We start from the raw sequence: 461,373 nt of genomic DNA, 5'->3' as shown, positions 1-461,373 counted from the left end.
AGAGGTTTATTAGTAACTAGGTCACTTCACTAAAAACACTAACTAATCGCTTTCCTCTAATGAAAACCTCACAACTTCGTTATTTACTAGCTCTACTATTTCTAATGATAGAATGTTTCCTGAACTTGAAAAATTAACTTCTCGAATAACATCTTCTGCTTTACTAATCTCGAATACTTTATTAGGAGCGATATTAACGCCTTTGGAAAAATCATATTCGTATACAGCTTTCCCTGTTGAATGATAAAGTTTATTTTGGTTTGTTGATAAAGAGTGTTTATAGGCTGATTTTTTTACTTTAAAGCCTTTTGTTTGTTCCCCAGTTGATAAGTCGAAAAATATCAACATATCTAAACTATTCAAAAAACGAGTTTGTTATTTTGTAACTGACCAAACCACACTGCATTTTTTACTGGTAACAATATACTATTAGAATTACTTCTATTAAAAATATAAGAGCTGCTGTTTGCACTAGGTTCATCCTGCACAATATAACCAATATTTTTATCTAGTAAATAATTAACCGAGATCAAATCACCTTTGGGGGTAATAACATCCTTAACGGATAACTCTTCATACTTGAGTATTTCTATTTTCTTTTCATCAACGCCAAAAGCTTCTTGGGAATCAGAAGATATTTTAAAGTCCTTATATCTTAAATTTACCTTTTTAGACGTGAGCTTACCGTCTTTGAATACTGTATTTAATTTAACAGATTCCCCATCACTACTTAAAAAAACAACATTTTCTCCAACTGTATTTGCAAAGCCACTTTCTAGCTTTGATACACGCTCAAAGTTTTCAGAAGTTAAATCGAACCTGTAAATATTATGAGAAAAAGGGTAAGTAAGCCCTAAAATATTTTTATTATCAATTGGGTAGGTTGATGAGTAAACACTTTCACTATCCACTTTTGTTTTACTTTCTAGACGGTTATTTTTTAATGAGTATTGGTAAAGAATCTCTTCAATATTGTCAAACCATAGCAGTGAATCTGTCTCATTGTTGTAGTTAATTGACCATATTCTATTCTTAGTCTCATAAAGCTTTATTTGGGCACCACCTTCTAAATCCGTCATGTATAATTGACTGGAATTAAATTGGTGTCTTTCAAAAATAATTTTTTTTGGTTTTTTATAAAATATAAAAGTTTATCACCATACGAATTTAAGTTTGGTGAACTTATTTGAAACTCCTCACCTGTACTTAGGTTTCTATTAACAAGGACCGATAATTCAGAGCGATTTCTGTAACCATATTTAGAATATATATAAGAGTTGTTACCTAAACTTACAACATTCATTAGGTTTGATGGCTCACAATCAAATAAAAACTTACTATCAGCATTACTTGTTAAACCGACTTCCCACAGCTCACATTTACCTTCGCTTTCTAGACTATAAATTGCACGCTCACTATCAATAGACCAACCTGCAGGGAATATATTAGCATTAACTTCTGAGATTATTCTCTCTTGACCGGTATGTAAATTTTTGATTAAAAGCGATGAGTATAGTTGTTCTTTTTCAAGGAGTGTAAGTGCAACAGTTGAACTGTCTGGAGAAAGTACCATTCGGCTATATACGCCTTGTCGCCAAGATAGAACTTCCTCTTTAAATTTTTTATTAACAACATTTAAGTTTTTTGTTTCAACCTTGGGAGCCGTATTTTTTTGGCCAACTTTGCCTGGATCTAATACGTTTAAAACAATGTAAAAACCAATAAAAACGACCAAAGTGAATATAGCCAATAACTCAATTGATATTTTTTGTTTTTTATTAGGTGTTTCTTTTAATGCATTAACTTGGCTGAAAGACGAATTACCTTCTTCATAATATATAATCTCTGGCTCTAAAAAGAAGCTATACCCTTTTCTATAATGTGTTTTTACCACTAGGCCGCGTTGCATATCTGATTTCAGTACTTTTCTAAGCTCTGAAATAGCTCGGTTAATGGCGTTATCGTCGACATAGTGCTGACACCATACGTCATCAATTAAATCTTGACGTGTGATAATCGACTCTTTATTAAGAATAAGGTAGCTAAGAATTTTGAACAGCAACGGTTCTAACTCCCTCTCAATTACACCATCATTAATAGTTTGCCGTCTGGGATTTAAACGCCAGGCTCCAAACTTAATTTCTGCTATTGATTCTGAGAAAGTTGACGGTTTCATTGGTAGGTCACTACGTCCTTATAGCTAATAATTCGATGTAAATTTAATTATTAAAATTGTTTAGATTATCAGTAAGGCCTGATAGAGTCATCTATACGAGTACAAAAAAGCCCACTTAAAGTGGGCTTTTCAAAACCGGATAGGCTTACTTGTGACGTAATTGCTGAATTACGCGTAACTGAGCAACTGCTTCTGCCAGTCGCGTAGCCGCTTGTTGATAATCAAACTCAACAGCTGACGAATTCGCCATATGTTCTTCAGCTTCACGTTTAGCTTTTTGTACAGAATCTTCATCTAAATCTTCACCACGAACCGCAGTATCTGCAAGAATCGTGATGTGATTTGGTTGAACTTCTAATGTACCGCCAGCAACATATATCACATCTTCGTGACCAAATTGCTTAACTAAACGTACCATACCAGGTTTAAGGGCAGTTAGTAATGGAGCATGGCCTAGGTTTACACCCAGCTCGCCTTCACTACCAGATACTTGAATCGATTCAACAAGACCAGAGAACAAACTCTGCTCAGCGCTTACTACGTCAAGATGTACAGTCATAGCTGTCATACTACCCTCCTAGTTACATGCCTTTGGCTTTTTCTTGAGCTTCTTCGATAGAGCCAACCATGTAGAACGCTTGCTCTGGCATATCATCAAATTCACCGTTTAAGATGCCTTTAAAGCCAGCAATTGTATCTTTTAGTGATACGTATTTACCAGACGCGCCTGTAAACACCTCTGCCACGAAGAATGGCTGAGATAGGAAACGTTGGATTTTACGTGCACGAGATACAAGTTGCTTATCTTCGTCAGAAAGCTCGTCCATACCTAGGATTGCAATGATGTCTTTAAGTTCTTTGTAACGCTGAAGAACTGTTTGAACGCCACGTGCTGTATCGTAGTGCTCTTGACCAATTACTTGTGGGTCAAGTTGACGCGAAGATGAATCAAGTGGGTCTACCGCTGGGTAGATACCAAGTGATGCGATATCACGTGAAAGTACTACTGTTGCGTCTAAGTGAGCAAAGGTCGTTGCTGGAGATGGATCCGTTAAATCATCCGCAGGTACGTATACCGCTTGGATTGATGTAATTGAACCAGTCTTAGTTGAAGCGATACGCTCTTGAAGCACACCCATTTCTTCAGCAAGTGTAGGCTGGTAACCTACCGCTGATGGCATACGACCAAGTAGTGCAGATACTTCTGTACCAGCAAGTGTATAACGGTAGATATTATCTACGAAGAAAAGTACATCGCGACCTTCATCACGGAACTTTTCAGCCATAGTAAGACCTGTTAACGCTACGCGTAAACGGTTACCTGGAGGCTCGTTCATCTGACCGTATACAAGCGATACTTTATCAAGTACGTTTGAATCGTTCATCTCATGGTAGAAATCGTTACCCTCACGTGTACGCTCACCAACACCTGCGAATACTGAGTAGCCGCTGTGCTCGATTGCGATGTTACGGATAAGTTCCATCATGTTTACAGTTTTACCAACACCGGCACCACCGAATAAACCAACTTTACCACCTTTAGCAAACGGACATACAAGGTCGATAACCTTAATACCAGTTTCTAAAAGTTCAACTGAACTTGATTGCTCTTCGTATGAAGGCGCTGCACGGTGAATAGACATACGGTCTTCTTCGCCGATTGGACCCGCTTCATCAATTGGCTCACCAAGTACGTTCATGATACGACCAAGCGTTGCTTTACCAACTGGAACTTGAATCGATTCACCTGTATTCATAACTAAAGCACTACGACGTAAACCATCAGTAGTACCCATAGCGATAGTACGCACTACACCGCCACCTAGCTGCTGTTGAACTTCTAGAGTCAAACCAGCTAAATCGCCATCTGTTACTCTTAGTGCGTGGTATACCGCTGGCACGCTATCTTGTGGAAATTCAATATCCACAACGGCGCCGATAATTTGGACGACCTTACCTAAACTCATGTCTATTCCTCTCGTTAATCTTTACCTGAAGCATTAAACTGCTGCTGAGCCAGAACAAATCTCACTAATTTCTTGTGTGATTGCTGCTTGGCGAGCCTTGTTATAAACAAGCTGTAGCTCGTCCATAAGGTCACCTGCGTTATCAGTTGCAGCTTTCATTGCAACCATACGAGCAGCCTGTTCTGAGGCAGCATTTTCTACCACACCTTGGTATGCTTGAGACTCAATAAAGCGTACTAACAAAGACTCTAAAATAGCCTCTGGGTTTGGCTCGTATAAGTAATCCCATGTGTGAGCAGATACTTCTTCTTCAGCTTTTGGCAAAGGGAGTAACTGATTCTATAATTGGCTCTTGCTTCATGGTATTAACGAATTTGTTATATACCAAGAATAAACGGTCTATTTTGCCTTCAGAAAATGCATCAAGCATAACTTTTACAGGACCAATAACGTCTTGTACTGAAGGTTTATCTCCTAGGCCCGCTTTTTTAGCGAGTAGTTGACCACCAAAACGTTGAAAGAAGCCAGCTGCCTTACTACCTAAAGTAGCAAATTCAGCATCAACACCTTTCTCTTTCCACGCTTTAACATCAAGTGCAACTTTCTTAAACTCGTTTGAGTTTAGACCGCCACACAGACCACGGTCTGTAGAGATAACAATATAACCAACTCGTTTTACTTCACGATCTTTTAAGAACGGGTGAGTAAAATCAAGATTTGCTTGAGCAACACGACCAATTACTTCACGTAATTTATTAGCGTATGGACGGCTTGAAGCAACGCGTTCTTGCGCCCTTTTCATTTTAGACGCAGCAACCATTTCCATTGCGCTAGTGATCTTTTGAGTGTTTTTAATACTCCCGATCTTGCTTTTAATCTCTTTTCCGCTGGCCATGACTCTCTCTCCGAATCAAGGTGTGCTTTAGTTTCCTAAAGCGCACCATTAATAACTAAATTACCAAGTTTGCGTAGACTTGAACTTCGTAAGAAGTTCTTTAAGCTGCGCTTCGATCTCGGCATTCAAGTTACCAGTTTCATTGATTTGAGCCACAAGCTCTGCGTATGTGCTAGTTGCATAAGAAAGTAAAGCTGCTTCAAAGTCACCGATTTTCGCGATTTCGATGTCTTGAAGGAAGCCTTTTTCAGCGGCAAATAACGACAAAGACATTTCAGCAACAGACATTGGCGCGTACTGTTTCTGCTTCATTAGCTCTGTTACACGCTCACCATGCTCAAGTTGAGCACGAGTAGCATCATCAAGGTCAGACGCGAACTGCGAGAACGCAGCTAATTCACGGTACTGAGCTAGGGCTAGACGGATACCGCCACCTAGTTTCTTAACGATTTTAGTTTGTGCAGCACCACCAACACGCGATACCGAGATACCAGCATTTACTGCCGGACGGATACCTGAGTTGAATAAGTCAGTTTCTAAGAAGATCTGACCATCGGTGATAGAGATAACGTTAGTCGGTACGAACGCAGAAACGTCGCCGCCTTGAGTTTCAATGATTGGCAATGCCGTCAATGAACCAGTTTTACCTTTCACTTCACCATTAGTGAACTTTTCAACGTAATCTGCGTTTACACGCGATGCACGCTCTAAAAGACGAGAGTGAAGGTAGAATACGTCACCTGGGTATGCTTCACGGCCTGGTGGACGCTTAAGTAGTAATGAAATTTGACGGTAAGCAACTGCTTGCTTAGACAAATCATCATATACGATTAATGCGTTTTCACCACGGTCACGGAAGTATTCACCCATAGTACAGCCCGCGAACGGTGCTAAGTACTGAAGTGCCGCAGATTCAGAAGCAGATGCAACAACTACGATAGTATTTGCTAGTGCACCATGCTCTTCTAATTTACGAACTACGTTTGCAATAGTAGATGCTTTTTGACCAATCGCAACGTACACACACTTAACGCCTGTGTCTTTTTGATTGATGATTGCATCGATTGCTAGTGCAGTTTTACCTGTTTGACGGTCACCGATGATAAGTTCACGTTGACCACGACCAACTGGAATCATCGCATCGATAGATTTATAACCAGTTTGAACTGGCTCATCTACTGACTTACGCTCGATTACACCTGGTGCAATTTTTTCTACAGGTTCAAACCCGTCGTTATCTAAAGCGCCTTTACCATCGATTGGAGCACCTAGTGTGTTTACAACACGACCAAGTAGACCAGGACCAACAGGAACTTCTAAAATACGACCAGTTGTATATACTTTTACGCCTTCAGTAAGGTCAGCGTACGGACCCATTACTACTGCACCAATTGAGTCGCGCTCAAGGTTTAGTGCGATAGCATAACGGCTGCCAGGAAGCTCAATCATTTCACCTTGCATACAGTCAGCAAGACCGTGGATGCGGATGATACCGTCAGTAACAGATACAATAGTACCTTCGTTACGAGCTTCACTTACAACTTCGAACTTCTCAATACGTTGTTTGATCAGATCTGAAATTTCAGTGGAATTAAGTTGCATGCTCTTTTTCCCAATTACGATTGTAGTGTTGTAGCTAAGCGGCTTAATTTACCGCGAATAGTACCGTCGATTACAGTGTCGCCAGACCTAATAATAAGCCCACCAACCACTGACGCGTCTTCACTACAATTCAGCTTAACTTTGCGTGCGAAACGTTTTTCAAGTGCCGCTACCAATGACTCTTGTTGCGCAGCAACAAGAGGAGTTGCAGAAATCACATCTACTTCGATTTCTTTATCGTATTGTGCTTTAAATTCAGCAAATAACTGTGCAACTTCAGGTAGAGCTGTCAAACGTCCATTTTCAGCCATCACCTTAACTAGGTTCTGACCTTGTTCGTTGAGCTGCTCAGCACAAAGTTGAATAAATAATTCAGCTTGTGCAGTAGCTGTAGGCATACCAGCTAAAGCGGATGATGCTTGTTCATTGCTGGCTACGTGGCCTGCAAAGAACAACATATCATTCCAGCTTTCTAGAGTGCCTTTCTCAACGGCAAGTTCAAAAGCCGCTTTAGCGTATGGGCGAGCGATAGTAGTCAAATTAGACATGCTCATACCCTCCTAATTACAGCTCAGCGACAAGTTTTTCAACGATGTCACTATGTGCGGCTTGATTAATTTCACGCTCTAAAATACGTTCTGCACCAATCACTGCCAGTGTTGCTACTTGCTTACGTAGCTCTTCTGTTATGCGATTACGTTCAGACTCAACTTCAGAGTGCCCTTGAGCAATGATACTTTCACGCTCTTGCTGACCACGAAGTGTTTCTTCGTCAACAATTAGCACTGCACGCTTTTTAGCTTGATCAATGATATCAGCCGCTTGAGCTTTTGCATCTTTAAGCTGTTCAGCAGCTTTCTTTTGCGCAAGTTCTAAGTCTTTTTCGGCTCTATCAGAGGCAGCTAAACCATCTTCGATTTTTTTCTGGCGAGCTTCAATTGCACCGTTTAGTGGTGGCCATACATATTTCATACAAAATAATACGAACACCGTAAACGCAATCAATTCACCGATAAGAGTGGCGTTTAAATTCACAACCGCTCCTCCTTAAATAGTAAGCTGTTCAAAAAATAAAATTAAAGTACGAACAACAATACCATAGCGATACCAACACCAATCATTGCTACAGCATCGATTAGACCAGCAAGAATAAACATCTTAACTTGTAGCGATGGTGCAAGCTCAGGTTGACGCGCACATGCTTCAAGGAATTTACCGCCCATGTTACCAAAACCGATTGCTGTGCCGATTGCACCAAAGCCGATTAGTAAAGCTACTGCGATATACTTAAGACCTAATACTAGTTCCATTTTTTTCTCCAAAGTTTCAATTGTAAATTAAAGTTAAATATTAAAGGTTATAAAAATTAGTGATTATCTGAGCTTGCCATACTTAGGTATACGATTGTTAGCATCATAAATACGAATGCTTGCAATACAATTACTAAGATGTGGAATACAGCCCAAACAAAATGCAATGGTAATTGCATAAATCCGATAGCGCCGATCAAGATGAAAATCAATTCACCTGCATATAAGTTACCAAACAAACGTAGCGCTAATGAAAACGGTTTAGAAACCAGCGCAATCAGTTCAAGTAATAAGTTAAACGGGATTAAAAGGATTTGTAGTGCAGTATTATTTGAACTAAACGGGTGAAGTGTTAGTTCTTTAATAAAACCACCGATGCCTTTTATTTTAATTGAGTAGCCTATCATTAAAATAAATACGCCAAGCGCTAGCGCCGCAGTCATATTAATGTCAGTCGTTGGTACAATTTTCATGTACACATCGTGTGAATCCATACCAAACGCAGTTTCACCAACAAAACCAGCTAATGCAGGTAAAAAGTCAACCGGTATTAAATCCATTAAGTTCATTAAAAATATCCAAACGAATATTGTTAATGCTAATGGTGCAATAAGCTTGCTTTTACCATGGAAAGTATCACGTACGTTGTCACCAACAAACTCTACTACCATTTCAATGAAACATTGAAATTTTCCAGGTACACCTAGTGTTGATTTTTTAGCGGCACTACGAAAGATCCATAAAAATATAAGACCTAAACCGATAGACCATGCGAGGGTATCTATATGCCATGTCCAGAATCCACTGTCCGTACATGCTTTATTGAAGGCGAGACCTGTATCGGTCGAGCACATCTTAGCATTGGTCAAATGGTGCTGGATATGGCCAGATAGAGTAACTTCTTCTGCTGCCATGTTATATCCCAAAAGTTAATGTTTAAAAAAACGGGTGCGAACAATCCAGTAAAGAGCGCCAGTATATAAGTACTAAAAAAGGGTAATAAAATTACCGGAAAATGCTTCAGTACTAGCGCAAACAATACAATTGTTAGCATAAATTTTAATCCGTTGCCGCGTTTCAACGAGGCATACGCTTGATTTGCTCGACTTGCACCCATATACCTAAATGCATAAAGTGCAAATACAAAGTGCGGAAGTACTGCGACAAATCCACCAGCGAGTGATGAAAGCGAAGCATTGGCTCCCGAACTAAAAAAATAATTACAGCAGCAACTAATGCTACAACACCCTGAAGGCAAATTAACTTTAATACGGCAAGTCTATATGGACTCGCTAACTTATCAGTCACGTTTAGTTAACCTTTATTGCGTTCTAATTGTTAGGGTGTGAAAACTGGCGAAATTATACTTAATCCTGCCAGTTTTGCAACTTGAGTAGACGGTTTGTAACACGAAATAGCTACAAATGTCTCTTTTTAGACATGTAGAAAACTAATGGTGGGTATTGTCTTGATTAATGCGATTTAAAATGCCGTCAAGTTCGTCCAAATTAGTATAAGAAATAACAAGCTTACCTTTGCCTTTTTTATTGTAATTTATTTCAACTTTGGCACCTAGGTTTTCAGCAAGTTGTTGTTCTAATTGCTTAACATCTGGATCTTTTTCGGTTATTTCTTTAGCTGGCACTGGTTCTAAAATTGAGCGAACTAATTTTTCGGTTTCTCGAACTGTTAGTGCTTTAGCGACAGCTAAACGAGCAGCATCTGACTGCGCTTCGCCTTCAAGGGCTAACAGGCAACGAGCATGGCCCATTTCAATATCGCCATGCTCTAACAAAATCTTCACATCGTTATTTAAGTTATTTAAACGCAGTAAATTAGTTACAGTCGTACGTGATTTACCTACCGCATCAGCTACTTGTTGATGTGTTAATTCAAATTCTATTAGTAAACGATTAAGTGCAACCGCTTCTTCCATGGCATTTAAATCTTCACGCTGAATATTTTCTATCAGCGCAATCGCAACGGCAGCTTCATCGGGTACATCTTTAATAATACAAGGTACTGTTTCAAGCTTAGCTATTTGCGCTGCGCGCCAACGACGCTCACCGGCGATAATTTCAAAGCTATTATGTGCAATAGGGCGCACAACAATAGGTTGAATAATACCTTGTGAGCGAATAGAACTAGCAAGCTCTTCTAGCGCCTCTTCAGACATGTCTTTACGAGGTTGGTATTTACCAGAGTGTAAAAACTCTATTGGAAGTTTTTGTAATTCACTGTTATTTGGCCCAGCTGCATTTTTTACAGCTTCAGTCACGTTTGATGTGTCTTGTTCCTTGCTTGCGCTCGGTGCAGGCTTTGACGAACTTAAAAGTGCATCGAGTCCTCGGCCTAAACCTCGTTTTTTAGCAGACATGTTATTTTTTTACCTCAAAGTTAGGCGACAACGGACGCTGTTTTTTCTTTTCTGCGTAACATTTCACCAGCGAGTGCTAAATACGCTTTAGCGCCACTTGATGCCCGGTCATAATACATAGCTGGAGCACCAAAACTAGGTGCTTCGGCTAAGCGAACATTACGTGGGATCACCGTACGGTATACTTTATCGCCAAAATGTTGTTTTAATTGTTCTGATACATCATTTGCCAAACGGTTACGCGGGTCATACATAGTACGAAGTATGCCTTCAATTTGTAAACTCGGATTCACTAATCTAGCAAGCTGCGTAATCGTATCCATTAATGCGGTTAACCCTTCAAGTGCATAATACTCACACTGCATTGGTACCAAAATAGAATCAGCCGCAGCCATAGCATTAACAGTTAACATATTTAAAGAAGGCGGACAGTCTATAAAAATAAATTCGTACTGGTCCTGAATTTTTTCAAGCGCGTTACGTAAACGCACCTCACGGGCAAATAATTCCATGAGTTTAACTTCTGCAGCGGTTACATCACCGTTTGCAGCAATCATATGGTATTCGCCAGACGTTTCTTTGATGATAACGTCTTCTATAGGTTTATCTTCAATAAGTAAGTCGTAAATAGTTGGCACATCGCCGTACTTATCTACGCCACTCCCCATAGTCGCATTACCTTGCGGATCGAGATCAATTAACAGCACTTTACGTTTCGTTGCAGCCATAGACGCAGCGAGATTAACAGCGGTTGTAGTTTTACCCACTCCACCTTTTTGATTTGCTAATGCGATGACTTTTGCCACAGTATCTCTGATCCCTAGTCTTTAGAAAGAATAATTAAATGTCGTTGTGCATCTAACTTAGGCACTTCTAATGCAATTTTTTGCTCAAACTTGACGCCTGCAGGTAATGACTCTAGCTCTTCGCTAGGGAACACGCCTTTAAGTGCTATAAATTTACCCGAATGATCAATTAAGTGCGAACACCAGTCAACCATATCTTGTAATGAAGCAAATGCGCGACTGAGTACGCCGTCTAATTTAACACTTGGTTGATATTCTTCAACTCTAGACTGCACAGGGGTTACATTATCAAGACCTAGTTCATGTTTAACATGCATTAAAAATCGCACACGTTTACCTAAACTATCTAATAGCACAAAATGTGTATTTGGTAATGCAATTGCCAACACGATACCCGGTAAGCCAGGGCCTGTACCTACATCAATATAATGATGCCCGGGTAAATGAGGCGCAACAACTAAACTGTCCATAATATGCTTAATCATCATTTCTTCAGGTAAACGTACTGAAGTTAAGTTATAAGCTTTATTCCACTTATTTAATAACTCAACGTAACGGACTAGCTGTTGCTGTTGTTTTTCTGTTAGCGCAATATCAGTTTGCGCTAACAATGTAGTTAATTGTTGCTGTAACACTATGTACCCTTATCGTTACGCAGATTTGCGTAATAAGCCTTGCTTCTTCAGATACACCAATAATAGCGAAATCGCCGCAGGGGTGATACCAGAAATACGCGATGCTTGACCAATAGTGTCAGGACGTGACTCAATAAGCTTAGCAACTACCTCATTTGATAAACCAGATACGGTTTTGTAATCAAACTCTTTTGGTAAAATTGTTTGCTCATGACGAAGCTGTTTATTGATTTCATCTTGTTGGCGCGCAATATAACCTGCGTACTTAGTATGGATCTCAACTTGCTCGAGTGCTGCTTTATTTGTGAATTCAGATCCCAATCCGTCAATAGCCATCAGATCGTTGTAACGTATCTCCGGACGGCGAAGTAATTCTTCCAAGCTTGCTTCACGCGTAAGCGGGGTTTTAAGTAATGCGTTTACTTGATCTACAACGGCATGATCTTTGTGGATCCATGTATCTTTAATGCGTTGTTTCTCTTTTTCGATTACTTCCATTTTTTCGTTAAATGCCTGCCAGCGTTCGTCATTAACCAAACCAAGCTCACGGCCTTTTTCAGTTAAACGAATATCAGCATTATCTTCACGAAGTAATAAACGATATTCAGCACGGCTGGTAAACATACGGTAGGGTTCTTTTGTACCCAGTGTTGCTAAGTCATCGATTAATACACCAACATAAGCTTCATCACGACGTGGTGTCCAAGAATCTTTGCCTTGCACTTTTAGCGCAGCATTCATACCTGCAATTAAGCCTTGTGCACCTGCTTCTTCATAGCCGGTAGTACCGTTAATTTGACCCGCGAAAAATAAGCCTTCAATAAATTTAGTTTCTAAAGACTGTTTTAAATCACGTGGATCAAAGTAGTCATATTCTATTGCATAACCTGGTCGACAAATATGTGCATTTTCAAAACCAGAAATAGATTGCACAATCTCAAGTTGTACATCAAACGGTAAACTAGTCGAAATACCATTTGGATATAATTCGTATGATGTTAAACCTTCAGGCTCAACAAATATTTGATGTTTATCTTTATCTGCAAAACGAACAATTTTATCTTCAATTGAAGGGCAGTAGCGAGGACCAATACCTTCAATAACACCTGAGTACATAGGTGAGCGATGTAGGTTTTTACGAATAACATCATGTGTTTTTTCGTTTGTGTAAGTGATGTAACACGGTATCTGTTGTAGGTGATCTGATTGTTTACCCATAAACGAAAACACAGGTGTTGGTGTATCACCAGGCTGTGCTTCCATTTTTGTAAAATCAACAGTACGTGCATCAATACGTGGCGGTGTACCTGTTTTTAAACGATCAACTCTAAATGGATGTTCACGTAAGCGATCAGCTAAAGCGATTGAAGGAGGATCGCCTGCACGGCCGCCTTTGTAATTTTCTAACCCTATATGGATTAAGCCACCTAAAAAAGTACCCACGGTTAAAACAACACTTGGTGCACTAAAACGCAAACCCATTTGAGTTACTACGCCAGTAACACGATCGTTTTCAACAATAAGATCATCACACGATTGTTGAAAAATTTTAAGATTATCTTGATTTTGCAATGTTGTTTGAATAGCCGCTTTGTACAAGGCGCGATCTGCTTGTGCTCGAGTTGCACGAACAGCAGGTCCTTTTGAAGAATTTAGTGTACGAAATTGGATCCCGCCTTTATCAATGGCCTGTGCCATTGCACCACCAAGCGCGTCAATTTCTTTTACCAAATGACCTTTGCCTATCCCACCAATCGCTGGGTTACAAGACATTTGACCAAGGGTATCCATATTGTGAGTCAGTAGCAGGGTATTCATCCCCATACGGGCAGCTGCTAATGCGGCTTCAGTGCCAGCATGTCCACCACCTACTACGATAACGTCAAAATTTTCGTGAAAAATCATTAATGGGATCCTACTTAAATCAAACCGGTAAACTTCAAAAGGGAGCGTATTCTACCTAGAAATTGGCAGAAGATAAATGATTAAACAGTGGGCAAGATCTAAGTATGTGATCTCTAATAATATAAAGGATCTTTTAAAGAGATCTTTTATTACTATTACTACTACTGATCGACTTTTCTGTTGATAAGGTTTAGATCTTCATTAAAAACATCAAATTAGATCAGATCTAAAGGTGTTAATATGATCGGATCATCCCGCAAATAAGCTCTGACCAAAAAGGCACTTTATGCACAGGGCTGAATCAGTTAGATCTTATCCCATGGATAAGCATGCTTTAAAAAGCAGTTTATTCAATCTTTATCCACAAAATCTATTAAATTATTAGTAAATTGTGGGTAACTTTATATGTAACTTTTTACTTGATCTCTCTATTTTAAGCCTGTTTTGGTTATCCAAGAGTCTAACCATGCTAATGCGGTGTCCTCTGGTAGTGCTTCATCGAGAATATTAAGCTCTAAGCGTTCTGCTACTTTTATAGCGCCTTTTTGAGCTAATAAGGCATCTATATTACGTCCAGCCTGGTTGTAAGTGTCATAACTGGTATCACCTAAAGCGATTACTGAGTATTTTAATTGAGATAAATCATTAGCTTGAGTCACATCTTCAACAAAGCTAATAAAGTTTTCAGGGTAATCACCTGCGCCATAAGTAGATGTGCAAATTAACCAAATGGTATTTTGCTGATCAATATCGCTAAATTCAGGTTGATCATGTAGTTGTGTAGTAATACCAAGGTTATTTAGCGCGTCGCTTAGTTGCTCTGCAACATACTCGGCTGATCCCATTTGGCTGCCAACAATAAGATTTACTGAACTCATGAATATTAGTGATCACATTTGTTTTAATTGCTGACTATGATAACTGAGTGAGGGTAACAGTAAAGTTAAGAGTGCCATTTTGTATAACTATTTTTGCAGTAATTTTACACTCATTCAAAAGCGCTTCTTTAAGTTGTTGATAATATAGGATTTAACAAATTATCTTTAAATGTAATCTTCTGATCAAGTTGTTGATAACAGTGGGGAAAGCTCTGTTTAAATAGGCTTGTTAGGTTGTTTTATATCCGCTAAGTTATTGATATTTCTAATCAGTAAAAAGTTGAAATAGTAATTTATATATTAAAAGTAGATGTTGATCATAATGTGGATATAAAGCCTGTTGATAACCTCAAGTTTAGATCTAAAATAAATTTTTAAAATGATCTAATAAAGCAGATCTAATGAAATTAATTAAAAATAAGCTCATAAACGGATAAATATTAATAAATAGTGAGGTTTTTTCAGCTTATTTACCTGTTTTTGGTATTTGTTTGAGCTGAAAATTAGGTATTGTGGATAAGTGATCTCGGTATTTTTAATTTTATGCGAATTTAGAGCTGCTATTTTTTTTAATTTTGCTGGTTGAGTTAGCAGATCAAAACTTTTTAATACTTAACAGTTGAGTTATTTTATTTAAAAATCACAATGATTATCAAATTATATGTTATCAAAAGTAAGTTTTTTAGAATAATAATCAGTGTTTTTTAGCTCTTTAATTGAGCAAAAAGCATCATTCTTTGCGTGTATGAGGTGTGTTTTAGTGCATTTTTGTGGGCTAAAGTAAGTATAAGAAAGCCATTTATAACTAATTTTTGTATGAAGTATAACGCTTTAAAAGTGTGTTATTGTTTGAAAAATGTATCGGTTTTGTATTAATAATAGGGGTAATTTACGCTATTAATGTCGCTAAAGAGTATATTCCACATTGTTTAATCTACGTAATCAGACCTCTCTTAGCACGTAACAAAGGTAGCTTTGAATATGATTTATCGACTGTAACTCTCAGGAATTAGACGTATAAATAGCATATTTTAAAGCCTAATTTTTTATATGAAAAAGAGCACCTGAGTGCTCTTTATAATAAGAATATGCTTGTAATAAGGTGTTTATTTACCAATACAAAACGAGCTAAATATCTTTCCTAGTAAATCGTCAGAGGTAAATTCACCGGTTATTTCATTCAAATATTGCTGTGTTAAACGTAATTCTTCAGCCAGTATTTCACCGGCAATGTGCATTTCTAATTGTGTTTTACCGGTATCTAAATGATGGGCCGCACTTTCCAGTGCATCCAAATGACGACGGCGCGCCATAAAGCCACCTTCAGTTGCACCTTGAAAGCCTATACAGGCTTTTAAATGCTCGCGAACAAGTTCAATACCGTCAGCATTTTTGGCACTTAAGCTGATGACCGGGTATTGTTGCTCTTGCTCCATTCCTACTATATCACCCGATAAATCGGCCTTATTTCTGATGACTGTCACGCCCATACCTTCTGGTAATTTTGCCATAAATTCAGGCCAAATTTTATGCGGGTCAGTATCTGTAGTATCGGTGCCATCAAGCATAAATAAAACGCGATCGGCTTGGTTTATTTCATCCCATGCACGCTCAATGCCTATTTGTTCTACGCGATCGGGGCTTTCGCGCAGGCCTGCGGTATCTATAATATGCAGTGGCATACCATCTATATGTATATGCTCTCGTAGTACGTCGCGAGTGGTACCGGCTATTTCTGTTACGATTGCGGCTTCACGACCAGCTAGAGCGTTGAGTAGGCTTGATTTACCCGCATTTGGGCGACCAGCAATAACAACACGCATACCTTCGCGCATTATGCTGCCTTGCTTGGCTTGATTAGTTACAGTATTGAGCTGATTTATAATGGCATCTAAATCACCTGACACTTTACCGTCAGATAAAAAATCAATTTCTTCATCAGGAAAGTCTATTGCCGCTTCTACATACATACGTAAGTGAATTACTTTTTCTACGAGTGTTTCTATGTGCTTAGAAAATTCACCTTGCAGCGACTGTAGGGCGCTTTTAGCTGCTTGTTCGCTGGTGGCATTAATTAAGTCGGCGATGGCTTCTGCTTGTGTTAAATCAAGCTTGTCGTTCATAAATGCACGTTCAGAAAACTCACCTGGCTTTGCTAAGCGAACGCCCTCGATTTTACTAATTTCTTTAAGTAACATATCCAGTACTACAGGGCCGCCGTGGCCTTGTAGCTCAAGCACATCTTCGCCTGTAAATGAGTTAGGACCTGCAAAGTAAATGGCAATACCTTGATCAAGTTGCTCGCCAGCTAGGCTTTTAAATGGCACGTAATCGGCGTAGCGAACTTTAGGAATTTTACCTACCACTTTTTCGGCAACGCTTTTAGCAAGGCTGCCTGAAACGCGAATTATACCAACGCCACCACGTCCGGGAGCGGTTGCTTGTGCTGCAATTGTATCTTGATTGATCATGCTATTAATTTGCCAACGATGAGTAACTTTATGGCGGTATTGTAACCTATGAAATAAACACTCGCGAATACTCTGGTGAAAAACAGGCAATAAAAAAAGCGACCTAAGTCGCCTTTATATAAGTAATATACCCAAACCATCTCGATGTGGCTTGGGTATAGGCAATTAGCCTCTTACTTTAATTCCTTTCTTTTCCATGCCACGGTAGATGATTAACATCTGGACAATAGAAATAAGGTTAGACACTAACCAGTAAAGAACTAAACCCGATGGGAACCATAAGAAAAATACAGAGAAGATAACCGGCATAAAGGTCATCATTTTTTGCTGCATTGGATCAGTAACCGTCATAGGTTGTAGCTTTTGCGTCACAAACATACTCGCACCAAATAATATAGGTAATACGTAGTATGGGTCTTTCGCAGAAAGGTCAGTTAACCAAAAAATGAATTCAGCGTGGCGAAGTTCAGTTGACTCTAAGAATACGTAGAACAAGGCTAAGAAAATTGGCATTTGTAGCAAAATAGGGAAACAGCCACCCATTGGGTTAACTTTTTCTTTTTTGTACATTTCCATAGTTGCTTGGCCGAACTTTTGACGGTCGTCACCAAACTTTTCTTTAAGAGCTGCCATTTTAGGCTGTAGGGCACGCATTTTTGCCATTGAAGTGTATTGCGCTTTAGTAAGTGGGTACATTAACGATTTAACGATAATAGTGATGGCAATAATTGCTACACCCCAGTTACCTAAAATGCTATGTAGCCATTTTAGCAATACAAATAAAGGTTGCGAAATAAACCATAACCAACCGTAATCTACAGTTAAGTCTAGGTCTGGGTGAATCGCTTCAAGAATATCCGATTCTTTCGGGCCCATGTAATAAATAGCAGTTAGTGTTTGCTCACTACCAGCTTGAATATTAACAGCTTCATCTTTAGCACCAATAATAGCGGCATTACTTTTTGTAATTAAGCTATAAATTGTATTTGATTGATCCTGCATTGGAACCCAAGCACTTACAAAGTAATGTTGAATAAAGGCAACATAACCACCTTGGGTGTTTTTGTTTAGGTTTTTATCAGCCATATCTGAAAAACTATACTTTTCGTATGGTTCTTCGTCAGTACCGTATGCAGCACCTAAATAGTTTTGATCAACCATGCTGCCTTTTTCTTGTACTGTGCGCTTAATTTGCGTGTATAGCTGTACTTGAAGCGGTGCGCTGGTGGTGTTGTTAATTTTGTATTCTAAGCCTACGTCATACTGACCTTTTTTGAATACATACGTTTTAGTAAAACTAACACCATTACGATCTGTAAACTGAAGTGGAACGCGAAGCTCATCACCCGTTAAGGTATATGACTTTTGTTCGGTATTGTAAGTAGGGCGACCGTTAGCTGATGCGTCAGGGCCATTTAAGCCAATTAAGCCACTTTGTGAAAAGTATTGTTTGCCATCAAACTCACCAAGCAACATAAAAGGAGTGTTACTTCCTTTGGTGTCTTCGTATTGAAGAAGGTCTGCTTCAACAATGTCACCGCCTTTGGTGTCAATTTTAACTTTAAAAACGTCAGTTGTGATTTCAATAACTGAACGTTTAGCTAAAGTTGCTGAAGTAGGTAATTCTGAATCTGACGATGAAGGAATATAATCATCCGACTCTGGTGAATTTGCTTTTAGTGTTTGTGTTGTGGCACTTGGATCGACTTTAGGCTTGTTGTAATCATTGTCCCATTCTTGGAACAATAAAAACGACACTAGCATTAGGCCAATTAATAAAAACGTGCGTTGCGATTCCATAACAGCTCTTATTTCTCGTGTTGGTGGTTAATATGGGTTAATTTTTCAGGGACGGGGTCGTCTCCGCCTGAATGTAAAGGATGGCATTTTAATATGCGTTTCAAAGCTAACCAACTACCTTTTACCGATCCATGCAATTTAATTGCTTGAATAGCATAACTAGAACAGGTTGGATTAAAACGACAATGCGGACCTAACAGCGGGCTAATCCACTTTTGATAACCGCGGATAAATAACACTAAACAAAAAGTTGGTAAAGCAACAAGTGGTTTAAGTAACCTCATGATGTTTATGCCCCTACTTAAGTTTAGTGAGATAGATATCATGTATTTAAAGACTCAATTAGAAATTTTAAATGCATGATTAAAAGGTGAGCTAAAGATACATTAATTAACCCTGCAATTCTATTGCAATTAGGTTTGTTTATTAGATTTAGCTGATTTGTTTGGGCGTTTCTTAAAAGGTGGCGGTTTAGGTGCACCTGGTTTACAGCGTTCGTTAATTTTTCGCCATAATTTAGTAAGTTGTTTGGTTATTTCTTCATTAGACTGCTCATCAATACCATTTTTAACCATAAGCACAATATCAATATTATCGATGCTGTGTTGATTTAAACGAAAACTTTCGCGAGCGAGACGTTTAATACGGTTTCGTTGGCATGCCTTTTTTACACGTTTTTTAGCAACAGTAAGCCCTAACCTAGGTTTATCTTGGTTATTTGGTTTAGCTAATAGAGTAAAGAAAGGAGTTGCAGCCCGAGCGGGTTCATTAAATATGCGAGAGTAATGCGAGGGAGTTAACAGACGTAACTCCCTGCCAAAGCTAAAGTCTTCCACTTATAAATTAAGCAGAAAGAACTTTGCGGCCTTTAGCGCGGCGACGTGCTAATACTTTACGGCCATTTACAGTTGCCATGCGAGCACGGAAGCCGTGTGCACGTTTGCGTTTTAAAACGCTAGGTTGAAAAGTTCTTTTCATAACAATCTCATCCGATCGGTTAAAGTTAAAACATCCTATACAGGTCGCGATCCTGGCATAGGTGCCATTGCGAGCGCGAGATATTATAGATGAAGTGACTCAAAGTCAATCATAATTACAGCCTATACTAAGTGTTAGTTACTCTATTCATGGTGATCGAGAATTATGATCCACTAGGATCATCATAAATAAGAAGTTTTCCACAGCCCCTGTATAAAAAGTGAATAAAAGCAGGGGAAAAGTAAAATGGATCGTAAAATTGGTTCGCGATCTTAGTGTTATTTTGTTATGATCTGTCATCAGGCTTTGAAATAAAAGCTTATTTAAATCAGTCTGTTAATGTTTTTATACAGCGATATCAACAATTTTATAAAAATCAATCTTTTACTTGTGGATAAAGTGTCTTCATAATACGCGGCCTTGGGCCACTTATTTGGCTATTTTGACGCAATAAATGCATGATTTTTAATCATTAATGATGTGCGGGAATAAAAATTATATCTCTGGGAGTTTAACTGTGTATCTGTCGGTTTGGCAAAGTTGTTTATATGTATTGCAAGATGAATTGCCTTCGCAGCAGTTCAGTATGTGGGTAAGACCACTTCAAGCAGAAAGTACCGAAGATACCTTGACGATTTATGCACCTAATCGCTTTGTGCTTGATTGGGTGAGAGAAAAGTACCTCAATAGAATTAACGAACTATTAGTAGAAATTTGTGGTGTTGAAGCACCAGAGCTGCGTTTTGATGTAGGAAGTAAACCTTTATTAAACGCTCAAGCTGCACCGGTTGCAGAAACACAATCTGCGCCAAGCGCACACGCTTCAACAAAACAGCAACCTCGTGAGCAAAAGCCGGTGGTTGAGCCTGCACCTAAATCAGGTTACAAATCTAATATTAAAGAGAACTATACCTTTGATAGCTTTGTTGAAGGTAAATCAAACCAATTAGCAAAAGCTGCGGCCACACAGGTTGCCGACAATCCTGGTTCTGCTTTTAACCCTGTATTTATATACGGTGGTACTGGTTTAGGTAAAACTCACTTATTACATGCAGTAGGCAATGGCATTATGGCAAATAAGCCAGACGCTAAAATTGTTTATATGCATTCAGAACGCTTTGTTCAAGACATGGTAAAAGCACTACAAAATAACGCAATTGAAGAGTTCAAACGTTATTATCGCAGTGTTGATGCATTAATGATTGATGACATTCAATTTTTTGCTAACAAAGAGCGCTCCCAAGAAGAGTTCTTCCATACCTTTAATGCATTGCTTGAAGGTAACCAACAAATTATTTTAACCTCTGACCGTTATCCTAAAGAGATTGAAGGCGTTGAAGACCGCCTTAAATCACGTTTTGGTTGGGGTTTAACTATCGCGATTGAGCCACCAGAGCTTGAAACACGCGTTGCTATTTTGATGAAAAAAGCACAGCAAAGTAAAATTAATTTACCACACGAAGTTGCTTTTTTTATTGCTAAAAAGTTACGCTCAAATGTGCGTGAATTAGAAGGTGCACTTAACCGTGTAATCGCCAATGCTAACTTTACCGGTCGTCCAATTTCGATCGATTTTGTAAAAGAAGCACTGCGCGATTTACTTGCTTTGCAAGACAAACTGGTTACGATTGATAATATTCAGCGCACCGTAGCAGAGTACTATCGAATTCGTGTATCAGATCTGTTGTCTAAGCGCCGCAGTCGCTCTATAGCAAGGCCTCGCCAAGTTGCTATGGCATTATCTAAAGAATTAACTAATCACAGCTTACCTGAGATTGGTGACGCATTTGGTGGACGCGATCATACGACCGTATTGCACGCATGTCGTAAGATAAAATCACTACGTGACGAAAGCCACGAAATTAAAGAAGATTATCAAAACTTAATAAGAACATTGTCATCTTAGGGCTGACTTTATTATGCAAATAACAATATCAAGACAACAATTTTTAAAGCCATTGGTGCAAGTGTCAGGTGCAATAGAGCGCAAACACACACTACCAATTTTATCTAACGTTTTGTTAGTGGTAGAAAACGGACAACTTTCAATGACAGGTACAGACCTTGAAATTGAATTAGTTTCTGGCGTATTTGTAGGTGACGATATTGCCGATACAAAACTAACGTTACCCGCTAAAAAGTTACTCGATATTTGTAAAAGTCTACCAGACGGTTCAGACATTACTTTAAGCTTGCAAGAGCATCAATTACTTTTAACCAGTGGTAAAAGCCGTTTTTCATTAACGACATTATCTGCTGATGATTTTCCTAATCTAGAAGAGTGGGACGGAGAGGTTGAATTTCAACTAACTCGTTTAGAGCTTCGTAAGTTACTCGAAAGCACGCATTTTTCGATGGCGAATCAAGACGTACGTTATTATTTAAATGGTATGTCGTTTGAAGTAGATAATACTGATATAAAAACAGTCGCAACAGATGGCCACCGTTTAGCGATTGCGCAAAAACAGCTAACGCAATCGCTTAATACTCAGCGTCAATTAATAATACCTCGTAAAGGTGTGCAAGAAATAATGCGCCTTATGGTCGCTGATGACGAGTTAGTAACAATTCAGTTTGGCGCTAATCATATCCGTATTATCGATTTAGAGTTTACATTTACAAGTAAGCTAGTTGATGGACGTTTTCCAGATTACCGTCGTGTATTACCGCGTGGTGGCGACAAAGTTATTACAGCTAACCGTGAATGGTTACGTAGTGCATTTCAGCGTGTGTCTATTTTATCTAATGAAAAGTTTCGTGGTGTACGCTTAAACTTATCAAACGGTTTATTAAAAATTACGGCTAATAATCCAGAGCAAGAACAAGCGGAAGAGGTTGTTGAAGTAAGTTACCAAGGCGCGGATCTAGAAATAGGCTTTAACGTGTCTTACGTATTAGATGTACTAAACACATTAAAAACAGAAGACGTACTATTTACATTAGCCGACTCAAACAGCAGTGCATTAATTGAAGGTGCAGGCGATGAAGAAGCAATGTACGTTGTTATGCCTATGCGTTTATAAGACTATAAATACACAATGAGCTTAAGTCATTTGAGCCTCAAATATTTTCGTAATATTGAGGCGCTGACGCTAGAACCAGTTAACGGCGTTAATATAATATATGGTGAAAATGGCAGCGGAAAAACCAGCCTTTTAGAGGCTATTTATTACCTTTCTCACGGCAAATCTTTTCGTACTCCAAAACACAAAAGTATTATCGCGCATCAGCAAGATCAGTTTGTAATTCACGGGCGCAAAACAATACACGACTTATCTATTCCAATTGGTATTAGTAAAACCCAAACGGGTGAAACTAATTTAAAAATTCAAGGTAAGGCGAGCCGTAAAATATCAGAACTTGCTCAACTTATGCCGGTACAAATTATTACACCAGAGAGCTATTCTTTATTTTTTGGCGGGCCAAAAGAGCGCAGAAAGTTTTTAGATTTAGGTTTGTTCCACGTGGAACATGAGTTCTTTTTTTGTGGCAATCGTTTAATAAAGTACTTAAACAGCGTAATGCATTGTTAAAAACTAAGCCAAAGAATTATTTTGACCAAATTAAGTTTTGGGACAAAGAATTTGTTAGACTGGCTGAAGAAATAAATAAATTAAGATTGGCGTATATAAGTAGGTTTAAGCAGCAGTTTTTTGATAAAATGTGTGCAGAATTAACGCTTGTACGCGATTTAGAAATGACCTTTAATGCAGGTTGGAAAGAGACTGAATCTCTTGCAGATGCGTTAGAGCAAAACTTTGAGCGAGATGCTCGCCAAGGGTTTACAAGTAAAGGGCCTCATAAGGCCGACTTTAGTTTTAGTGTCGCTGGCAACAGTGTGGAGAATACATTCTCACGCGGTCAATTGAAGTTATTACTATATGCGTTAAAAGTTACGCAAAATAGCTTAATTGAGTCAGAGACAGATAAGCAATCTATATTGCTAATAGATGATCTACCTTCAGAGTTAGGCGAAGATACAAAAGAGAAAGTGGGACAATTACTTGCTCACTGCAGTTCTCAAATTTTTATCTCTTCAATTTTATCTGAAAGTATTTCTGCTGTGGTGGAACCCATGCAACGAGAACTACAAATGTTCCACGTGAAACATGGCAACCTAATAACAAGATAAGTGGGATTAACCATGTCTGAGAATTATGACTCGTCGAGTATTAAAGTACTTAAAGGATTAGACGCAGTAAGAAAGCGTCCTGGAATGTATATTGGGGACACCGATGATGGCACAGGCTTACACCACATGGTGTTTGAGGTCGTTGATAACTCTATCGATGAAGCCCTAGCAGGTCATTGTGATGATATTTATGTAACTATTCACTTAGACGGTTCTGTCTCAGTACGAGATAACGGCCGTGGTATCCCAACTTCTATCCATGAAGAAGAAGGCGTATCAGCAGCCGAAGTTATTATGACGGTACTTCATGCTGGTGGTAAGTTTGATGATAACTCTTATAAAGTATCGGGTGGCTTACACGGTGTTGGTGTTTCTGTTGTAAATGCACTTTCAGAAAAACTAAAACTTACCGTTCGCCGTGAAGGTAAACTACACGAGCAGTTTTACACTATGGGCGTTCCCGATGCACCTTTAGCTGTTATTGGTGACTCAGAAACGACTGGTACAGAACTGCGTTTTTGGCCAAGTGGTGAAACATTCACAAATTTAGATTTTCATTACGAAATTTTAGCTAAGCGTTTACGCGAGCTTTCATTCCTAAATTCAGGTGTGAGCATCATTTTAAATGATGAACGTGAAGAAAATAAATCTGACCACTTTAAATACGAAGGCGGTATTCAAGCTTTCGTAGAATACTTAAACCGTAATAAAACACCTATACATAAAGGTGTATTCCATTTTACTCATGAACGTGAAGAAGATGGTATTAGCGTTGAAGTATCAATGCAGTGGAATGATGCATACCAAGAAAACATTTACTGTTTTACAAATAATATTCCACAACGTGATGGTGGTACTCATTTAGCCGGTTTTAGATCTGCGCTAACACGTACGCTTAACAACTACATGGAAAAAGAAGGCTTTAACAAAAAAGCTAAAACAACCAGTAATGCGACCGGTGATGATGCCCGCGAAGGTTTAACGGCTGTTGTTAGTGTTAAAGTTCCTGATCCTAAGTTCTCATCGCAAACAAAAGATAAGCTCGTTTCAAGCGAAGTTAAATCTGCGGTTGAGCAAGCAATGGCTGAAAAGTTCACTGAGTTTTTATTAGAAAACCCAGTAGATGCCAAAATTGTTGTTGGTAAAATCATTGATGCATCTCGTGCACGTGAAGCGGCGCGTAAAGCCCGTGAAATGACACGACGTAAAGGTGCAATGGACTTAGCTGGCTTGCCGGGTAAGCTAGCTGATTGCCAAGAAAAAGACCCAGCCCAATCTGAACTATATATAGTGGAAGGGGACTCTGCTGGCGGATCAGCCAAGCAGGGACGTAACCGTAAAAACCAAGCTATTCTTCCGCTTAAGGGTAAAATCTTAAACGTAGAAAAAGCACGTTTTGACAAGATGTTATCTTCGCAAGAAGTGGCAACGCTAATTACTGCATTAGGGTGTGGTATTGGACGTGACGAATATAACCCTGAAAAATTACGTTACCATCGTATCATTATCATGACCGATGCGGACGTGGATGGTTCTCACATTCGTACGTTACTACTAACATTCTTCTATCGTCAAATGCCTGAAATTGTAGAACGCGGCTATATTTATATTGCTCAGCCACCACTTTACAAAGTGAAAAAGGGTAAGCAAGAGCGTTATATTAAAGATGATCCAGCATTAGTTGAATACTTAACATCGCTTGCGCTTAATAATGCGGCTTTATATACAAGTGCAGATGCGTCGGCGCTTGAAGGTGAAGCACTAGAGACAATAGTTCATGATTACCAAAACACAGTTAAAGTAATCGAACGCTTAAAACGTAAATACCCAAGTACGGTAATGGAGCGTTTAATTTATCAAAGCGAACTGAAAAAAGAAGACCTTTCAGATGAAGCTAAAGTAATTGAGTGGACTAAAGAGCTAGTAGACGACCTAATAGCACGAGATGAAGATGCGACTATTTTTAATGCTGCAACAGAGCATGATACAGAGCGTAATTTATATTATCCGGTTGTGAATATTCGTCAGCATGGTGTTGATAAATCGCATGTGTTGAGCTATGACTTTATTACCTCACGCGATTACCAACGTATTGCTGTGACTGGTGTTAACATCGCAAATATCATTACAGAAGGCGCTTATATTCAACGTGGAGAGAAAACACTTCCTGTTGATAACTTTGTGGATGCTTTAGAATGGTTGATCGCAGAATCTAAACGTGGTCTATATATTCAGCGTTATAAAGGATTGGGCGAAATGAACCCAAGCCAGCTTTGGGAAACCACAATGGATCCTAGTGCTCGTCGTATGTTACAAGTGACGATCGAAGATGCCGTAGGCGCGGATCAATTATTTGCTACCTTAATGGGTGACCAAGTAGAGCCTCGTCGTGAGTTTATTGAAACTAACGCATTGCGCGTAGTTAACTTAGACGTATAAAAAGAATATTTACACCAAAAAAGGAGCCTGATGGCTCCTTTTTTATTTTCTTCAATTACACAAACTGCTTAAAACCTGAGTGTACACACGGTATACTAAAGGTAATTTTCACGCTACTTCTTAGATAGTAAAAAGCCAAATATGCAAAAATATGACGTAAAAACCTTTCAAGGTTTGATCCTGGCTTTACAGGATTATTGGGCGCAGCAAGGCTGTGTCATTATTCAACCACTTGATATGGAAGTGGGCGCCGGGACATTTCACCCGCAAACATTTTTAAAGTCTATTGGTCCAGAACCAATGTCGAGCGCGTACGTTCAACCGTGTCGTCGTCCTACGGATGGCCGCTACGGTGAAAACCCAAATCGCTTGCAACACTATTACCAATTTCAGGTGGTTTTAAAGCCATCACCAGATAACATCCAAGAGCTTTATTTAGGCTCTTTAGCGGCTATGGGTATCGATACACTAACTCACGAAGTTCGCTTTGTAGAAGACAACTGGGAATCACCTACGTTAGGTGCGTGGGGCCTAGGTTGGGAAATTTGGTTAAACGGCATGGAAGTAACGCAGTTTACCTACTTTCAACAAGTTGGCGGTATTGAGTGTTCACCTGTAACGGGTGAGATCACTTACGGCCTAGAGCGTTTAGCAATGTACATTCAAGGCGTAGATAGTATTTACGACTTAGTATGGGCTGACGGTCCACTAGGGCGCGTAACCTACGGCGACGTGTTCCATCAAAATGAAGTAGAGCAGTCTACTTACAACTTTGAACATGCAAACGTAGAAGACTTATTTGCACAGTTTGATAAATGTGAAGCAGAGAGCCAAAAGTTAATTGAAGCAAACTTACCACTACCTGCTTACGAGCAAGTAATGAAAGCATCGCATGCATTTAACTTACTAGACGCACGCCACGCAATTTCGGTAACCGAACGTCAACGTTATATTTTACGCGTTCGTGCGTTATCAAAAGCGTGTGCACAAAGTTACTATGACAAACGCGAAGCGCTTGGTTTCCCGCTGTGTAAGGATAAGTAAGTATGTCAGCACAAAATTTATTAGTAGAAATTGGCACAGAAGAGTTGCCACCAAAAGCACTGCGTAAATTAGCAGAAGCCTTTGCTGCAAACTTAACTGCAGAGCTTGAAACACTAGAGTTAGCACATCAAGGCGTAAGCTGGTATGCATCGCCTCGTCGTTTAGGTTTACAAGTAAAAGTGCTTGAAGCTAAGCAACAAGACAAAGAAGTTGAAAAACGCGGTCCAGCAACTAAAGCCGCATTTGACGGTGACGGTAACCCAACAAAAGCAGCAATAGGTTGGGCACGTGGTTGTGGTATTGAAGTAAAAGATGCACAAACACTCGAAACAGACAAAGGAGCATGGTTATTGCACATTGCTAAAGTAGCAGGGCAAGAAACTAAAACGCTAATGACAGGTGCAATTACTAAAGCATTGGCTAAACTACCGATTCCTAAACCAATGCGTTGGGGCGCGAATAAAACACAATTTATTCGACCAGTGCACACAGTAACTATCTTGTTTGGTGATGAGTTACTTGAAGGCGAAATTCTTGGTAAGAAAATAACTAACCAGCTTCAGGGTCATCGCTTTCACCACCCAGAAAAAATTAGCATAAACCATGCGGACGACGTTTTTGACGTACTTAAATCTGCTTACGTTATTGCTGATTACGAACAACGTAAAGCGCAAATTCGTGCACAAATAGAAGAGGCTGCAAGCGCAGTTAACGCTGTTGTTGCAATGGATGAAGATTTACTAGAAGAAGTAACATCACTTGTAGAGTGGCCAGTGACTTTAACGGCAACATTTGAAGAAGCATTTTTAGATGTACCGGCCGAAGCGTTAATTTACACCATGAAAGACGATCAAAAATACTTCCCGTTATTAGATCAAAACGGCAAACTTTTAAATAAGTTTTTGTTTGTATCTAACATCGAAAGTAAAGATCCAAGTGTGGTTATTTCTGGTAACGAAAAAGTAGTGCGCCCGCGTTTAGCCGATGCACAGTTCTTCTTTGAAACAGATAAAAAGAAAACCCTAGAAAGCCGATTAGAGTCGCTTGATAGCGTATTGTTCCAAAAGCAACTTGGTACGCTTAAAGATAAGTCTGAGCGTATTAGTGAGCTTGCAGGTTATATTACTGAGCAATTAGGTGCTGATAAAGACCTAGCGCAGCGTGCAGGCTTATTAAGTAAAACTGACCTAATGACTGAAATGGTAATGGAATTTACCGACGTACAAGGTGTAATGGGAATGCATTACGCTCGCCACGATGGTGAAGCCGAAGATGTAGCCGTAGCGCAAAACGAGCAGTACATGCCACGCTTTGCAGGAGATAACTTACCAACAAACTTAATTAGCTGCGCAGTAGCGATTGCTGATAAGTTTGACACGCTGGTGGGTATTTTTGGTATAGGCCAAGCACCTAAAGGTGACAAAGACCCATTTGCTCTTCGTCGTGCTGCTATAGGTGCACTGCGTATAATGGTAGAAAAAGAACTACCACTTGATATTTTAGACCTAGTCGCTAAATCGCAAACATTGTTTGGCGACAAGTTAACTAACTTAAATGTATCAACTGACGTATTTGAATTTATGCTAGGGCGCTTCCGTGCTTGGTATCAAGACGAAGGTATTGAAGTAGACGTAATTCAAGCAGTGCTTGCACGTCGTCCGACTAAACCTGTTGATTTTGATCGCCGGGTTAAAGCCGTAAGCCACTTCCGTACATTAGACGCAGCAGAAGCGCTTGCAGCAGCTAATAAGCGTGTAGGTAATATTTTGGCTAAAAACGACATTACCAGCCAAGGTAGTGTTGATGAGAGCTTATTAAGCGACGACGCTGAAAAAGTATTGGCATCACAAGTAGCAAAATTTGCCACTGACCTTGCACCACTTTACGCAGATGGAAACTACCAAGAAGCATTAAGCCAATTGGCAGGTATTCGTGAAAGTGTTGATAACTTTTTTGACAACGTAATGGTTATGGCCGACGATGAAGCTGTTAAGCAAAATCGTCTTGCGCTTTTAAGCCAGCTAAGCGGATTGTTTTTAGGTATTGCAGATATTTCTGTTTTACAAAAATAACACCGATTAGCAATTTTAAAAGCCAGCGTTTTGCTGGCTTTTTAGTTTTCACTGTATGCAAAGGAAACCCCATTGATGATTTCTATGAAACGAATTTTAACCTTAGCAATTGCTGGTTTACTCACTGCCTGTACAAGCCAAATTTCGATTAACGATGTATTACCACAGCAAGAGCTTGACCGCACAATTTACTTACGTGGCGACTTTACATTGTGGGATGCAGAACCCCAGTATCAGTTTGCGCCAGTTGGTCCTGCGCTTTATCAAGCACAAGTTAAATTTTCGACGCCTGGTAAAGTGTACGAATTTAAAATAGCTGATGCCGATTTTAGTGAAGGCTACAACTGTGGTTACAGCGACGCACGACCAGCAGGACAAAAGCTAACACTCGGCCAGCCAGCTATCGCAGACTGTAATACTATTTATAATTACTTTAGTTACACACCAGCAATAAAAGGCACGTACATAGTAAGTATTGATTACAGTGACTACGACAAGCCACAAGTGACGATAACGAAGAAGTAGATCAAAGATAAATTATAAGTTTAGCCTTTCATTTATAAGTTTCTAAGTGTAGTTAGTTTATTCATCTGTTAAAGTCTCTATAAAATATTAGTTCTAATTCGGAATTCGCTTTAGGTGTATATTCATACTTTGGTTAAGTTGGTAAGTTATGTCAGATTCAACTAATAATCACTTAGGTAAAGTGGTTGTTAAAGGGTTCAAATCAATAAAAAATTTTGAGCTAGAAATCAAACCGATCAATATATTGATTGGTGCGAATGGTTCAGGTAAATCAAATTTTATTTCCTTGTTTACTTTCTTGAGACACTTATCAGAAGGTAAACTACAAAATTATGTTCAAAAACATGGATCAGCAAGTGCTTTTTTCATTTTGGGCCAAAGAAAACTAATGAAATAAGCATTGATATTGACGTTGGATATAATGGCTATCATGCAACATTTGGACACGGTATTAATGACGATACATTAATATTTAATACGGAATATTGTTCGATAAGAAGCTCTTCTAAAAGTTTTTCTATTCAAGGTACTAAAGGAGAAAGTGGCTTAGCACATAGCATAAAAGCTGATAGTCATCATGTGAAGAAATATACAAAATTATATCTAAATGATTGTCGTGTTTATCACTTTCACGACACTAGTGATACTGCAGGGTTCAAACAAGCCTGTGACCTTGATGCTGTAGACTATTTATATACAGATGCAAGCAATATTGCTGCATTTTTATATTATCTAAAGCATTCAACTTTAGAAGAATATAGTAATGCATATTTAGACATAGTTGAGGCTATACAAAATATAGCACCATATTTTCATGATTTTTATTTGGAACCACGGGGGAGCGATAATTCAAAGCGCATCTTATTAAAATGGTTACATAAACAAAATGACGAACCATTTTCAGCAAATCAGTTATCAGATGGAACAATACGATTTATTTGTATGGCTACTTTATTCTTACAGCCTGAAACGCTAAGACCAAAAACTATTATCTTAGATGAACCTGAGCTTGGGTTACACCCTGCGGCATTAGATGAGTTAGCAGAAATAGTAAAAGTAACGTCAAAGGATAATCAAGTTATCTGTTCAACGCAGTCGGTAACTTTTGCGAATAAGTTTAACCCTGATGACTTCATTGTAGTCGATCAAAATGAAGGTAAATCTGAATTTAAGAGAGTTTCTACAGATGAGTTATCAGAATGGCTAGATGATTTTTCAATGGGAGATATTTGGTCTAAAAATCTTATCGGGGGCCGTCCAGAATGGTAAGAATAGGAATTTCAGTTGAAGGGCAAACAGAAGAGATATTCGTTAAAAAAGTTTTAGCACCTTATCTAGCTCAAAAAAACTTGTTTATGACCCCAATATGTATGCAAGGTGATGTAAATATAGATAAGGTACGTAGCGAACTGAAAAAAATAGCTAATAATTTTGATTATGTAACTACTTTTTATGATTTCTATGGATTTAAAAATAAAGTAGCAGGCGAAACTAAGCACTCATTAGAAATGCGTATTTTGAATGCTGTAGGCGAAAATATTAGAGGTCGATTGATACCTTTTGTGCAAATGTATGAGTTTGAAGGTATATTATTTTCATGCCCAAAAAGTTTTGCATTAATAATGAGACAAGCAAACCTTAAAGAGTGGGCAGATGGTTTATTACAGGAGTTTAGGGGTGATCCTGAAAAGATAAATAATTCGCCGCAGACTGCACCATCAAAAAGAATTATGTCTGTTGTTCGGTACAGAAAAACAACACATGGCCCTCGTATAGCTGAGGCTATTGGAGTAGAAACAATACGAAATAAATGTTCGGGTTTTAATGAGTGGCTTCATAAAATAGAGAAAATTAACGATAAGTAGTCATAAAATAATTTAAAGCCCTTTCTTCACCACATATCTATACGGTGCTTCTTCTGCATCTTTAGCCACCAGCGTGTGATCCATAAACGTACAAAAGCTCGGAATGTCGCGAGTGGTTGATGGGTCATCAGCGGTTATTAATAACGTTTCACCATCGTTCATTTTGCGAATAGCAGCACGTACCATCATTACTGGCTCTGGGCAGCGAAGGCCTATGGCATCTAATTGGTGATCGGGATTATCAAAGCTCATAATAAATTGGCCTGTTTAATTAAAGTGATTGCTGTGTACGCGAGTGCTTAGGTATAGCAATTAGTAAGTTTGGCAGTTTAACGCAATTTTAAGCGTAATTTAACTATTTTACTTATCTTAATATGCCCATTTCATTTGAAACATTATTACTGCAAAATACGTTATTTAATAATACGCCCGATCACATAATTACGCTGTTACATGCTTGTTTGATAATGGGACGTTTTTATAAATTGAAGCTAATAAAAAAGGCGAACTGAATAAAATCAGTTCGCCTTTTTAATCACCAAGATGGTTTTACATGTTTAAACTAATTAGTCTTGAACACGTTCAAATACAGTTGCAATGCCTTGGCCTAAACCAATACACATAGTTGCTAAACCGTATCGTACATTTTTGTCTTCCATTAAGTGAATAAGCGATGTGCTAATACGCGAACCCGAACAACCCAGTGGGTGACCAAGTGCGATTGCGCCGCCATTTAAATTCACTTTTTCGTCAACAACATCCATTAACCCTAAATCTTTCATTACAGGTAATGATTGTGCTGCAAAGGCTTCGTTAAGTTCTACTACGCCTAGGTCATCAATTGTAATACCGGCTTGTGCAAGTGCTTTTTTACTTGCTGGTACTGGGCCGTAACCCATAATTGATGGGTCGCAACCAGCGACTGCCATTGCTTTAATGCGCGCACGAATTGGTAAACCAAGTTCTTTTGCTTTCTCTTCGCTCATTACTAACATTGCAGATGCGCCGTCAGAAAGTGCTGAAGAAGTACCGGCTGTTACCGTACCCGATGCAGGATTAAATACAGGGCGAAGCTTTGATAGGCCTTCTACAGTTGTTTCTGGGCGAATTACTTCGTCGTCTTCAACTAAGATAAGCGAACCATCTGCTGCGTGACCTTCCATTGCTAAAATTTCGCGACGGAAACGGCCTTCAACAGTTGCAGCTTGTGCACGTTGATGTGAACGGTAAGCAAATTCATCTTGTTGCTCACGGCTAATGCCATGAAGCGTAGCAAGGTATTCTGCTGTTAAGCCCATAGAGCCAGACGCTTGTGCAATTGATGTTGCTAAGCCTGGGTGAAAGTCGTTGCCGTGAGTCATAGGTACGTGACCCATGTGCTCAACACCACCAATTAGGTAAGTGTCGCCAGCGCCTGTCATTATTGCGCGTGCTGCGTCATGCAATGCTTGCATAGAAGAGCCACATAAACGGTTAACCGTAACAGCAGGAACGCTGTGCGGAATACCGGCAAGCAATGATGCGTTACGTGCTACGTTAAAGCCTTGCTCTAATGTTTGCTGTACACAACCCCAATAAATATCGTCAATTGATGCTGGATCAACTGCAGGGTTGCGATCTAGTAAGCCTTTCATTAAATGTGCGCTTAGGTCTTCTGCACGTTTATGTTTGAATACACCACTTTTAGAGCGACCCATTGGTGTGCGGATACAATCTACAATTACTGGATTATTCATGATATTAACCTTCCACCTTATAGAAAACACGACCTTCTTCGGCCCACTTGCGAGTTTGCTCAGATACTTGGTAAATAGCACCTAGGTGAGCGTATTTGTCTGCTGCTGCAACAAAGTTAGCTAAACCAGTTTGATCTAAGTAACGGAACGCGCCGCCTCTAAATGGAGGGAAACCAACACCGTAAACTAATGCCATATCTGCTTCTTGCGGCGAGGCAATAATGCCTTCTTGCAAACACAGTAGCACTTCGTTGATCATTGGAATCATACAACGGTCGATGATTTCTTGTTTATCAAATTCTTTTGGTGCGTCTGTAATTGGGCTTAGTAGCTCAACTGCTGTCTCGTCATGAGACTTTTTAAGACGACCGCGACGATCTGTTTCGTATTTGTAAAAACCGGCTTTGTTCTTTTGACCAAAACGTTTTTCGTTGGCAAAAATAGTCACAGGGTCTTTATCCGCACGCGCCATACGCTCAGAGAAACCGTCAGCCATTACGCCAGTACAATGGAACGCTGTATCAATACCTACAACATCAAGTAGGTAAGCCGGACCCATAGGCCAGCCAAATACGTTTTCCATTACTTTATCTACTTTTGCAAAGTTAGCGCCTTCAACCACTAATTTGCTAAAACCTGCAAAGTAAGGGAATAAAACACGGTTTACAAAAAAGCCTGGGCAATCGTTAACAACAATTGGTGATTTACCTAATTTAAGCGCGTAATCAACTACTGCATTAATTGTTTTATCTGAGGTTTTTGCACCACGGATAATTTCTACTAATGGCATTTTTGGCACTGGATTGAAAAAGTGCATACCACAGAAATTTTCTGGCTTATCTAGCGCTTGTGCTAGTAAATCAATACAAATAGTTGATGTGTTTGAAGTAAGTACAGTGCCTTCTGGCATGGTCTTTTCAAGATCAGCGAGTACTGCTTGCTTAACTTTAGGGTTTTCTACTACGGCTTCAACAATAATGTTGGCACTTTGTAGGTCTGACGCGTTAAGTGTTGGCTTAATTTTGCTAAGTGTTGCCAACATTTTTTCCATTGGCATGTGTCCACGCTTAACTTTTGCACCTAATAACTTAGACGCTTCACCCATACCTAAATCAAGCGCATCTTGTTGGATGTCTTTCATTATAATAGGTGTACCTTTATAAGCAGACTGGTATGCAATACCGCCACCCATAATACCAGCACCTAATACAGCGGCTTGCTTAATTTCTACATCGCTGTGCTTAGCAAATTTACGTGCTTTGCCTTTAATGTATTGGTCAGCTAGAAATATACCTGTTTGTGCAGCTGCTTCTGGTGTACGTGCTAATTTAGCAAAGTTGGCATTTTCGATTGCCATTGCTTCATCGCGAGTACAGTTTGCCGCTGCTTTAATAGTACGTACAGCCATAACCGGTGCAGGATAGTGGCCTTTGGTTTTACCCATTACCATACCTTCTGCCATAGCGAAGCTCATGCCTTGCTCAACACGGTTTAATTTAAGTGGCTGTAGTTTTACGTTGCGTTTTGCTTGCCAATCTAACTTGCCAGCAATTGCCAGTTCAAGTGTTGATACACTTGACTCTAAAAGTTTGTCAGCACTAACTACTGCGTCAAACGCACCTACTTTAAGTGCATCTGCTGCGCGGTTTTCTGCGCCTGAGGTAATCCACATCATCGCGTTATCGGCGCCAATGATACGTGGTAAGCGCACTGTGCCACCAAACCCTGGCATTATGCCAAGTTTAACTTCAGGTAGGCCCATTTTAGCTGTTTCGCTTGCCACACGATAATCGGTAGCAAGTGCCCACTCACAACCACCGCCAAGTGCCATACCGTTTATAGCGCTTAGAGTTGGGAATGGTAAATCTTCAATTGCATCAAAAACGTCGGTTGCGTTTTTGATCCACACTACTAATTCTTCTTCAGGTTTAGTAAATGTAGGTAAAAATTCGAAGATATCGGCACCAATAATAAAGTGCTCTTTATCACTGGTAAAAATCATGCCTTTGATATCAGTATTGGCGGCTAATTCTTTTAATGCTGCTGCGCAATCTGAAAGAGTTTTTTGAGATAATGTGTTTACAGAACCTGCAACACAAAACTTAAACTCGGCGATGTTTTCCTTTAGGAAGCTAACTTCAAAGGAATCGCTTTTATATAACATTATTATTCTCCCTAGTTGACGAACTAAGACTGGTACGATGAGTTTGCATTTCAATCAGTGTGCTTGCTTTAAATTAAAAATGCAACGAAAAATTTAACCCGGTTACAATCGACTGGTTAAAATATAGCTGGTTTGGTGCTAAGGTGGTTGAAAAGTTTTTATTCACTACTTTAATTTTTTATTAAAGGACATTATGAAAAAATATTTATTAAGCATTGCGGCAGCTGCATTCATTTTCCCTCTTCATTCTGCCGAGGCAAGTATTGATAACGATGCATTTTTAGATGCTGAAAAAAAAGTCCGTCATGGAAGTTATCAAGATTTTAAACAAGCGGTTAGTAACCTTAACCATCCGTTAAAGCCGTATGTTGAAAAAACGTATTGGCAACGACATCCTAATATTAAATACCAGTCAGAAATAGAAAACTATTTAACTATTTATCAGCATACGCCCCTTGAATGGCCGGTGCGTAAAGCATGGTTAGCGTATTTAAAAAAGAAAAATAAAAAAGCGGCATATATTAATAATTACCGTGAAACATCAAATACAGAGCTTACGTGCACTTATTTGGATTTTCAGCTTGATTTAGGTGCACCTGAAAAAGCAATACTAAATCAAGTAACCGACCTATGGACTGTCGGAAAGTCGCAACCGCAAGAGTGCGACGAGCTTTTTCAGTGTGGCGTAAAAAAGGTTACATGGATAAAGAAACTGTTTGGCAGCGAATTACGCTTGCAGCCGAAGGTGGCAAGCAAAGTTTATTACCTTACTTAAAAACGTTATTACCTAAAAATGAGCGCTACTTGGCTGATTTATATCTAAAGGTGCGTCGAGACCCTAGTGCTTCTGCTGGTTTATATCGATACAAAAAAATCAGCTAAAGAAGGGCAAATAGCAATTTATGGTGTTAAGCGTTTGGTTTGGCGCGATAAAGCACTCGCTTTAAAAGCATGGGAAAAGATAGAAAAAATATTTAAGTACAGCGACGAAGAAAAAGCGGATGTCTATTACACCTTTGCGTTGTCACTTGCTTCAAGTGGGCATAAGCAAGCGAGTTTTTGGCTAAATAAAGTGCCAAAAGAGCGACTAGACAGCAAGCTTATTCAATGGCAATTGGGCAATATGCTCAAAATCCAAGATTGGGAGGGGATTGCTGCATTTTTTACAGGGAAAGAAAATTTAAGCCTCGGCCAGCAATATTGGTTAGCTTATAGCTATGCTAAACGTGGCGAGCAGCAAAAAGCAGACGATATTTGGAAAAAAGTAGCGACTAATCGTGATTATTATGGTTTTTTAGCTGCCGCACGCTTGGGGTTGCCAGTTGATTTAAATAATGAGCCTTTAATAGTTGATAAGGTACTGGTAGATAACGTTAGTAATGCACCAGGCTTTAAACGAGCAAAAGCGCTTTATGATCTTGAGCGCTTCACGTCGGCTCGCCGTGAGTGGAATTATTTAACTAATACCTCTAGTGATGAAGAAAAGCTAGCTGCATCACAACTATCTACAGATTTAGGCTGGTACGACAGTACTATTTTTACTTTAGCAAAAATTAAAGCGTGGGATAACGTAGAGCAACGTTTTCCGTTTGCGTTTCAAGATGTATTTGAACGCTACAGTAAACGCAGCAAAATAGATGTGGCCTGGAGTATTGCTATTGCAAGGCGTGAAAGCTCTTTTGCCCCTGATGCACGCTCTCACGCTAATGCACGTGGTTTAATGCAATTATTGCCAAGTACGGCCAAATATGTAAATAAAGGCAGTGTGTCGAGTAATCGATTATATCAGCCTAAAACAAATATTAGGTTAGGTACCAGTTATCTACAGTATTTAAAAAAGAAGAACCATGGCAACGAAATACTAGCAACGGCTTCATATAATGCAGGGTATCACCGTGTTAAACGCTGGCTACCTGATGAAGCTATTCCGGCTGAATTATGGGTGGAGCTTATTCCGTATCGTGAAACCCGTGATTATGTAAAAAATGTGTTTGCGTATCGTCAGGTTTACCATACTAGAATGGGCCGAGAAGGAAATGTTCTCGCGCCATTGCTTCAAATGAAAATGGGCGGTTAGTAAATATAAGTTTAAAGTGGGGGTATTTACATGCTAGATCCCCCTTTTTTGAGCGCTTTGCGGATAATACCAATTTTATTAAAACATGATCATTCTAGCGCATTAAATAACTCAATAACTACGTTAAAAATTATTTATATAGAACAACTATGTATCATAATTTTAGCCTTGTTATTAAGCTATTTTCTTATCGCTATAATAGATCATTAATTTAATGCAATTGGTATAAGTGGTAGACTCAGAGCAAGTTAAATTTAACAGATGGATTAACAATGGATAAATTAGCCGTTTTATACGCCGAACATATTGCAACACTGCAACAGCGTACTCGTACAATTTGTAATAGCGAAGGGTTAGAAGGATTAGTAATTCATTCAGGCCAAGCTAAGCGCCAGTTTTTAGATGATATGTATTATCCATTTAAAGTTAATCCACAGTTTAAAGCATGGTTACCGGTTATTGATAATCCTCATTGCTGGATTGTGGTAAATGGCTGCGACAAGCCAAAACTCATATTTTATCGTCCAGTAGATTTTTGGCATAAAGTGCCTGATGAGCCACGCGACTTTTGGGCCGAGTACTTTGATATAGAGCTACTACTTCAGCCTGATCAAGTAGAAAAGTTATTACCATACGATAAAGCTAAATATGCTTACATGGGTGAATACATTGAAGTAGCGCAAGCCCTTGGTTTTAGTATTATGAACCCTGAGCCTGTACTTAACTATTTTCATTACCACCGCGCTTATAAAACGCAGTACGAACTTGAATGTTTACGCAACGCTAACCGCATTGCAGTAGGTGGGCATAAAGCTGCACGCGATACATTCTTTAATGGTGGTAGCGAGTTCGATATTCAGCAAGCGTATTTAATGGCGACACGTCAAAGCGAAAATGAAATGCCGTACGGTAACATTGTTGCGCTTAACGAAAACTGCGCTATTTTGCATTACACGCACTTTGATCCAAAAGCGCCACACACTCATAACTCATTTTTAATTGATGCCGGTGCAAACTTTAATGGTTATGCCGCTGATATTACTCGTACGTATGATTTTAAAAAGCAAGGTGAGTTTGCTGAGCTTGTACAAGCGATGACAGTTCAACAAATCGAGTTAGGTAAAGGTTTAAAGCCGGGTATGCTTTATGGTGATTTACACGTTGAATGCCATAACCGTATCGCACAAATACTCAGTGACTTTAAAATTGTTAACCTACCCGCGACAGAAATTGTTGAGCGTAAAATTACCTCTACTTTCTTCCCGCATGGACTAGGGCATCACCTTGGTTTACAAGTGCATGATATGGGCGGTTTTATGAGTGACGAAAAGGGCACACATCAACCATCGCCTGAAGGGCATCCGTTCTTGCGTTGTACTCGCCTGATTGAAAAAAACCAAGTGTTTACTATTGAGCCTGGTTTATACTTTATTGATTCACTGCTTGGTGATTTAGCGCAAACCGATAATAAGCAGTTTATTAACTGGGAAAAGGTAGAGTCATTTAAACCATTTGGCGGCATTCGTATTGAAGATAACATTATTGTTCACGAAGATAGCTTAGAAAATATGACACGAGATTTAGCGCTCGATTAATTCTAGTTAACACCAATTAGTTTATACACGTTAAAATACGTACATTATTTAAAGGGGCCTTTTGGCCCCTTTTTACAAGTTTAAAATATGTCTGAATATAAATACCCTGCTGCTGACGTTTTTCATCAAGAAGAAATTAAAAAAAGTACGTTTATAGTCCACATTGCACACACCCCCGATTTAAATTCAGCTAAAGCATTTATTAAAAGCATTGAAGAAAAGTATAGCGATGCGCGTCATAACTGTTGGGCACATGTGGCAGGCAACCCCGGTGGCAGCCATGTTTATGGTTTTTCGGACGATGGTGAACCAAATGGCACTGCAGGAAAGCCTATGTTAAATGTGCTGGTGGGTTCAGGCCTTGGCGAAATCACAGCTGTCGTCACACGTTACTTTGGCGGCATAAAATTAGGCACTGGCGGACTAGTACGTGCTTATGGTGGCTCACTAAACAATGCGTTAGTGAAATTGCAAACAGTGCTTAAAGTTCCCAGTGTTGAAATTACAGGGAGTAGCGAGTACAGCATGCAAGGCGCGATTGAGCAGTTATTAAAAACAAAGTATCAAGTGCTTAATATTGATAAGCAATTTACTGCTAATATTGAATGGGTGATTACAATAGATAGCCGCGAAGCGCAGCAAGCAATCAAAGATATTTTTGATTTAAGTCACGGCGCAGTTGAGTTAACGATTAAAGAGTAATAACCTACACAAATTGCATGTAATGCATATTCACTCTATTTAATTTGGTTGATACTACTCAACCTGAATTTACTAATAATAAAAGCGATAAGCTAAATGCAATTTCGTACCATCATAAAAATTCTTGGCCAACTCGTTGCGCTGTTTAGTATTACCATGGTGCCCCTAGCACTGGTGTCTTTAATATATAAAGACGGTGGTGGTGTTCCTTTTGTTTTAGCATTTATCTTTAGTGTTGTTATTGGCATGATGGCTTATTACCCAAACCGTCATGAAAATGGTGACTTAAAAGCACGTGAAGGCTTTTTAATTGTTGTTTTGTTTTGGTTGGTACTTGGGGCATTTGCATCGTTACCGCTTATATTTTTACAAGAACCGAATTTATCGCTCGCTGATGCGGTATTTGAAGCATTTTCTGGCTTAACAACCACAGGCGCTACAGTGCTTACCGGTATTGAGTATTTACCCAAATCGGTGTTGTTTTATCGCCAGCAACTCCAGTGGTTTGGCGGTATGGGTATAATCGTACTCGCCGTCGCTATACTGCCTATGTTAGGCGTGGGTGGTATGCAGTTGTACCGCGCTGAAATTCCAGGCCCGGTAAAAGATTCAAAAATGACTCCACGGATTGCTGATACAGCTAAGCATCTTTGGTACATTTATGTGTCGCTTACGTTGACATGTATGCTCGCTTATTGGGCGGCAGGAATGAGCTGGTTTGATGCTATCTGCCATGCATTTTCTACAGTGGCGATAGGCGGCTTTTCTACTTATGACGCATCGATAGGTCACTTTGATAGCCCTGTCATTAACTTTATTTGTGTATTCTTTTTAATTATTGCTGCAATTAATTTTTCGCTACATTATGCCGCTGTATCGAGCCGAAACGTAAGAGTTTATTTACGTGACCCTGAATTTAAAGTTTTCCTATGCATTCAGCTTGCACTTGTAGTTATTTGTTTTACGGTGCTTTCGTCAAATGAAATATATGCTAATGGCGACGAAACCCTTGATCAGGCTTTATTCCAAGCAGTATCAATGAGTACAACGGCAGGCTTTGCTACTGATAACTTTTCAACATGGCCTTTGTTTTTACCTATTTTACTTATATTTTCGAGCTTTATTGGTGGCTGTGCAGGCTCTACCGGTGGTGGTATGAAGGTCGTTCGCGTATTTTTACTTTATTTGCAGGGCGTGCGTGAGCTTAATCGTTTGGTGCATCCTCGTGCTATATATTCAATTAAGTTGGGTCGAAAGGCGTTGCCAGATAAAGTAGTAGAAGCTGTGTGGGGCTTTTTCTCTGCTTATGCGCTGGTGTTTATTATTATTATGCTAGCGCTTATGGGCACGGGTATGGATAACATAACGGCGTTCTCTGCCACTGCTGCTTGTTTAAATAATTTAGGTCCAGGTTTGGGTGATGTAGCATCGCATTATGGCGCGATAACTGATGGCGCTAAATGGTTGCTTACTATTGCGATGGTGTTTGGCCGGTTAGAAATATTTACTTTACTTGTGTTATTTACGCCAACGTTTTGGCGTGGATAAAGCTAACTGTTTTATTTAAAAAATACATTACAAGGGAGAGAATATGCCAATAAGCAATCTTAATAATATAATTATTGGCAGCTTGGTCGACCTAGAAATTTTAACGCCTACCAGTAGTAAACGCATTAAGACTGAGATGGTGGGATTACTTGATGATAAATTTATCATTTTAAATTATCCAAGCTCAAAACGCTTACCTGCGGCAAGTGATTATTTACGTGACGGTATAACCGTTGTCGTGAGGGCTTTAATAGAAGGCAGCGGTGGGAAAGTAATTGCGTTTCGTCAGAAAATTATGTCTATTTCTTCTCATCCGGCTCGGCTTATTTTTATAAACTTTCCTGAGCAGGTTCAGTTATTTAGTTTGCGTTCGCAAACGCGTATCCCTACTTTATTACCTGCAAAGCTAAAACTAAGTGACGACAGAGTACTCGAAGGTGTTATTAAAGATATCTCATTAACGGGAGTTATGTTTGATGTTAGAAGTAATAAAGAGCTTGAAAGTATAAAAGATATGCAATGTACTATTATGCTAGATAGCAGTGCGCAAAATTTTGAAGGCGAAGTGTGTAGCGTTAAAGAGCATGATGCGGGGATCAGATGTGGTATTAAACTATTAGCCAGTGAAGATGAAATGAATACCTTTATGAAAGAGCACTTTATTGATCCCTCCATGCTCGAATTCGAAGTCGGTTAAAAGAGATTTCGCTATTTTGCAACAAAATAGCGATTGCCTGCTTTATAGATGAAAATTATTTGGTTATTATTTTTAATAATTAAATAAATAGTATAAAACAGTAACTTAAAATAATAAAAGATTACCGTAATCTAATTTCATGTAATAAACCCAACCCAAATAAAGCTAAATTTTTGCTTTAAACCTCATCTAAAATATCTAAATTCATAATTTGTGGTTTTTTAATCTAAATTAACCTCTTGTTTTTATGGTCTATTTTGTTTTTTCATATCGCTGTGTTGCTAAAAAGCAACAGGAAAGCACTTGAAATTTATCCATATCACGATTTTATACTGTTAACCACATGAAAAATAACAGCTTTTAAAAGTTGGCACCTAAGTTGTAATAGTCATGGTGTACTGAACTTAAGCGTGATTTAAAGTAAGACACCTTAATCGCACACACATAAATTTGAAGGATACATATTATGAAACGCATTAATAAAGCACTAGCACTTATTGCATTAGCATCTTCTTCAGCCGCTTTTGCTGCAACAGACTTTGATACACTTGATGTAGACGGCAGTGGCACAATTAGTCAAGCAGAAGCATCAGTAGATGCAAAGTTAATGAGCATGTTCTCAGAACTTGATACTGACCAAAATGGTGAGTTATCAAAAGAAGAATTTTCAGAAGCTTAATTAACAAGTATTTATCCTGAGTTGCCACAGACAACCTAAGTAGGCAAGGAGCTTACGAAAGAGGGTAACAAGGAAGTGAAAAATTACGTTTAAGCTAAACGAAGCAACTTTTTTGATAGAACATTGAAGGATTAAACTATGAAACATTTAAATAAAGCACTGGCACTTATAGCTATAGCGTCTTCTTCAGTTGTATTTGCAGCATCAGACTTTAATAGCCTTGATATAGATGGTAGCGGCACAATTAGCCCAAGTGAAGCGGCAGTCGACACCGATTTAATGGCTGAATTTATCGAGCTAGATACCGACGGTAGCGGTGAGCTTTCTAAAGAAGAGTTCGCTAATTACTAGTTAACCAGAGTTCAGGTTAATTAATCTTTTTCAGATTAAACATTTTTCACAGTCAGGGATCTTTGAAAAGGACTTCCTCTTTATTATTTAGGAAATTATTATGAAAACATTAAACACAACACTGGCCGTCATCATTTTAACATCGTCGTCAGCTGCGTATGCCGCCGTTGATTTTGCCTCTTTTGATATCGATAGTGACGGGGTTATCACCAAGCAAGAAGCGCAAGTTAACGCGCAGTTAGTGAAATTATTTGATGACTTAGACACTGACGGGAATGGTGAGCTTTCTAAAGAAGAGTTTGCAAAAGTACAGTAACTCTAAAATGATAATTAACACGCGATTATCAACGATTAAAGCCGCCTTCGCCAGCGGCTTTTTATACGTCATAAGACTACAAAAATATAGCACTTACCTGAAATAGTTTTTCTACTACATTAATGTGTTTTTTATCGATTAAAAACATAATAACGTGATCGCCTGACATAATAATGGTGTCGTCATGAGCAATGAGTACGTCGTCATTTCGTACAATTGCCCCAATCGTTGTACCTGCAGGAAGTTTTATATCTGCAATAGCACGGCCAACCACCTTTGATGTATTCTCATCACCATGGGCTACCGCTTCAATCGCCTCTGCTGCACCTTTGCGTAATGAGTAGACGTTAACAATGTCGCCACGACGTACATGTGTTAGTAATGCCGAAATGGTGGCTTGTTGAGGAGATATGGCAATGTCTATTTCTCCCCCTTGTACTAAATCAACGTAAGCACCACGCTGAATAAGTACCATTGTTTTTTGTGCGCCCATACGTTTTGCAAGCATGGCTGACATAATATTTGCTTCATCGTCATTGGTTACGGCAATAAATACATCAACTTGATCAATATGCTCTTCTGAGAGTAATTCTTGATCTGATGCGTCACCACAAAATACAACTGTGTTATCTAGCATTTCTGAGAGTTGCTCAGCACGCTCTTTGCTACGCTCAATTAATTTAACAGTGTGGTTTTTTTCAAGTGAGCGGGCAAGGCCCGCGCCAATGTTACCGCCACCCGCAATCATAATTTTTTTGTAAGAACGTTCAAGTTTTTGTAGTTCGTTCATTACTGCGCGTATATGTTTTGTAGCGGCAATAAAAAATACTTCGTCATCGGCTTCAATGACCGTTGTACCTAGTGGTTTGATTGCTTTACCTTGGCGGTAAATAGCGGCAACACGGGTTTCTACATTAGGGATGTGTTCTTTAAGTGCAGACAATGCATAACCGACGAGTAAACCGCCATAATAGGCTTTCACTGCAACTAACGAGAGCATGCCATCGGCAAACTGCAATACCTGTAATGCGCCAGGGTAGTCGATTAAGCGACGAATGTACTTGGTCACGAGTGCTTCTGGGGCAATGTAATGATCGATTGGCAAGTCGTCGTTCTGAAAAAGTTTCTCGCGGTATTTTAAATATTGCTCTGAGCGAATACGGGCAATTTTAGTGGGCGTTTTAAAAATACTGTACGCCACTTGGCATGCAACCATGTTTACTTCATCTGAACTGGTTACTGCAATAACCATATCGGCGTCTTCAGCTCCAGCTTGACGTAATACATCAGGATGCGCACTGTGTCCTACTACACCTTGTAAGTCGTACTTATCTTGAAGTTCACGTAATCGGTTACCATCTATATCAACGACTGTAATTTCATTCTGTTCGCCTACTAAATTCTCAGCGAGTGTTGCGCCTACTTGGCCAGCACCGAGTATGATTATTTTCATTATTTACCCGTGTTATAAGTAGCAATTAAGAGCCATTTTTAAATTATAAAAATGGCTAATTTACAGTTCATTAATTTTAGATTTTTTTAACTAGCTTAGCGTAATAAAATCCATCGCTTTCGCCTGGTAGTAGCTGTAACCCTGGCATTGTAACGGTGTCTTTGTCATGCAGAGGAATGTGCTCTGCATCGTCATTATTAGCTAAAAACTTAGCTACTTGTTGCTGATTTTCTTGTGGAAGAACCGAACATGTAGCGTATACCAATGTACCACCTGGTTTTAAAAGTGGCCAAATACTATTGAGTATATCACCTTGTAACTTAGCTAAATCTTCGATGTCTGATGCGCGACGTAACCATTTTATGTCAGGGTGGCGGCGAATTACACCAGTGGCCGAACAAGGCACATCAAGCAAAATACGATCAAATAATTTTTCGTCCCACCAAGTATGTGGTTGCGAGGCATCACCACATTGCAAGTCTGCACCTAAGCCAATACGGGTAAGGTTTTGCTTAACACGTTCAAGTCGAGTTGAGTCGCTATCGAGTGCAAGTACGTCTGCGTCAGCAAGTTCTAATATGTGACAGGTTTTTCCGCCAGGTGCTGCACAGGCATCTAAAATAGTGTCATCTGCTTTAGGCTCTAAAAAGCGTGCTGCAAGTTGTGCTGCGGCATCTTGTACTGAACATGCACCTGTATCAAACTCTGGTAAGGAAAATACATCGCGTGGTTTAGCGAGCTTAATACCGTCTATAAAGTCAGGATTTAAGGTATGTTCAATATCGTTCGCCGTTAGCATATCGCTGTATTCTTGCGTGCTATATTGTGCTTGATTCACACGTAACCACATAGGTGCTTGTTGTTGGTTTTCTGCAAGTATGTCTTCCCAACTATCTGGGTAGGCCTCTTTTACTTGTTTGATAAACCAATTAGGGTGGTTGTATAAACACACAGGGATAAGCTTCGCTTTTTCTTCAAGCTCAATTTGCTGGCGTTGAAAACTACGTAATATAGCGTTAATAAGCCCTTTTAAACCTAAAGCACGTAATTGAGCAAGTGCATTTACAGTTTCAGATATTGCTGCGTGCGGCGGTACACGCATGTGTTGTAGTTGATAAATACCTACATATAATAAAAATTGAAATATTCTGCGTTTACCTTTTAGTGGATCTTCCACTAAATGTTGGCAGTAGTTTTCAAGGCTAGGTAAGTAGCGTAAAACGCCATAACAAATTTGTTGTAGTAGCGCTTTGTCTTTTGGTGGTAAGCCTTGGCTAGCAAATGGCAGTTCTTGATTAAGCGAAGCGCCTTTATCAACTACGTTATATAAAGTTTCAGCGGCAAGCGCTCGTACGTTTTGAACATTACTCATTGTTTTCGCCTAATACTGTGCCAGGGGTAACCCAGTCACTACGACCATTTAAAAAGTCGTTAATTGCCATTGGTTTTTTACCTTGCGGTTGTAATTGCGTAATACATAAAGCATGTTCACCACACGCCACTACTACGCCATTTTTGTCGCTTGATAAAATTTGCCCAGGATTACCTGATTGCGAGGTAACCTGCGCTTGATAAATCTTTACTGTTTGCCCACTCATTTGAGTAAAGCACACAGGCCATGGGTTAAAAGAGCGAATGTTTCGCTCAATTTGCAGCGCACTCATGGACCAGTCTATATTAGCTTCCTCTTTAGAAAGCTTTTTAGCGTAGTTAGCAAGTTCATCGTTTTGAGGTTCAGGCGTGATCTCACCATTAGCTAATTTATTAATGGTTTCAATTAACGCATCTGGACCTAGCTCAGCAAGCTTGGTATATAAACTAGCGCTAGTTTCTGTCGTGCTAATAGGGCAGCGGCTTATATGTAGCATATCGCCGGTATCTAGCCCTTCATCCATTTGCATTATTGTTACGCCGGTTTGTTCATCACCAGCCCAAATTGCGCGTTGAATAGGTGCAGCACCGCGCCAGCGCGGTAATATAGAACCATGCACATTTAAACAACCTAAACGTGGAGCTTCTAAAATAGCTTTAGGTAAAATTAAGCCATACGCTACAACAATCATAATGTCGGCATTTAATCTTGTTAGCTCTGCTAGTGCTTCATCATTTTTTAATGACTGTGGCTGAAAAACCGGTAAGTTGTGCTCAAGCGCTAGCGCTTTTACTTCACTGGCTTTTAATTTTTTACCACGACCGGCAGGGCGGTCTGGCTGGCTATATACCCCCACTATTTGATGTTCGCTTTGTATTAGCGCTTGTAAATGACGTGCGGCAAAATCCGGCGTACCGGCAAATATAATGCGTAATGGTTGAGTCACTGAGTTTTCCTAAGGTGCTTATTACTGTTCTGCAAACTTGGCTTCTTTTTCAAGCTTTTTACGAATACGTTGGCGCTTTAATGGAGATAAGTAATCAATGAATAGCTTACCTTGAAGGTGATCTAGTTCGTGTTGAATACAAATGGCCAGCAGTTCGTCTGCATCTAGTACAAATTCTTCGCCGTTTTCGTTAAGTGCAGAGACTGTTACTGTTTCTGCGCGGTCAACTTTTGCATACGAGTTAGGTACTGATAAACAGCCTTCTTCGCTAATAGTTGAGCCATCTTTTTTGATGATTTGTGGATTAATTAATACCAGTGGCTCATCACGCTCTTCTGATACGTCAATAACAACAATTCGTTGATGGATATCTACTTGTGTAGCAGCAAGCCCTATACCATTTTCATCATACATAGTTTCCAGCATATCTTTAACAATTTGGCGTACTGTATCGTCAACTTGAGCAACTTCTTTTGCTATTGTACGTAAACGTTCATCTGGAAACCTTAAAACTTCTAACCTAGCCATAGTTACCTTTTTCACTTGTGCTTAATTTAGGGTATTGTATGCTCTTATTTTAGCCATTCACGTTCACCTTTAACAGGTTTTGGGCAATAATAATGAAAAAACAATACAAGGAAGCTCAATGAGATCCCCGTTAGTTGCAATCATGCTTGCATTAAGTGCTGCTTTTCCGGCAGTTGCAGATGTGTTGGAAATAAAAAAAGACGCGCCAAAACAGTATGTTGTAAAAAAAGGAGACACGCTCTGGGATATCTCTGGTATTTATTTAAATAAACCTTGGCTATGGCCAGAATTATGGCAAATGAATCCTCAAATAAACAACCCAAATCTTATTTACCCAGGGGATGCGCTAACATTAGTTTACGATGCAGACGGAAAACCTCGTTTAGTGATAAATAAAGCATACAGAAAGCTTTCTCCGCAGGGGCGTATTACCCCTAAAGGTAAAAATGCAGTTACAACATTGCCACTTGAACTAATTAAACCTTACTTGACGTATGAGCAAGCAATTAATAGCGACGAAATAGATAATAAGCCATATGTTTTGGGCGCAAATCAAAATACTAAAACACAGACACTGGGCCATATTTTATATATAAATGGCGATTTAAAATTAAATCAGGCTTACGCCATTTACCATAAAGGCGAACCTTATGTTGATCCTAAAACAAATACTGCACTAGCTAATAAAGCAAGCTTTGTTGGGGTGGTACGTGTATTTAGGCGAGGGGATATCAACAGCGGCGTGCCAGCTTCAGTAAGGGTTGAGTCGGTTAAGCGTGAAATTAAACAAGGCGATTTTTTATTACCGCTAATGCAGGGACAAATGTTGCCAGCATACTTTAATATGCACCGACCTAAACAACCTGTTGAAGGTGCGGTCATTGCTTCTGCTAATCACAGTAGGGAATTCAGCACGATGGACATTGTGGTGCTAAACTTAGGTTCAGAACAACAAGTAGAACCAGGCCACATATTAGATATTGAACGTCAATCACCAGGTGTAATTGATGGACGGCGAGGGCCTCGTTATCCTGAAGACTCCAGTAGCTTTGAAAAACTGGTATCAGACACCAGTGAGTTTTTAGGCTTAGAAGCAGACGAAAACAGTACCGTTTGGACTATGCCTAAAGAAAAAGTTGGCGAGCTAATTGTCTTTAAAGTGTATGACAAAGTAAGTTATGCGTTAATAACTAAAAACCAGCACCCAATTCGCATTGGAGATATTGCAGTTATTCATTAAGAAGTAGCGAGTCGGTGCTCTAGGAGAGAGCATGGATCAGTCATCTGGCAAGCTAGCCCACTGGCTTGCCTTTTATATGTGTAAAGGGTTGGGTATAAAAACCCTTTTAGCACTATCTACAAACTATTCCCTTGGGTCGTTATTCGACTTACCTCATGACAAGCTTTTACAGCTAGGATTAACCGCTAATCAAGCGAGTAATTTACTCAACACTAATTGGCAACAAATCAGCCATTATGAGCAATTAATTGCGCAGCAGGGCATTACCGTAGTCTGTATTTTTGATGCGCTTTATCCAGAAGATCTCCGGCAGATTGCCAGTGCCCCTTTATTACTATTTTGTAGGGGTGATGTCTCGTTACTATCTACCCCACAAATTGCAATTGTAGGGAGTCGTAATGCCACACCTACTGGGCTTGAAATAGCATCAGAATTTGCATACGAGTTAACTTTGGCGGGGATTACAGTTACCTCAGGTATGGCGCGGGGAATAGATGGAGCAGCACATAAGGGCTCTCTTGCTGGTACGGGTAAAACCATAGCTGTGCTTGGTACTGGGGTTGATATTTACTATCCTAAACGCCATAAACTATTAACAGACCAAGTGTTAGAAAGCGGCCTGCTGGTGAGTGAGTTTTTACCAGGAACAGCTGCTCATGCTCATAACTTTCCGCGCCGTAATCGTATTATTTCTGGGTTATCGTTGGGAGTGCTCATTGTTGAGGCTGAAATCAAAAGCGGTTCGTTAATTACAGTACGTTATGCGCTTGAACAAAATAAAGAGGTATTTGCAGTACCAGGTTCTATTAAAAACCCGCTAGCACAGGCAAGTCACTTTTTAATAAAGCAAGGCGCTAAGTTAGTAGAAAACGTGGCTGACATTCTTGATGAGGTGAGTTTTACTTACGACAATAGCGTATGTAATAAAGAACAGCCAATTCAGGCAAATTCTCAATGTGAGGTTTTAAATAGTATTGGCTTTGAAGTAACCAGTGTAGACGACATTGTGCGTCGCGCTCGGTGGCCAATAGACAAAGTACTCGCTAGATTGCTCGATTTAGAATTAGACGATCAGATTGAGCGCGTCCTAGATGGTTATATTAAGTTAAGCGCAGGAAGGTAATATGTTTGATATTCTTTTATATCTTTTTGAAAATTACATTCATAGCGAAGCAGATATATTTGCAGAGCAAAATGAGTTAACCGATGAGCTACTGCGCGCGGGTTTTAATAAGCCTGAGATATTTAAAGCACTCGATTGGTTAGAGCAACTCGCCGATTTACAACACAGCGACGAGTCTCCTTATCTTATTGATAATCCTAAAGATGCAGTTCGTATATTTACCGATAGCGAATGCCAAAGGCTCAGTGCTGAGTGTCGTGGCTTTTTAATTTTTATTGAGCAAATAGGCGTAATTAACAATGTAACTCGTGAGATGGTAATGGACTGTTTAGCCTCTCTCGATAAACCAACTATAAGCCTAGAAGACTTAAAGTGGATTGTACTTATGATCTTGTTTAACGTTCCAGGCTCTGAAGAGGCATATGAGCAAATGGAAGATTTGATTTTTGATGAACCCAGCGAACTTCTTCATTAGAGATAATTATCTTAATTGTACTCAAATTACTTAAAAGGATAAGCACGGCATTGCTTGTATCTTTAAGTGGTTTGGGTATATTAGGCGAAAATTCACCAACCTATTAGGATCACCATGAGTAAAATCGACCATTCGCTTTTCTCGGCGAACAAGCACGCCCTCGAAAAAGAATACGAGATATGCCCACAGTGTGGTTCAGAGTTAGTGATCCGCAATAGTAAATCAGGCCCTTTTTTAGGATGCGCAAGTTATCCCAAATGCGACTTTATTAGGCCGCTGGCACATCACGACAGTAACGAAATCAAAATATTAGAAGATTCAGCATGTCCTGAGTGTAGCAAACCGCTGGTGGTTAAAAATGGCCGCTACGGTATGTTTATTGGGTGTACGGGATATCCAGAGTGTCATTACATTGCTAACGAAAATGAAGAAAAGCAAAGCGAAGATACTTTGCCTAGTTGCCCTAAATGCAAAAAAGGTCATTTAGTCGCGCGCAGTAATAAGTTTGGTAAAGTATTTTATTCTTGTGATTGCTATCCAAGTTGTAAATACACGCTTAATAATAAACCGGTCGAACACCCGTGTCCTGAATGTGGCTGGCCCATCGTCATAGAGAGAAATATGGCAAACGGCACATTACTGCAATGCCCACAAAAAAGTTGCATGCATAAGCTCGCCCCAACTGAATAACGTTTAATTATATCTGGAGACTACTTTGTCAGACCTTTCAAATACGCCCACTGCAATAACGTGCTTAACGCAAGGCGAAGTTATTTTATACCCAACAGAAGCTGTATATGGTTTAGGTTGTGATCCAGATAATCAACAAGCCGTTGAGGCACTATTAGCTATTAAGCAACGCCCGGTTGAAAAAGGGCTTATTTTAATTGCTGATAACTACGGACAATTATTAAAATACGTAAATGATGCAAAAATACCTATGGATAAACGCGCTGATATATTTTCGAGTTGGCCTGCTGCAATTACGTGGGTTATGCCTGCATCTAGAAATACACCCAAGTGGTTAACTGGGCAGTTTGATACTATCGCAGTAAGAGTAACTAACCATCCAACAGTAAAACGTTTATGCCAAGAGTTTGGCAAACCGCTTGTATCAACGAGTGCAAACTTAACAGGGCAAGAAACGGTCATTAGTATTGAGCAAGCTAAAGCACAATTTGCAGAACAAGTTGGCTTTTACGTTGATGAGCCATTAGGTGGCAATACTCAACCAAGCACGATAAAAGACGCCATGACTGGCAAAATATTTAGAGGTTAATATGCAAAGCGAATTATTAGATCAAGTAAAAGCATACTTTATGGCTTTGCAAGACACTATTTGCCAAGGTTTGGAGGCTGCAGATGGCAGTGCTAAATTTATAGAAGATAACTGGCAACGAGCAGAGGGCGGTGGTGGCCGCACACGTGTAACCACTAATGGCACAGTGATAGAGCAAGGTGGGGTAAATTACTCACATGTATTTGGCGCTTCAATGCCAGGTTCGGCAACAGCACATAGGCCAGAGCTTGCAGGACGCAGCTTTCATGCATGTGGTGTGTCGTTAGTTATTCACCCTAAAAACCCTCATGTACCAACAAGTCATGCCAATGTGCGCTTTTTTATTGCTGAAAAAGAAGGCGAAGAGCCAATATGGTGGTTTGGTGGTGGGTTTGATCTCACTCCTTTCTATCCAGTATTAGAAGACGTACAGCATTGGCATCAAGTTGCTCATGATATTTGTGCACCATTTGGTAGTGAAGTTTATCCAAAATACAAAACATGGTGCGACGAGTATTTTTATTTAAAGCACAGAGACGAGACGCGCGGAGTCGGCGGTTTATTTTTTGACGACTTAAACGAACTTGGTTTTGAAAAGAGCTTTGCGTTTATGCAATCGGTTGGTAATGGCTTTTTAGGTGCCTATTTACCTATTATTGAACGCCGTAAAAATGATGAATACACAGAGCAACAACGTGATTTTCAGCTTTATCGTCGCGGACGCTACGTTGAGTTTAATCTAGTGTGGGATAGAGGTACGTTGTTTGGGCTACAAAGTGGCGGGCGCACTGAGTCTATATTAATGTCTATGCCACCACTTGCACGCTGGGAATATAATTATAAACCAGAACCAAGTAGCCCAGAAGCTAACCTATATCAGTATTACTTACGCCCGCAAGAGTGGTTAACTAGCCAGTCTAATGAATTAATCGCCAGAGAATGGCAATTATAAAAATTACACAGTAATCAAAAGGCGCTAATTAGCGCCTTTTTGTATTGTGGCTAAATACAAATTTAATGCTGATTGATCATGTGCGTTGCTAGTTGAGAGAATGATTGCTTTAAGCCTTCACGTAACAACGGATTGTCTATTTCTATATCCAGCGTTTTATTCATGCAGTACATCCACTGATCGCGCAATGCTTTATCTACAGTAAAAGGCATATGTCTTTTACGTAGCATTGGCTGGCCATGTTTTTCAGTAAATAGGTTTGGCCCGCCTAACCAACCAGATAAAAATTCAAAAAATACTTGGCGAATTCGATCTAATGGCAGAGGATGCATATCATATAACGGTTTAGCGTATTCATCTGACTCCATTATGTCGTAGAATCGATTGGAGATAGCACGCGCCCCTTTCTCTCCACCTATTATTTCATACGGTGTTTTTTCAGGAGTAGGATCCTGTTGCTCAGGAGCTGGCTTAGATTTAGAAAAAAGTCGTTTAATCATATTACTTATCATCGTTAATAGGCAGTATATAGCTGCAAAGAGGTTGCTTTAAAATGGACAAATATGCGGTTTTTGGAAATCCAATTAAACATTCAAAATCCCCCGCGATACATAAACAATTTGCTGTATCACTGGGTGAGCAAATCGACTATCGCGCAATATTAGCACCTATCGATAACTTTGAAAAAACAGTATTGTCTTTTTTTGAGCAAGGTGGTGTGGGTGCTAACGTTACAATGCCATTTAAAGAGCAAGCCTATGCAATGGCCGATGAGCTTACGCCATTAGCTAAAATTGTAGGGGCTGTTAATACATTAAAAAAACGAGATGATGGCACATTACTCGGAGATAACACCGATGGTGTGGGCTTTGTAAATGATTTACTTGCTAATAAAGTAGCCATAACTGATAAACGTATTTTAATTATTGGCGCGGGCGGTGCAGCTCGAGGCGTTATTTTACCTTTGCTAGAGCATAACCCTCAGGAAATAATAATCGTTAATCGCACAGCACAAAAAGCCAAAGAACTCGCAAAACTGTTTATTCAATATGGAGCTGTATCTGGTTTTGGTTTTGATGATTTACCAGTAAGCGATTACTCACTAATTATAAACTCTACCTCTAGCAGTATGAATAACGAACTTCCAGCTCTTGATGAAAAACACATAACTAACTGTGAAGTCGCTTATGACATGTTTTATTCACTGCAAAATACCATTTTTATGAATTGGATTGCACAGCATAATATTAACGCTAAGCTTTTAGATGGCAGCGGTATGTTAGTTGGTCAAGCTGCTCAAGCATATTATGTATGGCGTAATAAAATGCCAGAAATACTTCCCGTAGTGGATGCGCTCAAACAAGGAACGCTTAAATGAATCAGGCAATACAGTTTATAGATAGGCTCGAATTTAGAGAGCCCGATCATCAGCTAGTTTTTTTGCACAAGTTAGTGGCATGCTGGTGGAATGTATAATAGAAGTAAATACACTTAAATTAACAGACGAAAGTCACGCAACAGAATATTTTGAACAGTATCGTTTTGATTATGAAGAACGTGCCGAGGAGCTTATCGAAGAAGAAAGCTATAACTCGGCAGGCCAAATTGAAGTAAGTTTATTAACTTAAATTAGCTATTTCAGCTAAGTATTCATCTTTAAGTGACACATAGTTATCGGCAGATATTTTTAAAAAGGCAAGTTCTTGCTCTGTAAGAGGGCGGGCTTGCTTAGCCGGACTTCCTACATATAAGTAACCAGACTCTAAACGTTTGTTTGGTGGTACTAAAGAGCCGCCACCTATAATTACATCGTCTTCAACAACCACGTTATCCATAATAATAGCGCCCATACCTACTAGTATACGGTTTCCTAATACACATCCGTGCAGCATTACCTTATGACCAACAGTTACATCGTCACCTATAATAAGTGGATAACCATCAGGGTTGCTTTTAGTTGCACGAGATAAATGCAATACACTGCCATCTTGTATATTGGAGCGCTTACCAATACGTATATAGTTAACATCACCACGTGCAGCTACTAACGGCCACACACTACTATTATCATCTAAAGTAATATCACCAACCAAAACTGAAGACTCATCAATATAAACAGACGAATTAAACGAAGGTGTTATACCTTTATAAGAACGGATTGCCATATTTAGTACCTTTTAGATAATAGTTATTAGCTTTGAGTGTATCAGCAAGGTGGTTTTTGTACCATACAGTGCACTGTTTGGTTACAAAACTATCAGTTTCAGGGTGTTTAGTTCAGATACTGACCGAACAGCATCTTTTTTTACTTTTTCTTTAAAAAAGTACTTGCGTAAAAATCTGTTCTCCCTATAATGCGACCCCACTGAGACGGGAAACGCTGAAGCATAGCGAGGCACGAACTACTCAGAGAGTTAAATAAAACTTCGGTTTTAAATCTTCTAAAAAGAAAGTTTAAAACAAAGTATTGACTCGAAAAATAAAGGGTGTATTATTCTCATCCCTTGAGACGCTAAAGCGACTCAAAACGTTCTTTAACAATATAAAGCAATCATCTGTGTGGGCACTCGTACAGATTGAGTTCTAACAGCCAAGCTACTTCGTTCTTTATTGAGCAAGTAACGAGGCAAAAAAATTAGAGTCTCAATTGAAAACTGAGTGACCAACAGAATAGTTATTTCGGTAATTATTCGGCACAGTCAATTCAATATCGAAAGATATTAAAAAATTCAGAATTCATTGAGCTGTCGAAAGACATAAAACTTTTTAATTGAAGAGTTTGATCATGGCTCAGATTGAACGCTGGCGGCAGGCCTAACACATGCAAGTCGAGCGGTAACAGAGAGTAGCTTGCTACTTTGCTGACGAGCGGCGGACGGGTGAGTAATGCTTGGGAACATGCCTTGAGGTGGGGGACAACAGTTGGAAACGACTGCTAATACCGCATAATGTCTACGGACCAAAGGGGGCTTCGGCTCTCGCCTTTAGATTGGCCCAAGTGGGATTAGCTAGTTGGTGAGGTAATGGCTCACCAAGGCGACGATCCCTAGCTGGTTTGAGAGGATGATCAGCCACACTGGGACTGAGACACGGCCCAGACTCCTACGGGAGGCAGCAGTGGGGAATATTGCACAATGGGCGCAAGCCTGATGCAGCCATGCCGCGTGTGTGAAGAAGGCCTTCGGGTTGTAAAGCACTTTCAGTCAGGAGGAAAGGTTAGTAGTTAATACCTGCTAGCTGTGACGTTACTGACAGAAGAAGCACCGGCTAACTCCGTGCCAGCAGCCGCGGTAATACGGAGGGTGCGAGCGTTAATCGGAATTACTGGGCGTAAAGCGTACGCAGGCGGTTTGTTAAGCGAGATGTGAAAGCCCCGGGCTCAACCTGGGAACTGCATTTCGAACTGGCAAACTAGAGTGTGATAGAGGGTGGTAGAATTTCAGGTGTAGCGGTGAAATGCGTAGAGATCTGAAGGAATACCGATGGCGAAGGCAGCCACCTGGGTCAACACTGACGCTCATGTACGAAAGCGTGGGGAGCAAACGGGATTAGATACCCCGGTAGTCCACGCCGTAAACGATGTCTACTAGAAGCTCGGAGCCTCGGTTCTGTTTTTCAAAGCTAACGCATTAAGTAGACCGCCTGGGGAGTACGGCCGCAAGGTTAAAACTCAAATGAATTGACGGGGGCCCGCACAAGCGGTGGAGCATGTGGTTTAATTCGATGCAACGCGAAGAACCTTACCTACACTTGACATACAGAGAACTTACCAGAGATGGTTTGGTGCCTTCGGGAACTCTGATACAGGTGCTGCATGGCTGTCGTCAGCTCGTGTTGTGAGATGTTGGGTTAAGTCCCGCAACGAGCGCAACCCCTATCCTTAGTTGCTAGCAGGTAATGCTGAGAACTCTAAGGAGACTGCCGGTGATAAACCGGAGGAAGGTGGGGACGACGTCAAGTCATCATGGCCCTTACGTGTAGGGCTACACACGTGCTACAATGGCGCATACAGAGTGCTGCGAACCTGCGAAGGTAAGCGAATCACTTAAAGTGCGTCGTAGTCCGGATTGGAGTCTGCAACTCGACTCCATGAAGTCGGAATCGCTAGTAATCGCGTATCAGAATGACGCGGTGAATACGTTCCCGGGCCTTGTACACACCGCCCGTCACACCATGGGAGTGGGTTGCTCCAGAAGTAGATAGTCTAACCCTCGGGAGGACGTTTACCACGGAGTGATTCATGACTGGGGTGAAGTCGTAACAAGGTAGCCCTAGGGGAACCTGGGGCTGGATCACCTCCTTATACGATTTAGAACTTATTTGTTCGTAGTGTCCACACAGATGATTGTTATTGTAAAGAGAACAACACTTATTGTTTTGGGTCTGTAGCTCAGCTGGTTAGAGCGCACCCCTGATAAGGGTGAGGTCGGTAGTTCAAATCTACTCAGACCCACCACTTCTTGTCTAATCAAGAAGATGGTTAAAACAGTAAGTACCAGCATATGTGGGGCTATAGCTCAGCTGGGAGAGCGCCTGCCTTGCACGCAGGAGGTCAGCAGTTCGATCCTGCTTAGCTCCACCACTTTTACTTCTTAAAAATAAATATTCTTTATCGGGCCATTAACCGCCTGAGAATAGAGTGTGTTTAATTTTGAGAGGTTTTTGTATCTCTTGCTCTTTAAAAATTTGGAAAAGCTGATAATAGAATTCTGATAGATACAGTGTATTTATCAAGAGTTTTCAAAAGTAAAAAAACAATGGTAGCAGTACCATTCAGTGCCATTTAATTAACGTTTTACGTTGATTGATTGGTATCTACTTTAGTATTCAATATTGACTTCTGGCGAAGTTAAACTGTCACAAAACAAAGACCCGTTTGGGTTGTATGGTTAAGTGACTAAGCGTACACGGTGGATGCCTTGGCAGTTGGAGGCGATGAAGGACGTATTAACTTGCGATAAGCCTAGTCAAGCTAGTAAAAAGCGCTTGAGACTAGGATTTCCGAATGGGGAAACCCACCTGCTTGCAGGTATCGTTAACTGAATACATAGGTTAACGAGGCGAACGCGGAGAACTGAAACATCTAAGTACCCGTAGGAAAAGAAATCAACCGAGATTCCGAAAGTAGCGGCGAGCGAAATCGGAACAGCCCTTAAGCTTATTATGTGTTAATGGAAGGCTCTGGAAAGTGCCACGATACAGGGTGATAGTCCCGTACATGAAAAGACATTTTAAGTGAAATCGAGTAGGTCGGAGCACGTGAAACTTTGACTGAATATAGGTGGACCATCATCTAAGGCTAAATACTCCCAACTGACCGATAGTGAACCAGTACCGTGAGGGAAAGGCGAAAAGAACCCCTGTGAGGGGAGTGAAATAGAACCTGAAACCGTGTACGTACAAGCAGTAGGAGCCCACTTGTTGGGTGACTGCGTACCTTTTGTATAATGGGTCAGCGACTTATATTTTGTAGCGAGGTTAACCGAATAGGGTAGCCGTAGGGAAACCGAGTCTTAACTGGGCGAATAGTTGCAAGGTATAGACCCGAAACCCGGTGATCTAGCCATGGGCAGGTTGAAGGTTGAGTAACATCAACTGGAGGACCGAACCCACTAACGTTGAAAAGTTAGGGGATGACCTGTGGCTAGGAGTGAAAGGCTAATCAAACCGGGAGATAGCTGGTTCTCCCCGAAATCTATTTAGGTAGAGCCTCGGACGAATACTTACGGGGGTAGAGCACTGTTAAGGCTAGGGGGTCATCCCGACTTACCAACCCTTTGCAAACTCCGAATACCGTAAAGTAATATCCGGGAGACACACGGCGGGTGCTAACGTCCGTCGTGAAGAGGGAAACAACCCAGACCGCCAGCTAAGGTCCCAAAGTCATAGTTAAGTGGGAAACGATGTGGAAAGGCCCAGACAGCCAGGAGGTTGGCTTAGAAGCAGCCATCCTTTAAAGAAAGCGTAATAGCTCACTGGTCGAGTCGGTCTGCGCGGAAGATGTAACGGGGCTAAACTATGCACCGAAGCTGCGGATTCAGAATTTATTCTGAGTGGTAGGGGAGCGTTCTGTAAGCGGTTGAAGGTGTACCGGGAGGTATGCTGGACGTATCAGAAGTGCGAATGCTGACATGAGTAACGATAATGGGAGTGAAAAACTCCCACGCCGGAAGACCAAGGGTTCCTATCCCATGTTAATCAGGGTAGGGTAAGTCGACCCCTAAGGCGAGGCCGAAAGGCGTAGTCGATGGGAAACAGATTAATATTTCTGTACTCGATATAATTGCGATGGGGGGACGGAGCAGGCTAAGCAAGCATAGCGTTGGTAGTCTATGTGAAAGTGAGTAGGGCGTTTGTTTAGGTAAATCCGGACGAACACTAAACCTGAGACACGAGACGAGTCACTACGGTGATGAAGTTGCTGATGCCATACTTCCAGGAAAAGCCTCTAAGCTTCAGATTATATGGAATCGTACCCCAAACCGACACAGGTGGTCAGGTAGAGAATACTAAGGCGCTTGAGAGAACTCGGGTGAAGGAACTAGGCAAAATCGTACCGTAACTTCGGGAGAAGGTACGCTCCTATCTGTGATGAGACTTGCTCTCTAAGCGGACGGGAGCCGCAGTGACCAGGTGGCTGGGACTGTTTATTAAAAACACAGCACTGTGCAAAATCGCAAGATGACGTATACGGTGTGACACCTGCCCGGTGCCGGAAGGTTAATTGATGGGGTTATCCTTAGGGAGAAGCTCTTGATCGAAGCCCCGGTAAACGGCGGCCGTAACTATAACGGTCCTAAGGTAGCGAAATTCCTTGTCGGGTAAGTTCCGACCTGCACGAATGGTGTAACCATGGCCACGCTGTCTCCACCCGAGACTCAGTGAAATTGAAATCGCAGTGAAGATGCTGTGTACCCGCGGCTAGACGGAAAGACCCCGTGAACCTTTACTACAGCTTGGCACTGAACATTGAACCTACATGTGTAGGATAGGTGGGAGACTTTGAAGATGAGACGCTAGTTTTGTTGGAGTCAACCTTGAAATACCACCCTTGTAGTTTTGATGTTCTAACGTTGGCCCCTGAATCGGGGTTACGGACAGTGCCTGGTGGGTAGTTTGACTGGGGCGGTCTCCTCCTAAAGAGTAACGGAGGAGCACGAAGGTTGGCTAAGTACGGTCGGACATCGTACGGTTAGTGTAATGGTAGAAGCCAGCTTAACTGCGAGACAGACACGTCGAGCAGGTACGAAAGTAGGTCATAGTGATCCGGTGGTTCTGAATGGAAGGGCCATCGCTCAACGGATAAAAGGTACTCCGGGGATAACAGGCTGATACCGCCCAAGAGTTCATATCGACGGCGGTGTTTGGCACCTCGATGTCGGCTCATCACATCCTGGGGCTGAAGTCGGTCCCAAGGGTATGGCTGTTCGCCATTTAAAGTGGTACGCGAGCTGGGTTTAGAACGTCGTGAGACAGTTCGGTCCCTATCTGCCGTGGGCGTTTGAGAATTGAGAGGGGTTGCTCCTAGTACGAGAGGACCGGAGTGAACGAACCGCTGGTGTTCGGGTTGTCATGCCAATGGCATTGCCCGGTAGCTACGTTCGGAACTGATAAGCGCTGAAAGCATCTAAGCGCGAAGCAGGCCTCGAGATGAGTTCTCACTAGACTTTTAAAGTCTCTGAAGGGCCGTTGAAGACTACAACGTTGATAGGCAAGATGTGGAAGTGGTGTGAGCCATTAAGCTAACTTGTACTAATTACCCGTGAGGCTTAACCATACAACGCCAAACGCGTTTTATGTGATAGTGAAACACGCGAAGAAGTTAATATGACTAAAGTAGATATTACTTAAAAAGACTTAAAAAATATTATCAGATATTTTCCAAATTCAAGAGGTGACTCTTAGCGCGTAGCGTTAACATTGAGGCACCTTGCGCAAAGAAAATGAGAGCACTACGTGCTTGTCATTAATTCTTTGCACCATATTTGCTTGGTGACAATAGCGTTTTGGACCCACCTGATCCCATGCCGAACTCAGTAGTGAAACGAAACAGCGCCGATGATAGTGTAGCATTTGCTATGTGAAAGTAGGACATTACCAGGCTTCAAATTAAAGAAACCCGTTGCAGCAATGTGACGGGTTTTTTGCTATCTGGGATTTAGTAAATAGCCAAGAGTCCATGCCGAACTCAGTAGTGAAGTCAAAGCTTCGACCGATGATAGTGTAGCATTTGTTATGTGACTTTCTACCGCTGTGGGCACTAAGACATTACCAGGCTTCAAATTGTAGAGAGCCCGACTAGAAATAGTCGGGCTTTTTTACGTCTGCAGAAAATTGAAATATAAGGGAATAGCGAACATTACTCACTCGAGGTCCTGCAGTCACAACTTATGTATTGTGTGGGGCAAGTATGTAGAGCATTAAATGTGTTTTGCTCAAATGTTGCAGTTTTGAATGTATGTATTTTAAAAATGGATAAACCGAATCACTTAATAAATTATATTGGTATGATTGATAAATAATCAAACCATTTTTTGAAGTGCATATTCTCTCCTGCTTTGATCACCCAATTGCATTAACTTTGATCGCTTATTCTCATTAAGCTTTGATCACTAAAATCACTTGTAAATGATCACTTTTATGCTCTTAATGATTTTGCCGTTCAAAGCTTAATACCACTCGTAACCGAGTTCACGTTTTATCATTTTTGTAGGTGTGTTAAACCGTTATCTGAATCGTTTGATGAGGATAACAACAATGACAACAAGACCTATATCTATGAGTAAATTACATTCCATTTTACGGCTGAAGTACTCAGCACAATTATCCCATCGAGAGATTGCCAGAAGTTTAAATATTTCACCTGGTACTGTGGCTAATTACCTTAAAAAGGCCAATGAGTTAGGCTTAAATCAATGGCCAATACCTGAGGATAAACAGCAAAATACATTTTTCAACACCAAACTCAAGCGCTTCTCAACGCGTAAAAAAAGACACCCAACGCCTGACTGGTTAAATATCAATAAAGACTTAAAACAACATAAACACCTAACATTACAGCTCGTGTTTGATGAGTTACTTGAAAAAATGGGTGAGTCTTATTACAGCTACAGTCACTTCTGCCGAGCTTATAAACAATGGTTAGGTACGCAACGACTCTCAATGCGTCAGCAGCATAAAGGGGGTGAAAAGCTGTTTGTGGATTATTGTGGTCCCACAATTACCATTACTTGTCCGACGACACAGGAAAAACGCACTGCTCAGATATTCGTTGCTGTGCTAGGTGCATCAAATTATACCTATGCTGAAGCAACGTATAGTCAGCAACTTGAAGATTGGGTAATGAGTCATGCGCGTTGCTTTGAATTTTTAGGCGGCGTTCCTGACGTTGTTATTCCCGACAATCTCAGAAGTGCTGTCAGTAAAACCTGTCGCTACGAGCCTGATTTAAATCCGACGTACTACCAGTTAGCCGAGTACTTTAACGTTGCTGTCATTCCGGCTAGACCTTATAAACCCAAAGATAAATCGAAGGCTGAAGTGGGCGTACAAATTGTTGAGCGTTGGATCATGGCACGCTTACGTAACCAAACCTTCCACAGCTTAGCGCAACTCAATCATGAAATAGCAAAGCTACTGGATATGATGAACAATAAGGTGATGAAGCAATATCAACAATCACGTAAACAGCTATTTGATATGGTGGATAAAAACGCATTAAAGCCATTGCCTGAAAAGCCCTATCAATATACACAAATCAAAACAGTGCGTGTGCATATTGATTACCATGTTGAAATAGAAAAACATTACTACAGCGTGCCTTATCTGTGGGTTAAAAAACAATTACGCGCACACATATCCAATCAACTCGTGCAGCTTTATTATGACGGTACTTTAATAGCACAGCATCCACGCTCAAACCGTTTAGGCGGACATACGACACAGACACATCATATGCCAAAGGCGCATCAAAAACAGCATGAGCAGTCACCGATAAATTTACGCTCATGGGCATTGAGTATCGGTGATTATACTCATCAAGTCGTTGAATTATTGCTTAATAGCAAACGTCATCCAGAGCAAGCTTATCGCACTTGTTTAGGGGTGTTAAGTTTAGCTAAAACGTATTCAAAGGAACGCCTCGAGCGAGCATGCTACCGAGCAATTTGCATGAATACGACCACACTCAGATCTATTAAGCAAATGCTGCAAAAAGGGTTAGACCAACAACCATTACCCACACTCCAAACAGAGCCAGAAAAGCCAATTACACATAGCAACATACGTGGCACAGATTACTACCATTAAGGAATGCAAACATGATAGAAACAATTAATCAGCAACTTCAACTGCTCAAGTTATCGGGTATAAAGCAAGCACTCAAGCAGCAGCTTGAACAGCCAAACCTATATCAAGAACAAAGCTTTATAGAGCGCGTCAGTTTATTGCTAACGCATGAAATTGATACGCGTGACCAAAGAAAAATAGAGCGACTAGTGCGACAAGCAAAATTCCGCGTACCGGGTCAGTTAAATCAACTCATTTACTCGCCGAAGCGCAATCTAGATAAAGCACAAATACGTAGCCTCAGCCAAAGCACCTGGCTGAGTTTACATCAGAATATATTAATTACAGGCGCCACAGGCTGTGGCAAAACCTACCTCGCGTGTGCCTTGGGTCACGAGCACTGTTTACAAGGGAAAAGTGTCTTCTATATTCGATTAAAAGAATTACTTGAAAGTCTATTTCTAGCACAGGCCGATGGCAGTTATCGAAAATTATTGGGTAAACTCATTAAATACGACTTACTTATTTTAGACGATTGGGGGCTAGAGCCACTCAGTGCTCAGCAACGAAGTGACTTACTTGAATTAATCGATGCTAGATATGGTTATAAATCACACATCATCATTAGTCAGTTACCACAGGAAAATTGGCACCAAATGATCGGTGAATCAACGCATGCTGATGCTATTTTAGATAGGCTGATTCATGGTGCAATTAAGTTGAATTTAAAAGGAGAATCGATACGAAAACAGTTAAATGAATTGACTGATGATGATCAGTTAAGTTAATTTAAAAATGGCTCTACAAAATGATAAATCAAGCGATCAAAGCTGATGAGAATCGGTGATCAAAGTAATGAGAATACGCATTGAAGGGTATATGGGCTGATAAAATCATCAGCCCATATATTTAATAATCAGCCAAGTAGTTAGCTATTAGATAAGAATACAGTAAGTTTTTTACCTATTTTTAAATGGTCACTTGAAAGGTTATTCCATTGTTTTAGTTTATTAATACTGACTTTGTAATACTTAGCTATTTTCCATAAGCTTTCGCCTGATTTAACTTTATGCTCGATTTCTTGGGAGTATCAGCTTTTTCCCTGCGCGAATACGATTGCTTTTTAGATTGTTAAAGGCCTTTAACTGATTAACTGTTATTGCATGGCGTTTAGCTATGACACTGAGGCTGTCGCCAGATTGAATGGTGTAGTGTTGCCATTGACTGTAATCACTACTTTTTTGATTTGCGAGCATTGCTTTAAACTCTATTTGCTCATCGGCAAGAACAACGATATGAGGCGCATCAATAACTGCTGGAAAGCGGATTACACCGTAATTTAATGATTCGAGTTGTTGCCACTTCTCTTTGTTATCTATGATTACGGATCCCGAAACTGGTATTACCGCAATGGTATTTTTGTTTGCTATCGCAGGAAATACCATTTTTTGGCTTTTGAGTAGTTGGGCTGCAGCAAGTAACTTAGGGACATATTGACTTGTTTGTTTAGGTAGTTTCAAGCTGAAGAAATCGGTTGGCTTACCCTGCCTTTTATTGTTTTTAATTGATCTTAAAACGCGGCCTTCACCTAAATTATAAGCCGCAATAGCATGATACCAATCGCCATCGAAACGTTTGTATAAATACTCCATAAAATCCAATGCTGCACGGGTACTGTCGATCACGTCTTGTCTACCGTCATACCAAGGTGAAATTTTTACTTTAAAATACTTAGCAATAGAGGGCGTTAACTGCCATAGACCAGACGCATGTTTATGAGAATAGGCGCTTGCATCAAAATCGCTTTCAATAAGTGGCATTAATGCCAGCTCTATTGGTAAATCTCGTTTTTCTATTTCAGTCACTATATGATAAAGATAGGGTGTAGCGCGGCGGCTTATTTCATCCATATAATTAGGGTGAGATAAGTACCAAGCAATGCGCTTGTTCACATCGGGGTGGTTTGAATTAGCAAAACTTAGCTGTGCGCGAATACGTTGCCAAACATCGTCCAGTTCTTTAGGATTTAAAGGCGCGATTTGTTCAATTGCTTTACTTTGTTGATTAATAACAGGCTTAGCTTTAATAATTGTTTTAGGGGCTGGTTGCTCTGGTGTTGTCTCACAGCCAGATAAAATAAAAATCAGTGGCAAAATGCCGATATATCGATTTAAAAACACGTAAAAAACTACTCCGTAATATAAATGCAGTTAACCAAAAGGCGGTTAGCTTAACATAGGAAATGTTATAAACAGCGCTATAATCACCCGTTTAAACTATTTTACAGGTGAGTATTTTAGATGGTATGTATTGTTAAACTCAGTTAAATTAATAGGGTTACAATAATTTATCGATTTAGTATTGGCCAAACGGGCTTGTTTTTTAGGGATGATGGATGCGTTTAATCTTACTTTTTTATTTTTATCGACTTTGCTGAACGTAAATATTGTCGCAGCCACACAAGTCACACCTCCTGTAACTAAAGCTCCTTCGTTGCCTACTACGCAAAATAACCATGATTTGGTATACCAGCAATTATTTAGTATGCACAGCCAACTTGCTAGTTTGGATGAAAAACTACAGCAACAAAAAACACTCGGTAATGATATTAAAACCCTAGAAGCGGCGCAGCAAGCGCTAACAATTCAACTATCTAGATTCCAATCTCAACTTGACGCGCAAAAGAATCTACAAGCTAATAAATTTACTGGTTTTGATGGGCGAATTGGTGATTTAAAAGACTCAATAAATTGGTGGTTTTCTATATTAACGATTTTTCTGGCATTGTGACATGGTCAACTAAATTCAGTCACCCTAGTTAAGAAACCATATCTAATGTTTCGATTCGTTCTTCAAAGTTATTTGGGCTTTGATAATTTAAGTACGAATGTAAGCGACGACTGTTGTACCACATACAGATGTAATTCATTACATCCTGTTGAGCCTCATAACGCGTTGGGTAGTTTTTCCAATGCACGCGCTCTTGCTTCAAACTACCGAAGAAGCTTTCTGCAACAGCATTATCCCAGCAACAGCCTTTCTTACTCATGCTACCAATGAAGTCATTTGACTTGAGCAATTTACGATATTGGTGGCTTGCATATTGAACCCCTTGATCTGAATGGATAATTAACCCTGTTTTGGGCTGGCGTTGCCACATCGCCATAGTCAGTGCGTCACAGACAAGCTGCGCTTTCATTCGTGAGCCCATGCTCCAACCAACGACTTTGCGCGAATATAAATCAATCACTACCGCCAGATACAACCAACCTTCTGCAGTCCAAACATAAGTGATATCTTGTACCCAGGCTTGATCAGCTGCTTCAACGTTGAAGTTTTGCTCAAGTACATTGGGATAAATAGGCTTATTATGCTCACTATTCGTTGTCACTTTGTATCTCTTTTTATAACGCACCCAGACATTTGCCTCTTTCATTAGCTGTGCTGTTTTGTGACGACTCACCGGAAAACCGAGTGCATTTAAGACTTTCTGAATACGCCTTTCACCGTAAGTATTATCACTGAAGTGCGCTATGTCCTTGACACAATCAATCATTTCTTGATGTGTTGGATCCTCTGATTTAGTTGAGAATCGCTTTTGATAACTATAGTAATTGTTACTTTTTACACCCAGTATTCGGCACATTGTCGCCACAGGCCAGGTCTTCTTGTATTGGGTTATGAACGAATATTTCACTTCGTTTCTTTGGCAAAGAAGACCGTCGCTTTTTTTAATATTTCACGCTCCATTTCTAGGCGTTTCACTTGCGCTTTTAGCTCTCTGATCTCTTCTTGCTCAGGGGTTAAATTACCGTTCCCTCTAAAAGCATGCCCATCATCATTTTCAGCTTCTTTTATCCAGCGACCAAGCATGTTGGGATTTACCCCTAAATTTCTAGAGGCTTCTGCTTGTGAGTAGTTTTGCTCAACAACTAATGCGATAGCATCAAGTTTAAATTCTTTGGAATACTTTTTACGTTTTGTCATTATCGATCTCCAGTTAAGTTGATTATCTCTTAACTGGGGTAGTCGAATCCATTAAACCACGTCATTGGGCGGTTTACTTATTTATAAGCTAAGTAGAAAAGAAGCAGAAAATGTAGCGCATCAACAGATGGAAGGCTTTATTAGCAGTAATGCGGATGAAATTTTAGCCAATGCGCAAGTTTCTTTGGAAAAGCAATTAGGTGAGGCTAATACATCTGTTGAAGACTTGAAGAAATACATCGATGAAGCTCATCAGATTATCGAAGAAAAGAAAAAAGAAGTGGAAGCTGCAGCAGAGGATGTACAAAAATCTATCGCAGAGAAAAAAGAGCCAAACCCTGAGTCATTAAGAATATTAGAAAATAGCACGAAGAAAATAAGCAAAGAGCATACAACTGCGCGTGAATATTTAAACCTAGCAAATGTTGGTTATGGGAAAAAGAACTACAAAGAGACTCTAAAATATCTAAATTTAGCTATTAAAACCTTGAAAGATAGTGAAAAACAAACTCGATTTCATGCACAGCTGTTATGGAATATAGCTATTGCCCATTCTATGTTGCAAGATGTAAATGCTGAACTTAAAGCTTATGATGAGTTAATAGAGAACTTTAAAAGTATACATAATGAAGAGAGTTGGGGTTTTGTTGCAAGAGCGATGTTAAACCAAGGTGTCGCTTATGCTAAGCAAGAAAAGTTTGAAGACGCACTCAACAGCTACTCAACTTTGATTGAGCAGTTTAAAGGCTCGTCGAATGAAGAGATTCAAATTCAGGTGGCGATGGCTATGCTCAACCAAGGTAATACTTATGATCAGCAAGAAAAGTTTGAAGAAGAGTTTAATAGCTACACTCGTGTAATTGAGCAGTTTAAAGACTCGTCGATTGAAGAGATTCAAGTGCTCATTGCAAAAGCTATGGTTAATCAGATTTCTATTTATAGTAGGCAAAAGGACTTTTCTACTGCTAAAAACATTCATTCTACGTTGATTCAACAATTTAACAGCTCAGAAAAAAGTGAGATTAAAATCCAAATAGGCTATTCGTTGGCAAATATTGCTGAACTAGCTTTACTATTTGAAACACCGGAACAGGTGCTTTGCCGTGTTACAGAAGTTGAAGAGTTCATAACTGACCAGCAGATTTTAGCTGTGATGCAGTTTATTCGCTTTTTACTTAACGATAAAACGATTGAAGAGGTTTTTGCTGCCTTAGCCGCAATCCCAGCGGAAATGAAATTAAAGTGGAGCTTTAGAGAGATTAAAGATTACCTAGCTAATTTTGAAGGTCAAAAGCGGCAACAGGTTCAAGCTATTGTGAGCTTTTTTGAGCAACATAAAGATATTGAAAAGTTAAGAATTGAGTTAGGGTTAAAAAGTTAGTTTTTGATTTTAATATCTTAATTTGTCGCCATAAATGACGACCTACATGTAGGGCGTGCTTTAACGCGTAAAGAAGCTTGCAGTAGGGTTGCTACTTTGTGTTGACGCCATAAATGACGACCTACAGTGGACGTGCTTTAGCGCGTAAAGAAGTTTGCTGTAGGGTTGCTACTTTGTGTTGACGCCATAAATGACGACCTACACGTAGGACGTGCTTTAGCGCGTAAAGAAGTTTGCTGCAGGGTTGCTACTTTGTATTGTCGCCATAAATGACGACCTACACGTAGGACGTGCTTTAGCGCGTAAAGTAGTTTGCTGTAGGGTTGCTACTTTGTATTTTCATCATAAATGACGACCTACAGCAGGCATCCTTGGGATAACTGAGCTACCTTTTTAAATGAAACTTTGTTTAGAAGAGGGAATTTTGGATGAGTTGGAGTGATTTAAAAAAAGGGCGAGTATCAATTCAGACTGGCGAATATTTTATTACTATCACATGCCAGAATAGGCGGAACATATTTAGTGACTATGAGCTTGCCAATACTTTTTGCAAATGTATTGCTGATAATGAATTTAGCCACCAGTGCCGCTGGTTAACATGGGTTCTTATGCCTGATCACTTTCATGGTTTATTACAGCTTAAAGGGGCTAAGTTAGGCAATGTTGTTGGTCATTTAAAAGGGTTATCATCTTGGCGAGTAAATAAGGTTCGTGGATTTCGTCAAAACGTGTGGCAGCCTGCGTATTATGATCATGCTTTACGAGAAGAAGAAAATAGAATTGAAATAGCAAGGTACATTGCAGCGAACCCTTTAAGGCGTAGCATAGTCAACAAGCTTGGTGATTACCCTTTTTGGAATTCAGTATATTTGTAGGTATTTGTCGCCATAAATGACGACCTACAGTGGACGTGCTTTAGCGCGTAAAGCAATTTGCTGTAAGGTTGCTACTCTGTGTTGTCGCCATAAATGACGACCTACAGTGGACGTGCTTTCGCGCGTAAAGAAGTTTGCTGTAGGGTTGCTACTTTAGTTGTTGCTGTGAACGACGATCTACTGATTACTCACCCAAACACACACCTAAAACATGCCCCTTGTGGTTTTTGTACATAAACCAAATCACCGCCGTGGTTGAGCATAATTTGCCGCGACAAGCTCAAACCAATACCCGAGCCTTGTTGTTTGGTAGTAAAAAAGGGCACGAATACCATATCGATAACATGTTCAGCAATACCAGGTCCGTTATCGCTGACTTCAATGTAAAGCTGTTGTGCGTGATTTTGCGCGAGGGTGAGTTGAATCGTTGGTGCTTTATTAGGATTTTTCGCGTTATGTTGGTGGTTTGTGGCGAGTACTTCAAGTGCATTTTTTACTAAGTTAACCAGTACTTGTTCTATTTGGCTGTTGTCGAGCATCACTAATTGTTGGGTATTAATATTAAGCTCAAAAGTAGTGCCTTGGCTAAGTGCTTGCTGCTGATGTAATGCAACTATTTGTGTGAGCACACTAGCTAAATTATAAGGCGCTAATTTAGGTGTAGGTAAGCTACTTACTTGACGAAAGCGTGCTATAAAATCACCTAAATGCTCAGTGCGAGACGCAAGTGTAGTGAGTGCGAGTTGTAAGTCTTGCTTATCTTCAAGCTCATCAAAGCACAGCGTTTGCGGTAATAAAGAGGTGCACGTGTTAGCGAGTGATGAAAGTGGCGTTATAGAATTCGCTATTTCGTGAGTTAGCACTTTAGTTAAGCGCTTATAGGCCTGCTGCTCTTTTAACTGCAATTGGTCGTGAATTGACTGTATGCTGACAACGCGGCGAACTTTACCTTGAATTTCGGCGATACTGAGTGCAATTGATAATGTATCTTGTTGTTCACCTGTTTGCCAATGCAGGGTATTACGTACGTTTCGATCTGCTTTTAAAAGAAGATCACCCACAGCGCCTAATTCACTCAAGTGCTTAACGTTTTTACCTAAAAGCTTACTTACAGCGGGGTTTGATTCAATCACTTGGCCACTGTTATCAGACACCAATACAGCCAAATCGACATGAATGAGTAATGCTTGTAAAAACTGAGCTTGTTGCTCGGCATTAAAGCGTGCGGTTTGCATTTGCTCTTTTACTTGATCGAACTGCTGGCGCATTGGGTGATACTGGCTAAGACCCAGCGTACTATCGCCATTAGCGAGTGCGCGAATAACTATTTCAGCTTGTTTTTGTTGGCGAGTAAATAGTGTGAAAATATGGGCGCTCAAGGCAATACTAACCAAGACGACTAACAATAATGTTGCCGAGAAACCTTTATTAATAAGTAAGTAGCACAGTAATGCACTGCAGCTGCTTAATGCGACTAGGTTAAACCCGAGGGAAAAGTAAGGTCGCATGTTTATAATCCATACTTTTCAAGGCGGCGATACATAGCACCGCGCGTTAAACCAAGCGCTTTGGCAGCGTGGCTCACATTACCTTGGTGGTGAGTAAGGGCTGCACGAACAGTGCGTTGTTCAAGTGCCTCTAAATCAAAAGTATCGTATGCATTATTATTTTCGATTGGGTTATTAGTGCTGTTAACGTTACTTGTAGTATTACCAACCACTGAACTCACATCAAGATTTTCGCCTTCACTTAATATTACCGCGCGCTCTATTGAGTGGGCTAGCTCACGCACATTACCCGGCCATGAGTATTGGCAAAGTGATGTCATATCATCTGCTGCAATGGTTAAGTCACGTTTGTATTTTTGTGAAAAATGATTTAGGTAATAATCTACTAGTAATGGAATGTCGTCACTACGCTCACGTAAGGGAGGTAATCTGATTTCAACAGTATTAATACGATACAGTAAGTCTTGACGAAAGCGACCTTCAACGACGGCTTGCTCAAGATTATCGTTAGTGGCACAAATGAGGCGAATATCAATATCAATTGTTTTACTACCGCCGATCGGAGTTACTTGGCGGTTTTGCAATGCGGCGAGTAACTTAGCTTGATGTTCAAGAGGTAAGTTACCTAACTCATCTAAAAATAAACTGCCGCCTTGGGCAAGTTCAAATTTACCAATTCGATCAGCTTTAGCGTCAGTAAACGCGCCTTTTTTATGGCCGAATAACTCACTTTCAAATAGGTTTTGCGCCACTGCGCCCATATCTAAGCTCAAAAAGGTGTGTTCGCTGCGCATACTTGCTTGATGAATTGCGTGAGCGGTGAGCTCTTTACCTGTGCCACTTTCGCCAGTGATTAATATATTTGCGTCGGTTTGCGCGGCTTTTTCAATGGTATTAAATACTTGCTGCATTGCTGCGCTTTGCCCTAAAAACTCAAATGATGGCGTGTTTAATGCCTGATTAAGTCCCTGCTTTTGGCGAGTAAGTTTACCAACTCGTTGTTTGTCTTTTGCGTGCGAGAATGCAGCAGCAACCGCGCCAAGTAATTGCTCATTTTGCCAAGGTTTAGCAATGAAATCAGACGCACCTGCTTTAATGGCATCCACCGCAAGCTGAATATCACTGTAAGCGGTCATCAGTAGCACCACAATATTAGCGTCTTGCTCAATGATTTTTTTGAGCCAATAAAACCCTTCTTTGCCGCTAATCGAATCTTGGCTAAAGTTCATATCCAATAAAATCACGTCAATGGGCTGATCGCTTTCTCGTTGCTTGCTAATAATGCTAGCAATATCAAAGGGATTATCAGTAGTTTTGACGCTTTGATAGTGTTGCTTTAATAGCAAGCGTGCTGCAATGAGAATATCGGGATTGTCGTCAACAATTAAAATTGAGCCTGTGTGTTTCATGGTTTTTATTTTTATAGAGTTTTATTTAGCCTAAAACAAAAAAGGAACAGTGTCCATAAATGGACGCTTATTAAAATAAAAAGTGTTCTATAAACGGACACTTATTAAAATAAAAAGTGTTCTATAAACGGACACTTAAAGTATCTATCTGTATAAGGTGTTATTCAAGCTGTTGTAATTAAAGAATAATTAAAGTTGGCATACGCTTTGTAATAGCAATAGGTAATTAGTTAAATTAAACCTGTATTAAGGCGGCAACATGGATAAGAAAATAGAGCGCTCATTTACTCAAAAGTATTTTAAAAAATTCATCTTTGCAACGATGGCCTTAGGTGTTGCGGCGGCTGCGTATGGCTTTACGCAAACTAGCGATACAGGTCGTAGCCAACATGTTGAGCGCAGTAGTCTCACCGTTAGCACAGTTAAACAAGGTGCATTTAAAGATGCCTTAAGCTTACGCGGTCAAGTGGTGCCAAAAACCAGTATTTATCTTGATACTATCGCCGGTGGCCAAGTTGAGGAGCGTTTGGTAGAGCAAGGCGAATTTGTAGAAGCAGGCCAGCCCTTGGTGCGCTTGAGTAATACTAACTTGCAACTTGATGTTATGGGCCGTGAGGCTCAAGTAACAGAGCAGCTTAATTTTTTACGTAATACGCAAATGACTATGGAAACTAGCCGCTTAAATTTACGCCGCGACTTATTAGAAATAGAGTTAAAGATTACGCATTTAACACGCCGTTTAAAACAAACTAAACCATTAGTTAAAAGTGGGGTGTTGGCGCAAGATAAATTAGCAGAGCTTGAGGAAGATTTAAGTTATTACCATGCTCGCAAAGAGCTAACGCTTGAGCGTCAAAAGCAAGAAAAGTCAATACGTGAAGTGCAAGTCGCACAGCTTTCAGATAGCGCTAAAATGCTCGAGAAAAACCTTCAATTTGCTCGTCGAAACCTCGATAACTTATTAGTAAAAGCACCGGTATCAGGTTATTTAAGTGAGCTTGATGTAGAAATTGGCGAATCAAAAAGCAGCGGCGCACGCCTCGGACAAATCGATATTCCTAACGAGTATAAATTAGTGGTACGTCTTGATGAGTTTTATTTAAATCAAGTTCAGCGCGATATGGCCGTGATGATTGAACTTGATGATGACGCTATTACCGCCAAAGTGAGCAAAATTGATAGCCGCGTACAGCAGTCTCAATTTCAAATCGAAGTGGATTTACCAAGTAACATTAAAAGTATTAAGCGTGGCCAAAGCATCGACCTTGAGTTGATGCTTGGCAACAACAAAAACAATGCCTTATTGCTTAATCGAGGCGCATTTTTCACAAACTCGGGTGGTAATTGGGTTTACGTAATTGAGCAAGGTAGTGATAAAGCACTGCGCCGTGATATTCGTTTAGGTAAAAAAATCAACATTATTTTGAAGTGCTTGAAGGACTAAAAGCAGGAGATCAAGTGATCACCTCAAGCTACAGCAACTTCGAAAAAGCACAACAACTACAATTTTAAGGATAACAATAATGATTAAACTAACTAATTTAAGCCGTGTATTTCGTACTCAAGATGTTGAAACAGCTGCACTAAGCAATATTACTCTAACCGTAAAAGAAGGTGATTTTTTAGCAATTATGGGCCCATCTGGCTGTGGTAAATCAACCTTATTATCTATTTTAGGCATGTTAGATTCGCCAACGAGTGGAAGCTTTGAGTTTGCAGGTACTGACATTGCAGGTTATAGCGAAAAACAATTAGCAGAGTTACGTAAAGCCTCGATTGGTTTTGTATTTCAGAGCTTTAACTTAATTGATGAATTGACAGTTTATCAAAATGTAGAGCTGCCTTTACAATATCAAAAAATTTCAAAAAGTGAGCGTAAAGAACGTGTTGAAACCATTTTAAAGCGAGTGGGTATTGATCATCGAGGCGATCATTTACCGCAACAGTTATCGGGTGGTCAGCAGCAGCGAGTGGCAGTAGCGCGAGCTTTGGTGATTAACCCTAAGCTAATTTTAGCCGATGAACCAACGGGTAATTTAGACTCAAAAAATGGTGATGAAGTAATGGCAATGCTCCGCGAATTAAATAAAGAAGGCACCACGGTAATTATGGTTACGCACTCTGATAAAGAGGGTAATTATGCAGATCGCTTAGTACGCCTACTTGATGGCCAAGTGATGCTTGATAAAGCAAATAACGTACAACAAACGGTGGAGGTTGCATAGCATGTTTGTAAGTTACTTTATTACAGCGCTGCGTTCGTTCAAACAGCAAAAACAACATTTTATTTTAAATGTATTAGGTTTAAGTATTGGCTTAGCTTCAGCTATTTTAGTGGCGTTGTTCGCACAAAATGAGCTGTCTTACGATAGTCAGCAGCCACATGCTGAACGTGTTTACCGCGTAGGCCAAGACTTCTCGAAGTTGGGCTTATTTGTGATCCCAATCTTCAATTATTCACAAGGAGCGAAGGCAGTCGAGTATAGCCAAGTGGAAGAAGTCTTTGGTTTGACTATGGTGTCGATGACTAGAGAGGCGATGGTTGACGTACAGTATCGCGATCAGGGTTTTAAGCTCAGCGATTTATATGGAGCAACTCCAAATATTGAGAATTTTATCAATATGAACACATTGGCTGGCGATTTAAAAAATGCTATGAGTACACCTGGTAGCCTAGCATTGAGTGAGTCTGAAGCACTGCGTATTTTTGGTTCTGTGAATGTTATTGGTAATACGCTACAGCACGAACAAGGGCAATATACTGTACGGGCGGTGTTTGCGGATTTACCAAGCAATACTCACTTTGCATTTAAAAACCTAGTGTATGTAAAACATGACCCGAGCAACCTTATGATGAATAGTAGCTACGTTTATATGCGTTTAGCGCCACAGGCCGATCCAATCGCACTTGCGGATACACTTTCTAAACAATACTTTAATGGGCAAATGGCGGGGCAAATTGCCATTGAATTTCACCCACTATTAGACTTACATTTAATAGCCAAATCACCATTTGAAATGAAAGCGGGTGGCGCAAAGCAAGTCGTGATGATTTGTGTGGGTTTGAGTGTGTTGCTTATTTTAATTGCGGGCTTTAACTTTATCAATATGACGGTGGCGCAGTCCACAAGGCGTGCTAAAGAAGTTGGGGTGCGCAAAGCACTTGGCGCAAGTAAAGGGCAGTTAGTAACGCAATTTTTAGCTGAGTCTATGTTGGTTGCGTTATTGTCGATGATTACTGCATGTGTATTAGTAGAGCTGTTATTACCGAGCTTTAATCAGTTAGTCGATCGTGAGCTAGTCGTAATTTATTTTTCAGCCTTTGGTTTGGGTATTATGAGCGTGGTGATTGCTGTAGGCATACTTGCCGGTTTGTACCCTGCATTGTTTATCTCATCATTTAGCGCTAAACGAGTATTAAGTGGCGATTTACAACGAGGCAGTACAGCTACTTGGGTGCGTAAAAGTTTATTAACCCTACAAGCTTCACTGGCAATAGGCCTGATCATTGCCTCGATTACGTTATTAAACCAATTATCTCACTTACAAAGTCTTCCTTTAGGCTATCAAACACAGCAACGCTTAGTGGTTTCAGAGTTGCCAGTGCAATCGGTATTTACGCAGCAGCCTAGCGCACTCATTAATCGCTTGACGGCTATTGATGGCGTAGAGCAAGCAACGATTATTGATACCCGTTTAACCGTTTCAATTAATAATACATTACAGCCAACTTGGCCCAATGGAGAATCATCAGGTGGAATAACCCCTGTGATAGGTTCTGGTTTTGATGTCGTAAAAGGGCTAGGTCTTACGCTCATTGCTGGTAGAGACTTTAGCCGTGAGTTTTCCTCAGACTGGGCGACGCGAGCAAACGAGGTTACAACGGTGGGTACAATTATTACAGAAACCGTTGCCAAGCAGGCTGGTTATAGCAATGTGGCTGATATTGTTGGACAAACAATTAAAGACACAGGGCGTAATGTGGATATGCGGGTTGTCGGTGTTGTAAAAGATGTAAAAATTGGTAATGCACAAGATGCAAATTCTAACATTATGTTTTTATGTGGCTTTAACTATTTAGCACCGGTATCTGAAGTGATTTTAACAGTTAATTTGCAAAAGCTCCCAGCTATAAAGCAAGAAGTGATCGCAGCCTTGGCTGAGGTGTCTAATATTTATGAGCCAAAAATAAACCTACTAGCTGAAAACTATAAAGCGGTTTTAAAAGCTGATGAGCGTGTTTCTCTTGTGGTACTTATTTTTACGGGCCTTGCGGTATTCTTAACCTGCTTGGGTACATTTGGTTTAGCTTCATTTGCCACAATTCGTCGCCAAAAAGAAGTGGCGGTACGCAAAGTACTTGGCGCATCACGTATTAGTATTATGAACCTACTGGCAAAAGAGTTTTTAATTTTAGTATTGGTGAGTGTAGCCATTGCATACCCAATAACCTATTGGCTGGTGGGCGATTGGCTCGCTAATTTTAATGAGCGTGTTGATCAAGCGCTGTGGGTTTATTTAATTGCAGCCCTTAGTGTTGCAGTAATTACTTGGCTCACGGTTGCAAGCCTTGCTTTTAAAGCTGCAAGCACACGGCCATCGCTTACTTTACGTTATGAGTAAATAAAGCTCCGTGAATTAAAAAAGGGTTAGTGAATACACTAACCCTTTTTTATCATAAAGTTTATTGATACGAAATGTAATACCCAGGTACATGTGCTTGGGTATACAAATGCCCGTCAATGTATGAATCTTGTATTAAAGTTCCAATATTTGCAGCGTTAATACGCATACGAGCCACCATTTCATGGACTGCTTCAGCTGTAAAAACGTCTTCGACAGGAGGGTCGCCAACAAAATTAGTAAACCACGGAAACCAGCTATTATCATTGCCACTTACGCTTTGGTCGGGGTGGTAGATACCGGCCTGCCAGCGATCAAATTTCAGACTTTCTAAACTAAATAGGCCAAAGTTTGCTTGCGTCATACATGCATCAGCGGCTTGGTATTCAGGGTAGCCAGAACTGGCAGCAAACTGATTGCACACATTGTGTGGAAGGTTGCTGGTATTTGCTGCAGAATATTCTACAGCTCTAAACATAACAGGACGAGAAGAGCTACCTGCGGGGAAAATAATATTTGCCGCAACAGGAGAATTCCAACGTTCATTATACATCGCAATTGATAGGCCTAAGTCCTCTTTGTTTATTGCAACGTTATTTTCATGTGTCCATGAGCCGCCAGGATCAACAGGAGTGCCGCTGTTATCGAATATTGTTCCATGTTGGTTTGCCTCCAGTTGGTTAAGTAGGTTTGGCGTTGTATTGTCGACAACCGTTACTGGGATCATGCTACTAGCTGCACTAGGTGTATAATTTGTAGTTGGGTTGTTCAATGCTTTCCAACATAATAAGCCATAACCATAGCCGTCATTTATCATCGGGCAGTTTGCCATATTTGCAGATGATTGGTTGCTTTGATAAGTGTGATTAACCGATGCAGCTGCGGCTTCACCTGTACCTACTAATACTCCCCACGATTGAAGTGTTATTTGTGCATACGGTAGTTCACTTTCTGGTAAATAGAGTGTGGTGCTAGATATTAAGTTAAGCGCTAAATCGAACTCATAGAGCACTACGGGGCGCATTCTATTTTGCTTTTTCTTAGGGTACTGGGCTATCACGGTTTGCTTTGAAGGTGGGGTTAGGTACTTATCACTCACTTGTGCTAATAAATAAATCTGATTTTTTGATATATAGCTGCTTATAAATTTGTTTACGTTCCAAGTTGATAGCTCGCGAGACTTTATAATTTTTGCATTATTATCAGTCAGCTGTAGAGTACTATCTTGTTGCAAAAGCCATGTATTTTCACTCAAACCAATTACTTTAGTATGTTCAAAATTATATTGATTTTGTTGATCATGACTCAGTGTATTTATGATGGCATTACTATTTACTTGGTAGCTAGAAAATGATGTTTCTTCATTGTGATACTGATGTAAAGGCGCCGAATATTGACCAAATAAAGCGGTTAATTCAATTCTAATAGTGTTATCTAATTCTTTAACAACCCACTGATCTTGCGCCTGCTGGTGGAAAGTTATTGGAGTGTATTGACCCTCCTTATCTACACTGTATGCCTGCCATGTTGTTTCACACTTTGATATGCATAACTTAGACGAGCGAACAAGGGCATGTTGTTCCTGTGAGATTAGAGAATCTTGTTCGTCTTCAAATTTGAACCGTAATGGTGTGCCTTTTTCAGTGAGCTCGAAAGAAAAAAGAATACGCCGTTGGTTACCGCTAACATGCAATGTATTGTGATTACTCTGGCCTAATCTGAGTTTGGAATAGGTATTTGATGTGTGTACTTTATCTGCTTTACCTAAAAAAGCTGAGCCATTATTTTGTTTATGGCTTTGCTCTCCTTCTTGGAGTTCTAAAAATTGTAAACGTTGAATACACGCTTCTTCTTTACAAGTTTGTAGCTGTATTTTACGTTGCTGATATGTAAAATTAAACCAAGGCGTTTGAGCTAAATAGCTTTCTTGGTTTGCATAAAATAGTACTGGTAGAGTACTTGTATCGAATTGTTTTGCTATTGCTGCACAATGCATACTTGCTGTTATTGTAAGTGCAGTGATAAAAAATGTAAGTAGTTTTTTCATGATGGTTCCTTTGCTTTAAACATACAAAAGAGGGTAGGAAACACCTACCCTTTATAAGTTTGATCGCAGTGCTTAATATACAACCCCTTGCTGCTGAATAGCATTAACACCTTGATTTAGCTGAATAGATAGCCAGCCTTCTACATCACTACGAAGAGATGCGGTGTTATCAGGACCTGACTGGCTGGCATAAAACCATAAACCGGTAGGCATAGGTGCGGTAACATTTGGGCCACAAGTAAAGTGATTAGCGGCATACATTACAGCGCCAGAGCTACCAAACTCAAAATGACTATCAGAATAACCGCCATAACCTCGTGCTTTAACATGGGCTTCTGAGTCCAGCGTGAAGTGGTAAACTTCGTTAGGTTGCAACAAAAATGGACTTACGTCAGATGAATCAAATCGAGCTCGCATTGTCGAATTTACGCTCGCTTCGTTACCTGAACGGGTAATTATGCCTGCAATATTAGTAATTAAATCACTGGCAAGTTGTGCATCGAGTAAGCTACCCGCATTGTCATTCACTATTGCAGCAGTAATACCTAAAGCTGCTTTTATAGTGCCCAGCACCGAGTTAATATCCCATCCAGTGTTAAAGCTCATTGCTGCACCACCGGCTTTATTAAACAATACAATCTCAGGGGCAGAACCAGGTAAATCAACGGCAAACTTTGCGCCATCGGCAGAGTGTGCATTAGTGGCTTTTGACCAAATTTGTTTTGCGGTCCCTTTTACATGGAAACGCGAGGCATAAGTGCCTCTAACTTCTAAGTTTCCTGAACATGAATTACTTTGATTACAATCAAAACCCGCTTTATCGGCACACAGCATTTTTACCGAAAACTCAGTAGAGTTATGACTTATTGTGTTGTCGTAGCCATAGGCTTTGTGTTTTGACCAACGCTCACCATCTCCTGAATGAAATGCGCCGTAAGCAGTACTGGTAAAGTTAAGTCCGTGTTTAGACATTCCTTTATTGTCGCTAGACGTATCAGTTGAGGCTGATGGGGTTGAAGGGTAATTTGTTACCACAGTACCAGAGCCTGTATTTGGCACTACCATTTGGCAGGCACAGGCTGACTTTGGACCACCCTTTGCATCTTTATTTAATAACTCTTTAATTTCATTATAAGTAGTTGGATCCATTTCCTTGTTATAGCTTAAAACAGAGAGCCCTTTTTTCTTAGGAGCTGCGTAATTTTCAAACCACGCTTCAAATAATCGTGGATTGTTTATTTCGACAAACTCAGCTAACGAAACCATTTTTTGCATTGTTAACCATTGCTTAAAAAGAGCCGGCTTATATTGTATAAGGTAGCGTGCAAGGTAATAGCTATCCTCTGGTGAGTGGTCAGCAAGCACCGTAGACCATAAATCAAGCGCATTTACGTCTATCTCTTTTATTTGGCTTAAGATTTCTTCGGCCCGATAAGTTGCTGTTAGTTTTTCAATATAATGATTGAGTACCGCTTCTTCGTCGTTTTCAGCCATAAAATCAAGCAAAGAAAGCGAGTCAGTAGACCACGCTGAAATAGTCTGCCAAGTTTGTTTGCTAACTTGAGCAGGTGCCATTGCACCATAATCATTTTCTAAAGCGGTAGTACGGTGGTTGGTATTTTCAACAGTACCTGCAAATGCAGTGGTACTTATGATTGCCATATATACAAGAGAACCTAAAGCAAGTGGTGTCATTAATGTACGTTTCATTTTTATTCCTCCATAAATAATAAATAAGCACAAATAATGTGCCCTTTTATATTGCTTGTTTATTTTCATCACGAAAGGAATTAGCAGGGTCAGCAGGGGACGAGTTGGGTAAAAGTGAGAAAAGCAAGGGGATGTAAACATGTTGGATATTGTTTTTTGAATTGAATAAATATATATATCTTTAAATACAAAAGCTTAAAAATAAATTTACCCGTTTTTACCCAATTGCCCCATGATTTTAAGTGTGATTTACCTCTCTTTGATGCACACTTTTTGAGTTGATTTTGTATTTAATAGATATGTAAATACAGTCTCAACAACAGGATCAAGTAAATAAATGGAGGTAAATATAATGAAATATACAATTTTAATATCAAGTCTGTTACTAACAACCTTTGCACATGCTCATAGTGCAAAAATGCTGCAAGAAGAACTGCAAGCTAATGCGCAAAACTGCCCTAAAAAGCAAACAACGTTCCTCGCTTCAATGAAAATATCGACAGGAACGTTTTCATTTTTAAAAAGTGATACAAGTAGTGGGTGTACGGAAAAAAGGCTTTCTGCATCAGGTCGAGAAAGCCCGATGTTAGATTGTGGTCAGTTTGATGATTGGCGTTTAGCTTACGATATGGGAAACAATATGTGTGAGTCGTTACACTCAAATATGATGCGTTTTGACAATACATTAAACCCAGATATGCAAATATTTACTCGCTTTGAAGGTCCTTATGAATTTAAAGGGGACGAACATCATCAAAAATTTAAAGCCAACATGGGCGTTACATTAGCGTGTTATGTCTGTGATACAGCAAAATAGCTAAACCGTAGCACGAGGTGATATAAGTGATACCTTGTGCTTTTTAATTCTGATTCAGGTTAAATAACCTGAACTCTGGATAATAAATCTATCTCTAGCAGCTATTTTCAGCACTAACCGCGTTGAATTTACTTGCAATAGGCCAGCTATTGACGCGTAAATTCGCCTTGTTTTCACTTAAAATTTCTGGCTAGAGAAAATAAATTTAAATATCACCATGATTCAATATGTTAGTAAATCTCTTAACCAGAGTTCAGGTTAAATAGTGAGGTGAGGCTTTAGCAAGTACTTCAAGCTTTTGTACTTGTTGTTTTAGTTTATGTAAATCATCATGCTCTTCATTGCAGTGGTTAATAACATAATGTGCGGTTTTTATTATATTACGCCAGCGAGGTTTTTTAGGCAGTGTTTTAATCGCTAAATAACGCTCTAATGTACGCACCCGCAGCCGACCATCATCAATGTTTACTTTCCACATTTTACTTTCTTCTGCAAGCTCAATTCTTGTTTTTGAGCTTGTTTGTTCCCAAATACTCAGCGATAGCGTCATAACTTCTACAATTAATTGGCGAGTGTCTTGCTCTGTGTCGGTAGCTTCGTTGGGGGCGGCGTTATTCACTGTATTTGGAGGTTTGCTTATTTGTGCTAAATATTTATAGCTGAGCAACACTCCTGCCATAAAGGCACTAAATACCGCGAATACATTATAAAGAGTGAAATAATTATGCTGTTGCTTATTTGGGAGAATATCGGCTTGCTTCAAGCGTAGCTGGTATAGATTGGCCGTATCTGTTCGATTTTGGCGTAACATTGTATTGTAATCTTCAAGCGTACTTAGCGCATCACGGTATTGTTTTGATTGCTGTTGTGACTGAGCGAGTGCGATGTAAAATAACTCTGTTAGTTGGCTGTTTTGATTGTGGTTTTCGGCTAACCCTTGTTTTAATAACACTTGTGCTTCAGTGTCATTACCTTCTAGTTGTTTTAGTTTTGCCTCTATTAATAGCGCCCGTTGGTCGACTTTGTCATTTTGAATAAGGCTACGGGTACGTTTTTGTGTTGCTAGCCATTTATGTGCCTCATTAAGTTTATTTTGAGCTAAAGCGATTTCAGCGAGTAGTAAGTAGGCGCGTGAAGCTTGAGTATGCGCACCACTATTATTTAACTGCGTGAGCGTTGAATTTATAAGATTTATAGCTTTATCAAACTGTAACTTTTTAAAAAACACCTCAGCTAAGCTTATCAGCGTATGGTTTGCCTTTGTTTGATTGCCAAGTTGTGTATGTAGTAAATGTGCTTGTCGAAATGACACGATAGCATCATCTAATTGATTAATATCTCGCGATATATTACCTAAATTATTTAAAGTAACAGCTTGGCGTTTTAAGTCGTTTAATTGCTTAGCAATGTCGTAACTGTTTAAAAATAAAGTTAAAGCGGTGTCTAAATCCCCAAGCGCTTGATATACATTAGCAAGATCATTCGATGTTTGACCTTCATAACTTAAGTTTTTTAACTGCGTAGCAAGCTTTTGTGTTTTATGAAAATAAGTAAGAGATTGAATATAACCTCTTTGTCTGTATGCATTAATACCGAGTTGTCGCGTTACATGATATTGCTGTGAAATACTTAAACTTTGGCTAAGTAGTTGCTCAAGCTCTGAATTTGCTAAGGCTAAATCACCAGCTTGCCTATACAGTACAGCTAATTCTAATTTAGCCTCAAATGATGCTGTTGAGTGTGGCTTGAGTTTACTGATTTTTTGCTTGCAGGTTAAAATGTTACTCGTTATATCAACCGATTTATCCTGCTCACAAACACTTGCCGATACCGGATAAGAAAAAAGTAAAAATATAATAAAAACAATATTTAGAAACATCACTAAGTACGAGTTGCATTTTTGTTAAACTAAAAATAACACAGTATTAACTTTTCGTCATAAAGATTGTATGACTATTAAATGTTACGTATTTTTTGTGCTGGATTTCCTGCAACCACGGTATTAGCGGTTACGTCTTTGGTGACCACCGAGCCGGCACCAATCACGCTATTATCATTAATTTTTACACCACCCAAAATAATAGCTCCGGCGCCAATCCATACGTTATTACCTATGGAGATTGGGGTCGCAAAGTTTTCTTTCTGTAGTCTTTGTTTGGGCTCAACTGCATGAGATACCGCTAATAGCTGTACATTAGGGCCAATTAAGCAGTCACTGCCAATCGTTATTACACCTTCATCAATTGGTGCATCTAATACAGTGCAATTAATGTTTATAAAAGTACGATCACCAATAGTAATTTGATTGCCGTAATCGCAGTGAAATCCAGCTTCAATTATAACGCCCTCACCACATTCCAAAAATAACTCTCTAATACGTTTTAAGTTGCCTTTGCTCGGACTTTTATTGAATAGGCGGCAGGTGTCGCCAGTTTGTTTGCGCAGCGCTAAATATTCTTTGTTTAAACTAGTAAATACTTGCATGTGGTTTCTTTTAAAATAAAGCTTATGGCATTCTACCTTTATTATTATTTGATTAAAGCTGCTTTAATTTCATTCATTCACTTGTCATTTAACTTGTTTCGTTTAAAATCTATTAACTTTCGAAACGAAACTTAATTTATGACTAAACGAAACACACAGCAACGTCGTCACAATATCTTGGTTCAAGTTAATGAGCTAGGTGAAGTCGTGGTTGAAAAGTTAGCACAGCAGTTTCAAACCTCCGAAGTAACCATTCGAAAAGATTTAACCGCGCTTGAAAAAAGTGGTTTATTGCTGCGCCGTTACGGTGGTGCTATTGCACTGCCTAAAGAGATTGTTAGCGATGAAGTAGATTCAAAGCGCAAAGTAGCGATAGCTAAAGCTGCAGCTGCCCTCATAAAAGATCATAACCGAATTATTATAGATAGCGGACGTACTACAGCCGCAATGATCCCTGAGCTTGCAAATAAACGCGGGTTAGTTGTTATGACCAATGCCATTAAAGTCGCGAGTCGTTTACTATCACTTGAAAACGAGCCGACACTTTTGATGACCGGTGGAACATGGGACCCGCATTCTGAGTCGTTTCAGGGGCAAGTTGCCGAAAATGTATTATGCTCTTACGACTTCGATCAGCTATTTATTGGTGCTGATGGCATAGATGTAAAACGTGGCACAACCACTTTTAATGAGCTGGTGGGTTTGAGCCAAGTTATGGCAAAAGCGGCACGTGAAGTAATCGTAATGGTTGAATCAGATAAGATTGGCCGAAAAATACCAAATTTAGAATTACCGTGGAAAATAGTAACCACATTAATAACCGACAACGGCTTAGCTGACGATAAACGCAAAGCAATTGAGGCGTGTGGTGTAAAACTAATTTGCGCAGAGATTATACAATAGCTACTTAGTAGCAAGTATTTAAAAAATTAATGGAGACACTATGTGTGGAATAGTTGGGGCAGTTGCAGAACGTCCAGTAAATAAAATTTTAGTTGAAGGCCTTAAACGCCTTGAATACCGTGGTTACGATTCAGCAGGCGTAGCCTTGCTTGATGGCAATACACTTAATACGGTAAAAGCAGTCGGTAAAGTAGTTAACGTAGAAGCAGCGCTAGAAAAAGCAGGTGTTAGCGGTCATACAGGTATTGCACACACTCGCTGGGCAACACACGGTAGCGTAACAGAAGCCAATGCACATCCACATGTTTCAAATAGCCAGCTTGCACTTGTCCACAATGGTATTATTGAAAACCATGCAAGCTTACGTGCTGCGCTTAAAGGTGACGGCTATGAATTTTTATCAGACACCGATACCGAAGTTATGGTGCATTTAATTCATCAATTACGCCAACAACACACTACATTGTTAGCCTCTGTTCAAGCTGCTGTAAAACAGTTTGAAGGCGCTTTTGGTACCGTTGTATTTGATAAAGACAACGACAACGAAATTATTGTAGCGCGCTCAGGTAGCCCACTTGTTATTGGTTTAGGCCTTGGTGAAAACTTTATTGCCTCTGACCAACTTGCATTATTACCTGTTACTCGCAGCTTCATCTTTTTAGAAGAAGGCGACGTAGCACGTATTACACGTGACACGGTAGAAATTTTTGATGCAGACGGTAACGCCGTTGAGCGTGAAGTGATTGAATCAAACATTACGCAAGATGCATCAGGCAAAGGCGATTACCGCCATTACATGCTAAAAGAAATTTACGAGCAGCCACTTGCTGTACGTAACACGCTTGAAGGGCGTTTAAACGACGATCGCGTAGCAATTGATGCGTTTGGCGAAAGCGCTCAGCAAATATTTAAAGACGTAAAACATGTGCAAATTATTGCCTGTGGTACGTCTTACCATTCAGGTATGGTTGCACGTTACTGGCTTGAGCAGTTTGCGGGTGTTAGCTGTAATGTAGAAATAGCTTCTGAATTTAGATACCGCCAGTCGTTTGTACATGAAAATAGCTTACTAGTTACTATTTCTCAATCGGGTGAAACAGCCGATACGCTAGCTGCATTACGCCTAGCTAAAGAGCAAGGTTACATGGCCTCAATGACCATTTGTAACGTACCTGGCTCATCGCTTGTACGCGAATCAGACCTTGCCTTTATGACTAAAGCGGGCGCTGAAATTGGCGTTGCTTCAACAAAAGCGTTTACTACGCAATTAGTTGGTTTGTTAATGCTTACTGCGTCTATCGCGCAAGAAAAAGGCCTTGATCAAAGCGCAATTGTAAATGCAATTAAAGTACTCCCCGCTAAGCTTGAAGAAACATTATTGCTTGCTGATGGCATTGCAGATCTTGCAGAAGAGTTTGCCGACAAGCACCATTCATTATTTTTAGGTCGTGGCTCGCAATACCCAATTGCAATGGAAGGTGCGCTTAAGCTAAAAGAAATTTCGTACATTCATGCGGAAGCTTACGCCGCTGGCGAGCTAAAACATGGGCCACTTGCACTTATTGATGCCGACATGCCTATTATTGTTGTAGCACCAAACAATGAGCTATTAGAAAAGCTTAAATCAAATGTAGAAGAAGTACGCGCACGTGGCGGCATTATTTACGTATTCGCAGATAAAGATTCACACTTTGAGTCAGACGACACAATGCGTGTAATCAACGTAAACCACACTGACGACATTATTGCGCCAATTGTTTACACCTTGCCATTGCAGTTACTGTCGTACTACGTAGCGGTAATTAAAGGCACTGACGTTGACCAACCACGTAACTTAGCTAAATCGGTTACGGTTGAGTAAAATCAATGAGTTGGTGATTACCCGTTAAAGATAAAAAGGCGCTCAATGCGCCTTTTTAATATGTGCGCTCACTTAAGTTATAAGCAAAGTAGCCATAGGCAATTACTAACATCAAACCTAAAAATGATATGTGCATTATACGAGCTAAAATTAAGTCTATAGGCCGCGCGTGTCGCAAAATCGCTTCATCATTAACTATCGTAGCTTTTACTGACTTTTGCCGTCTAATAACTTTGCCATACATGCTTACTCTTATGCCTATTCCTTTGTCCCAAAGCGGCTCATGTACCCCTTCTTCGCGCAATTTTCTCTCAATGTGTTTCATTGTAATGCGAGTGAAGCATAAGGTTGAAATAAGATAGCTCATTATTATTGGTAAAGAGATAAATAAAAATATTTTTTCAGGCATTACATACATAATTTAAAACCAGTCAATGCTTGAGCTTAAATCATATAATTCGCCAGAAATAAACTTACCAACTTCATCACCCGCTTTACCGACCATGAATCCAGCCCCGAGGCCGGCTCCAATTAAGATAACCCAACCAACTGGCCCCATGGCAATTGCTATACCTACACCAGCTGTAACTGTTGCACTTCCGGCGCCAATGCCTGCGGCTGTCCCTAAACCAAGCCCTGTTGTTTCAACAATGGCACGTCGCTGCCAATCTTTACCTGCTTTGTAATCTTTATAAACGCTATCAGCTCGAAGACCAGCATCAACAGCAATGATAAACTTTCCTGCAAAATTAGAATTTTGTTCTAGTCTACGTAAGTGCTGTATGTTAGCTAAAGAAGTTAATTTGAGGGGAGTAGAAGTTCTTGCGCTTCTTGCTGTATCAATGCCTCGCTGTGCACTAGACCATATATTACCTTTCGCAGATGCTTTCACCTGGCCTTTGAATTTGACCATTTCCCTTTTAAATACAGTATTAAGCTCTAGGTGAGCTTGCTTAGCTCTGTTACCTAGCTTGATTAGTTCTAACTTAGGTTGCTTGTTTTGCGATGCTTTTCTTATTTCAATTAAGCTAGTTTGGTATTTTAGAATTGCTTTTCCAAATGAGCTCAATCTTACTTGGCTTGACTCTAGGGAAGTAAATGCCGCACCAGTAGCGGCAATAGCGTCAAAATTTCTACCTGAAAATTTTAGTTCTGTCAGTTTTCTTACTTTGTCCACGTATGGGGAGATTTCTGCGTCATATAGTGCGGCAATAGCCAAGGCATCTTCATCACCGAAGCTGTTTACTATAGTGCTGACATTTCTTTTTGTATGCTGAGGCCAAGACACAGTACTGTCAAGTGCGCAAGCTATGTCAGGACGAGAACGCCTAAAGTCGCTCATATCCCCAGACTGTGGGGATCTTAAAATAAAGGGGGTTCCTTGAGGTATAAAATTACCTATAATATGAGGGTTATCTTCTCTAAATCGCTTTAGTTGCTCTAAATCACTGGTGTTAAATGGTAGGCTTGCTCTGCTTTTTGTATTAAAGCATAAATCAAATTGAGACATGATATTTCCTTGTATCTAAAACTTATCCATCAGATTACAAAAAATAACACACTTGAAATATTGAAATCAAGAGTACAGTGTGTTTAAGCTATTTTCGTAATGATTGATCTATTTGAAAAATAGTATTAATACAAAGCAATATCCAGGGGATAATCGTTGAATAAAACAAGGTTCATTTTATTAAAACCACTAATCTCTACTTAATAAGCGCTAAATACGCTAAAATTGCAGGCTAATTTTTTAGCAATGAGCCCGTAATAAATATGACCTCAGCCACAAGCCCTAGCACTTTTTCCGAACTTGGCCTTATTCCAGAGCTATTAGCTCGATTAACCGATTTGGAATATACCCAGCCTACATCTATTCAAGCTAAGGCTATACCTAGTGTGCTTGCGGGCAATGACCTAATTGCAGGGGCAAATACGGGCTCGGGTAAAACAGCAACGTTTGCATTGCCTATGCTACAAAAGCTATTTTTAGAGCAAGGCGCTAAAAAAGCAGCGAGCAAAGGCAACTTTGTAACGGGACTTATTTTAGTACCGACGCGTGAGCTTGCTACGCAAGTGGCCGATAGTGTTAAGTCGTATTCTGCTAACTTTAATGGCGCAATTAAAACGGTGGCCGTGTTTGGTGGTGTGTCGGTTAATACACAAATGCAGGCACTGCGTGGTGGTGCTGATATTATTGTGGCAACACCAGGGCGCTTACTCGATTTAATCTCAAGCAATGCCATTAAGCTCGATAATGTAACTACGCTTGTGCTTGATGAAGCCGACCGTATGCTAAGCCTTGGCTTTACCGAAGAGCTGGCTAATTTATTGGCTCTTATGCCTGCTAAAAAACAAACAATGTTGTTTTCAGCGACCTTTCCTGAGCAAGTAACACAATTAACGCAAGAGCTGCTAAATAATCCTGTTGAAATACAAGTACAAAACAAAGAAGAGAGCACACTTGTTCAACGCGTGTTTAGTGTTAATAAAGGCGAAAAAACCACGGTTTTAGCGCATTTAATTAAAACTCACAAATGGCGCCAAGCACTGATTTTTGTCAACGCCAAAAAAGATTGTGAGCACTTAGCCAGCAAACTTGAAAAACGTGGTGTTAATGCACAAGTTTTCCATGGCGATAAAGGCCAAAGTGAGCGAACTCGTGTAATAGAAAAATTTAAAGCGGGCGAAATCGAAGTACTTATCGCAACCGATATTGCTGCACGTGGTTTGGATATTGAAAAGCTGCCAGTGGTAATAAACTTTAATCTACCACGCAGTCCTGCTGATTACATGCACCGTATTGGTCGAAGCGGCCGTGCTGGTGAAGTAGGCTTAGCGCTTTCATTGGTTGATTATGAAGATTTGCATCACTTTAAAATAATCGAGAAGAAAAACAAACTACGCTTAGAGCGTGAACAGGTTACAGGCTTTGCTGTAAACCAAGCTAACCTTGATGCTGCACAGGCGCTTAAAAATGAAAAGCCAATGGCAAAACCAGAAGGCACAGGCAAGAAAAAGAAAAAAATAAAGCCGATGATATAGATGATGTATGGAGCGGCTGGAGAGGGCGCAATTAATAGACACAAAAAAGCCGACATACGTCGGCTTTTTTATTGGGAAGTTAAAAACATGTTTAAAGTTAAATTACATGTTATTTAGTTGTTTAACCATCGCTTGGGCTACTTCTCGTGAAGATTGATAATTGGTACCGGTAATAATTCGACCTTCAACTTCAATAAATGATTGGTTTCGTTGCCCATAATTGAATATTCCACCGCGTTGTTTAATAAGGCTTTCTATCGAAAAGGGAAATTGTTGGTAATAAGCTGCGTCTGTTTTTTCAAAGGCGGTTGGATAGCCTGTAATTTTACGCCCTGCAACTAAGTACTCGCCACTAGCCAGTTTGAGATTAACTATACCAGCGGTGCCATGGCACACAGCGGAAATTATCCCTTTATTTTGTTCATAAACATGCATAGAAATTGCTTGAATGTCTTTGTTCTCAGTGACCTGATACATCGCATTACCGCCACCAACATAGTGAACAGCTAAATACTTTTCAGGGTCGACTTGTTCAGGTGCTAATGTGTACGCTAACTTGTACATAAAGTCTTGATTATAAATGTATTGGCGATGTGTTTTATCTGAAGTATTAATATAGGCAAGTGGTAAGGTACCCCTTTGCTACTTACAACATCAACCTGATACCCTGCATTTATGAACACGTCATAAGCTTCTACTAATTCAGAAAAGCTAGTGCCTGTAGCTAGGGCTGAGTCGCCATGAAAGTCGGCACTCGATACTATAAATAACACACGTTTATCCATCGCAGCTAAAAACTGTTCTGATTGCGTAATATCCAGTTGGCTGGCTGTTTTACTAACAATTTTCCAGCCGTCAGAAAAGCGTTTTAGTAAGAACTGATCGATGTATTGTTTTACGGGTGAGGCGGTCGTTATTTTTGCACGAGCCGTGGCTATATCGTTATCAACTGTTATTGAAAGAATGGCACCTGTTCGCGTTACTTTTTTTGTTTTAAACCAGCTTGCAAATTCCTTTGCCGTAACTTGCCAAAATGGTTTATTAGGGTGGCTCAGAATTAGGCTTGCTTTAGGGTGAAATGCTGAGGTTATTAAGTTTGGATCTGCGTTGCTGGTGCCGTCTATGTATTTTTGAATGACTACATGCACAGCTTGCTGTTGCTCTGAGTTATTGGCTAAGGTTGAAAACTGAGTGATTGCCAGTAGTAATATAAAAAATTTAATGATTGTTTTCACAGTTATAAGCTCTTAATTTAATGTGGCTTTAAATTTAAGCTAAATATAATTAAAACAATGAATTAGTTTATATTTTAGGAGTCTCAAATTATAAATTGAGAGTTCTAAACTTATTTGGAGTCAACCCAGTTTGTTGTTTAAACGCATTATAAAATGTGGATGGTGCGCTAAAACCGCTTTGCTCTGCAATATCATCAATACTGGTGTTTGGGTGTTCAAGCAATAGCCCTTTTGCACATGCCACGCGCAAACTATTGACGTATTGTTTAAAGTTCATTTGATAGTGCTTATTGAGCAGTTGCGATAAAACAGTATGCGATGTTGATAACCGCTTAGCCAAGCGAGGCAAAGTTAACTGTGGATCGATATATAGCTGATCTTTAGCCATCAACTGATTTAGCAAAATAGAGTAGTGTTCTGCCTGTTCTTTAGACAATTTATTATTGGCATATTTATCTATTTTATTCGATGAAGGCGAAGGTGGTTTTAACAGTATTATTGACGATAAATATAAGACGACCGAAAAGCTGATCGCCCCCATAATATAAGAGGTATATGAGGCAGTAAAATACGCCAGCCAAATTAAACTACACCCTACGATAGTTATAAATGTTTGCTCAGAAAGAAGCTGCTTCCAATTACCGGCTACCTCTTTAAAACGAGAATAGTAGAGGTAGCTTGCGATTATAAGGCAGACAAACCATACATAGCTTGAACCTCGATACAGCCAATATTGCCATAATTCAAGATTTTCATTGTAGGGGTAAATCATCCCGATAGTAAAAACAACTCCGACCAGACAAATAAATAGTCGACTAGGGAAGTTATTTACAGTGACTGATTTTGATTTCGTATAGGTGTAGACAACTAAGCAGGGACCAAGTAGGCAGCATGCGGTCAGCCCTATTTGTAAAATACTTTTATCGAGTGTGGGTATAAAATAAAAAGCGACTGACTTAGCAATACGAACACTGATTAGTAACAGTAGGACAGCTAACCATGTGTCTGACGGTTGTTTATTTTTACGAACAAATAGCCATAGTGCTAATATAACGCCATTAAATGCGCCTAATGAAGAAAAGAAAAACAATAGGTATGAATAAGCTTTCATAAAAAGTTAAGTCCATTAATTTGTGTTAACTATCCCAAATTAACCTTTAAATCGCAAATCTATTGGTACGCTTAATTCTTGGAGTCATAAAGCGCTTTATTAAATAAGTAAAAATACCGAACAATTTACAGTATTGTTCGGTATTAGCGTCTCATACTATAGGCGTTCTATCAGCATTCACGATGTTATGTACGCTCATAAACCTAGTGTTCGTGAGCGTGCTCTTCTTCTTGTGCTATACCTAACCAAGTGATAGCAGCAGGTGGGAAGGTTAGTTCTAGTTCACCTTCCACTTCTAGGTCTTCTAAGTGCACTTGTACAACGTGCTGAGCAATAGGGTCGGCTACATAAGCGAAATGACCGTTTTGTGCTACTGTCATACTAAACTTCATACCCTCAGGCATGGTTGTTACGTCTTGTTCAGTGATATCAACTTGACCTGCTAGTTCCCAGTGCGTGTGACCGCCGTGCGCATGTGCTTCAAGTACGTTTAAAAAGCCTAAACTGTCTAGTATTAAAAAGTGCTCGCCATTGGCTGAAAACGAATATGATACCGCACTTGCGCCATCGGCTAGTTGCCATTCTAGCGCTTCCATTTCAGCGTCGCTTGGGTTGATACTTAACAGCACAGCAGCGCCGCCGCCATGACCCGAAGCTATGCCAAAAATTGTGTCGTTGTTTTTGTGGCCGTACAAAGTACCAATACGTTGAGCGCCTACGGCGTTTATATTTACAACTTTTTTAGCGTTGTATACATCACCTTGCTGGTGAGCAATCAATACACCATCGCCACAACCAAATACAACATAATCGTGATTTTGTGCTGCGCCGTGTAAATCGGGGCAGGTTACTTCTAACGTTTGCTCTAGTTCGTAATTACCATCGTGAAGATGATATACACCCACTTGATCGGGAAGTACTTTGGCATTAGATGTGCTACTTGCATCGTCTCGACGAATGGTTGAGAGTAAATGTTCACCGCGAGGCTCAGCTACACCATGCATGTTAATATCATAGTTAATGCCAGTAAGTGTGGCTGTTGCATTGGTAATATCGTTATCGGTTAATACTTCAACCGAAGCAGAAGCGCCTGAATCTGCATCGCCATCGTAAAATATTGCTAATTGTCCGTCGTGAGTTATTAAGTGTGTAGGGCGGCTGCCGCTTGTAAGCTCGTAACTACTAAACACCGGGCTTTGCTCGTAATCATGTAAATGAGCGCCGTGATCTTCGCGCCACATACCGCCGTCTATAAACCCTAGGTAATCTTGAGTACGATTAGCAATAACAGCATAACGAAAGTCAGGTGATGCAGATAACGTGTTTGAGTCATCGTTTAATACAAACGTATCAAGTAGTGCGTTATCGTCTAAATCAAAAAAGCTCGCTTCGTTGCTGTCACCTGCCAGAACAGCAAGCCTGCCAAATGAGCTTATGGTATAGCCGTCGTCATGCTCGTCATCACTTTCATGCTCGTCATCTACCACAGCAATAGGATCTTTTTCTACAATGTTGGTTTCTGCATCGCCACAGGCGGTAATTAATGTGCTGCTTATTGCAAGTGCTATCAATTTTAGTTTGAATAATTTGGTCATATTAGTTTCCCTTTATTTAAAATTCTTTTTAGAAGTAACCGCGAATACCAAGTGAGAAACTTCGTCCTGGGCGTGGCGCTATCTCTTTTAAAAATGAGCTATGCACGCGTGCTTCTGTATCTGTTAGGTTTGTACCTTTTAAATACAGAGATAGGTCTTGATTAAGTATCGATAGGTCGTAACTCACACTGGCGTCAATTAGGGTGTAACCGTCTGTTGCGGTTTCTTCAGGAGCCGTGCGATCTTGATCTTGGTAGCGAGTTACATGAATATGCGCACTTAATTTTTCGCTGTTGTAGCTTAGCTCGCTGCCAAAACGTAGTGGAGGTGTACGCGGCAGGTCGCCGCCGTCTTTTAAACGTGCACGTACATAATCTGAAAATAAATCTAACTTGAACTCATCTGTTAATTGCCACGCAATTTGCGCTTCAAACCCGTGTAAAATTACATCATCTGTTTTAAATAAATAAACGGGTAGCTCTTCTGAGTGCTCGTCCTCGTCGCCATGATTGTGCTCATCTTCATCATGGTTGTGGCCACTGTCGGCGTATAAGCCGGTATTTATTTGGTAGTAATAGTTGTCTACTTGGTTATAAAAGGCGTTAAATATAAAGCCAATATCACCTTGGGTTTTACGAAAGGTTAAATCAATATTATTGGCAGTTTCTAGGTCTATTGTTTGCTCAGACAAACCTAAATGGCCATCTTCATCTAAATCAAATAAGGCGCCAACTTCATAAGTTGCGGTGCCAATATGTGGCCCAAACGACAATAATTCAGACGCAGAAGGTGCGCGCTCTGAGCGCGATACCGAAAGCCCTAAGTTATAGTTAGGTGTAAAGTCCCATACTACACCGGCCGACAAACTGACTGGCGTAAATTCATGCTCTGCATCAAATACGCGAGTAAAATTGGTTTCTTCTTCGTGATTATGATCGTCATGTTCATCACTTTCATTATGTGCATGAGCATTAATACTTGGCAGTAATACATTGCTTGCGTTAAGTTCTACGCGCTCTATTCGGCCACCTAATTGCACTAAAAAGTCGCCAAAGTGCCTTTCTTCCATTAACGCTACAGCAAAGCTTTCGGTCTCTGATGGCGGTGTAAAAGCTTCTTCACCTTGCGCCTCTACATCACTATTTTTATAGTGAAAACTAAAGCCGCCATTCCACTCGCTAAATTGGTTATGTAGTAGGTCTATGCGTAATTCGTTTGTTTCGTTTTTAAAGGTAGTGCCAACAGCGCCACCCTCAATTTCAGCGTGTTCGTAGTCGGTATGGCCAGCGCGCAGATTTACCTTGTTTAGCCACTTATTATTTAGATTGAATTCACCTAGTAATTGCACTTTGGTTTGCTCTAAATCGGCAAATACGCTTTCCTCGTCACTATGCTCACTTTCATCACCATGAGAATGACCAGGAATACCGTATTGGCGATTAAATTGCTCTACTGCTAAGCCAATAAATCCGTTATCCATTAAATAGCTAGCGCCAACAGTAAAACCGTCAGACTCTTCATTACTGTTTTCAACAGTGTAATCACCACTATGGCTTTCACCATCGCTATCTATATCGGCAGCTACAGGCACCTCGTAGTCGTTGGCCTCACGCCAAAATGCATCGGCATAAAATGCAAAAGAGTCTGTACCTGTGGTGGCATTAAACGAGGCTACTTTTTGATTATCGACTGAGTTGTGCTCTACGTTCCATTCGCCGCGTGTTGTGCTGTCGGTTGGTACGCGATTATCAACTATATTTACAACGCCCCCAATAGCGCCACTTCCGTAAAATAAGGTCGCAGGACCGCGTAATACTTCAATTTGTTGTGCGGTAGAAGCCTCTGATGCTACCGAGTGATCGGGGCCAACGCGCGACACATCACTTACATCAAGGCCATTTTGAGTTATAAGTACACGGGGGCCACTTAGTCCACGAATGATTGGTGTACTCGCCACCTTGCCATGAAAATTGGTATTTACACCGGGGAGTTTTTCAAGGGTGTCACCTAGTGTAGCGGCTTGATCGCGCCTTAATTGTTCGCCTGATAAAACGCTGACTGGTGAGGCTGACTCCATAGCCGACATATGAATTGGTGTTGCCTCAATGTCTATTACTTCAATAGGTGAGCGCTGAAGCGTAAACGATACAGAGCGTGTTTCATCTGTGTCTATAGTAATATCACGATGTAAATGCGCATAACCTGGCGCAACGATGTGAAGCTCTTTGAGTCCATTGTTTAGTTTGGCTATTACAAAGTGACCGTTTTTATCGGTGGTGACTTTTATGTCTGAGCCTTCAAGTTCTATTACAGCATTACTTATAGCGCTGCCTTGTGTATTTACCACTGTGCCTTGAATGGTTTTTGCAAGCACACTCGCGGGCAATAAAGCGGCTATTAAAAGAGCTAACTGTGATCTTTTTTCATTCTACCTTACTCTTGGTATGTTATATTGTATCAATTGTGCTTCAAATGTTATAATGTATCAAGTGTAATTAACGATTGTTATTTAAATGCTCATGCAAAAGTAAATATTTATTTGTAGACATTGATTAGTAGAGGAAAAAATGAAATCGAGTCAAAGTGTAATAGATCGTCTAGCAATAGGGCTTTCGTTAATGTGTACAGTGCATTGTTTTGCAACGCCAATTATTTTAGTACTTCTACCTAGTTTGGCAGCACTACAACTAGATAACGAACAGTTTCATATATGGATATTAATGGCTGTGCTACCCACAAGTTTACTTGCGTTAAGCTTAGGCTGTAAAAAACATAAACAGTTTAGTTATATGGCTTTTGGGATTGTGGGGTTGTGCTTAATGTTACTTGCTATTTTTATAGGGCATGAAGGTGCAGAAAAGGCGCTAACTTTAACTGGCTCAGCTTTTATAGCTGTAGCACATTGGTTTAACTACCGCCAGTGTCTTAAAAAAGAAGATGAGGATTGTCCGTGCTCAGGTAATTAATCTTATCAAATAGTTTAATGCCTATATTATGGTGGTATAGCTCTCATCGACTAAATGAATATTGATTTATATTAAAGACTCAGCTTTAAAAGGCGAGTTTTATACCAATCAGCAATAATACTTGATTAATTTGAGGGCTTAAACCTGATGCTAACTGTGTTAAAAGTTTCTGATATACGACTGCATGGATGCAGGAGATAGAGCAATGCAGGAGCAATTAGTGATAACAACTAAATAACGAAATTTTTGCTTTGTAATCGACACGATTTTCTTAACTAAAAATAGCTCACTTAATTAAGCAGATTGGTATTAAATTTAAAAACACTATAAAAACACACAAAAAAAGCGACTACCTAATAAGGTGTCGCTTTTTTAGTAAGCATTATTAGCTTACTTGTAAAAGGCTTCAACAGTGCCTTTTCTTGTAAGTAAAAGTGGTTGCCCGCGACGATCAAGCCCTTTTGGAGATGCAAATTTTATCCAACCTTCGCTGATGCAGTATTCTTCAACATCAAAACGCTCTTTGCCGTTGAACGTGATACCAATATCGTGTTCAAAAACGTCTTCCACATGATGTGGGCTGCGTGGATTAATAGAAAGGCGATCTGGTAAAGCAGGTTTTGCGGTAGTGTCGTTCATGGTCATATTCTATATTGAATGAAGTATGCGCTATTGTAGGCAATACAAAGCTTTCGCTCAAGAGAGATAGTCGTAAATGTGTTTAAAAATGTACTAATTAATGAGTTGTGTATACAAATGAGATTGAGCTTGGAAAATATTTACAGAGGAGGATTTTGAAGATATTTGACTAAAAAATGATAAAGGTAAAAATATTAATGGGTTATCTCTAACCCACTAAATTGTTTAGCAATTAGATGCAAACAATGTTTTCGGCTTGTGGGCCTTTTTGACCTTGTGTAACAGTAAACTGTACACGTTGGCCTTCAGCTAAAGTTTTAAAACCGTCGCCAGAGATTGCGCTAAAATGTGCAAAAACGTCTGCGCCAGATTCTTGCTCGATAAAACCAAAACCTTTTGCTTCGTTAAACCATTTTACTGAACCAGTAGTTGTATTAGACATAATATGTATCCTAAAAAATTAATATAAGTGTGCCTGAAAAGAGGCGATTGAGCCGGAAAAAATAGTTAACTTGAGGATATCGTGTAGGATTATTACTAAAACAACTCGGTACTAACAAATAAAACAGAACTTCTTTCAAACTAGTATTCAAAATGGGTTATTGCTAACCCATTTAACGAAAGCAATTAGATGCTAACGATGTTTTCAGCTTGTGGGCCTTTTTGACCTTGAGTAACAGTAAACTGTACACGTTGGCCTTCAGCTAAAGTTTTGAAACCGTCGCCAGAGATTGCGCTGAAATGAGCGAAAACGTCAGGACCAGATTCTTGCTCGATGAAACCAAAACCTTTTGCTTCATTGAAAAATTTAACTGTACCAGTTGTAGTATTAGACATAATAGTATCCTAAGAATTAATAAAAGTGCGCCTTAAATTAAGGCAATTTAACAGGAAGAAAACATACATTTAACTGAGGATAACGCGAAGGATTATTACTAATATCAACGTGGTACTTACAAATAAATAGGGTTTTCTATCAACCCGATGCGAAGCAGGATAACAGTAAGTTAAGCCGTATACCAAGCTTTATTGTGATTTTATTTTAGAAGTACTAATTTTTTATCTGTTAATTATTAGCCAGTTTACTAACGCCTATGCAGATTTGTTTTTTAAAATTAAATTAAAGCTTTTTAAATCAGTTTGTTATGTTCTATGTGGTGTTCTTTGAAGTGAATTAAATAGAAACCTCAAGTGCTTAAAACGTCTATCACTTATCTGTTTAATTTTTATATGGATCTTAGATTATTTAATTGACTGGCTCTAAATTGCAAATTTAGGTGCTAATAATGTAATCCAAAGTGTTTCAGTAATTATTTTAATAATCGATTCTATGCCCACTTTGATGAGTTTTACCTCTTTTTATATTTATGGAGGCAAGCGTAATTAAAAAATAACAAAAGGTTATTGGCGTTTTTAATCACTATATAAAAGGTGAAAAGTAACTACTTGTTATACGGGCGATACTCAGTTCTATCAACATAGGCGAGTGTAACTCAGTCGCTTTAAGCCAGAGTTATAGCATTTAACATGCTGCGTTTTTTATGTCTTTTTTTGTAAAATATTAGTCACTTTTTGTTCACCAAAATTACCTTTTTTAGTCATATCTTTTTTCTATAGTGCAGCGGTTACTCATTTGAGATTTTTAACTTCAAGCAAAAAATAACCACTAAACAATGGGAATTATGAATGAAAATTAAAAAAGTCGCTGCGGCAATCGCTCTAACGTTTGCGTTTAGCGCAGTGAGCCATGCAGATGTACTACCGCAAAGCCAAAAAGACAGCAGCTGGTATAGTGCTGCGCAAACTAAACTAACAACAAAAACAGCACAAGCGCAGGCTACACAAGCCACTAAAGCTAAAAATGTCATTTTATTTGTGGGCGATGGCATGGGTATTTCTACTCTTACCGCAGCGCGCATTTTGCAAGGGCAGCGTAATAACCAATCTGGCGAAGAAGGTTATTTAAGCTTTGAAGAGTTCCCATACTCTGCACAAGTTAAAACGTATAACGTAGATGCCCAAACTCCCGACTCAGCAGGCACGATGACGGCAATGATTTCGGGTGTTAAAACCGATGTTGGCGTAATTGGTGTAGATGAAGATATTGAACGCGGCGTGTGTTCAACAGTGGCAGGTAATGAATTACTTACAGCTACAGAGCTTGCTGAAATTAAAGGCCTTGCAACAGGCGTTATTTCTACAGCACGTATTACTCATGCAACCCCTGCTGCAACGTATGCTAAATCGGCTGACCGTAACTGGGAAGACGTATCCGATATGCCAGAAGATGCCGTAACGGGTGGCTGTGAAGACATTGCATCGCAACTGGTTAACTTCGAAAAAACCTAGAAGCACGATTTGTAGGGACCGACGTAGACGGCCTTGATTTTGTAATGGGTGGCGGTCGTCGTCACTTTTTACCAAAAGACGAAACAGCTAACTCAACAGATGCAGTAAGTGCTATAGAAGGCGACCGTACTGACGAGCGCAACCTAGTGACTGAGTGGCAAACACAATACCCAGATGCTACGTACGTGATGGATCAAACAGGCTTTGATGCAATAGCGGATGACGCCACTAAAGTATTTGGTTTATTTAACGAATCCCACATGCAATACGAAGCTGACCGCGCAAACGATGTAGCGGGCGAGCCTTCACTTACCGATATGACCACTAAAGCAATTGAAGTGCTTGGTAAAAACGATAATGGATTTTTCTTAACGGTTGAGTCGGGTCGAATTGACCACGCGCACCATGCGGGTAATGCGTACAACGCGCTTAACGACACCATTGAGTTTGCTAAAGCCGTGCAAGCTGCGGTAGATAACACCAACCCAGAAGAAACCCTTATTTTAGTAACCGCCGATCACAGCCATGTATTTACTATTGCAGGCTACCCTAAGCGTGGTAATCCAATTTTAGGTCAAGTAGTTGCAGTAGGTGCAACAACACCAAGCCTAGCCGCCGACGATATGCCGTACACCACAGTCGGTTACGCAAATGGCTTAGGTTTTAGAAATTTAGGCGACGAGACAAATGCTGATGCAAGTTACACAAGTGCTGCTGTTGCAGGGCGTGTTGAGCTAAATGGCGTTGATACAACAACCCCAGGTTTTCACCAAGAAGCAACCGTACCAATGGGCTCAGAAACACACGCAGGTGAAGACATATCTTTACATGCTAAAGGTCCTGGTGCTCAGCTAGCGCAAGGTGTAATTGAACAAAACGTTGTATTTCATCTAATTAATCAAGCTCTTGAATTAACTCAGCAATAATGGCGGCTAACATGAACAAATTAACGGTACTTTCTTTGGCAGTAATGGTCGCGCTAGCTGGTTGCTCGAGTGACGATAACAAAAATGAAAATAATATTATCGCAGTAGATAATACTATTGCAGTGGGCTCTGAGCAGTGCATTAATGGCGGTGTAGAGACGCAAGTAGGCGCAGATACCAATAATAACGACGTGCTAGATAGCAACGAAGTTAACTCAACTAATTTAGTGTGTAATGCACCCGCAACGTCGCTAACAAGCGAGCAGTTAGCCTCGCTCACTAGTAATACTTGGTTTAGTGAAGCACAAACAAAATTAGGTGCTGCACAAACAGCCAGTAGCAACATTGTTACTGAATCAGGCAAAGCTAAAAACGTAATTTTATTTGTGGGCGATGGTATGGGTATTTCTACCATAACCGCAGCACGTATTTTAGCGGGTCAGTTAGAGGGCGAAATGGGTGAAGATCACCAGTTAAGCTTTGAAACTATGCCTTTTTCAGGCTTTGTAAAAACATACAACGTAGATGCGCAAACGCCAGATTCGGCAGGCACTATGACCGCAATGGCATCGGGTGTTAAAACCGACGCAGGCGTTATTGGTATAGATGAAGCGGTTGAACGTGGTAATTGTGCATCAGGCAAAGGGCACGAACTTGTTACCTCGTTAGAGCTTGCTGAAATTGCAGGCAAAGCAACAGGGATTATTTCTACAGCGCGTATTACTCACGCAACACCAGCTGCAACGTATGCTAAATCGGCAGAGCGTAACTGGGAAGATATCTCCGATATGCCAGAAAGTGCCGCGACGTGTGAAGACATTGCATCGCAACTAGTTAACTTTGAAGCCAACTTAGAAGCACGCTTTAGTGGTGTTGATGTAGACGGTATTGACGTAGTAATGGGCGGCGGTCGTCGTCACTTTTTACCAAAAGATGCCGCGTTTAATTCAACCGATGCAGTAAGTGCTGTTGAAGGGGATCGAACCGATAACCGCGACTTAACCGCAGAGTGGAAAACGCAATATCCAAATGGTACTTACGTAATGGATCAAACCGGTTTTGATGCAATAAGTGACGACGCCACTAAAGTGTTTGGCTTATTTAATGAGTCCCACATGCAGTACGAAGCTGACCGTGCAAACGATGTAGCAGGTGAGCCTTCGCTTTCACAAATGACCGAAAAAGCAATAAACGTACTTGATAACAACGAGCAAGGTTTTTCTTAACGGTTGAGTCGGGTCGAATTGACCACGCGCATCATGCGGGTAACGCTTATAACGCGTTAAACGACACTATTGAGCTTGCTAAAGCCGTTAAAGTGGCGATGGAAAACACCAACCCAGAAGAAACATTAATAGTTGTAACTGCCGATCACAGCCATGTATTTACCATTGCCGGTTACCCTAAACGCGGTAACCCAATTTTAGGTAAAGTGGTTGCAGTCGGCGCTACTGAGCCAAGCTTAGCTGCCGACGATATGCCTTATACAACGGTTGGTTACACAAATGGTGGTGGCTTTAGAAACCTAGGTAGCGAGACCAATGCCGATGCAGGTTACGCGTTTGCACCGGTTACAGGGCGTGTTGATTTAACTGATGTTGATACAACCACACCGGGCTTTCATCAAGAAGCACTGGTACCAATGGGCTCAGAAACACATGCCGGTGAAGACGTAGGCGTTTATGCAATGGGACCTGGTGCACACTTGGTAACAGGCACAAACGAGCAAAGCTTTTTATTCCATGTAATGGACTTTGCCGCTGACTTTGTAAAAGCTGCCGATGCAAAAGTAGCGCAATAAATACCGACTAGTTATAAATTTAGTTAAATATATCTAAATAAAGAAACCCGTACATTGTGCGGGTTTTTTGTCATTAAACTGACATTTTTAGTGGTTATGTTATTGCCATAAACTTGAAATATAAATAAGAGATAGCTCAATGAAAAAAGCGTTATTACTAATTTCCACGCTTGTAAGTACAAGTAGCTTAGCCTCGCAGTGCGATATCAACCCAAATATATTAAAAGCAAATTACAGTGTAACCAATACAGTCACTCATTCTGTAAAAAGTACCGCAGCGGCGAATAACAAGCCTGTCACCCAGTCGCTCAACCTTTGGCGAAACCAGCAACAAGTTGCCCATGAAAATGATGTAATGACCGAGCTTTGGCAGCACTTAGCCAATAATCAAATACGACCAATACGTTACTTTAACGCCCAGCAACGCGGTATTGAATATCAACCATCTGAGGTGCGCGGCGTACAAAATTGGAGTGCTAAAACTCAGCTGGTGGATAACCACCTAATCGAAAAAATGACCCTAGTAAGCACAAAAGGCACAGGCTGCGATGAAGTAAAAAACTATACCTTGAGCGAAAATGGCAACGACTTTACCCTCGCCTTTTTTACGCATTCAAAATTAGTTAAAACATTTAGTATTAGTAATAAAAAAAGCCAAACAACGACCTTACTTAGCCTTAATAATGTAAGCACTGATGAGCCATTAATTACCGCTCAATTTGCACAGTGGGATCGCTTTCAAACCACCGACTACGCCGACATTGGCGATAACGAAGGCGACCCATTTTTAGCTAAAATGATAAACCTTGGTTTTATTGAGCACAGCGCAACAGGTTTTTATAACCAGCAGGGCGAGGCTATTCAAGGCGGGCATCACCACTAGGTGTCACCGTTTTTAAATGTAGTAGCTCATAGCTGAAAATGGCAGGTGGTTATGAGCTACAAGTAGATTAATTTAAGCCATTCCTGCCCAAGTAATACTGCAAACACTTTCCCATTTTATAAAACACACCATCAGCTATATAATATTTATAGTTGGTATTAACTTACACTATTTGATATTAATAGAAGTTCACACTACAGGGGCGTTTTGATGTGAAAGTAATGAAATGTCCTTTGATTAAATTATTAGTTGTCATAAGGAAATTTCGTGGAAATATTAGGGATTAAAGTCGATGCTATTGTTCGTCTTATAAGGGAGGTCGTGGTAACTATATTTATCGGCTTAGTAGTATATAAAATGCTAGATGTAGATTTAGCGTTTGATTTTACAAAATTATCAGCGACGGATTTAGTCGCATTGATTTTAGCTATTTTTTCGGTAGGACTCTCAGCTGCTTTCTATTTCGCAGCGACAGGTAGTAGCGCAAAATTCTACGATAATATGCATAAATTCACAAAGGATACTTCTGTCATTTTAGGGCAATTGACTGAGCGCTTAGACTCCGTAGACAAGGGGCAGTCAGAAGTGAAAAGTCGGTTTGATCAATTATATAGCGGAAATAATGATGCCGAAATAAAAGAAAAGGCAAAACAAAAAGAAGACTCTGTGAATAAAAGTCGAGACGATTTAAAAAGTACGTTAGATGAGTGGTTTAAAAAACTCCCAATAGAACAAGTAGAAAAAGATGATTTCAAACGCCAACTTGAAGAAAAAGAAAGACAACTTAGTACTTCATTAGAGCAATTATCTGAGTTTAAATCAGCACAAAAATCTAACCTTATGGATCGTGTTAAAAATCATACTCGAATGCAATTTAGAAAGTTATTAAAGCAAGAAAATGTACCATTTGAAATAATAATGAAAAAAATACTTGAGCGATCTTCGCAATCAAAATACATGAATGATCTATCGGATTTGGGTTTTATTGATAACCCTTCTGCAAGTTCGATTAAAGATGTTACCGATGAGGGCTTTATGTTTTTCAGTAATATTTATGAAAACCTCATCTAATAAGTACATCGATCCCATATTATTCGTCTAACAGTTGGCTGGGTTTATTGCCCGCTGATTTTAGCCAACTGTCATTCGAAATCTATTCGGGGAATACATCATTTACTAACAATACAAACCGAATTATCTGACATTACTCCAAATGAGCATCATCAGGCTTTTTAGGTTTACTCGCTACTTCTGTTAAGCCGTCTTCGCAGTCGCCGCTATCGCAGGTATTTAAATCGCTTTGTGCTTGTTTATCTTGTTGCAGCACTTGCTTTAAATCTTCCATGCGTTGGCGCACGGCTACGCCGTAGCTGGCGTCGTCGCCCCACAGCTCGGCAAGTTGCACAACTGCAGCGCGATCGTGGTCTCTAAATAGTTTTCCGGCGCGATCGGCATCTTGCTTAGTGTTACCTAGTAACTCCAGAGCTTCTACGGCAAGGTTAATAGCTGAGTCGACTGTTTCGCGGTTAAACGCATCTACTTTTAAATTAAGTAACTGATACGCATGGCGGCGGTCGATTGCGCGAGCAACTATTTTAAGTTGCGGGTAGTTTTTATGCGCGAGCTTAATTATCTCAATGGTTTTATCGGGGTTATCAATTGCAATTACCAGCATTTGCGCGGTGTGCGCGCCTGCGGCTTCAAGGAGTTCTTGGCGTGCGGCATCACCATAAAATACGGTATTGCCAAAACGACGTAGTAATTCTATTTGGCTAGGGCTGTGATCAAGTACAGTAATTTCGTAGCCTTGCGCGTGCAGTAAACGCCCCATAATTTGCCCAAAACGTCCGTAGCCCGCAATAATTACGTGCTTAGCGGTGCTAATTTGCTCTGGCTTATCAAACTCAGGCAAAGCACAGCTGCTGCGTTTTTGTATTTGCTCATAAACCATAAGTAATAACGGCGCTATTAGCATTGATACCGCCACAACTAAGGTAACAAGGCTGGTTTGCTCGGGCGTTAAAATACTTAAGGTAGTTGTTACGCTTAACAGTACAAAGGCAAATTCACCGCCTTGGGCAAGCGCTAGGGCAAATAATAACTGCTGTTTGCTGTTAATTTTAAAGGTAACGGCAAGGGCAAATAAAATGCAGGCTTTAACTACTATGAGTAAAACTACTAAGGCAATAACGGTACTAAACTCGTTAAATAGCAGTTCAAAGTTAATTGATGCGCCAACAGTTATAAAAAACAACCCTAACAGTAAGCCTTTAAAGGGTTCTATATCAGCTTCTAATTCGTGTCTAAATTCACTCTCGGCAAGTACAACGCCCGCTAAAAAAGTTCCCAATGCAGGCGATAAACCAATACTTTGCATAACCAGTGCAATAGCGACCACTAAAAACAGTGCAAAAATAGTAAATATTTCACGCATGTGCGTTTGGGCAATGTATCTAAATAACGGGGCCGATACATATTTACCGCCGGCAATAATAGCGGCAATAACCGCGACCGATACACATACTTGTTGCCATACAGGCCAGCTTGCAATAATCGAATCGCTGATTTCTTTTGAGCTAGTTTGCGGGGCAAATGCAAGCAGTGGCAATAGGGCTAAAATAGGAATAATTGCGATGTCTTGAAACAGCAATACCGAAAAAGCGTTTTGTCCGGCTTCTTGCTTTAGCCAGCCTTTTTCTTCAAGGCTTTGCAGTACAATAGCGGTAGAGGAGAGCGCCAGCATTAAACCAATGGCGAGTGCGGTTTGCCAATGCATGGCAAAAAACCAATAACAAAATGCAAAAATAGCCGCTGCCGATAGCACAACCTGTAAGCCGCCAAGCCCTAAAATAGAGTGGCGTAATGTCCACAAACGCGAAGGTTGTAGTTCAAGACCAACTAAAAACAGCATCATTACTACGCCAAATTCAGCGAAGTGCATTACATCGGTTTGATCGCCCACAACACCCAGCGCATAAGGGCCAATGAGTATTCCGGCAATTAAATAACCTAATACTGAGCCAAGTCCGACTCGTTTAGCAATAGGCACAGCGACTATGGCTGCTGCTAAGTAAATTAAAGCAATTTCTAACACGCGTTTATCCTAATAACATCAAGGCTTTTAGAATGGCTTAGCTGCTTATAAAATACAATGGATTATATGGCTCAAAGTTGCTTATTTATCAGTAGTTATAACACTAATGGTTATAACTACTGGGCTAAAAATAGCACTTTATGTTGAAGGGCTTATTTGGGGGCTAAATATTACAAATACTTATAATTGCTGAGCTCGGTTGGCCTGAATCAGAATGGTAAATAGTAATGTTTGAGCTGATTGTATTTTCAACGTTTGTTTCAATTACTGTTACTTCAAACTCTGCTGATGCAGGTAGGTCGATATCTAATTCGCTATCGAGGTAACTACTTCCGCTTTTTTGTAAAGTAAGTGGTTTTGTTTGATCAAAGCTAAATTGAAAGCTATCTGACGCTAAAAGTGTATCTACCATGTTAAAGCGTAGGTTAACGGTGTCGGGGCCTGAAAACTCAGCACACACAAATACTGAAACCTCAACAGCTTGTAAAACGGGCATGCTATTTTGGCCTATATCCACAGTAAAGTTGCTTTGCGTAATTGCTACGGAGTTGTATTCCCCAGCTGCAAGCCTTTGATCTGAAGTTGTTATCGTTATTTTTTCGCCTTGCGCTAAATTAACCTCTTCATCAAAAAAGCCATTTGTGTTGGTGCTGTACTGCTGTCCATTAATTGTTAGCTGTGCATTGCTTATAGCCGCTTTTTGCACATTAGTGAGTTGCCCTTTAATACGACCGGTAAGTTGTGCAGAGTTAGTTACTGTAATTGAAAATTGCACACTTTTTGAAAAGCCATCAGCATCAGTTGCTACAACGGTTAGCGTGTAACTACCTGTCATATCTGCGATAAATTCGGTAATACTTTGGTTTGTATTGCTTAAGCTGGTGCTCGAGCCTGAAGGGGCTGATAGTGTCCAAGCGTAATCGAGAGTGGTTCCCTCTGGGTCGTAACTTTGGCTTACATCAAATTTAACCGTATTGCCCACTATATCGTAGCGTGATTGCTCCCCGTGAAGCTAATTACTGGCAGTGCATTTTGTATTACATCAATTGTTAGGGTTTTTGTGTCAGAGAACTGCACGCCATCGTTAGTGCGTAACGAAATAACAACTTGCCCCTCTACTGATGCGCTAAACGTTGGTTTTGATATTGTATTACTGCTAAGCGTTGCTTGGCCTTGCGACGAAATGATTTCCCATTGGTAACTTAGTGGCTGGCCCTCTGGATCGTAACTATTTGAGGCATCAAGTAAAACTTGTTCATCAACTGTTATGGAGGTTGCATAAGTTACCAAAGTAATAGGCTTTTTATTGCTACTGGCATGCAGTACTGAGGTTGCTTGGTTTGAGCTTAATTGCCCATCAGATAAAGTAAGCACTACAACGTAAGCGCCTTCTTTATCGGCAATAATAGAGGGCATTGCTGATGTACTGTTGGTCAGTTGTGATGCACTATTTACAGGCTTGGCTTGTAACTGCCAGTTATAACTCAGCGTATCTCCGTCGGGGTCGCTGCATTGTTGGCACTGCAAAGTGGTTGATTCGTTTAACGTAATATCACGTTCGGATTCAAGTGTTGCAACTGGGGCTTTATTACTTGTGGTAACAGTTAAAGTAACGGATGCGGTATCACTTTCGCTTTGCTGATCGGTAACAGTGAGTGAAAGCGTGTAATCTCCAACTGTTGACGCTGAAAACCCAGCGGTATGATTTTTCATGTTTGAAAGAGCTGGCGTGCTGCCCTGGGGTTTTGATGTAATTGCCCACGCATAACTAAGCGTATCGTTTTTATCGGGATCAGTACTTTGGTTACCATAAAGTGTAACAACTTCATTTGGGGCAATTGTTTTATTTTCTACGTTTATAACCGCTTGTGGTGATGAATTAGAATTAAGCGATTCACTTTTTATGAGTACGACAGTGCTTGCTGTATCACCTTGTGAATCAGTAACGGTAAGCTCAACTTTAAACTCGCCTATTTCGTCGGCAACAAACTGGCTTTTTACTTGAGTCGCATTTTCAAGCGTTGCATTACTTGCTACAGGCTTGGTAATAAACTGCCATTTGTATTGATTAATGGCGCCGCTGGTTGTGCTACTTTGCGCGCCATTTAAAAGGACAACATCACCTTGCTTAACGGTTTGTGTGCTACCTGCGTTAGCAATTAGTTGGGTATTTGCAGTAACGGTGAATTGTTTTTGTGCCGGTGTGCTTGAAAGCTTGCCGTCATTCACGGTTAATACTAATTGGTACTCTTGTGCTTCAGATACTGAAAACTCAACGGTACTTTCATTATTAACCGTAATCGGTATTTCTACTTGTTCGTTTTTGCTGGTTAATTGCCATTGATAGGTGAGTGCATCGCCATCGGGGTCGCTACTTTGTGCTGCGCTAAACACGAGGGTGGTATTTACTTTAAACTTCGATTGCTCGGTGGTAATAACCGCAACAGGCTTTGTGTTAGTGCTGAGCGGTTTAGTTACTGTTTTGGAGTCTGAACCACCAGAGCCACATGCAACAAGCGTGAATAGAGTCGTGATTAGAATTAAGAGTTTCCATTTCATAGTATTAATATCCTTTTAATAAAGTCGAATACTAATATGTACCGAAATTAGCTATAAAGCAAAAAAATAAATCAAAATAGGTACTTTTTATATTATTTTAGGAAATAGTTAACGTGAAGCAGTGCTGCTTTTAAATAACTTATACTTTGAGAGGAGTGCTTTATGCCCAGATTGATAGGGCATAAAGTATATTAAATGGCAGTTGAATAACGCTTAAATAAAGTTAGTCAGCTACTTTTACTGAACCGCTAATATTATCGATACTTACATCGCCCGAGCCCGACTCAGTGATAGTCAGCCCCTTTGCATGATTAACGCGAATATCACCCGAACCATCTTCAATTGTTACGCTTGAACCAATATGCTCAATAAGCAGGTCGCCAGAGTTATCATCAACATTAACAGCACCGCTAATATGGCTTATTACTATATCACCCGATCCATCTTCAACGTTTAGCGAACCGTTTATGTTGCTCACGTGCATTTCGCCAGACCCATCGTCAATAGTTGCATTGCCGCTTACGTTGTTAATGTGAATACTGCCAGATCCATCGGTTAATTCTAAATTACCTGCGATGTTTTCAAAGTTTACTTCACCTGATCCATCGTCAACAGTTAGGTTTTTAGCACCGCTTATTGTTAAATTTCCTGAGCCGTCTTTTACATCAATATTGCTTTGCATAGCACTTATAAAAATGTCGCCAGAGCCATCATCAATATCTAAATTTAGATTACTTGGCACAGTAACCACTAAATTAATACTTGGAGATTGACCACTGTAAAAGCTAATGCCATTACGGCTTTTATTTTGGGCAACAAGCTTTGCCTGTTTACCGTCTTGCTCGAGCGTTAGCTCGTATTCGTCTTCAATGTCGGCTGTGTAAATAGTGGCATCAACACTGATGCTGGTGGCCGTTTTTGAGCCTTTTATTTCAAGGCTACCTGCGCCGCTTAACACATTTAAATATTCAAGATTATTGCTTGGCAGTGATAGCTGTTGAGTTTGCTTTACTGAGGCAACGCTTGGCGATATATGAAATACACAGCCACTTAATAATAAAATTCCGCCAATAAGTGAAAGTGGTTTTGTAATGCTAGATACAGTTGATGAGCTCATGTTTAGTCCTTTGGTATTTATTGTTTGTATTTATATAAACAATATAGAGCAAAAATGAGGCCGAAATGTAAGCTGTTGTTTTATATAGGGTGGTGGTTTTTTATGAAAGTTGAAATACTAATAAGTGGTTAAAATAACTAATTATTAATATAAAAGGATGCGTGATGCATCCTTTTATAATTGCTCTGCTTTTATTAGTAAACTAATTAAAAGCTGTAAGTAATATTACCGTATAAAAAGCGTCCGTCTAATCCGTAAGGTGCATACGGTGTGTACGGGAATATTTGGCCAAAGTCAGAGTAACCAATGTTATCCACGGTTGCTTGTGGGTATTGATCGAACAAGTTGTTTGCACCAACGGCAAATTTCCAATATTCGTCTGGACGGTATGCCACTTCTAAGTCGGTGATCCATTTAGGGTCTAGGTATTCATCGCGATCAGCTGTAGTTGATATATCAGCGACTTCACCATAACGTGTGGCACGAAGCGTTGTTTGCCATTCGTTAAAGTTCCACACTGCTGATAAGTTCCATTTGCTATCTGGCGTGCCCTCTTCAAAGCGGCCTACTTCACGACGTGCAAACACTACGTAGTCGTCACCTAGTGAGTTTAGTTCGCTTGGGTTGTCGTTTACGTGTGTTACTTCGGTATCGTTAAAGTTAGCTGCTACGTTTAAACGTAAATCACCTAAGTTGTCTAAATCTAGATTATAAGTGGCAACTATATCTACACCTTGCGTGCGTGAGTCGATAGCGTTGGTAAAGTAGCGTACGCTTTCGGTATTTAGCTCACCGGCATTTTGTAGTATTTCTACTACGGCATCGCCCTCTAAGTTTTCAGACAATACAATACGGTCATCAATATCAATGCGGTACGCATCTACGGTTAAGCTAAAGCTGCCTTGCGTGTACATAAAGCCCGCAGTAACGTTTACTGACTCTTCAGCATCTAACGGCTGAGCACCGAGTGCTTGCGCTGCGGCTGAATCGGTTGGGAATAGACCAACTTCAAATGGTTGGTTGTTCTCAAGTACAGTAGAGATTTGGCGGTACGAGCTTTGCGCTAAAGATGGTGCACGGAAACCTGTGCTAATTGCACCGCGCAGCGATAGGTTTTCAGTAATGCTGTAACGCGAAGCAAGCTTAGAAGTAAATGTGTCACCAAAGTCGCTGTAATCTTCATAACGACCCGCTAAAACTACGTTCCATTTTTCTGTTAAGTAGGTATCAAACTCAACAAATAAAGCGATGTTATGACGGCTTTCGTCAGTCGCACTTTCTGGTCCAAAACCAGCAAGTACTTGCGCGCCACCGGCTGCAATTGGGTTACCATCGCTATCAAGTGCGGTGATGTAAGACGCTTCTTCGCCTTCTTCAATTTTGTAGCTTTCGTGGCGGTATTCAGTACCTACGGTAAAAAATACGTCATCAGGTAAGCCTAAATCAAGTGTGGTATTGGCCGTTGCGTTTACTAAAAACTGATCGTAAACCAATGCACCGTTGTCAAATTCGTTTGGGCTGTCGGCACCTAGTGATGTGTTAATACTATTTATAACACCGAAACCAAAGTCGTTACGGCCGTAGTTGGTACTTACATCCCATGTCCAGTCGTTAGTTTCGCCTTTTAAGCCCAGCGCAAATGAGTAGTCTTGTACGTCTGTTTCAATTTGCGGCAAAAAGCCATCTGGGTACACTTCTAAAACGTTACGGCTGTCTTTTGCACGGCGGTAAAAACCACCTGAATTACCTTCACGCTTTGAGTAGCTACCAAATGAATAAAGGTTTAAGCCGTTATCTAAATCGTAACCCATGTTGTAAAACAACGCGTAATCTTCAAGGTCGGCTTTACCAAAGCGGTGGTTGTAACGATCGATAGTAAATTCGCGTGGGTCTAGGCTGCCATCATCAAGGCGGCTGTATTGTTCGCGAGGGTCAAAGCCTGAGCGTTGAGTTGAGTCGTTATCACGGTATTCAATTGATACGTTTACAAAGCCGTTATCAGATAACGCAAAACCAGAGTTTGCGCTAACAGTGCGTGTTGCACCGTCGTTTACTTCGCGGTCGCCACCGGTATTAAACGCTAAGTCGCCGTTTGCATCTGCGTAGGTGCTTTCTAGCTGAGGTACGCCAGCCATTTGAGTATCGTATTTACCGTACGTTACGCTTACGCTACCGCCTTCTGAGGCATCTTTAAGTACAATGTTAATTACCCCAGCAATTGCATCAGAACCGTACTGTGCGGCTGCGCCATCACGTAGTACTTCAACACGCTTAATGGCTGATGTTGGAATCATGTTCAAATCAACAGCGGTAGAGCCTCGGCCAACAACACCTGCTAAGTTTAATAGCGCACCGGCATGGCGGCGCTTACCGTTTATAAGTACTAATGTGTGATCGGGTGCTAATCCACGTAAAACAGCTGGTTTTGCATGGTCAGTACCATCACCCATAGTGGCACTTGGGTAGTTAAAGCTAGGTACTTGGTTTGCTAGTATTTGGCTTATTTCTAGCTGACCCGTACTTTGCATATCACCGCTGGTAATAATATCTACAGGTACTGAGCTTTCGGCAATACTGCGTAAGCTTCTGCGAGTACCTGTTACTGAAATCACTTCAATGCTCTTTTCGGCCTGAACATCTTGTTCTGCAGCAAATACAGAAGAATAGGGTGCACTAAGTGCAGAAGAAATGGCCAGGCTAAGTGCTACTTTTTTGGCTGATAATGGCTTTAACATGATGTTGATTCCCTTGAGGGCTGCTGACTATTGATTTTAAAAAGGAGCGCATCATATAGAAGCGACTATCCTAGTGCAAAGATAAAAACTATCTAAGATATTCTAAGTTGTTAACAAGTAAGGTCACTGTCTACGCGCGATATAGGCGTTTGGATCGTTGTAGTTGCAATCTTGTGTCGAATGGTTGCGAATTCAAGGGGATTTTAGATAAAAGTTAGTAAGACGTAAAAAGGCCAAGCAAATGCTTGGCCTTTCAATTTTTAAATTTAGTAATTTAAATTATTCAGGGGCAACTTCAAGCGTTGTAAATAATGCATAACGTCCTGCATCTACGCCTTCTTCATTTACGGTAACCTTGTTAGAGGTTTCGATTAGGTATAAGCCTGGCTCTTTCCACGTAATTGTAAACATACCGTCTTTATCGGTCGTTACTTTTACTTCGCCACGCTCGTTACGGTAGCGTGTGTCGCCTTTTAAAATACTTACTTCAACGCCTTCACCAGCAGATTTACCATCTTGTAGTAACTGAAAACGTGCTTGTTCACCTACAAATAAATCGTTTGGGTGCGTTGGACCGCTAAGCTCTAAGCCTAAACCTAGCTGTGCAGGTTTTGAGGTGCCATTTCGGCTTACAAATGTATCTACTGTTGAAACAACCTTCGTTGTCGTTACATCTTTTGCATTGCTAGGTAACTCAGCTTCTGTTTTTTTACCAAATACGCGCTTGCGCTTACCTTCTTCGTTTTTATAGAAGGTCATGTACATTGGCTTTTGGGTCATTGCAATGTGGTAAGTGCCTTGCTCTGTTAAGCTTACCGCAGCTGAGCTTTTACGCTTTAAGTAATAAGCACGAATGGTGTCGCTTACTGGCTCACCATTAGGCGCAAGTGCCATTAATAATGTGTCGTCGTACTCGGCGCCTTTTTCTTTAGGTTTAAAGGCTTTGTCTGGTGCAAACATTTCGTTAGAGATACTAGCGTCAATCATTACGTAATGCGCTTTATCGCCTGATAAAGATGTATGCGAAGGTAGTAACCAACGTCCGTGTGCACTTGCTGAAGTTGACACTAAAGCAGATAAGCTCAATGCGCCGATTAATGCCGTTTTTAATAAATTAATTTTCATTGTATTTCCTTAAATTCAAATGATTAAGTAGCAGCTACTTAGTGCTTACAGTGACGAAGCTTTTAGAAAACTCGTTTTTACCATCAATTGTTAGTTTGCCTGATTTAGTTAAATCGAGCTCAACGCGGGTGTAGTCTCTGCCGCCTTCTTCGCGTACCACTTCAATATTTAGTAAGTATTTACCTGGTTTTACTGGGTTACCGTCTAAATCATTACCTTGCCAATTTATGGTGTAAGTACCTGCGCGTTTTGTTGCGCCGCTAATGCCGTCAAAGTTGGCATCGCTTTTACCAGCTTTACGCCACCATTGGCGTAAGTCTTTAAACCATTCTGCTTTTTGCACCCAAAGTGCAAGCGTTGTAACGTGTTTGCGCTCTGGTGTTTCAAGCCAAACTGCAACGTATGGGCGGTGATACGGTTGTACTTCTAAGTCGGGAAGCGTTAATTCAACCTCTAGCTGTGGTGTTTGCGCATGCGCCGTTGTTTGAAAAAACGCAGCTACGAGCAGTAATGCGGTGCTTATAAATAATTTAAATTTAACCATTAAGACACTCCTTTTATTTGTGGAACCCAACATAAATATATAACCAGTGGAGTTGCCACTCCCAGTAAAGTTATCCATATTCCTGCTAAGCGTTTTTTTCTATTTTGAAACAAAATAATCATGCCGGTGATGGCAAATAAAATCATTAGTACGGCAGATATATCAATTACCCAACTCCATACTTCACCGCTGTGGCGGCCTTTATGTAAGTCGCCAATAAGGCTTAAAAAGCCACCTGTTTGGTAATCAAGATTTAGCTCGCCAGTTGTAAAATCAAGCTCTGCGTAGGCAAACCCAGCAGGCAGTGGGTAGTCGAGCATGACAAGCGCGTCTTCTTTTTCCCACTCAATGCTTTTTACTTTTGTAAGTGAATATTGCTCGGCTAGGTAAGCTTCTATTTCAGGGTAAAGCGTTGGTAGCGTATTTAGCTGTTCATTGGCTTTGGTAACTAGCTCTGCTGGAATTGTTGCAGTTACTTGACCGTTATCTTTATCGTTTTTAAGCCAATCAATATGGTTGAGCACAATGCCGCTAACGCAAAACAAAATAAGCAGAAAAAATAAAGCTGTAGAAATATAAATATGTAGAGCGCGACTTGTACTATACAAAGTTCGCTTATTAATAAACGCCATAAATAGTTTAATATTGTAAAATTTACAACATGATAATGATTTGCATTAGTCATTACAAATTTACTTACTTAACTTTACATTAAGATTTTACAAGTGGAGGGTATTTGTAGTTATACGTTTAGTACTTAGGTGGAGTAGAGGGCCTTAAGATAAGGTAAATCATTACCGATATTTCTATCGCTGCAACGAGGTAAATAACCCAAATCGGGGCAGTAGAGTACAGTAAAAATATAAACCCAATTAACATGCCAATGGCGGCATAACATTTTGCTTTAACGGGAACCACTTTGTGAGCTTGCCACTGTTGTAATGTAGCCCCATAACGAGGATGGTTAAGTAACCAGTGTTCTAGCGCGGGCGATGAGCGAGTAAAGCAAGTGAGCGCTAAAATGAAAAATATAGTGGTGGGCATAACAGGCAGTACAATGCCAATAATACCAAGTGCAACCAGTATCAGCCCTAGCATTTTTAGCCATAAATTTTTATAACAAACAAAGGCTGCTCTTATATTCACTTATGCTCATTTTGTTTAATTACGGATACATTAAATTGTAGGCTAATTGAGGCGCAATTCGAAGTACTTATGCCAATTTTATTAAAATCATGATGATTATATAGTATTAAATAGTGACTCATCTCGTTAAAAGTTTTTGCTTGGTTTTAGTGCGGTTTTTGATCATTAAATAGACCAAATATATAAGCAGATTGGTATGAAATAACAACAGCACGCAATAAAAAAGGACAAATGTATTTTGCCCTTTTTTATTGTTGAATAGATTATGTGCGACTTTTTTTAGAAGTAGTAACCTAAATTTATATTGAAGCGACGTTCGGTATCGCCATCTCCTATCATTGTTCCGCCAATAAATGGCTGGTTACGCGCTTGAACATAATCAAAGTAGGTAAAAAGGCACCGGCCGATACACTCACACCTGTTATATTCATCCACGTATTGGCGCTATCGTCTGATTTGTCGTATATGGTGCTGTAGTCGTTATAAAATTGTAGGGCATTTACAGGCCCCCATTCTACCGAATAATTGTAGGCAACGTTAAGGCTAGACATAGTTGCCTCGCTTGAAATCGTATCGTAATAGGCATAGGCTGCAACCGAAATACGATCACTTTGATCGTCTAAGTCGTAGTCATACTCGCCATGTTGAAGCTGAATATTCCAGTTATTAATCTGACTATCAAGGTGTACAGCCCATGCACCATAACTACCTGCTCGGTCTACACCGTCATGTAAGCCGCCACTGAGTAGTGAAATACCAATATCTGTTGTTATGTTTTTATTGTGCTTAATTTGATATGTTGCACGCCCAGCAAAGGTATTGTACTCACCAAGCTCATTAGCTGGTTCTGCATATGTTCCTTCGCTTGCACTGCGGCTACCAACAATATCATAAGAATAACGATGGCTTTTATCTGATGCTGATCCGTCAACACCGCCAAGCTCGTCATTTTTGAAAAAGCCTAAGTCTAATTTCCAGTTATCTTTCAATTTGCGTTTAACGACAACACCTAAATCAAAATCATCTTCTAGGCCAATATAATAGTTGCTGCTAAAAAAGTAGTTATGAGAATTATAAGGACCGTTACCAAATGGCACTTGTGTAATGCCTGCTTGCGCTTCCCAATCATTTGTAAACTCATAACCTAGATAGGCATATTTAATTACGGTCATATAATCAAAAAAGCGAATTTCACCATTTACTGAGATATCGTTAATTTTTCCTGATACATTTAAACGAAAAATATCAAAATCGAAATCACCGTCACGATCTTTATTATCTTCATCGTATGAGGCCACGCTATAGTTAGCGCGAATTGCACCACCGAATTTAATACCGTCGTCTTTTTTTACTGGCTCTACAACAGTTGCTGTTTGCTGAGCCTTTTTACTAATTTTAGCAACTTGCTCTTCATGCTTTTTATTGATTTTCTGTTGTTTGGATTTCTCTTCGATTAATTGATTTTCGAGCAGCTGCATTTGCTGTTTTAGTTGTTTTAATTGGTTTTGAAGGGTGTCGAGATCCGTGGCGTAAGAAGTGCCAGTAACACCACTTAAAATTAATGCTAACGTTAATTTAGAGAGTTTAGTCATAGTAGCTGCTCAGATGTTGATTAAAAAATAAAAAATTCAAGGCGTCAAAAAACGCCTTACGTTTAGAGTAAGTACAAAACTTATGTGTTTTTATTATTTATTCTTTAGGAGCTTGAGTCAGCGCACCAACTTCTAGTAGGGGAGATGCATCTAATTTGTCAGCATCCATCATTGCGGCTACGCGCTGCATTGACGAGAGTAAAAGACTCTGTTCCCATTCAGCAAGTGCAGAGAACTTTTCAATAAAGTGTTCTTGCAATGGCTGAGGTGCTTTTTCAAGTAACTCTTTTCCTTTTTCTGTGAGGTATAAGCTCACTCGTCGTTTATCCATTTGACTGCGTACGCGTGTTACTAAGTCTCTACTTTCGATTCTATCGAGAATATTTGTGACGGTTGCTGGGCTTAAATTGACATTTTGAGCAATACGACTGGCAGTTATGCCGTTTGTTTGGGAAACTTCCTGCATAATAAGCAGTTGTGGCCCTGTTAAACCCGCTGTTTTATTTAGTTGCTTAGAGTGCAAATCAATCGCACGGATCACTTTACGTAAAGAAACTAATAACTCGTCATATTTCTGCATTTTTTTATCTCGTCGAAAAAGCAATAGCTTGCCGTAATCGCGAAATGTTACACATCAAATAAATTGAATTCAAATTATATATTGTATTTCAACCCGCTTTTATTGGTTTTTAATGCTTAGAGCAGAAACTAATGTAAAATTATATTGTTCAAAATTTATTAAATATTCTTAGCATCTTGTATACATTAAGTTGCGCACAGTACGTAGGTTGTGAATAATTGGCAAGTCTTATTACATAGACTTTAGTATTGTTCATTTACAGCTGTTAGTACAAAGTAATTGTTTGTGAGTTTACTGTAGATGTATTAATCGGCAATGAACAAATTCAGCAATCAATATTTAATATCAATAGCGTATACTTTAAGCATGCATTATTGTTTTTGCACAAATATTAAAAATCTTTAGTATCAGTATTATAGGGGAAGGTATGAAATTATCGCCATCAGTTAGCATTGAGCAAAGCGAAACCGGTCTTGAGTTTATTAAAATAGCTAGTGCAAAGTGCGATGCAAAAATATTTTTGCAAGGTGGGCAAATTACCGAGTTTATTCCTAAAAATAACAAGCCGCTTATTTGGGTGTCACAGAGCGAAACCTATCAAGAAGGTGTAAGTATTCGAGGTGGTATTCCAATTTGTTGGCCATGGTTTGGTACACATGCTAATGATGGATGGCCAGCCCATGGTTTTGCGCGCACAAGCGTATGGCAAGCCGATGAAGTACACGAATCTGATGAGCAAATTACAGTTAGTCTAAAGCTACCCATGAAACTTGTTAATACAACGTATTGGCCGCATCAGTCCGCATTAAAAGTTGAGTTTGTGTTAAGTGATAAGTTACAGGTTCGCTTGACGACCACTAACTTAGGAAGTGTGCCATTTAGCTTTACTCAAGCGCTGCATACCTATTTTCCAACCTCAGATATTACAAATACCCATGTTGATGGTTTGCAAGGCGCGCAATATATTGAGTTTAGTGAAGGGCCATTTGTACAAAATGATGTTGTAAGCTTTAATCGCGAAACCGATATGGTTTATACACAAGCAAGTACAGTGCAAAGCATTAATACGCCAGAAGGTGTTATTAATGTGAGCCGCGAAAACTCAAGTTCGTGTGTGCTGTGGAATCCATGGATAGAAAAGTCAAAACGCTTATCTAACTTTGCTGATGATGAATATAAAACAATGCTCTGCCTAGAGGCCGCTAATGTTTTAGGCGATAAAGTAACGCTTGAGCCAAAACAAAGCCACACCTTAATAACCACCATTAGTTGGTAAGTAATTAAAGCAGTAATAGGGATAAATAGTGTTTAACAATCAACAAATAATGGATTTACCAAAGCATAGTGATATTAGCTTTAAGCCATTGGCTGATAAAGCCTTATTACATACACAGCTTAGCTCGCTTCTGTTTTATGTACCGCTAATTGGAGCGCTTATTGCTGTTTGTTATTTTAATAAAGCCTTTGCTAATAATGCACAAACGTATTTGCTAATTGGTATGCCAATTTTGGTGGCCGTATCTATGGCGTACAACATGATAAGTGTGAGGTTGCGAGGTTTTGCAGTGCGAGATCATGACATTGCTTTTAAAAAAGGCGTTATTTGGCAACAAGTGACGGTATTACCTTTAGCGCGTGTACAGCATATGGAAATACACCAAGGGCCAATAGAGCGAAAACTTAGCCTTGCAAGCATTAAATTATTTAGCGCTGGCGGTGTAAGTGCCGATTTACAAATTAGTGGGCTAACCCATGATGATTGTAAAAATATGCGCCAATTTGTACAAAATTACCGTCAAGACGACGCAACTACTCAGGCAACTTTAGTCGATGAGTAATACAACTATCGAAGATAAAGCGAGCCCTATTTACTGGCAAAAAGTATCGCCCTGGGCACTTTTATACTTTGTTGTGCACTTTAGTGTGCGGTTTGTAAAAGATGGCCTTTTAAACTTACTGCCCATGCTTGTGGTGTTTGTTACTCAAGTAGAAAATAAATTATTTTGGGCACAGGTTGCAGGCGGTATTGCACTAATTTTGCTACTTGTTTACTCATTTTTATATTATTTAAATTTTAAGTTTAGTATTAGTAGCGACAACGAAATATTGCTTAACAAAGGTGTATTTAAAAAAGAGCGACTTACGCTTAAATTTGGCCGCGTGCAAAACGTTAATATTGCCGAGCCGTTTTATTTTACCCCCGTAAACTTAGTTAATTGTATTTTTGATGCCGCAGGCAGTGTGTCACAAGAAGTTGTTTTACCTGGCGTCACTCAAGATTACGCACAGCAAATGCGTAAACAAATATTTGATTTTAAAGCGCAGCAACAGCAAGAAATACAAAATACTGAACAAAGCGAAACAGACACTATCGAAAACAGCCTAAGCATTAGTAATAAAGAAATAGCCAAATTTGGTTTAATGTCGAATATGGCTATTTTAGCAATCGCTGCTGTTGCCCCTTTTATAAACCTGATTGTTGATTTTTTAGAGAAGCAAATTATTGCGAAAGTAGAAGGCTTTTATCAACAAGAGCTTGGTATGCTGGCAAGTGCTGCTACTTTTGCGATGATCACCTTAATTGTTTTGCTAGTTTTGGTCGCTGTGATGCTATCGGTGACTATGTCGCTTATTCGTTTTTATAACTTTGAGCTTTATTTTAAAGGTCAAAAGTTTAAACGTATTGCTGGCTTGTTAGAGCGCCATCAGCTTTCTATGAGCATGGACAAGGTGCAATCTATTGTTATTAAACAAAACCTAATGGGGCGATTACTAAAGCGATTTACCGTGGAGTGTTTACAAGCAAGTAGCGGCGGAATAGCAGCCGGTGTTGCAGCTAAAAAAATAAACAAACCTTAGTATTACCAGTATTAAATAGCGAACAAGTTGATAGTGTATGCCAGTGGATTTACCCGTGGTTTAATAGTAAAAAACTCGCTTTTAAGCGCGCAGAACGAGCGCTTTTGTATAAAAATTTAGGCTTTTACTCACTTTTACCCAGTGCACTCGTGTTTGGCTTTTGTTTTATTGCTGATATTAATACTTTGATAAGCCTTGGTGTTTTGGTGGTGCTTTCTGGCTTGGTAACTTTGTCGTATCAGCGTTATGGTTATTACATGCATGAGGATAATGGCCGATATTACATGGTTGTACGCAAAGGTATGATTGGCGTTCATTACCGTGTTTTTGAGCTTTATAAAGCGCAAAGTGCACGCAGTATAAGTACGTACTTAATGAGAAAATCAGGCTTAAAAAGCCTGTATATACAACTTGCTTCGGGCTTTGCATTTATGCCCTATATAAAGCAGCAAGATGCTGACTTTATTATTGATTTTACAATCAAACAGATTGAGTCAGATACTCGCAGCTGGATGTAAATCACCCTAATAAAACATGTGTAAATACTCATTTTCACATGTTTTATTACACTTTCTTACTGCCCATGAAAGACATTTAATAATACTCTAGATGGTATTAAGGAATTCTTTTAGGGACGCTCATGAAAAAAACACTTATCGCATCGGCTTTATTACTAGCAGCACCGAGCTTTGCAGCCGATTGGCAAACTATTCATACCGAACATTTTAATGTTCACTACAGTGTTGAGCATGCTGATTTTGCTAAATCAACTGCAGCAGAGCTTGAAATAGTACGCATCAAAGTGCTTGAGCAGCAAAACCGAGCACTTGATAAAACAGTTGATGTAGTTGTGTTTGATCCCCTAAATGCGGCAAATGGCTTTGCGCTACCTACCTCAAATAATCCTGTAATGGCGCTTTTTACAACCCCACCACAATCCGACACCGTTATATCAAACAGCGCTGGCTGGCAGCAGTTACTTGTACTGCATGAATATATTCACTTAGTACACTTAGCACAGCCAACACGCAATGACTGGCAGCAAAAAGTACGTGGCATATGGGATTTATACGACTTAACCTACAGTGATACACCGCGCTGGGTAGCCGAAGGTTATGCCACATTGATTGAGTCTAAAATGACGGGCCGTGGGCGTTTATTTGATAACTACTCAGAGTCAATACTGCGAGAATTTGCTCAGCAAGGTGCTTTGCCAACCTATGGGCAATTAAATGGCGAGCAGGGCTTTATGGGCGGCTCAATGGCGTATTTAATGGGGAGCCGCTTTTTAAATTGGCTAGAGCAAAACTATTCAGAGCAAACACTCGATAGTGTTTGGACGCGAATGCAAGGCGTAAAAACGCGGGATTTTGATGAGGCATTTAGCGGTGTGTTTGGGCAAAGTGCAGCCAAGCTATACCGCCGATTTATAGCTGAATATACCTATAAAGCAATGCAAATAGAGCAAGGGGAGGTGTTACTTAATAGTGAACTTTGGCTTGAACTTAACTTATATGCAAGTAACCCCGCACTTTCAAAAGATGGTAGTAAAATTGCAATTGTTGAGCGAGACAAAGAGAGTAATACCAAGCTTATAATTTATAGCACTGATGACAACATTAAAGCGCAAGAAGAGTTTACTAAAGCGCAAAAAGAGCTACTCGAAAACGATGCACAAGACATCCCCGATGCAGCGCCAAGTGTGTTTAAGCGCGAACAAAAACAAGTGCTTAATCAAATTAATCGAGCCGGTATTGCAAACCCGCAATGGGTAAATAATACAACGTTATATTTTAATGCGTACAGCAATGAAGAGTCGGGTATTTATAACAAAGTGTCTGACATATTTAGCTATAACACTGACACTGGAAATATTACACAACTTACCGAACTTGCTGGTATACGACGATTTAGCGTAACCAGCAATGGTGAAACCTTATATGGCGAGCAAATAAGAGATGGCTACTCTGAATTAGTAAAGGTTGATCTAAACACGCAAACCATCACACCATTATTTACAAAAAGCCTTGAGACAACTTACGATTACCCAATACTCAGTCCTGATGAAAGTAAATTGGCTTATTTATCAACGTCATTAAATGAAAATTGGCAGTTGTATATACAAGGTGTAGGCGGCGAACAGCTATCAGTACCTATGCCAAACGGGTATCAATATTTAAGTCAGCCGAGCTTTAGTCTTAATGGCGAGTCACTTTACTTTGTTGCAGGCTTAAATAGCGCTACTGATATTTATAACTACAACATAGAGAGTAAAACACTTACCAAGTTAACTCAGGGGCAGGAAGCCGTTGCCCACCCGATTGAAATGGCCGATGGCTCGTTACTCTATTTTTCGATAACCGCAGATGGGCCAAATATAAAAACACTGCCAAAAGCTATAAAGAGCACTGTAGTTACTGAATTTTCGGCTAACAAAAAAGCACCGCTGCTAATTGTAAACGAACATACGCTTCCAAAAGCTAAAATATATACGCACCAAACAACGCAGCAGACAAATTACAACGTACTCGATCAGCACGCTACTTTTGCACTAGGAACGCAGTATTATTCGGCTTCTACCAGTTTGTTAGATTTAAGCATTAAAAGTAGCGACTTATTAAAGCAGCTCGACTTGCAAGCGGGATATAGCACTGATTTACACGATGGAGCACTGCACGGTGGTTATGTGCAGGCAAAATATAATGCGCTTGATGTAAAACTGAAACTTGCACTGTTTGACTATGATTTAAATACATCGCGCCAGTACCAAGCAAGTTTAAATACCGACATAGATGCCCGTGGTGGTTTTGCTGCAGTAAGTTACCCAGTTAAATTTGGGCCGCTAAGTTTAACGCCAGAGATTGCCTACAATTACACTGATTATAAGATAAGCCATAAAAGCTGGACGCGTTTAGGCGTTGCTCAAAATTGGCAATATGATCGTCAAGATTTTGCGATAGGCCAAAGTGTTTATGCGAGTTGGTACGATGGCAGTAGTAAAAGTAGTAATTGGCAAGGCTACGATTTAGCCGCCAAAATTTTTGGTAAGGCGTTTGGTATTCCTCTTTATGCAAACTTTGATCAAAAACAGCGTGATGACAATAGCCTTGCATTAGGTGGTTTTAGCTCAAATCTTATTAATCAGCAACAAAGTAGTGAACATGTACTTTCATCTGATCTGCCCTTTTACAGCGCAACTGCAAAGCGCTATCAAGGCTACGGTGGCGGCTTTAGCTTTAAAGAAGGCATGCCGTGGCTTTATTATAAGCAACATCAACTCGACGACACCGTATACGCACAAAGCTACGGCTTAAAATACCAAGGTGATTTTAGTTTTGGGATGGGGCCCGCGGGTGTAAACGACTTAACCTTTAATATGGGACTGTCGCGAGTAGAAGGCGACAGTTTTGAAGATGAAATGCGTGCTTGGCTGAGCTTCTATTATTCGTTATAAATATTAATCGGCTAAGTTACTTTTCCATCTGCAAGGATAGTAACTTAGCTTGATAGATATCGAGCTTTTGGTTATCACGCTCTAGTTTAATTGCTTTTTCAAGTAAGGTTTGTGTTTGTTTGGTATTGCCTTGTCGATAGCGAACTTTTGCGAGTTCCAAGTATAACTCAGCAATGTAAGGCGCTTTAGTAATGGCTTGCTCAAGGTTTGCTTTAGCTTGATGAACGTGGCCAGCTTGTAAGTTGTTTTTAGCGATCACTAATAATTCGTATGGGTCTTTTTCTTTATTAACTAATTGTGAGGTGAGCTCTTTAACAAGCTCTTTGTCGCCTAACTCTTCAGCTAAAAGCTTATAGTTGCTGATTAAATTAATGCTTATCTCGTTATTGCTAAGTGCTGTTTGGTAGATGTTTTTAGCGCTTTGTAAATCACCAACTCGGCGATGTAAAATACCAGCTATGTTAAATAGTTCTGCATCATTTGGTGTAAATTTATTCGCTTGTAAAATAAGAGAGTAAGCCGTATTAAATTGTTTTTTGGCAAGTGCGTTTGCCGCTAAGTTACTATAAAACTTAGCTAGCAAATCGTTATAAGTTGCACTACCAGAATAGATACTACCTTGAGTCGGGAAATAGTCTATCAGTGTTCCTGCTCTAATAAATTCGATATAATTATCTTCTTTCTTTACTTTGGGAGCATATACCTTTGTCCTAAAGTGATTAGCCACATAGACTATGTTGCTTTCTTTGGCATACACCGGTTCGCTGGTCACTTCCTGGAAACTTGTATCGAGACTTAAGGTTTGTGCGTAGCTTTGTGTTAGTACCGCTAGACTAATGCAATTACCTTGCGATAATTTAAGGGCTTGCTTTGAAGTAAGTGTATCGCCATGGTACTTGAAGTTTTCTAACCGACCTTCTAGATAATTAAAAATAACTTGATCAGCTCGGGTATCTGCTAGATTTTCATTTGCATAGGTTAAGAATTTTTGCTTTTCTGCTTGAGGCAATTCAAAAATGCTTTGCTCGGTTGGTGTGTCCAAGCGCTCAAAAAGCGAATGATTTATAAGACTGGATAACTGTACTTTTTGAGCCGCAGTAATTGCGGGTGTATTTTTACATGCAGTTAAAAAAAGACAAAATATTAATATTATAAACTTCATAAGCCACCTCAATGTGAACTTTGACTTTACATTGAGGTGGTTTTCAAATCAAGCGTTAACTATGCCTCGCTTATTTGAGCGATTTACCTGTGACTGTTTTTTACGTTTTCGGCGGGTAAACCATAAGTAAAAGCCGGTTCCGGCTAGCCATACTGGACTTAAGCCAATTACACACCACAGTATTTTACTAGTAAGACCTGCAAAATAACCAAAGTGAAGTTTTCTGAAGCTATCAATTACTTGCCAGCCAATACCAACTTCGCGAATATCCCAGTTGACCATGTGGTCACCAGTCAATTTATTGTAGGTAACAGTATTGGCGTATTCACTGGCAAGCGGGTTGGCAGTTTTAACTTCTCCAAATACGGTAATATTTTCATCCGGTTCTAATGGCATAACCAAAAAAGTGCTATTAAAAGTAGTTATTTGTTGTTTGCTATTATCTAAAATATCTTGAAACGAGATATCTGCGCTATGTAGCTTTTTGGTTAGCACAAAATGTTCTTCTTCTGCGTGCTCTATTACTTCGTGATACCAAACAGCCCAGTTAAAGTAGCCACCTGTAATCGCTAAAATAATAATGATAGGGGAGCCAATAACACCGGTCATTTTATGGATATCGCTAAGGACTATTTGTAGTGTCGCACGCCAGCGTACACTAAACAGACGTTGCCAAAACTTGCGATAAATAATGAGGCCTGTAATGCCTAAGATTAATAAAAACAAAGCAAAAAAGAAGCCTAAAACAGTACCTGTTTGCCCAGGTAAACTTTTTAAGTCATTTAGTAAAAATGTGTAATGTAGTTCTAAAAACCAATCAGTAAAGTAATGGCTAGTGCCTACTGGCTCCGATAAAATATCACCTGTGTACTGGTTTAAATGAAACTTATACCATTGCTCTGTACCGCGTTTAACTAAGTAAACCCGATCAGCAGTATCATTGTTAAAAATCTCCCAGCTACCCACTAGATACTCAGGGTAAGCATGTTCTGCTTTAGCGATTAATTTATCGATTGCTATACGCTCTGGCAACGCTTTTACAACAAAGTGACTATCAGGCATAAGTAAGCCATCTATTTCACTTTTAAAAACTAATACACTGCCTGTAATACTAATGACAATGAGTGGAATGATTGCAATAAGGGCAATCCAGCTGTGGATCTTAAAAAGTATTTTTCTCATGGATGGTTTTATATGCAGTAGCTAATAACCTGCGCATGATAACAACTATCATTTTTATTTGTAAGTTGCAGTAATGAATTTCAATAAAACAAACAAACTGTGAACTTAATTCTACGGTTTTTGTATACTCAGCTTGCCAGTACCTAAAACAAGTTTTTGCTATTTAGTTGAGTTAAATTTACGCGGCTCTACAATGCCGCGATCATAGTAAAAGCCTTTTAAAACATATGTTTAATAAATGTTTTTATTTCCATTTCTAGTTAACATTTATGTAACGAGTGAGGTTGCTTTGGCGCATTATTTGCCTATATTGTCTTCTTTTATTTTGGTTTTTAGTTTTTTACCGCTACTAAACAAAATTCGAAAAAATCGTAGTGTCTCAGGTTTATCACTATTGATGATGACGTTTGGGTTAGCGCAAAGCCTTTATTTTATAACCTACAATATTTACTTTGAGCGCTATTATATTGCATTACCATTTATTGTAACCGGTGCGTTAAGCGGGCTTATTTTGTATTTTTTTGCACGTTTCAACGCAGCTAAACGAGAGCGCGTACAGCTGGTTACTATGTTAGGTTTTTCGTTACTGCCCTTTTCACTGCTTTTGAATTCAAACCTCGATACTGCAACGGTATTAAGCGCTTTAACGTATGTTGGCCTTGTGATGAGTTCGGTACGTGTTATGCCGCAAACTTATAAAACATTGCGTACGGGTAATGTAAGTAATTTAAGCGCGCGCTACTTTAGCTTGCAGTTTATTGCTGGTATTTGCGGCTTAGTTGTTGAGCTTTCAAATGCAGCCACAAGTACTGCGCACTTACTTATGTTTATTATGTTGTTGCTTACAAATGCTGTGCAATTTGGCTGTATGCAATATTATAGAGTGCGACCTGTAATGGCTTAAAGCTAAAATAAAAGTGCTAATTGAGTTTAGGTGTGGCAGTTTTAAGCTATTAATCATTACAAAGTTTAAACAATGCAATTAACTATTCATCAAATTGATGCGTTTACGAATGAGTTATTTAAAGGTAACTATGCGGCAGTGATCCCATTGAAATCGTGGCTAAGTGACGATTTAATGCTAAAAATTGGCGCAGAAAATAACGTATCTGAAACGGCTTTTACCTGCCAGCAAGACGATGGCAGTTTTGTTATTCGCTGGTTTTCGCCGTTAATGGAAATCGACTTTTGCGGTCATGCCACACTTGCGGCTGCCTATGTTTTATGTGAAGAGCATAATATATCGCAAATTCGCTTTATTGCTGATGCGGTGGGCGAGCTGATCGTTAATAAAAACGCTGATGGCAGCTTTGCAATGACCTTTCCGAAACAAGCACCGGTTGAAGTGCAAAATGTACCGCAGCAATTGCTTGATGGCTTGTCTATACAACCGAGTAAAGTGCTTAAAAACCGCCAAGCTTACTTTGCTATTTATGAAAATGCCGATCAAATACTTGAATTAAAAACTAGCTCAGAGCTTTTAAAAACGCTTTATCCACTTGATGTAGTGGCCACTGCTCCGAGTGCTGAATATGATTTTATATCTCGTTATTTTTGGCCTGCAAGCGGTGGCGACGAAGATTATGTGACAGGTTCTATTCATACTGGCTTGGCACCTTACTGGGCGCTGCAATTAGGTAAAACTACGTTAAGCGCTTATCAGGCTTCAAGCAGAGGCGGGCAGCTAACTTGCGAAGTGGGTGATACAACCGTCACCTTAACCGGGCATGCTGTAAGGTATTTAAAAGGCACTATTTATATTTAATCTTTATTGTTCTTGTTATAAAAAAGGCCACGTTTAACGTGGCCTTGGTTTTACTCAATTGTTAGAGCTGCTTTACGCTTCTAGCGCTTTTGCAATTAAGCGATCAATATATTTTTTATGCGCTTTAGTCGCAGTATCTGATCCCCATGCAACACTGGTATCGGCTATTTGAGTTAGCTGATATAACGCAGCGGTTTTAGCTAGGTTATCAAATTTACTTGCTTTACCAAGGCCTGCAATCGCGATTAGCTGGTTAACATACTCAATTTGTAAGTTGTGGCTAATAGAGTTGGCGTCTTTGCTTTTCACAAAAATGCTGGCAGTTAAATCTTGCATAAACTGAGTTAGGCTATATTCATTACCGTATAGAGCGGTGTCAGAAATACGCAGTAACACAGCAGGGTGTAATAGCTGCGCAAGTACAGACTTTTGCATGCCTAAAATCATTTTGTGTGCTTTAGGGTCTTCATTTTTACCAAAGTGATTAAAGCCACGACGTTGCAGCTGTAAGTAGCTATAAAGAGGTTGCATGTTTTGTAGTACATCTGGTGCAAATACAAACTTTGCGAGTATATCCATCGCTTGTGTTTGACGCTCAAGCGATACCGGTGTAAATGGTTTATCTGCGTTTGCATCACCCACTACAGCGCGCTCAACGTACACACCACCAATCTGGCGAGAAACAACACCTGCTTGAGCTCGGTATTGACCAAATAAGCTATTAGCAGAGGTAACAAGCTGTTGGTAAGACTCACCTTTAACCGTTGCTTTATCTTTTAGTTCAGTAAATAGTTTATTGATAAGTGCCATACGATCTGCGCCATAGGCTGCAGGGTTTGACGACAAATCACCAATCATTACACGTGGATCGATATGGCGACCTGGTGCGCGCATGTCGTCGGCATCGTTACCAAAGGCAAGGGCATGTTCACTTGAACGAGCAAGTATTTTTTCAAGTCGAGCTTGCTCAGCAGCTTCATCTGCAAGCGCTACGCTGTAGCCGTAGTTAATTGCCCAATCATCATAAGGACCTGGTTTTGTTTGAAAAATATCACCTTGCTGCACACCAATTGGGGCAATGTTAGCGGGTGCATAATCCATAACAGAACCGGTTACTATGCCTTGGGTTTTGTTTTTGTCGTGTACTTCTTTTTCATCCCACAAAATAGATGATTTCATATTGTGGTTAAGACCTAAAGTATGGCCTACTTCGTGAAGTACCAGTTGCGTTAAACCTTGGCGAAGCATTTCTTTATCTTCAATTTTGTCGCCGCTAGCAAGGCCTTTGGCAAGCATTAGATTTTGTTGAATCTCATGCCCAAGAGAGCAATTTAGCTCGCCGGTATCTGTTGCTTCACCGTGGCTCATTGTTCCTTGGGTGAAAAGTGTGTCGTAAATCCAGCGGTTTTTCATAAATACAAACTCAAGCATAATGTCTGAGCCCAGTATTTCGCCTGTTAATGGGTTAGCAAGTGCTGGTCCGTATCCGCCAAATGGAGGCTTAGGTGACGAAGTCCAACGTAGTACGTTGTAATTAATATCGCCCGCATCCCAATCCGCATCGTCTGGTTGTACTTTTACTTCCAGCGCATTTTTAAAACCGGCTTTTTCAAAAGAAGTATTCCATGTTAAAACTGCATCACGAATAGTATCGCGCCATTCAACTGGTGTCGTATTCTCTATCCACCAAGTAATTGGTTTTACTGGCTCTGAAAGTGTTGCACTAGGGTCTTTCTTTTGTAAGTCCCAGCGTTTTATAACATCTTGATAAGGTGCCCAATCGGTAGATGTCATTTGATCAAATTGGTTGGTAAAATAACCAATGCGAGCATCATCCATACGGGGTGCATAATTGTTGCTAGGAAGAGCAACAAACGAGTGCTGCACTTTTACCGATACACTGCGAGGATCGCTTACTGCATTAGAGCCACGTACAGTAGGGCTTGGGTTAGTAAATACGTAATCAACTACTACGTCTAAGTTATTAGGGTATGGACGCTGTTTAATAATGCGTGATTTTTTATCGTCTAGTTTACCTACTTTAAAGCGTTTTTTAGCGTTTTTATCTGCTGGATTTGGCGTAGGTGATACTTTATGAAGTGCTTCGCTTAAAAATAACTTATTTACATTAAATGCTATTTTACCGTCTTCTTCTTTTTCTATTTTAATGCTCGCAAGTACCGCTTCACTAATATTGGCATCACTCGCTTTTGAAATCGCACTGCTTTCGTCAAATTTGTAGCGGGGTGTTTTGCTAATAATATCGATACGGTCAAAGTATTTTCTAAATTCAATTAACTTAGTTTCACGGTATGCACCACGATAATGGCCTGCATCTGTAACGCCATCGACAGTGTGCGCAAAATACACAAACGGCGTATTGAGTTGGGATTCGTTAATCACCATAAGGTGCTTACCGGTTTTTTCGTCTTGATAAAGGCTAAATATACCGGCAAATTCGGTTTGTCCTTTGATCATTTCGCTAAGTGTTTTTGACTCTTTTTCGTCTTTTTTATCGGCTGCAAATGCATGGCTGCCAAACGCTAAGCTAAGCGCAAGGGTGATGGACGTTAATTTCATTTTGAGACTTTTAATATTTGTTAATTTAATTGGACTGTACGTAAATTGATTTAATTTCGCACATCTTCGCGATGAAATTTAAGCGTTTAAAGCTAATTGATTGATATTAATAAATAAAAGTTTGTAACAAAATATAACGAATGAGATGAATCACCATTTTATTCATTTTTATACTTATATAAAGTTGTAATTTGGATGTATTTGCAACAGTTGCTTACAAATGTCATCTTAATGTTTCGTATAGCTCTGGTATTATGGTGTTAATAGAATTTTAGGGATAAATAAGATATGCAATCAAATTCACTTAGATGGGTTTTTCCATTCGTCGCGCTTGCTTTAGGTATCGTTGGTTTTATGGCAATTAACGCTATTGCAAAAGAATCAGAAAAAGAAGTTATTGATGCTCGTCCAACGGTGCAAGTTGAGCCTGTTGCTGCTAACGATCATCAAGTTATCATTAATAGCTACGGCGAAGTAAAACCACTTGAAAATACACAGCTTTCGGCGCAGGTCTCGGGTGAAGTATTAAGTTGGCACCCTAATTTTGTAGCCGGTGGTGTAGTTGCTCGTGGCGAGACGCTGTTTACTATTGAAAAAGATAACTATGAAGCTGCAGTACTTGTTGCAGAGGCAGAGCTTGCCCGCGCGCAAGCCGGTTTAATTGAAGAGCAAGCTCAAGCGCAAGTAGCCGAAGACGAAGCCAAGCGCTTTCCAAGTAAAGCGCGTACCGATTTATTTTTACGTAAACCTCAAGTGCTCAGTGCACAAGCATCTGTTAAGTCGGCGCAAGCTGCATTAAAGCGCGCGCAACGTGATTTGGATAATTGTGATGTAACAGCCCCTTATGATGCGTTGGTAATTAGCCGAAATATAGGTGTTGGACAATTTGTCGCTATGGGTTCGCAAGTTGCTGAGCTCAATAATATTGAGACCGCTGAAGTGATTATTCCTATCGCAGGATTCGATAGCGTTTTTTTGCCAGAACGTATTAAAGGCATTACCGCAACGATTATTCAAAAAGGCCTAAACAGCTTTACCCGAGAAGGTGTAATTGACCGCGACCTAGGAATTGTTGATAACGCTACGCGTATGAGCAGTTTAGTGGTGCGTATAGAAGACCCATACGGTCTTAAAAATAAACAACCAGCGATTAAGTTTGGTAGCTACGTACAGATAAATTTTGCCGGTGCAATGCTTAATAATATTTACCGTTTACCGCAAGAGTTAGTTAATAACAAAACCGTATGGATCGTTAATGAAGAGCAACAGCTTGAGCCACGCAAAGTCACAGTTATTCGTGAAGAGGGTGAGTACTTTTACATCAGTGATGGTTTGCAAGCTAATGACAAGCTAGTGATTACGTTGCCAGAGTATCCGCAAAAAGGTATGGCTGTAAAAATTGCGGGCCTTCAAGATACTAAAAAAACAGAGGCACTTGAAAATGCTTCCACTGAAAAATTATAAAGGTAGGCTGAGTTATGAGTAACACTGAACTACCAAATACAGCGTCTAACGCTGAAAAACAAACCGGTATTATTGCTTATTTTGCCAATAACTCCGTTGCTGCCAACCTAATGATGATTTTTATTGTGGTGATGGGGATTATTAGCTTTCTAAATATCCAACGTCAAATGTTCCCTAATGTAGAAATTAACTACATTAATATTGAAGCTAACTATCCTGGCGCTTCACCACAAGAAATAGAAGAAAGCATACTTATAAAAATAGAAGAGTCACTAAAAGATGTGACCGAAATTAAAAAAGGCGTGTATCGCGCATTTAGAAATGGCGGTACAGCAAGCCTGGAAATAAACACCGATGCAAAACTTACCGATGTGCTTGATAAAGTAAAGTTACGTGTTGATGGTATAGCAACGTTCCCAGCCGGTATGGAACCGGTCACCATAAGTCAGGTTGAGTTTAGGCAAGATGTAATAGGTATGACGCTTGTTGCTGACCTACCTCTTACTGAGCTTAAGCCTATAGCAAACCAAATAGAGGATGAGTTACTACAGCTATCTAACGTGTCGTTAGTGGTAAACGATGTTCCTCTTGATGAAATAGCAATTGAAATAGAACCCGATACGCTTCGTCAATATAACCTAACCCTTAGTGATGTAATGAATGCAGTGCGTCGTTACTCAGCTAACTTTTCGGCGGGGCAATTAAAAACAGACGCAGGTGTTATTTCTGTACGCGTCGAAAATCAGTTTTACTCAGGTGAAGAATTTAGACAAATACCGGTAAAAATAGGGGCTAATGGCGCTAAAGTGTTACTGCAAGATATTGCCGTGATTAAAGATCAGTTCACTGAGGGTGAGCGTTACTTTAAATTCAATGGTGAAAATGCGGTTTATATATCGGTAAAAGCGACTGAAGAGCAAAGTATTATCCCAGTTGCTGATTCAGTAAAAGCATTTATAGAATTAAAAAACAAAGAGCTACCCCTGGGGGTTCGTTTAGAGCCATTAATGGATTTCACGTATTACTTAAATGCCCGCTTAGATATGATGGTTACAAACCTCATTCAGGGCGCTATTTTGGTTGCAATTATGCTATCAATCTTTTTACGCTTTAAGTTGGCATTATGGGTAATGATTGGTTTACCAGTGTGCTTTTTGGGCGCAATGATGATGATGCCACTGTTTGGTGTAACCATTAATATTTTATCACTTTTTGCTTTTATTATGGTGCTAGGGATTGTGGTGGACGACGCCATTGTCATAGGCGAAAGTGCCTACACCGAAATAGAGAAAAAAGGCGGCGGTGTTGTTAATGTGGTTAATGGCGCAAAACGCGTAGCAACCCCCGCAACTTTTGGTGTACTAACTACCATTGCAGTATTTGCTCCATTTACGTTATCTACAGGTCCAGAAAGTGCCTTCTTTTATGGTATAGCTGTGGTGGTAATGCTGTGTTTGGTATTTAGTTTGATTGAATCAAAGTTGATATTGCCTGCCCATATTGCCCACACTCATTTTTCACCAATAAAAGAGGGGGCTGGCGAGATCGGTTTAATACGCGATTTTTTGGTTTTGTAAATGGCCCATATAAGCGCTTTGTTGTACGTTGTGTTGAATGGCGTTGGTCAGTATTATTTTCATTTATCGCCCTGTTGATCGTAACCTTTGCTTTAATCTCATCAAATCAAGTTCGTACTGGGTTTATGCCAAAAATTCCGCATGACTACCCACAAATAAATCTAGAAATGAATGACAATGTATCAGACATACAAACAATAAATGCTATTCGTGAAATAGAGGCGATGGTGATTGCGATTGATGAAGATACCGAGCGCAAATATGGTCAAAAACTCATAAGAGATATTTTAGTATTTAACCAAGGGCGCACCGAAGCCCAAGTGCTTGTACCTCTTGTTGATGAAAGTGTACGTCCTTATAACGCGTTTGAATTATCACGCCGTTGGCGCGAAGCCATGCCTGATATTGCCGGTGTTAAATCATTAACCATTTATGATGATGTAAATGGAGGAGGCAGTGACGGCGAATTTGGTTATTTATTATATGGCTCAGATATTGATACATTAAATAATGCTGGTCGTCGCTTTATAGAATTGCTGCAACAGCAAGAAGGTTTGTTTGATATTAGCTCAACAATAGACCCTGCCAGTAAAGAAGTGCAAATGAGCCTAAAACCGGTCGCTTACGACTTAGGTTTAGATTTGGCTTCTATTGCTAATCAAGTTGGGGCAAGCTTTTACGGTGGTGAGGCTCAGCGTGTTATTCGAAACGGCGAAGAGGTGCGTGTAATGGTACGTTACCCTAAACTGACTCGAGAGGCATTTTCGTCACTTAAGCATGCGGTTGTTACTACCCCGCAGGGCCGTGAAGTACTGCTTGGCGATGTAGTTGAACTCACTGAAACACCGGGTATTAGTTATATTCGCCGCGAAGGGGGTTATCGTACAGTGTATGTTTATGGCAACATTGATGAGGAAGTGATTGAGCCAAACGAAGTTGTAGATCAAATTAAAGAAAAATTACTACCACAACTTAAAGAAGAGTACCCAAGTGTTAAGTCAGAACTTGGTGGCGCCATTGAAGAGCAACAAGATCAAGCTAATCAGCAGAAGATGTTTTTCTTCGGCGGTATGATTTTGGTGTATATTTTATTAGCCGTACCCCTTAAGAGTTATGCGCAACCACTTATTGTTATGTCGGTGATTCCATTTAGCTTAACGGGAGCAATATGGGGGCATTACTGGTTTGGTTTGGATATAACTTTAATGTCTGGCTTTGGTATTATTGCTGCAGCTGGGGTGGTTATAAACGACTCACTCGTTATGACCGATTATGTGAATCAAGCCCGTAAAGCAGGTGTTAGTATTAAAAATGCTGTAATAGATGCCGGTTGTGCTCGATTCAGACCTATATTACTTACTTCAATCACTACATTTGCAGGCGTATTGCCCATTATGTTTGAAACAAGTTTGCAGGCTAAGTTTGTAATACCTATGGCGGTAGCGCTTGGTTTTGCAGTGATGTTTGCAACATTAATAACACTTATATTGGTACCATGTTTGTATATCATATTAAGCGATATTGGTAACTTGTTTAAGCGCTTGTCGGGGCTTATTAAGCGTATATTTAAACGCAGCCCAGTTAAGGTTTAGTTTAATAAGTAATATATGTATTTCAATAATAGATACAAAAAAGCACGGAACGGTTAACCGTTCCGTGCTTTTTTATTACTTATTGTTACTTCATCAAGCAGCTAAAACAATAATAATTAATCTTTAAATTGTTTATGGCAATCTTTACAGCCTTTAGCCCATGCACCAAAAGCTTTACCGATTACGGCTTTATCGCCTGATTGAGCAGCTAACGCTAGCTTATCTGCATTTGCTGCAAAAGCATTCGCTTTTTCAACGAAGGTTGCATTTTCAGCCCAAACAGCAGCAAGTGCCGCTGTATCGCCTTTATCGGTTCCTTCGTAAAACGCTTCCCATGGCATTTTTGAAAGTGCAGCTGCGTTGTTAGCACGCTTTTTAAATTGCTCTGCGTCAAAAGGTACTTTGCCTTTTAGCATTGCACCCATATCGCTTATTTGTACTGAGATCATTGAAAATGCAGCTTGGCGATACTCAATTGCGTCACTTGGCTCTTTAAATGCAGAATTTGCCGATACGCTAAATGCACACGTTGCTAGCGCTATTGTTGCTAATACGTTTTTTAATTTCATGTTTGCCCCTGTTGGAAATTTTAATTATTAATTAAGTATATTGTATCTAACATCGTATTTATTCAAGCAAATGCGATGGGTTTAATTAAAATTTAATCGTTTATGTCTATGTCAGCAAATATCATCCCGCGACGCATGCTTCGAGTTGCTAAAAATACCTCGCCAAGTAAAGACATAAAGGCACATATAAGCAATGCCATTGCTGCAACAAAGCAGCAGGCAATTGTAACGCCTAAATTTATAGATTGAATATGTGATAAAAACAACAGCATAACCACAGCACATACAAGCAAAGCACTTAAAACACTCAAGCTAAAAGCGATATGTATACATCGAGAGCGCTTTAAAAGGGCGCGAAGTTCTGTAGCCAGTGATTTATTGAAATCTTCATCTGTACTTACCTTTAACCTGCGTTCTAATTGACGTGCCCTATCGGTAATTCGTGCTAAGCGATTAGATAAAACACCCAGTGTGGCAGCAATCCCGGTTATGAGAAATACAGGAGCCACTGCGGTTTGAATTACTTTAGCCATAGTTAAGATGTTAATCACTTCATTATTCATATTTGTCTCAAAAAGGTCGGTTTGTTTACACTTGTTTACAAATTTAGATTGAATTATTGTTACTTCAAATCAATTGCTTAGGCTTGTTTTCTGTCTTTGTGTAGACGCATTGTAATTTGTTTGTAATCAAGGTGTTGCTCAGGGTGGGTGTAAAGTTTTATATTCTAGTTACAAACCAATTACGATTGGTATAAGCACAATAATATAAAACTCGTCCCAGGGGAAATAATGTCTAAAAACATAATAAAAAGAACTGCAATAGCAACTGCAGTATCAAGTGCGTTTATTGCAACATTCGCAAGTGCAACAACTTTACCTACAGTTACTATTGCTCATCACCAAGCAGAGCAAGTTAAAGATACGGTTTCTGCACAGAAAGAACCATCAGCATATATGATCGTACTTCGTGCGACGACCTCTGTTGATGGATTTGTAAATGGTACTTATCAGGCATCAAACAACCGTGAAATTACGGCAAATATTGAGCAGCTTCAAGATACAATGACTTTAGAGCTCAATAGCTTAGATTTTGATGCGAAAGTAATTGGTAAAACTAAAATACTAGCACCAACACTAATTGTTCAAGCATCACCAGAAGCATTAGCTAAAATAGCAAAAGACTCACGTGTAGCTAAAGTATTACCTATGTTTGATAACGAGTTACATGTAGCTGCAACGTCTGACTATATTCACGCTAAACCTTTAATCGATGAGGGTATTGTAAGTGGTAAAGGCCAGCGAGTTGCTGTTTTAGATACCGGTATTGATTATACTCACAAAGCATTTGATGGCGCGGGTACTGTTGAGGCATATGATGCCGCTCAGGAAGATCCTACCGCAGTTACTTGGCCACAAGGTATTGTAAAAGGTGGTTTCGATTTTATTCGCAATGATGCAGACCCAATTGAAAACGATCCTGTTGTTGTTATTCCTGATGTTGATGAGCCAACAAATCACGGTACATCTTCTTCACACTCAGTAAGTGGTATTGCACCTGATGTAGAGCTGTATGTTTACTCTGTTTGTGGTGGTGGTTGTCCAAGTGCGGCACAAGTTGCAGCATTAGAAGCTGCGATGGATCCTAATGGAGATGGTGACATTTCTGATCGTGTAGATGTAATGAATATGTCACTCGGTGGCGAATTTGGTGATACATACACAGGTGGTGGTGCGCAGTATTTAATTCAACGCGCTGTTGATCTAGGTGTAAATATGGTTATCTCTGCTGGTAATGACGGCGATAACCCATTTCGTGTTGGTGGTCCAAGTACAACACCGAATGCACTATCTGTAGGCGCGATGACGCATCCAACAACTCAAGTTAGTATAGCTACTGGTACTGTTGCGGGTGTTGAAGGTAATATCCAAGGTTCAGGGTTTGGTTTGCAGGCTGACTATGCTATTTCAGGCGCTGATATTGACTTAGTTTACCCTGATGCTAACCAAAATGGTTGTGACGAGTTTGCCGCTGATGTTGATTTTACAGGTAAAGCTGTATTAATTGACCGTGGTGCATGTGCATTTACAGTTAAAGTACTTAATGCGCAGAAAAAAGGTGCTGAATTTGTACTGATTGCTAACAATACAGATGATGGTACCCCTGCACCAATGGGTGGCAGTGACGCTGCTGTTACGATTAAAAATGTAGGTATTAATTTTGCTGCAGGTGCTGCTTTAAAAGCGCAATTAGCAGCAGGTAATACGGCAACATTTGATATTGATGTAAAAGTTAAAACAACATCGGGAGCCGTAGCAACATTCTCTTCTCGTGGTCCTTCTATGGATGGTTTATTAAAGCCTGAAATTACAGCTCCAGGTACAAGTATTGAAGTAGCTGCAGCTGGTACGCAAACTGAGAATAACCCTGTATCTGGTACGTCTTTCTCTGGCCCTATAACTGCCGGTGCCGTTGCGATGATTCGCGAAGCTCACCCTGAGCGAAATGCATTTGAAATTAAAGCTACGATCATGAATGCAGCTGATCTAAATGTAACCAACGAGCCGCTAGCAACTAACCCTGACTCAAAGCTTGCTCCAATTAGTATGATTGGTTCAGGCTTAGTTGACGTAACTAAAGCAGTTAATTTACCAGTAGCTGCATGGGTTAATAATACACAATTTAATACTAAGCAAGCTGCGCTTTCTTTTGGTCTGGTGTCTATGACTGAAACAGAGTCGTTAACGCAGACTGTAACGGTTAAAAACTTTTCATCAGACGCTAAAACGTATGCACTACGCACTGAAGCGCGTTACCAGAATGATGAAGATACAGCAGCAATTAGTTGGGATTTCCCTGCATCAGTAACAATTCCTGCAGGTCAGTCAATGAATTTTGACGTGGTACTAACTGTTGATCCTACAAAACTGCCAGTATGGGAATTAGAAAACCCGTTTAGTGCTGACGATATTGCAGCAAGAAGCGCAGCACTTACTTCAGTAGAGTTTGATGGTGCATTAGTATTTGATGATGCAAGTACAGATACAGATCATGATTTACACGTTGTGTATCACGTAATGCCAAAAGCAGCGACAGCGCTAAGTGTTTCATCTCAAATTATAGACAACGAGATGGCACTTATCGTTGAAAATAGTGGTCAAACAGAAATTACGCCGTTCGCAGAAACCATTATTGCAATGGGTACTGAAAAAACACGAGAAGAAGCTGAATTTAATATTATTTCGACTACTTTCTCTGCTTTTGCTGATGACTCTTGTGATTCGGGTATCTTTGTAACATCTTCTATCCAATTACGTGACCCATTAACTCATGTATTCCAAGCTGGCGTTAGACTTGAAATAGATACAGATAATGACGGCGTATATGATCAAATTATGCAAAACTATAACGACCGTGGTCGTGAAACAGCATTCCCTGGCCGTAGCCGTACAGTAATTGGTGAAACTGATGGCGCTGGTAACGATTCGTTAGCATGGGTTACTCCGATGTTTCATTCAGCGGGTGAGAACACGGTTACATTCTCTGCGTGTACAAACTTATTTAACGTAGATGCTTCGCTAATTGGCAAGCAAATGAACTTTAAAGCTTCAGTAGGTAGCCCTGCTTATCAAACGGGTGTGTTTTCTGAAACAGACAGCGTTGAAGGTTCAACGTTATTTGGTACTTCTCCTACTGTAGCATTAACGTCATTAGAGACAGGCGAAGTGGTTTCATCACTTAAACCTGGTGAAAAAGCGATTGTTGAAGCTAGCGGTCCATTTGCATTATCGCAAACATCTGGCCTGGGTGTTGTTAAAGCAATGGCAAGTGCTGATTTAGAGCTTCCTGCAATTGAAGCCCCAATGTTAGTTGGTGGTGAATTTACAGTTTCTGAAGATGCAGAAAATGGCACAGTTGTTGGTAAATTAACAATTACGGAGTCTGATTTTGACTTAGACGTTTCGGAGTACTTCGTTCAGTCTAATACCAATATTGGTCTAGGTGTTGATGAGCAAGGTCAAGTAGTTGTTGTAAATACAGAGTTGTTAGTTGGAAATTCATCAGCTGAAATTCAAGTTGTGGCAATTGATGTACGCGGTAATGTTTCTGAACCTGTAATGGTTAACGTTAACGTTAGCGTTGCTGAAGTGGTAGTACCTCCAGTTGTTGAGACTAAGAAGAAAAGCTCTTCTGGTTCTCTTGCATGGTTAACATTACTAGTAGCGCCGTTTGCATTTATGCGTCGTCGTAAACAAAAGTAATTTTATAACTTAACTGTTATATAAAGGGAGCTTCGGCTCCCTTTTTACATGGCTTCTCAAATTAAATAACGACAAATTCTAATTTTAGATATATTTATACCAATCTGCTTAATTAAATGAGCTACTTTGAGTTAAGAAAATCCTGTCGATAACAAGGCAAAAATTTCGTTATTTAGTTGTTCTATATCAGAAATTTTTAACACCGTTAGCGTCAGGTTTAATCTCTCAAATTGATTAAGTTGGTATTACTTAATAAAAATTAAATACAACAAGGACTTTGACTGATGAAACGTACCCCCTTTGCATTTGCTGCACTGTCGATAGCTATCTTAAGTGGTTGTAATCAAGCCCCAGAAGAGACTCAAAAAAATAATACACAAATTAAAACTGTTCAAGTAGCCCAAGCTATTGCACCTATTGCTAAAAAAGTGCCATATGAGATGACTATTCATGGTGACACACGTGTAGATAATTACTATTGGTTACGTGATGACGAACGTAAAGCGTCAGAGGTTATTAACTATTTAGAAGCCGAAAATACATATACAGATGCAATGCTTGCACATACTAAAACGTTGCAAAGTAAATTGTTTGAGGAGCTAAAAGGGCGTATTAAAAAAGACGATGATTCAGTCCCAGTTAAAAACGGTGATTATTTTTACTCAACGCAAAATCGTGGCGACAATGAATACACGACTTACCTACGCAGTAGTGATTTTTCAGGCACTGATCAGCAAGTTATTTTAGATGTAAATGAGCTTGCTAAAGGCCATGATTATTATGCGGTAAGTGGCTTAGATGTAAGCCCGAATGGCAATTTAATGGCTTATGGCGAAGATACTGTTAGCCGTCGTATTTATAGTATAAAAATAAAAGATTTAACAACCGGTAAATTACTCGAAGACACACTTGAAGGCACTAACGGTGGCATTGTGTGGGCAAACGATAATAAAACGGTTTACTACATTAAAAAAGATTTACAAACTCTACTAGGTTATCAAGTTTATCGTCATACATTAGGTACATCACAAGCTGATGATGAGCTAATTTACGAAGAAACTGATACCAGTTATTACATGGGGATGAGTAAAAGCAAAGATAAGTCAGAGATTTATATTTGGCACAGCAGCACGGCTGCATCAGGTGTGTCGGTATTGAGCGCTGATGATGCTAAGGCAATGCCTAAGCGTTTAATTGAGCGTGAAGCTGGGCTGGAATATGAAATTTCGAAGTTAGGAAATACTTACTACATTGTAACTAATTTAAACGCAGTAAATTTTCAGCTAATGAAAGTGGATATTGATAAAGCAGGTAACAAAGCTAATTGGCAAAGTGTGATCCCAGCGCGCGACGGTATTAAACTCGAAGGCATTGATTTATTTGGTAACTACTTAGTATATCAAGAACGTGAAATGGGTCAGTCAAAACTTATTGCTCGCAATTTAAAAACAGGTAAAGAGTTACCACTGAGCTTTAACGACAGCGCTTATACAATTAGCACTTATGGCAATAATGAGATTGATAGCGATACGTTACGTGTTTACTACACAAGCATGACAACGCCTGATTCATCATACGATGTAAATTTAGCAACAGGCAACAAAACATTACTTAAACAACAAACTGTATTGGGCGACTTTAGTGCTGACAACTATGCCTCAGAGCGCATTTTTGTAACTGCGCGTGACGGTATAAAAGTACCGGTAAGTTTGGTTTATCGTAAAGATGCATTTAAAAAAGACGGTACAAATCCATTGCTGCAGTACGGTTATGGTTCGTACGGGGCAACGATGGATCCAACGTTCTCCAGCTCACGCTTGAGCTTGTTGGACCGTGGCTTTGTATTTGCCATTGCTCATGTTCGAGGCTCGCAAATGTTAGGTCGTCCTTGGTACGAAGACGGTAAATTACTGACAAAAAAGAACACGTTTAATGACTTTGTGGATGTAACCAAAGAATTAGTGACTCAGAAGTATGGTGCAAAAGGGGAAATATTTGCTCGAGGTGGAAGTGCTGGCGGCTTATTAATGGGCGCTGTAGCAAACCAAGCACCAGAGCTTTATAAAGGCATGGTTGCTGCGGTACCGTTTGTTGATGTAGTAACCACTATGCTAGATGCGAGCATTCCGCTTACCACAAACGAGTATGGCGAATGGGGTAACCCGAACGAAAAGGCCTATTACGATTACATGCTATCTTACTCGCCATACGATCAAGTCTCTAAGCAAGCATATCCTAATATGCTAGTAACGACAGGCTTGCACGATTCACAAGTTCAATACTTTGAGCCTGCAAAATGGGTTGCAAAACTTCGTGATTATAAAACGGATAACAATAAATTACTGTTTAAAATAGATATGGAAGCAGGGCACGGTGGTGCATCGGGTCGCTTTAAGCGCTTAGAAGATACCGCATTCTATTATGCGTTTATTCTTGATTTAGCAGGTATTAAAAAGTAACGAACCTGTTGAGCTAAAACAGGTCATTATGTGAATATAAAGTGCTTCTTAAAGAAGCACTTTTTTTGTGGTAGGTTAAAACTAAATATAGTGCCTTTACCAAGTTCACTGTGTACATTAATTTCGCTGTCCATCAGTTTCAATAACCCCCGACATATAGCTAGCCCTAAGCCGCCTTGCTGACGACCCGCTTTATTTGAATTAGTGGCTTGATAGTGAGGATTAAAAATAGCACTCAGTTCATCTTGTTTTATTCCAACGCCAGTATCTGAAACATGCACAAATAGCTGATTGTCGCCACTGCGCTTTACATGTACTGCAATGCTACCACCGCTAGGCGTATGCCTAATAGCGTTATCAATTAAGTTACTTAATACGCGTTCTAATTTTGCGATATCGGCTACAACAGGGAAATCACAAATTGCAGGTTCTACCGATAAATGAATACCCTTTTTATTTACAGCTAAGCTAAATTTAGCAATGCAGTCATAAATTAATTCGCCTAAATTAAAGGTTTCTTTATTTATGTTTATTTCGCCATTTTCTAAATGGGCAAGTTCAAATATTTGTTCTATGAGTAATTTTAATTGTCCGCAATTATTAAGCGACACTTGTAAGTATTCTTGTTGCTCTTTTTTACTTAATTGCTCACCAGATTGATTTAAAACCTCTAAAAACCCTTGCAATGATGCAAGTGGTGTACGTAGGTCGTGCGATAAGTGAGTGAGTAACTCTTTGCGTTGTTTATCGCTCTCTTCAAGTGCTTTAAATTGCTCATTAATGCGGGTAAGCATTGCTTGAATACTGCGACCCAAACTATGTACTTCATTGCTTTTTTGTGTTGAATAGTTACTTAGCTTGGTGTCGGTAAGGCTGTAATTAGCTGCTTCGATATTGCTTACATCACGGGCTAAACGCTGTATTGGATTGGTGAAAAAACGCAGTAAAATTAGCATTGCAATGAGTAAAAAGGCTAAAGCGGAGCCAAGCCATAAAGCGGCTAGCCATAGCCTGTCATTATTTTTTATAGTATTGAGGGAGGTATCGTAGGCTTCACCGCCAATAATTACATATAGGTAACCTTGTAACTTGTCGTGATTAAATACAGGCGCAACCGAAAATATTTTTTGTTGGTCTTTATTGCGCGGATTATCACCATAGATAGGTGCTGCTTTAGGGTCATTAATGAGCTTTTTTAAAGGCGCTAAATCGATATAGTTACGCTTAACTTTTCCTGGTTTTGCTGAGTAAGTAAGAATTTTTCCGGTTTCGTCTACAAAATAAAATTCAAACGCAGGGCCTAATAGCATTAAAGTATGAAAAAGGTTTTCGAGCGCTTTATAGTCGTAAACACCTTCTTTTATCAATGGGTTATCTTGTACTAAATGCTCAGCTAACGCTAAATGCAGATTTTGCTCACCATGGTGTTTTGAAGTAAGTTCTAATTGTTTGCTCCAGCCATAAACAAGTGCACAAATAAAACAAAATATAACAACTAACGATATGGCTAATTTTTGGTACAAAGATAATTTCATAATAGGAGTCTTAATTTAGTTGGCTAGGGTTTAGTTTATAACCCCTTTTTCGGCCTTCTGTTTCTGTAATGCGTGTAAATAATGGTATTTTTAGCATTTCGTAAAAGCTTTATTATTGAAAGCTTCTACTTGTGTGGTTCTGTGATTCAACATACGTGTGTATGTATTTCTTTTTACATTCTACACTTCCTGGTGGCTGTGGCTTTGAAAAAACTGTGATAAACTTGCAGGCACGGTTGTACAGCGGCTGGCTGTTGTGGGTATCCTCAGAAAAGGATTCAGTTGAGCACTGTACCATGGTGGTGGGATCTGAGGGATACTTTTTTTTTGTGGCTAAATAAACTGTTTTGTTTTGAACTTCATTAATGATTGATACCTACAATACACATTCTGTGTGTATGTTTGATTCAGTGTGTGTGTATACACACACACATTCTCTCATTTTATATATGCCTGTCTCACTGTGTGTCCCTTAAATTCATTCTCTCTCTCACACACACACACACACACACACACACACACACACACACACACACACACACTTTCTTTTTTTTTTTTTTTTTTTTTTTTTTTTTTTTTTTTTTTCTTGCTTTTCTTCTTTCTGGCCACGTCACTGTATGTGTGTGTGGGGGGGGGGCTCGGGGGGGGGGGGTGTGTGTGTGATGTGTGTGACACACACTCAGGCACCATGACACCTCTGGGGGGGGGGGGGGGGGGGGGGGGGGGGGGGGGGGGGGGGGGGGGGGGGGGGGGGGGGGGGGGGGGGGGGGGGGGGGGGGGGGGGGGGGGGGGGGGGGGACACCCGACTCTCCCTTCTAAAACACAATAAAGGCACATAAGAACACAGTTCATTGTGCTTTTCATGACAGTTATCAGAATTATGAGAAGATAGCTTTTGTGTGGTTTTCTTGATCACTGGTAGCTTGCCAGTTTAGTGCCACAATCTTAATGTGTATCAGCACTTCATTCAGTAGCTAACAGCAGCATCCGGATTCTGATACACCAGTAGCTTTGTATTTTTTTTCATTTTACCATGTGATATACTACACAAATGTAAGCTGTGGTTGTTTTTTTTTTTTAATGATCTCGGCAGGCAATCTACTGGATGGTTCTCCGGCTGGGGTGTGTGGGTAGGCTGTCTTCATTGCACACACACCTGTCTGCCTGGTGTGTGAGTGTTCTCTGATTTGTTTTTTGGCGGGGGGGGGGGGGGGGGGGGGGGGGGGGGGGGGGGGGGGGGGGGGGGGGGTGTGTGTGTGTGTGCACACCCCAGCCATGACTGTCACCTCAGTGGCAAGTGCTGCCGGGCACTGAGGGGCGTGTGAGGGATTTGTAGCTCCTCCCACTAGCTTCTTTTCTGCTTCAATGCAACATGCTTGTGTAGACTAAGCGCCTTTTTTACTAATTTTATGTTGTTGTATGGTGAAAATGGTTGACCAGCAGTTAAATTACTTACAGTAACGTTAAATTCATAGCTGGTAGCTGTCGGTGCTGGTGTTGGTGCAACTACTTGATCAGGCTCGTTGCTATCATTGTCGCCACATGCTGCAAGAGTAGTTGCAAGCGCTAGTATTAAAGCGCTTTTTTTAAAGTTTTTAAAAGATGACATTATAGCGCTCCTACTTAACCGTAACGGTTAGTTTTGCTACTGGGTTTAACCATCTGTGCACTGTATTGCTTAAGTCACTATTACCAGCGGTTAGATCGTCATCACCTAAGTTACCAGGATGAATATGAATATTAATATTGCTATCGGTGCTTGTTAAACCAGCACCACCGGTACCAGCATTACCACCAGGAGCAGCTGGAATACCAGGCGTACCTGGTGCACCTGAACCTTCTACTACAAGTTCATTATTTTGTTCAGTACCTGCATCGTAAGCATTTAAAAACACAGTATACGTTCCAGCTTCGGTTGGAATTTTCCAGCTATCAAGACCGACAAAACCGTCATTTGTAGGAAGTAGCATTGCGGCAACAGAAAGGTATTCGTTACCATCAGATGTCGTTAGGGTTGCCATTGCAGATACTGTTGGCGCAAGTAGACCTTCAGCCGGGTTTGCAGCCATATCACTACCTGCGGCAGTTGCTTGTGCAACTAGTTCTGCAATATTTCCGCCCTCAGCCATTGTTTGTAATGCGGTAGAGGCTTCCGTTGCTACTTCGAACAGTTTATCTTCACTGTCGTGAGCAGTTATTAATACGGGTGTAAAATGGATGCCTTGAGTTAAGTTGGTTATTTTTAAATCTAACTCTGCGGCCATAGTTGATTGGCTAGCTGCCGCTAAAAGAGTTGCAATTGTTAATGTAGAAGCTTTCATTATTATTTCCTGTAAGTGATGATTCGAGTTAAGTATTGAATAATCGTCTCCAGAAACTCTCACAAACTTATCACTTTTTTATCACAAGATTTTACGTTGTGATTTTTTGCTAATACAGCAGTTGATTTATGGACATTTGTTTAATTAAAAGGCAACATACATGAAACAAAAAGGAGAGTGTTATGGAAGAAAATCAACAGGTTGAACCAGTTAATAAAGATGACCGTACGTGGGCTATGCTATGTCATTTAAGTGCATTAGCTGGATTTATTGTGCCGTTTGGCTCAATAATTGGGCCATTAATTGTGTGGTTAATTAAAAAAGATGAAATGCCAGTTGTTGACGTGCACGGTAAAAAGGCGCTTAACTTTCAAATAACGATGGCAATTGCATATGTAGTTTGTTTTTTACTGATGTTTGTAGCAGTAGGCTTAATATTACTACCTTTAGTGGCAATTTTTGGGTTTGTAATGGTTGTACTGGCGAGTATTAAAGCTAACGAAGGAAAAGAGTTTAATTATCCGTTTAGTTTAAATTTGATAAAATAAACACACAGTTTATTTTTATACCCATTGCATTAAATTAGTGATCTATTATAGCGATGAGAAAATAGCTCAATAACAAGGCTAAAATTATGATACATAGTTGTTCTATATAAATAATTTAAACGTAGTTAGTGAGTTATTTAATACGCTAGAATGATCATGTTTTTAATAAAATTGGTATTATAAACCCAGCTATAGGCTGGGTTTTTACGTTTAGCTATAAGGGCATTATGCTTTATCTCACGTTATTTATTAGCGCATTTATATCTGCCACATTATTGCCCAGCTCTTCTGAGGTGATAATGGTGGGAATGATTGCCCAAGGTAAAGTTAATTTATGGCTTATGTGGTGCGTAGCAACACTTGGAAATGTATTGGGAAGCTGCGTTAATTACTGGTTAGGCACGCAGGTACTGCGTTTTAAAGATAAAAAGTGGTTTCCTGTATCGCAAAAAGGGCTTGATAGCGCACAAAAACAATTTAATAAATATGGTGTATATAGTTTGTTATTTGCTTGGTTACCGGTTGTGGGAGATCCATTAACAGTAATTGGAGGCATATTTAAAGTACGGTTTAGTGCTTTTTTGTTGCTAGTAATGCTAGGCAAAGGCGCGCGCTATTTAGCGGTTATCGCCCTTGCCGTTGGATTCGAAAAACTCATTTAGATACAAAAGTTATTTCGCCCAATCAAGTGTTAACGACACTGAGTCGGCAAAACGCAGTGCATGCGGTTTATCAACACGTGCTTTAGCGTAATGAACACTTGGGTGCGAGTGACAAACCGCAAGAATTTCAGCAACTAATTTCTCGAGCAGTAAAAAGTGCCCTTGCTCTACTAAACTAATCACTTCTTTGGTGATCACTTTATAATTTAGTGCTTGGTCTACTTCATCCGTTTTACAGGCATCATCAGCAGGGTAGTGAATCTCCAGATTGATCACTACGTCTTGCTTTTTTCACGCTCATCGGGGTTAAAGCCAATAAATGTACGCAGTCGCAAATTAGTAACGTTAATAATTGCATTAGCCATAGGTTAACCTTTTATAAGCTGCAAAAATTCGTTACGCGTTTTAGGATCGCTTCTAAAGTTACCTAACATTACTGATGTACGCATGCTTGAATTTTGCTTTTCTACACCACGCATCATCATACACATGTGTTTTGCCTCAACAATAACGCCTACGCCCTTAGCGCCTGTCACTTCTTCAACTGCTTTAGCGATTTGATGCGTTAGCTGTTCTTGAATTTGAAAACGGCGTGAAAACATATCAACAATACGGGCAAATTTAGACAAGCCTAATACTTTACCGTTTGGTATATAAGCAATATGGCAACGGCCAATAAAAGGCAGTAAATGATGTTCACACATAGAGTAAAGCTCTATGTCTTGCACTAACACCATGTCGTCAGCATCAGACGTAAATACCGCTTTATTAGTTATTTCATCAAGTGTTTGACGATACCCCTGCGTTAAATATTCCATTGCTTTTGCAGCACGTTTCGGCGTATCAAGTAAGCCTTCGCGGTTAGCATCTTCGCCTACTGCGGTGATGATTTTTTGGTAACTTTCTTTTAATTCATTATGCATAAATATCTCAGTTTATTTAGCTTATTTACTTTAAATGACGACCGCCATCTACAGGTAAAGAGCGCCCTGTGATGTATTGGCTTTGTAATAGTAAATCAATGCTATTGATAATTTCTTGGCATCCGGGTTCAATGCCCATTAATGATTTTTTAAGGGTCTTAGCGCGATATTGTTCATCGTCATGTTCATTAAAAATAATGAGCGATGGAGCAACCGAGTTCACTTTTATGTTTGGCGCATATTTAGCGCTAAACGATTTAGTTAGGTTGTCGAGTGCTGCTTTACTTGCTGCGTAAGCTAAATGTTTAGGGCTGCCTGTTTCAACTACATAATCAGTGAGGTGAATTATATCGGCAGGTACTTTTTCATTTTGCTGATGTTTTAAAAGCAGCTCTGCGCACATTAAATTAATTAAATACGGTGTTTTGGCATGTATACGCATCATATTATCAAACAGTGCTGCGAAGTCAGGATTGTTAGCTTCGCAGTCCCAGCTTGATGCGTTATGTACAATAGCGCGCAGCGATGATGTATGCATATTAAGCGTATTTATAAATGCACTAATACCGTCATCGGTACTAAAGTCAGCATAAATACATACAGCGCCTTGTTGCTCTAATTTATCAACAGCGCCGTGACGAGTACGATACGTAATAATAACAGCCTGCCCTTGGGCTATATAATGCTGAGCTAGCGCTAAACCAATACGTTGGCCTGCGCCGGTAATTAAAATGGGCGATGTCATATAATGCAGTGTTCTCTTTGGCGGGTAATTAATAAATATTAGCGTGTTAATTTAGTAAAATATACGCAGTCTCTTGATCTGTCGATCAAAAAAGCAATTAATCATTAATGGTATTAATTGCTTTATTTTATTTACTAAAACATTAATCGTAAATTGTCGGAATTGGTTGGCGCTTATGTTGTGTACGCGTGTAAATACTCACAAGCTTTTGTTCAACATCATTAGACACAGGTTTACCTTCTAAAAAGTCATCAATTTGCTCATAGCTTAAACCAAGTGCTTCTTCATCTGTTAAGCCTGGGCGGTCACTTTCTAAATCAGCTGTAGGTGCTTTATCTACTAATAAAGCTGGCGCACCTAGTGCAGTTGCAAGCGCACGAACTTGGCGTTTTGATAAACCAAAAAGCGGCGCTAAATCGCATGCACCATCACCAAATTTGGTATAAAAACCAGTAATGTTTTCAGCACTATGGTCAGTACCTACGACTAAACCTTGGCAAAAACCTGCAATTTCATACTGAGCAACCATACGTTGGCGTGCTTTAACGTTGCCTTTAATAAAATCTATCTGAGCTTGCTCAGGAAGGGCTTCGCTGCTACCAACTATAGCTGCAAGCGCTTGCTCATGCAGTGCATCGGCTGCCGGTTGTACGTTAACGGTCATACGTTTACTTGGCTGAATAAAATCAACCGCCATTTGGGCTTCGTCTTCATCGGCTTGTACGCCATAAGGCAAGCGAACAGCAATAAATTGATACTTATCAGTGTCTAGCTCTTCATTTAGCTGGTTGACTGCTAATTGGCACAAACGTCCACAAGTTGATGAGTCAACGCCACCACTTATACCGAGCACTAACGACCTTGAGTAAGCTGCCACTAAGCGTGCTTTTATAAAATTAACTCGACGGATTATTTCTGCGTTTATATCAATTGTTGGCTGAACTTTCATTTCAGCCATAATTTCGGCGCGCATGGCCAGCTCCTATAGTCTTATATAAACTTATTATGTGATTAAGCGTTTAATAATTAAAGCCCTAAATGGGCTTTAATCTGACGTAGTTCTGTTTTTAGTTGCTCAACTTCTGCGAGTAGTTCGTCTAACTCACTATTTTTAAGTGCATTAACTTTTGGCTCATGAGTATTATTTGTTAAGTTAGTTTGCTGGTCTGCGAGCTGATGTATATAGCGACTTTCTCGCTTACCAGGTTCTCGTTCTAACTTTATTACGTAATCATTTTCAATAAGCTCATTTAGTGCACTCTCTACTTCGTTTACATTATTAAACTCAGCAAGTCGAGTACTTCGAGTTCTCAGCTCTCCTGGTGTCTGTGCGCCGCGTAATAGCAGTAAACAAACAATAGCGCGCTGTTGCTGTGAAAATTGTAAATTACTAAATTCAGTATTACAAAAACGATGGTCGTATTTATTTACGCGACCAGAAAGGCCTTCGTCTATTGTAACCAAACGCAGTTCGATTAGTTCATCAAGTATATTTTGTACGTCGTTTTCAGTGAAATTTACAACAGGATCGCGATTAGACTTTTGATTACATGCATTTGTAAGGCCATTTAACGATAGCGGATAATGCTCTGGCGTCGTACTTTGCTTTTCTAGTAAGCAACCAATAACACGTTGTTGATTTGCTGATAACTGCATAAATAATCTCAAATTAGTAAGCGTATTTTATTAGCTTACACTTTTATTGGGTATCAAGCCATTGGCTAAGTTTAGGTTGTAAAGCGGCTAGATCGAGAGGTTTACTCAAATAGTCGTCCATTCCAGCGGCAAGGCATTTATCTTTATCGCCCTGCATAGCATTTGCGGTTAAGGCTATTATAGTAATATTTTTATTATACTTACCTGCATCGCCTTTTCTTATCGCTTGTGTTGCCTGATAACCGTCCATTTCTGGCATCTGGCAGTCCATTAAAATAAGCTCATAAGGCTCGCCTTGCTTTGTATTGAGCTTAACAATTGCCTCAAACCCATTTTGTGCAATATCAAAGCTCACTCCAGCCTGTTTTAATAACGCTGAGGCGACTACTTGGTTTACTTTATTATCTTCCACTAATAAAATTTGTGGTTGAGAAAAGTTAGTAGCGACCATTTTTGTGAGTTTGTTTTGCAACTGAGCTTGCTTTTGTTGTAGTTCTATAAACTGATCATTAGTGAGTGAATCAAATAAATCAGAAGGCGTTAGCGGTTTGAAAATCATACAATCAATCTTTATCGCTAGCTTTGATTCCTCTTTTGAGTAGCTCATAGGTGCCATTATTACTAATTTACAGCCTTGTATATTTATAAATCTTTTTAGAGCAGTAATGCATTCTGGCGACGCTTTTTCAAAAAAGTAGTAATCAATTAAAATGGCATCAGTATTTTGAACCTCATTATGTGAGTAATTCAATATTTGTTGATAGTCATTGATGCAATCTACACTAGCGCCCCAAACAGAGAGCTGCTTACTTGCTGTATTAGCATTTAAGCTGCATTCATCAATTATTAAAATATGCTTATCTTTAATTAAATGACTCGGTAGATCTTGCTCTTTACTGAGTCGAGGTTGTATCTTTATTGTGAAAGAAAAAGTGCTGCCTTGGCCTTTCACGCTGGTTACACTAACCTCTCCGTTCATGAGTTCACAAAGCTGTTTTACTATTGCAAGGCCTAATCCTGTACCACCAAACTGACGCGTTGTTGAGGCATCTGCCTGTGTAAAGGAGTTAAACAATGTCGCTTGTTTTTTAAAGTCGATACCAATACCAGTATCAATAATAGAGCATTGTAAAAATGAACCGTTGGTTGTGTCATTTATTTTTGCCACAATTATTACTTCACCATTTAAGGTGAATTTAACAGCGTTACCGATCAAGTTATTTAAAATTTGACGTAGCCTGTTTGGGTCGCTAATTATTTCGCTGACTGTAATTTGAGTGGCATCTAAAATAAGCTTGGTATTGTTTTGCTCTACTTTTAAGGCGAACGATTCAACCACCTCACCTAATAATTTAGGTAAGTTAAATTGTACATTGTCGATATCGAGTTTACCGGCTTCTATTTTTGAAAAGTCTAAAATGTCATTAATTATATTAAGTAATGATTGAGCAGAAGATTGGGCTAACTCTATATGGTGTTCTTGTTGTTGATCTAATTTTGTTTGCTTTATTATATTTAACATTCCGAGCACGCCGTTCATTGGGGTGCGAATTTCGTGACTCATACTCGCTAAAAACTCACTTTTTGCGGCAACTGCTTGTTCTGCTGTTTCTTTAGCCGTTACTAGCTCTTGTTCAGTTTCAATACGTTGCTGGCTAGAATGTAGGCTACCTATCAATGCGGCGACAGCGATTAAAAAACTTTCCTCATTTTTAGTCCAATTACGTTTAATTCTACATTGCTCAGCACAAATAATACCCAATACACCACTGCCTGCAGGTATAATTACACACAGCATAGATTTGATCTCTAACGGCAATGAATAATGTGTGGAGAGGGGCGCCAAGGTTGAATTTTGTAAAACATCAGAAGCATTAAATACAGCTTGATGGTCAATAGTATTAAAAAAGTCCGGGAGGTTTTTCCTAAGCCAAAGTAACTCTATTTTATCTGCTGAGTTCAATTCACTGTGCACGGCAAATGGAATTAGTTGGCTTTTGCCTTTATCAAAAAACCGTATGCTGGCGCGCTCAATTTGAAATGCTTGGCAAATAGATTGTGTAATTATGTCCTTGGATTGGCTTAGCTGGCCGTTTAAAATTAATTTATTTATAGTAAGCGAGGCTAAAATTTCGTTATGCAACGCTATAGAGCTACTTTCTAATTCAACTTTTTTCGGGTATCTATATTCTGCAATGATCCAAAAATTCTTACACATCGTCCGTTTTTTTGCTCTGCCTCACCATGCACAAGCACCCAAATTGACTCTCCTTCTGCATTCATTACCTCCAGTTCAACTTCGTATTTTTCGCCGAGTTTTATAGCACGTTCAATTAAAGGTTTAATGGTTTCTCTGCTCGTGCCTTTTTTAAAGTAGCTCAAATCTATTGGCCACTTAGGTTGGGTATTTAATGGGTATTTGAATATTTTTTTGGTCATATCTGACCAATACACTTGCTGAGTTTCTAAATTAAATGACCATGCGCCGATTTGTGCTAAATCGCTCATTGTTTCGAGCATCTTCTCGTTTTGTTGTTGACGATTAAGCATTTTCAAAAAGAATAAAAACGCCCAAGTCAGTAATCCACAAATAATAATAATAGCTAAACGTAATGGCCAAATAGCTGAATGAGGCGGGTTCCAGCCGAGCTTTGGGGTAACGTATAGTTGCCAACTTCCACCTTGAAAGTTCAAAGTGAATTCAAGAGGATTTTGTTCAATAATATTTGAGTTCCCATAAAAAAACTCCCCTTTTTACCTAAACCATTGCGACCTTGTATGGCAACGAGATACTCCTTTTCAAGTTCATAGATTCCAGAGTTGGTATAAATTTTTTGAATATCGAGCACAACTGATAACAAACCCCAAAATTCATTTTTAGGAGGGGTATATACAGGGACTCTGGCTATTAATGCCTCACCTCCTTGCACTAAAGTGAGTGGCCCAGCCATGATGATCGTGTTTGTGTCGCGGGCTCTAATTGCATCTGCACGTTGATTTTTGTTATTTAAAAAATTAAGACCTATCGCTTTTTCATTTCCTTTTAAAGGATAGGTCATTTGAATAACCATATTTGGGGCGCCGCCAATATTACGCAGTTCTTTTGAGGTATTGAAAAGAGGGGCGGCAATCTGTGCAAAGCGTTCTTGCTCTAAGTTTGGCTCTACGGCTACAGCAACACCTAAGCCACGCACTAGTTGGATATTAGAAACTAAAGTCGATTCAAGCTGGGCGCGATAGGTGCTTACTTCGGAGAGGATTTGCAATCGATGGGCGTCTTTTGCTCGATTATAGTTAATACGCTCAAGTACCACACAAACCAATACAGTTAATGTAAGCGATAGCCAAAAGGTCAGCTTAAAGTTATGAACATTCGTTTTTTTATTATTAATCGATGGTGGCATTAGCTGCATGTTGGCGTTAATTAAGGCAAATTAACTATAGCTAATTTATTACGAAAATGAAAACAGCGCTAGAGCCTGTTGGTCTTTCGAGGTTAAAAAATTAATCCTGAAAGGTCAACATGCCCTTAAATACGCCGTTTATTTTTTATAATTAGTTGTTTAACTAGTTACGCATCGCTAACTTCACGCGCCCAATGATTTTGCTTTGCTACATGTAGCTTGCGGTAACCATCAAGTAGCGCCGCATGCTTTTTAAAGCCTTCAAGCGATAAACCAGGAAAAGTTAAACCGTTAAACTGCTTTTCACCTTCGGCAATTTCTATAGCCAGGGCTACATTATTAGCACCAAACATTAAGCCTAGTGCATCTTGGTAATCTGCGTATTCGCGCTCGTCATCGTATTTAATTTCAAGAATCGCTTTTAAACAGCGGAAGTGGCGCATTGCCTCTTCGTTTACTTGGCCTGTATGAAGTATCCAGTCAACCCAATCAATGGCTTCTTCGCTGCCTGCAGCTAAACATAGGTGTGCTTTAAGCTCACCAATGCGCAGCGTGTGCCATGGTGTGTTGGCATCGGTTGCAAGGCCAATAAATTCTGCGGCGCGGATAATATCGCTGTGGCCTGCTTCTTCAAGGCTGTCGTAAATGTCCATCCATTGCTCTGCATCGTACTGATCAAGCGATAGGAATGTTTCGCGGAATTTCGCGCCTTCGTTGTTGTTGCGCCAAATAAGCTCATCAACAGGGTAAATGTCTGACATGCCCGGTACTAAAATACGACATGCGTATACGTTTAGATGCGTGTAATCCATGATGTAGATATCATGATCCATGCTGTGAATTAGGTCAGTACAGAAGTTATATTCTTGCTCAGTTGTGCCGCTAAAGTCCCAGTGTACAAATTCAAAGTCAGCTTTTGCACGGAAGAAATCATGCGAAATCAAACCGCTTGAATCAATAAAGTGCAGTTCAATGTTTTCAGGTGTTGCTACTTCGTCGTTATCAAAGGTAGCAGGTTGGAATACATCTAGTTGATCAAGACGACGACCTTGTAATAATTCGGTAACGGTACGCTCAAGCGCAACTTCAAATGATGGGTGAGCACCAAAAGAAGCAAATACAGAACCATCTGTTGGGTTAATAAGCGTTACGCTCATTACAGGGTATTTGCCACCAAGCGATGCATCGGCAATACGTAAATGAAAACCATGGCTGCGAAGCTCTTCACACGCTTCGTGAATTTTAGGATATTGCTTAACAACATCTTCAGGCACGATTGGTAAACAAATACCTTCGGCGATGATGCGGTTTTTAATAGCGCGTTCAAATACTTCTGATAAACCTTGTACGCGCGCTTCAAACTTTGTGTTGCCTGCGCTCATACCGTTAGATACAAAAATGTTACCTATAACGTTTACTGGAATGTATACATCTTGGTTATCGCGTTGGCGAGTGTAGGGCAGGGTACAAATGCCACGATCATCATTGCCTGAGTTAAAATCAAAAAGGTGTGATGCGTTCAGCTCACGCTCTGGGTCAAAATAATCCCATAAGCTCTCATCCATAATGCCTTGTGGTACTTCATCGCCTTCAACTTCAAACCATTTTTCAGTTGGGTAATGAGTAAACTCACCATTTGCAAACTCTTTACCTAGATAAAAGTCTGCAAAAAAGTAGTTACAGCTTAAGCGTTCAAAGTATTCACCGAGTGCTGAAGCAATAGAGGCTTTGTCGGTTGCGCCTTTACCATTGGTAAACATAACACCGCAGTCGCTGTCTTTTATATGAACCGAATAACAGTTAGCTACAGGGTTAAGCCAAAGCGCTTCTTCAACATTAATGTTTAGGGCTTTAAGCTTGTTTTGCATGGTAGAGATTGACGATTCTAGGTCGCGGTCTTTACCTTTGATAAATGTTTTTTCAGTCATATTGATCTCAACTAGTTCTGCACGATGTGTGGAGCTGACATTATCGTGGATTTTGATGTTTATTTCACCCTTTGCGAGCAAGAACATTATTATTTAATAAAACTGTGGTTATTATATGCTCTCAACGCTTGATGAAAATTATCAAAGGAAAGGTCGATGTTTAAATTAATCAAATGGTTACTGCTATTGACTGTTATTTTAGGGTTGGCGAGTACCGCCGTTGTTTATGGCGTACTTAGCTTAAGTTTACCAGCCCTTGATGGTAACGGGCGTAGTAACGCGGTAGTAGAGCCTGTAAAAATTTCGCGCGATGCATTAGGGCAAGTGGTTATAAACGCAAATAGCCGAAACGACGCTGCCTATGGTTTAGGTTATGCGCATGGGCAAGACCGATTTTTTCAAATGGATTTACTAAGGCGTAATGCCGCAGGTGAGTTAAGTGAGTTATTTGGCGAAGCAGCGCTGGGGCTCGATAAAAAAATGCGTTTTCATCAATTGCGTAAACGCAGCCAAATTATTTTACAGACGCTGCCAGAGGCAGATAAGCAATTACTTAAAAGTTATGCGCAAGGTGTAAACGAAGGCTTAGCGCAAGTAGGGTATTCAAGCTTTGAATATTTACTAACAGGTGCAACACAAAAGGCATGGCAAAGTGAAGACAGCCTACTCGTGATATTTAGCATGTACCTTGATTTACAAAGCGCGACATTTGAGCGCGATCAAGCACTCATTCAAATCGAGCAAGCGTACACAAAGCAAATGGTTGATTTTTTAACGCAGCCGAGTAAATACCAAGCTGCACTTGATGGCAGCAAATTAACGCCTTATAACGGCGGCATACCTACTTTACCAACTCAAACACAACACACAGTTAAAAGTATTGAAGCCAATCAAGAGCGCGGCAGTAATAACTGGGCTGTTACGGGAACGCTTACTAAAACAGGCGCTGGTATGGTGTCGGATGATATGCATTTATCGATGGCAGTGCCTGTAATTTGGTACAGAACACAGCTAAATTACATGCAAAATGGAGCGCCTACCCAAGTAACTGGTGTATCGCTGCCAGGCGCACCTGCCATTGTAGTGGGCACAAACAATAATATTGCATGGGGATTTACGAATGGCTATTTAGATACTGCCGATTGGATTGCTTTAAATGACGAGCGTAAAACATGGCAAGTTGATGAATCGATTGCATTACCCGATGGGGAGGTCGAAAACTACTCATTAATACTCAGTGAATATGGCCCTGTAAAATACATTAACGAAAAGCCTTACGCACTTAGCTGGACTGCACATCAATCTTATGCCGTTAATATGCAGCTAGTGAAGTTAGAACAAGCCAAAACAGTAGATGATGCACTTGCTGTAGCAAGCGATGTGGGCATTCCGGTGCAAAATTTAATGGTGGTAGACAGCCAAGGTAGCGCCGCGTGGAAAAATATCGGTGGTATACCGGCTCGTAAAACACCAAGTGAGCTTGGCGTAAATGCCGATGATTACAGCGTGCTTTGGCAGCAAAACGAATTACAACGGCCCTTTGTTAAAAATCCACAAAGTGGGCGATTATGGACTGGTAATTCTCGCGTGGTATCGGCTGAAGATAACGCGCGTTTTGGTAATGGTGGTTATGCACTCGGTGCGCGTTCAAGTCAAATTCGCGATAGATTATTTGAAAAACAAACATTTGCTGAGAGCGACTTTTACGCATTACAACTTGATAATCAAGCTCGCTTTTTAATGCCTTGGCATGCTCTGCTATTAAAGCAATTAAAAACCGATACAACTAAAAATCAGCAATATATAACAGCACTCGAAAATTGGCAGCAATGTGCATGTTCAAACTCCATAGGGTATACCTTAGTTAAGCGCTACCGCGATGAAGTGATTAATATTTTATTTAGTAATATGGAAGACGAATTAAATAAACAACAAGGCACACTTAAATACGTAAAACGAGATTTAGAGCCCGCAGTTTGGCAGCTTATTAACAACAAACCCAACACATGGATAAACCCACAATTTAAGAGCTGGGATGCACAATTACACGGTGCATTTAGCCAAACTATCACTAAGCTTACAGAACAATTTGGCAATAACGTACAAAGCTGGCAGTGGGGCAAGGTAAATGAGTTAGTGATAGAGCATCCATTTGCAAAGCAAATGCCGTTACTTGCTAAGTTATTAAATATGCCTACAGCTACGGGTTTTGGTGATAGTTACATGCCTGCTGTACAAGGGCGTAGTTTTGGCGCATCGCAACGCTTTATTGCTCAACCTGGGCATTTAGAGCATGCAATTATGGCTATTCCTGGTGGGCAATCGGGGCATCCATTATCTGAATTTTATAGAGCGGGTTTTAGTGATTACGTTGAGGGCAAAAATACACCTTTATTGCCGCAAGAATTAATACATCAAATAGTAATAGAGCCTGCGCAATGAACTAAAGTATAGCTAAACACGTTCTATATAATTACTAATAAAACAACAGAGAACTAAAATGAAAAAAATATTACCCGCATTAATAACAGGTTTATTACTAAGTACAGCAGTGCAAGCAGATGAAGGTCCAGTAACAGCACAAAAATTAAGTGACCATGTATACGTACTATTTGGGCAAGGCGGTAATATTGCAGCAAGTGTAGGCGATGATGGCATATATATTATTGATGATCAGTTTGCCAAGTTATCAGACGACATCAAAAAAACCATTAGCGATTTAAAACCAGGTAGCGCAGAGTTTGTTATTAATACGCACCATCATGGCGATCATACCGGTGGCAACGAGAACTTTGCTAAAGCGGGCGCGCACGTTATAGCGCACGACAACGTACATAAACGCTTAAAAGAAAAGCATGGAGAAGGGTCCGATTTTTTACCCCGCATTAGCTTTGGTCACGATTTAAAACTGCATTTTAATAACGAACACGCGCATGTAGTACATTACGAACATGCACACACCGATGGCGACTCAGTTATCTTTTTCAGTAACGACAACATAGTGCACATGGGCGACATTTACTTTAATTTTGGCAGCTTACCGTTTGTTGATGTAGATAGCGGCGGCAGCGTTGATGGTATTTTAGCGGCAGTAGACGATGTAGTTAAACAAATCGACGACAACACTAAAGTAATACCAGGACACGGTAAGGTAAGTGACCGTTCAGGACTGATAGCGTATGGTGAGCTAGTTCAAAACGCGAAAGACGTAATGCTAAAAGCAATGCAAAATAACGCAAGCTTAGAGCAAGTACTTAAAGCCGATCCATTGGCTGAGCTGAATCTTGAATACGCAGGCTGGTTACCAAAAGAGAAAGTAACCACACTTTTTTATCGCAGCTTAAAGTAGTACATCTAAAGTAAAAAACATGATACAAAGCTGAGTGTATTCTTGAGTTAATCGAGCGTGCATTCGGCTTTTATTTTCTTATGCCTAAAGGAGTTGTGTATGTCGGCAGAAAAAACCCATCTTGAAATTTGTAACTTAACCAGAGAGCAATATCCGCAAATTAAGACCTTGATGGATCAAGCGTATCCCGACTTAGGTGGTGCGTGGCCAAGTCATACCATTTTTAGGTTAATAGACCAATTTCCTGAAGGGCAAATAGGTATTGTAGATGACGGCGTGCTGGTGGGCTTAGCGCTGAGCGTACAAGTTGATTACACACGTTTTTCAAACCCGCATACATACGAAGACATTGCAGATGGTCACGACCGTGTATTTAGCGATACCGACGGCGATGCACTATATGGCTTAGATGTTGCCATTAGCGAAACTCACAGAGGCATGCGTTTAGGTCGTCGCCTTTATGATGCCCGTAAAGAACTGTGCCGCCAATATAACCTACGCGCTATTTTAGCGGGTGGTCGTATTCCACGTTATTACAATCACAGCAGTGAAATGACGCCAATGGAATACATTGCAAAAGTAGATCAGAGAGAGCTATACGATCCTATTTTAAGCTTTCAGCTATCTAACGATTTTCAGGTAAAGCGTTTGCTTAAAAAGTACTTACCAGAGGATCAAGAGTCAGTTGGTTACGCCACTTTACTTGAGTGGAATAACATTATGTATGAGCCAACCGACACGGTACTTGAGTCAACTAAATCGATAGTGCGCGTAGGTGCAGTGCAATGGCAAATGCGTTGTGTTGAATCGGTTGAAGAAATGCTAAAGCAGGTTGAATACTTTGTAGATACCGTATCTGACTACAAAAGTGATTTTATACTCTTCCCTGAGTTTTTTAACGCGCCATTAATGGGCTTAGGAAATCAAAGCAACCAAACTGAAGCAATTCGTTATTTAGCTGAATATACCGAAACATTTAAAAACGCGATGTCGCGTATGGCAATAGAATACAACGCCAATATTATTACCGGCTCTATGCCACTTGCCGAAGATGATAAAATTTATAACGTGAGTTATTTATGCCACCGCAGCGGTAAAATAGACGAGCAACGTAAAATACATATTACCCCGCATGAGCAAAACGATTGGGTTATTCAAGGCGGCGATAAAATTGCCGTGTTTGATACCGATGCCGGTCGTGTAGGTATTCAAATTTGTTATGACGTAGAGTTTCCTGAGCTTTCACGCATATTGGCCAAACAAGGTTTAGATATTTTGTTTGTGCCATTTTGGACCGATACCAAAAATAGTTATTTACGTGTGCGCCATTGTGCACAAGCGCGTGCAATAGAAAACGAATGTTATGTGGTTATTGCAGGCTCGGTAGGTAACTTACCACAAGTAGAAAGCCTTGATGTGCAGTATTCGCAATCAGCTGTATTAACGCCATCGGACTTTTCGTTCCCGCACGATGCAACACTTAACGAAGCCACGCCAAACACCGAAATGCTATTATTTAGCGATCTTGATATGGATAAACTTAAAATTCTTCACAGCGAAGGCACTGTGCGTAACTTAAAAGATCGCCGCGAAGATTTATACGAAGTTATTTTGAAAAAGAGAGACGTTTAATGGCGTGGGTGTACTTAATTATTGCTGGGTTACTTGAAATTGGCTGGCCGATAGGTTTAAAAATTTCGCAAAACGATGATACTCGCTGGCAGGGTATAGCAATAGCTGTGGCATTTATGGTCGCTAGTGGCTTTATGTTGTGGCTTGCGCAAAAGCAAATATCAATGGGCACATCATACGCCGTATGGACAGGTATTGGCGCTGCAGGTACGTTTTTGGTGGGGATATTGTTTTATAACGATGCCGCTACATTTGGTCGTATTGCGGGAGTATTAATGATTATTAGTGGTGTGATAACCCTAAAAATCAGCTCTTAGAATCAGTTCTTAAAGCTATAAAAAATTATAACAGCGCAGGTATAAAAGCCTGCGCTTTTTTGTGCCCTTAATTCGGCAACATAACCAAAACAGCGGCAATGGCTATGAGGATTAAGCCTGCGGTGTCTTGCTTTTTAAGCGGTTGTTTTAGCCAAAGCACAGCAATTAGCATGGTAAAAAACACTTCAACCTGTCCAAGTGTTTTAACGTAAGCAACGTGCTGTAAGCTCATTGCACTAAACCAGCCAATAGAGCCGATACAACTAAAAACACTAATTGCGGCTGTAGTACCTTTGTATTGCCACAGTTTACTAAGTGTTTGCGGCTCTTTTAATAATAAATAGCCCAGTAGTATTAGTGTTTGTAGGCTAATTACAAACAGCAAAACCCAAGCTGCTGAGTGAGGAAATAATAATCCTGAATTTAAGCTTGCTTCTCGTACCCACAGCGATGTAAGTGCAAAGCAAGTACCACAAGCCAGTCCTAGTAATGCTGTTTTAGCATTAAAGTGTTTAACGCTTGTTATGCCGCTGAGTAGCAATACGGCAATAGCGCCAAAAAACACACCAAGCCAACCGAGTAAAGAAAGTGCCGAGCCAAAAAATAATACACCTAAAATGGCAGCTACTAACGCCTCGCTTTTGGCAAGCCCAGCACCTACGGCGTAATTATTCATTTTAAATAGCTTAACCATTAAACCAGTGGCAAGTATTTGCATCACACTTGCGCCTACAATAAATCCCCAAAAGGCATTATTAAACGTAGGCATGGCTGTATCTTGGTATTGATACAAACCATATAAATACACGGCAGCAATGGGGCCTGCGATAATAAAGCGAGAGAGGGTTACGCCAGCCACACTCACATCGTTACTTAATTTACTTTGCAGGGCATTACGCCATGCTTGCATGAAGGCGGCTAAAAAAGTGAAAAATATCCAGGTCATGGTCGTCATCGTTAAAATGTAAGGCAGTAAAGTTAACAAGCTTTGAGAAGTAAAGCGATGCATTAACCGTGATGTTGAATATTCATCATCTGCGACATTATGTCGCACAAGATTGAAGATAAATTTAGTTATAGTAAGCCTGATGTTATTGCTAGCCGCTAGAGTTTGCCATAAAACGCATCTGGCGGCTTTTTTACATTGGTTGTGTTATTTTATCTAATTAACAATAACTCAGAATACCACTATGACTATTTTAATTGTTTGTGCTTTATTGGCTGTATTAATGCCATACATTGCTAGAATCCCTGCCGTAATTGAGTTAAATAAACTCGGCGGATACGATAATAAACATCCTCGACAACAACAAACTCAATTAACCGGTTTGGGAGCACGTGCTTTGGCAGCTCATCAAAATTGCTTTGAGTCGCTAGCTGTTTTTGCGGTCGCGCTTGCGGTAGTTTTAGGTACTAACAATGCAAATGCAGTGACTGAAACCCTTGCCATGACACATATTATTGCACGTGTTTTATTTTGTGTTTTTTATTACTTAAATCTTGATATTATTCGCTCAATTATGTGGTTTATTGGTTTGGGGTCAGCCATTGCCATGATTGTGGTGAGCTTATAACTTTATAGCGTAAAATCACAAAGCAAGCAGCCTAAAAGGGCGCTTGCTTTGTAGTCTTGAAAAATCTAATAAAGTTAGTGCGATACTTTAATTCGCTCTATTAAATCGGTATTAGCAACTTCATTGTTTATTGCAAAATCGAGCTGTACAAGTACGTTTTGATAACCCATTGATGAGGGTTTATATTGCCACTGTCTTAGCGCCTTTTTAGCTTCACGGTCAAATATGGCTTCAGGCTTTGCACTAACAACAGAAACATTAGCGGTTTCACCATTGGGAGTTATATCGTACTTTAATACCACTGAGCCACTGATGCCTTGTTGAGCTGCTTGTTTCGGATAAGGGGGTTCAATACGCATTGTCGGTGAAATGTGATCCTCTTTAGTCATTGCCTCTGGTTGCTTTGCAATCGCCAATCCACTTAGCATACTTGCTGCTACAAGTAATAAGCCACCTTTAGCAAACTTTGAATGTTTTCCGCTGTGTTTTATATTAGTAAGTCGTTGTAACATCGTTTTTTTATCTCCGTAGTGTGAATAAGCCATAAGTCCTGTGGGCGCATTTTCCGCACAGCTTATTAAGGCTTTGCTGTATAAAATGTGTTGTTGTGTGGTTTTATTGGCAAGTACCCGTTCATCACAAGTCAGCTCTTGTAGTCGGCGCATGCTTGCGTAACAAGCCCAAGCTAGTGGGTTAAACCAAAGTAAAATAGTAGGCAGTAATATAAGTGCGTTTGTTAGGTTGTCTTTGCGTTTAATGTGTACGTTTTCGTGCTCTAAAATAAGGGCTAATGTGGCTTTATCGAATTGCGCATTATAGTTACTAGGTAACACCAGTTTACTGTTTAAAATCCCGATCACCATTGGCGTGGCTACATGTTGACTGATGTAAGTTTTAACATCAGCGGTAAGAGTGCCTTCAAATTGGGTTAACTCAGTTAACTGCAGGCTTTTAACAAAACGGGTATGTGTAATAAAACTAGCTATTAATAACCCTGCGGTAATAAGTGCATACATGAGCGCCCAGCTAATACCTACCTCGTTTGTAAAAGGTTGGTTGGGGGTGATTAAGTAGTGACTAATATTACTGTTTTGCAGTGGTTTAATCGCATTTGGTAAATTAGCAATAACCAATGCTGCAGGTAATAGCCATGCTAATTTATATACAAATCGCGAGCCAAGGGCTTTTAAACCAAATCGCTCGAGTAAAATAAATCCACAAAACAAAATACTTAATAGTAGTTGCTGCTCAATCAACCAATTAAAACCAGTTTGAATAACCATGTTAATCCCTTACTTTTGGTTTTTTTCCCAGTCATCTATAACTTTTTTAAGCTCGTTTATATCTTGCTGAGAAAGCTGCTCCGATTTAGCAAAGCCACTTACAAGTGGCGCAATACGCCCACTAAAAAATCGCTCAATAAAGTTTTGGCTTTCTTTTAGGGTGTAGTCGGCGCGCTCCATACAGGGAGTATAAATATATTGGCGACCTTCTTTTTCAAATGTAAGTGCGCCTTTTTTTACTAGTCGACCTAGCAGGGTTTTAATGGTTTTTTCGTGCCATTGCTTATCGTCGCTTAAGCGCTCAATTATTTGGCTCGCGGTGGCGGGGTAGTTAATCCAAAGTGCGTCGAGCACGTCAAACTCTGCTTTTGATAACTCAATCATGCTATTGCCTACAAATGTAATCTTTAATTAAAGACTACACCTGTAATCTATAATTGCAAGTTTATTTTTAACTTTTTGAGATGTAGTTAAGTGACTTGGTATTAGATTTTTGAAATGTCGGTTTTATTAATTTGTATATATTGGTTTTCAGGTAGGTTTAGTTTTGAAAGGGTGAGGTCACTAAATTGCGATCTATATAAATCAATAACTTTGTATCCGCAGTAATGCGCCATTTTACGTATTTGCCTGTTTAGCCCTTGCTTTAAAACAATACTAAACTGATTACTGGCTATTTTATTTACTTCACAAGGCAGGGATATGTGTTTATCAACGGGTACGCCTGCTGCCATTTTGCTACAAAAAGCATCGTCTAAAGGCTTATTTACGGTGACTAAATAATGTTTAGGCTGGTGGAAATCAGGATGTATTAGTTGGTTACAAAAATCCCCATCGTTGGTCAAAATAAGCAAACCACGAGAGTCTTTATCTAATCGACCAATAGGGTAAACACGGGTAAGTGTAGGCAAGTGGTGAATAAGGCTGGCAGGGTCATCAATATTTAATTTGCAGTCAATGCCTACCGGCTTGTGATACGCAAAATAAACTAAATCGGCCGCGCCTTTAATTTCTTTTTCGTTCACTATTATTGTGTCTTGCTCATCAACGTGATCAATATGATTCGCTGGGCGATTATTTACAGTCACCACACCTTCATCAATTAAACGCGATGCCTGTTTACGAGAACAAATACCTGCATGGGCAATATATTTAGCGAGTCGGATTTTTGTGCTCATAACGTGTGATGCCAGCGGCTAATAAAAATTTGATCGCGATTATAGCAAAGCTGCGTATCTATGAGGTTACTTTTAAAAAAGGTGGTTGTTATGGGTATGAAATTCTCAGAATTAAAAAAACATGAGCCATTACAAAAGGTGGTTGCGCATTCTCTTGAAATGGCATTATACCAAGTCTCTGTAATTATAAATAATGTCGAATACTATGTGACAGAGGAAAATGGTGAGTTTATAAAAGCACTAAGTCCACTGCATATTCAAAAGCGTTTTGAAAAAATAGCCTATGCACAAATGATGCTACGCCATACAAGTGCTTACGATGAAATGTGCGGTCAACCCGAAAAAACAGCCAGTAATATGCTTGAAATCCCATTTGGAAAAAATAATCTGTTTTGATTGAGCTAGTTTGCTAGGGCCTGTTGACCTTTCAGGATTAAAATTTGTTCAATCTAGGGGCTATTTAATCGCGGCGCGAGGTTTGTGACCTAGTGGGCTAAGTAAAAACCGAGCAACAAAGAGTAAATTGCCCCTAGGCAGAACCCTTCGGGCAGCGTATGTTTGGCATTTTTGCTACGTTATCGCCTATTTATGGGGAATAACCACACTACATAGGCTCTGCCTTGCCTAAATACCAAACATACTGCTGCAAATTTAACCTCGAAAGATAAACAGGCCCTAGTATCCGCTTTTTAAGGGCGATAAATGTATCAATTAACAGCAGATAATACTGATGCGTTAAACGTAGCGCTTCGCGCGCAAATGGTTGAATTTAACGGCCAGCATTTTGATGCGCAAAGGCTGCCACTAGGCTATAAATTTACTGATGAGCAAGGCGAGCTTGTTGCCGGTATTAGTGGGTGTGTGTTTGGTAATTGGCTAATGATTAACTGGCTTTGGTGTAGCGATATTGCGCGAGGTAAAGGGCTTGCAGATAAACTGCTAACGGAACTTGAACAAGCTGCTATTGAGCTAGGTGCTACAACTGCTCAGCTTGATACACTTGATTTTCAAGCAAAACCTTTTTACGAAAAGCGCGGTTATAGTGTTAAGTATCAACTTAATAATTACCCACGCTCAGGTACGCGTTACTTTATGGAAAAGCCACTTTAATTTTTGCGGGCTATTTTTCTTTTAGTGGCTCGCCTTCAAAGGTAATACCTAAAAAAGGTGTTGCCTCTGGTGCTAACATGAAAGTGCGAATGTTCATATGATCATCCCCTTTTGGGTTTTGCAGCACGTCTTCTCGGTAAAACTTACCAAAGCAATCTAACGTATTTTGTTTACTTAAATCGTTTAATTTAGCAAACGCAAAAATTTTACATGAGCCGTTGTTCTCACTCGCAGCGCTAAGTAATCCATGGTTATTAAAGCCACATGCAGTAAAGTCGTAATTTGCTTCAATCACCGCCATTGTATCGGTAAATTGAATGCTTTTTGGGTTTTCAGCAAGTGCTTTTAAATAGTTATTTAGTGTCATGTGTTACCTTTGGATTTTTAATTATTTAGCGCTCAACTCTAGCTCATCTGTTTGCTGATTTATATTGAATTTAAATCGCGATAAAAAGTTCATCCCTAGCAAACCTTGTCCGCGTGTGTTTTCAATGCTCAACACTTCAAAACCATAAATAATTTGCGAGCCCACTTTAAACGATTCAATTTGATAACGTTTTACAACAATTTGACCGTTAGCTGTGTTTACCGTTACATCGCCTAAATATAAAGGTTGTGGCGAAATTTGCTCAATTATACTTGTAGGTAGTGAGGTTACGCTTGCGCCTGTATCAATCATTAGTTCGGTTGATAGATTATTATTTATTTCGGTGTTTATTAAGTAGTGCGCGCCGTAAGGCGTTAAAGCAACGAAGTCGTCTTGCGATTGTACTTTATTGATCATAGCTTGCAGTGTTTGCACTTGGCTTTTCAGATTGTGCTGGTTTGGCATTCGATCGAGGGTTGCTTGTGCGCTAATTAAATCGCCTTGCTGATAGTAGGCATACGCAAGCGGATATAAAAACTGTGCGTTATCGCTTTTATAGTCGAGCCAAATTTGTGTTTGCTCAATAATAGCTTGCCAATTTTGTTGCTCAGTTAATGTGTGTAATTCGTTTTGAGTGAGCGTATTTAAACGTGTATTTACGTTACTTTGCTGATCAGCAGGCAGTAATGAATTAAGCTCAAATAAAGCAATAATGGCATTTTGTGTTTGCTCGCTATTTATTAAATACTCAACCTGTAAATTAAGTAACTCTACGTTATAAGGGTTATTATTTAATAGCGCATTGAGAAATGATTCGCTAAGTAATAAATTGCTATTTAGCCATATTTTAAGCTGTATCAGCCATGATGAATAAAGGTTTATTGCGATTTCTGGATTGCTGCTTTTGAGTTGTTGATAGCTACTAAGTGCGGCTTCAAATTGGTGTTTTTTAAACTGCTGCTTTGCCGTATTTAATAGCGTATTTTGCTGTTTAGGCGATATGCTTTTTTCAGTACCTTGCGTTTTTTGTACTTTGGTTGGCGCGGGCTGCGGCCACAATAAATAAGCGTTAAGGCTAAGTGAGCCAATTAATAACAAGGTAATTGGCTTGGTATAGTGGCTCATTGTGACCTCTTATTTAATGCAATTGGTATTATTTAATAAAGCGCGTTAGGGCATGAATATTGGCTATTTCAATATCAGCTAGCCCTTTATAAGCATAATTGGCGTCTTGATCGTTTAACCATACCGATTGGCAACCGGCATTATTTGCGCCTTGTACGTCGGTATCTAGGCTATCGCCAATGTGTAAAATTTCACTTTTAGCAACGTTTAAGTGCTCGGCGGCTTTATCAAATAAGGTGCTGTGAGGTTTTGCTTTACCGTGCATACCTGCTTGTAATACTAGCTCAAATTTATCGTGTAAGTTAAAGCGTTCAATTTCAACATTACCATTAGTTATAGCAACCAGCGTAAAGTGCTGGGCTAAGTTATCTAGCAGCTTTAGTACGTCATCGGTTACTACTATTTTACTGCGCGCATCGGCAAAGGCGTTGTAGGCAGCATCGGCATGATGCTCTACCTCTTCCTCATTCAAATCTAGTTTAGAAAGGGCTAAGCGCAATGTATGTTGGCGCCATTTAGTGACGTTATCAGCAAGTTCAGGTAACTGTAATACGGCCTCATTGCGGCATTGTTGCCAGTATTTTGGGCCTTGGGCTAAGTAGCTAGGGAGCGCATTTAAATAATCTTGCTGCGCTTTAACCGCTGCTTTTATAATGGGGTGATTGTTGTAAAGAGTGTCGTCTAAATCAAAGCTCATGACAGAAAATGGCTTAATAGCACGATTAAATCGGATCATTTTTATTTACCTAATCAGTTCGTTTTTTTGCACGAGGGTGAGTGTTGTCGTACACCTTGGCTAAATGTTGAAAATCTAAATGCGTATACACTTGTGTAGCTGACAAACTGCTGTGCCCTAGTAATTCTTGCACGGCGCGTAAATCACCAGATGATTCTAAAATATGTGACGCGAACGAGTGGCGCAGCTTATGCGGGTGAACCTGCGAGCTAATACCTTGTTTTATTCCCCACTCTTGCATACGCAGGCGTACTTGGCGAATCGAAATACGATTTTTTTGGCTACTTAAAAAAACGGCTATTTCATCGGGCTTTGTAAACTGAGGGCGTATTGTGAGCCATTTTTTTAATGCGTCTAACGCTTTTTTACCCACCGGAATTAACCGCTCTTTATTGCCTTTACCACGCACTAAAATTTCGCCATTGGCAGCGCTAATGTCTTGCATGTTAGCGCCAACTAACTCGCTTATACGCAGCCCTGATGAATACATCAACTCCATCATTGCTTTATCTCTAATAGCGAGAGGTTCGTCGTCGGGTATTTCGAGCAAGCGTGCCATTTGATCTACATCGAGGTTTTTAGGTAAAGGCTTTGCAAACTTAGGGCCTTTTATACCCACTGCCGGATTATGGTAATGCGATTGCTCGGCAATGTTTTTTGCTTTTAAAAACTTATACAAACTGCGAATGCAGCTGAGCTTTAAGCTAATAGTACGGCCACTTAATTGTTTTGAACGCAGTGCCATGCTGTAGCGGCGAATATGCTCGCCTTGCACGCCAAACCAGTCATCACATAATTTGTTAAAATAAAGAGCTGCAAAGCTAAGCTGGCTTACGTATTGATTAACTGTGTGCGCTGAATATTGTTTTTCAAACTTTAAATAGTCGCTAAATAGCATTATGGGTGTGCGCCAATTGTCGCTTAATTGGGTAATGTTAGGCGCGTCTTCACTCATGCTAGTTCAAGTAAACGTAGTTGTAATGAACGTACAAAATCGAGAGCAAATAAATTATCTTGTGTGGGCTCAAAATGGTTAGCATTATTGCTACCAAAAGCCAATATGGCAATTGGGTTTACAGCCTCTCCAATTAAGTAAATAGCCGTTGATTGTGTTGTTTCATTAAATAACAACAGGCTTTCTTGTTGATCTATGCGGCCTAAATAATGGCTTGAATTAGTTAGGCGGTGAGCAATCAGTTCATCATAATTTTTGTTGTACTTTAATAATTTACAATTGCTTATTGTTGGGTTTGTGCAAATAATATTTTGTAAGTTACTTGCTAATGTATTGAAGTCGTAGTTACTCCAAAGCTGGCGATGACATTGACTAAATAAGCGATAAACAAACTCGTTTTGAGTTGCGTGTTGGCTCATGGTCTCTATTTGGTTTTTTAAAAGCGTATTATGCTCGCGTAGCTGGCGTTGTTGAATATGTACTAGCGATGTTGTACCTTGAGTTTGCTGCTGCAGTTCAAGTTGGACTAGTAGTTCTGGATGCTGAATTAAAAAATCAGGGTGTTGCTGCAAGTAATCAATAACTTGCTCTTTATTTAGCTCGGTCATAGCGCGACTTGTCCATCGAATACATGCTCTGCTGGGCCTGTCATACGTACTGGGTGACCTTCGCCACTCCAGCGTACTTGCAAACTTCCACCTGGCAAATCGACTTGAACGGTTGTTGATAATTTATTTTGAATATGACCAATAACCATTGCTGCACACGCGCCAGTTCCACACGCTAGGGTTTCGTTAACGCCGCGCTCCCAAACTCTTAATTTAATGTGCTCTTGCGATACAACCTGCATAAAGCCAATGTTCGCTTTTTGCGGAAAGCGTTCATGGTTTTCAAGCAATGGACCCAATATATCAACTTGGGCGGTAGTGATATCGTCAACTTCCAGCACACAATGCGGATTACCCATAGATACCGCGCCACTAAATACCGTGTGCTCTTGCGTTCTAATAATATAAGTAAGCTCACGCTTGCTGGCTTTTAAAGGGATTTTACTTGGCTCAAAATTAGGATGGCCCATGTTAACCGTTACTTGACCGTCTTTTTCTATGTAGAGCGTTAAGTTGCCCGACTTGGTCGATACGCTAATTTTGTGCTTGTTAGTAAGGCCTTTCATACGTACAAAACGGGCAAAACAGCGTGCGCCGTTGCCGCATTGCTCTACTTCGGTACCGTCGGCATTAAAAATTCGATAATGAAAGTCGAGATCGGGAGAGTACGGCGCTTCAACCATCAGTAATTGGTCAAAGCCAATGCCAAAATGGCGATCTGCCAGTTTTTTGATTTGATCTCGCGACAAAAAAACATTTTGTGTAATGTTATCAATCACAACAAAGTCGTTGCCTAAGCCGTGCATTTTGGAAAAATTAACTAACATAGCGCTCTAATTCGGTTTTGCTCTGTGCTAATCATGCCACAGAGCAGCTAGTAGACAAAAACGTTTATGGTAAAACTTTCTCACCTTGATAAAGGCTTTCAATAGTTTCGCGTTCGCGAATAAGGTGATGCTGCTGACCATCTACCATTATTTCTGCAACACGCGGGCGCGAGTTGTAGTTTGAGCTCATGGTAAAACCATATGCCCCCGCACTTCTTTGTGCGAGTAAATCGCCTTGTTTGAGTGCAAGTTCGCGGTCTTTTCCTAAAAAGTCGCCGGTTTCGCACACCGGCCCCACAATATCAAAGTTGTGAGTCGGTGTTTCGTCGTTGCGCACGGATACCGGAATAATTTTTTGCCACGCTTGATAAAGCGCAGGGCGAAGCATATCGTTCATACCAGCATCTACAATGGCAAAAAATTTGTCTTGGTTTTGTTTAATAAATTCAACTTGAGTAACTAAAATACCTGCGTTAGCTGCAATAGCGCGCCCTGGTTCAAAAATTAGTTCAAGGTGTTTATAGTTAGCTAAGCGCTCGGTAACTTGCGCTGCATATTCACTTGGGTGCGGTGGTTGCTCATTGTTATATGGCACGCCTAAACCGCCACCAATATCTAAATGAGTTAGCTCAATACCGTTAGTTTTTAGCTCATCAATAAGCGCCATTAGTTTATCAAGGGCTTCTAAAAAAGGTCTGACTTGCGTTAATTGAGAGCCAATATGACAATCGACACCAATTACTTTTAAACCAGGTAAAGCCGCTGCTTGTTGATAAACACTCACTGCTGTTTGAATATCAATACCAAATTTATTCTCTTTTAAACCGGTAGAAATATACGGATGTGTTTTTGCATCTATATCGGGGTTTACGCGAATAGAAATAGGCGCTTCTAGGTTAAGCTCGCAAGCCACTTCAGAAATACGTTCAAGCTCAGAGGCTGATTCAACGTTAAAACATTTAATACCCAGCTTTAATGCATACGCTATTTCGTCAGACGTTTTAGCCACGCCTGAAAAAACCACTTTAGAGGCGTCGCCACCTGCTTTAATTACACGCGCAAGTTCGCCTTTGGATACAATATCGAAACCCGAACCTAAGCGCGCTAATATATTAAGCACGGCAATATTTGAGTTTGCTTTTACAGCGTAACATACCAGGCTTTTGTGATTTGTAGTGGCGTTAGCAAACGCTAAGTAATGGCGCTCAAATGTAGCACGCGAGTAAACATAACATGGCGTACCGTATTGCTGCGCTATGCTTGCCACACTGACGTCTTCGGCAAATAATTGGTTGTTTTTGTAATTAAAATAATCCATTTATTGCTCCTGACTTTGCTGTGCTTTGGCTTGCTCAGCGGTAGTGGCTGGCTGAGCTGTATTTTGAGGTTGGTTTTGCTCTGTTTGTGGCTCTGGTAAATATAACGGACCGCTTTGTCCGCAGCCAGCTAAGGCGCTTAACAGTACAGTGCTTATTAATAGTTTTTTTAATTGTAAGGTATGTGTCGCTTTCATTAGATTAATACGGTTGCTGGCTTTATAATCGCAGAGTAACAGAATATCTAAAAAATGCAGCTATTCGCGGATGATTTTATTCCTGTTACACTAGCTGCACATTTTTAAAGCTAAAACGTACCCAATATTAGGCGGCTCGCCTGCAAAGGAAATAACAATGACTGAACACGAATATCACCAATTAGCCGAAGCCCTTATGTTCACTATTGAAGAGCAGGTTGATGATTGCGAAGCTGATTTAGATTATGAATCGGCACAAGGTATTTTAGAAATTATTTTTCCTGATAAAAGTAAAATAGTGATCAATAAGCAAGCACCTCTTCATCAAGTATGGGTTGCGACTAAGTTTAACGGACATCATTTTGAAATGCGTGATGGGTTATGGATTGATAACCGCTCTGGCGCTGAATTTTGGGCATTTATTAATGAAGCGTCAACGCGCCAAGCTGGCCAAGAAGTTAAATGGCAATCAACACTATGAGTTTAGAATTTGTAGAATACCCAGCCCAAGGTGAGCACAAAGCGACCGTTATTTGGTTACATGGCTTAGGCGACTCTGGTGATGGTTTTGCACCAGTAGCACCGCAATTAAACCTACCAAGCGAGCTTGGTATACGGTTTATTTTTCCGCATGCGCCAGTGCAACCGGTCACCATAAATGGTGGTATGGAAATGCGCTCTTGGTACGATATTAAATCTATAGAGTTAGATAAACGCGCTGATGAGCAAGGAGTGAGAGATTCGGCTGCTAAAGTAGAAGAATTAATCAACACAGAAATAGCAAATGGCATACCTGCTAATAAAATTATTTTAGCTGGTTTTTCTCAAGGTGGTGTTGTGTCACTGCATTTAGCGCCGCGCTTTGAGCAAAAGCTTGGCGGTGTTATGGCGCTTTCTACTTATATGTGTGTGCCACAAAAATTTGCTGATGAAGCAAAACATACCGATTTAAATGTATTTATGGCGCATGGTAGTCAAGATAATGTTGTACCTTATAGCGCAGGTAAAAGTGCGTTTGAAGTATTAACAGCACATAACATGGATGTAAGCTGGCAAGAATATCCAATGGCTCATCAAGTTTGCGCAGAAGAATTGCAAGCTATTCGCCAATGGTTGGTTGCTCGTTTAAGTTAATTTTGGAATCGCTGAGGTCAATATGAGTCAAAAAATAGTTATTAAAGCAAATGTTAAACGCGAACTACAAGAGAGCTTACCAACGGTAAGTTACGAGTGGAATTGGCGTCGTATTGTGAGTATTGCTATGTTGGTATTAATGACCTCTGCAGCTGTTGTGTATGGTTTAACAACGTCAGTCAGTGCAGAACAAGGCGAGCATCCAAATGAGCAAGAGCACTTTTTAAGTTTTAGTAATAACGCAGAGAACCAGACAATCGATGAAGTAACGGATGTTGAGCCAGAATTATCGGTAAACAATATCCCTGATGAGTCTATGGAGATAACGCAGATGAGTATCGAACCGTTGTCAGCTGCGCAAAACGAAAATCAAAAAACATCTCAAGTAAAACACTAGGCGAAGTCGATCTTGTAAATAATAATACGGCTTTATTAGCTAACAACGATATTGTTACTGATCAAAGCGAAAGCATTAATATAGAGTTAAACTCAAATATTGATAATGAAGTACAAGAAGAAATCGCAGAAGCTCAAAATGAAGCTGAGCTAGCCAATCAGAGCGACTTACTCTTAGAGCTAGAAAACGATGATGGCGCATTGAGTGGCACGGAAGGTTTTTCGCCTACCGCGCAAGTTGCAAGTGTGGCATTGGGCGCGCAAATAGACACGGGTAAAATTAGCCGTGCAGTACTTACTCGAAAAGTAAGCCGACGTGAGCCTACAAATGTGTTTGCTGCTGACATTCGTTTAAGTCAGTTTGAGGAGTCATTATCATTTTTTAGTGAACTTAAAGGCTTACAAGGTCAGCAGGTAAAGCATGTGTGGTCTTTTGAGGGCACTACGATGGCTGAAATTTCGCTCAATGTAACCTCTACTCGCTACAGAACATACTCAACGAAAAATATTATGGCCACGCAAACAGGTCACTGGCGTGTAGATGTCGTTGATGGGCAAGGTAACTTGATAGCTCAAAAAGAATTTAGAATTTTAGCAGACTAAAACTAGCTAAACGCAGTAATTAATTGGATACCCTTATGACAGAAAAAACAAAATTAGTACGTATCGCAACGCGTAAAAGCGCCTTAGCACTTTGGCAGGCCGAATTTGTGAAAGCAGAGCTTGAGCGTTTTCATGCAGATGTGTGCGTAGAATTAGTCCCTATGTCGACGCAAGGGGATATAATTTTAGATACGCCATTGGCTAAAATTGGCGGTAAAGGCTTATTTGTTAAAGAGTTAGAGCAAGCTATGTTAGATGGTCGCGCTGATATTGCCGTGCATTCTATGAAAGACGTGCCAGTAGAGTTCCCAGAAGGATTGGAACTACATACTATTTGTGAGCGTGAGGATCCGCGTGATGCGTTTGTATCAAATAACTTTGCTAATTTAGGCGAGTTACCACAGGGCGCTATTGTAGGTACTTCTAGTTTGCGTCGTCAGTGTCAAATTAAAGCGCTTCGCCCTGATTTAGATATTCGTGATTTACGCGGCAATGTAAATACGCGTTTAGGTAAATTAGATGACGGCCAATACGATGCTATTATTTTAGCGGCAGCGGGGCTTATTCGCTTAGAAATGGAGTCGCGTATTGCTGATTACATTGAGCCAGAAGTGTCATTACCAGCAAATGGTCAAGGCGCTGTAGGTATCGAGTGTCGTATTGATGATGAAGTAACAAAAGCATTACTTGCACCACTTGAGCATACACAAACACGTATTCGCGTAAACGCAGAGCGCTCTATGAACCGCTATTTAGAAGGTGGCTGCCAAGTTCCTATTGGTGCTTATGCATTAGTTGATGGCGAGCAAGTACATTTACGTGGTTTAGTTGGTGCTGTGGATGGCAGTGAAATTTTACGTGACGAAGTAACAGGTCATGTAAATGACGCAGAAAAATTAGGTATTGAGCTTGCTAAAAAATTACTAGCTCAAGGTGCAGATAAAATATTAGCTGAAGTTTATAGAGACGCATAAATGACACATATTCTGATAACTCGGCCCGAAGGAAAAGGCGCAGCCCTTGCTCAGCAACTTGAGCAAGCGGGTTATCAGGCGTCTTTGTTTCCGGTATTAAAAATAACGCATTTAACACCCTCTAGCACTGAACTTAGTCCGCTGTTAAATGCGGATAAAATAATATTTATATCGCAAGATGCAGTTAGTGCACTTTCGCAATTAAAACCCGATATAAATACCAAAGCGCAGTTTTATGCGGTTGGGCAACAAACAGCCGACATTATATATGAGCAATTTGGTGTGCGCGCAGCAGTACCAAAGCAGTATGATTCAGAAGGGTTGCTTGCGCTTAAATCACTCGCAGAGGTTGATGGCAGTAATATAGTGTTAGTTAAGGGGCAAGGTGGCCGCCCTGAGTTAGCTAAAACGCTCAAAGAGCGCGGTGCTTTTTTAAATAATTGTGTTGTGTACAAACGTGAACCCACAGAGAGTATTCCCCCTAACTGGACAGACCACTGGAAAAGCCAGAATGTACACGGTATAGTCATAACAAGTAATGCTGCAGTTGATGCTATATTTAAAAGCCTTGCTGCACACCAACTACAATGGTTACAACAGTGCCAATTTTATGTTGCCAGCGAGCGGATAGCCGCTTATTTAAAGCTGCAACAAGTAAGCTTGGCTAATATACATATTGCAGCAGGGGCTAGCGATGATGCTATGTTTACCTGCATAAATCAGCAAGGTAGCAACATGAGCGAACAGTCAAAGCCAGTTACGGCAGAAAAAGCCACACCAACAACAGCTAACACAGCCTCAGCTAAATCAACAAAGCAAGAGCCTGCAGCTACAAAAAATACGGCAGACAAAAATAAACAAAAGGTAAGTAAGGTTGCAGCACTTGCGCTTTTGATTTCGTTAATTGTGGCCTCTGGTGTTGGATACGAGTTTTATCGAAAATTAAATGCTGGTAAGGCGCAAAACCTAGCCGTTAATGAGTTAAGCGAGCAAAATAAGTTACTCGTTCAAGAGCTGCAAGCACTTAAATCGGCGCAATCTAATTTACAGCAAGCGCTGTTTAATAGTGAGAAAAAAATTGCCACAGCCCTCAGTGAAAGTGCAGCTCAAAATCAGCAAGAATTGAAAGCAGCTTTGCAAAAGGCGCAGCAACAAGGCTCGTCTCTAAACCCACAAGAAGTAACCAGTTTACAACGTATGGCTGAGTTTAAGCTATGGGCTGAAAAAGATTACCAAGGCACTAGTGCTGTTTTAAAACGCTTAGATGGATTACTTAGTGAGCACCCAGGAACAGTTGAAGTTCGCCAAGCTATTATGCAAGACATACAAACACTTGATAGCCTCAAACCAATAGCAACAGAGGCTATTTATTTACAGCTAAACAGTGCACTTAATAACGTTGATAATTTAGTTTTTAATGCGGTTAATTTACCTGAAGAAGCAGCTGCAATAGATGAAAATGCTTTAAGTGGTGACGTGAGTGATTGGCAGCAAAACTTGAGTAATAGCTGGAATAAAATTGTGGATAGCTTTATTACTATTCGCCAGCACGAAGGTGTTTCCATTGAGCCATTACTTACGGATCAAGAGCGCCATTTAATAAATCAACGAATCAAGCTTAATATAATTCAGGCACAAGATGCACTTATGAGTAAGCAGGCGAGTATTTTCTTTAGTGCCTTAAGTGAAGCAAAACGTTTAGTTGGTGAGTACTTTAAGCAAGACGATGATACAACTAAAACGGTACTTAAAGCGTTGTCTAAACTTGAAAAAGAGCAGCTTAACTTTAATCCAAAAGTAACCTTAAACAGTACACAAAAGGTTAAGGAGTGGGCGCAATGATAGGGCTAATTATTTTAATTGTAGCTATTGTTGTTGTACTAGCGGTTACTCCATTCGTTCTAGATGAAAAAGGTTATGTACTTATTTCATTTAACAATACGACGATAGAAGGCACGATAGTATCGTTTTGTATAATGGCAGTCATTGCCGCTGTTGTTTTATATTTAACATATAAGTTAATTCGTTATTTATTATCGATTTATCATAATACTAAGCATGGCTTTTTTGCACGTAATCAAGAGCGCAAACAAGCAGCTATTGAGCAGGCTCTGTGGAGTGCTATTAACGATGATTATGAGCATGTAGAGCAGGCTTTATCGGGTAATAGTGTGCCAGATAAGTTTGAAGATATTCGCTTAGCATTACTTGCCAAAGCAGCGCTTGCTAATAATCAAACAGATAAAGCACTTGAGCGTTTATTTGAAATAAGCCCTGAGCATCAACTAAAAGTCGCGAAACTTTGGCTAGCAAGTGGCGATAGTAGCGCAATTGAATCGCAGATGCGTGTAAGCGCCGAATCTAAAAAAGCTACTGCGCTTGAGTTAAAGCTGTATACCGAAGTGTTGGTGCAACAGCAGCACTTTAGTGCTTTAGAAGACATTTTACCAAGATTGTTGCGCAAAAAGGTGTTTTCAAGCGAGCAGTGGACATGTGTTTTTAATGCTTACTTTTCAGCTCTGCCAATTGAAAAAATTACACATAAATATAAACAGTTTCCTAAAAAGCTGCAAGCTTATGCGCATACTGCTTATTTAGCGAAAATGGCAGCGATAGGTCAGCTAGCTGTAATTGAGGGCGACTTGATAAAAATGGTTAAACACAACGAACAGCACAATCAACTTGCCCATATCTTAAATGGCGCAGCCAATGCTGATGCAATCAAGTTGCAGACCTGCATTCAAGAGCGCCTTAAAAAAGATGAAAGTAATAATGCTTTATTACTAGCACTTGCTTGCCTTGCCAATGCACAAGGTGACTATGATTTAGCCGCAAGGGTATTTGATAAAGCGTTGAACTCTGAAAATAAAAAACAGTACGCGGAACAAGCTGCGCTAAGCTATAGTAAAAGTGCACAAACTGAGAAAGCACTGGTTTTGTATCAATGAGCTTAAATATGAAAAACTAAACTAAACTAAACTAAACTAAACTAAATGTAAGTACAGGTATAGGAGCTGAGTATTGAAAAATTTATTCGTATTAACTTTCAGCCTAGCCAGTGCTTACTTTTTAACTGGATTTGCTAGTAATCTTCTTCTTTCTATTGATGGTTATGCCGTTGCTTCATGGCCTCCTTCGGGCATTGCACTGGCTGGACTTTTACTGTGGAATCGTAGAGCTTTACCTGGCATCATTATTGGTGCGTTATTAACAAATATAGTTAACCTCGATAGCGCATCTGATATCTTCAATTGGCAAATTGCCATTCAAGCCTTGTTAGTTACTACAGCGTCTGTGTTGCAAGCATGGATAGGCGCTCAATTTATTACAAAAGTTATAAAAGCCCCCTTGATCTCTCTTCTTTAAAGCATTGTATACAAAGCTTATTTATAGCTGGTCCAGTGTGTTGTGTTCTGGCTGCAGGAGTCGGTACGTTTTTATTAGTTAGTAATCACGTAATACCAGCACATGGCGCTATTGATAATTTTATCGCATGGTGGATAGGTGATAGCGTTGGAGTATTAATTTTTACTCCGCTGGTGCTTGCTGGGTTTAACTATCAACAAGTTCAAAATAGGCTGCAGGTTATTATTCCTTCTCTAATGATATATATCATTATTAGTGCAGGATTTTATACTGCGTCTAATTTTAAAAAAGAAAAAGAAATACAAAAACAAGAGCTTAAAATATTGTCTGTTCAAGATGCTATAAGCCAACGAATTGATGAAGTGTCAGCCCATCTAAGCTTGCTAGCAACATTTTTTGCAAGTAGTGATGAGGTGACTTTTGATGAATTTAAGCTATTCACTTCTAAACAGCTTAGTTATAGTCAAGAAATTGTTGCATTTGAATGGGTACCTTACATTTCAGCAGAGCAATTAGCCGATTTTGAACGCTCAGAAAACACTCAATACATTGATGATTACTATGTAAAAGAAAGATGGTCAGAAGGGGTATGGGAGCCAGTAAGTTCACGTGACTTTTATTACCCTGTACTTTATGCATACCCATTGATTGGTAATGTAAGTGTTATTGGTTTTGACTTAGCCTCAAATAAAGGGAGGGCGGCAGCATTACACAAAGCAAAAATTTTAAATGAGCTAGTGCTGAGTGAGCCAATCGATTTAGTACAAAATACGCAAGAAAAAGGTGTGTTATTTTTGCACCCTGTTTTTGGAAACTCCACTACTGAAGATGACTTTAAAGGGTTTGTTGTTGCAGTAGTAAGCCTTAAAAAATTATCGCAATCGTTATTATTTGATCAAAATAACCTCGTTGCAGCTAGCTTTTTAGATGTGACTTTACCCAATCAAAAACAGAGTATTTACACAGCCGATACTCATTCTTTTGAACTATTAAAAGAATACCAATTACTTATTGGCAAGCGGATCTGGCAAGTGCAATTACATGAGCCTGTAGTTAGAACATCATGGTTAATGTATTGGCTTGCACAAATAGTAGGTATGCTATTTGTGTGGTTATTAATAACTTTTTTGATTTCGGTTACTGGTACAAATATACAAATTCGTGAGCAAGTGGCAAAACAAACTCGTGTTTTACGTCAAGAAAAGCAAAAAGCTGATGAAGCAAGCCATATTAAAAGCCAGTTTTTAGCTAATATGAGTCATGAGGTGCGCACACCTATTAATGGTATAAAAGGACTGCATTATTTAGCGCTGCAGCAAAATGATTGGCCACAGGCTCGAACTTATATAGAGCAAGCGGATGGTGCGCTTGGTGTGTTACTGAGGGTATTAAACGATGTACTCGATTTCTCTAAGATGGAAGCTGGCAAACTTGATTTAGTACAAGAACCCATTAATGTGGGTCGCTTAGTGGATGAAGTGACGAATTTAATGCAATTTGAAGTAGATGTTAAGTCACTGGAATTGCATCTCGATTACGATAAAACAACAAACTTAACTATTCATACCGATCCTATTCGTTTAAAACAAATACTTTTAAATTTACTTAATAATGCAGTTAAATTTACAGCGCAAGGCTGCATAACACTTAAAGTATGGCAATCAAAAAAGATGACTTATTTTAGTGTTAACGATACGGGTATTGGTATTAGTGAAGCAGCTCAAAAACAGTTGTTTAAACCTTTTTCTCAAGCCGATAGTTCTACTTCTCGACAATATGGTGGCACAGGACTAGGTTTGAGTATTTGCAAAAAACTGGTTGAGTTGATGGGAGGGGCTATTGATTTAGCTAGCCACGAGGGTAAAGGCTCTACTTTTACATTTAGTGTGCCGTTGAATTCCCCTACCAAAAGCAGAGCAGGTACAGCAACAATATAATGAGATAGATGTTGAGAGCTTATCGTTTACTGATTATAAGCTGCTTTTAGTTGAGGACAATTCTTTAAATCAACATGTTGCTAGTGCAATATTAAAGACCAAGGGGTGTGTAGCTGATATTGCGAGTGATGGGTTTGAAGCAATAAAAATGTTGACTACCAATAGTTATGACATTGTGCTGATGGATATTCAAATGCCAAATATGGATGGTTTACAGGCAACCAAAGTTATCCGTAATGATTTAGGGCTGATTGATTTACCTATTATTGGTTTGTCTGCCAACGCGCATGATGATGATGTTAAAAAAGCAGTTGCTTGTGGAATGGATAACTATATAACCAAGCCAATTGATGCTAATACGCTATTTAAAACACTGTGGCATCATTTATCACATAAATAAGTTACGTTATTTTTGCACAAAAAGCAGACATATGACCGCTTAAACTTACCGCAAACCATATAGACTTGAAAAATAACTATATCTGCGTATCATGCGCGCAAATTTAACTAAACTGGGTTGCTATTATGATCAATAGAAAATTACCTTTGCTAGATATTCACCGCCATTTAGACGGTAATGTACGTGCGCAAACCATATTAGAACTTGGTCGTCAGTTTAATATAGAGTTACCTGCAGATAATGTTGAGGCACTCATTCCTCATGTTCAAGTTATTGATCCTGAGCCAAATCTTATGGCTTTTTTACAAAAGTTAGATTGGGGTGTTGCAGTACTTGGCGACTACGATGCGTGTAGGCGCATAGCGATTGAAAACATTGAAGATGCTCAAGCCCAAGGCCTTGATTACGTAGAGCTTCGTTTTAGCCCTTACTATATGGCACAAAGCCAAGGTTTACACCCGCAAGGGGTTGTAGAAGCGGTTGTTGATGGTATTAAATCAGCAACAAAAGGCGCAAACATAAAAGCAAATTTAATTGGTATTTTATCGCGTACTTATGGCGTAAAAACATGCCAGAAAGAGCTTGATGCATTACTCGCATTTAAAAATGATTTAGTAGCGGTTGATTTAGCCGGTGACGAAATTGGCTTCCCGGGTGAGTTGTTTGTAGCGCACTTTAAACAGGTACGAAATGCCTATTTAGCATCGACTATTCATGCTGGAGAAGCTCTTGGTGCTCCGAGTATTTGGCAAGCAATTAATGAATTAGGGGCGAGCCGAATAGGGCATGGCGTTAAAGCCATTGAAGATCCAAAGCTCATGGATTACTTACGCGATAATCGCATTGGTATTGAGTCATGCTTAACAAGTAATATTCAAACCAGTACAGTGAGCGACCTAGCTAAGCATCCACTTAAGCAGTTTTTAGATCACGGTATTTTAGCGTGTATTAATACTGATGATCCTGCTGTGGAAGGGATTGAAATTGAGTATGAATATGCAGTTGCAGCACCTCAAGCTGGTTTATCTCAAGCTGATATGGAAAAAGCCCAAGCAAATGCATTAGAAATAGCATTTTTAAGCGATGGCGATAAAAAAGAACTTTCGGCAATCGTTAGCGCACGTTAATTTAAGAGTATTAAAAATGCCGCTTTATATAAGCGGCATTTTGTTATCTGCAATTTAGTGTGTTTGGCAGCTTATGTAATTATCGTAAAGTGCTTTAAGTACATCTGCCCGGCTGATCATACCGATTACTTTAATGCCATCTACAACTGGGTAGTTTTTTGGTTTACCAGGCTGCATTTTTTCAGCAAGCTCAATAATATTTGTATCACCATCTATAGTAACGACTCCTGTTTGCATAAGCTGCGATACTTTTACTATGCCATCACAAAAATAACTGCTTTGCATAAGTGGCTTTAAAAGCTCTTGTTCGGAAATAAATCCGACTAGGCATTTATCTTTATCGAATACTGGTGCACCAAGCAGTTTAAATTTTTGTAGTTCTGCTATGGCTGTCGTCATTTCTGTATCTGGTGTGATATTTGGCAACTTGCGTTGCATAAAATCTTTTACTTTTGTATTTAGCATTTGGGTCTCTCCCGCTGATGTTCTATACAAAGTATGGTTTATAGATAGGGATTTAGGAAATTGTTTATATTGATGGGGTTGATAGATTTTAACTATTAAATATTTGTTGTTATAAAAATAAAGGCACCGATTAGGTGCCTTTATTTATAACTGAAAGTAAATTTCAATTATTTGATAAATGCGAATGCGTCGGCGTACATGTTTTCACGAATTGCACCATGGGTAATAAAGTCATCGCGGACTATACCTATCATGTCAAAACGACCCGCCATATAAATATCATATGGGGCAAGTGATACGATATCTTGCATTACGGCTTTGTGTACATAGCCAGTATGACCTTGCCAATTCGCTGATGGATTTTCTACCACAGGGATAAACTCAAAGTTTTTATGGCTATCGGCCCATGTTTGCATTTCTGTGTGCGCGTATAAAGCTGACTCTTCTTTTACACCCCAGTAAAATAATACAGGACGGTCGCACTTAATTTCAGCTAAGTGATCAGCCATTGATTTTGCGTATGAAAAACCAGTACCGCCGGCGAGTAAAATAATAGGGCGCTCACATTGCAGGCGCAACTGTGAAATACCTAGGCCAGCTTCAATGTCTACTAACTGCCCTGTGGTATGGGCGTTTCGTAAATGTTCTAACGATTGCATTGCATAAGAATCGGCACCAGATGCGCCAATATGCAGTTCTATTGCATCGCACTGTGAAGGGCGGCTAGCAATAGAAAAAGCACGTTTGTCTTTTTCGCCTAATACGAGTTGCATGTATTGGCCAGCTTCAAAGGTCACAGGTTGTTGTGGCTTTAAAATTACTTTATGAACAAATTCTGTAAGTGGGCTGATAGCTACAACTTCAGCTTTTAATGTTTGCATTTTTTACCTTTTAGCAGCGCTTTTAACAGCAGATACGCAATCGAATGACTCGATTCTAGCATATCTGCAGGGTTATTTTATAGCCTGTTATGTACTTACATATAAACACTTAAACAATATTAAGGCTTTCCCAAATATCATCTACACGGTCTTTGGTGTCTTTATCCATAACAATAGGCTCGCCCCATTCGCGGGTGGTTTCGCCAGGCCATTTATTGGTAGCATCCATTCCCATTTTTGAACCAAGGCCAGAGACTGGCGATGCAAAATCGAGATAATCAATAGGTGTGTTTTCTATTAATGTTGTATCACGCGCAGGATCCATTCGGGTTGTTATAGCCCAAATAACATCTTCCCAATCACGGGCATTAATATCGTCATCGCACACAATTACAAACTTGGTATACATAAACTGACGTAAGAACGACCAAACCCCCATCATCACGCGCTTGGCATGGCCAGGATATTGTTTTTTCATTGTTACAATCGCCATACGATATGAGCACCCTTCAGGCGGAAGGTAAAAGTCGACAATTTCAGGAAATTGCTTTTGTAATATCGGCACAAATACTTCATTAAGTGCCACACCTAAAATCGCAGGCTCATCAGGCGGACGGCCAGTAAATGTGCTGTGATAAATAGGATCTTTACGATGCGTTAAGTGAGTGACCGTCATTACTGGAAAGTCATCTACTTCATTATAGTAACCGGTATGGTCACCATAAGGGCCTTCTGGCGCCATTTCACCAGGCATTATGTAACCTTCAAGTACTATTTCTGCACTGGCAGGGACTTGTAGGTCATTTGAAATAGATTTTACAACTTCGGTTCTGCTACCACGTAATAAGCCAGCGAATGCATATTCGCTTAGAGTGTCAGGTACAGGCGTTACAGCACCTAATATAGTGGCAGGATCGGCACCTAGTGCTACCGATACAGGGTAGGGTTGCCCTGGGTTTTCTTTACACCATTCTTGAAAATCAAGCGCGCCACCACGATGTGACAACCAACGCATAATTATTTTATTTTTTCCTAATAATTGCTGGCGATAAATACCCAGATTTTGGCGTTTTTTATATGGGCCTTTAGTGACCGTAAGGCCCCAAGTAATTAATGGCGCTGCATCACCTGGCCAGCAATGCTGAATGGGCAACTTAGTTAAATCGACATCATCACCTTCTAAAACTACTTGTTGGCAAGGCGCTTTTTTAACTTCTTTTGCTGGCATATTAAGCACTTGCTTAAAAATAGGTATAGCGCCTAGAGCTTCTTTAATGCCTTTTGGTGGCTCAGGCTCTTTTAAAAAAGCGAGCAGTTTACCGACTTCACGTAGCTCGCTAACTTCTGTTTGGCCCATTCCCATAGCAACGCGCTTTGGTGTACCAAATAAGTTGGTAAGCACCGGCATATCGTAGCCTTTTGGATTTTCGAATAATAACGCAGGACCTTTTGCACGCAATGTGCGATCAGATATTTCGGTCATTTCAAGATACGGGTCGATTTCTTGGGTGATACGTTTAAGTTCGCCTTTTTTCTCAAGTAAATCGATAAAATCACGTAGATCTTTATATTTCATTGTGGGCCGCTATTAAGCAAAAAAGTTGAAGTATTATACCCATTTCATGCAAGGCAAGTCATTACTTGTACTTAAAACTTAAAGCGCTCTACGGCACTCGTTAGAGAGTGTGCAAGTTGATTTACGTCTTCACTTTCGCTTGCTAGGGTTGTCGCGTTTTTGGCATTTAAGGTGGCTTGCTCTGTTACCTTTGCCATTATTTTTTGGATGTCGTTACTATTAGTTAGCTGTTCATGAGAGGCCTTTGCTATTTGTTCGCTCATTTGATTAACCGATAGTAATGTGCTTTTTATACGCTCTACAGCTTTATTTAGTTCAGCACTATTTTCAACACATTTTTTGGCTTGTTGTTGGCCATCGTTAATTTCACTTTGTGTTGTTTTAGTATGTTGTTGTAATGTTTGGATCATGGTATTTATTTCGCTTGTTGAGCTTTGTGTACGCGCAGCTAGTGAGCGAACTTCATCAGCGACAACTGCAAATCCTCGTCCATTTTCACCAGCTCTTGCCGCTTCTATTGCAGCATTGAGCGCGAGCAAGTTTGTTTGCTCAGCAATACTACTAATAGTCTCTACAATGGCACCAATGAGTTCGGTAAATTCAGCAAGCTCTTTTGTGCTACTAACTGCCTTATCTAAACGGCTTAATAGTGCCTCAATACTTTGGCTATTTTGATTGGCTATTTGGTTAACGTCATTAGCAAACTGTGAGGCGTTAGTTATTTCATTTGATGTGCTATCAGCTTGTTCGTACACGACTTGTGAATTATCTAGCATACTTTGTGCAAGCGCAGTTGCTTGTGCGCTCCGCTCTAGCTGTAGTTGGGCAACAATGGTCATTTGCTGGCCTTTTTCACTGGTTTGAATCGCTGATTTGTCCAGTTCATGTGCATCGTTACTAATTGCTTTTATTAAATGGCTTAAGTCGTCACTAAGTTTATTAATATTGTTAAGTAAAGTGCCAAACTCATCTTTACTGCGTGGATGGCTGCGCTTAGAAAAGTCACCTGAGGCTATGCAAGCTAAATCACGATTTACTTTATTAAGGGGCTTTAGCATTGCATTGGTGGTAAAAATTGAAATTATGATCACCAGTATAATCAGTACAAGGGCGATTATAATTACCGAGCTTGAGCCCATATTAATGGCTGATTTGGCATTATTTTGAAGGGTGTTAAATTGTTCATCAGCAAGTTTATTAAGTTTAAGTAATTGGTTTTCTGTGTTTATAAATTCTTGTTGAAAGCGTTCAAATTTTTGTTGCGCCGTTGTTTTGTTTTCAATCGTTTTCTTTTGTTTTACATAAATACCATTTGGCGCATTTAAGAGATCCCTTAAATCGTTGAACTCAATAGTAAGTTGGCCGATGTTTAGATCATTACTAAAAGGTGTCGCCTGCTGCTCTAGGTAAGTAAAGTTAGGCTGAATATTATCGAGTAAAAACAAAGTATCTTGTTGGTGATTACTTAAGTCGCTAGTACTTGTAGTTTGAGTGATGCTTTTAACATTGTTACTTAAATTAAATAGTAGATCATCAATACGTGTTGCCGTACCAAACATAGAATCGAGTAGAGGCTGTTGTGTTGAGGGTACTTCTAATAGCTCTATATCAAGCAAACGATTACTCAAGCTACTCAATTGCTCAATGAATTCTTTAATAAGTGATAGGGCCGAGTTTTGTGCTTTAAATCGTTGTTCCTTTGCACTAAACATTGCAGCACTTATTTTGCTTAGTTGATTAAAGTTATCAGTTGTTGCTGCAAGTAAAGCTTGCATATTTTGCTGCTGAAACAGTTGAGATTCAAGCGCATTAAGCATTGTTAGAAATTGCTCTTGCTCTGCGTATGCTTGGTCTTTATTTCGCAATAGTGAATCTGGTTTGGTCTGGCTGTAAGCAACAGCATTAAATTTAGTTATGGAAAGAAGTGAAAGCCTTAAATCTTTACTAACTTGTTGTACTGGAACGGCTAAGGTTTCTATACGTGAAGTAGTAATACTAATTTGGTTTAACGACCAATAAAAAAACACACAGCTAGTCAGCATTAACAGCCCTATGGCAGAAAAAGCTAAGATTATTTTATGTTTTATAGCAATAGAGCGCATAACTTCATCAACAAAATTAACACTTTATTTAGTGTAGCAGTGTTTTTTAGATGTTGTTAATTGGTGGCTAATTAATAATGCATTGCTGCTTTTTCCTGAAATTATAAGCATGGCGTGATTATCTTTACCCCAAAACAGTACATTTTCGCTTATGTACTTATTCCCTGATGCACTTTTTTCATGATTAATTAAATGCGTTTTGTTGTTAAAAGTAAGCTCAGCATATTTATCGTTGATAATACTTAGTGTTAGTTTTTTTACCACATAGATAGGTAGTATTTACTTGCTGTTCGCTACATGCGATTAAGCTAAGTAAGCTGACTATAATTGCTATATTTATTTTCACTCTTACCTCCATCTACGTTCAAAATGATCATCTTTGGGAAGCCCTGCCCTTAATTCTAATTAGAGATTAACAAAGCTAAATTAACCGTTGGTGAAAGTAATGCTTTACGTTATGTTTATAGCAATATTTTTGAGCTCGGAAGCTTTATGGCTGGTACTAACCTTTTAACATTATTAGACGATATAACCACTTTGCTCGATGACATTGCGACAATGAGTAAAGTAGCAACAAAAAAAACAGCGGGTGTATTAGGCGATGACTTAGCACTCAATGCGCAGCAGGTTACAGGTGTAGCAGCAGAGCGTGAATTACCGGTTGTTTGGGCTGTGGCAAAGGGCTCATTTTTAAATAAAGCGATACTCGTACCCGCCGCTTTATTAATAAGCGTATGGCTGCCTTGGTTAATAACACCGCTTTTAATGATGGGTGGTTTATTCTTATGTTTTGAGGGGGCTGAAAAAGTATTTGCTAAGTTTTTACCCCACCAGAATGAAGCGATAGACGAAGATGAAAAATTAGATTTAGTTGAGTACGAAAAACAAAAAGTAAAAGGGGCAATAAGAACCGACTTTATTCTTTCTGCTGAAATCATTGTTATTACGCTAGGTACTGTTGCTGGTGCTACATTATTTAACCAAACGTTAGTGCTCTGCGTTATCGCAATTATAATGACTATTGGCGTTTATGGTTTGGTTGCCGGTATTGTAAAGCTGGATGATGCCGGGCTTTATTTACTTAACCAATCAAAGGTGAAGGCTAATAAATTTAAAGAATTACTAGGTAAAGGTTTGCTTGCCGCCGCACCTAGGCTAATGCAGTTTTTAGCGTTTGCTGGCACCATCGCGATGTTTTTGGTGGGTGGCGGTATTTTGGTCCATGGTGTTGCGTTGCTGCATCATATACAGTTGGATGTAACAAGCTATGCTCAATCGGTTGCTGGCGGTACAGGAGAAGTATTAGCACCTCTCTTGTTTGATGGTTTGCTAGGCGTTATTGCCGGCTTAGTTGTTGTGCTTATACATGTAGGTTATACAAAGTTATTTAAAAATAATTTATAGCTGGCGTACTTGTTGCGCCAGCTATATTGAAATTCACTCATTTACAGATAGTTATTTTACAAAGTGACTCCAATTCAAATTGTGCTTTAGTATTTTTTTGCTCAATGGCCTTTTTATACCAATAAATAGCCTGCTGTTGATCCTGATCTATTCCCTGACCATCACGATACATTTGCGCTAAATTTAATTGCCCCCATTGAGAGCCCGCTTCAGCAGCTTGTTTAAAGCTATTAAATGCTTCAACAAACAAACCATCTTTAAAATAAATAATGCCTTGTTGATTGTTTTTATCGAGTTTTAAACCTTTATATAGTGGCTTAGGTTTGGGAGGGAACATCACAAACCCGCCATAAAGGCTGTTGGCATAAGGTCGCTGCACGTCATAAATAGCTTCGTCTTTATACAAACGCTTTACTTCATCACGAGGGAGAGTGATTGTTTTAGTGGAAAAGTAATTGTCTTGAATTAGCTGGCTGGTACGCATTGCCAAAGTAATACTATTATTACGTTTATAGCTGTAGTTGCTTATCTGAAAGGTAATAAACTGTTTATCAAAACTTAAAACTTGAGCAATTCTTAAATTGGTTAGGGTCCAGGGTTCGTGTGTAAATTTGTCGGCGTGTACTAAATAGGTGTCATATATTTTAGGTGTATTCAAATAGCTTTGCTTTTTAGTCTCGGTATCAAGATGCTGTTGATAAAAAAACGAAACAATCCAAAGTAATAAAAATGCGCCAATAAAGTATTTGGGTAGGCTTAGTTTTTCTATTAACGGTAGTTGCGTTATTTTAACCTGTTCGCTTTTTCCGCATTGATAGCACTCGCGTTTATAGCTTAATTTTAAGGCAAGCATAGGTAAAATACTAAACCGTAAATAGCGGCTTTTATTTACTAAATGGTAGGCGTCGCTTTGACAATGAGGGCAGCGTGTTGTTTGTGCAAAATGTGGAAATGATTCACTCGTGTTGAAAAGTAACATAAAGCACGCTCCTTTTTTAATTACCTAAAGGTAAAACAAGAAGCGTGTTAGTTAAAGCCACAAACTGTAAGTAAGTATGTCTGTTATTACTTATTTTGAGCTTTAGGCTTAATTGTTGTTCTTGCATCAGCAGCCATTAGAGCAAATACAGCGTATGCAGCGGTATTTTGACGCAGCTTAGCAGGTGTTACTTTATCAAGCGTATCGTCAGCTGTATGGTGGTAATCAAAGTAATCTGTTCCATCTTGAGCAAGTTCAAAAATAGGTGCTGAGGTTGCTGCTTTAAGTGGAATTAAATCAGGGCCACCATTCGCTTGGTTTTTACCAATATGCTCAATATTTAACGGCGAAAGTTCTTTTGCAATAGCACGCACTACAGGAAGTGACTCTGCGCTTACGTTCGATTCAAAAGCATATACAACATCAGCGCCAAAATCAGACTCAGCTGCTGCAACAATATTGCTTAGCTCGTTTTTATGCTCTGCAAAATAAGCTTTTGCACCCCAAAGACCTAGCTCTTCAGCTGCAAAAAGTACCACACGAATACTTCGCTTAGGACGTTTTACATCGCTAATATGTTTAGCGGCTGCCATTGTTAGTGCAACGCCTGCGCCGTCATCTAATGCGCCAGTTCCTAAGTCCCAAGAATCTAAATGCCCGCCAATTAATACATATTGCTCAGGGTTTTCGGTACCATTAAATTGGCCAATAACGTTATAACCAGTGCCTTCACCAAGGCTTTCGGTTTGCACATTAATATTTACAGAAACGTCTTTATCCAAAGCAATGAGTCGTGCAATCTGATCTGCATCTGGGTTAGCAATGGTTACATTAGGTATTTTTGTAACACCTTCTTTGTAGTAACTACCACCAGTGTGTGCAAAACGATGATGACCAGTACTTACCGAGCGCATCATGTAGGCAACAGCGCCTTTTTTAGACGCCTCTATAGCGCCTGTGCCACGTGCTTTTACAGCAGGTCCGTAACCATTCCCGTCTATATCGCGGTTCATGCGGTAATTAATATACGCAATTTTACCTTTTAGGCTGTTTGCAGGTGCTGCAATTAACTCATCAAGTGTTTCGAATAAGACTACTGGCGCTGTGATCCCATCTTTAGGCGTGCTTATACTGTTACCTAATGCAGTTAAATGTAGAGGTTGCTCGCTTGGTGTTAGTATTTTTCCGCTTTCGCTATAACGGCGCCATTCAGGAAAAGTCGCTTCTTCAAGCCATACTTTATCAAAACCAAGCTCATTAAATTTAGCTTTAGCCCATGCCACTGCTTTTTTATCATTTTCAGTACCAGGTAAGCGAGGGCCAACCTCAGTTGTTAATGACTCTAGTAATTTATAGCTTAGATCACTATTTAGTGCAGAGGTGCGCACTTCATTGACTTGTTGTAATTGCTTTTGGGTAAATTCGGCGTTGTTAGCGTTTGCAGCCATACTGCTAGTAAGCAGCAGTGCGGTAATTAATTTTTTCATTTGGGTAAGCCTTTTTAATAATTAGCGCTATTAGAACATGTAACAAACATGATAAAAAATAGATGAGATGAATAGGCTTTGTAATAGGTTTAATGCTGTTAGGTATAAACGTTTAGATATAAAAAAAACCGCGTAAATGTACGCGGGCTATATTTTAACACTGTTATTTAAGGCATTTAATTAAAAGCTAAATTGCGCTGCTAAACGAAGATTTGTACCCTCGCCAACAGTTACATTACTCGTGCCGCCACCACCTAAATAGCTTTTATCAAATAAGTTTTCGATGTTAAGGCGTAAGTTAATATCGGTATTGCTTAAGTTAAACTTATAAGTGGCGCCAACATCAACACGTGTATATGCATCTTTAGTAATTGTATTATCGCTATCTGCAAAGCGCTCGCCTTCGTAAAAAGCGCCAGCGTTAATGGCAATGGCGTCGTTTAATTCATAACGAGTCCAAAGTGATGCTGACCATTTTGGAGCATCGGTAGGGCGCTTACCTTCCAATACTTCATCGCGTTCAAAGTTAGCATCTAGATACATAGTTGATGCCATAACAAATAAGCGGTCAGTAGCTGCACCTTGTGCGCTTACTTCAACACCTTTATGGCGTTGTTCACCCACTTGGTTTGTTTCACTTGTGAATGAGCCAATAGGCGTCTCAAGCTGTTCGCTAACAAGTGTGCCTTCTTTACTAATATCAAAAATTGCACCTGTAAGCAGTAAACGGTCATCAAATAATTGCCATTTAATACCAATCTCTCTTTGCTCTGAGGTAATGGCATCTAGCTTCATGCCATTATTTACATCGGTTTCATCAACCAGAGTTTCACTACCTTGAGGCTCAAAACCTTCTGAGTAACTAGCATATATAGTTGCCGAAGTATTTGGATGATAAAGCACACCTACCTTTGGTACAAATGACTCGTTATCTGCACCTTCTCGTGTTTGTTTGTCGTAACGGCCACCTAGCGATAATTGCCATTGTGGTGAGAACGAAATTAAGTCCTGAACGTAAATACCGTAATAGTCGTATTCAGTTTCGCTTACTGTATCATCTGTTTTATAACTTACAGATGGGCGTGATGGTTCTGCTTGCCCTGCAGAAAAATCAAAGTAGTCAGCAGAAGTACGGCGTTGTCCGTAGTAGTAATCTAGCGAGTTTGCGCCAATTAAAAACTGATGCTGTAAGCTACCTGTTTTAAATTCACCAATAAAATCAATAAATGCAGTTTTAAATTGCCAATCATCAAAACGGTCGTAAGGACGAGATTCATAGCTGTCACCTTCAGCAAAGCTACTAGGCATGCGAGGTGCTGACTCAAAGCGTTGGCGCTCAAACGTTTGTTCGTTATAGCCAAGTTTTACTTGCCAGTTATCGGTTAAAAATACTTCTAGGTCTACACCTAGGTTTTCTACGGTAATATCGGTGAACGCCCAAGACATATCACGGATTGTTTTATCGCTACCAATTACATTGGCGTTATCATCTATCCATGCGCCAGTATCTAAACCGGCTTCGTCATCTGTGCGGTCGTAATGCACACGGACTAATGCGTTATCGCTAATATCGTAATCTACAACTAAAGCACCTAAAAAGCGGTCGCGTTCACGGTTTTCACCATTTTGGTATTCACGCCAGTAGTCAACGTCTTGCTTTACTAAAATCCCGCGAGCACGTAAATCTTCAGATTCAGTTAATGCGCCTGCAGCATCTACCATAAAGCGAGTTGAACCATGCTGATCTACATCAGCACTGGCATTAAATAATGTTTGTGCGGTAGGCTTTTTAGTTACCATGTTAACCAAGCCACCCGGGCCTGACTGACCATATAAAATACTTGATGGGCCTTTAATTACTTCAACTTGTTGCAAGATTTCGATGGGTTGCTGATAGTGCGACCAATGCTGATGACCGTCGCGTAAATAACCTGTCGATGAGCTCAGCTCAAAGCCGCGTAAGTTAAATACTTCACGGTTTCGTTGTTGTGAGCCAGCTGTTAGGCTTGCGTCATTTGTGAGTACTTCGCCAAGGGTAGTGGCAAGTTGTTCGCTAATAATAGTGTCGGTTATTACAGTGACAGATTGTGCAGTTTCAAGTAATGAAGCTGATGTTCTCATTGCGCCATTGGCGTTATCTACTTTGTAATCGTTAAAGTAGCTACCTTTTACTTCTATGCGTTCAAGGTCGGTAGAGTTTGCATGTGCGTTTGCGGTAATACTTGCTAATAGTGCTATGTAAAGAGAGTTCAGTTTCATTAATTGCTTCCAGGGCAGATATGTAAAAAACAATCGAGATCTTAATGCAAATTACTATCATTTTCAACATCTTTCATTAACCTGTTTATAATGTGTTTGCTAATGGTTGCCAATTACGAATTCTGCTATTATTAGCAGCATATTTAGTGGGACTTTCTCCCATGTTATTTTATTGCTATGGAACTTACTGTGACTTCAACTGCTTTTTCATCTTTGGCTTTACCGGCTGGACTCGTTGATAATTTATCAACACTTGGCTATGCCCACATGACACCTGTGCAAGCGCAAAGTTTGCCGCCTGTACTTGCTGGTAAAGACATCATTGCTCAGGCAAAAACCGGTTCAGGTAAAACTGCTGCGTTTAGCTTGGGTGTGTTAGCTAAACTAAACGTAAAACGTTTTCGTATTCAATCTTTAGTGTTGTGTCCTACTCGTGAGCTTGCTGAGCAAGTTGCAGTTGAAATGCGTAAATTAGCGCGCGGCATTCATAACATTAAAATATTGACGTTATGTGGTGGTGTTTCAATTGGCCCGCAAATAGGTTCACTTGAACATGGCGCGCATATCATTGTTGGCACACCTGGGCGTGTTGATGATCATATTCGTAAAGGTACTTTACGTTTAGATGATGTTGAAACATTGGTACTTGATGAAGCCGATCAAATGCTTGATATGGGTTTTCAAGACACACTTGATGCAATTATTGAGCGTATTCCACAAAATCGTCAAACATTGTTATTTAGTGCTACATTCCCAAGAGCCATTGAAGCAATTGCTAAGCGTGTACTTAAAAATCCAGAAATGGTTAAAGTAGAAGAAGAGCAAGCCAAAAGCACAATTAAGCAGTACTTCTACAAAATGGATAACAATAAGCAGCGCTATCCAACGCTTAAGTTATTACTTCTTAAATTTACACCACAAAGCTGTGTTGTATTTTGTAATACCAAAGTAGAAACACAACAAGTGTGTGATGATTTAGCTGACGAAGGCTTCAGCGCTGTTGCATTGCACGGTGATTTAGAGCAACGCGATCGTGAACGTACGCTAATTCACTTTGCAAATAAAAGTGCTTCAATACTTGTTGCAACCGATGTTGCTGCGCGAGGTTTAGATATTGATGACATGGATATGGTTATTAACTACCATTTAGCACATGACACGCAAACACATGTTCACCGTGTTGGCCGAACTGGGCGTGCTGGTAAAAAGGGCATTGCTTGTTCTATTTACGGTGAAGCAGAAGCGTTTAAAATTGCACAAATTGGCGATCATTACGAGCGTGATATTACTCCAGAGCAAATGCCGCCGTTTAATTTATTAGATAAACCGCCGTACCGCCCTGAAATGGTTACTTTGATGATTGATTCAGGTAAAAAGCAAAAAGTACGTGCAGGCGATATTCTTGGTGCTCTAACAGGTAAGGATGGGGTTGCAGGTCGTCAAGTAGGTAAAATTAACGTACTTGATAACGTAGCATTTGTTGCTGTTGAACGTAACTCATCAAAACCAGCACTTCGTAAATTAACTGAAGGCAACATTAAGGGGCGTAAAATACGCGCTCGTCGCCTTACTCGTTAATTTATATTTGAATGAATGTACTAACGAGCAGCTGCTTTTAGTTGCTCGTATTCTCCTTTTACTTTTTTAAATTTTATTTCGCAGCCGCTAGGCTTGTCGGGATGATTTTTGAGAGCTTGTTGCCGCCAGCGTTTTTGTAGCTCTTTAAGGGTAAAGTTAGTTGGCAGTTCCCATTTAGCAGTGAGCTCATCATAATTTTCTTTTGTTAACGTTACTGTTGTATCTGCATGTTTTACCCTCTCCCAAAAACTAGTCAAGAGTGCATCTATTTCTTGTGCTGAGGCGTCGTAATTTTCCCAGTTTAGATAATAGTCCTTCAAATTTGTTTTAATTGTTAGTGGGTACTCACACTCTTTTTCTAAAAGTTCTATATGCAAAGCTGAAACTAACAATGTTTGTGGATGAAGCTGAGTTTGAAGTTGATACAGTGCATTCATGATGAGAAAGTTGCGCTTAAATAAATCACGATCAGGATTTTTATCAAGTGATTTAATTGCACCACTATTTATAAGTTCTGATGCTAGAATATGAACTTGCCAAACTTGCTTTGTTAATATTAAATCAAATATCTGGTCAATCAGTGGGTTAAGCATTGTTTACGCCCTAGTAATTGGTGTATCTTCGATAAAGATTACATTGTTATAAGTAACAATCTGAAGGATTAAAATTATGCGAGGCAAGTTTAAGTGCCTTTTATTCATTGTATGTAGTGCGCTAGCTCCAACGAGCTGTGCACAAAATGCTACTTTGTTACTTGATGAGTTTAAACAACAACGGCAATGGAGTGCAAAGCTTCAATCTGGTAATACATTGCTGGAAATGCAGGCAACCACCGCTAAAGATCGTGCTTTAGTGTATTCAGAGTTGGGTAACTTAGCATTTTCTAACGGCCAATATCCTGATGCATTACACTATTTTAAACTACTCGAAAAAGAAACATCCCTCTCATTTTTACCTACAGAAAATTTTCGCGCAATAAAAATGCAAGGGGTGATACTGTTTTATCAAGGCTTATTTCAGCAGGCTATTGTTGAATATAGTCGTGCATTGGTTATTGCTGAAAATAACAATGAAAAGCTTGAACAAGCTAATATATTAAATAATATAGGTTTAGCCTATTTTGATATGCATAATTTAAAGCTCACTCTTGATTATTATTTAAAAGTACAAAGCCTCTATGAAACTGAAGGTAGCGAACAGGATAAGGCTGATATTTTGCTTAATATCGCTGGAGTTTATGTGCGGTTATCGCGCTATGACAGTGCATTCGCTATCTATAAAGATGTTCTTCAAGTTTACCAAAAGCTAGGAGATCAAAGTGGTATTGCCCAAGTATATAACAATATGGGTGTGGCTTCTTTTGAAAGTAATCAATTCGACTTAGCACTACATTACTACGAGTTAGCACTGCATTATTATTTATCTGTTAATGACTATAACCACTTATCAACTCAGTACACCAATTTAGCGAATATTAACTTAATATTAAATAAAGTGGATGTTGCCTATGAACAAGCAAGATTAGGTGAGAAATTTGCACTTAAAATTTCAAATCAAAGTTTGGAGCTTAATGCGCTATATGCTTTGGGAAAGGTACAATTTGTAAAAGGGGAACTCGATAAAGCTAAAGTGAGCTTGGAGCGTTCAACAGCGCTTGCCCACGAGTATAAAAGTGAGCGGATGATCCGAAATGGTTTAGGCACCAAGTCATTACTTGAAGCAAGCCAAGGTAATTACTCTAGTGCGATGATCCTTCATGAAAAGTTTATAGGTGAACTAAGACTATTGAGAAGCGATAGTATTATTAATGCATTGGCTGCATTGCAGGATCAATTCAAAGCAACTCAATTAAACCAAGAAATAAAGCAACTTAAGCAAGAGCGCAAAGTACAAGAATTAAAAATGGCTCAGCGCTCTCAGCTCACTTTGTTTGTTTTTGTATTGTTATTCTTGGTTGTTGTGACTGGTGTGGCACTGTATCGGCGTGGTGCAGAAAAGCGGGCGAAACATCACCTAGCTGAGCAGGTTGAGCAGCGTACAGCTGAATTGCAAGCAGTGGCGCAAGAATTAAGAGAAGCTAATGATGTAAAAAGTCAGTTTTTAGCAAATATTAGTCATGAAATTCGCACTCCTCTGACCGCAATTTTAGGCCAAACTGATGATTTAATTAACGGACTGTATGAACCTGAGCAACTTCAAGATGAATTAGAGATAATTCAACGCCATAGTGATCATTTAAAGAGTTTAATTAATGATGTGCTCGATTTAAGTAAAATAGAAGCAAACAGATTAGAGCTCAGTATTTCTTGTTTTGATATTGTGCAATTAATAAATGATGTACACGCTATGTTTATTACTCAAGCCACAGCAAAAAACCTACGTTTAGTGTTAGATAATCAAATTGGTGATGAGTTTTACACAAAATTAGATTTAATTCGTGTTAAACAAATACTCATTAATTTATGTGCTAATGCGATCAAGTTTACCCATTCAGGCCAAGTAGAGATTGTTCTAGATAAGACAGAACAAGGAGTCGTATTGGTCATTAAAGACACCGGAATAGGTATGAACTCAACACAATTAAAACTGATTTTCGAGTGCTTTAGCCAAGCCGATAACAGTATTAGTCGCCGATTTGGTGGTACGGGTTTAGGTTTGAGTTTGTCGCAGCAATTAGCCTCTATGATGGGAGGTTATATTAGTGTGCAAAGCGAATATAAGAAAGGCAGTCAGTTTTCTTTCTTTTTACCGTGTGTAAAAGTTTCGAAAGAGCAGGGTCTTGCCGAATTACAAGCTCCAGTTTTAAAAGACAAGCAGTTAAGTGGGAGGGTTTTGCTTGCTGAAGATCACCCTGATAATCGAAGGCTAATAAGTCGTTATTTACGCTCAATGGGACTCGAGGTTATTGCAGTTGAAAATGGTGAGCAAGCCGTTGAACAATGCTTGCAAGAAGATCCAGATATAGTCTTACTCGATATACAAATGCCAGTGATGGATGGACGAGCTGCCTTTCAATTATTACAACAATGCGGTTTTCAACGTCCTATTTTTGCTTTAACTGCGAATGCAATGAGCCATGAGGTGGATGATTATTTAACACTAGGGTTCAGCGGATATCTAGCCAAACCTATCGATAAAGAATTATTTTATAAAACGTTAACTCAGTATCTTGGTTACACTAAAACGCCACAACAAGTTGAACAAAGTGATATTGATATGAGTGACTTGGTTATTAGTTTTAAGCAGAGTTTTACTTTAGAAAATGAGACTATAACACAGCACTTTATATGTGAAGATTTTGAAGCATTACAAAAAGATAGTCATCGTATTTTAGGTGCAGCGCAAATGTTTGGGCTGGATGAAATAGCGCAAGCAGCTAAAGATCTAGACAGAGCTTTATTACAAAAAGAAGATAATAGGAATAAGCAACATATCAAAGAGTTAGTGTTTAACCTGCAAGCTATTCTTCGAAAGTACATGAAGGTTAACACATAAGTCAAATTGTTATTTATGGTATTAAAAAAGCGCCAAAAGGCGCTTTTTATTTTGAGTTTGGACGCTTCTTATTGACGTCTCATCGAATCAAAGAACTCATCGTTGGTTTTGCTCATTGACAGTTTATCGATTAAAAATTCCATCGCATCAATTTCTGACATGTCATGAACAATTTTACGTAAAATCCAAAGCTTCTGTAGCTCATCTGGCTTAGTTAGTAATTCTTCACGACGAGTACCTGAGCGGTTAAAGTCGATAGCAGGGAATACACGTCTTTCCGCAATTTTACGGTTAAGGTGCAGTTCCATGTTACCAGTACCTTTAAACTCTTCGTAGATAACTTCATCCATTTTAGAGCCAGTGTCAATAAGCGCTGTAGCTATGATTGTTAAGCTACCGCCTTCCTCAACGTTACGTGCAGCACCAAAGAAACGCTTAGGTTTATGAAGTGCGTTAGCATCAACACCACCAGTAAGTACTTTTCCTGATGAAGGAATAACGGTGTTATAAGCACGTGCTAAACGAGTGATTGAATCTAATAAGATAACAACATCTTTTTTATGCTCAACTAAACGTTTTGCTTTTTCGATAACCATTTCGGCAACTTGCACGTGACGAGAAGCGGGTTCATCGAATGTAGAGGCAATAACTTCGCCTTTAACTAAGCGCTGCATTTCTGTTACTTCTTCCGGACGCTCATCAATTAACAATACCATAAGCGTTGCATCTGGATGATTGTGTGTAATCGATTGTGCGATATTTTGTAGTAGCATTGTTTTACCCGCTTTTGGCGGAGCCACTAACAAACCACGTTGACCGCGGCCAATTGGCGATGCTAAATCAAGTACACGGGCTGTAATATCTTCTTTACTGCCGTTACCGCGTTCCATACGAAAACGTTCGTTAGCATGTAACGGAGTCAGATTTTCGAAAAGAATTTTAGTACGAGAGTTTTCAGGTTTATCAAAGTTAACTTCATTTACTTTAAGTAGAGCAAAGTAGCGTTCACCGTCTTTCGGTGGACGGATAAGACCTGAGATTGAATCGCCAGTACGCATGCTGAAGCGGCGAATTTGGCTAGGTGAAACATAAATGTCATCTGGCCCAGCTAAGTAAGAGGCTTCTGATGATCTTAAAAAGCCGAAACCATCTTGTAAAATCTCTAATACACCGCCGCCGAAGATGTTCTCTCCGCCTTTGGCATGTGATTTAAGAATAGCAAAAATAATGTCCTGCTTTCTTAAACGGGCTACGTTTTCGAGCCCCATGGACTCAGCTTGGTTTACAAGTTCTTTTATAGACTTGTCTTTTAATTCGCGTAAATGCATATTGGTGGGTTCTTTATTACAGTTGTCATACTCAAAATCGCTTTGATCGTTGAGTGAGGTTTGTTGAATATAACTAAGGATTAGTTGGCTTTATAAACTAGCAGTTCACTGGCGAAGCGTCCAGTCTTTATACAAAATAAATTCAAAAAAGGGCAAAAAGCCCTTTTTTATAGTTCTAGCTTACAGTTAGATGTTGTTTTCTAAAAACTCGATAAGCTGAGTTTTTGAAAGGGCACCTACTTTCGTTGCTGCAACTTGGCCGTCTTTAAAAAGAAGCAAAGTAGGAATGCCACGAATACCAAATTTTGGCGGTGTGCCAGCATTTTGGTCAATATTTAGTTTAGCAACAGTTACACGGCTGTCGTATTCATCAGCAACTTCGTGAAGAATTGGGGCAATCATTTTACAAGGTCCACACCATTCAGCCCAGAAATCTACTAGGACTGGTTTGTCAGATTGTAATACGTCAGCTTCAAAGCTATCGTCAGTAATTTGGATTATTTTCTCGCTCATTGCGCTCTCCGATTTAGTTAGGCGAAATATTTAGTGCGTATTTAAACACTCTTGTTTCTTATTGCAAGTTTAAACGTTATGCTTAAACGCTATGACTAAGACACATTTAACCGATAAAAAGTTTTCAGACTTTGCTATCGCACCGGAAGTGGTTGCCGGTTTAACCGAGAATGGGTTTGAATATTGCACACCTATTCAAGCAAAATGCCTACCTTTTATTTGTGATGGACGCGATATCGCGGGCCAAGCTCAAACTGGTACAGGCAAAACGTTGGCATTTTTAACTGCCACGTGCCATCGGTTATTACAATCTAGCAAAGCACCTAGTAAACATCCAAGAGCCCTGATCATGGCCCCTACTCGGGAGCTTGCGATTCAGATACACAAAGATGCTAAAATTTTAGCGCCGCACTGTAATCTTAACTTAGGTTTAGTATATGGTGGCGAAGATTACGAAAAACAACGTGCACAATTAGAAAAAGGCGTTGATATTTTAATTGGTACTACAGGTCGCCTAATTGATCTGTATAAGCAAGGCTGTTACACCCTTAATGAAATTGAGGTTGTCGTGCTTGACGAAGCTGATCGTATGTTCGATTTAGGTTTCATAAAAGATATTCGTTATATGTTTCATCGTATGCCGGATACATCAAAGCGTTTAAACTTATTATTCTCTGCCACACTATCGTATCGCGTACAAGAATTAGCGTTTGAGCACATGACAAACCCAGAACATGTTCAAATTGAACCTGATGTTAAAACGGGTAAACGCATCCAAGAAGAGCTATTTCATCCTTCGCAAGAAGATAAAATTAAGCTGTTATTAACCTTAATTGAAGAAGAATGGCCGGAAAAAGCAATTGTATTTGCAAACACAAAACACAGTTGTGAAACCGTTTATGCTTGGCTTAAATCAGACGGTCATCGTGTGGGCATGCTTACTGGTGATGTTAATCAGAAAAAACGCCAAACTATATTAGCGCAATTTAGTAAAGGTGAATTGGACTTTTTAGTAGCAACTGATGTTGCAGCACGCGGTCTTCATATTCCAGAAGTAAGTCATGTATTTAACTTTGATTTACCGGACGATTGTGAAGATTATGTTCACCGTATTGGTCGTACTGGCCGCGCTGGTGCATCAGGCCATGCAATTAGCTTTGCGTGTGAGCAATATGCATATAACCTGCATGAAATTGAAGAATATATAGAGCACAGCATTCCTTTATCGCATTACGATAAAACTGCATTGCTAGATGATTTAACTCAGCCTATTATTCAAAGAAAGCGCAACTATTCAACAGGTCCACGTAGCCGTAGTAATAACAGCGGACGTCGCCCAAATAATAGTTACCAAAAAGGACGGTCGTAAGCGATCGTTTGTATAAGCAGTAGTAACTAGAGGTTTTTGAACGGTGGGGCAACTTAAACCGCAAAAAAATGTTTATGCAGTTATTGATTTAGGCTCAAATAGCTTTCATATGCTTATTGTTAAATCAATCGCTGGTGGCCTACAAACAATAGGCCGCGTTAAACGAAAAGTTAGATTAGCCGCAGGACTTGATACAAAAAATGTATTGAGTTCTGAAGCAATGCAGCGAGGCTGGGAATGCCTTGCTCTTTTTGCTGAGCGCTTACAGGATATCCCCAAAAAAATATCACCATAGTTGCAACTGCAACACTGCGTTTAGCAACGAATGCTGATGTTTTCAAAATTAAAGCCGAAAAAATTCTTGGTCATAATATCAATGTAATTAGCGGAGAAGTAGAAGCGCGCACAATTTATAAAGGTGTTGCTCATACTTCATCATGCACGGGCAAACAGCTTGTTATTGATATCGGTGGTGCTAGTACCGAGGTTGTTATCGGCAAAGGTTTTGAAGCACTGCACTATAAAAGCCTCAATATGGGGTGTGTAACCTATCTTGAACGCTACTTTAAAGATTGCCAATTAAGTGATAGTAACTTTAATACGGCAATAAAAGCAGCTCGCACTGTCATTGACGAAATATCTCCCGAATATAAAGCCGCTAGTTGGAAAGTTGCTTCAGGTGCTTCTGGTACAGTCCAAGCAATTCAAGAAATAATGGTCGCGCAAAATCTTGACGACTTACTTACGCTTGAAAAGCTTAACACGATAAAAAATCAAGCCATTGCATTTAGCACTATAGCCGCATTAGACCTTCCAGGGCTAAGTGAAGACCGCCGCTTGGTATTTGTATCCGGACTCGCTATCTTAATTGCGTTATTTGAATCTCTTGAAATAGAGAGCATGGGATTAGCGGGTGGAGCTCTGCGTGAAGGTGTTTTATATAGTATGGTGCCAGAGCTTCATAATAACAATATTCGTAAACGCACAGTTGATGGGTTTATGAGTCGTTATCATGTTGATCAAAAACAAGCGTGTCGAGTTTCAGGTTTAGCTGTGCAGTTAGCTGCAAATATTAATAAAGATTGGCCAATTGAAAGTTTAAATGGGCTACCATTATTAAAAGCAGTAGCACAGCTTCATGAGGTTGGATTGCTAATTGAGTATAAGCAGTACCATAAACACACTGCTTATATTTTGGAAAATACCGATATGCCAGGTTTTTCACAGTCTGAGCATAAATTAATAGTAGCGGTAGCAGATGCACATCGTTCTGACTTTCCAAAAGACTGCTTTAACTCTCTCGGTATAAATAGTTTATTGGCACAATACATTGTTAGGCTATTACGTATTGCGGTTATTTTATCAATGCGTAGACAAGATGATGTAGTGCCTCATTTTGAGTTAACTGCTAAAAATGAAGTGTTAGACCTTAAGTTCGAAAGAAACTGGTTAAAGGATCATCCATTAATGGCCAGCGAGCTACAACAAGAGTCTAAACAACAAGGTAAACTTGGGTGGAAGTTCATAGTAAACTAATTAAAAAAGGCCCATCAGGGCCTTTTTAGTGTTTAAAGTAACCATTTCGATGCAAATATGTGCGAACAGCATATTATTTCAAGTTTTCTTCAAAAAAGGGTTGATCTGTTTTCGGATCTCCCTATAATGCGACCCCACTGAGACGGGAAACGCCAACGCATAGCGGGGCACGAACAACTCAGGGTGTTAAGTAAAACTTAAATTGAATCTTTTTAGAAAGTTTAAATTTAAGTGTTGACAAAAAATAGGAAAGCGTAATATGCGCAGCCCTAGCGAGATAAAGTTCAACTTTATAATCGCAACGTTCTTTAACAATATAAAGCAATCATCTGTGTGGGCACTCGTACAGATTGAGTTCTAACAGCCAAACTACTTACTCTTTATGGGTAATTAGCGAGGCAAACAAATTAGAGTCTCAATTGAAAACTGAGTGACCAACAGAAGTAACTTATTTATAAGTTGCTTCGGCACAGTCAATTCAATATCGAAAGATATTAAAAAATTCAGAATTCATTGAGCTGTCGAAAGACATAAAACTTTTAATTGAAGAGTTTGATCATGGCTCAGATTGAACGCTGGCGGCAGGCCTAACACATGCAAGTCGAGCGGTAACAGAGAGTAGCTTGCTACTTTGCTGACGAGCGGCGGACGGGTGAGTAATGCTTGGGAACATGCCTTGAGGTGGGGGACAACAGTTGGAAACGACTGCTAATACCGCATAATGTCTACGGACCAAAGGGGGCTTCGGCTCTCGCCTTTAGATTGGCCCAAGTGGGATTAGCTAGTTGGTGAGGTAATGGCTCACCAAGGCGACGATCCCTAGCTGGTTTGAGAGGATGATCAGCCACACTGGGACTGAGACACGGCCCAGACTCCTACGGGAGGCAGCAGTGGGGAATATTGCACAATGGGCGCAAGCCTGATGCAGCCATGCCGCGTGTGTGAAGAAGGCCTTCGGGTTGTAAAGCACTTTCAGTCAGGAGGAAAGGTTAGTAGTTAATACCTGCTAGCTGTGACGTTACTGACAGAAGAAGCACCGGCTAACTCCGTGCCAGCAGCCGCGGTAATACGGAGGGTGCGAGCGTTAATCGGAATTACTGGGCGTAAAGCGTACGCAGGCGGTTTGTTAAGCGAGATGTGAAAGCCCCGGGCTCAACCTGGGAACTGCATTTCGAACTGGCAAACTAGAGTGTGATAGAGGGTGGTAGAATTTCAGGTGTAGCGGTGAAATGCGTAGAGATCTGAAGGAATACCGATGGCGAAGGCAGCCACCTGGGTCAACACTGACGCTCATGTACGAAAGCGTGGGGAGCAAACGGGATTAGATACCCCGGTAGTCCACGCCGTAAACGATGTCTACTAGAAGCTCGGAGCCTCGGTTCTGTTTTTCAAAGCTAACGCATTAAGTAGACCGCCTGGGGAGTACGGCCGCAAGGTTAAAACTCAAATGAATTGACGGGGGCCCGCACAAGCGGTGGAGCATGTGGTTTAATTCGATGCAACGCGAAGAACCTTACCTACACTTGACATACAGAGAACTTACCAGAGATGGTTTGGTGCCTTCGGGAACTCTGATACAGGTGCTGCATGGCTGTCGTCAGCTCGTGTTGTGAGATGTTGGGTTAAGTCCCGCAACGAGCGCAACCCCTATCCTTAGTTGCTAGCAGGTAATGCTGAGAACTCTAAGGAGACTGCCGGTGATAAACCGGAGGAAGGTGGGGACGACGTCAAGTCATCATGGCCCTTACGTGTAGGGCTACACACGTGCTACAATGGCGCATACAGAGTGCTGCGAACCTGCGAAGGTAAGCGAATCACTTAAAGTGCGTCGTAGTCCGGATTGGAGTCTGCAACTCGACTCCATGAAGTCGGAATCGCTAGTAATCGCGTATCAGAATGACGCGGTGAATACGTTCCCGGGCCTTGTACACACCGCCCGTCACACCATGGGAGTGGGTTGCTCCAGAAGTAGATAGTCTAACCCTCGGGAGGACGTTTACCACGGAGTGATTCATGACTGGGGTGAAGTCGTAACAAGGTAGCCCTAGGGGAACCTGGGGCTGGATCACCTCCTTATACGATTTAGAACTTATTTGTTCGTAGTGTCCACACAGATGATTGTTAATTAGTGCTTGTTCTTCGGAATAACTAATTAATATGCTCTTTAAAAATTTGGAAAAGCTGATAATAAAATTCTGATGAATACATTGTATTTATCAAGAGTTTTCAAAAGTAAAAAAACAATGGTAGCAGTACCATTGAGTGCCATTTAGTTAACTCTTATGAGTTGATTGATTGGTATCTACTTTAGTATTCAATATTGACTTCTGGCGAAGTTAAACTGTCACAAAACAAAGACCCGTTTGGGTTGTATGGTTAAGTGACTAAGCGTACACGGTGGATGCCTTGGCAGTTGGAGGCGATGAAGGACGTATTAACTTGCGATAAGCCTAGTCAAGCTAGTAAAAAGCGCTTGAGACTAGGATTTCCGAATGGGGAAACCCACCTGCTTGCAGGTATCGTTAACTGAATACATAGGTTAACGAGGCGAACGCGGAGAACTGAAACATCTAAGTACCCGTAGGAAAAGAAATCAACCGAGATTCCGAAAGTAGCGGCGAGCGAAATCGGAACAGCCCTTAAGCTTATTATGTGTTAATGGAAGGCTGCTGGAAAGCGCCACGATACAGGGTGATAGTCCCGTACATGAAAAGACATTTTAAGTGAAATCGAGTAGGTCGGAGCACGTGAAACTTTGACTGAATATAGGTGGACCATCATCTAAGGCTAAATACTCCCAACTGACCGATAGTGAACCAGTACCGTGAGGGAAAGGCGAAAAGAACCCCTGTGAGGGGAGTGAAATAGAACCTGAAACCGTGTACGTACAAGCAGTAGGAGCCCACTTGTTGGGTGACTGCGTACCTTTTGTATAATGGGTCAGCGACTTATATTTTGTAGCGAGGTTAACCGAATAGGGTAGCCGTAGGGAAACCGAGTCTTAACTGGGCGAATAGTTGCAAGGTATAGACCCGAAACCCGGTGATCTAGCCATGGGCAGGTTGAAGGTTGAGTAACATCAACTGGAGGACCGAACCCACTAACGTTGAAAAGTTAGGGGATGACCTGTGGCTAGGAGTGAAAGGCTAATCAAACCGGGAGATAGCTGGTTCTCCCCGAAATCTATTTAGGTAGAGCCTCGGACGAATACTTACGGGGGTAGAGCACTGTTAAGGCTAGGGGGTCATCCCGACTTACCAACCCTTTGCAAACTCCGAATACCGTAAAGTAATATCCGGGAGACACACGGCGGGTGCTAACGTCCGTCGTGAAGAGGGAAACAACCCAGACCGCCAGCTAAGGTCCCAAAGTCATAGTTAAGTGGGAAACGATGTGGAAAGGCCCAGACAGCCAGGAGGTTGGCTTAGAAGCAGCCATCCTTTAAAGAAAGCGTAATAGCTCACTGGTCGAGTCGGTCTGCGCGGAAGATGTAACGGGGCTAAACTATGCACCGAAGCTGCGGATTCAGAATTTATTCTGAGTGGTAGGGGAGCGTTCTGTAAGCGGTTGAAGGTGTACCGGGAGGTATGCTGGACGTATCAGAAGTGCGAATGCTGACATGAGTAACGATAATGGGAGTGAAAAACTCCCACGCCGGAAGACCAAGGGTTCCTATCCCATGTTAATCAGGGTAGGGTAAGTCGACCCCTAAGGCGAGGCCGAAAGGCGTAGTCGATGGGAAACAGATTAATATTTCTGTACTCGATATAATTGCGATGGGGGGACGGAGCAGGCTAAGCAAGCATAGCGTTGGTAGTCTATGTGAAAGTGAGTAGGGCGTTTGTTTAGGTAAATCCGGACGAACATTAAACCTGAGACACGAGACGAGTCACTACGGTGATGAAGTTGCTGATGCCATACTTCCAGGAAAAGCCTCTAAGCTTCAGATTATATGGAATCGTACCCCAAACCGACACAGGTGGTCAGGTAGAGAATACTAAGGCGCTTGAGAGAACTCGGGTGAAGGAACTAGGCAAAATCGTACCGTAACTTCGGGAGAAGGTACGCTCCTATCTGTGATGAGACTTGCTCTCTAAGCGGACGGGAGCCGCAGTGACCAGGTGGCTGGGACTGTTTATTAAAAACACAGCACTGTGCAAAATCGCAAGATGACGTATACGGTGTGACACCTGCCCGGTGCCGGAAGGTTAATTGATGGGGTTATCCTTAGGGAGAAGCTCTTGATCGAAGCCCCGGTAAACGGCGGCCGTAACTATAACGGTCCTAAGGTAGCGAAATTCCTTGTCGGGTAAGTTCCGACCTGCACGAATGGTGTAACCATGGCCACGCTGTCTCCACCCGAGACTCAGTGAAATTGAAATCGCAGTGAAGATGCTGTGTACCCGCGGCTAGACGGAAAGACCCCGTGAACCTTTACTACAGCTTGGCACTGAACATTGAACCTACATGTGTAGGATAGGTGGGAGACTTTGAAGATGAGACGCTAGTTTTGTTGGAGTCAACCTTGAAATACCACCCTTGTAGTTTTGATGTTCTAACGTTGGCCCCTGAATCGGGGTTACGGACAGTGCCTGGTGGGTAGTTTGACTGGGGCGGTCTCCTCCTAAAGAGTAACGGAGGAGCACGAAGGTTGGCTAAGTACGGTCGGACATCGTACGGTTAGTGTAATGGTAGAAGCCAGCTTAACTGCGAGACAGACACGTCGAGCAGGTACGAAAGTAGGTCATAGTGATCCGGTGGTTCTGAATGGAAGGGCCATCGCTCAACGGATAAAAGGTACTCCGGGGATAACAGGCTGATACCGCCCAAGAGTTCATATCGACGGCGGTGTTTGGCACCTCGATGTCGGCTCATCACATCCTGGGGCTGAAGTCGGTCCCAAGGGTATGGCTGTTCGCCATTTAAAGTGGTACGCGAGCTGGGTTTAGAACGTCGTGAGACAGTTCGGTCCCTATCTGCCGTGGGCGTTTGAGAATTGAGAGGGGTTGCTCCTAGTACGAGAGGACCGGAGTGAACGAACCGCTGGTGTTCGGGTTGTCATGCCAATGGCATTGCCCGGTAGCTACGTTCGGAACTGATAAGCGCTGAAAGCATCTAAGCGCGAAGCAGGCCTCGAGATGAGTTCTCACTAGACTTTTAAAGTCTCTGAAGGGCCGTTGAAGACTACAACGTTGATAGGCAAGATGTGGAAGTGGTGTGAGCCATTAAGCTAACTTGTACTAATTACCCGTGAGGCTTAACCATACAACGCCAAACGCGTTTTATGCGACAGTTTAGACAGAAGTTAATATAACTAAAGTAGATATTACTTAGAAAGACTTAAAAAATATTATCAGATATTTTCCAAATTCAGTTAGTGCGCAGAAATACGTATTAACGCCCAAATTTGCTTGGTGACAATAGCGTTTTGGACCCACCTGACTCCATGCCGAACTCAGTAGTGAAACGAAACAGCGCCGATGATAGTGTAGCATTTGCTATGTGAAAGTAGGACATTACCAGGCTTCAAATTGTAGAGAGCCCGACTAGAAATAGTCGGGCTTTTTTACGTCTGCAGAAAAGTGAAATGCGGATAATTAACACACACTTACATCAACACCATCACGTAGGTCGGGCGAGCGTAGCGACTCCCGACGGTAAAATCACAACAAAACCCCTCAATATCTCATTCGGCCAATAAAGTAGCATTTGCTGCGTGACTCCCACCGCTGTGGGCACCATGACATTCTACTACGTAGCGCACTGACTCAAATTGTAGAGAGCCCGACTAGAAATAGTCTGGCTTTTTTACGTCTGCAGAAAAGTGAAATATGGGGGAGTAACGGACATCACATACTCGATTCTTCTCCAATTCATCTAAATGTACAAGTTGAGCGGAATAGCTCATTATTCCAGTACTAAAGTTAATAACCAAATTTAAAGGTTATTTAAAATAGTCCGTAAGCTTGGGTTTCTTCACTTTCGGATTCTTCTATTTGGGTTGGTTTAAATATCACGCTTGGATCAATTAACACACTGTGCTTTTGTGAAAGCTTGATTAATCCTCGCATCATATTTTTAGTTTGTGGGTCTAGATCAAAACCAACCTCAGTGAGCTTATCCAGTGGCCTTATGTCTTCTTTTTTATAGTCGATATTGTCTTCGACTTTATCTACTAATAAACCAACATGTGGATTTAATCCGTCTTTGGTGGTGAAAACAATAATAGGTTTATAGTCTAAGGTTATTTGCTCTTTAGCTGATTCAAATAAACGCTCAAGCTGAATTAGACTATTACGCTTAATTTTGTCGAGCAGAGCTGATACTTGTTTATGATCACTTTGATTATGGGCTGCTATGGCTGCCTTTGCTGTCTCTAGTAATGATTGGAAAGGCTCGTCAAGCCGAGAGATTGTTAATTTTAAATCTTCATTGTCGGTGTTGAATTCTTTGTAAAACAAAACAAAATCTTGTAGTTCTGCGTCATTATTTGAAATAGAAGCCGAGCTATTTAATACGTTACTTTGAAGGGTATTAAACCAGTTTAATAGTTTGTCTTGCCATATTCTTAGTTGCTTTAGTACATGCGTATTACTTTGTTCAGTTGAGATATTATTTAAAATAATACCTAAATCAAAAACAGGTGTTGGTATATCCATATAATCTTTAACACCAATAAAGCTTTTATTATTGTTTGGTAAAGTTGTTAGATTATTGTCAAAGCGCTCAGTTAATAAAATGTCGAGTATCTTTAGTGAAATTGTTTTGCAGCCCACTTTAAAGTTTATTAATTCCATGCCTTTATCTTAATTTACCTATTAATGCTTTAAGGATAGAACAAATTAAATAAATAGCTTAAAGATGGATAAAATTTAACAGAGATAGGGCAACTAGAAATTATTAGATAGTGCTAGTGAGGTTTTTATGGCACGTTTAAATTGATTGTCAAGCTGTTTTTTTCCTAATAATCCTAAGTGTTGAATCACTTTTTCATTACTTTCATTTTGAAGTACTAACTTTATTAACAGTTGTTTATCAGACTCTGTTAATTGAGATATACAAGAAGGTGACTGGCTCAGTAACTGCCAAAGAGTTGCAGAGATACTAAATTGAGTGAAGTTACTTTTAGTGAGCAGCGCTAGTCGCTCGTGAGTCTCTAGGCTTATTAACTCGTCGCTAAATCCTTCAATTAGAATATTCACGAGTTGCGAATCTAGTGTTTTAAAGTGTGTTAAAAGAGCATAAAAAAAATCGCTTTTAAACTGCTTTTTCAAAGGTTGAATAATTGTACTTTTGTCACTTAAGCATTTAACTACAAGCGCCGAATGTTCAGCGGTGCTTTTATCGCGTTGATATCCCAGTTTTACAGTATCAAATCCTAGGTTTTGCCAAAAATTAAGTAACTGCTCTGTTGCGCCAAAGCTTGCACCAAGCCAACTACATTGGCTTTTTACCTGCGACTCGCAATAACTAAGTAGCTTTTTACCAAGTCCTATATTGTGAGAGCTTGGATCAATCGCTATTCGTACAACGCGAGCGCTCAGTTGTGTTAAACAGTCATTATTAAAGCTAAGTTGTGAGAGTGCTTGCGCCATTAAATGCCCCTGTGGGCGACGCTCTCCACTTATAACTTGTAGGGCAAGTTCTTCACTCAAACCACCTTCTATGGCGATTAAGCATACGCCAACTAATTGATTATTAATTTTGCTAATAAATAGCCGTTGCGATGGTGCGTCTAGTAGCTGGCGTAAGTCGTTGACACTACTTTGATAGTGAGCTAATGCAAGCAGGGCAATAACTTGCTGCAGTAACGGCTCATTATTACCAAGGGACTGCTGTGTTATTTCACTATGAACTGGCTGCTCTAATTCATCACTACTTAACTCTATATATTGTGCATCGAGTGCTAGTAGTGTGCGAATGTGTTGCTCAAGAGGATCGTGTTTAGCAAAGCGCAGGGGCTCATCAAGCGTTACAACTTTAGAGGCTTTATAGTGTGCTTTAATATAGTTACTGAAGCGAATGGTATAACCCCTACCATTGCCTTCATACCCAACCAGAGTGCTTGCAAATACTATACGAGGGTAATGAGCTAGCATTTGTAGTAATAACGGAACAGGGATTGCTGCAGCTTCATCAACGAGTAGTAAATCGCACTCAGGTAGTGTGTTTAATAACGCGTCAGGTGCAACGTAGTGCAAGTTGGCGAGCTGTTTATGTTCAGCGTCGTATTGAAGGCTTAACTCTTGGGCTAAATGTTTAAAGCTGCTATGGGTCGCTTTAAACTGAGTGCTGCAAATAATTACTTTTTTATCAGTTAGTTTTGCTGCGGCTAAGCCAAGTGCTGCCGACTTACCTCTGCCTCTATCAGCATTAATAAGTAAAGGCCTGTTGGCACGACCGTTGGCTACTTTTACTATTTGATCAACGCAGTTTTGCTGTGGTTGATAATCAATTTTATTATGAGCTACATAGCTGGTGTTATGATTAATGCAGCCACTTTTTTCACTAAAATGAAAAGCGGGTAGTTGTTTAATAATAGTCGCGAAACGTTGATTAAATAAGCTGTAGTCAATGGTGTGACCATGTGATTGCACTGTACTTAATGCGGGATCTTGCCAAGAGGCTAAATCATCTAGTTCAGGCAGTAATAAAAACAGTATACCGCCTGCTTTAACGGTGCCGGCAAGTGCTGCAAGTTTATCAGGGTGCAAACCACTAAAACCATCGTAAACAGCATGAGCAAATTCTTGCCCTAAAATTTGGTGAGTGCGAGTAGGCCAGTAGGAATTTTTAATCGCGCACTGTTTTGATACAACAAGTGTATTGTTTTCATCTATTAATGAGTTAAGTAATTCATAACACCAAGCTGAGCTGCCAGTTATTAACACTAGCTGACGATGATGCGCGTCAGCTAGTTGTTGTTCTAGCTCATTTAGGTGTGTTTTATACAGCTTGTAAGCGTGCATAGGCCGTTACTAACCATTTACTGCCAAGGTCGTCAAAGTTAACTTGTACGCGAGATTGCGCGCCACTGCCTTCATAATTAAGTACAGTACCAATACCAAACTTAGCATGCAGTACGCGTTGTCCTAAGTTAAAGCCACTGTCTTCAAATGCGGCATGGCTAACTGATGCGCTAAAGCGCCCCGCAGCAGGCGGGCGAGAAACCTGTGTTTTAATACGGATTTCTTCTACGCAGTCTTCAGGGATTTCGCGTAAAAAGCGAGATGGGCTATGGTATTTTTCTTGCCCGTATAAGCGGCGACTCTCAGCATGGCTAATATATAACTTATCCATTGCTCGTGTCATGCCTACATAACAAAGGCGGCGCTCTTCTTCTAAGCGACCCGACTCTTCGTTGCTTTGCTGAGAAGGGAACATGCCTTCTTCTACGCCTACCATAAACACTAGCGGAAACTCTAAGCCTTTAGCTGAGTGAAGCGTCATCATTTGTACGGCGTCTTCGTGTTCTTCTGCCTGCCCTTCACCTGACTCAAGTGATGTATGGGCTAAAAAGCCTTGTAGTGGTGAGCTGTATTCTTCGTCTTCAGGTAGCTCATACTGATCACACGCACTAATTAGCTCTTCTAAGTTTTCTACGCGAGCACGGCCTTTTTCACCTTTTTCGGCTTGGTACATTGCCATCAAGCCTGAGGTTTGAATTGTGTACTTAGCTTGCTCATGCAAAGTTAGATCGCTAATTTTATCTTCTATTTGTTCAACGAGTTCTACAAACTTACTTACTGCGCCAGAAGCACGACCAGATAAATGCTGTTGTTCTACAATTGCTTTTGCGGCATACCAAAGCGGTAACGATTCTGCTCGAGCGCAGTCGCGTATATGGCTCAATGTTTTATCGCCAATACCGCGTGCTGGCGTATTAATTACGCGCTCAAATGCGGCATCGTCTTGACGATTACCTACTAGGCGTAAGTACGACAACGCATCTTTAATTTCTTGTCGTTCGAAGAATCGCATACCACCATAAATACGGTATTTTAAGCCTTCTTGCAGCATGGCCTCCTCGAGTACACGAGATTGCGCGTTACTACGGTATAAAATTGCGGCATCTTGTAGTGCATTACCTGCATTTAACCAGCTTCGTAGTTTGCTACTTACAAAGCGTGCTTCGTCTAACTCATTAAATGCCGCATAAATAGAGATTGGCTCGCCATCGTTACCGTCGGTCCATAAGCTTTTACCCATACGCTCTGAGTTATTTTGAATTAATGCATTAGACGCTTTCAAAATAGTTGCTGTTGAACGGTAGTTTTGTTCAAGACGAATGGTTTCTGCGCTAAAGTCAGTTAAAAATCGTTTAATATTTTCGATTTTAGCACCGCGCCAACCGTAAATACTTTGGTCATCGTCGCCTACAATCATGATACTGCTTGTATCGCCTGCAAGTAACTTTAACCAGGCATATTGAATGGTATTTGTATCTTGGAACTCGTCTACGAGCATATGTGCAAAGCGTTGCTGGTAATGACGTAGTAACGTAGGGTTATTTTTTAACACTTCGTAGCTGCGTAGTAATATTTCGGCAAAATCAACTAAGCCAGCTCTGTCACAGGCTTCTTGATAGGCGGCGTAAACACGCAGCATCATTTGCTCGTTAATATCGTATGCTTGAATATCTTTAGGGCGAAGTGCTTCATCTTTTTTGGCGCTAATGTACCAGCCAAATTGTTTAGCAGGCCATTTTTTATCATCGATATTCATCGATTTTAATAAGCGCTTGATCATCCGAAGTTGATCGTCAGAGTCTAAAATTTGAAAGGCTTCAGGTAAGTTAGCTTCACGGTGATGAGCACGTAAAATACGATGCGACAAACCATGGAACGTACCAATCCACATACCACCTACAGGGGCTTTTAGTGTTTCTTCAACGCGGCTGCGCATTTCTTTAGCCGCTTTATTAGTAAAGGTTACGGCAAAAATACTGTAAGCAGATGCTTGCTCAACTTGCATAAGCCACGCAATACGATGAACTAACACTCGTGTTTTACCAGACCCAGCACCTGCTAACACCAGCATGTTTTGTAGTGGGGCTGCAACGGCATCGCGTTGTTTGTCATTTAAGCCATCGAGTAATTGTGAAACGTCCATCGTTACGCCTTTTTAATCAATATTGTGGGCAGTATAACAGGTGTTTTTGTTAGGCTAAATAAAATACTGTTTTTATAAACAGCTATTTATAAAATAGCCTTAAAAACGAGTAACTTGCTAATTTTTTGAACAAAAAAAAGCGTAAACGCACAATAAAAATTGCTAATTTGACCTAAAGTTAGCAAAATTTACTAACTCTCTAAATCTAGGCTAATTTAACTATTTGATTTGTAAGCTTTAATAAATTGGCATAGAGTGTGTAAGTAAATAATTATAAAATCAAATAAATACAGAGGTTAGTATGGCAGATCAAGGTTCTGGCGGTAACGTAATCGCAGCATTATGTAATATATTTTTTCCTGGCTTAGGGCAGTTAGTGCAAGGGCGTATTTTAGCGGCTATATTTTTTGCACTCGCTATTATAATAAGTTACGCACTAATTTATGTGCTTGTAGGCTTTGTACTTGTGCCTATTATTTACTTATGGTCGATCATTGACGCAGCGCGTTATAGATCGCGAAGTTAACGGTTTTAAAGTTGAGTAAAATAGCGCCCATGTGGCGCTATTTTACTTTATATGTCCTGTGGTTTACGGGCGTTTACGTATATAATTACGCAATTAAAGATTTACAGGCAAACCCTATGGAATATCAATTTATTCGTGACCCTATTAGTGGGCTACGTATTAAAATAAGCAGTGAACACGCTATTATTGGTCGCTGGCTAAACGAAGAAATAGGCAAAGACAAAGTAGCTATGGTGCAAGCGCTTATTGCATCGGTGAGTTCAAGCTATGAGCCGCTAACGCTAAAAGGCCAAGAAATAGATTTAATATTAACCAAAGACGAAGCACTGTTTGAAGCCCATGCGCTTCATCAAGACAGTGAAGACCTAATAGCGTATCAAGATGACGATTTAGCGCTTGAAGAAAATGGTTTAAGTAGTGGTTGTGGCTTTGAAGATTTCATTGATTTAATTGATTCATGGCATGAGTTTACGACTGGTCGTTAAGTTATATTATCTATATTATTTTTATAAATTTATTTAGAGTAGAAAATTTAAAATGAAAAAAGTTGAATTAAAAATTGTAAATCCTAAAGTCGGTACTGAAATCCCTATGCCAGAGTATGCTACAGATGGCTCTGCTGCTATAGATCTTAGAGCTTGTATTGATGATATTTTACAAGTTTTACCGGGTGAGACAAAATTAATACCTACTGGTATTGCTTTAAACATGCAGGATACAGGAATGGCTGCTACTATTTTACCTCGCTCAGGTTTAGGTCATAAGCATGGGATTGTATTGGGTAATTTAGTAGGATTAATTGACTCAGATTACCAAGGTGAGTTATTCATCTCAGTATGGAATAGGGGGAGTGATGAATTCGCAATAAACTCTGGTGATAGAATTGCTCAATTGATGTTTATTCCAGTACTTAAAGCTGATTTCGTACTTGTAGATGAGTTTGAAGCAACAGAGCGTGGAGCAGGTGGTTTTGGTCACACTGGTGTGAAATAGAGTAGAAAAGCGTGCAAGTCTTGCACGCTTAAAATTGAAGGAAAAGGAATTGAATAATTTTTTTCAAGCTGTGATTGCTGGCGGGATACTGTTTATTCCCGTTTTATACTCTGTTGGTGATTCAGTAAAAGATAGTTTAATCGCTAGCCTTATATACTCGGCTATTGTAGTAGGGGTATGTGGGTATATTTACAAAACTGGTCTCCCAAGCACGCGGTTCGAATTTAAATTAAGATTTTATAAAGCTCTCAAAAGTAAAGTTATTAGACAGGAGGCAAAAAATAGTCGTTCCCTCAGCGACTTTTCAACATGGTTAGCTAAAAATCACCCCTTAGAAAGTCTATTAGCTAACAAACCAATAGAAAAAACACATTTTACTCGTTTTACCAATTTTGAAGCTGCTATCTTTATTTTACTTGTTAATAATGACTATGAGTGCATAAATTGCAGCCAACTTTCATCAGAAGATTTTAAAGAAATTTTTACTAAAGCTTTAAAAGAGTCGTTTTATAAGAGGTTAATGCTCAAAGAGTCCCTGTCGCAAATTATTAAGCCAGATGATTTAGATAAATTACTTGCCAAGTTTGAAGAACAATTAACTGTAGATAGCGATTTGAGTAATGAAAATACTGGTAATAACTTCTTCACTGATAAGGTTAGAGAGCTATGTGGCGAGGGGGCGAAATGAAAATATCAATTTTTTCAACTACTTCACAATTATCACACGATATATTAAAAGATTTAAAAGCTTATCAAACAAGTACCACTAAAGTTGGTATAGATTTCTACATTTGTAGTCCAAATGTGAAATCAGACTCAGCAATTTTGGAATTAATGAAAGAGTATGAGGTCCCCGCTGGTGCTTTACCGTCTCAATTTGTAAAAGTTAGCAATAAAAAAGCACATGTAGAAATGGATATTACCCGCCGTGTATTTAGAGTGTTGCGTTCTTTTAAAGACATTAAAGATAACCAAGAGAGTTATTGTAAAACGTCGGTTTATTTATATAAGAAAAGTTACCCTGGATGCAAAGTTCGCCTTATAGAAAACAAGTTTGTTGAATTACAACCAGGTCCATTAAAGTTTGCGAATAATTTGTATCGCTTTCGTATCGCGAGCACTGATTCAGAAGTAATAAATACCCTTAGTGATGCTGTTAATAATTTTAAAGGCGGTAATGATATTCAATGCATTGAATTATTAAAGCAGCCAATAGAACAGGTCGAAAAGCAGGCATTATTAGAGTTAGCCGAATGGTTACTTTCAAGGGGCATAAAACCAGATGAGTTACCTCGTTATGCAACTGATATTTATGCTTCTAGTGGTGATCAAGAAACTCGTACTAGGCTAAAGTTTTTACAAAACAGAATAGGAACTGCTTATAAGGCTATAAGTAATTTGAGTAACCCTATTAATGAAGAGCTTTATACGGGAGAAAGCTTAGAGCAATCAAACGGGACTGGTATTAGGGAACTAAAAATAGATAATAAAATTAAACATATAACAGTTGCTGCAATTTTTACAAATGACAATAAAATCCTTTTAATTGAAAAAACTAAAAAATTTTACCAGGGAAAGTACAGCCTTGTTGCAGGGCATGTAGAGCATCAAGATAATACACTCACCGAAGCTGTTACAAGGGAAGTTAAAGAAGAGATAGGTTTGAATACAAGTAGCCTAAAATATATTTTTCATATTGGTGATTTAACAGATAAGTGTGGACACGGTGGTGAGTTACATGATTGGCATGTGTTCGGTTCCTATGAAATCATTGATGAAAAGGATTTAAAATTTGGAACTGAAGTTAAAAGTATAAAGTGGGTTCCTTTAGATGAACTTCAAGGCATTAGAGATAAATTAACAGATGGTGCTTGCAAGATTTTTAATGCCATGGGTTGGCTGAAATGAAAACAGTAGTTATAAGGCTAACTGGCGGCGGTGCTATTTCTGAGGTTGGCACCGAAACTGATTTGCCATGGTGGGGGTATAGAAGTATGCATATCACTCCTAGCGTGTACAGTGATTTAACTGCGCTTATTGCCAATAACCCATCAATAAAATTTATATTTGTTTGCGGTGGGATAGGGGCTTTTCTTTTTACTGATTTGGTTAAAAACTTAGCACTGAATACTCATGCGGATGAAGTTGGGAGAGGTATAATTTCGATATTGAATGGTATCGCAATATCATATTTAAACTCATTCTCTATAAATGTCTATCCAAATGAAATACCTGTCAATGAAGTAGGAAAATACTTATCTACAACTGATGCTAGTTGCTTTTTCATTAAGCCTGATACAGGTTGTATTAGTAGTGATTCATTAGCTGCAGAAGCCGCTTTTTTGTCTAAAGCAGAACTTTTGTTATATGTAAAAAAAGGTGCTCCTCAATATCATGTTGGTTTCGATAAACCAACGATCATTAACCGCTGGTCATTAGATGATATAGAGCTTAAATCTCTTACTTTGTATGAAGAGCAAGCCAAACATTATGTGCTCGATTATCAGGCATGCTCAATACTCAAATCTAATACTAACGAAATTTATATTATCCCTCCCGAAATTATTAGAGAAATCAATACGAGCTCTTTTCCTGGCAGTAACTCAGAATTAGTAACAAGGGTGTATTAAATGGTATTAAGTTCCGAAAGCATAAAAAGACACCTAATTGAAGGTAAGCTTGTTATTGAGGGTTTTAAAGAAAGCTCATTCAGACCTGCGAGCTATTTACTGAGGCTAAGTGACCACATACTTTTAATGGAACAGCACGATGGAGAAATTGATACGAAATCTACAGATACGAAATCTTTTTTTAAAGCTATACAAATTCCAATTGAAGGGTATGTATTAAAACCAGGTGATTTTATATTAGGTGCTTCTGTTGAGTATTTGAGTTTACCAAATTCTTTGTGCGGAGAGCTAAGTCAACTATCCTGTTACGCTAGAGTGGGTTTGAGCATTAACTTCAGTGCTAATTATGTTTCACCAACATTTGGTCACAATAACCCGTCATCTATAACCTTTGAGATAAAAAACGAATCTTGTAATGATATCCGTATATATTCTAGAGTGAATTTTTGCCATATACGCTTTATGCAAACTGACTTGGATGTTACAAGTTCATACAATGGAATATACAGTGGGCATAAAGAGGTAAAGGCAGCTGACTTTAGTACAAAGCCAGCGAAAGGTTAGATAATCTTACGATAGTCGGTAACACTTAGGTAATCGGCTATTTCGTTGTGTGGTTGTTGGCTATCAGGGTTAGCAACTGCAAGTAAGTGCTCAATGCCGTATTCTCGTGCGGCATTCAAAACCGCAATGCTATCGTCAACAAATAAAGTGCGCTGCTTATTAAAACCTAAGTCATCTTGCACTTTATGCCACAAACTTTGTTGCTCTTTACTTACTCCATATTCATGAGTGGACACTACACCATCTAGGTAGTTATCAATCGCTGTATGCTCAAATTTAAGCATGACACTCTCAGGGTGGGCATTGGTAAGTAAAATTAACTCTTTGCCTGCTTTTTTAAGCTCGGTTAAAAAATGAGGTACGTCTTCGCGCATTTTAATTAAATGCTGAGACTCTCGTTTAAGCTCCATTATAGGCAAGCTTAATTGCTGCTCCCAATAATCTAAACAATACCACTGTATTTGGCCGCTCACAGCTTGATAGCGTTTTAAAATATCTGCTTTAGCTGCATCTAGGCTAATGCCCCTTGCTAATGCGTGTTGCGCAGGAATAACGTTAAGCCAAAAATGACTGTCGTAATGTAAATCGAGTAATGTTCCATCCATGTCGAGCAAAACGGTATCGATTTTTGACCAATTTAACATAGGAATTTCAACTTATAAGGTTTATTATTGAACTAACTGCCATGATAGCAAATTAACGCCAATGACACAGAAAAAGCACCCAACACCACCACAAATCCTCAGTAACAATGTTGTTGCTAAAAGTCGCCTGTTTACTGTGGAGTCTTTAGAGTTAAAGTTTTCTAATAACGAAAAGCGCCAGTATGAGCGAATTCGCGGCGGTGGCCGGGGAGCAGTGATGATTGTTCCGTTAAGTGCAGATAATGAGTTACTACTTGTACGTGAATACTGTGCGGGCACAAACAATTATCAGTTAGGTTTTCCTAAAGGCTTAATCGATCCGGGCGAAACCCCAGAGCAAGCTGCTAACAGAGAGCTTAAAGAAGAAATTGGCTTTGGTGCTGAGTATTTTAAACCATTAAGAACAGTAACAATGGCGCCGAGTTACTTTAATGCCACAATGCATATTTTATTTGCTAAGCAATTATACCCTCAAACCCTTATTGGTGACGAACCTGAGCCGCTTGTTGTTAAGTGGCCATTAACTCAGTGGCAGTCATTATTAGAGCAAGAAGATTTTACCGAAGCACGCAGTGTTGCAGCTTTGCTATTATTAGATAAGTATTTAGCGTCTGGAGCTGCCGATGAATAAATTAATCGAACCGTGCATTGAATTAGCTGAGCGTGCTGGCGATGCAATTATGGCCATTTATAAAAAAGGCGATATTGGCCAACAAGAGAAATCAGATAACACGCCTGTTACCAAAGCTGATTTAGCAGCAAATGACGTACTGGTTGCTGGATTAAAAGTCTTAGCGCCCGATATTCCTATTATGTCGGAAGAAACACCTATACCAGCACTCGCTGACAGACAAAACTGGCAGCGTTATTGGTTGCTCGATCCGATGGATGGTACAGGCGAATTTATTTTAGAAAGTGGCGACTTTGCAGTAAACATTGCATTGATTGAAAATAACCACCCAGTGCTAGGGGTTATTCATTGGCCTGCCAAAAGTGTGACTTATTTTGCTACAGCTAAAAATGGTGCTTTTAAACGTGAAAACTCAATTGATAAGCAAATATCTGTAGCGCCACCAGAGAACTTAACGCTTGCAGTGAGCCGCCGCCAAAAAATAGAAGCGGTGAGCCAGTATTTAAATAGTCAGTTTACAACGATTGCTGTTGGCTCCTGTTCTTTAAAAGCTTGTATCGTTGCAGAAGGCAAAGCAGATTGCTTTTTAAGAATTGGCCCAACGGGTGAGTGGGATACAGGTGCTTCGCAAGTTATTATTGAGGAAGCCGGTGGCTGTATTACCGATGCAGAATTTAACCCGTTAACGTACAACCAGCGCGAGAGCACTGAAAACCCTGACTTTATTGTTATGGGCCATCCTGATTGGGAATGGCAAAAAATGATAAACCCACACCAAAGATTGAGCGCAGAATAGCGCTTTGGTTGCTTTTTATTCACTTGAACAACATTAAGTAGTTTAAGCCTTGCATTATATGTTTATTCCTATATAGTAGCGCTCTCTTCAAGGCAGGATCGTAAATATTACGAAAATGTTTTAAAGAAATTACAGGCGCGGGATGGAGCAGTCTGGTAGCTCGTCGGGCTCATAACCCGAAGGTCGTCGGTTCAAATCCGGCTCCCGCAACCAATATTTTTATTGAAATTTGGTGCAATAGGTAGTTTTAAAAGGTCGTCGGTTCACTCTTCACCTTCACAACTCCCGCAACCAATTTCCTTAGGGATTGAGGTTACTGTAAACTCTAACTTAAGAGGTTAAATAAAGTAGTCGATAGACTTAAAATATACAGGCGCGGGATGGAGCAGTCTGGTAGCTCGTCGGGCTCATAACCCGAAGGTCGTCGGTTCAAATCCGGCTCCCGCAACCAATTTTTTATAAAGATTTAGTGCAGTAGGTAGCTTAAAAAGGTCGTCGGTTCACTTTCCACCTTCCCAGCTCTCGCAATAAATTTTTAATTGGAAGCCAAGTTGTAATGTAAGCAACTTAAAACAAGTCTACAAATTTCAGGCGCGGGATGGAGCAGTCTGGTAGCTCGTCGGGCTCATAACCCGAAGGTCGTCGGTTCAAATCCGGCTCCCGCAACCACTGAAATTAAATATCTAAAAAATCAAAACAAAATCGCACTCTTTATTGAGTGATTTTTTGCGTTTGGAGTTTAATAAATTATTATAAATTTAAATCCACTGTTACTGCGTAAAACACTTTGCACAAGTAAGCGAAGGTCGTCGGTTCGCTTTTTACAAACTCAAGCTCCCGCAGCCACTGAAATTAAATATCTAAAAAGTTAAAAAAAATCGCACTCTTTATTGAGTGATTTTTTGTGTCTGAAGTTTGGTAAAATTCTTTATATTCTGCTTTATTTAATGACTTTCCTCTAATACCTGTAGCCTTTAACAAATAAATTTTTTAAAAGAGAATTTTATGTTAAAACGGTTAAAATATTTTAAGTAACAATACACATGACAGAACTTTATCACTGGTTTGATTTAATAGGCATTGCGGTGTTTGCTGTATCGGGCACTTTATTAGCGTACGAGAAAAAATGGATGGCTTTGGAGTCGTAGTTTTAGCTACGGTAACCGCAATTGGTGGTGGTACAGTACGAGACCTAATTTTAGACGCTCCTGTGTTTTGGTTACACGATCAAAGTTACTTTTTAGCCATACTCGCTTCAGTATTTGTTACAACACGCCTTATAAATAAGCAAAAGCCGATACCTCATTATATTTTACAAACAGCGGATGCGTTTGGCTTAGCTTTTTTGCCGTAATGGGGGCGCAAAAAGCGCAACTTGCTGGTATGCCTGATATGACAGCGGTAATAATGGGTGTAATTACAGGCTGCTTTGGTGGATTAATTCGAGATGTACTTGCCCGTGAAATCCCTATGTTATTAAAAGGTGAGCTTTACGCTATTACCTGCATAGCGGGAGGCACTGTTTATACACTTAGTATTGGTATTTCGTTAGCAACCGAAGTGGCAATGATATTAGGTATGTTAATGACCTTATTACTTCGTTTAGCTGCAATAAAGTGGCAAATCACATTACACGTTTTTAAATATCCTGACTAAACTGGTGTAATCACACCATTTACTAGGATAAGGAATGTCTTTAGCTCGTATATTTTCTCGTGCCCAAGTGGGTATAAGCGCCCCTGAAGTTATTGTAGAAGTTCATCTAGGAAATGGTTTACCTGCTTTTCATATTGTAGGCCTGCCCGAAGCATCTGTTAAAGAATCGAAAGATAGAGTGCGTAGTGCGCTCGAAAACTCTCAATTTGGCTTCCCCGATCAACGAATAACTGTAAATTTAGCCCCTGCTGATTTGCCAAAAGATGGCGGGCGGTTTGATCTTGCAATTGCTGTGGGTATTTTAGTCGCCTCTGGGCAAATAGTGTGTCCTGATATTCATAAGTACGAGTTTTATGGTGAGCTTGCCCTTAATGGTGAGGTGCGTGGTGTGAATGCTATTTTACCTTCGGTACTTGCTGCAAAAGAGCAAGATCGCTGCTGCTTTTTACCTTTTGCAAATGACAGTCTAGCAAGCCTAGTTAATGGCGTTAAACGCAAAGCCGTAAGCTCTATTCAAGAAGTGTGGGGGACTTACTTAATCAACAACCCTTGCCATTGAATATAGAGTACCCCGACTGCACGCAAGCCCCTGATTTTTTGCTCGATTTAAGCGACGTTAAAGGTCAGCCTGGCGCAAAGCGAGTATTAGAAATCGCCGCAGCTGGCGGGCATAATTTACTTTTTTTAGGCCCCCAGGCACTGGTAAATCAATGTTGGCCCAGCGAATGGCAACTATAATGCCTACTATGTCGGACGATGAAGCTATTTCGACTGCTGCGCTTTACTCTATTATTGGGCAATCTATAGATTTAACTAATTGGCGACAGCGGCCATTTCGTAACCCGCATCATACGTGCTCAGCGGTTGCTTTGGTTGGTGGCTCATCAAACCCTAAACCGGGTGAAATTTCATTGGCACATAATGGAGTGCTTTTCTTAGACGAATTACCAGAGTTTGAGCGTAAGGTGCTTGATTCACTGCGTGAGCCGATGGAGACTGGTACGGTTACTATTTCACGTGCAGCTAGGCAAATGGAGTTCCCAGCGCAGTTTCAGCTTATAACCGCATTAAACCCAAGTCCAACAGGGAGCCATACTGATAAGCGAGCAACTCCCGATCAAGTTATGCGTTATTTATCGCGCGTGTCGGGGCCTTTTATTGACCGTATTGATTTACAAATAGAGCTCCCTCGGTTAACGAGTGTTGAATTACAAAGCACTCAGCCGGAGGAAAGTAGCGCTGAGGTTAGAGTAAGAGTTGAAGCGGCTTATTACCTACAGTTAAAACGCCAAGGTAAGGTTAATGCTAGGCTTAATAATAAAGAAATGAGTGTGCACTGCGTATTAGCGCCTGCAGAGTTGCAGTTCTTAGCCAGAGCAAGCGAGAAGCTGTCTTTATCGCCACGTTCTTATCATCGAGTGATAAAAGTGGCGCGTACTATTAGTGATTTAAAAGGCGCTGAAAATATTAGTTTAAATGAGCTTAAAGAGGCACTTAATTACCGTGCTTTTGAGCGCCTTATTGCGCAATTGACTAAGTATTAAATAGAAAGCATATAACCTTTACCGCGTACGGTAACAATGCGTTTCTGATCTTTTTCGTCATTTAACTTTTTACGTAAACGACCAATAAGTACATCAACAGTGCGATCATTTGGGCTCCAATCTGGCTGGCCTATTTCTTCTGATATTTTTTCGCGGGAAGTTGCTTTACCTGCATTACTAATTAAACAAATCAGCACTTTATGCTCGGCTTCAGTTAAGCGTGATTCAACGCCCGCAGCAGTAATTAATGTGCGGTTATCGGGATGAAGCTTAAAGTCAGCATACTCTATAAACTCTTCGCTTTCGTCGTCTTCTAGGTTAACGGCAACACGCTTATAGAGTGCGCGCATGCGTAGCTCCAACTCAAGTAAATCGACGGGCTTACAAATATAGTCGTCAGCACCTTGAGCAAGACCAGCAATGCGATCGGCTTGGGAGTCACGACTCGATAATACAATAACGCCAATATCGGTCAGTGTGTTTAATTCTTTTGCGAGCTGAAGACCATCGCGCTTAGGTAAAACAATGTCAATTATGGCTAATGATATAGCACCGCGCAGGTTTACTCGCTGCTTTACAATGCTAAGTGCATCAGCGCCAGTGGGGTCGATCTCTATTGTAAATTCGGTATCTGCAAAGTGATTTTGGATGCGTTTAACGAGTAGTTCATCGTCTTCAACCAATAAAACATTAATAGCCATAGTACTTTATTTTGAATGCTTATAGCCTTATATGGTAGCACCATTAGGTAAATGCTGAGAAGGGTGTTTAGTCGTTTTAGGTAACTTAATATTTCAAAAGAGAGAAGGGCGTTATGAGAGGGTGAGATTAGCACCTTTAAACTAATTCAAAGGTGCTAAATAATTAATACTGCTATTAATAAATCTGTATTAAGTCGTTATTTTTAAGGTCCAGGCTCAGTCATTTTTATACATGGAGTCCCACCATTGAGGCTCGTCTTTTAGTTTTTTATCAAAATATGCGAGCATGGTGTTCCACCAATTAAATCGTTTATCGCGTGCAAAAATTTGGTGGTCGGCGCCTTTGTATTCTATTAACTCTACGTCTTTATTAAGCAGTTTAAGCGCAGTGTACATTGTTAAGCTCTCGCCAACAGGTACATTGGTATCGCTATCACCATGAAGAAGTAGCATAGGTGTTGTTACTTTGTCGGCATGAAATACAGGACTATGTTGGCTGTACAGCTCAGAGTTATTCCACGGGAAGCTATTTTTTGATGCTTCGCCAGAATATAAGTAACCCCACCAACCTTCACCCCAATACGAGGTAATATTAGAAATACCCGCATGAGCTATTGAAGCACTAAATATATCGGTTTTAGTTGCTAATAACATGGTCATGAAGCCACCGTAGGATGCCCCTAAATTCCCTATTTTTTTACTATCAACATAGTTGTATTTATTTAAAAAGGCTTGTGTGCCTTCGATAATATCGTCTGCGGTGTAGTTGCCCCAGGCATTAACATGCTGCGCTGAAAACTTTTGTCCAAACCCTGTTGCGCCAGTAGGTTGCACAACATAAACAACGTAGCCATTTTCTGCCCATAAGTTAAACGGGTAACGACCTGTAAAACCACGCGTAACTGGTGAAGTACCGCCGTAATAATACACGAGCGCCGGGTGCTTTTTGGTTTTATCTAAATTGCTCGGAATGTAAACACGGCCAGTTATTTCAACACCATGTTTATTTTTAAAATTAAACTCTTCTAATGTAGGGAGTCGTGTATTTGCATAGCTACTTGGTTTTGAATCCCATATTAAATCTGTTTTATTTTTACTTACGTTCAGGCGCTTTAGTTGTTGTGGCGCTAAAGCGTTAGTGCCACTTAGTAAAATTTCGGTATTACGGTCGTGCGAGTAACTAAATTTTTCAACAATATCCAATCCCGTATTTAATTTTTTAAAGCGCTGTTTACTTAAATCAAATAGATAAAGTGGTTGAGTGTCTTGCTCTGTTACTTTAATAAGTGCGTCGCCATTTTCTAAAACGTGCAGTTGGCCAATCGCGGGGTCGAACTGTTTACTGAGTGCTTTTACGTTTTTACCGCCTTCAGTAAGTAGGTAAAGTTGCCCGTCGTAGTTATTAGCGAGCATAGCTTTTGGTAATGCTCTGCCTGCGCCATTTTTAAAGTCGGGGCCTGCAACTACATAAATATCTTTATTTGTGTATTTGGCTAAATTAAACGTTTTGAATTTACCAAGCGATGAAAGCTTGCTCGATTTTAAATCGAGTTCAACTAACTCTGTTTCTGGGTGGGTTGATGCCTGCATTGCCATTACTGGGCGGCTCATTAATATTTTGCCACGGTTACTATTTGAATCTTCAAGGCTGTAAGAAAGAGGACCTTGGCTAAGTGCTTTTGTTAAACCACTTTTAGTATCAAGCATATAAATTTGGCTGGTGGTACGTGCATACGACCAGCGATCTTGTAGACCTTTATAGTGCTTGGTTAAGCTGTTAGTGCTCTCAGGTGATTTAGACCAGCCAAACAAAAGACTGGTGTCGTTATAAAAGGTAAAGCCATTGGCTCCTTCTAAATCGTTTGCTAATGTTTTTATTGAGAAGTTTTTACGGTTAAGTTGTTTAAGCTCACCATTTAACAAATACACTAAATATTGGTTATCTGGACTCCAAATAATGTTACTTGGTTGGCCTGCTTCGAAGCGATAAAGCGTTTGATTATCTGAATCTTTAAGTACAGTAACTGTATTTGCTTGGTTTTGTGTTTTATCGCTATAAGTGCGAGTAGTAGTAACGTACTGCTTAGCATTAGGTGCGAGTGATAATTGGCTGATCGTAGGGGCATCAAACAATTGTTTTGCAGATAAGCGTTTTGTTTGTGAGGCGCTAAGCGTAATTTTATCAACCTCGCTTTTAGGTGCAAAATCAAGCGTTACGTCGCGCCAATTAGCTACTTGCTGAGCTACTATTAAAACAGTGTGAGTACTGTTATTCAAAGCTAGCTTATAGCTATTTTTATCGCCAGTTTGTAGTTCACCATTAATAAATAACTGACCTTGCTCGAGCCCTTTTAAGGTAAGCGTACCTTGTGTGAAGCGGGTTGTTTCAATATTAAATTTTAGTGCTTGTAACCCACCTAGAGTAAGTGCGTTAATTTTATTAAATGGTTGCCAATTTTGTTTTTTCCCAAATACAGAAAAGCTCTCTGAGTCTGCTTGTAATTGCGGTAATAGGTTGTTAATAATGGTCTCACCGTGAGGTGTTTGAAAAGGCTTTAACTGCATGTCTTCGGCAAGTGGGCCGATAAATTGAATTTTTGATTTATCCAATGGTGCTGCTATTGCTGTAAAGCTTAAGCTACTAAGCGTTAAAAGAGTTGCTGCGCGTTTGACTAGCTTATTTTGATGACACCAAGGTGCGCTAAATTTCATTATTGTGCCTATTATTATTGGAAGTTTGGTCAAATATAGCATGTATTGTTACTATGCTTACATACCCAATATAGAGGAGAGAAAGTGACTTTACTGATAGTTTATATGGTAGTGGCGATTGTGATATCGTTTTTATGTTCTGTGATGGAGGCTGTGCTATTAAGTATTTCGCCCAGTTATGTTGCATCACTTAGAAAAGAGCATCCTGAGCTTGCTAAACGGCTCAAAAAGCTTAAAAACAATATAGATCAGCCTTTAGCTGCTATTTTAACTTTAAATACAGTTGCTCACACTGCTGGTGCTGCCGGAGTGGGGGCACAAGCTGCCGTCGTATTTTCCGACGCAGCTGTGGGTATTGCATCAGCTATTATGACGTTACTTGTATTAATTCTTTCTGAAATTATCCCTAAAACATTAGGTGCTAATTACTGGCGAGCTTTAACGCCAAGTGTGACCTATTCATTACGCTTTTTAGTTATATCGCTAAAGCCTTTTGTATGGTTTGCACAAAAGCTAACAAATTTAATGGGTCCAAAGCACGATGAGGCTTACTATATTCGTCAAGAGATAGAGGCAATGGCTGATATAGGCACTGAGTCGGGTGCATTACATCAGGATGAGTCCGAAATAATTCGTAACCTATTGCACTTTAGACATGCAAAGTTATGCGATTTAATGACACCTCGTACGGTCATTTTTAAAGTTCATAAAGATTTGACGGTTAATCAGTATTTAAACGATCACGGCTCGTCATCATTTTCTCGTATATTGGTATTTGATAAAGACAGCGACGATATTGTAGGGTTTGTGCATAAAAACGATATTATGCTGGCATTTCACCGTTTAGGTACTGATTACAAAATTAGCAAATTGATTAAGCCCATTTATACGGTGCCAACCTCTCAGAATGTATCGTCGTTACTGCAAACTCTTTTAACAAAGCGCACGCATATATGTTTAGTTGTTGATGAGTACGGTGACGTACAAGGAATTGTAACGCTAGAGGATATGATTGAAGCTTTAATGGGATTAGAAATCGTAGATGAGCGTGACCAATCAACTAATATGCGAGCAGTAGCTAAGCAACGTTGGCACAAACGCTTAGCAAGTAGTGCGCATATAGTCAGTGAAGAAGATAAGCACACTCGGGGTGATAATTAGCTAACAGGCCCCGAGTAAATATTAGTACCGCTTTAAGCGGGGCTGCCATCAGTTCTTAGCCAATTTTTAGCCCAATCTATAAATTCATTTTTGGGTTTAGGAGAGCTATATAGAAAGCCTTGTATGGTTAAGTCTTTTTTATAGTGTTTTAGATAGGCAAGCTCTTCTGGTCGTTCAACACCCTCGGCTACTAAATCTAAATGCTCTTTGTTCGTGATATTAACCAATGAACTAACAATAACCTGAGAAAATAAGTCAGTTTCTATATTACTAATGAGAGAGCGATCTATTTTAATTTCAGTAAAGGGTAGGTTTCTGAGTTGGTTTATATTAGTAAAACCAACACCAAAGTCGTCAAGCGACACTCCAAAACCATGCATTCTTAATCTGTTTAATGTTTCAAGCTGTGCGAGGCTTGAGAGTGCATGCTGTTCTGTTATTTCAATAATAATGTTACTGGGAGTGAGTTGATTAAGCTCTAAAATTAGCAGTAATTTATTTGGACAATTTAGATCGTCAAGTTGGATAGATGATAAGTTAAATGCCATTTTAAAATCGTGACCGAGCTGTGCTTTTATATTTGAAAATTCGCTGGTGGCCTTTTCAAAAAGAGAGAATGTAATTTGATTAATTAAATTGTACTGCTCAGCAAGGCTAATAAAGCGATTTGGTAAAATAATGCTACCATCCTTACTTGATACAATCCGCGCCAGTATTTCAACACTCTCTATTTTATTATTAATCGCATTAACTTTAGGTTGATAAAAGGGTGTTACCTCATCATTTTTTAATGCCTTAATAAGTTCACTTTTTGAGATCAGGCTCTCTCTTAATAAAGTGTGGCTATTTAATTTTGCTACTTTGGTAAGTAATTTTCTCATTTGGGATAGTTGAACAGGTTTTGGTATATTACCAATCAGGTGTGCGTTGTGTTGTTTTGCCAGATCAGCTGCTAGGCTAATTACTTTATGGTCCATTTCAGACACAATAATAATTCCGCCTTGATAATTTAATGCTCCAAGATGTCGTATTAATTCCATTCCATCCATTTCAGGCATATTGAGATCGGTGAAAACAGCGTCAAAGCGGTTTATGTCATTGGCTACTTTTTCGAGTGCCTCGGCAGCACTTAAGCAGGTAACAACCTTTTCAGACATATCTAATTCACTGAGTATGGCTTCCATAATTATCAAAATTGCCTTTGAATCATCAACGACTAAAATATTTGGTACCATTTTCTTCATTGTTATCCCTTTCAATATAAGGCGTATTATTACTATAAAAGTAGTAGTATTTTTTACGTTTGTCAGTTTTAAATAATTTTATTTAAAAAGTTACTAACTACCGTTACTCGTGTTTTTTAGCCGATTCGGTATACTAACGCCATTGTTTTAAACGGTTTTAATTATGATAAGAATAGATCTTACTTTAGCTGAACAGCCTTTTTCATTTATGGTTTCAGGGCAAAAGATTATACAAGTTTTTCATGTTCAACAAGCCATTACCTTTGATAATCCTCGTGAAAACTATTATCAATTTACTTACGACAACAAAGTAATAGGTATTGATACAGAGGCAGTGGAAGAGCAAAGCATTTCGCTATTTGTAGATGAGCAATTTGCAACACAACTTGCGTTACCTGCCCCGGTAAATGCAGCACCTAAAAAAGGCTTTTTAGGATTAGCAGCATTAGGTTTTAAGCTTTTTAAAAGTGCCAAGGTAATTAAAGTAGTGCTTGCAGGGGCTTCTGTTGCAGGCTATGCGTGGTTATTTAGTATCGAATTTGCACTAATGCTAATTGGTTGTTTAGTCGTACATGAGTACGGACATGTGCGCGCAATGAAATACTTTGGCATAAAAACCAAGGGCATTTACCTAATCCCATTTGTGGGCGGGCTCGCTGTTAGTGACGATAAAATAACAACGCGTTGGCAAGATGTAGTTATATCACTAATGGGGCCTGCATTTGGTTTAATTACTTCTGTATTGGGCGTGGTTTTATATTATGCCACAGAGATGGAAATATTTGCCGGTGTGGCGGTGCTTAGTGCGTTATTAAATTTATTTAACTTGTTACCTATTTTACCGCTTGATGGTGGGCATGTATTAAAAAGTATCAGTTTTTCAATGCGTTCATGGATTGGTTTGAGCGTATGTTTACTCGGGGTACTATTTGGCTTATGGCTGAGTTACACATTTGGTTTGATGTTACTGGTATTCTTTTTGTTTGTCGGTGCGCTGGAGATTGTATTTGAATGGCGAGGCCGTCACTATTCACATTTGATGCCGCTAGATAAATATGGCCAAGGCTTTTCAGCTGTTATGTATGCAGTTGTAGTGGCTGGGCATGTAGCTGTAATGATGCATTTTGCCGACTCGGAGAATCCAATATTAAGCCTACCGATGACTATTTTATCGAGTTGATAATCTACGATTAAAGAAATATCTCAGTAAGCTGTATACGTAGGCAATACAAAAGGGTACCTATTGTCTACGTATAATTAAGCACTATCTTTAAACGGCTTTGTACTTCTTCAACGAGTAAGTCTGGCTGAAACTTAGATAAGAATGCATTACACCCTACTTTTTCTACCATAGCTTCGTTAAAACTACCACTTAAGGAAGTATTAAGGACGACATAGAGATTTTTAAGCCTGCTATCATTACGTATTTCATGGGTTAAGCGATAGCCATCCATTGAAGGCATTTCAGCATCTGTAATTACCATTAATAGCTCTTTTTCAACATTTTGCCCCTCATCAGCCCAGCTTCTAAGCATGTTCAGGGCTTCTAGACCATTACTGGCAGGGATGATTTCAATTCCTAGCTGCGAAAGTGTATCGCTTACTTGTTTACGTGCAGTGGGTGAGTCATCGGCGTGAAGTATTTTACGTCCTGCAAACTCATTGACGATACCTTGATCAAGTACTCCCTCTGAAATATCTACTTCATATTCAACTATTTCGGCAAGCACTTTTTCTACATCAATAATTTCAACGAGCTGTTCTTGGCCATCGCGCTTTATTTTAGTAAGGGCTGTTAAGTAATGATTTTTACCAACAGAGCTAGGCGGAGGCATAATATCTGACCATGTCATATTGACGATTTGATCAACTTTGCCAATTAAAAAGCCTTGTACGCTTCTATTGTATTCAGTAATAACTAAGTTACAGTCTTCGGCGTATTTTACTGCGGACATAGAAATAGCCTGCCGTAAATCGATTACAGGTATAGATTCACCTCTAATATTCGCAACTCCGGTTATTTTGGAATGAGAATGGGGAATTTTGCTTAAATGTGGCAATTTTACCACTTCCTTTATTTTAAACACATTGAGTGCAAATAAATGCCGACTATGTAAATAAAACAGTAACAACTCTAAGCGGTTTTCACCAACCAACTGAGTACGTTGATCAACCGAAGCTAAAACACCAACCATAATGAACTTATCTAATCTAATTATTTTATAACTATAGTCTACTATTTTTTAACTTCATAGCTCAGTTATTATTTTTCGATTACAGCTAGTTGTTGCTATGGTGGTATAATTTGCAGTACCGTACTACAGAGTAATTTTACTAATCTATTAGCAATAACTATGCATCATATTTTTAAACGTTTTATCGTGTTATTACGCAGTCATATAGAGCAAGTGAGTTGGCAATCTGTTGCGATTGTTACCTTTATGCATATTATTATTACGTGGTGCTTATTAGTGATCGCAAATGAAAAAGCCTTGATACCCCCAAGTACTTTTTTTACTATTACGTAATAACAACATCAACGGTAGGTTATGGTGATTTTAGCCCAACGACAGAACTTGGCCGTTGGGTGGTAGCATTAGTACAGATCCCATTTGGTTTAGCTTTATTTGGTGTCCTGCTTGGAAAAACAGGGCAAACAGTTACTTATTTAATTAGGCGCGCTATGACTGGTGATAAAAGTTTTGCACACAGTATTAACCATATTATTATTTTTGGTTGGCACGACACTCGTACAAAAAAGATGATTGATTACATTTTGGCTGACAGGAAGCGAACTGACCGCCGTATTTTACTCGCGGTAACAGAGCAAATGGATCACCCTTTTTTAACTAACGAACATGTTGATTTTGCACATCTAACCAGTTTTACAAATTTATCCGAACTTGAGCGTGTTGCAATAAGTCGTGCCGATAAAGTCATTATTGATGGGCAAGATGACGATCAAACATTTACTACTGCACTGCGTATAAGCCGTTTAGTTAAGGATGATTGCCATATCAGTGCTCATTTCTTAGATGAGACAAAAATAGATATGCTGTTAGAGCATTGTCAAAATGTAGAGTGTAGCAGTGCTAAATCGGCAGAAATACTTGTACGTTCAATGCAAGATCCAGGTTCTAGCCGTGTACAAGAGGAGCTGCTTTCTACACTCCATGGTGATACGCAATTTAGTTTGGCAATACCTAAAGACTGTAAAGATATGAAATTTGGCACTTTGTTTCATCATTTTAAGCTTGAACATGATGCAATATTATTAGGCGTTGCACACAATTTGAGTGCGCAAAATATGGATTTAAACCCACCGCTTGATTACAAAGTAAGTGAAGGTGATATTTTGCACTACATATCTGTAGAGCGAGTATTAAGTAGTGAAGTTGATTGGACAAGTTTGGAACGATAGTTAGCCTACCCAAGGCGATGAAAAAGGCTCTTTTCTCAGTGTCGTGACTTTTTTGACACAGGTTACTTCTTTGCTTTGGATTGCGTCTAAAGACCGAAAGAATAAAGCTAAGTACTAACCATCTTCACTATTTGCAGCCAGTCATGTTCTGTGACTGGCATAACAGATAATCGCCCTGCTTTTTTAGTGCTAACTCAGTAATTGAATCATTCGCTTTTATATCTTTAAGACTCACCAACTTTTTTAGATGGCTTTGATAGGTTACTTCAACGACAACCCAACGAGGATTTTCGCTGGTGGCTTTAGCATCGTAATAATCACTACTTAAATCAAATTGAGTGGGATCTGGGTAGGCTTCTTTTGTAACTATAGCAATACCCGCTACACCCACTTGTTTACAGCTTGAATGATAAATCATCACCAAGTCGCCAATTTTAACGCCATCACGCATAAAGTTCCGCGCTTGGTAATTACGTACGCCTTCCCAAAGAGTGGTTTGTTTTGGAGCGTTTTTTAAATCATCTAATGAAAACGCATCAGGTTCAGTTTTAAAAAGCCAGTAAGCCATAACAGTATTCCTAACAAATATTTACTTCCCACTATTGTATAGTATCATTTGAATATCAGGGTAATGAGGAAGAAATGATGAGCCAAGTATTAGATGATTTATTGTCGTTGTTAACACTTGAAGAAATTGAGCAAGGTTTATATCGAGGACAAAGCCAAGATTTAGGCTTTGGTGCTGTGTTTGGCGGTCAAGTTATGGGGCAGGCGCTTTCTGCCGCTAAAGAAACTCTACCTGAAGGGCGAATAGTTCATTCATTACATTCTTACTTTTTACGCCCAGGCGATCCGGCTAAACCCATTGTTTATGATGTTGAAACTATTCGAGATGGGAAGAGTTTTAGTACACGCCGAGTAAAAGCGATTCAGTACGGTAAGCCTATTTTTTATATGACTGCGTCGTTTCAGGGTGAAGAAAATGGTTTGTCGCATCAAGCGACGATGCCTGATGTTCCCGCACCTGAAGAACTACGTTCATCGCTTGAGTTTTACCAAGATAACGCTTCACACATTCCTGAAGTCATCCGTAATAAGTTTACCCGTGAGATGCCAATTGAAATGCGACCTGTGACATTTCATAACCCGTTTAAGCCAGAAGTTATGGAGCCAGTAAAACATATTTGGTTTAAAGCCAATGGTGAAATGCCGGACGATCAGCGTATCCATAATTACTTATTAGCGTATGCGTCTGATTTTGAGTTTTTACCAACTGCATTACAACCTCATGGTGTATCGTTTATGCAGCCAAATATGCAAGTAGCTACTATTGATCATGCAATGTGGTTTCATCGCCCATTTAGAATGGATGATTGGATTTTGTATTCAATTGATAGCCCAAGTGCGAGCAATGGTTGTGGTTTAGTACGCGGGCAGTTTTTTGATCGCCAAGGCAACTTGGTTGCCTCAACAATGCAAGAAGGGGTTATGCGCCAGCGCTAACCCCTTCTGTAAATGCATTGCTAGTTACACTGGTCTTGTACTATATCGCTGATTGACTGCCAGACGCGTGCTGGCAGTAATGTTTTAAGGTGTGCGTAGGTTTCACATAGTTGTGTGCTACCTACTAAGCCCTCTTCACCTTCTGTTATTAATGACTCTCCACGTAAGTTATCGATAAAGCTAACAAGTACTTTTTTGTCAAAAAACTCAGGTGTTTTAATGCCATGCAGTGTGCCTAAACGTTGCGCGAGCACTTGGCTTTCTCTTTCAAGTTCTGCTTTTTCAATGCCATCACTTGTTTGAATAAAACCAATTACAATAGCGTATCGTTGCAGAGTGAAGCTAAGTGCTCGTCCAAGCATTTCAAGCTTAGCTAGGCAGTCATTACTGTTCGTTATATGAATGTTATCGCCATCAAACTCAATTAAATTTTGATCAGCAAAGTTAGCTAAAATTCGTGTTATATAGTTTTCATCAAGAGGCTGTAAGTACCATTCTTTAGCAAATAGCGGATAAAATGTTTTTACAAGTTGCTGGCATTGAGTAATCGTAGTGCTGTGTTGTTTAAATAGGTGCAGTGCAATTAAACTTGGTACTGCGAATAAGTGCAAAATATTGTTTCTATAGTAATTAAATAAAACTTTCTCTTTATCACTAATTGTGATTATTTCACCAAATTCATCACTAATAACTTCAAACTTATTAAGCTTTAATGCATGTGTTAGTAATTGCTCTGGTGTTTCGTCAGGCGCTGTTACTTTATCGCTATAACTGGCATCGCGTTGTAAGCGCAGGTAAAAATCAAGTTGTGCTAAAAGTTTTGGCTTACTCAATGCTTGTTTATCGTTAACGAGTAAAATCATCGCCAATAAGTTAACAGCATTAAGTGCTGCTGCATTATTAATTTTAATCATTACTTGATCAGCAAGTTGAGTTACTTGTGTGCCTAACCATTGTGGCTTTTGTACATCGGTAGGATGTATTGAATCACGCCAATCGGGTTGGTTGTCGTTTAAATATTGATTAATTGAAATTGGATCACCAAAGTTTAGATAACCACGACCATAGTTTTTAAGGTTTTTAATCGCCTTAAAAATACCGAAAATAGATTCGCCTTTTTTATCTTTACCATCCAGCTCTTTAAGGTAAGTGTTTATTTCCATTACGTGCTCGTAGCCAATGTACACAGGAACAATAGATATTGGTCTGTCTATTCCGCGAAGCATCGCTTGTAAGGTCATTGAAAGCATACCTGTTTTAGGCGGAAGTAAGCGCCCAGTTCGGCTTCGACCGCCCTCCGTGTAAAACTTAACAGAGTAACCTTTAATAAACAGTTGGCTTAAATACTCTTTGAAGATGGCAGAATAAAGCTTATTACCTGCAAATGAGCGACGAATAAAAAATGCCCCCGAGCGTCTAAATATCCCGCCGGCAGGAAAAAGTTAAGATTAATACCTGCAGCTATATGTGGCGGTACTAAACCTAAATGATATATTGAGTAAGTAAGGAGCAAGTAGTCCATATGACTGCGATGACAAGGCATATAGATTATTTCATGGCCTTTATTAGTCAATTCATGAAGTTGTTCTGTGTGTTTAATATTAATACCGTTATAAAGCTTATTCCACAACCACGTTAAAAATCGCTCAGCTACACGTATCATTGCTTCAGAATAATTAGCGGCTATTTCGTCGAGTAACTTGAGTGCATTTTGACGAGCTTCAGTTTGGCTAATATTTTTAGCTTTAGCTTCATCTAGGATTGCTTTTTTAATTGTAGGGGACGCTAATAAAGAATTAAATAATTGTTCACGAGATGGCATTTTTGGGCCAGTAGCTGCGAGCTTTTGACGTTTAAAGTGAACGCGAGCGACACGCAGTAATTTGTGTGGTAACTCACTTACATCGGCTTTCTCGTTTACCAAAAGCGATAAGTCGAGAGGTTGACTAAAGCGAATAAAGTTATCACGTCCTGAAAACAACACGACAAAAAACTTTCTAAACCAACTAGGTGTTACCGAGTGTGTAATTAATGTGCGTAAACCTGGTTTTTCTTTACCCGGATCGCGGCCCCATAAAATTGTAACAGGTACAACTTGTACGTTCTGTTGACCACTATTAATTAAGTGTTCAATAATTTGCTTACCTTGAGCTAAAGCATTTGTTGGTTTAGCTTTGTCGCCAAATAATGGTGGTGGATTTTTGATTCCAATAAAACGCTCTAAATGCTGAGAGCCTAATACTTGCTCTTCAATTGGGCTTGGCAAACCATGTTTTTTACATACATGTGTGAGTGCCGCTAAATCAAATCGTGAATTTAAACGCACTATATAAAATGTAGGGTATTCTGGGTTTAGATCATACTGCTCAATGGGGTTCTCTGGCAGCACTTTACTTCGTACTAGTAAGCGGCTAAATCCAGCAGACAAAACATTTAAACAATAATTAAAAATACGCATCGACTCACCATATTGAGAGTATTAAAGGCAAAATTAGCGCAATAGGATACCATAATATCTAAAAATTCTTTAGTTTGCGCTATTGAGTAGTTAACTTATTAATTGACTAATAGTAGAGGTATTAGTTCAAGTATAGCCAGTGAGTATGTACGGGCGCTTATTTAATCAAATTAGTAGTCATTGTATTGTTTCTAAATAGTTGTTGCATTTATCACCAATACCTCTATAATACGCAGGCTTTCAAAATTCCCTAGGGAACTAGAAAGGATAAATTAAGCTTGGATTTCAAGCTAATAAACAGGAGTTCCGATTTGGAACTCAACGTAGATATAATCAAACAGCCGACATCTTAAGTTTTAAGATTGTTTCGGTCGTTTTTTTATGCTCTTTTAAATGCTCTTTATATTGAGGTTAAGAATGTCAAATCAACGCATTCGTATTCGCCTAAAAGCTTTTGACCACCGTTTGATTGACCAATCAACGGCAGAAATCGTGGAAACTGCGAAACGCACTGGCGCACAAGTACGTGGTCCAATCCCACTACCTACACGCTTTGAACGTTTTACTGTACTAACTTCACCGCACGTTAATAAAGATGCGCGTGATCAGTACGAGATCCGCACCCATAAACGTCTGATAGACATCGTAGAACCAACTGACAAGACTGTAGACGCGCTTATGCGTTTAGATCTTGCTGCTGGTGTTGATGTTCAAATCAGCCTGGGTTAATCGAAAGATTAGAGAGGTTTTAGGAAAATGGCATTAGGTCTAGTCGGTCGTAAAGTGGGTATGACACGAATCTTCACTGAAGATGGTGTATCTATCCCTGTGACAGTTATTGAAGCGACACCTAACCGCATTGCTCAGATCAAATCTGACGCAACAGACGGTTATAACGCGCTTCAAGTAACCGCAGGCACTAAAAAAGCAAGTCGTGTAAACAAAGCTAAAGCGGGTCATTTCGCTAAAGCTGGTGTTGAAGCGGGTCGCGGTCTGTGGGAATTCCGCCTTAACGGTGGTGAAGGCGATTTTGAAGTAGGCGCAGAGCTTACTGTTGAATTATTCAACGAAATCAACAAGGTTGACGTAACCGGTACTTCTAAAGGTAAAGGTTTCCAAGGTGGTGTTAAGCGCTGGAATTTCAGCATGCAAGACGCTACACATGGTAACTCTCTATCTCACCGTGCTCCTGGTTCAATCGGTCAAAACCAATCACCTGGTAAGGTGTTTAAAGGTAAGAAAATGGCCGGTCATATGGGTGCTGAGCGTGTAACGACTCAAAACTTAGAACTAGTTCGCGTTGACGCTGAGCGTAATTTGCTTTTAGTTAAGGGTGCAGTACCTGGAGCTATTGGCGGTGACGTTATCGTTAAACCAGCTGTTAAAGCATAAGTCCTGGAGATTTAGTGATGGAATTAGCAATTAAAGACGCTTCTGGCGGTCTTGAAGTTTCTGAAGCTACTTTTGGACGTGAGTTTAACGAAGCATTAGTACACCAAGTAGTTGTTGCATACGCAGCAGGTGCTCGTCAAGGTACTCGTGCTCAGAAGACACGTTCTGAAGTAAGCGGTGGTGGTAAAAAACCATGGGCTCAAAAAGGTACTGGCCGTGCACGTGCCGGTACAATCCGTAGCCCAATTTGGCGTTCAGGTGGCGTTAGCTTTGCAGCTAAACCACAAGACCACAGCCAAAAAGTAAACCGTAAAATGTACCGTGGTGCGATTAAAAGCATCTTATCTGAATTAGTTCGTCAAGAGCGTTTAATCGTTGTTGAAAGTTTTGCTCTAGCAGCACCAAAAACTAAAGAACTAGTTGCTAAGCTTAAAGAACTTGAGCTTAAAGATGTTCTTATCGTGACTGAAGAAGTAGATGAAAATCTTTTCTTATCGGCACGTAACCTTTATAAGGTTGACACGCGTGATGTAGCTGGTATCGATCCTGTAAGCTTAATTGCTTTCGACAAGGTACTTATTACAGCCGCTGCTGTTAAGCAACTTGAGGAGGCGCTAGCATGATCCGCGAAGAACGTCTTTTAAAAGTGATCGTTGCTCCACATATCTCTGAAAAAAGCACTATTGCTGCTGAAGAAAACAATACTATTGTTTTTAAAGTATCAAATGACGCAACTAAAGCTGAAATTAAAGTAGCAGTTGAGAAGCTTTTTGAAGTAGAAGTAACTGGTGTTCGCACACTTAACGTTAAGGGTAAAACAAAACGTACTGGCGCACGTTTCGGTCGTCGTAGCGACTGGAAGAAAGCTTACGTTACTCTTAAAGAAGGCAGCGAGCTAGACTTTGTCGGCGGCGCCGAGTAATAAGGGGATAGAATTATGGCACTTCAAAAGTGTAAGCCTACTTCTGCGGGCCGTCGTCACCTAGTTAAAGTGGTTAACCCAGATCTACATAAGGGTAAGCCATACGCACCACTTTTAGAGAAAAACTCTAAATCAGGTGGTCGTAATAACAATGGTCGTATTACGGTTCGTCATATCGGTGGTGGTCATAAACAACATTACCGTTTAATCGATTTTAAACGTACTAAAGATGGCATTCCAGCCACTGTTGAACGTTTAGAATACGATCCAAATCGTAGCGCAAACATCGCTCTTGTATTATATGCAGACGGTGAGCGTCGTTACATTATCGCACCAAAAGGCTTAAAAGCTGGCGATGCAATCCAGTCTGGTGTTGATGCACCAATCAAACCTGGTAATGCATTACCAATGCGTAATATGCCTGTAGGTTCGACTGTTCACAACGTAGAATTAAAACCAGGTAAAGGTGCTCAAATCGCACGTTCTGCTGGTGCATACGTTCAAATCCTTGCTCGTGATGGTCAGTATGTAACATTACGTCTTCGTTCAGGCGAAGTTCGTAAAGTTGAATCTGATTGTCGTGCGACTCTAGGTGAAGTAGGCAATGCTGAGCATATGCTTCGTTCACTTGGTAAAGCAGGTGCAAATCGCTGGCGTGGTATTCGTCCGACAGTTCGTGGTGTTGCCATGAACCCGGTAGATCACCCACACGGTGGTGGTGAAGGTCGTACATCTGGTGGTCGTCATCCTGTGTCTCCATGGGGTAAGCCGACTAAAGGTGCGAAGACGCGTAAGAACAAGCGTACGGATAAATTTATAGTACGTCGTCGTACTAAGTAATATTGAGGAATAGCCATGCCACGCTCTCTCAAGAAGGGTCCTTTTATAGACCTACACTTGCTGAAGAAGGTAGAGAAAGCTTTGGAAAGCGGTGAGAAGAAGCCAATTAAAACTTGGAGCCGTCGTTCAATGATCATACCTAACATGATCGGATTGACCATTGCTGTCCATAATGGTCGCCAGCACGTACCAGTTTTCGTTTCTGACGAAATGATCGGTCACAAACTAGGTGAATTTGCACCAACTCGCACTTACCGTGGCCATGCTGCGGATAAGAAAGCGAAGAAACGTTAAGAGGGGAAGATAAATGCAAGCATTAGCTAAACATAAATTCGCCTCTGGTTCGGCGCAAAAAGCACGTCTAGTTGCAGATCAGATCCGCGGATTACCTGTCGATCGCGCACTAGAAATCCTGGCGTACAGCCCTAAAAAAGCGGCTGTATTAGTTAAGAAAGTACTTGAGTCTGCTATTGCTAACGCAGAGCATAACGAAGGTGCTGACATTGATGAGCTTCGTATAACTACGATCTTTGTGGACGATGGTCCTACAATGAAACGTATTATGCCTCGTGCTAAAGGACGCGCAGACCGCATCCTTAAGCGTACAAGCCATATCACTGTTATGGTTTCAGATAGCTAGGAGTATAAGTAATGGGACAAAAAGTTCATCCTACTGGTATTCGCCTAGGTATATCTAAACCTTGGGTTTCTACCTGGTACGCGAGTTCTAAAGATTTCTCTGATCAGCTTTTTGGCGATCACAAAGTTCGTGCATTCCTTACTAAGGAATTAAAAACGGCTTCTGTGTCTAAAATCGTTATTGAGCGTCCAGCAAAATCAATCCGCGTAACAATTCACACGGCTCGTCCGGGTGTTGTTATCGGTAAAAAAGGCGAAGACGTAGAAAAATTACGTCAAGCGGTAACTAAAATCGCTGGTGTACCTGCTCAGATTAATATCTCTGAAGTACGTAAACCAGAACTAGATGCACAACTAGTAGCAGACGGCATTGCCTCTCAACTAGAACGTCGTGTTATGTTCCGTCGCGCTATGAAGCGTTCGGTACAAAATGCAATGCGCATCGGTTCTAAAGGGATTAAAGTTGAAGTTAGCGGTCGTCTTGGCGGCGCTGAAATCGCACGTTCAGAATGGTATCGTGAAGGTCGTGTACCTCTACATACTCTTCGTGCTGATATCGATTACGCAACTTCTGAAGCCTTAACCACTTATGGTATCATTGGTGTTAAAGTTTGGATCTTCAAAGGCGAAGTTATTGGTGGTTTACCACTAGTACAAGAGCAAGAGAAGCCAGCTAAACGCGCACCAAAGAAAGCCAAGAAAAGTGCTAAGTAGAGGTAGCGACTAATGTTACAGCCAAAACGTACAAAATTCCGTAAAATGCACAAAGGCCGCAACCGCGGTTTAGCGCAAAACGGTAACAAAGTAAGCTTCGGTACTTTCGGATTGAAAGCAACTGGCCGTGGCCGTATGACTGCTCGTCAAATCGAAGCAGCTCGTCGTGCTATGACGCGTCACGTGAAACGTCAAGGTAAAATCTGGATTCGTGTCTTCCCTGACAAACCGATTACAGAAAAACCTCTTGAAGTTCGTATGGGTAAAGGTAAAGGTTCTGTTGAATATTGGGTTGCTGAAATTCAGCCTGGTAAAGTACTTTACGAAATGGAAGGTGTTTCAGAAGAGCTTGCTCGTGAAGCATTCGACCTTGCTGCTCGTAAATTGCCATTCAAAACAACTTTCGTAACTCGGACGGTAATGTGATGAAAGCTAGCGAACTAAAAGACAAAAGCGTAGAAGAGCTTAATGCTGAACTTCTAGGACTACTTCGTGAGCAATTTAATATGCGCATGCAAGCTAGCACTGGTCAGTTAGCTCAGACACACACGCTAAGAACAGTACGCCGCGATATCGCGCGTGTAAAAACAGTTATTAACCAGAAGGCAGGTCAATAATGAGCGATAAAATTCGTACTCTTCAAGGCCGTGTAATCAGCGACAAGATGGAAAAATCTTTCACTATCGCTATCGCACGTTATGTGAAGCACCCAATTTATGGGAAATTCATTAAACGTACGACTAAGTTACACGTACATGACGAAAATAACACAGCAAAAGCGGGTGACGTAGTTACTATCCGTGAATGCGCACCAATTTCTAAGAATAAATCTTGGACTTTAGTAGACGTTATTTCTAGTCCAAAACAAGCTTAATTTTTTAATTAAGTTAGTTTTGTAAAAAAGCCCCGGCATTAGCTGGGGCTTTTTTTTACGTTTAAAAAAGCTGTAAGCGGTAAGTTTTTAGTTATAAGCTGTTCGTAGTTGATTGAAACGCAGTAGTTTGTGTTGAGTTTTATAAAAGCTTAAAGGAAAAGGTCATTAATATGTAAAAAATTTAAACATTAGTTTAAATGTTACTCCTAATGCTTTAGATATACTTAAGTTAATAAATTAATCTAAGCAAAAACTAAATTCGTTTTTTATTCTTTGTACATCACCTTGAACGCTAATTTTCACTTCTTCAAGAATTAGGATTTCTTCCACAGCATCTTTAATCGTGAGATCTCTTTCTCTTTCCTTGTATTCAGCAATCATTTTGGCGAAGTTTTTTTGACCTTTCTTAGCTCTATTACCTGCTGACTCTATTCTTTCTAAATAGTTTTGATCGACGTTAAGTGTTGAGGATTTTACTTTTGCGAAGTTAGCTTCTTGTATAACATCATTCCATAGAGAATTTATATGTGCAGATGTAACTCTTACGATCCTTTTATATTCAATTAATTGGATTTTTTCCGTATGTTGGCGCATCCGCCAAGCAATCACCGCACTAATCATTGAAACTAACATGCTAACTATAGCAATAACAGACGGTGCTAAGCTTATCAAAACAGAGGATGTGCTCATTAATTATTTCACTTCTAATATATACGTAGTTTGAGTGCTAATTGAGCTTACCACAGTTTAAAATTGATATACTCACAAAACTCTATCGGTTCTTCTTACTAAACAGGGCAAAATCATACTTGAGCGTTATTTATCCTAAAATAAGCTGCTCTCTTACCTCATCTGACCAAGCAGCCTGTTTCAACTTACCTTTCATACTGTCTTTTATCGCGCTTAATTTCGCTAAGTTCATCGCAAATCGTCTAAAGGTCGCCATATTCTCGGGGGCATCACCTCGACGAATACGTGAATCGTCTTCTTTAAATGTCATATCTAATACCCAGTGTGCTGAGTTTTCTATTCCCCAATGCTGGCGAATAGACTTGGCTACTTGCTCTGGGTTTATCCCTAGCGAGCTGATGTAATAACTCGTTTCCATTGTATGACTATCACCAACATAACGCTGTCGTACTACCTCGACTATGGAGTTGAAATTGACCCAACCGTGGCGCTGCTCAAGCCAATCTGTCACCAACAGTTGAGTGTAAGTGCGCTGCTCTATTCGACCATGCCCATCATTTACTGTTTCATGGCTATTTTGCTGGATGAGTAATGGCTGCTCTCGTCTGACTTTGTGATAGTAGGCTTGAATTTCTTTGTTCAATTTTCCTTGGTTATTCTTCACTTGCAGCAAATAGTCTCCGTCTTTCTTGCTGACGGCTTTCGTCACTTTCTTTAAACAATGCATCGCGTCTGCTGTGATGATATTGCCTTTAAGCTCAAGTAATTCAATAAGTGCCATCACTGTTGATACTTCATTCTTCTTACTTTTTGATTTGCATTGTGCTAGTACTAGGCCCTGTTCAACTGCATAAGCTGAAACACTGTGAATAGCTGTTTTTTTATCACCATCATAAGAATGGCGAAGTGTTTTACCGTCAAAGGCAATGACGCTTTGATTATTCGCATCTCTAAGCTCATTAACCCAAGAAACAAAACAAGCTAATAAAGCTTCAGGGGCCAGTGAGCTAATGATACGAGCAATCGTATCATCGACAGGAATACCATTTTCAAATGAACGAAACTTACGTAACCAAGTCAGTTTACTGTCACCGAATTGCTTAATATCCTTCCACCCTTCAGCACCTGAAATAATCGCAGTGACTGTAAGGAATATAACATCCAGCAATTCATGTTTTTTGTTGATGTGTGAACGAGTATCTTGAATGTCGTTGAAATGGTTGATGAATGACATGTTAATCGCCTTTGAGAAAAAGGCGATTTGATCACAGATTCGAAGTAATAATCAAGTTAAGTATGATCTTGCCCTGTCTTACTAAAGTAGTTAGTTTATTTAGTTATTTTACTTAAACGCCAATATGCTATTTAAATAGTGGATTAATGAAAATGTGAGTCACTTCTCCATACATGCTATAAATCCCAATGAGCAAACGGTGTATTTTAGCCGTACATTTAAAGACAGTGTTTGGTTGATAAAGTTAACAGGGAAGCGCTATGAGTCTATCGTATTGGGTCAGGAGAGTTTTGAGTAGCCTCAGAAAATGCTGAGGCTCTTACTTTGTTTATTCGCTATTACCAAATCATCTCTACAAATTCAGGATGGTCGATATATGGATTACGATTACCTTGAAATTCATAAGCGGCTTGGTTACGATCTAATTCCATTTGGCTAACAGGGTCACTGTTGTGCCATTTTAGCAGCATGGCTACAACCCAGCTTTCAAATACTTGGTTGCGTGAACCGTTAAGTACTGCGTTGCTTGAGGTTGTTATATTTTGCCAAGAGCCAATTACATTTTCGTAGCGTGTTGCCATATAAAAATAAGCGCGTGCAAAGTCACCTTTAAATTCATCAATTGGCTCAAATACAGTACCTGAGTAATTTAATGAGCTTGTAGCTGAACCTAATTTGCTGCCGTTAGTGGATGTAAATGAAGCACTTGATACTTCACCAAATGGATAGTTACTACGCTTTGAGTTTACATAACCATCGGTTGCGTAAATATGGTGAACATCTGAGTTCATAGGTTCAATAGTGCCGCCAAACCAACTTTTCGGGAATGAATGCTCACGGTTGTAACAGCCGCCTTCTCCACTATAGTTACCGCACTGATCGCTCACGGCTGTATAGTTATAGCTGTCTGAACCGTTTGGCTTTTCGCTATACATATCTAAAATACTATTATCGTTTTCAAAGTATTTATCACGTGCTGATGAATCATAAAAATTCCAAATCGCCGAATAACCCTGTGCATTATGATCTTTAGTAATATTATAAAGCTCAGTTTTCAGCGCATAGCCAGTTAAGCCCTGTGTCGTTACATAATAACCAGTGGGTGTTGGATTAGTTCCGCCAGAGCCATCACCAGGTTCTGTGCCAGAATTTCCTAACTCAAAAGCTGAGCTGTCTGTATTGCTAAAGCTCGCACCGCTGGCAAGAGTGATAGAGCCTTGCTTAAGTGTATAGCTACCATTACCAGTAGAGCAACACATGCCATCACCATAACTATCACTAATTACAAGCGTGTATGCCCCATCAGTTAAGCATATTTGTTCATCATACTGAGTGTTTGACTCATAACCAGCACCGTTAGCAATTGAACTACCTTGACTATTATTAATAGACCAACTTGTTTCGCTGCCATAATTATCGGTATTAAGCATTAGGGTAAGGCTATTGTCAGAACAGCTTGTTGATGAGCCACCATCGCTATTTGGTAAAAAATTATCTACGTAGACAATTTCGCTACCGTCAAATCCGCTAACATCATAAAAACGCAGACCCACGTTAATTGTTTTGCTGCTACTTGCTGTGTAGCTATGGCTGATTTTTTGCCATTGATTCGTTTGCGCCTCATTTGAATAGCCTTGGTAACCATCGACATACAAACGGGCTTTAATTTTACCTTCCGTATGGTAAATATCAGCAGAAAAATCGTAAGTTTGGCCTGCTTCAACAGCAACTTGCTGTAGTAAATCCGTGTTACTTTGCGAACCAGTTGTTACATTTACAGCAGCAGAGCTACTACCGCTTTTCACTGTGCTAGTTGAGCGTGATAAGTTAATACCGCTATCTATAGTAGTCCATGATGCAGGTGTATTTCCTGACCACTGTTCAAAGCTACCATTAGCTACATTGGCCATTACTGGCAGTGAGCCGAGTAATAAAGCCGTACTAAGTAGTTTGTTTTTATATGTCCCGTATGACATGAGTATTCCTATTTTTTATTTTGAATGAAGAATATACCTTATATTAGTTTAGTTACAAAATTGTTAATTTAAAATTCGATAAAAAGCAACAATAAGTCTTTAATCTGTTTTTGAAGGTAATTTTATAAATTAATAACTAAATGGAATATCAAAGCAGATTCTATTCTTTTTTTATCTATGCAGACCCCGTTATCCTACATACTTAGAAAACCTCAACAGATACACTCTGGATGAGGTAAAACTCATTTTTTAACAATACATAAAGTGTATTGTGTTTAATTTTCAGGGTTATGGGGAATCGATTCATGTTGTTAGGTCAACTAAATGCTGCGGCAAGTCCGCTATCGCAAGAGCAAGTACAGAAGCTGCAAGGTTTAGTGGCTGAACTTAATCCAATTCAACAAGCGTGGGTAAGTGGTTACTTAGCTGCTAATGCTAATTCAGCTGCGCTAGGAGCTCCTATTTCAGGCGCACAGGCTAATGGCGATTCTGCAGCACTAACTATTTTATATGGTTCGCAAACGGGTAATGCAAAAGGTGTTGCTACCAAAATGAAAGAGCAGGCCGAATCACGAGGCCTAGCAGTTAAATTGGTTAGCATGTCTGATTACAAACCAACAGCCCTGAAAAAAGAAAAGTTTTTAACTGTCGTTGTGTCTACTTATGGTGAGGGTGAGCCTCCTGAAGACGGTGAAACACTACATGAATTTTTAGCCACTAAAAAAGCGCTAAAACTAGACGATGTAAAAATAGCCGTTATTGGTTTGGGTGATTCTAGCTATGAGTTTTTCTGTCAAACAGCAAAAGACTTTGAAGAGCGCTTAAATAAACTTGGTGCACAAACTATATATCAACGTGCTGATTTAGATGTAGATTACGAAGATGAAGCTGCAACATGGATCGCCGGTGCACTTGATGCATTTGAGCCAGATTTAAAAGCGCAGCAAGGCGCCACTTCGGGGCAAGTAGGATCAATGCCATTTGGCGCACCAACGTCTGCAGCAAGCCAATACACAAAGCAAAACCCATTTGAAGCAGAGCTTTTAACAGTTCAAAAAATTACCGGTCGCGACTCAACCAAAGATGTACGCCACGTTGAAATTTCACTTGAAGGTTCAGACATTACTTATACACCAGGTGATTCATTAGGTGTGTACTTTTTAAATGACGATGTATTAGTTGATGAAGTACTTACACTCACTCAAATAGATGCAGCAAGCATTGTAAAAGTAGGTGATGAAGAGCTAAGCGTACGCGGCGCACTTATTGAAAAACTAGAGCTGACTCAGTCATACCCAGGTTTTGTAGAAAAATACGCAACAGCAACAGGTACGCCTGAATTATTAAAGCTTGTGGAAGATAAAGCTGCAATGCGTGCGTATATTGAACCTCGCCAGATATTTGATGTAATTCGCCAAAATCCAGCAAAAATTGATGCGCAAACATTAGTCGGTTGCCTACGTAAGCTGCAAGCTCGCTTGTACTCAATTGCATCTAGCCAAGCAGAGGTTGAAGACGAAGTGCATTTAACTCTAGGCTTAGTTGAGTTTGATGCGTTTGATAGTGAGCACTTAGGTGGTTGTTCGGGTTACTTAACTCGCCGAGCTGAAGAAGGCTGTAAAGTTAAAGTATTTAGCGAACATAACGACAATTTCCGCCTACCAACTAACGATGATACACCGGTGATCATGGTTGGCCCAGGTACGGGCATTGCGCCGTTCCGTGCATTTTTACAAGAGCGTGATGCGCGTGAAGCACAAGGCAAAAATTGGTTGTTTTTTGGTAACCCACATTTCACTCAAGACTTTTTATACCAAGTAGAAATACAGGGTTATTTAAAATCGGGCCTACTTAATAAAGTAGATGTTGCATTTAGCCGCGACCAAGCAGAAAAAGTATACGTGCAAGACAAGTTGCGCAGTAACAGTAAAGACGTGTTTGAATGGTTGGAAGCTGGCGCTCATTTTTACATTTGTGGTGATGCAAATCGCATGGCAAAAGATGTACACAGCGCCTTGGTCGATATCATCAAAGAAAACACAGGCAAGAGCAATGAAGACGCAGAGCAATATTTAAAAGATTTGCGTAGCGCAAACCGCTATCAGAAAGACGTGTATTAATCACGTTTCTTATTTTATTTAACAGCTAGCAGCCGTCACTGTAACAAATTTAGGATTTAAAATGAGCGAACAAGATAAAAACGTAAAACTTTCTGATAACGAACGTTTGAAAAGAGAAAGTAACTTTTTACGTGGCACCATAGAGCAAGATTTAAAAGACGAAATTACCGGTGGTTTTACTGCCGATAACTTTCAGTTAATACGTTTTCACGGTATGTACCAACAGGATGACCGTGATATACGTGGTGAGCGTGCTAAGCAAAAGCTAGAGCCGCTACATAATGTAATGTTACGTGCACGTATGCCTGGCGGTATTATTAAGCCAGAGCAGTGGTTAGCAATTGATAAGTTTGCTGATGAAAAAACAAGCTACGGCAGCATCCGTTTAACAACGCGTCAAACGTTTCAGTTTCATGGTGTGCTAAAGCCAAACATCAAAGGCATGCACCAAATGCTTGATAGCGTGGGCATAGACTCTATTGCTACCGCAGGTGATGTTAACCGTAATGTGCTTTGTACTACTAACCCAGTTGAGTCTGAGCTACATCAAGAGGCTTACGATTGGGCTACAAAGATTTCTGAACATTTATTACCAAAAACAAAAGCGTATGCCGAAATTTGGTTAAATGGCGAAAAAGCGCAAACCACGGAAGAGCCAATTTTAGGATCTAACTATTTACCGCGTAAGTTTAAAACAACGGTAACAATTCCGCCTAATAACGAAGTTGATGTGCATGCGAATGACTTAAACTTTGTGGCAATTGCTGATAACGGAAAGCTTGTTGGCTTTAACGTACTTGTTGGTGGTGGCCTTGCCATGACTCACGGTGATACGGCTACGTATCCGCGTAAGGCTGATGACTTTGGTTTTATACCGCTAGAAGATACCTTAAAAATTGCAGAGCATGTTGTATCTGTGCAGCGCGATTGGGGTAATCGTTCAAACCGTAAAAATGCAAAAACTAAATACACATTAGACCGTGTTGGCGTTGATGTATTTAAAGCAGAAGTTGAAAAGCGCTCAGGCGTTACGTTTGCACCAAGTCGCCCGTTTGAGTTTACTCATCGTGGCGACCGCATTGGTTGGGTTGAAGGCATTGATGGTAAGCACCACTTAACGCTATTTATTCAAAGTGGTCGTATTTTAGACTACCCAGGCAAGCCGCTTAAAACAGGTTGTCGTAAAATCGCAGAAGTTCACCAAGGTGATATGCGTATGACGGCAAACCAAAACTTAATTATTGCTGGCGTACCTGCAGATCAAAAAGCCGTGATTGAAGAGATTGCACGTAGCCATGGCCTGATTGACGACAAAGATTCGCAGCAGCGTAAAAATTCTATGGCGTGTGTTTCACTGCCAACGTGCCCACTTGCAATGGCCGAAGCAGAGCGTTACTTACCAAGCTTAGTAGAAAAAACTGAAGCATTACTTGCTAAGCACGGTATACCAGATGACAGCATTATTATGCGCGTTGTAGGTTGCCCTAACGGTTGTGGCCGCGCAATGCTCGCTGAAGCTGGTTTAGTAGGTAAAGGTCCTGGTAAGTACAACGTTTACTTAGGTGGTAATTTAGAAGGCACACGTATTCCTAAATTGTACCTTGAGAACGTAGGCGAAGATGTTTACCTAGACGCATTTGATAAGCTAATTGGCCAGTGGGCTAAAGAGCGCAACGACGGTGAGTGTTTTGGTGACTTTGTTATTCGCAAAGGCATTGTTGCTGAAGTAAAAGTATCAGTAACCGATTTTCACGCTTAATTAAATACCAGCGCTAAGCGCTGGTGAGGTTTGGAATTTACCATGAGTGAATTTAAAAACATTTTACAGCTAGATAAACAAAGCCAAGCGGCTATGTTAGCTGATGCTAATGGTTTACTAGCAAATATGAGCGCAGAGCAGCGCGTTGCGTGGGCGCTTGATAACTTACCTGATACGGCCTTTTTATCATCTAGCTTTGGTATTCAAGCAGCGGTAATGCTGCATCTAATGACCTCACAGCGTCCTGATATTCCTGTTGTATTAACCGATACAGGTTATTTGTTTCCTGAAACATATCAGTTTATTGAGCAAATGAGCGAGCGCTTATCACTTAATTTAAAGGTGTATAGAGCACAGCTTAGTCCTGCATGGCAGGAGGCTAAATTTGGTAAATTATGGGAGCAAGGCGAAGGTGGAATTAAGCAATATAATCAGCTTAATAAAGTAGAGCCAATGACCCGTGCGTTAAAAGAAATTGAAGCGGGTACTTGGTTTAGTGGCTTAAGACGCGATCAATCATCTACACGTGCAGATAAACAGTTTGTAGAAATTAGTCGTGGCACAGTTAAAGTGTACCCGATTATTGAATGGTCGAATCGCGATGTGTATCAGTATCTTACTAAGCATGACTTACCTTATCATCCATTATGGGAGCAAGGTTATGTGTCGATGGGAGATGTACACACTACGCGTAAATTAGAGCCGGGTATGACAGAAGAAGAAACTCGTTTCTTTGGTTTAAATCGTGAGTGTGGGTTACACATTGATGGCGATGGTATTTAACGCGGCACACGTATAGCTAAATCGAAAATAAAAATGCAGCTTCGGCTGCTTTTTTATTGTGAAAAAATTGCCGGATTAAGTATTTTTAATTAGACTCAAAGGATAAAGGATTAATTTAAAGCAGGAACGCTATGAAATACTTTGCCTATTTAGCAATATCAATCATGACTATTGCGCTCATATCTTTATTTTATTTAAAAAAGCCCGATGGTAAAACATGGCTTTCAGTGTCATCAATGAGTGACAAGTCGCATCATATTAAAGAAAAAATAGCGACGCTCACCGGTAATACATTTGATAATGCTGTACATAACGTAAAGCAAGCAAGCGAAAAAATAGTGAGCTCTACAGCCTCAAATAGTAAAATTTTTAAATGGCAAGATGACACAGGTCAATGGCATTTTTCAGACACGCCAAATCCGCATGCAAAAAGCATTGAGGTTAAACTCAATCCAAAAGATATTACAGTTATTGCCGCAGAAGATACGTCTATTTTAAATAACACTCCAAAAGTATCAAGTATGTCAGCAGCATCAGAAACAATAAGTATTTTAGATCCTGATTCTGTTCAAAAGTTATTTGAAGATGCAGGGAGCGTACAAGATAAACTTGAAAAACGTAACAAAGAAATTAATAGCTTAAGCGGTCTATAATAAAGCTAAGGTTTTTATAGACACGTCACGATAACGTTTCTCGGCTTCCATGAATAATATGGTTAAATATATCTTTGTCGAAGTGGCAATAGTACCCCTATAGCAATATATGCAGCCGCGACCATTATCCCCTTAATATCATGCTCAACAGTAAAGTAGCTCGATACAATTAATGTATGGCCAGTCACAAAAAGGCCTCCCTTTATTAAAAGGGAGGCCTTTGTTATTTTTAAAACATACTTTGCTTAATCGAGCATATTACGCAGTACATATTGTAAAATGCCGCCGTGTTTGTAGTAATCCCACTCTTTAGGGGTATCAATACGTACATCGGCACTTAAGCTAACTTTTTTACCTTCAGCATTGGTTGCAATAACGGTGACTTCATCGGTTTTATCATACAAGCCATCAATATCAAATTGCTCTTGCCCTGTTAACCCATGTGACTCGTAGCTTTCACCTTCTTTAAATTGCAGCGGTAATACACCCATACCAATTAAGTTAGAGCGATGAATTCGCTCATAGCTTTGCGCTACAACCGCTTTAACGCCTAATAAAAGAGAACCTTTAGCTGCCCAGTCGCGAGATGATCCCGTACCGTACTCTTTACCGGCCAAGATAATTAACGGAGTTCCGTTTTTTTGATACTCCATAGCTGCATCATAAATACTTGCTAAGTCATTTTCTGGCTGGGTACGTGTTACACCGCCTTCAGTTCCCGGTGCTAATAAGTTTTTAAGGCGAACGTTGGCGAAAGTACCGCGCATCATTACTTCGTGATTACCACGGCGTGAACCGTACGAGTTAAACTGGCCTTTATCTACGCCGTTTTTTTGCAGGTATAAACCTGCTGGTGCATCTGCTTTAATAGCGCCCGCCGGGGAAATATGGTCAGTGGTTACTGAATCCCCAAGCTTAGCTAGACAGCGCGCACCTTCAATCGTCGGAATGCCCGGTGGTTCTACTTTCATGCCATCAAAAAAGGGTGCTTTTTTAATGTAGGTTGATGCATCGTCCCAATCATAAAGTTTACCATCAGGTATTTGAATTTGCTGCCAGCGGCTGTCACCTTCATAAACGTTAGCGTAGCTTCTTGCGAACATTTCTTTAGTCACTGTTTCTTTAACTAAGTCACTAACCTCTTTAACGCTTGGCCAAATGTTTTTAAGGTAAATATCGTTGCCGTTAGGATCTTGAGCTAGAGGTTCGTTGTATACGTCAATATCTGTTCTACCTGCAATAGCGTATGCAACAACAAGCGGAGGAGACGCTAAAAAGTTCATCTTAACATCTTGGTGAATACGCCCTTCAAAGTTACGGTTACCCGATAAAATAGAGCTCACTACCAATTTATGTTTTTGAATCGCGTCTGATATTTCAGTTGCAAGTGGCCCTGAATTACCAATACACGTCGTACAGCCATAGCCAACTAAGTTAAAGCCTAGACTTTCTAGGTCACCCATCAAGCCTGCTTTTTCTAAGTAGTCGGTAACTACTTTAGAGCCAGGTGCAAGGGATGTTTTAACCCAAGGTTTTACATTAATACCTAATTGCTTCGCTTTTTTAGCGACCAAACCTGCGGCTAAAATTACACTCGGGTTCGAGGTGTTAGTACAACTGGTTATGGCGGCAATAACACATGCGCCATCGTTTAGCTCAAACTCTTGCCCTTTAAATTTAACTTTAGCGACGCCCATAAATTGCGCTTCATCAACAGGTTCATCGGGGTTTGTTGCCGGCCCTTCACTTTCGATACGAGCTTGTTCTTCATCGCTTTTATCACGACGAGCCATACGCTCATCTTGAAAGCCTTTTAAATGCTCGCTAATAACTTTGCCAGCCTCATTTAAGGCAATTCTGTCTTGAGGACGTTTAGGTCCTGCAAGGCTTGGTACAACATCATCTAATTTAAGCTCGAGTGTGTCGGTGTAATTAGCTTCGTCGCCATCGTTACGCCATAAGCCTTGGTGCTTAGCGTAATCTTCAATGAGTTTAAGTTGCTTCTCATCGCGGTTTGTTAAGCGAAGATAGTTAATAGTTTCATCATCAATCGGAAAAATACCACACGTAGCGCCGTACTCTGGTGCCATGTTAGCTATGGTTGCTCTATCAGCGAGTGGTAAATCGGCAAGACCGTCGCCATAAAACTCGACAAATTTACCCACTACACCATGATTACGTAATATCTCTGTTACTGTTAATACTAAATCAGTTGCGGTGGTCCCTTCAGGTAGGCGGCCGCTTAGCTTCATACCCACTACTTGTGGGATGAGTAAGCTAATTGGCTGCCCAAGCATTGCTGCTTCGGCTTCAATACCGCCTACACCCCAACCAAGCACACCTAAGCCATTAATCATGGTGGTGTGAGAGTCAGTCCCTACAAGCGTATCTGGGTAAGCGAATTTTTTGCCGTCGCGCTCTTCATTAAAAACAACGCGCGCTAAATATTCTAGGTTTACTTGGTGAACAATACCGGTTGCGGGTGGCACTACTTTTAAATTATCAAAAGCGGTTTGCCCCCAACGCAAAAATTCGTAACGTTCTTTATTTCGGTCGTATTCAAGCTTTGCATTTAAATCGAAAGCACCCTCGTTACCATAGCCATCTACCTGTACCGAATGGTCAATAACAAGTTCAGCAGGTGATAACGGATTTATTTTTGCAGGATCTCCGCCTAATTTTTCCATTGCGTCACGCATTGCGGCTAAATCTACAATAGCGGGTACGCCTGTAAAATCTTGCATAACAACACGAGCGGGGGTAAAGGCAACTTCAGATGCTGGTTTTGCTTGAGGATCCCAATTAAGCAGAGCTTGAATGTCTCGTTCTTTAATGTTTGCGCCATCTTCGTTACGAAGGAGGTTTTCGAGTAATACTTTTAAGGAAAAGGGCAATCGTTTTGCTTTGTCACCAAGTCCTTTTAGAGAATGAATATGGTATTGCTCACCATTAATTGTGAGCTGATGTTGGGTGTCGAAACTATTATTCATTATTTGCCCCTTTATGAATTATAAAAATATTTTGAAGAGTGACCTCTGTAGTGCTTGAGTTGCAAAGTACATACCAGCGTAAAAAACCATACTTAGAGAACGAAATTTATACAGTTACCAAGATAGAGATGATGCTGAAAACTTTATTTTCAAGGATGATTTAAAAGAGGGAGGGGGCCAAACGTTATTCGGCCCATACTGATACCTACTTGATTTAAAAAATGATCATTTTGTCGCATTAAATAGCGCACTCACTGCGTTAAAAATTATTTTTATAGAACAACTATATATCGTAATTTCGCCTCGTGATTACGCTATTTTCTTAGCGTTATAATAGCCCACTAATTTAATGCAATTGGTATAATTACTGTAACCAGCCTTGTTGCGTAACTTTAACACTCACACAAAGTAAAACCGGCCAAAAGTGCCTCTTAATACGGCAATAGTAAATGTAATGGTTAACTAAATAGGAATGTTAGAATGCGCAGCTTGTTGATTTATAGTTGGTTTAATTATCATCTTGGGAGTCATCATCTGCATAAAAATACAATAACGCCAAGTAAGTTCCATACGAGTTGACACCCATACAGCAGGTTTAAACCTATTGACAGGCATTTAACCACCTTATTTTTATTATTTACTAACATGCCCTAGGTTATTGAAGAGTAAAAAGGCCAACTATATAAGTTGGCCTTTTTATATAAAAAGAGGGGTTTTAAATACTTAACCAAATGAAATAGGACGACGTCCTGTTTTGTCATCTACTTTTGGCTTTTTAGTTCGCTTACGCTTACTTTTAGCAGGCTGAACTGTTGGTTGAGAGGCCGCCGGCTTTGGTTCAGTGTGAGTTTGTACAGCAGGTTTTTCTGCAGGGATTGCATCCGCACTTAGTGATAGTTGAAAAAACTCACCATCAAATTCTAACACATCACCACTGTATAATTTTTTCCGTTTAATTGTACAAATTTCATGGTTAACACCCACATAGCCTTCAGTTATTAGGTTTTTAGCTTGGCCGCCACCTTCAACTAAGTTTAGTACTTTTAATAATTTACAGAGCTCAATCGGCTCTTCTTCTAATTCTATTTCTATGTATTCTTCGTTCATATTTGCTCTCGGTGGGGTAACGCACAAGCTTTAGTATAAAGGCTTGCAGCTACTTTTGCACCAAAGCAAGTGACTTTAGCTAATTGTAATAGGTAAATAGTTATGAAAGTTTTTATGTATTTTGTCTGTCTTTAAAAAAACTGAAGCAATTGAAGGTTAAGCTTTGCAGCAGTTAATTTTACGTATGGCCTGCTAATTGCTAAAACTTTGGCGGAATAAATATTTTTCATTAAATGGAGTAGGAAATGGGCGTAAGATTAGCAATGAAAAAAGAGCTAATGGGATTAGATAATTCAGGTATGTTAACTGCTGACGATGTTAGAGAGCACCTTGCTAATTCTGTAAAAAAGCAAGCTGATCAAGGTGAGCGCGGTTTTTCTGTAATTTCAAAATTCAATGATACCCATAGCCGTTTAGTTAGTGGTGATGCCACGAGAAAAACAAAACTTGAATTTGAACGTCATCGTTTGTTTAAAGAAGTTTTATATACTCGCAAAAGTGTTGATGCTTGGTTAGATAGCCAAACAAATTAAATTGCCATAAATAGTTACCTTCAGTAGACTACAATTGTAATCAAAAAGGGGTAGCTATGAAAAATGGAATTTTAATATGTGTGTTGGCATTACTATTAGCTGCGTGCCAACAACCTACCGTGTATGTATTTAGTGAAAACTTGCAAGATGAACAGCGCAATCAGCTCGATGCTGCGCTAAAAGCACAATCGCTCCCTTATGAATATGTTGAGCTGGCAATTCCATCAGAGTTTAGTGAAGCCACATTACTCTTATCAAGTGACAAAATTTACCCAAAAGAGACTGAGAAGTTAGCTACTATTATGCAGGGGCTAGGTTACGAGCCACAAGTTAACTATTCAACGCGTTCAAATCATTTTTATGGTGATGGCAATATAGGATTTTATCTAAAAAATGCAGTGGCGGGTACAACCTTTGTTATGCCTAAAAAGTTACGAACAACTCAATGCAGCGAAGACAAGTACAATGATTTAGCGGTCAAATTTGCAAATGAACATGTTGAATTTACACTACCAAGTGGCGCAATAGTTAGGCTGAGTTGGGAGTATTTATATGGTTACGTTGTCATTTATTACAAAAATTATTCGCAAACATACAGTCACTCACGACCACTTATAAATACGCCCTTTGGCGCCAAACCATCCGATACTTACAGGTTTACAGCTCACGTTAATAACCCCAACTGGCTTGATTGCTCACTACAAATTGTTTATATGGACTGAGTGATAGAGTTAACCGTGGGTTTCTATATGCTCACTTAGTTTTGCAATTCGTTCGCTCATGCCCTCGATAATACGGTCTTTAATTTTTTCACGTATAACATTAGGTAAACGAGTCAATGCTTCAGGAGTTATAGCGAGTACGATAGTGTCGCTTTTAGCTTGGGCATTGGTACTTCTTTGTCTGTTACCAATAAAGGCGCCTTCACCTATAAATTCACCGGGCTCAATAGTACCTAGTTCTAATAAGTGATTATGCTTAAAGACTAAAAGGGCGCCACTTAGTACAATGTATAAATGTTTGTCGTTATCAAACTGCTTAAATAAAAATTGCTGTTGGTTAACTAAATACAACAGGCCAAACGATTCTAATAATATTTGACGTTCGTTGAGCGTAAACTCTTTAAAAAGTGTAGCCTGTTTATAATTTCCATTTGTTTGAATAATGGAATATGTTCGATTAGCTTCATCAATAACCAAATTTGTTAGACACGTTTAATTAGCTAATATTGCGCTCTTTTAACTTACGGGTCAACGTGTTGCGTCCCCAGCCAATTTTTATAGCTGCATCTTGTTTATGGCCAGAACAATTGGCGAGAGCTGTTTTTATTAGCCGAGTTTCTAGTTGTGCTTGAATATCGGGCCAAATATTTTCTTTGCCTTGTTTAAGTTCGTGGTTAAGCCATTGTTGAAATGCATCAAGCCAATCACCTTCCTCTTGAATTGGCGAGGCATCAAGGATCTCAGGTGGTAAATCTTGTTCTGTAACAAGTTCACCTGGCGCCATCACAGTAAGCCAACGACACGTATTTTCGAGCTGACGTACATTACCTGGCCAATTAAAGAGTTTAAGCTGCTCTGTTGCTTTAGGGCTGAGTACTTTGCTTTCTACTTGTAAGTCTTTAGCGCTTTTGTGCAAAAAATGTTGCGACAAGCGATCAATATCTTCAGTGCGCTCCCGAAGAGCTGGCAAGCGTAGGCGTACTACGTTTAAACGATGAAATAAATCATCCCTAAATTTACCTTGTTTAACTAAATCTTCCAGATTTTGATGCGTAGCTGCAATAATGCGTACATCCACCTTTATGCTTTGATGCCCGCCCACACGATAAAATTCACCATCGGCAAGCACGCGCAATAAACGTGTTTGCACATCAAGAGGCATATCACCAATTTCATCTAAAAAAAGCGTGCCGCCATTGGCTTGTTCAAAACGCCCTTTACGCACACTATCAGCGCCCGTAAATGCGCCTTTTTCGTGGCCAAATAATTCTGACTCAACAAGTTCTTTTGGAATTGCGGCCATGTTAAGTGCAATAAATTGATTTTCTTTACGTGGACTATGATTATGTAAGGCGCTGGCGACCAGTTCTTTGCCTGTGCCAGACTCACCATTTATTAATACACTCATGCTAGAGGCTGACAGTTTACCTATTGCTCTAAATACCTCTTGCATAGCGGGTGCTTCACCAATTATGTGTGCACTTTTAGGTGGGGCCTGCTTACGTTTAGTTTTTTTGTAGAGTTTGCTCTAAATGCACTTTCAACAAGAGCAACCGCTTCGTTTAAATCAAACGGTTTAGCTAAATACTCAAAAGCACCTTTTTGAAAGGCATTAACGGCCGAATCTAAATCTGAGTGCGCGGTCATTATAATAACCGGTAGCCCAGGGTTTTGCTCTGCAATAAGCTCAAGTAAAGCCATGCCATCCATGCCAGGCATTTTTACATCAGACACCAAAACAGCTGGTTGGCTAAACTTTAATGCACTTAATACATCTTGCGCATTAGCAAAGCTTTCCGTGTTAAACCCTGCTCGGGTAAGTGCCTTTTCAAGTACAAAGCGAATTGAGGCATCATCATCTACAAGCCAAACTGTTTTCATGCAAACTCCAAACATTAATCTGCAAAGGGCAGATAGATATTAAATTCAGTATGTCCAGGCCAGCTATCACATTCAATATAGCCGTCATGCTGATCAATAAGCGTTTGCGCAATAGAAAGTCCAAGTCCTGAACCACCTTCTTTATTGGTGATCATCGGGTAGAACAATGTTTCGCGTATGCTGTGGTCAATGCCTGGTCCGTTATCAGATATTTGGATCAACAAGGCTTTTTTAGGTGCTTTACCTGGGCGACGATGTTGATGGTTTATGCGGGTTTTTATTTTTATTTCACCGCCATCTACAAGCGCCTGTTGGGCATTTCGAACAATGTTTAATACCACTTGTTGTATCTTGCCTTGGTCAATATATACATCAGGAATACTCGGGTCATAATCCTTCACTAAGCCAATATTAGAACAATTATCTAACGTACTTAGCCTGACAACCGACTCTAGGGTTTGATGAATATTGCCATAAGACTTTTGCGGTAGCTGATTTGGCCCTAAGAGCCTATCTACTAATTCGCGCAATCTATCTGCTTGCTCAATGATAAGCTCAGCGCATTGGTCTCTTTCTTGTTGATCAACTTCATACTGCAATAACTGCGCCGCTCCGCGAATTCCACCTAAAGGATTTTTAATTTCGTGCGCTAAGCCACGAATTAAGTTTCGTGCAGCTTGATATTGATGCATTTGGTTTGATGCTTGGTCGTGCTTTATTTCATCATCTGTTTGGCGCCATTCTAATAATATATATAACGTGTCTTTAAATCTAAGCTGTCTTGAGCTGACTGCTACCTTGGCATGGCGAGAATCGCTAAAAACCACGTCAGCTCTATGTTGCTGGCAATCAACGCCATCAATTAATGAATACTGTTCAATACGTTTCAAATCAATAGAATGGTAATTAAAAAGGCTATCGAAAGGTTGATCTAACAAGCGTTTAGTACCAAGGCCAAGTAACTCACTCGTACTGGTATTAGCATAAACAACAGTAAATTTTTTATCGAGCAACATGACCGCTGTTGTTTGGTTTTGCCAGATAGCGTCAAGCAGTTCTGGGCTGAAAATTTCATTATTAATCATAGTTGCACCATTTTAGTGCGCTAATATTTGCAGGCAATTAATATCAATAAAATGCACTGCTGCGCCTCAGTTTTAAACTTAAATTTAGTTCTTGAATGTTATACCAATCTGCTTAATTAAGTGAGCTATTTTGAGGTATGAAAACCGTGTCGATAACAGGGCAAAAAATTCGTTATTTAGTTGTTCTATATCAGAAATTTTTAACACAGTTAGCGTCAAGCTTAAGCCCTCAAATTGATCAAGTATTATTGTGTATTGGTATTAAGCCCTTTCTGCGCATAAAAAACACATAAGGTTGGCTCACGGCAATAATTTGGTTTTTATTATTCAACAGCTTTACTTGCAATGTATGTTCACCGCGTTCAACATCTTTTATAGCAAAGGTTGAATCATGACTAGCAGGGCCATGTGTTTGACCATCAACAAACAGCTGTATTGTTAACCCACTTTCGAACCGTGGTGTTATACGGCTGGTAACATATACCGTGCCTGTATTTTCATGAATTGTTTGATTATGCTCTGGTGACAAAATAGCAATGTTAAACGCTGCTTTTTGGGGTTGAGGTTGGTTATTTAAAATATCAGTATTGGTCGCAGGCATTGTAAGGTGCTGACTTGTAAGCTTTACCTCCGTCGCGCCTTTGTGCGGTGTATCTGAGAACACTAACACGCCATTTTTATCTTCCCAAGCGTATATTTTTTTCAGCAGCATAGCCATAATTACTTAATCCTAAAGTAATTGTTAGTAATAAAATGTAATTATTCACTCGGCGGTCCTGCGTTTTAGAGTAACTTTACTCTAGTGGAGATTGCTTTGATTTACCATTAAAAAAGCCCGCAGAGCAGCGGGCTTGAGAACACACATGTTTTTTACAGCTTAATTAACAGCTGTAGTACATTTCAAACTCAACTGGGTGAGTTGTCATGTTAAGTTTTTCAACTTCTTTAGATTTAAGTGAGATATAAGCATCAATTAAATCATCAGTGAATACACCACCTTGAGTTAAGAATTCACGGTCTGCGCTAAGTGCAGATAGTGCTTCGTCAAGTGATGCTGCAACCGTTGGAATTTCTGCTGCTTCTTCAGCTGGTAAGTCGTATAAATCTTTATCCATAGCATCGCCAGGGTGGATCTTGTTTTTGATACCATCAAGGCCAGCCATAAGCATTGCTGAGAAAGCAAGGTATGGGTTAGCAGTTGGATCTGGGAAGCGTACTTCAATACGACGACCTTTTTCAGATGGAACCACTGGGATACGAATTGATGCAGAACGGTTACGTGCAGAGTATGCAAGCATAACTGGTGCTTCAAAACCTGGTACTAAACGCTTGTACGAGTTAGTAGAGGCATTTGCAAAAGCATTGATTGCTTTAGCATGCTTAATGATGCCGCCAATGTAGTAAAGTGCATCTTCAGAAAGACCGCCGTACTTATCACCAGCAAAAAGGTTTACACCATCTTTAGCAAGTGACTGGTGACAATGCATACCAGAGCCGTTATCACCAACAACTGGCTTAGGCATAAACGTTGCTGTTTTACCGTATAAGTGAGCCATGTTATGGATAACATATTTCATTTCTTGAATTTCATCCGCCTTTAATACCATTGTATTAAAGCGAGTAGCGATTTCGTTTTGACCTGCTGTTGCTACTTCGTGGTGATGTGCTTCTACTACTTGGCCCATTTCTTCTAGCACTAGACACGTAGCTGAACGCCAATCTTGGAAGTCATCAACTGGAGCAACTGGGAAGTAACCGCCTTTAACACCTGGACGGTGACCTGTGTTGCCATCTGCATATTCTTTATCTGAGTTCCAAGCAGCTTGCTTAGAATCAATTTTATACATAGAACCAGACATGTCTGATTTGTATTTAACATCATCAAATACGAAAAATTCTGGCTCTGGGCCAAATAACACAGTGTCTGCAATACCAGTTGAACGCATGTAATCTTCAGCACGCTTAGCAACTGAGCGTGGGTCACGTTCATAACCTTGAAGTGTTGAAGGTTCAACAACGTCACAACGAACAATTAGTGTTGTTTCTTCTGTGAAAGGGTCTAATTTGATAGAGTCTGCATCTGGTAATAAAACCATGTCTGACTCATTAATGCCTTTCCAACCAGCGATTGAAGAACCATCGAACATTTTACCGTCTTCGAAAAAATCTTCATCAACTTGATGATGAGGAATAGAAACATGTTGTTCTTTACCTTTAGTGTCAGTAAAGCGTAAATCAATGAACTTAACGTCATTTTCTTTAATAAAATCTAAAACCGATTGTGACATGTGTCCTCCAAGTGTGGGGTTTTGTTATTGCTGCATAATTGCTTTAGCATTTATTAAGCTGATTTTGTGCCATTTTTATAACTGCATGTTTATAAATTAAAAAAATAAGTTGTTATAAAATCCAGTATAGTGGTGCACTAGTTTGGTGCGTAAAATATCCCTTTTGGTGCAATATTTACACGGTGCAATTTGCTGATAATTTAATCGCTTAAAATTAGCATAAACTAAATGCAAAAGAGTACCAAAAAGATCGGAAAAATAGCCAAAATGGCTGTTTTTCGAAAAAATATCGAAATTTAATTCATATAATTGTCATATATAAAACAGATACTTAGTGAAAGTATTGAGAAAGTTTTAAAATTTGTATTGGATAAACTTTCATCCATGTCATTAATGAGGGATAATATGCGCCCTTTTAAATCCTATGCTTGGACATCTCGTGAAAACGCAGATGAGTGCGTAGATCTTGCAGGATCATTGAGAATTTAATTTCTCTGAGTAAATATATGAGCATCGAAAAGTTAAGAAATATAGCGATTATCGCGCACGTTGACCACGGTAAAACAACACTGGTTGACAAACTACTTGAGCAATCAGGTACATTAGAAACACGCGGCGGTAACGAAGAGCGCGTGATGGACTCAAACGACATTGAGAAAGAACGTGGTATTACCATTTTGGCTAAAAACACAGCCATCTCTTGGAACGACTACCATATCAATATCGTAGATACTCCGGGACACGCCGATTTCGGTGGTGAAGTTGAACGCGTACTTTCGATGGCTGACTCAGTATTATTACTTGTTGATGCTCAAGAAGGTCCAATGCCACAAACGCGTTTCGTTACGCAAAAGGCATTCGCGCAAGGCTTAAAGCCAATCGTAGTTATCAATAAAATTGATAAGCCAGGTTCACGTCCTGATTGGGTTATGGATCAAATCTTTGATTTATTCGACAACCTTGGCGCAACTGACGAACAGTTAGACTTTAAAGTAATCTACGCTTCAGCAATCAACGGCTGGGCAACACTAGATTTAGACGAGCCATCAGAGAACATGGAACCTATGTTCAAGATGATCGTTGAAGAAGTATCACCACCGGATGCAGATCCTGAAGGTGACTTCCAAATGCAAATTTCTCAACTAGATTACAACTCTTATGTTGGTGTAGTTGGTATTGGTCGTATTAAACGTGGTTCTGTTGCTCCTAACCAACAAGTTACTATTATCAGTGCTGATGGCACTACACGTAATGGTAAAATTGGCGCAGTACAAAGCTACCTAGGTCTTGAACGTATCGAAACTGATAGAGCTTACGCTGGTAACATCGTAACTGTAACAGGTATTGGTGAGCTTAAGATTTCTGACACAGTTTGTTTCCCAGGAAACGTTGAAGCATTACCACCACTAAGTGTTGATGAGCCAACTGTAACAATGACATTCTCTGTAAATAACTCACCTTTCTGTGGTAAAGAAGGTAAGTTTGTAACGTCACGTAATATCCGTGAGCGTTTAGACAAAGAATTAGTACACAACGTAGCACTTCGCGTTGAAGATACTGCTAGCCCAGATAGCTTCCGTGTTTCTGGTCGTGGTGAATTACACCTAGGTATCTTAATCGAAAACATGCGTCGTGAAGGTTACGAGCTTTCAGTTTCTCGTCCAGAAGTTATCTTACGTACTGTAGATGGCGTTCTAGAAGAACCGTTTGAAACAGTGACTATTGACTGTCAAGACGAGCATCAAGGTTCTGTTATGGAACAAGTTGGCCTACGTAAAGGTGAACTTACTAACATGACTCCAGATGGCAAAGGCCGTATGCGTTTAGACTTCATGATCCCTAGCCGTGGTTTAATTGGTTTCCAAACTGATTTTATGACGCTTACTTCGGGTTCTGGTCTTATGTACCATACGTTCGATCATTACGGTCCTCACAAAGGTGGCGACATCGGTGTTCGTAAGAACGGCGTAATGATTGCAAACGCAACTGGTAAAGCACTTACTAACGCATTATTCAACTTACAAGAGCGCGGCCGTTTATTCATCGGTCACGGTGTTGAAGTATACGAAGGTATGGTTATCGGTATTCATAACCGTGATAACGACCTTACAGTTAACGCCCTTAAAGGCAAACAGTTAACTAACGTACGTGCATCTGGTACTGATGAAGCGCAAACGCTTTCTCCACACCTTAACTACTCACTTGAGCAAGCGCTTGAGTTCATCGATGATGACGAGCTAGTTGAAGTTACTCCACTAAACATTCGTATTCGTAAAAAACACCTTACAGAAAACGAACGTAAACGTGCGGGTCGTGCACCTAAAGCATAATCACCTTATTTTAATGAAGTGATTTTAAAAGCCGCTGTATTGAAAAATACAGCGGCTTTTTTGTGTTTGGTGGGTTGGTAAAGATAGGTTATCGTTCTATTTTAGTGTTCAGTATGAAATATTTATTGTTTTCATTATTATATGCTGGTAAAGATTGAGTATATTTTTAAGTAGCTATGGAAGTAGAAACCAAGCTATCAACGCGAGGGACTTAGTTAATGCCGAAAATAGTTCAATGGAATGACATAAGAGAAGATTATCATCAGGGAAGCCTGTTGTTGGGCAATGGAGCAAGTATAGCTGTTAATACATGTTTTAATTACCATTCTTTGTATGAAGAGGCTGTAGCACGTAAATATATAACACCAGAAGTGAAAGCTGTATTTGAAAAGTTTGATGTTAAAGACTTTGAGTTGGTATTAAGGCGTTTATGGCAGGCGATGCTTGTGAATGAGGCGCTAGAATTACCACATGGTGAGGTTGAGGAAGCTTATGAATGTGTTCGCCAAGCACTTATTCAAACCGTCCGATCAACACATGCATCATATGATGATGCAAGTTCACATTTAGAACCAATCTACTTATTTATGAAACATTTTGATAAAGTTATTTCTCTTAACTACGACCTTATTGTTTATTGGGCAGCGCAATACGGAAATAGAAATTTAGGAACGTGGTTTAAGGACTGTTTTCAAAATGGAGAATTTCGAAATGACTGGGAAGTATTAGAAAAACCATATAAATCTCAAGGAGCTACATTATATTTTTATCCACACGGGAACCTAGTTTTGTATCGTAGTGGCTTTTCTAGTGAGCGGAAAATTTCAACTCGTAATCAAAATAGTAATTTACTGGAGACTATTCTTTTGAAATGGAAGCAGGAAAATTTAGCCCCAGCTTTTGTATGCGAAGGAACTAAAAATAATAAGTTAGAAGCGATTTCAAGCTGTAATTATTTTGAGCGTATTTTCTATGAAGTTTTACCTTCACTTAGTTCAACTTTGGTGGTTTATGGCTGGGGATTCGGTGATCAAGACGAGCATATTATAATGCAAATTAAAAAATCTAAGGTTCGCAAGGTTGCTGTATCTATTTTCGAAAACGATCAAGTGTTAGTAAGCAAGATTAAACTAAAGCTCGCTTCTTTAAGCTTAGAAGAGTTATGTTTTTTTGACTCTACGAGTACTGGCTGTTGGAATAAGCCTGATGAGAACGAAGCTGAAGAAGAAATCCCTGGTGAAATGATATTATTATCAAACGAATCGATTAAAGCCGTTAAAGTTATTAAAAGTTACGTAAAAAACTGATAAATAGGACACATTTTACTTTTAGTGAATTGCGGAATTTAATTTTGCCAAATGTAAAAAACCGATAGCGCAAAGCCCTGTGTTTGTTGGTAGGGTATTTTTTCGTTGGGTTTCGCTGCGCTCAACCCAACCTACGTGTTCAATTATTTTATTGGTAGTTACTTACTTTTTAGGGAGTAGGGTGATTTTGCCAAATACGTCTGCATCTATAAAACCACGGTTTCTGTCGCCATTTACTGGTTGTACTTCGTGTGAGCCCATAAAGTGCTCGCGCACGTCGCTGCCATCGTTATCGCAATACGCTAGCATAAAGCCGATTACTTGCTTTTCGCTAAGTGTAATAGGGGTGTTTTTAGCCCCTTCTTTATAATCATTAGGGTAGAGTTTTATCGCTACTTCCCAGGTGATGTTAAAGGGCGCGGTGGTGTTGCGCTTCCAGTTACTGACTAGGTGGTCGGTGTACAAATGGGCTTTTTTATCAGGTCCGTAATCGGCGGCTTGGTTATCAAGGCCAATATGGTACGCCAATGCGGTGTGATTAAATTGATGGTTACCGCCCGATGCATCGCTATCAATAAATACTTCAAGCGCATCGTCATCCCAATATTTATAGGTTGGATCTGCGTGTGTATCTATTAGAACATCATCCACAATATCGGCTTGTAGGTATAAATAGTTTTGATCCCACAATAAACGATAACGCCCTTTAAAGTCGGCATCGTTTGATGGCAGTGTGCCATCCATTAGATAAGGCATGTCGTGCCAAGCGGCTTTATCCCATGCGCTTTCTGATACGCCATCAACAGTAATTGGAGTTGATGTATGCTCAACATCAATAGCCATTGCTGGCGTGCTTAATAAAAAGCTTAAGGCGAGTGCTAATTTTTTCATTAATTTCTCAATCTTATTATGTATTTTTATTGATGTAACACCATCTTAAAGTAGCTAAGTGATTAGTTACAGTGAAATACTTTCGCCTTCGTTTAAAATATACAGCGGTGTTTTAGCATCCATTTTTTTAACCATGTGCAATAAGCGCAGCAAGGCTGAATGAGTGCTGTGGTCGCCCATTTTCCAGCTAGAGTTGCCGTATCCAAAAGGGATCATTACTTTACAGTTAAGCTCTTGCGCTGCGCTTAGTGCATCTTCTGGTGTGGTATGCACGTAACGGTACCAGTTAGGATCGTCTTTACTGTAGTAAGAAGCGATTGGCATTAAGCAAATATCGATATCGCCGTATTTTTGCTGTATGTCTTTAAAATGTTTTGAGTAGCCTGTATCGCCTGCAAAAAATAAGGTGCTACCGTTTTGTTCAAGTAACCAGCCATTCCAAAGGTCTTTATCGTGATCTTCGTAAATAAAAGGCACTGAAATACGACTGCTAAAGTGATGTGCAGGTACGCCATGAATTGCTAAATCGTCAATACTCGTTTTTGCATACCAGGCCATTTCGCTAATGTTAAATCCACCTGTTGGGAAGTTATCAGCCATTCCCAGTGGCGTTAAGTAGCGTGGTTTGTTACCTATTTCTGCTATATCTGCTTTATTAAAATGATCATAATGAAGGTGAGAATATATAACGGCATCTAAATTAGTTAGTTCGCTGTTAGTTAGCCAGTCACCGGGCTTACGATAAAACCCTGAGGCAAGTTTAAAGGCTAAATCAACAGGGGAGTCGAACTGCTCTTTTACAGGATCAAACACCACTTGCTGCCCGTTTGGTGTGCTGATCATAAACCCTGCATGGCCAAGCCAGCGAACAGTGTATCCGGTATTTAATTTTGGAGTTACTTGCCCAGCAATATATTGGCAGTTTTCACTTCCTTCTTCACATTGCAAATGAGTGTTGCTTGGATAGCAGTCATTTTCACAACTAATAGGGTACGTTTTTTTGCCTGGGTATAGATTATGGTAGCGCCCTTCGCGATCACCATCTTTATGTAGTGGTACTACAGTATCAGGCCCTGCGATTCTTTCTATGTGATTAGCAGTTCCGCAAGCGGTTAGTAAGCTAGAGATAGCCAAAAGAGTTAAGATACTTATTTTCATTGTAGTTTTTTATTTTAATTCTAATTTTATGAAAGTGTACCAAAAACGTTAGATTAATAAGTGGTTAAAAAGTAACAAAAAGTAAAAATAAGTAAGCCTGCGAAATTGCAGGCTTACTTTTGTTTGTTTGTAATATATTAGTTAGCCTGCGCTATTCATTTGTTCAATAAATTTGTTTGAATCGGCAATCGATTTGTTCATGTCATTCATTAACACTTGTATGTCGCGTTTAAGGTTAGTGAATTCGCCTTTAATAGCCGATACCGCTTGTGCGTTTAAGTTATGCTTTAAATATAAAACATTATCGTGAAGCGACGTTAATACTGGCTCCATTTTACTCTCTGCGCTGCGCATCGAGCGTAATAGCTGTTCAAATTGACGCTTAGTCGCGGTTAGCTTTTTGCTGCTTTCACGCTTAAGTGATGCGCTTTTGTATTGCTCTAGCTCATCGCTCCACTCATCAAAAAGTGCTTCTGCTACGTCTTCTACTTTATTGATGTTAGTTGATACTTCGTTTGCGGCTTTTAAGCTCGACTCGTAATCGTCGTTTAATTGATTGTAAGTGTCTTGTAGTTCGCCACCATTAAAATCGATTAGAGTAGTTAAGCGCTCTAGTGCCGATTTAAATTCTTCTTGAGACTCTTGCTGCGAGTCTTTGGTTTCTTCTACGCGATCGATAAGGATGTCGCGTTTGTGAATACCTACTTTTTCCATTGCAGAGTAATAAGCTGTTTGGCAACCTGACAAAGTAAGTGTTAGTACAAGCATTGAAACACTAAGTAATGTTTGTTTTTTCATCTGAATTCCTGTTTACGCGTGTTAGTGCTGTAAATTATGGCGCTGATTGTTATTATAATCAAAACCACATAAGCACAAGTCAATTGTATGAATGATAAGCTCTCCAATTACAAACAGCAAGTTAAGACCTTTATACGCCAGCAGCCAAGTTGGTGGATGCAGTATTTTAATCGCTGTATAGATGATCAAATAACGGTTAATGCCGGCTATTTAGCCTATGTTACGTTACTTTCTTTGATACCGCTTATTGCAGTGGGTGTTGCTATATTTTCGGCTTTTCCAGGTTTTGAATCCACTCGTATGGAGATTGAGAGCTTTTTGTTTACTAACTTTGTGCCTACTTCTACCGATGTTATTAGAGAGCATATTAGCTCTTTTGCCGGTAACGCAAACCAAATGACCGCAGTAGGTATTGGTTTTTTAGCTGCAATTGCATTGTTGCTAATACGTAATGTGGATGCCACGCTAAACCGCATTTGGCGAATAAAGAAAAAGCGCCCGATGATGATTTCCTTTGCAGTATATTGGATGGTTTTGAGCTTAGGGCCTATGTTACTTGGTGCCAGCATTGGTGTTACCTCTTATATTGTATCTTTGGTATCGTTTGCTGATCAGGGTATTCCTGGGTTTAGCGGGTTTTTGTTAAAGCTATTGCCGTATGGTATTTCGATGGTGGGCTTTATTATGCTCTACACCTTAGTGCCTAATACGCGCGTATCGTTTAAAGCGGCGATACCGGGAGCATTATTTGCGGCACTTTTGTTTGAGCTAACTAAAAAAGGGTTTGCACTTTATATTAGCCATTTTCCTTCGTACGAAGTGATTTACGGCGCAGTGGCGACGATTCCTATTTTGTTTGTTTGGGTGTATTTATCGTGGGTTGTTGTTTTGCTTGGCGCTGAATTTACAGCATGTATTAGCCCAGATGAAATACCAGAAACACCAGAGATTGAGTTTGAAGATGACAAGCCAACAGTAAAGGACACAGTTTAAATGCAAGGGTTAATACAGCGCGTAAAGCATGCCAAGGTAGAAATTAATAATCAAGTTGTAGGCGAAATTAGCCAAGGTATATTGTTGTTGCTGGGTGTTGAAAAACACGACGATACGCAAACGGCCGATAAGCTTTTACACAAAGTAAGTAACTATCGTATTTTTACTGACGAAAAGGACAAAATGAACTTAAGCCTCAAAGATATTAAAGGTGAGTTGCTGGTGGTTTCGCAATTTACCTTAGCGGCTGATACTAAAAAGGGTATGCGCCCTAGTTTTTCATCTGCGGCAACGCCAAGCCAAGCTAATGAGCTTTACGAGTACTTTGTTGCTCAAGCTAAAGAGTTGGGGCTTACAATAGCCACCGGTGAGTTTGGTGCCGATATGCAAGTAAGCTTGTGTAACGATGGACCCGTTACGTTTAACTTATCTGTTTAAGTTTTTTGGTTACCACGACAATATGATTCACGTAGCCCGTAATTTTTTGCGGGCTGACTGTACAGCCAAACACATCGAGTAATAGCTGCTTAAGTTGCTTTAATTGCGACTCATGTTGCGATAAAAAATTAATAAATAGCACACCGTTGTTATTTAAAGCCAAGTAGATTTTTTTATAAAATGCCTCTTCAAATAAAAATCGAGGTGCGTCTATTTGGCTAAATAAATCTAAGATAATCCAGTCAATATTTTGCGCACTTTTTAAAACCTGTTGTGCATCGGCGCATAGTAATTGATCATTTTTATTTGATGAAAAAAATTGAGTGTAGCAATCAATAATATCAGCGTTTTTTTCAACGGATGTTATGTGTGCTTTGGGGTATTTGTGTTGTAAATAATTACGAATAGCACCGCCGCCAAGGCCAAGTTCTAGCACCTTTTTTGGCGCGCTAAGAGCTTGCCAGTGCTTACCTAAGCACAATAAATGTGGAAAAAGTAATAAACTCGGGTTATTTAAATCAATAACAGATTGGAGTGTGTCGTTAATGAGTAACCAGCGCAACTGCTCATGACCACGTATCTGAATGTGATCGCCACTGCATTTATGCCAATAGATTAACTGACCAATGCTGTGGCTATTCTCAATAAACTGATCGCTTAGCAAGCCCGTCAGCGAATTTATATAATTGATTTTTTCTATCATATTCTCAGCATAAACTAGCACCGTTAAATGGCAATGCCTTGTGTTATTAATTTTTAGATATTTTATGGCCATCACCAAAGTCGTATTTGCAGTTTTTTAAAGATGGAGTATGGTATTTACAATAAAAATACCAAGCGATTTAATTATTTGAGCTTTCTAGCTTGTAGATAATCAATATGATTAGTATAGCGCCGTAGCCTTTTTGATTTTTATTTACGGCTTATATAACAACAGGAGTATGTATGTTTCAGGTAAGCACCCCACAAAGTAGCGAAGATTGGCAAGCGTATTACCAATTGCGCTGGCAGGTATTACGCGCGCCTTGGGGCGAGCCGCGTGGCTCTGAGCAAGATGATATGGAGCAAGATTCTGAGCATCGCTTTATAAAAAATAAAGAAGGTGAAGTGCTAGGCGTAGCACGTTTGCACTTTAACAATCATGAACAGGCACAAGTGCGTTACATGGCCGTTGCTGAAGGGAATCGTAATCAACATATTGGTAGTCGTTTATTACATGAGCTTGAAAAAATAGCATGGACGCAAAATGCTGATGAACTGGTTTTATTTGCTCGCGAACGTGCGCTTGAGTTTTATAAACGCCACGGTTACGAACTAAAAGAAAAAGCGCACTTAGCGTATGGCGATGTACAACACTTTAAAATGGTAAAGCAAAAACCGTGTGAGCCAGGCTGGTTTCGCCATCCTAATTGGACGCAAGTGCTACAAAATACGTGGCGTGAGTCTATTCCAATTAGTGATGCGATGGGTATTAAGGTAGAAAGCTACACCGATTGGCAATTTACAACCAGCGCCGACCTAGACGCTAACTTAAACCTACATAACACCATGTTTGCAGGTTCTATTTATAGCTTGGCCACGCTAACAGGTTGGGGTGCTACGTACTTAGCACTTAAAGAAGCCGGGCTTGAAGGTAATATTGTATTAGCCGATGCTAACATTAAGTATTTAAAACCACTTAATACCGATCCTCGTGGCTGTGTAGATTTGCAAGCCTGCAAAGGTAAGTTGAGCGATTTAGAAACCGAAGGTAAAGCAAGCTATGTTGTGCCTGTTACTATTTATGATGGTGATAATATAGTTGCGGAGTTTGAAGGGCAGTTTGTAGTAAAAAAATAACTGTTTAGTTGTTCAAAACACTAAAAAGCCAAGCAATGCTTGGCTTTTTAATGCGTAAAACTTAGGGAAGTATTACAGCAGATCGGTTAATAATATACCTACACCAATACGTTCTATATCGGCATTATAATCAATTAAACTTTCCCCATAACCGTTAAAGTATTGTGCATAACCACGAACTCGGCCCCATAATGGAAATGACCAGTCAAGCTGAATGGCACCACGATTGTCTGAATTTAAGTTATTACGCGACATAAAGCTAAATTCATGATCGTTAAGACGGTATGCACCGCTAAATTCAAAATAGCCCATGTATTTGTATATGTCTGGATTATCGTCGCCTTTAGCTTCTAAAACGTTGTCTTTTTCGTCCTCGGCTATGCGATACCAAGGTTTAAAACTAAAAACAAACCCTTCATTTTCCCAAATGAAATCAGCGTAAATACGGTTCCATGAGCGTGAGTTGGGCTGGCTACGACCATTTGACTGATGTGAAATACCTAAAACAATTGCCATTTCATCGCCCCAAAGTACATTTTCTGGGTCGAGGTAGTTTATCCAAAAAACTTCAGGTTCGTAGTTCGTTTCACGAAATGGTGAGGAGATTTCTGAATTATATATTTGCCAATATGATTGCAGCGTAAAACCAAAAAATAATGCTTGGTCTTCATCTGAAAAATCATCGTACAAAGGTACTTTAATGGAAAGTTGGTACTTTGCCTCTAAGTTATCGAGCGGTTCGCCATCATTATCATCAGTTAATTCGTCGAAGCCATCGAAAGGGCGATCATTGGGATGGGATACGTACGAAAGTGGTAAAATATAATTACGTTTATGTGGCGTAATAACATTACGATTTTTTTACCCACTTCTTCACGTGCTTGGCGTTTATCAAGCGCGGTAAGTTGTTTGTTTTCTTCAAGAGCCGAACATTTCTTACGAAGATCGTCTAGAGTTTGTTTACCGTCTCCACCAATAACTTCGTTTAAAATACACTGTTTTACAAGGTTTATTTCGTTGTCTTGCTCGTTTGTAGCAACCTCTTCTTGTGCTAAGGTAGCTGTACTTATTAAGGCAGAAAGTGTGATCCAGTGGCGCCAGCTCATTGTAGTTCCTTTGTGAGTTTAAGTTATTGTATGCGTTAATTTAATTATAACGTCTTTTTACATATGTAACGGTGAACTTTTACTGAATTTTTTCTTATACTTCGTATTATACGTATTTGAGATAAACACAGATCAAAAGAAAAGCGGCCTGGGCCGCTTTCTAATGCAAATTAACTACTTTAGTTAATTTATACCAATTTTATTAAAAACATGATCATTCTAGCGTATTAAATAACTCACTAACTACGTTAAAAATTATTTATATAGAACAACTATGTACCATAATTTTAGCCTTGTTATTAAGCTATTTCCTTATCGCTATAATAGATCACTAATTTAATGCAATTGGTATTACTCTCACGCAATGAGAAGGGTGAGCTAAAGCTCAAATATGTTAGTAAAAAACTTATAAAGTTCGGTACCTTGGTTAACACTCGCTGAGGCAAAGTGCAAAATAGCAATTGCATCGCAATCAAGAGTGAGTGTTTGCAGTGGCTGCTCGCTTAAGTAGCGCTCCATGCGTAAAATATGTGCAATAGGCTCACCGGCTTTAATGTGCCCGCCAAGTGGGGCTATGTATTCAACCATACCGCCAATAGGGGCGTAATAAGCAAAGTAGTCATCTAAATTACATGCATAGCGAGTGATGTTAGCTGGCGTATGCGGTGCGTTTTGTAATACGCCTTTGTGATTTAAGTAACTTAAAATGCTGTTTGCATCGTTTAGTGCTTCTTTTAAGTCTATTTTTTCTTGGCTGCCTAGCTCTACCGTAAATGCTTCTACAGATATTGATAATTCACGACCTTGCTCGCTAAGTGCATCACTTAAATGCCACCATGGGCAAAAGTTAGCTTCATCCATAGCACCGTCAAAATCACTGGGGATAAGCAGTACATGTTCAATATTAAAGTAACGTGCGCTGTCGGTTGCATAGGTTGGGCAGTACAAATGCTTGCTGGAAATAGGACCAGTGTGTAAATCGAGTACTATATCAGCCTGATGAGCGAGTTTTTGTAAGTTAAGCGCAATGCGTTTACCGGTATTGAGTAAATAAGCAGGGCCGTTAAGTTTGCTGTCTACTTCGTCAATAAGCGCCTGTTTGAAGTTACTTTTTAATGTAGCGTTGTCATACTGAGTATGATTTTGCGCAAACTGTGTCACTAAATTTTTATTGTAATGATACATGCGATTCCAATTAGTGCCCGTAATCGGATCGAACCTGCCAAGGGTAAACTCGCCAGATTTTTGATTACAACCAATCGGATTTGCATAAGGTACAAGGGTAATATCGCCATTAAGATTAAGGTGTTTTAATTGCTCAAGCAGCTGAAAAATAACTGCGTTACCTTGCACTTCAGCGCCATGCATATTGGCCTGAATGTAAACACTAGGCCCTGTACCATCGCCTTTTAAACGATACACAGGAATTGTAAGCGGTAAGCCGTTTGCAACTTCCCCTACTACAATGTTCTCTTGGCTGATGTGTGTTGTATTACTCATGCTTATTACCTTAAATAGTGGCTGGCATTTTCGGCTTGGCGAACGCAGGTAAGTGTACCGTTTTGCAATGTGTACTCGCCAGCTAGCTCATGGCATAAAAAATACGGCATACTTTCGGTAAAGCCGTAAGCACCGCATTGGCTAAACACTAGCCAGTCGTGCTCATTTAAATCGCTTGGCAGGTTATGTTCACCTAGGCAATCAAGCGCTGTACAAAGCGGGCCGTATAAAGTGACCGCTTGAGTTTTAGCACTGGATTCACGCAGTAATGCAGCAGGAAAATCTTGACTGGTAACAGCAGGGCGTAATAAGTGATTAATACCGCCGCTTAAAATTACTTGTTCTTGATTATAGTTTTGTTTGCGCTCTACTACTGGGTTTGCGTAATGACCGCATTCGCCCACGGCATAGCGACCAAGTTCCATCCATAATTCTTCTACACCCGCATCATTTTTAATTTTAGCGAGCGCAGCAATTAAGTCATCCCAATCAAGCGTTGCTTCATTTTGTGTATAAGGAATTCCTAAGCCGCCGCCTAAATCGAGAATTTTAAGGCTAATATTTAAATCGCTGGCAAGTTGACTAAGTGGTGCAATCATTTGTGACCACAAGTCGCTTAGCTTTTGCGTGCTAAGCATGTTGCCCCACTGAAAAATATGCAGGCCGTCAAACTTAAGTGCAGGGTAGTCAGCTACATTGAGTGCTTGCCACTCATCACAACCCATACCAAACGGCGTAAGGCTATCGCCGCCCAGAGGGTTTTTTCACCTTCAGGCCAACGTAATTGCACACGCAGTAATACTTGTAACTGCGTGTTTTGTAATTGTGCTTGTTGGTTTAACCAACGTACTTGATTGAGGCTTTCTGCTACGAATATACGCACGCCGCGCTCAATAAAGTGTTTTATTTGTTTAGGGCTTTTTGCAGGCCCTGTGTTGAGCACGCGCTGTGAGCTAATACCTTGTGCGAGTACTTGCTCAAGCTCACCTTTACTTGCTACGTCAAAATTAAAGCCAGCGCTGTCTAAGCTTTGAATTATTTTAGACAGTGGATTTGCTTTTACCGCGTACCATAGTTTTACATCGGTTTGCGCCACTAAACGCGCAAGATGCGTGTTTAGTTGATCTAGGTCGTAAACAAAAAAGGTGTATCAAGTTGTTGTGTAATAGTATTTACAGCGGTTTTGATAGGCGTGCTCAAAAAGCTCATTATCGTAAAACCTCTTCAAGCAATAACGATGCATCGCTTTTCTCGTCGCGGTATTTAACTATTAACGCACACGACATGCTTAAGCCTTGCTTGCTCGCCCATTCGTTTGACGCAGGGCGAGAGCCCGGTATTACAATCGCGTACTCTGGGATTGGCTCGCCTTTATCAAGTTGGCGCTCGTTTACGCAATCGTATACTGGAATAGTTGCTGATAAACGCACGCCAGGGGCAAGTACTGCGCCTTTTTTAATGACTACGCCTTCAACAATAATACAGCCTGCACCAATAAATGCGTCATCTTCAACCACTACTGGGCTTGCACCAATTGGCTCAAGTACACCACCAAGCTGAACTGCAGCACTTAAATGTACGTTTTTACCTACTTGTGCACACGAGCCAACTAATGCGTGGCTATCTACCATTGTGCCTTCGTCGATATATGCACCAATGTTTACATACGCTGGTGGCATAATAATCGTGCCTTTAGCCACATAAGCACCACGGCGAACACTTGAGCCACCCGGCACCATTCGCACGCCATCTTCAGTGCTAAACTCTTGCGGAGCTAAGTTATGTTTATCAACAAAACCACCTGCAAACTCAGTATTAGTGCCATTTTTAAAGGCTTCTAAAATACCTTTTTTTACTTCTATGTTAGCTTGCCATTGGCCGCTTTCGTTTTGTGATGCTGCGCGTACAGCGCCCGATTCTAAATTACTTAATAGTTCTAACCAGCTCATTATAAAAACCTGTATTTAATGCCAAGATAAAATGGTGTTGTTTGCAGTTGTGATGCAATCGGTTTGAGTTAACTCAAGGTGTGTTAAAGGTGGACGAAGTTGCGGGCTGCTTAAGCGACCTTGCAAATGCATCAGTACCTTTACGGGAATAGGGTTTGCGACAGCAAATAGGCTATTAATAGCGCTTGACCACTGGGCAAATAAATTAGGGTGTTGACCACTTAAACTGCGTTTAACAAACTCGTGAGTTTGTTCAGGCCATGCGTTTGCAGCTACCGACACTAATCCTTTTGCACCGGCTTGTGCAAAATAAGGCATTAGCGCATCGTCGCCACTAAAAATAGCTAAATTAGGGGCCGCTTGGCGGTAAGCTTCAAACTGAGCAATACTGCCGCTCGCTTCTTTTAACGCCCATAAATTTTTATTGTTTTTTAAGTTTTTAATAGTTGCCGCTGGGATGCTAACAGCACTTCGTCCCGGTACGTTATAAAGCATACACGGGTGATCGCTTGCATTAAGTAGGCTTTCAAACCAATGAGTTTGACCTATAGCGCCGGGCTTTGCATAAAGCGGTGAACCAAGTAAAAAGCTATGAATTGGCAATGTATTACAGTAGTTAACCCACTCAATTTGTTGTTTTAAGTTACTACCGCCAACAGCTACCATGAGTGGTACTGCTGGTTTTAGCTGGCATACGTGTTCAACAATGGCTTGTTGCTCTTTTTGCGTTAGCGCCAAGCCTTCGCCTGTACTGCCAAGTAGTAAAATACCGTTATGTGCCGCTTCTTGCTCGCTAACCAGTTTAGTTAACGTGTTGTAGTCAACATCGCCGTGTTGATCAAATGGCGTTACGAGCGCGGTCCACAATGAGTAGTCGTTTAAATTGAAGTTGTTGATCATCTCTCACGAACTTATAATTTGTACCAACTTTATTAAAAACGTGATCATTTTAGCGATAACTAATTTAATGCAATTGATATTATTCGAAGAGTTAAAAAGCTTTATGGAAGGAGCCGCATTAACGTCGTTCGAACTAATAATTCGAAGAGCGAATGGGCTTAAAATAATAGGGCGCACGGCCTTAATATTTAAGACCAGAAGCTCTCCACCAAACTAATAAGCTGCTTTTTATAAGCAGCTATTGGTGACAGTCGCTAGGGTTCAACCTAGTCGCCCGAAATAAACACCTCGCAAAAGTGGTTACTTCTCGGCGTTAATTCCCCTCACGTATGCTCACTGGAGTTTGCGCTCCTAACATACGCTACCTGAATAACGCACCTCTTCTAGCCCTTTGCACCTGTTTGTAGAGTAAAACTTACAAACCTGAGCAATTTAAATAGGGTAATTACGGCGATTAAAGCATTTTAGCCGTCTGGGTGTCAAGCGACTAAATGCATATTCATTCATCCATAATGGGAGTGGTTACGTATTGGGTGCTTTTCTCGTACACTAGCAATATAAGTAGTGAGGTATTTAATTAGTATGGAAAAATTTAGCGATATTTATAAGCGAGCTGTAGAGCGAAAAGGCTCCGAAAAAATGCTGAAGTTATTACTTGCAAAACCGTTATCTAAAAAACAACTAAGCACGTTAAGTGACGACGATTGGCTTGAAGAATTTACTCGAAAAGTATTTCAAAGCGGTTTTTATTGGTCAGTCATTAATAATAAGTGGCCGGGCTTTAGAGAGGTTTTTTGGGATTTTAGCGTTGATAAGTTATTAATGATGCCACCCGATATGCTGGAACAAAAAGCTACTGATGAGCGTATTGTTCGTAACTATAAAAAAGTAAAAACAATTACCGAAAATGCTTACATGATCCACGAGATAGCAGGGGAACATGGCAGTTTTAGCCAGTTTATCGCTAATTGGCCAACAGACGATATTATTGGTTTATGGGCGTATTTAAAAAAGCATGGTTCGCGTTTAGGCGGAAATACTGGCCCTTATGCATTGCGAGCACTTGGTAAAGATACTTTTTTATTATCACGCGATGTAGAGAATTACTTACGTGCCCATAAAATTATAGACGGCGGCTTACAAACTAAAAAATCACTGAGTGCAGCCCAGGCCTTTTTTAACGAAATGCAAAAGCAAAGTGGCTTAAGTATGCAAGAGTTGAGCTTAATTGTTGCTTATGGCGTAGGTGACAACCGTGTTGGTATAAGTCAGCAACAATAGGAATTACCATGAAATTAGTGCCAAGATACACAGACATTGCGGAAAACTTCGCGATTGAAGATTTCCCTGCAAGTGTCGCCTCTCCTCAGTTATTGCTGTGGAACGAGAGCTTAGCAAAAGAGTTTAATATTAACGTTGCGGCTGATTTGCGTGCCAGCACTTTTAGCGGTAACGAAAAGCAGGCGATTCCTGCAGTAGCGCTTGGTTATTCTGGGCACCAATTTGGACATTTTTCACCACGTTTAGGCGATGGGCGAGCGCATTTACTGGGCGCTATTAATGATGATAAAAACCAGTTGTGGGATATTCAATTAAAAGGCTCTGGTGTTACTCCTTACTCAAGAGGGGAGATGGACGTTGTGCACTTGGTCCTGCTATTCGTGAATACGTAATGAGTGAGGCAATGCATGCGCTGGGAGTTAAAACCACACGCTGCTTAGCGGTTGTTGGCAGTGGCGAAACGGTTTACCGTAATCCGCTACAAGCAGGGGCTATCGTTACTCGCGTAGCAACGAGCCATATTCGTGTTGGTTCATTTCAATATTTAGCGACGCAAGGCGATGTTGAAGGGCTTAAAAATTTAGCCGATTTAGCTATAGAGCGACACTACCCAGAAATAACCGATACAGGTTCGCAGCGCTATTTAGCCTTTTTAGGCGCTGTGATTAAAAACCAAGTTAAGCTAATTGTGAGCTGGATGCGTGTTGGTTTTATTCACGGAGTAATGAATACAGATAATACGCTAGTAAGCGGAGAAACCATTGATTACGGCCCATGTGCCATGATGAACAGTTTTGATTTTGATACTGTATTTAGTTCTATTGATAAACAAGGTCGGTATGCATTTGGTAACCAGCCGAATATGGCTAACTGGAACTGTGCCCGTTTAGCTGAAAGTCTTATACCACTAATTCATGACGATGATGAGCAAGCTGTTTCGCTAATGACGCCACATATAAATAGCTTTGCTGAACAGTTTAATACTGAATTTACGGTTATGTGGGCAAAAAAGTTGGGCTTAGTCGGTATTGATGAAAGCGATACAAAATTAGTTGCAGAATTGTTAACATTATTAAAAGATCATAAATTCGATTACACCAATACCTTTGATGCATTAACCGAGTCGTTAAAACAGGAAGCGCTTATTCCTGAAGCATTAGCGCAATGGGCATGTAAATGGCAAAGCCGGGTTGATGGAAATAGTTATACAGTAATGCGAAAAGCGAACCCTCGAGTAATACCACGCAATCACATCATTGAATCAATTATTACTGACTACAGCGAAATGGGGTCAAGTGCGCTATTAAGTGATTTTTTAAAAGTACTGAGCAATCCTTATAATGAAGTGAATAAGCTTGTCGATTTTCAGACGCCTCCTAAAAGTGATCAGGGGTATCGTACTTTTTGCGGTACTTAACTATTAATTTTAGATGTAAGTTTATGATTATAAATATTCATTTTTCATTTTTAGAAGTGTTCATTGATTGAGCAAAATAAATTCAAGTGTTATCATCCATTTTATAAGGATAAGTAAGTTTTGCTGTGTATAAAAGTGCATTTAACTGAATTGTTCCTGTTTTTATCGCAGGCTATCGATTTATAAAAAAACCACAACTATAAATTATTTGCAGAGTAGGTAATATTTTTAATTTCACCTACAATGGGTGGTTGGATGTCGTTATAGTTAATTAAAAAATTTATAAACTTTATTATTCGTTAAGTATTGATTAACAAAGGTTCGGTTAGTCTGTATAAAACAGATTGAGCTAGTATTGATTAGCTACAATTTTTAATTGTTAAAATGGGAAGAAAACAATGAAATTAAAATCACTTACAATCGCAATTGCGTTAGCTGCAACTAGCGTATCTACATTTGCTGCAGATAAAGAAGAAGGTTTCTACATTGGCGCATTTGGTGACTACTATGACGCATCTTGGAAAAACATGCGTGCTCAAGCTGGTCTTGATGTAAATGAATCAACTGGTTGGGGTGTTGAAGCTGGTTACCGTTTCAGTGATTACTGGAGCGCACGCCTAGAATATGCAGACATGGATTTTAATGCTTTTGATAAAGTTGCTGGCAACCGCAACAGTATTGATGGCGAGCGTTACGGTATTGATGCTCTTTATCATTTAAATGGCGGTCCTTTCTACGGTCTTTTCGGTATTAAAGAAATGGACGTAGTAGATGACAACACATTCTTAAATGCAGGTGTTGGTTACCAACATTTCATTACAGATGGTTTATTTGTAAATGCTGAAACAGCTGTATACCAAGGTCTTGACCGTGGTTACACAGATGTAGGCGCTAAAATTGGTATTAACTACTTATTTGGCCAAAACTCAGCACCAGTTGAGCCAGTAAAACCAGCTCCAGAAGTAGTTGAAGTTGCAGTCGCGCCTTCAGACAGCGACAATGATAATATTTTAGATGCTGACGATAGATGTCCAAACACGCCAATGACTGACGCAGTTGATGGCACTGGTTGTACTTTATATGAAGATAAAGAAGTAACTGTAAGCTTATTAGTGACTTTCCCTAATAATACATCAGCAGTATCTACTCAGTACTTAAATGATATCGAAAAAGTATCTGAGTTCTTAAAAGAGTACCCAGGTACAACAGTGCTTTTAGAAGGTCACACTTCAGCTGTAGGTAAAGCAACTTACAATAAATGGTTATCTAAAAAGCGTGCTGATGCTGTAGCTAAGCAACTTGTTGCTGATGGTATTGCTCAAGATCGCATTACTACAGTTGGTTTAGGTGAAGAGCGTCTTAAAAATGATGCAAACACTAAAGCTGCAAACGCAGAAAACCGTCGTGTAGAAGCGCATATCAAAACTATCAAAAACGTTAAAGTTTTACGTTAATTAAATAGTTTGTAATAGAAACCCAGCCAAGAGCTGGGTTTTTTTATGTCTGTAATAAATTAATATTGGTTAATGGTAATGATTATTACTTAACAAGTATTCATGGGAATAGTTTTTACTACAACCACTATTCATAGTATTTATAATCGGTATAATCAGTTGCGTAACTGGATGGATTTTCATCTATCTATAAAAGCTTTATAATTACGCGTTAGAATACTATAAGTATTGGGTAACTTATTTGCGCTTGAAGCGCTACCGGATACTTTCACGTCACCAAGAGGGCAATATTGTGCTACAAGAATATCGTAAACACGTAGAAGAACGTGCCGCGTTAGGTATCGTACCAGCGCCATTAGATGCTCAGCAAACTGCTGATCTTATTGAATTAATCAAAAATCCACCTGCAGGTGAAGAAGAGTTCATCTTAGATTTGTTTGTTCAGCGTATACCAGCGGGTGTTGACGATGCTGCTTATATCAAAGCGGGATTTTTAGCAGCTATAGCTAAAGGTGAAACTAATTCTCCACTTGTTTCTAAAGAAAAAGCGGCGGAATTGTTAGGTACAATGTTGGGTGGTTACAATATCGCACCTATGATTGACCTACTTGATGACGAAACACTTGCACCAATCGTAGTTAAAGGCCTTTCAAATACATTACTTATGTTTGATGCGTTCTACGATGTTGAAGAAAAAGCAAAAGCGGGTAACACATTCGCTAAGCAAATTATTGAGTCTTGGGCAAATGCGCAGTGGTTTACTAATAAGCCAGCTGTTGCTGAAAAGATCTCAGTTACTGTATTTAAAGTAACTGGCGAAACAAATACGGATGATTTATCACCAGCACCAGATGCATGGTCTCGTCCAGATATCCCACTACATGCTTTAGCAATGCTAAAAATTGAACGTGATGGAATTACACCAGACAAGCCAGGCGAAGTAGGTCCAATCTCTCAGCTTGAAGAATTAAAAACTAAAGGCTTACCACTTGCATATGTAGGTGATGTTGTTGGTACTGGTTCTTCTCGTAAGTCTGCAACTAACTCTGTACTTTGGTTTATGGGCGATGATATCCCGTTCGTACCAAACAAGCGTGTTGGCGGTGTATGTCTAGGTAATAAAATTGCTCCAATCTTCTTCAACACAATGGAAGATTCAGGTGCATTACCAATCGAATTAAATGTTGATGAGCTTAACATGGGTGAGCAAATCGACATTTACCCGTACGAAGGTGTTGTTAAGCAACATGGTACAGATAAAGTAATCTCTACTTTTGAGCTTAAATCTGATGTAATTTTAGACGAAGTTCGTGCTGGTGGTCGTATCCCACTAATCATTGGTCGTGGTTTAACTGATAAAGCACGTACATCACTTGGTCTAGCTCCAACTGACGTATTTAAAGTACCAACAGCAACAGAAGTATCTGACAAAGGCTTCACACTAGCGCAAAAAATGGTTGGTAAAGCATGTAACGTTGCAGGTATTCGCCCAGGTCAATACTGTGAGCCTAAAATGACAACTGTTGGTTCGCAAGATACAACAGGTCCTATGACACGTGATGAACTTAAAGATCTAGCTTGTTTAGGTTTTTCTGCAGATTTAACCATGCAGTCTTTCTGTCATACATCAGCTTATCCTAAACCTATCGATGTAAACACTCACCATACGCTTCCTGATTTCATTATGAACCGTGGCGGTGTTTCACTTCGCCCAGGTGATGGTGTAATTCACTCATGGTTAAACCGTATGTTACTACCAGATACTGTAGGTACTGGTGGTGATTCACATACACGTTTTCCACTAGGTATTTCATTCCCAGCAGGCTCGGGTGCAGTTGCATTCGCAGCAGCAACGGGTGTTATGCCACTTGATATGCCAGAATCTATTTTGGTTCGTTTTAAAGGCGAAATGCAACCAGGTATCACTTTACGTGACCTTGTACATGCAATTCCTTACTACGGTATCAAAGCTGGTTTATTAACAGTTGAGAAAAAAGGTAAAATTAACGAATTCTCTGGTCGTGTACTAGAAATTGAAGGCGTTGAACACCTTACTGTTGAGCAAGCATTTGAATTATCAGATGCATCTGCAGAGCGTTCAGCAGCAGGTTGTGCGGTTAAACTTTCTAAAGAATCTATCGCAGAATACCTAGAGTCAAACATTGTTATGCTTAAATGGATGATCTCTGAAGGTTACGGCGATGTACGTACTATTGAGCGCCGTATTACTGCAATGCAAGATTGGTTAGCTAACCCAGAACTAATGGAAGCTGATGCTGATGCAGAGTACAAGCATGTACTTGAAATCGATTTAGCTGAGATTAAAGAACCCGTTCTTTGTGCTCCAAATGACCCAGACGATGCGCGCTTACTATCTGACGTTACTGGCGAGAAAATCGACGAAGTGTTCATCGGTTCTTGTATGACTAACATCGGTCATTTCCGCGCAGCGGGTAAATTACTAGATGGCTTTAAAGGTCAGTTACCAACTCAACTTTGGGTTGCTCCACCAACTAAGATGGATAAAGACCAGCTTACTGAAGAGGGTTACTACGGTATCTTTGGACGTGTTGGTGCACGTATCGAAACACCAGGTTGTTCACTTTGTATGGGTAACCAAGCACGCGTTGCAGACAAAGCAACGGTTGTGTCTACCTCTACACGTAACTTCCCTAACCGTTTAGGTAATGGTGCAAACGTATTCTTAGCATCAGCAGAACTTGCTGCTGTAGCGGCTATCTTAGGTAAATTACCTACTCCAGCTGAGTACCAAGAGTACGCAGCGAAGATCAATGCAACGGCTGCAGATACTTACCGTTACTTGAACTTCCACCGTATGCCTGCTTACACTAAAAAAGCAGACAAGGTTATTATTCAACAAGCTGTATAATTTTTAAAGTTTGTTTAAAAACCCGCTTTGGCGGGTTTTTTATTGACTAAAATAAATATTAGATAGTTCATGCTTCTTTTTTGTATTTTTGTATTAACTCTGGCCTTAAGCTGTTTTTAAGTTGAGTAATAAAGCAAAAAATCCTCTCAATATGCATTAAAATCCTCACCAATATTCTCATTATTTTAGGCGAGATTTTATGACAGCATTAAACAACCAGAATTTACTGCAATTACGTTTTATTAACCAAGTAAATATTGATTTGGTTAAGCCTTCTTTTGATAACCTGCCTGCAAATCCATATGCAGATGGTGCTTTTCGTAAACGTCGTTATTCAGTAGTTAAAATGCAAAATGGTGAAATAAAGTTACAAAAAACCAAAGCATTTGTTCAAGACGATTCAATTAATACTTTTCAGGGTAATGTAGAGCGTACTTACGAAAACCTAGAGCAAAGTTTACTTGAATCAGAGGGTATGAAAAATATCGTCAATGAGTTTCGCCAACTTACCGGTATTAATGAGCAGCGTGATATTGAAATTCATCAGTTCCGCATGCTTGCCATCGATAGCGATACACCTGCAGCGCCAGAAGGCGTTCATCAAGATGGTTTTGACCATGTATGTATATGCGGCGTATCTCACGAGAACTTAGAAGGTGGCGAACTGCTTGTATACGAAAGCAAGCAAGCTGAGCCTTGTTTTAAAATGGAAATAAAAGACGGTATGTTTGCATTAATAAACGACCGTCAAGTGTGGCACAACGCAACACCTATGAACAAAATTGATGCTAGCAAACCAGGTTACCTGGATTGTTTTGTATTAACGTCTTAAGGAAGTTAGGCATGAACATAACGCAATTACGTGAGCAGTTTCCAGCATTAATGCAAAACGTTGATGGTAAATCGCCAATATTTTTAGACGGACCAGGCGGCTCGCAGGTACCAACATCGGTGCTTACTGCAATGACTGCTTATTTAGGTCATTATAATTCGAACTTAGGTGGCGCGTTTTTTTCAAGTGATAAAACGGTTGAGTTGATGGCGAATGCGCGCCAAGCCGCCGCTGACTTACTTAATGCACCTAGCTCACAACAAATTGTGTTTGGTCCAAACATGACCAGCCTCACATTTAGCTTTAGCCGTGCAATTTCGCGTGATTGGCAGGCAGGCGATGAAATAATTGTAACTAACGCTGATCACTTCTCGAATGTATCGTCGTGGCAACAAGCCGCAGAAGATAAAGGTGTTGTTGTAAATACTGCGCTTATTAACGAAGCTGATTGCAGCTTAGATATGGCGCAGTTTGAAAGCTTATTAAACAGTAATACTAAGCTTGTTGCGGTAACGTATGCGTCAAATACCACAGGTTCAATTAATAATATTAAACGCATTGTAGAGCTTGCTCACAGCGTAGGCGCACTTGTTTATGTTGATGCCGTACATTACGCACCGCACGAACTTGTTGATGTACAAGCACTTGATTGCGATTTTTTAGCTTGCTCGGCGTATAAGTTTTTTGGTCCGCATTTGGGTATGGTTTACGGTAAAAAAGAGCATTTAGATGGGTTTACACCGTACAAAGTTGAGCCAGCTAAAGACATAGCACCAGGTCGCTGGGAAACCGGCACACAAAGCTTTGAAGCAATGGCTGGTTTTATCGCGGCTGTTGATTACATTGCGGCGATTAGTGAGCTTGATGATAGCCATTCACGCCGCGAAAAGTTAAGCATAGCTTTTGCTAAAACTAAGCAGCACGAAATGGCGCTTAGCGAACACTTTTTAACGCGCTTAGTTAATTATCCACGCATTAATTTGTTTGGTATTGATGATTTTGATCGCCTTAATGAGCGTACACCCACTTTTGCTTTAATTTTTGAAGGACTTGAGCCACGCGCCGTTTCAGAATTTTTAGGCAAACAGCATATTTGTGTGTGGGACGGTAACTTTTACGCGCAAGGTTTGTGTAAGCAGTTAGGTGTACTCGACAAAGGCGGTGTAGTGCGTATTGGTTGTATGCACTACAACACCATTGAAGAGCTAGATCAGTTGTTTAATTTATTTGATGAACTGCTCGGTTAAATAATACTGATTTTGGTGCGCTAACTCTTAGGCGCACCATATATTTGTTCTGCTCGATTAAACAACACCCACGATGTTAAAATATACTTATCGTTTGATATTGGCTTATTGCCTCTATGAGTATGTGTAAAGTAGCCAGGTGCTATTACCATAGTGCCTTTTTTAGGGGCTATTTTACGGTTTTGATAATAAAACTCTGTTTCACCACCTTCTTCTACATCGTTTAAGTAAAACATAAATAGCAACACGCGATGTAATGCTTCATTGTGCTGTAGTTGCGGATAAACTTCACTGTGCCAGTAAGGGTAGCCACCTTTGTTTACTTCGTATTTTTGCGCTTGAATATTGCCAAGTCTAAAAATCTGCTGCACTAAAACGGGGAGTTGCGGCTTTCCTACTTCTTCAAAATTAGCATGAGTTAAATCAACTACTTCCCCCGTTTTTGGATGATATACCTTTAAACCAAACGCCCCAATCATCATAAAAATATGCTCTTCAACATACTTAAAAACATGCTGTGCAGTTGTTTGTTGTATATGTTTTAATTGCTGAGCATATTCGGGGTGATTATTTAAGTGTAGATCGTGGCTGTCTTTTTTCTTTAGATCGACACCGCCCGATGTCACCCCTTGTTTTACATGCGGGCTTTGCGCGAATGTGGTAATAAATTCATCGCAAAAATCATTGCCTAGCGCGTTATCGTATACGCGAATAAAGTCCGTCATGAGTAACCTTTATATAATTATTATTGGATTTTTATGTTTATTGAAAAAGTGATGCCGCGCTTTAGTGAAACTGATGCGCTCGGACACATTAACAATACCGTACTCCCGGTATGGTTTGAAGTTGCACGTGCACCTATTTTTAAGTTTTTTACACCTGACTTAAACCCACATGATTGGAAGTTGATAATTGCCAAAGTTGAAGTGTCGTTTGTAGGCGAATTATTTTATGGCCACGAAGTAACAGTAAAAACCTCTGTAGAGCATATAGGCACTAGCTCTTTTACGCTTAGGCAAGAAGCATGGCAAGATGATAAATGCTGCGCAATAGGTAAGGCCGTTATGGTGAGGTACGATTTTATTGCTAAATCAAAACAAGCGCTTAGCATTGACGAAAATGCGGCGCTTAACGAGCATATTTACCAAAGCAGTTAACCTTACGAGGCTTATATTTTACATAAGCCCATACTGAGCTGAATTATTGTAAATATATGACGGCAACTGTAAATTTTTGTCGAGAAATTTTAACGCATTTAGATTGAGTTACAGGCTTCAGTTATATACTATTTATAATATATATTGTTGCACCGTCATAACAGAAAATGTTAATTCGGTAATTTGATTGGAGAATACATGTGGTAGCTATTGCCAATAACCAGCTTTTACAAGTTATTCAGCTCAGTGATGGTAAAGATTTAACCGCTGAAATTTTGCCATTTGGTGCAATAATTAAAAGCATAAAGTTTAAAAAGCAAGAAATGACACTTTGCGTCGATGACCCTCAATACTATCTTGAAAACCCATTTTACCTTGGCGCTACAGTAGGTAGATACGCTAACCGTATTGCAAAGGGGCGTTTCAGCTTATCTGGTACGCAGTATCAATTAGAAACGAACAACGGCCCTAATAGCTTACATGGCGGTGTTAAAGGCTTTAATAAAGTACTTTGGCAAGTAACCAAACAAACTGAAAGTGAAGTTGAGCTTTATTATTGCTCGCCCGATGGTGAGCAAGGCTTCCCCGGTGAGTTACAGGTTTGGCAAACGATTAGTGCTAAAAATGGCGAGCTTGCATTACGCTTTAAAGCTACGACTAACAAAGAAACACTCGTTAATTTTACTAACCATTGTTATTTTAACCTTGATGGCAGCGAATCAATTAATGATCATTCTGTTCAAGTAAATACCAGTCACTACCTTCCCATCGATAAAACCAGCATCCCGCTTAATGAAGCGGCATTAGTGACAGGTAGTTGTTTTGATTTTACCAAACCAAGTCAAGTTGGGGAGGCATTAAGCGCCATTCATCCTCAGCTAGAAGCTGGAAACGGCTTTGACCACTGCTATATTTTTAATGATGACAGCAGTTTAAAGACGATGGCTACATTAACCTCGCCACACACGAAGGTTAATTTAACGCTCAAAAGCACTCAGCCAGGTATGCAGTTATACACCGCTAACTTCGTCGGTGCGCCTTTTAAAGCACGACAAGCTTTGTGTGTTGAAGCGCAAAATTGGCCTGACGCGCCAAACCGTGAAAATTATCCAAAAGCTAATTTATTACCTGATGAAGTTTATGAACAGGTTATTATTTACGCATTTTCGTAATTAACTCAATATGTTGATGTTAATTTAAAGAAAATAAAAAGAAAAAATACGGTAATAAATAACGCTCTACAATCAAGGAAAAGGTTGCACTTCAGCTTGATTTAAAGTATTTATAATATAAATAGTATTTGAAACTATTTGCACTAGCACAACGACACAACGACTACACACAATCAGGAGTTTTTAAAAAATGATAATTAACAATAAGTTATCGTTCAACAAGAAAACCGCGATCAGTATTGCTATCACTGGCATATTGGCAAGCGGAAACGTTGCAGCTCAAGGCGCTGAAGGCGATACGTCTACAGTAGTAAATGAGGATGTTGAAGTTATCGCAGTAACGGGTATCCGCAGCAGCTTACGTTCATCAATGTTAGATAAAAAAGCATCTAATGTTGTTACAGACGGGATTAAAGCAGAAGATCTTGGTAAATTTCCTGATTTAAACGTAGCAGAATCTCTGCAACGTATTACAGGTGTAGCAATTGACCGCAGTGGTGGTGAAGGACAAGCGGTAACTATTCGTGGTTTTGGTCCACAATTTAATACTGTACTTGTTAATGGTCGTCAAATTGCGACAGACAGTGCAGGTCGTGAATTTAATTTTGATGTATTAGCCGCAGATCAAATCACCGGTGCTGATATTTATAAAAGTAATACAGCAACGCTTCAAGAAGGCGGCATTGGTGGTACGGTTAACGTAACTACAGCACGTCCTTTTGATTTTGGTGGTTTACATATTTTAGGTTCAGTTAAAGGTATGTACGAAAGCCTTTCTGAAGAAGTATCCCCATCAACATCATTCTTAATAAGTAATACGTTTAACGATGATAAGCTAGGTGTGCTTTTTGCCATCACTAATCAACAACGTAAACTTCAAAATAACCAAATTTTAACGGCAGGTTGGCGCGGCGGCCAAACAATCTCTAATCCAACTGATGGTGTATTGTTTGAAAATGCCTATATTCCACGTAACTGGGACCAAGTTGTTGATGAGCAAGATCGTGAGCGTACAAATGCAAGTTTAGTACTGCAATATGCGCCATCTGACGATGTTACTATTACTGTTGATGGCATGATTTCAAAATTTGAAGTTGATTCAACAGTACGCGATTTAGCATCTTGGTTTGAACCAGACCGCGTAGGTAGCGCAACGATTGATCCAGAAACAGGCACGCTTTTAACTTTCTCTCAAGAAGTGGGTTTAGGTGCGCCAAGTGGCGACCCTGCAAGTGACTTTGTGTCGCACACTCGTAACTCTCGTGATGTAACTAATAAAGCATTTGGTATTAACGTAGATTGGCAAGTAAACGAATTATTAAAAGCTAAATTTGATGTGTCTCGCTCAACAGCTGAAAATGACCGTGCAGGTACTGACCGTTTTAATGTTGTAGGTATTATTAATAGCTATAGCTTTGATGGTACAGGCAGTGTTCCTACTGTTCAGCATGACGGGTTTGAAAATGGTTCACTCCCAGATCCTAGCCTTGCGCGCCTTCACTACAATGAAGTCGGTCTTCAGTTTACAGATGAAGATGAAATCACAGAAGTAAAAGCTGATTTTGAATACGTGCCAGATAAAGGCCCTGTAGATCGAATCAACTTTGGTGCTTATCGCCAAGAGCGTGAAAAATCAAGTTTTCAAGTTTATGGTACTCAATGTCAATTTTGTGGTTATGGGACGCAAGCACCACTTGATGCAATTGATTTTGAAGCCTATCAAGCAAGTAACTACTTCCCAGGTTTGATCGATACTTTTTACACCTACGACGGTGATAAAATGCTTGATTATTTAGCCGATCAAGGTTTCCCAGTAGAGCCAACATTACAAAATAACCGTTACACAATCAACGAAGACATCACCAGCCTATACATGGACTTTACGCTTGGTTTTGACCTTGCGGATATGCCTGTAACCGTTAACTTAGGTGCACGTTATTCTGAAACTGATATTGAAGTAGCTGCAATACAGAGCTTTATTAGTGATGTAATCCCAACGACGGATGCAACTTTGTTTGCTAACGTATTTGGTCCGGCTACAAGCATTGAACAAGGGACTAGCTACTCAAACTTACTACCATCTTTAAATGTTAAGTTAGAACTGCAAGACAATATGATTTTACGTTTTGCTACGTACGACAGTATTACTCGTCCAACGATGTCGCAGTTATCACCAGCGACTACGTTTAACGAGCCTCGTCGTCAAAACTTAACGGCAAATGGTGGCAACCCTGCTCTTAAGCCATTCCAATCAGAAAACTGGGATATTTCTTACGAGTGGTACTACAACGATGCTAACTTATTTAGCTTTGCAGTATTTAGTAAAGAAGTTGATGACTTCATTGTCACGCTAACAGGTGCAGAAACATTTGAAATGTCTGACCGTTCGGGTCCTGATTTTGCGTGTACTACATGTACAGACCAAGCTGATGATGAACTCAATGGTAGTTCAGAGGTATACACAGTAACTCGCCCTCAAAATGGTGAGTCAGCTAAAGTAACGGGCTATGAAGTTGGTGTGACGCACATATTTGATAATGGCTTTGGTATTATAGCCAATGCCACAGTCGTAGATAGTGACATTAGCGTAGGCGAAGACACCACACAAACGTTTGCACTTGAAGGTTTAGGCGATTCGCAAAACTTAATATTGTTTTATGAGCAAGATAACTGGCAAGCACGTGTTGCATTTAACAACCGTGAAGGCTTTTTACGCTTAGTTGATAATGGCTTTAACGGTGAACCAGTGAACGTAGAAACTTACGGTCAGTGGGATATTAGTGCAAGCTACGATATTAACGAAAACTTCACTATTTTTGCTGAAGGCATCAATATCACTGAAGAAGAGCTAGTACAAACAGGTCGTTTTGCTAACCAAATCTATTCAGTAGAAGATAATGGCTCACGTTACGCGTTTGGTATTCGTGGATCGTTTTAATTGATAGCAGAGGCAGCGACTGCCTCTTAGTTTTCATTGCAGTGCATTATAAGTCCTGTTACTAATAAAGTTAGTAGCTATTTTGCACAAAATGAGACTAATTTAAACAAATGCCCGAAAGGGCATTTGTTGTCTAACCGGTTATCAATAAAGTACTCAAAGAGTAGTCCGTTATGAATAAAACAATAAAAACAATCGCCGTAATTGGTGGCGGCACAGCAGGATGGCTGAGCGCTGCAATTATAGCTTCGTATCACCAAGGTAAAAATGGTGACGGCTTAAAAGTGATGTTGGTTGAATCGTCAGATATTCCAACAATTGGTGTAGGTGAAGGTACCTGGCCCACTATGAAAAACACTCTTCAGCAAATAGGTTTGCGTGAAGTTGATGTATTTAAAGCCTGTAACGCTACCTTTAAGCAAGGTGGTAAATTTGTAAATTGGACGCACGGCAACAACGATTTTTACTACCATCCATTTACTGTACCGCTAGGCTACGGCCGCATAGATTTAGCCCCTTATTTAGATAATGTTGAAGACTTTGCACAGCAAACTAATTTTCAACATGATATTTGCCAAGCAAGCTTAGCCCCAAGAGGTATAGCGCAAGGTGAATATCAAGGTAATTGTAATTACGCTTACCACTTAGATGCCGGCGCTTTTGCAGAAATGCTTAAACAGCATTGTAAAAGTAAGCTTGGCGTAGAGCATATTATTGGTACTGTTGATCAGGTAAAACTTGATGACGATGGTGCAATAAATGAGCTTGCTCTAAAAGATCAAACCCGCACTATAAACGCCGATTTATTTATAGACTGTACTGGTTTTTCATCATTGTTATTAGGCCAAGCGCTCAACGTACCATTTAAAAAAATGGACCACGTGCTATTTAACGACAGCGCACTGGCGATGCAAGTCCCTTATGATGAAAACGATGACTCCTTAGCCAGCCATACCATAGCAACAGCGCAAAACGCTGGATGGATTTGGGATATAGGTTTAACGCATCGCCGTGGTGTAGGGCATGTATATTCAAGCAAGTTTCTATCAGACGATGAAGCAGAGCAAAACCTAAGAAACTATTTAGGCGATGCAGCAAACGGTTTAACTGCCCGTAAGATTAGCTTTGAGTCGGGCTACCGTGAAAAGTTTTGGCATAAAAACTGTGTTGCCATTGGTATGTCGGCAGGGTTTGTGGAGCCGCTTGAAGCAACCGCTATTATGCTTGTTGAAATTTCAGCACGCTTTGTAGCAGAGCATATGCCAGCAGATACACAAGTAATGCCTATTGTAGCTAAACGCTTTAACGAGCAAATGGATTACCGCTGGCAGCGTATTATCGACTTTTTAAAGCTACATTACATGCTAACCAAGCGCCCAGAGCCTTACTGGCAAGCACATGTACAGCTCGATACTATTCCACAAACCCTGCAAGAAGATTTACTTCTTTGGGGAAGCCGTGGCCCGCTTATTCAAGATTTTCATGGCGCATTAGAGTTATTCCCTGCTGCCAGTTATCAGTATGTTTTGTACGGTATGGGCTTTAAGCCTGACTTTACTAAACAAGCATATTTGTATTCACAACATGTGCAATCCAAGCAAATAATTGAACGTAACAGCCAGCTTACACAGCAGATGTTACAAACTTTGCCGCCACATCGTGCTTTTATAGAGCAGTGGCTAGCAGCTAACCCAGTTTAAGGATGTGTAACTATGGCTATTAGTGAACTCGTAAATACTAAACACCAAACATTAAAAATTAACCCCAATGCAGCCGTTGAATACGCAAAAACTCAGCACTTAGTTAATTTAAGAGCAAATGAAATAGCAAAAGTAGCCTGCGACTTACCTATTTTTTAGCCCGTAACGCACAAAATGGCAGCTACACAATATCAGCGTTAACAAGTTTTAACGCCGGGAAAAGTTTATTGGTTAACAACAACCAGTGGCAGGCACTTTACACACCGGTATGTATGCAAACTCACCCTCTTCATTTAATGACCCGTGAAGCAAACAGTAGCGATTACTTTATTGCGATTGATGAGCAAAGCTCAGCTGTAAACTCGCAGCATGGTGAGGCATTATTTGATGCTAAAGGTAACCCAAGCTTATTTTTAAATTCGCAACAAAAGCTACTTGAGAGCGATTTAAAAAATGACTATCAAACATATCAATTTACCCAGGAAGTAGCGCGCTTAGGTCTCATTAAAAATATTGATATTGTTTTACAGTTTGAACAAGGCGAAACCCAAACCATTCAAGGTTTGAGCACCGTTGATGAAGACAAACTGCAAACACTAGATAGCAATACCATTGCGGAACTACAAAAGAAAGGTTACTTAAGTGTGCTTAACAGCATGCTTATTTCACTGTTTCAGCTTAACGCCTTAGTGAAACTTCATAATCAGCATTCAGACCTCAAACCTTTAAAGCAAATTAAATTAGAACTAAGTCGAGATTCACACGCGCTATAGCGTGTCTATTTTCACACACATATAAGAGACACACACATGTCAGATAATATTTTACAGCTGGTGGTTTTTGTTTTTGTCACCGCTTTAATTGGTGGCCTTACTTATTGGAAATGCCGAGGCCAAAATCGTAATAACGGACAAAGCCAAACTAAAGAGTACTTTTTAGCCGGCGGTGGCCTTACTTGGATGTTTGTTGCAGGTTCAATCACACTTACTAATTTAAGTACTGACCAGCTTGTTGGCATGAACGGTAACCAAATGGCTTTACTGGTTTGGTGGGAGCTTGCAGCAATTATAGGTTTGATTATTTTAGCCAAAGTGTTCATTCCTGTTTATTACAAATACAACTGTACAACGACCACAGAGCTTTTAGAAAAGCGCTATAACAACAAACATATTCGCGCTGTTATTGGTGGTTTATTCTTTTTAGGTAATGCACTTATTTATATGCCAGCGGTTATTTATTCTGGCGCGCTGTTTATGCAAACCATGTTTAAGGTTGATATTCCACTAATGTATATTGCCACCGCGTTTGCCATTATTGGTGCTGTTTATGCATTTTTTGGTGGTTTGCGGGCAGTTGCTGTATCGGATACCTACAATGGCATACTTGTACTGGGCATGGCTGTTTTAGTAGTCTTTTTAGCGCTTAATGCGATTGATTATGACTTTACGGGTATTCCAGAGGAGCGTTTAACACTCATCGGCGATGCTGATTCACCTATTCCTTGGCCAACACTTTTAACCGGTATGATCTTTATTCAAATGTATTACTGGGGTACTAACCAAACAATTACGCAACGAGCAATGGCAGCGCCTAATGTTAAAGAAGCGCAAAAAGGTATATTTGCAGCAGCAGGTATTCGCTTTTTAATCGTCCCTGCAATTGTGGTATTACCGGGTATTATTTCGTTTAAACTCTATGGCGATATTGGCGACGCTGCTTATGGTCGAATTGTGGGTGATGTAATGCCTGCATGGTTAACCGGTGTATTTGCAGCGGCAATGGCGGCGGCAGTGCTGTCTACTTACAACAGTTTATTAAATTCAGCCACAGCACTATATGTATGTGACATTCACGAAGCTTACTTTAATAAAGAGCCAAGTGTAGTAAAGCTAAGTGGTTACGTAACATTATTACTAACGAGTTTAACGCTGGTACTTGTACCAATTTATCAGCAAGCCGACAGTATTATTAACTTACTACAGCAATTAAACGGCTTATTAAGTATGCCTATATTCTCTATTTTTGTAGTGGGCTTATTATTTAAAAATGTTGATGCCCGTGCGGGTATTGCAGCGGTAATTTTAGGCGTGGTTATGTACGGTATGCTTACGTTTGCAAACTCACCACTACATACCGACATTCATTACATTCACTTAATGCCAATTACACTCATTGTATGTGTGACTTTTGCATTAGTAGTAAATAAAGTGGTATTTGGCTTAAACGCGCAGTGGGCAGGTAAAACCCCTGATCTTGATGGCGCAACGCAGACGCTAATACAAAAATAAACTACAGATAAATTAAGCTATTAAAATCGGTCACAGGTAATTCTTGGCCGATTTTTTTATCCATCAAAAAGAGAGTAATTGGATTTTTGAGTTAAGGTTAGTTTAATGTCTTTTATTGCAGTGGTACTTCCAGTGAGTTTATCTAACTATTTGCAGTGCAAAGGCTATCAAAAGTTAATTTATATGATATATACTATTATTATTGAGAGCCACTGTCTGACCGACCGTATCTCAAGCAACGGTAAATGAGTTCACACACAAAATAACTGACTCACATACTCACATTATTTAACTCGTAATAGATTAAAAGGATAGGAAAATCATGGCCGACACTAAATCATTTTATCGATTAGACAGTGTAAACAGCACCGTTATTTTCGACTGCCAGAGCAAAACACCGGCATTACTGTACTTTGGTAAACGCCTATCTGAGCAAACAACTGAAACAATGCTTACTCAGCTAGCAACTCGTCAAGAAGTAAAATGTGCCGTGGTTGAAGAAGCGCCTATTTCTCTATCTCCGTTATTAGGTGAGGGCTTTACTGGTGCGCCAGGGCTTGAGCTAGTAAATGATTCAATTGCATGGTCAGTTGGGCCAGAGCTTCAAGAAGTACGTCAACTTTCAAGTGCGACCGTTGAGTTTGTAAGTGTAGATAAACTTCGTGGTATTGAAGTAGTACACAGCATCACGCTTGACAACAACAGTGACGTATTGAGCGCACATACTGTATTAACTAATTTAGGTGATTCGCCATTAAGTGTTAACTTTTGCGCGGCGCCAACATTTCAATTGCCAGATAGCGTAAGCAAAATAGTGAGCTTTGAAGGCCGTTGGTCAAACGAATTCCAACGTCAATCGGTTGATTTAGTGCTTGGCAGCTTTGTACGTGAAAACCGTAAAGGCAAAACATCACACGATGTGTTTCCTGGTTTATTAGTGCATAACGAAAATGCAGGCGAGCAACACGGCGAATGTTACGGCTTTCATTTAGGTTGGAGTGGTAACAATAAACTACGTGCAGAGCTTTTAGCTGAAGGGCGCCGTTATGTACAAATGGGCGAGCTATTACTTCCTGGTGAGCTTACGCTTGTTAAAGGTCAAACGTATCAAAGCCCGAGCATTTATGGCTCGTTTTCAAGTGAAGGTTTTAGCGCGCTTTCTCGTAATTTCCATCGTTTTGTTAAAGCTAATTTACTTAGCCAAGCACAACGCGAAAAAACGCGCCCTGTGCATTACAACACATGGGAAGGTATTTACTTTGATCACGACGTAGACACGCTTAAGCAATTAGCCGACAAAGTAGCCCCGTTAGGTATTGAGCGTTTTGTACTTGATGATGGTTGGTTTAAAGGCCGCCGTGGCGACAATGCTGGCTTAGGTGATTGGACAGTAGATTACAAAATTTACCCAGATGGCTTATCGCCAGTTATAGATCATGTTAATAGCTTAGGTATGGAGTTTGGTATTTGGTTTGAACCAGAAATGGTCAACCCTGATAGTGATTTATACCGCGCGCATCCTGATTGGGTTTTAGGCTCTCAAAACAACGAACAGTTAAGCTTTAGAAATCAGCTCGTACTTGATTTAACGCGCTCTGAGGTGGTTGAGTACCTATACAAAGCCATTGACGATATTTTAGTTGAATACCCAACCATTAAGTACATTAAATGGGATATGAACCGCGATATTAACCATGCGGGTAACTTTGATGGTAAGCCGGCCGTGCATCAACAAACATTGGCGCTTTATCGTTTAATTGATCGTATTAAAGCGGCGCACCCAGGGCTTGAAATAGAAAGCTGTTCGTCAGGTGGTGCACGTGTAGATTACGGCGTACTTGCACACACAGATCGTGTATGGACGTCAGATTCAAACGATGCGCTAGATCGCCTTGAAATACAGCGTGGATGTTCGTTCTTTTTCCCATCGTCGGTAATGGGCGCTCACGTAGGCCCACGTGATTGTCATATCACAGGGCGTAATGTGAGCATTGAAATGCGTGCTGCGGTATCAATGTTTGGCCACATGGGCATTGAAATGGACCCACGTGAGCTGACCGATCACGAATACAATACACTCAAAGCGGCAATAGTACTTCACAAAGAGCATCGGGAGTTTATTCATAGCGCCGATTTATACCGCCTTGATAGCGACGATTTATCAATTAACTTTGGTTTAATCGATGAGCAAAAAACAAAAGCGTTATTTGCCTATAATAGCGTTCGCGAAACACCGCGTACAGCGCCTAATAAATTACGCTTTGTTGGCCTAGATACCGATGCACAATATACACTTAATTTAGTGTGGCCGGTAAAATTTGAAGAGTATCGCCCATCTTCTATTGCTGTGGTAAATGGTCAAACATTTACCGGTGAAGCGTTAATGCAGTTTGGCTTACAAATGCCAATTTCATTCCCGCAAACATCGCTTATTTTTGAACTTACAAAAGCGTAATTTTAAATATGGGCAGCAAAAAGGGAGCTAATTAGCTCCCTTTTTTAATCTGTCAAAAGTAACTTTTTACTACACCAGCTTTGATTCGATAAGCTCAAGCGCTTCTTCTAAAATAGTTTCTACTGCTTTTTTAGCCAGCTCTGGGTTACGTGATTTTATGGTATTTAAAATGTCTGCATGCTTTGCTACATCAGCACCGGGTACACCTTTAATATGGTTAGTGTAGCGAATACTTACACGTAATGCGGTGCTAATAAACTCAGTCAATTGTACAAAAAATCGATTGTTGCTGGCCACTAATATACTGGTATGAAAGGCAATATCAGCTTCGAGAGGATCATCTAATCCTTCATCGGCATCGGCCATACGCGCTAATGCATTATCTATTTCAACGAGTTGTTCAGCAGTTGCATTCACCGCTGCAAGCGCTGCAGCTTGAGGCTCAAGTGCTACACGGACTTGGGTAAATTCTTTTAATAAAGAAAGTGACGGTTTGCTGCTTAAAATCCAACGCAGTACGTCGGTATCAAACATGTTCCAGCTACTTTCAGGTAATACACGAATACCCTGCTTAGGACGCGACGAAATTAATCCTTTAGCAGAGAGCATTTTTACCGCTTCGCGAGTGGCACTACGGCTCACATCGTATTTTATACATAAGTCAGCTTCCGACGGCAGACCTTCACTTACAGGGTACACGCCACGCACAATAGCAAAACCCAAATCATGGGTTAGTTGGTGTGTTAAGTTTTGACGAGGTTGGCTTTTCATTGTGCGAGTTTCCGAGTTCATATTGCTAGATTATATATCATATATCATATTAATGTACGTAAGGATATGGTATAAACTTTTTATTAGTTAAGTATTTTAACACAGTAATAACAATTTGGTTTGGCCCTTTATGTTGTAAGTATCAGTTTATAAAGGGTTTAAATAAGATTTTATATGTGCTGTATGGAGAGTTGAATTTGAACACCCTCGCTCAATATCATAGTCTTTCTGGTAAAGTTATTTTTATTACTGGTGGTGCATCAGGCATCGGTAGAGCAATGGTCGAATCATTTACTAAGCAAAATGCCAAAGTTGCTTTTATCGATATAGATGACGATGCTGCGCAGGCGCTCATTAACAATCTCCCACAAGCTAACTTATGGTACAGGCAAGTTGATGTAACTGATTCCCATGCTCTGCAGCAATCATTAGTTGATGCGTGTGCTGCCCTTGGTAGCGTCAATGTACTGGTCAATAACGTAGCAAATGATCGCCGTCAACCTAGCGAAGACGTTACAGTGCAAGACTGGGATCAGTGTCTGCAAATTAATTTAAATCCAGCCTTTTTTGCTTCCCAAGTCGCTATGTCATTTATGCAGCGAGAAGGGGCGGGCAGTATTATAAACTTTAGTTCTATCAATGCCATAATGGGCCAACCGCAAATGGCCGGTTACGTTACCGCTAAAGCAGGTCTTATAGGCATGACTAAGGCACTTGCTCGTGATTATGGCGAGTTTGGTATTCGCGTAAATGCTATTTTACCTGGGTGGGTGGCTACCGACCGTCAATTAGCAAGCTGGTTTACGGAGGCCGAGCAAGTAAAATGGATGGAAGCTATGGCGCTTAAAAAGCTAGTTTCACCTGAGGATGTTGCTAATTTAGCGATGTTTTTAGCGGCAGATGAAAGCAGTATGATTACCGGGCAGGGCATTAAAATTGACGGTGGGAGACTTTAAAGTTTGACTACTTCATCTCTTTTTATAGCCGTTGATTGGGGTACCAGTCATTTACGTGCTTATTTGTGCCGTGTTAACGCAAAACAACCGCTTACATTACTTGAACAACGTGATGGGCCAGGTGTTGTAAAAGTTAATCAAGACTTTGAGCAAACGCTTCTTAGTGCTATCGAGCCTTGGAGTCAGCAGTATGGCTGCGTACCTGTATATATAGCAGGGCAAATCACATCAAGCATAGGTTGGTACGAAACGCCCTATTTAGAGTGCCCTATAAACCCTGAGAGTTTACTCGATGCTGCTATTAGCTTTAATTGTGCAGGGCATACTATTAAAGCCTTGCCTGGTACTAAGTGCACCCTACAAAATTCTTTATTTGATGTAATGCGCGGTGAAGAGCTGCAAATTTTAGGGTTTTTAAAACAAAACCCAGAGTATCAACAGGGTAAAATATTACTGTGTTTACCAGGTACACATACTAAGTGGGTACTTATAAACCATGGTGAAATAATCTGCTTTAAAACCGCAATGACTGGCGAGTTATACGATTTACTGTGCCATCAAAGTGTATTGATACCCAGTGACTGTGAAGAGGGCGACTTTGATTGGAAAGCATTTGATCAAGGGTGCAAACTCACGCTTGGCAGTGATAGTGGTAATTTAGCGCATGGTATTTTTAGTGTGCGTACTCGTCAGCTTTCAAAGGAGTTAACACCTGTACAAGCTAAAGCGTATTTATCGGGTGTGTTAATTGGCAGTGACGTACGAGCAGCACGCCATGCCAGTGAGTGGCAGTTGCAAAGTAATACACAAGTTGTGGTAGTGGGAACCAAACAGCTTAATAAATGTTTTTCTACGGCACTTAACCAAATAGGCGTTAAATGTGTTGAGTTTGACATTAAAATGGCTACGTTGAGCGGTTTTAATTTTTTATATCAATCAGCTTAATTAAGTGAGCTATTTTGAAGTAAGAAAATCGGGTCGATAACAAGGTGAAAATTTCGTTATTTAGTTGCTCTATATCAGAAATTATTAACATAGTTAGCGCCAGGTTTAAGCCCTCAAATTGATCAAGTGTTATTGCGGATTGGTATTATATAACCGAGAAAATTAAACCCCTTCATAATGATTAAATTATAAAGGGGTTTCGTAGAAAGCTTTTAGGGTTATTGCAGCCAATTTCTTTAGCGGTTATTAAGCAATTTTGGCCGCTTTGCTTTGTTCAATATAATTATTAAGGGTGGTAGTTTGGGTTTCACTAAAGCGCAGTCCTAACTTTGTGCGGCGCCATAATATGTTATATGCGTTTTGTGCCCACTCTTCATTTAATAAAAAATCGACCTCTGCTGCAAATAAGTTATGCCCAAAATCTTGACCTAAATCGCTTAGTTGTTTTGCATCACTCAAAATATTTATAGTGCGCGTGCCATAGGTGCGTACAAAGCGATTTAGCATTATTTGTGGCAACCAACTATAGGTTGTTTGTAATTGCGCTTTAAGTGCTTCTACAGAGCTAAAATCGCCACCTGGTAACGCACTATGTTTAGTCCAAGCTTCACTCATTTGCGGGTAAAAGTCTTCAAGCTTGTTAACCGCAGCTTCGGCAAGTTTGCGGTAAGTTGTAATTTTTCCGCCAAACACACTCAGTAGAGGTGTTTGTTTAGCATCACTCGAAAGCTCTAGTTTATAATCGCGAGTAACGGCTTGTGCATTAACTGATTCATCATCAAGTAATGGACGTACACCTGAAAAAGTATGCACAATATCTTGGCGTTTAATCGGAGTTTTAAAGTAGCTATTAGTAATCTCGATAAGGTAATCGATTTCTTCTTCACTAATTTTAACGTCTTGTGCCTCACCTTTGTGCTCAACATCAGTCGTGCCAATAAGTGAGTAATCATCTTCAAACGGAATAACAAACACAATACGCTGATCTTTGTTTTGTAAAATATAAGCTTGCGGTTCGTTATGAATGCGTGGCACGACAATGTGGCTGCCTTTTACAAGGCGAATATTTTGTGGTGATTTTTCTTCGAGTGCTTCATCAAAAAGCTTAGCAACCCAAGGGCCCGCTGCATTTACAATGCCTTTAGCAGCAATACTGTAATGCGATTTTGTACTTTGTTGCTCAAGCGTTACTTGCCATTTATCTTGCTCACGATGCGCTTTGACACATTTAGTTTGTGTGGCAATTACTGCGCCTTTTTGCTGCGCTGCAAGGGCGTTTAAAATAACTAAGCGAGAGTCATCAACCCAGCCATCAGCGTATTCAAAACCTTTAGTAATTGAAGGTTCTAGTACGCTATGCTCGCCAAATTTAATGCTCTTCGATGCAGGTAACGTAACTCGTTTTGCTAGGTTGTCATACATAAATAAGCCAATGCGGATCATCCATGCAGGGCGTAAATGCTTTTGATGGGGTAATCTAAACGTAAGTGGCCACATAATGTGAGGGGCATTTTTAAGCAGCACTTCTCGCTCGGCTAAGGCTTCTTTTACTAATCTAAATTCGTAGTGCTCAAGGTAGCGCAGACCACCGTGGATCAGCTTGGAGCTGTTTGAAGACGTTGCAGAAGCTAGATCTGACTGTTCGCACAAAAGTACTTTAAGTCCTCTACCAGCAGCATCTGCTGCTATGCCTGTGCCGTTTACGCCGCCACCGATGACTAGTAAGTCATATTCGTTATCTGCTAATTTCACCGAGCACCCTTCTATTTATAATATAAATAATACATAAAGCATCATAAAGCTGCTGTTTTCATTTGACAATAGAAAACCCAATTTTTTATTTGTTAATTTTGACGCGAATCCACTTTCAATTTGGAGCAGTAAAGTGTGCCTTTTAAATCGAGCATTTAGCTAAGTTAAAAAAGACAAAGTGACTAAAGTATTAGCCTTAGCCACTTAGTATTTACTACGGGCAATTTTTATTTGTTAAGCACACTTGAGCCACACAGTGCTGCCATTTTGCGTATAGATCGTTACGCTCGTCGGCACTCATAGTTGGCTCAAAACGACGGTCACATGTCCACATTTTCGATAACTGCTCAGTTGATTCGTAAACGCCGGTTTGTAAGCCTGCTAAATAAGCGACCCCTAAAGAGGTGGTTTCGGTCACCGTTGGACGCTCTACTGTTGCACCTAAAATGTTTGATAGGAAGGTCATAACCCAATTGTTTTTTACCATGCCGCCATCTACACGAAGCACACTTGGGCGAAGGCCATCACGCTCCATCGCTTTTTGTAAATCTTTGGTTTGATAACCCACTGATTGCAAAGCAGCCGCAACAATAGTGCTAATTCCTGAGTCGCGTGTAAGACCTAAAATAGCGCCACGTGCATTTGGGTCCCAATAAGGTGCACCTAAACCCGTGAACGAAGGCACTAAAAATACACCATGATCGAGGGGGACATCTTTAACCATCGATTCACTTTCGCCAGCATGACTAAGTAGCTTTAAGCCTTCAACAATCCACTGCATAGTCGCGCCAGCCATAAAGATACTGCCTTCAATGGCGTAAGTTGGTTTGCCGTTTAGTCTATAGGCAACAGTAGTCAGTAAGCGGTTTTCTGAGGTCAGTGCTTTTTCGCCAGTGTTAAGCATTAAAAAACAGCCAGTGCCATATGTACTTTTTGCCATGCCTTGCTCAAAACATGCATGACCAACAAGGGCTGCCTGTTGATCACCAGCAATACCACATACACGAATTGGTGCACCAAAAATATCAGCGCTCGTTGAGCCAAATTCGTCGGCTGAGTCCATTACTTCTGGCAGCATAGATTCTGGAATATCGAATAACTCTAGAAGCTCTTGATCCCACTGCTGGGTATGAATATTAAATAACATAGTACGGGATGCATTCGTTGCATCAGTGCGATGTTCTTTACCACCTGTTAGTTGCCAAAGTAGGTAAGTGTCAACCGTACCAAAAGCCAGTTCGCCAGCGAGGGCTTGTTCGCGTGCGCCTTCAACATTATCTAAAATCCAACGAACTTTAGTGGCTGAAAAATAAGGGTCAAGTAGCAAGCCTGTTTTTTCGCTAATAGTTTGACAAAGTTCATCGGTAGTAAGGCTTTCGCAATAGTCACTAGTGCGTCTATCTTGCCAAACAATCGCGTTATAAATCGTTTTGCCTGTTTTTTTGTTCCATACTAGGGTGGTTTCGCGTTGGTTAGTGATACCTATAGCGATAATTTCTTCAGGCTTTACATCTTGTTTAGCGAGTACTTCGCGACTAGTGCTAAGCACTGTTTGCCAAATATCGTTAGGATCGTGCTCAACCCAGCCGTTTTGTGGAAAATGCTGAGGAAATTCTTGCTGTGCTGTACCAAAAACGTCTGCATCTTTTGTAAACAAGATGGCACGAGAGCTTGTGGTTCCTTGATCAATTGAGAGTATGTATTTGGACATATTTATTAATATTATTTATCTTATATATAGCTAGATTGCCTTTAACGTTAGCTAATGGCAATGGTTTTTTCTTAAAATATCTTACTAAAAAGTAAACTCGCCTGTTTTTATTGATAACTTTTAAAAAGCAGGGCGTTTTACTTTTAGTAAATTTTAAGTGCGAGCGCGACTATTTAAGAGAAACAGTCGCTTTTAGTGAGTTACTTAACTTGAAATCTGACGGACTATTGCAAGTAAATTCAACGCAGTTAACGCTGAAAATAGCTGCTTGAGATAGATTTATTATCCAGAGCTCAGTTACTTAACGTGTGGTTTAGCTTGCTGCCAATCCATACCAGTGGAAAAGCGATTATCAAATCCGTGCCACTGTGGTAGTGGCTTACCATCAACAACAGCTTGGTCGCCGTTTTGTGGTAAATCTAAGTATTTACACTCGCTGGCTATACCTTTTACGTGGCAATCCATCATAGCAAGTACAAAGTGTTTATTGATTTCGTTTAGTGTGCGCATAGACCACGATGGCTCGTAGTAATGGCCTATATCTAACTCACTGCTGCTTTGTGCAATAGCAGGGGCTGGGTGTGGTGCAATATTATGGCGCGCATTTTTGTAAGTAAGCATGTACTTATCTTCGCTGCCTGTTTGGTTATAAAGGTTTTTAATGCCTTCATAGCCTGAAATATCATCTAAGTTACCGGCTATATAAAGCGAAGGTACTTTAATATTTGCCATTGCTTTGGCATCAAATATAGCGTGCTGTCCGCCCCACGGTGCAAAGGCAACCATGGCTTTTATGCGTGGGTCTACTTTCGGGTTTTGGTATTGCCCACCAGCGCAGCTGTTGAGTAGTTGCTGTACTTGTTTAATTTGAGCTGGGTCTTTCATACCCGTAAACATGGCCGTAGTTTGCTCATTAAAAGCGTAACAACCACCTATCGTATTTACCGCGCCATAGCCACCCATTGAGTAACCAATTACACCAGCGCTTTTGTTATCTACTTGCTTACTTGCAAAGTTATTTTGCTCGTTGAAGTAATTAATAACAAACTGCTGATCGCGAGAGCGATTTATAAGCGTACTGAAAAAGCCAGAGAACGGCGCATTTTTAAAATCAACATCTGCGTTAGTTGAATCAGTATGATCAATCGCTACAACTATGTAACCGTGTGACGCTAAGTGCTCGCCAAGGTAGTACATAATTGTACGGTAACCGGTATAACCGTGCGAAAGCACTATCACAGGGTAGTGCTCTTTACTATTTATGGCGACATCACGCATTGCATCGGCTTGCAAAGTAAACTCTTTACCTGAGCGAGTTTCATCTGTGTAGCTGGTAAGTGCTGCTTTTGCTGTATTTGCAGCTGGATACCACACTTCTACTTTTAAAGGACGATCTTTTTGGCCTTGTGTGGCGGGGTCAAATTGCGCAGGGTTAATTAAATCAAGTGTTTGCACACCTACATTGTAGCTACCTTTAGCTGCAAGTTCTGGGAGTACTTCGCTAGTGATTGGCGGGTATAGCTGCTCTGGTTTATTAGATTCAGCAACAGCTACACTGGCAGATAAACTGCACGTAGCAAGTAATATAGCTTTTGAAAGCACCTTGAGTGTGTGTGTCATTGTGTGTCCTTGTTGTGTATTTTTATTTTTTAATTAGTCAGTTCAGCCGACTCGACGGTATTGCTATATTGCAGCTGCCATTGTGCTCGCAAGGTATCCATTATGTTCATAACTCGCAAGCTAGTACCCAGTGGTAATACGCTGCTTTGGGTTTGTTTTTGTAATATACACTGCGTGACATGTGCAATTTCAAACTTAAAGTTTTCATTGTCGCTAAAGTTGTATTCAAAGTACTGAGGGTCTTGGTCGTTTATGTGTAGCTCTAGCGTTTGTGCACCTACAAACTGAGGTATTCGAATATAGCCAAGCTCACCATTAATACATGCTTCTGTTGGGCCATTTTGCTGCAGTGCGCTGGCAAGAGATGCTAATTGCCCGTTACCGTAATCAACTATAACCGTGCTTCGCTCATCAACGCCGGTTGTGCTTTTATGTACAAAGGATTTGATGTGTTCAGGGGCTTTATTAAATACCACATCAGCAATCGAAATAGGGTAAATACCTAAATCGAGCAGGGCGCCACCCGCTGTTACAGGGTTCATTAATCGGTGAGTGTCGGCAAAGCTTCCAGGTAAACTAAAGTTGGCATTAACACTGTGCACATTACCAATAACACCTTCACTTAGGAGCTGTTGTAATTTTACTATGGCTGGTAAAAATCGCATCCAAACGCCTTCCATTAAAAAGCAGTTTTGTTGTTTTGCAAGCTCAGTGAGGCTTTGCAACTGCTTAGCATTAACGGTAATTGGTTTTTCGCTAAGCACGTGCTTATTGTGTTTTAAGCATTGGGCTATCGTTTTAAAGTGTTGATCGTGCGTATTGGCAATATAAATAGCATCTATATTTGGGCATTGCATAAGAGCTTGATAGCTTTCATAGCCTTGAATATTGTACGGTGTGGCAAATTCTTTAGCGCGCTGCATACTCATTGATGCAGCGCCAATAAGCTGTGCATCACTACAATGTGCAATGCTTTTAGCAAAGGTGTGAGCTATATTGCCACACCCAATAATACCCCAATTAACCTTTGCCATGCTTATTCCTTAAGTTTATTTAAAAAGACGTAATTTGTAATCCTGAACCCGCTGAACATACGTAAATATCAGCATTTAAGCTAAAGCGTTCAAAGTAATGCTTTTCTACCGCTGCTTTAATTAGTGGTACTTCAGCATCACGACACAAACATACAATTGCGCCACCAAAACCACCCCCTGTCATACGTACTGCGCCGCGCTCGCCCATCGCTTCTTTACAAATTTCTACTAGGCCATCGGTTGCCGGTACGGTTACTTCAAAATCGTGTTTAAGTGATTGGTGCGATGCTGCCATTAGCGTGCGAAGTGCATCCATATCGTTATTTTGCAGTGCAGTAGTTGCTGCAATTACGCGGTCGTTTTCGCTAATTACGTGGTGTGTACGTTTATATTCGTTTTCACTTAATGTCGCTTTTACTGCTTGCAAGCCAGTCATGGTTGCTTGACGAAGTGTTTCTACACCCATTTTTACAGCAGCTTGTTCGCAGTCAATACGGCGCTGGTTGTATTCGCTATCAACTAATTTACGCGGGTAGTTTGAATTAACAATAACAATGTTTAAATCATCTGGTACTTTTACTGCCGTAGTCGCTAAGTTTTCGCAGTCAATTAAAAGTGCGTGACCATTCTCGCCTTTAGCCGAAATAAGCTGATCCATAATACCGCATTGGCAATGCATAAAGTCGTTTTCGGCTTCTTGGCCAAATAACGCAATTTTCTCTGGTGGTAAACCAAGCTGTGCAATATGGTTAAACATACCGCCAACAGCAACTTCGAGTGCAGCCGATGACGACAAGCCACTGCCTTGCGGCAAATTACTATCAATAAGTAGGTCAGCGCCACGTAATGTATGGCCTGCTCGTTTAAGTACAAAAGCCACCGCGCGAATATAGTTACCCCATTGCGATTGGCCTTCGCTGATTGCCTCATCAACGCTAAAGCGGTCTTGCTCGCCTGGGTAATTTAAAGAGCGCACAGTGATAATATTATCGTCGCGCTGTTTAAACATAACTTGGGTACGAAATGCTAACGAACACGGTAAAACAAAGCCATCGTTGTAATCAGTAAATTCACCAATTAGATTTACACGCCCAGGGGCGGCAGCAATACCTTGTGCAGGCGCGCCATACAGTGACAAAAATTGTTGTTGGAATTCGTTAAGCTTCATCTATGTGTCCTACTGTATCTTTATAATGTGTGGTACTGGCTGCTTTTAAAATAGAAGCGGCGGTTTCTGCGCTTAAATCGCGTTGGCTTTCGCCTAGCATTTCGTAGCCTACCATGTGTTTTTTAACGGTAGCAGAGCGAAGTAGCGGCGGATAAAAATGTGCATGCAAGCGCCAGTGCTGCTCATCAGAGCCTCTATTGGCCGGTGCATTGTGCCAACCCATTGAGTAGGGGAAGCTGCAATTAAATACGTTGTCGTATTTAGTGGTTAATACTTTAAGAGCCTGAGCTAAAGAGTCGGTTTGTGCATCGTTTAGCTGGCTAAAGTTTTGAATGTTATCTTTAGTTACTAGCATTGTTTCAAACGGCCATGCAGCCCAAAATGGCACCACAACAAGCCAATGTTCGTTTTCAAATACAACACGTGTTTGATCTGCTTGCTCTTTTTGCGCGTAATCGGCAAGCAAGGCTGTGCCATGCTTTTCATAATAGGCGAGCTGCTGGTTATCTTCGGCTTCAATTTCCGTTGATAAATGCGAATGCGCCCATACTTGACCGTGAGGATGAGGTTGCGAGCAACCCATGATCTCGCCTTTATTCTCAAAAACTTGTACGCATTCGTACTGCTGTGCAAGCTCTGTGTAATTTTGTTTCCAAGTTTTTACTACTTCGTGCAATGCATTTTGGCTAAGCTCTGGTAGTGTTTTATTGTGCTCTGGAGAAAAACAAATTACGCGGCATTCGCCACTGGCTTCGTCGGCAATAAATAAATCGCTGTCTGACTCTAAGCCTTGTAATTGCTCGCTGGCATTAGGTGTGAGTGCGCCAAAGTCATTTCTAAATACATGGGTGTATTTGTAATCTGGGTTACTGTCGCCATTTGCACGGGTGTTGCCAGGACAAAGTGGGCAGCTGTCATCGTGTTTTGGTAATACGTTTTCGTTAACAGCTTCTGTTGCGCCTAACCATGGGCGATTATTACGATGTGGTGACACTAATACCCAACGACCCGTTAGCGGATTTTTACGTCTGTGAGTACTTTCTAATAAAGTCATATTAACTCTCCAACCCACTTGGGTAATTAGTTTGCCAGCGCCATGTGTCGTTTGTCATGTCGCTAAGTGTTAGTTCTGCGTGCCAGTTAAGTGTGTTTTGCGCTTTTGTGGCATCGGCGTAATTACAGGCAATATCACCTGCTCGGCGCGGCGTAATTTGATAAGGAATATCTTTATTGGCTGATGCGCTAAATGCTTTGATCATATCAAGCACAGAATAACCTTGCCCTGTGCCTAAGTTATAAGCATGAAAAGCGGTGTCTGTTTTGTGCTGCATAAAAGCGGCAACGTGGCCTTTCGCTAAATCTAAAACGTGAATATAGTCGCGCACGCCGGTGCCATCTTCGGTGTCGTAGTCGTCACCAAAAATATTTACCACGTCGCGCTTACCTACTGCAGTTTGGGCAATAAATGGCATTAAGTTATTAGGAATACCATTAGGACTTTCGCCTAGTAAACCGCTTGGGTGTGCACCTACTGGGTTAAAGTAACGAAGCGCAATCCCCATAAATTGACTGTTGGCATTACATACGTCTTGCATGGCTTGCTCAACCATGACTTTAGTCCAACCATAGGGGTTAGTTGCGCGTATAGGATGCTTTTCGTCAATAGGGAGGTAGTCTGGCTCGCCGTACACAGTAGCCGATGAGCTAAATATAATATGGTTAACGCCTGCCTCTTGCATGCTCTGTAGCATGCTTAATGTGCCCGACACGTTATTTTGATAATAACGCAGCGGTTGCTCGGTAGATTCGCCAACGGCTTTTAAAGCTGCAAAGTGAAAGACGGCTTCGGCTTTAGTGTATTTTAGAGCGAGCTTAAACTGTTGCTCGTCTTGTATGTCACCCAATATAAACTCAAACCGAGTACATGTAATCTTTTCGAGTTGGTCAAGTACCCGCGAACTTGCATTTGACAAGTTATCATAAATAACAGGCGTAATACCTGCTTCATGCAATGCAATACATGTGTGGCTACCTATATAACCCATGCCGCCAGTAACTAAAACTTTCATGTTATTTCTCGAAAAGTATATTTATATGATAAATACTACTATTAAGGGGTGTAAAAACAATAGTAATGATTAGAGCAAAATTCAAATAGAAGAATAAAAAACATTCGCTCATCAGATCCTCGCTTTATCAATTTATTTTATAAACTGATTCTATTACATGGCTAATTATCACGACGGTATTGGGGTGCTACGATAGCTGCATAATTTACTTTAAGACTGTAACTGGGCTTTAACTAACCACAACTCTGGTTAAGATATTTATTATCTAGAGTCCAGGTTAACTACTTTAATGTTGCACTGAGAGGGCATACACATGAAAAAAATCATTTTAATCACCGGTGCAACAGATGGCATTGGTTTAGAGACGGCAAAAATGTTACTAGCCCAAGGTCACACGGTATTACTGCATGGTCGTAATATAGAAAAGCTTAATAATGTACAGACAATGTTAAACGAGCATTACCCGCAAGCAAGTACTCAAAGCTATGTGGCCGATTTAAGCGAAATGTCACAGGTACATTATTTGGCAGAACAGATAAGCGCAGATCATAAACAAATTGACGTACTTATTAATAACGCTGGTGTATTCAAGCTTGAAAGCGTAATAGCACCTGATGGCCTTGATGCGCGTTTTGCCGTAAATACATTTGCACCTTATTTACTGACTAAATTACTGCTACCACTATTAAATAAAAATGCGCGTGTAGTTAACGTATCATCGGCCGCGCAATCAAGCGTTAACCTTGATGCACTTATTGGTAATAAGGCGCTTTCGGATGGTGACGCTTATGCACAAAGTAAGTTAGCTATTACGATGTGGTCGCGCTATCTAGGACTTAAATTAAAAGAGGTAGGCCCGTTAGTTGTATCAGTAAATCCAAAATCGTTACTGGGTAGCAAGATGGTTAAAGATGCATACGGATTAGACGGTGGAGATCTAAAACTAGGAGCTGATATTTTTTATCGTGCTGCGCTTAGCGATGAATTTAACAACGCCACAGGTTTGTATTTTGATAACGATGCTGAGCGTTTTGCACCGCCACATATAGATGCATTAAACGAGACTAAAAACCAACAACTAGTTGATACATTAGATCGTGTTTTAGCACAGCTTAAATTAGGTGAATTATAATGAATACACCTATACGTGGACTGCTGAGGGCGCGCTTTATGACAACTTTAAAGCCCTGCTACTGTGTTTATGAATTCAGTGGGTGATTTTGTAAAGTAATATAGATTTTTGATTGAAGACGATCAAAGAGTTCACTGTTTACAGCGAACTCTTTTTTACTTTTAGTGTTGTTCGGCTTGAAGTAAACGCTGGTATAGCCAATCTTTTAATTCTGAGCGATCATGCTTTAATTGATGCATTTGTTCATCGCTAATTGGCGCATCTTTAAGCTCCAATACTCTTATTTCTTTGTCTAACTTATCGTACTGTGTTGCCTTTTCGGCAAATTCAGAATCGTCAGTATTGAGTGTTGCAATGGCATTTAAATGATCTGGAAAGTCGTTTGTTAATGAGTGGTCTTCGCCTAACATATTCGCTCCTTAATAGGATATAAATGAGCTCACAAGTAAGTGAGTTGTTTAAGTGAATTATTACCTTCACATAATACACTGGGGTTTAAACAATCATAAATCAACCATTGCCAACTTAATTTGATATAGCGCAAACAACCGCTTTTACTTTTTAGCAGTTACTGTTTTTTCCAATAAGGGACTTCACCAAAGCAGGCAATAAAATGATCGATAAACGCACGTACTTTAGCGGTCAATAATTTATGGCTGGGGTATACAGCTGAAATAGTCGTATTAACTACTCGTGAAAAGCTTAGGGCTCGATATTATTGCTCAAGATGCGAGAAAGTAGAATAACCACAGAAGTTAAGCGACTATGAGTGGAATTAAACTTAAGTAACCTGAACTCTGGGCAATAAATCTATCTTGAGCTGCTATTTTAGTTAAAAGAGCAAGTTTTTAACGCTTTTTGCTAATTTATGTTGGTTAATTAATAGTGGTAGAATGCAGCGCTTAGTGCCACTTGTGTGAAGTAGTGGTCAATAATTTATAAGGTCTGTTGTGTAATGCTGTTAATGATCGATAACTACGATTCGTTTACTTACAACTTAGTGCAATATTTTCAGCGTTTAGATCAAGACGTTTTAGTAAAACGTAATGACGAGCTAAGCATTGCACAAATAAAACAGTTAAACCCGAAACACATCGTGTTATCGCCGGGTCCTTGCTCACCTAACGAAGCTGGTATATCGTTAAGCGTGGTTGAGCAGCTAAAAGGGCAATACCCAATTTTAGGCATTTGTTTGGGACACCAAACCATCGCACAAGCTTTGGGTGGTGATGTCATTCGTGCTAAAAAAATTATGCACGGTAAAACATCGCCCATAGTTCATACCAATAAAGGTGTATTTAAAGGTTTAGCCAACCCATTAACGGTATGTCGTTATCACTCTTTAGTCGTTAAAGCACAAACACTGCCTAAAGAGCTTGAAGTAACCGCGTGGAGTCAAACCGAATTAGGTGAATTTGACGAAATTATGGGGTTACTCCATAAAGAGTTAGCGATAGAGGGAGTGCAGTTTCATCCTGAAGCTATTTTAACTGAACAAGGATTAGCACTGCTTGATAACTTTTTAATGCGCTTCTAATTTTTAATACCGATACTTATTTTATATTTACTAATGAATGGATGTTATGACTGAACTTGTAGCGCAACAACGAACAGCTAAAATACTTGACCAACGAGCACATGATTTATTGCTTGGTCATAGCTTTGCGCATCAGCAAATTGGTTTTATTCATACATTAGAAATAGAATATGGCGAGCCAATGAAGCAACGTACGTTGCTTCAAGTTGAGGTCGCAGCACAACATAAACGTCAGCAGAGCAGTACTGCGCATCATAAGTATCGAGCTCAGGCGAGTGAAGTACTTCACAAAGCAATAGAAACAGCTATTTTTAAGCAACTAAGCGACATGGATGCCGTAATCCTAAATACGTTAGGGATTGAAGATGGTATTGCAACTATTCTTGACCTTTTAGCGGTTAAGTCTGCAACTGTAGGGCGGCTAGAGCCTCTAGTAAACGATTTAAGCTGGCTTGGGCGTGAGTTAGTCACACTCGTTAATTTACCTTACTATCGAAAACAGCGTAGTAAAAACACCTCAGTAAAAGTAGATAGCCCCGCGCTTGCTCTGCGCTACATTGGCCTTGATAATTTACAGTTAGTCATACCTACTTTTGCAGTACGTCATTGGATGCCACACAGTACTGAACCATTTTCACTGCTAAAGCGCAGGCTACGTGATAGTGCAATGGCTAATGCGATTGCAGCACAAAAAATAGCGCAAATTAACAATGTAAACGATATTCATGCATTTACCCTTGGTATGCTTTTAGATGTAGGGCGAATCGCATTAGTGCGTTTATATTTAAAAACTTTTGAGCAAGTATGGCAACGTAAAGTACAAATAGCGCGCCAAGAGCAGCGCAAAGACTTGCACACTGCGTTATTAGAATTAAAACCCGACCCACTTTTTTTAACTACGTTACTTAATAATCAATCTTTAGCTATCAGCGCTAAAGTTATTGAGAAAATGAAATTTAAGTATTTGCCCTTTCAAGGGGTCATGCAGCAGTTGGTTAATGGAGTCGATAAGGGCGATACAATGTTACCTTTAACCGAGGTAATGTTAAAAGCGCGTTGTTACTCTCAATATCTAAATTTAAAAGAACACCAGCTTATTGAATCTGATGAAACAACAGCATGGTTTTCGTACTTTAAGTTCACTAAAACGGAACTAAAAACCCTCGAAACAAGTAATTTTACCAATCTAGCTATTCAAATTGACTAAAAACTTAAAATTTTTGTTAATTTTTTAGCGACTAATCATTCATTCTCACTCTATTGTTATATTGCATATTTAACACTTAAAGTGTGTGCGCCTCAGTGCTCATGCGGTTAGTTGTCTAAAAATGAGCATAATTGACTATGCAAATAGTTATTCACTATCTATGAAATAATATCTTTAGCCCTTTATTTTAAAGGGATACATGAAAGTTTTTAACGAGACAGATTTAAGTAATTCTGAAATAATGTGCGTCTGAAAATTGAACCACAAAGCAATTTTGCGCAATTATCAGGTTACTGATCTTGCCTATAAAGTTGGTTACAAATAGTAACCAAACACCTATTTTGATGTTTTGTGTTGCTCACAATTAAGAGGAAATAAAATGACAGTCAATCGCGAATTATTTGATCACGTAATGGTTCCTAACTACGCACCTTCAAGCGTAATTCCTGTTCGAGGCGAAGGCTCTCGCGTATGGGATCAACAAGGTCGAGAGTTTATCGACTTTGCTGGTGGTATTGCCGTTAACTGTCTTGGCCATTGCCACCCTGCATTAGTAGGCGCATTAAAAGAGCAAGGCGAAAAAATCTGGCATCTATCTAACGTAATGACCAATGAGCCGGCACTTCGCCTAGCTAAAAAAATGGTTGATGCGACATTTGCTGAAAAAGTTTACTTTGCGAACTCTGGCGCAGAAGCAAATGAAGCCGCGCTTAAATTAGCGCGTCGTTTTGCACTTGATAAGTTTGGCGCAGAAAAATCACAAATCATCGCGTTCAACAAAGGTTTCCACGGTCGCACATTCTTTACCGTAACTGTTGGCGGCCAAGCTGCATATTCAGATGGTTTTGGCCCTAAGCCTGGCGACATTGTACATTGCGATTACAATGACCTTGCTGCATTTGAAGCACTTATCAGCGATAAAACATGTGCCGTAATGATGGAACCTCTACAAGGTGAAGGCGGTATTGTTTCATCAACTGATGAGTTTGCTCAAGGCGTTCGCGATTTATGTACTAAACATAACGCACTGCTTATTTTTGATGAAGTTCAAACAGGTGTTGGCCGTACTGGCGATTTATACGCATACCAAGGCTTAAACATAGTACCTGATATTTTAACTTCGGCTAAAGCACTTGGCGGCGGTTTCCCTATTGGCGCTATGATCACAACAACTGAAATTGCACAGCACCTTAAAATAGGCACACATGGTTCTACTTATGGCGGTAACCCGCTTGCGTGTGCTGTTGCAGAAGCTGCATTTGATACAGTAAATACCCCAGAAGTACTGGCTGGCGTAAAAGAAAAAGCAGCATTATTTAATGAACTACTTAGCGCGGTTAACGAAAAATACAACGTATTTAGCGAAATCCGTGGCCAAGGTTTATTAATTGGTGCAGTAGTGAACGAGCAATACAAAGGTCGTGCAAAAGAGTTTTTAGTGGCAGGTACTGAGCAAGGCCTTATGTCATTAGTTGCTGGTGCGGATGTAGTACGTTTCACTCCATCTTTAGTAATTCCTGAAGCGGACATTCGCGAAGGTATGGCGCGCTTTGAAAAAGCAGTAGCAAGCGTAGTAAACGCATAAGCGACTTAAGCCAACCAATTAAGGGCAAGCACCGCTTGCCCTGCAATTCCTATTTACCGTTATTTATAAGGGAGCAAGCGGACTCATGATGATCCTTCGCCCAATCCAGCAAAATGATTATTCAGCATTACTGAAAATTGCCCACGAATCAGGGCATGGTTTTACGTCTTTGCCATTAAACGAAGAACTATTGCAAAAAAAGATTGACCATTCAGTAAGCTCTTTTGCTAAACAAACGTCACAACCTGGTGACGAAGGCTACCTGTTTGTTCTTGAAGATAGCGAAACCGGTGACGTTGTAGGTACGTCTGCAATTGAAGCTGCGGTAGGGCTTGATGATGCATTTTATCATTATCACTTAAGTAAAGTGATTCACTCTTCGCGTACACTAAACGTCTACAAAGCGGTTGATATTTTAACGCTATGTAACGACTACACAGGTGCTACAGAGCTTTGCACATTGTTTTTAAAAGATGGCTATCGTAAAAATTGTAACGGTAAGCTACTTTCAAAAGCGCGCTTTATGTTTATAAAACAGCATCAAGAGCGTTTTGCACAAACAGTGATCGCAGAAATGCGCGGTGTGTCTGACGAAAACGGCAGTAGCCCTTTTTGGCAGTGGCTTGAAGAGCACTTTTTCTCAATGGATTTTCCAACAGCCGATTACTTAACAGGTATTGGCCAAAAGGTTTTCATTGCTGAATTAATGCCTAAATACCCAATTTACGTAAACTTGCTAAGTAAAGATGCGCAAGCCGTAATAGGTAAAGTACACGACAACACTCGCCCAGCAATCGAGTTATTAAAAAGCGAAGGCTTTACGTTTAATGGCTACGTAGATATTTTTGACGGCGGCCCAACGGTTGAAGCAAAAGTAGATAACATTGCAACGATTCGTAATGCAAATCACTTTAACGTTGAAATTGGCGAAATGACTGGCGACACCATGGTGTTACTAGCGAACGAAAAGCTTGAAGATTTTAGAGCAACTGTTGCGCCAATGACATTTGACGAGCGCGCAAAAAGCCTTATTTTATCGCAAGAAATAGCAGATGCATTGCATTTACAAGCTGGCGATATTGTTAGTGCAACCACGATTTAATTTAGGAGAAAGTATATGACTCATCCTGCACAATTTATAAATGGTCAATGGTCACAAGGCCAAGGCACAGAATTTAATTCGCTAAACCCTGCAAATAACGACGTTATTTGGCAGGCATCATCAGCAACTGCGGCGCAAGTAGACACCGCAGTAAATGCAGCGCGCGAAGCGTTTTACGCATGGGCTGATAAAAGCTTTACTGAGCGTTTAGAAATAATTAAAGCATTTGCAGCGCAATTAAAAGAAAACAGCGAAGAGCTCGCTATTACTATTGCACAAGAAACTGGTAAACCACTGTGGGAAACGCGCACAGAAGCGGGTGCTATGGTTGGTAAAATTGCCATTTCTGAAAAAGCATTTTTAGAGCGCACTGGCGACGTAGAAAACGCAATGCCACTTGGCCGTGCGATGATTCGTCATAAGCCACATGGGGTTGTAGCTGTATTTGGTCCGTATAACTTTCCGGGTCACTTACCTAATGGCCACATTGTGCCAGCGCTTTTAGCAGGTAACACGGTTGTATTTAAACCGTCTGAGCTTACTCCTAAAGTTGCTGAGCTTACGCTTAAACTGTGGGAAAAAGCAGGCTTACCAGCCGGTGTAATTAATCTAGTTCAAGGTGAAGTAGAAACGGGTAAAGCCCTTGCTGCTCACAAAGGGATTGATGGCTTGTTCTTTACGGGTTCTTCGCGTACTGGTCATATTTTACATGAACAGTTTGCGGGTCAACCGGGTAAAATTTTAGCGCTAGAAATGGGTGGTAATAACCCACTTATTATTACTGACGTTGAAGACACTAAAGCGGTTGTTCACGATATTATTCAATCAGCGTTTATCTCAAGCGGCCAGCGTTGTACCTGTGCACGTAAATTGTTTTTACCTAAAGGTAGCAAAGGCGATGCAATTTTAGAGCGCCTTATCACTGCAACTAAAGCTATTAAAGTAGGTAACTACGATGATGCAGACCAGCCATTTATGGGCTCTATGATCTCATCAGCGGCAGCAGCAGGCATGGTTAAAGCGCAAAACGAGCTTGTTGAACTTGGCGCTCAAGTATTAGTAGAACTTGAGCACACAGCCAATACAGGCTTTGTAACACCAGGTATTATTGAGTGTACAAACATTAGTGACTTCCCAGATGAAGAGCATTTTGGACCACTTTTAAAAGTATTCCGCTTTGACGACTTTGACCAAGCAATTGATAAAGCAAACGATACAACCTTTGGTTTATCGGCTGGTTTATTAAGTGATAGTGCAGCAGATTATGACCACTTTTTACGTCGTATTCGTGCCGGCATTGTTAACTGGAACCGCCCAATTACTGGCGCATCAAGTGCAGCACCGTTTGGTGGTATTGGTGCGTCGGGCAATCACAGAGCAAGCGCGTATTACGCTGCTGATTACTGTGCATACCCAGTTGCTTCAGTTGAGCTTGAAAAAGTAGCGATGCCAGCAACGCTAAGTCCAGGTTTAAAAATAGATTAAGTACTACTTAATAACTACAAAAGCAGCTTCGGCTGCTTTTTTTGTATTGCTATCGTGCAAAGCTAGTAATTCGCGTCGCTTTCTGATTAAATCATGGCAATTAATTATTTTAAGGTGGTATAAAAAATGGTTTTAGATAGGCAAGGGTACGATGATTTGATCATGTATCTAACTCAAAATTTAGCATTGTTTGAGAAGCCAGGCGAGATAAAACCAGGTGCCCCAACAGTAATGGAATTAATTGAAGACGTCATTGCGCAAAATGTTATGCTTATTTGTGAGCAGCACACAGAGCTTAATACAGAGCAGCGTAGCTTAATTGTACGCGAAGTTGACGGCATAGTTTACGATTTAGAAGAAGTCCTCAGTAGTATCACTACACAGCCTGTCACGGTTGAGCAGCATGCATTTATAGATGAATTTGCTGGTTTAGTTAAAAACTTATTCGATAATGCAGTCTCGCAACAGTATTAATCAATTGCTTATATAGCCGCCTAGTACATTTTCATTTGCAACTGCGGCTAAGTTGCTTACAATCAAGAAAATATTTTTTTGAGATAAGCACATGCAAGCAAATGTAAAATGGGTTGAGGGCGATACGTTTATCGGTCGTTCTAATTCTAATCATAATATTGTTTTTGACGCTGGTAGCGATAGTGCCGCGCCAAGCCCTATGGAAATGGTTTTAATGTCGGTTGGCTGTTGTTCATCAGTCGATGTTGTCAGTATTTTAAAGAAAGCCAAACAAGATTTTTCAGACGTGCAGGTTCAACTTACTTCAGAGCGTGCCGAAACAGCCCCACGCGTATTTACTAAAATCAACTTACACTTTGTTGTTAAAGGTAATAATGTTTCTGAAAAACACCTTGCACGCGCCGTTTCCCTCTCTGCTGAAAAGTATTGTTCGGTTGCATTAATGCTTGATAAAACAGTAGAAATTACGCATAGCCACGAAGTTGTGCAAGATCAAGCAAAATAACGCTTTTTCCATAAGGAAAATTCGTATAAAATCCGCGAACTTTTCATTCTGCAGGTGCAGAGTTCACTAATTTATAGGTTGGTTTATTATGAACAAACCCTTCGATAAACTTAAACTTCATGGCTTTAACAATTTAACCAAAAGTTTAAGCTTTAGTATTTACGATATTTGCTACGCAAAGACCGAGCAACAACGTAAAGAATATATTGAATATATCGATGAGCAGTATAGTGCAGATAGACTAACCGACATTTTAGGTGAAGTTGTTGATATAATTGGCGCTAACATTTTAAATGTAGCGCGCCAAGACTATGAACCACAAGGCGCTAGTGTAACTATTTTGGTTTCAGAAGAACCAGTAGAAGAGCAGCAAAATTACGATGCTGACGAAGCGCCAGGTCCATTACCTGATTCAGTTGTTGCGCACCTAGATAAAAGCCATATTTGTGTACACACATACCCAGAAGCTCACCCTGATGATGGTATTTGTACATTCCGTGCTGATATTGAAGTGTCTACTTGTGGCATTATTTCGCCACTTAAAGCGTTAAACTTCTTAATTCATAGCCTTGAGTCAGACGTGGTAACAATTGACTACCGCGTTCGTGGTTTTACCCGCGACATAAATGGCGTTAAGCACTACATTGATCATGCTATTAGCTCGATTCAAAACTTCATGACAGAAGATACTAAAGAAGCGTACCAAATGATGGACGTGAACGTGTATCAAGAAAACCTGTTCCATACCAAAATGATGTTAAAAGAAACCGACTTAAATACCTATTTATTCGGCCTTTCTACGGCAGATTTATCAGAGGGCGAAGAAGACGAAATTCGCTCAAAACTGACCCGTGAAATGCAAGAAATATTCTATGGCCGTAACCTGCCAGATACAGAATAATAGCAACGAATTAAATTAAAAATGGCGCTCAGTGAGCGCCATTTTTTTTGCTTTATTTTACAAGCAATAATTGTGTTTGTCGGCCATTTAAATACCAGACACCGCTTTTATCAAAAATAGCGTCCTCTTCTAGCATTATTCTTATTTCTTTATTCCACTGCTTTATAAACACCGCATTGTTAAGCTCAATTGAGTAAGCCGTATTTAAATGCAGCGGATAGTCACCATCTCCCGGTACACCTTGCTGAGAATCCCACATACCTAATGTAGTACCAGCAGCGTGACCATGATAGCCAAGAGGGTGAGTATAAATAGTGGGCTTTAATCCCTGAGCAATAGCGGCTTTTCGTGCTGCAGCTAACACTTCATTACCTGTTTTTCCTACCGCAAATTGATTGGTAAATATATCTTGTAGTTTATTACCGCTTTTTAGTGCTTCAACTAAGTAACTAGGCGCACTCGTTTCGTTTTCTTTGAGCACATACGCATGCTGCTGCGTGTCGGTATTTAAGCGTAAATAAGTAATACCAAAATCGACATGAAGTAAATCGCCGGCTTGTATAACGTTATCATCGTAGCCATTGGTAAAGCTTTCTTCATGATTAAACGACTTCGCATCGGCGCGCTGAATAGCAACGCTTGGGTGAAACCATGTTTGTAGTTTTAGCTCTTTTACGCGCTCTCTAAACCACCATACCAAGTCATCGCTAGTTGTTTTACCCACCGTAATTGTTTTACCCGAAAACCCCTCTGCAATAATATGATGGGCAATAGCCACAATGTGTTTATACATTTCAACTTCTTCAGGAATACGTTGCTCTAACCACGCGACAGCAAGCGGCTCTGCGGAAATTATTTTATTGTGATAAGTGGCGGGCAAGTTAGCCATTAAGGTTTTGTAATCGCCTAGCACAAGGCCATCGGCATGTGCCCAGTCGGTAGAAGTATTGAGCGCAATGTTGCGAGGTTTGTATTGCTCAATAAGCGTATTGAGTGCCTGCCACTGGCTAGGTTGTGTTTGCTTATCCCAGCCTTTTTTAAATACATTACCTATTTTATAAGGCGCAATAGCGTAAGCATCAACCCCACCTTGTTTATTAAGTGCAAATAGCAAAATAGTGGTGCGTCTGGCTGAAAGCCATGTTGCAGGCAGCATTGTTTTTAATATTGGATCTTCATTGTATTCGCGGCTTATAAGAAGCCACATATCAGTGTTGTGCTGCTTCATTAACGAGGGCATTAAGCTATTAACTCTAAGTTCAGTAATTTTATCTATAAACGCAGCGCGCTCTTTCATTGATAAAATTGTTGGGGATTCTGAAGCTTGAACTAAAGGGCTTACAAATAGTGTTGCGAGCAAACATGCGCTTATTAGTAATAATTTATTGTATTGCATAGTTGGGCTATTTTTAGGCTAATTTATACTTAACATGCCAGAACCCACACTATAAAAAAATAATTTGAGACAAACCGTACAAACAAAAAAGCCCAGCTAATTAACTTAGCTGGGCTTTTGAATATATAGCGTATTAATTAATCATGCTGTAAATAAGTGCAAATACAGCAAGTGAGCCAACCGCTAATATAAATAGCGTGCTTAAACGGTTACGGTATTTATGAAGTGCAGGCACTTTATAAACTGCAATCATTGGCATGATGAATAAAATCATCGCAATGATAGGGCCCGATAACTGATCCATCATGTCTAAAATACTTGGGTTTTTAACAGCGCAAAACCAAATAGCTAAAAACATAATTAACACACCAATTTTATCGGCCACTTTTGCGCTTAAGCTTGTTTGTTTAGTTACTAAACCTGTAAAGCTTTCACGTGCCCCTAAAAAGTGACCCAAAAACGACGATGTAATAGCAATAAAGGCAACAAGCGGCCCAAGTGTGGCAATAAACGAGTTATCAGTAATGTTAGCAAGGTAGGATAAAACCGATACGTTAGCGGCTTTAGCAGCGGCCATTTGCTCGCCTGTAAGCGACAGCACGCAAGAGAACACAAATAACAGTACAAAGGTAATAAGTAGTAAGCTAGTGCGCTTTAAAATCGCCTCAGATTTATGTGTAGCTTGTTCACCGTAGTGACCGCGTTGCACGTTTACAAAGCTTGAGATAGCCGCTGCGTGGCTAAACGAAAACACAATAATAGGGATCGATAACCACAACGTTTTTCCAAAGCTGCCCATTTCAGGCATGCTCATATCTGGCATTTGCCAACTTGGGATTAAATAAAGTGATAAAAACAATAATATACCCACAAGCGGATAAACTAAAATAGCAAAGGCACGCAGCATTAAGCGCTCTCCGCCCATCATTAAGCTAATCATACCTGCAACTAATACACCCGAAAGCAACACGCGAGATGGCGACTCTAACCCCATTTGATTAACCATAAAGCTATCCACAGTATTAGTTAAGCCCACACCGTAAATAAGCAAAATTGGGAATATAGATAAAAAGTACAATAAAGAAATTAACCGCCCCGCAGTCACACCAAAGTGCTCTTCAACTACATCGGTAAAATCGGCATCTTTATTTTTTGATGAAAGTACAAAACGCGCTAATCCACGGTGTGCACAAAAGGTCATTGGAAATGCTAAGCATGCCATAATAATTAACGGCCAAAAACCGCCAATACCAATGTTAATAGGTAAAAATAAAATACCCGCACCAACGGCAGTGCCAAATAGACTTAGCGTCCATTGTGTATCGTGTTGGTTCCATTTTGAGGTAGAAGAGTGTGTGTTATTTATTGGTGCATTTGAAAGCGTTGCACCTTGAGGTGTTGTCATGTGTGTGCTCATCCATTATTTGTAATAATAATTGCGCCGAAGAATATAGTTTTTGACTAAATTTTTCATGTTTTGAGCTGGTTTTAGAATGAATTAGTTGTAGTGGTTTAGTGACTAACTGTCATGAATATGAAACACCGATTTAAAAGTGAGCAATGTATAAAGTAATAATTATACAATGTGTTGTTTATTTGAACGAAGTAACTGCTGTCAGGTTTTTTGTATGAAACAAAGTTCTTTATACGCTGCAGATATTACATAATTTATCGCGATAAGAGCTTTAGCTTATTAGAGCGTGTTGATCTTTGGTCGTTGAATTTTCAACAGCATGTTTGCATGTAAGCCAACAAGGTAACGCAGGAGCTGTTACCGAGCTGGCTATGTTATAAATCTCGCGCCGGGATTAAATTTCCCCTAGATAGAACAAACTTTAATCCTGAGAGGTCACAGACCTTAACTAATAGCAAAAGATGATTTTTCATTTGAACTGAAAAGGTTACTTTTATTTACTTCTTTAGGCACTCGTTTTGAAGCCAGTTTTACGTAAAAAGCAGGCAATACAAAAAGAGTAAAAAGGGTTCCTATAAGCATTCCTGCTACTAATATAATGCCAATACTATTTCGGGCTTCAGCCCCAGCTCCAGATACCATTAATAATGGGAAGTGCCCAAGAACAGTGGCGGCAGTGGTCATTAAAATAGGCCTTAATCTAGTTGATGCAGATTCAATTACGGCTTCTATGCGGCTTTTACCTTGCTCTTGTAGGTGATTTGCAAATTCGACAATTAAGATACCGTTTTTTGCAATCAGACCAATGAGTGTGATTAAACCGATTTGAGAATAAATATTGATAGTCGTTAATTCAAAATACGATAGCATCAACGCGCCAGCCATTGCCAAAGGTACACTCCCAATTAACACAACTAGAGGGTCTCGAAAGCTATTAAATTGGATACTAAGCAGTAAGTAAACAATGACCAGTGAAATGAGCATAACGCCTAATAAACTATTACCTTGTTGTCTTATTTGTCTAGACTCTCCTGCATAATCAACAGTGTATGAAGGGGGAGTAATTCTTTTGCGGCATTTTCTAATGCTGAAAGTGCCTCTTCTTTTGTGGAATTAGGTAATACGGCTCCAAATATGCGAAAGGCATTTTGCTGTCCAAAGCTATTTAATTGTCTAGGAACTGTTGCCCATTTAACTTCAGCTATTGCAGATAATGGCACGCTGGTTCCATTAATTGATTTAATGTTTAAGCTTAGTAGTTTTCCAGGATCTGACTTTACATTTCGGTCAATAACAGGGATTACCTGATAAGCTTTTCCTTGCGCATCAAATCGATTAACGTAGTTATTTGATAAAAGAACACTCAGTTGCTGATTGACATAAGCGAGATCCATTCCTAAATCGGCAATTTTATCGCGCTTTAATTGTAATTGTATTTGGGGTAAATCGATTTTTAAATCAGTGTCTGCGTATAAAAAGTGCCCACTAGCAAATGCTTTACCTATAAGTTGCCCCGCATAGCTTTGCATTATTTCAAAACTATCGCTGGACTTAACGACCATTTCTACATCGAATTGGCCCGCAGTAGGAAGTGGCGCTGGAAGAATGGGCAACGGGTTGACTCCAGGGGTTTTAGCCAAGCGTCCATAAATCTCAGGAAGAATTGATTTAGTAGTGTAATCTCGTTCGCTAGCACTTATAAATTCAATACCGCCAAAAGCACTATTGGTAAAAATGTTCTGCCACATTTGAGTTGTGCCGGGTATTTCTAATAAGCTATCAACCATGCCACGAATGTTATCTTCATTATAAGTTAACGATGACTCAGGGGGATTGTACAAGTACAAATATGCTGCTTTGATCCTCAACTGGCGCAAGCTCTTTTTGTGCACCTTGGTAAAATGGTATTATCATAAGGCTTAACGCAATTGCAGCGACAATCACTTGATTTCGCCACGATAATAAAAGAGTAAGTAACAATGCATATTTATTTCTTAGCTGATCAAATACCCAGTTTACTTTTTTTGTTAATTTAGTTTCTTGCCCTTCAGCAGGGATAACATAAGCGCTCATTATTGGTGAAAGTGTGAGAGCAACAATGCCTGATATAAGCACTGATATTGCTAGGGTAAAAGCAAATTCTTTAAATAATACGCCGGTAAGTCCAGACAGAAAGCCAATCGGTAAATACACCATTGTTAGTGTGAGAGTCATTGATATAATTGGTACAAACAGCTCTTTGGAGCTTGTGAGCGCAGCGTCAATTTTAGATTTTCCTGCACGAATATGACGTGAAACATTTTCTACAACAACAATCGCATCATCAACCACCAAGCCAACAGAGAGAACAATAGCGAGTACGGTTAGTAAGTTTAACGAAAAACCGACGACATACATTGCGGCAATAGCACCTAATATTGAAATAGGAATAGTCACTAAAGGTACCGCTGAGCTTCTAAATGATCCCATCATAAAGAGAACAACAACGCCTACTAGAATAACTGTTTCAATCAGTGTTTTAAAAATCTCATTTAATGCATCGCGCATATATAAAGTACCATCATAGGCATAACCAATACTGATACCATCCGGTAAAGTCTTATTAATTTTATCGGTTAATGCGTAAAGTGCATCACCAACTTCAATTTCATTTGCTCCTGGCTGCGGCCAAACTGAAATATAAACAGTATCATGCTGATTTAAGCGAGCACTTACCGTTGGCTGCTCAGAGCCAAGTTCAATATGGGCTACATCTCTCAGATATATAACATCATTATCTATACGTTTTACAATTAACTGCTTAAATTCATCGATACTTTTCAATTGTGTATTAGCGACCAGATCAATTTTTTGTTTATTAGTTTCTATATAACCTAGCGTAGCTATTGTATTATTTGCAGCCAACGCGGAGTAAATATCGTCAGCGCTAAGATCAAATGCTTCTAACTTTGCAGAATTTAAATGCACGCGCATCGCAGGCGTTCTACTGCCTTCAATTGCGACTCTTTGAACACCCTCAATATCTGTAATTATAGGAGTCACTTGCCTTGATAAAAAGTCGGTTAGTTGTGTAAGTGATTCGCCCTGATGCTCTATATTTAAATAAAATAGCGCATGAGGTCGATCGGTACGCTTAACGCTAACAATGGGATCCTCAGTATCATTCGGGAGCATATATTTAACTTGGCTAAGACGAGCAGTAAGCTGTGATAAAGCCCGAGTACTATCTTCGTTTAAATTTAAGTAAGCTGTTACAGTGCTGTTCCCTGCAATTGTGACTGATTCAACATAATCAACACCTGGAACCGTAGCGGAAATACGTTCAATTGGTTCTGTAATAAAACCTTTAACTGTTTCAGCTGATGCGCCTACGTAGTTAGTTGAAATAACTAAAGATGAACTTTCAATTTTTGGAAACTGTAGCACAGTCACCTTAAGCACTGACCAAATCCCAGCAATACAAATAATAGCGGATAAAACGATTGCAAGTGTTGGTTGTGTTATGAATCGATCCATAAAATGATTGTTTTTCATAATGATACCTTAGGAGATAACGTATCTTCCATAGCTACAGTACGCTCTGAATTAAGCAAGTATGCTCTTAAACCGTCACGCAATTTAAATGCTCCATGACTTGCGATTAATGCGCCTGAGGTTAAGCCATTGGTGATCATAACGAGATCCCCAATACGTTCGCCTAATTCAACTTGTGTACGCTTAGCGTATGTTTTTCCTTCCTCGTCTTTATTTAATAAATATACATAGTTCCCTAATTTACCTTTAATAACTGCTAAATACGGGATTGCAACAACCTCTTTTTTGTTGCCAATAGGTACCTTAATTTTAACGAGTTGATTTGAATTTAGTTTAGTATTTCCTAATGTAATTTTTGCACGGTATTTCAGCTGTCTTGAGTGTTTTGACATTTCTGGTGCAACAGAGGCAACTTGTGCAATTATTTCTGTCTGTGTGTCATCAAGTAGCGTTAATACTACCGGCGTATTAATTGCTAGCTCTGTATAGGTTTGCGGGAGAGAAAAATCGACCCACATATATTTTTCAATACCAATGAGCTGAGTTAGATTTGTATTAGCAGGTAAAAACTGACCGACTTGCAAGTCATGTATACCAACGCGGGCTGTAAATGGTGCTGTAATCACTTTTTTAGCAATTTTAGCTGAGAGTAGGTTTATTTCTGCTTGGTATTGAGCAAGTAAAGCCGTTGATTCATCTAATTGCTGAGCGCTCAATTTATTTGAATTATAAAGGCTTTTATATCTCTTTACGGTGGTGTTTTGTAGTTCAAAGCGTGATTTAGCTATTTGCAGTTGTGCTTTTTCCTCCTCGTGTTCTATTTCGAGTAACGTATCACCTGCATAAGTAATACCGCCAGATTGCAAATAGAGTTTTGTAACTTTACCTGCTGATTCATTAATTAACGATAATGTTTTAGGGGCTTTTACGATACCGCTAATATCTATATGTGACTGGTGAGCAACTTTTTCTACATACATAGCTTCGACATTAGCCGATTGTTCATTGCCTATATTGCTGCGCGCATCAATGATGTTACTTTTAACTGCAAAGCTGCCCGCTATTAAAATTGCTAGTATGCCTGTCGTTGTAATCCATGGAATGAAATTCATAATTAGCTCCTTGTGTGCATCTAGTAGGTAATATGCTTGGGTGAAGTTTGTTTATGTAAAGTATCTTTATATAAAGATATATAATTAAAAAAATTTGTCAATAAACTTCACCCATTATTTTTACGCTACTTCTCTTTTATTACTAGATTGCTTTGCATGGGCAACAGCTAAATGCCCTGCAACACGCGCTGTATTGATCAAAACGGCACTGTTAGCTTTAGCTGAACGCCCTTTAGTTACTTCATCAATTGCTTTCATAATGTACTTAGTGACTTTATTTCCACTGATCCCTTGCGCTTGAGCCGAGCTAATTGCCGCGTTGATAGCATCATTAACATCATCACTATCAATGGCGTCTTCGAGCTTAGTGGGTGTTGTAATTAATACACTGCGCTTATTATCAAGTAGCCATTGGGTTTCAATTATGTCGGCTAAAATAGATGCATCATCTATCCGTTGTGGTGCTTTATAGCCACTTGAGCGACAGTAAAATGCAGGGAAATCATCAAATTGATAAGATATAATAGGGACATTGTGGGTCTCTAAGTATTCAAGTGTTAAACCTAGATCGAGTATGTTTTTTGCACCAGCACATACAACGGCAACCCGTGAACGTGTAAATTGCATAAGATCTGAAGAAATATCCATCGTATTGTTTGCTCCTCTATGAACGCCACCAATGCCGGCAGATGCAAAAAAGCATATTCCTGCTAACTCAGCTGCAATAATAGATGAGGCAACGGTGGTTGCACCCAATTGCTTAGTCGCTAATACAACGGGTAAGTCACGCGTGCTGACTTTAGGTATATTTGCGGTTGTTGCAAATAACTCAATCTCACTTTCATCCATGCCAATTAGTAATTTACCATTAGCGACTCCAATGGTTGCAGGGATTGCACCCGATTCACGAACTGCTGCTTCTACTTGTAACGCGGTGTGTTTATTTTCAGGGTAATCTAAGCCATGCGTTATAACATTAGACTCAAGCGCCACGACCGCAAGCCCTAACTCAAGAGCCCGTTTAATTTCAGGCTTAATAACAAGATTTATCTTTGTATTGTTCATTTTATTTTCCTCTAATAACTTGGTTTTTTAATTAATTTATATTTTTGCTGAATAATATGTTTGTTATAAACACGTTGTCGCCAATTTTTCGGTTGCTCTGCATGCAGTGCGATTGAAATAAAGTCGTTATTGCATTTAAACTCTTTACTTATCAGTGCCGAAATTTTTTCACGAGCCTATTCTTGGTAGAACTGGATACGTGAGAATCAAAATAATGTATGTTGATATGCGGCATATTGCGTCCTTACGCTATTAATAATGAACGATGGTTCTCGTAAGAACCTTGAGATTGCACAATGCAATTAAACAGCTCATCAACACCTTGATGTTTTAATAATGCGTAATGATCTGCTTGTAAGTGTTGTGTTATCGCTTCTTTTTCGTTGTACTCAGGAATGTTTTCAATAAATGAATAATCATCTCCTTGTGCTTTAAATATCACTTTTGGTGCTTTTACTTGGCGTTCAAGCAACTCTGTGAATGTATATTTAAACTCATAAGTGCGCATGACTACTTCTATGATTTTACTGACAACATCTCGATTCAAAGTGCGATGATTCATACATACAAAGTCAATAAACTGTTGTTTATTAGTCACTGCCGATAAACATTGTTCTAATACCGGGCCTTGTATTTTTTGAAAGAACACTGAAAATAAAATGGTGACAAATGCAGGAGAAGTAAAACAAGGTGTCTGCTCTTTTTGTGAATACTGAGGTAGATTAGGTGAGCCAGGTGCAATGAGATAAAGTGCTTCCACGGTCTCGCCACTTGCTTCAAGTTGATGCGCCACTTCAAATGCAACACGAGCCCCAAAAGAGTATCCCCATAACGTATAAGGACCCGTTGGTTGCTCATTTTTGATTAGCTTGATATCAGCTTCTGCCATTTCTTGTATTGTATCGTAAGGAACTTCATCACAATTAAGGCCATGCGCTTGCACTGCAATAAACGTCGCTTCATCGGCCACTTTTTCAGCTAAAGGTTTTAAGCTCATTGGATACCCACCTAAACCAGGCCAGCAGAAAATTCGCGATTTTTGTGTAGAGTTATTTAAATTAATCAACCGACTATGTGAGCTGTTATCGTTTTGCTTAATATAAAGAGCAAGTGCTTCAATAGTGGGGGCTTGAAAGATAGCTTGCATCGGGATACTAATGCTCAACTCTTTATTTAAAGTATTCATAAATGTAACGGCTGTTAAAGAATTTCCACCACTTTCAAAAAATTATCTTGGACAGATACTTTGTCCCATTTCATAACATGGAGCCAAATATCAGCTATTTTCTCTTCTAATTTATTTCGAGGCTCAATGTAGGCTGCCTTATTTTCAATATTATTAAGTTTCTCTGAATTTTTTAGAGCGAGATAATCGACTTTCCCATTCGCTGTTTGTGGGAATTCAGCAAAAGTTATAATTTTATTAGGTACCATATAGCTAGGTAGCGAATTTTGTAAATCATGATTCAATATTTCAAGGGGGCCACGCATATGTATAGCGTCTTCTTTCATACCTTCGCTGCGTTTTTGCTCTTCTGAAATTTTTCCACCAATGCAAAAATAAAATGGTTTCATTGTACAGTTCGCATCAGATAAAATTTCTTCAATACGATTGGCTGAAGGTAAATTATTACCAGATTTTGAGCTATAACCAGAAGACATTAAACCTATGTTTAAGTCGTTCATTTGTAACTGCTGTAACTTACGACCTAAATCAATATAGTGTCGCCAAGCCGTTGTAGAATGATTAAGTAAAGAAATACCAAAAGAAGCTCTATCATAGACTTGCTGATTAATGGCAATCACTTTTTTCTTTTCAATTAGCTGATCAGAAAGGGGTGTCAGCTGATTATCTTGAACTGTGTATTGTCCTGAATTTAAACCATCTACATTTTGAATTTGCACTAAGGTCTCAACATTTGAAAGCGGGTCAGTTTCGCTATGTTGGCTAATATCAAAACTTCCTAAGTAGGCGTCATCTTCGTGAACAGCTAAGTAATCTTGGTATTCATTGTCAAAACTAGCAGCGCCAATTGAAAGGCCAAACTGAGGTAAAATATGATCAAATAAGCCAAGCATATGGCCTGTTTCCATTTCTAAAACTTCTAATATATTATTTTGATATACAGGTTCTATAGCTGATTGTTTACCTAAAAAATGGCAAGTTAATTTAACCGTGCTTACAGGCGCTAATGAGCGTACAAGATGCAGGGTATGTAGTTCAGGGTGATAATAATAAATACCCGATTTTAAATTAAATAAATTATGTATTTCTAAAAATAACTGCGTAGCATACAGGGCGCCTGGAGATGCATAGCCATACTTGGGCAGTAAGCGTTGCTTGCTTTTAAACTGGCCAAAATATCTCATGATTTGACCAAATTCATCATATTCTAATGCGCTGACAGGGCGTGTAGGGATCTCTGATTTTTGTTTTTTGAGTAAGTTAAGTATTTCTTGCTCACACACATTTCCACCATCAAAGTAACGATAAGTTTTACGAGCAAAAACAGTTTCAGTTTGCTCTTTTGATGCGTTTTTATTTGGTAAATTAAATACGGGTAAGTTTAACAGCGCTTGTGGTTGTCTAAATCCAGCATTAGAGAGTTGTGCTTTAACTTGTAATTTACTTTTTTTAGATTGATGGTGTTCACTCTGCTTGCCTTGATCCATTAAAGCGGCTTCACGATGATTTAATTCAATGCATGCAATAAGATTTTGAAAACCGGTACGCTGGTCATTTTTTACAACCATTGCGGCATTTTTTATCCAATCATGCTTTTCAATGGCAAGTCTAATTTCATCAAGCTCAACACGGTAACCACGTAATTTAATTTGATTATCGGCGCGACCTAAAAAGTGTGTGTTACCTTCTTTATCACGTTTTACAATATCACCACTGCGATAGAGCGTATTATGCATAGGCTCGCTATTGTGAGGGTTAGATATAAATCTTTCGAGCGTTGTATCGTTACGGTTTAAATAACCTCTAGCAACCTGCACACCACTAATATAAAGCTCACCAGATTCACCCTCATCAACTAAGTTTAACTGTTCATCAAGTATATAGTAGTGAGTATTGGCTACAGGCTTACCAATGGTAATTGCATCAAACGCTTGTTCTAAAGTATGAGGTGTTACTTTATGGCTGGATGAATTTATTGTGCATTCTGTTGGCCCATATAAATTGATTAGATCTTTTTCAGGCAGTGTTTCAAAAAATTGCAAGGCGAGCTGTTTAGTAAGCGTTTCACCCCCACTGAACACGTGAGACAATGAGTTGCACAATTGAATACAAGGCGAATCAAGCAAGGCTTGTAAAAGGGTAGGAACACATTGCAAAACGGTCACTTGTTTTTCAATGATTAAATCAATAAGTGCAAGCGGATCGCGATACATTCCTACTTCACTTGTAACAACACAAATACCGATTGCATTAGCTAAAATCTCCCATTGGGCTGCATCAAAGCTAAAAGGCGTTTTTTGTACAATACGAGTTGATTGGCTAAAGCTATGCTCTTCTTTTAACCACAGAAGCTGATTAACAATACTGCTATGTTCAATGATGACGCCTTTTGGATCACCTGTGCTTCCAGAGGTGTAAATCATATAAGCAAGGCTATCTTGTAATAGTGGCGCATAATATGACGTATTATCATCAACATCATCTATTGAAATCACAGTAATGTCGCTGCTAACCAATGCAGTAATTTGCTCTTTTAAATGTGCTTGAGTTAAAACTAAGCGCGCTTTAGAGTCTTTTAGCATATAGCTAATACGTTTTTCAGGGTATTCAGGAGACAGTGGAAGGTATCCGCATCCTGCATAAATAGCTCCCCACACACCAAAAATTAAGTCAGGCGATGGATCGACAAACAAACCAACATATTCACCTTGCTTAGCACCATGCTGATGGAGTAAAGAGGCAATGTTAGCTGATTTTTTATCCAGCATTTTATAGCTCCAATCTCCTTGGTTACTAATTACTGCAGTTTCATCAGGTGTTTCAATAATTTGCTTTTGAATTAAATCAAACAATGTTCGAGTATCACTTTCTCCCAAAAAAGATATCTGATCTTGCTCAAGGTTTTCGGTTCGATTTAGTTGGTTATGTAGTTTCATTTCTATGCCTATTCCTTTATTTAAAATTTTATAGATGACTAATTTTTGAATTGCCTTGTTAAAAATGAGTACTACACATAACTCTCATGTAACAAAGTTAGGTAAAAGATAATACATACAATCTTAATGTCAAGTATCTTTGTGTAAAGATACTTGTTGTGATGAGTCTTGTCGTAGAGGTTGTTGTGAGTTATATTGGTTTATCAATTTAAATTAGAGTAGTAGATATAATGAAAAATGATCTTGTTGACGTCGTCATAGCCCAGTGGAATAAAGAAAGACCTGATTTAGACCCTTCGCCTATGGGAGTTATGGGCCGACTCGTTCGTACCGATGCAATGTTTAGCAAAGAATTACAAACTGTATTTGGCCGTTTTGGCCTCAATGGTGGCGAATTTGATGTATTAGCGACAATTAGGCGTTCAGGAAAACCGTTTACATTGAGTCCAAATCAACTATTGCAGACATTAATGCTAACCTCAGGCTCAATGACAAACCGTATCGATAAACTAGAAGCTAAAGACTTGGTTGCACGCAGCTCTGATCCTAATGACCGTCGAGGCGTTATGGTGTCTTTAACAGAGAAAGGTTTTCAATTGATTGATCAGGTTGTAGAGGAGCATATCGCAAAAGGGCAGTCTTTATTGTCACCTTTAGATAAGTCGGAGCAGCAGCAACTCGCAGTATTACTTAAAAAATTACTTTTAGGCCTTTCTAGCTCTACTTATAAATAAGGCCAGTTGGCCTTTCAGGAGCACAATTTGTTCTATCTAGGGCATGTTGATCTTTGTGGATTAAAATTTGTTCAATCGAGGAGCGATTTAATCGTGGCGCGAGATTTGTAACTTGGTAGCTTTGGTAACGCTCCTGCATCACCTTACTAACTTATCTTTATGTAAGAATAGGTAAATTCGCGCAAAGCTTCCGCGCCCTACTCACGGCTTTTATTTACATCTATGTAGCAGCAAAGAGTAAATCGCCCCTAGGACGAACCTAAGGGCTACGGATGTTTGGCACTTACGCTGCGTTATCGCCTATTTATGGGGAATAATCACACGACATAAACTCTGCCTCGCCTAACTACCAAACCTACAGGTGCAAAATTAATCACGAAAGCTCAACACGCTCTAATATAGATTCACTTTGTTTCTCAGATAGCGATGCACTTTTATCTACCATTGTAGGATAATCGGTATAACCGGTTTCGTCGCCACCATAAAACGTATCGGGATCTACATTATTAAAAGAAGCATTTAACTTAGTACGTTCTACCAAATCAGGGTTTGCTAAAAAGAGTGCCCCTAATGCCACACCATCGCATAAATTTTCATTTAACACATCTGATGCAATAGCAGGGGTTACAGGGCCATCCTGCCAAGCTTTGTGAGGGTTTAATATAAGCTTACCTAACCATTGGTTACGGATCTGCTGGGTGTGCTCACGGTTAGCCGCTTCCATAATATGCAAATACGCCAGATCAGTTGGCAACTGACTAATAAGAGTTTGGTAGAGCACTTCACTGTCTTGTTCAATAATGTCATTGTAAGTATTGTCGGGAGAAATACGAATACCGACTCTTTTAGCACCAATAGCTTGTGTAACAGCCGCCACTACTTTTAGCGTAAATCTTAAACGGTTTTTGACGCTACCACCAAATAGATCGGCTCTATTATTTGTATTGCTTGCCATAAATTGGTGAAGTAAAAAACCATTTCCTGCGTGTATTTCTACCCCATCAAAACCTGCCTGAATCGCTAATTCAGCTGATTTTGCGAAGTCTTCAATGGTTGCTGTAATTTCATCTAATGTCATTTCTTTTGGTGTAGGGTAGCTCTTTGGCCCTGTTGGTGTAAAAGCGTCTCCGGTAGCTTTAATTGCTGAAGGCGCTATTGATTGATGAGCACTGGGGTATAATTCAGGATGCCCAATACGACCAGAATGCATCAATTGGGCTACAATTTTGCCTCCCCTTTTATGTACTGCTTCAGTAATGGGCTGCCAGCTTTTCACATGTTGTAAATTATGTAGTCCTGGGGAATTCATAAAACCTTGACCAACTTGGTTAGGTTGAATACCTTCAGAAATAATTAACCCAGCTGTTGCTCTTTGAGCATAATAGGTTGCCATAAGAGGCGTTGCTAATCCTTCAGCTGTTGCCCTGTTTCTACTCATTGGTGCCATTACAAAGCGATTGCTTGCGTTGATTTTCCCAAAACGAGCTTCTGTAAATAAGTTGTCCATGTTTACTTCCTTTAACTAGTTTTTTTGTTTAATGATGGTTCCAGATTAAAATTGGAACTTGATTTTTTAAACAGCTGTACTTGAGATATAACAATGGCTAATACAATAATGACAGCGCCTAATGTTTGACTCATCGTTAGCCTTTGCGAAAGAATAAAATAACCCAATAATGTTGCTGAGATTGGGCTTGCAAACGATATAAAAGACACCGTAACAACTGGCAGTTTTTCAATAGCTTTAAACCAAACTATATAAGCGAACAAGGCGCCAATGATACTTAAGTAGGAATAACCAATTATATTGTCCACTGTTAGGTTACTAGGTAAGCCTTCTTGTACTAATCCAATCGGGAGTAAAAATAATCCACCTACAACGAGTTGCCAGCCTGTAAAAGTATATAAATTAACGTCAGCAGGCTTGCCCCATTTTTTTGTTAATACTATTCCCGTGGCCATTGAAGCGGCACCAATTAAACCTGCAATAACACCTTGAACAGGTAAATTCATATTTGGTTCTAAGACCAACATCGCGACTCCAACAGCCGCAATTGCACAAGCAATAAATTGCCTTAAATTAAGGGTATCTTTAAAGAGTAGCGCACCAAGTATCATGACTATGATAGGTTGGCACGACATAACAAGTGCAGCTACACCACCGGGTAATAGATAGGCTGCTACAAATAAACAGTAAAAAAAGCCACCAATATTAAGTATGCCAAGCACGATAGAACGCACCCACCAGATGCCTTTAGGTAGCTTTCGACCAATCAGTACTAATAAAATACCAGCAGGTAAAGCACGAAGTGTTGACGCTATTAAAGGCATATCTGGCGGTAACAGCTCGGTCGTTACTATGTATGTACTGCCCCAAATTGTTGGGGCAATCATAGCAACTAACATCCAAAGTATTAGTTGTTTATTTGTCATACGGCCCCCACATCGGTCGTACCGAAGTAGCGATCTCCGAAGTCGCCAATTCCAGGTATCATAAATGCGTTTCCATTTAGATACTCTTCAATTGAAGACGTGACTATTTGAATTTTCTTAAATTGCTGAGTAACTTTTTGAATCCCCTCAGGGGAGCACAAAAGATTAACAAAAATGATATTTTCTTCTAAAACACCAGCATCTATAAGCACCTGAATAGCACAAATTGCAGAGCCGCCTGTCGCCAACATAGGTTCGAATATCAGCACGCGACATTTAGCGATATGATCCGGAAGTTTTGAATAATAAAGAGTTGGCAATTTTGTGACGACATCGCGTTGTATTAAAATTTTTCCGATGGGAATTTTTAAGTCAATATGACGCAGCTCATTTTCCATACTTTCACCAGCACGAACCACAGAAACGGCACATATTGGATCTGCAAACTGCTTGCCTTTGTATGTTTCTCCCACGGGAGTAGTTACATCGAGATCTTTAAATGGTACTAATTCTAAGCTTTTTTCAATCAGCAGACGAAACACTTGATCAGCATAAAAAATGAATTGGCTTTTACTAGCTACCTTGTCACGCATTTTTGCATGCAGGTATTTTAGTCTATTTGTTTGCGGTAACTCGATCACACTACTTGAGAGTATTTGTGAGTCTTCTTTATATATTTGAATAACTTGATTTGCATTCATAACGCTCTCCCTATTTGAGTCTGCCAGATTAGGGGTGTTAATCTGGCAGTGAATTATATTAAGCATTGATCTCCGAAAATGCTTTTTCAGCTTCGCGAATGAATTTCTTCACCTTAGCGGCATCTTTTCTGCCGTCGCTACCTTCTAATCCCGTATGTGAATCAACTGCGGCTGGTTTAACCTTATAGATTGCATCAGCTACATTTTCAGGCGTTAAACCGCCAGCCATCATTAGAGGTTTTGGAGATCGTCTAACAAGTTCAGCGCTTACGTCCCAGTTATGCGTTAAACCAGTAGCGCCTTTAGCACCCGTTTTAGGGTTAAACGTATCAGTGATAAACATGTCAACAAAGTCAGCCATGGTATCAACAATTTCTAACAGCTCTTCAGCATTGTCTTCTTTCACAACAAGGCTTTTTAATAAGAAAAGATCAGGGCGCAGCTCTCTAAGCTTTTTCATTTCTGCCACACTAATATCACCGTGTAGTTGAACTGCTTTTACACCTAGCTCACTGCAATAACCGCTCACTTCTTCAGCATCTACCATATAGCTAATCAACACACCAGCTTGAGGCTCACTTAAGCCTTTAATAATGCTCATTGCATCTGTTTCAGAAATATCATCTTTTCCAGAAGGTAAGCGCAAAGGAAAGCCAAGCCACTCAATGCCAGACTCCAGCATTAGATTTGCTTCTTCTCGGTCGATAATGCCAGCTACTTGAATAATGTTTTTCATAATGTTCTCCAATTTAAAGTTAAAGGGTTGTAAAGAATCTCGACGTAAAGATATGTAAGAATTAACTTTGTGTCAAGTATCTTTATGTGAAGATATTAAATTAATATACGTTTAGCTGTTTCATAGAGTTGTTGAAGACTGATATTTTTATATCGTAATTATTTAAAAAGTTAACCTAAGCAATAGTTTAAGTGGGTTTTTGAAGTGGTGCAGGGCGATTGGAAGCTTACTAAAAAATAGTTTGAGGCCTTAAAAAAACTTAACGTATTGAGCGTAAGTCTTAAATAAAAACAATATTTAGGCATTTTAAAAATTATATGGTGTGGGTATGGTTATCAAAACGTTAAGTTAACGAGGTCGTAAACGCGGACAAGAACAGTTGGCTTTGTCCGTGCCCCACCAAATTATTTTTAGCTGGTACAATGGCATTTGTATAACTATGTGCAGTAAGGGAGTATATGGAAAAGCAAGAAATAATAAGATTCATTAAGGATATACAATGTAAGTTTCCAGATGTGATCCCGCTAATGGATAAACACGAAAGTTGGGCGCTTGCTTTTCGCATGGAAGAGTTTGCAAACTTAACAACTTTTGCATTCAACGAAAATAAAGTCACCAACGCTCTAAAGCACTTGTCATATATGAGTCTAAAATTAGACTCTGCAAGTCCTGCTGAACTTGAGTACATAGACACTTATTACGTTGAGCACTTATTTTGCAAGGCCACTCCCATTGGAATTGAAATAGGTTGGCCACTTGTTCCTGACAAACTTAAAAAACTGTATTTAGATTTTCACGGACAAGCGCCTAAAATACGTTGAGAATAGAAGTAAGTCGTTTTTATTTAAAAATCAAAATCTGCTCCGAAAAGTTGTTAAGTAGAAGCTATTGATCTGAACTTCATGAGAGATTTTTATTAAACTCCGTTATACTTCTTGCAATTGAATATGCCAAATGAAGTAAATAGGCCGCTAACTGCAATGAGTACAGAAATTCTTTTCCATACTATTTTTCCACACGAAACCAGTAAAACATGGGTTGTATTTGTCCATGGAGCCGGTGGTAGTTCGGCAATCTGGTTTCGTCAGCTTAAAGCGTATAAAAAAGAATATAATGTGTTGTTGCTTGATCTTCGCGGTCACGGCAAATCGAATAATCTACTACAAAACTTTGTTGATAATAATTATTCATTTAATAATGTCTCTAAAGACATTATAGATGTGTTAGATCATAACAATATCACCAGCGCACACTTTGTTGGTATTTCATTGGGCACAATTCTTATTCGAAATATTGCTGAAATTGCGCCGCAATATGTTTCTAGCATGGTGCTAGGTGGAGCGGTTACTCGTTTTAATACTCGCAGTAATACATTGGTTTATTTAGGTAATATTTTTAAACACTTCCTGCCTTATATGTGGCTGTATCGCTTATTTGCTTTTATTATGATGCCGAAAAAGCGTCATAAAGAATCTCGACTTTTGTTTGTTCGTGAAGCAAAGCGCTTGTGTCAAAAAGAGTTTATAAAATGGTTTAAATTAGCCATGGATGTAAATCCTTTAATGCAATATTTCAAAGAAAAAGACATTGATATTCCCATTCTGTACATTATGGGTAAGGAAGATCATATGTTCCTTGGCCCTGTTAAAGAAATGGTTAAGCGTCATAAAAACAGCGTACTGCAAACTATTCACCATTGTGGCCATGTCTGTAATGTGGAACGTCCTGACTTATTCAATCAGCACTCGCTTGCGTTTATCGCCCAGCAAAATCGTTAAGGGTTGTTGCTTTTAAAAAGCTTTCTGTTAGTGGCAAGTCCTAAAAACTTATAACAGCTATCATTAGTAAACTGGAACAGGTCATTCTTTTTGACTTTCGTCCTAAACTAAAAACAAGACCTGAAGGATAATACCCGCAACCAATAGGCCTGAAAGCAATACGCGAGAAGGCGAATCCATCCCCATTTGAATAACCATAAAGCTATCAATAGTATTGGTTAAGCCACACCGTAAATAAGCAAAATTGGGAATATAGATAAAAATCACAACAAGGAAATTAACCGATCTGCAGTTACATCAAAGTGCTCTTCAACTACATCGGTAAAATCGGCATCTTTATTTTTTGATGAAAGTACAAAACGCGCTAACTCTCGGTGGGCACAAAGGTCATTGGAAATGCTAAACACGCCATAATAATTAACGGCCAAAAACCGCCAATGCCAATATTAATAGGTAAAAATAAAGTACCCGCACCAACGGCCGTGCCATATAGACTTAGCGTCCATTGTATATCGTGCTGGTTCTATTTTGAGGTAAAAGAGTGTGTTATTTATTGATGTATTTGAAAGCGTTACACCTTGAGGTGTTGTCATGTGTGTGCTCATCCATTATTTAAAATAACAATTGTGCAGAAAAATATAGTTTTTAGCTAAAAATTTCATGTTTTGTGGGGATTTGTAGACTAATTAATTAGACCCAATTGGAAGGTAAGTGTCATGAATACGAAGCAGCGGTGTAAAAGTGAGCGACAAGGAGCGTTGGTTAGGCAATCCCCTAAAAAATAATAACCCTAAATATGATTCTAATTTGATTTATTGAATAATAAAGCAGTCTTTCATTAGGTCTCGCTCGCCTTGCGAAATGCCGAGATTTTTTGCTAGTTCATTCCATTCTTGAACCGCATTTTTAACCTGCGTATAGACTTCGTTAGCAGTTTTAACATTAAGTTGAAAGTAGTGTGCAACCTCAAACGCTAGATCTATTTCTAAAGCATTGTCTTTGTCATCAATATTTAGATGTAATCCCGTAGCGTTTTGAGTAGGGTTAATATCGTAAGCGGGAGATAAACGCCAACCTGTAGTATCAAAAATAAAGCCATGGTTACGTAAGTGATCATCACTATTTGAAACCATGATATTAAATAACATACGCGTCCAAAGCTGTTTTAAATCTTCTTGAGTATTAGAGCCATTTTCAATTAAAAATTCAGCTAACTCAAGGTAACTTGCTCCGTCGTCGTTGCCATCAAAGTACTTTAGCTGTGTCATAGCAGAAGTGAATAGCAGTCTATGTCCACCTTCTAGCCGATCGAATCGCTTAGTAAGAAAAATATGATGATCAGAGCCAACAGTCTGCACCTTGCATTCAGACATATTAATTCCAGCATTTAGCGCCATTTTGTAAACTATATACTCCCATAGGCCAATATCATATTCATCATAACGACTAGGAAATTTAGCTAGCCACAAAGAGCCGTCAATATCTTTCACAGATGCTTTTGGTCTTGCGCCACCAAGTGAAGAACCCGGTGAGATGAGCATGTTCAGCCATTTTAAATAATCAGGATTTTCAAAGTCAGGTTTACTTTCAATACCTTTAGCTGCTTTTTCAAGTTCTGGCAGCGAGGTTATGGCTGGTGTGGAAAAGTCTTCATTATCATCAAGGAAATTGCCATCACGAGCAGTGCAAAATCTTAAAGCCCCCATCCTGAAAGAGTCATGAACTCCTAATAAATAATGCGTTTCAAATAGTGCATTTGCTTTGCGCCCTTCGTTACGCGCAATAACGGCTTCTCTGCGCTGCATTAATAAGCGGCCCCATCGATCAGGACACGAATCTAAAAACACTTTGAAATTTTTGTCATCAGTAGCATGCTGCTCTCCAGCATATAATTGCAATGTTGGATCTATTTGAAGTGCAAATTTAGAGACGAGCCAATCTTTGTCATAACTAAAGCTAAAATGCTCTTTACCGCGAATAACCGACGATCTTAGTGTTCCTAAAAATAAAGGTTTTTCAGTAATAAGCCAATCGGCGTAAACAAAAATTTCCATTGGTAACCTCTATCGTTTTTTATTTAAAAGCTCAATGTCTTGCAACTTTCTACCTAATTCATCATCAAGTGCTACTTTGCTCAAGTCTTCCAGAAGATTTAAAACGGCAAGAACATTTACGTAATGCCCAATAGACACGGAAGGATCGCCTTTAGTTATTTTGCGAAGTGTTGGCTTAGAAATTCCCGTCCTATTGAACATCACTTCTTGGGTGATCCCGCGTCGTTTCATCGCGAGTAGAATATTTTCACCCAAGTTGTGGAGTATTTTAAGGTTACGCGGGAATACAGTGGCTCCACGCTTAACTAATGAATGGCTATCGCTTTTATTCATATAAAACTATATTTTCATTTACTAATGTTAAGTGAAAATATAGTTTCATTTTTGTGATTAGTCAAATACTTGAATAACTAATATCCCAAACAGTAATTGATTCTTAAAGCTCAATTTATGAAATAATAATTTCATAAAATAGGTTTTATTGAATTTATAGTTTCATTTTAAGTAAAAACGTAGGTTGGGTAGAGCGAAGCGAAACCCAACATGTCATAGCGTCATGCGAGCCGCAAAGCCAAGATAGGCGGTTTTATTTATTAAACTTGCTTATTCAATAATGTTCAATTGATATACACTGGCAAAGTAACGTATTGATAAGGATATTAAATTGTCGCAAGTTAAAACTCTCCCCATTACAGCCACACGCTGGCTTTCTCTTTTATTGTGCGCAATTACCGCCGCAACAATTACTGTATTTTTAAGTAAAGTCGGTTTTGTACAAAAGATATATTCGAGTTTGGGCACTATTTTAAATGCTAATCCGATTTTGCATTACAGCAGCGCATTTTTAGCGGGTATTGGCATCAAGCTGCTGCTTGATAAGTTTTATATATCTCACCCTAAACGCAGTATTAGGTTTAGCTGGCGATATCCGCCAGTGACAATAAGCTTATGGTTGTCGGTAACTATTATAGGGTCGATTTTTTATTTCACTTCAAACCAAGAAGAGTTAATAGCTGCTACTTCTTGTTTTGAGTATTTCATCGTATTAATTTTAGGCTCTTCCATAATTACAGCTTATCAACAAAGCAATGAAAGAATTAGCCTTAATTTAGTTGTATGCTTTTCTCTTATCGCAGTGATTAGTACAGCTTTCATTTATTGGCATATCAGTCATGCAGGCTTTAGTTGGCCGCTTTTTATAACAGTAGATATTTACATATTCTCTGCAATATTTTTGATAATCAAATATATAAATGAATGCATTAAAGCTAAATGGAAGCGTAATCAAATAACTTTAGAGCGTACGACAAGTGTTAACCCTAGTGATTTTAAAACATTAGGTCAGTTTAAAAATTGGTTTAAAGACGATTCAACTATTAAAAGCACAGAGGAATTAGAACCCGATTTACAGGTTTACGCCACGCGGATCACCGAACGGTTAAAAAATGGCGGTGGTAAGTATGAAAAGGATTTAGCGCAGCACATAGCTTTATGTGGGCCTTATGGTTGCGGAAAAAGCAGTATCGTCGAAAGTATTGTGAATGATTTAGCAAAAAACTCTGAAAAAGAGAGTATTTGGATACGCAGCGATATATCAACTTGGGGCGCAGCCAGCGGCAGTGTTGCGCATGTGATACTCAGCAATATTATTGATGATATAAGCCAATATATTGATATGTGTGCCTTCCGTGCACTACCTAAACATTACACTGAAGCACTAAAGTCGGGTGGTAGTGTGTTTCAGTTTGCATCTACGTTACTCGCAGGCCCTGTGGAAATTGAAGGAAGTTTTCAAAAACTTAATGATGTTCTTGAAGTAACTAACCATAAATTACTCATTACCCTACAAGATGTAGATCGCGGAACAGGCGATGAAAACGAAAAACGTTTGAATGATATAGCCGCGCTGCTGGATAGATTGAAAGATAAAAACTTAAGTAATATTAACTTTATCGTCGCGATGGGTAATGAGAAGTCCTTGTATATTGAAGTACAAAGCAAGCTGGCCGATCACATCGAAACGATAGTATCCGAAGATTCAAAGAAAACTTTATGTAAGTGGGCAAAGCTATGCACTAAAGAAGTATTCGAGAATGATATGTTGTTAACACATTCTTCAATAAGTAGTTCTGAACAATATTTCAACCAAACCCCTCTTACCTTTCGTCAGACTTTTTATCAGCCAGCTATTATTTCTAATAACTTTATAGTTTCAATTCGAGTTTTGAAGCGAGTGATGCGACGCGTAAGTAAGTGTTGGACTAAAGAAAAGTTATTGGGAGAGGTCGATTTTGGCTCTTTGTTATTACTCACTACATTACGTGAGGCTGAGCCTGCGTTATTTAATGCTTTTGTAAACTCGTACACAAGCTTAGTTAATGTTAAACCGTTACCAGTAGCTAAAACAGAAGATGGAAAGCAAAAAACAATAAATGAAACCCTCTCAAACTTGATAGCTGATTTTACAAATAGTGAAGCTACGCATGTTTACAATGCTTTATTCAAGGAATTACTAAATCTTAAAGAAGATATAACTAATAAAAGCGGAAATGGTTTAAAAAGTGATAAAAATAGTGGCGAGCAACATTTAGGTGTAAAACTAGATACTGTTGATTATTTAAATCGTATTTTACTGGAAACAGTCCCTGAAAATGAGCTAAGAGATCAGATTGTTATTGATTCTATAAAATCTTTATCAACTCAAGAATTAGCAAAAAATATTTGTAGTGATTATCGATGGCAAGAGGCATTTAAACGTTTTGGGCGCATACTTTTTTCATGTGATAAAAACCAAGATAGAGTAGAACAAATAGTTTTTGATGTTTTAGATAATATTGGAAAAGATCCAAATGGCTTTTTAAATGAAGGCCTTTTTGAAGAGTATACAAAGCAAACTATCGATAGTGGTAATTTGGAAAGTGTTTTAATCAAGTTGGTCAATTTAGAAAGTGGAGAAAAGTTGCTTGAGCGGCAATTGGAAAGATTACTGCAAATTTTTAATAGAAAAGATTCCGTAGAGTTTAAAGATGAAGGAGATAGAAGGGAAGCTGCAAGCTATAGTAATGAACTTTTTCAGGACATTAATATAGCTTGCGTATTCTCATTACTTTGATCACCGATTCTCATCAGCTTTGATCGCTTGATTTATCATTTTGTAGAGCCATTTTTAAATTAACTTAACTGATCATCATCAGTCAATTCATTTAACTGTTTTCGTATCGATTCTCCTTTCAGGGCAAAATCATACTTGAGCGTTATTTATCCTAAAATAAGCTGCTCTCTTACCTCATCTGACCAAGCAGCCTGTTTCAACTTACCTTTCATACTGTCTTTTATCGCGCTTAATTTCGCTAAGTTCATCGCAAATCGTCTGAAGGTCGCCATATTCTCGGGGGCATCACCTCGACGAATACGTGAATCGTCTTCTTTAAATGTCATATCTAATACCCAGTGTGCTGAGTTTTCTATTCCCCAATGCTGGCGAATAGACTTGGCTACTTGCTCTGGGTTTATCCCTAGCGAGCTGATGTAATAACTCGTTTCCATTGTATGACTATCGCCAACATAACGCTGTCGTACTACCTCGACTATGGAGTTGAAATTGACCCAACCGTGGCGCTGCTCAAGCCAATCTGTCACCAACAGTTGAGTGTACGTGCGCTGCTCTATTCGACCATGCCCATCATTTACTGTTTCATGGCTATTTTGCTGGATGAGTGATGGCTGCTCTCGTCTGACTTTGTGATAGTAGGCTTGAATTTCTTTGTTCAATTTTCCTTGGTTATTCTTCACTTGCAGCAAATAGTCTCCGTCTTTCTTGCTGACGGCTTTCGTCACTTTCTTTAAACAATGCATCGCGTCTGCTGTGATGATATTGCCTTTAAGCTCAAGTAATTCAATAAGTGCCATCACTGTTGATACTTCATTCTTCTTACTTTTTGATTTGCATTGTGCTAGTACTAGGCCCTGTTCAACTGCATAAGCTGAAACACTGTGAATAGCTGTTTTTTTATCACCATCATAAGAATGGCGAAGTGTTTTACCGTCAAAGGCAATGACGCTTTGATTATTCGCATCTCTAAGCTCATTAACCCAAGAAACAAAACAAGCTAATAAAGCTTCAGGGGCCAGTGAGCTAATGATACGAGCAATCGTATCATCGACAGGAATACCATTTTCAAATGAACGAAACTTACGTAACCAAGTCAGTTTACTGTCACCGAATTGCTTAATATCCTTCCACCCTTCAGCACCTGAAATAATCGCAGTGACTGTAAGGAATATAACATCCAGCAATTCATGTTTTTTGTTGATGTGTGAACGAGTATCTTGAATGTCGTTGAAATGGTTGATGAATGACATGTTAATCGCCTTTGAGAAAAAGGCGATTTGATCACAGATTCGAAGTAATAATCAAGTTAAGTATGATCTTGCCCTGATTCTCCTTTTAAATTCAACTTAATTGCACCATGAATCAGCCTATCTAAAATAGCATCAGCATGCGTTGATTCACCGATCATTTGGTGCCAATTTTCCTGTGGTAACTGACTAATGATGATGTGTGATTTATAACCATATCTAGCATCGATTAATTCAAGTAAGTCACTTCGTTGCTGAGCACTGAGTGGCTCTAGCCCCCAATCGTCTAAAATAAGTAAGTCGTATTTAATGAGTTTACCCAATAATTTTCGATAACTGCCATCGGCCTGTGCTAGAAATAGACTTTCAAGTAATTCTTTTAATCGAATATAGAAGACACTTTTCCCTTGTAAACAGTGCTCGTGACCCAAGGCACACGCGAGGTAGGTTTTGCCACAGCCTGTGGCGCCTGTAATTAATATATTCTGATGTAAACTCAGCCAGGTGCTTTGGCTGAGGCTACGTATTTGTGCTTTATCTAGATTGCGCTTCGGCGAGTAAATGAGTTGATTTAACTGACCCGGTACGCGGAATTTTGCTTGTCGCACTAGTCGCTCTATTTTTCTTTGGTCACGCGTATCAATTTCATGCGTTAGCAATAAACTGACGCGCTCTATAAAGCTTTGTTCTTGATATAGGTTTGGCTGTTCAAGCTGCTGCTTGAGTGCTTGCTTTATACCCGATAACTTGAGCAGTTGAAGTTGCTGATTAATTGTTTCTATCATGTTTGCATTCCTTAATGGTAGTAATCTGTGCCACGTATGTTGCTATGTGTAATTGGCTTTTCTGGCTCTGTTTGGAGTGTGGGTAATGGTTGTTGGTCTAACCCTTTTTGCAGCATTTGCTTAATAGATCTGAGTGTGGTCGTATTCATGCAAATTGCTCGGTAGCATGCTCGCTCGAGGCGTTCCTTTGAATACGTTTTAGCTAAACTTAACACCCCTAAACAAGTGCGATAAGCTTGCTCTGGATGACGTTTGCTATTAAGCAATAATTCAACGACTTGATGAGTATAATCACCGATACTCAATGCCCATGAGCGTAAATTTATCGGTGACTGCTCATGCTGTTTTTGATGCGCCTTTGGCATATGATGTGTCTGTGTCGTATGTCCGCCTAAACGGTTTGAGCGTGGATGCTGTGCTATTAAAGTACCGTCATAATAAAGCTGCACGAGTTGATTGGATATGTGTGCGCGTAATTGTTTTTTAACCCACAGATAAGGCACGCTGTAGTAATGTTTTTCTATTTCAACATGGTAATCAATATGCACACGCACTGTTTTGATTTGTGTATATTGATAGGGCTTTTCAGGCAATGGCTTTAATGCGTTTTTATCCACCATATCAAATAGCTGTTTACGTGATTGTTGATATTGCTTCATCACCTTATTGTTCATCATATCCAGTAGCTTTGCTATTTCATGATTGAGTTGCGCTAAGCTGTGGAAGGTTTGGTTACGTAAGCGTGCCATGATCCAACGCTCAACAATTTGTACGCCCACTTCAGCCTTCGATTTATCTTTGGGTTTATAAGGTCTAGCCGGAATGACAGCAACGTTAAAGTACTCGGCTAACTGGTAGTACGTCGGATTTAAATCAGGCTCGTAGCGACAGGTTTTACTGACAGCACTTCTGAGATTGTCGGGAATAACAACGTCAGGAACGCCGCCTAAAAATTCAAAGCAACGCGCATGACTCATTACCCAATCTTCAAGTTGCTGACTATACGTTGCTTCAGCATAGGTATAATTTGATGCACCTAGCACAGCAACGAATATCTGAGCAGTGCGTTTTTCCTGTGTCGTCGGACAAGTAATGGTAATTGTGGGACCACAATAATCCACAAACAGCTTTTCACCCCCTTTATGCTGCTGACGCATTGAGAGTCGTTGCGTACCTAACCATTGTTTATAAGCTCGGCAGAAGTGACTGTAGCTGTAATAAGACTCACCCATTTTTTCAAGTAACTCATCAAACACGAGCTGTAATGTTAGGTGTTTATGTTGTTTTAAGTCTTTATTGATATTTAACCAGTCAGGCGTTGGGTGTCTTTTTTTACGCGTTGAGAAGCGCTTGAGTTTGGTGTTGAAAAATGTATTTTGCTGTTTATCCTCAGGTATTGGCCATTGATTTAAGCCTAACTCATTGGCCTTTTTAAGGTAATTAGCCACAGTACCAGGTGAAATATTTAAACTTCTGGCAATCTCTCGATGGGATAATTGTGCTGAGTACTTCAGCCGTAAAATGGAATGTAATTTACTCATAGATATAGGTCTTGTTGTCATTGTTGTTATCCTCATCAAACGATTCAGATAACGGTTTAACACACCTACAAAAATGATAAAACGTGAACTCGGTTACGAGTGGTATTAAGCTTTGAACGGCAAAATCATTAAGAGCATAAAAGTGATCATTTACAAGTGATTTTAGTGATCAAAGCTTAATGAGAATAAGCGATCAAAGTTAATGCAATTGGGTGATCAAAGCAGGAGAGAATATGCATAGCTAATTTTTTAAATAGAAATGCGCATAAGTTATCCAAAAATTCTTTCCTCATTTGCATAAAATTTTTGACTTGGTCGCAGCTAGCTTCTAGTAAACTTAGTTTTACTAGTATACAAATTAAAAATGAACTAGACGTTTTAATTAGTAATAAAAATATTTGGTCTATAAGATATTTAATAGATGAAGCAAATAACTGTAACTACGGAAATGAAATAGACACATTTCGAGAGTATATATCAGCTCTTTCGAGTAAGAAAAAAGAGATCTCAGTGAAAGATTTTCTGAATTAAAAGTTAATGAAAAAGATACTAATTTAATAGATAAAGCCATAAAAAGATTAGGTTTAGACAAATATTAAAACTTTATTACAGCGCGAAGCTATAGTGTACCTGTGGTGAAATTATCTTTTTTAAATAAAGTACAGTTTAGGTTTGTTCGTGGCTAAAGCTATCTCCTACGAGGCGGAATATGCAGCTTATGGCTCAGCATTCTGGGTTTCGCTGAATGTCATATTGGTTATCAGAGCTAAATGTATCCCCACGAAATACAGTGTTTGTACTTGCGGTGCAGCTCTTTTGTAGGTCTGGCTTTAGCCCGACAAAATAACGGGATAAATCCCGACCTACAAATAACTTAACGCCGAGCTACTTTTGAAGTAACCGCTAACAGGTCTAGGCCCTTACTCTTCTATCGCACTTACAATAAAATACGGGTTTAAGTACTCATCTTTAGTGTTATAAATAAGCGGGCTGCCATCAAGTTTGGTCACTTTAGCGCCGGCTATTTCGGCAATCGCATGGCCAGCTCCGGTATCCCATTCGCAAGTTGGGCCTAAGCGGGGGTAAATATCAGCGCTGCCCTCAGCGACTAAACACAGTTTTAGTGAGCTGCCTTTAGACACCATTTCAACCTCATCAAAGCGTTTCACAAACTCGGCTAAATCGGGTGATGGGTGCGAGCGGCTGCCTACAACACGAATTAACCCTTTGTTAGGTTTAGTTGTTACTTTAAGCTCAATTCGCTCATCGCCTTTATCTTTAAATGCGCCAATTGCTTCGGCGGCTAAGTACGATACGCCGAGTGCGGGTGCATCCACTACGGCTAAAATAGGAATACCGTTTTTAATTAGGGCGATGTTTACGGTAAATTCACCGTTCTTTTTAATAAATTCTTTAGTGCCGTCTATTGGGTCAACTAACCAGTAGCTTTTCCATGTTTGGCGTACATCCCAGCTTATGTCGGCGTTTTCTTCACTGAGTATTGGAATATCAGGTGTGAGCTGTTGAAGCCCTGCCACAATCAGTTTATGAGCTGCTAAATCGGCGTCGGTTACGGGGCTTTCATCGGCTTTGTACTCAACGTTAAAATCCTTTTCGTAAATTCCCATTATCGCTTGGCCTGCTTTGCGGGCAAGGATGAGGGTTTCTTCTAGCAGTTCGGTTTGATTCATGGGGTTAACCTATATTATGTGCTTTTGTTTTAGATACGTTATCAGTTGTGTAACCGATTGGTCTAGGGTGTTTTTACTTGTATCTAAAATTATTTCTGGATTGTTTGGCACTTCGTAGCTTGAATCGATACCAGTGAAGTGTTTTATCTCCCCTGCGCGGGCTTTTTTGTATAAGCCTTTTGGATCGCGGCTTTCGCATACATCCAGTGGGGTATCGATAAATACTTCGATAAATTCGCCTTCGTCTACTAAGTTACGCACCATGTCACGTTCACCTCTAAAAGGCGATATAAACGCAGTAAGTACTAACAAGCCAGCGTCGGTCATTAGTTTTGCGGTTTCGCCCACGCGGCGTATGTTTTCAATGCGGTCTTCGTCGCTAAAGCCTAGATCTTTACACAAACCGTGGCGTACGTTGTCGCCATCGAGCAGGTAAGTGTGCGTACCTTGCTGATTAAGCGCCGCTTCTAGTGCGTTTGCTACGGTGCTTTTGCCAGAGCCTGAAAAGCCGGTAAACCATAAAATAGCGGGCTTATGTTTTTTTTGCTCACTACGCTGTGCTTTTGTCGTTGCGTAGTTATGCCAAACTATATTTTCATCCATAGTGAGAGTCTCTTATGCTGTGAGCGCAGGTATTAAAACGGAAATACCAGCGGGATCAGGGTTAATACCGTGATTGAATAAATAATAGAAAGGGGTAAGCCCATCACTATGTAATCTTTTAAGCGATAGTTACCCGCGCTATAAACCATTAGATTAGTTTGATACCCAAATGGCGATATAAAGCTGGCTGATGCGCCAAAGGCAACCGCCATAATAAACGGTAGCGGGTCTACATTAAAACCAACCGCGAGCGAGTAAGCAACAGGGAACGACAAGGCAGCTGCTGCGTTATTAGTAATAAGCTCGGTAAATAATACGGTCATTAAAAATATGGCAATAAATGCGCCGTACGGGCCAAAATCCCCAAGTACCATAAACATGGCGTCGGATATTTGCCCGGCAAGTCCGGTGCCTATCATTAATTTAGCAAGGCCAATGGCGCTGCCTACTACCACTAATAACTCTATAGGAAAACGGCGTTTTACTTCGTTAAGTTTTATGGTGCCACTGAGCATTAAGCCAATCAGTAATACTAATAAGCCTTTAACCAGCGGCACTATGCCAATAATGCTTAAACCCAGTACTGCGGCAAAGCTTAGTAACACAATGTTTGATTGTTTAGGTGCAAGGTGGGCTTGTAAGTCAAACCCTGAAATATACACAAATTCGCGCTTTAAATTAGGCAAGCTGTAAAAGTTTTTGCCTGGTGCGAGTATAAGTGAGTCGCCAGCTTGTAGTTGCACTTGCCCAAGGCCGCCTTGTAAGCGGTCGTGCCCACGGCGAATAGCAATAACGGCTGCATGAAACTGCTCTCTAAAGCGGGCTTCTTTTACGGTTTTGCCAATAAATTTTGAAGATTGACTTACGACTACTTCTACTAAGTGTTCTATGTCTTTTTGATGATTCTCGTGCACTACTTTTAGGCCGTCGAAACGGGTAAGTAATGGCACCGATTTTATGTCACCTACAAACAGCAGCACGTCGTCTTTTTGAATAATTTGCTGTGGAGTGACTGCGCAAATACGACTGCCATCGCGAATGATTTCCGCAAGGAATAAGTCTTTTAAATCACGCAGGCCGTTTTCTTCAACGGTTTGGCCTATTAATTTTGAGTTTACTTGTACTTTACCTTCTAGGTAAAAAGGCACGACTTCTTGGTCGCTTTTACCGTTGTCGGGTAAGTATTTAAGCATTACTAAAATGGTAATTAGGCCTACGCTTAACGCGCCTAAACCCACTAAGGTAAAGTCAAAAAAGCCCAGCGGTTCCATGCCCGCATCGACTGCAAAGCCATTGACGATTAAGTTGGTTGATGTACCAATAAGCGTAATAGTGCCGCCCAAAATAGCAGTGTACGACAGCGGTAATAATAGCTTTGAAGGCGAGTGATTAGGGTTGTCTTTAATCGCAGTAATAAGCGATGCAACAACGGCAGTATTGTTAGTAAACGACGATAAAAAGGCGGTTGATAACCCCAATTTTGTTACCGACTTTACTAAACTACCTTTAGATAGCGATTGCGCTAACTTTTGAATTAGGGTGGTTTTTTCTATTGCGGTCGACACTAACACCAACAGTACTAAAGTGATAAGCGACGGGTTAGCGTAGTTAACTAACATGCTTTCAAGATCAATTAATCCGGTTAAATAACTAGTACCAATGGCACTTACAAATAACCATGCTGGATTAATACGGGTGCCAAAAAGGCACCCGACTAAGGTAAGCATAATGCCTGTTAAAACGAGCTGTTCTACCATGCTTTTAAATTCCTAACAGACATTTTTTTACTTACAGCTTTGATATATCAAGCGCTTGCCAATGTGGAAAGTGCTTGCGTACTAAGCTGTTAAATTCAACTTCAAATTCGCTGAAGTTCGTTTGTTGCGCTTGGCTTTGCAGCACTTGTTCAATCATGCCCGCAGCAACGGTTAAGTTTGATAAGCGGTCGATTAATATAAACGAACCTGTTTCGTGATTGCTGTGGTACTCGTCTGCCAAAATGGTTTCGGTTAGTTCAAGCGTTACAATCGCAATTTCGTTTAACTGTAGTGAGTCACTAGTGCCGTGTTCAAGCGTGTTCACATCAATTGTGTGATCAATCTTTTTAACAATAGCTGAGGTGTTTTTGCTGCCTAGTTTTAGGTTATAGCTTTTACCTAATACTAATGGAGACTCATGCATCCACACAATTTTAGCTTGCAGCTGGTTAGTAACCACGGCCGTTGAATTTGCAGGTACTATTACGTCGCCTCGGCTAATATCAATTTCGTTATTTAGGGTAACGGTAATTGCTTGGCCCGCTTGTGCGCTATCTAGGTTGCCATCAAAGGTAACAATTTCTTTAATGCTTGATGTTTTACCCGACGGTAATACTTTTATAGCATCGCCTACGTGTATCTTGCCCGATGTAAGTGTGCCCTGAAAACCACGGAAGTTTAAGTTAGGACGCACTACATATTGCACTGGTAGGCGCGCTTCAAAGCCTGTATCTGTTTCGGCTGCTGGCGAATCTTCTAGTAATTCAAGTAGCGGCTTGTCGGTGTAATATGGAGTATGCGCAGAGCGCGTTACTACGTTGTCGCCTTTAAGCGCCGACATAGGCACAAACTTAATGTTTGATACGTTAAGTTGCTCAGCAAATTTAAGGTAATCGGCCTTAATTTTTTCATACACGGTTTCGTCAAAATCAACGATATCCATTTTATTAACGGCAACAACAAACTGCTTAATGCCCAGCGAATCACAAATAAAGCTGTGGCGCTTGGTTTGTACTTGCACGCCGTAACGCGCATCAACCAAAATAATGGCGACATCACTTGTTGATGCACCCGTTACCATGTTGCGCGTGTATTGCTCGTGCCCTGGGGTGTCGGCAATAATAAATTTACGCTTAGCCGTTGAAAAGTAACGGTACGCTACGTCAATAGTAATGCCTTGCTCGCGCTCAGCTTGTAGGCCATCAACTAATAAAGCAAGGTCAAGATCTTCACCTGCATTACCTACTTTTTCGTTATCTTTATGAAGGGCTGCTAGCTGATCTTCATAAATTTGGTGGCTGTCGTGCAGTAGGCGGCCAATCAATGTTGATTTACCGTCATCTACGCTGCCACACGTAAGCATGCGCAATAAGCTTTTGTCTTGTTGGCGTGCTAGGTAGGCGTCTATGCCTATTTCTTTTACTTCGTTAAATGTATCGTTATTTTGGCTAGACATTAAAAATACCCCTCACGTTTTTTCTTCTCCATTGAGCCGGCTGAATCATGGTCGATAACGCGACCTTCACGTTCAGATGACGTAGATAGCAGCATTTCTTCAATAATTTCGGTTAAAGTACTTGCTGTTGACTCAACTGCACCGGTAAGTGGGTAGCAGCCTAATGTACGAAAACGTACAGATTTCATTTGCGGTACTTCACCTTCATTCAGTGGCATACGCTCATCGTCAACCATAATTAGGGTGCCATCGCGATCAACAACAGGGCGCTCTTTTGCTAGGTAAAGCGGTACCATGTCGATGTTTTCTTGGTAAATGTATTGCCAAATATCTAGCTCAGTCCAGTTAGACAACGGGAAAACACGAATGCTTTCGCCCGGATTAACTTGGCTGTTATAAGTATTCCAAAGCTCAGGACGTTGGTTTTTAGGGTCCCAACGGTGGTGTTTGTCGCGGAACGAGTAAACACGTTCTTTTGCGCGTGACTTTTCTTCGTCGCGGCGTGCGCCACCAAATGCAGCATCAAAACCATATTTGTTAAGTGCCTGCTTTAAGCCTTGGGTTTTCATTATATCGGTATGTTTACCCGAGCCATGCGTAAACGGGCCTACACCCATTTCAATGCCTTCTGGATTTTTGTGTACCAGTAGGTCAAAACCGTATTCTTTAGCTATACGGTCGCGAAACTCAATCATTTCACGAAACTTCCAATTGGTGTCTACGTGTAATAACGGAAACGGAATTTTTGCAGGGTAAAATGCTTTACGCGCTAAGTGCAAAAGTACCGACGAATCTTTACCAATAGAGTAAAGCATTACTGGGTTCTCAAACTCAGCGGCGACTTCGCGCATGATTTTGATACTTTCAGCTTCAAGTTGCTGAAGGTGAGTTAAAGCCATTGTTAGTCGTCCTACTAAAATGATTAAAAGTTATAAATTTAAAATTCGGTTATGTATTTGATACATCTGTAAGCGGCTGTGCAAAACTGCTTGTTTGTTCGTTTTTCCCAAACCACGCTAGTTGCGAGTGCAGGGCGGCTACTTCGCCAATAATGAGTAGCGCAGGCGATATAATGCTGTTGCGCTGGATTAAGTCGGCAAGTTCGCCTAATTGGCCTGTTACCACACGCTGATTTTTACGTGTACCGTTTTCGATAATGGCAACAGGGGTGTCGGCTTTGCGGCCATGCTTTAAAAGCTCGCTTTGTATGTGCGGCGATTTAATTACGCCCATGTAAATAGCAAGTGTTTGATTTGCTTTTGCCAGCGATTGCCAATCAAGTTCTTGACCGTCTTTTTTACAGTGGCCAGTTACAAATTGAATGGCTTGTGCATGGTCACGATGCGTAAGCGGAATACCCGCATAAGCACTACAACCTGCAGCGGCTGTAATACCCGGTACAATTTGATAATTTACCTTGTTAGCAGCCAGTACTTGTACTTCTTCGCCACCACGACCATAAATAAACGGGTCGCCACCTTTAATACGACATACTTTTTTGCCTTGTTTAGCAAGGTCGACCAACATTTGGTTGGTGTCGTCTTGAACAACACTGTGATCGCCTAAACGTTTGCCTACACAAATAAGGTCAGCATCGCGACGCACTAATTCCATAATTTCATCAGAGACTAAAAAGTCATATACAACCACATCGGCTTGTTGCATAAGTTGCAGTGCTTTAAGTGTTAAAAGCTCAGGATCGCCTGGACCTGCACCGACTACATATACTTCGCCTTCAGGCTCTGCTTTAGCATCTAGCATTTGCTCTAGTTGCTGCTGCGCGGCTTGAGTATCACCGGTTTGCACTTTACTCACGACAGAAGAGTCGAACACGCCTTCCCAAAATTGGCGGCGGTCAGAAAAGTGTTTAAAGCGTTTTTTTACTTTGTCTCTAAATCCGCCTACAAGTGTTGCAAGTGGGCCAATATGTTGTGGGATCAAGGTTTCGAGCTTTTCGCGTAGGCGGCGTGCAAGTACGGGCGCAGTGCCCGCACTTGATATAGCAATCGTAATTGGGTCGCGGTCAACAATCGATGGGAATATAAACGTACATTTAGGTTGGTCATCAACCACGTTTACGAATACATTGCGGGCATTGGCAAGCTCAAATACGTTGTTGTTTACTTCATCGCGGTCAGTTGCCGCAATAACTAACATTTTGCCATCAAGATGCGACTCATCAAAATAAGCATCAATAAGCGTGACTTCATTATTATGTGCATGCTCTTTTAATTCGTCGCAAAACCAAGGTGCTACTAAGGTAACGCTTGCTCTCGCTTTTAAAAACGCGCGACATTTGCGTAATGCGACCTCTCCACCGCCAACAACCAATACTGGTTTGTTGTCGAGTTTGGTAAAGATAGGTAAATACTGCACGTTAATAAGACCCCTAAACAAATTCAAATATAAGAAAACGCTTTATTCTGATGAGCAGAATATAGCGGCTATCAATAAGTAAAAAATAATTAAAACCAAGTTGATATAACCAAAAGTTATAATGGGTGGGCTTTTTAGGCCTAAGAGTTAGTTAACAAGGGATTGCGCCGAGTTACAAGTAAAATAACCAGCTTATAGTGTTTGGTTATGAGCTATAGCGAGTTTGGTTTAATTTGTTAATATGGTGGCATATTAAATTTTGTACTTATACCAATTGCATTAAATTAGTGATCTCATTATAGCGACGAGAAAATAGCTCAATAACAAGGCTAAAATTATGATACATAGTTGTTCTATATAAATAATTTTTAACGTAGTTAGTGAGTTATCTAATACGCTAAAATGATCATTTTTTTAATAAAATTGGTATTACATAGGAAAGGGAGTCTACATGACACAGCATCAAAAAGACGCGGCATTAGCAGTCGCACTGATGGATTTAACAAGTTTAAACAGCAGTGATACAACTACAGATATTCAAGCGCTTGTTAATAGTATAAATCCGACCTTAGGCACGCCAGCAGCCTTATGTGTTTATAGCGACTTTGTTGATGATGCAAAAATAGCACTGGCAGCGCGTGAGCTTAGCCACGTAAAAGTGGCAACAGTCACTAATTTCCCAACGGGTGATGCGCCACTCAGTGGTGTAATTAACGAAACACTCATTGCAATAGAGCGCGGTGCGGATGAGATTGATTTAGTTATTCCTTATAAAAAACTCATAGCGGGCGATGCTCAAACAGTACTTAGCTATGTAAGCGAAAGTAAAAAGCGTGTGGGTCGCGCGCGCAACTAAAAGTAATTATAGAAAGCGGTGAGCTTAAAACTGACGCACTCATAACACAGGCCACGGAGCTTGCAATTGAAGGTGGTGCCGATTTTGTAAAAACCAGTACGGGTAAGGTCGCTGTTAATGCCACGCTTGAATCAACAAAAATTATGCTCAGTGCAATTAAAAGGACTGGTAAGCGTGTTGGCTTTAAAGCCGCCGGAGGTGTTAAAACAGTGGCTGATGCCAGTGATTATTTAGCACTGGCACGCACGATAATGGGTGATGATTACCTGCAAGCAAAGACATTCAGGTTTGGTGCTTCAAGCCTATTAAGTGATGTTTATACAATATTAAAAAGTAATTAAAGGAAAAATGATGAGAGCAAGAAACTCCGGGACACAAGCATTGTTTAATAGCCTATTTAAAGGTGCATTAGTTGTAGGAGTCGTTGGTTTTGGATCAACTGCATGCACTAATCCAAGCACACCCGCAGGTGAAGAAGGTTATGTATTCGAAAAACCGCGTGTATTTGGGGAAGGGGGTATCAAGGCTCAATGAAAGGTCCATCTAATTACGGCATGTCGTTACTGCGTAATGAGGTGGTAAATATCGATATGCGACCTAATACATATACCGAAACATTCAGAATTTTAGCGAATGATGATTTAAATATTAAATTTGATTTTCATGCTGTTATTGCTATTGAGAGTGGCTCAGTTAAAACTGTGGTAGAGCAGTACGGCGCCGAAAATTGGTATAAGCGCTTTGTGCGTGAAACTTTCAGAACGTATGTGCGCGATACAGTACAAAAATACGATAGTGGCGAGCTTAAAACAAATCGTGAGAAAATTGCGAAAGAAGTGACTCTGCGCCTGCAAAGTTATTTATCGACAACGCCGTTTAAACTTGCAAACGTTGTAGTAGGCAATATTAATTACCCCGATATTGTTGCTAATGCAGTTGAGAAAAAATTGGCAGCTCAGCAGTTATTATCGGAAAAAGAAACACAAAAAGAGATTGCCAAAAAAGACGCTGAAATTAGAGTAGAAGAAGCGAAGGGGATTGCTCAAGCTCAGAAAATAATTAATGCAACTTTAACGGCTAATTATATTCAGCATGAAGCTATTAATGCACAAATAAAAATGGCTGAGTCACCTAATCATACAACTGTTTATATTCCTGTAGGTAATAACGGAGTACCACTTGTTAAAGGCGCTAACTAGATAGTGAGTACTTGGGTAGCTTTTTTTATTAGCTACCCAAGTCAAAGCCATTAATTAAATTTAAACATGTTGCTTATACTTTCGAGGCTAGATTTGTTCGTTTTGGCAATACAACCACTGTCATCAAGTGACTTTTTAGTTGTTTCATCAGCTAAACCCGTTACCTTTATTTTTTTGTCTTGTTGGTACTCACGAAGTGCGATAACTGTTTTACGATCGTATTCAACATCTTGTGTTTCAAATTCTTCATAATCAGGCTGGTTTCTTAGGTAACCTAAGCACACTAAGCTTAGGCGTGACATTGCTAAATCCATTTTTTCATAATGCGGCATTCTATGAGTGGGTACATCAACTGTTACAGCGCTCTTGCTGGCTGCTTTTGCGCGTTTAGTAGCTGGTGGCGGCGCAGTGTAACCCGGTGCTAACGTGTTGTTACTGTTATAGCGATAGTAGGTATCTGGAATTTTAGTTTCTAAAAACTCAACCGCTTTAATAATAACTTCACGCAGGGCTTTTTCTTTAGGGGTATCAGACCATCCACTTATATTACCGCCAACAAGTGCGCCACCAAAGTTGGTTGCAGCGCCTGTGAAATCAAAATCTTTACTGCCACCTTCAACACTTGTTGCAGCTAAAATACGTGATGTGCGAGTATCTATAAGGCGTAGATCAATTGCCATATGTGAACCCGAAAAACCGGCAGATACAGAGCTAAATACATCACCGATAAAGCCGCCACTACCTACACTTGCACCAGAGCTATCGTCATCAAATTCTGTGACTGCAGCAATCACGACTATTTCAGCACCTTCAATCTCGCCATAAGCAGCACCCGATGAAGCGCTAACGCGACCTGAGGCCGCTAGGTCTTGTTCTGATAAAACCGCGTCAAGTGCTTGGCGCTCTAAAACAATAAAACGATTTGTTGATACTAGAGCGGTAGTTAATTGATCCGCCATACCGTCGCCTATTTCTTTACGCCACCATTTTGAATTATTTGATTTGTCGGTGAAGCGTGCAACTGCAATTCGGGCTTTTGGACCGTTGTATTGTTCCTGTGCAACTGCATTTATATCTGGTGAGTTTTGACCCGATGTCACATTGGTTGAAGTGCTTTGACAAGCGCTCAGAGTGGTCGTTAATAGTGCAGTTAATAGTAATTTTTGTGGTGTTTTTAACATATGACTGTCCTTAATTAATATGCTTAAAGGAAATATTGTGCATTCCCTTTAATATTTATATTCATGTTAATTTAGATAAATTAGTAGGTTAAAAATAGTACTGGCGCGAAGTGTTTGGTCACACAGGCGAAGTTTTTAATTTTTTTCACGAAATTGCTTCGGCGACACTGCATATTTTGCTTTAAAGCAGCGAGCAAAATAACTTTGTGAATTAAAGCCGACTTGTTGCGCAACTAATCCTATTGCAAGATTACTGTTTTTCAAAAGTTCTTCTGCGAATTCTAAACGAATGTTTCGAATGTAGTCGCTAGGTGTTAAGTTATATAAGGCTTTCATTTTTAATTGCAAAGCGCGAGGGCTCAGGTAAAGCGCTGCTGCAAATTCTTCTACGCTAAACGCCTCGTCTTGATAACACTCTTTTACTATTGCTTTTACACGCTGGGTAAATATGTAGTCTTTACTTTGTACCATTTGTGGGTCTAGTTGGATTGTTTGTGATAAAGCCGGTAACTGCTGTTTTAAATGTTGATTAAGCACTTCTCTAATCGTTAATAATCCTTGAACGCGACTGAGTAAAAGTTGCGGCTCAAAAGGCTTACTTAAATAATCATCTGCAAGTAAATCCAGGCCTTTTAGTTTACTGTTAGTATCAGCCTTTGCTGAAAGCAATAGAACTGGAATGTGGCTAATAGCCGTGTCGCTGCGCAGTGCTTTAATAAACTGATAACCATCCATAACGGGCATCATTACATCACTTATCACTAAATCTGGCATTTCGCTTTTACATAAAGCTAAACCTAGCTCTCCGTTAACGGCGTTTATACATACGAAGTTGCTAATAAAGAGTGACGTTAGTAAATCACGCATTTCATCGTTGTCTTCGATAATAAGAATTTTATTGTTTTTTACTGCACATAAATTATTGCTTTTAGATACAGCAAGAGCAGTAAGGTTAGAGGTTTTGTCTATTTGAGTTATTGGGAGTGAAATAGTGAAGCAACTTCCTTTGTTTAATTCACTTTTAAGTTCAATGGTTCCTTCATATTGCTCAACTAGCTGCTTTATAAGTGCTAAGCCAATACCGCTACCGCTTTGATTACTCGTATCTATGCGTGTAAATCGTTGGAAAACTGCCTCGAGGTGCTTTTTATCTATACCAACACCAGTGTCTGAGACTATGATGGTTAATATTTGTTTTTGAGTTAATAGCTGAAGTAATACTTTACCTCCGTTCGGGGTGTATTTTTGGGCGTTACTTAATAAGTTACTGATAATAGAAACTGTATGATTTGGCTCTAATTCAATGAGAATATTTTTTTGCGTTAAATCTTCAAACTCGAACGTAATATTTTTTTGTTTAAATAAAGGAGTGAAATCTTCGATTAATTGTTCAACTACCGGATTTATAGCATAGGGTGTTACGTGTTTCACTGCAGTGCTTGGGCGCTGACTGAGCTGTAAAAGTTGGTTTATTTGATCCAATAGCTTATGGCTATTACGTTGAATCATCGCTAGTTTTTGTTGGGTGTCTGAATCTTTATGACTTTTTAGTAAACTATCAAGTGGCGCTAATATTAAGCTCAATGGTGTTTTAAGTTCATGGCTAACGTTATCTAATAGCTGGGTTTTTAAGCTGCTAAGTTCTCTCTCTTTTAAGTTTGCTTGCTCTGCAACTTTAGCTCTATACCTTGCTGTTATAATTAACCACATTATAAATAATACGATAATGATGTAAGTGACATAAGCAACATTGTTCTTCCACCAGGGTGGAGTAACCGTAAGCGCAACCATCGTTTTATCATCACTCCATTGGCCGTATTGGTCTTTAACTTTTACAATAAAGTGATAGCTTCCTGCGGGAAGTTGAGAATAGCTAACTTGCCTCTGATTTTTGTTTGCGTATAAAAACTGCTTATCTAATCCAGCTAACTTGTAAGCATATTGGTATTGAGAAGGGGCTCTGCACTGTTTAAAGCAGAAAACTTAAAACCGATAACACTGTCTTCTTCTTTAAAAAAGAGTCTGTCTGTATAGCTTATAAGCTTAGCCGCTTGAGTCTTGTTTTTTATATATTGCTGCGTCGCGACTGACTGGTTATAAATAAGTAAGTCTGTAATAACGGGTTCTGGAGGTTTGGTTGCTAGAGTTAGTTTTAACGGATCAAATTGATTAAAACCGTTAATACCACCAAAAAATAGCTCGCCGTCATTCGCTTGAAAAGCGGCGCCTAAAATAAAAGAATGATGCTGTATACCGTTTGCGGGTAAAAAATGCTGCATTTGTTGGGTTTGAGGAGCGTAACGGGTTAGGCCTTGGTTGCTGCTTAGCCACAAGTAACCGCTGCTGTCTTGTTTAATTGCAAAAATATTATCGTTAAGCAAGCCATCGAACTCTGTAATGTTTATTACTTTGTTTGTTTGGATATTTAACTTATTTAACCCGCCCAAAGTACCTACCCATAAAGTGTTTTTATCTTGTAAATGCAAGGATGTAACCATGTCATGCGTTAAACTATTAGGCTTTTTAAGATCGCTTTGGTAATGAGTGAAAGTTTCATCATTTAAAGAAAATTTATTTAATCCTACGCGGGTTCCAGCCCATATCGCGTTGTTCTCACTGTCATAAGTAATACTAAAAACAGTATTATTTGAGATGCTATTTTTATCTGCGCTGTATTTAAAGTGTGTAACTTGCAATGTATCGGGATTAAATCGCGTTAATCCTTCATTACTGCCCAGCCACAAATTACCAATATGGTCGCCCTCGATTGCATAAATACGGTTACTGCTGAGTTGGTGACTTTGCATAGTAAAAGCTGAAAAGCTATCATTAACTGGGTTATAAAGCAGTAAACCACCTCCATACGTGCCTACCCATATGCGCTTATTGGCATCTTCATAAAGACTAAATATATTGTTATTAGTTAGGCCAATATTGTGGTTTTTATCTGCTTTATAGTGTTTAAATCCAGTGTCAGTTTGTTTGTTAAGTCCGTCGCGCGTGCCCACCCAGAGTATGTTGTTACTATCTTTGAGTATTGCTCTTACAAAGTCATTCGAAATCGAAGCCGAGTTATTGCTTTGATGCTTTTGATGACCAAACTGAATCTGTCTTTTATCATAGCGATGTAACCCATAACCATCTGTACCAATCCAAATAATCCCTTTAGGGTCTTGGTAAAGTGACAATAAGTGGTCGTTAGCTAAGCCATGCTTTAAATTTGGAGAGTAAGTAAGTTGCTGAAACTGTTTACTTAATAAAATATCTTTAGTTTGATAATAAAGACCATGGCCATAAGTGCTTACCCATAGGTTTTTTTCATCATCAATAAGCATATCAGTTACCCAAACATTTTTGAGTTGCTCAAAGTTATAAAATGCGAGTGTGTTTAAGTCAAAAACACTTAGACCAGTTTTGCCTCCTATAATAAATTTGCCGTTTGGTGCTTTTTTTAATTGCCAGAGCTGTTTAGGGCTATTAGGTATGTATGTGAACTGATTTGTTTTTGAATCGAACTTAATAAGCCCAATATTACTTGCTAACCAAAGGTTTTTTTATCATCAAAAAGCATATCTTTAAAAACAACATTTAATTGATTTGTGCTCTGATAAGAAAATAACTCGGTAGTACCTGTTTTTGTATTTAACCGAGTAAGTTGCCCTTTATCGTGACCAATCCAAATTGTTTCTGGGGAGTTAGAGGTTATTGTTGAAATGCGTTGGTTTGTAATAGATGGGGTTGAATACTGGTTAAAAACACTAAAACTTCCTGTTTCAGTATTTAATAAGTTGAGGCCGTTGCTTGTCGTCGCAAACCAAAGTTGGCCGTTTTCTAAATTCAGGCAGTCTGTAATCCAATTCCCCGAAATACTCGATTGTGAAGGATTGAATTTATAGTGTTTAAATTCATATCCATCGAATCGGTTTAAGCCGCCTTGGGTCGAAAACCAATGAAACCCCTTTTCATCAGTGGTACTGCAGGTGATTGAATTTTGAGATAAACCTTGTTCATTTGTATATGTATCTAAGTACAGTGGTAGGGCGAGCGAGCTAGTATGAAATAATAATAAAAGGCTGATGACTTTATATTTTATGATTGTTTTAATTGCTTTCACAGACTTCCTATCTATTGTGAATCCCTTAGGGAGCGTTGACCTTTGTGGATTGAAATTTGTTCAATCTAGGGGCGATTTAGTCGCGGCGCGAGTTTTGTAGCCTAGTGGGCTAAGTAAAAACCGAGTATCTAGTCAATCATAAACTGCTTTTTAATCAATGTTAAGATTGATTTTTCAATGCAATGTTGAGATTTTGCATTGTGGGTATCTTTTAGGCTTGTGTTAATGAACTGCGTAAGTATAATAGGCATCCACTTTGCAGGGGCGTAGTTCCAATTGGTAGAACAGCGGTCTCCAAAACCGATGGTTGGGAGTTCGAGTCTCTCCGCCCCTGCCAGTTTTACTTGTGATTGAGTAGTCTGAGATTAAAAACCGGTTTAAATTAAGTCTGTTTTTAAGTTTAGATTTTAATGGATTAACCCTGCCGTAGTGTAGGGTTGTTGTGTCTGTAGTTAAGGTAATAATATTATGAGCACGAATGTAGAAACACCATCAAGTGCGATGGAGTCAGTAAAGTGGTTAGTAGCAATCGCGCTACTTGCAGGCGCAGTTGTTGGTAATCATATGTATGCAGATCAATCTGTATTACTACGTGCTATCGGCGTTGTTGTTGCAATAGCGGCCGGATTAGCAATTGCCTCACAAACATTTAAGGGACGTAACTTTCTTGCTTTCGCTAAAGAAGCTCGAATTGAAGTACGCAAAGTTATTTGGCCAACTCGCCAAGAAACTACCCACACGACATTAATTGTAATGGTTGCAACAGTGATTATGGCACTTATCCTTTGGGGATTAGATGGCATTTTATTCCGCGCTGTTGGCTTTTTAACTGGATTGGAGATCTGATCCCATGTCGGATGAGAACGAGAACAAAGAAATTAAATTACGTTGGTACGTAGTACAGGCTTTTTCTGGTTACGAAAAGCGTGTAGCACAAACGTTAATTGAACATATCAAAATTGAAGGTCTTGAAGCGAGCTTTGGTGAGATATTAGTACCAACTGAAGAAGTTGTTGAGATGCGTGCTGGTCAAAAGCGTAAGTCTGAGCGTAAATTCTTCCCAGGTTATGTATTAGTACAAATGGATATGAACGACGCAAGCTGGCACTTAGTGAACAGCACTGAACGCGTAATGGGCTTTATTGGTGGAACGTCTGATCGTCCAGCTCCAATTAGCCCTAAAGAAGCGGAACGCATTCTTAATCGTTTACAAGAAAATGCTGAAGCACCTAAACCTGCTACATTATTTGAACCAGGTGAAGTTGTACGCGTTACAGATGGACCATTTGCAGACTTCAGTGGTGTAGTTGAAGAAGTTGACTACGAAAAAAGCCGCGTAAAAGTTTCTGTACTTATTTTTGGTCGTTCTACGCCAGTTGAGCTTGAATTTGGTCAAGTTGAACAAGATAAGTAATTGATTAAAAAAGCTTCGCCACTATTTTTTTAAATTTTGGCACGAAGCTTGAAAAAGGCCGCTGATTATCTTATAATCAGCGGCCTTTTTGTATTAAGGTAAAATTTATTTTTACTGTGCAAAAAGTACGAAACCAATTTTTAAACTGGGAAGCCGTTAGAGTACGCGTCCTCGCGCGCACAAGGCTGAGACCCACCAAATGAGGTATTTATAATGGCTAAAAAAGTTGAAGCTCTAATCAAGCTACAAGTTGCCGCTGGTATGGCTAATCCTAGTCCTCCAGTAGGTCCTGCACTAGGTCAACACGGTGTAAACATCATGGAATTCTGTAAAGCGTTTAACGCACGTACAGAGTCTATCGAAAAAGGCGCTCCAGTTCCTGTAGTGATCTCTGTTTACGGTGACCGTTCATTTACGTTCGACATGAAAACGCCACCTGCTGCTTACTTACTTAAGAAAGCTGCTGGTATCAAGTCAGGCTCAGGCCGTCCTAACACTGATAAAGTAGGCACAGTAACTCGTGCTCAACTTGAAGAGATCGTTGAGACAAAACGAACTGACCTTACAGCTGCCGATATGGACGCAGCGGTTCGCACTATCGCAGGTTCTGCGCGTGCGATGGGCTTGAACGTAGAGGACTAAGAAATGGCTAAATTAACTAAACGTATGCGTACTATCCGTGAAAAAGTGGAAGTAACAAAAGATTACGAAATCAATGAAGCAGTTGCTCTTTTAAAAGAGTTAGCGACAGCTAAATTCGTAGAAAGTGTTGACGTTGCCGTTAACCTTGGTATCGATGCTCGTAAATCTGATCAAAACGTTCGTGGTGCTACTGTACTACCTAACGGTACTGGTCGCGACGTTCGTGTTGCTGTATTCACACAAGGCGCTAACGCAGAAGCTGCGAAAGAAGCTGGTGCTGAATTAGTAGGCATGGAAGATCTTGCTGAGCTAGTTAAAAAAGGCGAGATGAACTTTGACGTTGTTGTTGCATCACCAGACGCTATGCGTGTTGTTGGTCAACTAGGTCAAATCTTAGGCCCACGTGGTCTAATGCCAAACCCTAAAACTGGTACTGTAACGCCTAACGTTGCAGAAGCAGTTAAAAATGCTAAAGCTGGTCAAGTACGTTACCGTAATGACAAGAATGGTATCATCCATACTACTATTGGTAAGGTTGATTTCACAGCTGAGCAACTTCAACAAAACCTTGAGTCACTAATTGTTGCACTTAAGAAGGCTAAGCCTTCTCAAGCTAAAGGTGTTTACTTGAAAAAAGTAACTATCTCTACAACAATGGGCGCAGGTGTTTCTGTTGACCAAAGCACTTTAACTACAACTGTAGCTTAATTTAGTGTTTACATGGCGTGAAATTTGTACTATAATTTCGCGCCATTTTGTTGATTAATTTATTAGTCGGCAAAGTAAAGAATTCGGGTTGAAGTCCATAATTTCGTTAAGCCTTAGGGTTTAACGATAAATTGGGCTTCCGTCCAAGACCGTAGGTGGCTCCGGCCTTAATATTCACCTACGTAGACGGTGTAGACCCCAGATAGATTTTTCCTAATCCTTCTGGCTCTCGCCGTAAAAAGCATCTCTACTTTGTTTGGTAGGGAAGAGTAAAACAGGGGAATCCGATAATCGGTATCCCCATTAAACCAGGAGTAACACCCATGGCTTTAAATCTTCAAGGCAAAAAAGCAATAGTTGCTGAAGTCAACGAAGCAGCCAATGGTGCTCTATCTGCAGTTGTTGCAGATTCTCGTGGTGTAACAGTTGGCGCAATTACTGCCCTTCGTAAAGAAGCTCGTGCAAACGGTGTGTGGATGAAAGTTGTCCGTAACACTTTAGCAAAACGTGCTCTTGAAGGAACAGATTTTGAGTGTCTTTCTGATTCATTTGTTGGTCCAAGCTTAATCGCTTTCTCATCAGAGCACCCAGGTGCTGCTGCGCGTATCTTTTCAGATTTCGCGAAAAAGAATGAGAAATTCGAGATAAAAACGGCCGCTTTTGAAGGAAATGTTGTTAATGCAGCAATGCTTGCTACATTACCTACATACGATGAAGCTGTTGCACGCTTAATGAGTGCTATGAAAGAAGCGTCTGCTGGCAAATTGTGTAAAACAATTGAAGCAGTACGTCTACAGAAAGAAGAGCAAGCTGCTTAATTTTAAGCTGTTTAATCACTTTCGGTGTAAAATTTATTTGGACGTAATGTCCGTTAATTATTAGGAAATTTGTAATGTCTGTATCTAAAGACCAAATCCTTGACGCAATTGCTGAAATGTCAGTAATGGACGTTGTTGCTCTTATCGAAGCAATGGAAGAAAAATTCGGCGTAACTGCTGCAGCTGCAATGGTAGCTGGTCCAGCTGCTGAAGCTGCTGAAGAGAAAACAGAATTTGACGTAATCCTTACTGGCGCTGGCGCTAACAAGGTTTCTGCAATCAAAGCTGTTCGTAGCGCAACTGGCCTTGGCCTTAAAGAAGCGAAAGCTCTTGTTGAAGCTGCTCCTACACCTGTTAAAGAAGGTGTATCTAAAGAAGAAGCTGAAGCACTTGCAAAAGATCTTACTGAAGCTGGTGCTGAAGTTGAGGTTAAGTAATTTAGCTTTTGCTAAGTTCGCTGCCTGAGAAATCAGGCAAGGGCTGGTGATTATTTAATCACCGGCCTTTTTGCGCTATAGAGTGATCCACTCTTTTAGTTCAAATAAAATCTGATTTTTTCTTTACTTTCAACGCTTTATAGTTTGCTAGTGTTAAAGTGGGATCTAATTAGAACAACAGTTAAATGTTGTAAAAATCTTGGCATAGCTGCCAGTTAAGTCTGTTCTTACAAGAACAGGTCGGGTCAAAGATCAGCAAGCTGAGGAACCCCATGGCTTACTCTTATTCTGAAAAGAAACGTATCCGTAAGGATTTTGGTAAACGTCCACAAGTTTTGGATATACCTTTTTTACTGTCTACACAGTTAGAATCGTTTAAAAAATTCTTAGTGCCGGACGCTGATGGCGATCATGGTTTGGAAGCTGCCTTCCGTTCTGTGTTCCCTATTAAAAGCTACTCGGGAAATTCTGAGCTTCAATACGTAAGTTATCGTATTGGTGAGCCAGTTTTCGATGTAAAAGAATGTCAAATTCGCGGTGTGACTTATTCTGCTCCACTTCGCGTGAAACTGCGTCTTGTTGTTATGGACAAAGAAGCTCCAGGCACAGTTAAAGACATTAAAGAGCAAGAAGTTTACATGGGCGAAATTCCGCTCATGACCGATACCGGTACCTTTGTAATCAATGGTACAGAGCGTGTTATCGTTTCTCAGCTACACCGTAGCCCTGGTGTATTCTTTGATAACGACCGCGGTAAAACTCATTCATCAGGTAAAGTATTATATAACGCACGCGTTATTCCTTACCGTGGTTCATGGTTAGACTTCGAATTTGATGCAAAAGATAACTTATATGTACGTATTGACCGTCGTCGTAAATTACCGGCGTCTATCATCCTACGTGCACTTGAGTACTCTAGTGAAGACATCCTAGAAATCTTCTTCGACAACACGACGTTTGAAGTAGCTGACGGTAAAGTTCTTATGGAACTTGTGCCTTCGCGTTTACGTGGTGAAACTGCCGCTTTTGATATCAAGAGCGAAGACGGTGAAGTATTTGTTGAAAGCGGTCGTCGTGTTACGGCTCGCCACATCAAGAGCATCGAGAAGAAAGGCATTAACCGCCTAGAAGTACCTCATGAGTACATTATTGGCCGTATTATAGCTAAAAACTACGTTGACGAGTCAACGGGTGAAGTTATAGCAAGCGCGAATGATGAACTAACTCTTGAGCTAATGGCTGAATTGGTTAAAGCTGGTTACACTAAAATTGATACGTTATATATCAATGAAGTGGACAGCGGTGCTTACATGTCAAATACATTGAATATTGACTCTTCAAGCAGCCGTTTAGAAGCACTAGTAGAAATTTATCGCATGATGCGCCCAGGCGAGCCACCGACGAAAGACGCGGCTGAAGCCTTATTCCAGAACTTATTCTTCTCTGAAGAGCGTTATGACTTATCTACTGTAGGTCGTATGAAGTTCAATAGCCGTGTTGGTTACGATACAGACACAGGCCCAGGCACATTAAGCAAAGAAGACATCGTGTCTGTTATGAAAGTATTAATTGCTATTCGTAATGGTCAAGGCGATGTTGATGATATCGATCACTTAGGCAACCGTCGTATACGTAGTGTTGGCGAAATGGCTGAGAATCAATTCCGTGTTGGTCTAGTACGTGTAGAGCGTGCTGTACGTGAGCGTTTAAGCTTAGGTGACCTTGACGCAATAATGCCACAAGATCTTATTAACGCTAAGCCTATTTCGGCTGCTGTTAAAGAGTTCTTCGGCTCGTCTCAGTTATCACAGTTTATGGACCAAAATAACCCACTATCAGAAGTTACGCACAAACGTCGTATTTCTGCATTAGGTCCGGGCGGTCTAACTCGTGAACGTGCAGGCTTTGAAGTACGTGACGTTCACGTAACTCACTATGGTCGCGTATGTCCAATCGAGACTCCTGAGGGTCCAAACATCGGTCTAATTAACTCATTGTCTACGTACGCACGTACAAATGACTACGGTTTCTTAGAAACACCTTACCGTAAAGTGGTAGACGGTGTTGTAACTGATGAAGTTGATTACCTATCAGCCATTGAAGAAGGTCAGTTTGTTATCGCACAGGCGAATTCAAACTTAACTGAAACCAATGAGTTTGTAGATGAACTTATTCCATGTCGTCACAAAGGTGAATCTACCTTTATGGGTCGTATGGATCAGCAATATATGGATGTATCACCACAACAGGTGATCTCTGTAGCGGCAGCACTTATCCCGTTCCTAGAACACGATGATGCTAACCGTGCATTGATGGGTTCAAACATGCAACGTCAAGCAGTACCAACATTGAAAGCGGATAAGCCGTTAGTAGGTACAGGTATTGAGTTAACATTAGCGAAAGATTCTGGTGTTACTATCGTTGCAAAACGTGGTGGTGAAGTAATGTATGCTGACGCAAGTCGCATCGTTGTAAACGTACATGAAGAAGAACGCGTTCCTGGCGAAGCGGGCATCGACATTTACAACTTAACCAAATACACACGTTCGAACCAAAATACATGTATTAACCAAAAACCAACTTGTATGGTTGGCGAACCGGTTACTCGTGGTGACGTGTTAGCAGATGGTCCTTCGACTGACTTAGGTGACTTAGCCCTTGGTCAAAACCTTCGCGTGGCATTCATGCCATGGAACGGTTATAACTTCGAAGATTCAATCTTACTATCAGAGCGCGTAGTTGAAGAAGATCGTCTAACGACTATCCATATTCAAGAACTACAGTGTGTTGCCCGTGATACTAAATTAGGTCCTGAAGAGATCACTGCAGATATCCCGAACGTGGGTGAATCTGCACTAGGCAAGCTTGATGAGTCAGGTGTTGTTTATATTGGTGCTGAAGTTAAAGGCGGCGATATTCTAGTAGGTAAAGTGACTCCTAAAGGCGAGACACAGCTGACACCTGAAGAGAAGCTTCTACGAGCTATCTTCGGCGAAAAAGCGTCTGACGTTAAAGACAGCTCTTTACGTGTACCAAATTCTGTAACTGGTACTGTAATTGACGTACAAGTCTTCACCCGTGATGGTGTTGAAAAAGACAAACGTGCGTTAGAAGTTGAAGATATGCAGCTTCGCGAAGCGAAGAAAGACTTCAACGAAGAGTTCCGTATTTTAGAAGCTGGCGTTTTAGGACGTGCTCGCAAGTTACTTGTTGATGCAGGCTTCGAAGAAGACAAACTAACGTCACTGAATGCTGAAAAACTACTTACTCAAAGCCTTGCACAAGAAGATAAGCAGGCTGAACTTGAGCAACTAGCTGCACAGTACGATGAGCTTAAAGCTGAATACGATAAAAAGTTTGAAAATAAACGTCGTAAAATTACCCAAGGTGATGACTTAGCACCAGGCGTACTTAAGATTGTTAAAGTATACCTTGCTGTTAAACGTCGTATTCAACCAGGTGATAAAATGGCGGGTCGTCATGGTAACAAAGGTGTTATCTCGACTATCGTACCAGTAGAAGATATGCCTTACGATGATAAAGGTCGTACGGTAGATATCGTATTGAATCCACTAGGTGTACCATCACGTATGAACATCGGTCAGATCCTTGAAACTCATATGGGTCTAGCTGCACGTGGTATCGGTGAACGTATTGAAGAAATGATGAAAGAGCAACGTGAGCTTCATGAGCTACGTGAATTCATCAAGCAAGCCTACGAAATTGGTGAATCTCGCCAAGTAGTAGATATTGCTAGCTTCACTGATGACGAAATTCGTCGTCTAGCTGAAAACTTAAAAGGTGGTTTACCAATTGCTACTCCTGCATTTGATGGCGCGAAAGAAAGCGAAATCAAAGACATGCTTGAGCTTGGTGGATATCCTCGAAGTGGTCAGGTTACACTTTATGATGGCCGTACTGGCGATCAGTTTGAACGTCAAGTAACTGTAGGTTACATGTACATGCTTAAACTTAACCACTTGGTTGATGATAAGATGCACGCACGTTCTACTGGTTCTTACAGCCTTGTTACTCAGCAGCCGCTGGGTGGTAAAGCACAGTTCGGTGGCCAGCGTTTTGGTGAGATGGAAGTATGGGCACTTGAAGCTTACGGTGCTGCTTACACTCTACAAGAAATGCTAACAGTGAAATCGGATGACGTGAACGGTCGTACTAAGATGTATAAAAACATCGTTGATGGTAACCATAAAATGGAACCAGGTATGCCAGAATCGTTCAACGTATTGTTGAAAGAAATCCGCTCACTGGGTATCAACATCGAGTTGGAAGAAAATTAAGCCAATTAGGTGCTGCAGTTAACGCTGCAGCATCTGTTACGGCTGAATAGAATGTAGGGACGAGATTACCCGTCCTCAAGATTAACTCCGACAGGAGAGCTAAGGTGAAAGACTTACTTAAGTTTCTGAAGCAACAAAATAAGACCGAAGAATTCGATGCAATTCGCATTGGTCTTGCTTCACCAGACATGGTTCGTTCATGGTCATACGGTGAAGTAAAGAAACCTGAGACTATTAACTACCGTACTTTCAAGCCTGAGCGCGATGGCTTATTCTGTGCCCGTATTTTCGGCCCAGTGAAAGATTATGAGTGTTTATGTGGTAAATATAAACGCCTTAAACACCGTGGTGTGATCTGTGAGAAGTGTGGCGTTGAAGTTACACTAACTAAAGTGCGACGCGATCGTATGGGTCATATTGACCTTGCGAGCCCAGTTGCACATATATGGTTTTTAAAATCATTACCGTCACGTATTGGCTTAATGCTTGATATGACGCTTCGTGATATTGAACGTGTTCTTTACTTCGAATCATTCGTAGTGACTGAACCTGGTATGACAACGCTTGAGCGTGGTCAACTATTAGGTGAAGAAGAATACCTAGATGCACTAGAAGAGCACGGTGATGAGTTTGAAGCGAAGATGGGTGCTGAAGCAGTTTTAGACTTGCTTCGTGAACTTGATCTTGCTCAATTAATTGCTGAGATGCGTGAAGAGTTACCAACAATTAACTCTGAAACTAAGCGTAAAAAAATCACTAAACGTCTTAAGTTAATGGAATCGTTCCACCAATCAGGTAATAACCCTGAGTGGATGATCATGACAGTACTTCCAGTATTGCCACCTGATCTACGTCCATTAGTACCATTAGACGGTGGTCGTTTTGCGACATCTGATCTAAATGACCTTTACCGTCGTGTTATTAACCGTAATAACCGTCTTAAACGTCTACTAGATTTAGCAGCACCAGACATTATTGTACGCAACGAAAAACGTATGTTACAAGAAGCGGTAGATGCGCTACTTGATAACGGTCGTCGTGGTCGTGCAATTACAGGTTCTAACAAACGTCCTCTTAAATCTCTTGCTGATATGATCAAGGGTAAGCAAGGTCGTTTCCGTCAGAACTTACTTGGTAAGCGTGTAGATTATTCAGGCCGTTCTGTAATTACAGTAGGTCCTACACTTAAGCTTCACCAATGTGGTCTTCCTAAGAAGATGGCACTTGAGCTATTCAAACCATTCATCTATGGCAAACTAGAGCGTCGCGGCATGGCTACGACGATCAAAGCAGCTAAGAAAATGGTAGAACGTGAAGTTCCGGAAGTATGGGATGTACTTGACGAAGTAATTCGTGAACATCCGGTATTACTTAACCGTGCACCAACACTTCACCGTTTGGGTATCCAAGCGTTTGAGCCTGTGCTTATCGAAGGTAAAGCGATTCATTTGCATCCATTAGTATGTGCGGCGTACAACGCCGATTTCGATGGTGACCAAATGGCGGTACACGTACCGTTAACAATCGAAGCGCAGCTTGAAGCTCGTGCATTGATGATGTCAACAAACAACATTCTATCTCCTGCGAATGGTGAGCCAATCATCGTTCCTTCACAGGATGTTGTATTGGGTCTTTATTACATGACTCGTGACCGCATTAACGCTAAAGGCGAAGGCGCGATATTTAAAGATCCAAAAGAAGCAGAAAAAGCATACCGCAGTGGCAATGCAGACCTTCACGCAATCGTGAAAGTACGTATTAGCCAATCAGTTAAAAACGAAGATGGTGTAGTAGAAGATACTATTACTGTTATCGATACAACTGTCGGTCGTGCAATTTTGTCTCTAATTTTACCAACTGGTATGCCGTTTGCGTCAATCAATCAGCCGCTTGGTAAAAAGCAGATTTCTAGCTTATTGAATGAGTGTTACCGTCGTCTAGGCCTTAAAGACACGGTTGTGTTTGCTGACCAAGTTATGTACACCGGTTTCCATTATGCAATGAAGTCAGGTGTTTCTATCGGTATTGATGACTTAGTTATCCCACCGGTTAAAGCACAGATAATTGAATCAGCTGAAGCTGAAGTTACTGAAATCAACCAACAATTCCAATCAGGTCTTGTAACGGCTGGTGAAAAGTACAACAAAGTTATTGATATCTGGTCACGTGTAAACGAAAACTTATCACGTGAAATGATGTCTAACTTGTCGAAAGACACAGTTATCAATGCAAAGGGTGAAGAAGTAGAGCAACCGTCATTTAACTCAGTGTTTATGATGGCCGACTCAGGTGCTCGTGGTAGTGCTGCACAGATTCGTCAGTTGGCGGGTATGCGTGGTCTAATGGCACGTCCAGATGGTTCAATCATCGAGACTCCAATCACAGCTAACTTCCGTGAAGGTCTAAACGTACTTCAGTACTTCATCTCAACGCATGGTGCGCGTAAAGGTCTTGCCGATACAGCACTTAAAACAGCAAACTCGGGTTACCTAACGCGTCGTCTAGTAGACGTTGCACAAGATTTGGTAATCAATGAAGATGACTGTGGCACAGAAGATGGCTTAACAATGAAACCGCTTATTGAAGGTGGTGATGTTGTAGAAGCGCTTCGCGAACGTGTTTTAGGTCGTGTTGTTGCTGAAGATATTGTAATTCCAGGTACTAATACAGTGCTTGTTGAACGTAATATCATGCTAGACGAAAAACTGTGTGATCTTTTAGAAGAGCATTCAGTAGATGAAGTTCGCGTACGTTCTGTTATCACTTGTGATAATGACTTTGGTGTTTGTGCTAACTGTTACGGTCGTGACCTAGCACGTGGTCATATCATAAACGCTGGTGAATCAGTAGGTGTTATCGCAGCACAGTCAATCGGTGAGCCAGGTACACAGCTTACGATGCGTACCTTCCACATCGGTGGTGCAGCATCTAGAGCGTCTGCAGAAAATAATGTACAAGTTAAAACTAACGGTACGTTAAAACTGCATAACTCTAAATATGTATTAAATACAGACGATAAGATTGTTATTACTTCGCGTTCAACGGAAATTACTATCATCGATAGCCATGGCCGTGAGAAAGAGCGTTATAAAGTACCTTACGGTGCGGTATTAACAGTTAAAGATAATGCAGAAGTTCAAGGTAACGACATCGTTGCTACTTGGGACCCGCATAGTCACCCAATCGTTCTTGAGCATAAATCAAAAGTATCGTTCAGCGATATTGATGACTCAAATACTGAAGCACAGACTGATGAACTAACTGGTTTAACCCGTGTAGTTGTTAAAGACCTTGCTAAAGTAAATACGAAAGAACCAAAGCTTATCATCGAAAGTGAAGAGCGCGGCTTGCAAGAAACACGTCTTCCTTCATTCACAACGATTGAAGTAATTGACGGCGTTACAGCAAACCCAGGTGACGTGTTAGCACGTATTCCGCAAGAAGGTTCGAAAACTCGTGATATCACGGGTGGTCTACCACGCGTAGCCGACTTATTTGAAGCTCGTAAGCCAAAAGATCCAGCTATATTAGCTGAAGTAACTGGTACAATTAGCTTCGGTAAAGAGACTAAAGGTAAGAAGCGTTTAGTTATTACTCCACCAGAAGGTGATCATTACGAAGAAATGATTCACAAGTGGCGTCAACTTAACGTGTTTGAAGGTGAGCAAGTGTCTAAAGGTGAAGTTATCGCCGATGGTCCTGAATCACCACATGACATCTTACGCTTACGTGGTGTGACTCATGTTGCTAACTACATCGTTAACGAAGTGCAAGAGGTTTACCGTTTGCAAGGCGTTAAGATCAATGACAAGCACATTGAAACAATTATCCGTCAAATGTTGCGTAAATGTACCATTATACACGGTGGTGATACTGACTTTTTAGCTGGTGAACAAATCGAAGTGGCGCGCGTTAATATCGCAAACCGTGACCTTGAAAAACAAGGTAAGATCCCAGCTAAGTTTGAAATCCAATTAATGGGTATCACAAAAGCATCACTAGCAACAGAATCTTTCATCTCTGCAGCGTCTTTCCAAGAGACAACACGTGTTCTTACAGATGCGGCAGTGAATGGTAAGAGCGATGAGCTTCGCGGTCTTAAAGAAAACGTAATTGTGGGTCGTTTGATCCCAGCCGGTACCGGTTTTGCGTATCATCAAGAACGTATGGCTCGCCGTAAACAAAGCAAAGTAGTCGTAGAAGAGCAAACAGTAAGTGCAGAAGAGGCAACTCAAGCACTTACAGACGCTCTAAATGCTGATTTGTCTGGAAATCAATAAACTGTTCTTAATCAATAGATTAAGTAATCGTAAGGCAGTTATATGCTGTCTTACGATTAGTTTAGGTTGACAGGTTAAACTTTGCTCATTAAAATTCCGCCACCCATTTACTTGTGTGCTTAATGCAGGCTCGTAAATAAAGGGCGGATTTTTTATTTTTTTCAGTAGTAATTTTAATTTCAGGAGCTATTTAAATGGCAACTATTAACCAGCTAGTGCGTAAGCCACGCCGTAGCAAGGTTACGAAAAGTAACTCAGCTGCACTAAAAGCGTGTCCGCAAAAGCGCGGTGTATGTACTCGCGTATATACAACTACACCTAAGAAACCAAACTCGGCGTTACGTAAAGTAGCACGTGTACGTTTAACTAACGGTTTCGAAGTAACTTCATACATTGGCGGTGAAGGTCATAACCTTCAAGAGCATAGTGTAATCCTAATCCGTGGTGGTCGTGTTAAAGATTTACCAGGTGTGCGTTTTCACACTGTTCGTGGTGCACTTGACTGTGCAGGCGTTAGCGATCGTCGTCAAGCTCGTTCTAAATACGGTGCAAAACGCCCTAAAGGGTAATTGTATTCCGTTAGTAAGGCCAAGCACTAAATATTTATAATTATTGTTTTGGGTGATTGACTCGAAAGAGCAAACCTGAATAAACCGGAGATACAAAATGCCTAGAAGACGCGTAATCGGTCAACGTAAAATTCTTCCAGATCCTAAGTTCGGATCGGAACTTCTTGCTAAATTCGTTAACATCGTGATGTTAGACGGCAAGAAATCTACTGCTGAAAAAATTGTTTATGGTGCGCTAGACGTGGCTGCTGAGAAATCAGGCAAGTCGCACCTAGAAATCTTTGAAACTGCACTTGATAACATCCGCCCACAGGTAGAGGTTAAATCTCGCCGTGTTGGTGGTTCAACTTATCAAGTACCAGTTGAAGTACGTCCAGTTCGTCGTAACGCATTAGGTATGCGTTGGTTAGTAGACGCTGCACGTAAGCGTGGCGAAAAATCTATGGGCTTACGTTTAGCTCAAGAAATCGTTGACGCTTCTGATAATAAAGGCACTGCGGTTAAGAAACGTGAAGACGTTCACCGTATGGCTGAAGCGAATAAAGCATTCGCTCATTACCGTTGGTAATCTGTCTTTAACCTTTAAGAGGATCATATGGCACGTACAACTCCACTTGAGCGCTATCGTAATATAGGTATTGTTGCTCACGTAGATGCAGGCAAAACCACCACAACAGAACGTGTTCTGTTCTACACGGGTCTTTCTCATAAGATCGGTGAAGTACATGATGGCGCTGCAACTATGGATTGGATGGAGCAGGAACAAGAGCGTGGTATCACAATCACTTCTGCTGCAACAACGTGTTTTTGGAAAGGGATGGATGCTCAGTTTGACGCCCATCGTATCAATATTATTGATACTCCAGGACACGTAGATTTCACTATCGAAGTAGAGCGTTCTTTACGCGTACTAGATGGTGCGGTAGTTGTTCTTTGTGCTTCATCTGGTGTACAGCCGCAAACTGAGACAGTTTGGCGTCAAGCGAACAAATACGAAGTTCCGAGAATGATCTTCGTAAATAAAATGGATCGCACGGGCGCTGACTTCTTAGCTGTGGTTAGCCAGGTGAAATCTCGTCTTGGAGCAACGCCTGTTCCAATTCAGTTGCCTGTAGGCGCTGAGGACGACTTTAAAGGTGTTATTGACCTTATAAAAATGAAAGTGATTAACTGGAACGAAGCGGACCAGGGTATGACTTTCTCTTATGAGGCAATACCGGCAGAGCTTCTGGAATTGGCTGAAGAATGGCGCTCTCATTTAGTTGAAAGCGCTGCTGAAGCCTCAGAAGAACTAATGGATAAATACTTAGAAGGTGAAGAGTTAAGTGAAGCAGAAATTAAAAATGCTTTACGTCAACGAACATTAGCTAATGAGATTGTTCCAGTTACTTGTGGTAGCGCATTTAAAAACAAAGGCGTTCAAGCTGTGCTTGATGGCGTTGTTGAATATATGCCGTCACCAGAACAAGTGAAACAAATCCAAGGTATCTTAGAAAATGGTACTGAGGAAGAACGTCCGGCTAATGATAAAGCGCCGTTTGCTGCACTCGCTTTTAAGATTGCAACAGACCCGTTTGTTGGGACCTTGACCTTTTTCCGTGTTTACTCTGGTACTGTTAAACAGGGTGACACGGTATATAATCCAGTAAAAAGTAAGCGTGAGCGACTTGGCCGTATCGTACAGATGCATTCAAACTCTCGTGAAGAGATCAAAGAAGTTTTCGCAGGCGACATCGCGGCAGCTATTGGTCTTAAAGACGTAACAACAGGTGAAACACTGTGTGATCCGAATTCTATTATTACGCTTGAGCGTATGGAATTCCCTGAACCAGTAATCTCTATTGCGGTTGAGCCTCGCACTATAGCTGACCAAGATAAGATGGGTATCGCGCTAGGAAAACTAGCTGCTGAAGACCCTTCTTTTCGCGTACAAACTGACGAAGAATCAGGCCAGGTTATAATCTCTGGCATGGGTGAACTTCACCTAGATATCATCGTCGACCGTATGAAACGTGAATTCAGTGTTGAATGTAACGTTGGTAAGCCGCAGGTCTCATACCGAGAAGCTATTCGTTCAACTGTTAAAGTTGAAGGGAAGTTTATACGTCAGTCAGGTGGTCGTGGCCAATATGGACACGTTTGGATTAAACTTGAACCGATGGATATTACGGATGATGAGTCACCAATTTACGAGTTCGTTAACGAAACCGTAGGTGGTTCTGTTCCTAAAGAGTTCGTCCCTGCGGTAGACAAAGGTATCCAAGAGCAAATGTCTCAAGGTGTACTGGCAGGCTACCCATTACTTGGCGTTAAAGCGACTTTATATGATGGTTCATTCCATGATGTAGATTCGAATGAAATGGCATTTAAAATAGCAGGTTCACTGGCAATGAGAGATGGGGCGCTTAAAGCTAACCCTGTACTTTTAGAGCCAGTAATGAAGGTTGAAGTACTCACTCCTGATTCAAATATGGGTGATGTAGTTGGCGACTTAAACCGTCGTCGCGGCATAATCGAAGGCATGGAAGATGCATTAGGTGGGCTTAAGCAAATTAATGCGCAGGTTCCTCTTTCTGAAATGTTTGGTTATGCGACTGCTTTACGATCTGCGACTCAGGGCCGTGCCTCATACTCTATGGAGTTTGTGAAGTACGCTGAAGCCTCTAAAAATGTTGCAGATACAATAATTTCAGCTCGCGCTGTTATATAATTTTAGCTTGTCTGGCTCAATAGTGAGTCAGGCTTTAATTTCTTTATTAGGAATTTTTTAAGATGGCAAAAGAAAAGTTTGAACGCGTAAAACCGCACGTAAACGTTGGTACAATCGGCCACGTTGACCACGGTAAAACTACACTAACTGCAGCAATCACTAACGTACTTGCAAAAGTATACGGCGGTGTTGCTAAAGATTTCGCATCAATCGACAACGCTCCTGAAGAGCGCGAACGTGGTATCACTATTTCAACGTCTCACGTTGAATACGATACTCCTTCACGTCACTACGCACACGTAGATTGTCCTGGTCACGCCGATTATGTTAAAAACATGATCACTGGTGCTGCTCAAATGGACGGCGCGATCTTAGTAGTTGCTGCGACAGATGGCCCTATGCCACAAACACGTGAGCACATCCTTCTTTCTCGTCAAGTTGGCGTTCCTTACATCATCGTGTTCATGAACAAATGTGACATGGTAGATGACGAAGAGCTACTTGAACTAGTAGAAATGGAAGTTCGTGAACTTCTTTCAGAATACGATTTCCCAGGTGATGACTTACCTCTAATCGCTGGTTCTGCGCTTAAAGCGTTAGAAGGCGAGAAAGAGTGGGAAGATAAGATTGTTGAGCTTGCAAACGCACTTGATTCTTACATCCCAGAGCCAGAGCGTGACATCGATAAGCCTTTCATCATGCCTATCGAAGACGTTTTCTCAATCCAGGGTCGTGGTACTGTTGTAACTGGTCGTGTTGAAGCTGGTATCATCCGCATCAATGACGAAGTAGAAATTGTTGGTATCAATGATACAACTCGTTCTACTTGTACTGGTGTTGAAATGTTCCGTAAGCTTCTTGACGAAGGTCGTGCTGGCGAAAACATCGGCGCACTTCTACGTGGTACTAAGCGTGAAGACGTTGAACGTGGTCAAGTACTAGCTAAGCCTGGTTCAATCAACCCACATACTACATTCACTTCAGAAGTATACGTACTTTCTAAAGATGAAGGTGGTCGTCATACTCCATTCTTCAAAGGTTACCGTCCACAGTTCTACTTCCGTACAACTGACGTAACTGGTGACGTACAGTTACCAGATGGCGTAGAAATGGTAATGCCTGGTGATAACATCAAGATGACAGTAACTCTAATCGCACCAATCGCGATGGATGAAGGTCTTCGTTTTGCTATCCGTGAAGGTGGCCGTACTGTAGGTGCTGGTGTTGTAGCAACTATCGTAGCGTAATAATTAGCTTTAAAGTTAATTGTTATAAAAAGGTCACTTAGGTGGCCTTTTTTAATGCCTGAAGAAAAGTGTCATATGAAGGTGGCGCTCTTACCTTAGGCGTAGGTACTTTGTAGCAACGGTCAAAGCGTAATAATTAGCTTAAAAGTTAATTGTTATAAAAAGGTCACTTAGGTGGCCTTTTTTAATGCCTGAAGAAAAGTGTCATATGAAGGTGGCGCTCTTACCCTAGGCGTAGGTGCTTTGTAGCAACGTTCAAAGCGTAATAATTAGCTTTAAAGTTAATTGTTATAAAAAGGTCACTCAGGTGGCCTTTTTTAATGCCTGAAGAAAAGTGTCATATGATGGTGGCGCTCTAGCCTTAGGCGTAGTTGCTTTGTAGCAACGTTCAAAGCGTAATTATTAGCCTAGCTAATTATTACCAAAAAGCCCGAGCTTAGTTTCGGGCTTTTTAATGTCTAAAATAAAGTGTTATATAAAAGCGGTATTCCTACTTTTGTTCCAGAGTGGCTTTTATTTAAATATTTACCTCCTAACACAGCTACATAAAATACAAAAAATTAATTACTAATCTAGCCGATAGATTTGAGTCTTGATAAAGTAAAATTAGAGCCAGTTAAGGGGAATATTTATGTTGAACCAAACTCTATTTAGCGCCGAGCAAGTGAGAGACAATGAAGCTTTAGCTGCTAAAAATAGTCATTGTGATTTATTTACCCTAATGCAGCGTGCAGGAGAGGCTGTATATAAGCAATGGCAGTTATTTGATGCGCAGCATACATTAGTCATTGTTGGCCATGGTAACAATGCTGGAGACGGTTACGTTGTAGCTAGGCTTATTATGCAATCAGGTAAAAAGGTAACAGTATGCGCTGCTGAACCTGATAAGACATTAAACGGTGATGCTGCAAAAGCGCAGCAGCTATGGATAGAAGCGGGTGGGGTGGTTTCTCATTTTACAAAAGATGCTCTTAATGAGTGCGATATCGTTATTGATGCGCTCCTTGGTACTGGGCTTAATAGCGCCGTACGCGATAATTTTGCGAATATAATTAACGCTGTAAATAACAGTGGTAAGCCCGTAATAAGCATTGATATTCCATCGGGCATTGAAGCAAATACAGGACAGCCTTTAGGGTGCGCAGTACAAGCGACTTCAACCGTTACTTTTGTAGGTATAAAGCAAGGGCTCACAACGACGGCAGGTAAACAATATAGCGGTAAGTTAGTTTTTGATGATTTAGCAATTGGCGATGCGTTTACTTGTATAGCTCAATCATCAGGTACCTTGATAAATATTAATAGCTTTAAAGGAATTGCCACGCGGGCAATCAATAGTCACAAAGGCAGCCATGGCAAGCTTTTATGTGTTGGTGGCAATCAAGGTACTGCAGGTGCAATTAGGTTAAGTAGTGAAGCTGCCCTTAGAGCCGGTGCTGGCATGGTAAGAGTGTATACACACGAAAGCTCAATAACGCCTATTAGTATTGGCATACCAGAACTTATGGTAAGTAGTAATAACTTACATCAAGCGCTAGAGTGGGCAAGCTGCGTTGTTATTGGCCCAGGGCTTGGGCAAGACGAGTGGGCACAACAAACATTCGATGAAGTAATGCAATATTGCCAAAACAATAAAATGCCATTGGTTATAGATGCAGATGCCCTTAATTTACTGGCTAAGCAAGCTTCATCATACACGTTAGAGCAATGCGTACTTACTCCACATCCCGGCGAAGCTTCGCGACTGCTAAGTGTTAGCACCAGCGAAATCGAATCTGATCGTTTTAATTATGCTCGCCTTTGCGCTAAACGCAATAACGCGACTTGTGTATTAAAAGGCGCAGGAACATTAATAGATAATGCCCAGCACACGTGGGTATGTGATGATGGCAACCCAGCACTGGCCGTTGGCGGCAGTGGCGATGTACTCACTGGTATTATTGGGGCATTGCTTGCTCAAGGTTTAACTATTGATGAAGCAGCACGTTATGGTGTAACACTGCACGCTAAAGCCGGTGATATCGCAAGTGAGCGAGACGGGCAAAGGGGAATGCTACCCAGTGATTTATTCCCAATTGTAAGAGAGTTAGTTAATAAAGTGACGTGAGTTTAAGCGTCACTTTACATAACTAATTATTAAGCTGCAGTAAATCCCATTTTGTACCATATAGGTCTTCAAAAACCACTACGGTGCCATAGGGTTCTACTCTAGGCTCTTCGTTAAATGTAACGCCTTTAGAAAGCATTAAATTATAATCTCTCCAAAAGTCATCGGTATGCAAAAATAAAAACACGCGACCACCCGTTTGATTACCAATAGCACTCATCTGTTCGGGTGTTTTGGCTTTAGCAAGCAGTAGATTAGTCCTGCTCGAATTAGTCCCATTTGAACTAGCCCCGTTTGAATTTGGAGGTGAAATTAACACCCAGCGTTTACCATCTCCTAAATCAGTATCCTCCACTAACTCAAAATTGAGCTTTTGAGTATAAAACTCGATGGCATCGTCGTAGTCCTTAATAACTAATGCAATGCTGCCGATATGCTGTTGAACGTTAGTCATGTTTAGCTCACTCCGTACTATTAAATAAATGTGCCTCTACAATACTACTTGACTACTTCACCTGTGTTAAAAAGAAAGTGCAAAGGAGGGGGATTCTATAGTGCCTACAAGCGAGCAGTATAATAGATTCAATGTCTAATGCTACAGCACTTAACTGTTTGAAGTGTTCGGTTGCTTCGCATTCACTTTCCAAGGCTTTTAAAAAAACTTCTTCTCCCTCAATTATTTCAGAATTTACAGATAAAACCCCACCATGCCTAAAAGTATTCGAATAAAAGTGCTCTTCAGAATCACCCAGAGGGTACCAAACCTGAAAGTTACAATGAGATAAATGAGTTTTTTTATCTCTTGAACTTTTTTATAAATATCTCTAAATGCATTTTTAGCTGCATAGGCTGCAATAATAGGGAATAGAATGCTTCCTTGTGTGACTTCTTCTAGGTAGCTTTTATCAGAGCTTTTAGGATGCTGAATAATCTCATAGTATTCGCTTAAATTATTTGGATACATTCCGTTAGATTTAAATTGATGGTCAATTGAATGAATCATGTTTAATAGCCATGGATATATTGAATCATTGGACGATTCTATTTATACTCAAAAACAAAATAGCAAGGAAGATATCAATAGCTTGTTCGTCTTTATAAGGAGTCATTAAAAGAGGATTATTATTGATAAGTTGAATAATAATATCTTGTTGCTTTCGTATCCCTTCCATTAACGATTCAGTCTCTAGAAAATATTCTTTAGATAAATATGAATATGACCAAAGACCATGAATAGCAACCCTTCCCAAAATATCAAATAATTTAATATTAACATCAATCGAGTTATGGCTATTTATAGAGCTAGATAAAGCATACAGGTTGCCTACATGTGGGTGAACCACTTTTTGTAGGTATTCATCACTGAGTTGATGGTACAAGTTAATTATTGAGTTTAAGGTGCTTTCTATGTTTTTTTCTACGTTCTTTTTTCCTGCAAAGTATGGGGTGGCGACTTTCCATGCTCGTAACAATGAAAATTCACAAGCGCAATAAATACTTTCTAAATTATCTTCATCACGAGACCACGCATATAAAATCCAAAGAGAAATTGAGAGCTGTCTTAGAGCCCTTAAAACTTCTTTAGGCTCTTCACATTCAATATTTGTTAATGATATTGCGAGTTTTTTAAAGTAATTAAATGATTCATCTGGTTCATTTAATATAGCTAGGGATTTCCTCAAATATTTACGAGACTCTTTTGGTAATAATTCATCACGTAGGAAATAGTCTTCAATGTGATTTGCAAGAACTTCCCGTTCCACTCCTCAAATGAAACTCTATCTGTAGTTTTGAGCTCTTCATATTTAGATACATTGAGACGCACACTCTCTTTAACATCACCACCAAAACATAAGCAAATAACTATTGGGTATTTATTATATTTAGGTGGTAAATGACCGTTGATATACACCTCAATAATTTCATCTAAAGATGGTTTTAAGTCTTGAACAGCATCACCAGCCCAATCCTTTCTGCCCAAGTCTCCTGATTTTACTGAGAACAGATAAACCTTTTTTCTTTTCCATCAATACTACCAAAAGCGGCTACATCAACCCCATATTGTCGCCCTCCAACATCAGGTTTAGAGAAAACATCTAACCCCATTTGTGATAATAAATCTGGTAGCAATGCATCTAGTTCTTTTCTTTCTTTCAAGTTCGCGAGGTATTCTCTAATAATTAACTTCATTCCGTGCAACCCTCTGTTTTAAAGCTCCATAATTTATTATCGATTCCATGTGGATCTAACACTTGTAAAGATGGGAACTCAAATGACGTTTTTAACTGAGCTAATGGTGCTTCTTGCCTATGACGTGAATTATTCATGCCATGCATAGTATAAATTGAGGTGTTGCCATAAAGCATTACTTGTGGTTTACCAAAGAAGCTAGATAGAAAAGAGTTTTTTGAGCTTTCTTTATAAGCCTTATTAGAATCTTCATTGTATTTTCTTTGATATGCTTCTCGTTGGGTTAATGAAGGTTGTAGCTCCTTAATATCCCAAGCTTTTTCAAGTCCTTTATGATACGTTTTAATACTTTCTAATATGGTGCTGGCTGACTCTTTTTCTGATATTGTTCCATTTTCTAACTTATTACTTAAATATTCATTTACTGAGCCAGAATAGCTAAGTAACAAAGGGTTTAAAATTATTTCATTTATTGATTCAACTTCACTTTTTGATGCGAAATCTATTAATGACAGCATAAAACTGACTGCGCTTATTGGCGACATAAATAACCAGCCACAAGCTTTTTTAGCTAAAAACAAACAAATACCTTCGTTTTCACTACTTAATAAGTCTGCATCTATAGACAGCTCTATATTTTTATCGTAATTTTGCCCGACAATTTCATTTATTGCTTTTCCCAAAACAGCTTTTTTAGACAAAAACCATCTTGTAACTAATGTATTTAAAAACTCATTATTGTTTTTAATTTTATTTAACAGAGAAGAGAATATAGCTATTGAAATAGCGCCTTTACTTTTAATTAAAATTTTCTCTAGAAAAGATATAAGAAGCTCTTCCTTATTAGCCTCCAACAAATGAGATAAGCCATAATCAATTTGCCTAAGTACATCGACATTTGAAGCTGATATTTCACTAAATGCATTAAGAAATACATGAATAGCTGAATCTGGGATATTATTCGTATTAAAGTTAAAATATCGTGATGCTAAAAGTAAGGTTTCTTTAGACGGTTGAGATAAGGCTAATCTAAGTAATCTTGCTAATTCAGAATCTCCAAATTTAGTATTTAAATAGATGTTCATCAGAGTTTCAACAGCAGTTGAATACAGCAGATCTGAATGTCCAAACTTCAAAATTTTTTCTATTTCATTTAATACCTTATCGGTCAAATCTGTATTATTAGAATAATTTATTCTCCCCAATGCAAATAAAGCATTATTTTGAATATGCTTATTATCATTACAGATTAATTCAATTGCTTTATTAACAAAAATATCTAAGTTACTTTTGGATCCAGAAATTAAAGCTGCAGAAATAAAATCAATTGAGTCATTTGGATTTAATAAAGCATAAGATAAAATCTGATTTTCCCTACCTTCTTTTTATCACAGTACAATTCAAGACCGCTATTACATGAACGAGCATTGACTTTTAACTCTAGATTTATATAAGTAATGGACCTTACTACATCAGAGACAGGGCTGATTATTGTTGGCAGTATATTGTTAAAAATTTCTAACATAGCGTAAGTGAAACTTTGGTCTTCAGAATCCTTAACTGTTAGAAACTTAGCAATAATATCGACAGAGTTATCATTATGAATAGCGGCTAATTCAGATCCTATGTTTTTAATATCAGTTAAATTCTCAATGTATATTTTATTTAACTCAGTAAAAAACAGCTCACTATCGATTATAGCTAGTAATTTACTTCTGATTTTTTGATTGCAATTCAAATTTCTATCCCTGTTAACTTAAAAAACATTAATGAATCACCCTGCGTCAAGACTTTTCGCTTAGGCTCAAATCCGGTATGTGAAAGCGTGTATTTAATTACCTATACCTCAAGCGGTGAGGAATTAAAACTTTAGAGATTAAAATTTAAAGCACTCAAATCTGACTTCGGATATCGTATTTGATCGTTTGCTATTGGACTTTGGATTCTAATACACTAAAAGCAAAAAACCAGCTGAAGCTGGTTTTTTTATATAAGCGAGGTGCTTAAACGGTGATGTTTATCACATCATGCCGCCCATACCACCCATTCCGCCCATGCCACCCATATCAGCGCCACCAGCTTCATCTTTTGGGATTTCAGCTACCATTGCTTCAGTAGTGATCATTAGACCCGCAATAGACCCTGCAAATTGTAATGCAGAGCGTGTTACTTTAGTTGGATCTAGGATACCCATTTCAATCATGTCGTTGTATTCGCCAGTTGCTGCGTTGTAACCAAAGTTACCGTCGCCGCCTTTAACTGCGTTAATTACAACAGATGCTTCTTCGCCTGCGTTAGTTACGATTTGACGAAGTGGCGCTTCCATCGCACGAAGTGCAACTTTAATACCGTGGTTTTGATCTTCGTTGTCGCCAACTAAATCTACCAGCTTGCTAGCAGCACGTACAAGTGCAACACCGCCGCCAGGTACTACGCCTTCTTCAACCGCTGCACGAGTTGCATTTAATGCATCTTCAACACGGTCTTTTTTCTCTTTCATTTCCATTTCAGTAGCAGCACCTACTTTGATTACTGCAACACCGCCAGCTAATTTAGCCATGCGCTCTTGTAGTTTCTCTTTATCGTAGTCTGATGTTGCTTCTTCGATTTGTGCTTTAATTTGTGAAACACGACCGCTGATACCCGCTTCTTCACCAGCACCATCAATGATAGTTGTATCATCTTTGGTGATGATTACGCGTTTAGCTGTACCTAGGTCTTCAACTGTTGCTTTTTCAAGCTCTAAGCCGATTTCTTCAGAAATTACAGTACCGCCAGTTAATACAGCGATATCTTGTAGCATTGCTTTACGACGGTCGCCAAAACCAGGTGCTTTAACCGCTGATACTTTAACAATACCGCGCATGTTATTAACTACTAATGTAGCTAGTGCTTCGCCTTCAAGGTCTTCTGCGATGATTAGTAGTGGTTTGCTTGCTTTAGCAACCGCTTCTAATGTTGGTAATAATTCACGGATGTTAGATATTTTTTTATCTACAAGTAGAATAAATGGGTTATCTAGTTCAACAGTGCCTTTTTCTGGGCTGTTGATAAAGTAAGGAGATAAGTAACCACGGTCAAACTGCATGCCTTCAACAACATCTAGTTCGTTTTCAAGTGATTGACCTTCTTCTACAGTAATAACACCACTGTTGCGGCCTACTTTTTCCATTGCTTGAGCAATGATATTACCAATCTCTTGATCAGAGTTAGCTGAAATAGTACCTACTTGTGCAATGGCTTTAGTATCAGAACAAGGAACAGATAACGCTTTAAGCTCTGCAACAGCAGCAATAACTGCTTTGTCGATGCCGCGCTTAAGATCCATTGGATTCATGCCTGCTGCAACAGCTTTAAGGCCTTCATTAACAATAGACTGTGCAAGTACTGTAGCGGTAGTTGTACCATCGCCGGCTGCATCATTTGCTTTAGATGCAACTTCTTTAACCATTTGTGCGCCCATGTTCTCAAACTTGTCTTCAAGTTCGATTTCTTTTGCTACAGATACACCATCTTTAGTGATAACTGGAGAGCCAAATGATTTGTCTAGTACAACGTTACGGCCTTTAGGACCTAATGTAACTTTTACTGCGTTTGCCAGGATGTTTACGCCAGTTAGCATTTTAGCGCGTGCGTCACCTGCAAAAAGTACTTCTTTTGCTGCCATGTTTTAAATTCCTCTAAATTCTTAAATGTTTATAAACGAAAAGTAGGTTTAGCCTACAATGCCTAAAATATTATCTTCACGCATGATCAGGTACTCTTGACCTTCGATCTTTTCAACTTTTTCAACATATGAGCCAAATAACACAGTGTCACCGGCTTTAACTTCTAACGCTCTCACGTCACCGTTATCTAAAACGCGACCACTACCTACGGCTACAACTTCTCCGCGAGTTGATTTTTCAGCTGCAGAGCCAGTTAATACAATACCGCCAGCAGATTTTGTTTCTTCTTCTAGACGTTTAACGATTACGCGATCTTGTAAAGGACGAATGTTCATGTTTTTTAGTTCTCCTAACAGTTTCTGAACAGTACAGAAAAAGCTTTTCTAATTTGCATTCATTAATGGGGGTAGAGTGAAAAATTCCAAGAGAAAAAATGATAAATTTTTAATCTTTTCGCTCATATTCACCATCAATAGTGGTCGGCTGGTCCATTTGCTGCTGTTCACGCGATGAATGTGGTTGTTGAGCAAATGGTGATGGCCCTTGTTGCATGCCTGTGCTCATTCTAACAGTTGCTTGGCTAGCAAGGCCTGCTGCCAATTTGTTACGAATGGCAGGGGTTAATAATAGTAGCCCAAATACGTCAGTCATAATGCCAGGAGTAAGTAGTAATACACCTGCAATGATCACACATATTCCGGTAAATAATTCTTTAGCTGGCATTTGCCCTTGTGCCATTTGCGTTTGCACATTTTGTAGTGCACTCATACCTTGTTGTTTAACCATTTTGGCACCTAAAATAGCAGTAATAACAACAAGTGCGATTGTTGCAAACCCACCAATTACGTCGCTTACTTGAATTAGTAAGGCGATTTCGATAATAGGCACGATGATAAACAACACAAATAAAAATCTAAACATAACGCTCTCTAAATAATGACACTCAAAAGAGTTGATGAAATATAAATGAGGGTGACGAGGTCTCTTTTCAAGGTTAGGGCATCGGTATAGTCATTTTACTGATATTTAAGCGTCTACACATTGTATCGGCTATCAGATACTATGAAGCTAGACACTGTTAAATAAGTAAAGGTTCACAATGACTACGCAATTTAAACTGATTTTCACGACCTGCAAAGACGAAGACGAAGCACGTATACTTGCAAGGGCATTAGTTGAGCAAAAGCTTGCTGCTTGTGTAAATATTTTACCCAATGTGGAATCTATTTATATGTGGGAAGGCGAAGTGGCTGAAGCGACTGAAACTAAACTACTTATAAAAACGAAATCAGACAAAATGAACGATGTGTTTGTAACAATAAAAGCAATGCATAGTTATGAAGTTCCAGAGATACAAGTTATTGATGTTGCAACTGGAAACTTAGCCTATTTTAATTGGATGGATGAGGTACTGAATTAATGCGTTTTTTCTTTTTATTATTGGTAACGCTATTAACTGCGCCTGTAAAGGCTACAACTAATAATGTGCTTGGTGATCTCCTTGGGCCTTCGCAACAGACTTTTTACCTGTAGACCAAGCGTTTATGTTTGACTTTGATCAGCAAGGCAGCACCTTGTTTGTAGGTTGGGATATAGCGCCAGACTATTATTTATATAAAAAGAAAATAGAAATTATCGCCAAAGGTGCAAACATTCAAGTAGGCGACTCCGGCAGTGGCGAAATTATTGAAGATGAATTTTTTGGTAAAACAGAGGTTTTTTTAATTCCGCAAGTGTTATTAGTAAGCTAAGTAATGTTACCGACGGTGCCGTTGTTAAAGTGCGTTACCAAGGCTGTGCAAAAGCAGGGCTTTGTTATCCGCCAGAAGTTATTAGCATTCCACTTAGTGTAATTAGTGGCGCGCAGGTTAAAAATGTAGAGCAAAATAACACTACAGATGAAGCAGCTAAAAGTACATTTTCAGCACTTAATGAGCCTGCCACTGAACCTACAACAAATTCGGATGATGCCGAAAAAGAACTTACTTTTACTGAGCAGTTAGCAAGTCAGGGCTTAATAACTAATTTACTCATATTTTTTGCTGTTGGTGTTGGCCTTGCTTTTACGCCATGCGTATTCCCTATGTTTCCTATTTTGTCGAGCTTAATTGCGGGTCAGCAAAACCTTTCAACTAAAAAAGCGTTTGCGTTGTCGTTTGTATATATACAAGGCATGGCAGTTACCTATGCAGCGCTTGGTTTGGTTGTTGCAGCGCTTGGTGGGCAAGTGCAGGGGTATTTACAGCATCCATTTGTGTTAATCAGCTTTAGTTTACTATTTGTATTATTGGCTATGTCGATGTTTGGTTGGTACGAAATAAAACTGCCAAGCAGTATGATGAGCAAGCTAACTCAGGTAAGTAATAATCAAAAAGGCGGCAACTACGTTGGCGTATTTTTAATGGGCGTGCTTTCGGGATTAATAGCATCACCTTGTACTACTGCGCCACTGTCGGCGGCGCTCTTATTTGTTGCGCAAAGTGGTGATTACTTAGTAGGTGGTTTAACACTATACGTGCTTAGTTTAGGAATGGGGTTACCACTTTTATTACTTGGTACATCTGGCGGTAAATTGCTGCCTAAAGCCGGTGGTTGGATGGAGCAAGTTAAAAACTTGTTTGGTTTTGTGATGCTCGTTGTGCCGCTTATATTACTTGGGCGCCTAATCAGCGCCGACATTATATTATTAATGGCAGGTGTGCTTGCATTAGCAACGGCACTTTACCTACATCATTGGCAAAGTAGCCAAACACAAAGCAAGTTAAAAACTGCATTGTGGTTTGCTGCAACGCTATTAGTTATTACAGGCTTTACGTTAACAAAAAACTACTTTTGGCCGGTACAAGCGGTGCAAGTAAGCTCGCAAAGTAATGAGTTTAAAAAGGTGGCTGATTTAGCTGAACTAAAAGAAGCCGTAGCGCAAGCGAGTAATGAAGGTCGAATGGTTATGGTCGACTTATATGCCGACTGGTGTGTGGCGTGTAAAGAGTTTGAGCATTACACGTTTCCAGATGCCAAAGTGCAAAGTGAATTTAGCCATTACCAGCTAATTCAAGTTGATTTAACTAACAGTGACAATAAAACAATTGAGCTAATGGAAGAGTACACCGTGTTTGGTTTACCTAGTATTTTGTTTTTTAATACTCAAGGGCAAGAGCTTAGTATGCAACGAGTGACTGGCTTTTTAAACGCTGATGATTTTGCTAAACACCTAGCTATAGTGCGCGCCAGCGCACAATAATAGTGCAATAGTGCCACCTATACTGATTAAGTGGCACCTTCTTTATTCTTCTGATACCTGTACCCATCACACTGATAAGACCAGTATTTTGCTGCTATTTACGTCGAAATCACTATAATAGTTGGTTAACGTGAGAAATTGTTGCTACATTGCTTTTTCTACTTACTTAAAAGTGAAAAATTAGTTGGTAACCGCTTAACTCATTACTTATAGGATATATCGCGTATTATGGCTGCAAAATTTAACCTTTTAGTTATAAATGGTCCAAATTTAAACATGCTTGGCAAACGTGAACCGGACAAATACGGTTTTCAGACGCTCAGTGAGATTATGAACGAACTAACCAGTGCTGCTGATAGTCTAGATGTTAAGTTAACGCATTTTCAAAGTAATAGTGAGCAAGTACTCATCGAACGAATTCACGATGCTTGGCAAGCGGTTGATTACATAATTATCAACCCAGCTGCATTTACGCATACTAGCGTCGCATTACGTGATGCACTGTTAAGTGTTGATATTCCGTTTTTTGAGGTGCACTTAAGTAACGTGCACGCACGTGAAGCCTTTCGTCATCATTCGTATTTTTCTGATGTGGCACAAGGCGTGATATGTGGATTAGGTGCAATGGGTTATCACGCAGCATTAAATGCAGCAGTTAACCGGTTGCAAAACGCAATTTAATTTTAAATTAACACACAAACTAACAGGCGGGTCGTGTAATGGATATTCGCAAGATAAAGAAGCTTATCGAATTAGTAGAAGAATCAGGTATTGCTGAGCTAGAAATCACTGAAGGTGAAGAATCAGTACGTATTAACCGTAACAATATGAGCGCAGGCCCAGGTTACCCGCAATTTGCTCCACAGCAATATGCACCAGCGCCAGCAGCACCAGTTGCAGCGGCTCCTGTAGCTGTTGAAGCAGCAGCACCAGCTGAGCCTATGGGTCATCAAGTTAAATCACCAATGGTTGGTTCTTTTTACTCAGCTGCGTCCCCTGAAGCGCCAGCATATGTAGAAGTAGGTCAGCAAGTTAAAGTTGGCGATACACTTTGTATTATCGAAGCTATGAAAATGATGAACCAAATTGAATCAGATAAAGCCGGTACAGTAAGAGCTATCTTAGCTGAAAATGGCGAGCCAATAGAATTTGATCAACCTCTATTCATCATTGAATAATAGCGTAACCTAAAAGGCCAACTCTAATGTTAGATAAAGTAGTCATTGCAAACCGAGGTGAAATTGCACTTCGTATATTGCGCGCCTGCAAAGAGCTTGGGATCAAAACGGTTGCTGTGCATTCAACGGCAGATCGCGATCTTAAGCATGTATTGCTTGCAGATGAAACCATCTGTATTGGTAGACCTTCAGCAACTGAAAGTTATTTAGATATTCCGCGCATTATTGCTGCGGCTGAAATAACTGACGCTGTAGCGATTCATCCTGGTTACGGTTTCCTTGCAGAAAATGCTGATTTTGCCGACCAAGTTGAGCAAAGTGGTTTTGTATTTATTGGCCCTCGTGGCGACACTATTCGTCTTATGGGTGATAAAGTGTCTGCTATCGCAGCAATGCGTAAAGCAGGCGTTCCATGTGTTCCAGGCTCTGACGGCCCAGTATCAGATGATAAAGAACGCAACATGCAAATCGCTAAGCGTATCGGTTACCCGGTAATCATCAAAGCTGCTGGTGGCGGTGGTGGTCGTGGTATGCGTGTTGTTCGCAGCGAAGCTGAACTTATTGATTCAATTGCATTAACACAGCAAGAAGCTAAGCAATTCTTTGGTAATAGCATGGTTTACATGGAAAAATTCCTTGAAAACCCACGCCATATCGAAGTTCAAGTATTAGCTGACGGCCAAGGTAATGCAGTTCATTTAGGTGAACGTGACTGTTCTATGCAACGTCGTCACCAAAAAGTAGTTGAAGAAGCGCCAGCACCAGGAATTACTGCTGAAACGCGTAAATTCATTGGCGAGCGCTGTACACGTGCATGTATCGAAATTGGATACCGTGGTGCAGGTACGTTTGAGTTTTTATACGAAAACGGCGAATTTTACTTCATCGAAATGAATACACGTATTCAGGTTGAACACCCTGTTACTGAAATGGTTACTGGTATCGATTTAGTGAAAGAGCAGTTAAAAATTGCAGCGGGTCAACCGTTATCATTCACTCAAGACGACGTTGTTATTCGTGGTCATGCTATTGAGTGCCGTATTAATGCTGAAGATCCTGAAACGTTTATCCCGTCACCGGGTAAAATTACCCGTTTCCATCCAGCGGGTGGTTTAGGTATTCGTTGGGACAGCCATATTTACGCTGACTACACGGTTCCACCACATTACGATTCAATGATTGGTAAGCTAATTACTTACGGTGAAAACCGTGACGTAGCTATTGCTCGCGCGCGCAATGCACTTAACGAGCTAGTAATTGACGGAATTAAAACTAATACTCCTTTGCATAAGAGAATTCTTGCAGATGAAAACTTCCAAAATGGTGGCACTAACATCCACTATCTTGAGAAAAAATTAGGGTTATAATTCTAGCGTTTTAAAAACCGGCTTAGGCCGGTTTTTTTATGCCTGAAACTGCAATTTATCGCCTTAAATAAATATTCTGGTATGATTGGCAAACATGCGCTTTTAAGTAAATTTTTGAGGTAGTAATGACGCGTAGTTTTGAATCACACCTAAATGATGAAGTGGCAACCGTTACTATGGGGAACCAAGTTGCAGCTATTATAGAGCAAGGTGCGGTGATTTATTTACATGGCGATTTAGGAGCTGGTAAAACCACGTTTACCCGTGGCGTAGTGCAAGGCTTTGGCCATACTGGTAAGGTTAAAAGCCCCACATATACGTTAGTAGAACCTTATGAGCTTGAACAAGCAAATGTTTATCATTTTGATTTATACCGTTTAGGCGACCCTGAAGAACTCGAATACATGGGAATACGCGATTATTTTTCAGCAAATGCAATTTGTGTTGTTGAATGGCCTGAAAAAGGTGGCGAATTTATTCCTGTGCCTGATTTAGATATTACCCTAAGCTATGTGGGTAACGAACGTAAAATTGTTATTAATAGTGCGAGTGATCGCGGTGTAGCAATTGTCGAAAAACTAAATAAAAAACAATAAATTAGTGAAGGCAGTAATTATCAAATGAGTCGAGGTGCAGTTAAACTCTTTATTTACCTTATGGTTATTACCATAAGCCTGCCGCTGTGGGCGAAAAATACTATTAATAGCGTACGTGTATGGCCATCACCAGACAGTACGCGTGTGGTGTTTGATTTAAATGACAAGCCCGACTTTAGTTATTTTATGCTAAAAAACCCTAGCCGCTTAGTGGTCGATTTAGAAAATACTAGCGAGTTAAAAATACTGCCAGGTGTACCACCAAAACATCAAATAGTGAGCAAGCTACGCTACTCAAAACCTAAAAATAAGCACAGTGTACGGTTAGTGTTTGAATTAAACGCACCAGTAAAGCCTGTTGTGTTTGCTTTAGCACCTACTGGTCCTTATAAAAATAGACTCGTTGTTGATTTATATAATAAGAGCCAAGCAAAAACTGTTGTATCACCTGCACAAACAGCGGCTAAAAATCGCCAATTAAGTCAAGAACGCGACATTGTTATTGCAATTGATGCAGGCCATGGCGGCGAAGATCCTGGCTCCATAGGTCCATCAGGCACGTACGAAAAAACAGTCACATTGCAAATAGCAAAGCGATTAGAGCGCATGATCGACGGTGAGCGCGGTATGATTTCACGTATGGTACGAAGCGGTGATTATTTTGTAAAACTCAATACGCGTACTAATCGAGCGCGTGAAAAAAAGGCCGATTTTTTTGTTTCTATTCATGCAGATGCATTTACAAGCCCAGGACCAAATGGTGCCTCTGTTTGGGTGTTATCACTAAGGCGTGCTAATTCAGAAATAGGTAAATGGATAGAAGATAAAGAAAAGCACTCTGAGCTTTTAGGTGGTGCTGCTGATGTAATGAAAGATGCCGCTAATGAAAAATATCTAGCACAAGCATTGCTTGATATGTCGATGGACCACTCGATGAAAACTGGCTTAAGTGTAGCCGACGAGGTGGTTAAAGAGTTGCGTAAAGTTGCCAAACTGCATAAAAAAGATCCGCAACACGCGAGCCTTGCTGTACTTAAGTCACCAGACATTCCATCTATTTTGGTAGAAACGGGGTTTATATCTAACCCGCGAGAAGAAAAATTACTTAAAAGCGCTAATCATCAAGAGCGTTTAGCTAAAGCGATATTTACTTCAATTAAAAATTATTATTTAAAAAATCCACCTGATGATTCTTTATTTGCCAAATTAAAGTCGCAATACCCAACAAAACATAAAGTACGCCCTGGAGAGTCTTTGAGTATGTTGGCAAGTCGTTATGGCATTACGGTCAGTAAATTAAAGCAAGTTAATAAACTAAGCTCTAATACTTTATTTATTGGGCAAGAGCTTGATATACCGCAAAGTTAGTCACTATTATCAGCGCAATGTTTGCTAGGAAGTTCCATGAATATTGAAATATTACCCGCGCGTTTAGCCAACCAAATAGCTGCAGGCGAAGTGGTCGAGCGTCCAGCGTCGGTAGTAAAAGAGCTAGTCGAAAATAGTTTAGATGCTGGTGCTAACCGTATTCAAATAGATATAGAGCGCGGCGGTCATAAGCTTATTCGTATTCGTGATAATGGCGCTGGGATAAGTAAAGATGAGCTAACGCTCGCGCTTTCTCGCCACGCAACAAGTAAATTAAAATCACTTGATGACCTTGAAAACATTTGCTCACTTGGCTTTAGAGGGGAAGCACTTGCGTCAATTAGTTCTGTGTCGCGTTTAACGCTGAGCTCAAAACCAAAAGAGCAAGAAGCAGCTTGGCAAGCTTTTGCAGAAGGCCGCGACATGGCCGTGCAAGTAAAGCCAGTAGCGCACCCCGATGGCACAACCATTGAAGTAAAAGATTTATTTTTTAATACTCCAGCACGTCGTAAATTTTTACGCACCGAAAAAACTGAATTTAACCATATTGATGAGTTGATAAAGCGTATTGCGCTTAGTCGCTTTGATGTCTCTATTACACTAACTCACAACGAAAAAGTAGTAAGGCAGTATCGTGCCAAAACTGATCCCTCTCAGGCTATAACACGCGTAGCACAAGTTGCAGGCAAGGCCTTTGCCGAGCAAGGTTTGCATATTCAATCAGGAGAAGGCGGTTTACAGTTGCATGGTTGGGTGCTGCCTGTAGGCTCAGCGAATACTACTCAGTACACTTATGTGAATAATCGCATGATGCGCGATAAGCTTATTTTACATGCGATACGCCAAGCGTTTGAAGAGGTGAGTGGGACACAAGAGCTACCTGGGTTTGTTATTTATATTGATATTGACCCACGACAGGTCGATGTAAATGTTCACCCTGCTAAGCATGAAGTGCGTTTTCATCAAGGGCGATTAATTCATGATTTTATATTGCAAGCTATTAAGCAAGTAGTCGTGCCATTACAAGGGGAGTTTACTAGCGAGTCAGTAAGCACTGAAACTGAATTTCCTTCTGTGCTCACAAGCCCAACAGATAGTAGCGGTAATAATATAGAGAGCGATGGAGTATTTGATTACCCTAAATCGCAACTACAGCCTTCTTATTCTGGAACGACAGGTAGTTCGTCATCAGGCACACGAAGTGGCGTGGGGAGTGGGACATATCGCGCTACATCAAGTGCGAATCATCATGATGTAAATGCATTTTATCAAGGTGTGAGTGAGCAACACGCTGCGCATTTTGACAATGCAGTAAACATACCCGCTGTACAACAGCCGTTAGAGCCAGCACAAACGCATAATACTTTACAGATGGTTTCTATCATTAGTGTTAATGAAGGTGCGTGTGTATTTAGTGCAGAGCAGCAATTGTATTGCTCACATTTCAAATATGTATTAGTGGATGATTGGCATAATCAAATTAAAGAGTTCGGAAGTTTAGAAGGGAAAGCCCTTTTGTTACCTGTGCGGGTAAGCCTAGACAAAGAAGATTGCTTGCTTATAAAGGCTCAGCAATCGTGGTTTACATTACTTGGTTTTGAACTCGTAATAGAAAAACAGTTTGTAATGGTTAAAAAATTACCAGCGTGTTTATATTTACTTGATGTAAGTACAGCAATAGGTGAGCTGCTTGATGCATGTAAAGCGGGACTCGAAAATATAGAGAACTGGTTAGCGTGGCAGATGAAATGTGTACCAACTCGATTTTATTTGAGCAATGTATTTTTAGCGCAACAAATACGCTTACAAAATAATCCGCAAACTATTGAACGCTTACGCGAAAAAGCAGTTAAAATAGAGTTAAATCACTATTTAACGCAATTAGATTAAGGTATCAGTGTTGAGTAATTTACCAGTTATATTTTTAATGGGTCCAACTGCTGCTGGTAAAACAGCATTGGCTATCTCACTGTGCGAGCATTTAAATACAGAAATAATCAGCGTTGATTCAGCGTTAGTGTATAAAGATATGAACATTGGAACTGCAAAACCCGATGCAGAAGAACTTGTTAAAGCTCCACATCATTTAATTGATCTACTTGACCCGAGTGAAACGTATTCAGTTGCAGATTTTAGGCGCGATGCAGTGCAAAAAATTGACGAATTCCATAGACAAGGTAAAGTGCCTGTATTGGTTGGGGGTACAATGTTGTACTTCAAATCTTTAATTGATGGTTTATCGCCTTTGCCTGAAGCAGATGCAGTAATAAGAGCAGAATTAGAAGCACAAGCTAAAGAATTTGGCTGGCCTCATTTATATAAAGAATTAGCTAAAGTTGACCCTAAAGCAGCTGAAAAAATGAGTGAAAATGATTCACAAAGAATTAATCGCGCTTTAGAAGTTTACCGATTAACTGGTAAAACCATGACTGAGTTGCAAAAGCAAAAACAGCCACCTTTACCTTATACTTTTCATCAATTTGCGATTGCACCGCAAGAACGCAGTGAATTACATGCGCGAATTGAAGAAAGGTTTAAAATAATGATTGATCAGGGGTTTGAAAATGAAGTTTCGACCCTATATCTACGTAAGGATTTACACCCCAATATGCCTTCTATTCGTTGTGTAGGTTATAGACAAATGTGGGATTACCTTGCGGGTGAGATAGACCATGATGAAATGGTTTTTCGCGGCATCGCTGCTACACGTCAATTGGCCAAACGTCAATTAACTTGGTTGAGAAGCTGGCCTGATGTTACTTGGTTAACAACAGGTGATGAAGAAAACTTGCATCGTGTAGTAAGTTCGCTAAGCTAGTAGTAGTTGAACAAAATTTAGCTTTGTTAAATAAGTTCAGCCACTTAATTATAATAACACCTAGAACGAAGGAATAATAACATGGCAAAAGGCCAATCGTTACAAGACCCATTTTTGAATGCACTACGTCGTGAGCGCATTCCAGTATCAATCTTTTTGGTAAATGGCATAAAATTACAAGGTAAAATTCAGTCATTTGACCAATTTGTTATTTTACTTGAAAACACTGTAAACCAAATGGTGTATAAACACGCAATTTCAACAGTTGTACCTGCTCGCGCAGTCAACTTCCAAGGTGTTCAAGGGGATGAGAGCACTGAAGAGCCAGAAGCTGGAAATTTTTAATTAGGAGCATAATGCTTGTTTGACCGCTATGAATCCGGCGAACAGGCAATTTTAGTTCATATCGACTTACCTAAAGAAGGAGATCGTGAAGATCTTCATGAATTAGAAATGTTGGTATCCTCTGCTGGTGTTAGTAGTTTGGCGGTTGTGCAAGGCAGCCGTCAAGCACCACATCCGAAACTATTCGTCGGTACCGGTAAAGCAGAAGAAATAGCTGAAATTGTCAAAATCCACAATGCAGATGTCGTTATTTTTAATCATCAACTTAGACCGTCACAAGAGCGTAACTTAGAGCGCGTTTGTGAGTGTCGTGTACTTGATAGAACGACGCTAATTCTTGATATTTTTGCCCAACGTGCACGTACCCATGAAGGTAAGCTGCAGGTTGAATTGGCACAACTTCGCCATATGTCAACTCGATTAATTCGAGGCTGGACCCATCTTGAACGTCAAAAAGGCGGGATTGGTTTGCGTGGGCCAGGTGAAACCCAACTTGAAACCGACAGACGATTACTTCGTGCTCGTATTCAAAATATTCGTGCGCGTTTGGCTAAAGTAGCTGTACAGCGCGAACAAGGTAGGCGAGCTCGTACGCGTAATGAAATACCTACTGTATCGTTAGTGGGTTACACGAATGCGGGTAAATCTACGTTATTTAATCGTATTACACACTCAGACGTATATGCGGCCGATCAGTTGTTTGCAACGCTTGATCCAACTTTACGTAAGCTTGAATTAGGTGATGTTGGCCCCGTTATTTTAGCGGATACGGTTGGTTTTATTCGTCATTTACCGCATGACTTAGTCGCGGCTTTTAAAGCAACGCTTACTGAAACACGTGAAGCTGATTTACAGCTACATGTAATTGACGCAGCAGACTCTCGTCTTCAAGAAAATATTGAACAAGTACAATCTGTGCTTAAAGAAATTGAAGCCGATGAAGTACCACAACTATTAATTTATAATAAAATTGATGCGCTAGATAACGTAGCTCCCCGTATTGATCGCGATGACGAAGGACAACCTATAAGGGTGTGGCTTAGCGCCCAGACTGGTGAAGGCTGTGAATTACTTAGTGAGGCCATTAGTGAGTTACTTGCTAAGAAAATGTTTAACGAAACCTTATTTCTTACGCCATTGTATGGTCGCCTAAGGGCTGCATTATTTAGTTTAAATGCAGTGCATGAAGAGCGATTTGATGATCAAGGTAATTGGCTGTTAGATGTTAGAATGCCTATGGTTGAGTGGAATCGTTTAATTAAAGAATTTGGTCCTGAAATTGCTGGTTTTATCAGCCGTAATTAAAAATTGACGTTTAAATGTCGGTTTTTGTATGAGAAATGCGGTAGATTTGTTAGATTTAACACAATTTCCTAATTTATTTAGATAACAATGGAGTATAGCTATGGCCTGGAATGAACCGGGTAATAATGGCAATGACAAAGATCCGTGGAATAATAAAGGCGGACGTGATCAAGGCCCACCTGATTTAGACGAGGTGTTCCGTAAATTTAGTAACAAGTTCGGCGGCTTATTTGGCGGGAAAAAATCCGGCAATGGTAGCGGTGGTGGACTTGGCGGAGCCGGTATTTCATTTATACTTATTATCGCCGTTATTGTATGGGCGTTAAGTGGTATTTACACGGTAAAAGAAGCCGAGCGTGGTGTGGTTCTTCAATTTGGCAAATATGACCGAATTGCAGATCCAGGTCTGCGTTGGAAAATGACGTTTATTGAAACAGTGATCCCAGTCGATATTGAAGCAGTTCGTTCACTATCAGCTACTGGCTTTATGTTAACTGAAGACGAAAATGTAGTAAGCGTTGAGTTTCAGGTGCAATACCGAGTTATTGACCCATACCTTTACAAATTTAGTGTAACTAATGCTGATAGCAGTTTAGAAGAAGCTTTAGATAGTGCACTGCGCTATGTTGTGGGCCATGCCAAAATGGACCAAGTTTTGACTAATGGCCGTGAGGTTGTTCGTCAAAATACATGGGATGAGCTTAATAAGATTATCGAACCATATAACTTGGGTTTAATTGTAACTGACGTTAACTTTAAAGATTCTCGTCCGCCAACTGAAGTTAAAGATGCATTTGATGATGCAATTGCTGCACAAGAAGATGAAGAACGTTTCATTCGTGAAGCAGAGGCCTACGCCCGTGAAATTGAGCCTCGTGCACGTGGTCAAGTAACACGTATGACGCAGGAAGCTGAAGGTTACCAAGAGCGTATAACTTTAGAAGCACAGGGTGAAGTGGCTCGGTTTGAAAAGTTATTACCTGAATATCAAGCAGCTAAAGAAGTTACTCGTGAGCGCTTATACATTGATGCAATGGAAGAAGTGTTAGGGAGTAGTTCTAAAGTATTGGTTGATGTTAAAGGTGGTAATAACATGATTTATTTACCGCTTGATAAGATCATGGATAAGCAAGGCACAGCAACACGTGTTGCTCTACCAAGCTCAAGTGATATTCAAGATTTACGTAATAAAGTGAATACATCACGCAATAGCACTGTTAATGGTGGTAATGACCGCTTTAACAATGATCGCTTTAATGAAGGGAGATAAGCATAATGAAAAACTTTAGTTTAGTAATACTATTAGCTGCCATTGTGATGTCTTTCTCGTCAGTTTTTGTTGTACCTGAAGGGCAAAAAGCAATTGTTTTGCTATTTAGCAAAGTACAAAAAGACAGTGAAGACAGTGCTGTTGTTTACAGCCCTGGTTTACACTTTAAAGTACCATTTTTTAGCCAAGTACGACGTATTGATGCGCGTATTCAAACATTAGATGGTACGCCAGACCGCTTTGTTACAAGTGAAAAGAAAGACTTAATTGTTGATTCATTTGTAAAATGGCGTGTAAACGATTTTAGCACTTTTTACTTACGTGCTCGTGGCGATAAGCAATATGCTGAAACGTTACTTGAACAAAAAGTAAATAATGGCTTGCGTACTAACTTTGGTACGCGAACTATTCGCGAAATTGTATCAGGTGAGCGTAGCGAGTTAATGGAAGAGGCGTTAGTACAAGCTTCTGAAAGTGCACGCGAGTTAGGTATTGAAGTGCTCGACGTACGCGTTAAGCAAATTAACCTACCTCAAGAAGTCAGTAGCTCTATTTATCAACGTATGCGCGCTGAGCGTACTGCCGTTGCAAAAGAGCATCGTTCTGAAGGTCAAGAAAAAGCTGAAACTATTCGTGCCGGTGTCGATCGCCGTGTAACGGTTATGCTTGCTGATGCAGAGCGTAATTCTCGTTCTGTACGTGGTCAAGGTGATGCAGACGCTGCTGGGATTTATGCAAATGCATATAATAAAGACCCTGAGTTCTTTAGTTTTGTACGCTCGTTAGAAGCATATAAAAAGACTTTTAAAAATAAGCAAGACGTTATGGTGCTTTCACCAGATAGCGACTTCTTCCAATATATGAAAGGTGCTAAAGCTCAATAAGCTTTGCATTAAGTATTTAAAAAGTTAAAAGCCTCGCATTTGCGGGGCTTTTTGTTAATGGGTATTTAATAGTTTAAATTACTGTTATTTATGTGGTTATTAGCTATCGTTTAGGTTTAAAAAAACTACGCGGAAAAAATAAGCTGAACAGGGGTGATCTTTACTTTAGTTTTCTGGTAAAATCTCGTCCTAATTTTCTCTAAGTGAATTTACAATGGGTAAAAACGTTGTTGTATTAGGCACCCAATGGGGTGACGAAGGTAAGGGTAAGGTAGTTGACCTCCTTACGGACAAAGCATCTTTAGTAGTTCGTTATCAAGGTGGCCACAATGCGGGTCATACTTTAGTTATCGAAGGTGAAAAGACGGTTCTACACCTTATTCCATCGGGTGTATTACGTGACAATGTTAAATGTGTGATTGGTAATGGTGTAGTTTTATCACCAGAAGCGCTAATGAGAGAAATTGGCATGCTTGAAGAGCGCGGCGTACCAGTACGCGAGCGTCTTTTAATAAGCGAAGCATGTCCACTAATCTTGCCTTTCCATGTTGCATTAGATGTAGCCCGCGAAACTGCTCGTGGCGATAAGCCAATTGGAACTACCGGTCGTGGTATCGGTCCAGCGTACGAAGATAAAGTGGCGCGCCGTGGTTTACGTGTAGGTGACTTGTTTAATCCGGAATTATTTGCAACTAAATTAAAAGAAGTTCTTGAATACCATAACTTCACTTTAGTTAACTACTACAAAGTAGATGCTGTAGATTTCCAAAAAACGTTTGATGATGCAATGGCTGTTGCTGATATCTTAAAAGCAATGGTTGTAGATGTAACTGAGCTTTTAGATCAAACGCGTTTAGCAGGCGAAAACATTTTATTTGAAGGTGCACAAGGTACGTTACTTGATATCGATCACGGTACTTACCCTTATGTAACGTCTTCAAATACTACCGCTGGTGGCGTTGCGACGGGTGCAGGTTTTGGTCCATTAAACCTTGATTACGTTCTAGGTATTATTAAAGCGTACACGACACGTGTTGGTTCAGGTCCTTTCCCTACAGAACTTTACGATGGTCTTGATAAACAAGATCCAGTTGGTAAGCATTTAGGCGATAAAGGCCATGAGTTTGGCGCAACAACAGGTCGACTTCGTCGTACTGGTTGGTTAGATGCAGTGGCTATGCGCCGTGCAGTTCAAATCAACAGTATTTCAGGTTTTTGTTTAACTAAGCTTGACGTTTTAGATGGTTTAGAAACACTTAAAATCTGTATTGGTTACAAGCTCGAAGATGGTACAGTTACTAACGTAACGCCATTAGCAGCTGAAGGTTACGATAAAGTAACACCAGTATACGAAGAGATGCCAGGTTGGTCAGAGAACACAGTTGGTGTAACAAGTCTTGACGGTTTACCAAAAGCTGCAATTGACTACATCAAGCGTATTGAAGAAATTACAGGTGTTCCAATTGATATTATTTCTACAGGCCCAGATCGTGTAGAGACTATGGTACTTCGCAACCCGTTTGCGTAATTACTATTAGATTAAAAAAAGCTGCCTAGTGCAGCTTTTTTTGTGCCTAAAATTCACTTTGGAACGATCTTTGTATAGTATTTTGTAGATATCATTTTTATATGTGGCGAATATGCGTTTATTATTTTGTAATTCAATGTTGGCAATATCGCTAACATCACTCTCTTTACTCATAACTGGCAATAGCTTAGCTGAGGAAACGTCTGCTGCTGTGCCGTTGTACACTGAGCCTGAGTTGATTGCATTGATAAATAAAAATGTCCATTTACAGCGCGTAAAGGCTGATGATTGCCAGTTAGTGCAAGATATAGAAGCACGAGCCAATAAAATGGCGTTACCGTCTTATCAGTTTTTATATGGCGATATGCTGGCTTATAACGTATGCGTTGATCGAAATGTAGAGTTAGGTGTGTATTATATGCGTAAAGCTGCTCAGCAGGGCTTAGCGGCGGCATTAGAGCAACTAGGACGTTACTACGACACTGGCCGATTAGTGCAACAAGATAAAGCGATGGCAATTACGTATTTACGTGAAGCTTCATCGCAAGGCAATTTAAAAGCTCAGTTGCGCTTGGTTAAATTATTTAATGATGGCTTTGGTAGTCCGCGAGACTTTGAAGATGCGTATCGATGGTTGTTTAACTCTATGGTAGCAGATAAAGCAACCCATCAAAAAATTGAACAATCACTTACTCAATTAGCTGAAAAAATGCCAGCAAGTGTGGTTGCTCGAGCTCGTCTTCCTATTTAATGGCTTTAAAAAACAAAACCCTAACTTTTTAAGTTAGGGTTTTTTAGTTTTTACAGACTGTAAAAGTATTTAACTGTCTTCTTTAGCCTTTGTTTGCGGGTCTTTTAAAACTGACATTTTAGGCGGCTGTAATGCAACAACGCGTTCGCCTTCTTGCGGCGGTTTTTCCATGTTGATTGTAAACGGTCTGAGCTTAATTGGTGTATCCTCATCACTGTCTTTATCACCAATGAGAATAAACAGTGGTATAGCCTCAGGGTTCATTTCTAGATATTGCTCCCAGCTAAATTCATCAGAAATACGTGTTGAACTAACTTTACCACCTTTAGCTATAATGCTGCTTAAGCGCGCATATGACCCTTCGTCACCAAAAAGTATTTGTCGTGATAAAAACGTTGCGCTGTCTTTATTTGCTTTTGCGTGCGACGTTGAAGAGCGCAATGAGAATACATTTTTCTCATTAAGTAAGTGAGAAAAATATTGGACGCCCAACGCGTTGTGATGACGATTAGGTGAGAGTGCTAGTACACTGCGAATAGTAGTTAGTGGTAAATAGCGTTCGGCGTGCTCCGATTGCGGGTTACCGTAATAACACGCTAAGCCATCCATACGTGCCATTCTACAGTTTTCCCATGCTGGGTCTGATAAATGAACAGGAATATTTTGATCTTTTAAGCCTCGGCCAATGGCACGTGCAACATGGTTTGCACCAATAATCAAAATCGTATTTGGCGACGGTTGGCGTACACCCAAAAGTTTAGCAACAGGAATCGCAGTTAAGCTCTGTAGTACAACGGTAATTATAATTACTGTAAATATGAGAGGTACCATTTTTTCAGCATCAGCAACACCAGACTCCATCATACTAAGCGCAAATACCGACCCAACGGCAGCGGCGACTATACCGCGTGGAGCTATCCAAGCAAGTACCAAGCGAGACTTCATTGGTAGGTCAGTACCAAAGGTCGAAATAGCAATACATAATGGGCGTGCAACAAAAAGTACGATGGCTAAAAATATAAATACATCGCTGTCGAGCATCATTAAATCAGAGAGCTGTAAGCGTGCTGCAAGTAAAATAAACAGCGTTGATATTAATATCATCGACAAGTCTTCTTTGAACTCCAGTACAGAATCTATTTCTAAATCGTCTTGGTTAGCAAGCCAAATGCCAAATACTGTCACAGCTAAAAGACCCGATTCATGGCTTAAATAGTTTGATACAGAAAAACTAATGAGTACTAACGCTAAAATTCCAAACTTATGTAATTCAAATGGTAGCCATTCGCGGCGCATTAATAGTGTTGTTAGCCAGCCTGCAGCAACACCAATACTTAAACCAACGCCGAGGGTTTTAACTAAAGCAATAATAGTGTGGCTAAATACTTCGCCTTGGCCTACAAGCATTACGGCTTCAAATACTAATACAGCAAACAATGCGCCGATTGGGTCTATTACAATACCTTCCCAGCGTAGTATGCGGTCAATGTCTTGTGTTGGGCGCATTGAGTTTAATAGCGGTGCTATCACAGTAGGGCCTGTTACAACTAACACTGCACCTAATACTGCAGCTACACGCCAATTAAGCTCAAGTAACCAATAGGCGCTTAGGCTAATAATAATACAGGTAGTAAGCATGCCGATTGAGCAAAGGTTTCTTACAACTTTTCCAATCCCTTTTAATTCTCTGAAATGCAGAGTAAGAGAACCTTCAAATAAAATGATTGCAACGCTTAGTGATACAACTGGAAACAGTAAATCACCTAACAATGCATCAGGGTCTAAAACACCACTAAATGGCCCAAGTAAAAGACCAGTAAGCAATAAAAAGAATAGCGGGTACTCTAAATGCCCACGCGACCCACTGGGCAAGTACAGAGCAAAGTGCGATACCGGCTATATAAATTGCTGACATAGATTAAGAATTCCTTATTTATGACGATATATTTTAAAAGTATAACTTTTGTTAATTATTAATACAGGGGTATACACGGGAAATTCAAATATTACTAATCAATTTTAGCTGCTAATAAAAGATTAGTGATCTTTAATTTTGGATCTTGGATGCAAAGACTTTATAAAAGCACATTAACTACTGTTATCTTTTTGATTTATAATGAAAATATATATTTTATTATTAATGTGTAATAGCTCTGTTTGAATTTTAGCCTTGATCTTACTGTGTAATTTAACGTATTATACTTCGAGTTCGAATTATTAGTAATCTAATTAAGATTGTTGGTTGAAATAGTTGAACGTTAATACTACGGTCATTTTTACTGCTTATAATCATGTTTTGGATACTAAATTAGTATCTGAACGTTAAATTTTATTTTCCGAATTCTTAAGTATGGTTTTACTGGACAAGTTTGTTTATTTTATTTAACAAATAAAGGTTTGAGTTGAACTATTACTTTTCAATATTTAATCCCCATCGTGGCGATTAAATCTCGGTCCTTGAGTCTTCACCCTATCTGTTGGTGTATCAGACTCTAGAGGCTCTATGTATGTTGTTAATAGAAAAGCCACACACAGCTTTTTACAGCGATGCATAAACAACACTTTTAAACTTTCTTATTGGTACTGCTCATAACACTGGGTGGGTGCTACTTTATATCTGAGCTTAAATTTAAAACAACGTTTTAGATTTGGCCTTTTTGTGTGCGTTTAAAAGTGCTGTCAAACGATAAATAAATTCGAAGCAAGGTTTTATACCTAGCTACTTAGTTTTAGCTCACGAGTAGTGAGCGCAAATAAAATGGAAAGTTGAGCATTTATGCAAAAGTTAAATTGGCGACGCATTGTACTTAAAGTAGGCAGCGCTTTAATTGCACCGGATCACGATGGCTGCCGTTCACGTTATATATTAACCATCGCACAGTTTATTGTTCGTTGCCGTGCGCGTGGTATTGAGGTGATCCTGGTTTCGTCAGGTTCGGTAGCGGCTGGCGCGCACTTGTTTCCATCAGATAAACCACGTTCAGTTGTAATGAAAAAGGCAATGGCGGCAGCAGGCCAAACAGAAATGATTGCCATGTGGGACCGTTTTTTCGACTTTCCATCAGCGCAATTACTATTAACTCATGGTGATTTACGTGATCATGAGCGTTATCAAAGTATTCGGGAAACCGTATTTACGTTACTTGAGCACGGTGTGCTACCAATCATCAATGAAAATGATGCTGTGACAACAGACGATTTACGAGTAGGTGATAACGATAATTTATCTGCTATGGTTGCCGCTGCAGCAGATGCAGATGCTTTACTGATTTTTTCGGATGTTGATGGGTTATATGATAAAAACCCTAATTTGCACGACGATGCTGTTTTATTACCTGAAATAAAATCAATTGATGAATCTATTTATGCTATGGCAGGATGTGCTACGAGTGCTGTAGGCACCGGTGGTATGAAAACCAAAATAGAGGCTGCGGAAAAGGCAACATCACACGGTATAGCCACTTATATTATTAATGGCTTTAAAGAAGAAACATTTACTCGATTATTAGCTGGAGAAAATCCAGGTACTATTTTTTCGCCATACGAAAAGCCAATGCAAGATTCTGTACATTGGATGACACATACAGCAAACGAGCAAGGTGAAGTTGTTGTTGATGGGTCGTTTGATGAGTCATTAGAAGGTGAAACTGGGTGTATTCGCGGCGATGAGATCGTTGAAGTACACGGTGAATTTGCTATCGGTGATACCATTTTAGTACGAAGTGAAGACGGTACGCGTCTAGCTAAAGCGACCGCAAATTATAGTAGCTGTTTGTTAAACTTTATTGCAGACAACGAACAGAGTGAATTCAGCGAAAAAATGCAGGATTCAATTGGACCAGTTATATCTGAAAAACATATCGCATTATTGGAGAAGTCATGAGTTTAATTACGGACATTTCACGTCAGGCAGCTAAAGCTGCACATACACTTGCTTTACTCGATACCGAGACTAAAAACCAAGTATTAGTTGAAATGGCAGCGGCATTAAGAGAGCAAAAAGCATTTATAATAAAAGAAAATGAAAGTGATTTAAGCGCAGCACGCGACAATAACTTAGCTGCCTCAATGATCGACCGCTTAACGTTAAACGATGAGCGTATTGAATCAATGGCACAAGGCATTGAAGTTATAGTAAGCCTTGATGATCCTGTTGGTCAGCTACGAGATATTACCGAGCGTCCAAACGGTATCAAAATTCGTAAAATGCGCGTACCTCTTGGCGTTGTATGTATGATTTACGAAGCACGCCCGAATGTGACAGCAGACGCTGGTGCATTATGTTTTAAATCAGGTAATGGCGTAATTTTACGTGGCGGTAAAGAAGCACTTAGAAGTTCACAAGCTATCGCAAGTGTGATGCATAGCGTACTTGAAAAGCATAACTTACCAGTATCACTTATCTCAGTGATTCCAGATCCAGATCGTGCGCTATTAATGGAGTTAATGCAGCAACGCGAAAGTATTGATTTAATTATTCCACGTGGCGGCGAAGGCTTAATCAACTTTGTTACTGAAAACAGTACGATTCCTGTAATTCAGCATTACAAAGGTGTTTGTCATCTATATGTGGATAAAGATGCAGATCTAGAAGTTGCCCTTAACTTACTACTTAATGGTAAAACGCAGCGTACCGGTGTTTGTAATGCACTAGAGGGCTTAGTCGTTCATCAAGATGTGGCAGATGAGTTTTTAAATCTGTGTGCAGTCGTATTACGCCAAGAAGGTGTGAAAATAAATGCAGACAGTTTTGCAGCTAAATATTTTGATAACGCAACCGTTTTAGCTGATGATGAATTTGGTGAAGAGTATCTAGATTTAGAAATTGCTATTCGCGTTGTTCCAAGCTTTACGGCAGCAGTTGAGCATATTGCACAGTTCGGTTCAAACCACACCGAAGTAATTTGTACTAAAAATCAAACTGCCGCAGAGTTATTTCAACGCAGTGTTGATGCTTCTGTAGTAATGGTTAACGCGTCATCTCGCTTTTCTGATGGCTCACAATTGGGTCTAGGTGCGGAGATTGGTATAGCGACCTCCAAGCTTCATGCATACGGTCCAATGGGGCTTGAATCACTCACTACTGAGAAGTACTTAGTAAATGGCGAAGGCCAAGTTCGTGAATAAATTAACGATGTAAGTAATAAAGCCGAGCATTGCTCGGCTTTTTTGTATTTGTGGTTTATTTTAATTTTTTTATCCAATCACTTGCTGGTTCTGGCTTATGCAAATGATAGCCTTGCATAATTACTTCAGGGTACTCTTGGAATAAATCAAAGTGGGACTGATTCTCTACTCCTTCGGCAACAACTTTCAACTGAAATAGCTTTCCTAAGCTAACGATCATATCAATAATTAATTTATCGTTGTTATCAGTCGGCGCATCAAACACAAATGAGCGGTCTATCTTCAATTCTTGAATAGGCAATTGTTTGAGGTAGGTAAGGCTTGAATAACCCGTACCAAAGTCATCAATGGATACACGAACACCTAAGTTTTTTAGGTATTGTACCGCCTCAATGGCGGACTCTATGTGATTGAGTAAGGTGCCTTCAATAATTTCGATAGTTAACTGGTTTGGTTTTATTTCGTAAAACTCTATTTTAGTTTTTAATAATGATAGGAAACGTGCTTCATGAAAGTGTCTACCACTAATATTTACCGATAAGCTCAGTGTTGAATGACGATCATCTAACTGTTGAATAAGCGACAAAGAATTTGTAAGTACCCATGAGTCTAGTTCATAAATAATGTCTGACTCTTCAGCAATAGGAATAAACTCAGCGGGGCTAATAAAGCCTTTCTCAGGATGCATCCACCGTAAGAGCACTTCGCCACCTTTTAACTTTTGCTGACTATCAAATTGAGACTGAACATAAAGTGTTAATTCATTTTGCGATATTGCTTTTCGTAAGTCTTGTTCAATTTCAAAGCGGCGCTTTGCCTGTTCACCAAAAGAGTTATCAAAGAAAGTGACTCTATTACCGCCTTTTTCTTTTGCTTTATAACAAGCAGCTTCGCAGTTTCTGATCGTTTCAATCGCATTTTCCCACTGATCTTCTCTAGGGAAAATATAGGTGCCGATGCTAATCGTAATACTTATTTGTTGATCATCAATTATGAAAGGCTCGTTAATAACTCTTAATAGCTCTTGTGCCTTATGTTCTGCAATTTCTTGTGATCTTAGTCGACCAACGCCTTTGTCAACACTACTCAAAGCGGCAAATTCATCGCTGCCTAAGCGTGCAATAACATCTTTTTTATCAAGTTTATTATGGATACGATTGGCAAGTTCTTTAAGAACTTTGTCGCCTGCTAACAAACCAAGGCCATCATTAATTGAGTGAAAGCTGTCTATGTCTATTATATAAATATAAGCATAGTTATTGTCTAAAGAACATCGCTGTAATTGTTGTTCTAGCTGCTTTAGAAAACCGTTTCGGTTAGGTAAAGCGGTTAGTTCGTCATGCCAAGTAAGGTAGTCAATGCGTTCTTGAGTTACTTTCAAACTCGAAATATCACTAAATACACCAATGAAATGAACATTTGAGTCTTGTTCACCTTTTACCATACTTAGTGTCAGTAATTCAGGATATAGCTCACCATTTTTACGACGCGTAACGAGCTCTCCGCTCCAATAGCCAGCTTTGTTTGCGTGGAGCCAAACATTATTAAAACTAATGCCAGGTTGATTATTTTGTTTTAGCTTATGTAACTTAATATCTAGCGCTTCGGCTTCAGTAAAGCCTGTGATACGGCAAAATGAAGGGTTAACGGCAATTATTTTTCCATCGGAATCAGTAATAACAACACCATCGGCAGTACTCACCAACGCCTGATAGAAAAGTTTTTGTTTAGATGATAATTGCTTAAGCTCCTCTTCTCTTTCACTTAATTCTTGTGCTAGAGATTCTATTTCAAGGAGCTTATCGTGCAGGTCAAAGTTCTTCTCTATAAGTCGGTCTAACATACCTTGCGATGTTATGTGAGTACGAATTCTGGCTCTTACTAAAGCAAGTTTATAAGGCTTGTGGATATAATCAATAGCACCTAATTCAAACCCATGTTCTTCTGAGTCTTCAGTGGTCAGTGCTGTCACAAAAATAATGGGGATTCCTTTGGTATTTTGGCGTGATTTTAATATTTCACATACTTCATAGCCATCCATACCCGGCATCATTATATCAAGCAGAATTAAATCAGGGCGTGTTGATTCTATAAAAGTTAGGGCTTGTTCGCCGCTAATAGATACTCTTACGTCATAGTCAGCAAGTAACCCTTCAACTAATACATGAAGATTATTTGGCTCATCATCAACAATTAACACTAAGGGTTTGTGTTTTTTATCTTGAGCTTCACTAATATTTTTAGCCGGATACATCGAATGCACATTCAATCCTTTTGAGTCTTTAATATCTAATCTAGCTTAGTTTTTTACGCTTGGCTAATTTAAATTGTCATCACGAAATTGGCTTATCAACTCTAATACTAATTGATAGTCAAATTGATTTATTGCCGACTTAAGTCCGAGTAAAGGATGGGGAGATTTCAAAGTGAAGCCATTTAAGCTTCTTACTAAGCTGCTAGGAATTGGCTTTGAGTTAATTGTTAATTCATAAATTTTATCAATAAGGGTTGTAAGTTCGCTTGCATTTTCATTGCCCTCTAAATTGACATCTTCGCTAAGGCGTTGAGTTGTTAGATACTGTTTAATTGCATGCAAAGTAATTACAAATTGCTCACTAAACAGTGAAAATGAAACAACTTCTTTATTGCGTATTTGAGATTCAATTTTTTTAGCTAGCTGCTCTAAAACTTCTAATCCTAAAGTGCCCGCTAAACCCTTTATTGCATGAACATGGCGGGCAAGTTCAATATTATTATTAGTTTCTTGTAGCTTTTGAAACTTTACAATAAAGTTTTCATAGTCTATCGCGAACTGTGTAATCAATTTATTTAGCAAACGTTCATTATTATCTAAGTTATCAAGTGCTAGAGGGATATTAATGAGTAAACCACTTTGGGGCGTTGATAAATTCTTTTCAAGGCTTTGAAATAGCATATCAAAAATGAGGGGCTTGGTTAAAAAGTCATTCATACCTGCATCAATAGCTGCCTTTTTATCCTCAGGAAGTACTGCCGCGGTTAATGCAACTATTGGTAGCGTTTCACCATTTTCTCTAATTTTACTGGTGGCTAAAATACCATCCATTACTGGCATTTGAATATCCATAAAAATAATGTCGAATATATTGTTTTTAACACACTCAACGGCTTCCAGCCCGTTCATTGCCGTTACAATGTCTAGATCTAATTTTTTTAACATTGCAGAGGTGATTTCTATATTCAGAGGGTTATCGTCAACAATGAGTGCTTTTATACCAGTAAATTTAATCAAGTTATCAGGCTTTGGGGTGATGCTTGCTTTGCTTTCAGATGCAAGTAATTTTAAGATATCCGACTGTTTGTAACTGTTATTTATAATATGTACATTTTTTTGTGTTGGCTGGGTGTGAGGCTGATCGGTATCCGTAATTATTATGATGATTTTTAAATTGTTTTTAGATAGCTGACTGCTTTCAGTGAGTTTTTGAAGAATAATACTGTTTTTGGCTTCTTCTTGCGTCAATGACAAAATGACAATATCAAAAGGAGAGCTTGGTTGAGATATTTTAGCGAGAGCGCGTAGCGGCTCTTCTGTTGTTTCGGGTGTTATTCCAACACTGCTGAGTAAAGACACAAGTTGGGCAGCTTGTTCTTTTTGTGGCGTAATGAGTAAGGCTCGTTTTTTTTGTCTGTGTTGTGGTGAAAGTTTAAATGGTAAGGTGAAATAAAACTCACTGCCTTTATCTTTTTCGCTTCGAATTTGAATTTTTCCACCGAGTACTTTTGTAAATTGTTGGCTAATAGTTAACCCAAGCCCCGTGCCACCGTATTTGCGAGTAATAGAAGCATCACCTTGATAAAAAGAGTTAAATACTTTCTCGACCTGTTCAGGTTCAATTCCTACGCCTGTATCTTTAATACAAAACCTTAAATCAATTATGTTTTTTTGTTGGGATATTGTTTCTACAATTAACTGAATTTTCCCATGTTCAGTGAATTTTATTGCGTTTCCGACGCAATTATTGATGATTTGGTTCAGATGAAATGGATCCCCTATCAGCTCTAAATGTGGGTCAGCATGTAGATTAAATTCAAGTGCTAAGCCTTTTTGATTCGCGGTATCTTTAAATAAATTGCCCGTGTTTTTTACAATAGAGTCGAGAGTAAATGGTATTTCTTCTATTTTTATTTTTTTGATTCAAGTTTAGAAAAATCTAAAATATTATTCAGGATATGCAGTAAATTATGTGCACTTGAATATGCTTTGTCTGCGTAATGTTGCTGTTTAGTAGGTAAAGTACTGTCTCTTAAAAGCTGTAGCATACCTAATACGCCATTCATTGGTGTTCGCAGCTCGTGACTCATATTTGCCACAAAGTCACTTTTTGTTTTGTTAGCACTTTCGGCTTGTGCTATCGCAACTGTAAGCTCTTTGTTCATAGTCTCCATTTGGATATTTAACGCCTGCGTTTCAATCAGTAACTCTTTGGTTTGCTGATTTTTTTGATACAACATATTTGCTGCTTTTATTACTGCGGATATCTCGCTTTGATTATGATGGTTTTTATTGAGCGTAACTTGTTTTTCATTACTCATATCGTTTAGTAAAGTGGTTAACTGAGTAATTGGTTTAATGACCGATCTAAAAATAAAGTAGCCGACTGATATAACAATAATCGTAATTAATAAAGCGAATAAATTCGCTTGTTCTGTGTAGCTTATTAGGTGGGAGCTGAGCTGTTTTTCAGTTTCATTAAATTTCAGTTTTTCAGTTTTTTTGACTTGATTAGCTAAATAGAGTAATTCGTTTTCAATACCAGTAAGCACAACATTAATCGAAAAAGTGTAGCTACGTGTCAGCAGCATTAATTGGCTGTAAGCTTTCTTTAAGTTTGTAATCGTGTTCATGGAGACACTGCTTATGCTAGGTGCTTTCGCTAATTTTGAGTGTAAATGCTCAAGGTTTTTATTAACATTTTGTGCTTCGTCAAAATTAGGTTTATACAGGTAACTTACTACCGCGTGCTCTAGGTTGCTTATAGTAAGCAATATATCGCTAAAAATAGCTTTGCTTTTAGGGAAGCTTGCGTTTCTAATTTCGTTATCTGTATTTTTAGATCTGTAATAGGTTGTTTAAATTGCGTTATGTAAAGTTGCTCTCGTTTAGTTCGATTCATCACAATTTGATTGAACGTGTCTTGATAGTTACTTAGGTAGTCACCAAGTCTGTTTAGTGCACTTTGATACTCTAAAGAATGCTCTACAGAATTGCTTTTTAAGAGATTGAGGTTTTTATTTGCTTCATTTAAATAAAGGTCGAATTTTTCGATTGTATTTTGATTTGCTTTATCAACATAAGCAATCGCCTGACTTTGCAGTGAAATAACATCGTTTTCTAAACGCGTTACACTTTCATTTTGCATCAGTGCATTGTGTTGTGCTTTTTGTAAGTTTAATAATGATTTTTGTGAATAATTAAATAAATAGCTTTGCAGTACTAATAAGCTCATAAGTAAGCACAAAGCTAAAATTATTTTTGATTTTATCGAACGAATTTTCATTAGCGACTAATTAACTCATGCCATTTTTGCAAACTGTAATCGTAGGTTGGCATAACACTGTTCCATACTGCAACATTACTGAAACGTTTGAGATAACTACCTCCATTTCGTTCCTCTCCTGCTTTTATCGTTATATCACCGTTGGTATTTCGTAAGTCTATTTCAGTTGCTTTACCATCGTACCAGTAGTCCCATTCAGAAGAACTCAGTAGTGGCTTTGAGCGTTCAGGGTTGCTAATGTAATAACCTTGACGAGCTATAAAAGCCCCCGGCCAACCTGATAACCACCAATTCATATAATCGTAAGCAGCATCTTTAACGCTATTTTGTGTTTGTGACGATAAGCACATCACACCGTGCCAGCCTCTGTAACCCTCTTTTGGAGCGGCAAAGCGCACATTAACACCTTGGCTATTAAGCGCGGCTACTGCTGGTGAGAACATGCTCTCTATATGCGCACGTTTGCTCTTCATAAACTCGATTGATTCTGGCACAGAGTTCCAGTACCCACTAAAGTGACCTTGGCGTTTAAAATCAAGTAATATACTAAAGAGTCGATCCATTTCTGAACGCGTTATTGAACCGATATTATTAAATTTTATGAGGCCTTTGCTTTGTGCAGCTAAGGCCAAATCGAATAATCCGATAGTAGGGGCATTTACAATGGCTACTTTTCCTCGGTTCGTATCATCTAATAGCCAACTCCAGCTTTCTGTTTCGTAAGCTATACCTGGTTTGATGAAATCAGTGTTGTAACCAAAAGAGTCGACATTGTGCACATAAGGCAAAAAGCTTATGTGATCGCTTTCGTGCTCGCTTAATGTACCATCGGGTTGGACATTTAATAATTTATACGGAGCATCGCCTGCACCAATATTTGCATTTTCGGTGAGCTTTCCTGTTTTAGTAAGGTTGTTAATTTCATTAAAGTAAGTGAGTCGTTTTTTTCTATTGGCTGTATAGAGCCTGCATTCCACAGCACATTTATGCTATTTGACCATTGTTCGTATAGATCAAAGGAGCTTGGGGCCATTGACGCTCTTTGTAAAACGGCTGCACTGCCTGCGGGTGTAAATTCGATATTAATACCCAAGTCGCTCATCGCTTGTTTTCGAATAGCATCTTGTAATGTGACATGTGTACCAAGGACTCTTAAAGTGACTTTTTTCGGGCAAAAACATAAGGAGCTTGCGTAATCGCGCCAGCAGTCAAACCAATAACAGCAAGTTTTTTTAACGTTGAGCGCTTAGGGGTGTCCATGATAAGCCTAAAGCATTAATACATATGACATTATATATAGCTAATAAGTTGTAAAGACTCAAGTTGAAAGTTATAAAAATTAGTTAGAAAAGAAAGTAATTAACACTACGAAAAAATAGTTTTTGTTTTTTGATGAGGAGTTAGGAAAGTGGTGGAGCTAAGCAGGATCGAACTGCTGACCTCCTGCGTGCAAGGCAGGCGCTCTCCCAGCTGAGCTATAGCCCCACATTCCTAAATTACGATTTACGTAATTACTTGGCTGCTGAGTTCCAAGCGGGACGAACTTTAAATTTTTTTATAAATTTGGTCAAGTATTTTTTCGCTAATTTTTACTGTTTATGACAAATTTTGATAGACTCGGCTTAATTACAAACTAAAACGACAAAAAACATGAAAAAAAGTGTTCTAGTGATGATGGTTTTACTCGCAGGTTGTGCGTCAAGTGACGGGCCTCCTTTTGAAATAAACAACAAACAGTTTCATGAAAAAAAGATGCGCAAGGTAATAAAATTTTTGCTTATGTTGTTTCAGTAAAAGCTAAGCATCGTGAAAACTTTAATCTTGACCGTGGTCCTAATAACAGACCAAGTCGTGGTGAGGTTAAGCAATATATTGAGCAAGAGCATTTTGAAGAGTCGAGTGTTTTAAAGTTGCAGCTAGAAGACCAAGCTGTTGAGTTATTAAATCAAGAGCTAAAAGAGCGTCAGTATTGCGATAACGAACACGAAGTCAATGACGTTATATGGCGAGATTTGAGTGTGCAATTAAGAGGACGTTGTTTGTAATATGTTGGCTGATAAAACTAAGTTAGCAGAGCTTTTAGCGCACCTAGATATTAATTACGATGTAATAGAGCATCCGCCGCTACATACTAGCTTAGCGGCTGATGAGTTTATGATTGAGCGCCCAGGTACACGTCTTAAAAATTTATTTTTACGTGACAATGAGGGTAAGCGACATTTTTTAGTTATTACAGCGCACGATAAATAACTCGACTTAAAGGTATTGTCAAAGCAGCAAGGTCTTTCACGCTTAGGGTTTGCATCAAGTGAGCGGCTAGCTAAATATTTAAAAGTGGCTCCTGGGTGTGTATCTATGTTGGCTCTTTTAAATGATAAGCAAAACGAAGTGAGCTTATGGGTTGACCAAGATATTTGGGGTGGCGATTTGTTCCATTGTCATCCATTTGAAAATACCCAAACATGGTTGCTTAGCAAGGCTGACTTAGAAACTTTTTTTAATTACACAAAGCATCAACCGCGAGTTGTATTTTTACCCTCAAAATAAGCCCACACAATTAACGATAAACCGCATAAGCAAACCGCGTAAACATAAACGCTGTTTGCCCATAATGTTGGTATACCACACCGGGTAATAACGACCCTAATGCACCACCACTGTAATAAAATGATACATACCCGCCATTGGTTACGCTTGGTGGGGCTTTACTTATTTTGTTAACGAGCGGCGCTGCAGTTGAATGGATTACAAACATTGCCCCACAAAACAAAGTAAATGCGATTAAAAATAAGCTAAGTTGGTGGCTCATTAATAAAATAATACTCACACTATAAAAACTAAATACAGCGACTAAAAGATGCCAAGATGAAGGTGTTTTTTAAGCAGCCAAGGTGCAGTAATAGAGGCGAGTGCACCAATTAAATAACCACTGTAAACTAAACCTATGTCACGAGTATTCGTAATTAAAAACGTGTTTTGTAATATAAACGGTAAGTAATTAAGTAGTGCAGCGAAACAAAAAAACATACAAAAAACGGCGCCATACACTTTAAGTACAGCACCTTCTTTAAGTTGTTTAAGGTAATCTAGAGGGGAGAGCTGCGACGGTGTAGCTGGGTTTGAAAAGCGAGAATGCTTAATTGTTAAAGCCAAAAAAATAAGCATAAAAGCAATAACATAATAAAAACTTTGCCAATGCCACAAATCGCTAAACAAAGCGGCGAGTACGCGGCCAAAGTAACCTCCAACTATACTGCTACCAATATACAGGGTCATATTTTTTTGAAGGGCATCTGCGCTGTAGCTCATGCCTATATAGCTAGTCATTGCTGTTAAAGCTGCTGGAAGCGTTAAACCTTGTAGAAATCTAACCAAGAGCAAAAGTTCAAAGCTCGGTACATAAATGAAAAGCAGGCTACTAAGTCCTAAAAATACCATTGCAATACGCAATACGAGTAATGGGTTGCGTTTTGCTAAAAGTACACCATAAACAAGTGGTGCAATGGCCAAGGGCAGCATAGTTGCGGTCATTAAGCTGCCAGCTACCGCAGGGGCTACATTAAACTCATTCGCAAAAAGACTGAGTAAGGGCTGTGGCGCATAAAGTACAAAAAATATAAATACCGAGCAAACGAGTAGATGAGGTAAACGCATTATATGCCTTGTACATTTGCTGATTGGTTAGGCGGCATTGTATTAAAAATTGCTTTTAATGCATAATTAAAAGCACGCTCTTTGCGCTATATCATGGTTTGTTTTAACTAGTTTGTTAGATTAATGTCGATAGCGCTGTTATTTAGAGTCGTTGGTGATTAAAATAACCTTAATATTAGTTTTTAGTGGAACAAAGCCATGGGTTCATTACAAGACCAATTGCTTCAAGCAGGATTAACAACATCGCATAATGCTAAAGTTGCTAAATCAGAAAAACGTAAGCAACAAAAAAAGCAAAAGAAAGGGGCTACTAGTAACCCAAGTGATCTGCAAAAGCACATCCAACAAACCAAGCTAGAGCAACAAAAAAAGGCTGAAGAGCTTAACCAAACACGCCAAGTTAGCTTAAAGCAGCGCGAACAAGAAGCGCGTGTTAAACAAATTTTAGAGCACCACAACCAAGACGCTATTCGTGGTGAGCGCACATTTAATTTTACTTATCAAAACAAAGTAAAAAATATCGATGTGAACGAGAAAACGCAAAAAGCGTTATCGGGTGGTCGTTTAGCTATCTGTGTACTAGAAGGGCAATTTTACGTTTTAGACGACGAACCAGCACGCAAAGTGGCTGAAGTTGACGAAAAGTATATTGTTTTTCATGTGGAGCCAGAAAACAAACCAAAAGATGAAGATGACCCATACGCAGACTTTGAAGTACCAGATGATATAGTGTGGTAATAGTCTATTAAGGGTAAGCTCATTTTTATTTGCTAAAGTATATAAAAGTGGGATAGAAACGAGTTAGCGTTTTTTGGTTAAGTTGATCGTCTAGCGTCGTTTCGTACGTATGCTTTTTATTTGATTGTTTACTACAATCAATAGAACAGTTTTTCTAACCGTCAAAAAAGAAGAGTAAATACAATGAGCAAGATGAAAACACTACTATTAGGCGCGGGTATTACTTTAGCCGCAAGCTTCTCGTTTAATGTAGCTGCTGCCGATGGCGCTGCACTTTATACCGCTAAAAATTGTCAAACTTGTCACGGCGCTGAAGGTAAAGCACCAATTATGGGTATGTACCCTAAACTAAACGGTCAAAACAAAGACTATTTAGTAGCGCAAATGAAAGACATTAAATCAGGTGCACGTAACAACGGTATGACCATGGCCATGAAAGCAATGGTTGCAACGGTAACTGATGAAGAGTTTGAAGCAATTGCAGATTACCTAGCTAACGTAAAATAATTTACGCAGCTATACCATTTGAATGCAATTGGTATTTTAGCTTTATAAACAGCCACACAATAGTGTGGCTGTTTTGTTTGGTGTTTGCTATAAAATAGAGACTGCTTTAGACTTCTAAACATCTGTTCGTACAGATTGATAATGTACGTTTTAAAAGGCTTATTATGTTTGATTTACCCCAACTCGATTTAAAAAATAAAGTATCAGCACAAGAGTGGCAACTTCGTGTTGATTTAGCCGCATGTTATAGACTGGTAGAGCACTTTCGTTGGGGGGATTTAATCTATACGCATTTATCAGCACGTTTGCCTGGCACCGACCACTACTTAGTGAATGCCTTTGGTTTAACCTTTGATGAAGTAACTGCCTCTAATTTAGTGAAGGTCGACTTAGACGGCAACATTATTGACGATACGCCATTTAGTATTAATCCAGCTGGTTTTACTATTCACAGTGCGATTCACGAGGTACGCGAAGACGCTCATTGTGTTATTCACCTTCATACTAAAGAAACAATCGCAGTCGCTACACAAAAAAATGGTTTGTTACCGCTTAGCCAATATTCAATGTTTTCACTGCCATCGCTTTCTTATCATGGCTACGAAGGGCTTGCAGTAAACGACGATGAACGAAAAGTACTGCAAGATGATTTGGGCAGCACTAACCATATGTTATTGGTAAACCACGGTGGCTTAACAGTAGGCCCAACGGTAGGCGATGCGTTTATGCGCTTTTATGATTTACAGCGAGCGTGTGAAATACAACTAGCGCTACAATCAAGCTCGCAAGAGGTTATAGAAGTGCCGCAACCTATAATCGACAATATTTATAATCAAGCAAACGTAGTACACAGTGGCAGCACGGGCGGGCAACTTGCGTGGCCTGCAATGTTGCGTAAAGCGTACCGACTTGACTCTAGTTTTGCAAAATAACCCATAGCGGTTAATAAGGAATTTTAATGAAAGTAAATCGCGTTGAAGTATTTGATATTCACTGTCCTGATAGGCCTTCTTGGACACCTGTATTTGTACGTATTCATACTGACGAAGGTATTAGTGGTGTTGGCGAGGCAGGCCTTGCTTACGATTTAGGCCACAGTGCAGCCGCTGCTATGATTAAAGAAATGGCCGACGCCTTTTTAATCGGCCACGACCCTTTTCAAACAGAAAAACTATGGTCACGTATGTTACGTGAGAGCTTTTGGGGTTTAGGCGGCGGACCAGTTGTATATGCTGCAATGAGCGCAATTGATACCGCACTTTGGGATATAAAAGGTAAAGCGCTTGGTTTACCTGTATATCAATTATTAGGCGGTAAAGTTAACGACAAACTACGTACATACGCATCGCAATTACAGTTTGACTGGGATAGCGAATTTAAAGCGCTAGTACAGCCGCAAGAATATGCAGAAGCTGCTTTGAAAGCGATGGCCGAAGGCTATGATGCAGTTAAAGTAGATCCAATTCAGTACGATAAAGACGGCAATACTTATTACGATCGTACAAAAATAATCTCACGTACTGAAATGAAGTTATACCGTGCGCGCATGCAAGCTATTCGCGAAGCAGTAGGCGATGAAGTGGATATTATTTTTGAATGCCACAGTTTACCAGGCGTGACAACAGCCATTCAGTTGGGTGAAATTGCAGAAGAATTTGACTGTATGTACTTTGAAGAGCCAGTTAACTACCTAAACCACTCATTACACGCAAAAGTAGCAGATAAAGTTAATGTGCCTATTGCTGGTGGCGAACGTCTGTATAACCGCTGGGGAGTGCGCCCATATTTAGAAGATCAAAGTATTGATGTTCTACAGCCAGATATTGGTTTGTGCGGTGGTTTTACCGAAACTAAAAAAGTGTGTGATTACGCTGATATTTTTGATGTGCGAATTCAAGCTCACGTATGTGGCGGCCCTGTTGCAACCGCAGCATCACTGCATTTAGAAACGGCTATCCCTAACTTTTTAATTCATGAGCACCATACTTATGCGATTAAAAAATGGAACCGCGAGTTATGTTTGCAAGATCCACAGCCTAAAAACGGCTTCTTTGAAGTATCAGAAGAGCCAGGGTTAGGTATTGAGTTAAATGACGAGATTGTTATGCGCTCTCAGCGAGTTGAAATTAAGTAGCCAATGCGTTGAGATTGATAATATTACACTTTAAAAAATAAACTATTAAAAATAAGTTAGACCGACTATTTCAGCCGGTCTAATTTATTACTAAAAATGTCACTAGTGCTTTTTATTGTATGATCTGCTGCTCACTCTACATTGTCTTCTAAATTTGAAGACTCTATTTTTTTCCTTTATAAATAGTAAACGTTTTTCCGCCAAAGCGGACTTTTCCGCGTTTACGTTCTATCAATGCACTGGGTATTATTTCATTATTAAGTATTTCAACAAATTGCTTTCGTGCGCGATGGATTTGAATATTAACGTGACTTTCACTAATACCTAAATCTTTTGCTAGTTTTTTTACTTGCACCCAACCCTGTACATCAGCCTCAAAATTATTTTGCATGTCATTTAATTTATATCGTGCTAATAGCAAGGTTAAATAATGATGAGAACGCACATCAAAGTCTAATGTAACTTTATTTTTTTGATTTTTAGTTCGGCTAATTCTTCATCGAGGCTTAGGCTAAAAATGAACTCTAAATTATTATTAGGCTGTCTTTTGAGTTCAACTGTTTTTTCTTGCATGGTGGATTCAGCCTGAAATAAGTACCAACTTTGTCCGCCAATATATAAATTTTGACCATCACTCATTAGGGTCAGAAGGTGATCTTGCATAGTTTCATAATACCAACAGTGCTGCTGTGAGTCGAAAAAGACAATCACTTCAGGTTGCTTATTGTCAGGTAAAAAATGGTATTGCTCTAGAAAAATGACGTCTTCATGCGAGGCATTTTCTGGTAACAATAAGTCTCTTGGTGGGTCGACGCAAATAACTTGATACACCGCATTATTTACTTCAGAAAAACGGATATTATCGCCTTTTTTTAAAGGTATATTTTGATTTTTACTGATTTTTTTATCGTTTAACCAAACGCCATTTTTGCTTAAATCATTTATACACCATTGCTCATTTAGCCATTCAATTACGGCATGAATACGTGTGATTTCAGGAAAATCAAGCAAAGTATCTACAGAGTGTACTAATCTACCAAAGCGGTGGAAAGCACGTAAATAGAATTTACTCTGGGATTCTATATGTTTTAAAACAGCCATGGTTCATCCGTTTTTTCTTATTGATATAATTTATTATACTTAAATAATATCAATAGATTGTAATTATTTAATCTTTGAAGTTACACTAACCATTAAAATGTAAATATTATTGAGTTGCAGTGTGTTTAAATTAGAAGAGCATTACCATAAGCTAAACGTTTTAGCACAAGGAGGTATGAGCAAAGTCTACCTTGCTACTGATTTAAAGTTAGATCGCCAAGTTGCGCTCAAAGTAATCGATTTATCATCTTCAGTTACAGATCAAATACTATTAGAGGCTAAATTATTAGCTTGTTTTAATCATCCAAACATAGTCCAGATTTATAAGACCATCCAGTATGGTGAGCAATTGGTTCTTGAAATGGAATATGTTAAAGGTACAACACTTGAACGTTTGTTAAAAAAACAAGTATTAACTGCACAAGAAAAGCTAGCATTATTAATTGATATAAGTGAAGGGTTGTTAACCATTCACCAGCAAAATATTTTGCACCTTGATTTGAAGCCAAGCAACGTTTTGGTCAATGAAAGTGGTTCAGCTAAAATCGCTGATTTTGGTATTTCACAGATAAAAGATACTTTGCAATCGGAAGAAAACATGAGCTTTGGCAGTTTAACAGCAATGTCTCCAGAGCAGTTAAATGATCAACCGCTAGACTTTAGAAGTGATTTGTTTTCATTTGGATTAATTGCTTATCAATTATTCGCTAATCAACATCCATATAGTGCACAGTCTTCTGACCTTACTAATAAGTCTATAGCAGAGCAAATAAAAAATAATAAATGCAGCGCTAATGCATGCGCTATTACGGGTATCCCAGAACCATTGGGACTACTTATAAACCGTCTTCTTTCTTATAATGTAAAACACCGACCGTCATCTTGCGTAGAAGTTACTGATGAATTAAAACGTATTTTATTGTCGTTAAATGGTAATAGTGAAACTATTTCTATGGCAGACATTCATTTAGCTAGCAAACACAAACAAAGGAATAAGTGGGGCATTTTTGCATTATTGTCATGTATTACCATCAGTTTACTCAGTGTGAGCATTTGGTATTGGCAAGCAAATAAACCCAAAACTTACGTTGCAGTGTTACCTGTCGAATTTAGTAAAACAACCAAACTCTTAGATGCTCAAAAGCAAGTGCTTAACTTGGCAATTAATGATGCTATAGCGCATTACTTATTAAATCACTCTGATTATGCATTAATCTCAAAAACTGAAATACGACAAACTCAAAAATTATTAGGCAAAGACACAAATTTAGCCTCTTTAGGCCAGGCACTTAATTCGGATCAATTACTTGTTACGCACTTAGATTGCACTCCACTTTCTTGTGATATCAACTTAAGCCTACTGAATGGGGGAAATGCGACGCTAATTCGTGAAGAAAGAAGTGCAAGTGATACTGAGAATTACATGGGAATTTATAATTTAGCGAGTAGTTTTGTTGAAAAATTATACACAGGTAATGTTGCGAGTAGGCAAACACTAAAAAAAGAGAGTGAGTTTTTAGATCAATATGTGAATTTAGTACGTGTAGTGTCAAATAATTCGCGTGATGCGGAATCTTTAATGGCAGATGCTGAGAATTTGATTTTACACAGTCCCGAGTTTACACCTTTATATCCACTGTATCGTAAAATCGTACTTCGTCAGTATGATAAAACACATGATCCCGAAATTATAAAAAAATTAAAACAAACCTTAAATACTTTACCTCGTACTTATCGTAATAGTGCTGCTTACTTAATTGATATGTTAGAAGTTCATCAGCATGTTAAAGATAAGTATAATGCGGAAATTGTGATACAAAAAATTCAGGAGTCAGATCTTGAAGAGTTTCAAAAACAAACATTACTAGCAATTTACTATAAAAGAAATGGTAATTTAGCGCGTTCCTTAACGCATGCAAAGCTCGCCTATAAAATAAGGCCAACACTTGTTGCAACACGGAATCTAGCTATTGCCCACCTTATGCAAGGCAATAATCAAAAAGCAGCAGAGTATTTATCAAAAATACTTACCTACACACCTAATGATTTTATTACGCTACAAACGCTCGCAGATATTTCATTGTTATCAGGTGACCTAGCGGAGGCTGAAATTAACTACCAGCGATTAATTTCAGCAGGGACTGCTATTTCATCAACATATTCAAATTACTCTATTGTGTTGTCTTTAAAAGGGGAGTTAAAAGATGCATTACACCATGCCCAAAAGGCAGCAGAGCTCTCCTCTATAAATAGTACGCAACAGCTCAATCTAGCTGATATTTTATATATGTTAGATAAAAAGGAACTGGCTTTTGATATTTATAAAAAGATAGATCGACAGATAGCAGACGATACACAAATTGTTGAGTTATTATTAGAAAAAGCGCAAGCACAGGTTCATTTGAATAAAGGGCAAGAAGCGATGATCAGTATCGATCGTGCTTTAGCTCAAAGTTCTGAATTAAGCGAAGTATACTTTGTGAAAGCTATGATTCAGACCATCTTAGGAGAGAAGTACTCAGCGGTTGCATCTGTAGAGCAAAGTATTAAAAAGGGATGGAGCCCCACTTTTTATCGACTTGGTTGGTTCAAGCCGTTATGTACAGAGAGTAAGTTTCAAAAACTCTTAGGCAAAGAGAATTATGATTCTCTCTGTACATAAAATTCCTAGTGTGGTTCCATGTCTTGAAGAATCACTCGCGGATCTTGAGAGAAATAGCGCATTGTTGGTTCTTGATTAGCTGTGTTTTTAGCGACAAGACGGAAGTTTACTTCATAGTCTGCGCTCTCACTTAGCATACCTGAAACAGCTTCGTCTGGATTGTCAGCAAGTTCTGTTGCTAGCTGAGCAGGCAATGCGTGGGCAGGAATGATACTTGAGATAGACACTATAAGTGATTGACCGCTATTGGCCACTATACTTGTTAATTGATAATTAAAATTATCTTTAGCATCAGAGAAGTAGGTGCCATTTTCAGCGAATTCCCATCCTAGACAATCAACCAATTCATAATATAAATTGACGGCTTGGCCTGCCTTTAATGCTTTATAATCAATACAAATATTTTCACTATCTCCGCCCGTAGGGCTAAAAATGTTCCATTGTCCATTTTCTGTAGGAATAACTCGAAAGCTAAGATTATTCATTTTAATATCCTGTTTTAGGGTTAATAAATGTCATTATAGTTGTTTTACAGGTTAAATAACCTGCGCTTAGGTAAAACATATACTCCAGTGAGCATAGCGTTTTTTATATATAAATTGCCATTGAGTAAACTAGTTATTTACTCGGCAATTAACATCATTTATGACTTTGGTTGCCTTACTATCAAGGTGACGTACAAAACATTGCTCGTTTTTAATCATTAACTCAAATTGATCGGGCATGTTGAGTTGCTTGCCCATAATCGGGTTACCCAAAGTATCTTTTTGATTAAGTTTATCGAGCGTTACCGTACTACTTGTTAAAAATACGTCATCAGCTAATTGTATCTGCTGACTATGAAGTAGTAGAGCTATAACCTCGGCTACAGCCTCACTATTTGGTTCTACCAATAATGCATGTTGCAGCTTAGGTGTCGACTCAGAGCTTTGTGCTGAGCACCCAGTAAGCGTACACATTATGATAGCTGTGATTATTAGTAAACGCATTTGCATAGCCTACCTTATGTTATCGCTGAGAATAATATTTTGATTAAGCATTGTTTGCACTCGGGTATCTTCTACCTTTGGTGAATCATCTACAATTGATGGAGCAAAACCCTGCTTGCTACTGGTAGAGCTTGGCGCAGGACAGCTCTCTGTTGTGCGATAGCTAAGTGCCGTTTTGAGTAGTGCTTCATTAGCATCACCTAAGGAAGTAGTAAAATCATCTGCAACGGCACAGCCTGCTATTAATACAGGCTGGAGTGCGTTATCTAATGTATTTTGTGGTGCAAAACCATCTGAAAATTCACCAAAGCCTTTATTGTTCTCGCCGGTAAATTGAATGGTGAAATAAGTTGTATCGCAATTATCTGTTGGGTAAAAGCCATATGGTTTTCCACAAGTACCTGAACCCACTTGAATCACCTCTACATCAGCGCCGCGTAGACCATTAATAATGGCTTCACTGGCAGAACAAGTGCTGCTGGTTGTAAGCACAAATACACGATTTAAGTTAAGTGTTGGCAAAGGTGTACCCGGTGTAATACTTGGGTTGCTCTCAAATCCCACAAATTGATTGGTAAAAGACATTGGGGTAAGTGCTTGCCCTGTTATTGGGTTGGTATTTGGGTTTTTATCGTTAAAAATAGTACGTTCAAAAACCTTACCTTGTGTATTACTATTACCTGCAATCATATAAGCAATTTGGCTTGCCATTTGTAAAAGCCCACCACCGTTATAGCGTATATCGATGACTAAGTCTTTAATGTCGCTTGCAGCAAGTTGGTTAAATGCGTTGTATAGTTGCTCTTCAGCAATTGCATTATGGCTATTAAATTGAAAATATCCAACCTCTCCATTCGCTAAGTCAGTCCGTACATTACTTACCGGTTGCGAGGTTATATTTTGCGACGTGAGGGTAACAGTACGGTTTTCGTTGGTGTTGATATCTTTAAATACAAACTCAGTTACTTTACCTGTTTGCGTAGGGAATAAACCTGCATTAATAACACTAACATCATTTGATGAGTTGGTATTTACAAAATCAATACCATCTACTTCAACTAACTCAAATCCACGTGTTAGGTTTTGGTTACTTGCCGGAGTATTGGGCTGCGTATAACTTATTATGGCTTGGCGAGGTGCGCTAGACGCTAGAATTTTTATATTGAAACCGTAGCCATAACTTACGCCTGCTTGATTTTGGCGTTCCCACTCATCGGTAGGTAAATTAAAATGAAAGTTATCCTTTTTTGCACCCGATTCGGTGAGTTCATTGGTTTTTAGTTGTTCAAAGTAATCAAGGACTCCACTCGTAAGAGCTGGGTCAGTGTCGATAATTTCATCATACCAAAGGTATGTTTCATTACTCCATGAACGTAGCCAGTTCTTCTCATCACTTGCTTGGCACTGGCCTTTAAATTGACTAGCACGAGCAAATTCATTGGCGGTCCAAGTTGTTGTATTTGAGCCAATAGGAGTGACACTATTACTGTCATTTAAAATTCCGCCACCGCCACCGCCACATGCGCTTAAGATGCTAATAAGTGTTAAAGGCAGAATGGTTTTTGCAATATTTAACTTCGTAGGAATGAACATGTGAAGGCTCGCTTTTTATACTAATACGTAAATATAGCGGTTTTTATTTATACTAGATAGAGATGTTTGGCATTTTTGTAGCTTAAATGGTGCCAGATGTGATCACTGTTACACAACCCCAAATGAGCATGCCATAAATTGTTATAGCTGGAGTTAATTTGGCAAACGGGGAAATTACTGGCAAACATAATCCGTTGCTCACCAAAATGCTGAAAAATAATATCAAAACACGTAATTTGCTGTTGGTTATTTAGCGACAGAAGCTCAAACCCTGAAAACTTAATTGCAACGTTACAATTTTTGGCTAATAGTTCAATACCTTGTTGCCAAAGTACTATATTGCTTGGTAATCCAGCATGATTAATTACAATCTGTAGATGTGGGAGTTGCTTCGCGTAATACGCTAATTTTTTTACTATTGGTATATTTTCAAGCTCAAGCTGCGCTTCAAAATGCAGATTCAAGTGGCTTAATATTTTAAGATTATCTAAGCAAAAACTGTTTAATAAGCGTGCTGCATCATTGCCTTCGGTAATATCTCGGATCCCGGCTAACGTTGGGTGTATAAGGTTTTTTAGCGTACGTTCAAATGACTCACTGTCTTGATCAATTTGTATAAAGCTAATCGCTTTATAGGCAATATTACTTAAGTGTTTATCAAGCCATTTTAACTCATTAATAGGTGCGCTGTTATCAAATCCAGCTTCTATATGCACTAAGCCAGAAAGTTCGAAATCAGTGCTTTCAATAAGTTGTTCTGCGCTAATTTGCTGTTTTATTTTATCTAAATTTGTCCATGTTGGCGGATTGGCGCCCTGCAACCATAAATACTGACCCTCAATTAAATTAAAGAAATGGACATGCGGGTCAATTATTTTTGTACTCATTGGGCAGTATAGCCACCGTCAATACTTTGTAGGCTGCCAGTAATAAAGCTGGCATCGTCGCTTGCTAAAAAGCTCACAAGAGCGGCAACTTCGTCGGCTTGCCCCAATCGGTTAAGCGGTTGAAGGCTTGCTTCTTCGGCAACTATCTCGGCCTTGTTTGCACCACTTTTTTTACAGTACGCATCTATTGCGTTATGAAATAGCGGGGTCTCTATTGTGCCAGGGCATACGGCATTTGCTCTAATATTGAAACTCGCGTAATCAAGCGCTGTTGTTTTTGCCATAGAGGCAAGGGCGTGTTTGGTCAGGTTATACGCAAAAGAGTTTTGCTTACCTATAAGTGCCTGATCGGAAGCGACTAATATAATAACGCCGTTATTTTGCGCTTTCATGCTAGGCAATACACTTTGTACTGCCGCATAAGCGCCTTTAACATTAAGCGCAAACAGCGCATCGAGAGTTTGCTCGTCGGTGCTTTGTATATTTGCGCTTAAATGCTTTCCTGCATTAGAAACAAGTACGTCTATTCGTTGCGATTGCTCGTATATAATTTTAATACAGCTACGTACGGCTGTTACATCACTGACATCGCACTGATGGAATATACCGTATTCACTAGGCTCTATATCGAGGTTATGAACTTGGTAACCACTGTTTAGCAAGCGTTTAATTACTGCTAAACCAATGCCTTTTGTTCCGCCAGTAACAATAGCAACTTTAGCCATATTTGATCCTAATTAGTAAAGGTGATTAGTGAGAGTGGCCACAGCCGCCTTCAGCGTGCACATGTCCGTGAGAAACTTCTTCACTTGTTGCTTCACGTACAGAGATGATTTCCACATCAAATGTTAGCGTTTTACCCGCAAATGGGTGGTTTAAATCACAATCTGCGTTAAAGCGACCTACTTTAACAATAGTCACTTGATGACGACCTTGGTTAGAACTTACCATTGCTGTCATACCTGGTTTCCATACTTTAACGTCGCCTTGTAAGTGCTTAAGCGGGATGCGTTGAATTAAGTCATCAACACGCTCGCCGTACGATTCACTTGGCTCTAGCGTTACACTAAACTTCTCACCAGCTTGTTTGCCTTCAAGTGCTTTTTCTAAACCAGGAAGCATGCCTTCGCTACCATGAATGTAAGTGAGTGGTGCTTCGTTTGTGCTACTTTCTACTTGTTCAGTGCCTTCACTGAGTGTGTAGTGAAATTCAACAGCTGAATTTTTACTGATTTGCATGCTTATCTCTTTAAATTTAATATGTTGAGGCCGATTTTACGCGAAATATACTTGTTTATAAACTTAACGTGGCTGATTTAGTGTTTTTTGTAAATCTAGCAGTAAATCTTTTTTTATTGGTGCTGCTTTTTGCTTTTCAGCCTGAGGTATAAACAGCACTAATTGAGTGCCTGGCTTTAAAATGCTTGATGCAGAGAGCTTATTCCATTTTGCCAAGTCGCTATGAGGGACATCATAAAGCTGACTTATACTCCAAAGGCTATCGCCTGACTTAACTTCGTAATCTATTTCAATGGTGGGAATCGCAATTTCTTGGTGCTCTAAATAAGGGCTAATTTTGTAATCAACAGTTAATGTGCTTGGCAGAGTTTTAGGTTGTCCAACTAATAACTTTTCTCCAACGCCGATTAAATTATTATTTTTATTATTTTTATTATTAAGTTGTTTTAGAGCTTTTACCGACATACTAAAACGCTTAGCGATACCATAAAGCGTGTCGTTTTGTTTAACGATGTACTCTCCAGCAAAGTTTGATTTAAAAAACTGACTTTTTAATAATGCCTCTTGCCCTATAGGAAGCAGTAAAGTGTGCGGCCCGTTAGGTGAGCTTTGATTTTTTAAGTACCCCTGATTGATTGCATGTAACTGCTTGGAGCCTATACCAGAGAGCTTAGCAATAACTGAAAAGTCAAACTGCTGGCCTATATTCATCTGTGTTGTAAATGGCTTATATGCAAGCTTTGGGCGCTTAATGCCTTTTTGTGGGTGTTTAACTAAATAGCTTAAAGCGAGTAACTTGGGGACGTAGTCAGCGGTTTCTTTTGGTAGGCTTAGCGACCAGTAATCGGTGCTTTTACCGCGCTTTTTGTTTTTTTCGATTGCGCGTTTAACACGGCCTTCACCACTATTATAAGCGGCCAAAGCATGTAGCCAATTACCATCAAAGCGTTTATGTAAGTAACTTAAGTAATCAAGTGCAGCATCGGTTGAAGCAAGTACGTCTTGGCGCCCGTCATACCATTGGTCTGACTTAACACCAAAGTGATGCGCCGTTGCGCCAACCAACTGCCAAACACCAACAGCTTGCTGTGATGAGGCTATCGTTGGTCTAAAATCGCTTTCTACAAATGGTAGTAAAGCGAGCTCCATAGGCAGTTGCTTTTGCTCAATTTTTTTACGATGTGATACAGGTACGGCGCTGCGCGTTTGTTTACAGCGCGTAAGTAATTGGGTTGCTTTAAATACCAATTTATACGTTGCTTTAAAGCTCGGTTTTGATCAATTTTAAAATGCAGGCTCTCGGCAATGTGAACCCATAGGTCAGTTGCTTTGGGAGAAGGCTTTTTAATGTTTACTTTTTTATGTAGTAATACTGTGTTCTGAGGCTTTACTTGAGCATCTTCAATTATGCGTTGATCCGATTTGTCTAAAAAAGTGTGTTTTGGCTCAAAGTGAGTAAATATTTTTGGCGTTTCTTGAATTTCTGATTCAGTTGTTTCACAACCGAATAGAAATAAAACTAAAAAACAGAGAGACAAGCTGCGCATAATGTTCACTTTTGTAAATTCCTTTTACTATTTTAACACAGTCCATTGTGTTGAGTTATTTTGCGTTTTTCGCGCGAGCTAATCCTGATTGCAAAAACAAATTGCTCGATTTTGCATTTAAAGATTCTTCTGTGTAAGGTTTCATTACTTTTTTAGGAAACGATAACACAAGTTGTTCTATCGTTTGATCGTTGTTTTTGTTCACATGCTCAGTAATAGCGGTTAGAAATGCTAACGGCTGTTTGAGTTGAGCTCTGTCAAGTATACCACCATGCCCTGGTATAATCAGCGCAAGATTTTCATCGTCAATGTATTGTTTAAGCAGCGTTTGCCAGCTTTTAAATTCGCCGTGCCCAGGATAAGGGAGCCAGTCAACAATGTCGCCACCAATTAAAACACGACCGCTATTAGTTGTGAGTGTTAAGTCACCACTTGTATGGGCTTGATGGGCGTTTAAGGTTACTTTAAACCCCCTAAATCAAGTGTTTTATTTTCATCAATAATAATTTCTGGCGACTTTAGTTGATATTCTTGCCAGCGAAAAAGGCGTTTTTTTGCAAGCTCCAACTTTTCACGCCATTGTGCTTGTTCTGCTTTTGAAATACCGGCTAAGCGTTGGTAACTCAGCTCTATACTTTTTTCGTAACTATCGAGTTGGTCATTAAATGCTTTTTGGTAGCGATTAAAATCGCTATTTACTTGCTGATGCACAATTAGTTTTGCATCAGGGTAGAAGTGTTGCATAACCGCCATACCGAGTAAATGATCATCGTGGTAATGCGAAGCAACTAAGTAGCATAATGGTGTTTTTAGGTGTTTTTTTAGGTCATTAGCTAGCTGTTCCACAGCAGCAAAATTACCGCTTGCATCAACAAGTAGTGCACACTTGTCACCTTCGATAAGTACTTGGTTAGAGTCGTAAAAACGCAGCTTTTTTTCTTGTTCTAAAAATTGGATATTAGCATTAATAGTTACCCAATTGACTGCGCCATAAGTTGTTGGCGCTACGAGTAATAAAGAACATGCTAGTAGTAAGTATTTACATGAAGCGATTATATAAGATAGGTTTAACTTCATCCTGTGTCTCTACGCTATTATTTAATTATGCTAATAATAAACAAAAAGCGCAGTTTGCGCTTTTTATTTTTGATGTGTGGGGTCACTTGCCAAATGCTGACTTAGTTTGTCAACGAGTTGGTCTTGTTTCTGCTGCTCAACTGTAGCCTGTGTTTTTGCTTCTAGCAATTCGTGGCTTAAGTTTAACGCTGCCATAAGTAAGGCTTTTTGATCATTTCGAACTGAAGAGCGTTGTTTCATTTGCTCCACCAAATCATTAAGGTTTTTAGCTGCTGCTATTAGTGCCTCTTCTTGTCCTTCAGGACAAGCAAATTGCTGCTCTTGACCTAGCAACTCAACAGTGACCCGCTGGTTTTGCAGCTCAGACATTAGCTAGCCTGTTGTGCACTTTGTAATTTATCAAGAAGACCAGATAAAGTTGTGCTGGCATCTTTTTGTTTTTCTTCGTTTTCAATAGCTTCTAGCTGTAATAACTCGTTTTCATCTGCTAGTTTGCTATTTTGTTCTTTTAAGTTTGAAACATCAGTTAGCAATTGATTATTACGATCAATTAGTGAATCGATCAGTTGTTCGAGTTGTTGAAGAGTGTTGTTATTCATAAAGGCGCTCATATAACTGTAATTAATGTCATGCAAATGTAAAGCAAAGTGTATTGATTTGCCAGCATTTACGGTGGTTTTAGCTGATTTTTCTTCTGCGTTAAGGGATAATTCAGCGTGAAGGCTTTTTCATTCATAAATGGTTCACTCTCAGTTGCCAAAGTATAGTGCTTATGGTTCACTGTTTTTTATTAAATAGCGTATGGCGAAAATAAATAATGCTTAGTTATAGACACTCATTTCATGCTGGTAACCCTGCCGATGTACTCAAACATTTAGTGTTAGCGCAAGTACTAGGTTATCAAACAATTAAAGATAAACCACTTGATTACATAGACACACACTCAGGCGCAGGTTTTTTTGAATTAGCCGCAGCTGATTCGCAAAAAACACAAGAATATCAAGATGGTATAGAAAAGTTGTGGCAGCATAAAAGTGAACACGCTGCGCTTAATGAATATATAGCGTTAATTAAATCGTTTAATGAAACAGATGAACTTGCATTTTATCCGGGCTCACCAAAGATTGCTGAGCACTTTTTACGTCGTTACGATAAGGGCTGGTTTTTTGAGCTGCATCCGCGCGATTTGTTATTACTTGAAGAGAATATGCAAGGTAAACGATCTATTCGTGTACGTGGTGAGAATGGATTTACTGGATTGGTAGGCCTTTTGCCACCTGCTTCACGCAGAGCATGTGTATTGATTGACCCACCATATGAAATTAAGGATGATTATGAAACGGTTGTTACTACTTTAATCAAAGCGTACCAGCGTTTTTCGACAGGTACTTATATGATTTGGTATCCTGTAGTGGATAGGGAACGTATTGATAATATGGAGCAAGGTTTAATAGATTCAGGTATGCGTAATATTCAATTATTTGAATTGGGCACTGAAGATGACACCGATGTATACGGCATGACCGCATCTGGCATGATAGTCATTAATCCGCCATGGAAACTAAAGCAAACTATGGATGCAGTGCTACCAGAGCTCATGACTTTATTAAGCAAGCCGAGTGGCTTTTATCGTAGCGAACAATTAGTAAGTGAATAGCTGAAATGTTAAATAAAAAGCGCTGTGCAATACAGCGCTTACTTTTATGCCTTATTTTTTAACGTATTTAGTTAAAATAACAATACGTTGACCATCAACTCGCCCTTCAATATGTTCAGGATTACTCGTTAAGCCAATATTGCGTACTGCGGTACCGCGTTTAGCGGTAAGGCTACTGCCTTTAACGTCTAAATCTTTAATAAGTGTAACGGTATCGCCAGCTTGAAGTACCACACCGTTGCTATCAACATGTTTAACATCGTCATCTTCAGCAAGTGCTTTTTTAGCCCAAGCAAGTGTATCTTCTTCAAGGTAAATCATGTCGAGTGCGTCTTGTGCCCAGCCATTATCAGGCGCTAAGCGCGAAAGCATTCTGTAAGCTACAACTTGTACTGCGGGTGTTTGGCTCCACATGCTGTCATTTAAACAGTGCCAATGTGTTGGTGTTAATTCGCTACTGTTTTCGATTTGTTCTTTACAGGTTTGACATGTGTAAATACATTTATCTGAATGAGTTTCTGTCACAGGAGGTACTTCGTATACAGAAAGGTTTTCGGTTGCTGCACATAATTCACATTGATTACTACTGCGTTCAATTAAGGCTTTTTCAATACTCATGAAGGTTCTTATTTAAGTGAAGTTTACATTTGGCGTTATTATACCCTAGCAGGGCTGCTGAACGCTATAAGCCCCTTGGTTTTGTAAGGGTATATTATTCATGCGGGGGTTTTTAATTTCTGAACCCTAGGCCTGCTTATCTTTTGAGGTTAAATTTACAGCAGTCAGTTTGGTATTTAGGCGAGGCAGAGCCTGTGATGTGTGGTTATTCCCATAAATAGCCCCTCGATTGAACAAATTTTAATCCACAAAAGTCAACAAGCCCAGTTGTTTATTCTTTTTGTAAGGCGTTTATGCAATATGTGTAATGTGTCTGCGGGAGGTTTGATAATAAAAACGATGGCAATAGATCGCTATTTTATATTTAGTAGAGCATCCTTTTATATGATTTACTTTTAGTTGTTTGCAATGATTAAGATATTTTTACTATACTTTTAATTTGTCACATGTATTAAAGTAACTACATAAGTGCTAATTGCACACATGAACTTACAGGCTAAACCTATTGAAAGCGTCTAATACACCAACTTTAACTCCTACTCTTACGCAGTATGTAGCAAGACAACCCATATTTAATGCTGAAAAAGAGGTTTTTGCGTATGAGTTGCTGTATAGGAATTCATCAAATAACGCCTTTCCAGTAGGTACAAGTGATGAACATGCAACGAGCCGTTTATTTTTTAATACGCTTATGTTGGTAGGTGCTGAAAAGCTTACTGCGCATCAACTGGCATTTATTAATTTATCAACGGATGCATTACTCGATGACTTCCCTAAATTATTAAATCCTGAAATGACGGTTATTGAAATTGTAGAACGCACAGTGAATATAGATGAAGTAGCTAAACGTGTTACATCATTAAAAAAAGAGGGATACACTTTTGCACTTGATGATTATGATGGCGATGCAAAGTGGGAGCCATTATTAGCACTTGTTAGTTATATAAAAATAGAGGCCGATGAGCCCATAATAAAAACTAATATGCACGTAAAAAAGCTTAAGCGTAAATACCCTCACTGTAAAATTATTGTTGAGCGTATAGAGACACACGAGCAGTTTAAAGTACTAAAAACTGCTGGATGTGACTTATTTCAGGGATTCTTTTTTGCTCGTCCAGAAATGCTAACTTACAGTGGTATCGATCCTTCAAAAGTTACTGTGTTTGATTTACTTAAATCAACGTCAAAAGAGTCTTTATGTTTTGAGGAGATACATCAGCGTGTAGCGAGAGATGTTGGTATTACCACGCGTATTTTGAAATTAGCTAATGCACGCTCAGGAAATAGTAATTTAGTAATTACGTCTATTTCGCAAGCTGTAGTGTATTTAGGCGAAGACGTTATTCGCCAGTTTGTCCGCGTACTAGCTCTCAGTGACTTAGGTATAGATAAACCGACGGAGCTCACTAAATTTGCACTTGTGCGAGCAAGGTTAATAGAGTTAATTTTAACTGAAGAAAGTCGTGATTTGGCTCAGCAAGGCTATTTAGTTGGGTTGTTCTCAATGCTTGATGCCATTTTGGATATTGAATTAAATAGTATTGTTAAAGAATTTACACTAAACAAAGATATCACTGATGCTTTATTACATGGCTCTGGGGTGCTAGGCGATTGCTTAATTCTTGCCAAAGCTATCGAAAATAAAAACTGGTCATTAGTTGATACAACCTTAAAAGAAATCAATCCACAGCTCCCAATTGAGAAACTTTATAACTTTGTTTTAGAGTCGATGCTTTATAGTGATGATGTAATAGAGGTTGTGGTTGATTAAATATGCGTAATTGGTTGTCGGTTATAAGTGTAGTGGTTGCTCTTTGTTTATTGTTTCCTGGTATTACAAAACCAGTATTAACAATAGAGGGCAACATAGATAAATCAAAATTAGCGCAAGCGGGTATTGAAATGCTGGCTGAAGAGGGCGATGGCCGGACTCGCAGCATGCTAATGATGTTCTCGAATATGCTAGGGCTTGATAAGTTAGAGGGCGAGATTAGCGCCTATAACAAAACACAAAGTATTTTAGGTACAGTTAAAGAACTTGCTAATAATAACAATTTACTTGTAGCCGCCTTAGTGGGGTTGTTTTCTATTGTTATTCCAAGCCTGAAGCTGCTATTACAATTGTTTTATTGTTGCCTACCTTTGAATGGGTTTAAGCAAAAGCTCGGTCTGGTTATTTGTGCATTAAGTAAGTGGAGCATGGTTGATGTATTTGTTATTGCATTAATAGTGACTTACCTAGCAGGTAACGCTCATGGTAAAAGTGGTGAGCTACTTGTTATGAATGCCCAATTTGGTGAGGGTTTTGGTATTTTAGCGCATATTGTATATTTGCAATTATAGCGAGTAACTTAATTAAAACACCTGATAAACCGCAGTCTACATAATTAAAGTATGTGTGGTTGCCGTTAGGTTATCTTACAATCATTTTAAAATTTATTAAAAGGCATAATGTTGCAACGTTTTTACTCTAGTTTACTCATGATAACTTTACTGCTCACTTTTGTGGGTCAGGCAGTTGCGTCTGTAGCTATGGTATGCGAAATGCCACATATGCCAACAAAAACAGCAATGCATGCCCAAATGCCAATGACACACAGTAGTGATGCAACAGCTGTTGCTAGCATGTCTGAAAATATGATGCAGATGGATTGTTGCGACGACGAAAGTACACCACAAAATGATTGCAAATGCCCTATCAGTGGCTGCGCTGCTAATTCAATGCTTAATGTTGATACTTTATTTAGCGTTATTTTACTTGAATCTGAAAAAGTAAATATAAGTGTATTTACTACACAAATTAACATACCTCGTTCACTCTACCGCCCTCCTATATCTGCTTAATAGCAGGATAGGTGTAATATCAATTTTATTGAAAACATGCTCATTCTAGGAACTAAATAACTCTCTAACTGCGTTAAAAATTACTTATATAAAGCAACTATACTGCGTAATTTTTTCCTTGTTATAGAGCTATTTCCCTACTGCAATAATAGATCATTAATTCAATGCAATTGATATAAAAGGTTTTTGTAAAACTCCTAAACACCTTTTTTGCTTCCTAATTTAAGAATTTCTTTTATTTTTAGATGGAGCAGGTGATGAACCACGCTGTAAGTATTAAAGCCGTGTTATGTAGTGTTGTGTTATTTAGCACAGCTGTTAATGCGCAAAACAATCAAAATAATCTAAAGATCGATACGCTAAAGCAAGCCCGCAATGAGCAAACGCTTAGCTTAACGCAAGCGCTTAATTATGCACTAACGCATGAGCCATGGCTAAAAGCGAGTGGCTACCAAGAAGATGCCGCAATAGCGCAAAGTATTGCCGCAGGCACCTTACCCGATCCTGTTTTAACGGTTGGCTTACTTAACTTGCCTACTAACGGTTATGCGTTTGATCAAGAAGGGATGACACAGCTTAAAGTCGATTTGAGCCAAAAGTTTAGCCGAGGGAATAGTTTAGCGCTTAAACAAAAGGCATTAGCTCAGTCTGCTCAACAATATTCTTGGCAGCGCGCCGATCGCTTAGCACAAGTAAAAGCAATTGTGATTGAGTCGTGGTTAAACGCGTATCGTGCTCAGCGAAGTATTGCTTTAATTGAGCAAGATAAAGGATTATTTACTCAGCTTATTGAAATTACCGAAGCAAGCTACGCAAGTACCTTAGGTAAAACACGCCAGCAAGATATTATTCGTGCGCAATTAGAACTCACTCGCCTTGAAGATAAGCTGGTTATGCTTGAGCAGCAATTTGAAAGTGCTAAAAACCGTTTAGCACAGTGGTTACCTATGAATATGCTTATGCAGCCTTTAAATGCCGAATTTACTAAAACCACAGGGCTGGTTGATTTTGCAAACCTTGAATTTGATAAATTAATACAGTTGCTTATGGCGCATCCCGCAATTATTGCGATAGATAAAACCGTCACGGCAAAGCAAACCGAAGTTGCACTCGCCAAGCAAAGTTACAAACCTCAAATGGGCGTTAATGTGGGTTATGGTTACCGAGATGATACGCCGATGGGGGAGTCGCGAGCTGATTTACTCTCGGTAGGGTTTAGTGTTGATTTGCCATTGTTTACTGATAACAGACAAGATCAACAGGTTAAATCGGCTATTGCTAGTGCAGAAGCTACTAAAACACAAAAGCTGGTGGCGCTTCAAAAACTCAAAGGCATGTACTTTAAGGAGTTTAGCCAACTCGCTCGTTTGCAAAAACGCGATACGCTTTATCAAAATACGTTATTACCGCAAATGTCAGAGCAATCTCAAGCAACACTAAACGCTTATACGCGCGACGATGGGGATTTTTCTGACGTGATGCGCGCGCGTATTAGTGAGCTTAACGCCAAAATAGATGCGCTTAATATTCAAGTAGATCAGCATATTATTACCGCTCGCCTTAATTATTATGCAAGTAGCTTAGACCCCCAAGTAATGAGCGAGCAAACTGGAGAATTACATAATGAATACTAATTTAAAGTTACTTGTTGCCGCCTTAGTGGGCGCAGGCGCTGTTGGGTTAATTGGGGGTTTAGTAATGCAGTTTTTACCTAGCAGCTCGGCAATGCATGAACAGCAAAGTGCTGAAAAACAGCCCTTATATTGGGTAGCCCCTATGGATAGTAATTACAGGCGTGACGCGCCAGGGCTGTCGCCAATGGGAATGGATTTAGTCCCTGTATATGAAAACGATAGCAACGCTCAGGATGGACCAGGTGCAGTAACTATTTCGCCTGCAGTAGTTAATAACTTGGGTGTAAGAACTGCCAAAGTAGAGCTTAAAACACTTCACAGCGATATAAATACTGTAGGGTATGTGCAATATAACCAAGACCAACTTATTCACATTCATCCGCGTGTAGAAGGCTGGATTGAAAGCTTGTACGTTAAAGCGCAAGGTGCACAAGTTAAAGCCGGTGAGCCTTTATATACTTTGTATTCACCACAATTGGTGAATGCACAGGAAGAGTTTTTACTGGCGGTGAATCGTAATAATACCGTGTTAATTCGCGCTGCAAAGGCGCGTTTAGAGTCGTTAAATGTATCTGATGGATTTATCGAGCGCTTACAAAAAAATAAAAAGATAATGCAAAATATTACTTTTTACGCAAAGCAAAGTGGTGTGGTAGATGAGCTAACAGTACGAGAAGGCTTTTACGTTAAACCAGGCACATCAATGATGAGTATTGCTCAGCTTGATGAAATTTGGGTAGAGGCAGAAGTGTTCGAGCGCCAATCAGAACAAGTGAGCGTTGGTTTACCTGTAACAATGACGCTTGATTACTTAAAAGGTCAAAAGTGGGAAGGTAAGGTTGATTACATTTACCCCGCGCTTGATGCTAAAAACCGGACGCTACGTGTAAGACTCAGGTTTGAAAATACAGATCATCGGTTAAAACCAAATATGTTTGCACAAGTGAGCATTCACGCTAAAGCGAGTAAAGCGCAATTTACAGTCCCTAAAGAAGCGGTAATTCGCACGCAGCATCAAAATCGTGTGGTTATTGCATTAGGTGAGGGTCGTTTTAAATCGGTAGAAGTCGAAGTTGGGCAAATTAATAGTAATGAAGCGGTGATTTTGTCAGGCGTGACGACAGGTGACACGGTAGTGACCTCAGCGCAATTTTTAATAGATTCTGAGTCGAGTAAAAGCTCCGACTTTAAACGAATGGAAATACCTAGTTCTGGTATTAGCTCAGGTATGGGGTCGGATTCTGGTTCAGGCTCTAATATGAACATGGATATGCAGCCACAAAGCGCCACGGTTAACGGCACTATTAATGCCATAGATATACAAAATCGCATTATAAATATTAGTCGAGAAGCCATTGAAAAATGGAATCGAGAACCCGCCACAATGGACTTTGTATTAGCGCCAGATATTGATATTAGTCAGTTTGAAAATGCCCAGTATATTAATTTTACTTTTAGCATTATTAATGATGAATTTGTAATCACTAAAGCGCAAAACGCAGAGCCGATTGATCATTCTACTATGCAACCTATGCAACACAGTTCTCACTAGGAGCCATTATGATAACTGCCATTATTCGCTGGTCTGTTGGCAATCGCTTTTTTGTGTTGTTGCTTACATTAATTTTACTGGGTGGAGGGTTGTTTGCGATAAAAAATACGCCCGTGGATGCCTTGCCTGACTTATCTGATGTTCAGGTCATTATAAAAACTACTTATCCGGGGCAAGCGCCGCAAGTAGTGCAAGACCAAGTCACATTCCCTCTCACTACAGCAATGCTTTCTGTGCCGGGTGCGCAAACCGTAAGAGGTTTTTCATTTTTTGGTGACTCGTACGTTTACGTTATTTTTGACGAAAAAACCGATTTGTATTGGGCGCGTAGCCGAGTACAAGAATACCTAAGCCAAGTAGCAAACCGATTGCCCGATAGCGCTACGCCAGAGCTTGGTCCTGATGCAACAGGCGTAGGTTGGATTTACTTATACGCACTGGTTGATAAAACAAATAAACACGATATTAGTCAGCTACGAAGCTTACAAGATTGGTTTTTAAAGTTTGAGCTACAAACCGTACCAGGAGTCTCTGAAGTGGCTGCTGTTGGTGGCATGGTTAAGCAATACCAAGTCAATGTAGAGCCCGATAAATTACGTGCATATGGTATTCCGCTTAGCCTCATTCAAACGGCGATTCAACAAGGCAACCAAGAGATGGGCGCCTCAGTAGTTGAAATGGCTGAAGCTGAATACATGGTAACAAGCACCGGCTACATTAAGAGTGTTGCCGACCTAGAAGCTATTCCGCTTGGCGTAAACGCCAACGGTACTGCGCTGCAATTGCGTGATGTAGCTGATATTAGAGTCGGGCCGCAAATGCGCCGTGGTATTGCAGAGCTTAATGGTGAAGGCGAGGTGACCGGCGGCATCGTTATTATGCGCTATGGCGAAAATGCACAAAAAACTATTGAGCTGGTAAAAGCAAAATTAGAATCGCTTAAAAAGGGATTACCAGAGGGCGTTGAAATAGTCCCTGTGTACGATCGCTCCAACTTAATAAATAACGCGGTAGATAATCTAACAAGTAAGCTAATTGAAGAGCTGATTGTAGTTGCTTTAGTGTGTGTGGTGTTTTTGTTTCATGTGCGCTCATCATTGGTGGCAATTATTACGTTACCGCTTGGCATTTTAACGGCATTTATAATTATGTATTGGCAGGGGATTAACGCCAATATTATGTCTTTAGGGGGAATTGCAATAGCGATAGGCGCAATGACCGACGGCGCTATCGTTATGATTGAAAATATGCACAAACATATGGAAAAAACGCCACTTACCAACGAAAACCGCTGGGAAGTTGTGGCTAAATCGGCGAGTGAAGTGGGTCCTGCATTATTTTTTAGTTTATTAATTATTACCGTCAGCTTTATGCCGGTATTTATTTTAGAAGCGCAAGAAGGACGTATGTTTGCGCCACTGGCTTACACTAAAACCTATGCTATGGCAGCGTCTGCTGGGCTTGCGATTACCTTAGTGCCGGTATTAATGGGTTACTTTATTAGAGGTAAAGTTATTTCGGAGCAAAAAAATCCAGTTAACCGATTACTCGTCGCAGCGTATCGCCCACTACTTAACTGGGTGCTTAAATTTCCAAAAATGACATTGGTACTCGCGGTGGTTGTTTCTGTTATTGGCTTTTATCCGGTAAACAAAATAGGCAGTGAATTTATTCCGCCACTCGATGAGGGCGATTTAATGTATATGCCCACAACGTATCCTGGTTTATCGGTAGGTAAAGCGCGCGAAATACTACAGCAAACCGACAAGCTAATTGCCACAGTACCCGAGGTTAAAACAGTATTTGGTAAAGTTGGGCGAGCAGAAACAGCAACAGATCCTGCGCCGCTTACAATGATAGAAACGTTTATTCAGTTAAAACCAAAAGATGAATGGCGCGAGGGTATGACCCTTGAAAAACTTAAAAAAGAACTCGACGGTTTGGTTAAGTTTCCGGGGTTGACGAACGCGTGGGTAATGCCAATTAAAACACGTATTGATATGCTCGCAACCGGTATTAAAACTCCCGTGGGCATTAAAGTTGCGGGACCAAAGTTGAGTGAAATTCAAAAAATTGGTCAACAAATAGAAGTGCTTTTAAAAGATGTGCAAGGCACCGCATCGGTTTATTCAGAGCGAGTAGCCGGTGGACGTTATATAAAAGTAGATATAAATCGTGAAAAAGCCGCGCGTTATAGTTTAAACATTAGCGACGTACAGCAAGTTGTATCTACTGCAATAGGTGGCACAAACGTAACACAAACGGTAGAAGGGCAAGAGCGCTACCCAGTTAATTTGCGTTACCCGCAAGCATACAGAGACTCGCCAGAAGAGCTAATGTTGTTACCCATTGTAACGCCTACAGGGCAGCGTATAGCACTTGGTGATGTTGCTGATGTATTTATTGAAGATGGACCGCCTGGTATAAAAAGCGAAAATGCACGTTTAAACGGTTGGAGCTTTATTGATATAGATGGCGTTGATATTGGTACTTACGTTGAGCACGCTCAGCAAGTGCTCGATAAAGACCTAATACTACCAGCTGGCTACTCAATTACGTGGGCTGGGCAATATGAATACATGCAGCGTGCTAAAGACAAACTGACTTATGTATTACCACTTACATTAGCAATAATTATTGTGTTGCTTTACCTTAATTTTAGAAGCTTTGCTGAGGTCACTATTATTATGGCTACGTTGCCACTGGCAATGATTGGTGGCGTATGGCTAATGTATTTAGAGGGCTTTAACTTTTCAGTTGCAGTAGGTGTAGGCTTTATTGCCTTAGCAGGGGTAGCGGTAGAAATAGGGGTCATTATGTTGGTGTATTTAAACCAAGCCTATCAAGAAAAGTGCCTCGAAGCAGAGCAAGCCGGAAAACCGCTTAGCTTAGTGCAATTACAGCAAGCTATTATTGAAGGAGCAGGGCTTCGAGTACGCCCGGTTATGATGACTGTCGCGACCATTATTATTGGCTTGCTACCTGTGCTGTATGGCACCGGTACTGGAAGCGAAGTAATGAGCCGAATAGCAGCGCCTATGGTTGGCGGTATGGGAAGTGCAATTGTACTTACTTTACTTGTTATTCCTGCGGTTTACCTACTGTGGCGCAAACAAGGACTTAAATAATATAAAGCAACAAGACGATAGAGCAGTGCGGTTACTTCCCACGCATTGCTCTATAAAAATTACCTATAATTTGTAAGTTGTTCTGTTAAATAGCTAGTTATTACTCATGCACAAACTAACCGATTGTTTTTAAATAGCTTTTTAATTGGCACGCTTTACGCAGTGTACTACCTATACAGTCAACTAAGTAAGGAATGCACATGCAAGTTAAAACAATTAAAGAGGTATACGATTGGACCGTTTTGTTTCATACACAAATGGCGGCCAATTTTCATAGCGTAAAGGATTTACTTGATGAACATAATGCAATGCTGGTGGACTACTACCTAAATTATGAAAAAAACTCGCCGAAGATTTGGTCGGGTTTAAGGCGATAACCGAAATAAATACGCTCGATACGTACTGTTATGAATACTTTGCTAAAAACCCTGAGCTAATTACTTTTGAAGATATTAGTAAAGATCAGCAATTTGATGAAGAAGTTATTCAAGGCTATTTAGCACAGCAACATCAAAAAGTAATTGAGTTATACGAATACTTACTTGAATGCGCTGAAACTCAAAGTGGCCAAGAAAAGCTGCAACAAATACTAGAGCTGGAAAAGCAAGGTATAAAGCAAATGATGCAAAGTACGAATCGTCATATGGATATGTAGCTAAAAAAGCGGGGTATTACTGATCCTACTTTTGATATATGTTAGTTTTAGGAGCAATCAAGCGCTATACCCACTTTCTTTAAGTAACGCTGTTCTTGTATTAAATCAGCTTGTAGTAGTGTGTGTTCTTGCAAGTAGTTATCGCAAAATTTTATAAATAAGCCGGTGCTATTTGCGCTAATTTCCATATTGGGTTTTTGGCTTACTTGGCGTTTTTGATTAAATAGAATCGCTAAACGCAAAATAGTAATAAGCTTGAGCACTTGCTGCTGAGAAATAGTTATGAATTCAGGTAACTCATCGAGCCTAATTTTTTCCGGTAAAAGCGAATCAACGAACTTAATATTACCTGTTCTTGTTGGGTAAAGCCGGGCAGCTGGCTGTTAGCAACAATATAAGCGCTGTGTTTATTAATACCCGAAGAGTTAATTGATAGGCCAATTTCATGAAGACTAGCAGCCCATGTTAACAAGGCAATATCATCATTGTTATCAAGCTGCCACGGCGCTTTAAGTTGCTCATAAAGCCAAGTTGCAGTGTTAGTAACACGGATTGCATGTGCTTTATCTACAGTGTATCTATCACTTACGTTATTAATGGTATTGCTACGAATGTCTTTATCGGCCAACTTTTGCTGCATTTCATGTAATAAACCTTCACGTAGCGAAAAATCACTATAAGTTAGTTCTTTAATCAAAAACTCTCTAAAAATAGCAATGAGTATCGCTAAACCGCCACAAATACTTTGCTGTCGTTCCGGTGTTAAACCTTCAATGAGTAAATTATCGCTATGTTTGGCATTTATGAATTGCTGTTTAAGGGTGACTAAATCATTGTAGGTTATACAAGGCTGATGCGGGTTTTGGGCGCCCACCATAGCCAAAATAGATTTAATAGTGCCAGATGTACCAATAACGTTTTGCCAACCCTCATTGATGTAATTAGCAAAAATAACCTCTATTTCTTGTTCTGCTTTTATCTCTGCTTTATTAAAGCGTTTGGCGTTTATTATGCCGTCACTAAAAAATTGCTTGGTATAACTTACGCACCCTATATTTCGGCTTGTGAGTAACTTATGTTTAAAGTGCTTACCTATTATTAGCTCGGTGCTGCCGCCGCCAATATCAATTACTAAGCGGTTTTCTTCATTGTGTACATAATGCGCGACACCTTGATAAATGAGCCGTGCCTCTTCTTGCCCTGCAATAACATCAATATGAAATGGAAAGATCTTACTGGCTTGTGTTAAGAACGCATGGATATTTTTAGCTCGTCTAAAAGTATACGTTGCAGCTACTTTTACATTACATGCAGGGAAGTCTTGTAGAGTATTTGCAAATTGTTTAAGCACTATTAAGGCACGATCAATTGCTTGCTGGCTTAGCCTAAATTTATCGTCTAGCCCGTCAGCTAAATATACACGTTGCTTTTCTTTATGCAGAATTTGCAGTGTGCCATCCACTTCACGGGCAACCACTAAATGAAAGCTATTAGAGCCTAAGTCGACAGCGGCAATAGAGGGGTGATCATCCATTATTATAGTTACCTTCCCACTTTTTTAGGTGGTCATAAATCGCTATTTGCGAGCGGATTTTTTTACGGTTTCCACGTCTTACATAGGCATTTTTTTGTTCGCTATCGATTAAGCGTGCTTTTGTACGGTCTTTAAATTGCAGTTCTAGAATATCAATAATGAGCTGCTTTAATTTCGCATCTAAAATAGGCACACCTACCTCAACGCGGTGATCGAGATTACGGGTCATCAAATCAGCAGATGAAATATAAACTTTGTCGTTTGCGTTATTACCAAAAACCATTACCCTTGGGTGTTCTAAAAAGCGATCTACAATGCTTATTATTCTTATATTGTCGCTAAATCTAGCTACCCCAGGTATTAATGAACACATGCCACGTACAATTATACGTATTTTAACGCCGCGACGACCAGCGTAGTAGAGTTTATCAACAAGCTGTTTATCAACAAGGTTGTTTACTTTAATAGTAATTTTACCTGCACAACCGTTCTCTACATGCTGAATTTCTTTATCGATTAAATCAAGTAAAGTGTCACGAGCATTTACAGGTGACAGCATTAAGTATTCAAAATTAAAAGGTTTGTAGCTACTTTCTATAAATTTAAATACGCTATCGCATTCCTCGCAGATCCCACCATGTTTTGTGAATAAACTAAAGTCGGTATAGATTTTTGCTGTTTTTTCGTGAAAGTTACCAGTGCCAATGTGTGCATACTTTACTATTTGACCTTTCTCTTTACGATGAATAATACATAACTTACTGTGTACTTTTAACGCGGGTATACCAAAAATCACTCTAATACCTGCGCCGCTTAATATCTTTGCCCACTCGATATTATTTTGTTCATCAAAGCGGGCTTTTAGCTCGACCATTACAGTGACTTGTTTACCATTTTTAGCGGCATTGATGAGTGATGATATCAATCGAGATTTACTGGCAACGCGATAAATATTAACTTTAATTTGCGTAACTTTTGGGTCGAATGCTGCTTGACGCACATACTCTAGTAAGTGGTTAAATGTGTGGTACGGATAATAAAGGAGAATATCTTGTTCGCTAATAGCATCAAATACGCTGGTGTGTTTATTAAATGCAGTGCTTTGTAATGCCGGCAGCGGTTTATTTTCAAGGTACTGACGCCCTACATTAGGAAAGGCTATAAAGTCTCTAAAGTTACGATAACGACCTGCTGGGATAAGTGCGTCGTGATGAGTTACGCTCAGGCGCTTTTTCATTACTTTAAGCATATTATCAGGCATGGTTTCGTCATATACCAAACGAACGGGCTCTGCGTAAATACGCTGTTTGAGGCCTTTAGACATTTTATCTAATAAGCCCTCTTCTAGTTCATCATCAAGATTGTATTCTGCATCGCGAGTAAGCTTAATTGAGTAACCTTGAATTGTTTTAAAACTAAAAAAGCTATTAAAAACATCATTTAAAAAATATAAAATAACGTCATCAAGCATCACAATTGTTTTATGGCGACGAGTTTTTTCAGGTGGTAAATTTATAAATCTTGGCACGCGGTCTGTGGGTACTTCGAGCATAGCGTAATGGCTTTTTTCGTCACACATTTCTACGAATAGATAGGTCATGGTGTCGTTGACGTAATCTGAGTAATCTTTATTTTCATCAAGTAATATGGGCGAGATATGCTGTAGTACATTGTCATTAAAGTAAATTTTCAACCAATTTAAATGGAATTCGCTTAGCTTTTCAGGACGATCAACATGGATGTTATGTGCGGTTAAGTCACTTAAAATTTGCTGGTGAACTTGGTTAAATTTTTTACCAAGCAATAATACTTTTTTTGTACTTGGCCTAAAAGAACTTCGTCTTCTTCAAAATTAGCATCAGGTAGTTTGCTTAATAAAATACGACGCTTAACATCGGCCACTCGAACTCTGAAAAACTCATCAAGGTTATTTGAAAAGATACCTAAGAAACGCATACGCTCAATGATTGGGTTACTTTTGTCTTTTGCTTCTTGTAATACGCGCTCGTTAAACGATAGCCAGCTTAACTCTTTTGCAAAATATTCAATAACTTGCGTTTTTCCTGTATGGGCATTCATATTTTATTCCGCGATTAGATGCTAAATAAAATATAGTGCAAGTTCATGACATTAAAATGACATGCGTGTCAGGTTTATGACACGCATTAAGGAAACTTAAACGTCTTCAACATCAACAATCAAATCGCTAGTTATCGATTCGAGAGCATCAATTACTTCATCTTTATTCATTCCATTGGGTAACGTTATGGTAGCTACGGCGCTAAAAATAGGGACTCCCCAGTTTGGGGCGCTCTGTTGCCTTGAGTTTAAATGGGTAATGTTAGCGCCCTTATGGCGAATAACACTGGCAAGTTCTTGTACTATTCCAGGGCGATCGTTTCCTGTAATCACAAAGTTTAGCTGTTCAAGTTCAACATGTTCTATTTCTGTATTGCCGGTTTCAATACGTACATCAAGCTTAGGCAATGCGTTTAATGCATTTTGAAGTGATTGTAAATGCTCTTCAGCGACCTCTAGCTGTATGATCCCCGCAAAGTGACCAAGCAAATGACTTAAGTTACTGCTGAGCCAATTACCGTTATTTTTTAAAATAATGGTTGAGATGCTTTCTACTAAGCCAGGGCGATCTTTCCCTAAAATTGTTATAACCAACTGCTTCATAAATAATTCTCTTTTTTAAGCCCAAAGAAGGTAAATGCATAGGCATTAAGTGTTTATCTAACTTAAATCTAAATATTATGGGTTGTTTTATAAACGATAGGTTCAAACCCTAGAGTTGTGCGCGTCTAGCAATGTGCACTAGGTGCTTAGCTCATTGCTATTGTTATTTATTAGGCGCCTTTCAGTATTGACCTCGATAAATACTTTGTCCAATAAATTTATAATTAAGTTCACTTATAAACTATTCGTTTAATGCAAAATATGCAATGAATTAAACCACCTTATTATTACCTGGCTAAAAAGGTTTATTGTTACCGCTGTAACAATACTGTCATCTTGATGAAATATAATTTATGCAACGTTAAGATTTAAGGGTGTTTTGATGACTTCCAATCCGAATAAGCCGACTTTTAATACGGATCGAAGCCGTCTATTTAAAGATCGGTTTGCCAAGTTTGGCATAACCGCAGGTGGAGTAATGGTATTAATAGCGCTGCTATTAATTTTTTCTACCTCCTTTATGTAGTACAACCGATTTTTGAATCAGCAAAAGTTGAAAAGCGCGACAGTTTCAATGTTGCCAATGCAGATCAAATTGTTGGTTTAGGTGTTGAAGAGCAAACAGAAGTTGCTTTTTTACTTAGCAAGCAAGGCAATGTAGATTTTTACAATGTAGAAAAAGCTAGTTTTGGTAAAAAACTTAAAACACTTGATGTAGAACTACCAAGTGAAGTGAGTAGCTTTGCGACCAGCGCACCGTTTCAGGGGCAATATGCCTATGGCTTACAAAACGGTTCGGTGGTGATTGTTGCACCTAAATTTTTAGTCACGTTTCCAAATAATGAACGTAAATTAACGCCGCGAGTTGATTATCCACTTGGCGAAATGGCGCTAGAAGTAGATGAAGAAGGCGCTGCTATATCGCGTTTTGCATTTAGTCATTATGAAGATAAAACAGCTGTTGTGGCATTAACGGCTGACAAACGTGTTTTGTTTAGTAGCTTTGTAGCTGAAGAAAACATGTTTACTGGCGAGGTAGAATGGGTTGTTGAACGTACTGAGTTGAACATTGAAGGGCGCGTCGATGAGCTTTTAATTTCACCTGATACAACGCGTACTTTTATTCGTTCAGCTAATCAAATTTATGTATACGATACACGTGATTCAAGCGACGTTGAGCTCATTCAATTACTTTCGGCAAATGAAGAAAATGCAAATATAGTATCTGCACAATTACTTGCCGGTGCTAACTCATTGATGCTTGCTAATGATAATGGTGAGGTTTCACAATGGTTTGAAGTAAATACTGAGACTGGTCGTGAATATCAAAAAATCCGCTCATTTGAAACAAGCAAACAAAGTAAGTTAAATATATTTACAGAGTTTTATCGCCGAACTTTTTTACTACCAGCAGTAATGGCGAACTTGGTGTGTACTATACAACAAGCGAAGCCAAATTATGGCAAGGCAAGGTGAGTGAAGGTGCTATTAAAGACTTTGCTATTGCACCACGCTCTAACGCCGCATTAATTTTAGCTGACAATAAACTTACGGTACTTGAAATACATAACGAACACCCTGAGGTGACCTGGTCTGCGCTATGGGAAGAAGTATGGTACGAAGGCTACCCTGAGCCGGGTTATATTTGGCAGTCAACATCAGCAAGTGATGACTTTGAATCTAAGTTTTCACTCGTACCTATTTCGTTTGGCACAATAAAGGCGGCATTTTATGCCATGTTATTTGCGGTACCTATTGCACTTTCTGCAGCTATTTATACAGCCTACTTTATGTCGAGTGAGCTTCGTAAGGTAGTGAAACCAACCGTAGAAATAATGGAAGCATTACCCACGGTTATTTTAGGCTTTTTAGCTGGCCTTTGGTTGGCTCCTTTAATTGAAGAGCATTTGCCAGCCATTGTTGGGTTATTAGTATTACTACCATTGGGCATTTTAGGTACGGCATTAGGCTGGACAAAGTTGCCAGCAAGCATTCGCCATAAAATACCAGAAGGTTCTCATTCAATCATCCTTATTCCGGTTGTGTTACTTATTGGCTGGTTTTCGTTCGCAATGAGCGAAACAATAGAACTGTGGATGTTTGATGGCAATGTTCGCCAATATTTAACGAATGAATTAGGTATGACGTTCGATCAGCGAAACTCGTTAGTTGTTGGTATTGCGATGGGGTTTGCGGTTATTCCTACTATATTTTCGATTGCTGAAGATGCGGTATTTAGTGTGCCAAAACATTTATCAAACGGTTCATTAGCTCTGGGAGCTACTCAGTGGCAAACGCTTGTGCGTGTTGTATTACTAACAGCCAGCCCAGGTATTTTTTCAGCAGTAATGATGGGATTAGGCCGTGCAGTTGGCGAAACAATGATTGTATTAATGGCGACAGGTAATACACCTATTATGGATTGGAGTATTTTCCAAGGCATGCGTACTCTTGCGGCAAATATTGCGGTGGAAATGCCAGAGTCAGAAGTGGGTAGTTCACATTATAGAATTTTGTTTTTAGCCGCTTTTGTACTATTCATATTCACCTTCATTTTTAACACAGTGGCTGAGTTTGTTCGTCAGCAACTACGTGAAAAATACAGCTCAATGTAAGTGGAGAGACACGACATGATAAAGCAGTGGTTTAGGTCTGGTTCTCCTTGGATTTGGATGACCGGTGGTGCAGTGAGCATCAGTTTAATTTCAGTGCTAGGTATCCTAGCAATGATAGCCTGGAAGGGATTAAGTTTTTTTGGCCTTCTCAAGTTGTACAGTTTGAACTTGAAGGGTCAATTGCAAAACAAACCGTAATAGGTGAAATTTACGACCGTGAACTTGTTCCTAAAGAGCGTTTGACGGCAACGGGTATTGATGTATCTGCATTCGATAAAGAAGAGTTTGAACGTTTACTGATAAAAACGGGTAATCGGGAATACGTAGATTTAGATTTTCGTTGGATACTGGAAACTGACATAAAAGATAAATCAACGCCAGCGGCACTTGCAGTATTCGAACGTAGCAAAAACGGTAACTTTTATGGTTATGTAGAAAATGTAATTAAAGATGGCAAGCCGGTGGCTGGCGATAAAGTAGAAATACTATATGAGCTTGTTGAACGTGCTGTTGATTTAAACGATGAGGCACTCGATTTACAAAATGGCGATATAGGCCATATTAACTACGAACTTGAGCGTCTTCGTTTAAAAGAAAAGGGCTACTTACTCGATAACGCATTAACTGATGAACGTGTAGCAGAGCTTGCTCAAGCGCGTGCTGATTTACGTGCCGAATATGGCGTACTTGAAAAAGATTTATTTGCACTACGTAAGCAAGCTAAACGTGACTACGTAACCGTAAAAGATATGCGCGGTGAAATTGTTACTATTCCTATGTACCAAGTACTTGATGTTTGGTTTCCAAACGACATGGGCTTTTTTGCAAAGTTAGGGCACTACTTTGTACAGTTAGGTAAGTTTGTATCTGATGACCCACGTGAAGCAAATACCGAAGGCGGCGTTTTTCCTGCTATATTTGGTACAGTGTTTATGGTTATGTTGATGGCTGTAATCGTGACGCCGTTTGGTGTTGTTGCTGCAATTTATTTGCACGAGTATGCCGCTAAAAATGCTATCACTAAAATGATTCGCATCGCAGTAATTAACTTAGCGGGTGTTCCTTCAATTGTATACGGTGTATTTGGCCTTGGCTTTTTTGTATACATGTTAGGTGGCAGCTTAGATCAATTATTTTATCCAGAAGCATCACCAACCCCAGTATTTGGTACACCTGGTGTAATGTGGTCGGCGTTAACGCTCGCTATACTGACTTTACCTGTTGTTATTGTATCGACTGAAGAGGGTTTATCTCGTATTCCTAGCACTGTGCGCGATGGTTCACTCGCACTTGGCGCAACAAAAGTTGAAACGTTATGGCGTATAGTAATTCCAATGGCAAGTCCTGCAATTATGACCGGTTTAATATTGGCAGTTGCACGTGCAGCAGGTGAAGTTGCACCACTAATGTTGGTGGGCGTTGTGAAAATGGCACCTACATTACCACTGGATGGCAACTTCCCGTACTTTCACTTAGATAGAAAGTTCATGCATTTAGGTTTTCATATTTACGATGTTGGCTTCCAAAGTCCTAATGTTGAAGCGGCGCGTCCGCTGGTATACGCAACGGCCTTTTTATTAGTGTCGGTGATTATTACGCTTAACATAACGGCTATTGGTATACGTAATCATTTACGTGAAAAATTCAGATCGCTTGAACACTAATTTGTAAAGATTTTATAGGTAACAAACATGATTACAGTCGCTCCACAAGTAAACCAAGCAAATTTAGGCTTGAAGTTAGATTTAGAAAACTTAACTGACGATCAAAAAGCGTTAGAGATTAAAAATCTCGATCTTTACTACGGTGATAAGCAAGCACTTAATAAAGTGAATATGAACATTCCTAAAGGTCAAGTAACCGCGTTTATCGGCCCATCGGGTTGCGGTAAATCAACATTGCTGCGCTGTATCAACCGCATGAATGATTTGGTTGATATTTGCCGAATTGAAGGTGAGATATTACTTCATGGGCAAAATATATATGATAAAAGTGTTGATGTAGCCGCACTTCGCCGTAACGTAGGCATGGTATTTCAGCGTCCGAACCCATTTCCTAAATCTATTTATGAGAATGTGGTATATGGACTACGCTTACAAGGTATTAAAGAGAAACGTAAATTAGACGAAGTAGTAGAGCAGTCGCTTCGTGGTGCAGCATTGTGGGATGAAGTAAAAGACAGATTACACGATAGTGCGTTTGGTTTGTCGGGTGGTCAGCAGCAACGTTTAGTTATTGCTCGTTCAATTGCGATTGAGCCAGAAGTGTTACTATTAGATGAGCCTACATCAGCGCTTGATCCAATTTCAACGTTGGTAATTGAAGAGCTTATTAACGATTTAAAAAACAAATTTACCGTTGTTATTGTTACACATAACATGCAACAAGCAGCGCGAGTGTCTGATCAAACAGCCTTTATGTATATGGGTGAATTGATTGAGTATTCAGATACAAATACCTTATTTACAACACCAACTAAGAAAAAGACCGAAGACTACATTACCGGTCGTTACGGTTAATTAGCCCGTTATAACGTGTTGTATAAGATTAAGAGAGAAGGCAATTATGGAACATAATATCAATAAGCATATTTCTGGCCGGTTTAATCAAGAGCTAGAAAATGTACGCAACCATGTATTAAGCATGGGAGGCCTCGTTGAACAACAACTAAGCAGCGCACTTGACGCCGTTAGTCGTAACGATGCAGAGCTTGCTCAAAAGGTGCGTCAGAACGATTACAAAGTAAATGCTATGGAAGTGAACATTGACGAAGAGTGCACTCGCATTATTGCTCGTCGTCAGCCAGCAGCCAGTGATTTACGGTTAGTAATTGCAATTGCAAAAACGATTGCTGATTTAGAGCGTATTGGCGATGAAGCAAAGCGCATTGCAAAAGTGGCATTGGATTCATTTACTAAAGATCAGCAAGATTTATTAGTTAATATTGAAAATATGGGTCGCCAAGTATTAAAAATGCTTCATGATGTGCTTGATGCGTTTGCGCGTATGGATGTACAACGTGCATTTCAGGTTCACAAGGAAGATGCAAAGGTAGATAGAGAGTATGAAGCCATTACACGTCAAATAATGACCTATATGATGGAAGATCCTCGCTCAATCCCGAAAATTATGGACTTAGTATGGTCTGTGCGTTCGCTTGAGCGTATCGGAGATCGTTGCCAAAATATTGCGGAATACATTATATATTTCGTAAATGGCAAAGATATTCGTCATACATCTCAAGAAGATATAGAAAAATCTCTATAAATTTAATTATTTCATTCTTTTGTATTAAAGCGGCCTTGTGTCGCTTTGTGCATTGTTAGCACAAGTGAAGCAATAAAAAGCATTCACAATCGTTGTGAATACTGTAAAATTCATGCTGCAAAGCATATCAATTTGATTAAAGGGTCAGTTATGCCTACAAACGCGTTTTTAGGAGTATTTGCAAAATCTCCTATCAAACCTATGGAAGAACACATCAAGAAGGTTCATCAAGCAAGTAAAGCTTTGATACCTTTTTTTAATCACGTATTTAAAGAAGAGTGGGTACAAGCAGAAGAGCTTCGTATCACTATTCGTAATTTAGAGCGTGAAGCCGATGATATGAAAAGAGATATACGTTTACAGCTACCGCGTGGATTATTCATGCCGGTAGAGCGTACAGATCTGCTCGAATTAGTAACCCAACAAGACAAAATTGCTAATAAAGCGAAAGACATTGCTGGACGTGTGATTGGTCGTGAAATGACCATTCCTAAAGTTATGCAAGTTGATTTTCTTGCTTATTTAACTCGTTGTGTAGATGCAACTAAACAAGCATCTAAAGCAATTAATGAGTTAGAAGAATTGCTAGAAACTGGTTTTAAAGGTCGCGAAGTGACCTTAGTAGAAAAAATGCTAGTAGAATTGGATGCGATAGAACAAGACACGGATGAAATGCAAATAAAAGTACGTCGCCAACTGCGAGTTGTAGAAGGTGAGCTAAATCCAATTGATGTAATGTTTTTATACAAAATCATTGAGTGGGTTGGCGAGCTTGCAGATATTGCAGAGCGCGTAGGATCACGTCTTGAGCTGATGTTAGCTCGTTAATTTAAAATCAGTTCAATTACGAAAGATTAAGGTTACACAATGGATATCATTGCATCTTACGGCACGGTATTAATTTTAATTGCCGCAGCAGTCGGCTTTTTTATGGCTTATGGTATTGGCGCGAATGACGTTGCTAATGCTATGGGTACTTCAGTAGGTTCTAAAGCGCTTACAATCAAACAAGCAATTTTTATTGCGATGATTTTTGAATTTGCAGGTGCTTACTTAGCAGGTGGTGAGGTTACATCAACAATCCGTAAAGGAATTATTGATGCAGCACCATTTGCAGATATTCCTGAGCTTATGGTTCTGGGCATGATTGCTTCTTTATTTGCAGCCGGAACATGGCTATTAATGGCTTCGTTCCTAGGTTGGCCGGTATCAACTACTCACTCAATCATTGGCGCAATCATTGGTTTTGCGTTAGTTGCTGTTGGTACTGAGGCAATCCAATGGGATAAAGTAGGTGGTATTGTTGGTAGTTGGATTATAACACCGGCTATATCTGGCTTTATTGCATACTTAATATTTATGAGTGCGCAAAAGCTTATTTTTGATACAGACGCTCCACTTAAAAATGCTAAACGTTATGTACCGCTTTATATGGGTCTAGCGGGCTTTATTATGGCTTTAGTTACAATTAAAAAAGGCTTAAAGCATGTTGGCATAGATTTAGGTGCTGTTGAAGGCTATGCACTTTCTATCGCTATTGCGGTTATTGTGGGTATTATTGGTAAAATTGCTATTTCTCGTTTGAAGATTGATCCTCAAGCGGATAAGCAAATGCAGTTCAACAATGTTGAAAAAGTATTTGCTGTATTAATGGTATTAACTGCATGTTGTATGGCATTCGCCCATGGTTCTAATGACGTTGCTAATGCTATTGGTCCACTAGCTGCTGTTGTAAACATTGTTGAAAACAATGGTGAAATTGCTAAGAAAGCCGCTATTGCATGGTGGATTCTACCGCTTGGTGGTTTTGGTATTGTGGCCGGTCTTGCTATTTTAGGTAAAAAAGTAATTAAAACAATTGGTGAAGGCATTACACATTTAACGCCTAGCCGTGGTTTTGCTGCTGAACTAGCTGCTGCTTCAACGGTTGTTATTGCATCAGGTACTGGTATGCCAATCTCTACTACTCAGACCTTAGTTGGCGCGGTATTAGGTGTAGGTATGGCACGTGGAATTGGAGCACTTAATATGGGCGTAATCAGAAACATTGTAGTTTCTTGGGTAATTACGTTGCCAGTTGGTGCTGCCCTTGCTATTGTTATTTTCTACGTACTAAGAACCGCTTTTGGGGTTTAACAAAAAAGTACTTAAAGACTTTTAGCTTGAAAAGATCTCAACGCCCTAGGTGTTGGGGTCTTTTTATTTGTGGAAAGAAAAAATGACCAATCTTCCAAGCATCAAACAGCTACAGTATTTATTAGCTGTTCATCAACATCAACACTTTGGGCGTGCCGCGAGCGCGTGCTTTATAGGTCAATCCACTTTAAGTAGTGCGATTCAAAACCTTGAAGAAACACTTGGTTGTCAGCTCATCGAGCGAGAAAATCGTAGCCTTATGTTTACCAGCATCGGCGAAGAAGTTGTAGAGCGTTCTCGTAAAATAATTAATGATACAATTAGCTTAAAAGAGCTGACTAAAAGCTTTTTAACTCCCCTCAGCGGTAAGTTAACCGTGGGTGTAATACCGACTATAGCGAGCTTTATTGCTGCGCCGCTCTATCACTTTTGCAAACAAACTTTTTGCGACTTAGAGCTGGTATTGATAGAAGACACGAGCGATAAACTACTCGACAAGCTCGAGCATGGTCATATTGATTTAGCGCTATTAGCCTTACCATACGAAACGGATAAGTTTCATACTCAAATTTTGGCAAAAGATCATTTTAGCTTAGTGCATCATAAAGAATATATGCCTGCAAAGGGGTAGAGGACTTTAATTTGCTACCAGATGCGAGTGTATTCTTACTGGAGCGTGAGCATTGTATGACAGGGCATGCGCTTAGTGCGTGTCACTTAAATCGTGCTAGTTGTATTAATCCATTTGAAGCAGCAAGCTTGCATACTTTGCTTAGCATGGTTGAACATCAACTTGGCGTGACTTTTTTACCGCAAATGGCAATTAATGCAGGGATTTTAGATAATAAAAATATGACAGCGACACCATCGCAAAGCGATGCATACCGTGATATCGGTATATTGTGGCGTAAAACAACAGGACGAATTCGCGACTTTAAGTTATTTAGTCAGCAGCTTGAGGTGTTTTTACAACGCCAATGTAGTTTGGAGTTTAATAAAACAAAGTGATTTAAATGTTAAAGCAGCCTAAAGAGGCTGCTTTTGATCATGGTTATGGTGTTCAAAAGGTTCTAGCTCCGGTAAAAATAATAAATAGATCCACACCACTAAATTAAAATAAGGCATGCAACCCAATACTGTAAATACTCGAATTGGGTAGCCCTTTATGCTCGCGTATCGATAGCATTGATACGCTATTGCAAAGTGAATAAGTAGTAATAAGATAATCAATTGCGTCATATTTATCTCCTCAAACCTTATTTTAAAACAGCCCGTGATTTAGGGTTCTGTATTTGCAATAGGTAATGTCATGTTTGTTAAGCGTAATCCTTTAAATAACGTGACATTCGTATTGTGATGAGGAAAGTATAGGTAAAAAAGATAATAATGATAGTAATAAAATGCTTAAAATTGTTTATTAATGCTTAATATGAGCTAGGTTATTGTTGGTAAAAAACTTTATTTTTTAAAATATTTTCAAGCTCTGTCTTTACTTTTTCAACCGCCATAGGACGTGCAATAAAGTAGCCTTGTCCGTAATCCACACCAATCTCTTTTAGTGCAAAAAATATATCTTTATTTTCAACATACTCAGCCACAGAACGCTTATCGAGTGACCGGCTTATATCATTAATTGCTTTTACTAACGCTAAATCGATGGGGTCGTTAAGCATGTCACGTACAAATGAGCCGTCAATTTTTACATGCTGTGCGGGAAGCTGCTTTAAATAATTAAAAGTACTAAAGCCGGTACCAAAGTCATCTATAGAAAAGTGACAACCTAAGCTATTGAGCTTCTCAATCATCTTACGTGTTGCTTTTAGATTATTAATACTTGCAGATTCAGTAATTTCAAAA

Annotated in this window: 344 protein-coding genes, 7 tRNA genes, 6 rRNA genes, 51 pseudogenes and 1 riboswitch (1 of these 409 running past the window's edge); of the genes and pseudogenes, 207 read left to right on the top strand and 201 right to left on the bottom strand. The window is 39.8% G+C overall.

Features of this window, described 5'->3' with window-relative positions:
* Nucleotides 1–42 precede the first annotated feature (42 nt).
* The 22 genes and pseudogenes from P4S71_RS08880 to rpmH form a co-directional block, all read right to left on the bottom strand.
* Nucleotides 43–363: a hypothetical protein gene (locus tag P4S71_RS08880; RefSeq protein ID WP_337150493.1), complete on the bottom strand. Its 321-nt coding sequence runs from the start codon at nt 361–363 to the stop codon at nt 43–45.
* Nucleotides 360–1,079 (bottom strand): hypothetical protein, encoded by a 720-nt coding sequence (locus P4S71_RS08875; RefSeq protein WP_337150492.1) that lies wholly within the window; start codon nt 1,077–1,079, stop codon nt 360–362. The genes P4S71_RS08880 and P4S71_RS08875 overlap by 4 nt, the downstream gene beginning before the upstream one ends.
* Nucleotides 1,076–2,176, bottom strand: a complete 1,101-nt coding sequence (locus P4S71_RS08870) for a winged helix-turn-helix domain-containing protein (RefSeq protein ID WP_337150491.1) — start codon at nt 2,174–2,176, stop codon at nt 1,076–1,078. Before P4S71_RS08870 ends, P4S71_RS08875 begins: the two co-directional genes overlap by 4 nt.
* Before the next feature lie 145 nt (nt 2,177–2,321).
* The gene (locus P4S71_RS08865; protein ID WP_007377666.1) at nt 2,322–2,744 is read right to left on the bottom strand and encodes a F0F1 ATP synthase subunit epsilon; all 423 of its coding nucleotides are present in this window, start codon (nt 2,742–2,744) and stop codon (nt 2,322–2,324) included.
* A gap of 13 nt (nt 2,745–2,757) precedes the next feature.
* Nucleotides 2,758–4,143, bottom strand: coding sequence for a F0F1 ATP synthase subunit beta (gene atpD, locus P4S71_RS08860; protein ID WP_007377665.1), 1,386 nt, complete (start codon nt 4,141–4,143; stop codon nt 2,758–2,760).
* Nucleotides 4,144–4,176: 33 nt separating this feature from the next.
* Nucleotides 4,177–5,038 (bottom strand): annotated as a pseudogene (gene atpG, locus P4S71_RS08855) (F0F1 ATP synthase subunit gamma).
* A gap of 60 nt (nt 5,039–5,098) precedes the next feature.
* Complete coding sequence (gene atpA / locus P4S71_RS08850) at nt 5,099–6,640, bottom strand: F0F1 ATP synthase subunit alpha (RefSeq protein ID WP_004335270.1); 1,542 nt, start codon at nt 6,638–6,640, stop codon at nt 5,099–5,101.
* 14 nt (nt 6,641–6,654) lie between these two features.
* Nucleotides 6,655–7,188, bottom strand: a complete 534-nt coding sequence (atpH, locus tag P4S71_RS08845; RefSeq protein ID WP_007377663.1) for a F0F1 ATP synthase subunit delta — start codon at nt 7,186–7,188, stop codon at nt 6,655–6,657.
* 16 nt (nt 7,189–7,204) lie between these two features.
* On the bottom strand, nt 7,205–7,675 hold the full coding sequence (gene atpF, locus P4S71_RS08840; RefSeq protein WP_004335264.1) for a F0F1 ATP synthase subunit B: 471 nt from the start codon (nt 7,673–7,675) through the stop codon (nt 7,205–7,207).
* Nucleotides 7,676–7,716: 41 nt separating this feature from the next.
* Complete coding sequence (atpE, locus tag P4S71_RS08835; protein WP_004335261.1) at nt 7,717–7,950, bottom strand: F0F1 ATP synthase subunit C; 234 nt, start codon at nt 7,948–7,950, stop codon at nt 7,717–7,719.
* Nucleotides 7,951–8,006: 56 nt separating this feature from the next.
* A complete protein-coding gene (gene atpB / locus P4S71_RS08830) occupies nt 8,007–8,864 on the bottom strand; it encodes a F0F1 ATP synthase subunit A (RefSeq protein WP_024597178.1) in 858 nt (285 codons plus the stop codon).
* A gap of 26 nt (nt 8,865–8,890) precedes the next feature.
* A pseudogene (locus P4S71_RS08825) lies at nt 8,891–9,258 on the bottom strand (ATP synthase subunit I); the annotation flags it as partial.
* Between the two features lie 142 nt (nt 9,259–9,400).
* Complete coding sequence (locus P4S71_RS08820; RefSeq protein WP_007377660.1) at nt 9,401–10,327, bottom strand: ParB/RepB/Spo0J family partition protein; 927 nt, start codon at nt 10,325–10,327, stop codon at nt 9,401–9,403.
* A 20-nt stretch (nt 10,328–10,347) separates the two neighbouring features.
* Complete coding sequence (locus P4S71_RS08815) at nt 10,348–11,133, bottom strand: ParA family protein (RefSeq protein WP_007377659.1); 786 nt, start codon at nt 11,131–11,133, stop codon at nt 10,348–10,350.
* A gap of 14 nt (nt 11,134–11,147) precedes the next feature.
* A complete protein-coding gene (gene rsmG / locus P4S71_RS08810) occupies nt 11,148–11,768 on the bottom strand; it encodes a 16S rRNA (guanine(527)-N(7))-methyltransferase RsmG (protein WP_007377658.1) in 621 nt (206 codons plus the stop codon).
* 15 nt (nt 11,769–11,783) lie between these two features.
* Nucleotides 11,784–13,673 (bottom strand): tRNA uridine-5-carboxymethylaminomethyl(34) synthesis enzyme MnmG, encoded by a 1,890-nt coding sequence (gene mnmG, locus P4S71_RS08805; protein WP_337150490.1) that lies wholly within the window; start codon nt 13,671–13,673, stop codon nt 11,784–11,786.
* A gap of 428 nt (nt 13,674–14,101) precedes the next feature.
* Nucleotides 14,102–14,551 carry an FMN-binding protein MioC gene (gene mioC, locus P4S71_RS08800; RefSeq protein WP_007377656.1) on the bottom strand — a complete coding sequence of 150 codons (450 nt, stop codon included), beginning with the start codon at nt 14,549–14,551 and terminating at the stop codon, nt 14,102–14,104.
* A gap of 1,106 nt (nt 14,552–15,657) precedes the next feature.
* Nucleotides 15,658–17,022, bottom strand: coding sequence for a tRNA uridine-5-carboxymethylaminomethyl(34) synthesis GTPase MnmE (gene mnmE, locus P4S71_RS08795; protein WP_337150489.1), 1,365 nt, complete (start codon nt 17,020–17,022; stop codon nt 15,658–15,660).
* Nucleotides 17,023–17,187: 165 nt separating this feature from the next.
* On the bottom strand, nt 17,188–18,822 hold the full coding sequence (gene yidC, locus P4S71_RS08790) for a membrane protein insertase YidC (RefSeq protein ID WP_096794053.1): 1,635 nt from the start codon (nt 18,820–18,822) through the stop codon (nt 17,188–17,190).
* A gap of 8 nt (nt 18,823–18,830) precedes the next feature.
* The gene (gene yidD / locus P4S71_RS08785) at nt 18,831–19,106 is read right to left on the bottom strand and encodes a membrane protein insertion efficiency factor YidD (protein ID WP_008138026.1); all 276 of its coding nucleotides are present in this window, start codon (nt 19,104–19,106) and stop codon (nt 18,831–18,833) included.
* Between the two features lie 129 nt (nt 19,107–19,235).
* On the bottom strand, nt 19,236–19,658 hold the full coding sequence (rnpA, locus tag P4S71_RS08780) for a ribonuclease P protein component (protein WP_033031124.1): 423 nt from the start codon (nt 19,656–19,658) through the stop codon (nt 19,236–19,238).
* A 7-nt stretch (nt 19,659–19,665) separates the two neighbouring features.
* Entirely contained in the window at nt 19,666–19,800 is a 135-nt protein-coding gene (gene rpmH / locus P4S71_RS08775) for a 50S ribosomal protein L34 (protein WP_004335215.1), read from the bottom strand.
* Between the two features lie 517 nt (nt 19,801–20,317).
* Here rpmH and dnaA point away from each other — a divergent pair.
* The 10 genes and pseudogenes from dnaA to P4S71_RS08725 all read left to right on the top strand — a co-directional run bounded on the left by dnaA (nt 20,318) and on the right by P4S71_RS08725 (nt 31,877).
* Nucleotides 20,318–21,706: a chromosomal replication initiator protein DnaA gene (dnaA, locus tag P4S71_RS08770; RefSeq protein ID WP_007377652.1), complete on the top strand. Its 1,389-nt coding sequence runs from the start codon at nt 20,318–20,320 to the stop codon at nt 21,704–21,706.
* Nucleotides 21,707–21,719: 13 nt separating this feature from the next.
* On the top strand, nt 21,720–22,823 hold the full coding sequence (gene dnaN / locus P4S71_RS08765; RefSeq protein ID WP_033031126.1) for a DNA polymerase III subunit beta: 1,104 nt from the start codon (nt 21,720–21,722) through the stop codon (nt 22,821–22,823).
* 15 nt (nt 22,824–22,838) lie between these two features.
* A pseudogene (gene recF, locus P4S71_RS08760) lies at nt 22,839–23,932 on the top strand (DNA replication/repair protein RecF).
* 12 nt (nt 23,933–23,944) lie between these two features.
* Entirely contained in the window at nt 23,945–26,371 is a 2,427-nt protein-coding gene (gene gyrB / locus P4S71_RS08755) for a DNA topoisomerase (ATP-hydrolyzing) subunit B (protein WP_033040338.1), read from the top strand.
* A 141-nt stretch (nt 26,372–26,512) separates the two neighbouring features.
* Complete coding sequence (glyQ, locus tag P4S71_RS08750) at nt 26,513–27,415, top strand: glycine--tRNA ligase subunit alpha (protein ID WP_007377648.1); 903 nt, start codon at nt 26,513–26,515, stop codon at nt 27,413–27,415.
* A gap of 2 nt (nt 27,416–27,417) precedes the next feature.
* Nucleotides 27,418–29,487, top strand: coding sequence for a glycine--tRNA ligase subunit beta (gene glyS / locus P4S71_RS08745; protein ID WP_337150488.1), 2,070 nt, complete (start codon nt 27,418–27,420; stop codon nt 29,485–29,487).
* 75 nt (nt 29,488–29,562) lie between these two features.
* Nucleotides 29,563–30,012, top strand: coding sequence for a hypothetical protein (locus tag P4S71_RS08740; protein ID WP_337151605.1), 450 nt, complete (start codon nt 29,563–29,565; stop codon nt 30,010–30,012).
* A gap of 148 nt (nt 30,013–30,160) precedes the next feature.
* Entirely contained in the window at nt 30,161–30,409 is a 249-nt protein-coding gene (locus tag P4S71_RS08735) for an AAA family ATPase (RefSeq protein ID WP_337150487.1), read from the top strand.
* A gap of 182 nt (nt 30,410–30,591) precedes the next feature.
* Entirely contained in the window at nt 30,592–31,281 is a 690-nt protein-coding gene (locus tag P4S71_RS08730; RefSeq protein WP_337150486.1) for an AAA family ATPase, read from the top strand.
* Nucleotides 31,275–31,877 (top strand): DUF4276 family protein, encoded by a 603-nt coding sequence (locus tag P4S71_RS08725; RefSeq protein ID WP_193154685.1) that lies wholly within the window; start codon nt 31,275–31,277, stop codon nt 31,875–31,877. The genes P4S71_RS08730 and P4S71_RS08725 overlap by 7 nt, the downstream gene beginning before the upstream one ends.
* Before the next feature lie 12 nt (nt 31,878–31,889).
* Here the strand turns inward: P4S71_RS08725 and tusA are convergent, their stop codons facing one another.
* The 3 genes from tusA to fadB all read right to left on the bottom strand — a co-directional run bounded on the left by tusA (nt 31,890) and on the right by fadB (nt 35,777).
* Nucleotides 31,890–32,129: a sulfurtransferase TusA gene (tusA, locus tag P4S71_RS08720; protein ID WP_004335190.1), complete on the bottom strand. Its 240-nt coding sequence runs from the start codon at nt 32,127–32,129 to the stop codon at nt 31,890–31,892.
* A 314-nt stretch (nt 32,130–32,443) separates the two neighbouring features.
* Nucleotides 32,444–33,613 (bottom strand): acetyl-CoA C-acyltransferase FadA, encoded by a 1,170-nt coding sequence (gene fadA, locus P4S71_RS08715; protein WP_004335189.1) that lies wholly within the window; start codon nt 33,611–33,613, stop codon nt 32,444–32,446.
* 4 nt (nt 33,614–33,617) lie between these two features.
* Complete coding sequence (fadB, locus tag P4S71_RS08710; protein WP_337150485.1) at nt 33,618–35,777, bottom strand: fatty acid oxidation complex subunit alpha FadB; 2,160 nt, start codon at nt 35,775–35,777, stop codon at nt 33,618–33,620.
* 193 nt (nt 35,778–35,970) lie between these two features.
* On the opposite strand from fadB, the pseudogene P4S71_RS08705 reads away from it, so the two are divergent.
* The 8 genes and pseudogenes from P4S71_RS08705 (at nt 35,971) to P4S71_RS08670 (ending at nt 43,742) form a co-directional block, all read left to right on the top strand.
* Nucleotides 35,971–37,854 (top strand): annotated as a pseudogene (locus P4S71_RS08705) (transglycosylase SLT domain-containing protein).
* Nucleotides 37,855–38,126: 272 nt separating this feature from the next.
* On the top strand, nt 38,127–39,449 hold the full coding sequence (pepQ, locus tag P4S71_RS08700; protein ID WP_337150484.1) for a Xaa-Pro dipeptidase: 1,323 nt from the start codon (nt 38,127–38,129) through the stop codon (nt 39,447–39,449).
* Between the two features lie 87 nt (nt 39,450–39,536).
* Entirely contained in the window at nt 39,537–40,151 is a 615-nt protein-coding gene (locus P4S71_RS08695) for a YigZ family protein (RefSeq protein ID WP_007377640.1), read from the top strand.
* Between the two features lie 96 nt (nt 40,152–40,247).
* Nucleotides 40,248–41,699 (top strand): TrkH family potassium uptake protein, encoded by a 1,452-nt coding sequence (locus P4S71_RS08690; protein WP_337150483.1) that lies wholly within the window; start codon nt 40,248–40,250, stop codon nt 41,697–41,699.
* A 43-nt stretch (nt 41,700–41,742) separates the two neighbouring features.
* A complete protein-coding gene (locus P4S71_RS08685; protein WP_033031142.1) occupies nt 41,743–42,396 on the top strand; it encodes a flagellar brake domain-containing protein in 654 nt (217 codons plus the stop codon).
* A gap of 466 nt (nt 42,397–42,862) precedes the next feature.
* Nucleotides 42,863–43,075, top strand: a complete 213-nt coding sequence (locus tag P4S71_RS08680; RefSeq protein ID WP_008138052.1) for an EF-hand domain-containing protein — start codon at nt 42,863–42,865, stop codon at nt 43,073–43,075.
* A gap of 138 nt (nt 43,076–43,213) precedes the next feature.
* On the top strand, nt 43,214–43,426 hold the full coding sequence (locus tag P4S71_RS08675) for a calmodulin (RefSeq protein ID WP_007377636.1): 213 nt from the start codon (nt 43,214–43,216) through the stop codon (nt 43,424–43,426).
* Between the two features lie 100 nt (nt 43,427–43,526).
* Nucleotides 43,527–43,742 carry an EF-hand domain-containing protein gene (locus P4S71_RS08670; RefSeq protein WP_337150482.1) on the top strand — a complete coding sequence of 72 codons (216 nt, stop codon included), beginning with the start codon at nt 43,527–43,529 and terminating at the stop codon, nt 43,740–43,742.
* 76 nt (nt 43,743–43,818) lie between these two features.
* Here P4S71_RS08670 and trkA read toward each other — a convergent pair whose 3' ends face one another.
* The 4 genes from trkA to def all read right to left on the bottom strand — a co-directional run bounded on the left by trkA (nt 43,819) and on the right by def (nt 48,041).
* Nucleotides 43,819–45,195: a Trk system potassium transporter TrkA gene (gene trkA, locus P4S71_RS08665; protein ID WP_007377634.1), complete on the bottom strand. Its 1,377-nt coding sequence runs from the start codon at nt 45,193–45,195 to the stop codon at nt 43,819–43,821.
* Between the two features lie 76 nt (nt 45,196–45,271).
* The gene (rsmB, locus tag P4S71_RS08660; RefSeq protein WP_033040320.1) at nt 45,272–46,567 is read right to left on the bottom strand and encodes a 16S rRNA (cytosine(967)-C(5))-methyltransferase RsmB; all 1,296 of its coding nucleotides are present in this window, start codon (nt 46,565–46,567) and stop codon (nt 45,272–45,274) included.
* The gene (gene fmt / locus P4S71_RS08655) at nt 46,560–47,513 is read right to left on the bottom strand and encodes a methionyl-tRNA formyltransferase (protein ID WP_337150481.1); all 954 of its coding nucleotides are present in this window, start codon (nt 47,511–47,513) and stop codon (nt 46,560–46,562) included. The genes rsmB and fmt overlap by 8 nt, the downstream gene beginning before the upstream one ends.
* Before the next feature lie 21 nt (nt 47,514–47,534).
* On the bottom strand, nt 47,535–48,041 hold the full coding sequence (gene def / locus P4S71_RS08650; protein WP_007377631.1) for a peptide deformylase: 507 nt from the start codon (nt 48,039–48,041) through the stop codon (nt 47,535–47,537).
* 118 nt (nt 48,042–48,159) lie between these two features.
* Here def and P4S71_RS08645 point away from each other — a divergent pair, with 118 nt between their 5' ends.
* From P4S71_RS08645 to hemF, 6 genes are all read left to right on the top strand, one after another.
* Entirely contained in the window at nt 48,160–49,281 is a 1,122-nt protein-coding gene (locus tag P4S71_RS08645) for a LysM peptidoglycan-binding domain-containing protein (RefSeq protein WP_337150480.1), read from the top strand.
* Nucleotides 49,282–49,312: 31 nt separating this feature from the next.
* On the top strand, nt 49,313–50,404 hold the full coding sequence (gene dprA / locus P4S71_RS08640) for a DNA-processing protein DprA (RefSeq protein WP_170072877.1): 1,092 nt from the start codon (nt 49,313–49,315) through the stop codon (nt 50,402–50,404).
* A gap of 1 nt (nt 50,405) precedes the next feature.
* Nucleotides 50,406–50,879, top strand: coding sequence for a DUF494 family protein (locus P4S71_RS08635; RefSeq protein WP_337150479.1), 474 nt, complete (start codon nt 50,406–50,408; stop codon nt 50,877–50,879).
* Between the two features lie 114 nt (nt 50,880–50,993).
* Nucleotides 50,994–51,569, top strand: a complete 576-nt coding sequence (locus P4S71_RS08630) for a DNA topoisomerase family protein (protein ID WP_337150478.1) — start codon at nt 50,994–50,996, stop codon at nt 51,567–51,569.
* A 25-nt stretch (nt 51,570–51,594) separates the two neighbouring features.
* Complete coding sequence (locus tag P4S71_RS08625) at nt 51,595–52,158, top strand: L-threonylcarbamoyladenylate synthase (RefSeq protein WP_337150477.1); 564 nt, start codon at nt 51,595–51,597, stop codon at nt 52,156–52,158.
* A 1-nt stretch (nt 52,159) separates the two neighbouring features.
* A complete protein-coding gene (gene hemF, locus P4S71_RS08620) occupies nt 52,160–53,110 on the top strand; it encodes an oxygen-dependent coproporphyrinogen oxidase (RefSeq protein ID WP_337150476.1) in 951 nt (316 codons plus the stop codon).
* A gap of 62 nt (nt 53,111–53,172) precedes the next feature.
* Here the strand turns inward: hemF and P4S71_RS08615 are convergent, their stop codons facing one another.
* Entirely contained in the window at nt 53,173–53,610 is a 438-nt protein-coding gene (locus tag P4S71_RS08615) for a group II truncated hemoglobin (protein WP_337150475.1), read from the bottom strand.
* Nucleotides 53,611–53,663: 53 nt separating this feature from the next.
* On the opposite strand from P4S71_RS08615, the gene aroE reads away from it, so the two are divergent.
* Nucleotides 53,664–54,488: a shikimate dehydrogenase gene (gene aroE, locus P4S71_RS08610; RefSeq protein ID WP_149605220.1), complete on the top strand. Its 825-nt coding sequence runs from the start codon at nt 53,664–53,666 to the stop codon at nt 54,486–54,488.
* A pseudogene (locus P4S71_RS08605) lies at nt 54,485–54,738 on the top strand (DUF1488 family protein). The gene aroE and the pseudogene P4S71_RS08605 overlap by 4 nt, the downstream one beginning before the upstream one ends.
* Here P4S71_RS08605 and P4S71_RS08600 read toward each other — a convergent pair.
* Entirely contained in the window at nt 54,730–55,275 is a 546-nt protein-coding gene (locus P4S71_RS08600) for a gamma carbonic anhydrase family protein (RefSeq protein ID WP_008138069.1), read from the bottom strand. The pseudogene P4S71_RS08605 and the gene P4S71_RS08600 sit on opposite strands and share 9 nt — an antisense overlap.
* A 602-nt stretch (nt 55,276–55,877) precedes the next feature.
* On the opposite strand from P4S71_RS08600, the gene P4S71_RS08595 reads away from it, so the two are divergent.
* The 7 genes from P4S71_RS08595 (at nt 55,878) to istB (P4S71_RS08565) (ending at nt 64,185) form a co-directional block, all read left to right on the top strand.
* Nucleotides 55,878–57,413: ribosomal RNA gene (locus P4S71_RS08595) — 16S ribosomal RNA — on the top strand.
* A 76-nt stretch (nt 57,414–57,489) separates the two neighbouring features.
* Nucleotides 57,490–57,566 (top strand) — tRNA-Ile (locus P4S71_RS08590).
* 50 nt (nt 57,567–57,616) lie between these two features.
* Nucleotides 57,617–57,692 (top strand) — tRNA-Ala (locus tag P4S71_RS08585).
* Nucleotides 57,693–57,997: 305 nt separating this feature from the next.
* A 23S ribosomal RNA gene (locus P4S71_RS08580) occupies nt 57,998–60,887 on the top strand.
* A gap of 211 nt (nt 60,888–61,098) precedes the next feature.
* Nucleotides 61,099–61,213 (top strand): 5S ribosomal RNA (rrf, locus tag P4S71_RS08575).
* Together the 16S, 23S and 5S rRNA genes with 2 tRNA genes alongside form the textbook arrangement of a ribosomal RNA operon.
* Before the next feature lie 654 nt (nt 61,214–61,867).
* The gene (gene istA / locus P4S71_RS08570; RefSeq protein WP_337149780.1) at nt 61,868–63,418 is read left to right on the top strand and encodes an IS21 family transposase; all 1,551 of its coding nucleotides are present in this window, start codon (nt 61,868–61,870) and stop codon (nt 63,416–63,418) included.
* Nucleotides 63,419–63,429: 11 nt separating this feature from the next.
* The gene (gene istB / locus P4S71_RS08565) at nt 63,430–64,185 is read left to right on the top strand and encodes an IS21-like element helper ATPase IstB (protein ID WP_076923272.1); all 756 of its coding nucleotides are present in this window, start codon (nt 63,430–63,432) and stop codon (nt 64,183–64,185) included.
* A gap of 140 nt (nt 64,186–64,325) precedes the next feature.
* Here istB (P4S71_RS08565) and P4S71_RS08560 read toward each other — a convergent pair.
* Nucleotides 64,326–65,577 (bottom strand): annotated as a pseudogene (locus P4S71_RS08560) (LysM peptidoglycan-binding domain-containing protein).
* A gap of 181 nt (nt 65,578–65,758) precedes the next feature.
* On the opposite strand from P4S71_RS08560, the gene P4S71_RS08555 reads away from it, so the two are divergent.
* Nucleotides 65,759–66,187, top strand: coding sequence for a hypothetical protein (locus P4S71_RS08555; protein WP_337150474.1), 429 nt, complete (start codon nt 65,759–65,761; stop codon nt 66,185–66,187).
* A gap of 28 nt (nt 66,188–66,215) precedes the next feature.
* Here P4S71_RS08555 and P4S71_RS08550 read toward each other — a convergent pair.
* A protein-coding gene (locus P4S71_RS08550) for an IS3 family transposase (protein ID WP_442961661.1) occupies nt 66,216–67,384 on the bottom strand; the annotation gives its coding sequence in 2 pieces (ribosomal slippage) (nt 66,216–67,138 and nt 67,138–67,384; 1,170 coding nt in all).
* Nucleotides 67,385–67,448: 64 nt separating this feature from the next.
* Here P4S71_RS08550 and P4S71_RS08545 point away from each other — a divergent pair.
* Nucleotides 67,449–68,765 (top strand): tetratricopeptide repeat protein, encoded by a 1,317-nt coding sequence (locus P4S71_RS08545; RefSeq protein WP_337150472.1) that lies wholly within the window; start codon nt 67,449–67,451, stop codon nt 68,763–68,765.
* Between the two features lie 428 nt (nt 68,766–69,193).
* On the top strand, nt 69,194–69,640 hold the full coding sequence (locus P4S71_RS08540; RefSeq protein ID WP_008136011.1) for an REP-associated tyrosine transposase: 447 nt from the start codon (nt 69,194–69,196) through the stop codon (nt 69,638–69,640).
* Nucleotides 69,641–69,828: 188 nt separating this feature from the next.
* Here P4S71_RS08540 and P4S71_RS08535 read toward each other — a convergent pair whose 3' ends face one another.
* Nucleotides 69,829–71,148 carry a sensor histidine kinase gene (locus tag P4S71_RS08535; protein WP_337150471.1) on the bottom strand — a complete coding sequence of 440 codons (1,320 nt, stop codon included), beginning with the start codon at nt 71,146–71,148 and terminating at the stop codon, nt 69,829–69,831.
* 2 nt (nt 71,149–71,150) lie between these two features.
* On the bottom strand, nt 71,151–72,557 hold the full coding sequence (locus P4S71_RS08530) for a sigma-54-dependent transcriptional regulator (RefSeq protein ID WP_337150470.1): 1,407 nt from the start codon (nt 72,555–72,557) through the stop codon (nt 71,151–71,153).
* A 259-nt stretch (nt 72,558–72,816) separates the two neighbouring features.
* Between P4S71_RS08530 and P4S71_RS08525 the strand changes: the two are divergent.
* The 3 genes and pseudogenes from P4S71_RS08525 to P4S71_RS08515 all read left to right on the top strand — a co-directional run bounded on the left by P4S71_RS08525 (nt 72,817) and on the right by P4S71_RS08515 (nt 77,180).
* Nucleotides 72,817–74,069, top strand: a pseudogene (locus tag P4S71_RS08525) (efflux RND transporter periplasmic adaptor subunit).
* Between the two features lie 11 nt (nt 74,070–74,080).
* Nucleotides 74,081–74,782 (top strand): ABC transporter ATP-binding protein, encoded by a 702-nt coding sequence (locus tag P4S71_RS08520; RefSeq protein ID WP_007377361.1) that lies wholly within the window; start codon nt 74,081–74,083, stop codon nt 74,780–74,782.
* Between the two features lies 1 nt (nt 74,783).
* The gene (locus P4S71_RS08515; protein ID WP_337150469.1) at nt 74,784–77,180 is read left to right on the top strand and encodes an ABC transporter permease; all 2,397 of its coding nucleotides are present in this window, start codon (nt 74,784–74,786) and stop codon (nt 77,178–77,180) included.
* Between the two features lie 61 nt (nt 77,181–77,241).
* On the opposite strand, the gene P4S71_RS08510 is transcribed toward P4S71_RS08515, so the two are convergent.
* Together P4S71_RS08510 and P4S71_RS08505 are read right to left on the bottom strand one after the other, a co-directional pair.
* Nucleotides 77,242–79,227 (bottom strand): hypothetical protein, encoded by a 1,986-nt coding sequence (locus P4S71_RS08510; protein ID WP_337150468.1) that lies wholly within the window; start codon nt 79,225–79,227, stop codon nt 77,242–77,244.
* 72 nt (nt 79,228–79,299) lie between these two features.
* Nucleotides 79,300–80,937, bottom strand: coding sequence for a hypothetical protein (locus tag P4S71_RS08505; RefSeq protein WP_337150467.1), 1,638 nt, complete (start codon nt 80,935–80,937; stop codon nt 79,300–79,302).
* Nucleotides 80,938–81,289: 352 nt separating this feature from the next.
* Here P4S71_RS08505 and P4S71_RS08500 point away from each other — a divergent pair, with 352 nt between their 5' ends.
* Nucleotides 81,290–81,754, top strand: coding sequence for a hypothetical protein (locus P4S71_RS08500; RefSeq protein ID WP_096794019.1), 465 nt, complete (start codon nt 81,290–81,292; stop codon nt 81,752–81,754).
* 253 nt (nt 81,755–82,007) lie between these two features.
* Here the strand turns inward: P4S71_RS08500 and P4S71_RS08495 are convergent, their stop codons facing one another.
* Nucleotides 82,008–83,633 (bottom strand): tetratricopeptide repeat protein, encoded by a 1,626-nt coding sequence (locus P4S71_RS08495; protein ID WP_337151604.1) that lies wholly within the window; start codon nt 83,631–83,633, stop codon nt 82,008–82,010.
* 77 nt (nt 83,634–83,710) lie between these two features.
* Nucleotides 83,711–84,238, bottom strand: coding sequence for a sugar O-acetyltransferase (locus P4S71_RS08490; protein ID WP_337150466.1), 528 nt, complete (start codon nt 84,236–84,238; stop codon nt 83,711–83,713).
* A gap of 138 nt (nt 84,239–84,376) precedes the next feature.
* Here P4S71_RS08490 and P4S71_RS08485 point away from each other — a divergent pair, with 138 nt between their 5' ends.
* Together P4S71_RS08485 and glmS are read left to right on the top strand one after the other, a co-directional pair.
* Nucleotides 84,377–85,141 (top strand): DeoR/GlpR family DNA-binding transcription regulator, encoded by a 765-nt coding sequence (locus P4S71_RS08485; RefSeq protein WP_337150465.1) that lies wholly within the window; start codon nt 84,377–84,379, stop codon nt 85,139–85,141.
* A 40-nt stretch (nt 85,142–85,181) separates the two neighbouring features.
* Nucleotides 85,182–87,002, top strand: coding sequence for a glutamine--fructose-6-phosphate transaminase (isomerizing) (glmS, locus tag P4S71_RS08480; protein WP_306724574.1), 1,821 nt, complete (start codon nt 85,182–85,184; stop codon nt 87,000–87,002).
* A 55-nt stretch (nt 87,003–87,057) separates the two neighbouring features.
* Here the strand turns inward: glmS and P4S71_RS08475 are convergent, their stop codons facing one another.
* Together P4S71_RS08475 and P4S71_RS08470 are read right to left on the bottom strand one after the other, a co-directional pair.
* On the bottom strand, nt 87,058–87,411 hold the full coding sequence (locus P4S71_RS08475) for a hypothetical protein (RefSeq protein ID WP_337119625.1): 354 nt from the start codon (nt 87,409–87,411) through the stop codon (nt 87,058–87,060).
* Between the two features lie 12 nt (nt 87,412–87,423).
* Nucleotides 87,424–88,512, bottom strand: coding sequence for a hypothetical protein (locus P4S71_RS08470; protein ID WP_337150464.1), 1,089 nt, complete (start codon nt 88,510–88,512; stop codon nt 87,424–87,426).
* Between the two features lie 263 nt (nt 88,513–88,775).
* Here P4S71_RS08470 and P4S71_RS08465 point away from each other — a divergent pair.
* Nucleotides 88,776–90,079, top strand: a pseudogene (locus tag P4S71_RS08465) (DEAD/DEAH box helicase).
* A gap of 67 nt (nt 90,080–90,146) precedes the next feature.
* Here the strand turns inward: P4S71_RS08465 and P4S71_RS08460 are convergent.
* The 5 genes from P4S71_RS08460 to P4S71_RS08440 form a co-directional block, all read right to left on the bottom strand.
* Nucleotides 90,147–90,608, bottom strand: a complete 462-nt coding sequence (locus tag P4S71_RS08460) for a DJ-1/PfpI family protein (protein WP_337150463.1) — start codon at nt 90,606–90,608, stop codon at nt 90,147–90,149.
* Complete coding sequence (locus tag P4S71_RS08455) at nt 90,596–91,279, bottom strand: nuclear transport factor 2 family protein (RefSeq protein WP_337150462.1); 684 nt, start codon at nt 91,277–91,279, stop codon at nt 90,596–90,598. The genes P4S71_RS08460 and P4S71_RS08455 overlap by 13 nt, the downstream gene beginning before the upstream one ends.
* A gap of 88 nt (nt 91,280–91,367) precedes the next feature.
* On the bottom strand, nt 91,368–92,390 hold the full coding sequence (locus P4S71_RS08450) for an AraC family transcriptional regulator (RefSeq protein ID WP_337119622.1): 1,023 nt from the start codon (nt 92,388–92,390) through the stop codon (nt 91,368–91,370).
* A 203-nt stretch (nt 92,391–92,593) separates the two neighbouring features.
* Complete coding sequence (locus P4S71_RS08445; RefSeq protein ID WP_337150461.1) at nt 92,594–93,985, bottom strand: 5-methyltetrahydrofolate--homocysteine methyltransferase; 1,392 nt, start codon at nt 93,983–93,985, stop codon at nt 92,594–92,596.
* 28 nt (nt 93,986–94,013) lie between these two features.
* Entirely contained in the window at nt 94,014–96,359 is a 2,346-nt protein-coding gene (locus tag P4S71_RS08440) for a TonB-dependent receptor (protein ID WP_337150460.1), read from the bottom strand.
* 193 nt (nt 96,360–96,552) lie between these two features.
* Between P4S71_RS08440 and P4S71_RS08435 the strand changes: the two genes are divergently transcribed.
* Complete coding sequence (locus P4S71_RS08435) at nt 96,553–96,951, top strand: MerC domain-containing protein (protein ID WP_337150459.1); 399 nt, start codon at nt 96,553–96,555, stop codon at nt 96,949–96,951.
* 390 nt (nt 96,952–97,341) lie between these two features.
* Here the strand turns inward: P4S71_RS08435 and P4S71_RS08430 are convergent, their stop codons facing one another.
* The 3 genes from P4S71_RS08430 to P4S71_RS08420 form a co-directional block, all read right to left on the bottom strand.
* Nucleotides 97,342–97,590, bottom strand: coding sequence for a DUF3297 family protein (locus P4S71_RS08430; RefSeq protein WP_007377376.1), 249 nt, complete (start codon nt 97,588–97,590; stop codon nt 97,342–97,344).
* A gap of 232 nt (nt 97,591–97,822) precedes the next feature.
* Nucleotides 97,823–98,032: a cold-shock protein gene (locus P4S71_RS08425; protein ID WP_007377377.1), complete on the bottom strand. Its 210-nt coding sequence runs from the start codon at nt 98,030–98,032 to the stop codon at nt 97,823–97,825.
* A 185-nt stretch (nt 98,033–98,217) separates the two neighbouring features.
* The gene (locus tag P4S71_RS08420; RefSeq protein WP_006792548.1) at nt 98,218–98,427 is read right to left on the bottom strand and encodes a cold-shock protein; all 210 of its coding nucleotides are present in this window, start codon (nt 98,425–98,427) and stop codon (nt 98,218–98,220) included.
* An 849-nt stretch (nt 98,428–99,276) separates the two neighbouring features.
* On the opposite strand from P4S71_RS08420, the pseudogene P4S71_RS08415 reads away from it, so the two are divergent.
* The 4 genes and pseudogenes from P4S71_RS08415 (at nt 99,277) to P4S71_RS08400 (ending at nt 104,620) form a co-directional block, all read left to right on the top strand.
* Nucleotides 99,277–100,865 (top strand): annotated as a pseudogene (locus P4S71_RS08415) (alkaline phosphatase).
* Between the two features lie 11 nt (nt 100,866–100,876).
* Nucleotides 100,877–102,666, top strand: a pseudogene (locus P4S71_RS08410) (alkaline phosphatase).
* Between the two features lie 139 nt (nt 102,667–102,805).
* Entirely contained in the window at nt 102,806–103,549 is a 744-nt protein-coding gene (locus P4S71_RS08405; protein ID WP_337150458.1) for a hypothetical protein, read from the top strand.
* Nucleotides 103,550–103,816: 267 nt separating this feature from the next.
* Nucleotides 103,817–104,620 (top strand): hypothetical protein, encoded by an 804-nt coding sequence (locus tag P4S71_RS08400; RefSeq protein ID WP_337150457.1) that lies wholly within the window; start codon nt 103,817–103,819, stop codon nt 104,618–104,620.
* 133 nt (nt 104,621–104,753) lie between these two features.
* Here P4S71_RS08400 and P4S71_RS08395 read toward each other — a convergent pair whose 3' ends face one another.
* From P4S71_RS08395 to P4S71_RS08345, 11 genes and pseudogenes are all read right to left on the bottom strand, one after another.
* Nucleotides 104,754–106,643 carry a monovalent cation:proton antiporter-2 (CPA2) family protein gene (locus P4S71_RS08395; RefSeq protein ID WP_337150456.1) on the bottom strand — a complete coding sequence of 630 codons (1,890 nt, stop codon included), beginning with the start codon at nt 106,641–106,643 and terminating at the stop codon, nt 104,754–104,756.
* Nucleotides 106,644–106,806: 163 nt separating this feature from the next.
* The gene (locus tag P4S71_RS08390; RefSeq protein ID WP_337150455.1) at nt 106,807–107,625 is read right to left on the bottom strand and encodes a PKD domain-containing protein; all 819 of its coding nucleotides are present in this window, start codon (nt 107,623–107,625) and stop codon (nt 106,807–106,809) included.
* Nucleotides 107,625–109,202 (bottom strand): PKD domain-containing protein, encoded by a 1,578-nt coding sequence (locus P4S71_RS08385; protein ID WP_337150454.1) that lies wholly within the window; start codon nt 109,200–109,202, stop codon nt 107,625–107,627. Before P4S71_RS08385 ends, P4S71_RS08390 begins: the two co-directional genes overlap by 1 nt.
* Nucleotides 109,203–109,425: 223 nt before the next feature.
* Nucleotides 109,426–110,319 carry a hypothetical protein gene (locus P4S71_RS08380; protein WP_337150453.1) on the bottom strand — a complete coding sequence of 298 codons (894 nt, stop codon included), beginning with the start codon at nt 110,317–110,319 and terminating at the stop codon, nt 109,426–109,428.
* Nucleotides 110,320–110,525: 206 nt separating this feature from the next.
* The gene (locus tag P4S71_RS08375; RefSeq protein ID WP_442961660.1) at nt 110,526–113,054 is read right to left on the bottom strand and encodes a TonB-dependent receptor plug domain-containing protein; all 2,529 of its coding nucleotides are present in this window, start codon (nt 113,052–113,054) and stop codon (nt 110,526–110,528) included.
* A gap of 279 nt (nt 113,055–113,333) precedes the next feature.
* Nucleotides 113,334–114,179, bottom strand: coding sequence for a DUF4198 domain-containing protein (locus P4S71_RS08370; protein ID WP_002960196.1), 846 nt, complete (start codon nt 114,177–114,179; stop codon nt 113,334–113,336).
* Nucleotides 114,180–114,213: 34 nt separating this feature from the next.
* On the bottom strand, nt 114,214–114,723 hold the full coding sequence (locus tag P4S71_RS08365) for a DUF2271 domain-containing protein (protein WP_007377389.1): 510 nt from the start codon (nt 114,721–114,723) through the stop codon (nt 114,214–114,216).
* Complete coding sequence (locus tag P4S71_RS08360) at nt 114,723–115,355, bottom strand: PepSY-associated TM helix domain-containing protein (protein WP_007377390.1); 633 nt, start codon at nt 115,353–115,355, stop codon at nt 114,723–114,725. The genes P4S71_RS08365 and P4S71_RS08360 overlap by 1 nt, the downstream gene beginning before the upstream one ends.
* Nucleotides 115,356–115,473: 118 nt before the next feature.
* Nucleotides 115,474–115,869 carry a YbaN family protein gene (locus tag P4S71_RS08355; RefSeq protein WP_033023731.1) on the bottom strand — a complete coding sequence of 132 codons (396 nt, stop codon included), beginning with the start codon at nt 115,867–115,869 and terminating at the stop codon, nt 115,474–115,476.
* A 279-nt stretch (nt 115,870–116,148) separates the two neighbouring features.
* Nucleotides 116,149–117,461 (bottom strand): annotated as a pseudogene (locus P4S71_RS08350) (porin).
* 97 nt (nt 117,462–117,558) lie between these two features.
* Complete coding sequence (locus tag P4S71_RS08345; RefSeq protein ID WP_007377393.1) at nt 117,559–118,041, bottom strand: MarR family winged helix-turn-helix transcriptional regulator; 483 nt, start codon at nt 118,039–118,041, stop codon at nt 117,559–117,561.
* Nucleotides 118,042–118,468: 427 nt separating this feature from the next.
* Here P4S71_RS08345 and P4S71_RS08340 point away from each other — a divergent pair, with 427 nt between their 5' ends.
* The 4 genes and pseudogenes from P4S71_RS08340 (at nt 118,469) to P4S71_RS08325 (ending at nt 124,354) form a co-directional block, all read left to right on the top strand.
* Nucleotides 118,469–119,317, top strand: a complete 849-nt coding sequence (locus P4S71_RS08340) for a D-hexose-6-phosphate mutarotase (RefSeq protein ID WP_337150452.1) — start codon at nt 118,469–118,471, stop codon at nt 119,315–119,317.
* Between the two features lie 28 nt (nt 119,318–119,345).
* Entirely contained in the window at nt 119,346–119,879 is a 534-nt protein-coding gene (locus P4S71_RS08335; RefSeq protein WP_337150451.1) for a PH domain-containing protein, read from the top strand.
* Nucleotides 119,872–121,418 (top strand): annotated as a pseudogene (locus P4S71_RS08330) (PH domain-containing protein). Before P4S71_RS08335 ends, P4S71_RS08330 begins: the two are co-directional and overlap by 8 nt.
* Nucleotides 121,419–121,540: 122 nt before the next feature.
* Nucleotides 121,541–124,354 (top strand): TolB family protein, encoded by a 2,814-nt coding sequence (locus tag P4S71_RS08325; protein ID WP_337150450.1) that lies wholly within the window; start codon nt 121,541–121,543, stop codon nt 124,352–124,354.
* A gap of 16 nt (nt 124,355–124,370) precedes the next feature.
* Here the strand turns inward: P4S71_RS08325 and P4S71_RS08320 are convergent, their stop codons facing one another.
* On the bottom strand, nt 124,371–125,516 hold the full coding sequence (locus tag P4S71_RS08320; RefSeq protein ID WP_337150449.1) for a tetratricopeptide repeat protein: 1,146 nt from the start codon (nt 125,514–125,516) through the stop codon (nt 124,371–124,373).
* A gap of 48 nt (nt 125,517–125,564) precedes the next feature.
* Complete coding sequence (locus P4S71_RS08315; protein WP_337150448.1) at nt 125,565–126,698, bottom strand: PepSY-associated TM helix domain-containing protein; 1,134 nt, start codon at nt 126,696–126,698, stop codon at nt 125,565–125,567.
* Between the two features lie 289 nt (nt 126,699–126,987).
* Here P4S71_RS08315 and P4S71_RS08310 point away from each other — a divergent pair, with 289 nt between their 5' ends.
* Nucleotides 126,988–127,602, top strand: a complete 615-nt coding sequence (locus tag P4S71_RS08310) for a PQ-loop repeat-containing protein (protein WP_033015705.1) — start codon at nt 126,988–126,990, stop codon at nt 127,600–127,602.
* 72 nt (nt 127,603–127,674) lie between these two features.
* Nucleotides 127,675–128,463 carry a PhzF family phenazine biosynthesis protein gene (locus P4S71_RS08305; RefSeq protein WP_096793984.1) on the top strand — a complete coding sequence of 263 codons (789 nt, stop codon included), beginning with the start codon at nt 127,675–127,677 and terminating at the stop codon, nt 128,461–128,463.
* Between the two features lie 72 nt (nt 128,464–128,535).
* On the opposite strand, the gene P4S71_RS08300 is transcribed toward P4S71_RS08305, so the two are convergent.
* Nucleotides 128,536–131,043, bottom strand: coding sequence for a zinc-dependent metalloprotease (locus tag P4S71_RS08300; RefSeq protein ID WP_096793983.1), 2,508 nt, complete (start codon nt 131,041–131,043; stop codon nt 128,536–128,538).
* Nucleotides 131,044–131,331: 288 nt separating this feature from the next.
* On the opposite strand from P4S71_RS08300, the gene P4S71_RS08295 reads away from it, so the two are divergent.
* Nucleotides 131,332–132,507 (top strand): efflux RND transporter periplasmic adaptor subunit, encoded by a 1,176-nt coding sequence (locus P4S71_RS08295; protein WP_337150447.1) that lies wholly within the window; start codon nt 131,332–131,334, stop codon nt 132,505–132,507.
* A gap of 14 nt (nt 132,508–132,521) precedes the next feature.
* A pseudogene (locus P4S71_RS08290) lies at nt 132,522–135,676 on the top strand (efflux RND transporter permease subunit).
* Nucleotides 135,677–135,792: 116 nt separating this feature from the next.
* Here P4S71_RS08290 and P4S71_RS08285 read toward each other — a convergent pair.
* Both P4S71_RS08285 and P4S71_RS08280 read right to left on the bottom strand, forming a co-directional pair.
* The gene (locus P4S71_RS08285; protein WP_149605531.1) at nt 135,793–136,245 is read right to left on the bottom strand and encodes a c-type cytochrome; all 453 of its coding nucleotides are present in this window, start codon (nt 136,243–136,245) and stop codon (nt 135,793–135,795) included.
* Nucleotides 136,246–136,337: 92 nt separating this feature from the next.
* Complete coding sequence (locus tag P4S71_RS08280; protein ID WP_007377300.1) at nt 136,338–136,808, bottom strand: DUF2721 domain-containing protein; 471 nt, start codon at nt 136,806–136,808, stop codon at nt 136,338–136,340.
* 228 nt (nt 136,809–137,036) lie between these two features.
* On the opposite strand from P4S71_RS08280, the gene P4S71_RS08275 reads away from it, so the two are divergent.
* Nucleotides 137,037–140,507, top strand: coding sequence for a S8 family serine peptidase (locus P4S71_RS08275; protein ID WP_337150446.1), 3,471 nt, complete (start codon nt 137,037–137,039; stop codon nt 140,505–140,507).
* A gap of 284 nt (nt 140,508–140,791) precedes the next feature.
* Entirely contained in the window at nt 140,792–142,966 is a 2,175-nt protein-coding gene (locus P4S71_RS08270; RefSeq protein ID WP_337150445.1) for a S9 family peptidase, read from the top strand.
* A gap of 26 nt (nt 142,967–142,992) precedes the next feature.
* Here the strand turns inward: P4S71_RS08270 and P4S71_RS08265 are convergent, their stop codons facing one another.
* The 3 genes from P4S71_RS08265 to P4S71_RS08255 form a co-directional block, all read right to left on the bottom strand.
* Nucleotides 142,993–144,501, bottom strand: coding sequence for a sensor histidine kinase (locus P4S71_RS08265; protein WP_337150444.1), 1,509 nt, complete (start codon nt 144,499–144,501; stop codon nt 142,993–142,995).
* 1,345 nt (nt 144,502–145,846) lie between these two features.
* Entirely contained in the window at nt 145,847–146,110 is a 264-nt protein-coding gene (locus tag P4S71_RS08260; RefSeq protein WP_337150443.1) for a hypothetical protein, read from the bottom strand.
* Between the two features lie 10 nt (nt 146,111–146,120).
* Nucleotides 146,121–146,822 (bottom strand): spondin domain-containing protein, encoded by a 702-nt coding sequence (locus P4S71_RS08255; protein ID WP_007377306.1) that lies wholly within the window; start codon nt 146,820–146,822, stop codon nt 146,121–146,123.
* Nucleotides 146,823–147,004: 182 nt separating this feature from the next.
* Between P4S71_RS08255 and P4S71_RS08250 the strand changes: the two genes are divergently transcribed.
* Both P4S71_RS08250 and P4S71_RS08245 read left to right on the top strand, forming a co-directional pair.
* Entirely contained in the window at nt 147,005–147,370 is a 366-nt protein-coding gene (locus tag P4S71_RS08250; protein WP_007377307.1) for a DUF4870 domain-containing protein, read from the top strand.
* Nucleotides 147,371–147,597: 227 nt separating this feature from the next.
* Complete coding sequence (locus P4S71_RS08245; protein WP_033023727.1) at nt 147,598–148,032, top strand: YqaA family protein; 435 nt, start codon at nt 147,598–147,600, stop codon at nt 148,030–148,032.
* Nucleotides 148,033–148,041: 9 nt separating this feature from the next.
* Here P4S71_RS08245 and folX read toward each other — a convergent pair.
* From folX to ycaO, 7 genes and pseudogenes are all read right to left on the bottom strand, one after another.
* Nucleotides 148,042–148,397: pseudogene (folX, locus tag P4S71_RS08240) on the bottom strand (dihydroneopterin triphosphate 2'-epimerase).
* A 3-nt stretch (nt 148,398–148,400) separates the two neighbouring features.
* Nucleotides 148,401–148,955: a GTP cyclohydrolase I FolE gene (gene folE, locus P4S71_RS08235; protein WP_007377310.1), complete on the bottom strand. Its 555-nt coding sequence runs from the start codon at nt 148,953–148,955 to the stop codon at nt 148,401–148,403.
* Between the two features lie 25 nt (nt 148,956–148,980).
* Complete coding sequence (folM, locus tag P4S71_RS08230; protein ID WP_337150442.1) at nt 148,981–149,700, bottom strand: dihydromonapterin reductase; 720 nt, start codon at nt 149,698–149,700, stop codon at nt 148,981–148,983.
* Nucleotides 149,701–149,842: 142 nt separating this feature from the next.
* Nucleotides 149,843–150,673, bottom strand: a complete 831-nt coding sequence (gene nadE, locus P4S71_RS08225) for an ammonia-dependent NAD(+) synthetase (RefSeq protein ID WP_306724606.1) — start codon at nt 150,671–150,673, stop codon at nt 149,843–149,845.
* Nucleotides 150,674–150,726: 53 nt separating this feature from the next.
* Nucleotides 150,727–151,356 carry a YceH family protein gene (locus tag P4S71_RS08220; RefSeq protein WP_007377313.1) on the bottom strand — a complete coding sequence of 210 codons (630 nt, stop codon included), beginning with the start codon at nt 151,354–151,356 and terminating at the stop codon, nt 150,727–150,729.
* A gap of 43 nt (nt 151,357–151,399) precedes the next feature.
* Nucleotides 151,400–154,760, bottom strand: a pseudogene (locus P4S71_RS08215) (ATP-binding protein).
* Between the two features lie 167 nt (nt 154,761–154,927).
* Nucleotides 154,928–156,688 carry a 30S ribosomal protein S12 methylthiotransferase accessory factor YcaO gene (gene ycaO / locus P4S71_RS08210; protein ID WP_337150441.1) on the bottom strand — a complete coding sequence of 587 codons (1,761 nt, stop codon included), beginning with the start codon at nt 156,686–156,688 and terminating at the stop codon, nt 154,928–154,930.
* 156 nt (nt 156,689–156,844) lie between these two features.
* On the opposite strand from ycaO, the gene P4S71_RS08205 reads away from it, so the two are divergent.
* From P4S71_RS08205 to P4S71_RS08190, 4 genes are all read left to right on the top strand, one after another.
* Nucleotides 156,845–159,130 (top strand): penicillin acylase family protein, encoded by a 2,286-nt coding sequence (locus P4S71_RS08205; RefSeq protein WP_337150440.1) that lies wholly within the window; start codon nt 156,845–156,847, stop codon nt 159,128–159,130.
* Nucleotides 159,131–159,188: 58 nt separating this feature from the next.
* Complete coding sequence (locus P4S71_RS08200; RefSeq protein ID WP_337150439.1) at nt 159,189–160,037, top strand: MBL fold metallo-hydrolase; 849 nt, start codon at nt 159,189–159,191, stop codon at nt 160,035–160,037.
* A 99-nt stretch (nt 160,038–160,136) separates the two neighbouring features.
* Entirely contained in the window at nt 160,137–161,669 is a 1,533-nt protein-coding gene (locus P4S71_RS08195; protein WP_008136135.1) for a bifunctional GNAT family N-acetyltransferase/carbon-nitrogen hydrolase family protein, read from the top strand.
* On the top strand, nt 161,669–161,986 hold the full coding sequence (locus P4S71_RS08190) for a DMT family transporter (RefSeq protein ID WP_007377319.1): 318 nt from the start codon (nt 161,669–161,671) through the stop codon (nt 161,984–161,986). The genes P4S71_RS08195 and P4S71_RS08190 overlap by 1 nt, the downstream gene beginning before the upstream one ends.
* Nucleotides 161,987–162,053: 67 nt before the next feature.
* On the opposite strand, the gene P4S71_RS08185 is transcribed toward P4S71_RS08190, so the two are convergent.
* Entirely contained in the window at nt 162,054–162,932 is an 879-nt protein-coding gene (locus P4S71_RS08185) for a DMT family transporter (protein ID WP_337151603.1), read from the bottom strand.
* Between the two features lie 244 nt (nt 162,933–163,176).
* Here P4S71_RS08185 and P4S71_RS08180 point away from each other — a divergent pair, with 244 nt between their 5' ends.
* The gene (locus P4S71_RS08180; RefSeq protein ID WP_007377321.1) at nt 163,177–163,560 is read left to right on the top strand and encodes an MAPEG family protein; all 384 of its coding nucleotides are present in this window, start codon (nt 163,177–163,179) and stop codon (nt 163,558–163,560) included.
* 74 nt (nt 163,561–163,634) lie between these two features.
* Here P4S71_RS08180 and P4S71_RS08175 read toward each other — a convergent pair whose 3' ends face one another.
* From P4S71_RS08175 to P4S71_RS08165, 3 genes are all read right to left on the bottom strand, one after another.
* On the bottom strand, nt 163,635–164,843 hold the full coding sequence (locus P4S71_RS08175; RefSeq protein ID WP_337150438.1) for a M56 family metallopeptidase: 1,209 nt from the start codon (nt 164,841–164,843) through the stop codon (nt 163,635–163,637).
* Nucleotides 164,844–164,852: 9 nt separating this feature from the next.
* The gene (locus tag P4S71_RS08170; protein ID WP_007377323.1) at nt 164,853–165,227 is read right to left on the bottom strand and encodes a BlaI/MecI/CopY family transcriptional regulator; all 375 of its coding nucleotides are present in this window, start codon (nt 165,225–165,227) and stop codon (nt 164,853–164,855) included.
* Between the two features lie 101 nt (nt 165,228–165,328).
* Nucleotides 165,329–166,021 (bottom strand): pseudouridine synthase, encoded by a 693-nt coding sequence (locus tag P4S71_RS08165; protein WP_337150437.1) that lies wholly within the window; start codon nt 166,019–166,021, stop codon nt 165,329–165,331.
* A gap of 90 nt (nt 166,022–166,111) precedes the next feature.
* On the opposite strand from P4S71_RS08165, the gene P4S71_RS08160 reads away from it, so the two are divergent.
* Nucleotides 166,112–166,417: a DUF6482 family protein gene (locus tag P4S71_RS08160; protein ID WP_337150436.1), complete on the top strand. Its 306-nt coding sequence runs from the start codon at nt 166,112–166,114 to the stop codon at nt 166,415–166,417.
* Nucleotides 166,418–166,723: 306 nt separating this feature from the next.
* On the top strand, nt 166,724–167,131 hold the full coding sequence (locus tag P4S71_RS08155) for a GNAT family N-acetyltransferase (RefSeq protein WP_337150435.1): 408 nt from the start codon (nt 166,724–166,726) through the stop codon (nt 167,129–167,131).
* A 10-nt stretch (nt 167,132–167,141) separates the two neighbouring features.
* Here the strand turns inward: P4S71_RS08155 and P4S71_RS08150 are convergent, their stop codons facing one another.
* From P4S71_RS08150 to lptM, 8 genes are all read right to left on the bottom strand, one after another.
* The gene (locus P4S71_RS08150) at nt 167,142–167,498 is read right to left on the bottom strand and encodes a HopJ type III effector protein (protein WP_149594653.1); all 357 of its coding nucleotides are present in this window, start codon (nt 167,496–167,498) and stop codon (nt 167,142–167,144) included.
* Between the two features lie 21 nt (nt 167,499–167,519).
* Nucleotides 167,520–168,623 (bottom strand): retroviral-like aspartic protease family protein, encoded by a 1,104-nt coding sequence (locus P4S71_RS08145; protein ID WP_096793967.1) that lies wholly within the window; start codon nt 168,621–168,623, stop codon nt 167,520–167,522.
* A gap of 28 nt (nt 168,624–168,651) precedes the next feature.
* Nucleotides 168,652–169,359, bottom strand: coding sequence for an HAD-IA family hydrolase (locus tag P4S71_RS08140; protein ID WP_337150434.1), 708 nt, complete (start codon nt 169,357–169,359; stop codon nt 168,652–168,654).
* 10 nt (nt 169,360–169,369) lie between these two features.
* Nucleotides 169,370–170,314, bottom strand: coding sequence for a tyrosine recombinase XerC (locus P4S71_RS08135; protein WP_096793965.1), 945 nt, complete (start codon nt 170,312–170,314; stop codon nt 169,370–169,372).
* On the bottom strand, nt 170,311–170,922 hold the full coding sequence (locus P4S71_RS08130) for a DUF484 family protein (protein WP_008136155.1): 612 nt from the start codon (nt 170,920–170,922) through the stop codon (nt 170,311–170,313). The genes P4S71_RS08135 and P4S71_RS08130 overlap by 4 nt, the downstream gene beginning before the upstream one ends.
* The gene (dapF, locus tag P4S71_RS08125; protein ID WP_007377332.1) at nt 170,919–171,749 is read right to left on the bottom strand and encodes a diaminopimelate epimerase; all 831 of its coding nucleotides are present in this window, start codon (nt 171,747–171,749) and stop codon (nt 170,919–170,921) included. Before dapF ends, P4S71_RS08130 begins: the two co-directional genes overlap by 4 nt.
* A gap of 64 nt (nt 171,750–171,813) precedes the next feature.
* On the bottom strand, nt 171,814–173,067 hold the full coding sequence (gene lysA, locus P4S71_RS08120) for a diaminopimelate decarboxylase (RefSeq protein WP_008136156.1): 1,254 nt from the start codon (nt 173,065–173,067) through the stop codon (nt 171,814–171,816).
* Nucleotides 173,068–173,262, bottom strand: coding sequence for an LPS translocon maturation chaperone LptM (lptM, locus tag P4S71_RS08115; protein ID WP_008136157.1), 195 nt, complete (start codon nt 173,260–173,262; stop codon nt 173,068–173,070).
* Nucleotides 173,263–173,419: 157 nt separating this feature from the next.
* On the opposite strand from lptM, the gene cyaY reads away from it, so the two are divergent.
* The 8 genes and pseudogenes from cyaY to add all read left to right on the top strand — a co-directional run bounded on the left by cyaY (nt 173,420) and on the right by add (nt 183,199).
* A complete protein-coding gene (gene cyaY / locus P4S71_RS08110; protein WP_007377335.1) occupies nt 173,420–173,743 on the top strand; it encodes an iron donor protein CyaY in 324 nt (107 codons plus the stop codon).
* Nucleotides 173,740–174,396 carry an alpha/beta hydrolase gene (locus P4S71_RS08105; RefSeq protein ID WP_007377336.1) on the top strand — a complete coding sequence of 219 codons (657 nt, stop codon included), beginning with the start codon at nt 173,740–173,742 and terminating at the stop codon, nt 174,394–174,396. Before cyaY ends, P4S71_RS08105 begins: the two co-directional genes overlap by 4 nt.
* A gap of 22 nt (nt 174,397–174,418) precedes the next feature.
* Nucleotides 174,419–175,395: pseudogene (locus P4S71_RS08100) on the top strand (DUF2914 domain-containing protein).
* A 35-nt stretch (nt 175,396–175,430) separates the two neighbouring features.
* The gene (gene hemC, locus P4S71_RS08095) at nt 175,431–176,369 is read left to right on the top strand and encodes a hydroxymethylbilane synthase (RefSeq protein ID WP_007377338.1); all 939 of its coding nucleotides are present in this window, start codon (nt 175,431–175,433) and stop codon (nt 176,367–176,369) included.
* Entirely contained in the window at nt 176,370–178,211 is a 1,842-nt protein-coding gene (locus P4S71_RS08090; RefSeq protein ID WP_337150433.1) for a uroporphyrinogen-III synthase, read from the top strand.
* On the top strand, nt 178,208–179,317 hold the full coding sequence (locus P4S71_RS08085; protein ID WP_337150432.1) for a heme biosynthesis HemY N-terminal domain-containing protein: 1,110 nt from the start codon (nt 178,208–178,210) through the stop codon (nt 179,315–179,317). The genes P4S71_RS08090 and P4S71_RS08085 overlap by 4 nt, the downstream gene beginning before the upstream one ends.
* A gap of 73 nt (nt 179,318–179,390) precedes the next feature.
* A pseudogene (locus P4S71_RS08080) lies at nt 179,391–182,072 on the top strand (CHASE domain-containing protein).
* Between the two features lie 125 nt (nt 182,073–182,197).
* Entirely contained in the window at nt 182,198–183,199 is a 1,002-nt protein-coding gene (add, locus tag P4S71_RS08075; RefSeq protein ID WP_008136170.1) for an adenosine deaminase, read from the top strand.
* 54 nt (nt 183,200–183,253) lie between these two features.
* On the opposite strand, the gene P4S71_RS08070 is transcribed toward add, so the two are convergent.
* From P4S71_RS08070 to P4S71_RS08050, 5 genes are all read right to left on the bottom strand, one after another.
* The gene (locus P4S71_RS08070; RefSeq protein ID WP_007377343.1) at nt 183,254–183,664 is read right to left on the bottom strand and encodes a CBS domain-containing protein; all 411 of its coding nucleotides are present in this window, start codon (nt 183,662–183,664) and stop codon (nt 183,254–183,256) included.
* Nucleotides 183,665–183,831: 167 nt separating this feature from the next.
* Nucleotides 183,832–184,545 carry an NAD(P)H-flavin reductase gene (gene fre / locus P4S71_RS08065; protein ID WP_008136172.1) on the bottom strand — a complete coding sequence of 238 codons (714 nt, stop codon included), beginning with the start codon at nt 184,543–184,545 and terminating at the stop codon, nt 183,832–183,834.
* 109 nt (nt 184,546–184,654) lie between these two features.
* Complete coding sequence (gene ubiD, locus P4S71_RS08060) at nt 184,655–186,121, bottom strand: 4-hydroxy-3-polyprenylbenzoate decarboxylase (protein WP_007377345.1); 1,467 nt, start codon at nt 186,119–186,121, stop codon at nt 184,655–184,657.
* Nucleotides 186,122–186,192: 71 nt separating this feature from the next.
* Entirely contained in the window at nt 186,193–188,223 is a 2,031-nt protein-coding gene (locus tag P4S71_RS08055) for a methyl-accepting chemotaxis protein (RefSeq protein WP_337150431.1), read from the bottom strand.
* A 24-nt stretch (nt 188,224–188,247) separates the two neighbouring features.
* Nucleotides 188,248–188,487 (bottom strand): MliC family protein, encoded by a 240-nt coding sequence (locus tag P4S71_RS08050; RefSeq protein WP_337150430.1) that lies wholly within the window; start codon nt 188,485–188,487, stop codon nt 188,248–188,250.
* Nucleotides 188,488–188,715: 228 nt separating this feature from the next.
* Between P4S71_RS08050 and P4S71_RS08045 the strand changes: the two genes are divergently transcribed.
* Nucleotides 188,716–189,627 carry a DUF808 domain-containing protein gene (locus P4S71_RS08045; RefSeq protein WP_337150429.1) on the top strand — a complete coding sequence of 304 codons (912 nt, stop codon included), beginning with the start codon at nt 188,716–188,718 and terminating at the stop codon, nt 189,625–189,627.
* Nucleotides 189,628–189,664: 37 nt separating this feature from the next.
* On the opposite strand, the gene P4S71_RS08040 is transcribed toward P4S71_RS08045, so the two are convergent.
* The 3 genes from P4S71_RS08040 to P4S71_RS08030 all read right to left on the bottom strand — a co-directional run bounded on the left by P4S71_RS08040 (nt 189,665) and on the right by P4S71_RS08030 (nt 194,352).
* Nucleotides 189,665–190,606 (bottom strand): tetratricopeptide repeat protein, encoded by a 942-nt coding sequence (locus P4S71_RS08040; RefSeq protein ID WP_337150428.1) that lies wholly within the window; start codon nt 190,604–190,606, stop codon nt 189,665–189,667.
* An 86-nt stretch (nt 190,607–190,692) separates the two neighbouring features.
* Complete coding sequence (locus tag P4S71_RS08035; protein ID WP_337150427.1) at nt 190,693–192,093, bottom strand: M20/M25/M40 family metallo-hydrolase; 1,401 nt, start codon at nt 192,091–192,093, stop codon at nt 190,693–190,695.
* Nucleotides 192,094–192,273: 180 nt separating this feature from the next.
* Nucleotides 192,274–194,352, bottom strand: coding sequence for a TonB-dependent siderophore receptor (locus P4S71_RS08030; protein WP_337150426.1), 2,079 nt, complete (start codon nt 194,350–194,352; stop codon nt 192,274–192,276).
* A gap of 189 nt (nt 194,353–194,541) precedes the next feature.
* Here P4S71_RS08030 and dbpA point away from each other — a divergent pair, with 189 nt between their 5' ends.
* Nucleotides 194,542–195,930, top strand: coding sequence for an ATP-dependent RNA helicase DbpA (dbpA, locus tag P4S71_RS08025; protein ID WP_007377352.1), 1,389 nt, complete (start codon nt 194,542–194,544; stop codon nt 195,928–195,930).
* Nucleotides 195,931–195,950: 20 nt separating this feature from the next.
* Here dbpA and P4S71_RS08020 read toward each other — a convergent pair whose 3' ends face one another.
* A complete protein-coding gene (locus tag P4S71_RS08020; RefSeq protein ID WP_337150425.1) occupies nt 195,951–196,523 on the bottom strand; it encodes a DNA-J related domain-containing protein in 573 nt (190 codons plus the stop codon).
* Nucleotides 196,524–196,599: 76 nt separating this feature from the next.
* On the opposite strand from P4S71_RS08020, the gene P4S71_RS08015 reads away from it, so the two are divergent.
* Nucleotides 196,600–199,425 (top strand): tetratricopeptide repeat-containing hybrid sensor histidine kinase/response regulator, encoded by a 2,826-nt coding sequence (locus P4S71_RS08015; RefSeq protein WP_337150424.1) that lies wholly within the window; start codon nt 196,600–196,602, stop codon nt 199,423–199,425.
* A 68-nt stretch (nt 199,426–199,493) separates the two neighbouring features.
* Here P4S71_RS08015 and rho read toward each other — a convergent pair whose 3' ends face one another.
* Both rho and trxA read right to left on the bottom strand, forming a co-directional pair.
* The gene (gene rho / locus P4S71_RS08010) at nt 199,494–200,753 is read right to left on the bottom strand and encodes a transcription termination factor Rho (RefSeq protein ID WP_007377355.1); all 1,260 of its coding nucleotides are present in this window, start codon (nt 200,751–200,753) and stop codon (nt 199,494–199,496) included.
* Between the two features lie 186 nt (nt 200,754–200,939).
* The gene (gene trxA / locus P4S71_RS08005; RefSeq protein ID WP_002960942.1) at nt 200,940–201,266 is read right to left on the bottom strand and encodes a thioredoxin TrxA; all 327 of its coding nucleotides are present in this window, start codon (nt 201,264–201,266) and stop codon (nt 200,940–200,942) included.
* Between the two features lie 91 nt (nt 201,267–201,357).
* On the opposite strand from trxA, the gene rhlB reads away from it, so the two are divergent.
* The 5 genes and pseudogenes from rhlB (at nt 201,358) to rrf (P4S71_RS07980) (ending at nt 209,696) form a co-directional block, all read left to right on the top strand.
* The gene (gene rhlB, locus P4S71_RS08000; RefSeq protein WP_007377356.1) at nt 201,358–202,635 is read left to right on the top strand and encodes an ATP-dependent RNA helicase RhlB; all 1,278 of its coding nucleotides are present in this window, start codon (nt 201,358–201,360) and stop codon (nt 202,633–202,635) included.
* Between the two features lie 43 nt (nt 202,636–202,678).
* A pseudogene (gene gppA, locus P4S71_RS07995) lies at nt 202,679–204,171 on the top strand (guanosine-5'-triphosphate,3'-diphosphate diphosphatase).
* Nucleotides 204,172–204,711: 540 nt separating this feature from the next.
* Nucleotides 204,712–206,247, top strand: a 16S ribosomal RNA gene (locus P4S71_RS07990).
* Nucleotides 206,248–206,545: 298 nt separating this feature from the next.
* Nucleotides 206,546–209,436: ribosomal RNA gene (locus tag P4S71_RS07985) — 23S ribosomal RNA — on the top strand.
* A 145-nt stretch (nt 209,437–209,581) separates the two neighbouring features.
* A 5S ribosomal RNA gene (gene rrf, locus P4S71_RS07980) occupies nt 209,582–209,696 on the top strand.
* 423 nt (nt 209,697–210,119) lie between these two features.
* Here rrf (P4S71_RS07980) and P4S71_RS07975 read toward each other — a convergent pair.
* From P4S71_RS07975 to uvrD, 3 genes are all read right to left on the bottom strand, one after another.
* Nucleotides 210,120–210,968 carry a hypothetical protein gene (locus P4S71_RS07975; protein ID WP_008139408.1) on the bottom strand — a complete coding sequence of 283 codons (849 nt, stop codon included), beginning with the start codon at nt 210,966–210,968 and terminating at the stop codon, nt 210,120–210,122.
* 93 nt (nt 210,969–211,061) lie between these two features.
* Complete coding sequence (locus P4S71_RS07970; protein WP_337150423.1) at nt 211,062–213,140, bottom strand: GNAT family N-acetyltransferase; 2,079 nt, start codon at nt 213,138–213,140, stop codon at nt 211,062–211,064.
* Nucleotides 213,118–215,283: a DNA helicase II gene (gene uvrD, locus P4S71_RS07965; protein WP_002963007.1), complete on the bottom strand. Its 2,166-nt coding sequence runs from the start codon at nt 215,281–215,283 to the stop codon at nt 213,118–213,120. The genes P4S71_RS07970 and uvrD overlap by 23 nt, the downstream gene beginning before the upstream one ends.
* Nucleotides 215,284–215,584: 301 nt before the next feature.
* Between uvrD and P4S71_RS07960 the strand changes: the two genes are divergently transcribed.
* The 7 genes from P4S71_RS07960 to P4S71_RS07930 all read left to right on the top strand — a co-directional run bounded on the left by P4S71_RS07960 (nt 215,585) and on the right by P4S71_RS07930 (nt 219,996).
* Nucleotides 215,585–215,809, top strand: a complete 225-nt coding sequence (locus P4S71_RS07960; RefSeq protein ID WP_002963009.1) for a hypothetical protein — start codon at nt 215,585–215,587, stop codon at nt 215,807–215,809.
* A 116-nt stretch (nt 215,810–215,925) separates the two neighbouring features.
* The gene (locus tag P4S71_RS07955; protein ID WP_096794153.1) at nt 215,926–216,294 is read left to right on the top strand and encodes a YacL family protein; all 369 of its coding nucleotides are present in this window, start codon (nt 215,926–215,928) and stop codon (nt 216,292–216,294) included.
* A gap of 52 nt (nt 216,295–216,346) precedes the next feature.
* Complete coding sequence (gene dut / locus P4S71_RS07950; protein WP_337150422.1) at nt 216,347–216,802, top strand: dUTP diphosphatase; 456 nt, start codon at nt 216,347–216,349, stop codon at nt 216,800–216,802.
* Between the two features lie 49 nt (nt 216,803–216,851).
* A complete protein-coding gene (locus P4S71_RS07945; RefSeq protein ID WP_337150421.1) occupies nt 216,852–217,490 on the top strand; it encodes a hypothetical protein in 639 nt (212 codons plus the stop codon).
* Nucleotides 217,487–218,710, top strand: coding sequence for an NUDIX hydrolase (locus tag P4S71_RS07940; protein ID WP_337150420.1), 1,224 nt, complete (start codon nt 217,487–217,489; stop codon nt 218,708–218,710). Before P4S71_RS07945 ends, P4S71_RS07940 begins: the two co-directional genes overlap by 4 nt.
* Entirely contained in the window at nt 218,707–219,432 is a 726-nt protein-coding gene (locus P4S71_RS07935) for a hypothetical protein (RefSeq protein ID WP_337150419.1), read from the top strand. Before P4S71_RS07940 ends, P4S71_RS07935 begins: the two co-directional genes overlap by 4 nt.
* Nucleotides 219,433–219,996: a dCTP deaminase gene (locus tag P4S71_RS07930; RefSeq protein ID WP_337150418.1), complete on the top strand. Its 564-nt coding sequence runs from the start codon at nt 219,433–219,435 to the stop codon at nt 219,994–219,996.
* Here P4S71_RS07930 and yrfG read toward each other — a convergent pair.
* A complete protein-coding gene (gene yrfG / locus P4S71_RS07925) occupies nt 219,993–220,640 on the bottom strand; it encodes a GMP/IMP nucleotidase (protein WP_337150417.1) in 648 nt (215 codons plus the stop codon). The genes P4S71_RS07930 and yrfG overlap by 4 nt on opposite strands.
* A 61-nt stretch (nt 220,641–220,701) precedes the next feature.
* Between yrfG and nudE the strand changes: the two genes are divergently transcribed.
* The 7 genes and pseudogenes from nudE (at nt 220,702) to P4S71_RS07890 (ending at nt 225,267) form a co-directional block, all read left to right on the top strand.
* Nucleotides 220,702–221,271, top strand: a complete 570-nt coding sequence (gene nudE, locus P4S71_RS07920) for an ADP compounds hydrolase NudE (protein ID WP_337150416.1) — start codon at nt 220,702–220,704, stop codon at nt 221,269–221,271.
* Nucleotides 221,264–222,067 carry a 3'(2'),5'-bisphosphate nucleotidase CysQ gene (gene cysQ / locus P4S71_RS07915; protein ID WP_033029289.1) on the top strand — a complete coding sequence of 268 codons (804 nt, stop codon included), beginning with the start codon at nt 221,264–221,266 and terminating at the stop codon, nt 222,065–222,067. The genes nudE and cysQ (P4S71_RS07915) overlap by 8 nt, the downstream gene beginning before the upstream one ends.
* Nucleotides 222,068–222,203: 136 nt before the next feature.
* A tRNA-Met gene (locus P4S71_RS07910) sits at nt 222,204–222,280 on the top strand.
* 161 nt (nt 222,281–222,441) lie between these two features.
* A tRNA-Met gene (locus P4S71_RS07905) sits at nt 222,442–222,518 on the top strand.
* A 141-nt stretch (nt 222,519–222,659) separates the two neighbouring features.
* Nucleotides 222,660–222,736: transfer RNA gene (locus P4S71_RS07900), tRNA-Met, on the top strand.
* A gap of 374 nt (nt 222,737–223,110) precedes the next feature.
* Nucleotides 223,111–223,723, top strand: a pseudogene (locus P4S71_RS07895) (trimeric intracellular cation channel family protein).
* A gap of 34 nt (nt 223,724–223,757) precedes the next feature.
* A pseudogene (locus P4S71_RS07890) lies at nt 223,758–225,267 on the top strand (YifB family Mg chelatase-like AAA ATPase).
* Here the strand turns inward: P4S71_RS07890 and P4S71_RS07885 are convergent.
* Together P4S71_RS07885 and P4S71_RS07880 are read right to left on the bottom strand one after the other, a co-directional pair.
* On the bottom strand, nt 225,264–225,968 hold the full coding sequence (locus P4S71_RS07885; RefSeq protein WP_007376182.1) for a response regulator transcription factor: 705 nt from the start codon (nt 225,966–225,968) through the stop codon (nt 225,264–225,266). The pseudogene P4S71_RS07890 and the gene P4S71_RS07885 sit on opposite strands and share 4 nt — an antisense overlap.
* Before the next feature lie 216 nt (nt 225,969–226,184).
* Nucleotides 226,185–228,680 (bottom strand): alpha/beta hydrolase family protein, encoded by a 2,496-nt coding sequence (locus tag P4S71_RS07880; protein ID WP_337150415.1) that lies wholly within the window; start codon nt 228,678–228,680, stop codon nt 226,185–226,187.
* An 84-nt stretch (nt 228,681–228,764) separates the two neighbouring features.
* Here P4S71_RS07880 and P4S71_RS07875 point away from each other — a divergent pair, with 84 nt between their 5' ends.
* Nucleotides 228,765–229,841: a hemolysin family protein gene (locus P4S71_RS07875; RefSeq protein WP_337150414.1), complete on the top strand. Its 1,077-nt coding sequence runs from the start codon at nt 228,765–228,767 to the stop codon at nt 229,839–229,841.
* Between the two features lie 32 nt (nt 229,842–229,873).
* On the opposite strand, the gene P4S71_RS07870 is transcribed toward P4S71_RS07875, so the two are convergent.
* Complete coding sequence (locus P4S71_RS07870) at nt 229,874–231,085, bottom strand: EAL domain-containing protein (protein WP_337119584.1); 1,212 nt, start codon at nt 231,083–231,085, stop codon at nt 229,874–229,876.
* A 163-nt stretch (nt 231,086–231,248) separates the two neighbouring features.
* Here P4S71_RS07870 and P4S71_RS07865 point away from each other — a divergent pair, with 163 nt between their 5' ends.
* The gene (locus tag P4S71_RS07865) at nt 231,249–232,265 is read left to right on the top strand and encodes a metalloprotease (RefSeq protein WP_096793941.1); all 1,017 of its coding nucleotides are present in this window, start codon (nt 231,249–231,251) and stop codon (nt 232,263–232,265) included.
* 67 nt (nt 232,266–232,332) lie between these two features.
* On the opposite strand, the gene P4S71_RS07860 is transcribed toward P4S71_RS07865, so the two are convergent.
* A complete protein-coding gene (locus tag P4S71_RS07860) occupies nt 232,333–233,280 on the bottom strand; it encodes a chemotaxis protein CheV (protein WP_337150413.1) in 948 nt (315 codons plus the stop codon).
* 159 nt (nt 233,281–233,439) lie between these two features.
* Here P4S71_RS07860 and P4S71_RS07855 point away from each other — a divergent pair.
* Nucleotides 233,440–234,506, top strand: a pseudogene (locus P4S71_RS07855) (potassium channel family protein).
* A gap of 107 nt (nt 234,507–234,613) precedes the next feature.
* Here the strand turns inward: P4S71_RS07855 and P4S71_RS07850 are convergent.
* Nucleotides 234,614–235,074, bottom strand: a pseudogene (locus tag P4S71_RS07850) (EVE domain-containing protein).
* Nucleotides 235,075–235,151: 77 nt separating this feature from the next.
* Here P4S71_RS07850 and tesB point away from each other — a divergent pair.
* Nucleotides 235,152–236,009, top strand: a complete 858-nt coding sequence (gene tesB / locus P4S71_RS07845; RefSeq protein ID WP_002957902.1) for an acyl-CoA thioesterase II — start codon at nt 235,152–235,154, stop codon at nt 236,007–236,009.
* 20 nt (nt 236,010–236,029) lie between these two features.
* Here the strand turns inward: tesB and plsB are convergent.
* Nucleotides 236,030–238,467, bottom strand: a pseudogene (gene plsB, locus P4S71_RS07840) (glycerol-3-phosphate 1-O-acyltransferase PlsB).
* A gap of 417 nt (nt 238,468–238,884) precedes the next feature.
* Here plsB and rpsJ point away from each other — a divergent pair.
* The 11 genes from rpsJ to rpsQ are packed head-to-tail and all read left to right on the top strand — an operon-like array spanning nt 238,885 to nt 243,848.
* Entirely contained in the window at nt 238,885–239,196 is a 312-nt protein-coding gene (rpsJ, locus tag P4S71_RS07835) for a 30S ribosomal protein S10 (protein WP_002957900.1), read from the top strand.
* A 27-nt stretch (nt 239,197–239,223) separates the two neighbouring features.
* Entirely contained in the window at nt 239,224–239,859 is a 636-nt protein-coding gene (gene rplC / locus P4S71_RS07830) for a 50S ribosomal protein L3 (RefSeq protein ID WP_002957898.1), read from the top strand.
* 17 nt (nt 239,860–239,876) lie between these two features.
* Nucleotides 239,877–240,482, top strand: coding sequence for a 50S ribosomal protein L4 (gene rplD, locus P4S71_RS07825; protein WP_002957897.1), 606 nt, complete (start codon nt 239,877–239,879; stop codon nt 240,480–240,482).
* On the top strand, nt 240,479–240,781 hold the full coding sequence (gene rplW, locus P4S71_RS07820) for a 50S ribosomal protein L23 (RefSeq protein WP_337150411.1): 303 nt from the start codon (nt 240,479–240,481) through the stop codon (nt 240,779–240,781). Before rplD ends, rplW begins: the two co-directional genes overlap by 4 nt.
* A gap of 15 nt (nt 240,782–240,796) precedes the next feature.
* Nucleotides 240,797–241,621: a 50S ribosomal protein L2 gene (rplB, locus tag P4S71_RS07815; RefSeq protein WP_007376192.1), complete on the top strand. Its 825-nt coding sequence runs from the start codon at nt 240,797–240,799 to the stop codon at nt 241,619–241,621.
* Between the two features lie 15 nt (nt 241,622–241,636).
* The gene (gene rpsS / locus P4S71_RS07810; protein WP_004588689.1) at nt 241,637–241,915 is read left to right on the top strand and encodes a 30S ribosomal protein S19; all 279 of its coding nucleotides are present in this window, start codon (nt 241,637–241,639) and stop codon (nt 241,913–241,915) included.
* Nucleotides 241,916–241,928: 13 nt separating this feature from the next.
* Complete coding sequence (gene rplV / locus P4S71_RS07805) at nt 241,929–242,261, top strand: 50S ribosomal protein L22 (protein ID WP_002957892.1); 333 nt, start codon at nt 241,929–241,931, stop codon at nt 242,259–242,261.
* Nucleotides 242,262–242,272: 11 nt separating this feature from the next.
* Complete coding sequence (gene rpsC / locus P4S71_RS07800; RefSeq protein WP_006791356.1) at nt 242,273–242,974, top strand: 30S ribosomal protein S3; 702 nt, start codon at nt 242,273–242,275, stop codon at nt 242,972–242,974.
* A 12-nt stretch (nt 242,975–242,986) separates the two neighbouring features.
* The gene (gene rplP, locus P4S71_RS07795) at nt 242,987–243,400 is read left to right on the top strand and encodes a 50S ribosomal protein L16 (protein WP_002957890.1); all 414 of its coding nucleotides are present in this window, start codon (nt 242,987–242,989) and stop codon (nt 243,398–243,400) included.
* Nucleotides 243,400–243,591, top strand: a complete 192-nt coding sequence (gene rpmC, locus P4S71_RS07790) for a 50S ribosomal protein L29 (RefSeq protein WP_002957889.1) — start codon at nt 243,400–243,402, stop codon at nt 243,589–243,591. Before rplP ends, rpmC begins: the two co-directional genes overlap by 1 nt.
* Nucleotides 243,591–243,848 (top strand): 30S ribosomal protein S17, encoded by a 258-nt coding sequence (rpsQ, locus tag P4S71_RS07785; RefSeq protein ID WP_002957888.1) that lies wholly within the window; start codon nt 243,591–243,593, stop codon nt 243,846–243,848. The genes rpmC and rpsQ overlap by 1 nt, the downstream gene beginning before the upstream one ends.
* 237 nt (nt 243,849–244,085) lie before the next feature.
* Here rpsQ and P4S71_RS07780 read toward each other — a convergent pair whose 3' ends face one another.
* From P4S71_RS07780 to P4S71_RS07770, 3 genes are all read right to left on the bottom strand, one after another.
* Nucleotides 244,086–244,538: a hypothetical protein gene (locus tag P4S71_RS07780; RefSeq protein WP_337150409.1), complete on the bottom strand. Its 453-nt coding sequence runs from the start codon at nt 244,536–244,538 to the stop codon at nt 244,086–244,088.
* Nucleotides 244,539–244,668: 130 nt separating this feature from the next.
* Nucleotides 244,669–245,772 carry an ISAs1 family transposase gene (locus tag P4S71_RS07775; RefSeq protein ID WP_337150408.1) on the bottom strand — a complete coding sequence of 368 codons (1,104 nt, stop codon included), beginning with the start codon at nt 245,770–245,772 and terminating at the stop codon, nt 244,669–244,671.
* 338 nt (nt 245,773–246,110) lie between these two features.
* Complete coding sequence (locus P4S71_RS07770) at nt 246,111–247,748, bottom strand: endonuclease (RefSeq protein WP_337150407.1); 1,638 nt, start codon at nt 247,746–247,748, stop codon at nt 246,111–246,113.
* 305 nt (nt 247,749–248,053) lie between these two features.
* Between P4S71_RS07770 and P4S71_RS07765 the strand changes: the two genes are divergently transcribed.
* The 4 genes from P4S71_RS07765 to P4S71_RS07750 all read left to right on the top strand — a co-directional run bounded on the left by P4S71_RS07765 (nt 248,054) and on the right by P4S71_RS07750 (nt 253,063).
* Nucleotides 248,054–249,868 (top strand): assimilatory sulfite reductase (NADPH) flavoprotein subunit, encoded by a 1,815-nt coding sequence (locus tag P4S71_RS07765; RefSeq protein ID WP_337150406.1) that lies wholly within the window; start codon nt 248,054–248,056, stop codon nt 249,866–249,868.
* A gap of 61 nt (nt 249,869–249,929) precedes the next feature.
* Nucleotides 249,930–251,627: an assimilatory sulfite reductase (NADPH) hemoprotein subunit gene (gene cysI / locus P4S71_RS07760; protein ID WP_337150405.1), complete on the top strand. Its 1,698-nt coding sequence runs from the start codon at nt 249,930–249,932 to the stop codon at nt 251,625–251,627.
* Between the two features lie 42 nt (nt 251,628–251,669).
* Nucleotides 251,670–252,410, top strand: coding sequence for a phosphoadenylyl-sulfate reductase (locus tag P4S71_RS07755; RefSeq protein ID WP_033029261.1), 741 nt, complete (start codon nt 251,670–251,672; stop codon nt 252,408–252,410).
* Between the two features lie 131 nt (nt 252,411–252,541).
* Complete coding sequence (locus P4S71_RS07750) at nt 252,542–253,063, top strand: DUF4124 domain-containing protein (protein ID WP_007376199.1); 522 nt, start codon at nt 252,542–252,544, stop codon at nt 253,061–253,063.
* A 245-nt stretch (nt 253,064–253,308) separates the two neighbouring features.
* Here the strand turns inward: P4S71_RS07750 and acnA are convergent, their stop codons facing one another.
* Both acnA and P4S71_RS07740 read right to left on the bottom strand, forming a co-directional pair.
* The gene (gene acnA / locus P4S71_RS07745; protein WP_096793936.1) at nt 253,309–256,053 is read right to left on the bottom strand and encodes an aconitate hydratase AcnA; all 2,745 of its coding nucleotides are present in this window, start codon (nt 256,051–256,053) and stop codon (nt 253,309–253,311) included.
* A gap of 723 nt (nt 256,054–256,776) precedes the next feature.
* Nucleotides 256,777–257,160, bottom strand: a complete 384-nt coding sequence (locus P4S71_RS07740; RefSeq protein WP_337119578.1) for an RNA-binding S4 domain-containing protein — start codon at nt 257,158–257,160, stop codon at nt 256,777–256,779.
* 245 nt (nt 257,161–257,405) lie between these two features.
* Here P4S71_RS07740 and P4S71_RS07735 point away from each other — a divergent pair, with 245 nt between their 5' ends.
* Together P4S71_RS07735 and P4S71_RS07730 are read left to right on the top strand one after the other, a co-directional pair.
* Entirely contained in the window at nt 257,406–257,693 is a 288-nt protein-coding gene (locus tag P4S71_RS07735) for a hypothetical protein (protein ID WP_154903741.1), read from the top strand.
* Between the two features lie 56 nt (nt 257,694–257,749).
* Nucleotides 257,750–258,415 (top strand): hypothetical protein, encoded by a 666-nt coding sequence (locus P4S71_RS07730; RefSeq protein ID WP_096793935.1) that lies wholly within the window; start codon nt 257,750–257,752, stop codon nt 258,413–258,415.
* Between the two features lie 9 nt (nt 258,416–258,424).
* On the opposite strand, the pseudogene P4S71_RS07725 reads toward P4S71_RS07730, so the two are convergent.
* The 5 genes and pseudogenes from P4S71_RS07725 to glnA all read right to left on the bottom strand — a co-directional run bounded on the left by P4S71_RS07725 (nt 258,425) and on the right by glnA (nt 263,669).
* Nucleotides 258,425–258,882 (bottom strand): annotated as a pseudogene (locus tag P4S71_RS07725) (Crp/Fnr family transcriptional regulator).
* Nucleotides 258,883–258,911: 29 nt separating this feature from the next.
* Nucleotides 258,912–260,296: pseudogene (gene ntrC / locus P4S71_RS07720) on the bottom strand (nitrogen regulation protein NR(I)).
* A gap of 14 nt (nt 260,297–260,310) precedes the next feature.
* A complete protein-coding gene (gene glnL / locus P4S71_RS07715) occupies nt 260,311–261,381 on the bottom strand; it encodes a nitrogen regulation protein NR(II) (protein ID WP_337150403.1) in 1,071 nt (356 codons plus the stop codon).
* Nucleotides 261,382–261,619: 238 nt separating this feature from the next.
* A pseudogene (locus tag P4S71_RS07710) lies at nt 261,620–262,148 on the bottom strand (DUF4124 domain-containing protein).
* Nucleotides 262,149–262,262: 114 nt separating this feature from the next.
* A complete protein-coding gene (gene glnA / locus P4S71_RS07705; RefSeq protein WP_007376208.1) occupies nt 262,263–263,669 on the bottom strand; it encodes a glutamate--ammonia ligase in 1,407 nt (468 codons plus the stop codon).
* Nucleotides 263,670–264,175: 506 nt separating this feature from the next.
* On the opposite strand from glnA, the gene typA reads away from it, so the two are divergent.
* Together typA and P4S71_RS07695 are read left to right on the top strand one after the other, a co-directional pair.
* On the top strand, nt 264,176–265,999 hold the full coding sequence (gene typA, locus P4S71_RS07700; protein ID WP_096793932.1) for a translational GTPase TypA: 1,824 nt from the start codon (nt 264,176–264,178) through the stop codon (nt 265,997–265,999).
* A gap of 218 nt (nt 266,000–266,217) precedes the next feature.
* Nucleotides 266,218–267,306: a DUF4917 family protein gene (locus P4S71_RS07695; RefSeq protein ID WP_096793931.1), complete on the top strand. Its 1,089-nt coding sequence runs from the start codon at nt 266,218–266,220 to the stop codon at nt 267,304–267,306.
* Nucleotides 267,307–267,468: 162 nt separating this feature from the next.
* Here the strand turns inward: P4S71_RS07695 and P4S71_RS07690 are convergent, their stop codons facing one another.
* The 3 genes from P4S71_RS07690 to P4S71_RS07680 form a co-directional block, all read right to left on the bottom strand.
* Nucleotides 267,469–268,197 (bottom strand): CBM9 family sugar-binding protein, encoded by a 729-nt coding sequence (locus tag P4S71_RS07690; protein ID WP_096793930.1) that lies wholly within the window; start codon nt 268,195–268,197, stop codon nt 267,469–267,471.
* Nucleotides 268,198–268,263: 66 nt separating this feature from the next.
* Nucleotides 268,264–269,355 carry an MBL fold metallo-hydrolase gene (locus tag P4S71_RS07685; RefSeq protein ID WP_096793929.1) on the bottom strand — a complete coding sequence of 364 codons (1,092 nt, stop codon included), beginning with the start codon at nt 269,353–269,355 and terminating at the stop codon, nt 268,264–268,266.
* A gap of 141 nt (nt 269,356–269,496) precedes the next feature.
* Complete coding sequence (locus P4S71_RS07680; protein WP_007376214.1) at nt 269,497–270,153, bottom strand: DUF2959 domain-containing protein; 657 nt, start codon at nt 270,151–270,153, stop codon at nt 269,497–269,499.
* 87 nt (nt 270,154–270,240) lie between these two features.
* On the opposite strand from P4S71_RS07680, the gene P4S71_RS07675 reads away from it, so the two are divergent.
* Entirely contained in the window at nt 270,241–271,146 is a 906-nt protein-coding gene (locus P4S71_RS07675; protein WP_008133351.1) for a virulence factor BrkB family protein, read from the top strand.
* Entirely contained in the window at nt 271,147–271,584 is a 438-nt protein-coding gene (dtd, locus tag P4S71_RS07670; protein WP_096793928.1) for a D-aminoacyl-tRNA deacylase, read from the top strand. It begins immediately after the preceding gene.
* Here the strand turns inward: dtd and P4S71_RS07665 are convergent.
* The gene (locus tag P4S71_RS07665) at nt 271,568–272,287 is read right to left on the bottom strand and encodes a spermidine synthase (protein WP_096793927.1); all 720 of its coding nucleotides are present in this window, start codon (nt 272,285–272,287) and stop codon (nt 271,568–271,570) included. The two genes, dtd and P4S71_RS07665, sit on opposite strands and share 17 nt — an antisense overlap.
* A gap of 242 nt (nt 272,288–272,529) precedes the next feature.
* Here P4S71_RS07665 and P4S71_RS07660 point away from each other — a divergent pair, with 242 nt between their 5' ends.
* A complete protein-coding gene (locus P4S71_RS07660) occupies nt 272,530–273,423 on the top strand; it encodes a bifunctional GNAT family N-acetyltransferase/hotdog fold thioesterase (protein ID WP_337150401.1) in 894 nt (297 codons plus the stop codon).
* 72 nt (nt 273,424–273,495) lie between these two features.
* On the opposite strand, the pseudogene P4S71_RS07655 reads toward P4S71_RS07660, so the two are convergent.
* From P4S71_RS07655 to dapA, 5 genes and pseudogenes are all read right to left on the bottom strand, one after another.
* A pseudogene (locus tag P4S71_RS07655) lies at nt 273,496–274,529 on the bottom strand (phospholipase A).
* Nucleotides 274,530–274,907: 378 nt separating this feature from the next.
* Nucleotides 274,908–276,029 carry a succinylglutamate desuccinylase/aspartoacylase family protein gene (locus tag P4S71_RS07650; protein WP_337150400.1) on the bottom strand — a complete coding sequence of 374 codons (1,122 nt, stop codon included), beginning with the start codon at nt 276,027–276,029 and terminating at the stop codon, nt 274,908–274,910.
* Nucleotides 276,030–276,034: 5 nt separating this feature from the next.
* Nucleotides 276,035–277,238, bottom strand: a pseudogene (locus P4S71_RS07645) (PLP-dependent decarboxylase).
* Complete coding sequence (locus P4S71_RS07640; protein WP_337150399.1) at nt 277,238–277,978, bottom strand: 2,3,4,5-tetrahydropyridine-2,6-dicarboxylate N-succinyltransferase; 741 nt, start codon at nt 277,976–277,978, stop codon at nt 277,238–277,240. Before P4S71_RS07640 ends, P4S71_RS07645 begins: the two are co-directional and overlap by 1 nt.
* Nucleotides 277,979–277,993: 15 nt before the next feature.
* A complete protein-coding gene (dapA, locus tag P4S71_RS07635; RefSeq protein ID WP_337150398.1) occupies nt 277,994–278,878 on the bottom strand; it encodes a 4-hydroxy-tetrahydrodipicolinate synthase in 885 nt (294 codons plus the stop codon).
* A 190-nt stretch (nt 278,879–279,068) separates the two neighbouring features.
* A riboswitch (Lysine riboswitch) is annotated at nt 279,069–279,269 on the bottom strand.
* Between the two features lie 191 nt (nt 279,270–279,460).
* On the opposite strand from dapA, the gene P4S71_RS07630 reads away from it, so the two are divergent.
* From P4S71_RS07630 to P4S71_RS07605, 6 genes and pseudogenes are all read left to right on the top strand, one after another.
* Nucleotides 279,461–280,159 (top strand): DNA-3-methyladenine glycosylase I, encoded by a 699-nt coding sequence (locus P4S71_RS07630; RefSeq protein ID WP_096793921.1) that lies wholly within the window; start codon nt 279,461–279,463, stop codon nt 280,157–280,159.
* A gap of 8 nt (nt 280,160–280,167) precedes the next feature.
* Nucleotides 280,168–281,576: pseudogene (locus P4S71_RS07625) on the top strand (protein adenylyltransferase SelO).
* A gap of 398 nt (nt 281,577–281,974) precedes the next feature.
* Complete coding sequence (locus P4S71_RS07620) at nt 281,975–283,030, top strand: OmpA family protein (protein ID WP_007376227.1); 1,056 nt, start codon at nt 281,975–281,977, stop codon at nt 283,028–283,030.
* Between the two features lie 292 nt (nt 283,031–283,322).
* Entirely contained in the window at nt 283,323–285,920 is a 2,598-nt protein-coding gene (gene acnB, locus P4S71_RS07615) for a bifunctional aconitate hydratase 2/2-methylisocitrate dehydratase (protein WP_337150397.1), read from the top strand.
* A gap of 199 nt (nt 285,921–286,119) precedes the next feature.
* The gene (locus P4S71_RS07610; protein ID WP_337150396.1) at nt 286,120–286,752 is read left to right on the top strand and encodes a 2OG-Fe dioxygenase family protein; all 633 of its coding nucleotides are present in this window, start codon (nt 286,120–286,122) and stop codon (nt 286,750–286,752) included.
* An 11-nt stretch (nt 286,753–286,763) separates the two neighbouring features.
* Complete coding sequence (locus tag P4S71_RS07605; RefSeq protein ID WP_337150395.1) at nt 286,764–287,999, top strand: cysteine desulfurase-like protein; 1,236 nt, start codon at nt 286,764–286,766, stop codon at nt 287,997–287,999.
* Nucleotides 288,000–288,019: 20 nt separating this feature from the next.
* On the opposite strand, the gene P4S71_RS07600 is transcribed toward P4S71_RS07605, so the two are convergent.
* The gene (locus tag P4S71_RS07600) at nt 288,020–288,724 is read right to left on the bottom strand and encodes a 2OG-Fe(II) oxygenase (RefSeq protein ID WP_337150394.1); all 705 of its coding nucleotides are present in this window, start codon (nt 288,722–288,724) and stop codon (nt 288,020–288,022) included.
* 33 nt (nt 288,725–288,757) lie between these two features.
* On the opposite strand from P4S71_RS07600, the gene P4S71_RS07595 reads away from it, so the two are divergent.
* From P4S71_RS07595 to P4S71_RS07560, 8 genes are all read left to right on the top strand, one after another.
* The gene (locus tag P4S71_RS07595) at nt 288,758–289,156 is read left to right on the top strand and encodes an acyl-CoA thioesterase (RefSeq protein WP_337150393.1); all 399 of its coding nucleotides are present in this window, start codon (nt 288,758–288,760) and stop codon (nt 289,154–289,156) included.
* Between the two features lie 200 nt (nt 289,157–289,356).
* A complete protein-coding gene (locus P4S71_RS07590) occupies nt 289,357–290,328 on the top strand; it encodes an aldose epimerase family protein (protein WP_337150392.1) in 972 nt (323 codons plus the stop codon).
* Nucleotides 290,329–290,518: 190 nt separating this feature from the next.
* Nucleotides 290,519–293,266 (top strand): TonB-dependent receptor, encoded by a 2,748-nt coding sequence (locus tag P4S71_RS07585; protein ID WP_096793914.1) that lies wholly within the window; start codon nt 290,519–290,521, stop codon nt 293,264–293,266.
* Between the two features lie 173 nt (nt 293,267–293,439).
* Nucleotides 293,440–294,966: a tryptophan halogenase family protein gene (locus P4S71_RS07580; protein WP_337150391.1), complete on the top strand. Its 1,527-nt coding sequence runs from the start codon at nt 293,440–293,442 to the stop codon at nt 294,964–294,966.
* A 12-nt stretch (nt 294,967–294,978) separates the two neighbouring features.
* Nucleotides 294,979–295,125: a hypothetical protein gene (locus P4S71_RS07575; RefSeq protein ID WP_337150390.1), complete on the top strand. Its 147-nt coding sequence runs from the start codon at nt 294,979–294,981 to the stop codon at nt 295,123–295,125.
* A complete protein-coding gene (locus P4S71_RS07570) occupies nt 295,104–295,739 on the top strand; it encodes a SapC family protein (RefSeq protein WP_337151602.1) in 636 nt (211 codons plus the stop codon). The genes P4S71_RS07575 and P4S71_RS07570 overlap by 22 nt, the downstream gene beginning before the upstream one ends.
* Before the next feature lie 36 nt (nt 295,740–295,775).
* A complete protein-coding gene (locus P4S71_RS07565; protein WP_008133385.1) occupies nt 295,776–297,254 on the top strand; it encodes an SLC5 family protein in 1,479 nt (492 codons plus the stop codon).
* Nucleotides 297,255–297,576: 322 nt separating this feature from the next.
* Entirely contained in the window at nt 297,577–299,709 is a 2,133-nt protein-coding gene (locus tag P4S71_RS07560; protein WP_337150389.1) for an alpha-galactosidase, read from the top strand.
* A 69-nt stretch (nt 299,710–299,778) separates the two neighbouring features.
* Here the strand turns inward: P4S71_RS07560 and P4S71_RS07555 are convergent, their stop codons facing one another.
* A complete protein-coding gene (locus P4S71_RS07555; RefSeq protein WP_007376246.1) occupies nt 299,779–300,480 on the bottom strand; it encodes a FadR/GntR family transcriptional regulator in 702 nt (233 codons plus the stop codon).
* Nucleotides 300,481–300,677: 197 nt separating this feature from the next.
* Between P4S71_RS07555 and P4S71_RS07550 the strand changes: the two genes are divergently transcribed.
* Together P4S71_RS07550 and P4S71_RS07545 are read left to right on the top strand one after the other, a co-directional pair.
* Entirely contained in the window at nt 300,678–301,436 is a 759-nt protein-coding gene (locus P4S71_RS07550) for an SDR family NAD(P)-dependent oxidoreductase (RefSeq protein ID WP_007376247.1), read from the top strand.
* A gap of 3 nt (nt 301,437–301,439) precedes the next feature.
* Nucleotides 301,440–302,381, top strand: coding sequence for a 2-dehydro-3-deoxygalactonokinase (locus P4S71_RS07545; protein WP_007376248.1), 942 nt, complete (start codon nt 301,440–301,442; stop codon nt 302,379–302,381).
* Between the two features lie 246 nt (nt 302,382–302,627).
* On the opposite strand, the gene glpD is transcribed toward P4S71_RS07545, so the two are convergent.
* The 7 genes from glpD to galE all read right to left on the bottom strand — a co-directional run bounded on the left by glpD (nt 302,628) and on the right by galE (nt 311,735).
* Nucleotides 302,628–304,133: a glycerol-3-phosphate dehydrogenase gene (gene glpD / locus P4S71_RS07540; protein WP_337150388.1), complete on the bottom strand. Its 1,506-nt coding sequence runs from the start codon at nt 304,131–304,133 to the stop codon at nt 302,628–302,630.
* A 214-nt stretch (nt 304,134–304,347) separates the two neighbouring features.
* On the bottom strand, nt 304,348–305,844 hold the full coding sequence (gene glpK, locus P4S71_RS07535) for a glycerol kinase GlpK (protein ID WP_149605724.1): 1,497 nt from the start codon (nt 305,842–305,844) through the stop codon (nt 304,348–304,350).
* Between the two features lie 297 nt (nt 305,845–306,141).
* Complete coding sequence (locus tag P4S71_RS07530; protein WP_096793909.1) at nt 306,142–307,464, bottom strand: alpha/beta hydrolase family protein; 1,323 nt, start codon at nt 307,462–307,464, stop codon at nt 306,142–306,144.
* Nucleotides 307,465–307,493: 29 nt separating this feature from the next.
* Complete coding sequence (locus P4S71_RS07525) at nt 307,494–308,498, bottom strand: Gfo/Idh/MocA family protein (RefSeq protein ID WP_096793908.1); 1,005 nt, start codon at nt 308,496–308,498, stop codon at nt 307,494–307,496.
* A gap of 19 nt (nt 308,499–308,517) precedes the next feature.
* The gene (galK, locus tag P4S71_RS07520) at nt 308,518–309,666 is read right to left on the bottom strand and encodes a galactokinase (RefSeq protein WP_337119560.1); all 1,149 of its coding nucleotides are present in this window, start codon (nt 309,664–309,666) and stop codon (nt 308,518–308,520) included.
* Complete coding sequence (locus tag P4S71_RS07515; protein ID WP_337150387.1) at nt 309,656–310,720, bottom strand: UDP-glucose--hexose-1-phosphate uridylyltransferase; 1,065 nt, start codon at nt 310,718–310,720, stop codon at nt 309,656–309,658. Before P4S71_RS07515 ends, galK begins: the two co-directional genes overlap by 11 nt.
* A gap of 1 nt (nt 310,721) precedes the next feature.
* Entirely contained in the window at nt 310,722–311,735 is a 1,014-nt protein-coding gene (gene galE, locus P4S71_RS07510) for a UDP-glucose 4-epimerase GalE (protein WP_337150386.1), read from the bottom strand.
* Between the two features lie 313 nt (nt 311,736–312,048).
* Between galE and P4S71_RS07505 the strand changes: the two genes are divergently transcribed.
* Nucleotides 312,049–312,867 carry an SDR family NAD(P)-dependent oxidoreductase gene (locus P4S71_RS07505; protein WP_337150385.1) on the top strand — a complete coding sequence of 273 codons (819 nt, stop codon included), beginning with the start codon at nt 312,049–312,051 and terminating at the stop codon, nt 312,865–312,867.
* 161 nt (nt 312,868–313,028) lie between these two features.
* On the opposite strand, the gene P4S71_RS07500 is transcribed toward P4S71_RS07505, so the two are convergent.
* Entirely contained in the window at nt 313,029–313,277 is a 249-nt protein-coding gene (locus P4S71_RS07500; protein ID WP_008133407.1) for a YdcH family protein, read from the bottom strand.
* 545 nt (nt 313,278–313,822) lie between these two features.
* On the opposite strand from P4S71_RS07500, the gene P4S71_RS07495 reads away from it, so the two are divergent.
* From P4S71_RS07495 to speD, 8 genes are all read left to right on the top strand, one after another.
* Nucleotides 313,823–314,404, top strand: a complete 582-nt coding sequence (locus tag P4S71_RS07495) for an anthranilate synthase component II (protein WP_007376259.1) — start codon at nt 313,823–313,825, stop codon at nt 314,402–314,404.
* A 46-nt stretch (nt 314,405–314,450) separates the two neighbouring features.
* Nucleotides 314,451–315,611, top strand: coding sequence for an HDOD domain-containing protein (locus P4S71_RS07490; RefSeq protein WP_007376260.1), 1,161 nt, complete (start codon nt 314,451–314,453; stop codon nt 315,609–315,611).
* 379 nt (nt 315,612–315,990) lie between these two features.
* Nucleotides 315,991–317,196, top strand: a complete 1,206-nt coding sequence (locus tag P4S71_RS07485; protein WP_096793902.1) for an aspartate aminotransferase family protein — start codon at nt 315,991–315,993, stop codon at nt 317,194–317,196.
* Between the two features lie 85 nt (nt 317,197–317,281).
* The gene (gene astA / locus P4S71_RS07480; RefSeq protein ID WP_008133413.1) at nt 317,282–318,298 is read left to right on the top strand and encodes an arginine N-succinyltransferase; all 1,017 of its coding nucleotides are present in this window, start codon (nt 317,282–317,284) and stop codon (nt 318,296–318,298) included.
* 15 nt (nt 318,299–318,313) lie between these two features.
* Nucleotides 318,314–319,783: a succinylglutamate-semialdehyde dehydrogenase gene (astD, locus tag P4S71_RS07475; protein ID WP_007376263.1), complete on the top strand. Its 1,470-nt coding sequence runs from the start codon at nt 318,314–318,316 to the stop codon at nt 319,781–319,783.
* A 126-nt stretch (nt 319,784–319,909) separates the two neighbouring features.
* Nucleotides 319,910–320,257, top strand: a complete 348-nt coding sequence (locus P4S71_RS07470; RefSeq protein ID WP_007376264.1) for a DUF3802 family protein — start codon at nt 319,910–319,912, stop codon at nt 320,255–320,257.
* A gap of 91 nt (nt 320,258–320,348) precedes the next feature.
* Nucleotides 320,349–320,762, top strand: coding sequence for an OsmC family protein (locus P4S71_RS07465; protein WP_306724500.1), 414 nt, complete (start codon nt 320,349–320,351; stop codon nt 320,760–320,762).
* Between the two features lie 88 nt (nt 320,763–320,850).
* Nucleotides 320,851–321,663, top strand: a complete 813-nt coding sequence (gene speD, locus P4S71_RS07460) for an adenosylmethionine decarboxylase (protein WP_007376266.1) — start codon at nt 320,851–320,853, stop codon at nt 321,661–321,663.
* A 52-nt stretch (nt 321,664–321,715) separates the two neighbouring features.
* Here the strand turns inward: speD and P4S71_RS07455 are convergent, their stop codons facing one another.
* From P4S71_RS07455 to P4S71_RS07425, 7 genes and pseudogenes are all read right to left on the bottom strand, one after another.
* On the bottom strand, nt 321,716–323,059 hold the full coding sequence (locus P4S71_RS07455) for a M24 family metallopeptidase (protein ID WP_337150383.1): 1,344 nt from the start codon (nt 323,057–323,059) through the stop codon (nt 321,716–321,718).
* A gap of 133 nt (nt 323,060–323,192) precedes the next feature.
* The gene (locus P4S71_RS07450; RefSeq protein WP_337150382.1) at nt 323,193–324,464 is read right to left on the bottom strand and encodes an HAAAP family serine/threonine permease; all 1,272 of its coding nucleotides are present in this window, start codon (nt 324,462–324,464) and stop codon (nt 323,193–323,195) included.
* Nucleotides 324,465–324,917: 453 nt separating this feature from the next.
* Nucleotides 324,918–328,007 (bottom strand): annotated as a pseudogene (locus tag P4S71_RS07445) (efflux RND transporter permease subunit).
* Nucleotides 328,004–329,119, bottom strand: a complete 1,116-nt coding sequence (locus P4S71_RS07440) for an efflux RND transporter periplasmic adaptor subunit (protein WP_007376271.1) — start codon at nt 329,117–329,119, stop codon at nt 328,004–328,006. The pseudogene P4S71_RS07445 and the gene P4S71_RS07440 overlap by 4 nt, the downstream one beginning before the upstream one ends.
* Nucleotides 329,120–329,239: 120 nt before the next feature.
* Complete coding sequence (locus tag P4S71_RS07435) at nt 329,240–330,184, bottom strand: pseudouridine-5'-phosphate glycosidase (protein WP_007376272.1); 945 nt, start codon at nt 330,182–330,184, stop codon at nt 329,240–329,242.
* A 244-nt stretch (nt 330,185–330,428) separates the two neighbouring features.
* Nucleotides 330,429–331,370 (bottom strand): thioesterase domain-containing protein, encoded by a 942-nt coding sequence (locus P4S71_RS07430; protein ID WP_337150381.1) that lies wholly within the window; start codon nt 331,368–331,370, stop codon nt 330,429–330,431.
* Between the two features lie 14 nt (nt 331,371–331,384).
* Nucleotides 331,385–334,306 (bottom strand): amino acid adenylation domain-containing protein, encoded by a 2,922-nt coding sequence (locus P4S71_RS07425; RefSeq protein ID WP_337150380.1) that lies wholly within the window; start codon nt 334,304–334,306, stop codon nt 331,385–331,387.
* Nucleotides 334,307–334,536: 230 nt separating this feature from the next.
* Here P4S71_RS07425 and P4S71_RS07420 point away from each other — a divergent pair, with 230 nt between their 5' ends.
* A complete protein-coding gene (locus tag P4S71_RS07420; RefSeq protein WP_007376275.1) occupies nt 334,537–335,040 on the top strand; it encodes a MarR family winged helix-turn-helix transcriptional regulator in 504 nt (167 codons plus the stop codon).
* Between the two features lie 373 nt (nt 335,041–335,413).
* Here the strand turns inward: P4S71_RS07420 and P4S71_RS07415 are convergent, their stop codons facing one another.
* From P4S71_RS07415 to P4S71_RS07400, 4 genes are read right to left on the bottom strand one after another with little or no spacing between them, the layout of a single operon-like run.
* Entirely contained in the window at nt 335,414–336,547 is a 1,134-nt protein-coding gene (locus P4S71_RS07415; RefSeq protein ID WP_007376276.1) for an alkene reductase, read from the bottom strand.
* An 11-nt stretch (nt 336,548–336,558) separates the two neighbouring features.
* Nucleotides 336,559–337,473 carry an EamA family transporter gene (locus tag P4S71_RS07410; protein ID WP_033039413.1) on the bottom strand — a complete coding sequence of 305 codons (915 nt, stop codon included), beginning with the start codon at nt 337,471–337,473 and terminating at the stop codon, nt 336,559–336,561.
* Nucleotides 337,470–338,174 carry a uracil phosphoribosyltransferase gene (upp, locus tag P4S71_RS07405; RefSeq protein ID WP_232224803.1) on the bottom strand — a complete coding sequence of 235 codons (705 nt, stop codon included), beginning with the start codon at nt 338,172–338,174 and terminating at the stop codon, nt 337,470–337,472. The genes P4S71_RS07410 and upp overlap by 4 nt, the downstream gene beginning before the upstream one ends.
* 58 nt (nt 338,175–338,232) lie before the next feature.
* Nucleotides 338,233–338,910, bottom strand: coding sequence for a phosphoribosylanthranilate isomerase (locus tag P4S71_RS07400; protein WP_008133429.1), 678 nt, complete (start codon nt 338,908–338,910; stop codon nt 338,233–338,235).
* Nucleotides 338,911–339,368: 458 nt separating this feature from the next.
* Here P4S71_RS07400 and P4S71_RS07395 point away from each other — a divergent pair, with 458 nt between their 5' ends.
* Both P4S71_RS07395 and P4S71_RS07390 read left to right on the top strand, forming a co-directional pair.
* Nucleotides 339,369–339,731, top strand: coding sequence for a DUF7674 family protein (locus tag P4S71_RS07395; RefSeq protein ID WP_096793895.1), 363 nt, complete (start codon nt 339,369–339,371; stop codon nt 339,729–339,731).
* 159 nt (nt 339,732–339,890) lie between these two features.
* A complete protein-coding gene (locus tag P4S71_RS07390) occupies nt 339,891–340,688 on the top strand; it encodes an alpha/beta fold hydrolase (protein WP_033023331.1) in 798 nt (265 codons plus the stop codon).
* Nucleotides 340,689–340,814: 126 nt separating this feature from the next.
* On the opposite strand, the pseudogene P4S71_RS07385 reads toward P4S71_RS07390, so the two are convergent.
* The 3 genes and pseudogenes from P4S71_RS07385 to P4S71_RS07375 form a co-directional block, all read right to left on the bottom strand.
* Nucleotides 340,815–341,281, bottom strand: a pseudogene (locus tag P4S71_RS07385) (HAAAP family serine/threonine permease); the annotation flags it as partial.
* Nucleotides 341,282–341,500: 219 nt separating this feature from the next.
* A complete protein-coding gene (locus P4S71_RS07380; protein ID WP_337119548.1) occupies nt 341,501–342,742 on the bottom strand; it encodes a type II toxin-antitoxin system HipA family toxin in 1,242 nt (413 codons plus the stop codon).
* 9 nt (nt 342,743–342,751) lie between these two features.
* Nucleotides 342,752–343,075 carry a helix-turn-helix domain-containing protein gene (locus P4S71_RS07375; protein ID WP_096793893.1) on the bottom strand — a complete coding sequence of 108 codons (324 nt, stop codon included), beginning with the start codon at nt 343,073–343,075 and terminating at the stop codon, nt 342,752–342,754.
* A 331-nt stretch (nt 343,076–343,406) separates the two neighbouring features.
* On the opposite strand from P4S71_RS07375, the gene P4S71_RS07370 reads away from it, so the two are divergent.
* Nucleotides 343,407–345,854 (top strand): P-loop NTPase fold protein, encoded by a 2,448-nt coding sequence (locus P4S71_RS07370; protein WP_337150379.1) that lies wholly within the window; start codon nt 343,407–343,409, stop codon nt 345,852–345,854.
* A gap of 146 nt (nt 345,855–346,000) precedes the next feature.
* Here the strand turns inward: P4S71_RS07370 and P4S71_RS07365 are convergent, their stop codons facing one another.
* The 9 genes from P4S71_RS07365 to cysG form a co-directional block, all read right to left on the bottom strand.
* Complete coding sequence (locus P4S71_RS07365) at nt 346,001–347,104, bottom strand: ISAs1 family transposase (protein WP_096793603.1); 1,104 nt, start codon at nt 347,102–347,104, stop codon at nt 346,001–346,003.
* A gap of 56 nt (nt 347,105–347,160) precedes the next feature.
* Nucleotides 347,161–347,886 (bottom strand): IS21-like element helper ATPase IstB, encoded by a 726-nt coding sequence (gene istB, locus P4S71_RS07360; RefSeq protein WP_337150378.1) that lies wholly within the window; start codon nt 347,884–347,886, stop codon nt 347,161–347,163.
* Between the two features lie 11 nt (nt 347,887–347,897).
* On the bottom strand, nt 347,898–349,448 hold the full coding sequence (gene istA / locus P4S71_RS07355) for an IS21 family transposase (protein ID WP_337149780.1): 1,551 nt from the start codon (nt 349,446–349,448) through the stop codon (nt 347,898–347,900).
* 899 nt (nt 349,449–350,347) lie between these two features.
* Nucleotides 350,348–351,118 carry a 3'(2'),5'-bisphosphate nucleotidase CysQ gene (gene cysQ, locus P4S71_RS07350; RefSeq protein ID WP_024589584.1) on the bottom strand — a complete coding sequence of 257 codons (771 nt, stop codon included), beginning with the start codon at nt 351,116–351,118 and terminating at the stop codon, nt 350,348–350,350.
* A 9-nt stretch (nt 351,119–351,127) separates the two neighbouring features.
* Complete coding sequence (gene cysC, locus P4S71_RS07345; protein WP_337150377.1) at nt 351,128–351,721, bottom strand: adenylyl-sulfate kinase; 594 nt, start codon at nt 351,719–351,721, stop codon at nt 351,128–351,130.
* A 32-nt stretch (nt 351,722–351,753) separates the two neighbouring features.
* Entirely contained in the window at nt 351,754–353,478 is a 1,725-nt protein-coding gene (locus P4S71_RS07340; RefSeq protein WP_337150376.1) for an SLC13 family permease, read from the bottom strand.
* 31 nt (nt 353,479–353,509) lie between these two features.
* The gene (cysN, locus tag P4S71_RS07335; RefSeq protein WP_337150375.1) at nt 353,510–354,934 is read right to left on the bottom strand and encodes a sulfate adenylyltransferase subunit CysN; all 1,425 of its coding nucleotides are present in this window, start codon (nt 354,932–354,934) and stop codon (nt 353,510–353,512) included.
* Nucleotides 354,934–355,833 carry a sulfate adenylyltransferase subunit CysD gene (gene cysD, locus P4S71_RS07330; RefSeq protein ID WP_008133447.1) on the bottom strand — a complete coding sequence of 300 codons (900 nt, stop codon included), beginning with the start codon at nt 355,831–355,833 and terminating at the stop codon, nt 354,934–354,936. Before cysD ends, cysN begins: the two co-directional genes overlap by 1 nt.
* A gap of 49 nt (nt 355,834–355,882) precedes the next feature.
* On the bottom strand, nt 355,883–357,310 hold the full coding sequence (cysG, locus tag P4S71_RS07325; RefSeq protein WP_182701855.1) for a siroheme synthase CysG: 1,428 nt from the start codon (nt 357,308–357,310) through the stop codon (nt 355,883–355,885).
* A 451-nt stretch (nt 357,311–357,761) separates the two neighbouring features.
* Between cysG and deoC the strand changes: the two are divergent.
* Nucleotides 357,762–358,507, top strand: a pseudogene (gene deoC, locus P4S71_RS07320) (deoxyribose-phosphate aldolase).
* Between the two features lie 10 nt (nt 358,508–358,517).
* A pseudogene (locus P4S71_RS07315) lies at nt 358,518–359,365 on the top strand (SPFH domain-containing protein).
* A 50-nt stretch (nt 359,366–359,415) separates the two neighbouring features.
* On the opposite strand, the gene P4S71_RS07310 reads toward P4S71_RS07315, so the two are convergent.
* From P4S71_RS07310 to P4S71_RS07290, 5 genes and pseudogenes are all read right to left on the bottom strand, one after another.
* Entirely contained in the window at nt 359,416–360,546 is a 1,131-nt protein-coding gene (locus P4S71_RS07310) for a CsgG/HfaB family protein (RefSeq protein WP_337150374.1), read from the bottom strand.
* Nucleotides 360,547–360,681: 135 nt separating this feature from the next.
* The gene (locus P4S71_RS07305) at nt 360,682–362,337 is read right to left on the bottom strand and encodes a hybrid sensor histidine kinase/response regulator transcription factor (RefSeq protein WP_337150373.1); all 1,656 of its coding nucleotides are present in this window, start codon (nt 362,335–362,337) and stop codon (nt 360,682–360,684) included.
* Between the two features lie 42 nt (nt 362,338–362,379).
* Nucleotides 362,380–362,442, bottom strand: a pseudogene (locus P4S71_RS07300) (hypothetical protein); the annotation flags it as partial.
* A 29-nt stretch (nt 362,443–362,471) separates the two neighbouring features.
* On the bottom strand, nt 362,472–363,881 hold the full coding sequence (locus tag P4S71_RS07295) for a ligand-binding sensor domain-containing protein (protein ID WP_337150372.1): 1,410 nt from the start codon (nt 363,879–363,881) through the stop codon (nt 362,472–362,474).
* Nucleotides 363,882–364,084: 203 nt separating this feature from the next.
* Complete coding sequence (locus P4S71_RS07290) at nt 364,085–364,660, bottom strand: ligand-binding sensor domain-containing protein (protein WP_337150371.1); 576 nt, start codon at nt 364,658–364,660, stop codon at nt 364,085–364,087.
* A gap of 260 nt (nt 364,661–364,920) precedes the next feature.
* Here P4S71_RS07290 and P4S71_RS07285 point away from each other — a divergent pair.
* From P4S71_RS07285 to P4S71_RS07220, 14 genes are all read left to right on the top strand, one after another.
* Nucleotides 364,921–364,997, top strand: a tRNA-Trp gene (locus P4S71_RS07285).
* A gap of 131 nt (nt 364,998–365,128) precedes the next feature.
* Complete coding sequence (gene secE / locus P4S71_RS07280; protein ID WP_002958877.1) at nt 365,129–365,506, top strand: preprotein translocase subunit SecE; 378 nt, start codon at nt 365,129–365,131, stop codon at nt 365,504–365,506.
* 4 nt (nt 365,507–365,510) lie between these two features.
* Nucleotides 365,511–366,074, top strand: coding sequence for a transcription termination/antitermination protein NusG (gene nusG, locus P4S71_RS07275; RefSeq protein WP_007378450.1), 564 nt, complete (start codon nt 365,511–365,513; stop codon nt 366,072–366,074).
* Between the two features lie 213 nt (nt 366,075–366,287).
* On the top strand, nt 366,288–366,716 hold the full coding sequence (rplK, locus tag P4S71_RS07270; protein WP_002958879.1) for a 50S ribosomal protein L11: 429 nt from the start codon (nt 366,288–366,290) through the stop codon (nt 366,714–366,716).
* A 3-nt stretch (nt 366,717–366,719) separates the two neighbouring features.
* A complete protein-coding gene (gene rplA, locus P4S71_RS07265; protein ID WP_007378451.1) occupies nt 366,720–367,424 on the top strand; it encodes a 50S ribosomal protein L1 in 705 nt (234 codons plus the stop codon).
* Between the two features lie 323 nt (nt 367,425–367,747).
* Nucleotides 367,748–368,242 carry a 50S ribosomal protein L10 gene (gene rplJ, locus P4S71_RS07260; protein ID WP_007378452.1) on the top strand — a complete coding sequence of 165 codons (495 nt, stop codon included), beginning with the start codon at nt 367,748–367,750 and terminating at the stop codon, nt 368,240–368,242.
* Between the two features lie 74 nt (nt 368,243–368,316).
* Entirely contained in the window at nt 368,317–368,679 is a 363-nt protein-coding gene (rplL, locus tag P4S71_RS07255) for a 50S ribosomal protein L7/L12 (protein WP_002958882.1), read from the top strand.
* Nucleotides 368,680–368,951: 272 nt separating this feature from the next.
* Entirely contained in the window at nt 368,952–372,977 is a 4,026-nt protein-coding gene (gene rpoB / locus P4S71_RS07250) for a DNA-directed RNA polymerase subunit beta (RefSeq protein WP_337150370.1), read from the top strand.
* 104 nt (nt 372,978–373,081) lie between these two features.
* On the top strand, nt 373,082–377,257 hold the full coding sequence (rpoC, locus tag P4S71_RS07245) for a DNA-directed RNA polymerase subunit beta' (RefSeq protein ID WP_008133458.1): 4,176 nt from the start codon (nt 373,082–373,084) through the stop codon (nt 377,255–377,257).
* A gap of 194 nt (nt 377,258–377,451) precedes the next feature.
* Nucleotides 377,452–377,826, top strand: a complete 375-nt coding sequence (gene rpsL, locus P4S71_RS07240; protein ID WP_002958885.1) for a 30S ribosomal protein S12 — start codon at nt 377,452–377,454, stop codon at nt 377,824–377,826.
* Between the two features lie 97 nt (nt 377,827–377,923).
* Entirely contained in the window at nt 377,924–378,394 is a 471-nt protein-coding gene (rpsG, locus tag P4S71_RS07235) for a 30S ribosomal protein S7 (protein ID WP_010555004.1), read from the top strand.
* Nucleotides 378,395–378,421: 27 nt separating this feature from the next.
* A complete protein-coding gene (gene fusA / locus P4S71_RS07230; RefSeq protein ID WP_008133459.1) occupies nt 378,422–380,536 on the top strand; it encodes an elongation factor G in 2,115 nt (704 codons plus the stop codon).
* A gap of 62 nt (nt 380,537–380,598) precedes the next feature.
* Nucleotides 380,599–381,783: an elongation factor Tu gene (gene tuf / locus P4S71_RS07225; protein WP_008133488.1), complete on the top strand. Its 1,185-nt coding sequence runs from the start codon at nt 380,599–380,601 to the stop codon at nt 381,781–381,783.
* Nucleotides 381,784–382,414: 631 nt separating this feature from the next.
* Nucleotides 382,415–383,890, top strand: a complete 1,476-nt coding sequence (locus P4S71_RS07220; protein WP_337150369.1) for an NAD(P)H-hydrate dehydratase — start codon at nt 382,415–382,417, stop codon at nt 383,888–383,890.
* Between the two features lie 22 nt (nt 383,891–383,912).
* Here P4S71_RS07220 and P4S71_RS07215 read toward each other — a convergent pair whose 3' ends face one another.
* The 9 genes from P4S71_RS07215 to P4S71_RS07175 all read right to left on the bottom strand — a co-directional run bounded on the left by P4S71_RS07215 (nt 383,913) and on the right by P4S71_RS07175 (nt 390,669).
* A complete protein-coding gene (locus P4S71_RS07215; protein ID WP_337150368.1) occupies nt 383,913–384,344 on the bottom strand; it encodes a VOC family protein in 432 nt (143 codons plus the stop codon).
* Between the two features lie 234 nt (nt 384,345–384,578).
* Nucleotides 384,579–384,893 carry a hypothetical protein gene (locus P4S71_RS07210; protein WP_337150367.1) on the bottom strand — a complete coding sequence of 105 codons (315 nt, stop codon included), beginning with the start codon at nt 384,891–384,893 and terminating at the stop codon, nt 384,579–384,581.
* A 25-nt stretch (nt 384,894–384,918) separates the two neighbouring features.
* A complete protein-coding gene (locus tag P4S71_RS07205; protein ID WP_337150366.1) occupies nt 384,919–385,653 on the bottom strand; it encodes a hypothetical protein in 735 nt (244 codons plus the stop codon).
* Between the two features lie 229 nt (nt 385,654–385,882).
* Nucleotides 385,883–386,080 carry a hypothetical protein gene (locus tag P4S71_RS07200; protein WP_337150365.1) on the bottom strand — a complete coding sequence of 66 codons (198 nt, stop codon included), beginning with the start codon at nt 386,078–386,080 and terminating at the stop codon, nt 385,883–385,885.
* Entirely contained in the window at nt 386,077–387,252 is a 1,176-nt protein-coding gene (locus P4S71_RS07195; protein WP_337150364.1) for a hypothetical protein, read from the bottom strand. The genes P4S71_RS07200 and P4S71_RS07195 overlap by 4 nt, the downstream gene beginning before the upstream one ends.
* 170 nt (nt 387,253–387,422) lie before the next feature.
* Entirely contained in the window at nt 387,423–387,818 is a 396-nt protein-coding gene (locus tag P4S71_RS07190) for a hypothetical protein (protein ID WP_337150363.1), read from the bottom strand.
* 282 nt (nt 387,819–388,100) lie between these two features.
* Nucleotides 388,101–389,747, bottom strand: coding sequence for a chaperonin GroEL (groL, locus tag P4S71_RS07185; RefSeq protein WP_337150362.1), 1,647 nt, complete (start codon nt 389,745–389,747; stop codon nt 388,101–388,103).
* A gap of 48 nt (nt 389,748–389,795) precedes the next feature.
* Nucleotides 389,796–390,083, bottom strand: coding sequence for a co-chaperone GroES (locus P4S71_RS07180; protein WP_096793879.1), 288 nt, complete (start codon nt 390,081–390,083; stop codon nt 389,796–389,798).
* A 109-nt stretch (nt 390,084–390,192) separates the two neighbouring features.
* The gene (locus P4S71_RS07175) at nt 390,193–390,669 is read right to left on the bottom strand and encodes an FxsA family protein (RefSeq protein WP_337150361.1); all 477 of its coding nucleotides are present in this window, start codon (nt 390,667–390,669) and stop codon (nt 390,193–390,195) included.
* Nucleotides 390,670–390,847: 178 nt separating this feature from the next.
* On the opposite strand from P4S71_RS07175, the gene cutA reads away from it, so the two are divergent.
* From cutA to P4S71_RS07100, 15 genes and pseudogenes are all read left to right on the top strand, one after another.
* Nucleotides 390,848–391,168, top strand: a complete 321-nt coding sequence (gene cutA, locus P4S71_RS07170) for a divalent-cation tolerance protein CutA (protein WP_337150360.1) — start codon at nt 390,848–390,850, stop codon at nt 391,166–391,168.
* Nucleotides 391,168–392,989: pseudogene (locus P4S71_RS07165) on the top strand (protein-disulfide reductase DsbD). The gene cutA and the pseudogene P4S71_RS07165 overlap by 1 nt, the downstream one beginning before the upstream one ends.
* A gap of 228 nt (nt 392,990–393,217) precedes the next feature.
* Nucleotides 393,218–393,670 carry a type II 3-dehydroquinate dehydratase gene (gene aroQ / locus P4S71_RS07160; protein WP_007375932.1) on the top strand — a complete coding sequence of 151 codons (453 nt, stop codon included), beginning with the start codon at nt 393,218–393,220 and terminating at the stop codon, nt 393,668–393,670.
* A gap of 38 nt (nt 393,671–393,708) precedes the next feature.
* Nucleotides 393,709–394,167 carry an acetyl-CoA carboxylase biotin carboxyl carrier protein gene (accB, locus tag P4S71_RS07155; protein ID WP_007375933.1) on the top strand — a complete coding sequence of 153 codons (459 nt, stop codon included), beginning with the start codon at nt 393,709–393,711 and terminating at the stop codon, nt 394,165–394,167.
* Between the two features lie 26 nt (nt 394,168–394,193).
* On the top strand, nt 394,194–395,534 hold the full coding sequence (gene accC, locus P4S71_RS07150; RefSeq protein ID WP_007375934.1) for an acetyl-CoA carboxylase biotin carboxylase subunit: 1,341 nt from the start codon (nt 394,194–394,196) through the stop codon (nt 395,532–395,534).
* Nucleotides 395,535–395,659: 125 nt separating this feature from the next.
* Complete coding sequence (gene tsaE / locus P4S71_RS07145) at nt 395,660–396,130, top strand: tRNA (adenosine(37)-N6)-threonylcarbamoyltransferase complex ATPase subunit type 1 TsaE (RefSeq protein ID WP_007375935.1); 471 nt, start codon at nt 395,660–395,662, stop codon at nt 396,128–396,130.
* 24 nt (nt 396,131–396,154) lie between these two features.
* Nucleotides 396,155–397,498 (top strand): N-acetylmuramoyl-L-alanine amidase, encoded by a 1,344-nt coding sequence (locus tag P4S71_RS07140; protein ID WP_033038180.1) that lies wholly within the window; start codon nt 396,155–396,157, stop codon nt 397,496–397,498.
* A 36-nt stretch (nt 397,499–397,534) separates the two neighbouring features.
* Entirely contained in the window at nt 397,535–399,388 is a 1,854-nt protein-coding gene (gene mutL, locus P4S71_RS07135; RefSeq protein ID WP_337150359.1) for a DNA mismatch repair endonuclease MutL, read from the top strand.
* A gap of 10 nt (nt 399,389–399,398) precedes the next feature.
* On the top strand, nt 399,399–400,316 hold the full coding sequence (miaA, locus tag P4S71_RS07130; RefSeq protein ID WP_007375938.1) for a tRNA (adenosine(37)-N6)-dimethylallyltransferase MiaA: 918 nt from the start codon (nt 399,399–399,401) through the stop codon (nt 400,314–400,316).
* 81 nt (nt 400,317–400,397) lie between these two features.
* Complete coding sequence (gene hfq / locus P4S71_RS07125; RefSeq protein WP_007375939.1) at nt 400,398–400,661, top strand: RNA chaperone Hfq; 264 nt, start codon at nt 400,398–400,400, stop codon at nt 400,659–400,661.
* Nucleotides 400,662–400,676: 15 nt separating this feature from the next.
* Nucleotides 400,677–401,966, top strand: coding sequence for a ribosome rescue GTPase HflX (gene hflX / locus P4S71_RS07120; protein ID WP_008138837.1), 1,290 nt, complete (start codon nt 400,677–400,679; stop codon nt 401,964–401,966).
* Nucleotides 401,967–402,066: 100 nt separating this feature from the next.
* Nucleotides 402,067–403,236: an FtsH protease activity modulator HflK gene (gene hflK / locus P4S71_RS07115; RefSeq protein ID WP_007375941.1), complete on the top strand. Its 1,170-nt coding sequence runs from the start codon at nt 402,067–402,069 to the stop codon at nt 403,234–403,236.
* A gap of 5 nt (nt 403,237–403,241) precedes the next feature.
* Nucleotides 403,242–404,120, top strand: a complete 879-nt coding sequence (gene hflC / locus P4S71_RS07110; RefSeq protein ID WP_007375942.1) for a protease modulator HflC — start codon at nt 403,242–403,244, stop codon at nt 404,118–404,120.
* Nucleotides 404,121–404,334: 214 nt separating this feature from the next.
* On the top strand, nt 404,335–405,648 hold the full coding sequence (locus tag P4S71_RS07105; RefSeq protein WP_007375943.1) for an adenylosuccinate synthase: 1,314 nt from the start codon (nt 404,335–404,337) through the stop codon (nt 405,646–405,648).
* Between the two features lie 112 nt (nt 405,649–405,760).
* Nucleotides 405,761–406,399 (top strand): tetratricopeptide repeat protein, encoded by a 639-nt coding sequence (locus P4S71_RS07100; RefSeq protein ID WP_149614005.1) that lies wholly within the window; start codon nt 405,761–405,763, stop codon nt 406,397–406,399.
* 69 nt (nt 406,400–406,468) lie between these two features.
* Here P4S71_RS07100 and P4S71_RS07095 read toward each other — a convergent pair.
* Nucleotides 406,469–408,314, bottom strand: a pseudogene (locus tag P4S71_RS07095) (cation:proton antiporter).
* 861 nt (nt 408,315–409,175) lie between these two features.
* Here P4S71_RS07095 and proB point away from each other — a divergent pair.
* Entirely contained in the window at nt 409,176–410,282 is a 1,107-nt protein-coding gene (gene proB, locus P4S71_RS07090) for a glutamate 5-kinase (RefSeq protein ID WP_007375946.1), read from the top strand.
* Entirely contained in the window at nt 410,279–411,526 is a 1,248-nt protein-coding gene (locus P4S71_RS07085; protein ID WP_007375947.1) for a glutamate-5-semialdehyde dehydrogenase, read from the top strand. The genes proB and P4S71_RS07085 overlap by 4 nt, the downstream gene beginning before the upstream one ends.
* Before the next feature lie 55 nt (nt 411,527–411,581).
* Here P4S71_RS07085 and P4S71_RS07080 read toward each other — a convergent pair whose 3' ends face one another.
* The 7 genes and pseudogenes from P4S71_RS07080 to P4S71_RS07050 form a co-directional block, all read right to left on the bottom strand.
* Complete coding sequence (locus tag P4S71_RS07080) at nt 411,582–413,780, bottom strand: two-component system response regulator (RefSeq protein WP_033030464.1); 2,199 nt, start codon at nt 413,778–413,780, stop codon at nt 411,582–411,584.
* A 63-nt stretch (nt 413,781–413,843) separates the two neighbouring features.
* A complete protein-coding gene (locus P4S71_RS07075; RefSeq protein ID WP_337119531.1) occupies nt 413,844–415,139 on the bottom strand; it encodes a response regulator in 1,296 nt (431 codons plus the stop codon).
* Nucleotides 415,140–415,271: 132 nt separating this feature from the next.
* Nucleotides 415,272–415,508 (bottom strand): annotated as a pseudogene (locus tag P4S71_RS07070) (ATP-binding protein); the annotation flags it as partial.
* A 182-nt stretch (nt 415,509–415,690) separates the two neighbouring features.
* On the bottom strand, nt 415,691–416,413 hold the full coding sequence (locus tag P4S71_RS07065; RefSeq protein ID WP_337119530.1) for a histidine kinase dimerization/phospho-acceptor domain-containing protein: 723 nt from the start codon (nt 416,411–416,413) through the stop codon (nt 415,691–415,693).
* A gap of 128 nt (nt 416,414–416,541) precedes the next feature.
* On the bottom strand, nt 416,542–417,015 hold the full coding sequence (locus P4S71_RS07060; RefSeq protein ID WP_337119529.1) for a hypothetical protein: 474 nt from the start codon (nt 417,013–417,015) through the stop codon (nt 416,542–416,544).
* Between the two features lie 50 nt (nt 417,016–417,065).
* Nucleotides 417,066–418,326: pseudogene (locus P4S71_RS07055) on the bottom strand (ABC transporter substrate-binding protein).
* A 149-nt stretch (nt 418,327–418,475) separates the two neighbouring features.
* Nucleotides 418,476–418,551, bottom strand: a tRNA-Ala gene (locus P4S71_RS07050).
* 165 nt (nt 418,552–418,716) lie between these two features.
* Here P4S71_RS07050 and P4S71_RS07045 point away from each other — a divergent pair.
* Both P4S71_RS07045 and P4S71_RS07040 read left to right on the top strand, forming a co-directional pair.
* Nucleotides 418,717–419,111 (top strand): annotated as a pseudogene (locus P4S71_RS07045) (hypothetical protein).
* 1 nt (nt 419,112) lies between these two features.
* Nucleotides 419,113–419,613, top strand: a pseudogene (locus P4S71_RS07040) (prolyl-tRNA synthetase associated domain-containing protein).
* Here P4S71_RS07040 and P4S71_RS07035 read toward each other — a convergent pair.
* Nucleotides 419,580–420,720: pseudogene (locus tag P4S71_RS07035) on the bottom strand (MFS transporter). The pseudogenes P4S71_RS07040 and P4S71_RS07035 sit on opposite strands and share 34 nt — an antisense overlap.
* A 198-nt stretch (nt 420,721–420,918) precedes the next feature.
* On the opposite strand from P4S71_RS07035, the gene P4S71_RS07030 reads away from it, so the two are divergent.
* The 4 genes from P4S71_RS07030 (at nt 420,919) to P4S71_RS07015 (ending at nt 424,099) form a co-directional block, all read left to right on the top strand.
* The gene (locus P4S71_RS07030; RefSeq protein ID WP_002957867.1) at nt 420,919–421,458 is read left to right on the top strand and encodes a DUF2058 domain-containing protein; all 540 of its coding nucleotides are present in this window, start codon (nt 420,919–420,921) and stop codon (nt 421,456–421,458) included.
* A 183-nt stretch (nt 421,459–421,641) separates the two neighbouring features.
* Nucleotides 421,642–421,965 (top strand): c-type cytochrome, encoded by a 324-nt coding sequence (locus P4S71_RS07025; RefSeq protein ID WP_096793870.1) that lies wholly within the window; start codon nt 421,642–421,644, stop codon nt 421,963–421,965.
* 164 nt (nt 421,966–422,129) lie between these two features.
* Entirely contained in the window at nt 422,130–422,897 is a 768-nt protein-coding gene (locus P4S71_RS07020; protein WP_007375955.1) for a class II aldolase/adducin family protein, read from the top strand.
* 26 nt (nt 422,898–422,923) lie between these two features.
* The gene (locus tag P4S71_RS07015) at nt 422,924–424,099 is read left to right on the top strand and encodes a mandelate racemase/muconate lactonizing enzyme family protein (RefSeq protein ID WP_007375956.1); all 1,176 of its coding nucleotides are present in this window, start codon (nt 422,924–422,926) and stop codon (nt 424,097–424,099) included.
* 163 nt (nt 424,100–424,262) lie between these two features.
* On the opposite strand, the gene P4S71_RS07010 is transcribed toward P4S71_RS07015, so the two are convergent.
* Together P4S71_RS07010 and P4S71_RS07005 are read right to left on the bottom strand one after the other, a co-directional pair.
* The gene (locus tag P4S71_RS07010; RefSeq protein WP_337119528.1) at nt 424,263–424,490 is read right to left on the bottom strand and encodes a hypothetical protein; all 228 of its coding nucleotides are present in this window, start codon (nt 424,488–424,490) and stop codon (nt 424,263–424,265) included.
* Between the two features lie 62 nt (nt 424,491–424,552).
* Complete coding sequence (locus tag P4S71_RS07005) at nt 424,553–425,200, bottom strand: FHA domain-containing protein (protein WP_337150358.1); 648 nt, start codon at nt 425,198–425,200, stop codon at nt 424,553–424,555.
* A 121-nt stretch (nt 425,201–425,321) separates the two neighbouring features.
* Between P4S71_RS07005 and P4S71_RS07000 the strand changes: the two genes are divergently transcribed.
* On the top strand, nt 425,322–427,862 hold the full coding sequence (locus tag P4S71_RS07000; RefSeq protein WP_337150357.1) for a protein kinase domain-containing protein: 2,541 nt from the start codon (nt 425,322–425,324) through the stop codon (nt 427,860–427,862).
* A 5-nt stretch (nt 427,863–427,867) separates the two neighbouring features.
* Here P4S71_RS07000 and P4S71_RS06995 read toward each other — a convergent pair whose 3' ends face one another.
* The 10 genes and pseudogenes from P4S71_RS06995 to zapB form a co-directional block, all read right to left on the bottom strand.
* Entirely contained in the window at nt 427,868–428,347 is a 480-nt protein-coding gene (locus tag P4S71_RS06995) for a hypothetical protein (RefSeq protein WP_096793866.1), read from the bottom strand.
* Nucleotides 428,348–428,476: 129 nt separating this feature from the next.
* Nucleotides 428,477–428,857, bottom strand: coding sequence for a hypothetical protein (locus tag P4S71_RS06990; RefSeq protein ID WP_337150356.1), 381 nt, complete (start codon nt 428,855–428,857; stop codon nt 428,477–428,479).
* Nucleotides 428,858–428,860: 3 nt separating this feature from the next.
* Nucleotides 428,861–430,444, bottom strand: a complete 1,584-nt coding sequence (locus P4S71_RS06985) for a S41 family peptidase (RefSeq protein ID WP_337150355.1) — start codon at nt 430,442–430,444, stop codon at nt 428,861–428,863.
* A 47-nt stretch (nt 430,445–430,491) separates the two neighbouring features.
* Entirely contained in the window at nt 430,492–431,331 is an 840-nt protein-coding gene (locus P4S71_RS06980; protein WP_337119523.1) for an amidohydrolase family protein, read from the bottom strand.
* Nucleotides 431,328–432,056 (bottom strand): SDR family NAD(P)-dependent oxidoreductase, encoded by a 729-nt coding sequence (locus P4S71_RS06975; protein ID WP_096793862.1) that lies wholly within the window; start codon nt 432,054–432,056, stop codon nt 431,328–431,330. The genes P4S71_RS06980 and P4S71_RS06975 overlap by 4 nt, the downstream gene beginning before the upstream one ends.
* A 25-nt stretch (nt 432,057–432,081) precedes the next feature.
* The gene (locus tag P4S71_RS06970) at nt 432,082–432,570 is read right to left on the bottom strand and encodes an FKBP-type peptidyl-prolyl cis-trans isomerase (protein WP_007375964.1); all 489 of its coding nucleotides are present in this window, start codon (nt 432,568–432,570) and stop codon (nt 432,082–432,084) included.
* A 63-nt stretch (nt 432,571–432,633) separates the two neighbouring features.
* Nucleotides 432,634–434,117 (bottom strand): annotated as a pseudogene (locus tag P4S71_RS06965) (LysM peptidoglycan-binding domain-containing protein).
* A 55-nt stretch (nt 434,118–434,172) separates the two neighbouring features.
* A pseudogene (locus tag P4S71_RS06960) lies at nt 434,173–435,194 on the bottom strand (MBL fold metallo-hydrolase).
* Between the two features lie 63 nt (nt 435,195–435,257).
* Nucleotides 435,258–435,563 (bottom strand): cell division protein ZapA, encoded by a 306-nt coding sequence (locus tag P4S71_RS06955; protein WP_337119520.1) that lies wholly within the window; start codon nt 435,561–435,563, stop codon nt 435,258–435,260.
* Nucleotides 435,563–435,793, bottom strand: a complete 231-nt coding sequence (gene zapB, locus P4S71_RS06950) for a cell division protein ZapB (RefSeq protein ID WP_007375968.1) — start codon at nt 435,791–435,793, stop codon at nt 435,563–435,565. The genes P4S71_RS06955 and zapB overlap by 1 nt, the downstream gene beginning before the upstream one ends.
* A gap of 218 nt (nt 435,794–436,011) precedes the next feature.
* Between zapB and P4S71_RS06945 the strand changes: the two genes are divergently transcribed.
* Complete coding sequence (locus P4S71_RS06945; protein WP_337150354.1) at nt 436,012–436,851, top strand: 23S rRNA (adenine(2030)-N(6))-methyltransferase RlmJ; 840 nt, start codon at nt 436,012–436,014, stop codon at nt 436,849–436,851.
* 51 nt (nt 436,852–436,902) lie between these two features.
* On the opposite strand, the gene P4S71_RS06940 is transcribed toward P4S71_RS06945, so the two are convergent.
* Nucleotides 436,903–437,469 (bottom strand): PhnA domain-containing protein, encoded by a 567-nt coding sequence (locus P4S71_RS06940; RefSeq protein WP_337119518.1) that lies wholly within the window; start codon nt 437,467–437,469, stop codon nt 436,903–436,905.
* Between the two features lie 505 nt (nt 437,470–437,974).
* Between P4S71_RS06940 and P4S71_RS06935 the strand changes: the two genes are divergently transcribed.
* The 7 genes and pseudogenes from P4S71_RS06935 to P4S71_RS06905 all read left to right on the top strand — a co-directional run bounded on the left by P4S71_RS06935 (nt 437,975) and on the right by P4S71_RS06905 (nt 447,282).
* Nucleotides 437,975–439,240 (top strand): EAL and HDOD domain-containing protein, encoded by a 1,266-nt coding sequence (locus tag P4S71_RS06935; RefSeq protein ID WP_337119517.1) that lies wholly within the window; start codon nt 437,975–437,977, stop codon nt 439,238–439,240.
* A gap of 2 nt (nt 439,241–439,242) precedes the next feature.
* Nucleotides 439,243–439,856: pseudogene (locus tag P4S71_RS06930) on the top strand (paraquat-inducible protein A).
* A gap of 64 nt (nt 439,857–439,920) precedes the next feature.
* A complete protein-coding gene (locus tag P4S71_RS06925; RefSeq protein WP_337150353.1) occupies nt 439,921–440,313 on the top strand; it encodes a hypothetical protein in 393 nt (130 codons plus the stop codon).
* 257 nt (nt 440,314–440,570) lie between these two features.
* On the top strand, nt 440,571–441,947 hold the full coding sequence (locus P4S71_RS06920) for a TolC family protein (protein ID WP_337150352.1): 1,377 nt from the start codon (nt 440,571–440,573) through the stop codon (nt 441,945–441,947).
* Nucleotides 441,937–443,499, top strand: a complete 1,563-nt coding sequence (locus P4S71_RS06915; RefSeq protein WP_337150351.1) for an efflux RND transporter periplasmic adaptor subunit — start codon at nt 441,937–441,939, stop codon at nt 443,497–443,499. The genes P4S71_RS06920 and P4S71_RS06915 overlap by 11 nt, the downstream gene beginning before the upstream one ends.
* 8 nt (nt 443,500–443,507) lie before the next feature.
* The gene (locus P4S71_RS06910; protein ID WP_337150350.1) at nt 443,508–446,627 is read left to right on the top strand and encodes an efflux RND transporter permease subunit; all 3,120 of its coding nucleotides are present in this window, start codon (nt 443,508–443,510) and stop codon (nt 446,625–446,627) included.
* Nucleotides 446,628–446,827: 200 nt separating this feature from the next.
* A pseudogene (locus tag P4S71_RS06905) lies at nt 446,828–447,282 on the top strand (hypothetical protein).
* 47 nt (nt 447,283–447,329) lie between these two features.
* Here the strand turns inward: P4S71_RS06905 and P4S71_RS06900 are convergent.
* The 3 genes and pseudogenes from P4S71_RS06900 to P4S71_RS06890 all read right to left on the bottom strand — a co-directional run bounded on the left by P4S71_RS06900 (nt 447,330) and on the right by P4S71_RS06890 (nt 451,498).
* Nucleotides 447,330–448,816: pseudogene (locus tag P4S71_RS06900) on the bottom strand (Ppx/GppA phosphatase family protein).
* Nucleotides 448,809–450,895, bottom strand: a pseudogene (ppk1, locus tag P4S71_RS06895) (polyphosphate kinase 1). The pseudogenes P4S71_RS06900 and ppk1 overlap by 8 nt, the downstream one beginning before the upstream one ends.
* Before the next feature lie 96 nt (nt 450,896–450,991).
* Nucleotides 450,992–451,498 carry a glycine cleavage system protein R gene (locus tag P4S71_RS06890; protein ID WP_007375981.1) on the bottom strand — a complete coding sequence of 169 codons (507 nt, stop codon included), beginning with the start codon at nt 451,496–451,498 and terminating at the stop codon, nt 450,992–450,994.
* Nucleotides 451,499–451,880: 382 nt separating this feature from the next.
* Between P4S71_RS06890 and P4S71_RS06885 the strand changes: the two are divergent.
* The 7 genes and pseudogenes from P4S71_RS06885 (at nt 451,881) to P4S71_RS06855 (ending at nt 460,524) form a co-directional block, all read left to right on the top strand.
* Nucleotides 451,881–454,113, top strand: a pseudogene (locus P4S71_RS06885) (ABC transporter permease subunit).
* A 15-nt stretch (nt 454,114–454,128) separates the two neighbouring features.
* Nucleotides 454,129–455,777, top strand: a pseudogene (pstA, locus tag P4S71_RS06880) (phosphate ABC transporter permease PstA).
* 27 nt (nt 455,778–455,804) lie between these two features.
* Complete coding sequence (gene pstB / locus P4S71_RS06875) at nt 455,805–456,632, top strand: phosphate ABC transporter ATP-binding protein PstB (protein ID WP_007375984.1); 828 nt, start codon at nt 455,805–455,807, stop codon at nt 456,630–456,632.
* Between the two features lie 46 nt (nt 456,633–456,678).
* Nucleotides 456,679–457,380 carry a phosphate signaling complex protein PhoU gene (phoU, locus tag P4S71_RS06870; RefSeq protein ID WP_007375985.1) on the top strand — a complete coding sequence of 234 codons (702 nt, stop codon included), beginning with the start codon at nt 456,679–456,681 and terminating at the stop codon, nt 457,378–457,380.
* A gap of 150 nt (nt 457,381–457,530) precedes the next feature.
* Nucleotides 457,531–458,208, top strand: a complete 678-nt coding sequence (locus P4S71_RS06865) for a TIGR00153 family protein (protein ID WP_007375986.1) — start codon at nt 457,531–457,533, stop codon at nt 458,206–458,208.
* 39 nt (nt 458,209–458,247) lie between these two features.
* Complete coding sequence (locus P4S71_RS06860) at nt 458,248–459,516, top strand: inorganic phosphate transporter (RefSeq protein WP_007375987.1); 1,269 nt, start codon at nt 458,248–458,250, stop codon at nt 459,514–459,516.
* A gap of 82 nt (nt 459,517–459,598) precedes the next feature.
* Nucleotides 459,599–460,524 (top strand): annotated as a pseudogene (locus P4S71_RS06855) (hydrogen peroxide-inducible genes activator).
* A gap of 18 nt (nt 460,525–460,542) precedes the next feature.
* Here P4S71_RS06855 and P4S71_RS06850 read toward each other — a convergent pair.
* Together P4S71_RS06850 and P4S71_RS06845 are read right to left on the bottom strand one after the other, a co-directional pair.
* On the bottom strand, nt 460,543–460,755 hold the full coding sequence (locus P4S71_RS06850) for a hypothetical protein (protein WP_007375989.1): 213 nt from the start codon (nt 460,753–460,755) through the stop codon (nt 460,543–460,545).
* A gap of 200 nt (nt 460,756–460,955) precedes the next feature.
* Nucleotides 460,956–461,373, bottom strand: a pseudogene (locus P4S71_RS06845) (EAL domain-containing protein) (it continues 2,095 nt past the right edge of the window).

This window comes from Pseudoalteromonas sp. B62 (assembly GCF_037162565.1).
Taxonomy (GTDB): Bacteria; Pseudomonadota; Gammaproteobacteria; order Enterobacterales; family Alteromonadaceae; genus Pseudoalteromonas; species Pseudoalteromonas fuliginea.
This window is presented reverse-complemented; position numbering and strand designations above follow the sequence as displayed.

Coding starts and splice junctions, on each gene's coding strand:
- P4S71_RS08875 (WP_337150492.1), bottom strand. CDS start 1,079: ATGACGGATTTAGAAGGTGGTGCCCAAATAAAGCTTTATGAGACTAAG.
- P4S71_RS08870 (WP_337150491.1), bottom strand. CDS start 2,176: ATGAAACCGTCAACTTTCTCAGAATCAATAGCAGAAATTAAGTTTGGA.
- P4S71_RS08865 (WP_007377666.1), bottom strand. CDS start 2,744: ATGACAGCTATGACTGTACATCTTGACGTAGTAAGCGCTGAGCAGAGT.
- atpD (WP_007377665.1), bottom strand. CDS start 4,143: ATGAGTTTAGGTAAGGTCGTCCAAATTATCGGCGCCGTTGTGGATATT.
- atpA (WP_004335270.1), bottom strand. CDS start 6,640: ATGCAACTTAATTCCACTGAAATTTCAGATCTGATCAAACAACGTATT.
- atpH (WP_007377663.1), bottom strand. CDS start 7,188: ATGTCTAATTTGACTACTATCGCTCGCCCATACGCTAAAGCGGCTTTT.
- atpE (WP_004335261.1), bottom strand. CDS start 7,950: ATGGAACTAGTATTAGGTCTTAAGTATATCGCAGTAGCTTTACTAATC.
- atpB (WP_024597178.1), bottom strand. CDS start 8,864: ATGGCAGCAGAAGAAGTTACTCTATCTGGCCATATCCAGCACCATTTG.
- P4S71_RS08820 (WP_007377660.1), bottom strand. CDS start 10,327: ATGTCTGCTAAAAAACGAGGTTTAGGCCGAGGACTCGATGCACTTTTA.
- mnmG (WP_337150490.1), bottom strand. CDS start 13,673: ATGATTTTTCACGAAAATTTTGACGTTATCGTAGTAGGTGGTGGACAT.
- mioC (WP_007377656.1), bottom strand. CDS start 14,551: ATGAGTTCAGTAAATCTTATTGTTGGCAGCCAAATGGGATCAGCCGAG.
- mnmE (WP_337150489.1), bottom strand. CDS start 17,022: ATGATCAATCAAGATACAATTGCAGCACAAGCAACCGCTCCCGGACGT.
- yidC (WP_096794053.1), bottom strand. CDS start 18,822: ATGGAATCGCAACGCACGTTTTTATTAATTGGCCTAATGCTAGTGTCG.
- yidD (WP_008138026.1), bottom strand. CDS start 19,106: ATGAGGTTACTTAAACCACTTGTTGCTTTACCAACTTTTTGTTTAGTG.
- rpmH (WP_004335215.1), bottom strand. CDS start 19,800: ATGAAAAGAACTTTTCAACCTAGCGTTTTAAAACGCAAACGTGCACAC.
- dnaN (WP_033031126.1), top strand. CDS start 21,720: ATGCAAATAACAATATCAAGACAACAATTTTTAAAGCCATTGGTGCAA.
- gyrB (WP_033040338.1), top strand. CDS start 23,945: ATGTCTGAGAATTATGACTCGTCGAGTATTAAAGTACTTAAAGGATTA.
- glyQ (WP_007377648.1), top strand. CDS start 26,513: ATGCAAAAATATGACGTAAAAACCTTTCAAGGTTTGATCCTGGCTTTA.
- glyS (WP_337150488.1), top strand. CDS start 27,418: ATGTCAGCACAAAATTTATTAGTAGAAATTGGCACAGAAGAGTTGCCA.
- P4S71_RS08740 (WP_337151605.1), top strand. CDS start 29,563: ATGATTTCTATGAAACGAATTTTAACCTTAGCAATTGCTGGTTTACTC.
- P4S71_RS08735 (WP_337150487.1), top strand. CDS start 30,161: ATGTCAGATTCAACTAATAATCACTTAGGTAAAGTGGTTGTTAAAGGG.
- P4S71_RS08725 (WP_193154685.1), top strand. CDS start 31,275: ATGGTAAGAATAGGAATTTCAGTTGAAGGGCAAACAGAAGAGATATTC.
- tusA (WP_004335190.1), bottom strand. CDS start 32,129: ATGAGCTTTGATAATCCCGATCACCAATTAGATGCCATAGGCCTTCGC.
- fadA (WP_004335189.1), bottom strand. CDS start 33,613: ATGAATAATCCAGTAATTGTAGATTGTATCCGCACACCAATGGGTCGC.
- fadB (WP_337150485.1), bottom strand. CDS start 35,777: ATGTTATATAAAAGCGATTCCTTTGAAGTTAGCTTCCTAAAGGAAAAC.
- pepQ (WP_337150484.1), top strand. CDS start 38,127: ATGGATAAATTAGCCGTTTTATACGCCGAACATATTGCAACACTGCAA.
- P4S71_RS08695 (WP_007377640.1), top strand. CDS start 39,537: ATGTCTGAATATAAATACCCTGCTGCTGACGTTTTTCATCAAGAAGAA.
- P4S71_RS08690 (WP_337150483.1), top strand. CDS start 40,248: ATGCAATTTCGTACCATCATAAAAATTCTTGGCCAACTCGTTGCGCTG.
- P4S71_RS08685 (WP_033031142.1), top strand. CDS start 41,743: ATGCCAATAAGCAATCTTAATAATATAATTATTGGCAGCTTGGTCGAC.
- P4S71_RS08680 (WP_008138052.1), top strand. CDS start 42,863: ATGAAACGCATTAATAAAGCACTAGCACTTATTGCATTAGCATCTTCT.
- P4S71_RS08675 (WP_007377636.1), top strand. CDS start 43,214: ATGAAACATTTAAATAAAGCACTGGCACTTATAGCTATAGCGTCTTCT.
- P4S71_RS08670 (WP_337150482.1), top strand. CDS start 43,527: ATGAAAACATTAAACACAACACTGGCCGTCATCATTTTAACATCGTCG.
- trkA (WP_007377634.1), bottom strand. CDS start 45,195: ATGAAAATAATCATACTCGGTGCTGGCCAAGTAGGCGCAACACTCGCT.
- rsmB (WP_033040320.1), bottom strand. CDS start 46,567: ATGAGTAATGTTCAAAACGTACGAGCGCTTGCCGCTGAAACTTTATAT.
- def (WP_007377631.1), bottom strand. CDS start 48,041: ATGGCTAGGTTAGAAGTTTTAAGGTTTCCAGATGAACGTTTACGTACA.
- P4S71_RS08645 (WP_337150480.1), top strand. CDS start 48,160: ATGAGATCCCCGTTAGTTGCAATCATGCTTGCATTAAGTGCTGCTTTT.
- dprA (WP_170072877.1), top strand. CDS start 49,313: ATGGATCAGTCATCTGGCAAGCTAGCCCACTGGCTTGCCTTTTATATG.
- P4S71_RS08635 (WP_337150479.1), top strand. CDS start 50,406: ATGTTTGATATTCTTTTATATCTTTTTGAAAATTACATTCATAGCGAA.
- P4S71_RS08630 (WP_337150478.1), top strand. CDS start 50,994: ATGAGTAAAATCGACCATTCGCTTTTCTCGGCGAACAAGCACGCCCTC.
- hemF (WP_337150476.1), top strand. CDS start 52,160: ATGCAAAGCGAATTATTAGATCAAGTAAAAGCATACTTTATGGCTTTG.
- P4S71_RS08615 (WP_337150475.1), bottom strand. CDS start 53,610: ATGATTAAACGACTTTTTTCTAAATCTAAGCCAGCTCCTGAGCAACAG.
- aroE (WP_149605220.1), top strand. CDS start 53,664: ATGGACAAATATGCGGTTTTTGGAAATCCAATTAAACATTCAAAATCC.
- P4S71_RS08600 (WP_008138069.1), bottom strand. CDS start 55,275: ATGGCAATCCGTTCTTATAAAGGTATAACACCTTCGTTTAATTCGTCT.
- istA (WP_337149780.1), top strand. CDS start 61,868: ATGACAACAAGACCTATATCTATGAGTAAATTACATTCCATTTTACGG.
- istB (WP_076923272.1), top strand. CDS start 63,430: ATGATAGAAACAATTAATCAGCAACTTCAACTGCTCAAGTTATCGGGT.
- P4S71_RS08540 (WP_008136011.1), top strand. CDS start 69,194: ATGAGTTGGAGTGATTTAAAAAAAGGGCGAGTATCAATTCAGACTGGC.
- P4S71_RS08535 (WP_337150471.1), bottom strand. CDS start 71,148: ATGCGACCTTACTTTTCCCTCGGGTTTAACCTAGTCGCATTAAGCAGC.
- P4S71_RS08530 (WP_337150470.1), bottom strand. CDS start 72,557: ATGAAACACACAGGCTCAATTTTAATTGTTGACGACAATCCCGATATT.
- P4S71_RS08520 (WP_007377361.1), top strand. CDS start 74,081: ATGATTAAACTAACTAATTTAAGCCGTGTATTTCGTACTCAAGATGTT.
- P4S71_RS08515 (WP_337150469.1), top strand. CDS start 74,784: ATGTTTGTAAGTTACTTTATTACAGCGCTGCGTTCGTTCAAACAGCAA.
- P4S71_RS08510 (WP_337150468.1), bottom strand. CDS start 79,227: ATGAAAAAACTACTTACATTTTTTATCACTGCACTTACAATAACAGCA.
- P4S71_RS08505 (WP_337150467.1), bottom strand. CDS start 80,937: ATGAAACGTACATTAATGACACCACTTGCTTTAGGTTCTCTTGTATAT.
- P4S71_RS08500 (WP_096794019.1), top strand. CDS start 81,290: ATGAAATATACAATTTTAATATCAAGTCTGTTACTAACAACCTTTGCA.
- P4S71_RS08495 (WP_337151604.1), bottom strand. CDS start 83,633: ATGTTTCTAAATATTGTTTTTATTATATTTTTACTTTTTTCTTATCCG.
- P4S71_RS08490 (WP_337150466.1), bottom strand. CDS start 84,238: ATGCAAGTATTTACTAGTTTAAACAAAGAATATTTAGCGCTGCGCAAA.
- P4S71_RS08485 (WP_337150465.1), top strand. CDS start 84,377: ATGACTAAACGAAACACACAGCAACGTCGTCACAATATCTTGGTTCAA.
- glmS (WP_306724574.1), top strand. CDS start 85,182: ATGTGTGGAATAGTTGGGGCAGTTGCAGAACGTCCAGTAAATAAAATT.
- P4S71_RS08475 (WP_337119625.1), bottom strand. CDS start 87,411: ATGCCTGAAAAAATATTTTTATTTATCTCTTTACCAATAATAATGAGC.
- P4S71_RS08470 (WP_337150464.1), bottom strand. CDS start 88,512: ATGTCTCAATTTGATTTATGCTTTAATACAAAAAGCAGAGCAAGCCTA.
- P4S71_RS08460 (WP_337150463.1), bottom strand. CDS start 90,608: ATGTACAAGTTAGCGTACACATTAGCACCTGAACAAGTCGACCCTGAA.
- P4S71_RS08450 (WP_337119622.1), bottom strand. CDS start 92,390: ATGAAAGCTTATTCATACCTATTGTTTTTCTTTTCTTCATTAGGCGCA.
- P4S71_RS08445 (WP_337150461.1), bottom strand. CDS start 93,985: ATGACCAAATTATTCAAACTAAAATTGATAGCACTTGCAATAAGCAGC.
- P4S71_RS08435 (WP_337150459.1), top strand. CDS start 96,553: ATGAAATCGAGTCAAAGTGTAATAGATCGTCTAGCAATAGGGCTTTCG.
- P4S71_RS08430 (WP_007377376.1), bottom strand. CDS start 97,590: ATGAACGACACTACCGCAAAACCTGCTTTACCAGATCGCCTTTCTATT.
- P4S71_RS08425 (WP_007377377.1), bottom strand. CDS start 98,032: ATGTCTAATACAACTACTGGTTCAGTAAAATGGTTTAACGAAGCAAAA.
- P4S71_RS08420 (WP_006792548.1), bottom strand. CDS start 98,427: ATGTCTAATACTACAACTGGTACAGTTAAATTTTTCAATGAAGCAAAA.
- P4S71_RS08405 (WP_337150458.1), top strand. CDS start 102,806: ATGAAAAAAGCGTTATTACTAATTTCCACGCTTGTAAGTACAAGTAGC.
- P4S71_RS08385 (WP_337150454.1), bottom strand. CDS start 109,202: ATGAAATGGAAACTCTTAATTCTAATCACGACTCTATTCACGCTTGTT.
- P4S71_RS08380 (WP_337150453.1), bottom strand. CDS start 110,319: ATGAGCTCATCAACTGTATCTAGCATTACAAAACCACTTTCACTTATT.
- P4S71_RS08375 (WP_442961660.1), bottom strand. CDS start 113,054: ATGTTAAAGCCATTATCAGCCAAAAAAGTAGCACTTAGCCTGGCCATT.
- P4S71_RS08370 (WP_002960196.1), bottom strand. CDS start 114,179: ATGAAAATTAATTTATTAAAAACGGCATTAATCGGCGCATTGAGCTTA.
- P4S71_RS08365 (WP_007377389.1), bottom strand. CDS start 114,723: ATGGTTAAATTTAAATTATTTATAAGCACCGCATTACTGCTCGTAGCT.
- P4S71_RS08360 (WP_007377390.1), bottom strand. CDS start 115,355: ATGGCGTTTATTAATAAGCGAACTTTGTATAGTACAAGTCGCGCTCTA.
- P4S71_RS08345 (WP_007377393.1), bottom strand. CDS start 118,041: ATGCAGAAATATGACGAGTTATTAGTTTCTTTACGTAAAGTGATCCGT.
- P4S71_RS08340 (WP_337150452.1), top strand. CDS start 118,469: ATGAAATTATCGCCATCAGTTAGCATTGAGCAAAGCGAAACCGGTCTT.
- P4S71_RS08325 (WP_337150450.1), top strand. CDS start 121,541: ATGAAAAAAACACTTATCGCATCGGCTTTATTACTAGCAGCACCGAGC.
- P4S71_RS08320 (WP_337150449.1), bottom strand. CDS start 125,516: ATGAAGTTTATAATATTAATATTTTGTCTTTTTTTAACTGCATGTAAA.
- P4S71_RS08315 (WP_337150448.1), bottom strand. CDS start 126,698: ATGAGAAAAATACTTTTTAAGATCCACAGCTGGATTGCCCTTATTGCA.
- P4S71_RS08305 (WP_096793984.1), top strand. CDS start 127,675: ATGCAATTAACTATTCATCAAATTGATGCGTTTACGAATGAGTTATTT.
- P4S71_RS08300 (WP_096793983.1), bottom strand. CDS start 131,043: ATGAAATTAACGTCCATCACCCTTGCGCTTAGCTTAGCGTTTGGCAGC.
- P4S71_RS08295 (WP_337150447.1), top strand. CDS start 131,332: ATGCAATCAAATTCACTTAGATGGGTTTTTCCATTCGTCGCGCTTGCT.
- P4S71_RS08285 (WP_149605531.1), bottom strand. CDS start 136,245: ATGAAATTAAAAAACGTATTAGCAACAATAGCGCTAGCAACGTGTGCA.
- P4S71_RS08280 (WP_007377300.1), bottom strand. CDS start 136,808: ATGAATAATGAAGTGATTAACATCTTAACTATGGCTAAAGTAATTCAA.
- P4S71_RS08275 (WP_337150446.1), top strand. CDS start 137,037: ATGTCTAAAAACATAATAAAAAGAACTGCAATAGCAACTGCAGTATCA.
- P4S71_RS08270 (WP_337150445.1), top strand. CDS start 140,792: ATGAAACGTACCCCCTTTGCATTTGCTGCACTGTCGATAGCTATCTTA.
- P4S71_RS08265 (WP_337150444.1), bottom strand. CDS start 144,501: ATGAAATTATCTTTGTACCAAAAATTAGCCATATCGTTAGTTGTTATA.
- P4S71_RS08260 (WP_337150443.1), bottom strand. CDS start 146,110: ATGTCATCTTTTAAAAACTTTAAAAAAAGCGCTTTAATACTAGCGCTT.
- P4S71_RS08255 (WP_007377306.1), bottom strand. CDS start 146,822: ATGAAAGCTTCTACATTAACAATTGCAACTCTTTTAGCGGCAGCTAGC.
- P4S71_RS08250 (WP_007377307.1), top strand. CDS start 147,005: ATGGAAGAAAATCAACAGGTTGAACCAGTTAATAAAGATGACCGTACG.
- P4S71_RS08245 (WP_033023727.1), top strand. CDS start 147,598: ATGCTTTATCTCACGTTATTTATTAGCGCATTTATATCTGCCACATTA.
- folE (WP_007377310.1), bottom strand. CDS start 148,955: ATGCATAATGAATTAAAAGAAAGTTACCAAAAAATCATCACCGCAGTA.
- folM (WP_337150442.1), bottom strand. CDS start 149,700: ATGACATCGCCCATTTTAATTACCGGCGCAGGCCAACGTATTGGTTTA.
- nadE (WP_306724606.1), bottom strand. CDS start 150,673: ATGCGCGCCGAAATTATGGCTGAAATGAAAGTTCAGCCAACAATTGAT.
- P4S71_RS08220 (WP_007377313.1), bottom strand. CDS start 151,356: ATGCAGTTATCAGCAAATCAACAACGTGTTATTGGTTGCTTACTAGAA.
- ycaO (WP_337150441.1), bottom strand. CDS start 156,688: ATGACTGAAAAAACATTTATCAAAGGTAAAGACCGCGACCTAGAATCG.
- P4S71_RS08205 (WP_337150440.1), top strand. CDS start 156,845: ATGTTTAAATTAATCAAATGGTTACTGCTATTGACTGTTATTTTAGGG.
- P4S71_RS08200 (WP_337150439.1), top strand. CDS start 159,189: ATGAAAAAAATATTACCCGCATTAATAACAGGTTTATTACTAAGTACA.
- P4S71_RS08195 (WP_008136135.1), top strand. CDS start 160,137: ATGTCGGCAGAAAAAACCCATCTTGAAATTTGTAACTTAACCAGAGAG.
- P4S71_RS08190 (WP_007377319.1), top strand. CDS start 161,669: ATGGCGTGGGTGTACTTAATTATTGCTGGGTTACTTGAAATTGGCTGG.
- P4S71_RS08185 (WP_337151603.1), bottom strand. CDS start 162,932: ATGACCTGGATATTTTTCACTTTTTTAGCCGCCTTCATGCAAGCATGG.
- P4S71_RS08180 (WP_007377321.1), top strand. CDS start 163,177: ATGACTATTTTAATTGTTTGTGCTTTATTGGCTGTATTAATGCCATAC.
- P4S71_RS08175 (WP_337150438.1), bottom strand. CDS start 164,843: ATGGTTATTCAAACTGGTTTTAATTGGTTGATTGAGCAGCAACTACTA.
- P4S71_RS08170 (WP_007377323.1), bottom strand. CDS start 165,227: ATGATTGAGTTATCAAAAGCAGAGTTTGACGTGCTCGACGCACTTTGG.
- P4S71_RS08165 (WP_337150437.1), bottom strand. CDS start 166,021: ATGAGCACAAAAATCCGACTCGCTAAATATATTGCCCATGCAGGTATT.
- P4S71_RS08160 (WP_337150436.1), top strand. CDS start 166,112: ATGGGTATGAAATTCTCAGAATTAAAAAAACATGAGCCATTACAAAAG.
- P4S71_RS08155 (WP_337150435.1), top strand. CDS start 166,724: ATGTATCAATTAACAGCAGATAATACTGATGCGTTAAACGTAGCGCTT.
- P4S71_RS08150 (WP_149594653.1), bottom strand. CDS start 167,498: ATGACACTAAATAACTATTTAAAAGCACTTGCTGAAAACCCAAAAAGC.
- P4S71_RS08145 (WP_096793967.1), bottom strand. CDS start 168,623: ATGAGCCACTATACCAAGCCAATTACCTTGTTATTAATTGGCTCACTT.
- P4S71_RS08140 (WP_337150434.1), bottom strand. CDS start 169,359: ATGATCCGATTTAATCGTGCTATTAAGCCATTTTCTGTCATGAGCTTT.
- P4S71_RS08135 (WP_096793965.1), bottom strand. CDS start 170,314: ATGAGTGAAGACGCGCCTAACATTACCCAATTAAGCGACAATTGGCGC.
- P4S71_RS08130 (WP_008136155.1), bottom strand. CDS start 170,922: ATGACCGAGCTAAATAAAGAGCAAGTTATTGATTACTTGCAGCAACAC.
- dapF (WP_007377332.1), bottom strand. CDS start 171,749: ATGTTAGTTAATTTTTCCAAAATGCACGGCTTAGGCAACGACTTTGTT.
- lysA (WP_008136156.1), bottom strand. CDS start 173,067: ATGGATTATTTTAATTACAAAAACAACCAATTATTTGCCGAAGACGTC.
- lptM (WP_008136157.1), bottom strand. CDS start 173,262: ATGAAAGCGACACATACCTTACAATTAAAAAAACTATTAATAAGCACT.
- cyaY (WP_007377335.1), top strand. CDS start 173,420: ATGACTGAACACGAATATCACCAATTAGCCGAAGCCCTTATGTTCACT.
- P4S71_RS08105 (WP_007377336.1), top strand. CDS start 173,740: ATGAGTTTAGAATTTGTAGAATACCCAGCCCAAGGTGAGCACAAAGCG.
- hemC (WP_007377338.1), top strand. CDS start 175,431: ATGACAGAAAAAACAAAATTAGTACGTATCGCAACGCGTAAAAGCGCC.
- P4S71_RS08090 (WP_337150433.1), top strand. CDS start 176,370: ATGACACATATTCTGATAACTCGGCCCGAAGGAAAAGGCGCAGCCCTT.
- P4S71_RS08085 (WP_337150432.1), top strand. CDS start 178,208: ATGATAGGGCTAATTATTTTAATTGTAGCTATTGTTGTTGTACTAGCG.
- add (WP_008136170.1), top strand. CDS start 182,198: ATGATCAATAGAAAATTACCTTTGCTAGATATTCACCGCCATTTAGAC.
- P4S71_RS08070 (WP_007377343.1), bottom strand. CDS start 183,664: ATGCTAAATACAAAAGTAAAAGATTTTATGCAACGCAAGTTGCCAAAT.
- fre (WP_008136172.1), bottom strand. CDS start 184,545: ATGCAAACATTAAAAGCTGAAGTTGTAGCTATCAGCCCACTTACAGAA.
- ubiD (WP_007377345.1), bottom strand. CDS start 186,121: ATGAAATATAAAGATCTACGTGATTTTATCGATTTACTTGAGAAAAAA.
- P4S71_RS08055 (WP_337150431.1), bottom strand. CDS start 188,223: ATGCGCTCTATTGCTATAAAACATAAAATAATCTTAGCTTTTTCTGCC.
- P4S71_RS08045 (WP_337150429.1), top strand. CDS start 188,716: ATGGCTGGTACTAACCTTTTAACATTATTAGACGATATAACCACTTTG.
- P4S71_RS08040 (WP_337150428.1), bottom strand. CDS start 190,606: ATGTTACTTTTCAACACGAGTGAATCATTTCCACATTTTGCACAAACA.
- P4S71_RS08035 (WP_337150427.1), bottom strand. CDS start 192,093: ATGAAAAAATTAATTACCGCACTGCTGCTTACTAGCAGTATGGCTGCA.
- P4S71_RS08030 (WP_337150426.1), bottom strand. CDS start 194,352: ATGAAACTGAACTCTCTTTACATAGCACTATTAGCAAGTATTACCGCA.
- P4S71_RS08020 (WP_337150425.1), bottom strand. CDS start 196,523: ATGCTTAACCCACTGATTGACCAGATATTTGATTTAATATTAACAAAG.
- P4S71_RS08015 (WP_337150424.1), top strand. CDS start 196,600: ATGCGAGGCAAGTTTAAGTGCCTTTTATTCATTGTATGTAGTGCGCTA.
- rho (WP_007377355.1), bottom strand. CDS start 200,753: ATGCATTTACGCGAATTAAAAGACAAGTCTATAAAAGAACTTGTAAAC.
- trxA (WP_002960942.1), bottom strand. CDS start 201,266: ATGAGCGAGAAAATAATCCAAATTACTGACGATAGCTTTGAAGCTGAC.
- rhlB (WP_007377356.1), top strand. CDS start 201,358: ATGACTAAGACACATTTAACCGATAAAAAGTTTTCAGACTTTGCTATC.
- P4S71_RS07975 (WP_008139408.1), bottom strand. CDS start 210,968: ATGGAATTAATAAACTTTAAAGTGGGCTGCAAAACAATTTCACTAAAG.
- P4S71_RS07970 (WP_337150423.1), bottom strand. CDS start 213,140: ATGCACGCTTACAAGCTGTATAAAACACACCTAAATGAGCTAGAACAA.
- uvrD (WP_002963007.1), bottom strand. CDS start 215,283: ATGGACGTTTCACAATTACTCGATGGCTTAAATGACAAACAACGCGAT.
- P4S71_RS07960 (WP_002963009.1), top strand. CDS start 215,585: ATGGCAGATCAAGGTTCTGGCGGTAACGTAATCGCAGCATTATGTAAT.
- P4S71_RS07955 (WP_096794153.1), top strand. CDS start 215,926: ATGGAATATCAATTTATTCGTGACCCTATTAGTGGGCTACGTATTAAA.
- dut (WP_337150422.1), top strand. CDS start 216,347: ATGAAAAAAGTTGAATTAAAAATTGTAAATCCTAAAGTCGGTACTGAA.
- P4S71_RS07940 (WP_337150420.1), top strand. CDS start 217,487: ATGAAAATATCAATTTTTTCAACTACTTCACAATTATCACACGATATA.
- P4S71_RS07935 (WP_337150419.1), top strand. CDS start 218,707: ATGAAAACAGTAGTTATAAGGCTAACTGGCGGCGGTGCTATTTCTGAG.
- P4S71_RS07930 (WP_337150418.1), top strand. CDS start 219,433: ATGGTATTAAGTTCCGAAAGCATAAAAAGACACCTAATTGAAGGTAAG.
- yrfG (WP_337150417.1), bottom strand. CDS start 220,640: ATGTTAAATTGGTCAAAAATCGATACCGTTTTGCTCGACATGGATGGA.
- nudE (WP_337150416.1), top strand. CDS start 220,702: ATGACACAGAAAAAGCACCCAACACCACCACAAATCCTCAGTAACAAT.
- cysQ (WP_033029289.1), top strand. CDS start 221,264: ATGAATAAATTAATCGAACCGTGCATTGAATTAGCTGAGCGTGCTGGC.
- P4S71_RS07885 (WP_007376182.1), bottom strand. CDS start 225,968: ATGGCTATTAATGTTTTATTGGTTGAAGACGATGAACTACTCGTTAAA.
- P4S71_RS07880 (WP_337150415.1), bottom strand. CDS start 228,680: ATGAAATTTAGCGCACCTTGGTGTCATCAAAATAAGCTAGTCAAACGC.
- P4S71_RS07870 (WP_337119584.1), bottom strand. CDS start 231,085: ATGAAGAAAATGGTACCAAATATTTTAGTCGTTGATGATTCAAAGGCA.
- P4S71_RS07865 (WP_096793941.1), top strand. CDS start 231,249: ATGATAAGAATAGATCTTACTTTAGCTGAACAGCCTTTTTCATTTATG.
- P4S71_RS07860 (WP_337150413.1), bottom strand. CDS start 233,280: ATGGTTGGTGTTTTAGCTTCGGTTGATCAACGTACTCAGTTGGTTGGT.
- tesB (WP_002957902.1), top strand. CDS start 235,152: ATGAGCCAAGTATTAGATGATTTATTGTCGTTGTTAACACTTGAAGAA.
- rpsJ (WP_002957900.1), top strand. CDS start 238,885: ATGTCAAATCAACGCATTCGTATTCGCCTAAAAGCTTTTGACCACCGT.
- rplC (WP_002957898.1), top strand. CDS start 239,224: ATGGCATTAGGTCTAGTCGGTCGTAAAGTGGGTATGACACGAATCTTC.
- rplD (WP_002957897.1), top strand. CDS start 239,877: ATGGAATTAGCAATTAAAGACGCTTCTGGCGGTCTTGAAGTTTCTGAA.
- rplW (WP_337150411.1), top strand. CDS start 240,479: ATGATCCGCGAAGAACGTCTTTTAAAAGTGATCGTTGCTCCACATATC.
- rplB (WP_007376192.1), top strand. CDS start 240,797: ATGGCACTTCAAAAGTGTAAGCCTACTTCTGCGGGCCGTCGTCACCTA.
- rpsS (WP_004588689.1), top strand. CDS start 241,637: ATGCCACGCTCTCTCAAGAAGGGTCCTTTTATAGACCTACACTTGCTG.
- rplV (WP_002957892.1), top strand. CDS start 241,929: ATGCAAGCATTAGCTAAACATAAATTCGCCTCTGGTTCGGCGCAAAAA.
- rpsC (WP_006791356.1), top strand. CDS start 242,273: ATGGGACAAAAAGTTCATCCTACTGGTATTCGCCTAGGTATATCTAAA.
- rplP (WP_002957890.1), top strand. CDS start 242,987: ATGTTACAGCCAAAACGTACAAAATTCCGTAAAATGCACAAAGGCCGC.
- rpmC (WP_002957889.1), top strand. CDS start 243,400: ATGAAAGCTAGCGAACTAAAAGACAAAAGCGTAGAAGAGCTTAATGCT.
- rpsQ (WP_002957888.1), top strand. CDS start 243,591: ATGAGCGATAAAATTCGTACTCTTCAAGGCCGTGTAATCAGCGACAAG.
- P4S71_RS07780 (WP_337150409.1), bottom strand. CDS start 244,538: ATGAGCACATCCTCTGTTTTGATAAGCTTAGCACCGTCTGTTATTGCT.
- P4S71_RS07775 (WP_337150408.1), bottom strand. CDS start 245,772: ATGTCATTCATCAACCATTTCAACGACATTCAAGATACTCGTTCACAC.
- P4S71_RS07770 (WP_337150407.1), bottom strand. CDS start 247,748: ATGTCATACGGGACATATAAAAACAAACTACTTAGTACGGCTTTATTA.
- P4S71_RS07765 (WP_337150406.1), top strand. CDS start 248,054: ATGTTGTTAGGTCAACTAAATGCTGCGGCAAGTCCGCTATCGCAAGAG.
- cysI (WP_337150405.1), top strand. CDS start 249,930: ATGAGCGAACAAGATAAAAACGTAAAACTTTCTGATAACGAACGTTTG.
- P4S71_RS07755 (WP_033029261.1), top strand. CDS start 251,670: ATGAGTGAATTTAAAAACATTTTACAGCTAGATAAACAAAGCCAAGCG.
- P4S71_RS07750 (WP_007376199.1), top strand. CDS start 252,542: ATGAAATACTTTGCCTATTTAGCAATATCAATCATGACTATTGCGCTC.
- acnA (WP_096793936.1), bottom strand. CDS start 256,053: ATGAATAATAGTTTCGACACCCAACATCAGCTCACAATTAATGGTGAG.
- P4S71_RS07740 (WP_337119578.1), bottom strand. CDS start 257,160: ATGAACGAAGAATACATAGAAATAGAATTAGAAGAAGAGCCGATTGAG.
- P4S71_RS07735 (WP_154903741.1), top strand. CDS start 257,406: ATGGGCGTAAGATTAGCAATGAAAAAAGAGCTAATGGGATTAGATAAT.
- P4S71_RS07730 (WP_096793935.1), top strand. CDS start 257,750: ATGAAAAATGGAATTTTAATATGTGTGTTGGCATTACTATTAGCTGCG.
- glnL (WP_337150403.1), bottom strand. CDS start 261,381: ATGATTAATAATGAAATTTTCAGCCCAGAACTGCTTGACGCTATCTGG.
- glnA (WP_007376208.1), bottom strand. CDS start 263,669: ATGTCACAATCGGTTTTAGATTTTATTAAAGAAAATGACGTTAAGTTC.
- typA (WP_096793932.1), top strand. CDS start 264,176: ATGAGCATCGAAAAGTTAAGAAATATAGCGATTATCGCGCACGTTGAC.
- P4S71_RS07695 (WP_096793931.1), top strand. CDS start 266,218: ATGCCGAAAATAGTTCAATGGAATGACATAAGAGAAGATTATCATCAG.
- P4S71_RS07690 (WP_096793930.1), bottom strand. CDS start 268,197: ATGAAAAAATTAGCACTCGCCTTAAGCTTTTTATTAAGCACGCCAGCA.
- P4S71_RS07685 (WP_096793929.1), bottom strand. CDS start 269,355: ATGAAAATAAGTATCTTAACTCTTTTGGCTATCTCTAGCTTACTAACC.
- P4S71_RS07680 (WP_007376214.1), bottom strand. CDS start 270,153: ATGAAAAAACAAACATTACTTAGTGTTTCAATGCTTGTACTAACACTT.
- P4S71_RS07675 (WP_008133351.1), top strand. CDS start 270,241: ATGAATGATAAGCTCTCCAATTACAAACAGCAAGTTAAGACCTTTATA.
- dtd (WP_096793928.1), top strand. CDS start 271,147: ATGCAAGGGTTAATACAGCGCGTAAAGCATGCCAAGGTAGAAATTAAT.
- P4S71_RS07665 (WP_096793927.1), bottom strand. CDS start 272,287: ATGATAGAAAAAATCAATTATATAAATTCGCTGACGGGCTTGCTAAGC.
- P4S71_RS07660 (WP_337150401.1), top strand. CDS start 272,530: ATGTTTCAGGTAAGCACCCCACAAAGTAGCGAAGATTGGCAAGCGTAT.
- P4S71_RS07650 (WP_337150400.1), bottom strand. CDS start 276,029: ATGAGTAATACAACACACATCAGCCAAGAGAACATTGTAGTAGGGGAA.
- P4S71_RS07640 (WP_337150399.1), bottom strand. CDS start 277,978: ATGAGCTGGTTAGAACTATTAAGTAATTTAGAATCGGGCGCTGTACGC.
- dapA (WP_337150398.1), bottom strand. CDS start 278,878: ATGATCAACAACTTCAATTTAAACGACTACTCATTGTGGACCGCGCTC.
- P4S71_RS07630 (WP_096793921.1), top strand. CDS start 279,461: ATGGAAAAATTTAGCGATATTTATAAGCGAGCTGTAGAGCGAAAAGGC.
- P4S71_RS07620 (WP_007376227.1), top strand. CDS start 281,975: ATGAAATTAAAATCACTTACAATCGCAATTGCGTTAGCTGCAACTAGC.
- P4S71_RS07610 (WP_337150396.1), top strand. CDS start 286,120: ATGACAGCATTAAACAACCAGAATTTACTGCAATTACGTTTTATTAAC.
- P4S71_RS07605 (WP_337150395.1), top strand. CDS start 286,764: ATGAACATAACGCAATTACGTGAGCAGTTTCCAGCATTAATGCAAAAC.
- P4S71_RS07600 (WP_337150394.1), bottom strand. CDS start 288,724: ATGACGGACTTTATTCGCGTATACGATAACGCGCTAGGCAATGATTTT.
- P4S71_RS07595 (WP_337150393.1), top strand. CDS start 288,758: ATGTTTATTGAAAAAGTGATGCCGCGCTTTAGTGAAACTGATGCGCTC.
- P4S71_RS07585 (WP_096793914.1), top strand. CDS start 290,519: ATGATAATTAACAATAAGTTATCGTTCAACAAGAAAACCGCGATCAGT.
- P4S71_RS07580 (WP_337150391.1), top strand. CDS start 293,440: ATGAATAAAACAATAAAAACAATCGCCGTAATTGGTGGCGGCACAGCA.
- P4S71_RS07575 (WP_337150390.1), top strand. CDS start 294,979: ATGGCTATTAGTGAACTCGTAAATACTAAACACCAAACATTAAAAATT.
- P4S71_RS07565 (WP_008133385.1), top strand. CDS start 295,776: ATGTCAGATAATATTTTACAGCTGGTGGTTTTTGTTTTTGTCACCGCT.
- P4S71_RS07560 (WP_337150389.1), top strand. CDS start 297,577: ATGGCCGACACTAAATCATTTTATCGATTAGACAGTGTAAACAGCACC.
- P4S71_RS07555 (WP_007376246.1), bottom strand. CDS start 300,480: ATGAAAAGCCAACCTCGTCAAAACTTAACACACCAACTAACCCATGAT.
- glpK (WP_149605724.1), bottom strand. CDS start 305,844: ATGTCCAAATACATACTCTCAATTGATCAAGGAACCACAAGCTCTCGT.
- P4S71_RS07530 (WP_096793909.1), bottom strand. CDS start 307,464: ATGACACACACACTCAAGGTGCTTTCAAAAGCTATATTACTTGCTACG.
- P4S71_RS07525 (WP_096793908.1), bottom strand. CDS start 308,498: ATGGCAAAGGTTAATTGGGGTATTATTGGGTGTGGCAATATAGCTCAC.
- galK (WP_337119560.1), bottom strand. CDS start 309,666: ATGAAGCTTAACGAATTCCAACAACAATTTTTGTCACTGTATGGCGCG.
- P4S71_RS07515 (WP_337150387.1), bottom strand. CDS start 310,720: ATGACTTTATTAGAAAGTACTCACAGACGTAAAAATCCGCTAACGGGT.
- galE (WP_337150386.1), bottom strand. CDS start 311,735: ATGAAAGTTTTAGTTACTGGCGGCATGGGTTATATAGGTAGCCACACA.
- P4S71_RS07505 (WP_337150385.1), top strand. CDS start 312,049: ATGAAAAAAATCATTTTAATCACCGGTGCAACAGATGGCATTGGTTTA.
- P4S71_RS07500 (WP_008133407.1), bottom strand. CDS start 313,277: ATGTTAGGCGAAGACCACTCATTAACAAACGACTTTCCAGATCATTTA.
- P4S71_RS07495 (WP_007376259.1), top strand. CDS start 313,823: ATGCTGTTAATGATCGATAACTACGATTCGTTTACTTACAACTTAGTG.
- P4S71_RS07490 (WP_007376260.1), top strand. CDS start 314,451: ATGACTGAACTTGTAGCGCAACAACGAACAGCTAAAATACTTGACCAA.
- P4S71_RS07485 (WP_096793902.1), top strand. CDS start 315,991: ATGACAGTCAATCGCGAATTATTTGATCACGTAATGGTTCCTAACTAC.
- astA (WP_008133413.1), top strand. CDS start 317,282: ATGATGATCCTTCGCCCAATCCAGCAAAATGATTATTCAGCATTACTG.
- astD (WP_007376263.1), top strand. CDS start 318,314: ATGACTCATCCTGCACAATTTATAAATGGTCAATGGTCACAAGGCCAA.
- P4S71_RS07470 (WP_007376264.1), top strand. CDS start 319,910: ATGGTTTTAGATAGGCAAGGGTACGATGATTTGATCATGTATCTAACT.
- P4S71_RS07465 (WP_306724500.1), top strand. CDS start 320,349: ATGCAAGCAAATGTAAAATGGGTTGAGGGCGATACGTTTATCGGTCGT.
- speD (WP_007376266.1), top strand. CDS start 320,851: ATGAACAAACCCTTCGATAAACTTAAACTTCATGGCTTTAACAATTTA.
- P4S71_RS07455 (WP_337150383.1), bottom strand. CDS start 323,059: ATGCAATACAATAAATTATTACTAATAAGCGCATGTTTGCTCGCAACA.
- P4S71_RS07450 (WP_337150382.1), bottom strand. CDS start 324,464: ATGACAACACCTCAAGGTGCAACGCTTTCAAATGCACCAATAAATAAC.
- P4S71_RS07440 (WP_007376271.1), bottom strand. CDS start 329,119: ATGAATTTCATTCCATGGATTACAACGACAGGCATACTAGCAATTTTA.
- P4S71_RS07435 (WP_007376272.1), bottom strand. CDS start 330,184: ATGAACAATACAAAGATAAATCTTGTTATTAAGCCTGAAATTAAACGG.
- P4S71_RS07430 (WP_337150381.1), bottom strand. CDS start 331,370: ATGAATACTTTAAATAAAGAGTTGAGCATTAGTATCCCGATGCAAGCT.
- P4S71_RS07425 (WP_337150380.1), bottom strand. CDS start 334,306: ATGAAACTACATAACCAACTAAATCGAACCGAAAACCTTGAGCAAGAT.
- P4S71_RS07420 (WP_007376275.1), top strand. CDS start 334,537: ATGAAAAATGATCTTGTTGACGTCGTCATAGCCCAGTGGAATAAAGAA.
- P4S71_RS07415 (WP_007376276.1), bottom strand. CDS start 336,547: ATGGACAACTTATTTACAGAAGCTCGTTTTGGGAAAATCAACGCAAGC.
- P4S71_RS07410 (WP_033039413.1), bottom strand. CDS start 337,473: ATGACAAATAAACAACTAATACTTTGGATGTTAGTTGCTATGATTGCC.
- upp (WP_232224803.1), bottom strand. CDS start 338,174: ATGAATGCAAATCAAGTTATTCAAATATATAAAGAAGACTCACAAATA.
- P4S71_RS07400 (WP_008133429.1), bottom strand. CDS start 338,910: ATGAAAAACATTATTCAAGTAGCTGGCATTATCGACCGAGAAGAAGCA.
- P4S71_RS07395 (WP_096793895.1), top strand. CDS start 339,369: ATGGAAAAGCAAGAAATAATAAGATTCATTAAGGATATACAATGTAAG.
- P4S71_RS07390 (WP_033023331.1), top strand. CDS start 339,891: ATGAGTACAGAAATTCTTTTCCATACTATTTTTCCACACGAAACCAGT.
- P4S71_RS07380 (WP_337119548.1), bottom strand. CDS start 342,742: ATGGAAATTTTTGTTTACGCCGATTGGCTTATTACTGAAAAACCTTTA.
- P4S71_RS07375 (WP_096793893.1), bottom strand. CDS start 343,075: ATGAATAAAAGCGATAGCCATTCATTAGTTAAGCGTGGAGCCACTGTA.
- P4S71_RS07365 (WP_096793603.1), bottom strand. CDS start 347,104: ATGTCATTCATCAACCATTTCAACGACATTCAAGATACTCGTTCACAC.
- istB (WP_337150378.1), bottom strand. CDS start 347,886: ATGATAGAAACAATTAATCAGCAACTTCAACTGCTCAAGTTATCGGGT.
- istA (WP_337149780.1), bottom strand. CDS start 349,448: ATGACAACAAGACCTATATCTATGAGTAAATTACATTCCATTTTACGG.
- cysQ (WP_024589584.1), bottom strand. CDS start 351,118: ATGAATCAAACCGAACTGCTAGAAGAAACCCTCATCCTTGCCCGCAAA.
- cysC (WP_337150377.1), bottom strand. CDS start 351,721: ATGGATGAAAATATAGTTTGGCATAACTACGCAACGACAAAAGCACAG.
- P4S71_RS07340 (WP_337150376.1), bottom strand. CDS start 353,478: ATGGTAGAACAGCTCGTTTTAACAGGCATTATGCTTACCTTAGTCGGG.
- cysN (WP_337150375.1), bottom strand. CDS start 354,934: ATGTCTAGCCAAAATAACGATACATTTAACGAAGTAAAAGAAATAGGC.
- cysD (WP_008133447.1), bottom strand. CDS start 355,833: ATGGCTTTAACTCACCTTCAGCAACTTGAAGCTGAAAGTATCAAAATC.
- P4S71_RS07310 (WP_337150374.1), bottom strand. CDS start 360,546: ATGTTAAAAACACCACAAAAATTACTATTAACTGCACTATTAACGACC.
- P4S71_RS07305 (WP_337150373.1), bottom strand. CDS start 362,337: ATGGTTGCGCTTACGGTTACTCCACCCTGGTGGAAGAACAATGTTGCT.
- P4S71_RS07295 (WP_337150372.1), bottom strand. CDS start 363,881: ATGCTTATTGATGATGAAAAAAACCTATGGGTAAGCACTTATGGCCAT.
- secE (WP_002958877.1), top strand. CDS start 365,129: ATGAGCACGAATGTAGAAACACCATCAAGTGCGATGGAGTCAGTAAAG.
- nusG (WP_007378450.1), top strand. CDS start 365,511: ATGTCGGATGAGAACGAGAACAAAGAAATTAAATTACGTTGGTACGTA.
- rplK (WP_002958879.1), top strand. CDS start 366,288: ATGGCTAAAAAAGTTGAAGCTCTAATCAAGCTACAAGTTGCCGCTGGT.
- rplA (WP_007378451.1), top strand. CDS start 366,720: ATGGCTAAATTAACTAAACGTATGCGTACTATCCGTGAAAAAGTGGAA.
- rplJ (WP_007378452.1), top strand. CDS start 367,748: ATGGCTTTAAATCTTCAAGGCAAAAAAGCAATAGTTGCTGAAGTCAAC.
- rplL (WP_002958882.1), top strand. CDS start 368,317: ATGTCTGTATCTAAAGACCAAATCCTTGACGCAATTGCTGAAATGTCA.
- rpoB (WP_337150370.1), top strand. CDS start 368,952: ATGGCTTACTCTTATTCTGAAAAGAAACGTATCCGTAAGGATTTTGGT.
- rpsL (WP_002958885.1), top strand. CDS start 377,452: ATGGCAACTATTAACCAGCTAGTGCGTAAGCCACGCCGTAGCAAGGTT.
- rpsG (WP_010555004.1), top strand. CDS start 377,924: ATGCCTAGAAGACGCGTAATCGGTCAACGTAAAATTCTTCCAGATCCT.
- fusA (WP_008133459.1), top strand. CDS start 378,422: ATGGCACGTACAACTCCACTTGAGCGCTATCGTAATATAGGTATTGTT.
- tuf (WP_008133488.1), top strand. CDS start 380,599: ATGGCAAAAGAAAAGTTTGAACGCGTAAAACCGCACGTAAACGTTGGT.
- P4S71_RS07220 (WP_337150369.1), top strand. CDS start 382,415: ATGTTGAACCAAACTCTATTTAGCGCCGAGCAAGTGAGAGACAATGAA.
- P4S71_RS07215 (WP_337150368.1), bottom strand. CDS start 384,344: ATGACTAACGTTCAACAGCATATCGGCAGCATTGCATTAGTTATTAAG.
- P4S71_RS07210 (WP_337150367.1), bottom strand. CDS start 384,893: ATGATTCATTCAATTGACCATCAATTTAAATCTAACGGAATGTATCCA.
- P4S71_RS07200 (WP_337150365.1), bottom strand. CDS start 386,080: ATGAAGTTAATTATTAGAGAATACCTCGCGAACTTGAAAGAAAGAAAA.
- groL (WP_337150362.1), bottom strand. CDS start 389,747: ATGGCAGCAAAAGAAGTACTTTTTGCAGGTGACGCACGCGCTAAAATG.
- P4S71_RS07180 (WP_096793879.1), bottom strand. CDS start 390,083: ATGAACATTCGTCCTTTACAAGATCGCGTAATCGTTAAACGTCTAGAA.
- P4S71_RS07175 (WP_337150361.1), bottom strand. CDS start 390,669: ATGTTTAGATTTTTATTTGTGTTGTTTATCATCGTGCCTATTATCGAA.
- cutA (WP_337150360.1), top strand. CDS start 390,848: ATGACTACGCAATTTAAACTGATTTTCACGACCTGCAAAGACGAAGAC.
- aroQ (WP_007375932.1), top strand. CDS start 393,218: ATGGCTGCAAAATTTAACCTTTTAGTTATAAATGGTCCAAATTTAAAC.
- accB (WP_007375933.1), top strand. CDS start 393,709: ATGGATATTCGCAAGATAAAGAAGCTTATCGAATTAGTAGAAGAATCA.
- accC (WP_007375934.1), top strand. CDS start 394,194: ATGTTAGATAAAGTAGTCATTGCAAACCGAGGTGAAATTGCACTTCGT.
- tsaE (WP_007375935.1), top strand. CDS start 395,660: ATGACGCGTAGTTTTGAATCACACCTAAATGATGAAGTGGCAACCGTT.
- P4S71_RS07140 (WP_033038180.1), top strand. CDS start 396,155: ATGAGTCGAGGTGCAGTTAAACTCTTTATTTACCTTATGGTTATTACC.
- mutL (WP_337150359.1), top strand. CDS start 397,535: ATGAATATTGAAATATTACCCGCGCGTTTAGCCAACCAAATAGCTGCA.
- hfq (WP_007375939.1), top strand. CDS start 400,398: ATGGCAAAAGGCCAATCGTTACAAGACCCATTTTTGAATGCACTACGT.
- hflK (WP_007375941.1), top strand. CDS start 402,067: ATGGCCTGGAATGAACCGGGTAATAATGGCAATGACAAAGATCCGTGG.
- hflC (WP_007375942.1), top strand. CDS start 403,242: ATGAAAAACTTTAGTTTAGTAATACTATTAGCTGCCATTGTGATGTCT.
- P4S71_RS07105 (WP_007375943.1), top strand. CDS start 404,335: ATGGGTAAAAACGTTGTTGTATTAGGCACCCAATGGGGTGACGAAGGT.
- P4S71_RS07100 (WP_149614005.1), top strand. CDS start 405,761: ATGCGTTTATTATTTTGTAATTCAATGTTGGCAATATCGCTAACATCA.
- proB (WP_007375946.1), top strand. CDS start 409,176: ATGCAAAAGTTAAATTGGCGACGCATTGTACTTAAAGTAGGCAGCGCT.
- P4S71_RS07085 (WP_007375947.1), top strand. CDS start 410,279: ATGAGTTTAATTACGGACATTTCACGTCAGGCAGCTAAAGCTGCACAT.
- P4S71_RS07080 (WP_033030464.1), bottom strand. CDS start 413,780: ATGTATCCGGCTAAAAATATTAGTGAAGCTCAAGATAAAAAACACAAA.
- P4S71_RS07065 (WP_337119530.1), bottom strand. CDS start 416,413: ATGAACACGATTACAAACTTAAAGAAAGCTTACAGCCAATTAATGCTG.
- P4S71_RS07060 (WP_337119529.1), bottom strand. CDS start 417,015: ATGAGCTTATTAGTACTGCAAAGCTATTTATTTAATTATTCACAAAAA.
- P4S71_RS07030 (WP_002957867.1), top strand. CDS start 420,919: ATGGGTTCATTACAAGACCAATTGCTTCAAGCAGGATTAACAACATCG.
- P4S71_RS07025 (WP_096793870.1), top strand. CDS start 421,642: ATGAGCAAGATGAAAACACTACTATTAGGCGCGGGTATTACTTTAGCC.
- P4S71_RS07020 (WP_007375955.1), top strand. CDS start 422,130: ATGTTTGATTTACCCCAACTCGATTTAAAAAATAAAGTATCAGCACAA.
- P4S71_RS07015 (WP_007375956.1), top strand. CDS start 422,924: ATGAAAGTAAATCGCGTTGAAGTATTTGATATTCACTGTCCTGATAGG.
- P4S71_RS07010 (WP_337119528.1), bottom strand. CDS start 424,490: ATGCAAAATAATTTTGAGGCTGATGTACAGGGTTGGGTGCAAGTAAAA.
- P4S71_RS07005 (WP_337150358.1), bottom strand. CDS start 425,200: ATGGCTGTTTTAAAACATATAGAATCCCAGAGTAAATTCTATTTACGT.
- P4S71_RS06995 (WP_096793866.1), bottom strand. CDS start 428,347: ATGAATAATCTTAGCTTTCGAGTTATTCCTACAGAAAATGGACAATGG.
- P4S71_RS06990 (WP_337150356.1), bottom strand. CDS start 428,857: ATGCAAATGCGTTTACTAATAATCACAGCTATCATAATGTGTACGCTT.
- P4S71_RS06985 (WP_337150355.1), bottom strand. CDS start 430,444: ATGTTCATTCCTACGAAGTTAAATATTGCAAAAACCATTCTGCCTTTA.
- P4S71_RS06980 (WP_337119523.1), bottom strand. CDS start 431,331: ATGAGTACAAAAATAATTGACCCGCATGTCCATTTCTTTAATTTAATT.
- P4S71_RS06975 (WP_096793862.1), bottom strand. CDS start 432,056: ATGGCTAAAGTTGCTATTGTTACTGGCGGAACAAAAGGCATTGGTTTA.
- P4S71_RS06970 (WP_007375964.1), bottom strand. CDS start 432,570: ATGCAAATCAGTAAAAATTCAGCTGTTGAATTTCACTACACACTCAGT.
- P4S71_RS06955 (WP_337119520.1), bottom strand. CDS start 435,563: ATGTCTGAGCTGCAAAACCAGCGGGTCACTGTTGAGTTGCTAGGTCAA.
- zapB (WP_007375968.1), bottom strand. CDS start 435,793: ATGAATAACAACACTCTTCAACAACTCGAACAACTGATCGATTCACTA.
- P4S71_RS06945 (WP_337150354.1), top strand. CDS start 436,012: ATGCTTAGTTATAGACACTCATTTCATGCTGGTAACCCTGCCGATGTA.
- P4S71_RS06940 (WP_337119518.1), bottom strand. CDS start 437,469: ATGAGTATTGAAAAAGCCTTAATTGAACGCAGTAGTAATCAATGTGAA.
- P4S71_RS06925 (WP_337150353.1), top strand. CDS start 439,921: ATGTTGCAACGTTTTTACTCTAGTTTACTCATGATAACTTTACTGCTC.
- P4S71_RS06920 (WP_337150352.1), top strand. CDS start 440,571: ATGAACCACGCTGTAAGTATTAAAGCCGTGTTATGTAGTGTTGTGTTA.
- P4S71_RS06915 (WP_337150351.1), top strand. CDS start 441,937: ATGAATACTAATTTAAAGTTACTTGTTGCCGCCTTAGTGGGCGCAGGC.
- P4S71_RS06910 (WP_337150350.1), top strand. CDS start 443,508: ATGATAACTGCCATTATTCGCTGGTCTGTTGGCAATCGCTTTTTTGTG.
- P4S71_RS06890 (WP_007375981.1), bottom strand. CDS start 451,498: ATGAAGCAGTTGGTTATAACAATTTTAGGGAAAGATCGCCCTGGCTTA.
- pstB (WP_007375984.1), top strand. CDS start 455,805: ATGATTACAGTCGCTCCACAAGTAAACCAAGCAAATTTAGGCTTGAAG.
- phoU (WP_007375985.1), top strand. CDS start 456,679: ATGGAACATAATATCAATAAGCATATTTCTGGCCGGTTTAATCAAGAG.
- P4S71_RS06865 (WP_007375986.1), top strand. CDS start 457,531: ATGCCTACAAACGCGTTTTTAGGAGTATTTGCAAAATCTCCTATCAAA.
- P4S71_RS06860 (WP_007375987.1), top strand. CDS start 458,248: ATGGATATCATTGCATCTTACGGCACGGTATTAATTTTAATTGCCGCA.
- P4S71_RS06850 (WP_007375989.1), bottom strand. CDS start 460,755: ATGACGCAATTGATTATCTTATTACTACTTATTCACTTTGCAATAGCG.